We start from the raw sequence: 461,373 nt of genomic DNA on the forward strand, positions 1-461,373 counted from the left end.
GGCCATAAAGCCTACGCGCCCGGACTTGAGGTACTGCCTGAGTCTTTCTTCAGGAGAATATCCGCTCACCACAAGTATGTTCACCTCTAAATCCAGTTTAAGAAGCCGCTGTATACACTCGTACCCACCCATGCCGGGCATATTAATGTCCATTATAATCAAGGCGATACTGTCTTGATTCTTTTGATACATTTCCAGGGCCTGCTCTCCGCTTTCTGCACAGCTTGCCCTGTACCCTGCTTCCTCCAGGGCCTCCCGGGTAAGTTCCCTTAGAACCGGCTCATCGTCCACCACCAGAATATGCTCATAGCTGTCTGCTTTTTTTTCTTCCCTGTCTGAAAAGCAGGCTTCCTCTTCTGGGGCTACAGGCAGATAAATCCTGAATTTTGCCCCCTGCCCCAGACTGCTCCTGCACTCTATATATCCCTGATGATTTTCCACTATCCCGAACACTGAGGCCAGGCCGAGCCCGGTTCCTTTGCCCGGCTCCTTAGTGGTAAAAAAGGGATCAAAGATTTTCTGCCTGATATCCTCGTCAATGCCCTCACCGGTATCACTGATGCTAAGCACTACATAACTGCCGGGTTCCACCCTGAAATGCTCCAGAAGCTGAGGCTCCTGGAAATGTGCCATGGAGGTCTCGATGGTTAACCTCCCTCCCTCGGGCATGGCATCCAGGGCGTTGTTGCACAGGTTCAGCAAAACCTGCTCCAGTTGCGCAGGATCTCCCTGAACAGGCTTAATACCGTCATCCAGTCTGAGTTCCAGGGCAATTTGGTCCGGAAAAGACTTTTTAAGCAACGAGGCCGTTTCGGCAGCCTCCCGGTTGAGATCAACCGGCCTGAACTGGCCTTCTATTTCCCGGCTGAAGGTCAGAAGCTGTCTCACTAACTTTGCAGCCCTCTCCCCGGCCTGCTGTATCTGCACTATCCTTTTTATATCCGGATCGTCCTGGGCCTTTTTTTCCAGCAGCATCCTGACGTGGCCGCTTATGACCTGCAGAATATTGTTGAAATCATGAGCTATTCCCCCGGCCAGAGTACCTACAGCCTGCATCTTGTGCGCCTGATGCAGACGTGCTTCCATATCCCTGCGTTCGGTTATATCCGTGGATATTACAATACGCACCATTCGACCGTCGCTCCAGGGTATGGCCATGGCCCTGCAGTCATAAGAACTTCCGGTTTCCTGGTCCTGATATTCCCACCTGGCCGGTTCAGGAGTCCCGGACTGATTTTTAAGCTCATCTTTTCTGCAAAAAGAACACGGACCCTGCTGAGCATTCTGAAACACTTCCCAGCACTTGCGGCCGATCACCTCTCCCCTTTTCTCCCGGATATAGCTGTTTATAAAAAGGATCTCGTCAGAATGCATATCCGCCACGTACACTGCAGCGTCCAGGCTGTCCAGGATGCCGGCCAGACGCTGTTCACTGCGTCGCAGGGTCTCCTCTCTGCGCACGACGGTTTCAGCCATATCCTGAAAGCTGCTGCTTAATGCCTGCAGTTCGTAAAATGAAGATACATAGTTCTGTACACCCATATCAAAAGCGCCCCGGGGCAGTTTTTCCACCTCCCCGGTAAAGCTGACCAGGGGGTCAATCACGTCCTGGCGCACTCTCCAGGTCACATTCCAGACAAGCAGGCCAAGAAACCCAAAAAGCAGGAACCCGGCAAACCCAATGGGCATAAGAACCGGCAGCAGCTGTCCCTTGACAGACCAGGCTGTAAAGACTGTCCACTCCGCTTCCGGAACCTTTTCCGCACTGAAAAGATAAAGCTCACCGTATTTTCTGCCCATTCCCAGGAAACCTGTCTGTCCCTGCAGAGCTCTGGCCACGGGCCTGAGATGCCCGAGATTATACTGCCCGGCCACCACGCTGGATTCAGGGTGGGCCAGAACATTACCATAGCCGTCCAGGACAAAGACCCGGTCATCTTTTTGCATCCGGGTTATCCTGGTTATAAACTCCTGCAGGGAGTCCAGGTCCAGCTCAGCAACCAGAATTTTACTGAAGTGGCCTGTATAAGACAGACTTACTGTAACAGTATATTCGTCCGGCTTCATGTAGGGAGTGGAAAAGTAAAACTCTCCTGAAGTCTCAAGTCTTTCTGTTGCCGGAATCATGCGGGAATAATCCTGGAAAGCCTCCATCTCGGGCAGAACCTGCCTGATGCGTCCGGATTCATCCAGAACCAGAAAACGCTTGAAAAGCCCGGCATGAGCCTTGTAGTGACTGGCAATGGCCTCAAATTCCGGGTAAAGTACCATCCTGGACAAAAATCTGATGGTCTGCATCTGGGACTTGATATGAGACTGCACGTAGGAGGAAATGCTGGCCGCCTGCAGGCGCTGCTCGCTCCTGATCTCCTGATAACGGAAATATCCCAGCAGAACTGCGATCCCAAGGATTATCAGCATGGAGATGAGCAGAAGACGCCAGCCCAGAAGGCGCTGCAGGATATTGGTCAGAGTGGGTGCCGGCTTCATTCGAAATCCTCTGCCTTGAAGCTGTACACCTCCTCAAATTCACCCTCTCTGACCTGGACTATGGTTACCGGGCTTGTTACATCTCCATATTCGTCTATGGTTATGGGCCAGTAAAGTCCTGGATAATCGCGGATTTCAGTGAGGGCCTGCTCCAGTCCCCTGTCTCCGGAAGACTCTTCCAGGGCCAGGGCCAGAATATGTGCGGCATCATAGGCCATAGCAGCTGCAAATGATGGCTCGCTGCCGAATCTTGATCTATAGTTCTTTGCAAACTCGTAATAATCAGTTCCCAGATTTTCCTGGGATGTTGTCGTGACAAAGGTCATATTTTCCACTGTCCTGCCGCCCGCCCGCAGAAGCTCCCTGGTCATTGCCCAGCCCGAACTGAAAATATCTGGACTTAAGCCAGTGTTATCAATGGCCTGTACGAGGTTGACCGCATCCCTTCCGGACACGGCCAGAAACAGGCCCTGCTCTGAACATAGCTGCAGGTCATCTGCAATCTGCAGCCAGTCCTGACTGCGGCTGGCATAAAGCTTTTTTCTATTTGTTACCTCGCCGCCGGCTGACTTGAATTCCTGCACAAAATGTTTTTCAAAAGAATCTGCATATATTTCGTTGTCCATATCCCTCAGGGTACACAAGGTATCTATTTCCTTTTCATGAAACACATACCGGGCCAGGGCGATTGCGTGCTGATCGGTGCTGGGCTGGATACGGAAAAAATTGTCCTTGATGCCGCTCAGCTTCGGAGTAGAGGTTGTGGGGCTTAAAAGCACAACATCTTCTTTTGCCGCCACCGGCAGAGCGCTTATAGTCTGTTGGCTGGTCATATGCCCTATGATGGCCTGAGCTCCGGAATCAATAAGTTCTGCTGTAGCCTGGGCAGCCTCGTCGCATAAGCCTTTGTCGTTGCGCACCAGAAGTTCCATCTTCCTGCCGTCAATTCCGCCCCGGGCGTTAATTTCTTCCACGGCCAGCCTGGCTCCGTTTCGCCCATTCACCCCAAGGTCGGAATAAGGCCCTGTTAGAGGACCTGCAAAACCAACTACCACCGGTGAACGGTTCAAGATTATTACAGCTGAGGCCAAACTAACCAGCAAAAAGGCAAGCGCCAGATACTTCAATATCCTGGGCATATTCTATTCCTTGTGATTTGTTGGTGAACAATATATATTTATCACGTAAGCATTCAGGGGGGCTTCAGTGGTAGTTTCTGGCACTCAAGCCTGGGGACTGTCCCCGCTATGTAATATCTGTGCAGGTTCACATAACTTCGCGTCTGTAATTTTTTTGTATTTGTACGGAAAAGGTGTCGCGGGGACTGTCCCCGGGCAGATTGCGGTACCACCTGAAAGTTTACTTTATCACCATATTCACCGGGATTCAAGAACTGTGGTGCACAAGCAGTCACTTTTATCCAAAGCAGCAAACAGCAAATATTCGACAAGGAGCAGACCATGAGCGGTTTTTCCGGGGAAAAACTCGTAAACAGCATCAAGACGGCTGTCCTGGACAGGCAGAAGAAGCTGCAGGAAAACATGCCTGAAATTGAAAGAAATCTTTATCATTATGCCGGGAAAATGGGTATCAAACCGGAAGATATCCAGAGAACCAGGGACAGGATAAAGGACAGAATCCACAAGGCCCGCAAAAAAGATTAGGGCTGTTTGCAACCCCCTGCCGTCATACGTGGAACACTATGATAATTTATTCCTCCAGAGAGCTAAGAGAAAATTTTCACCAGCTCGGCCCTGGTGATGCCTGTGTTGGACATTTGAGTTTTTCACCCGGTGAGGAGTACAAGGTCGTGGACCTGATGCACCGGGGGATAAATTTTTATCCTTCTTTACTGTCGGCTTTTCTCAGCCGTTCCAAAGTACTGCAGGCCGAAGTTCTGTCTCAGTTCATGCTGCCGGACACTTTCGTAGCTTATCGCAGCATTGACCTCTGCCGCAACCAGGCCGCATATACCCGGTACGGATCTGTAGTCAGCAAGAGAGACCGCAAGCACCTCGGCATGGGAGTCGGGCGCTGGTCATCCCTGGAAGAACTGCAGCGGTTAGACTCTCTGGGCGCTCTGCCCTTTCCCCTGGTTATCCAGCCTTTTCTGGAAGAAGCCAGGGATTTCAGAGTAGTCATCATCGATGACCATGCCGAGGCCTATGAACGTATAAATCCTTACAGCTACCGCAAAAACCTGGCTCAGTGCGGTACTGCAAGTCCGGTGCACATGGATTCAACACTGCTGGCATTTTGCACCAACGTCATGCAGCGCGGCGATTTTCCATATGCCCTGCTGGACATTCTGCAAAGCCCTGCAGGAGATCTTTATCTGGCGGAAATAAGCCTCATGGGAGGACTGTCAGGTTCCTCCATCGGACACGAAGGTTTCCTCCAGCGAAAAAAGCTTTTGCAGGAAAAATTCTGCCGCCGGTTTGAAGGGCAGTAATTCTTTCTTGCGCATCCAGGGTTTTAAGGTTTAAACACCTTTTTTTATTGTATGACGAACCCTAACCATATACCCCGTGTGAGAACTCCATGATTGCAATACTCAACTACAGGGCCGGCAACCTGACCAGTGTAAAAAGAGCTCTGGACCATGAGGGCATCCCCTGCCGTATTACCGACGATGCCCAGACTCTTGCCCAGTCCCAGGGAATAATCTTTCCTGGAGTGGGTGCAGCAGGATCAGCCATGAACAACCTGCGCGAAACCGGTCTGGACAACACCCTGAAAGATCTCATATCCATGGGAAAGCCCATGCTGGGCATCTGTCTGGGCTGCCAGATCATCCTGGATAAAAGCATGGAAAACAGCGCTACCACTCTGTCCATACTGGAAGGCAGCTGCCTGCGCTTTGATAATGAACTCATAGATGAACACGGCGACCCCATAAACATTCCCCATATGGGCTGGAACAGCGTTAACCTTGTCCAGGAGTGCGAACTTTTCCGGGATGTCCCGCAGGAAGCTGAGTTTTACTTCGTGCACAGTTACTACCCTACGCCCAGAAAGGACCTGGTAATAGGCCTTACCAACTACGGCCTTGATTTCTGTTCTGTTTTCGGGAGGCCGGGACTCTGGGCCATGCAGTTCCACCCGGAAAAAAGCGGCCGGCCCGGACTGAAAATCCTGAACAATTTTTACAGGTACTGCAGAACCACTTGAAAAAAAAGCTGTTCTCTAAAGCAGCTGACGCATACAATTTGAGGAAAACCATGCTTAGCAAAAGAATCATTCCCTGCCTGGACGTCCGCGACGGCAAGCTCACCAAGGGCATAAAATTCAAGGGCAATGTGGAGATCGGCGACCCGGTGGAAACGGCAAGACTTTATTATGAACAGGGTGCCGACGAGATAGTTTTTTATGACATAACCGCTTCTGCCGAAGCCAGGGGCATCATGCTGCAGGTGGTGGAAAAAGTGGCTGAAACCATTTTCATACCTTTTTCCGTGGGAGGCGGCATTTCCAGCCTGGAGGACATGCGGGCCGCCCTGCTGGCCGGAGCCGAAAAGGTCTCTGTAAATTCCGCTGCCATAAAAAATCCTGCAATCATCTCCGAGGGTGCAGAAGCCTTTGGTTCCCAGTGCATAGTGGTGGGCATGGATGTCCTGCGGGTGGAAAAAAGCACGGATTGCCCCTCCGGGTACGAAATGGTTATCCACGGGGGGCGCAAGCGCATGAACATAGATGCCCTGTGGTGGGCCAGAGAAGTGGAAAGACTAGGTGCGGGAGAGATATGCCTGAACTCCATAGACGCCGACGGCACCAAGGACGGCTACGAACTGGACCTGACCAGGCTCATAGCCCGGAACGTGCGCATTCCTGTAATCGCCTCAGGCGGAGCGGGCAACCCGGAGCATATGACCCGGGCAGTGACCGAAGGCAGGGCGTCTGCTGCGCTCATCGCCTCCATAGTACATTACGGGGAATATACCATCCCCGGTATAAAAGACTCAATGTATCAGGCAGGGGTAAAGGTCCGCAGGACCTGGTAAGCCCGGGGACAGGTGTTTATCAGGCCTGGTAGGTTCCGCTGCGGCCGCCGCTTTTGTGCACTAAGCGGCAGTCCTCGATGACTATGTCCCGCTGCACCGCCTTGCACATGTCGTATATGGTCATGCAGGCGGTCTGGGCGGCCACCAGGGCCTCCATTTCCACCCCGGTAGCAGCTGTGGTGCGGGCTTCCGCCTCCACCACTATCCGGTTTTCATCCTGCTGTACGTCAAAGCGCACATCTACATAACTGAGAAAAAGGGGATGGCAGAGGGGGATCAGTTCTCCGGTTTTCTTGGCTGCCATAATGCCGGCCAGCTTGGCCGTAACCAGCACGTCCCCCTTGGGCAGTGCCTGTTTCATTAGCATATGCATGGTTGAAGAGGCCAGTCTGACCACGCTTCTGACTACAGCCTTTCTGCCGGTCTCCTGCTTGGAGCCCACATCAACCATTCCTACATGGCCCTGTTTGTCCACGTGCGTAAGTTCATCACCCATAACCTGCCCTACTCACCCATTACTTTTTTAAAGAATCGCTTGACCTTGTGCCCGGCCTTTTCCTTTTCCAGATTTTCAAACTCCTGCAGCAGCTCTTCCTGTCTTTTGCTCAGCTTGGTAGGAGTCTTGACCTGGACCTGGACCAGAAGGTCGCCGCGCTGGGTTCCGCCGGGATACGGCAGACCCATCCCGCTTAGTTGAAAAACCTTTCCGCTCTGGGTACCTTTGGGGATCTCCATGGAAATGGGCTCATCCAGGGTCGGCACTTCCACCTTGCCCCCAAGGGCAGCCTGGACAAAGGTGATGTCCACCTGGGTGACCAGGTCCTGGCCCTGCCTCTTGAAAGTGTCGTCCTCTTCCACAAAAATGACTACATACAGATCTCCGGCAGGACCTCCGTGCTCGCCGGGCTCGCCTTCGCCGCGCAGCCTCAGGCGGCTGCCGTTATCCACTCCTGCGGGCACCCGGACCTTGATATGTTTGTTGACCTGGATGACCCCCAGACCTTTGCATTTTTTACAGGGGTTGGTAATGAGCATTCCCTGGCCCTGACAAACCGCGCAGGGCATGGCCACCCGGAAAAATCCCTGGGTGCGGTGTACCTGGCCGCTGCCTCCGCAATGCTTGCATGTCTCGGCGGAATGCCCCGGCTCAGAACCCTGGCCGGTGCAGCGATCGCACTTTTCTCTCTTGGGCAGTTCCAGGTCCACTTCAGTGCCCTTGGCTGCCTCGCGGAAAGAGACAGTCAGGTTGTAACGAAGATCAGCACCTGCTCTGGCCCTTGGACCGGAACGGCGTCCACCGAAACCGAAAAAATCCCCGAATATATCGGAAAAGGAATCAAAAATGTCGTCAGTGCTCCTGAACCCATGAAAACCGTTGCCTTCCATGCCGGCATGACCCAGGTGGTCATATCTCTGACGCTTTTCCGGGTCGCTTAATACCTCGTAGGCTTCAGATGCGTCCTTGAACATGGTTTCAGCCTCAGGATCATCCGGGTTGCGGTCAGGATGGTACTTGAAAGCCATCTTGCGGTAAGCCTTTTTAATCTCTTCCTGACTTGCTTCCCGGGAGACCCCCAGCACCTCGTAATAATCCCTCTTTTCAGCCATGCCTAATCCACCTTGATTCCGGCTTTATGAATGGATTTGGATGGGATGACCTTGCCGGCAGCAATCTCCCTCAAGCTGGTGACCACATCCTTGTTTTTGCTTTCCACGAGAGGTTTATACCCCTCCCGGTACTGCTGAATCCTTCTGACCGACATCTGCACCAGCAAAAAACGGTTGTTAACCTTTTCCAGACAATCTTCTACAGTTATTCTGGCCATAGCCTACCTCTCAATTTATATAAAAAACTAAAAATACCGTTGTAGACCTGATTCCTTGAAAACAAGCCTCTTCAGGACCCAGAAAAAATAACCCGGCCCCATCGACAAAAACGAATATAAGTAACTGCAAAAGGGCTCCCGGGTCAAGAACAAAATCTCGCATTTTGTGCATTGCCCGCATGCAGACTTTATATTATTAGGCCCGGAATTGAAGCTGTCAATTGTTTCCGCTGGAACAAAACGCTGTCTATGGGAATTAAAAAAAATCTCAACCATGCACAGAAAATATGCCTGGGCCGCTGCGGCAAACTCATGCAGCAGACAGGCATGCTGTGGCCCGGGGCCCGGGTGGGCATCGCTGTCTCCGGCGGCGTGGACAGCTGGGTTCTGGCCAGAGTTTTGATGATACGCCAGAAAATAGTGCCCTTTTATTTCGAGATCATCCTTCTGCACGTCAACCCCGGATTCGATCCTGGCAACCACCAGCCCCTGGTGGACTGGCTGGGCGCAAACCCCCTTCCCGGGCATATCCAGTCCACGGACATAGGACCCAGGGCTCACAATCCCGGCAACACCAAGTCTCCCTGCTTCCTGTGCTCGTGGAGCAGGCGCAAGGTCCTTTTTGATCTCTGCAGAAAATACAGCCTGACCCACCTGGCCCTTGGACACAATGCCGAAGACCTGGCTGCTACCTTTTTCATGAACCTTATACAGACCTCCAGAGTGGACGGACTTTCCGCCAGAGAAGAGTTTTTCCAGGGCAGTTTGACCCTGATCCGGCCTCTGCTGCTGGTGGAGAAGAAATATATCCGCAATGCAGCCCGCAGGTGGGAACTGCCTGTCTGGGAAAACCCGTGCCCCTCAGCCGGAGCCAGCAAGAGAACGGAGATGGAGGGAATGCTGGATGTGTTGTCCGGAGGAAACAAAAAGACAAGACAGAATATATTGAATGCTTTTAAGCGCTGGCAGCTTGACTTGGCCTGTAACTTAAAATAGGAATTCATGAATTGTTTATCAGAATTTACTGCTGCAAACCTTTGAAGCACATTTACAAAGGGGTAACAGTTTAGCCCTTTTTAAGGAAAGCAGGGGACATTAAGGAAAGCAGGGGACAGGCACCCCCGCACTTATTTTTCTAAAGGAAGATTGACAGGTTTTAAAATAAGTGCGGGGAGAGCCAGTCCCCATTCCAAATGCAAATGGCTAAACTTTTACACAAAGGGAATCAACATGCTTTTTAAAAAATACCAGTTGGTTATATTTAAAGACAAACATGGATCGTGCTCCAGTATTACATTAAGAGGCTGGGTTTTCATGTTTGCCCTTTTGCTGATCCTGGCCGTAGCCGGAACCAACGTTTACCTCTGGAAGCATTACCAGGAGTACAGGACCGTCAGTCAGCAGTTGAACCGTTCCCAGGACACGGTCCAGTCCCAGAAAATTCAACTCACCACCCTGTTTCACAAGTTTCATGACCTTGAACAGAACCTGGAGCGGGTCCAGGAGTTCGACGACAAGCTCCGGGTCATGCTGAACCTTGAGCCTCCCAGAGAACTTAACCCCAATCCAATAGGCGGGACCAGTGAAAACACCTCCCCTTCATCGTTTCCCTTCTACCGCCAGGAGATGCTCACCAGACAGATGCACAACTTTCTGGACCAACTGAGCAAAGAAGCCCGCCTGGAAGAAATAAAACAGCAGGAGATCCTGCAGGCCCTGCATCAGCAAAAAGATCTCCTTTCCAGTACTCCTTCCATCTGGCCTGCCCAGGGATGGGTATCCTCGGATTTCGGGTATCGTTCCTCACCCTTTACCGGCCAGCGGGAATTTCATAAGGGCCTGGACATTTCAGCTCCAGAAGGTACGCCCATTTATGCTCCGGCATCAGGTAAAGTCACTTTTACCGGCAGGGACGGTGGATACGGCATAACCATGGTCATTGATCACGGCAGGGGAATTACAACCAGGTATGCCCACCTGCAGCGCTACGTAGCTGATGAAGAAACCAAGGTATCCCGGGGAGAGCTTATTGGCTACGTGGGCAACACCGGCAGAAGCACCGGCCCACACCTGCACTACGAAGTACGCCTCAACAACATGCCGGTAAACCCCAAAAGATACATTCTGAACTGACCTGATAAGTGCCCGCAATCCAGTTATCTGTTATCAGTTAATTGTTATTCAGTTTATTATGACCCCAGTGAAACCCTGCTATGCAGGAAATCCTTCGGATTTGTTTCACCTGGCAGGCCCAGTGTATTGGAAGAATATACACGGGGATAGTCTCCTTCAATTCCGCCATTCAATTCCGCTCGCCCCTTCGCCAAGTCGCTGAAATCGCTCAAGTCGCCCCTTCGCTCCCTCGCTTCTTCCCGCTCCCCCAATCTGGCCCGTCTCTTGCTAATCAGCGGGCATGGACATATTCAATTTCAACCCTGAAACCGTATTCAGCTTCTGGCTGACCTTCTTCAGAGTAAGCCTGGTGGTGTTCCTGCTGCCCTTTTTCGGGGGTGAGGCTATGCCCGTACCCATCAAGGCCGCCCTGTGCATTGTTCTATCCCTGGCCCTCTGGCCGCATCTTTCCTTTGATGCGCAATACTTCCCTGAACATCCGGCCCAGATTGCGGTCATGATTATGGGCGAACTGGTTCTGGGGCTTATCCTGGGATTGATCGTGCATTTTCTCTTCGCCGCCATCCAGACAGGGGGAGACCTCATTGCCTTTCAGATGGGCTTTAAAATGATGAACGTGGTGGACCCCCTTACCGGCCTGCAGGAGTCAATAACCACACAGTTTCTGTATATGTGCTCCATGCTGGTGTTTCTAAGCATCAACGGCCACCTGTATATGCTCATGGGCCTGACCCAGAGCTTTGACCTGATACCTCCGGGGGGGCTGTTCATCACCCCGGAGCTTATTAACCAGATCATATATTATTCCAGTCAAATTTTTGTCCTGGCCTTTAAAATTGCTTCTCCAATTATCGCCACGGTCTTCCTGGTCAACCTGGGCCTGGCGTTTATGGCCAGAACCGCTCCCCAGATGAATGTTCTGCTTTTGGGTTTCCCCATAAAGATTGCAGTGGGACTGCTTTTTCTGAGCCTGGTTTTCCAGCTCATCAGCCTGTATGTATCCGGCTTCATCTCCGATCTGGGGGGCACCATGTATAACCTGCTGCGGGCGGCTGCCGGTCCTTCGTGAAGTAACAAGGCGGAATACATCTAATCTTCTGGTAAGTTGAAAGTTATCAGTTAATTGTTGATAGTCCAAAAAAATATTTATTATTGCAGAGTGTTAGATGCCTCAGAAAGACCCCAGTAAAACAGAAGACGCAACCCCGAAACGGCGGAAAAAGGCCCGGGAACAGGGGAATGTACCCAAAAGCCAGGAGATGCCCAAGATCATCAGCCTCATCGCCGGCATTCTTGCTCTGCGCCTGTTTTTCCCCCATATCAGGGATACGTACATGGAGATGACCGAATGGTTCATGGACCAGGCCTTTCATTATCAGCTCAACCCGGAAAGCCTCTATCACCTGGCTGTTTTCAGCATCCAGAATATTGCCAGTATGCTTCTGCCTTTTATGCTCATAGTATTTTTCGTGACTATCGTAGCAATTTATCTGCAAGTAGGTTTTTTGTGGACCTTTAAGCCACTCAAGCCCAAAATGAAAATATTTAACGTAGTTGAAGGGCTCAAGAAAAAATTCCTGGACCTGAACACCCTGGTGCGTCTGGTGAAAAACGTAGGCATCGCCTCAGCCGTTGCTACCGCTCCATACATTATCATCACATCGGAATTTGAAAACTTTCTGCCCCTTTTTTACGAAGACCCTCCTTTTATCGTGGCCTACATCCTGAATACAGCCTTCAAGATGGCTATGCTGGCCATGATCCCCCTGCTTATCATAGCCATCGCCGACGTAGCCTACACCAGGTGGGACTACGAGCAGAACCTGAAAATGACCAAGGACGAGGTCAAGGACGAAAGAAAGCAGGCCGAGGGAAATCCAGAGGTAAAAAAGGAGCAGAGAAAGAAGATGCAGTCCACCACCCAGCAGAGAATGCGCCAGGAAGTACCCAAGGCGGACGTGGTCATTACCAACCCCACCCACCTCGCAGTAGCCATAAAGTACGATCCCGTTCTGGCTCCCGCCCCCATGGTCCTGGCCAAGGGGGCCAACTTCAGGGCCGAAAAGATCAAGGAGATAGCCAGGGAAAACAACATCCCCATCAGGGAAAACAAGCCATTGGCACAAGCCTTGTATAAGAACGTCCAGGAAGGCGAAACAATACCCGAAGACATGTACAAGGCAGTGGCTTCAATACTGGCTCAACTCTACAAATTCAAAAAACAGGGATCGCCTGGAGGACAATAAAAATGCCTGCAGCAAAAACCGATTCAAATACAGGGCGTCAATAATATGGCAGTTAAATCTTCTGTTCTGGGCAATATCAACTATGCCAGGTTCACTAAGCAGGGAGACATACTACTGGCCGGCGGAGTGGTGGTCATTCTTTTTGTCATGCTGGTCCCCATGCCGCCCGTGCTCCTGGATCTGCTGCTGACTTTCAATCTGTCCTTTGCCTTTGTCATCCTGGTCACATCCATGTTCATGCGCAGCCCCCTGGAATTTTCCATATTCCCTTCGCTTCTTCTGATAGCCACCCTGTTCAGGCTGGCCCTGAACGTGGCCACCACCAGGCTTATTCTGCTGCACGGAGATCAGGGCACCCATGCCGCGGGCCGGGTCATCGAGTCCTTCGGCACCTTTGTGGTGGGAGGCAACTACTTCATCGGCATAGTGATCTTTCTCATTCTTTTCGCCCTGACCAAGATGGTCATAGCCAATGGAACAACCCGCATAGCCGAAGTGGCGGCGCGCTTTACACTGGACTCCATGCCGGGCAAACAGATGTCCATTGAGGCCGATCTCAACTCCGGACTCATAGACGAGCAGGAAGCCAAAAGGCAGCGCGAAGCCCTGCGCAAGGAATCGGACTTCTACGGAGCCATGGACGGCTCGGGCAAGTTCGTCTCCGGCGACGTCAACGCCGGCATACTCATTACTGTCATAAACATCGTTGGCGGGCTGATAATAGGTATCGTGCAGCATGGCATGAGCTGGGGCGAGGCCGCCCAGACCTATACCCTGCTGACCATCGGCGACGGCCTGGTGGCCATAATTCCCTCCATCATCATTTCCACTTCAGCAGGCATAATTGTCAGCCGTGCCGCTGCCGAAGCCCAGATGGGTCAGGAATTCCTGGGTCAGCTCACCAACCATCCCAGGGCCCTGCGCTTAGTCAGCGGTGTGCTGCTGCTTTTCGGCCTTGTTCCGGGAATGCCCACTTTTGTCTTCCTGCTCATGTCCGGCGCCCTTTTTACCCTGTCCATTCTTTCAGCCAGAAACAAAACCGAGATCGAAGAACAGGCAGCTGAAAAGAAAGAAGACAGCCAGGCCGCCCTGGAAACCCCGGCTGAAGTCCACTCCCTGCTGCCTCTGGACACTCTGGAACTGGAAGTGGGATACGGCCTTATACCCCTGGTGGACGAAGACCAGGACGGCAATCTCCTGGCCAGGATCAGGTCCATCCGCAGGCAGTTCGCCCTGGATATGGGCGTGGTCATTCCCTCCCTGCACTTGAGGGACAACCTGCAGCTCAAGCCCGGCGAATACGCGGTTCTCATAAAGGGCAACCAGGTGGCCAGATCGGAAATTATGATAGACCATTACCTGGCCATGGACCCTGGAGATGCCAAGCACCGGATAAAAGGCATTGAAACACTGGAACCGGCCTTCAACCTCCCGGCGTTGTGGATACCCGAAAACAAGAAGGAAGAGGCGGTCATGGCCGGTTATACAGTGGTGGACCCCTCCACTGTCATTGCCACGCACATCACGGAAGTCTTCAAACACAATCTGCATGAATTCCTGGGTCGTCAGGAAACCCAGAATCTGCTGGACAACCTGGCCCAGAGGGCGCCCAAGGCTGTTGAGGACCTGGTACCCAATATCCTTACCCTGGGAACTGTGCAGAAAGTTCTTCAGAATCTGGTCAAGGAAAAAGTATCCATCCGGGACCTGTTGACAATTGTAGAGACTCTGTCGGATTATGGACAGCAGACCAGGGACCCGGAACAGCTGACAGAATACGTACGCCAGAAAATGGGCCGGACCATTGTAAGGCCGTATCTCAGCGAAGACGGAACCCTGCCCATTATAACCCTGGATGAGTCCATAGAAAAATCTTTCCAGGAAGGACTGCGGCAGACCGATCACGGCACGTACCTGGCAATGGAGCCCAATCTGGCCCAGAAGATCATCAACTCAATAAACAAGACCCTGGAAAAAACCACCGTGGCCGATGGACAGCCTGTACTGCTTACATCGCCACTGATCAGGCCGCACCTGGCCCAGTTGCTCCTGAGGTTCGTGCCCAATCTGCCGGTGATCGCCCAGACCGAAATACCGACCAATATCCGGCTGGAATCAGTAAACACTGTGAGCATGAAGAATGCAGGTTAAAACCTTTCGTGGACAATCATACTCAGCTCTCCTGCAGCAGGTGAAAAGCGAGCTGGGGCCGGACGCAGTGATACTGAGCAGTGACTGCATCTCTTCCAACGGCAAAAAAGCCTTCGAGCTGACTGCCGCCCTGGAAGTGCCAGCAGCAGACCAGGAACAGGCTTACGATAAAAAGCAGGAAAAAAGCGGAAGCGAGGATCTGATTCCGGATACTGAACCGGGCCTGCAGGGTGAGCAGTGGCGTCAGGAGTGGGCGGAATTCAAAAAAAGCATCTTCCAGATGATCAAGCCCCAGCTCCAGGGCCCCAGGATCAGCTCCAGGCAGAAGCAGGCCTTGGAATTCCTCGAAAAACAGGGGGTTTACCCGGAAGTAATCATGGATCTCTGGTCCAGGCTGGGGAAAAACTCTCACCTGCCAACCCTGGATGTTCTTTCCAGAGCCGTGCCTGTCTCCTCCTGGAAAAAACAGATGCGCCAGGGAACAATCCACTGCCTCATGGGGCCCAGCGGTGTAGGCAAGACCACCACTGTTCTAAGACTGGCCCTGGAGAGCAGGAACATTAAGCCAGGCATGAAGATCTGCCTGGTGAACAACGACACCCAGCATGCCGGAGGCAGGCTCTTTTTGAAGCATTATGCCGACCTGTCGGGCTTTTCCTTTATGGAGATCAAGTCCGCCCAGGACCTCAAAAGCCTCAAACAGGCCCGGGAAAAATTCGACCTGGTATTTATGGATACTCCGGGACTTGGTCCACATGACAACGTACAGGACAGCTTATGGATGAAACACATGAAAAACATTCAGAGACACCTGGTATTAAGTCCGGTTTACGCCCATGAACAGCTGGATAATTATCTGCAGAAATATTCAAGGGATGATTTGAACAGTCTTATATGGACCAAGCTTGATGAAGCCTGCAGCTACGGAACACTGGTCAATGCATCCTGGAAAAGCGCCCTGCCCGCTTCATATCTGGGCTTCGGAAAAGGGCTCAGACACTGTTCCACCAGCGCTTCCAGGGACAATTTCTGGAAACTGATCTTTAAAAAGAAACTGCCGCAGGCAACCCAGCAGGAAGACAATAATTTTTAACCAGCTTCCATATCAACGCAAATAAACAGGGACAGAATATGCCGAAACAGACCAAGCTGCCCATAGTACTCTCGCTTACCTCCGGCAAGGGTGGTGTGGGTAAAACCAACATGTCCGTCAACCTTGCCTACTGCCTGAGCAGGCTGGGGAAAAAGACTCTACTGCTGGATGCCGATCTGGGTCTGGCCAACGTGGATGTCATCCTGGGCCTAAATCCCAGATTCAACCTTTTCCATCTTTTCCATGAAAATATGGATCTGCAAAAAATAATCTTGCCTACAGACTACGGCTTTGACATACTGCCTTCCGCCTCTGGTGTTACTGAAATGCTGTCTCTTAGCACTGGCCAGAAGCTTGAGCTCCTTGAAGTAATGGACACCCTGGAGAATGAGCTGGACTACCTGATCGTGGACACAGGTGCAGGAATCAACGAAAACGTCATTTACTTCAACCTGGCGGTACAGGAAAGGATCATTATCCTCACCCCTGAACCGACATCGCTGACGGATGCATACGCCCTGATCAAGGTGCTGAAAATACAGCACGGCATTGAGCGCTTCCGGGTGGTGGTCAATATGGCCAAAAGCCAGGAAGAGGCCAGAGAAGTTTTCAAGAAGCTCTACAATGCCTGCGATCACTTTTTAAGCGGAATATCCCTGGACCTGTCAGGCATTGTCCCCATGGATCTAAACGTCAGAAAAGGGGTTGCCAGTCAACAGCCCTTTTGCCATTATGCCCCCAACTCCAAGGCGTCCAAGGCATTGATGCACACAGCCGAAAGCATGACCAAATGGAAACCTGCTGAAAATCTTGATGGCAATATCAAATTCTTTTGGAAAAAACTCCTCTTCCAGGAATAATCCCTGGGAAGTACTGGAACAAAACGGGGTTGCCTTTGATCAGTTGTCCGCTGCTGACAAAAATGAAATAGTCAGGGCTTACGGCCAGAAGATACGCATTACTGCCGCCCGGTTAAAGCATAAGCTGCCGGCGCACGTGGACGTTAACGATCTTATAAGTGCAGGTTCTCTGGGGCTTATCGAGGCCCTGGGCAATTTTGATCCGACCCAGGGTATCAAGCTCGAGACCTTTGCCGACAACCGCATCAAAGGCGCAATGCTTGACGAATTGCGCAGAATGGACTGGTTTTCCAGGGGGCTTCGCAAAAAAGTGAAAAAACTCGAACAGTCCATGCGGGAATTTGAGCAGAATACTGGGCACAGCCCCAGCCACAGTGAGCTCAAAGAAATCACCGGCTACTCACGCGAAGAAGTTGAAGAGGGCCTGCTGGCGCTGCAGAATCAGATCTGCCTGAGCCTGGAAGCCATTCAGGAAAACTTTTCCGCGACAGGGACCCAGGACAGCGACGAACCGCAGTTAAGCGTTGTCTTTCACGACCTTGTAGACAAGGTGGCCGCCATCATTGAAAAACTGTCCAACAAGGAACAGCTGGTGCTGTCCCTTTATTACACCGAGGAATTAACCATGAAGGAAGTGGCCCAGGTACTCGATGTTACCGAGGGAAGAGTATCCCAGCTGCATTCCCAGGCCATAAAAAAAGTCAAGGACAACTTTGCTCAGGAGCACGACGTGTTTTAAGAGGTGTTTACACAAAGTCATTCTGGTTTACTGTTTTTTATCTTAAATAGTTAAAAGTTTTGCAACTGTCACATGATAAGCATAAGTGTAAGAAGCTGCTCCGGGAACCTGGCCAAAAATTTGAGGAGGTATTAATGTCCAGCAACAAAAATATTCGGATTTTAGTCGTTGACGACTTTTCAACCATGCGCAGAATAATTAAGAATATTTTAAGGCAACTGGGCTACAACAACATAGTTGAAGCCGATGACGGCACTACTGCCTGGGAGATCCTGAACAAGGACAAGATAGATTTTATAGTCAGCGACTGGAATATGCCCAAAATGACTGGAATAGAACTTCTGCGCAAGGTAAGGTCCAGCGAGGAATTCTCCGACCTGCCCTTTCTAATGGTCACTGCTGAGGCCCAGCAGGAAAATATCATCGAGGCTGTCCAGGCCAAAGTATCCAACTATATCGTCAAGCCTTTCACTGCGGATACCATGAGTCAGAAAATTGAAAAAATTTTTGAGAAATAATTACTGCTGCTCACCATGGTAATGCTTTTGCCCATTACCAGAGCAACAAAAGTCACAAACTTCGCCGAATAATCAACCACTAATCCTGACAATAATTAACAGGATTGAAAAAGCCATGGCGAACAAAGAAAAAGATCAATCCACTGACCAGGACCTTTCCCTGGACCAGGATGAACTGGACACCGACAGAGGCCGGGAAAAGGTCGAACTGGACCTGGACGATGCTCCTTTTCTGGAGGAAGAAGAGGAGGAGTTAGAGGCCGGTGAAGACCATCAAGGCAGCCGGGATCAGGGCGACGATACGCATGATGAGGACCAGAAGGCCCCGGTGCCATGGTGGAAGCAGAAAAAGACCTTTGCAGCCGGAGCAGCGGCCCTCTTGATCCTTTTGCTTGTGACCGGATATTTTCTTGTATCCCCGGAAGACGAACCTCCGCCTCCTGATCCCGCTCCCCGGGAAGTGGTTGACGATCCCATAGAAGAGCCGGAGAAAGATCTTTCCGAAATAATTGTTGATATGGAACCATTCATGGTGGAATTTGAAGCTGACAACAATATACGTTTCCTCAAGGCCAGGTTTTCCCTGTCTGTTCTTGGGGACGACATGGCCCGGGAAGTCCAGGACAAAAAGCTGGTTTTGCGCGATTCAATATATTACTTCCTGCGCAACAAGGACGGATCCTTTTTGCAGAACAGTGCCAACACTGATGAGATCACCAGGGACCTCATGTCGGTGCTTGAGCAGTACCTGGGCCGGGACCAGTTGAACAACATAGTAATTGAGGACTATTCGGTGATGTAATATGGTCAGTCCCTTAAGCCTGCCGGTGGTGATGGCTCAATCCTACATAGCCCAGCACTTCCAGGTGGCTGCCCACAACTCGCCAGCCAGGCACCAGGCGGTTTTAAGCGATATAGCCGTCAGGAAATTCGCCCATGAAAAAGGGCAGGTATCTGCTACGGACTCCATTTCCCAGCTTGCTGCGCAGAAGGAACACCAGGGAAGTAAACACCTGGGACCTGAAAAGACATCCCCCAGGCGGAAAAAATCCGGGGACCAGGAAAAACCTGATCCTTTCTCGGATAACATTGTAGATATAAAGGTGTAGCCCGAAAATATCATCAGGCCATGGAAAATAAGTGATAAATGAGTTCTTTTCACTGGATATTGCTGGTGGTCAGCGCTGTAGAGATTCTTCTGCTGGCACTGGTTTTCATATTTTTTTTCCGTCTGCGGCGTTCAGAAAATATCCTGACCCACCTGCAGGACAACCAGGAAAGATTCATCGAGCGCCTGAACTTTAATGCCCAGCTTGAAAATGAACTGGTTTCCACTTTTGAAAAGCGCCAGAAGGAACTTAAAGACCTGGAACACAAGCTGGACCTGCGCATAAAGGAACTGAACAAGCTTATACGCCAGGCCGAAAAATTCACCAAATCACCTCAGTTCATGAAACAGGTCATTATAACCGGATACCAGAACGGCCGCTCCGTGGAAGAGCTGGCCAAAGCAACCGGCATGTCCGTAGATGAAGTAGAACTTATTGTCGAAGGTCATCGCGGCGGGTGATTATTCAATAAAATGCGCATCTTTGGTCCAGGGTACAGGCAAAGCCAGGAAGACAGTCCAGGCGAAAACCCCAGAGTCAGACGCTTCAGACGCAAATACAGCCAGGGAGACGTCATAGAGGGTACAGTCCTGGAGTACGACTCTTCGCAGCTGGCCTGGGTCCTGGTGGATGATCTGCGTATCCTGGCCTGGACCAGGAACAATCACTTCCGGGGCCGGCTTCTCCACCTCCAGGTGGAAAGCATGCACCCTGAAATAGTGCTCAAGGAAGTTGAGTACGACCCGGAAGGCAAAAAAAGAATAAGCATAATGGTATAAACCTGTGCCCGCCAGCAAAACCTTAACCTCCAGCCCGCCACTGACCCCGGACTCCCCCTGGCTTGCCCCCCTGGCCGGATATTCAGACCTGTCTTTCAGGCTTTTGTGCCGCAACCTGGGCTGCAGGGCCGCCTGTACTGAAATGATCAGCGCCAAGGGACTTTTCTTTTCCACTGCCAACACTATGCGTCTTTTAGAGACCTGTGACCAGGACCTTCCCTTAGTAGTTCAGCTTTACGGATCTGATCCGGACATCATGGGCCGGGCCGTCAGCACGCTCAGCAGCAAGGGGTTCAGGTATTTCGACCTCAACTGCGGGTGCTCGGTAAAAAAAGTGGTCAAGACAGGAGCCGGGGCTGCCCTGCTTAAAGACACTGGTCTTTTGCTGCAAATGGTTGCCGCCATGGCCGATATGGCCGGGCCGGGCCGGGTGGGGGTAAAATTACGCCTGGGCTGGAGCAGTGAACAAAAGGTATACCTGGATCTGGCAGCGCCCCTGGCCGACGCTGGAGCGGGATGGATCACCCTGCACCCCAGGACCGCGGTGCAGCAGTTTACCGGCAAGGCAGACTGGCAGGCCCTGAAAAATCTCAAGGAGATCTCCCCGGTTCCGGTTGTGGCCAGCGGCGACCTATTTACCGCCCGGGACGCACTGGACTGCGTCCGGCAGACCGGGGTGGATACCGTAATGTTCGCCAGGGGAGCACTCATGGACCCGGCAATAGGCATGCGTTATAAGAACCTGCTGCAGGGCCTGGAGGACCTGCCCCGGGACCAGGAGTTTACTCTGCGCCTGTGCATGGAGACCATAGATACTTATCGCAGGCATGCTTCCTCCCGGGCGGTGCTCAAACTAAGGACCCTGCTGCCCAGAATGATCCGGGGACTTCCCGGAGCAAAGGATTTGCGCAAAAAAATAATCTTATGTAGACAGTGGGCCGAACTGGAGGAAGTAATGAATTCAGCCCGGAAACACCTGGAGCAAGCATGAGCACACAGGTTCTGCTGGCGGAAAGCGCCGGATTCTGCATGGGGGTGAGCCTGGCCCTGGGCAAGCTGGACAAGGCCCTGGAAAACCAGACCAGTCAGCGCATATTCACCTATGGTCCCATCATCCACAACCCCCAGGTACTGGAGTATTACCACGGCAAAGGAGTCAAGATAATCGACAACTGGGATGAGCCCCGGCCCGGAGACATGGTCCTCATCAGGGCCCACGGTGTACCTTTGCAGGTTGAGGAAAAGCTCAGGGAAAAAAACATTGATATACTCGATGCCACCTGCCCCAAGGTGAAAAAGGCCCAGCTGCTGATATACAAAAACAGCGCCGTGTCGGACCGTCTGCTCATCTACGGAGAACTGGACCACCCCGAAGTAAAGGGACTATTAAGCTATGCCCAGTGCGAGGCTTTTCTTTTTGAAAATATGCAGGAATTCAAAAAGATCGCCCTGGCTCCTAAAGACCGCTACTGCCTGGTATCCCAGACCACCCAGGACCGACAGGAATTTCTCAGCATAGCCAGTGAACTAAAACACAGCCAGGGCAATGAAATCATTACCCTGGATACCATCTGCGACGCCACCAAGGACAGGCAGAACGAAACCATTAAAATCGCCGGACAGGTGGAGTGCATGTTTGTGGTGGGCGGCAGGAACAGCGGCAACACCAGACGTCTGTACCAGGTAGCCCGGAAATACTGCCCCAGATGTCTGCACATTGAAACAAAAGAGGAAATCGACCCGGAAATGGTTAAAGGCTGCAGCAAAGTGGGGCTCACAGCCGGTGCATCCACGCCCAACAGCACCATACAATCCATTTATCAGTATCTGCACCGGATAATAAACAGCCAGGACCCCTCTTTAACAACCCGGAGATCTTAATGACCAATTCGGACATACTTCTTGAAGCAGGAACCAATGAGCTTGAAATTGTTGAATTTTTTCTGGATGAGGATCTGGACGGTGAAAGCTACCAGGGCTTTTACGGGGTAAACGTAGCCAAGGTTCTGAGGATAATAAACAAGCCGGAAGTGACTGAAATGCCCAGCACACCCCACTCGTGCGTCCTGGGGGCATTCAATCAGCGTTCCCGGATAATCCCCCTGGTGGACCTGGGGCTCTGGCTGGATAAGCAGGCTGTGGAGTCCGGGTCTTCAAAAGTGATTATCACCGAGTTCAACAGGGTGGTCACAGGTTTTCTGGCCTCCGGAGTAACCAGGATTCACCGGCTGAGCTGGGATGAAGTGGAGCCTCCGGATGCTTATGTGGACAGCTTCAGTGCCGGCAGCATAACCGGGGTGGTCAAAATTGAGGACAGGATAGTCTTTATCCTGGATCTGGAAAAGATACTGGCTGAACTGAGCCCGGGCATGGGAATGAACCTGGATCAGGAACTGCAATCAGACAGTGAAAGCGGGTACACCGCCCTTGTTGCCGATGACTCCACCCTGATCCGGAACATGATCTCGGATCTGCTGGAAAAGGCCGGGTTCAGGGTTATTAAATTCAAAAACGGCCAGGAAGCATGGAATGAACTGGAAAAAATCAAAAACACCTGTTCAAGTGAAGATAAATCTCTTGATTCCCTTGTTCACATTGTGGTCTCGGACATAGAAATGCCGGCCATGGATGGTCTGACCCTGACCAGAAAAATAAAAAACGACTCCGTACTTGGGAACCTTCCTGTCATACTCTTTTCCTCCCTCATAAGCGACAGGCTGCGCCACAAGGGTGTCTCTGTTGGAGCCGACGACCAGGTATCCAAGCCGGAAGTATCGCTTTTGACCCAGAAAGCCATGAAACTCATCCGGGACAGGGAACAAAGTTTCAAGAGTAAGTTCTAACCCGGGCTTTGCCCGCAACCCAATAAAGAAAAGAGCTATTTGACAGGATTAACAGGATTAAGAGATGGATAAAGAAAAAAATCATTTTGTCCTGGCTCCCAGTTTAATGCCCTTCGGGCTTGCTCTGCGAGCAATTAAACGGGACAGGCGGAAGCCAGGCCAAAAGGTAATCACTCCAGCACTCACTTTTTTCCTGCATTCATGAGTGCCGGAAGAAAGTGAGTGCTGGATGGCTAATGCAATCTGCGGCTTCCGGCCGCAGATTGCTTATCCTGCCAATCCTGTTAATCCTGTCCAAGTTTCTTGTTTTTTATGACAAGATTTCAGCAGTAAGCCACTAAAGCACTGCCTCCAGCAGCATATTGTCCCTGTGAATTGCTTCAGGGTAGAGACACTGTCCAAGCACTCCCTCAATTTCCCCGGATTTCTTGCCCATAATCTGGCGCAGATCTGAAGCTTTGTAGTTGGTAAGGCCCACTGCAGGACGTCTGCAGCTGTCCTGCTCCACAATTTTCACTAAAGCCCCCTTGCCGAAATTGCCCCGTATTTCCACGATACCCGCAGGCAGGAGGCTTTTGCCCTTTTCAAAAACAGCAAAAGCCGCTCCCCTGTCCACCACTATTTCCCCTGCGGGCTCCTGGTTGTAGGCAAACCAGAACTTGCGGCTGGAAATACTTTTGTCCCGGGGCAGAATCCAGGTGCCAAGATCCTCGCCGTCAAAGGCTTTTTCCAGGGAGAACCTGTCCCTGCCGGAAAGTATAAGGGTGGGCACACCCAGTTGGGCCGCCTTGCGTGCGGACAGGAGCTTACTGTACATTCCTCCGCTGCCTTGCTGGGTTTTCCCCTGACACATCCTTTCCAGGGGCTCGGAATGGATGTCCTCAATACAGGCTATCTTTTGCGCATCCGGGTTTTCCCTGGGATTTTCCCGGTATACGCCGTCTGATGAGGTCAGGTTTATAAACAGGTCCGCCTCCACCAGGTTCAGTATCATCACCCCCAAAGCGTCGTTGTCCCCGAAGCGAAGTTCCTGCACCGCCACGGTATCGTTTTCGTTTATTACCGGTATGGCCCGCCACTCCAGGAGCTGAAGCATGGTATTGCGGGCATTGATGAAGCGCTCCCTGCTTTTGAGGTCGTTTCTGGTAAGCAGGATCTGGGCGGTAATCTTTCCATAACGCCCGAAGATCTCGTCATAGGCATGCATAAGCCTGCTCTGGCCCACAGCTGATGTAGCCTGCTTGAATACCAGGTCGCTTTTGCTCCGGCATGAGGAAAGCACCTTGCAGCCAGCGGCCACTGCCCCGGAAGAGACCAGGATAATATCCATTCCCCGGTCGTGCAGAAGGCAGATCTGGTCCACCAGCCTGCTGACCACACGCAGGTCCAGGCCCTCCCGGCCCGTAAGCACGGCACTGCCTATCTTGATAACTACGCGGCCGGCTCCGGCCAGGATTTTTCCGGTTTCTTCACGATGATTTTTCATGGCCAAGCATTTATATCATTTTACATCAACGGACAACCGGTAAAACCTCTCCCACATATCCTGCACCAGTTTTTCAACGCCGGTTCCTTCCAGGGCCGAAATCAGGTACACTCTGTATTCATAGGCCTCAACAGCCCTGCCGAGCTTATCCAGTTCATCTCTGCTTAAAAGATCTGTTTTGTTCAGGACCAGGACCTGCTCTCTCGAGGCCAGTTCCGGTGAATATTTTTCCAGCTCCTGGTTCAGGATCTCGAAACCCTGCCAGGGGCTGTCCAGGTCGATATCCTCAACACTTAAAATATGCACCAGAAACCTGGTGCGCTCCACGTGCTTCAAAAACCTGTCCCCCAGTCCCCTGCCCTGATGGGCCCCGGATATGAGCCCCGGAATATCCGCCACCACCATCTGTGTATCGCGCTGGTCCCGCAGCACTCCGAGATTGGGGTTGATTGTGGTGAAGGGGTAGGAACCGATCTTGGGCCTGGCAGCCGAGATCCTGGAAAGAAGAGTTGACTTGCCTGCATTGGGCAGGCCCAGAAGGCCTGCATCAGCCAGGACCTTCAACCTGAGTTTCAGGCGCAGCTCCACTCCTTCCTCTCCAGGCTGAGCAAACCTTGGAGCGCGCATGGTGGAAGACTTGAAGTGAGTGTTGCCTTTGCCCCCCCTGCCCCCTTGGGCCAGAAGAACCCTCTGGCCGGGATGCACCAGATCTGCAAGCAAAGATTCACCGTCCTCCTGCATGGAATAAACCTGGGTGCCCACAGGCAGATAAATCACCAGGTCATCACCGGACCTGCCGAACCTCTGCCTGCCCATGCCGGGACGACCGTTCTGGGCTGCAAACAAGCGCTTACGCTTAAAATCGTAAAGAGTAAGCAGCCCAGGATCAGCCTCCACGTAAAGGCTCCCGCCTTCTCCCCCGTCCCCTCCATCGGGACCGCCCCTGGGAATAAACCTCTCCCTGCGGAAGGATACGCACCCGTCTCCGCCTTTCCCGGAACGGGCTGTTATTTCGGCTTCATCCACAAAGCGCATGCAGTAGACCTCAAAAAAAAGGCCGCCCGGAGATGCTCTCCCGGCGGCCCGCCATAAAAATTTTCAAACGCTAAGAATTAGACCGCTGCAGGCACAATACTGACCCTGGTGCGGACTTTTTTCTTGCGGGTAAATTTGTCATACTTGACCTCGCCGTCGGAGAGGGCGAAAAGAGTGTAATCCTTGCCCACGCCGACATTGGCTCCGGGATGGATTTTGGTCCCCAGTTGACGGACCAGTATATTGCCAGCCCGGACCTTCTGTCCGCCGTACCTTTTCACCCCTCTTCTCTGTCCGTGACTGTCGCGTCCATTCCTGGAACTTCCGCCTGCTTTTTTATGTGCCATTCTTTTATCCTCCCGGGACTATGCCTGGATGCTCTTGACCTTAACCGCGGTAAAATCCTGGCGATGTCCCTGCTTTTTGCTGTATCCCTTGCGTCTTTTCTTTTTGAAGACGATCACCTTCTTGTCCCGGTCGTGTTCCAGGATATCGCAGACAACCCTGGCCTGATCCAGGTAGGGCTTGCCGAATTGAACATCATCATCCTGTCCCACTGCCAGGACCGAATCCAGAACAACTTCTTCCCCGGGCTCCTGGTCCATCCTGGCCACTTTCAGCCTTTGACCTTCCCTTACCCGGTATTGCTTTCCACCGCTTTCAACTATAGCAAACATTTTTACCTCCCAATAAAGAAGAAGACTTTTTAACCTGAACTGTATCAAACGTCAAGCAATATCTTGAAGATTGTCAAAAAAAGGCGAAAATATTCATCATGATAATGCTTTTGTCAGGGGCGGTACCAGCTACATCACCCCTCTGGCCAGAAAAAGCACCTGCACCCGGGAAGCACCTGCCTTGATAAGTGTCCTGGTGCATTCTTCCAGGGTGGACCCAGTGGTGTAGATATCATCAACCAGGAGGATGGATTGCCCCCTGACCACCCCGGCATGGGCTTCAAAAGCCCCTTTTAATTCCTTCATCCGGTCCTTGCGGTTCAGGGAGCTCTGGGCTGCAGTAGGCCTCTTTTTTACCATGGCCCGGTGCTGCAGCTGAAACCCCGTGCTTGCGGAAAATATTCTGGCCAGCTCCAGGCTCTGGTTGAAGCCCCGCATTTTAAGCTTGGATTCGTGCATGGGCACGGGTACTACCATGTCCGCCTTGACTCCGCCATGATATTGGCCGGCCTGAACCAGCATGCCCCCGAGAACCCTGCCCAGCCCCAGATCCCCTTTGAACTTGAAGCACAGAATAAGCTCTCTCAGGCGGTCCTGGTAAGGCCCGAAAAAACCCAGCCCGGACCAGGGAAAAGGCCTGGTGCGGCAGTCCAGGCAGTAATAAGGACTGGCTTCTTCAAGGGTGTAGATTTTGGCGCAGCCCGGGCAGAATCCGCGCCGCCTTATTTTAATCTTCTCCAGACACGCAGGACACATTGTGTCCGGGCCAGTCTCTTTATCCCTGACCATCCCGCATATCAGGCACCTTCTTCCCAGAAATTCCCGCCTGAGAACCCGGGTGAGTTTCCAGGGATGAAAACTGTAAAGACCATAAACGCGAAGCTGCTCTTTTAACACGTTTTTAAACGCATACATCATTGCAGCCCTGCTTCCCGCCCTTGAAGCCTCAAGAATGCCCTGCAGCGCTGCGGGCAAACTCCCTGATCTTTTCCCTGGAATCCTGATCCCCGGCCAGGTCCTCCCTGAGATCAATCCCCCTCAGGCACAGATCCTTCAGGGCAAATCCCAGAGGGTACAAAAAATACTTCAGGCTCAGCAGACTGCCTTCAAAAAGGCGTTCTCCCTTCTTTCTCCCGGCAATGAGGACGCAGTAAGCCTGTTTCAATTCAAGGCCCGGCTCCCCCTTTGCCGCCCAGGCCTCGTACACGCTCTGCCCCCGGTCTATAAGGGCCTTAAAGGTGGACGGAACATGGTAATAGTATATCGGGCAACTGAAAAACACCAGGTCCGACTCCTGCATTTTATCCAGGATCTCCTGGACATCATCTTTGCCCGCCAGGATACAGCGGTTGTTTTTAGTGGTCTCGCACTTGCGGCAGCCCATGCAGGGCAGGATCTTTTTGTCCCTGAGAAAGATACTTTCCACCCGGCATCCCCGGCCCTCTAAGGTATCTGCTATTTCCCCGGCCGCCTTGTCGCTGTTACCCTCTTTTCTGGGACTGCACCCCAGCACCATGACCCTTGAATCAGCCACTTTGCTTACTCCTGCGTTGAAAGTCCGCCCTGACGAAAGAAGCTTTGGCAGCCTTGTCCATACTCCATTCCGGATGCATCAGGGCCAGGGAATCCAGAACCTGCACCCTTTGTGTATGCACAAGGACGCGAACAGTATCCGCCCTGGTTTGCCGGAGGTGCATACCCACCTCCCGCTCCAGTCCTCAGCACATGTTGCGCAGATCAAGCCAGAGCATATCTTTCTATATCTCCACTGCCGTCATTACATAAACGATGAATTCTGAAAAAACGGATTGTTCTGTTTTTCGTCCATCACCGTGCTCTGAGGTCCGTGCCCGGAGTATATCACCGTATCGCCGGGCAGGGTGAATATTTTCTCCCTTGCTGACTTCTTGAGCACTTCCATGCTCCCCCCGGGAAAGTCGGTGCGTCCCACAGCACGCTGAAAAAGAAGATCACCAACGAATACAGCCTTCAAGTCTGGAAAATAAAAGGAAAGACTGCCCGGAGTATGCCCTGGTGTGGACAGGACTGTGCATTCATGACCCAGAAGCTCTTGCTTTCCCTCTTTGAGGTCCTCAAAGTCAAACCCCGGAGTCTCGGGAAAATCCATGAAACCGCCGCCGCCCACTTCCGTGTCCAGAAGAAACCTGTCTTCTTCAGGGGCGAAGATTTTGGCCCCGGAGGACTCTGCCAGGGCGGCGTTGCCCTGGATATGATCAAAATGCAGATGAGTATTGAGAATCATGGCCAGGGAAAGACCGTTGTCTCTTAAATAATCAACTATGCGCTGCGGATCACCCCCGGGATCCATTACCAGTGCCTCCTGCTGCGAATGCAGCACATAACAGTTGGTCTGCAGAACACCCAGGGGAAAAGTCTTTATCTCAAGCATGCGAAACTCCATTGTTTATTGTATTTATAAAAATCAACTGGACGGACAGGCTGAAAAAGCCTCCATCAAAATTCTTCCAGCATCAATTCCTTGAGATCTCTTCGCTGGGAGGAACCCTTCTGGTCCGGATGGCCCAGGGCCACTACAGCCATAAGTTCCAGCTGCTCCGGGTCGGTGCAAAGCACCCGGTGCACCTGGGATTCCTGGTTGATGATCTCCCCCAGCCAGACCGCCCCCAGACCCAGGGCATGAGCCGCCAGAAGCATGTTCTGCACACAGGCCCCTGCGCCCTGGCAATCCTTTTCATGGTGATACTTGGCTTGTCTGTCCAGAAATACTGTTATCAACACATTGGCCGCCCGGACAATATGGCTGTACTTGGTACACTCCTCCAGTCCGTTTTTTCTTTCATCCCCCCGGGCAAGCACCAGGAATCGCCACGGCTGATTGTTCAGACCGCTGGGTGCCCATCTGCCGGCATCCAGAATACGCCGGACATCCTCTTTGCTCACGTCTTCCTGGGTAAACTTGCGTATGCTGCGGCGATTATAAATGGTCTCCAGGACCTGCATAAATTCTCCTGCATATTTAAAACTGACAATAAACCCTATAACAACAATAACGGACTTGGTAACCGTAAAAGGAGTTTTTTTCAACCCTTGAACTTAAAGCCTGCCGGGCCTGCAAACATGCAGCTGCAAAAAATCTAAAGCGGGCTTTGCCCGCAAACCATTTTTTCTTACGCAAAACGCCCATTTAAATCCTCTTCGGGGTGCTTACGCATTGAATTACGCCAAAGCGTGACAAGCAAAGATCGCAAAGCAAGAAATTTATCTTTGCGCCATGCACGGCAACGTTCAGCCGGGCCTGCTCCTCAGTATAGATCAAGGGCACGGCGTAAACTCCCCTCCTTAGCCAAGGAGGGGCCGGGGGTGGTTGTAACCGATCCCTTCATTATCTCTCCCCTCCTTAGTCAAGGAGGGGCCGGGGGTGGTTGTATGAGATCCCTTCCTTTACGCAGGACTGGACAGTAATTCCCGGTTAAGTTAATTAAGCCCGGTCAGCCATAGCTTACCGTTTTTTGCAGCATCAGTGTTTTAAGTCTTATTCTTATAAAGCTTGACCAAAGAGGTCCAATGAAGCCCCGTCTGGACAAAAGCGATCTCATACTTTTTGAATCCGTGCTCAAGGATTCACTGAGTACCGTCATTTCCTTTTCGGCATACAGCCTGTATTTTCCACAGGAAATCCCTTCTATCATGTACCATGACCGGGACATAGTTCCGGTAGTGGAAAAAGACCGGGTTCTCTTACCCCTGATGTATGATGGCAGATTCCTGGGGATCTTCATGGCCCGGGGCACTGATCCGGAGCGCATGCAGGCCCTGGCCCTGGACCTTCCGGGCATAATTTCCCTCTGCCTGGACAAGGTCCTGCTGCAGAAGCAGTGCATTACCGACTCCATTACCGGACTTTACAACCAGGAAAAATTCCACCAGCTGCTGGAAAAGGCCGTAGAAGACATTCAGGCCAGCCTGACCCTGGGTCCGGCCGCTTCCATGGATTCAGGGCTGGACCGATACAGCGCCACTTTCTGCGTGATGCTCATAAATCCTGACCGCTTCAAGAGGATCAATGAGACATTTGGTTACGCCTTCGGCGACCAGGTCCTTTACGAACTGGCTGAACATGTTAGAAAGGAGCTGCCTGAGCAGGCAGTTTCAGCCAGGCTTTGCAACGATACCCTGGCCGTGTTCTGGCCTCAGGCCCCGGCAGCCAGGTGCAGGGAACTGTCTGAAAACCTGAGAAGCAGAATCTCTTCCCAAGTATTTGAATACCCGGTTTCCGGGGAGAAGATATCCCTGAGCGCCGGTATCGGCTGGAGCCTTTTTCCCCAGGACATCAAGGGACCGCAGTTTCAAAAATCCCCCTTCGAGCTGGCCCACCTTGTCTGTCGCAAGGCAGGGGAGGCTTTAAAGGTGTCCAAAGAAAACCACAACAGCAAGGCCTTTGCCTTCAGCCAGATTCTGCAGCATGGCGGAGTAGTTCTGGAAGTACTGCCCATGAACCGCCTTGTGCTGAACCTCGGCAAAAACATGGATGCCCTTGAAGGCCAGAAATTCATGGTCTGGTCCCAGAAGTTCAACGGACAGTCCCAGTCCATAAAAAAGGCCGGGCATTCTTCCGGGACCTACCCGGCCATACACAAAGGTGAAATCGCCATCCAGGAAGTACAGGAGGAGGTTTCCATCGCAGAAATACTCTATCTGAACGACCCGGCCTGGAAAATCGAGTCCGGGGACAAACTGAGCCTCCTGGCAGAAAAGGAAAGCCTCCTGGAAAAACAGGATATGCTGAATAAGGATATTCAACCCCGGGACCTGTTTACCGGGCTTTATTCCTACCGGGACTTTCTCTCCCTGTGGACCCGGGCCAGAATTCAGGACGAATACTTCTGTATGGCCATGCTCAAGCTGGAATACCCGGGCAAGGACACCCAGAGCAAAGGCATTGACCTGGAGAACCTGGTTCAGGAAATCATAAGGATTGTGGACAGAAAATTTTCCCGGCAACCCTTAAGCGGCAGATACAGTTCCACCTGCATGGTATTTTATTTTTCCGGCCAGAATGCCCAAAGCCTCAAAGAGCCCTGGTTTTATTTGCTGGAGGAGATCAAATCCTCGCTGCACATCCCGGCAAGCCTGGCCCTGGCCGATTACCCCTGCCTGAGCTATTCCAAAACAGACACCCTGGAAAACTGTCGCAAGGCCCTGGAACACGCCAGGCTTACCACTCCCCCCAGGATGGCCTGCTTTGACTCCCTGACCCTGACCGTGAGCGCGGACTCCCTGTTCAGCCAGGGGGACACCTTTGCCGCACTGGAGGAATACAAGCAGGCCCTGGCCGCAGATGAAAACAATCTTCTGGCCCGCAACTCCCTGGCCATATGCTATGCCCGCCTGGGCAGGCTGGAGCTGGCCAGGCAGCATTTTCAGGAAATCACTGACAAAGACAGCGAAAACCTCATGGCCTGGTACAATTTGGGCTGCGTCTGTCTCAAGCAGGGTGATTCCCTTGAGGCTGCAAACCTTTTTGCAAAGTGCCTTGAAATCGATTCCTCCCACGCATTCAGCCTGCTAAGACTTGGCCAGCTGGCTGAAAACAGCGCGGATTTTGAAAAGGCAGCCCGGTGCTACCAGGAGGCGGGACAAACCAGGGATGGAGCCGGCCTTGCCCCCAGGCACCTGGCCAGGCTTGCCTGGAAGCAGGACCAGAAGGAACAGAGCAGGGAATTTCTGCACCAGGCCCTGCTGCAGGATCCCAGGGACGCTTTTTCCCTGAACCTCATGGCCAGGATGTACCTGCAAAGCGGGGATGATCCGGAAATAGCCGAATCCCTGGCCAGGCAGAGCGTGGCCCTTAGACCCGATGTGAGTGAATTCTGGCTGGATCTGGCTGATATTTTCAAGGCCAGAGACAAGTCAGAGCAGGAGGCCCAAGCCAGGGCCAGGGCTCATGGATGAGTGATATTTCAGGTGCCTTTGTCCTGATGCAGCGCCTTTAAAATACAGGCCGCAGTGAGAGCGCATCTCTGGGTCAGGCTGTTTTTTAAAATGTATTCCGAGGGGCTGTGATCATGATCCCCCAACGGCCCCAGGCCGTCCAGCACCGGCAGTCCCATGGCGGCGATAAAATTGGCATCGGACACTCCTCCGCGCACCTCCTGGCCAATGGCGATCCCGAGTTCCTCTGCAGCCTCCCGGGCAAGACCATACAGTGCTTCACCCTGTTTTCCCCGGGGCATTGGGGGACGTGAAGAAACCACTTCCCAGGTACAGCTTGTTCCCGGGACTTGAGAAGTCTTTAGTATACTTTGTATTCTGTCCTGCAGCACTTTTTCCTCTCCTGTGTCCTGGTATCGAATATCCACTTCCAGCAATGCTTTTTCCGGGATGCAGTTGGGCCTTGTTCCGCCCTGGACCCTGCCCACATTGACCTGGATGCGTGGTGGACTGTTCAACTCTTCCAGGGACAGCACCTTGTGCGCGGCCTCCACAACAGCACTTGGCTTAGAACTTCCGGAAAAATTCCCTGCATGGCCTCCCTGTCCCCATACCTGCACCTGCAGGCCGATTTTTCCTTTGCGGCCCACGACAAGCTCCCCGTCAAGACCGCCTCCTTCCAGGACCAGGGCCATTTTGTTCTTTTGGCTTAATTCTCCTATCAATCCCCGGGAATAAGGCGAGCCCACCTCCTCGTCGGAGTTGCACAAAAAAGTCACTGCCAGATCCTGGAGCATGCCGAACCTGGCCAGGGCCTTGAGGGCAAACACCCCCACAACCAGACCGCCCTTCATGTCCAGGACCCCGGGGCCGTAGGCGCATGTCTCGTCCTCCTGGAACCAGTCGAATGAAGTATCTGCAGCAAATACCGTGTCCATGTGCCCCACCAGGAGCAGGCCCTTTTGTTCCCCGGCTTTGGGGGTCCGGGCAATGACCATGTTGCCGCAGTGAGTAAAAGGAACAACCCGGCTGTCCATCCCTGTACCGGCCAGAATTCCGGCCATGGTTTCAGCCATGCGGTCCAGGCCCTCTTTGTTGTGACTGCCGCTCTGGATGAGCACCAGCTGCCTCAAAAGGTCCAGCATTTCCTGCTGCCTGGAATATATATCCTCTGCAATTTTTTGTATCATGGGCTTGGTTTTTTTATTGTGTTGCGGGTGCACTTCGCTTTAGCGACTTACTGCTAAAAGCCTGTCAGAAAAAACAAGAAACTTAGACAGGATTAACAGGATTGACAGGATAAGCAATCAGCGGCCGGAAGCCGCAGATTGCATTAACCATCCAGCACTCACTTTCTTCTGGGATTCATGAGAGCCGGAAAAAAGTGAGTGCTGGAGTGATAACCTTTTGGCCTGGCTTCCGGCTTGTCCTGTTGAATAGCTCGAAGAGCTAGCCCGCAGGGCATTCAACCGGGGCCAGGACAAAATGATTTTTTTCTTTATCCATCTCTTAATCCTGTTAATCCTGTCAAATAGCTCTTTTCTTTATTGGGTTGCGGGCGTAGCCCGCCTTAGATTCATGTATCATTTCGCTTCATACCTCTTCAGTCCCCACCGGGAATCTGAATACACCTCAGGGTCTGCATCAGGATACCTGACCTGCTCACCGCTCCATGGCTTCTGCAGGATGATATCACCCTGCTCCCGGTCCAGGACATTGCTGCGGTGAAGGGGAATCTTGCCCCCGGCGGTGGCTATGTACCTGGGTATGGCATCCCCGGATATGTTTCCGTACATGCCCTCCACTATATCCCGGCCCTTTTCCACCGGCACCCGCAAGTGACTGAACTGGGGATTGCGGTAACTGCAGTTAAAAATGTAATAGGGCCGGACATAAGCTTCCTGGATGGTTTCACACAGGTGAGCCATCTTGACGAAGCTGTCGTTTATGCCTTTCAACAGCACCGCCTGGTTGAGCACTGCAGAAACAGCCTTGGAGATCCGCCTGAAAGCCTCCCTGGACACTGGAGTGATCTCCTGGGCGGTATTGATCTGGGTCACCACGCGCACCGGCTTTTTGTCGTTGCTTTCCTCCAAAATATCCAGAAGCTCCTGATCCACCCGCTGGGGAGTAGTCACCGGGATCCTGGTGCCCAGGCGCTTTATCCGCACATGTTCCATGCCGTCCAGTTCAGAAAGCATGTACCGCAACACCTTGTCGGGCAGCATAAAAGCATCCCCGCCCGTTATCAAGACATCCCTGATGCGCCTGTCCCTCCGGATGTAATCCAGGGCCTCGGAGTAGGCCTGCTCGGGGTAGATGCGGTCCTTTTTGCCGATATGGGCTATGCGCAGGCAATGGGTGCAGTACATGGCGCACATGTTTGTGGCCTTGATGGTTACCACCCTGGGGTAAAACTGGTCAATAAGCCTGGCCGGGGAATGATCCGCCGCCACCGGGGGCATCTCCACCCCTGCATTGTCCACCATTTCTCCTGTAGGTACAGATTGCAGCAGAACTGGATCGTCCAGGCTTTCCGGCATTATCAGGCCTGCATAATAAGGAGTAAGCCGCATGCGGTAATCTTTGGTCACCCTACCCACTTCTTCCAGTGCCCCGGCGGGAAGATTCAAAATGGATTCCAGGGTCCGGGGGGACTCAATGGCATATCTGAGCTGTCCGGAAAAAGAATTCCACTCCTGCATGGACATGTCCAGAACCTCTCTGATGCGGGCGTGATTTTCCTGGATGCGCTCCCAGAGCATGATCCCGCTTGGTGCCTCCCTGTCACGGTCCTCCAGGTAACTATCTACCCTGCCCCCTGCCTGCTGCACAATGAAAGCAGCCTGATTCACCCGGCCGCCCAGGCTTACCCTGTGCTCGTCCAGGTCCTGGTGCTTGATGGCCAGCCCCACGGCATCGCTTCGCGCCAGCCCCAGACAGTCGGGGCTCAGGCCGCTGTCCATCCTGGCCTGCTTCAAATAAAGAAAAAGATCCACAATATCCTGAACAGAGCTGCCTGAACGGGCCTTTACCAGCATCTCCTGCACAGCGGGGCCGTATCCTGATTCGTCCTCCTTATCTTTTCCTGTGTAGAGAAAATCCAGCAATTCTTCAGTATATTCATCGAGATCTTCTTTGAAGTTCATCACTTATTCCCTTATGGTTATAGATTCTTCCAGCATGAATTTGCCCAGGCTTATATCCCTGTCCAGATCTTCCCGGTTGGTGGCCACCGCCACTATCCGGCCCAGGAAAGAACCGGGCATAACACATCGCTTATGCCCGGGATGCTCCACAATGATCATCCTGTGCTCAAGACCTTTCTGACGGACCTGCCTGAAGAGCTCCCTCTCGTCTTCGTCCATGGGCAGAAAGTAATTTGTCACCACCTCACGCTCCACCTTGAAATTATAGGTGCGCCAGAAAAGCCCCTGTATGGCTTCCTTGATCTCCTGCCTTCCCGGGGGCAGCCTGTTGTGCACCACGGCATGATACTCCATCTCCATAAGGGAGGGAGCACCCGGGGGCAGGGCATTTTCCAGGGTACAGCACATCTCCATGGTGGTTCCCTGTTTGCGGGCGTTAACTTCCACAAAAAAAATCCGGCCCTGATTATCAACTATAAAATCACACCCGAAAATGCCCCTGTACCCGCTCCTTCCCAGTACACGCCCCACCATGCGGGCATGTTCCCTGACCTCTGCCTGCTCTTTATGGGACAGGGAAGAAGGAAAAGCCGAACCGCGGAAACTGTTTTTATTTTCAATCTCCTGGTCGGCGATGGCCGCTATGAATACGTCGTCCTCGTTGCCCACAACTCCCAGGACCGTAGGATCAAGTTCATGCGGTACGTAACGGCTGATGAAGTAAGTATCCCGGCTCAAGGGCTCCTGGTCCTCAAGTTCTGGTGCGGAGCGGATTATAAAACTGTTGGCACCGGCAGCGGAATAAGGCCTGCTGACAAAAATCCCCTCTGACCATTCCTGGGCCACGCTTTCCACGCCCGCGTACAGCTCCCGGACATTTTTACAGATGCGGTAATCCATGAGCGGTACCTGCCCGCTCAACATCTGCAGCTGATAAAGCTTGTTGTTCCAGATGGAGGAAATACTCCCCTCCGGGCCAAGAAGAACGGTTCCAGGCAGCTGACAGAGTTCCAGCTGGGGCAGTGATTCATAAACATGAATGTAAAGTCTGCCCTGCCTGGCGATGAGCATTTCCGCCAGTCTTCGCACCGCGGCAGAGCGGGACACCTCGCAGGCAAACTCCTTAGCCCCCATGCGGCAGCTGTATTTCCTGCTGGTCTGATTATAAAGATTCTTGGCCAGGGGATTAATGACCATTATATTCCTGTGGGGATAGGACTCCATTATATCCGGGACAATGGAAATGCACTCGAATTTGCGTCCATGTATCTTGCCCAGAGTCTCGGCAACAAACTGGTTAAGGCAGTCAGCCTTGATCTCGCCTACGTAAAAAAAATACAGGACATCCTCTTTCAGATGCAAATCAGAAAAAAGGACATCCTCCTGGTCTGAAAACATGCGTTTTTTCCACCTGACTTTTTACAATTTGATGAAAAAACCAGAGCCTGTCTTACAAATATGTAAACATGGCACTGGATTATTTGTCTTAACCCCAAAAAAATACCCGTACCAGCATTCTAAATACCTTGGAAACAGCCTGGCAAAGGGAAAATCACAGGATACAAAAACGAATATTCAAGAAACAACCCTGCAAAAAAATTCAAAAATATTTGACACAAAGCCATATTAAGTTAAATTTGAATTTTACATAGACCTGCATCAACACTGATTCGTGCCTGTGCCTGATTTTACAAGTCACCCATTTTCCAAGTGTCGCTGCAGGACAGAGATCATTAAAACCTTGCCTGCCGGCCCCTCCTTTCAATTCAATCATTTACCGGCTGAATATCTGCCCCCTGATTTCAAGGCCACAAGCGACGGCCGGCAAAAGCAGGTTTTAGTATTTCATGCATTTTTCAAACCAGTTTTAAATGGAGGCAGTATGCACACACCGCAATACATAAACGACATAAATAAAGTCCCCGGTCTCACCGGCCGGGACCTGGAGCAACTTGCCCCGGTAATGGATACCTTTGAATTCAGATCCAACGAGTACTACCTGTCCTTAGTGAACTGGGACGACCCGGATGATCCCATCCGCAGGATCATCATACCTTCTGTGCAGGAACTGGACCAGTGGGGGCGTCTGGATGCATCCAACGAACAAAGCTATTCCGTCCTGCCCGGGCTTCAGCACAAGTATGTCAGCACGGCCGTATTCTTAGCCAGTGATGCCTGCGGGGGATTCTGCAGGTATTGCTTCCGCAAGAGGCTTTTCATCCATCCGGAGCAGCGCGAGGTCCTCACAGATCTGGACGCCGCCTGCGATTATGTTCGCAATCATCCGGAGATAAACAATGTCCTCATAACCGGCGGCGACGGGCTCATGCTTTCCACCTCAAGGCTGGAGAAAATCATTTCCAGACTTCGCGGAATTGATCACGTAAAAATCATCCGCATAGGCACCAAGCTTTTGTCCTATAGTCCATACCGGGTCCTCAACGACCAGGAACTGTTGGAAATGGTCAAAAAATACAGCCTGCCGGATAAAAGGATCTACTTTATGACTCATTACACCCACCCCAGGGAAATGACCGATGTCAGCCTGGAGGCATGCGACAGGCTCATCAAGGCCGGCGGCATACTCTGCAACCAGACCCCGATGCTCAGAGGCGTCAACGATGACCCGCAGGTCCTGGGAGAACTTTTCAACAGGCTTTCCTACATGGGGGTGGCCCCTTACTACATCTTTATCTGCAGACCCACGGTGGGCAATAAGCCTTATGCTGTTCCCGTGGAAGAAGCCTTCAATGTTTACCAGAATGCCAGGAGCATGTGCTCCGGCCTGGGAAAACGGGCCAAACTGGCCATGTCCCATGCCTCGGGCAAAATAGAGGCGCTGGCCATGACCGATGAAAACATCATTTTCCGCTATCACCGGGCGGCTGACCCGGACGAAAGCGGAAAGGTGCACATATGCACGCGCAATCCCAGAGCCTACTGGTTTGACGACTACAAGGAGATCGTAGAGACGTACGAGCAGCAGGAAGGTTAAGCCCCAAGGTCAAAACGCCATCTGCAATATAGTTCAGGGGGATGATCATCAGGAGGTGCAAAGATACAGTGGACCCTGATGCGGGGATCTATTTCCCCGGCAAAGGCTGTAAACTCCCTCAGGTGCATCTCCTTGCAGCTGTACTCACCCAGCCCGTGTTTTTTACGTCCCTCCTGGGCCGGGCATACAGGGACGCTTAATATCATCTCTTTGTCCCCGGACTGAACATCATAGTCCAGCATCAGCCCCCAGGAAAAATATTTAAGGGCCTGCAGCAGACCCTGCAGGCCCTTTTCCTTTATGGCGAAGCGCCCGATGATGTCCCTGGCCGCCAGCCGGCCCACCTGCTCCCAGACCAGGGCGTTGACTTCTTCCGCCCCTTCCAGTCCCATCCGCTTTTCAATATTTATGAACCAGAAGGCATCTGCAAGCCTCAACTGCCAAAGCAGACTTCCGGCCAGCTTCCTCAGCTCCTCCCTGTCCATAATATCCAGGTCTTTTTCCGGCATTTTTGCCTCCCTGCCCTGATTTTTGCTTTCCATATGCTTTACATACTGTTAAGGTAGAAAAGTCATTTACGGGATATATTGCCTTCCCCATCAATGAATACTCTTGCGGCCCGGTCTCAACCCTATCTGCAACAAACACAAAGGACAATACATATATGGAAGAACTGAAAAAATTCAAAAATCTGCCCATAGACTGGGACGTGGAGCCTGCAGACGCAGTGGCCATGCACCTGGAATGGGGCAATACCGGATATTCCGGCAAACACCATGACTCAGACTCGGAAACATACTTTTTCTGTATAGATTCCTGGCAGGAGCCCTATATCCTGCGTCTGCAGAAAATGACCAAGGACGGGTCCGAGTCCTTATATGAAATGGAACTGCCCAGGGAATTCTGGGACTGCTGCAGGGCCAGGGGAGTGCATGGACTTCCGCCGGAAGTCAAGGAATGGCTGCAGAAATGGTTTTAGTTTCTGCCGGACACATTACCAGGAATACACCTGATACAGGGCAGGTTCTTCTTATAACCGACCGTAAGAAGGACTGGTCTTTCATCCGGGAGCAACCCTGACAATTTCGGCCTTTTTGTTGTACACCTCGTGTACTTCGGCATAGGTTTTCCCGATGCCGGACACGGCAGACTTTTCCCTTTTTTTTCGTCCATATTCAGACTTTTGTTTCTGCCCAAGGCCTTCCCGGCGGTCATCCGAATCAATCCTGATCTCCCGGCCGGCCTTTTGCAGTTGTGTCTGAATCTCGTGGCGACTTTTAGGGGAAATCTGGAAATAACTGGGTACCAGCATATTGCACCTCCTTGTTTATTTCCTTATACACCTTATCGGTAGTTTCCCCAGTAACCTTTAGCCTGTTATGCTGATTAATATGCTAAATTCATGCCAGAAAAGACTGATATACAACCTGGCATACATTCCCGAACATCTCCCTTCTTACCTGTGCCCTTTCTCCGACAGCGAACCCTGCATGGACGGGGGGCTTCTGTATTACCAGGCAAAGGAAAAAATAAGTCTCATGGCCTGCCCCCTGCCTCTGAACACAAAAGGCCCTGAGCTCTACTCCCATGTTAATTCCCTGGTCAGGGAACTGAAACCTGCCGAACTTGGCTGTATAAGCCCGGTCCCCCTGGATGTGCATGGATACAAACCCGTCAGGACTGAATATGATCTTTACTATTGCCTGGATCTGAACAACATCCTGAGCGGCCCCAAGCTTCGCAATATGCTCAAAAGGGCCTCCAGTGAGGTGCATATTTCTGTTGGACGGGATTTTACCCGCGACCACCTGGAACTGTTGAGAAAATTTATTGAATTTAAAGGCCTGGACCAGGAAAAAGCCCTTTTCTTTCACCGCATTCCAGAGTATCTAAGCCATTCTGATACGGCCCTTGTTATAGAGGCCAGGACAATTCGGGACAACAGCCTGGTGGCTTACGACATCCTGGAAACAGGCTCCAGGCTCTTTGCATTTTACCTGTTCAACATAACCGGAAAAAAATCCAGGGACATCCCGGGAGTCAACGATCTGCTGCTTCAGGAGGCAATAAATCAGGCCCGGAAACTGGACAAAAAGTATATCAATATGGGACTGGGGATTAACCCTGGAATCGTGTCCTTCAAAGCCAAGTGGGGAGCATATCCCTTTCTGGCCTACTATTTCCAGCAGTTCCAGCCTGCATTCAGCTGGAAACGCTTTTTCGGCCTCAAGGGATAAGCATCCCTTCATTGCCTGGCCAAACGAGCAAGCTTTAATTACTTGATTTATCTGGTAGCCATCTGTTTCAACTGGATATACTAAGCGTCTGTATGTGGACTCAGGTGAATAATTACACACACAATTTGTAACTCTTAATTCTCAAAATAATATGAACAAGCCCAAAATAATGACCGGCTGGAAAAGAATCCTGAGCCTGCAGCAAAGAGCACAGGAAATGTACTTGACAGGAGTATTCATCCACAAGCCGGAAAACATCTACTACTTCACTTCCGTCTACCCCCACGAGCCCTCTTTCGTCCTGGTTCCCACCGAGGGCGAACCAGAGCTGGTGGCTGCAAGATCAGTACTGGAAGAGGCAAAAAGAGACAGCCTCATCCCGGTTACAGCCGGGGATATGGACATAGCCAGGAGCGCTTATGAGCGCATGGTGGATAAAAAAATGCTGCGCCCTCCTCCAAATACTTTTTTAAAGGGCATGATGCGCAAGGTCAGCGAATCGCCCATAGGCATAGAAGTGGACTATCTTAGCCTTTTTTTGTTCAAGTATTTCCAGATCCGCAATCACATGAACATAACCCATGAAATAAACGCCCTGAGGGAAATAAAGGACAGTTTCGAGGTACAGCGCATTGAAGAGGCCTGCAGTATCGCGGATCAGGCCATGGAGCACCTTAGACAGAAAATCAGGGTTGGCGTATCTGAAAAGGAACTCTCCGGCATATTCGACGCCAGGGCCAAGGCCCTGGGCGCGGAAGAATCCAAGTGCCGCATCAAGAGCGGCCCAGGCACAGCCCTGGCCTTTTCCAGGTGGATGGACCAGGAACTGGAAAATGGCCCACTGCTCATTGATTACGGGGTAAGAATCAAGGGCTACTGGTCGGATATCACCAGGATGTTTTATCTCGGGAGCCAGCCGGACAGCTCTTTTCTGGAACACTACAACCTGGTGCTGCAGGCCCGCCAGGCTGCACTGGAAAAAATGCACCCCGGGCAGAGCATTTACGGACCTGAAGAGGCCATCAGAGAACTGTTCCGCCGGAAGGACCTGGAGCAGCACATGATTTATGCCGCCGGACACGGCATCGGCCTTGAGGTTCACGAAGAACCACTGCTGGGATCCGCCCCTGATGCCACCCGGGAGGAGGAAGAGGACAAGGAGGCCTCTTTGCTGGCCCAATCCGGACTGGGCAGCTCATTCATGAGCCTGACCAGGGAAATGGAGCACCATATTGAACCGGCTTTTGCCAGGGGTCACGTGGTGGCCCTGGAACCGGGTCTTTATTTCCAGGAGCTTGGGGTCAGAGTGGAGGATGTGGTGCATATAAGCGACAAACCCAGGGTTTTGTCCTCTCTTTCCACAGATCCACGGGATATGGTTATACCTGCCTGATCTCTGCAGATGCGAAGAGGGCAATGTAAGCATTCAGGGGGTGCTCGTGACTGGGGACAGTCCCCGCGACACCTTTCCTGCACAATTAAAATATGACTAACGCCAAGTTGTGTGAACCTGCAATGATAGTACATAGCGGGGACAGTCCCCAGGTCCTGTTGCCAGTAATCACCATCGAGAACCCTGGATGCTTACGAGACAATCCAGGCATCTGCATGGTGCGCCTGCAAAGAGTCAGTTGTGTCCCTGAAGGCGGGCGATATTCTTACAGATAAGGACTGAAAAGCCAGCAGAAGGAATCCCTGGTACGCACAGGCAGGGGCCGGTTGTCCACTTCATGCAGGGTGGTCTCGTGGGATTCACGTATTCTGGAACGGATGTGCCTGGCCAGCTTACCTGCCAGCCTTTTTTCGTAGACTTCGACCACCAGTTCAAAATTGAGCCTCAGACTACGGGGGTCCATATTTGCCGAGCCTATGAGAGCATAGGAGTCATCAGCTACAAAGAGCTTTGAATGCGCAAAAGGCGGGGGCTGATAAAACACCTTTACCCCGCTTTGAAGAATCTCCCAAAGCATGTTTCTGGTGGCCCAGTGCACGTAGGGCAGATTGTTTTTTTCAGGAAGAACCACGCTGACCTCCAGGCCCTTGAGGGCCGCTGTCTGCAGGGCCACTATAAGCTCCTGTGAGGGCAGAAAATATGGGGTCATGATCAGGATTCTTTTCCTGGCCTGGGAAACGATCCCTGTAAGAAGAATACGCAGCTTGTCCAGGTCCTGGTTGGGACCAACAGTAATGGTCCTGCAGACGGCCTCCCCCTGGTGCGCCCTGGCCACCTTCTGCCTGGGGCTTTTGCTGTAATCACCGGTGCAAAAACCCCAGTCCTCCATAAACACCTCTTCCATCTGGTTCACCACAGCACCGGAAAACTTAAAATGCACATCCTGTTTTCGCTTGCGGTTGTTGAGCTTTGTCACTAAGTGCCTGTCCCCGAGATTCATGCCCCCGGTAAAACCGAACTCACTGTCCACAATGAGCATTTTCCGGTGATATCTAAGGTTGATGAACGGGGAAGGAGGATAAAGCCTGGGGGGCAGAAAACGGACAAAAGGAACGCCTTTATCCTTGAGGGTTTTTCCTATTCTGGGCCAGGAGTAATACTCCCCGATTCCGTCCACCAGCACGCGCACATCCACACCCCGCTGTACGGCTTTAGACAGAGCATTTGCAAACTGCTGGCCGGTATCGTTGCTTTCGAAAATAAAGGTCACCAGGTAAATACTTTTCTGCGCCCTGTTGATGGCAGCCAGCATTTCTGGATAAGCCTGCTCTCCGTTGTATAAGGGAGTCACCCGGTTGCCCTGAAGAAGAGGCCTTCTGGAAATCGCCTCTGAAAGCTGGGCCAGTTGATGAAAGTCAGGGGAAATTTCAAAGTCGCGAACTTTTTTTTCTGCAGGGGCCAGTTTCTGAGTAGAAGGATAAATATCCGTGTCCCAGTGCGGCCAGTACCATTTCAGTTTCTTGGCCCTGGTCTTCACCCTGTTGATACCTAAAAGAAAATATAGAACCGGCCCCAGGGTGGGCACCAGCAGACAGGTTACTATCCATGCCCAGGCCCCCTTGGGATCTCTTTTGTAAAGAAGGGCGTGACCTGCAGCCAGGAAATTGAAAAAAAGAATTATACCTACAACAACCCATTCAACTGCTTGCATTTTAATAACTTTTTAAACCGGTTGCCTGAATCCTGAAAATGTGTTTATCTGTTTTTTTATCAATGAAGACTGAACGGGTATTTATATGCCCTTTAACCTTAAGGATCAAGCCTTTGAACATCTCAAGGGTACAGAAACAGAAAGAAAGGGTTTGTTTGTGCTTATGAATAACGGTTACCTGAACAAGCTGTACATTGCCATGGTGGGATTGCCAGCCCGCGGCAAATCCACCGTGGCCGCCAAACTCAAGGAAGGCCTGAAAAAAGAAAACATCAAAGTCCGCATCTTTAATAACGGGGACTTAAGGCGCAAGCTTTTGAGCGAAAATTCCTCCAGACCGGACTTTTACAACCCTGAAAACAAAACCAATGCCGAGCAAAGAGAGCAGATCGCCCTGACCAATATCAAAAACGCCAGCAGGTATCTCCAGGGAGACGGACAGGTGGCCATACTGGATGCCACCAATGTCAGCCTCAAACGCCGCAGGACCATTCAAAACATGCTCACCGACCATCCGGTTTTGTTTGTGGAGTGCATCAACAATGACGACGAAATACTCAAGGCCAGCATCACCAAAAAAACAGAGCAGCCGGAATTCTCAAGGATGGACTTTCAGGAGGCATTTGAAAGCTTCAAAAAAAGAATCCAGTATTACGAGCATATCGCCCAGCCCCTCCAGGAAGAGCGCAACTACTATGTACTGGACTCACTGAACAACCAGATCCTGGGTGAAAGGATGACTGACAACATCTTCTGCAATGTTCAGATACGGGATCTTCTGGTTTCGGACTGGGTCAAAAACCTTTTCCTGGTAAGACACGGTGAGAGCTATTTCAACCTGGAGAACAGGATCGGGGGGGATTCAGAACTTACACCCAACGGCTGGGCCCAGGCCCAGGCCCTGGCGGCTCACTTCAAACAGACCAACATCCCAAATATCTATACCAGCACCAAGAAACGCACCGTCCAGACCGCCCGTCCCATAAGTGAAATGCAGAAAAACGCCCAGGTCATGCAGCTCAAGGAATTTAATGAAATCAACGCCGGTACCTGCGAATACATGAGCTACGATGAGATTCGACGCGAGAAACCGGAAGTATTCTACAGCCGGACCAAGGACAAATACAATTATATCTACCCCGAGGGTGAGGGCTACGTGACCCTGAAGCACAGGGTGGACCGGGGTCTGAAAAAAGCCATATATTTGAGCGGAAATGCCACTTACATAATGATAATCGGGCACCAGGCGGTCAACCGCATGATTCTGGCTCACTTTCTATACCGCCGGAAGGAAGATGTGCCCTACATATATACCCCCCAGGACAGATACTTTCATATAGTGTCTACTCAGTCCAAGAAACTTTTTGAGCTTAAGCGGTACTAGTACACCCTGTTTTACAAATCCGCCCGGTTTATATATACAGCATTCACATGCCCCGTAAAACCGGTGACAGAATAGAGGTTGCCCGATTCATATACTTTTGAGATGATAGCTGTTGTTCTGGATTATCTGTTCAGCTTTTTACGTACCGGAGTTTTTTCCTGGAAAAACCAGCTGCCTTATCAACAAACTGCTCATAAACATGGACCATGGAGGGAATAGGGATGAAGGGGAGACTTTATTACTGGATATGGCTGTTATTAATACTTTTTTTTCCGGTGGTATTCGGGTGTGCTGCAGATGAAGAAATGGATGACGCTGAAAAACCCGAAGAGACCTTCAGCCTCTCCCTGGCCACTTTCTGGCCTGCCACCGATTTTATGGTTGCTGATGCCCATAAACGCTGGATAGAGGAGGTGGAAAAACGTACAGACGGACGCGTCAGCATTAACCTGCATGCAGGCGAAGCCCTGCTCGGCGCCCGGGAAATCTACAACGGCGTGGCCGGGGGAGTGGCGGATATAGGCACGACCTGCCCCTCCTATACTCCGGGAATGTTTCCCCTGATGGAGGCCTTTGAACTGCCCGGCTACCAGAATGTCAATGCTGTATCCGCCTCCATGACCGCCCATGAAGGCTACAAAAGAATAAAGCAGGATCTGGGGATCGACGAGTTTGAAGACGTCAAGGTCCTCTTTTTCTGGGCCACCGGACCAGGGGACATCATGAGCCAGAAGCCCGCCAGAAACCTTGATGAACTGGCCGGAATGGAAATCCGGGCCGTAGGGGGAACTGTTCCGCCCCTGGAAAAACTGGGAGCGGTCACTCATTCCATGCCCATGTCCGAATCCTATCTGGCCCTGGACCAGGGACTTGTGGACGGCATTGTGGCCCCCAACGACACATTGAAAGGATTCAGGCTGGCTGAAGTGGTTGATTATGTCACTCATACTCCTTTTCTCTACAATGTAGTCTTTATGAAAATCATGAACAAGGGCACCTGGAATTCCCTGCCTCCTGATATTCAGGACGTATTCCGGGAAATGAACGATGAATTCGCCTATGAATACGGAAAATCCAGGGCCGACCACAGGCAGGAAGGCCTTGAGTACGGCATGCAGGAGCACGGCATAGAATTCTTTGAACTGGATGCAGACGAAGAGCAGAAATGGTTAGATCGTATTCAGCCCGTGGTGGAAGACTGGATAAAGAAGCAGGAAAACAGGGGGCTGCCGGCTGAAAAAACCGTCGAGCTTATCAGGGAACTGGACGAAAAATTCTCGGCAGAATATCCGGAGTACTAAAGTCAATTATAAAGGCATGTTAACATGCCCTTGCCTGTTTTCTAACATTATGGCATGGGGACTTTCCCGCACCCGTTCCAGGCGCTCGCTGAACAAAGCCTGGATATACTGCCGGCAGGGTGCTGGAAGGTCCCCTGTTTTTCTTAAAAGCCTGACGAGAAAAACGAAACCAGGAACTGCAGAATTGCGGCAATAACAGACAACCTTAACACTTGAGATGAATATCACCGTATATATGACCAGCTTTTGCCCTGCCATGCCTTCCGAGGATTCGGCTTCCATAATAAAGCAACCCTGTGAATTGATGCCCGGCCCGTCAACTGAGGGAAGTTTTTTTTCGCCCTTCACGGCCGGGTCTTTTCCAAAGCCAGGGGGCTTGTAGCAATGGAGCTCCTGGAAAAAATCGTACACAACCTGGCCCTGCGCATTTCCCAGATTGCCCAGCTGGCCCTTGTCCTGGTCATGCTGGTCATAGTGTCCAACATTTTCATGCGCGCCTGGTGGAAACCCCTTACCGGCAGCTATGAACTGGTGGAAATCCTTGGCGCTGTCATCCTGTCCATGGGTGTGGCCTACTGTGCAGTCAACAGGGGGCATGTGACTGTCAGTCTGCTTGTAGACAGTCTGCCTCCAAAAATTCAGAATATTGTCGAGATTATCACCAACGCCATCTCACTGACTTTTATCTCCCTTATATCATGGGGGCTTTTGCAGTACGCGTCCAACGTGCACAGAAGAAACCTGTCCACCTCTTCCTTAGATCTACCCCTTTACCCGGTTTATTACCTGGTTGCCTGCGGCATGATCATGCTTGCCATGATTATAGTTTTGGAACTGATTAAAAATACCCTGGCCCTGATCAGGGGGAGGAAACAGGATTGAGCCCTTTTGAACTGGGTATCGCAGCTATTCTGCTCGTTTTTGTACTCATTGCCGCCCGCATGCCGGTGGCTTTTGTCATGCTGGTGGTGGGAGTAGGGGGATATGCTTATCTAATTTCCCTGGATGCTGCACTTTCCATTGCTTCCTCTTCCATCTACAACACCTTTGCCTCGTACTCTCTCATCGTGGTCCCCCTCTTCGTCTGGATGGGCTATATCGCCTACCATGCCGGCATAAGCCGCAGGATATACGATGCCACTTACAAGGTTGTGGGCAGGCTGCCCGCAGGCCTGGCCCTGGCCACCATAGGCGCAAGCACTGCGTTTGGAGCCATATGCGGCTCCACCACGGCTACGGCTGCCACCATGAGCGCTGTGGCAGTGCCGGAAATGAAAAGGTACAGGTATGATCGCTCCCTGGCCACTTCAGTAGTGGCCTCCTCGGCCATCCTGGGGGTAATGATCCCTCCCAGCGTCATTTTTATCATCTATGGAATCGCCACAGGGGAATCCATTGCCAAGCTGTTTCTGGCGGGAATCATTCCCGGAGTTCTCCTTATGGGCCTGTTCATGCTGGTTACATGGATAAGGGCCGTCAGAAATCCGGATCTGGCCCCAGCCGGACCGGAAGTGGATCTCAAAGGCAAGATAAGGGCTGTTGCAAAGGGCGGAGTTGAAGTTGTCATCATATTTATAGTGGTCATCGGCGGGCTTTTTTTGGGCTACTTCACGCCCACCGAGGCAGGGGGGGTCGGAGCTGCCGCCACCCTGGCCGTAGCTATTATCCGCAGGCAGATCAACTGGACCGGATTTAAAAATTCCCTGCGCGACACCATTCGCATCTCGGCCATGATCATGTTTCTGGTGGCGGCGGCCACGGTTTTCGGCCGCTTTCTGGCAGTGACCAACATACCAACCACCATGGCTGTATGGGCCGGAGACCTGCCCATCCATCCCGTGGCTGTCCTGGCCATCATTCTGCTCATATATCTGTTGCTTGGATGCTTTATTGATGCCCTGGCCCTGATTCTGCTGACTATACCCATCTTCTATCCCGTGGCCGTTCACCTTGGATTCGACCCCATCTGGTTCGGGGTTATAATCGTACTGGTTGTGGGCATGGGCGTAATAACGCCTCCTGTGGGGGCCAACGTCTACGTGGTGGCCGGCATAGTCAAGGATACGCCGGTGGTGACTATTTTCAGAGGGGTATGGCCTTACCTGTTGAGTATAATACTCTGCATCGCCATCCTGACTCTTTTTCCACAGCTGGCCCTTTTTCTGCCCGACCTGGTCCAGAGATGATCATGCACAGCCCCGTATAGATTTGACTGCATCCGTAGAGGGGCATAAGTGTTTTCTCCAGCAGGGTCCAGGCCGGGACGTCTGCCATCAGGCTATACCAGTTCTGAAGCTGCATCCAGCACTGCCTTGTAATTGGGCTCTCCTGACACTTCGGGCACAACCTGTATATATTTGAGGACACCTTCCCTATCCACGACAAACATGGCCCTGGCCAGCAGACGCAGTTCTTTTATGAGTACTCCGTAAGCCTTTCCAAACGAGGCATCCCTGTGGTCGGACAGGGTCTGAACCTTGTCCACTCCGGCTGCGGCGCACCAGCGTTTTTGCGCGAAAGGCAGATCCATGCTGATGGTCAGGATGGATATGTCATCGTGCAGGGATGCTGCTTCCTGGTTGAAACGCCTGACCTCCATGTCGCACACGGGAGTATCCAGGGACGGTACCGAGGCGATTATGACCACCCGGCCCTTGATGCTGGAAGACTTAAACGGGTTTAAATCATTGTCCACCACTTCAAAATCCGGAGCCATTCTGTCTTTTACCGGTTCTTCACCCACCAGCGTCATGGGGTTCTGATGCAGGGTCACGATTCCTTGCCTTTCATTCATGACAATCTCCTTTTTTAAATCACTAAAGTTATTGAGTGCATTCAGAACAACGTCCATACAGAAAGATCTCATGCCCATCAAGCTTAAAACCTTCAGGCGCCAGGGATGTTATCCCCGGCGGGCAGCCTGGTATGCAAAAAAGCTGCTTGCAGTTACGGCATTGGAAATGATGGTGGTGATCCATGTCCGCCGGTTCATAATATGAACCCTGCCCCGGGACCTGCAGTTCGGCAACAAACCCTTCCTCTACCAGCAGCTTCAGGTTGCGGTATACCGTGGCAATACCCAGAGAAGGAACTTTCTCCCGGGAAAACCATAAAATTTCTGCAGGGCTCAATGGCCCTCGGGCTTCATGTAAACACTCCATCAAGGCCTTTCTTTGCTGAGTCTTGTGTTTCATATACAAACTCCCTGGACTTAAGCTGATTTATATGGCCATTTAAAGCAAAATGCAACTTCAAGTTATGCAAATTGTACCTGTTTAGCTTTGCATGTGGCACGGGGACTGGCTCTACCTCGCATTTATTTTTCTAAAGGATGACTGACACATTTAAAAATAAGTGCGGGGGGGGGCTGTGCCCTGCTTTCCTTAAAAGTTAGACAGATACTGTAAAATTTACTTGACCAGTTAAAAATGATAATAGTATATCAATTATCAGGTAAATCATGAAACACAATCAAAGCACCAAGGAGGAACTTTTATGCCTGAAAAAAAATCACCCGTAAAAGCCGGGCTGTCAGCCTGGGCTTTAATCACCACAGTGTTTCTCATGCTGCTCTGGCCGGCAATGGCCCCGGCCTCGGACAAGGACAGCCTGGATATAATGGTCAGCATAGCCCCGCAAAAATACTTTGTGGACAGAATCGGTGGGGAGTTGACAGATACCACCGTACTTCTTCCTGCAGGTGCCAGTCCGCATACCTTTGAACCCAAACCTTCCCAGATCAGAAAACTGGGCCGGGCTGACCTGTACATGGCCATAGGAGTTGAATATGAAAATGCTCTTTTGCCCAGGATCAAATCCACACATCCGGACCTGGAAATAGTCCGCCTGGACCGGGGCATTGAGAAAATCTCCATGCTGCAGGACTGCGATCACGACCATGACCACGGGCATGATCACGATCATGAACATAATCACAACCATGACCATGGGCATGATCACGGGCACGATAATGGGCATGATCACCATCATGATCACAACGGACATGATGGCCTGGACCCGCACGTATGGCTCTCACCGGATCTGGCCATGATAATCGCAGACAACGTCTACCGGGCCCTGTCCGAGGCCATGCCCGGGGCAGAGGCTGAGTTCAGGGATAATTACCTTGCCTTTATTCGTGAACTTCTTGAGCTGGACCAGGAAATCAAGTCTGTCTTCAATGATGTCCCGCCCGGCAGCAGATTCATGGTCTTTCATCCGGCCTGGGGATACTTTGCCCGGGCGTATGGTCTTGTCCAGGTTCCTGTGGAAGTGGAGGGACGCGAGCCCAGGTCGGCTGATTTAAAGGAGCTTATTGACACAGCCAGGGATGAAGGCATAAAAGTCGTATTCGTATCTCCGCAGTTTTCCAAACGAAGCGCTGAAACCATAGCCGACTCCATAAACGGAGAGACTGTTTCCATTGACCCCCTGGCAGAGAACTGGAAAGAAAACATGCTCACCGTGGCCGAAAAATTCAGAAAGGCCATGGAGCACTGATAATCAGGCAGCAAATGCTTCCTGCCCGGGTTGCCGTTCAGGGGATAACATCCAGATATGGCCAGTTATGTCCCCTGAACGGCTGTTCCCGGACATGCCGGATACTTTTACAAAAAAACATCCAGGCCGGTTAATCCGGCCCACACATATGACAGATGAATGAAAACGCCATAGAAATTCAGGACCTCAGCTTTGCCTACAACCACCACCCGGTCCTGGAAGACGTGAACATGCAGGTAAAACAGGCAGAATTCCTGGCAGTACTGGGTCCCAACGGCGGAGGCAAGACCACTCTTATGCGCATCCTGCTGGGCATCCTGCAGCCTTCCCGGGGAATTATCCGTGTACTGGGAAAACCCCCCGGTGCCCTGCCCCACCTTGTGGGTTACGTTCCCCAGAGCCAGAGCGGCGCAGACAAATTTCCCATCACCGTGCACGAGACTGTCCTTGTAGGACGTCTGGGACATCTTGGCCGTTGGAGACGCTTTACTGCCCGGGACTCAGATCTGGCCCGCCAGGCCCTGGAGCAGGTCGGCATGCAGGACTTTTCCGGGCGCAACATAGGCAGCCTCTCCGGCGGGCAGAGACAAAGGGTGCTTATAGCCCGGGCACTGGTGGCCAGGCCGCAGATACTTTTCCTGGACGAACCCACCGCTGCTGTGGACCAGGCCTTTCACACCAGGTTTTACGATCTTCTCAAAGAACTGAATGACCGGGGAACCACCATCCTGGTCATAAGTCACGACCTTTCGGTACTTTCCAGTCACGTCAAGGCCGTGGCCTGCGTAAACCGCAGTCTCTACTACCATGATGCAGCAGAAATCAGTAAGGAAATGCTGGAAAAGGTATACCACTGCCCGGTGGAACTGATCACTCACGGCGACGTCCCCCACAGGGTACTGAGGCACCACTGAGATCATGCTGGAAATCCTGCAGTACGACTTCATGCGCAATGCCCTGCTGGCGGGCTTTTTAGTAAGCATCGCCTGCGGCATCATCGGGGCCATGGTAGTGGTCAACAGGCTGGTGTTCATTTCCGGGGGTATTGCCCACGCCTCTTACGGCGGCATCGGACTGGCCTTTTTTGCCGGCTTCCCCCCTTCCCTGGGCGCAGGACTGGCTGCACTTATCTCTGCCTTGACCATGGGCCTGGTGAGCCACAGCCGCAAGCACCGGGCGGACACGGTCATAGGCGTCATCTGGGCCGTGGGCATGTCCATAGGCATAATCCTGCTGGATCTGACCCCGGGGTACAGGGTGGACCTCATGAGCTATCTCTTCGGCAGCATCCTCATGGTCCCCGCAAGCGCCCTGTGGACCATGGCAGGCCTCAGCCTGGCCATCACTGTGCTGGTGCTGATATTCTACAAGGACTTCCTGGCCATGTCCCACGACGAAGAATTCGCCAGGGCCGTGGGAGTCCCGGTTACCGCGCTTTATTTTCTGCTCCTGGTCATGGTGGCCATGACCGTGGTCATGACCATCCAGGTGGTGGGGCTTATCCTGGTTATTGCCCTTTTAACCATTCCCTCTTATATTGCAGAGAAATACTCCAGTTCTCTCAAGCAGATGATGCTTCTTGCGGTTATCATAAGCGTCATCTTTACCCAGACCGGAATCTGGCTTGCCTACTACCTGGATCTGACCACCGGTGCCACAGTAGTTCTGGTGGCCGCAGCAGCCTTCATCATATCCGGCCTGCTGCCTGGAAGGAGTATTAAAGACAAAGCAGAGCATAAGAACTAAAAAAACTTGGTAAAATTCACCATCAGATAAAATTGGTCAATCTAAACGCCCCGCGGAGTGAGTTTTTACGTCCTGTTTGCGAAGTCCCCGGACCCTGGAGAGTAGTTAAACATGAACCCCACAATCATAAATCATGCTGCAACATCCCAACTTTGACCCTGTAGCCATAGCCATCGGCCCCTTGGAAATCCGCTGGTACGGACTTATGTACCTGGCCGGATTCACCCTGGCCTGGCTTTTGGCCCGCCACAGGGCAAAAAAGCCCGGCTCAGGCTGGGACGTCAAAGAACTGCCGGACATGGTGGTCTTTGGAGCCCTGGGCATAATACTCGGGGCCAGGCTCGGCTACATGCTATTTTATGATTTTTTCGGGCTTATTTCACAGCCCTGGACCGCAGTCATGATCTGGCAGGGAGGAATGTCTTTTCACGGCGGGTTAATAGGCGGGATCATAGCCATGTACTGGTATGCCCGCAAAACAGGCAGAGGCTTTTTCACGGTTACCGACTTCGTGGCCCCAATGGGGGCTTTGGGAGTAATGTGCGGGCGTATCGGCAACTTTATCAATGCCGAACTCTGGGGACGACCCACGGATGTGCCCTGGGCCATGGTTTTTCCCGGCTCGGATATGGTCCCCAGGCACCCATCCCAGATCTACCAGGCCCTGCTGGAAGGCCTTCTCCTGTTTATCATCCTGTGGATATTCTCCTCACGTCCAAGACCCACCATGGCCGTATCCGGGCTGTTCTGTCTGGGCTACGGGGTGCTGCGCTTTCTGGTGGAATTTTTCCGGGAGCCCGATGCCCACCTGGGTTTTGTGCTCCTGGACTGGATGACCATGGGCCAGATCTTGTCCGTACCCATGATAATTTTAGGGGCGGTGCTTCTTTACCTGGCTTACGGATTCAGGGGTGAAACCAGGTAGTTTCCCTGGATGATACTTGAGTGCTAAAAATTTGTAACTGCTCATTGTTTTTGTCGGGGTCGGTATCGGAATCGGGATCGGTATCGAAGCTGTTGGGGAATGCTCCACGCAACTCTGGTTTTCGGTTTTCTATCGACCCCGATACCGACGCCGACACCGACTGCCAGAACAAGAGTATACACAAAAAGTGCTGAACAGTTACGAAAATTTTTCGATCCAGCCTTAGTGTGACAGGCTGCGCATTTTTAGAGAATAGAACATGTCCAGGTAACGCCTGGTCTCATCGCGCTCCAGGTTGGACACATACTTCCAGAAGCCGTAAATCCGGGAAAAGGACAACAGTCTCTGGGCATAAAGCCTCCAGTTGTATTTCTCCTCCACCCGCTTTATGCTGTTGTTTGAAATGGTGTCCCAGTAGCTTGCATCAGCCCGGCAGCGGGAGAAAAAGTTCGCCATGAGTCCTGCAGCCTCGTCCCCGTGGGTGGGGTCTATATGAAACCCGCTTTTGCCGTCCTCGATTATTTCCAGAGGTCCTCCGAAAATGGTGGCAAAAGTAGGAAGCCCTGAATTCATGGCCTCCACAACAGTCAGTCCAAAGGCCTCGAAAAGCGCCGGCTGCACAAAGGCCCCTCTGGAATCGGCAATAAAACGGTACAGCTCTCCGCTCATGTTCTTGTCCAGGCGCGTGCCCAGCCAGCGCACCTGTTCATGCAGGTCAAACTCTTCAAAAAGCCTGTGCATCTCCTGAATACATGCCTTTTCCTCCTCGTCCTGAGAATCCCTGACATCCAGGCTGCCGGCAACCAGCACCAGATTGGCTTCCTGCCTCAGTTCCGGATTTTCCCCGTACCAGCGTACCAGACTGGTGAGGTTTTTTATCCTGTCCAGACGGGCCATGGTAAACAGAATGGGTTTTGTCCGGTCCTGCAGTTCTCCCTTGGCCCAGTCCCCGGGAGGGCCGTAAATATAGTCGCTCAATTCATCGTGCAGCTCCGTGAGGCGGCGATCCTTTTCATAATACGGAAAGTAAACGTTTTCATCCGCACCCGGGGAAACCACGTTGAACTTGGGATCAAACACGTCGATACCGCTTACCACCCGGTAAAGATCCGGCATGGTAAAGGCATTGTAGGTTTCGTACTGGCCGACGCTTTCCTCGGTGCCTGCAATCTCCTGGTAAGTGCTGGTGATTATGAAGTCAGCGGTGTTCATGGCGATAAGATCAGCAGTGAACTGACTGGAAAACCTGTACTGGGCCTCGTTGTCCTTCCAATACTGGGAAGAAAAGAGATACTTGGACTTTTCCAGGGCGTGGGCGATGTTGCACTGGGTGATATTCATCTTTTTGGACATAAGTGAGGCCACCAGGTTGCCGTCGGAATAGTTTCCAATGATCAGGTCCGGACGGCCCTTGAGCTCACTGTGCACCTCCTGGGTTGAATCCAGGGCGAATCGCTCCAGGAAGGGCCAGACATGGAATCTGGAGATCCAGTGCGGCACGATCTCGCCGCTGGGATAGCGGAAAGGCACCCGCAGGATCCTGGCATTACTGGTACCCACTATATCTTCCTGGCGCTGATTGCAGGTGGTATCCCCGGCCTCGGGAATCTGACGGGTCAAAACAACAATCTCCGGTTCGATCTCCAGCCCCTGCTCCTTTATCTGCCTGCGCATTTCCTTTTCCAGGGCGCGTACCTGGTCCAGAATATACACTATCTGCCCCCCGGTATCCGGCCTGCCCAGCACGTTGGACTGCCCGAAATATCCGTGAGGCGAGACTATCACCAGTTTGAATATCATGGGTATACGGCTTAAAAACGAGGCCAGGATATTGGGGGTTGGAGCCTCGAGTATCTCGCGCAGCAGCTCAAGATTTTCCCGGACCCGCTCCACATCCTTGCCCCACCCGGGCTGAAAGCCCAGTGTCTGCATATGCCTGGAAATCCCGGACCATTTCTGGGAGGGATCCTGCTTCTTAAGAAAGGTCAGGGCCTTGCGCAGGGCCGAACGAAGCCCGGAAACAGTTTCAATGTGGCCGTTGAGCATGAGCTGTTTGCCCTCAATCTGGTGCAGGCGCAGGAACTCAAACAGTTTTTCATGTCCCCGCTTCTTGTCCTGGAAAAACTGCCCGGACAGATGACGGTTGAGAAAATCAACCCCCTTGCCGATGTAGGTGTATTCATTGAGCTTTGGAAACTCCCTGTTGAAGGGCTCCAGGTCTATTTCCAGCAGAAATTCGTCCACCTGGGTGCTGTTGTTCACCTGCATTTCATCAAACTTGAGGTAGTCGCTGGCCCCGATCTCATCAAAAAGCACATCTTCCACGTGAAAACGAAAGTACTGCCATTTGGCTATTTCCGGGCGCACAGCCAGGTAAACCCATGGATTTCGTATTGTGGCCACCTGGGTATACCTGAAGACTTCAAATACCAGGGCAGATTCGTGCCTGCCGTGTTCTTCGTCCTCAAAAAAATCCGCCAGCATGTCCTGCAGTTCGGAACGCAGCAGAAAAGGCTTCTCTTTTCTGATCATTTCCCGCAAAAAAAGATACAACGACTTTCTAAGTTCGGGATCAAGTCCGTCCAGTTCCTCTACATCAATCATTATCCTTCCTCCAGAAATCCGAAATACTGCATGCCCTCGATTATGCCCCGGGCATAATAGTCAGATGCAAAATAAACATTCGAAGTCACGGGCATATTCTTGAGCTCCTGGCTGTAGTTGCCCACAATCACTCCCAGCATGCTGCCCAGAAGCATTTCCCGGTCATTGCCGGAATCTCCGGCCACCAGGACCTTTTTCATATCCACGCCCCATTTCATGCACAGATACCGGATGGCCAGGCCTTTGGAGGCCCTTACCGGCAGAAAATCCAGAAACTGGTTATGGGAGTGAATCATTTTTGCATGCAGGTCTTTCTGGCGCAGGAGCCTGCGTACGTATCTGATCCCCGGGTACTTTCCAGGGGTGTAGTTGTAGCTCAGCTTGAATTCTCTTTGATTCTCCTGGGCCTGCATCTGCACTCCCGGCACTTCCTTCATGACCTCTGCAATGGCCCCGGGCTTCCAGCGGTAGGCGATATGCCTGCTCCAGGCATGATCCTTGAGTATGTTCGGCCCGTAATATATTTCGCTGCCAACCGAGGTGATGAGAATATCCGGGACAGGTACGTTTTCTTTGGCCAGGATATTCAGGGTACTCTCCAGGCTCCTGCCCGTGGCCACTCCGAAAACCAGCTCTTCCTGCATACTGCTCAGGATATCCAGAAGATCCTTGACCCCTTCGTGGTCACCGAGAAGGGTATTGTCTATGTCAGTGATCAGAACTTTTTCCGCCACAGGCAGCTTGCTCTTGATTATGGGCAGCCTGGGCTCTTCTTCCTTCCTGCGGGGACGCAGCTTCTGGATCTCGCGCAGATAGGTCTTTGTATGAGCATCCCATGAAAAATATTTTTTAACCCCTTTAATGCCTGCCCTGGAGTGCTTCTTCCAGTTTTCCCTGTCCCTCACCAGGGCCAGAAGGGCGTTGACCATGGCCTCCTTGTCCAGGGGATCGATGAGTGTGCCGTTGGCGCATTTGCCTATTATCTCCCTGGGCCCTCCATCATCGGTGGCCACCAGGGGCAGGCCGGTAGCACCTGCTTCAATAAGCGTCAAGCCGAAAGGTTCGGTCATGGCTGGATTGATAAATACCCCGCGCCGTTGAGCAGCGTAGCGGTACAGCTCAGGCACATCGTCAGCTGCATGCTTCTTGGGATATGCTGCCTGACCGTAAAGATCATACTTGTCCACCAGCATCAGAATCCTGGTCAGTACTCTTTTGGGGCCCTTGTCCATTCTAACTATATCTTCACGGTTTCCCGCGATAATCACCAGGTTGGCCGCTTCTCGCAGTTCCGGGCTCTCTCCGAAGGCTTCCACCAGGGTGGTGATATTCTTGCGCTCGTCGGGACGGGAAAGGGCCAGAACCATGGGCTTATTGGACTTCTGCAGAAACCTGTCCAGCTCGTGGGCGATCCGGGGCTTCTTCTGATCCGATTTGTAGGGATAGAAGCGATCAAGGTCTATCCCTGGAGGTATGATGCGCATCCTCCTGGGGTGATAATTCTCGTATTCTTTATATTGTTCGTCACGTTCCTGGGCTGTGCTGGTGATTACCAGGGAAGCATTACCCAGGGCTACTTCCTCGGCCTCGATCCTGGTGGACATGTTGTATCTGGATTCTATGGTGGCCTCGTTGCGGCCATGTTCCAGCAGGCTCTGCTTTTTTATGCGCCCCAGTGAATGCCCGGTAAAGATAAGAGGCACCCCCAGGTGCTGGGCCAGTTTTGACCCTGCCAGGCCGGCATCGGCGTAGTGTCCGTGGATTATATCCGGCACCATGCCCACCCGCCTGAAGTACTGCAGGGCCTTGTCCGTGAACTCATCCAGATAGGGCCAGAGCACTTCCTTGCGCAGGTACCTCTTGGGACCGCACTCTATGCGCACGATATTGGCCTTATCCCCCAGCTTCTCGATGGTTTTGCCGTAGCTGTTGTCCACCTTGGAATCCAGGACCTTTCTGGTAAGCAGATCCATCCTGGCCACCCTGGGATTTTTACCCAGGGCCCTGGCCAGTTCCACAACATACTTGACCTGGCCGCCAGTGTCCGAATCCCGGCCCAGTTCCATGTCAAAACCCCGCACCAGGCCGTGAATGCTCAGGTGCACCAGGTACAGACCGTCTTTGCGGCGTCTGATGTTGGTCATATCTGCCTCCGGATAAAAATTAAATTATAACAAAAGCTTGTCAATTTAATGAAGAATATGTTTCTTGTTCTTGCCCTGGCAGACGCAGGTCTGCAGGGACGGGCCTGGTTCAAGGGCCGTCATGCATCACGGACCGGGCAAACCTGCTGTAAAAGTCCTTTTCCTCCGGCACCGCCCCCTTGATGGAGCATACTTCCGCAGCAATGCGCACCGCTCTTTGCAGGATACTTTCCCATGACCAGCCCCTGCAAAGGCCCATCAGAAATATGGCGCTGAATGAATCTCCGGCTCCAACTGCATCCTCGAAAGAACTTACTTTCGGTGCGGCAGCAAAAAGATGCTCCCGGTCTCCGGGAAAAAGCATGGCCCCATCACCACCCATGGTCAGTACCAGGCATTTTAGCCCGCAGACCTTCTGCACCATCCTGGCCCTGGCCTGGAGACCCTCTTCCCTGATTTCCAGGATTGAGGCCACCTCTTCAAGCTCATCCAGATTGACCTTCAAGTAGCTACACCAGGACAGGATATCCCTGACCAGCTCCCTGCTCCACCAGGGATCACGCAGGTTGATATCGCAGAACACTTCCTGGTCTTTTTTTTGAGCCAGGGCATAAAGAGTGCTGGCTGAAATGCTGCTGCGGGCCGCCAGAGTTCCGTGGTAGAAAAGCGTTCTTCCCTCAAAAGAACTCTGCTCCTGGTCTTGTTCAATATAATCGAAAGCAACCTCTTCTTTAATCTCATAATAAGGCTCGTCACCTTTAAACCTGACCAACACCATACCGGTGGGCCTGTCCTGGTCCACCTGCAGGCCCTGCCGGTTCATCCCCCACAGCTGCATCTGCTCCCGGACCTCCTCTCCTGGAGCATCCCTGCCCACTCTGCTCACAAAAAAAGGATCCAGCCCCAGACCCTGCAGGTGACGGGCTGCATTAAAGGGGGCACCCCCGATTACCCTGGACTGGTCCGGGAAGATATCAAAAAGGACCTCCCCGAAAACCAGGACCCTGTCAAAAGCATTTTCATGCATATCCCTTCAACTCCATTAATATCAGTGACTTCAGCTCACCCCCGGATCCATAATCTCTGGACCTAGCTCATCGGCTCCCTCCGAGCACTCAGATATCCCGGACACCTCGGACATATCAGACCCGTCGGACCTGTCGGACCAGTCGGACCTGTCGGACCTGTCAGACCCGTCGGACCTGTCAGATCAGTCAAACCAGTCGGACCAGTCAGACCAGTCAGACCAGTCAGACCACCATCAATCCTGATAAATCCACTCCCTGATCCTCTGGCACTCCTGATTCCATTCTGAAGACATCCTCTTGCCGAGAAACATGGAGTACACCTCATCGGTATAGTATATGGCCCTCTCCAGCAGGTACATTTTCTCCAGGAAAGCACCGTCGGGGTCCTCTCCTTCCTGGAGCTGGGTATCCACTTTCGGCGGCTTTAGCCCGTTGAAGGAAAACATCCCTGCATCCAGCTGCATGCTCCAGGAGTTGCTGTCTTCTTCCAGGGTCACCCTGGCCTGGACCACCTTCTTGCCGGTGCCAAGACCCAGCTTGGCCTCCTGCAGCCTGGACATCATGCCAGTACAGACCGCCTTTTCCAGGCTCTCACCTTCTCCGCCCTCCACCACGATCTTCTGCCCCATCCACAGGGCGAAATCCTCACCCTCTCTGGTCTTGAACACGTGATTCTGCTCTTCGCTTTTAAACCAGAGCCAGGTCAAAAAATCCTTTCCCAGTACAGCGTCCTTTTCCTGTGCCAGTTGTAAATCCATCTTAACTTCCTTTTTTTTCAGTCCCATGGGATATATGTCTGAACTCTATCCCTTCCCTGCTGATTAAAGCCTCCTTGTCCCCGGGAAACTGCACCCTGGCCCCGGTCTTCCGGCTCTGCCACAGCTCATCCAGCTTGAATATATTCTCCACCAGGGCCTGTCCCGGCCCCAGAGAGTCCAGTGTTTTTTTGTACAAGCGCATCCTGGCAGCCTGGTGCATACCGGAAAGCAAATCCCCGGGCACTAAATCTTCTTCTTGAACATCCTGCCGGGCTTCTTCAAGGATATGATCCCAGTAATCTGCATCCACCCGGCCCAGCCTCCAGATATTGGCAATGGATTTCAGAAAACCGGGATTTATTGCTTCAAACTCCGGAACCAGAGACATCCTTACCCTGTTGCGCAGGAAGGTTTTGTCTTTGTTGGTGGCATCAAGCACATAACCCTGGCCCGCAGTCTCCAGAAAATCCATGATGCACTTCCTGGGAATCATTAAAAGGGGCCTTAAAATCCTTCTTTCCGGCACATAAGCCCGCATCCCTGACAGCCCCGGCCAACCTGTACCTCTTTGCAGACGCATGAGAATGTCCTCGGCCAGATCATTTAAGTGGTGCCCCGTAAGGACATAATCAGCTCCGGTCTTCCTGGCCACACCATGCAGGTACCTGTAGCGCAGTCTGCGGGCGGTCTCTTCAATGCCCCCCCTTCCCCTGCCCGCCAGCCTGGATACATTGCTTCGGCCCAGGTGCAATTTCATGCTCAGTTGAGAACAGGTATCCTGCACCAGGGCCAGATCTTCCCCGGCTTCCCTGCGCAGACCATGGTCCAGATAAGCTGCCTCCAGCTTCATGTTCAGGCTGGGAGCCAGATAATGCATAGCCAGGACAAGGGCTGCCGAATCCGGCCCTCCGGAGAAACCGGCCAGGACTTTTTTGCCTTTAAGACTCACACCGGCTTGCCTGTGCACGAAAGAGGAGATGTTCAGACAGAAATGCGCCCACTTTGTGGGCAGGTCCTGAATTTTTGAGTAGCGCATGCAGGATTTTAAAATATTTTTCAGTTTACGTTTGTGACTATTGTCACAAACCTCTTTCAATGATATGGGTCCAGGCATTCAGACGAAAAAAGATGCTGGAACCTTCCGGCTTGCACCCGGAAAAATAATGGGACTCTACCAGAGTGTATCAGCACTATGGAAAACTTCAAAAGCTTTTGCAGCACATTTCAGTAAATATTTTCGTTGTCAGTGATGGCGTAACATACCTTTTTTTAAAAAGAAAAAAAACCCTTAAAGCCCAAAAAAAAGTAACCATTCAGGGGGTTCTCGGTATTGATTGCTGGTACTCACGCCTCTGGCGTGACTTGGGGACTGTTCCCGGGCCGGTTCCGGCGCCACCTGAATGGTTGCAAAAAATATCTATTCAAAGTTTTGATAAACGCCCCGACAATCGTTTCCCTGACGTCGGGATCTGCAGCCCAGATTCCGTCAACCGAAAACCTGACATGATTGATATAAAACAAAAAACCATGCCGGACAAACAGTAGTGATAACCATTTTTCAGAAATGTAAAAAAATTCTTTTTTTGCTTGAAAAAAGGTTGGACTTTGTTTAAATGATGTAAGTTTGTCTTTGCTTTATAATTTCAGAAAGGCAAACACCCAAGAAATTTGAGGAGAAACTAAAGCCCATGCTCAGTCCCGAAGAACAAAAAGCACAGGATATCATTCAAAAATTTATTCACGACAACATACCTGAATATATTCTGGAAAACGCCCAGGAACTCTACTCCGAAAACGGCATCCACAAGATTAATGTCAATCAGAGGGATCAGTACCTTGATCTGGAAGGCAGGATCCAGGGAGAGGATTTTCAGGTATACAACTCCGAAATCGGTCTCAACCTGGACAGTGAAACCATAAACTTTCACTGCAACTGCCCGGAGTCTTTTACCGGAATCTGCAAACATATTGGTGCCACCGCCCTGAAGTTTCTTGCCGGACTAAGAGAAGAAACAGGTGAAGACACACCTGTCACCAGGACTGAATGGCGGCACACCTTTCGCATATACTTTGCCACCGAGCTGGAGCCCGAGCCGGGTCAACATTACCTGGTTTACAGGTTTTTTCCGGAACCCGGACGACTGCAGGTGGAATTCTACCGGGCCAGGCAGAACAAAAACGGGCTTTCATCGGTACTCAATCCCGTTACCCTGGAGCAGATCATCCGCAACCCCAACTGGTGCGAAATATCCCCCCAGCTTCCGGATGTAGTAACCCAGATAGGCTATTCCCTGGACTATTTCGGACACCGGGTGGAAATACCTCCCGGCCTTTTGACCTGGTTTTTCTGGAGCATCAGAAACGAGTATTATCTGTTCTGGGAAGACACAGAGCAGCCGGTACGCGTGGAAACCACATCCATGCGCCTGCAGCTTAGCCCCAGGCTTACAGATGAAGGCCTGGGGTTTGATATCATGCTTGGACGCGAAGGCAAGCTGCCTTTTTCCATCTCAGGAGAAAAAGCATTCTTTTACGGCCAGCTGCCCTTGTGGGTCTGCTGGAAAAACAGCTTCTATCCAGTGCAGACGGGTCTCAACCCCGCCCTGGTGCAGGAACTGGTCTCAGAACAGCCTGTTATTCCCCATAGTGAAATTTCTGAATTTCTGGACAGAGTCTGGACCAGGATTCACACTTCCGACCTATACGGCCATGAAGAGTTTCTGGAGCGCATGTCCCCCATTTTTGTACCAGCCGTGTTCAATCCCAAGCTCTACCTGGACGAGGAGGGCAGCCTGCTTACGCTTCAGATCCAGAATGTATATGAAACAGAGCACGGAGAAATCACCCTTCCCGGTCCCAACCAGGACCTGCAGACCGGGAGTTATCAGTTCGAGGGCAAGTCATTTCTGGTGCGCAGAGAACAGGCCAAAGAAGAAGAACTTCTGTCCAACCTGCAGAACATCGGTTTCCAATCCAGAAACAACAACATGTGGTTTCTGGAGCCTGAAGAGGCCATAACCTTCCTGCTGGATTCCTATCCCAGACTTGTGGAACAGTACCGGGTATACGGGGAAAAGAACCTTACCCGGTACCGGGTGAGGCTGAGCCCCCCCAATGTTGTGGCCAAAGTGGACACCTCCAAAGACGACAAGTGGTTCAACCTGGACATCAAAGTCGAATACGACGATATACGGGTACCCATAGAGAAGATATGGAAGGCCTGGATCCAGGGCAAGCGCTATATCCAGCTCAAGGATGGCTCCTACACCAGTCTGCCCGAATCCTGGATTAAAAAGCTGGAACACAAGCTGCAGACCATGGGGCTTGACCCGCAGAAAGCCCCCAAAAAGAAATTTCAGAATCACGAAGTGCCTGTACTGGAAAACATTCTGGATGACATTGACAATGTTCAGGCCGACTCCTTCTGGAACGAACTGCGGGAAAAAATCCATTCCTTCAAAGAAGTCAGGCAGATTGATCCCCCTCAGGGTCTTAACGCAGAACTGCGCCCTTATCAGCAGCAGGGACTGAGCTACCTGAATTTTCTTTATGAATACCGTTTCGGGGGAATACTGGCCGATGAAATGGGCCTGGGCAAAACCATCCAGACCCTGGCCTTTTTACAGAAACTAAAGGAGCAAGGCAAAAAAGGCCCCTCCATGATAGTGGTCCCCACTTCGGTTCTGACCAACTGGGAACGTGAGGCGCAGAAATTCGTACCCTCCATGCAGCGTCTGCTCATTTATGGATCCAGAAGATCGGGCATGTTCAAAAAAATTAAACAATCCGATCTGATCATTACTACTTACGCCCTGCTGCGCCGTGACCTGGAAGAACTCCAGGAACATGAATACAATGCCATTATCCTGGACGAAGCCCAGAACATCAAAAACCCCAATACAATAACCGCACGCTCTGTGCGCAAGCTCCAGGCGGATTTCAAGCTTTGCCTGTCCGGGACACCCATAGAAAACAACCTGCTGGAACTCTGGTCACTTTTCGAATTTCTCATGCCCGGTTTCCTTGGATCGCAGCACGCCTTTCAGAAAGGCTTTGTAAAGCCCATAAAGGACGGGGACGAAGAAAGCCTTGCTTACCTGCGCAACCGGGTAAAACCCTTTATAATGCGCCGGACCAAGATCGAGGTGGCCCAGGAACTGCCGCCCAAGGTGGAAAACGTATACTACAGCGCCCTGATGGATGATCAGCTTGACCTCTACTCCGCCCTGGCCAAAAAGCTCAAGGAGCAGGTCCTGCAAAGGGTGGACGAAAAGGGAATATCCGCCAGCCAGATGTCCATACTGGACGCCTTGCTCAAGCTGCGCCAGATATGCTGCCACCCCAGGCTTCTGCGGCTGAATATGCCCGGGCTGAACAACAACATTCCTTCAGGGAAGTTTGAAGCCTTCAAAGACCTTACCACCAACATAATCGAGGACGGACACAAGGTCCTGGTATTCTCCCAGTTTGTCCAGATGCTGCATATCATCCGTTCCTGGCTGAATATGAACGAGATCCCCCATGCCTACCTGGACGGTTCCAGTAAGGACCGCCTGGAGCAGGTGGATCTGTTCAACAACAACCCGGACATCCCTGTTTTCCTCATATCCCTCAAGGCGGGGGGTACAGGGCTGAACCTGACAGCTGCCGACTATGTCATCCACTATGATCCCTGGTGGAACCCGGCGGTGGAAAACCAGGCCACAGACAGGACGCACCGTATAGGCCAGACCAAGCAGGTGTTCTCCTACAAGATGATCTGTGAAAACACCGTTGAAGAAAAGATCCTCAAGCTCCAGGAACAGAAAAAGGGAGTTGCCGAAGCCGTCATTCCCGGTCAGAACGCCTGGAAATCCCTGACCCGGGACGACCTGGAAATGCTTTTTGAAGTATAATGCACATCGTACTCTATCAGCCCCGGATACCGCCAAACACCGGGGCTATAGCCAGGTTATGCGCCGCCACCCGGACTCCGCTTCACCTGGTGGGGCCACTGGGATTCAGCCTGGATGACAAGTATCTCAAAAGGGCCGGGCTTGATTACTGGGAACACGTTGAGCTGACCTTGTGGAAAAACTGGGAAGAATACCGGCAGAACTTAGATAAAAGCCACAGGCTGATAATGACCAGTGCCAGGCAGGGTGCAGACTATACCCGGCACTCCTACTCCTTCCAGGACCACCTGATTCTGGGTCCCGAGACCTGGGGTCTACCCGAAAAGATAACCTCCCAGGCTGACCACCTCATAAGAATACCCATCTGGGGAGAAGTAAGAAGCCTTAATCTCTCCAATGCCGCCGGAATAATTCTCTACGAGGGCTACAGGCAACTGGGAATGCCCCCTGCTCATTTCTGATGCAGCCTCAAATGAAGGTAACCATTCAGGGGGTTCCTCGGTGGTGATTACTTGCACAAGGCCCTGGGGACTGTCCCCCGCTAAGTACTAACTGTGCAATCTCACAAAACTTCGCGCATGTACTTTTTGTGTGTGCTGAAAAAGGTGTCGCGGGGACTGTCCCCGGGCCGTTTGAGGCATCCCCTGAATGGTTACAAATGAAGCTGTCCCCTGGACGTAAAAGGGCCTGCCCTGAATCTTTAACGCCTGGTCAGAATTTGACAGACTTAAAGCAGATCTATTATCAAGTGCTGGTTTTATCATTTTTAAAGTAGAAAAACAGTGTAGCTATTCACCACCTGCGGACGAAAAGCCAGGGGCCGGGGGTTCGGCAAACTGGACGTAAACTGTCTGAACGACATAGGAAGCGTTAATCAAAACCGTTAAACACCAAGTTTGATTCAAAGCATAATATAATTGAAGCTTTTCTGGTTGAAAAACTTGAAGAGGTTTTGATTTACGCTTCCTTGGAGCGAGTTTTTACGTCCTGTTTGCCGAATTTCCGGACCACTGGAGATCATATTATTAAAGTGAACAGTTACCAAACATTTTTGATTTGTATCTGTTTAGCGCTTTTAAGGAAAGCAGGGGACAGGCACTCCGGGACCCACTTGAGCATCATTTTGTGCTTAAAACATCTCATTTTTTGGGACAAGTGGGTCCCGGAAGAGCCAGTCCCCATGCCACATGCAAAGCGCTAAACAGATACTTTGATTTCATCATGCATTCCCTGTGTGCAGCTATCAACCAAACCCCGGCCCAAAGCCAAGGAAAACTCATGTCAATCTGGTCAAAGCTTGCAGGACTGTTCAAAACCAGCCCTGACCGGCAGGAGGATACAGAAGAACAGGAAGAACAAAACGATCTGCAGGTCATCCAGGAAATGATCCGCAACCTGCAGAAACGCGAGCGCAGGCAGGCCCAGAATATCGAACGTATGCTCCATGAACTAGGAGCCAGAATGGACAGGCTGCAGGCCCAGATGAATGCCGGGCTTCCCATGCAGGCCATAACCAGCTTTACGGACAGCCTCTCCATTTATTATCTGCGCAACCATGAATCGGACCAGGCCTTGAACCAGGTATGGTCCAGGTACACGGCCCTTTTGCAGGAGATGGGCATTGAGCCCATCCTGGATCTGAAAGAAAAATTCGACGATACAAGGCATCATGCCTGCGACACCCGGCAGCATCCGGATTACCCGGAAAACACCATCCTGGAAGTTGTCCGCCCTGGACTTATGGTGTCAGGCCGGGTAACCCGGCCGGCTGTGGTGGTTATAAACAAGCCGGGCAACGGTGAACCCGGACATCCGGAACCCAGCCTGCATCGCGAGCAGGTATGATCAGTGATCCTTCCAGGATTCTTCCCGGCAGGTAAAAGTAAGCACCCATCAAGCTCTTCAGGAGATATTTATGAAGACAATTTTCGGTATTGACCTCGGCACCACCAACTCCTGCATTTCACGTCTAAGCCAGGGAGTGCCCGAAGTGATTTCCATCAACGGCTCGCCTCTGGTGCCCTCGGTAGTCAGCTTTGATCAAGGTGAAACCATTGTCGGGACCAGGGCCAAAAACCGGGAAGTCCTGTACCCGGAAACCACTGTCAGTTCAGTCAAGCGCATCATGGGCACCAGACAAACGATCCCGGTACAGGACAGTGAATACACCCCGGAAAACATATCCACCTTCATTCTCACGTACCTCAAGGAGCAGGCCCGGGAAATCTGCCAGGAGGAAGTAGAAAACGTGGTCATCACGGTCCCGGCTTATTTTTCCGATGCCCAGCGCCGGGCAACCCAGCAAGCCGGCGAAGCAGCCGGACTTAATGTAGAACGGATTATAAACGAACCTACAGCAGCCTCCCTTTTCTACAACCACGTGGATACCCCCGGCAAACAGGACAGGCCCGAAAGCCGGGTTCTGGTCTATGACCTGGGTGGCGGGACCTTTGATGTCTCTGTACTGCGCATGGGCGAACTGAGCGAGGTCCTGGCAAGCACAGGCAACACCAGTCTGGGGGGAGACGATTTTGACCAGGCCATTGTCAATCTCTGCCTGGAGCAGATCATGTCCACTTACGGCACAGACCTGCGCGGACACCGTCCAGCCCTGGCCCGGCTCAAGGATGCTGCGGAAAAGGCCAAAATAGCCCTGTCTGCACATCCATTCACCTTTATAGAGGAGTCCCTGATCCCCAGCCCATCCAGTGAGGACATCAATCTGTCCCTGGAAATCACCCGGGAAGAATTTGAGTCCATGATCTCACCCTATCTGGAAACAACCAGGCAGGAGATGCAAAAAGCCCTGCAGGAAGCCTCCCTTGCAGCCGGGGATATCGACAGTGTGCTTCTGGTTGGCGGATCCACCCGCATCCCGGCGGTTATCTCCCTGCTGGAGGAGTATTTCGGGCCTTCCTGCCTGCCCCCTGTGGACCCCGACCTGAGCGTGGCCAAGGGTGCCGCCATTCAGGGAGGCATCATAAGCGGCTCTCATATTCACCAGGTACTCATAGACGTCAATCCACACACCCTGAGTACCGAGGTCCTGGAAGATCCCGTGAGCATGAAACTCAAATGCGTCCCCATTATCCCCCGTAATACCCAGATTCCGGTTACCCGCTCCGAGCTTTTCTATACAGTGTTCGACTCCCAGCCCCTGGTCAGGGTAAGCGTCTACCAGGGCGAATCCACCCAGTCCGGGGAAAATACGCATATAGGCTCCATTGATCTGCAGCTTTCCCCTGCACCGTCTGGCACACCCATAAACATTGAATACAGCTACGACTTAAACGGAATCATCCGGGTCCGGGTGGAGCAGAAAGGCTACAGCGTCAAGCGCGAGGTGGATCTGGACAGTTCCAGGCAGGACCAGATGTTTTTAAAGGTGGACCTGGACTCAGATCCGGATATGGATGACCAGCCTGATGAAAGTCCCCGGGGCAGCCAGCAGACCACAAACTATATACTGCACAAGGCCCGCGGTATGCTTGACGAACTGTCCGGGGATGCCTCCAGAAACACCCTCAAGTCCCTGATAAAGGATTATGAAGACGCATTGCAGGGAGACGACGAAGACGCTGTGGACGAGGCCGAAGAAACTCTGGTGGACTACATGGACGAACTGCAGGAAAGAGAAGAGTAATGGCCAGAAAAGGCAAGCGCTCCAAAAAAGGCAAACCAGCCAGGTCCCCTTCAAAAAAGCTTGAAGCAAGGCTTCTGGGCTACTGGAAAAAAGAGGCCTGGGAAGAATTCATCACCCTTTACCAGCGGCACCGGGATACTGCATCCAAAACCAGTGCGGCTTCCTGCTGGAACCCGGCCATTTACAACCTGCTGCTCAAGACCCTTGTTCACCACCAGAAAATCGAAACCCTGGAGAATGTGCATAAAGGTCTGAAGCAGGCACCGGACCTGAACTCTGAAAACACGCAGTGCCTGAATGTGGTGCAGGCCTTGATTGATGTTTATCACGGCCGGGGATATCCGGGCATGGCCGACAGCCTGCCCCGGGATCTGCCTGATCCTTTTGCAGAACTGGCCCAGGGGCTAAGAGAAATCCTCTGCGGGAATATGTCGGCCCTGCACCTGTACGTCCAAGGCGGGCTCACCCGGGCCAGGAAGAATGAAAAGCACCTTTCCCTGGCCGCCCGGGCGGCCAGGGAGTTCAACAATCTTGCCGCTATTAATTTTCAAACACCTTCAGTCAAACCCCTGACCAGGATTAGAAAACATTTCCAGGAGCTTCATGACTACTTTACCACGAATTTCCAGGAAAAATCCGTGGAGCTCAAAAACCTGCGCGTCCTGGCAGAGGCCATGCACCTTTTGTACTCCAGGCCGGGCCACTTCATGGATCCCCATTCAGTCCAGGGCTACCTGCACCGTTCAGGGTTCAGTCAAAGCAGCCATCCGGCGGTAACCGCCATGTACCAGGCCTTTTTGACCCTGGGAGGCAATATCATGGGCCGGAACTGGAAAGATACTGCCTCTTACGGTCTGCAGAGTTATGCTCCTGAAGCACAGTCTGACCTGCCATCCCATGTACAGGGTCAGCTTGCGGCTCTGTCCAGAATCAGAAAAAAAGATACTGATTCACTTTATATCCTCCAGGAACTGCTGGACTTTGATGTGTGGTCCGAAAGGGAAAGAATGATCCTGTTGCAGGCCCGGATGCAACAGATGGTTGAACGGTTTGAGGAGTTTTTTGACTATCTGCATGACCTGGCCATGGAAGATGGAGAAAAACAGGCCAGAAAGGCCCTCAAGGATCATATGCAGCAGTCCTGCTCTGATCTCCAGGAAATTGCTGAGTTGTACCAAAAGCTGGGGCTCAGCAATGAATCCATTATATCCACGCCTTTTAAGTACTGGTTTGATTTTTATCAGGAACTGGCATTCCTGGACAACTACATGCTCTTAGACAGGTTGATAAAGAATTTATGCGACTTGCCTGTCCCTGATTCTGTCTTTCTGGGGCTGATATATAAACGGTCTGAACAGTCTCCTGCCCCTGAAGCACTGGAGTCCTTAAAAAAGATACAGCAGAAAAGAGCGCCCTTGAAAATCAGCCACCAGGAAATAAAAGATTATGTCCTGGTCCTGCCTGGTTGGATGTACACAGAAAAAATACTCCGGGGCTGGAAAGCATGCCTGAGCCGGGAAGATTACCGTTTTGCCATTGAAACTTTGCTGGTTTCCATCCTGGATCACGAATTTCAAAGCCTGTACAGCCCGTCCTACAGAGAGACCGACTGGTTCCTATGGGAAGAGATTCCGCAGCATTTACTGGAAGCCTTTCTCAAGGAACTGGGACCGGAATCGCCAGTGTTCGGCCTGTTGAACTTGAGCGCAAATACATCCGGGAGGACGATGCCCGCAAACGCAAAAGAGGCAGATTTTTTTACCAAGTATATGCCTCCGCCCGATACTCTGCACAAGATTATCCTCTGGATGCTTACCTGGCCGTCTTCTCCATACAAAAATAAATTTATGGCCCAGCTTATAAAACACAACCTGGAACATTTTAACCGCATCGAAGCCTGGGATCATCTGGTCAAGGTGATCGCCTATAAAAAAATGAAAGTCCTGGCCGGCATGGTCCGGGATATCTGGGCGGAAAAAGATCTGTTCACCACCCTGGCCTCGCACCAGGATTTTCAGAATGCAGTGAACACAATGAATGCAAAATTCCCTCAGAAGCAGGCCAAAGGTGGAAAAAAAGGGAAGAAGCAGGCCCTGAAACAAAACAGTATGCTGGATCTGATGCAGGATCAGGAAAAAAAGTCCAGTTAAGGAGAACAGCAAATGCTGGAGCAAGACCACCGGATTTTGAGGGTTGATCGCGACGCAGACCAGGAAAGTATCCGCAAATCATACATAAAGTTGTCCCGCAGATATCATCCGGAGCATTTTCCGGAAAAATTCCGGAGAATTAAATGTGCCTACGAAAGACTGAGCCTGGACCCCTCAACTCTTGCGGACATCACCAGAGAATTAGCCCGCGCCGAAAGCACGGACCAGATTACCAGCCTGATAATCAAGCAGGCCGGAACGGAGGCGACAGAAAAAAAGAAGAAAGAGGAGTTGCTTATGGACCCTATGACCCTGGAACCTGTTTTGAATGTCAGGACAGTAAGGCAGAAAATAAGCGGACTGCTTCAGGATATTGAAAAAAAGGGAATTAAGTATAAAACTGCCGAAGAAACCGGCCGGAATGAAGGGGCAGGATAATAAATACGACATAGGACATGTGCCGCAGTGTTTGCAGCTGATAAAAAAAGGCGCAACAGGGTAAAAATTATGGCGCTGTTTTAAAGTCAGGGGTGGTGGGCGGTCGGAGATTTGAACTCCGGACTTCCACCGTGTGAAGATGGCACTCTCACCGCTGAGTTAACCGCCCATAAAAATTATATAAACCATACCCGGGCAAAGGGCAACAGTTTTTTACATAAACTCACCGGATTATCCTTGAACAGCCGGTATTTTTTCCAATATAAGACGTGACTGCAGAACATCGAAAACCTGGCTGTCCCGCACTTGCTTTTGAAATTTACTCCTGCTCTTGAGAATGACAATAGCCGGCAAAAGTAATTTCGGAACTAATTCCTGACATAATAACTATCTGATTTTTTAATAACTTCCAACTTCTGATCTCTGACTTCTGATCTCTGATTCCTACAAGGCATCCTGGTCAGACTAAAACAAGTTTAAAATACTTCCGGAGGAATAATGAACATTTTAGTTACCGGTGGATGCGGATTCATCGGCACCAATTTTATCTACTTCATGCTCAATGAAAGCCAGCATACTCTCATCAACCTGGACAAGCTCACTTATGCAGGCAACCTGGAAAACCTCAGATCCGTGGAGGAAAGGTATGCCGGAACCCGCTACTTTTTTGAACATGGTGATATCTGTGACGCGGAACTGGTGCCGGACCTGCTGAAAAAATACAGCATCGACGTTATTGTCAATTTTGCAGCGGAATCCCATGTTGATCGATCCATTAATGAGCCGGGAATGTTTATCCAGTCCAACACCCAGGGGACATACAACCTCCTGGAAGCTTCCCGCCAGGCGGGCATCAAAAAATTCATCCAGGTCTCCACCGACGAGGTATACGGCAGCCTCGGCCCCCAGGGCAGCTTCAAGGAAGACTCCCCTCTGGCCCCCAACAGCCCTTATGCAGCCTCCAAGGCCTCGGCAGACCTTCTGTGCCGGGCCTTTTTCAAGACCTATCATTTCCCGGTGACCATAACCCGCTGTTCCAACAATTACGGACCGTTCCAGTTTCCGGAAAAACTTGTACCCCTTACCTTTCTCCGGGCAAGGGATAACGAGAGCATCCCGGTTTACGGACAGGGTGAAAACATAAGGGACTGGATCTATGTCTCGGATCATTGCCGGGGCATCAAGCTCTGCATTGAAAAGGCCGGCCCTGGCTCCATCTACAACTTCGGGGGCAACGCCGAGTACAAAAACCTGGATGTGATCAAAAAAATTCTGGACATCATGGGCAAGTCCCACAAGCTCATCAGGTTTGTCCAGGACAGGCCCGGGCATGATCTGCGCTACGCCATGGATTTCACCCTGGCCAAAAAAGACCTGGGATTCGAGCCCAGCGTAAAGTTCACTGAAGGCTTAGAATTGACCATCAACTGGTACCTGAACAACAATAAATGGGTGGACTCCATCAAATCGGGGGATTATATCCGCTTTATGGACAAATGGTACAAGGAGCGGGAATGAATTCACCCACAGTTCTCATAGCCGGCGGCCGCACAGGCCTTCTGGGGCAGGCCCTTGTGCAGGTAATGCAGGGTGAGGGATTAAAGGCCCTGGCCCCCGGGCGTAAGGAGCTGGACCTGTTTGATGCCCGGCAGGTTGAAGACACCATCCGGAAAAATAATATTGACCTGGTGGCCAATGCAGTTGCCTATACCGGTGTGGACCAGGCTGAAGAAGACCAGGATGAGGCCTATCGCCTCAACAGGGACCTTCCCGGTATCCTGGGGCAGGTGTGCCGGGAAAACAATGTGGGCCTTGTGCACTACAGCACGGACTATGTTTTCGATGGCAAAAAAAACACCCCTTACAGCACCGACGATACCCCCCGCCCCCTTTGTGTTTACGGCAGAAGCAAGCTGGCCGGAGAAGAGCTCTTGATGCAGAGCCCCTGGGACGGGCTGCTTATTCTTCGCTCAGCATGGCTCTTTGGGCCCTTCAAGACCAATTTCGTAAGCAAAATGATCCAGATGGCTGAATCAGGCCGGCCTTTAAGCGTCATCCACGATCAGACCGGCTCACCGACCTGCACCCTGGACCTGGCCAGGTACTCCCTGGAACTGGTGAAAAAACAGACCAGCGGTCTTTTTCACGTGGTCAACAAGGGCCAGGCATCCTGGTGTGAGCTTGCCTCGGAAGCCCTTATGTGCGCAGGTCTGAGCTCCAGGGTGAATCCAGTTTCATCAGGGGAATATCCCCAAAAGGCCAGACGCCCGTCCTATTCCGTGCTGGACACTTCCAAATTCTCCATGGTCACAGGTATCACCCCGCGTCCCTGGGTACACGCCCTGCGCGAATATGTCTTCCAGGTACACGAATAAAGCCCGGCACCAATGAGGCCGTACGGTTTTACAACCACTCTGCAGATCTTTGCGTGCACTTTTTCCGTAACCATTCAGGGGGTTCTCGGTGTTGATTGCTGGTACAAGGCCTGGGGACTGTCCCTCGCTGTGTAGGTCTGTGCAGGATCACAGAATTTTGCGCTTGTAACTTTGGTGATTGTGAGGGCAAGGTGTCGCGGGGACTGTCCCCAGTCACGCCCTCAATGGTTACCTTTTGCCAGGGTCCGGTCCTGCCGTCTTGACAGAAAGGGGTGGCGTTGTTACTTGATTAGCACTCTCAACACAAGAGTGCTAACGAGGTGCACATTATGACCCTGGATCAAAGACAAGCAGATGTCCTGTTCACCATAGTCAGAAACTATATACAAAGCGGCCAGCCCGTGGGCTCCAGGACCGTGGCCAGGCAGTCCAGCCTGAACCTGAGCCCGGCATCCATTAGAAATATCATGGCTGACCTGGCCGAGGAAAAGTATATTGAACAGCCGCACACATCCGCAGGAAGAATACCCTCCACCAAGGGAATCAGATATTACTTAGATTCTAAACTGGACCTGGAACTTTTGCCTGGGGGGCTTGAAGAGACCATCAAGTCTTCCCTTTCAGAGGTGGGGCCTGATCTGACCAATACCCTGAGCCAGGCATCCAAGGTTCTGTCCTCGCTATCCAACCAGATCAGCCTGGTCGTAACTCCCAGCCAGAAAAACATCCGCTGGAAGCATATAGATTTTATCCTGCTGCGCCCCGGCCTGGTCATGTCCATTCTGGTCATGGAAGGAGGCATGATGCAGAACAAGGTGGTAAATGTGGACTCCGACATTTCTGCTGACGACCTGGTCAAGTTCAGCAACTACTTAAACGACCATTACCAGGGAAAGACCCTGCAGCAGGTCCGTACCAGCATAGTCAGCCAGATGGAAAAAGCCCGCAGACAGTTTGACCACCTGTACCAGAACGCCCTGAAACTGGCCCGGGAATCCTTCGATCCCGGAAACAACCGCCAGGTTTACGTTGACGGCACGCATTACCTTTTTCAGGACACCGACTTTACCGACCTGTCCAAGATGCGCGAAGTCTTCAGGCTTCTGGAAGAAAGGTCCAAGCTGCTTAAACTCTTAGACAACACCCTGGAAAGCGACGGACTGAGCATTCTCATGGGGCAGGAGCAGGACTGGGAAGAACTCAGCGACTACGCGGTTATCTCCTCTCCATACAGCCTGCAGGACGACTCCGTGGGTCACGTGAGTATTATCGGCCCCACCCGTATGAATTACTCCAGGATAATCCCGACTGTTGACTTGACCGCCAGAATTCTTAGTCAGATATTTCGCGAACTTTATGAAAACAACAAGGATTCAAGCATTAACACTTGAACTGAAAAAAATCATACTCAGGGAAAAGATCAAATACGGAGGTTGATACATGTCCAGGGAAGATTACAACAAGGAACAAAAACCAAAAGAAAACGAAACCCGGGACAAATCCCGGGAAGAATATCCCAGGCAGGAAGAAGACTCCTGGGAACAGGAGGGGGAGTACCTCGACTTTTCCGGAGAGGAAGCAGGCTCACACATCTCGGAGCAGGAAATGAAAGATCTTTGCAGGCAGAATATCTGCCCCGACTGCGAACTTCTGCGTGAACAGAAGAACCAGGCCCTCAAGGCCATAGCAGACTCGGAGAATTACAAAAAACGCCTGGCCCGAGAGAAGGAGGAATACTGCAAATATGCCGTATCTTCCTTTATCGAGGAAGTCATTCCGGTTATAGACAATCTGGAACTGGCTCTGGAACACGGGCGCAAGAATGAAGCCTGCAAAGACCTGGCCCAGGGAGTGGAAATGACCCTCAACCTGTTCTACCAGGTACTGGAAAAGAACAACCTGAAGCAGGTTGGCAGCGAGGGGGAAGACTTTGACCCCAACTTTCACGAGGCAATGGCCCAGCAGGAGCGCGAGGACATGGACGAAGGCAAGATATGCCAGGTCATGCAGAAAGGCTACCTGCTGGGAGACAGGCTGGTAAGACCGGCCAAAGTCCTTGTCAGCAAACAGTGTTCTCCTGAAAAAAATGAATAACATCGTCTTTACAACTTTTTCAGGAGACTTATGAATTCAAACAACTTCAAAGACTATTTCAAGGAGGCTTGTTAATATGGGCAAGATAATCGGAATCGACCTGGGAACCACCAACAGTTGCGTATATGTGATGGAAGGCAAGGAAGCCAAGTGCATAAGCAACCCTGAAGGCGGACGCACAACCCCATCCATTGTAGCTTTTACAGATAAAGAACGTCTGGTCGGGGAAATCGCCAAAAGGCAATCCGTGACCAATCCGGAAAAGACTGTTTATTCAGTCAAGCGGCTCATGGGCCGTCAGTACGACGACCCGGTGCTCAAGAACTGGATCGAGAGGTGCTCCTACAAAATTGTAAAAGGCAAAAACGACGACGCCTACGTGCAGGTGGGCGACAACACTTACAGCCCGCCGGAAATATCGGCCATGATCCTGCAGAAGCTCAAAAGCGACGCAGAATCATACCTCGGGGAAACTGTTTCCGAGGCGGTCATAACCGTTCCGGCCTATTTCAACGACAGCCAGCGCCAGGCCACCAAGGATGCCGGCCGCGTTGCCGGACTTGAGGTAAAACGCATAATCAACGAACCTACTGCCGCATCCCTGGCTTATGGTGCCGACAAGAATGTCAACGAAAAGATAGCTGTCTTTGACCTGGGTGGTGGAACATTCGACATATCCATCCTGGAAGTGGGCGACAACCTGGTGGAAGTGCGCTCAACCCACGGCGACACCTTCCTGGGCGGAGAGGACTTTGACCAGCGTATCATTAATCACTTGGTGGATGAATTCAAAAAGGAGAACGGCATCGACCTCTCCCAGGACCGCATGGCTCTGCAGAGGCTCAGGGAAGCTGCTGAAAAGGCCAAGAAAGAACTTTCCACCACCATGGAAACAGATATCAATCTGCCCTTTATCACTGCGGATCAAAACGGCCCCAAGCACATGAACATGAAGCTTACCAGGAGCAAACTGGAGAGCCTGGTGGAAGACCTGGTGCAAAGGACCATCGGACCCTGCGAAAAGGCCTTGAGCGATGCGGATCTCAAGGCCAACGACATCAACCAGGTACTCCTTGTGGGCGGCCAGACCAGGATGCCCCTGGTACAGAAAAAGGTATCCGAATTCTTTGGCAAAGACCCCAACAAGAGCGTCAACCCCGACGAGGTCGTGGCCATGGGCGCAGCCATCCAGGGCGGCATCTTTGCTGGAGATGTCAAGGATGTCCTGCTTCTGGACGTAACTCCCTTGTCCCTGGGTATTGAAACCATGGGCGGCGTGTTCACCAAGCTCATCGAGCGCAACACCACCATCCCCACCCGCAAGAGCCAGATATTCACCACGGCTGCGGACAATCAGCCCTCGGTTTCCATCCATGTACTCCAGGGAGAGCGCCCCATGGCAGCAGACAACATGACTCTGGGCCGCTTTGAGCTCACCGGTATCCCCCCGGCACCCCGCGGCGTACCTCAGATCGAGGTCACCTTTGATATCGACGCCAACGGTCTGGTCAACGTCTCGGCCAAGGATACCGGCACCGGCAAGGAGCAGTCCATCCAGATCACTGCTTCCAGCGGTCTGTCCGAAGAAGAGATAAACAATCTCGTCAAGGAAGCCGAAAGCCATGCCGAGGAAGACAAGAAAAAACAAAGACTCATCGAAGCCAGAAACCATGCCGACACCCTGATCTACACCACTGAAAAGTCCATCCGGGACCTGGGCGAAAACCTGGATGCCGAACTCAAGGCGGACATAGAAAACAAGATTCAGGAACTAAAAAACGTCATGGAAGGCGAAGACGAGGAAGCCATCCGCAAGGCTACAGAAGACCTGTCCCAGGCTTCGCACAAACTGGCTGAAAAGCTTTACGCCCAGAAGACCCAGTCCGGCGAAGCAGGGCAGCAGGACCAGGGCGAGGCCCAGACCGGACAGCAGGGTGCTCAAAGCGCCGAAGAAGATGTGGTGGATGCAGATTACACCGAGGTCAACGACAAGAAATAAATTGTCTTGACAGCAGGTTGAACCAGTTCCTATTCTAGCCCGGGCAACTAAAGGCCCGGGCTTTTTTTATCTTAAGTAACGATCCACTATATTTTTTACCGGAATAGGCTCAGGCCCAAAGTGTGCTCAATAGACAATAGTACAAATTTCAAACAAACATGTAGGTAACTTTATCTGACACCCTGCCCCGCTGGATTACGTGCACGGCGTAAACTCCCCTCCTTAGCCAAGGAGGGGCCGGGGGTGGTTGTATGAAGACCACTTCCACTAAACTCCCCTCCTTGGACAAGGAGGGGCCGGGGGTGGTTGTATGAAGACCACTTCCACTAAACTCCCCTCCTTGGACAAGGAGGGGCCGGGGGTGATTGTATGAGACCACTTCCACTAAACTCCCCTCCTTGGACAAGGAGGGGCCGGGGGTGGTTGTATGAGATCCCTTCCTTTTTCGGATGTTGTCCCGAAGGGGCCTCTTTTTTTGCGCAGGGTCGCAGAAAAAACCCAATACCTGTTTTCTAAACAAACACCGAGTTTTTCCAAGTATATCTACCTGTACCTGTCAGGCTTAATAACCATGCATAAAACACGATTTATTATAGCTTTACTCCTTCTGTTCTTCATTGCCGCATGCGCGGAAAAAAAAGTGGTCACCGACCCTCCCAGACCGGACCTGCAGCAAAGGGCTGCCCAGGCCTGGGAGGCCGAGGATCATCCCGCTGCCCAGGACCTCTATTCTCAGCTCCTGGAAGAATTTGAACTGGAAGAGGACCATGAAATCATGGCCTGGAAAAGGCTGGCTGTAAGCGCAGGGGAAAACCGCGACTACCGGCAATCCATGCAGGCCCTTGAGAAGTGGGCCCAAATGGATCCAGAGGCCGCGGACAAGTGGAAATGGCATCACTACTACTCTATGGCCCTGAAAGAAACTGAAACCGAGCAGAAATACGTCCGCTACCTCCAAAACCTCTACAGGGATGAATCCAGACCTGTAGAGCTGCGGCTCAAGACGGCCCTGACCCTGGCAGAACATCACCTGGAAAGCCAGAGATACCCTGAAGGAATGGATGTTTTAAGAGATATCCGCCAGTTTGCTTATACAGATGAGCAAAAGGTATGGATTGAAGAAGCCGGCAGCAGACTTTTTCTAAAGATGGACCTTGAAGAACTCGAAAAAGCTGCTGAATTTATGGACAGGGAAAAGAAACTCCATTTCCCGGACAACCTTTTCTGGTGGTCCTATTTTCACGCCCGTCTCCAGGACGATAATGACCAGTGGGAATCCCTCAGGCCCGGAATGATTGAGATCGCCAGGCAGAGTGAGCTGGTTTACCGGACTCCCTTCAACAAGGTCCTGGAGAAGTGGGAGGAGAAGCTGGGCAAGCCCACTCCTGTCATGGCTCTGCTGTTGCCTCTAAGCGACAGTTATTCCTCTGTGGGCTGGAAAGTCATGCGCGGAGCAGGCCAGGCCCACTGGGACCTTTTAAGTAACGGCCTGGATGTCAGAGTCAAGACCATAAACACCAACAATCCCGGCTGGATTGAAGAGTTGAAAAAGCTTCAGAACGTTTCCCTGGCGGGTGGCCCCCTGTCCGGAGAAGCATGGGAAAAAATACGTGAGGCGGATCTGCACAGGGAAATGGTCTTTCTGACCTTTCTGCCGACCATGGAAGAGGAGGGCAGCCAGGGATGGCGTTTTTTCTCCAGTGCCGGGGATCAGGTCAGGGCTCTTCTTAAGATCGGCACTCAGGAAATGGACATTGAGAATTTTGCAGTGATGTATCCCGAGGAGGATTTCGGACGCTCATATGCTGAAACTTTCTGGGAAAAAGCCCGGGACATGGATGCCCAGGTCCAGGGTATCCAGAGTTATCCCACTGATGATCACGCCAGCTGGAACCGCATCGTGTCCTCATTTCTGGACATAACCGACCCCAATGACCCTTTTTTGGACCCTGACCCCGGTTTTGAGGCGGTATTCATTCCGGACACTTTGTCCAGGGCCCAGGGGCTTATACCCCAGTTTTTCTACTTCAATGTGGATCACTTAGTATTTATGGGCCCCATGCTCTGGTACCAGGGGTACTCTCCCGGGACCCTGGAACAGCAGTTCTTCTCCCTGGCTTTAAGCTGCGGGGCATGGAACAGTCACAATCCCTCACCCCCTGCCAGACAGCTCAGTGAAGGCCTGGAAGACAGTCTTCAGGGAGAAGCGGATTTCTGGGTGGCCCTGGGCTACGACTTTGTAAGATTCGCCTCCAGGCTGGGAAATATGCCTTCACCTGAAAACAATGATGAAGTCAACCGCATTTTGTCCGGAAACGAGTTCGACTCCTGGAGCATGGCCCCTATAAACTGGGACGATGAGGGCAAAGCATCACAGGACCTCTTCGTGTTCCGGATGGATCGCCATGAGCTTCAGCCAGTGGAGCCCGAAGCCATGAAATGGACCATAGAATCCAGGAAACAAAGAAGAGCCATGTGGCTGGAGCGTTTAAGGGAACAGGAAAGAGAGTAACGGTCTCAGCAGATTCAGTAAATTTCTGAAAACTGTTTCGCAGACAGCAAAGAGCAGCACATGCTTGCCTGGATAATCCATAACACGTAATCCGTTATATCAGGAGAACAGAAGAGTGAATATTGATAAAGAATACGTAAGCAGGATAGCTGCACTGGCCAGGCTGGAAACATCCCCGGAGCAGGCCGAAAAATTCGCTGTCCAGTTCCGGGACATCATCGGATACATGGACAGCCTCAACCAGGTGGACACTTCCGGGGTGGAGCCTTTTTATTCACCTTCGGAAAACATTTCTGTTCTGCGCGAGGATGAAACCCGCAAAACCTGCCGGCGCAGCGACATACTGGCCAGTGCCCCGCACCATGACGGAGAATACTTTATTGTCCCCAGGATAATCTAGCAAAAGGTGAGCACAAGTGTACCAAGACACCAGAACCCTCTGCACAACCAGGCTGCTGCTGCAGAAAAAAGAAATCAAGGCCTCTGAAGTGGTTGAGGAATACCTGGACAACATTCGCCAGACTGAACCAGGCATCAGGGCCATGCTGCATATCCGGGAAGAAGAGGCCCTGGAAGAGGCCAGAGAGATGGACCGGCAGGGTCCGGACAATGAAAAGCCATTGTGGGGCGTGCCCATGACCATCAAGGATGTCATCTGCACCCGGGGCACTCCCACTACCTGCGGTTCCAGAATCCTGGAAAACTTCACCCCGGGTTATGATGCCACTCTGGTACAGCGGCTGAGGCAGGCCGGGGCCATAATCCTGGGGAAAACCAACATGGACGAGTTTGCCATGGGTTCATCCACTGAAAACTCGGCCCTGCAGACAACGTCCAACCCTTGGGATCTGTCCCGTGTACCCGGGGGCTCCAGCGGAGGGTCGGCTGCATCCATGGCCGCAGGACAGTCCCTGGGCTCCATTGGAACCGATACCGGCGGCTCCATTCGTCAGCCGGCCTCATTTTGCGGGGTGGTGGGCATGAAGCCCACTTATGGCCGGGTTTCCAGATACGGGCTTGTGGCTTTTGGTTCTTCACTGGACCAGGCTGGACCCATGACCTTGAGTGTTCCTGACAGCGCAGCAGTTTTAAATGTCATATCCGGTCATGACCCCCTGGATTCCACCTCTTCCAGCGCCCCTGTTCCGGATTACCTGGACGCCCTGGAAAAAAGAAAAGATCTTCATGGCCTGCGCATAGGACTTCCCCGGCAGTACTGGGAAGAAAAAATGAGCCCTGAAGTGGATTCAGCCTGTAAAAAGGTTCTGGAAACCATCCGGGAGGCCGGAGCCCGGACCGTTCCGGTGGACCTTCCCCACGTACAGCACGGAGTTGCTGCATATTATATCATAGCCATGGCCGAGGCCTCTTCCAACCTGGCCCGCTACGACGGGGTCAGGTACGGCTACAGGGATCAGGAGGCCCGGGAACTACTGGACATGTACCGCCGCACCAGGTCCAGGGCCCTGGGAGAAGAAGTCCAGCGCAGGATCATGATCGGCACTTATGTCCTTTCCGCTGGATATTATGATGCCTATTATAAAAAGGCAGCCCAGATACGCAGGCTCATTCACCGTGACTTCATGCAGGCCTTTGAAGACTGTGACCTGCTCTGCTCCCCGGTTGTTCCCTCTACCGCCTTTCGCCTGGGAGAAAACGTGGACGACCCCCTGCAGATGTATCTTACGGACATATTTACCACCTCCCTGAACCTGGCCGGCCTTCCCGGAATAAGTATACCTGCGGGCCTGGGCCATGAAACCGGCCTTCCCGTGGGCATTCAGTTTATGGGTCCGGCATTCGGGGAAGAGCTTCTGTTGCAGGCAGCCGGCATCCTGGAGCAGAGTCTGCCGGCACTGCCCTTTCCCGCCGCCCTGAAAGAATGAGAATAGCTGTCGCTGTAAGCGGGGGCCTGGACAGCCTGGCCTCCCTGGTAATGCTCCGGGAAGAAGGCCATGACGTTCTGGCGCTTCATGCCCGGTTTTTCCCCCGCCTGGATGAACACCTGGAGAAAAGACTCAAGGGCATCTGCACCAGCCTGGGCGTGGAGATGCATGTCACCCTGCTGCAGGATGAATTTGCCGCCCGGGTGATTGATCCCTTTGTCCAGGATTACCTGGATGGTCTGACCCCAAACCCCTGCGCCCGCTGCAACATGCGCATAAAATTCGGGCTGTTGCTGGACCGGGCCCTGGAGCTTGGAGCCTCGGCCCTGGCCACCGGCCATTATGCGGGAATTAAAAAAAACAGTTCAGGCCCGGTTTTGATGCGGGCCCTGGACCAGGCCAAGGACCAGAGCTACTTTCTGTGCCTTGTCCCTCCCCGGAGGCTTGCCCGGGCAAAATTTCCCATGTATCATCATTTCAAGTCCAGCATGCAGGAGTTTTTGCAGAACAGAAACATCACTGTCCCCGCCAGGGAGGAAAGCAATGAGATATGTTTCATTCCCGGGGATTATCGGGATTTTATAGCCGGCAGGCTTGAAAAAAGCCATGAGCCCCTGCCCGGCCCCATAGTTGATTCTTCGGGCCGCACCCTGGGACGGCACCAGGGGCTGTGGCGCTACACCCCGGGCCAGAGACGCGGGCTGGGCATCGCTTTTAAGCACCCTTTATACGTGCTGCGCAAGGACCTTGCCAGCAACACCCTGGTGGTAGGAGCCAGGGAGGAACTGGGAGCCGGGGAATTCCAAGCCCGGGATGTGAATATCCTGGAAGAGCCCCGGAAATGGCCCCTGGACCTTCTGGTCCAGACCAGGTACCGTCAGAAAGCCCGCCCTGCTGAAGTAGAACTATGGGGGCAGCGGATGCGTGTACGCTACAAGGGCGAGCCGGGCCTGCCGGTTCCAGGACAGGTGGCAGCGGTTTATTCCCCAAAGGGACAGGTCCTGGCCGGGGGCATAATTCAACAGGAATAGTCGGTAAAGCCATGTCTTCAGCTTATTTTTTCATGACCACCCTTGGATGCAGGGTAAACCAGTACGAATCCCAGGCCATTTCCGAGGCCCTGCAGCGACAGGGTCTGGTCCCTGCAGACGGCCCTGAACAGGCCGGATATATTTATGTCAACTCCTGTGCTGTCACCGCCAGGGCCGTAAAGGACCTGAAAAAAACCCTGCGGCGTCTGCGCGTCCAGGCCCCGCAGGCCCGCATCATTGTTACCGGCTGCGCCGCACAGATCTTTGAAGAAGAACTGGGGGCCCTGGAAGAAGTAGACCTGGTGGTTCCCCAGTCCCGCAAGACCTCTATTCTTGCGTCCCCGTTTCCAGACCCGCATGCCGGTGATCCCGGCCTGGATTACTGGATCACCAGCTATTTCCGGGCCAGACCTGTGGTCAAGGTTCAGGACGGCTGCTCCAGGGGCTGTTCCTATTGCATAGTTCCTGCCTCCCGCGGTGCACCCGTCAGCCGCCCCCCGGAAGTTGTGCTCAGAGAAATCCAGGGGCTTTTGAACCGGGGCTACAGGGAGATAGTCATAAGCGGAATCAATCTGGGCATGTACGGGGTGGATCTGGATGCCAGGGAAGATTTCTGGGATCTCATCTGCTACCTGGAAAAAAACCTGGCCTCTGAGTGGGAAGACAGGATGCGCCTGCGCCTGAGCTCCCTGGATCCGGCCATGCTTGATTCCCGGGGCATAGACATCATTTCCTCCTCCGTCCTGATCTGCCCTCATTTCCACCTGTCCCTGCAAAGCGGCTGCACTTGGGTTTTAACCCGCATGGGGCGCGATCACTACCATCCAGCCAAGGCCATCTTTTTTGTTGAACGTCTGGAAAGAACCATACCTTTTTATTCCATGGGAGCAGATTTTCTGGTGGGATTTCCCGGGGAAAAACCGGATTACTTTGAACGAACTCTCAAACTGACAGAGGCCCTGCCTCTGTCCTACGGCCATGTGTTCACCTATTCCCCCAGGCCCGGAACCCGTGCAGCCCGATGGCCGGACCAGATCGCCCAGCACGTCAAGGAAAAAAGAGCGCGTGAACTAAAAGAGGTCTTAAAGCACAAGCGCCAACGTTTTACCAGCAAGCTTCTGCGGGAAGACAAGTTGCGCCTGATCATGGAAACCCCATATAAAGGCATGAGCGAATACTACATGGATTGCTTTATAGAGGACCAGAATCTGGGATTAAAGCCGGGAGACACCGTCAGCGCAGCTCCCTATAAAATCCAGGACTCCAAGCTTATGGTTGAAGTGTTCTCGCAATACTGGTAATATTTTTTTACATTACAGATTCAAATCCTGTCCAGTTCATTGCGCCATATTATAATTTTAAGACCAAACATCCTGTCCACCCCGGGTGTGACAGGTGTACCTGTATTATGAGTCACCCGGAAATACCCGGGCCGGGCAAACTGTTTCTGTCCATCCTGAGTTCCAGATGGGAACTCTTTGAGGAAGAACTTCTGCCTGCCCTGAGCCTGCGGTTCGGCCGTGTGGATTTCGAAAGTCCCTATATTCCTCTAACGGAAACAGATTACTACAACCAGGAACTGGGGACGCCCATTTTCAGGCGCATATATACCTTTTATCCCCTGGTGGAACTTAACAGGCTGCCGGAAATAAAGCTTGTCACCAACAGCCTGGAGCAGGACTGGCTGCGTGACGATAAGCGCCTTTTCAACCTGGATCCGGGGCTTTTGACCCTGGAGCGTCTGGTCCTGGCAACCGGCAAGAATTTTACCCATCGCATCTACCTGGATCAGGGCATCTGGGCTGATCTGACCCTGATCTTTACCAGGGGGGACTGGGTGGATCTGCCCTGGACCTTTCCGGATTATGCCTCGGAGAAAATCAAGACACACCTGCGTGAAATCAGGACCAGTTACCGCAAACAATTACAAAAGGCATCCCAGACAAAATGACACACAGCATGACCGGCTATGGCTCCGCCTCTATGGAAAAGGCCCAGTGGAACCTGAACTGGGAAATAAAAAGCGTCAACAGCCGCCACCTGGATATAAAGTGGAAGATCCCCCCTGCCCTTTTTTACAGGCAGACCGGGTGGGAAAAAATCCTCAGGAAATACGCCTCCAGGGGCCGTGTGGAAATATATCTTGACATGCGCATTCTGGACCCTGACAAGCTGGGCCTGGAATTTGACCACCCTCAAGCCATGGCCATGATAGAAGAGCTCAAAAAATTCGCCTCCAGCACCGGTTATGAATTCAAGCCGGATCTAAATGTTTTGCTGCGCATGCAGTCCATGTGGCAGGAAAAATCATCCAGCATGGATGAAGAGCTTCTGTCTGACCTGGAAACCTGCCTGGAAAAAGCCCTGCAGAAGTGGAATGATTCCAGGAAATCTGAAGGTGAACAGCTTTTAATGGACCTGCAGGAACGTATCACAAGGCTCAAGTCGAGCCTTGCTCAGCTTGAGGACCTGGCGGCCGGCAACACAGACCAGCGTTTTCAGGAACTGCGCTCCAGGGTGGACAGGATTCTGGGGGAAATAAATGTGGAGGCCGACCAGAACAGGCTTCTTCAGGAACTGAGCCTTATGGCGGACAGGCTTGATGTCTCCGAGGAAATAACCAGGCTCAGGGCTCACTTGGACTCCATGCACGGGCTTGTGGCAACAAGCGGCGAGATGGGCCGCAAACTGGATTTTTTTCTCCAGGAGGCCTTCAGGGAGATAAATACCTGTGCCAACAAATGCCAGAACACTCAAATGAGCAAAATAGCCGTGGATTTCAAAACCGAACTGGAAAAATGCCGGGAACAGGCCCAGAACCTGGAGTAGCTATTCATGGACAGCAATATCTACAAGACCAGGTTCAGGCTTTTGAACATAGGTTACGGCAACAGCGTCATCATTTCCAGAGTGGTGTCCATTGTCAATCCGGGTTCATCGCCCATGCGCAGGCTCCGGGAGGATGCCAGGGAGCGCAACATGCTCATCGATGCCACCCAGGGCCGCAAGACCAGGTCCATCCTGGTCATGGATTCGGGACATGTTATTCTCTCGGCTGTACAGCCGGAGACAATGGCCCAGCGGATAAAACAACTGGAGGCCAGAGATGAATCCTAAGGGTATACTCCTGGTTATAAGCGCTCCCTCGGGTGCTGGCAAAAGCACGCTGATCCGCATGCTGTGCCGCGATTATCCCGGATTCGGCTTTTCTGTTTCCTACACCACCAGGAAGCCCAGGGAAAATGAAGTGCACGGCAAAGACTACTTCTTTGTACAAAAGGATGAGTTCCAGGGGCTGATAGCAAAAAATTTTTTCGCTGAATGGGCCGAGGTGCACGGCAACTTCTACGGCACACCCGCCCGGCAGGTCTTGGAAAGCATCCAGGAAGGCCGCAGCCTGATCATGGATGTGGATATCCAGGGGGCCAGGCAGATTAAAAACAACCTGCAGCAGGGAGCTTATATCTTTATATTTCCTCCCTCCCTGGATGACCTCAGGCAAAGGCTCATGCATCGGGGAAGCGATACTGCCGGGGCAGTGGAAAAACGCCTTCAAAACGCTGCCGGCGAAATGCTCAAAAGCGACTTTTTTGATTACTGGCTTGTTAATGACGATTTAGACTCCTCCTATGCCCGGTTAAAGGCCATAGTCCTGGCTGAAATGCAAAGACCCTTTATACGCCCGGATCTTGCCCGGAAAATCGCCTCTGGAGTACACTATGACTCATGAACCCCGGGTTGTCGTCGCCCTGGATGTCAGCAGCCGTGAGCAGGCCCTGGACCTGGCCCGCACCCTGAGGCCGGCTACTGACTGGGTGAAAATAGGCCTGGAGCTGTTTACTTCCTGCGGACCGCGAATCGTTCAGGAAATCAAAGATCTCGACTACAATGTCTTCCTGGACTTGAAGCTTATGGACATCCCCAATACTGTCCGGAAATCCGTAAACAACTGCATTGACCTGGGCGTGGATATGCTTACCCTGCATCTCCTCGGGGGAGAGAAAATGATAAACGCCGCCATTGACGCCAGAGACGGCAGAGATTTCCAGGCACGCTCCCGCCCGGCTCTTGTGGGGGTTACGCTGCTCACCAGCCTGGACAGGTCAGACCTGCCCTGGCCGGAATCCAGAAGCCTTTATGATGTGGTGCTGGACCTGGCCTCCAGGGCAGGAAGATGGGGGCTGGACGGAGTTGTCTGTTCCGGTGGCGAAGCTGCCGGTATCAAAAAGAGTGCCATGGAAGGCTTCTGCCTGGTCACACCGGGAATCAGGCCTGGTGAAAACCTGGAAGATCAAAAAAGAGCGGTCACGCCCTCCATGGCTATGGAGGCCGGGGCCACGCACCTGGTTATAGGCCGCCCGGTGACTGCATCCCGGGACCCATTGGATTCCCTGATGCAGATCAGACGAGAACTGTCAGCGAACTTGCAAGGAGCAGCTTATGGCGGACACGGAAAAGAAAGTGCCTGATAACGGCCGGGCCGGGGCACCAGAAGAAGAAAAATCCAGGATCCAGGGAGTATTTTCCACTCAGAACCTGGTCAAAGTGGGTACCGGGAGCACTCAGAAAAAGACCGTCCAGAAGATGTACTGGTACGTAAACCAGTTGGACGATGAAAACGTGGAGATACAGCCTCTAAACGTAAACTATGTCCCATCAGGGCCCAAAAAGATAGTGCCCAGGGATGAAATCCTGGAGAAATTTTCACCTGAGCCCGAGTTCTACACCTACACAGTATTCCCCAAGATGCGCGAGCTCAACAAGACCATCGCCCGCGGAGACAGGCACCGCAAAAAAGGCGAGAGCTACAGCGCCGAATTCGAGTACAACAATGCCCTGAAAGTAGACATTGAAAACATCCGGGCCAATTTCGGGCTGGGACTGACCTACCTGGAGCGGGGAGAAAAGGAAAAGGCCCAGGATATATTCGAGCGACTGGTCAAGCTGGACGCAGCTTTCGAGGATGAACATAAGCATCTGTTCAATGAGTTCGGCATCAACCTGCGCAAGCAGAAAATGTATCAGCAGGCCCTGGAATACTACACCAAGGCCTTAGACATGGTGGAAAATGATGAAAATCTGCACTACAATGTAGCCAGGGCCTACTTTGAATTCAAGAAATACGACAAGACATTTGAACATTTACTGGAAACGCTCAAACTGAACCCGGAGATGGAGCACGCCAAAAAATTTATAATGTACATGAAAAAGCACAACATGCTCCCCCAGGACGCAGACGCGAAAATAAAGCAGGCTCTCGGCAAAAAAAGCAGGCAGGAACCAGCTGAAAAATCAAATTGAATGGTTACTGTTTGGTTAAGGGTATCTGTTTAGCGCTATGCATGTGGCATGGGGACTGGCTCTTCCGGGACCCACTTGTCCCAAAAAATGAGATATTTTAAGCACAAAATGATGCTCAAGTGGGTCCCGGAGTGCCTGTCCCCTGCTTTCCTTAAAAGCGCTAAACAGATACGGTTAAGGAGGGTCTGAGGTGTATCGTTCCAATTAAAGAACCGATACTTAGTGGCTTACTGCTGAAACCTTGTCATAAAAAACAATAACCACGCGAACCACGCTAAGAAGCGTGGCAGGACGCGTGGCAGGCCTTAGACAGGATTAACCACGCCAAAGAAGCGTGGCGGGCATTGATTGACAGGATAACCTTTTGGCCTGGCTTCCGGCCAGGACAAAGATGATTTTCTCTTCATCAATCTCTTAATCCTGTTAATCCTGTCAAAAAAGTTCTTTTCTTTATTGGATTGCGGGCAAAGCCCGCTTTAGAGTTTTACTTCTCCGCTTACAACTTACAAAGAGTTACTACCTTTTATGAACCAGGAACAGGGCCAGAATTTTCTACACAGCCTGACCAGGGTCAAGGATGATCTCCCGGTATCACCGGCCATATTGCGGGAGATATTTTACAAGACTGAGCATAGCTCCAGCTTTTCCCTGGACAGCATCAGCCGTACAGTGGCCTCGGATCAGTCCCTGACCACGAAAGTGCTCAGCAGGGCCAATTCCGCATATTACGGCTTTGAGGCCAGAATCTCGTCTGTATCCAGGGCAGTGGCTCTGCTGGGCCTTTCCGATCTGCGCAGAATAATCCTGAGTATCAGTGTGGGTGCCCTTTCCAGGAAGGTTCGGCACCAGGATCTGGACCTTCAGGTCTACTGGGAACACCAGAGCTTTACAGCCCTTATGGCCAGAGAGGCAGCCATCATGCTCGGACGCCGCGATGCAGAGGACCTCATGACCTGCGGGCTTCTGCATGACCTGGGCAAAATTATTACAGCCCTATACGCCCCCCGTGTCTGGGCAGAAATCGATGCACAGGCCAGACAGGAACAAAGAGCTCATTATTTGGTGGAGACGCAGTACTGGGGCATCGACCACGCCCTCATCGGGGCCATGGTGCTTCAACTGTGGCACCTGCCTGAATCCCTGACTGAGCCAGTCAACTGGCATCACCGGCCCGAATTTGCTCCCAGTGAATTCAGGGACAAGGCCAGGATTCTCTGCCTGGCCAACAATATGGAACACTCTATCCGTGCGGATTCACTTCATGATATTGACCAGGACCTGCACCAGGTTCTGGGGCTGAACCCCGGTGACACCCGGAATACGGCCATGGACATCATTGCCGGAAACACCATGCAGGAACTAAAAGAGATGTTTGCCGCATGAAAAGGACCTCTCCGGTTATGAACAACACCTGGAACTCCCGCGTCAACTGGAAGCTCATCCAGACCAGCGCTTCCCCTGCACACATTGCCAGACTGGCGGAAGATCTGGAAATCTCCCCTGCCCTGTGCAGCATACTGCATCAAAGAGGCATGACCAGCCTGGAGGAAATGCAGTTTTTTTTAAGCCCCGGTCTTCGCTACCTGCAGCCCCTGGAGGACTGGCCCCAGCTGCAGCAGGCAGCAGATCTCATAGCCTCTTCTCACGACTCTGGAAACAGGATCGCTGTCTGGGGCGACTACGATGTGGACGGCATCACTTCGGCAGCTCTGCTCAAGGATTTTTTCCAGTCAAAAGGAATAGATATCCGCTGCTATCTGCCTCACAGAGTACAGGATGGTTATGGCCTGAACATGGCCGGCATGGAAAAACTGGCTGGAGAAGGTATCAAAACCCTGATCACCGTGGACTGCGGCATATCTCACCACAGCGAGATTTCCAGGGCCAGGGAACTGGGTATGCATGTGATCCTCACGGATCACCACCTTCCCGGAAGCGAGCTGCCTCCTGCAAACGTCATAGTAAACCCCCAGTGCAGCCCGTGCCCCTATCCAGGCCTGGCCGGTGTAGGCTCTGCGTTTTTCCTGGCTGCAGCCCTGAACAGAACCCTCCCCGGGCCACAAATGGACATCCGGGATCTGTTGGATCTGGTGGCCCTGGGCACCATAGCCGACCTGGTCCCTCTGGACAGGGCCAACCGCATCCTGGTCAAAAACGGTCTTTTGCTTCTCAGTGAAGGTCGAAGACCCGGGATCTATGCCCTGAAAGAAGCATCCGGTCTGGGCGGGACGGATAGTATCGGCGCCGGTCAGGTGGGCTTTGCCCTGGGCCCCAGGATAAATGCCGCTGGCAGGCTGGATGATCCCTGCCAGGCTCTGGAACTGCTTTTATGCCGTGACCTGCAGCAGGCCCGCACTATTGCCGCAAGACTCAACACCCTGAACAACGAAAGGAAAAAGACCGAGGAAACCATCCTGGATATGGCCAGGCAGCAGGCAAATAATTATAAAGATGATTCAGGACTCATACTTTTCGATCCTGACTGGCATCCGGGGGTGCTGGGGATAGTAGCCTCCCGGCTGGTGGAGGAGTTTTACAGGCCATGCCTGGTTTTGACCCGGGAAAACGGCCTTATCAAGGGCTCCGGCAGGAGCATCTCCGGTTTTAATTTATACCAGGGCCTCTGCAGCCTGAAAAGCCACCTGACCGGATTCGGGGGACACAGCCAGGCAGCCGGCCTCAGCCTGGAACCAGAAAATCTGGAGGAGCTGCGCACCGGCTTCAGCCGTGTCATAAGTGAATGCATAGGTCCGGGGCCGCATCAAAAAGAAATTGTCCTGGATGCCTTATTGGGACTGGACGAGCTCTCCCCGGACTTTCTCCAGGAGCTCGAACTCCTGCAGCCCTTCGGGCCGGAAAATCCCAGGCCTGTCTTTCTGTCTCCTCCTCTCAAGGTATTGGATCAAAGCCTTTTTGGAAAAGACAAGCATGTAAGGTTCGACCTCAAGGACCCGGAATCCGGGGTAAAACTTCGCGGACAGTTCTGGAGGCAGGGACGCAACCTCAAGGAAACAAGCCTCAAGGGCAAAAACCTTACACTGGCCTATACCCCGGGGATAAACGTTTACCAGGGCCTGGTGAGCATCAGGCTGAACATAAGGGAAATTCTGGAAGTGTCCTGATAAGGGATTCTCACTCAGATAAAGCAACCAATGTACTCTAAAAGCAGTTTAAAAGTACTTATCCTGGCCATTATTCTTTTAGCCGGCCTGTACCTGCAGCAAAGCGGGATAATCGATCTCAGCCGGGAGATCGCCAGGGCTGAAAGCCTGGCAGAACTTTGGTGGGCCCCTGTGGTGTTCATTTTCGCCATGGGCTCTCTGTACACCATTGCCATGCCGGCGGCATTCTTCATCTGGATTCTGGGAGTAATCTATCACCCGTGGCCTGCGACTTTGATGGTCATAGCCGGAGGAGCACTGGGCAGTATCGGTGCTTACTATTTTACCGGATACCTGTCCACTGCCGTACGGGAAAAATTCGCCCGCACCCAGGCCTTTTCCCTGCTGCGTAAAAATTCAGGCTTTTTCCAGCTGCTGGCCATGCGCTCCCTGCCGGGCTTTCCCCATGTGCTGATAAATTTCAGCTGCGGAATCCTGCAGATTCCCCTGGCCGCCTATATTTACAGCACCATCCTGGGTTTTGCCTTCAAGGGCTACATATATACCACGGCAGTTCATAACGCCACACACCATGTGCATGAGTCGGGCAACAACATAGTCTCTTTCCAGACCGTCTGGCCCCTGCTGCTGCTGGTTGTCTTCTCCCTGGGAGGTATATTTATCCAGAAAAAAATTTTAAAAAACACTTGCTAAGTGCTCACCTGATATTATATTAGTTATTGATGACCTGACAGATCAGGGGGCGACATGGCTTCGACGGGGATGATAGAGGCCAGGGTTGCAGGCCGAGGTGCCGCGGGGACCTCGTTAAACACGCGGCAAAAAATTAGTTGCCAAGAACAACGAATACGCAATGGCCGCTTAGAGCGGTCACGTTTCCACTCGCTGACGCCTGATAAGCGAAACGGAAGCGCCAAACCCCCATCAGGCTGGCTCTTCATGCTCTGTTCCGGGGCTTGAAGGGCGAGACCTCACCGGAACTTGTTTTCAGGGGCCTGTCCGGAGGCAACCCTGAAAACGAGAATTAAATCCGGACTAAGCCTGTAGAAACCTTGTGCTGAACATTCTCGGACGCGGGTTCGATTCCCGCCGCCTCCACCAGGGTATAAAAAAAACAAGCTATTTTTTAAATAACCAATTGAAATTCAAGAGATTGTTAGTTTAAAGAGATTTAAGTAAGTTTAATAAAAATTAATGACGTCCAGAAAAGAGAGGGGTAAGTGAAGGGGTAAGTTTTCAATAAAGAAAACTTGCTTTTTTTGCTTACCCCTCTTTTATTTTTAAGGTCAGATTATGGCTACCAACCTTACTTACAACCAGATCAAGCTCCAGCACAGCCTGGCCCTCATCGCTGATGAGTTCGCCAGTTACCCAGGGTATTGGCCACCAATAGCCAGGGCCTGCTTCAGCTCTTCGATGCCCTTCTCAGCCAAACGCCGCTGATTCAGGGTATAGCCCCGCACCAGGTGCTCCTTCAAAATCTGCGTGGCCCAGATGCGGAACTGGGTGCCGCGCAGGGATTTCACCCTGTAGCCAACCGAAATCACAACGTCGAGGTTATAGTAATTTGTCTGGCATATCTTACCATCAACGGCAGTTGTCCGGGATTTCCGGACAACTGCCTGCTCGCTCAACTCGCCCTCCTTGAATACATTTCGGACGTGTTCGGAAATTGTACGATTGTCCCTCTGGAATAACTCCACCATCTGCGCCTGGGTAAGCCAGACTGTTTCATCCTTGAGAGAAACATCAGAATCTGTCGTATGGTCATGATTAACATGAAAGAGATGATGCCCGGCAATCCTGTCATAATCTGCCCGGCCGTCAATATAGACTGACCCGTCGTGATTCCTGCCGCTTCTTTTATCCTGCTCAAAAAATCAGCTTTCATTTCAGTTGTTGCTTTCAGCGGCATATTAATCTATGCATACGATCAGAAAAAACGCATAGTCTTTCCCTTCATGATAATCTTTTTTCTTTTACGAGTTGATTATGACCCGACCTTCCAAGAAACAAGATCATCCCGGCCCGGCCAGTTTCCAAAATTCCCACGACATCCTCATGAACGCCCCCATAGGAATTTACACTTCTACGCCGGAGGGCAGGTTACTCTCTGTCAATCCCGCCCTGGCCAGAATGTTCGGGTACGATTCACCGCAGGACATGATGGAGTCGGTTACGGACATTGCGTCACAATTATATGCCGATGCTGATGACCGAGAAAAGTTCAAACGTCTTTTGAGCGAAAAGGAGGAACTGGTAAATTATAAATGTCGGATGCGCCGCAGAGACGGAACCATTTTCTGGACATCCAAGAATGCCAAGGCGGTACGGGACAAGGATGGAAATGTCGGCAATTATCAGGTCTTTGTTACAGATATATCAGATCGCAAGCAGGCCGAGGAGGAGCTTAAGAAAAAAGAAAGAAAGTATCGCCAGCTTTTTGAGGCCTCTCCCATATCTTTGTGGGAGCAGGATTTTTCTCAAGTCAAGAAGCGAATTGATTCCCTCAAGGCCCAGGGCATACCTGATCTCCGGGCTTACTTGCGAGAAAACCCGGATCTGGTGAAGGAGCTGGCCAACCTGGTAAAAGTTGTGGATGTCAACCAGGTCACACTAAGAAGGTATCACGCCAGCTCCAAAGAGGAGTTTTTCTCCGGAATCACCACGGTATTTTCAGAGGCGTCCATTGAAGGCTTTTTAGAAGCCCCGATAGCCATAGCCGAGGGCAGACAAGAGCTGTTTGTGGAAAATAAGCACCTCACCCTGGATGGGAAGCCCCTGGAGGTACAAGTGCACTGGTCGGTAGCCCCGGGGCATGAAGAGACCTATTCCAGTGTGTTGGTCTGTATCGTGGACACTACCGAACTTAAGGAGGCAGAGGCCACCCTGAAAGAGAGCGAAGAGAAGTATCGCCTGCTGGTTGAAAACCTTAATGAAGGCGTATGGCAGATTGACAAGGATGGCTACACCACATTTGTAAATAACAGCATGGCCGAGATGTTGGGATACAGCGTGCAAGAGATGCTGGACAGGCACCTGTTTGATTTCATGGACGAACAGGCCGTCAGCATCGCCCGGAAAAATCTGGAACGCTGTCGTCATGGGGTCAGGGAGCAGCTTGAATTTGAGTTTATACACAAGGACGGCAGGCGTATATATACTCTTTTAGCATCCTCGCCCATTTTTGATCAGGATGGAAATTTTACAGGGTATCTGGCTGGAGTGCAGGACATTACTAAACGGAAACAAGCCGAAAAAGAGCTGATGTTTCAAAACATCTTAATGAAGACTCAGTTAGAAGCTTCACCGGACGGGATTATGGTTGTTGATGAGAATGATAAGATCATATCTTTCAACCAGCGCTTTGCTGAACTCTGGGAACTGCCTGACAGTATTATGTCCTCGCAATCAGCAGATAAAGCTTTAAAGCACGTCCTTTCCAAACTGGCCTATCCTGATGAATTTGTCAGGCGGATTCATGAACTTTGCAACAACAAAACGGAGGAGAGTTGTGAAGAAATTGTCCTGGCAGACGGAAAAATATTTGAGCGCTACTCCTCCCCCATATCCGGTCCAAGTGGTGATTATTACGGCAGAGTCTGGTATTACAGGGATATCACAGACAGAAAAAAAGCTGAAAGCGCACTTCGGGAAAACCAGTACCTGCTGTCCACAATTTTTGACAATGCACCTATAGGTATCTGGGTGATGGATCATGATCAGAAGCCCTTGCTGGTCAACAGTTATTTCAAGGAAAACACCGGGCTCGGCACTGATTCTGTAAGCCTGACATCTGATGAACTGGCTGCATGTAAAAAAAGCGATGATATGGTGCTAAATGGACACGATCCCTGTCATTTTGAAGAGGGAGTTACCTTTAAAGATGGCCGGAAGCATATGCTCCAGACTATAAAAACCGCACTTGCCGGTGGAGATGGCAGGATAAAAGGAGTGCTGGGAATAGGGGTGGACATAACCGAGCGTAAAAGGCTGGAGCAGGAACTGAAAGAGCAGGTTAATATTTTGGAAGCCATTATCAACGGCATTCCGGATATACTGGCTATACAGTACCCGGATCACAGTATCGAGCGCTACAACAAGACTGGATACCAGGTCCTGAATAAGACGCCGGATGAGGTGCGAGGCAAAAAGTGTTTCGAGCTTATAGGCAAAGAAAGGGAATGCGAGGAGTGCGCCACCAGAACAGCCTTGCGCACTAAAGAACTTGCTCAGTTGGAGAAGTATATCCCGGAGCTGGATATCTACCTTAACTGTCGGAGTGTACCTATTGTGGACGAGCATGGGGAAGTGGTCAAGATTGTGGAGCAGTTGCGGGATATTACCAGCCGGAAGCTGGCGGAGGAAGCCCTTAAAAAGAGCGAAGAGCGCTACCGCAGCCTGGTGGAATCCCAGCATGATGCCATAGCGAGAATAGACAGGGAGGGCCTGTTTACCTATGTCAACGATACCTGTTGCCGTATCTTTGGCAAAAAAAGGGAAGAACTTCTGGGAAGTCCCTTTATTCCTTACGTGCACGAGGAGGATATGGAATATCTTCTGACAAATCTGGAGAAGGTTCACCAGCATCCACACAGAGTGCAGATAGCCCACAGACTGGTGACTCCCAGCGGATTTTACTGGATGCACTGGGAGAACAGTGCCATATTCAGCGACAGCGGGGACATAGTCGAGATCCAGAGTGTAGGCAGGGATATCACGGAGATGAAGCTTCAACAGCAGAAGCTGGAGTTGATTCTGAAAGCTGCGCAGAATGTTTCATTTGTGCTTACTGAGCCTGCCAATGACCAGCAGGATCACTTGATTCGGGATTTCAGCCCGGGCGCAGAAAATATATTGGGCTACAACAAGGAGGAGGTGCTGGGCAAATCGGTTTTCATGCTACATTCTGAGGAGAATTTTGAAAAGGTTCCAGAGATCCATGCTGCGGTAGCCCGGAACCAGCCCTGGCATGGCCGGGTATGGCTGGTGCGCAAAAGCGGGGAGAAGTATCCGGCCCTGTTCACTGTCTATCCTTTTAATTTGTACAGCAGGATGGGGATGCTCGGGGTGTCTATAGATATTTCAGAGCTGGAAAAGGCCCAACAGGAACTCATCCAGGCCAAGGAGCAGGCTGAAGCTGCCAACAGGGCCAAATCAACTTTTCTGGCCAATATGAGCCACGAGATCCGCACTCCGCTGACTGGAATCATGGGCTCCATGGAGATGCTGGCATCAGAGATAAGCAGCGAAAACGGCAGGCGTATAATGGATATGACCCGGGAATCGGCCAGGTCCCTGCAGCGGATCATCGACGATATCCTGGACCTGTCCAAGGTAGAGGCCGGCAGGATGGAGCTCAGCAGCCGGGAGTTCGTCTTGTCTGCTGTGCTGGACAGGGTGCAGGGTCTATACGCAGCTCAGGCAGAAAATAAAAACGTCAGGCTGTCCAAAAGCCTTGACCCGGGAGTTCAGGATAATCTTCTGGGGGATGCCAGTCGCCTGGAGCAGATACTGCGCAACCTGGTGGGCAATGCTGTGAAATTCACCAGTCATGGCCAGGTGACATTGAGAGCGAGGCCTGCTGACAGCCAGGATGGTTCTTCTAAGCAGGTTGTCAGGTTCGAGGTGCAGGATACTGGTCCGGGCATCCCGGAGGATAAGCTGACAGATATCTTTGAGAGCTTTACCCAGGCGGACAGTTCTTTCAAGAAGAGCCACCAGGGTACAGGCCTGGGGCTGACCATCTGCAGGCAACTAACCCGGCTGATGGGTGGAAACATAAATGTTGAAAGCGCTCCTGGAGAGGGCAGCACATTTGTTGCTGAAATTCCTTTTGAGGTTGTGGGCCAGAAGCATGCGGCAGGGCGTATTCAAAAAACAGAGCCAAAAGAGAGTAGGCCTGCTCCCCTGAATATACTGCTGGCCGAGGATGTGCAGCTCAACCATGATTATATCCGCTTTGTACTTGAAAAGGATGGTCACCGGCTGCATTCGGCTTACACTGGTCAGGAAGCGGTGCAGGCGTATCAAGAGGGCAGTTTCGATCTTATACTCATGGATATACAGATGCCGGGCATGGATGGAATGGAGGCCACGCAGCAGATAAGAAGCATGGAGCAAGGGGCGTGGAGCATGGAGCATGGAGCAAGGGGCATGGAGCAGAGGACAGAAGACAGGGGACAGAAAGTGGGAGAGCGAATCCCTCAATCCCTAAATCCCCCAATCCCTGAATCTCTGAATTCCCCAATCCCTCAATCCCAGAACAGAATTCCCATAATAGCTTTAACCGCTTACGCCATGCAGGAAGAAAGAGATAGTTTTCTTGAGGCAGGCATGGACGGTTATGTGTCCAAACCTGTAGATCCTGAAGGATTGAAGCAGGAAATACAAAGGCTGGCTTACTCATGGCAGGCAGGACAGTCAAAAGATCAAAAAGAACAGACTGCTTTGGATGCAAAGTTGCACGATGTTGTGGATATGGATGAGGTTTACAGACGTTTTATGGGTGATACGCAAATATGGCGGGAGATGATGGGTGACTTTGTGCATAACGAAGCCCAGGTTTACATAAGCTGTCTTGAGAGAGCCTGGAAAGAAGGAGACGTTCAGGAGATAAACCGGCTGTCCCACAAGCTGAAAGGAGCCACTGGCACCCTGTGTATCAACAGGATAACGCATCAGGCCACAGAAGTGCATGAAGAGTCTAAAAAGCAGGAAAGCCGGCACTTAGAGAATCTGCTGATAAACCTTGTGCAGTCCCTGAAGGGTCTACTTGACAGCAAAATATAATCTGAATGTTTTGTTCTTGCTTTCTGTAATTTTTTTAACACATCATACTCGTTTGGGGTTTGCAGCCATTACGGTTAAAAGACTTGGATAAGGCTATTTTCAAGTATGCAGGATACTGCAGCCTACGGCTATTGGGGCTGTGCAGTCGGGTCAGCTTTGAGAGGAATACCAATCCAAAGATTGAGTCGGTGGGGCAGGCAGTAAGGCCTGCTTCAAATTTAGTCAAACTGTATCGCACGGAATACAACGATAGCATCTTTGCTTGAATTATCGTGGGGCCGGTCTTAGATTTCATTGGCATAGAGGAATACAAAATACCATGCAGAACTGTTATTTTATCGAGGAGGGAGCAGATCGCAGTTTGGCTTCACCTAATTGGCTGATGGCTGAACTGGGGTGGAGAGCCCAGAAAGGCTGGAAAGGCAGCGTAGGCGTACTAGGAAACTCCTCTAGTGATCAAGGGCTGCCAGGATATCATGGGGTTAGTGCTTTTTCTGGTTATTTCTGGCATGTAGAAAAGGTTCAAGCTAACACACGTTCCACCCACCAACATGCTGTTCATTCCACAGAAGAAACAGCTGAACTTTTATATGCTGGAGACCGTGTCAAAGTTATTCAAGGTCCGTTTAGCTCTCGCAATGAAGCTCATAACGCGCATGATGATTATTGGGACTTCATCATGGATTCGAATCCGTAGAGTTCAGCAGGGCTTACAAGCATGGTGAGTCATTTCTTGAACATTAGCATTGAAAATTAGATCAGTCCTGTTCGAACACCTGCAAGAAGCGGAGATCGCCCCGACCGAAAGGCAAACAATCCGAATCGCAAGGACATTGCTGGCAGGCGAGCACTACGGCCATGGCCATGGCATAGTCCTGTTCAATTATTCTGAAGACTGCCGGAAGAAAGCTTGAACAGATCATATCATTTATCTTTACGCCGAAAGGCGCTGCATGTGTTGACACCCGATACGTTGCAGGGTACGTTTAGGTCATGATTCGAAGCTTCAAGCACAAAGGTTTGGCCAGGTTCTTCAAATCCGGTAGCACCGCAGGGATTCAGGCTGCTCATGCCAAGAGGCTTCGACTGATTCTCGGTCGGCTGAATGCAGCGTCAGATATTAAAGATATGGACTTGCCAGGTCTTCAGTTGCACAAACTTTCCGGCAAGCGAGACGGAATTTGGTCAGTGACGGTCAGTGGTAACTGGCGAGTGACATTTCTGTTTGAGAACGGAGATGCCAAGATGGTGAATTACGAAGATTATCATTAAGGACTCACTTATGTTGATGCACAACCCTCCCCACCCAGGTGAAATATTGCGCGAGCTTTGCTTAGAACCCCTTGGTCTTACGGTTACGGCGGCGGCAGAAGCACTGGGAGTAAGCCGCAAAACTCTAAGCGCTGTGCTGAACGGTAAGGCAGGTATTAGTCCAGAGATGGCTATACGGCTTTCTATTGCCTTTAATACCTCTGCACAGAGCTGGCTGAACCAGCAGTCCCAATATGAACTCTGGCATGCTGAACAGAATCGTAAAAAGCTCAGGGTGAAGAGACTTGTCGCAGCCTGAAGCAGTATATAACCAAGCCATATGTCGGATACCTGCCATACTTTCTACTCTGTTACGTTTTTGCAGCTGGTGACAGCGTTATCAATGCTCCTGCTATCTGAAAAAAAGAAAGGTGAAAAGAGACAGGAGGAAATACTTAGTTTAGTGCAGTCCGCTCTGGACGGCCTCTCTGCCCGAATTGCCCCGGTGGATGAAAAGGGGACTATCGTTCTGGTCAATAAGCAATGGCGGAATTTCGCAAAAGAAAACCAGCTCACCCCGGATATGGTTTCTGAAGGAGTGAACTATTTTGATGTATGCAGACAGGCAGAGGGTGAGTGGTCTGAAGGAGCCATGGATTTTGCCCGGGGGCTTCAAAGGATCCTGAACAGGGAAGAAGAACTGTTCACCCTGGAATATCCCTGCCCCGCTCCGGACAAAGAATTCTGGTTCCGGGCAGGGGTTACTCCTTTGCCTGATGAGAACCGCAACTGGGCGGTGGTTGCTCACCAGGACATAACTGAACAGTAAGCATTCAGGGGGTACTCAGTTTTAGTCCTTGGCACCAGGCCCGGGGACTGTCCCCCGCTAAGCACTAACTGAGCAGGTTCACACAACTTCGCGTTTGTCAGATTATTTTGTGCAGGAAAGGTGTCGCGGGGACTGTCCCCTGGCCGGTTTCGGCACCCCCTGAATGCTTACACTGAACAGAAGCTGGCCCAGAGAAAAAGTGAGCATCTAAGTTCAGTTTTGCAGGCCATAAGAAATGTCAACCAGCTCATCACCCAGGAAAAGGACAGGGATGCCCTGCTGCAGAAATCCTGTGAAAGCCTGGTGCATGCCAGGGGTTACTATAACGCCTAGATTGCCCTCCTGGACGAGAAAGAAAATCTTGACAATTTTTATCACGCAGGCCTTGGAGACAACGCCGAATCTATCAAGGCACATATTGAAAGTGGGCACCCGCTTTACTGTTTGGATGCCGTGGTTCAGGGCCAGTCTATGCTTGTGGGGGTTGTGCTCAAGGATGCACAGGACAGGTATATCCACTGGAACAAAAAAGCTTCGGAGGTATTCGGAATAGGCATAGATGAGCTCAAAAGGATGACCTTGCTCACAATTTCCAGAGGAGTTCCAGCACGTGAGGTATAGGTTGCAGCTTCGGATTGACGGCCACTTTTGGGTCTATCTGAGAAATGCTTGCCATCATCAAGATCGTTTGCCCTCAATCCATTAAGGTGCACACGCCTTAGCTCCATTAATCCGCACCTGCTTTTTGGCCTCACCATATCATTGCCCGCCTTAGATGCAGTGCAAGTCATTTCCCTTCTGGCCCGCTTTACTGTCACTACTTGAAATGATATGAACTGCTTGAAACTTGGAGGTGATTTATGTTCAAACAATCATGGAACAGGCTTACCCGGCGTGGATTCTTGTCCCGGGTGAGTATTATGGCTGCCGGCTGGAAACTGTTGCCCTTTATGTCCGGCAATTTTGTCCACGCTGAAAATAATTCTGAAGTAGGTCTGATCAAAACCGAAGACAGAAAGGAGGCCGTGCGCAGGGCCTTTAAGCTCGGCTCTCCACCAAGTATGCAAGGCAAAAAAGTGCTCATCAAGCCCAATTTCAATACGGCTGACCCGGCTCCCGGCTCCACACACAACGATACCCTGTCCACCATGATAGACGAAGTCCGGCAGCGCGGAGCCCGGGAAATCATCATCGGCGAAAGGAGCGGTCCTCCAGACACCCGCGAAGTTATGGAAGAAAAAGGTATATTTGACCTGGCTGAAAAAGAGGGTGTGCAGGTGATCAACTTTGACCAGCTGGAGGATCACGAACTGGTTCACTTTGAAGATAAAGAGCTGCACTGGAAGGACGGTTTCCACGTGCCCAGGATACTCTATGAGGTGGATCATATCCTGGCCTGCGGGTGTCTCAAAACACATCAATTCAACGGCGTATTTACCATGGCCCTGAAGCTCGCCGTGGGCATAATCCCCAGGGAGGGAACCGATTACATGAGTCAGTTGCATGGTTCTGAGGATATGCGAAAAATGATTGCTGAAATCAATCTGGCCTACCACCCGGATATGTACATAATCGACGGGATAGATGCCTTTGTAAGCGGGGGACCCGCCACCGGCGAGAAAGTCCGGGCCGGAATCACGCTTTGCGCCAGGGACCCCGTGGCCATTGACGCTGTGGGTGTGAGCATACTTAAAAAACTGGGCTCCACACCGGACATAATGGACAAACCGGTTTTTCAGCAGGAGCAGATAGCCAGAGCAACTGAAATCGGCCTGGGCGTTTCCGGTCCGGAAATGATCCGCCTGCTTTCAGACGATCCAGCAGGAGAAGATTATATCCAAAGCCTTCATGAATACCTGAGAACATAAAATCAGCTCTTCCGGATACCCCCTGACCGGCTTTCCCGTTATAGAAGTGAAATCCTTATACGGCAAAAACCACGAAATAAGACAGGGGCTTGCCTTAGAGAAACAAAAATGGTTGACCAACTCAAACACTGGAACAAGACATTTACGCTGCCTGCCCATGAGTATTATACATATATTACTCCAGCAGGCGAGGAGCGTTCTTATATTTATGCGCTTTCCAAAAGAACTCTGGGCAATAAAGAGTTTCCATCCGGAAGTTCTTTATTTCCGGATGGAAACTAACTACAGCTAAACGGTTACGCATTCTTCTGTATCGTAACCATTCAGGGGGTACTCAGTTGTAGTCTCTGGCACCAGGCCTGGGGACTGTCCCCCGCTAAGTACTAACTCTGCAGGTTTACACAACTTAGCGTTTGTCATGTTCATTGTGCAGGATAGTTGCGCGGGGACTGTCCCCTGGTCACGCCAGAGGCGTGATTTCGGCACCCCCTGAATGCTTACGCTGTATCTTGGCCAGAATCCGCAAAAAAAAAAGAATAGTAAGGAATATGAACAGCACACCTTTCAAGGACTACTACCAGGTTCTCGGAGTGAGCCCGGAGGCCTCCCAGGATGAGATCAAGAAAGCCTATCGCAAGCTGGCCTTTGAATACCACCCGGATCGGAATACCGAGCAAAGGGAGCAGGCGGAAAACAAGTTTAAAGAGATCACGGAAGCCTACGGCATTCTCGTTGATCCCCAGAAAAGAAAGGAACACGACAAGCTACGCCGTTACGGCGGGGATTATAATTTCCAGCAACGGGAACAGGCCGGGCAGGATTTTACTGCTGATCCCTTTGAGCAAATTTTTCGGGACCTTTTCAACAATCCTGAAACCAGCAGAATATTTCGGGAAATGGAAAGAGAATTCGCAAGGCACGGAGTGCGTTTCGATCGCGAATTCATGAACAATATGTTTTTTCCCGGAGGCGGAAGTGGGCGTTTTACTGGGGGTGTGTTCATCTTTACCTCTGGAGGCGCCAGGAGACACCAGACATTTGGGGGGAACGGCCCCAGGCTGGGAGACGAAGGGCGTTACCTGGATCTAGACCGGGCGAAGCCCCCAAAATCCAAGGAAGGCTTTTTCAAAAAACTCAGTCGCAAGGTACGGGATATCTTCCTGGAATCCGGGAAGAAGGCTCCAGAACAAAACAGTCTCGAACAAAAACAGGAAAAAGATCTGTGCTACAACGTAACCATTGCACCGGAAGAAGCCCGGTTGGGAACGGAGCTGAACCTGGCCTATACCAGGGGAGACAGGCGCGTGAAGCTGGAAGTCAAGGTTCCGCCGAGCACCAGGGAGGGCACGGTCCTGCGGGTTAGAGGGAAGGGCCTGGAAGGGAGCCCGGGGGAGCAACCGGGCGATCTTTATTTGCGAGTGCATATCAGCAAGGTTTGAAATCCTCTCAGGGCTAATCCCAGAGTAATTATTCTCCCAAAAATCCAGTGAATAGTTGTAGAACCCTGTCTCTTCAATCACCTTCCTCTGGTTCTGAACCGACCTCAGACAATCCAGCGCTTTTGGACATTGCGCAGACTGAAGATAAACAGCACTGCGCAAAAAACCAGCAAAATGCCAAAGTTCAGGGCGACGGGCAGCATAGTGCTCTGGCCCAGAAAGCTCCAGTGCAGGATGTCCACGCCATAGGTGGGAGGCAGGGCAAAGGACACCGGCTGCAGAAAATATGGCAGGCTGCTTACCGGAATAAACAGTCCGGGTCAGGCCGGGCAAGACCGGTCAGCATGTTAATGGTTGCTGTATTTTTCAGGACAATAAATAAGGCCGGGCCATGTAGGTTGACCCGGCCTTAAGTCTGCTGTTCAACTATCCTGGTTTTTGCTTTCTGTCTCTTGTTCTCTGGACTCTCCGTGACACTCCCTGATCTGCTCAGGGGTGCAGTCTTCCGGCCTGTCTTTAAGTTTTTGCGGAAACTCGCATTTCTGGCAATCACATCCCATGGTTGACCTCCTTATTTTTCTGGTTTGAAGTTTTACTCTTCAGCTCAGGCATTCTATCCAGTGGGGCGGTTAAAAACAGTTGTGCCGAAGTTTTCCACCTGTGCAGGTTTTCCAGGTCTACCTCATAGTGCACATAATAACCGTGTTTTCTGCCCCGTACCAGCCCGCTGTCCCGCAGGACCCGCAAGTGCTGTGATACACTGGCGGGAGTGATTTTTAGCTCCCTGGCCAGCGCGTTCACGCAAAGACAGTCATTTTTAAGTATCTGCAAAATACGTACTCTGGCAGGCGTTGCCAGCACTTTGAACATATCTGCAAGTTCCTGGGGATTGGCCATAACTGATCCTTTATTCAATCAATTTAGTATTTGCGTATATAACTAATTAAATGCTGGTTGTCAAGGAGGCCTTTTGTATGTCCCAACAGTTTATGAAGCGCAGGTCCATGGGCTTACAATATCGAATTTGTTTTATATGGGAGGAAGGCGATGCATATGAAATCGAAATCACAGATTACCACTGATGCCGGGAGGCGGTTGCCTAGGAATCGTCCGCCGACACATCCAGGGGAGATGCTTTTTGAGGAATTCGTTAAGCCACTTAGGCTTACTCAAGTAGAACTGGCTCGCTGTCTTGGCGTTTCTTATCCTCGGCTCAACGAAATTATTAAGGGTAAGCGTTCAGTAACGCCGGATACGGCTTTGCGGCTTTCCCGGGTGCTGGGCATGTCCCCGGACTTTTGGCTTGGCCTGCAACAGAATTGGGACCTCTGGCATGTCATGAACAGCCCTGAAGCAGAAAACATTAATCGTCTGAAACCAATCCCCAGGAACCAACATTTTTTTGCATAACCTTTTTCAGCAGTTGCTATATGTTCAGATATCACTTGATGGCTGTAAGTAAGAATAATGTTAGCTCAGCCTACGGCATGAGTATTCCTTCCTTGGTAATCTGCCTGCTACCAGAGGTAAACCTCAAGTTCACCTCAGCTAAGTCTGAAGCATGATCCAGGCTGTAAGTGCCCTGCTCCCGGCCCGCCATGCGGCACACCCTGTTGCAGCCCTGCGCGAATACCGTGTTGTCCTTACCTTTTTGGTCATTGGCGGAGCAAGTGCTTCATAGCTTATCCGAGCTTGAAATTCATTGCTTTGTGCTTACATATCTGTCGAATCTCACCTCTAATTTTTTATCCAGCTCCCGTCTGGGTAGCAGATGGAGATGTTTGACTTTTTCCTTAGGATACGGGAGATTAACCCTATAAAGTTATTGCAGAACTGCAGATTACTGGATATGCCGAGCGGATGGCTTTACCTTTTACCTTCCCGACAAGTACAGCTACGATGCTGGAGATGGTGACAAGATTGCTCATAGGCTTGAGTGCATCAACTCGGTGGAAGGAAAGAACCCGTTTTCGCGCCCTGATGGGTAGGTTTCGTTTTTGTTTGCAGAAGATGGTCTGATTATCGGTATTGCCCCCATTGACTTACGACAAAGCCATGCTGGTGATCTCCAGCTAAGGGTTGCAAGTAACAACGCCCTTTTGGGCTAAGCAAGCCATCGGCTATGCCGGTGGTTGATACTGACTATAGGAAGCTTGAATGGACTGGATGTTATGGCTTTTTACAGCCCTGATCCTGGTACTCGTAGACGTCATTCTTTTCGGCGGGGCCAGCGGGATACTGCTTGCTCTGGGCATCATGGCACTCATAGGGATGGTCTGTGCTCTGGCAGGTATTTCCTGGGAATGGCAGATTCTTTCAGCTGCCCTGTCTGGCTTTATTATAGTGCCTGTGGCGCTTAAAATACTTCGCAGAACTACTCCGGGACAGCTTTTACATGGAGTCGAAGACCCAAGGATCAGAGGCAGATCATTTCAGATCCATATTGACAGCACAGGCAAGCCCAGAATCAACGTTCTGGGCGACAGTTATCCTGTACGCATGGAGGATGGTAATGGAGGCCTCGAGAGCGGAAGTGCTGTCAACATCGTCCGCTTTGAGGGTGTGACTGCTGTTGTACGTCCGGCTGCAAGGACCGGCACTTACGACAGTAAAAATACTGACTGACATATAACCTGGGAGAATAAATCATGGGAGAAGCCGCCAGCTTGTTGATCCTGCTCATAGCAATAACTTTTGTTGTACTTATTGTTAAAGGGCTGGTCATTGTACCTCAGAAGCACGCAATGGTCATAGAAAGACTCGGCCGCTACCACCGCACAATCGAGGCCGGCCTGAATCTGATCATTCCTGTTGTGGACCGGCATAGGCCCATCACAATAGTTCGTTATGAAAATGAGCAAAAGCTCATACGGACAGAAAAAAGGATTGATCTGCGGGAGGTGGTACTGGATTTTCCTAAACAGCAGGTCATCACCAAGGACAACGTGGGTGTTCAAATAGATGGAGTGTTGTACTATCAGATTATGGACGCGCAATCAGCCATATACGGTGCTGAAAACCTTGTGCTTGCAATACAGACCCTTGCCCAGACCTCTCTTCGCTCTGAGATAGGACGCATGGAGCTGGACCAGATCTTTGAGTCCAGACAACAGATCAATGACCGCTTGCAGGCCACTATGGACGAGGCAGGCAACAAGTGGGGAGTAAAGGTCAACCGTGTTGAAATAAGAGACATTGACGTTCCCGATGACATACGCAGCGCCATGAACAAACAGATGGCCGCTGAACGTGCCAGGCGTGCCCATGTAAGAGAGGCCGAAGGGTACAAGCAGGCAGAGATACTCAAGGCCGAGGGGGATAAAGAGGCTGAAATCCAGAGAGCAGAAGGTGAAAAACAGGCCATAAGCCTGCGGGCGGAAGGCGAGAAAAAGGCCATAAACCTGGTTTTGCAGGCAGCAGAACAAACTGGAGCTTCTATAGACCCAAAGGATGTAATGCGCTACCTCATCGCACAAGGCTATATTGAGGCTCTGCCTAACGTGGCCAAACAGGGTGACAGGGTATTCCTGCCTCTGGAATCAACAAGCTTAATGGGCTCCATAGCAACTATAAGGGAGTTGTTCAGCACTTCAAAGGCATAAAGTGGTTCTTGAGTTCCAGATAGGAGGCTGAATATATGCTGACTTATGGCGAGTTGCTGGAGATTTTGCAGTCGTTTGACGAGAAGCAGTTAAGACAGCCGGCAATGATACATATCAAGGATTCTGAATATATGCAGCAGGCGCAGCAGGTGGTTGTACCTGGCCTGGTTTGATTATACCGGCATATACAAATATCTTGACCCCCAAGCCCACAACGCATTATATAATAAGCACAACCCGAGAGACTTCAGCGAACTAAACAATCGTCGCTTAAGCCGACGTAGCTAAAAATTTGAGGCAGAGCCTATGAGCGATGAATACGACAGCCCCTGGAAAATAGCACTGGAAAGATATTTCCCGGAATTTATGGAGTTTTATTTCCCTGGAATTTTTGCTGACATAGACTGGAGTTCAGGGTATGATTTTCTGGACAAAGAATTACAGCAGGTGACTAAGGATGCTGAACTTGGACGCAGGTATGTGGACAAGCTGGTGCGGGTACGCAGGTTGAGCGGAGATGAAGGCTGGGTATGCGTACATATTGAGGTGCAGGGAGAAGCCGAGGATGTTTTTGCCAGGCGGATGTTCACCTACCATTACCGGCTTTTTGATCAGTACGACAAACCCCTGGCCAGTCTTGCGGTGCTGGCTGATACCAGTCCGGGCTGGCATCCGGACAGCTTTGGCTACGAACTCTACGGCTGCCGGCTGAGGTTTGATTTCCCAGCTGTCAAGCTTCTGGACTGGGAATCGGAAATAGATCAGCTGCTTGAATCGGATAATGCTTTTGCTCTGGTTACAGCAGCGCACCTGTTGACCAAAAAGACCCAGGGCAAACCAGAGGAGCGATACGCAGCCAAGATTCGGCTGATCCGCATTCTCTTTGCAAGGGGCTGGGATCGTCAGAGAATCCTGGATCTGTTTAAAGTGCTGGACTGGCTGATGTCCCTTCCGGAAGACCTGGAATCCAAAATTTTCAATGATATTCGTCAAATTGAGGAGGAGTATCAAATGCCATACGTAACAAGCATAGAAAGAATCGCCCTTAAAAAGGGCATGCAGGAAGGCATAGAGAAAGGCATGCAGCAGGGCATGCAACAGGGCATGCAGCAGGGCATGCAACAGGGCATGCAGCAGGGCATGCAAAAAGGCGAAGCCCAGCTGCTTCTGCGCCAGCTGGCCCTTAAGTTCGGTTCTGTCCCTGAAGACAAGCAAAGGTTGATTGAGTCCGCCGATTCTCAAAAACTGAGGCAGTGGTCAGAACGTATCCTTACAGCCCAGAGCATGGACGAAGTTTTGAACGATAGCTAATCTAAGGCGGGCTTTGCCCGCAACCCAATAAAGAAAAGAGTTATTTGACAGGATTAACAGGATTAAGAGATGGATAAAGAAAAAATCATTTTGCCCTGGCCGGAAGCCAGGCCAAAAGGTTATCACTCCAGCACTCACTTTTTTCCGGCACTCATGAAAAAGAAAGTGAGTGCTGGATGGTTAATGCAATCTGCGGCTTCCGGCTTGCCCTGTGAAATTCCGAAGGACAGCGCAGCTGATTTCACCGGGGCCGCTGATTGCTTATCCTGCTTGCCCCGTTGAATCTCTTCCATTCAACTGGGGTCAATCCTGTTAATCCTGTCTAAGGCCTGCCACGCTTCTTAGCGTGGTTCTTTTTTTTATGACAGGGTTTCAGGAGTAAGTCTAAGGCGGGCTATGCCCGCAACCCAATATTGTATAATGACTAAGAAGGCTGAATATATGCTGACTTATGGCGAGTTATTGGAGATTTTGCAGTCGTTTGACGAGGAGCAGTTAAGGCAGCCGGCAATGATACATATCAAGGATTCTGAATATATGCAGCAGGCGCAGCAGGTGTTCGTTTCTGATGACGACAGCGCTCCGGTTATTATTGCTGATATCTGTATCCAGTTTGAAGATGAAGAGTGATTTATGAAATACATCCTGGCCTGTCTCATCCTTTTGCTTTTTGCCTGCCAGTCCCCGGAAAATATCGCTTTCGACCAGGGCATGCAGGCCTCCAGGAGTGGTGAATACGAAACCGCCCTTGAGAAATGGCATCCTCTGGCCCAGCAAGGACACGCTGAAGCCCAGTTCAACATGGGCGTTTTGTACGAAAATGGACTGGGAGTACAAAAAGACCATGCCCAGGCGGCGGATTGGTACAAAAAAGCTGCAGAGCAGGGGCTGAAAGAAGCTCAAAACAATCTTGGAAAGAACTACGCTCAAGGTACAGGTGTAGAGCAGGATTACATACGTGCATACAAGTGGCTGAGCCTGGCCGCCGAACAGGGGCTCAAGGAAGCTGCCGGCAATCTGGACCGCATCAGCCGGCATATGAGCCCCGAGCAGGTAGACCAGGCCCGCCGGCTTATCAGTCATTAGACATACTGGAGAAATCCTGCCATAAAAAACAAGAAAAATTGAACCGCAAAGACGCTAAGTACGCAAAGTTCAAGACGCGAAGCAGGTGTAATGTCCAAAACCGGGACACGGTTTTGGACAAGGCTGCCTTTTCATTTGCCGTACACCCGGCAAATGAAAAAAATCTTCCTGCCTTCCTTTGCGACCTTTACGTCTTTAGTGAGTCTTCGAACGGGCGGTTAAGGTTTCTTTGTTACTTGGGTTGCGGGCATGGCCCGCGTTAGCAGATAAATAGGTAGCATTCCGGCATGGGCTTCTTGAACATCGGAAGAAAGGACGAATACGGCAAACAGCGCCGGATCGAGCACCGGGGCAAATATCTGCGGGCCAGCCGCACTGGAGGAGTTGCCCTGCGTGCCCAGGCAAAGGCCATGGGTGCTAACCTCACAGCTAATACCAACCGAGGCTTCAGGGTGAGCACCACTCCCCTGAAGAACACGCAGGTAGCCCTGCAGAACGGACGATTTGTGCTCCGTGGCCGTTACAGCCACGGTCCTTTCCAGTTCAACCTGTCCAAAACCGGAGTTACCGCCTCTACTCGCAACAGGCTGGGGACATTTAACTGGATAAAACCCCAGCGCTCCTCGGCAAAACTGTTTGGTGTGCAGTTTCGCGGCCGCAAGGCTGTAAATCTGCAAGTGCTGTACATGCTTTTTGCTGCAGTTGCCGCCGTATGCACATTACTTTTCAGACTCTTCGTCCGGCTATTGGAAGTTCTCGTATTGCTGCCTGGGATAATTTACCGGGCAACTTTGGCCTCTCCATACGCCTCAAGCATGCTCATGCGCAGATACCGCAACTGGCGGCTCTCCAGAACGATTGCCCGCCTTGAAAGGTATACGGGCAGGGAAATGGACTCCTGGCAAGTTGAAGAGCTTGCAGCCGGGGCGGTTTTGATTCTGGCCGCCTGGGGCCGTGGGAACAAAACGACAGAGATGGCTTCGGTTCTTGAGCAGGCCATTGCTGAACACACACAGGAAGGACCCTTGCAGCGCAGCCTACAATACCTGCCTGACACTTCCCTGCGCCTGGAAAAATACACAGAAGAATTTAAAGGCGATCCAGTACATCACCTGGCTCTTATGGCCATGCTGGCTTCACGCCTTGCGCGCAAGATTTCAGAAGATGAACTGCCGGAGGTGCTTTTGGAAGCAGACGAAATCACCTTGAATGACGGTCCCCGCACCATGCTGCAGGAAAGGATGCTGGAGGTGTTCGGGGACTTTGCCGGCCTGCAGCTCTTTGAAGAAGACAGTGTCGCTCTGGCAGAAGAATCTTATCCTGCACAGGCCCCTGACAGGGAATTTGGTCACGTGGAAAGCAAACTGGACCTGAACAGTGCCTCACTGGAGGAACTGCAGGCACTTCCCCATATAGGCGAGGAAAGGGCCAAAGCAATTGCGGCCCGGCGGCCATTTTTCGACATGGAGGAGCTAAAGGAAATTGACGGAATCGGACCGCAGCGCCTTGAAAGCATCCGCGCATACGCAACAGTCAGGTGATCCGGGAGACTTGGCTTCGCCTGGAATGGCCACACTCCCTGGAGTCCGCTAACTGGCCTTGAATATTTTTGGTAGTATCAGTATTCATCGTAGCGGGCCAGAACAGCTCTTGTCTCCTCCCTGATTTCATTGCGCATTTCTTCCGGCTTCAGCACCACTGCGCTTGAACCAAAACCCATGATCCATTTTTTTACGTCAAACCAGCCTGAGGTCTTCATTTTCAAGGTGATACTCCCGTCCGGATGTTCCTGTGAAGTCTGCAAGCAGGAGAATCGTCTTTCCTTGATATATTTGGCCTGATCCGCTGAAAACCATACTTCCAGGTCTACGGGGTCATCGTATACGATATCAAACGCCTGGCCCAGCTTTTCCTCAGGATCAAAATCCTGTGGGTATTCAAATTCCTGTTCCAGTTCCTCAAGGTGTTCGATTCGTTCCACAGCAAGGACACGAATATCTCCGAACCTGGTCACCCGGACGAAAAGATACAGCCCGCCGTTGTTCTCAAAGAAATACAGGGGATCTATACGGAACTTCTTGGTTGTATCGTCCATAAAGGAAAAGTAGCTCACCACGCAGGTCCTCTTTCTGAGCATAGCTCTGGTCAAAGAGTCTATCAGACTCTCCTTGCCGCTGTAATCCTTGGTCAGCTTTCCAGTGGTTACAAACAGGGTCTTAAGCTTGCTCAGCTGGTCATCCAGTCCGCCGGGTACAAACCTGTTAAGCTTGGCATAGGCGCTTTCCAGCCTGTTTTCAATTTCAGTTCCCCGGTATACCCGGGACTCGGCCCTCAAGAAATAAAGGGCCATGATCTCGGGCAGGGTGAAACGAATGTCCGGCAGATTGATGTTTGGCAGCTTGAGTACATAGTCGGCATCAAGCTTCCAGGATTTTTCCCGCCCGGGCTGGTCGTTTTCATCGTAAATGGGAAAACCCAGTTCCTGGATAATGTCCAGCAGACGATACACGCTTCTGCGGTCCACCTCCAGTGCTTCTGACATCTGATTGATAGTGATCCCGCCAGGCCTGCCAAGAAGATCCACAGCCCTGAGCAGCTGAATGATATTCCTCCCCCGCAAAAATCACCTCCAATGTTTTTCTGATATGGCCAGAAACGTCACGTCTGCATGTAAATACTGCTCTTCAAACATCCATTGCCAGCTTCAGCATGGATAATCAACCCCGGAAAGCAGGAGGGGATCATGCCCAAGCCAAGAGGAAAAAGCAGGCCGAAAATAAAGGAAAACTCTCCAGAGCATGTTTTCAGGATGGATGCGGACGATCTCTTTATCAGGCAAAAATCAGCCGTCTTCATGCGAAGGGTGCTTGAGTTGATGAAAAGAATTGATGAGCCGGCCATTGAATTTATCCGGTGGATAATAGCTGACAGCCGGCAACTTGAAGATTTGCTTTTATCGAAGCTTAGAAAACATGACCGGGAGCGGATTCTAGAACAGTTCTCTCCACGTTCTCATGATATGGAAGCATGGAAAGCAGTTGATTTCCTGGTCTCAGCTTTAGAAGCAACTCCTCCGGATCATCATGGGTATGTCCTCCATGGAGTTAAAAACATTCTGGATGATTTTTTGTCTTCTCATCAAAGCAGTGCTTGCTCCATCCAGGAAAATCTAAACTGCCTCCGGGAAACTTTCAGACTTTCAGAACATGAGTCCGAGATGATACTGTTTATTTTCCTGCTGGGAGTTCAAAGACCTTTTTCTGATTATTTTGACGAGCACCTGGACTGTCAGGCTTATACAGGCAGAAAATACCTGGCCACAGCCCTGGGAATCGATTCCAATCAGCTCAGAGAAGTATTGTCCGGCCACCTTTTTGAGCTTGGCCTGTTACGTCGAAAATTCAATTTTTTAGAGCTGGATGAAGATATTACCAGGACCCTGGCTCAGGGAAATGCCCACCGGCTCAACTCCAAGTATTTCATAGAGGTAAGCAGGGATTACATACCACTCAAGAACCACCTGCTGTCCGAAGGAACCGTTGAGCATATTCTGTCTTTGCTGAAGGAAAAAAGAGAATCCCCCACCCATATACTTCTATACGGCCCACCAGGCACGGGCAAAACCACCTTTGCCAGAGCCATAGCCGATAAGATCAACTGCCCGGCTTATGAAACAGTCCATCCCGAAGACAACAGCGCCCATGGCCTGCGCAAGGCTGTCCAGGCCTGTATCAATATCACCAATGAAGGCAGCGGTTCTTTGATGATTGTGGATGAAGCCGACTCCCTGCTGCAAGCCGGGGCTTCCTATTTTCACTGGGGCGAGGTCAAGGACAAGGGGTGGCTGAACAAATTTATGGAGAAGCCAGGGGTCAGGGCCTTATGGATAACCAATCGTGTAGACGGCATTCAGGAATCAACAAAACGCAGATTTGCCTTCAGCCTTGGTTTTAAAAAATTCAATCGCTCTAAACGAATTTATCTGTGGAACTCGGTCTTGAATAATAACCTGGCTGGACAGCTGGTGACAGAAAAAGAGGTACAAACCTTGGCAAGGGACTATGATGTAAGCCCCGGAGCTATGAATATGGCTGCGCTCAAGTCTTTGGAGATAGCCGGTAATCAAGAAGGGTTCTATGCATCAGTGCGCCGCTCCCTGGATGCCTCAAAGACACTGTTGCATGACGGAAACATATGTGAACCCAATGAAAGCCTTCAGAATGATTACTCCCTGGAAGGCCTGAACATCAAGGCAGATATTGAAGACTTTGCAGGCCGGATGGAGATGTTCAGCCAGGCTCTGTCACGATCGGGCAAGAGTGCCGGGATAAGCACTCTTTTTTTCGGGCCGCCTGGCACTGGGAAAAGCGAGCTTGTCAGATATCTGGGCCGAAAGCTGGACCGTGAACTGCTGATTAAATACCCAAGCGACATCCTGGACTCCTACGTTGGAATGAATGAGCAAAACATTGCAGGCGCTTTTCGGGAAGCAGACCAGGAAGAGTGTATTCTGGTATTTGAAGAGGTTGACTCGTTTCTGTCCGCCAGAAGCATGGCCCAGCGCAGTTGGGAAGTGAACATGGTCAATGAGTTTCTGGCGCGCATGGAAAGATTTCGAGGTCTTTTGATCTGTACCACCAACAACTATTCCTGGGTGGACAGAGCTGCGCTTCGCCGGTTTATGTTCAAGGTAGAGTTTGACTATCTGCTCCCCGAAGGCAGGCAGATATTTTACCGGAAAGTTTTGTCCCCCTTGCTTGAACAAGAACCTACCAAGGAACAGATGGAGCAGGTCAAAACCATTTCAGATCTGGCTCCCGGGGATTTCCGGGTGGTCAGAGACAGATTCAGCCTGCTTCCTGCACCTGAAGTTTCTCATTCAGAGTTGATCCAGTCCCTGGAGCTTGAGGTAAAAATGAAAGACAAGCACCGATATGGCTACAGGCTGGGATTTTAGCAGGAAAACAAGTGCACTGAAAAAATTGGGAGGGGAATATGAGCGAGGAGGCAAAGGCCACAGGTAAGTTCTGGACTCTGGTCTGGTCCAACAGGCAGAAGGGCAGCTATCTTCTGTCGAATTACGAAACAACGCATATTAAAAGCCTACCGAACGGCTGGCTTTTAAGGCACAGGTTCATGGGAGGGAAATATTTTACCCGGTCCAGCATAATTTTCGTCCCTGATCCTGCACATACCTGGGAAGCTGATCATATCGAGGTGCAATGGGAACGGATCTACAGCAGAAAGACACCAAATCATGTTGAATATACCAACAGGCTAAAAACCCCGCAGGGTTGGGTCATTAAAGAGTTTTTCAGCACCAAGCGGTCTGCTTCAAAGGAAGGCACTACATGCCTTAGTCTGACTTATTTTGAGGACAAAGATCACCAATGGGTAGGGGTGCGGCTCTTTTGAAACTCACAAAAGATAAGTAATTTTAGCAGGTTAGCAAGGTAAACATCGAGATTTTTCTTGATTTTGTCTACATATGCATTTCGTGTGCTGATATGTGACCAATTTTGCTCATCAGTTTCCAGCTTTTTCAGCAAGAAGATTTTTTTCTCGTTTTCATTAAAAAAATGCTGGACATCCTCATGCTTCCTTGTTATCTTAAAATAGCAAGGAGGCAGTCATGGTCCAAGAAATTTCTCAAAAGTTTTGTGGCAGGGAATTTACATCCGAAGAAGTAAGGCTTGTTCAGGAGGTTGTAAGGAACTGTGCGGGACTCAGTCGTACTGAATTGTCCCATACGGTCAGTGAGTTGCTGGAATGGAAGCGGCCTGGGGGCGGGCTTAAGGCCAGAGAGTGCATGGATTTTCTGGAGCAGTTGGCGGTTCATGAAATTATCGATCTTCCAGGTAAAAAGTCATCAGGGAAAGCTAAACCCAGGAAAAGCATCGCTGCTGTCCAGGACAGCCGTCCTTATAGTCATCTGTGCGGTAGTGTAGAGGAATTTACTCCGCTGGATGTTGAGCTGGTTGAAAACCGGGAACAACGGTTGTTGTTTCAGGACCTGCTCAGCAGGTACCATTATCTTGGTTATGCCATGCCTTACGGCGCACGCTTGCAATATTTGATACATACAGGCCGACCCCGCAGGGAAGTGGTTGCCTGCGTGCAGTTTTCCAGTCCGGCCTGGCGAATAAAGGCCCGAGATCAGTGGATCGGTTGGGATGACGGCACACGTTCGAAGCGCTTGCAGCATGTGGTCAACAACAGCCGGTTGTTGATCCTGGCCAGGATAAAAAATCTGGCGAGCATGGCGTTGTCCAGGGCGTTGCAGCATCTTGGTGTGGACTGGCTTGAACGTTATGGGGTTGAGCCATTGCTGGTGGAGACTCTTGTAGACAGGCAGCGTTTTCATGGGGGCTGCTATCTGGCTTCCAACTGGAAATTGCTTGGTGATACCAGTGGCCGGGGGCGTACGGATCGAGCTCACAAGCGTCATGGCTCAGAAGTTAAAAAGGTGCTGGTCCTTCCCCTGGTCAAGAACGCTGTAACCAGACTGTCAGGGAAAGGAGGCCGGCCATGATGCAGGCAGCCGAGGCATTGCCTGCCCTTCATGCCGGGCAGGGGGCATATGGAGAGTCCAGGCAATGTTTTGAAAACCATCTTGTGAGCTTTATTGACTCATCCGAGGCACATACTATGACCCATAGTGAACTGGAGCGGGAACTGGAGAAAAGGGGCCGTGAGTTGATGCGCCAACTTCTGCAGGATCATCTGGACACGCGTCGTCCCGGCGAGACTGCTGGTCCGGTAGTGGACAGTGATTCAGAGCAACGCAACAATATCCGGAACCATGATCGTAGCATTAAGACTGTCTTTGGAACGCTCACGATAGAGAGGGCTGGATACGGCCAGGAAGGCAAGAACAGCCTGCACCCACTGGATGCGGAGCTCAATATTCCAAAAGAGCTGTATTCTTTGGAGCTTCGCAAACGCGTGGCCCGGGAGGCTGCAAAGAGTTCTTTCGATGACACCCTGGAGCATATTCTGGAGGTTACAGGGGTAAATATCCCCAAACGTCAGGCGGAAGAACTGGCAGCGCGGGCTGCAAGGGACTTTGATGCCTTTTACGATACCAGACGCATTGATGGTTCCCGTGAAGAGACACCAGGCTCTTTGTTGGTACTCACTGTAGACGGCAAGGGTGTGGTCATGCTTGAGAGGGATTTACGGGAAACTACCCGCAAGGCTGCCCAGCAATCCAGGCATAAGAAGAAATCCAGGCTGTCTCAGGGAGAGAAAAAGAACTCCAAACGCATGGCCACTGTTGCCTCTGTATATACTATTGAGCCGCATATAAGGACCCCCGAAGACATTGCCCTGGGAACAAAAGAGCATGCCCGCGATGGCCCTAAACCTCCCAGGCCGGAAAACAAGCGCATCTGGGCCAGTCTGAAGAAAGAACCGGAAGAGGTCATTGAGGAGTTATTCCAGGAAGCCTTTTCCCGTGACCCGGATCAGAAAAAAACATGGGTGGCCTTAGTCGACGGCAACAAGACCCAGATCAAGCAGTTACGCAAGCAGGCCAAAAAAAGAACTACAACCTGCATATCATCCTGGATATTTACCATGTCAGTGAGTATTTGTGGAAAGCTGGCAAGGCCTTTCATCCTGAATCAGGTTCAAAACAGGAGGCTTGGGTTGGGCAACGTCTTTTGGAAGTCCTTCGCGGTAAGGCCGGATACGTTGCAGGGGGGATTCGCCGTAGCGCTACCTTGCAGAAACTGAGTTCAAAGTCCCGTATCCCAATAGATAAATGCGCAGATTACCTGCTCAATAACAAAGCCTACCTCCGATACGACCGGTATCTTTGCCTCGGTCTGCCTGCTGCAACCGGAGTCATCGAAGGGGCCTGTAAGCATCTGGTCAAGAAAAGGATGGAAGACACCGGTGCACGCTGGAGTCTGGAAGGCGCAGAAGCAGTTCTGAAGCTTCGCGCCCTGCGTTGCAGCCATGACTTTGACGAATACTGGGAGTTTCATGAAAAATGCGAGTATAAGCGCAACCATGAAAGTCTGTACAAAAACGGCATCGTGCCAAAGACCATCTCAACCCGGCATCCTCGCAAGAATGGTCGCCTGAATAAAATCAAATAACCAACAAGCCGGATTTTAAAATCCGTAAAAATCAGTCACGGGGAAGTTTAAACTTGGCTGTCGAAAAAGAGCCGCACCCAATGGGTAGTCTGATATTTTTCTCGGAAAGCACCTTGCCTGCATCTTAAACAATCAACGGCCCAGCTTTTCTACTATTTTGACCAGAGCCAAGGTGTCCATCTCACAATAGGCAGCCAGTCCTTTTCGAATCTCCTCTATACGTTCCGGTGTGGTATCAGGGTGAATGGCTTCGGCATAGGCCTCCTGGGCCTGGCCCCCATCCTGGATTCCTGGCAAAACGGTGTAATCCAGTTCAGGGGCGATACATGGCAGAACAGCTTTTAAAGACCAACTCCCACGCATTTCCGGGTGATAGTAACACTGTCTGATAATTGGGAGCAGGTCCACGATCCGATCCGACAAAGCCTGAAGAGAATGGGCCAGATCAGGCATATGCTGGATCAATCCATGTAGGACTGTTTTTTCAAAACTTCCGTATACAAATATTGGCCCAAGCTCCTGACAAGAAGACACTAAGGACTCTGCAAAGTCGCGCATGGGCGGTTCACCGGAAAGATCGAGAAATTCCATGTGCCGCAGATTGTCAGGTCTGTCCTGAACATGACACGACCATTGGAATGGCAACTGCTGATATGGCCTTGTCCCTTTCCAGACAGGGACAGCAAATTGAGCGGTCTCGAAGTCAAGAAAATATCTTGGATAAGAAAATTTTTCATGACTGCAGTCCGCTTCCAGCAAAAGCTCTTCCTCGCCAGACTGAGTTACCCTGCGGACCCTTTCTTGAGTGGGATTCGCCAGCCTTCCATCGGGGATATCCCGGATGTCCTCGAAACCTTCCTGTTTGAGGTCTTGAAGCAACTGGCTCTTTATACGCGGCAGACATTCCAGGGGATATGCAGGTCTGTCGGCAGGCAGGCAAAACTCCATGAACGGGCATTCAAAAGGAGAACGGCAATGCTCTCCCATCTCTATGTCCGGGGTTGACCCCTGCAGAGTTTTTAAAAACTGTCGGACCCAGTCTTCAACCTGGGTCCGCATTTCAAAGGCTGTCTTTGTCACATTTTCAGTTTTGAGAAGCCCCTGGTAATCCCCTTTTCCTGGATAGACAAAAGAAGAGTCTATAACCGCCACCTCTATATTCTGTACAGGACGGCCTGCCCCCTGCATAACCCAGGCTTGAACAGCACAGTCCCAGATATGGTAATCCTTGACACTGGTGGACGACTTGACCTCGATTACCTTGAGCCCTGTTCCAGTCGGTACAACTATATCTGAACGAATCAGAACCTGGTCATGTACAAACGTGGCTTCATAAATGGGCAGGTCAGAGAAATCAAGATGGTCTCGGGTAAGCTTCAATGCATGTCCAAAGCCGTTTTCCAGCCCCACATACACCCCGCCAGGAGCCAGATATTGGCAGGCGATTTCACCGACCTTATGGCCTGTTTGCATCCTGGCCAAGGTATTTGGATCGTATTCTATCAGATCCGGGCGGTGAATCTCAAGCCAGAGCCGTTTTGGGCACTGAATTCCTGAGAGGATTTTGGATTTTGAAAGCCTGTGAGTCATTACGTAAATTTAGTGTATTTAGAAATTTTGAGACAGATTCAGCAGGTCCAAGTGAGCAGCATATATTCCACCATTTTTTAGTATCTTGGCAACGAGATTAAGGAGACACTTTTTTCTGTGATCAAGTAAACTTCTAAAAGAGCTTTTTGTCTGATTTGGCTTAAATTTGCCTGCCATTCATTATATGCGTATGCATCCCAGCTATCTGTTAAAAATATAGCATGTCTGGTGCTTCCTTGACACGAACCTTGCATATGCTGAACGATTTTCTCCATGGCCTGCCCGCAGTTTAAATGGCCACGACCTTTATAAAAACCCGGCGAAGTAAGTGAAACAAAAAAGGCTAAATCCTTACATCCATGGCCTGGTATTCCTGGGTAACAATTGAATGCATTTCTAGCGTCTCCTTCAATTACTCTATTTTCTTCTAAAGTAGAACCAATAATCTCTGGTATTTTCTGTGAAGTCACGCCTCCTGTGTCAGCTAACTCGTTAAGAAGGGCTACTATACTCTTCACAACTTCTTGAAATTCACCCATAATCTCCTCCTTAAATTTATATTACGTGGATTACGACAAAAAAACTGCCTGGTATGCTCTCCATCTCTTAAAGACCCCAGGTAGCCTGCGGCCTGATGGCAGGGGCTTAACACTTATATCCTTGGCGATCAATGAAGATTAATCTGCTGGTGTGCGCATCTGGCCACACCAAGCTACAGAAAACAAATCAATTGAAAAAAGTCAGCCATATTTAAACGGTTCAAAAAGATCATTGCTGGTAAAACCCCCTTTTTAGAGGTCAAAAAGTTCAGAGGTGTTGCCACGATGTTTATCTTAAATTTCTGGTCATTTCCGGAATGCGCACACTCGAATTACCAATGCGGATGCTAAAAATCAGTTGATTTCAAAGGGCTGTGGCGGGTTCGTGCACAGATTTTTGCTTGGATGGTTGTCAAAAAAAGAAAGTTTGTAGAAAACATCAAGATTATGAAACAATATGGCCAGTTTCGTCATGCCCTGAAAGCATGATCGGCTCACTTCCAAAATTATATAGCCATGGCCAACACGAGAATTCAAAGTTAATAAATTATTAGGGGTTATGTTATGGAACCAGGTAGAAGAGATTTCAAGGCGGCTGTAGTGGTTTTTGGCGAAAGAAGCCAGGCTCTCGCCCAGTATATTGAAGAAAAGACACAAGGACTGCTTAAACGGTTTTCTCATCTGAATCCAGATTCAGAGTGGCTGCAAGGGGAAGGAACACCAGTAATTGCAGTCTTGGGAGGAGACTCTAACCGCATAGGCTTGAATTCTCTTTTTGGATACGAATGCGTGTTCCTTGCAGGAGCGCTTGATGCGGAATATGTAGAAAAATGCAGAGATTATTTACAGCGGCAGGATTTCGAAAAAGGCCCGTTTGTTTTCCTGCTGCCTGTAAGTGAGCCTGATCCGGACAATATCTATAAAAAGGAAACTCTTATCAAAAAAGAAAATGGCGACTGTCTGGATTTACAGCTGGCTGCTGATTTTGTGCATGACTTCTGCGCCTTTCTGATGTTTCCAAATGAAATTTCAGCTGATGCCCGGGAGTATTATGGTCTCATGGAAGGCAAGAGCATAAAGCTTTCATATTCACGCATTTATCCTGAAGATCCGGGAGCCAAACTTCGCCTGCAGCCGGGGGTCAAAGACCTTTTCTTTGTCTTATATGTTGATTCGCAGCAGCAGGTACTTGCAACTGCCTCTGAAATTCTCCAAACCTTTGAAAGTAAAGGCATTGAAAATATCTGGTTCAGTGATGTCTGCATGTCTAGTGTAAACAAGATAATGTGTCTGTATTGTTAAAGGATCATTATATTCTCTAGTTGTCGAGCTAAATTCCATTAAAGTTTAGGGAATCAAGCTACATAAAAACATCACTTAGACTCATTTTTAATCTTTCTGGATGTCACCTGGAATATTCATGGTCCACTCAGGTCCATTATTTTAGAAAACATGTTTTTCATCAAGAATTTCTTTGAACTTATCTCCAGGTATCCAGTGAGAACTTACTTTCTCTGTTCCAACTTGCCACTCCTTATTTTTGATGTCACTAGAACTCATTGAGTTTAAAGCATTTTCTCCGCCTTGGATCCCAATAAACACCGTTGATCTGTAGTCTTTGGAAATTTTGTAAAGAATGTCAGCAGGAAATTTTCCTTGCCACTTGATATCGGGCGTTGATGCACCTAATTTCCAAGATGCCAATTTTTTAAAAACATCTATAGGCATCCAGTTTTTTTTGTTTTCCATGTTATGAGAAGTATATTGATATTTATAGCTTTTGATATCGTTACCATCCATTCTCAATAAACCTCTAATTCCGTTACCTACGCCGACAAATCCGCTACTCATTTGCTTCAGCTTATCATACTCAAGTTTATATTCAGTTAACGGATTAAGGCCAGAATGAGACTGTTTTTCTTCATAAGCGTAACCATTAAAATCGTTGGAAATAAATGACAATAGAGCTTTCAGGGTGTGGCGGGTATATTCCGGAATTGGATCGATTGTTCCAGAAAATTCATCTCTTAAAACTGTATGTATAACCTCTGAAATTGAACCGACATTAACAATTTGATTTTTTTGCCATGTAATCAACCTTTTAAAATCCTGTCCATCTACTGATAATCCATCAAACTCTTTTGCAAAATTTTCTTCATTAGTTTCAGAATCTTCACCAACAGGAACCAGATATATCAAGACAATTTTTTTGTTTTTAAATTTTTCTTGAGTTTTGAGTCCCTTGTATTCCTTTTCCAACTGACCTTTACTGAAAGAGCTACTGTATATTTTATTTTCTATTGCAAAAACCCAGTTTTCAAAAACAATGATTATGTCAATGACTGATGTATTGACATCAAATTCAAGATCTAACCACAAATTATTTTTATTTTCCAACTCTCCCCTAAACTTATGGTTTAATTTTTCAGCAAGATCATTTAGTTCCGAATTGTCAGAAGATTTAATTTCATTATTATCATAAGATTTAATTTCATTGAAAAATCTTGAAAGAAATGTATACCCTAAACCATGCTCCATCTCTGGGTGTAAAAGCCATGCTAAGATTGCAGATGCGTTTGTTTCTTGAAAAGAACCATGCCCTGACGCTATTACTTTAAAAATATTCATTTTTTACACCTCTTGTGTTTTTAGTTATAGATTGATACAAAAAAAATGAGAAAAAGCAAACAACACCTAAATTGTATGGTGTAAAAAACATCTTCACACATTCCACCATTCACCATCACCATGCATTTCCACATTACCAAACAGCTCAGTATACTTTTCAGGCATGTAGCTGTGAATTGGTACAACTTTGCCCGGATTAAGAGCCTGGACAAGTGCTTTAAGGTCTGAAGGAGCAGCGTGGCCTGAGGTATGGATGCTCTGCTTACTGATGCCATGGATGTTCAGCCAGTCCTTAACATAGTCATAATCACCTCGCTCCCAATAGCCTTCCCATTGAGAATAGATGTATGAAGCACCCTTCAGGCATTCTCCCTTGTTCAGATCCTTCGTAAACAGGGGCCTGAACAGCAGAGTGTATTTGTCCGGGTTTTGTTTTACTTTTTCCATGAAAACCCGATTTGAAGAATGGCGCTTGAGTTTGTCAAACCAGGAGTTGTTAAGTATTTGCACTCGCTGAGCTTGGGGAACAAGCAGGGCCATTTCTGGCCAGTGAGACTGGGGAATGTTTTTGTTCTGAGTTGCTTCAAGGATTACGGCAGTATAAAGATCAATGAGCAATATGCGATTGGTTCTTTTGGATGCACGCATAATGGATACAACACGGTCGACATTTTGCCCTGATGCATGAACCATGGCCAATCCCTGGGTATTTGAAAAAGCTTCAACCAGTTCATTTTCAATATCAGTCTCTGATGGAAATCTGAGTTCCTGATCTATCCTCCCAAGTGTTGAGCCTTCCATAAGCAAAACATCAATGTTCCTGGGAGGACTTTTTAGGACGTTTTGGAATAGCTTGGCCTTGCGTCCATGCCCACGAAAATCGCCAGAGTAGAAGAGCCTTTTCCCTCCTGCCTCAATGAGCAGTGCATAAGCATCATAGGCAGAATGATCCACCAGATAAGGTGTGATTTTAAATGGACCTACCTGAAATGACTTCCAGGGATCATACTCCCAGCCATCGGGAATTGGCGGAAATTTGTCAGGAAGAAAAGGCAAGGCTGCATCCATTATCCTGCGGGCTGCCGGACCTGAACCCACTTTGATTTCAGAAGATATATGCTTAAGCAGCCCAGTATGGTCAAGATGCGTATGAGACAGGAACACTCCTAAAAGGCTTGGGTCGCTGCCGTCAAGCCCTTTTACCAATGGAAGAAGGGCCTTGTCATTGGATTCTGAATCCAAGGGAAGACCAATGTCCAGAATAATGCGCTGACCATCCTGCTCAATTTCAACGCAGCTGCCGCCGATTTGATTGCTACCTCTATGTATACATACTTTCATTGTCACGTTCCTGAAATTGGATCTACTGATATATGCAAATAAAGTCTAAAGTATATCCCTTTAACATCATTTGTGTTAAAATGGATTGCATAATTAGCTGGATCTTAAAATATCGTATCATCTATCCTTCTTCTATGAATTCCTTCATCTCTTTGACCATGTTAAATATTATTGTGTTATATTCTTGCAATGTATTCTCATATTTATTAATTTGCCTTTGAGCAGATTTGGCCAGGAATCCATAAATAACGTATTTATTCTCGAAATCAATATATCCAGCACCTAGCTCTTTTACCTGGTCAAAAACACCAACTATTAAATTAGGATAATTTACACAAATAAAAATATCATTTTCACGGGCAGGTCTTTGGCAATCGCTAGTAATTATCACGCCAGCGCCTCCCCATTCAACATTCTCTCCATCATACCATGAAAATTCATTGTTTTTTATTTTTTCCATAAGGTTATCAAGACCATTCAACAACCTCTCCTTTGCCTTCAAATATTCTCTTACTTCTTTTTCATATTCAGGTTGCAGTGTCGACTCTACATAGTCATCTATATATTTTCGCATTTGATTATATAGATCAATTTCAAATTGAGATTGTTCTTCATCTTTTCCAATGTCTGTGCTAGGTAATGGAGTACTCTCAATTATCTTATCTTTATTTATCTTTAAGTATTCTAATATTTCATCTCGAAACATCTTATGCTTGGTGCGCAGCTTTTTTCCAGAATGGAATGTTTGAAAATTACGGTTGTAAATCTTGTTCTTTTGTTTTTCTGATAGCATATCTACCCCTCCCCTGATCATCATTTATAATTAAAAATAATTAAAATTATTTATGATATGATCTTTTTCACAAAGTTTTCATTCTGATCAATATATCCTCTACAACCATCTGTTATCCCTACATAAGCAAGACCTTGGTAAAAAGGGTTGGCTATATCATATTTAGGCTCAACCACTATCCTTCCGGAAAGATCTATGTATCCCTTCTTAAGCGTCCTTTGAAGAAGACTTCCCATGCCAATGACTGCGAAGCCTTCAGAAAAATCAGAAGCAAAGTCAAAATGTGCTTGAATTACGGTTTTGCCTGAATGATCGATATACCCCCATTTATCTTTCTCTCTAAATTTTGCTAACCCACCAGAAAACTCACCGATAAACTCATAGCGTGGATCAATTTGCCACTGCCCCGATTTGTCAATACATCCGCAATAATCCCCCCACATAAGAGACGCTAGGCCTTCTGAAAAACTCCTCATACCTGAAATTTCAGGTGCATCTGAGAGATCAATTTTTAGATTGCCTTCAGAGTCAATGTACCCCTTTACAGTTCCATCTCTACTCTCTTTCTCAACCTGAGCAAGACCTTCCTGAAAATCAAACGCAAAGTCAAAGGTCGGCATTATTCTAAAATCCCCGCTGTAATCGATGTATCCATACTGATTAAGGGCATCATCATAGTCTATTATATCAACCAAAGCTAAAAAATCTGAAAAATATGAAGCCACAGAAAATTTTGGCTTTACTACAAAGTTCATGTCTGTGTCTATATACCCCCAATGCTTATCTATACGTACTGCACACCTGTCGCAACTAAATCCATAGGCTTCATCAAAGCCTCTCTGGTTGAGTATTGTGCCTGATTCATCAATAACAAAATTGTTGTTATTATATCGTACAATAGCTAAGCCTTGGCTAAACGGCAAAGCATGGTCGTATTTAGGATTTATGACCCATTCACCTTTGTCATTGATATACCCCCATTTATTTTCAAGTAGTGGGAACAAATTAACTTGATATCTCATGGTCACTCCTCATTAAGAAGATTCTCTAACTTCAGCTGTAACAATAATTTGCCTCAATTACATTGAATCAATAGGCCCGTGCAAACCCTGCTGTATTATTCCCGGCAGATACTCATTTCTTTCTGTAAAATCCTCTTTGAATTTTCCGGAATTCAGGTAATATTCTGGTTCCTTTGACCAGAATGCTGCCAGTTTAATTATCAGCTTTATCATACAACGCTGACTATTCCCGCTCCATTCCGGGTATTTTTCCCGTAGAAGTCAGGATAAGAGCATGGCTGAAGTATTTGCAAAAAATCTGGACATGAAAGAAGTTATTAATAAATTAAACCCACAACTGTAACTGTTTGTTTTTGCTGACAACTCACTGCTGACGCATTGTGCTGGGTTTTTACATTACTTGTGGAACCCAATCTGCAGACATAAAAAGAAATGCTTCTTTGGCTCCCTTACATTTCAGCAAAGGATATGCATTTCGCATTCGTGTTAAATTAAGATATGCATGAGGTTCATTTGGGAATTTTCCATCTTGCCTGAAGTACACTCCATAACGCAGCCCATCTGTGACTATCAAACGATTGCAATCAGTTCGACCCTCCTGTTCTGCATATGTCTTGGCTTGTGATTGGGCGTTAAGGCAAGCATAACCTTTTTGTTTAGCTTCAACCACAACCGTTAAATTGTTGTCAACTCTTGGCAACGTGCTAAACAAAGCGATGTCTACCCCGCCCCATTCAATGGCCATTTTTTGTGGTGTCCACCCTAATGAGCGTAACAAAGGAATAGCAAGGTATGCAACTGTCTCTGCTTCAGATGGGCCACCCGTCCTTTGATACCATTTTGAAATGCGGACAAGCTCATCGATTTCATTTGTTATTTTTCCAATCGCATTGCTGGCTACTCCATGGTCGAAAAGATATTCAGCGATATCTTCCCAACCGACATCTTTAGATGGATCTGGAAGTCTTGTTAATGGTCTTTTAGTGGATAAAATTTCGGCAGAAAAACTATGAACCCAATCCATAACCGGCTGAGAGTCTATCGATTGCACAGTATCGCCAAATTTCAAAGTATAAGTATCGAATCTTTTTGGAGTGCCGTCATATTTCCAGAGCCACTTCACACGTCTGACATGTTGAAGATCCCAACCATCAACATCTCCAAACTCTTCGTTCCATAGATATTCTCCAACAACGACTCCAACACCGAGAACATCAGTCGTTCCCATTCTCAAAACAACAAGATCCCCATCAGTCATTTCCTCTGCGAAACGCCTTAAGTCTGAGATCTTACGTGATGACAGTTCCCATTCCTGTCTTAGTTTGTTTTCACATTCTGGCCATCGGCCTTCTGAGCCCGGCCCATTCACAATTACGTCCCAGTATAGACAGAGATCTGTATAGTTTCTGTCAGTATCCCCGGCAGCTACCTGCCATATCTTTTTTCCTGCAATATCCATAAAATTTCCTCTGAGCTTGAGCAGCAGCCTGGGTCATTCAACCAGACTGTTGCCGGGCTTGATTGCCAGTTCCATCATTTCAAGACTTATTAATCCCGGTCCATTCCGGGTATTTTCCCTGGGCAAGTCAAGATAAGAGCATGGTTGTATTCCCAAAAGGCCCCTTTCCGGGCAAGAACCGACTCATCAAATTCTACTTTATCAGGCCTGTCCTGGTGTTTTTTACTTATCACCCTCTCCCTGGAAAGCTTTGCCTCGTGCTCTGCTCTGATTACCATTATCTGCTGGTGGATTGCTTCACTGAACTGAGGCAGTCTTGAGACAATCCATCTTTTGACCATGGGCAAGGGGATCACAGCCTGCCCAGTATCCAGACTGCGGACTTCCTTCCCTTCAGCCTTGAGAAACGATGATAGAACACTTTTCAGGTAATACTCGTCTTTGCACTCCTGGATTTTAAAACTGATTTTCCTCAGCCTGTAAAGCCCCCGGATATAATCAACCATAAAAACAGTCCTCTGCCGTAATTCCGATATATGTCATAACGCTTCAATTACTGATTATTAAAAACCATGCTCAGAGCCCTTTGAAACTCTTCCGGATAATGGGCCTTGAGGTAGGCCGTCTGGTATGCGATCATTGAGTAAGCAACGCTGTGGGATTTGCTAAAGGTATAACTTGCGAATCTTTCCATTAATTCAAAAACATGCTTGGCTGTTAACTGATCCAACCCTTTATCACGGGCTTTTTGTATAAATTTTTCTCTTTGTTCAGCCATTGTTGTCGCCTCTTTTTTGCCCAACACCCGGCGCAGAGTATCGCCTTCTTCCAGGGAATAACCAGCCAGGGTCTGGGCGATTTCCATCAGTTGCTCCTGATAAATTATCAGTCCATGCGTTTCATTAAGAATCGGCTCAAGATCAGGATGCGGGTATTCAACCGAAACCAGGCCATGTTTGCGCTTGATGAAGTCCTTGTCTATGCCGTTTTGCAGGAACGCTGGACGGTAAATGGCATGAAGGGCAATGATGTCTTCAAAGCAGGTGGGTGTTAAGTCCATTAGGGTATTGCGCATTCCTGAGCTTTCCAGTTGAAAAACCCCCTCGGTAAGGCCACCGTCCAGCAGATCAAAGGTCAGTGTGTCATCCAGGGGCAGATTTTCCATATCCGGGACCTGTTTTTTATTGACTTTAATCAGAGCCAGAGTGCGGCTAATCAAGCTAAGGTATTTAAGGCCGAGAAAATCAAACTTGATAAATCCCAGTCGTCTGAGGTCGTCCCAATCATATTGAGAGACAATAGCCTTGTTTTGGTCACTGTATAACGGCAGATAGCTCTGTAGCTTCTCGTTGGATATAACGATTCCTGCCGCATGGATAGAAACATGGCGTACCAGTCTGTCAAGCCTCTTGCAGATATCAAGATATCTCTGCATCTCTTCGTTGTCATTCATCAAATTACGCAAAGCTGGTTCCATTTCGAGGGCTTTGCTTACGGTTATACCAATTTTCTCTGGAATGAGACTGGTTATTTGTTCCACCTGATCCAAGCTAAAGCCCATAACCTGTCCCACATCTCTTAGTACTACCCTGGCTTTTGAGGCTACAAAAACAGAAGGGTAGACAGCATTTGCCTGCCCGTATTTTTCACGTAAATATTCAAAAACTTCTTCCCGGCGCTCATGGCAAAAATCAACATCAATATCTTTCAAACCCGTTTTGGTGTTAAAGAACTTTTCAAAATACAGGCGGTGCCGGATCGGATCAACCCCGGTTATTCCAAGGGCGTAAGCTGTCATGCTTCCAGGAGCAAAACCCCGGCCAGGCCCAACCACGATACCTCTGCTCTTTGCCCATGAAACATAATCATGCACTACAAGAAAATACCATGACTCGCCTTGTTCACAGATGACCTTCAACTCTTTATCAAGCCGGGTGAAATACTCATCCCTGTCAACCTCATAAGGAAGATTTGCCAACTTTTCTTCAAGACCTTTTTCCGACAGAGCCACAAGTTCCTTATCAAGGGTATCTTCAGCAGAAGGCGTATACTTTGGCAGATGTCTTTTGGGATATTCCAGGTCAAGACCGCACTGCTCAATGATTTTTTGGACATTTTCCAGGGCGGTGGGACAATGGGAGAACTCCTTTTCCATCTCCTCAGGCGACTTGAAATACAGCTCTCTTGAGTTCAGATTATGATGGTCAAGTCTTTCGTTTTTTTGAATACACCTTAATGCCGCATAGGCTTCAGCATCCTGGGGGGCCAGATACCTGCAATCATTGGTAGCCACCATGGGCAAGCCTGTCTTTTCGGACATTTCCATAAGCCTGCCATTAACCTCTGCCTGGTCTTTGAGTCCGCTTGCTTCAAGCTCAAGGTAGAATCTATCCGGAAAAATGCTGGCGTATTGCCTTGCTGCTTCAAGAGCATGATCAAAACCTTTTGTGCGCAACAGATACTGGACCTCACCTTCCATACAGGCTGAAAGAGCAATCAGGCCGTTTGAGTAAGTTTGAAGCATATCCTTATCCACCCGGGGTTTGTAGTAAAAGCCTTGCATCCAGCCGGCACTTACCAGTCTGACCAGATTGTGGTATCCATGCAGGTCCATGGCCAGCAGCACTAGGTGATAATTAAAACTGTCCCTGTCAGTAATTTTTTCGGGCGACAGGTTGACCTCACATCCTATGATGGGCTTGATGCCATATTCCCGGGCTTTTAAGTATAATTTCATGGCCCCAAAAAGATTGCCGCTATCGGTTATGCTTACAGCAGGCATTTTATATTCAACAGCCCTGGAGCAAAGATCCTCTATCCTGATACACCCTTCAAAAAGACTGTATTCGGTATGGCAGTGTAAATGGCAAAAATCAGACATGGTTGTCCCTCCCTTACGTTCAGGAAGCATTTTGAGCTTGGCGGACTTTTAAGATTTTGAAAGTCAGATATATTTCAGATCCATGGCGGCATCTTATTGGCAGCATAAATACTCACTAAAGAAAAGTCGATGATTTTCTTAGCCAGAACCAAAAATATTATGCAGGTATGACAAAAGCGGTCATATTACAGAAAAAATTATGGAATTTTGTAGCTAACCATTAACCACCTCCCTGATATCTGGGGGTTGGCATATTTGCGATCCTTCGTTACTATTTGGTTTGTTAGGCAAAATTGGACAAGCCCGCCCATTTGATAAAAGCTGAGATCGCCCCGACCGAATGGAAGGCAATCCGACTTGAAAGGACATTGCTATTAACGGCAGGGCCTGAAGGAAGCGATAGGAAGTGGGATGGCCGGAGCGTAAGCGAGCCTGATACGTCAGAGCAGACTGGGAGTTATCAAAATGTGACGAAGCCCGATATTCGGTCAGGCCTGCCAGGCATAAATTACTGACCGGCCAAGCCGGTGCACTTGAAAGACCTGGAAAAGGTTTTTTCAATGTTTGCAGAATAAAGCAGGCGAGCACTACGGCTATGGGATGGGAGTAGTCCGGTATCAGATTTGAAAGGAATACCATTCGAAAGCATCATTTGATGGGAGACTGGGACTACCTATGTCTCTGGTACGCAAGCTTTAATCATGTATATCATATTGATTGGAATGATATAGAAATTTTGTAATAATTTGCAGTCAGGAATTTCGATGACATATGAAATCAAAGAGCACAAACACCGATATGCTGCTTGGGCAGCTAGTCGTGCTAGTAGCGTAAAGGGATGCAGATTCAGCGTGCTTCAAGGAAAGATGATTATTGAAAATTCAGGATTAAGTACTTTTGTGGATTCACCTCAGAATCTCCCAGAAACAAATAGTTTCGATAAAGTACATTCAGACTGGAGAGAATCTGTAATCTTACAAGCAGAGAAGCTGGGGTTGAATTTTACACATGGCGTTGCGGCCAAATTGATAAATGTCTACATGAAGACCATATTCGTCTGTGGTGGTTATGCCGAGAACGAGAGGGTTGCACCGATTCACCCGCCAATTGATGGGTTGTTGCTTAAGTCCTTACGCGATAATGACGTTGGCGGTCTCAAAAAAGAATGGCGAAAAGCGGTGACGAAACGCTGGTCGAAATTTGATTCAGATGAATATCAAAGTGTTATAGGTAATATAAGAAAGGCGTTAAATGGAAGCCCAATGTGGAAAATAGAAAAATATTGGCAGGGCTACCAAGGTTCTACCGCTATGAAGTCAATGCAGCCGACCGCTAACGCATAGGCTGTATTGAAAAGTTATACGCCAGGAGATCGAATCGTATGCTCGTCTTCCAGTACGGCTCGAACATGAGCAGCAAGAGACTGAACTCACCGGAACGCCTGGCTGGCGATGCCCAGCGCTTTGGGATCGCCCATACGCTCCATCCTTACAGGTTGTGTTTTCCAGTCTGGAGCAAGACAAATAGTTGTGCTGCAGCAAGCATTTGTCTTGCATCGGACGGTCGTCCAATCTTTGGCGTTCTCTATGAGATCCCTGAGTCGCTGGTGTATCGCCAAAAAGCAAGTGTCCTCAATCGAAAATCGCTGGACGCCATTGAGGGAGAGGGAGTGAATTACGACCGGACAGAGATTTATGTTGTCCAGTCAGATGGAGCTGTGATCTCGGCTACCACCTACATTGCCAGAAAACCGGGACCTGAGCGGAAAACCAGCGCCGGTTACGCCAGCTACATCCTGACAGGCTTGGCAGAAAATGACATGCCACCCGCCTATCGTGAGTACGTCGCCGCCTGTATCGTTCAGAGCAATCCAGAACTAGCTGGAATGGTCGAAGAATGGCATGTAACTGGAACTTAACAAATAGCTGTTGGTGGACGTCCCCTATACTCCGGCCCGCCGCAAGCCAGGCGGTATTTGAGATTACGGTGAATTGAGGCTGTTTGTTCCGGTATCAGATTTGAGAGGAATACCAATCCAAAGCTTGAATCCCGGGGTAGATATTAAAGCCTACCTCATATAAATTTTAGCGGTTATAACGTAAATCTGAATGGGAGGCTGAGAGCATGCTGACTTATGGCGAGTTGTTGGATATTTTGCAGTCTTTTGACGAGAAGCAGTTAAGGCAACCGGCGATGATACACATCAAGGACTCCGAATATGTTCAGCAGGCGCAGCAGGTAGTCGTTTCAGATGACGATAATGCTCCGGTTATCATTGCGGATATTTGCATCCAGTTTGATGAAGAGTGATCCTGCCCCTTGCCCCTTTTTTTCTTGGATTCCTTACCCCCAAAGGCCTTTTGCTTTGTATAGTGTTTTTCTGTATTCGATTATTGTATGAACACATCTAACACTACCAGCCTGGAATACCTCCAGGGCCAGATAGAAAGGATCACCTACACCAATGAAGAAAACGGCTACACTGTGGCCAAGGTGAAAGTCCGAGGCCGCAGAGATCTGGTAACTGTGGTTGGAAGTATTGCCTCTCCGCTGGCCGGCCAGGTCCTCAAGATGAAGGGAGAATGGTCCAACCACCCCAAATTCGGAGAACAGTTCAAGGCGGTTTTCTGTGAATGCGCTGTACCGGCCACTTCCGCCGGGATTCAAAGATACCTCGGTTCCGGGCTGATTAAAGGTATCGGCCCGGTGATGGCCAAGAAAATCGTATCTCTCTTCGGAGATAAGACCCTGGATATTATCGAGCATGAAACAGACAGGCTGACTGAAGTGGATGGTATCGGCCAGAAACGCATAGAGAAAATAAAAAAGGCCTGGGAGGAGCAAAAAGAGATACGGGAGGTGATGCTTTTTCTGCAAGGCCACGGCGTATCATCTACGTACGCCAGCAAAATCTTCAAGACCTACGGCAAAGATTCCATCAAGGTTGTCCAGGACAATCCCTACCGCTTGGCAACGGATATATTCGGCATAGGTTTTATCACCGCAGACAACATCGCTCAAAAACTTGGTTTTTCCCTGGAGTCCGAGTTCAGAATACAGGCCGGCATACTCTACGTCCTGCACCAGCTTTCAGATGAAGGCCATGTTTACTACCCCAGACAAGACCTTGCCCGGAAAGCAGCCGAAATACTCAAAGTCGATGCAGAACTGGTAGACCAGCAGATTGATTCCCTTGAGACCCTGCAGTATATCGTAATGGAAAGTTTGCCTCAGCAGGAACAAAAAGCTGTCTATCTGGCCAAGTATTTCTATTCCGAAACCAGTATTGCCGCAAAACTAAAAAAACTCATCAAGGCTCCCAAATCAATAAGACAGGTGGATACTGATAAGGCCCTGGACTGGGTGCAAAAAACATATGGCCTGAACCTGGCTGAAAAACAGGCGGAAGCGGTACGAAAGGCCCTGCTAGACAAAATACTGGTCATTACAGGAGGCCCGGGCACGGGCAAAAGTTTTCTGTTAAATGCCATCCTGAAAATCGTCTCCCGGCTCAAAGTAAAAATCCTTCTGGCTGCACCCACTGGAAGAGCTGCCAAGAGAATGCAGGAGTCCACCGGATATGAGGCCAAAACCATCCACAGGCTTCTGGAGTTTGATTTCCAGAAGGGAGGCTTCAAAAAAAACGATGAGCATCCCCTGAACTGCGACCTCCTGATAGTTGACGAAATGAGTATGGTGGACACTGTGCTTATGCACCACCTGCTCAAAGCCGTCAGGATGGACACCACGCTCATTATGGTGGGAGATGTCAATCAATTGCCCTCTGTGGGACCAGGCAATGTTCTCAAGGATATTATAAATTCAGGCTCAGTGCCCGTAGTGGAACTAAACGAGATTTTCAGGCAGGCCCGGGAGAGTTCCATCATAGTCAATGCGCACATGATCAATCAGGGCCGGCTTCCCGTATTACAGCCAAGACAGGACAAACTGGATGATTTCTTCTTCATGCAGGAGGAAGATCCGCACAAGGTGCTGGAGAAAATAAAGTATATCGTAATGGAGCGTATCCCCCAGCGCTTCAAGCTTAATCCCATTGACCATGTTCAGGTTATATCTCCCATGAACAGGGGGGTGGTCGGGGTGAGTAATCTGAACACCGAACTGCAGGCATGTCTGAACCCCCAGGGCCAGGAGATCATTCGTGGCGGCAAGACCTTCAGGCAGGGTGACAAAGTGATGCAGATCAGAAACAATTATGACAAGGAAGTCTTTAACGGGGATATCGGAGTGATTACCGGTCTGGACCTTGAGGAGCAGGAAATCAAAGTCCGCTTCTATGACCGCCAGGTGGTCTATGAATATTCAGACCTGGATGAACTCGTGCTGGCCTACGCCGTCAGCATTCACAAATCCCAGGGGTCCGATTACCCTGCTGTGGTCATCCCCCTGCTGACCCAGCACTATATTATGCTGCAGAAGAATCTGGTTTACACCGGCATCACCCGGGGGAAGAACCTGGTGGTGGTCATAGGAACCAAAAAGGCCCTGGCCATCGCAGTAAAAAATGCCGGAACAAACGAAAGGTATACCCATCTGGCCGGCAGGCTGAACCACAAAATACAGGAGATCACATGAGATACCTTTTTATCCTGATTTTCGTGGCAGTCGTTCTGGCCGGATGCTCAGAGGACAAGGTGGTCACTTCTGTGGATCTCTACTTCATGGAGATCACAGAAACCCGGTTCAAGCTTGCCTCTGAAACCAGGGATTTTGATGGACCGCAACCTGGCATTAAGTCGGTGATGGAAGCGTGGGTGGAAGGGCCCCGGAGCTCTGAGCTGAGCAGGGTTGTCCCTGAGGATGTCAGGCTTCTGGATGGGTTTGTTCGGGACAGCGTGGCCTACGTGGATTTTTCTACAGAAATAACCAAAGCACCCATGGGCGGGGAACTGGAGGCAGTCCTTGTTCAGTCCATTGTAATGACCGCTGCTCAGGTACAAGGGGTGAATGCAGTGCAGATCATGGTGGAAGGAGAAATCATTGAGTCTCTTGCCGGGCATATGCTGATAAACAGGCCAATTCAAATAACACCTTCAAAAAATGATAACCGGCCTGTTTCATCGTAAACAGTTCTTGATTACCTGGCTGAATGCCCGTTACTACGCCCTGAAGCAATTTTCTTACTTGACCCGTTTGGCACACTCATTCTCAATTTTATTCAGCGGCTTTCTTGATGATACTGGCTTTATGTCTTGGGGAAAGATGAAACCCCAATCTCTGCAGCTGATTCAAATAAGGACCCACCTCACTGATGAGCCCTCTGTCTTTTGCCACGATCAATACGCCAGCTGTGCCGGTAACTGCAAGCTTAAGTTCAATAGCTACTTTTCTCGCTAAAAGATCATCAAGGACTACAACTGAATCTGGGTTCTCCAGGCCATGTAATATAACAGACGTTTCACCAGTTGATGCAAATACTGAATTGGAGAAGTATTAAACAGTGTCATGCCGGGCATTAACAACATCCTGTTCCAGAGTCTGCTCGTCTATGGGGATGGCGGATATTCCATACCGCCCCATTTCCTGCAAGAAACGAGGCTTGGATATTCCCAGCCATTCAGCGGCCCTGCCTGTTGATATTCGCCCGGATTCTACAAGCCTCGCCGCCAAAATAAACTTGATCTCCCGCTCTGGCTCTTGAGTCCCAAAGGATATCTCCTTTAAGAGGCTGTCTGGAATATCAATGGTTATTTGCATATATAAGCCCCTATATTTTTGAGTGTTAAGTTAAAAACTTCAAATGCTGATGTGCAAACTAATAAAGTCACAAACCGCCAGAAAAAGAGCAAGTCATTATAACTGACAGCTTTCACTTTGCAAATATCACTTTAACCTATCCGGGGACTGTGAGCAATGGTTGTGACAACCGAAAAATGACCACCCTCAAGTCAGAGCATAAAAACTTAGGGATATTCAAAATACCAATATACCGTGTACTGTAAGTAACTTAACCGTTGAAAGCCTGCCTGCCCAGTTTAACAACGCTGATAGCGTTCCTGCTTTGCTGGTTTTAACTGGGGGTTACAAAGTAACCATTCAAGGGGTGCCAGCAATCGCCACCGGGAATAGGCCTGAGGCGTACTCCCCAACCGTGAGCGGCAGAGCCGCCCGCCTGTCCCGTGAAACACCCAGCACTCACTTTAATAATTTCGGTTTCATCACAAGCAAACAAATGGAAAAGTGAGTGCTGGGTCAGCGTAGCTGGTTTCACTGGGATGTGCAACGAAGTTGCCCGTGCCAAAAAACTTCTTAGGCACGGGAAGCCTTCAGGCTTCGCACCCGACTAAAATACGCTTTGCTGTCCTGCGGAATTTTAGCGGGCAGGCAGGTGCTCCGCACACACGGTTTTGAAGAACATAGATCCCCACAGGGCATTGCTCGCCTGGCAGACAGGCAAATTGGCATATCTCCCCCTGAAGGGTTACATTACAAAAAACTCTTTTCTTTATTGTTGAGGGCAAAGCATTACTATGGCGGTATATCAGTATCTTTCTAATCCCTTAGAACTACTTTTTTTATATCAAAATGGCGGTTCCAAGACTCAAAATCAAGCAAAAAACGAGCTCTTCTCATATATTTTCGACATATTGGTTGGTTCCGACACGAACAAAGACTATTGTAGGAATTGGTTGGTAAACTATAAACTGGACCGCTGTCAGAGCGCATGGAGGCTTATTACAGGTTGGGTTGAATATCAAAGCTGTTTACGTGCTGTGGACGTACAATCCGAAAATCACGATGGTCAGTGGTAAGAATGGTCTGTATATTCAATCTTTCAGCCATAGCTACAACAGTGGAGTCTACAAAATCAATCCTGGTATCAGCATATTGCTCAAGCAATATTGCAGAACGGGAGATATCAGCTGAATCAAGAGCCATTAACCGATATTTGGTTCTGGAAAAATTTTTTAAAAATTTTGACATGACCAGGTTACCACCTGCACGTGTAATCAGGTAGGCTACCTCAGCCAGAACCGTCTGAGGAAGAACAACTGCTGACTGTTTAAGATAAAGGTTTAGGCATTCATTATGCCATTTGTCGGTTGAAATAGCCACTCCTACCACGAATCCAGTGTCAGCTATCGTGATCATTCTTCGGTTCCTTGACAGTCCATCCACTGTGCTCTCGAAGTCCACCAGAAAGAATCTCCTCAGCTCTGACTGAATAATCATCCGGACCTGAAATCAGGGCTATAGCCGGATCATCATTTTCATGGTAAACACTGTGCTCGAAGAGTGCTGAGTCTTGCCGTATCTGTTCTTCTTGTCCCGTATCATCCTTTAGCAATATAATTACCCTGGCCTTATGGCCAAAAGCTTCCCGAAATTCTGCAGGCAGTTTTCCGTCTTCATGTATAAATGTTTCCATTTCAATGGCTTTCATGTCTTACCCTCCAGGGTCTTGCTTCAGGCCCTTGCTTTCAGTGGCAATCCGTAAATCTGTCACCACCTCTAATCTCTGGGTTAAGAAGTAATGCTCATTATCATGATGTATACTTCTCGCCCATTACTGTCAACTGCTCTTCCGGAAGGAACCCATGGATTTTGATGCTGGTCATGAAAAATGCAGACCGGTCAACTTTCCCCAGCAGGACTTCTTGTTCCCAAGCCCTGGCGTATAAAGCTGTCAATCCGGCGGCGGGAGAGGACCCGGGTGCAGTTGCGCCAGTCGTCCTCCCGGGCGTTAAACCCGCCTTTTTCAGTCAGGCTCTCTGCCAGGCACAGGGCCATGGAGGTATCATCAGTCCACTGACCCGGATACAGATTGAATGGTCCTCCCCCGACCATATGTAACGTTTTCCTGCATCAGGGCCGACAGCTGTACGGCACTAAGGATGGAATCGCGTTTAGAACTACTTTTTTTATATCAAAATGGCGGTTCTAAGACTCAAAACCAAGCAAAAAGCGAGCTCTTCTAAAATATTTTCAATATACTGGCTAGGTCCGACCCGAAAAAAGATGTCTCAGAGACCTGGCCCCACACAATTTCTTCGCCAAAGGCAGGCGTGATATAGCGGGATACTGGCAACATAACTAAACCCAGTTGAACAGACCGAAGGTCTACGGCACAGCCGTGTTCAACCGGGTAAACTCGCAACATAATGTCCCCTTCTTCCTATATGCTATCAAGTCCAGGCGGCAATGGACCTTGGGGTGCCTTGATTCATTACAAAGCGATCTCTTTAGATGAGGATGAAGTCAAAGAAAATTCAAACTGTACTCGATGCTGGAGCACTTCAGAAGCATCAAGCACTTCAATGCCCAGAAGCTTGCCTTCCTTATCAAAATCCGCATGAAGCCCAGGCTTTATGGTCTTGGTTTCAGCGGATTTTGTGCCAGGAGTTCCGAACCACATATATAGAAGATCTCTGACTGGATCATATTCCATCTTCATATCTGCTTACCCCCTGAAAAAATTTTGTCCGTATCTGGCAATAACAGTCAACAAAATCAGATTGTTGCCTTCTTGCTGTTTATAATATACTGTAACTTCTTTTTGCTGATAATATAAGTCTTCCCAGTATGATTCATATTCAAGTATCTGTTTAGCGCTTTTAAGGAAAGCAGGGGACAGGCACTCCGGGACCCACTTGAGCATCATTTTGTGCTAAAAACATCTCATTTTTTGGGACAAGTGGGTCCCGGAAGAGCCAGTCCCCATGCCACATGCAAAGCGCTAAACAGATACATATTCAAAAACCATAATCTTTCCATAGGTTCCAGGATTGGATTCAGCTGCTTCCCAACCTTCTGCCATGACCTGTTTTATTTCCTCGAATGTCACCCCGCGTTGTTGCATTCTCGATTCAATATGCGGGTGTAAATGATTCCTGTCTATATCAATTTTCGTGCTCATTCAGCAAGCCAATAAGTCCTCTTAGAAAGTCCTAACTCAACCCCAACATGCCAGAATCCAGCATTCTTCACCCTGAAATACCTCAAAAGGCTCTTTGTCAAGGACAAGGGTGTTACTGGAGCGCTATTGGGGCCAGGTCTCTGAGACCAGCAAGTTAGAAATTCTTAAATCCTGTTATTTTTTTAAATTACTGAAGTCTTGGATGTTCTCTATTTCAAGAATCTATTTAAAAGCAATATCCATAATTCCATTCTTAATATGGTCTGACAGTTTGTTGACATCCTTCAAAAATTTTTTCTTGTAGGCAATTTTCACTTACTATACTCAGTAAGCTTAATGGCTTCTTCAAGATCAACCTCTTCGTCGTCCTGTACTTCTTCCATAGCTTTTCCCAAACCATAATCAATTATAATATCTTCAATTTTTTTAAGGTCTGGTAGTCAAGAACAACGCTTTTTATATTCCCGCTCTGGTCAGTAATGTAGTCAGCTTGACTAAGCAAATTTTCTTGCATGGCTACAACTCCTTGTCCGGTTCTCATGCTTGGAAATAATTATTACATCCCAATCCACTTGGCAAGCACAAACAAAAACGCCCACAACTAAGCCAATATTAAGTTTGTCCAAGCCGCTTCATGGAATACAAACCCTCCACACCGCCGACAGGAGTTCACCCGGTTAAACCCTGCTACGGTAACCATTCAGGGGGTCCTCGGTGGTGACTAATGGCACAAGGCCAGGGGACTGTCCCCCTGGGCCGGTACCTGCCCCCCTGAATGGTTACGTGGGGATCTATGTTCTTCAAAACCGTGTGTGCGGAGCACCTGCCTGCCCGCTAAAATTCCGCAGGACAGCAAAGCGTATTTTAGTCGGGTGTGAAGCCTGAAGGCTTCCCGTGCCTAAGAAGTTTTTTTGGCACGGGCAACTTCGTTGCACATCCCAGTGAAACCAGCTACGCTGACCCAGCACTCACTTTTCCATTTGTTTGCTTGTGATGAAACCGAAATTATTAAAGTGAGTGCTGGGTGTTTCACGGGACAGGCGGGCGGCTCTGCCGCTCACGGCTGGCGAGTAACGCCTCACGTCAATTCTCGGTGACGATTGATGGCACCTCCTGAATGGTTACCTGCTACGCAGGAGGCCTTACGGCCTGTTTAACTGGGTAAATTTGCGCCTGCCCGGTTAAACATTTATCCGGTTAAATCTTCTTCCATTTAACTGGACGGCGAAGCCGTAGACCGGAGGTCTGTTTAACTGGGTGAATCCTTGGAGACAAGCAGGTGCTTGACCTGGTCAAATATTTACCCCCTCCCGAAACAGAGTCCCTGTCCGCCATAAGTATTTCTTCTTTGCTCCGCCCTGATAAAGCCCTGACCGTCATCCTGGCCAAGAGCCTGCACGCATCTATGCATTCCTGTGCCCCGTGGGTTGTCCTGGAGCTTTCCCCGGCCATGCTCTCAGCCAGGTCCATGTCAGGAAAGTACTTCATGGGTACTGGTGCCAGGCGCATGATGGTGCCGTTGCCTGCCGACCTGGGATGGGTTGAACCGGAGTAAGGCTCACCGGTTTTGCGGTATCTTTGTAAAGCCGCAGCCACTGTACTGCCGATATCAAAGCAGGACCCGGTGCTGCTCAGGTATCCGGTTTCCATCCACCTGCAGTACCTTTCCATCTGGTCCCGGGCATCAAAGCCGCCCTTTTCAATCAGGCTCTCTGCCAGGCACAGGGCCATGGAGGTATCATCAGTCCACTGACCCGGACGCAGATTAAAAGGTCCTCCCCCGACCATATCTCTGAGTGGTTCAAAACCGCCCCTGGTCATGAACTCCACGGTGGTGCCCACGGCATCACCGGCTGCCAGGCCAGCAAGGCATCCCCGGAATCGTAACCATTCAGGGGGTGCCAGCAATCGCCACCCTGAATAGACTTGAGGCGTACTCCCCAACAGTGAGCGGCAAAGCCGCCCGTGTGCAACGAAGTTGCCCGTGCCAAAAAAATCTTCTCTGGCACGGGAAGCCTTCAGTCTTCACACGGGTGCTCCGCACACACGGTTTTGAAGAATAAAAGCTCCCCAGAAGCATGCCCCGCCCATATCTTTAAACGCAGCCTTGAGGTATTTGTTAGAGTTTCTTCAAGCTTTGTGTGCGCAGGTAGCAAATAGTTTTAAGGATATGTGCGGGGGCATTACCCGCCTGGCAGACAGGCAAATTGGCATATCTCCCCCCTGAAGGGTTACCCGGAATCTGTCTTGTGTGGTCATAATTAATCAGTTTGCAAAAAATGACGTTTAAACAAAAACTTCTTTAAAATACGGGCTCAGGTTCATAAACAGTTGCTCAACTTCTTCCTGGCTTACTCCATTTTCAAAAAGATATTCAATAAGTTCCTCCTGCCTGGTCTGTCCCAGACTCAGGCGGTACAAAGAAAGAATTTTGATCAACCTTTCATATCTGGCACTGTCCCTGCTCAAAGGATATAGCGGAACGATACGCTCTATATTGCATGCCGGATTGTAGGTATCCTGGCCGGTAAGCCGCCAGAACGGCACCAGGTCACTGGTTTTGCTGCTTTTTTCCTGAAGCAGGGCATGGTCGAACATTTCCTGCCAGACATCCCTGTAAAACCGGTTTTTACCGTATTTAAAAGCAATATTTTGCCGTATTGCATGACATTTATAACGGTTTATACGCCCTTCCCTCTGCTCTAAGTCTATAGGATTGCCTGGCAGGTTCCAGTGAAATATCTTGCGGCAGTAACAATGAAAATCCAGCCCTTCTTGACCAATAGAGGTAGTGGTCAGTACAAATGGCCTGAAAGGAGAGTTTAAGCTCAACCGAATATTTTCTTTACGCTGCCCGCTTTTGCCTTCATCTTTCATGTCATAAAAGCCCACCGCATAGCTGGAGCGCATTCGAATCTGCTTCTTTTTTAAATCTATGCGGTCATAGTTTTTCACCCTGTGGCGGAATGCAGGATAAGTATCAACATTATAGCTTGCTGTATGAGTTTTGAGAGTCCTGATCATGTCCCGGATCAGGGTCTGATTTCTCTTTTCCACTTCTTCCGGTGAACAATGCTGCTTATCATGGCCATCAAGAAGCATATGCGCATATTCATCCAGCACAGCCTGAAGATTGCCATCAAGGCAGTAGCGCAGAATATTTTTCCAGTGTACCCCCTCCCCTGCCTTGCCATAAGATAAATCGACCATGGCAATGGCCTCCTGGGTATTGAACCGCTCAACAATAGTTTTGGCCAGCTGCCATGAAAGCCCGACAGCTCCGGGAGTATCAGGGCCAAGCATTCTCAGGGCGCAGATTGCCGGCGAGGCTATAGCCATATTGGTCAGCACCCGGGCAAGATCTTCCGGCATTAAACCCAGTTCTACCTGCTCTGGATCCTGGTAAAGACTTTTCAGTCGCTCAAGATGAAGAGACAGGGCATGACTGTCCTCTTCCTGGACCACGACACCGTCATAATCTTCATCAACGCTTTGCAGGACAGGGTTTTTGAACCACTCCTGAATCCTTGGCTGGCTTCTGCCCATTAAAAGCGGGGCCATGTAATACCAGCGTTCATCCTGGCGCTGGCCCTCTCTTCTGACATAATGCCTGAAACCGTCCAGATGTCCTTCTATCTTCCCCTGCACTTCTCTGAGGATGTCTTTAATGGACATGTCTCTGTTCATGGCCTGTATGGGATCATACATCGATGCAAGGGTAACAGATGGATGCAACAGGCAAAGAGCATTCATGTTGGCCGGCTCTTTGTCCTTCACTGAAAAAGTTACTCTTGGAGGAGGAAACCTTTTGTTTTTGGAATCAGGAAAGTAGCTGCGCCTCTCTGATTGCTGACCAGGTGTTTTTTTAATGAGTGTTCCCACTGTCAAGCGTTCGGCTTCATAGGAAATCAGGGTTGAGACAGCCCTGGGAACCATCTCCCAGGCAGAAAAAACCAGTGTCTTGGAAAAGTTTTCCTGGTTGCGGAATGGACCTCCCAGCTCATAATATGGCAGGGATGGGGGGACCCACAAAAGCCTGGCTGCTTCTCCGGAAAGTACTGTTTCTTTGAGCTTTTCAAACCGGGCATGATGTATGTTCAAAGGCTTGTACCCGGCCACTTTGTTTTTGTTGATCCAGAGACGTGGACTGTTTAAAAGGGGAAGCTTTTCAGGCTTGGCCTTCATTTCTTCCTGTATATCATGCTTGACCTTATAGTTCTGCATGAAGGACATAATCAGGGGGGCTGACTTGATGTACTCCACCGGCATTGTTCCCCTGAGTTCCAGTTCTTCAAGCACTCTATCCATGTCTGCATAAGCCAGGATGTCGTCTTCATGAACCTGCAAGTGGTTATTGTCTTTTGAATCCACAAGATCTATAGCACCCGGAACCTTTAACCGTTCAGTCCGGCAAATCCCGTTATACAAGACTTCCTCTGCCTGCTGTTTCTGTCTGGTGCTCCCCGGAAATTACGTGAGCCCGCATTTTTCCACGGCAAAGCTCTTTGATTGCCCTCTGCAGATCATCAGCAGGGTCATCATCTGAGAAATCACCTTGGGGAATGGATTCAATTTTTTCAAAAGGATTATCCTTGTCATCCTTGCCAAAGATATCCTCAAGAATGTCAGCCAGTTTGAAACCCCATTTGCGGTAGTCAAGCTTTAACAGAAATTCTACATTGGCATCAAAGGCCCTTTGCGTGCAATTTGCTGAGCCAAAGTACAGGGCATGATTACTCCCTTTGGAGCGGGCGTAAAATTTGGCGTGGATATCCTGATTCTGGGGGACCTCAGCCTGGAGCTCATCTTCGCTAAGCCCCTCCTCCCCTTCGGCCACCAGCTCTTTCATGACGTATACCTGAAATGATTCGAAGTGCTCCGGTAAAAGCTTGGGCAGCTCTGCTCTCCGGGTAATCAAGGTCCTGGAAGAATTGCTCAGGGCCAGACTGTCAAACTCTTTAACAGGAGTTTTACTGAGAAAGGGCGAGATGATCACCAGGTCTTTGTAGGACTGAAAAAGAGAGCTGGACTTTTTATCATGTCCGTCAATACCCAGTGGACAAAATTGAAAATCAGCCACTTGCTGAATTTGCGGGTCAAAATAAACCTGTCCGATTTCTTCCTGAATGTTTTTGATCCTTCGTCGTTTTTTTCTGGAATTTATGTGCTGGATTAAAAAGCCTATAAAATCCTGTAAGGGACTGTTTTTCTCTGTTGGCTCATCACCTTTTTTGCCATCCAGGCAGACAGCCATGTCCCAGCTTCTATCGAAGGTAAGATTGCGGCTGAGCACAATTATACGGTAAATGGGATCTTTCTGAGGACCAGCATACCTGATCACCCACACCTTGGGATGAAAAGATCTGCCCCTGGGCAGATGAACCTGAAAAACAGAGCTCTCCACCAGAGAATAAACCGTGTTGTTCTTGTGAGGAATTTTTATTTGTCCAGGTTCACAGAAAATGGCGAGGTTGTCGGTACTACGGCGCAAGCCCTCCAGCACTGCAACAGGATTCTGGGTTGCACTGCTGCCAAGTTCCTCGGACATGAACAGGGCCATGGGAATCCCGAGCATGGCTTCCAGATCCAGACTGTAAGTGGTACCCAGAGCAAAGTCTGTATAATAATCCGGAGGTGGAGCCAGAAGGTGGCTGTAACTCAGTCTATCACTACCCGGCCTGAGCATGACTGCCCTCCAGTGCTTTAAAAATATCAGTCAAAATATCCCTGGCATAGGAATAGCGAAAGTCCAGCTTTCCTCCACGCAGACCATCTCCTACTTTGTAGCTGTAAAGGGCTGAATTGCGCAGCTTGGCTCTTTGTCTTCCCTTGAGATCAATTTCTCGTTGGACAATAAGGCTATCCATGTCCTCTTCATTGCCAGCCAGAACGTATTTCTTCCACTGGGTTAAAAAGCGGCGCAGGGCGGGATTACTTATTTGCAGGTAATCCATGGGTGCAACAGGCTCGTAATGCTCAAACCTCTGGGTGACAAAATAGGAACTGAGCCATTCTGTCCATAATTGCCGGGCTTTTTCATTTCTGCCCTCAGACAGAATCAAATTATAGCGCAGGCTGGCCCCGAAAATGAACCTTGAAAAATCCCTGGCCATTTCAAAATCCTGCCTTATGCTTTCAGGAAGTTCCAGCGCTTCACCTATGGCACCAAAGTCCTCCAGAGCCGTGAAAACTTCAGGTTCAACCTGCAAAAGAAACGCCAGGAGTGAGTCTTTGGAAAAACTGGACCTTATTATGCACTGCTTGAGATGCAAGGCTTCTTCATATGTTAAATGGATGCTGATATGCTCCCGCCAGTTTTCAGGTGGAGGCGGACACCTCCAGAACCCGCCGGTCAGAGAAGTGCCGGCTGCATCTGAATCATCTCCCTGGCTGGAGACATCTTCTGAAACACCCATGGATCTAATATCCAGATTTTCTTTTCTTACTGCACACACAGCCCTGGCGTAATCTTCAAGGGACAGATGCGGATACCGAAGAATCCCGAATGTCTTCAATCCGCTCCAGTAAACGCTGGATGGCTTGCGTTTCAGGTTTTTTCCGGCTGTTTCTCCAATCACGCCCTTCTCGCCACTTTTCAAAAGCGGTTCAATAAGTTCGAGCTCCATATCATTGAGCTTTTGTATTAGAGCGTTTGGGGTGATGTTTTTCTGTTTCTCCAGTTCCATCAGAATATAAGGAACTAAAAAGAAATACTTGGCTCTGGTCTGAATGGTAGAAGTACCAGGGAACAGCTTGTGTGAAAATCCGTCCCTTATCTGCCCGATTCCAATTTCGTCAACAGCCCCTGGTGCAGCAAGGGACTGAAGGACTGTCATGACTTTACGGCGATGTTCCGGGGAATAATCGATCCAGCCTATCTGAAGCGGGTTCACTGAAGTGTTGAACATGATCACCCTCCAAGCCTGATGCTTTAAGTATATTCAAGGTATGCCGGAACCTGCCTGGGACAGTTCCTTCAACTCATTTCCTGCACAAATTGCAGAAGGGCACTAAGCACTTTGACCTGTAAGCATTCAGGGGGGTCCTCAATGGTAGTTCCTGGCACAAGGCCTGGGGGCTGTCCCCGCTATATAAGGATTGTGCAGATTCAACAAATTTCGCGCCTGTATTTTTTGTAGTAGATGATACTGAATGTGTCAGTAGTCCTGGACTGAAATCCAAAAGCAGCTCTTGACAACATGCAACCATTGCACATATAGTTCATAAATGCCTCTCATTAAACGCTTTGCTAACTGTCAGGTACGGATCAATCTAAAAGATCATGCTCCACCTCACTTCCATGTGCTCATGCGTGACGGCAAAGAGGCTTTAATTGAACTTTCCGGCCTGGAAATCCTTCAGGGAAATGTGCCTCGCCGGGAACTTTCAGAAGTGTTGCAATGGGCTGCAAGCAATCGCAATATGCTTATGAACAAATTTGAGGAGTTGCAAAAATGAATAAGAAACACTTTCGTATCAATTCGGTTGAGCCGTTACCTGACTATAAGCTGCGGATATCCTTTGCCGATGAAACAACCTTTGAGCTCAGTCTGGCTGAGTGGATTAAAACCTCCCGGGCACTCAGCCCCCTCAAGGATCCTGAACTTTTTGCAAAAGCCCGGGTCGGCTTTGCTGGTGCATCTGTGGAATGGGTCCAGGACGAGTTGGATCTCGCGGCTGACAACCTGCGCAATCTGGCTGTTGAACAGGCAGGCGGCATAGGGCATGAACGTATCCGGAACTGGCTGCATGAAACCGGATTGACTCTGAATCAGGCTGCAGACGCTTTAGGCATATCGCGGCGGATGCTGATCTATTACCGCGATGGCGAAAAACCTGTCCCAAGGCATATATGGCTGGCCTGTCTCGGTTGGGAGGCAACCCGGCCAAAAGATCCGAAGCTGCTGCCTGAGCGTATTCCCTCTGTTCAAGAGTACGCGGCAATACACCAATCGTAACAGCTGCGAGGCCTCTTTAAGACCCGTCCGCCAATCCCCGCCAATTTCCACGAATCATACCCCGCGCAGCAGCGTGAGCCTTACTCGCCCCATGTGTCAGGATAGATGCCGCCTTGGAGAATAGAAGTCTAGAACTACGTTTTCCATATCAAAATGGCGGTTCTAAGACTCAAAATCAAGCAAAAAACGAGCTCTTCTCAAATATTTTCAATATATTGGCTGGGTCCGACCCGAACAACAGAACAACTGTTGGCTCTGGGCATATTTGCTTACAACTGGTTTTTGAGCATCGAAATGGGCGTTCTAAGGCCAATTTTAGACTATATAGAGGATATTTATACAATCAACTCAATAACTTGATTAGGTCCGACCCCAAATCTTCCATTGCACTTCTCTCTGGGCATGCACGTAGTCTTGAAAATGAGAACCTTGGGATTATGACATGGTAAACTTTTCAGCTAAAACCTATACCTACAACCCCAGTTTGTTCCTGTTAGTCCTGCCCTGTCATCCATGTGCCGATCAAACCCTGTATAAACTCTATCCAGGTCGCAATCACGCCAAAAATAATCAGGTGTGGTCATAAGCGCATACTCACCGGCTATTATTATTCCTGTCATTTATTGTTGATCAATGGGTCATTACTGGCTACGGCTAGACATCAATCATCTCCAGATTGCGGCTTGGTAACGGATTGGAATCAAAACTGTTTGAAAGGACTATTGTATGTGCGGAATATGTCTTGAATTACATCTCATGGACCTGCTGGAGCGTGAATACCGGACCAAGGCCCCGGTCTCTCAGGAAGACCTGGAAGAAGTTCTCCTGGAACCCTACGCTCAGGAGAGCAATTTTTTGATGCACTGCCTGAAATATGCCAGGGCCTTTGACATGGAAGACAACGTACTTTCTGTTGTTCATTGCCGCGCCCTGGAAGAAATCGCTCTCAGGCCGGAAACAGCCATGCAGGACAGCCTGGCCATGATAGCCCTGATCAAGCATTACCACGCCTTTAAGCGCTTTATCGCCTCAAGGACCATATCAGATAAAGTTCTAAAGTGGCTCCCGGCCCCTTCATGGCATAACCTGTATTCACCTGGGTTTATTTTCGCAAAAGACAAATGGGGGCAATTTCTTGGAGATAAAGACCTGCTCGTCCAGTGCAACGGACTTCTGGAGAGATATCATTCCTGGTGGCTTTTGGGAAAGGGGCAGCAAAAGAATGACCTTTCCCGGAAATTGCGGGAAACTGTTAGCGCCGGCTTGAAGATGCCATAAAACGCCGGTTTAAAAATGTTGTTTTGGAGCAACCGCCAGCTCCAGACATAAAGGTTGATGCCGGCGGTTGCCTATGCGGAGCTATTGTTCCTGAACCTGGTCTTTCATCCGATAGCTTTTGCCTTCAATGAGGACGGTTTCGGCATGGTGCAGAAGTCTGTCCAACATGGCTGAGGTCAGGGTGCTGTCGTTGTTGAACACCTCGGGCCATTTCTTGAAGGCTCTGTTGGTGGTCAGGATGGTTGATTTTTGTTCGTAGCGCTGGCTTATAACCTGGAAGAGCAGGTCTGCACCTTGCTTGTCTATGGGCAGGTAGCCAAGCTCATCCAGAATGAGCAGTTCAGGACTTACATATTTCTTGAGCTCTGTTTTGAGCTTGTGTGCAGCCTGTGCGGCCGAGAGGGTGTTTATGACATCTATGGTGGTGGCAAACAGTACAGAATACTTTTCCAGGCATGCACTGTAACCCAGGGCTGTGGCTATGTGTGACTTGCCCAGCGTGAGTTTATTACGGTTAGTCCCAAAATTAATCGTAACACCTTGTAATATATGTAAATATTAAGGTTAAGATTTGTATACACTGAACGGTATTTTTGATTTCATCGGCAACTCGGCAATTCCCATTGCATCTGCAAGCTCCTTGACATCTGGGTCCATCTCCTCAAGCTGATATGTGGCTCTGTAGCGCCCTTTTGATTTTTGGGTCGGGGCATCGATCAGAGTGGCCAGACGAATCTCGGATAGTTTTTCCAGCAAAGTATGCGGAGACCGAGAAAAGCCGGCATTCTCCCGGGCATGCTTGAAAGCCACCATAACCAGGAGAAAGGCCACCAAACATATGAAACCGTGCACCTCTATCTTTTGATCAGTCCAGTGATATTGAGGTCGCCATGCCATGTGAAACGGGTTCTTCATATTTTTAAACACGTACTCTATATTGGCCTGACCCCAATAAGCTTTGATGATTTCCTCAGTACTCCAGTGATGCCTGTTGGTGATAAGGATGCGGCGTCCAAACCGCCACTTTTTAAGTTCTTCCAAGTGGTCGTAGTCGATCCAATACTGTAGTTCGAATGCATCTTCCTGCAAAAAAGTGAGCTCCCACTCCACGATCCCTTTGGGCACACAGGAGGAAATAAGTGAATCAATCTTTTTCTGGATTCCGGCTTCAGTTCGCTTTTTTCCTTTTTGGGTCGGCATCTTGATGGCTTCTTTTAATTGATCAAGTTCGCTGCAAAGCTTGGAGAGGCCTTGCTCCAGGCCTCTAATTTGACCATCTCGCAGCTTTTCAGAGATGTAGACCACTGCTGTCAGGTCGCTTCCCCAGATTGTTGTGCGCTCCTTGTAGCAGGGAACACTTTTATTCCCTATAAGTATTTCTTGCAGGTTCAGATTGGCTCTTTCAACCAAATGCCTGTGTTGGTGAACAGAAAGCGCTCCGACAAAATAAATGGTCTGGTCTACCTCTTTAAGCATTTTTTTTGAATTGTTCCCTTGATCCAGAACAACGGTAATGTCTTCAAGGGAGCCACTGAGCCTTTTGAGTCTGTCAGAAAACCTTGCGAAATGCTCTTTGAAAACAGTTTTGTCGTTTAAGTTCCCCTGGTATGTCCTGTGGTATATCGGGAGCTGATCCTGGCGTGAGACCAGGAGCAAAAGGCCAAACTGCCTAAGGTCAATTCGTCGCTGCTTGTTTTTTCCTCGCTTAGCCAGTGTGCACCGTTCATTGGTCGAAGCGATGTAAGTGAAGAAATTACTTGTATCATAGAGCAGGGTATCCATGGAAAGCAGGCCATGTTCATAGAGGGTGTCAACGATCTCTTCTTCAATTGCAGGAATGGTTTCTGATGGAAGGGCATCCATCTGATCCCAGAAGTGCTGGCTGTCGATCTTGGCCAAAGACATTCGTAAAAGATACGAGAGGCTGGTACGCTTGGCCCATCCCTTATACCAGTTTCTTTTACTGGTTGGCTGACAGATTCTACCCATGGACGCAAGGACAATAGAACCTCCAACAGTAAACCCATCTCTGATTTGTTTATTTGGCACATGGCGGTTGATAATTTGAACCAGGTCAAGGGATTCTATCAAATTGAGTAAGTAGGCTACCAGTCCATGCGAGTAACTTTTGACCTTGTGCGGCCCTGCCCCTTCTTGAAGCCGCTTCAGGAGGTTTTCAGCAGTGCCGAGATGCTCCAGGACAACAGGGCGTGGTTTTCCGTTGATCCGTCTGGATTCGACTATGGCCCAGTAGTCCCTGCCTCTTGAAGGTTTCTTTTGAATAGTTGCCATTTCAGTGTATACATACACATTGAAAGGCCCATATGTCAACCCCAAATTAAGCATAATTTGTTGAAAATTAAGAATTTTTTATCGAATAGAAAGAAGTCTGTTCGATACATATTTCAGTGTATACATTTTTAATTAAAGCAACATATTGAAAACATTGAAGATGTCCTCGAAAATTGCGCTAAGCGTAATAAACTCACGCCAGGCCTACTCCTCCGAGGATTATTATGTTGGCCTTGTCCTTCATAAATCCAAGGCGAAAGAGGTTTTGGATGGCCGGGCGGTTGATCTTGGTCGGCCATGTCCAGTCGAAGTTCTCCATGGTTTTTATGCCTGGGAAACGGGCCATCCTGATACGGCGTTGGATGGAGCGATCATGCCTGGCATCTGCTTCTGCCTGGACCAGCCTGGCCAGATAGCCCAGATGATCCCAGTTCTGCCTGGCAGCCTTGTCAGCCGCCGGCCTGTACTGCTCTTTTATACAGGTCAGCTTGAGCAGCTGGAGATTTTCTTCCAGCCTGTGCACCTCGCTTTGGTGTTTGTTGGTCATGGGTTTTTCTCCTTGGGTTTGTCGTAAATACTTAGATCAGGGTCTTTGACTTCAATATCCAGCAGATCCTCTCGCCTGGTCAGATGCAGGGCTCCTGGTGCGGGCATGGTCCTGGCTCTTTGCTCCAGGATGTTGGCTACATACTCACAGGAGAAGGCACTGTAGGTGAATGCGTCGTCCATGGCCCTGGACACGGCTTCAGAGCCATAGATTTCGCTTAAGGCTACAATCTTCTGGACATGGTGTTTGATGTTCAAGTGCTTTTTCTCCAACTCAAAGTAATAATCCTTTGCTCTTGGGGACAAAGCCAGGAACCGGGAAAACAATTGCTGATCCCTGGCTGCCCGGCGCTGGGCAATAAGCTCCTGGACATGATCGGGGTCTTCAATGTCCCTTTTTTTGTCAAAGCTGCGGATATGCCTGGCCACAAGATTGTTGCCGTCATAGATGCATAAGCGATCAGGATAAGTCTTCAAGGTCAGGCGTTTGCCTGCGTACCTGGCTGGCACGGAATAGCGGTTGGACTCCAGGGTGATCCGGAACTGCGACGAGGCCCGGACCTGGGTTACGACTCCGATATCATAGGTGTTAACAGGCAGGGGCAAAAGGTGCTCTCTTTCTTCTTCAAGCATGTCCACCGGCTTCTTGCCGGTCTGGGCATGGATACGTACATTGGCTGTTGCCCTGCACCAGTGGCGGGCATAATGGTTGATGGCCCGGTAATCCGGCAGTTCAAGTCCGGCCAGCAAGTTCTTTTTGACATAACCTATGGCATTCTCCACCCGGCCTTTTTCATGGGGCTTTCTGACTCCGCAGGCACTGATCTCAAAACCCCAGTGCTTTGCAAAGTCAAGATATTTGGGATTTAGAACCGGTTTTTGGCCATAGGGGTGCTTGAGCACTGCACATTTCAGGTTGTCCACCATGATTTTTTTGGGAACAGCCCCGAATGCGTCAAAGGCGTTTTGATGACAGGACAGGAAGTGCTCCATGCTTTGGGAGACAGTGAACTCAAGATACATCATCCTGCTGTAGCAAAGGACCATGACAAAGAAGCTGAGATTGCGCCTGCTGTCTCCCACCTGGATGGAGCCGTGATTTCCCCAGTCAACCTGGGCGCACTCTCCTGGGGCAAAGGCCAGACTTAAAAAGGCCCTGGACCTTTTGGGCCTGACTTTGCTTATGTATTCCTTGAGAATGGAGGAGCCTCCTGTATAGCCCTGCTCCTTGATGCTGCGCAAAACCTGGACGGCTGTGTAGGGGTGCTCCTCCAGCATCCTGACGATGGTATCCTTGAAGGGATCAAGCTTGCTTGGTCTTGTTACTGACTTTCTTTGATGAAACTGCTTTGCTTCGAGCCATTTGCCCACTGTACGCGGATCCAGCTGCAGTTCTTTTGCTATCTGGGCCGGGGTAAGTCCTTTTTGTTCATGGTAGTGCTTTATTCTGGCATAAAGCTCATAATCAATCATGTGTTACCCCCGGCAAGTTTTTTGAGAACGTCTGAGAAGTGCACAGGCCCGGCCTGTGCTGTCCTGGCCTGATTTACGGGTGGGACCTGGATGGATAGAACCTGATAAAGCGGTTTCTTCCAGGCAATGAGATCAGCCTGGATCAGATTGAAGCGCGCCTGCTGCAAAGTGACTTCATCCATTCCCAGGCGCTGCATGACAATGGGGTCGGAGTAGTAGCTAAGCCCCTGCTGATCGCCCACGGTCACCAGGAACAGGTACAAGGCTGCTGCAGCATGGCTTAACCTCTCAATATGACCGTCACGAACCAGCCTGTGGTCCACCCAGCTGAACTGTCTGGGAACCTTGCGCAGTCTCTGGGGATGAATCGGATACTTTTGGTACATGAAATCCTCCTTTGGGGTTGTTGATGACGTCACAGCCCAGGGTGTACATCTGTCGGGCGGCCCTGACGATGTCATCTTGTAACGCACTCCCGCATAAGGAGGAGATTAGTCCTATAATAACAGATGGTTGCGTGATCCAGTGATCTTGTAACGTTTCCTCAACACGTTGATTTTCAACACTTTTTGGGAGGCAGTGATCTTGTAACGTTTGCTTGGGAGCAGTGGTCTTGCGCCTGGCATATCCGGGATTTTGCTTTCTCCAGTTCCGGACCCTGTCCACATGGGCCGGTCCCCGGAAATAATCCCTGTTTTCAGGCTTATCCAGCCAGGCCTTTTGACTGGCTTTCTTACTGGCTGCCCGACAAGGCACTTTGGAGCAGTATTTTTGCTTGCCCCTGTTTCGATAGTCAGGACAAAAGGCTTCGCCACAGTGCAGGCAGACAACTTGTTGGCTTTGTTTGCGACCCAAGAACTTACCCTCCTTTGCCTCAGACAGGCAAAGAAGGCAGTAACGGCAAGACAGAAGAAGAGGAAGAAAAAGAAGGACAGAAAAGAAGACAAAATAAAAAATATTTTTTCTTTTCTCTTTCAGAAGAAGATACAAGAATAAGATATAAACAATTTCAAACCGGCATAATTAAGACATATTCAGGTTGGCGCTCACAGAAACCGGAATAATGGACCCCATTGAAGATATAACCAGGGACGAGTGGCAGGAATTTTATGAAATTTTTCCAGCCATCTACTTTGCCCTGGCTTATGTGAGCAGATACGGGACTGATATGCACTGGATTGAAAAAATCGCTCTGACCGAACCAAATGGTGTCCCGGATTTCCCTGGCTACGACCTGTGGCTTAAGAGAAAAGCATTCATCTTTTCAATAAAGCATAATGGGATTTCCTTCTTGTTGGATAACATTAACCCTTATACCCGGCCCCTTCCGGCATACTATTGTTTCTTAAGGCTGAAAGAGGCCCAGATAAATAAGCAAGAGATTATCCAGGCTTTAAAGTTTCAGATAAATCAATCGGTGACGCCAGGGGAATATGCTGACCATGCCAGGGAATATATTGAAAAGATGGATAACATGATTTTTTTTGATGGGTATCAATGAGTACTGGATGCAACTTTACTCTATCTTTCGGGCTGGATACTCATCTGATAATCAACGTCGTTTAATTCTTCCTTCCTTGTGGTCACTGACGAGCCCTACCCGGCAAGCTGGCCACGAAGTCTCCAAAAGTATCATCTTTTCTTATCATATATGACCAGTAATGACATAGTAGTAGCGTAAACTCCCTCTTACAACAGGCCGACTATCTTAAAAGCCGTTGACCTGTAACGCTTCATTTATGTTCGATGGGTGGTTAATCAGAATCCACAATCAAGATCTAGAAACATTCGGCTTTTTTTTTATCAATGGAAACAACTGAAGGGGGAATCCTATGTTTGATGTCAGGGTTACTGTTAATGGCAAGTCTGTTCACCTGGGATATGATGCTGTGGAAGATATTATGTTCAGCATCCCGGACAAAAAAAGATTTAACAATATTATCAAAGAATTTGCCATGTCCCCCGTCCCTCAGGTGCGGATGGAGGTGGCCTCGCGCAGTGCGATCAACAAGGAAATCATAGATATTCTGCTTGAAGATATCCAGATTGATGTGCTTAGAAATCTGGTTTCAAACCATAGGGCACAAAGAATGATACCTGAAAGTACTTTGCTTCGACTGGTCAGGACCCATGATTTTGAGATTCTGGAAACTATTGCTGAAAATATTGACCAGTTTTCCATGTGTGACCCAGGTATAATAGCGGAAAATATATGCAGGTCAGAGAATCCAAAGGTCAGAGATTTGCTGGCAGAGAATGAGTTTGTGGGCAAAAAGGTCCTGGAAATCCTTATTCATGATGATGACAAGGAAATTGCGGTCAAAGCCCGGATAACTCTGAAAAGACTTGAAGAGGAAGAGGAGCTTGATCCTGAAGATGAATAGTAGTGATGTGAGATCAATGTTTAATTACATTATCTGTTAGCGGGGATTGTACCGCTTCAGCTGGCAGCTGATTTATGTGATTGAACTTTCCTGCCTGCGTTGCATTCTAGCTGACCTGCCCCTGGGCCTGGGCCTGGTCTTTGATGGTTCAAGCTGGTCTTTGAAAAAAGCAAAATGATGAAGCCATACCAATCAGTCAAGTCGCTGACTATCAGTGTATTGAAAAAAACACTGTTGAACAGCCGGTTTAAAAGTTCCAACAGTCAGTCCGGTATTCACAAAAGTGGGTATTATCCCGGCATAATTCTTTGTAGAAATCTCAAGTGCCGGACAGCTACGCAGCGATTGGGTAATTCTCAACACCTGATAAACTCAGATTATCTGCGGAGTTTTAAAGAAGGCAGTTTGAGGAGTCTATAATAACTTGGAGTCTCGACATTGCTAAAGCCCTCCAGGAAACAGTTTTGAATAATATATAAAAAATTGTTGATTTTTAAAGAAATAACTGCGACTTTTGAATTTAGAAGTTTCTCCTTACGCCCTAATGGCCTGCGTGACAGGTAAGTTTTCAGCCCAACCACTAAAAAAGGGGATTGAATATGCTGCAAGCAATTAATCAGGGAAAGTCGAATTTCTACAAACGATACGTAGGACATAGAGAGAAAGGAGAAAGAGTCTCAGAAGAAGATGAACTCACCTCCTTGATTTTAGGACCGTTAGAGTTAATCCCTGGTCATTTATCCGCAATTTTTTGGGGAACTCTCTTGTCTGAATTCAAAATTCCATCCGTGCCCAGCAATTTTCCTGAAAAAGCTGAGATTGCTTTTTGGAAATCTCGGAAAAATTTTATGACAGGAAAACCCATTGAACCGGACATTGTCGTGGATTTAAAGTGGCCAAGCGGAGAATCATTTTTGCTGTTAATTGAGATGAAATGGCATTCACCCCTGAGCGGGAAAGATCAATTACAAATTCAGTGGACAGAGTTTCTATCAGAGGAAGAACGTAGCAAAGCACTCCATTTATTTATTGCCCCTGAAACAAGTGAAGCATCGAAGGCCAGACGAGCCAGAGATGTTTGGTCAGGCAGGTTGTTGGCTATAAGCTGGTTCGACATTCTTTGTATTCTCCAAGATAAAATCAGAAAGAGAGATCCAGTTTATGAGCCGCTCATGCCTTGGATGACACAAGTAGTAGCCTTGCTTGATAAGCTTGGTATCCGACCATTTCGTGGATTCAAAAATTTGAAATTGCCAGAATATAGTATTTCCAAAGAATCAAAGCATTTATTTTGGAATGGTTTTATAGGATTCACTTATCTGGCTCAGCCAGCATTGATTACCACAAATGACCAAATATTTTTTAACAACAAGGAGTAAATCATGTCTCAAGAGAACATCGGCATTTCTATCCATCAAAGCGTAAAAATGATTGAGCAGGCAGGACGTGAAATTGACAGCTTATCAGAGCTTATCCAGCGGGAAATTGAAAATTCAATATCATCAGATCTTCCCAATTTATGTAAAGTAGTAGAATCTTGGAGTGAAAACTTAAGCGAACGTAACGATGACTATGGATGGGTTCTTACTGATTATGCATTTTCATTGGGTTTAGGGCAAATTAGGAAAGGAACACCAACTACTGCCAGATGGTTAGGGATTCAGATAAGCCTTGCAGGAGATGGCATGTGCTCTGAGGTTGTAAAAAATGAGCAGCCTCTTGTGCATATAAATTTATGGGACCATCCTGTCAGTTTTGATGAAGAGATATACATGGGGCCAGAACTGGAAAGTACAGATGTGCAATTAATTGACAATGTCCTTTTTGATTGGACTTCAGAAGAAAAGTTCTGGCAGGATAAGGTATGGACCTACAGCCTGTTTTTAACCAGCCTGAATACTATAGAAGACATCAGAAAGAAAATAGTTCAGCCAGTTACTGAACTTATGAAAGGTGCATCACCAGAACAAGCAGGTCTAACTGAAATTGAAGGTGTAGTCAGATATAACAAGATAGTTGAAAATCATTATGATGTTGCCTGATTGCCATGACTCACAGCCTCTCAAAATCTAAAATCCTTTCCGGAATCCAGTGTCCGAAAAGACTCTGGCTGGAGGTTCATAAGCCTGATCTGCTGGAGTATGCTTATACCCTGTTACGTTACAGGTAATCGTTAAACTTTTGGAGGGGGCCATGAAAATTAGATATATCAAACTTGGCTTGAATGGAGAGTGGGAAGAAGAGTGTATCTTAAAAGATCAAACTCTTCGACTAGGATACCAAAGCTCAAAGCATCAAGAATCCTTAAGAGGTGACTGGGAAGCTGTTAGAGATTATTGGCTTAAAGTCAGGGATGGAAACCAACGTAGTGCATCAAGAGATCTCAACCAAATTAGAGATTTTTATGAACTTAAGAAAACAGATATTTGGGTTACTTTCTATAGTCGCAAGCTTTACTGGTGTCATGCTGAGGAAGATGTCCATGAGCTTAATGACGGTACTAGGATCAGAAGAGTAATTGGCTCCTGGAGCTGCAAGGATAAAAAAGGAAATCTGCTTACAATAGAGAATATCGACGGAAGGATAACAAAGGTTCAAGGTTACCAGGGCACTATTTGCGCGGTTGAACTTCCCGAATACCTCTTAAGAAAAATTAACGGTGATGTGCAGCCGGAAATTCAGGCAACTATAGATTCATTGGCGGACTTGAAGCAAAGAGTCGAAGAACTCATCAAAGGACTGTGGTGGAAAGATTTTGAACTTTTGGTCGATTTGATTTTTTCACAATCTGGGTGGCAACGCGTTTCTGTATTAGGGAAAGATCAAAAAAGTCTTGATCTTGATTTATTCTCCCCAGTGACACAAAAACGTGCTTTCGTCCAGGTTAAGTCCAGTACCAATATTAGCGACCTTCAGTATTATCAAGAAGAATTCAACAAATCCGACCATGACGAGATGTATTTTGTTTACCACACTTTTACTGGAGATCCTGAGCAACTGCCTAATAATAATCCAAAAGTATCAATATGGGATGTTTCACGAATTGCAGATCTCGTTATAAATGCTGGACTAGTCAGGTGGCTATTAACGAAAAGAAGCTAACAACTGCCTGTGCATGCTCATCTTTTCTCCTAGGTGTCTTAAAGCCGGACTCCAAGGCAGGATATAAAGGCATGGAATATCTTGAAAAGACTAGCTAATGTGGACTTTTCACATAACCCAACAAATAAAGGGTTATTGGCAGTATTTCATCGACAAGTCATTAATAAACAATACGCCATTACAGACTGCAGATCGTCAATTATGATTACAATTCCCCAGGACAAGTGAACAATAAAGGCTCTCCATCCGCTATGACTCACAGACTCTCAAAATCCAAAATTCTTTCTGGAATCCAGTGCCCGAAAAGACTCTGGCTGGAGGTTCATAAGTCTGATCTGCTGGAGTATGATCAAAACACCCTGGCCAGGATGCAAACAGGCCATAAGGTCGGTGAGATAGCCTGCCAGTATCTGGCCCCGGGCGGAGTGTATGTTGGTTTGGAAGAGGGCTTTGGACACGCCCTGAAGCTTACCAGAGAGCATCTTGATTCATCTGATCTGCCCATTTATGAAGCCACGTTTGTCCATGACCAGGTCATTGTGCGCACAGACATTGTCCTTCCAGGAAAGTCAGGGCTCAAGATGATCGAGGTCAAATCATCCACCAGTGTCAAGGATTATCATATCTGGGACTGCGCTGTTCAATCCTGGGTCCTGCAGGGAGCAGGCCGTCCCGTGCTGGAGATAGAGATGGCGGTTATAGATTCTTCTTTTGTTTATCCAGGAAAAGGAGATTACCAGGGTCTTCTAAGGACCGAGGATGTGACAAAGGCAGCCTTTGAAATGCGGACTCAGGTTGAAGGCTGGGTCGGGCAATTCCTGAAAACCCTCCAAGAGCCGATCCCGGCCATTGAGATGGGAGACCATTGCCGGTCTCCTTTTGAATGCCCGTTCATGGATTTCTGCTCGCCTGCCAACAGACCTGGATATCCCCTCCAATGCCTTCCACGAGTCAGTACTCAGTTACGCCAGGAGCTCATCCAGGAAGGGTTCGATGACATCCGTGATATTCCAGAGGGCAGGCTGACCAACCCCAATCATGAACGGGTCAGGAGGATCACCCTGTCTGGTGAGGCTGAATTTATGCCGGAAAAGGCCGTCCATATTAAAGCTTTTCCTTACCCCAGATATTTTCTTGATTTTGAGACCGCTCAATTAGCCGTTCCTGTCTGGGAGGGAACAAGACCATACCAGCAACTGCCCTTTCAATGGTCATGTCACATACAGGACAGACCCGGCCAGATCCGGCACGAGGAGTTCCTTGACCTTACCGGAGATCCTCCCATGAGAGGCTTTGCCCAGTCTTTACTGCTGGTTTGCCAGGAGGCCGGGCCGATATTTGTATACGGCAGTTTTGAAAAAACCATCATCCATGGACTGATTCAGCACTTACCCGACCTTGCCGGTTCTCTTCAGGCCTTGTCGGACCGGGTAGTGGACCTGCTCCCGGTTATGAGACAATGCTACTATCATCCGGAAATGCGCGGAAGCTGGTCTTTAAAGGCTGCCCTGCCATGCATTGCTCCTGACTTGGATTACTCCGCCCTGCCGGGAATCCATGACGGGGGCCAGGCCCAGGAGGCCTATGCTGAAGCTGTTGCGCCCGGCACAACACCGGAGCGCAAAGAGGAACTGCGAAGGGGGCTGACAGCTTACTGTGAAATGGATACTCTGGCCTTGGTGAGGATTGTTGAGAATCTAACTTTTTGAACTGAAAGCTCAATTTTTCCACTGATGATCTCGGTCTTCAATATAAGTCAGGGTGAGGCAGTTTGTGCCCTCCCTTGAAAAAGGCCTCTTGGTGCTCAGAAGTTCCTTCATAACCCAGCCTTGGGGTGTCTTCATCCTGCTTGTGTATGCGATATAATTCGGTGTTCTTTCAGTGAAGATTCTTTCCCATTTTGTCTCGATCTGGTCAGTCTTCCAGATTTGTTCAGGGTCAGGGATGAATATTATGCCGGATCTGGAGAACTGCTTGCCTGCCATGAACCTGTGTCTTAAAAGCCAGCCGCCTGGAAGTTTTTTGACATGGGTTATTTCGTGATCCGACAGGACAAAATTGCCTTTACTCCTGTTAGACCAGATCTTGGTCCAGAATTTTTCTTTGGTCTTTTTCTCCTGATTCATGTTACCCCCCTGCCGGGTTATTAAAGGTTTACCCGGCTTTACTTTTAAAATCCCAGCCTCTTGATGCCTTCATGTTTGTCTTTCATCCGCGTCTCAAGTTCCAGGGCCTGGATCAGGCCTGCGTGAGAAAGCTCCGACCCGGGCAGTAGTCTGTACCTGTCCCTGACCACCCGGAAATCCCCGGGAGTAAGCCTGCTTATGCCTTTCACCAGGTCCATCTCACCCCTGGTAGGTTCATTTTCCAGCAGGGGGCAGATAATCTTCCGGTAGAATATCTGCCTCCCCCGGGGATGAAGGTAATCAAACTCCACCTTGAACAGGAAGCGGCGAAGCGCGGCCCTGTCCACCCAGGAATAGTTGTTGGTGGTGCAGATCAGAATACCTTTAAACCTTTCCATGCGGACCAAAAATTCATTAACCATGTTCACTTCCCAGGATCTCTGGGCCATGTTTCTTGAGGACAGAAAAGAATCAACTTCTTCAAAGACCAGTATGCTCTCATCCCTGGCCGCATCCTGAAAAGCGTCGGCGATATTTCGCTCATTCATGCCAACGTAAGGGTCCAGGATATCGCTTGGGTATTTGATCAGCAGTTCACGGTCCAGCTTTTGGCCCAGGTATCTGACAAGCTCACTTTTTCCAGTGCCCGGAGGACCGTAGAAGAGAGTATTGATTCCAAAAGCTTCTTGTGATCCGGACATATTCCGGCTGAACTTCTCCATCCTGCTTGTAAAGTCTTCAAGGTCAGCCTTGAAGTTCAGTCCTTCCAGGGAATAATCCTTCTGAAGACTTTCGTTGGGCTCGGGCCTGATTCCGTCATGCAGCAGGTCCTGGTAGGCATCCAAGGACCGGCGCACCGCAGCGTAAAACCCGTGCCTGTTCCCGGCCAGTTCCCTGGAATTAATTACGGCGGTATTCATGGCCCCGGGGGTGACGTCGTAGTCCCTGGCCAGGGTCTGGATCTGTTTTTTGGTCATCAGGGGGGCGGCCATGTTCTGATCAAGGACAGTGTTCCACAAGGCCGTTCTCTTGGAACGGTTGAATTTTTTAAACCCAAGACTGAAGGAAAATCTGCGCTTGGTGGACTCCTGGATATCCTCCACGTGGTTGGTTATCCACAAAGCCCTGATTCCGGGTCTATCCATGAACCTGTTCAGCCACCCCTTGTCTCTGACCTCACCCTTTTGAAAAAAGGAAGACCCTGTTTCAAGAAGGGATTCGGCCTCGTCCACGATCATCAGTGCCCCCTGGCCTTCATTAGTGATATTGACGCAGGCCTGGACAGCTTTACGCAAACCATGGCCGCTGTTGTCCTCTGGATGCACTATTTCATAAGCAGGGCAGTTGATCTTATGAGCTATGGCCCTGGCAAATGTGGTTTTTCCTGTGCCTGGGGAGCCGTACAGGAGGATATGAACCGGGGTGTTTCGCTTCTCCTTTAGCAGACCAAGAAGATGATGGATTGTTTCAGCAGGCAGAAGATGATGTTTGAGGTTAATAAAATCCTCGGCAGCCTTGACGAAATAGTTTGAGTTCAACCTGTGTGCTTTACCCTGGGCCAGAGTCCGGCTGATGTCTTCATCCAGATCCAGAAGATTGAAGTTGCGGCGCAGCAGACCCAGCTCAAACAATTGACCAGACATCGCTTCCTGGAGCTGGGAGTAGTTCAGCCCAAGGGCTCCGGCCAGGTATTTGCGGCCCGCGTAAGCCTGGCTGTCGAGATGTTCTGAAAAATAATCATCAAAAGGCTTATGCACCCCCGTCAGGAAGATAAACAGAATAAGTTCTGACTCATGTTCTGACAGCCTGAAAGTCTCCTGGATGGAGGCCAGATTTTCCAGGATGGGACAATTAGGCTCCTGAACTGAGGACAGGTACTCATCAAGGATGATTTTGACACCCTTCAGGATATGGCCATGATGTCTCGGCTGGGTTGCCTCCAGAGCGCTGACCAGAAAGTCAACCTCCTTCCAGGCCTCAACCGTGTGAAATGTGTGGGCTCTGACCTCTCCAAGAATGCGCTCTTTTTCTTTTGTGCCCAGTCTCGACATGAGCAGGTTTTTCAGTTCCTGGCTCCCGGCCACTATCCAATTGACGAATTCAAGGGCCGGTTCATCCATTCTCTTCATCATTTCGAGTGTTCTTCTCATGTACACAGCCGACTTCTGCCTGATGAAAAAATCGTCCGCGTCCATTTTGAAAACACTTTCAGGTGCTCTCTCAAAGATCTGAGGTCTGCTTTCTCCCCCCGGCCCTGGCATGACTCCTCCTTTTGTTGAGGCTGCTTATTGGGGCTGGAATTGCCAGCCGATATCTGTTAACGGATATTAACAGGCTATAGTGACGTTTCTGGTCATATGTCTGAAACAATACCGGGGTGAGTTGTGAGGGGAAGAAATATTGTCCAGCTTCTAAGGGCCGTGGATTTGCTCAGCCAGCCGGGAGGCAGCACCATAAACCGCATGTCGGAAGCCCTGGATATCGACCGCAGGAGCGTTTACCGGCTCCTGGACATCATCCAGGCTCTGGGTTTTCCGGTTTATGACGATATCCAGGAAATGGGCAGGGAAAAACTATGGAAAATGGATGCAGATTATGTATTGAAACTTCCCAACATCACTCTGCCCGATGTCCGGCTCAACCTTTCCGAAATCCTGGCCCTGCACCTTTTAAGGACCGAAGCCTCAATCTATGCGGGCACAGAAATTGAGGCCAGGATTGAGGCGGCCTTTTCCAAGCTGGCCCTTTTTACGCCAAAAGACTTTCAGGACCGGATTGGAAAGCTCAAGACCCTTTTTGTCTCCTCAGGAAAGTTGACCAAGGATTACACCGGCAAGGAGGAGATAATCGATACCCTGGCCAGGGCCATGCTTAATCAGAAGACCTGCGTGATCAGCTATTTTTCATTTGTGGATGAGACCCTCAAGAGATTTCGTGTTGATCCCCTGCATTTTTTCGAGAGCAGCGGCGGGCTTTATCTGTTTGTGAGGGCCACCAGGTTCGGTGATATCCGCATTCTGGCGGTGGAGCGCATTGAATCCCTGGAAGAGCTGGGAGACTCGTTTGATTATCCGGGCGACTTTGATCCCAATGCTAAACTGTCCATGGCCTTTGACATGGTGTATGATGACCCCATGGAGCTTGAGGTGGTCTTTTCCCCGGGCCAGGCCAAGTATATCAGGGAAAGGAGGTTCTCCCCCAGTCAGGAGATAATTGACAATCCAGACGGCAGCGTGACCTTGAAGATGAGCACTTCAGGCTGGTTTGACGTCAAGAAATGGCTGCTTGGTTTCGGCGCTGAGGCTGTTGTGGTCAGGCCAGTGAAATTGAGGGATGAGATGATTGAAGAGATGGAGGCTGCTCTGGAAAGGTATGTGAAGTAGAACATGGCTTCGCTGGCTATTTCATATTCTTCCCGAATACGGTGTCCTTGGCCTGCTGGAATTCTTCAGGATAATTAGCCTTCAGGAATGCCGTCTGATAAGAAATCATGGCATAAGCAATACTGTGGGCTTTCAAGTATCCATATGGACCTGCTTGCTTCATCATATCAAAGATCTGCTCTGCTGTTTTAACAGGAACATTATTTTTTTGCATTGCGCCTTTTATAAACTTTTCTTTCTGCTGTATCAGCGCTTCGGGCTTCTTCCCGACCAGGTTTTTTGCCAGTATTTCAGCATCTTCAAGGGAAAATCCAGCAATTTTATGAGCAATTGTCATCACCTGCTCATGGTAGATTATCATGCCATGGGTTTCCTTAAGAATATCCGCCAATTCAGCATGAGCATACTCAGCCGCAACCCGACCATGCCTGCGCTTAATAAAGTTACTCAGCATTCCGCTCACCAAAGGGCCCGGCCTGTAAAGGGCAAGCATAGCTGCCAGGTCTTCCAGACGCTCTGGCTTTAATTCCCTCAGGTATTGCCGAAAACCATCGCCTTCCAATTGGAATGCCCCGTCTGTGTGACCCTGCTCTATAAGGACAAAGGTCTTTGCGTCATCTAATGGCAGACTATCCATGTCTGGAGCTTGTTTTTGGCTGGCTTTGATCAGATCCAGGGTGCGGCTAATCAGGCTCAGATATTTCAGGCCCAGCAAATCAAACCCTGGGAAGCCCAGCCTTTCCAGGTCGTTATAGTCATATTGAGCAATAAGTTCATGGTTTCTGCCCCTGTATAAAGGCAGATAATCCTGTAAATTTTCATTGGATATCACTATTCTTGCCGCATGGCTGGTAATATGACGTATCAACCCCTCAAGCCTTGTGCAGATATCAAAACACCTCTGCATCTTTTCATTGTCATTCATTATGCTGCGCAAAGCTGGTTCCATTTCCATGGCTTTACTGATGGTCATGCCCGGTTCCTGGGGAATAAGCTGGATAATCCGTTCTGCCTGTTCCGGACTTATTCCTATAACCAAGCTCACATCTCTGAAAACTGTTCTGGCTCTCATGCATATAAAAACAGAAATGTATACCACACTGTTCTGACCGTATTTTTCAAACACATAATCAAAAACTTCTTGCCGGCGCTCCTGACATAAATCCACATCAATATCCACAACACCTGCTCGTTTAGTATTACAGAATCTTTCAAAATGAAGTTTATGCAGAATCGGGTCAATGCCGGTAATCCCAAGGGCATAAGCTGTCATGCAGCCCGGAGCTGAACCCCGGCCAGGCCCAACAGCGATACCCCTGCTCCTTGCCCACGCAACATAGTCATAAACCACAAGAAAATACCAAGACTTGCCTTGTTCGCAGAGAATTTTCAATTCTTTATCAAGCCGGGTGAAATATTTTTCCCTGTCAACTTTGTAAGGCAGAGTGGCCAGCTTTTCATCAAGGCCGTTGAGGGCCAGAGCAGTAAGTTCCTTATCAAGGGTATCTTCAATAGTCGGCTTATATCTTGGCAGGTGTCTTTTCGGGGAATCCAGATCAAGGTTGCATTGCTCAACGATTTTGTGGACATTTTCCAGGGCGGTGGGACAATAGGAGAACTCCTTTTCCATTTCTTCAGGTGACTTGAAATACAGCTCTCTTGTGTCCAGATTATCCAGGTCTTGTTCATCAAGACGTTCCGCATTTTTGATGCACTTTAATACTGCATGTGCTTCAGCATCCTGGGGAGTGAGATATCTGCAATCATTGGCAGCCACAATGGGCAAGCCTGTCTTTTCGGACAGTTCCATCAATCTGTCATTAACCTCTGCCTGTTCATTATATCCGCTTGCCTCAAGCTCAAGATAAAATCTGTCCGGATAAATCCGGGCATATTGCATTGCTGCTTCAAGGCCTTGATCAAAACCTTTTGCCCGAAGCAGATACTGGACCTCTCCTTTCAGGCAGGCTGAAAGAGCAATGATGCCGTCTGAATATTTCTGAAGCATATCCTTATCCACCCGGGGCTTGTAGTAAAAACCCTGCAACCAGCCGGCACTGACCAGTTTGACCAGATTATGGTATCCACGCAGGTCCATAGCCAGCAGCACCAGATGATAATTGAATTTGTCCCGGTCAGTAACTTTTCCGGGAACCAGGTTGATCTCACAGCCTATGATGGGCTTTATGCCGTATTCCCGGGCCGCTGAGTACAATTTCATGGCCCCATAAAGGTTGCCGCTGTCAGTAATGCTTACAGCAGGCATTTTATACTCAGCAGCTTTGGAGCAAAGCTCCTCAATCCTTATGCATCCTTCAAACAGACTGTATTCGGTATGACAGTGCAGATGTGCAAATTCTGACATGGTTCTACCTCCCTTTGCGCTTAGACAACATTTTGATTCTGGCGGTTTTATGGTTTGAAAAAAGCATAAGTGCTCAGGACCTTTGGTATTGACTACCCAGCCAGCATTTATTCACTGAGAAAAAATCCATTGCTTCCTTGCTTGGGGCTGAGTATAACAGGCAGGTATGACAAAAGTGGTCATATTAAGATTTTTTTTGAAGAATTATTGCTCAAAACTTTTAGACTGGGGTTTTGATGAATATTATCAGTTCCTCCGATATGGAGATTTACCGGAAATCCGCCAGAAAAAGGCTGCAGGCTCTCCGTGAAAGCAGGCGCATCCGGCATGAACATGCCTGGGATGTGGCTCGCAGGGCTGCATCTCTGTTAAGAGAGCACTTTGCAGCTTCTCGTGTTGTAGTGTTCGGTTCCCTGTTACGTCCGGAAGTGTTTGATGAACGTTCTGACGTGGATCTGGCGGTCTGGGGAGTGGCAGATGAAAAGTACCTCCGGGCGGTGGCCGCAGTAACCGCCCTGGACAAAGAAATCAGTGTGGACCTGATCAAGATGGAGCCAGGACTTCAGAGCAATACTGCCATCAGCAGTCAGGTAGAAACGGGAGTGGAGATATGAAACTGGAGACCGGCTCTTACCAGGCCCTGGCGGGAAGACTGCAAATGAGGATACAGGATTTGGACCTGGTGGTGCAGCGGATTGCCCTTTTGATGACAAAGGCTGAAGAAACCGCTGATGATGGCTACCTGGACGGAGTGGCCCTCAATCTACACAGCTTTTATACCGGGATGGAATCCTGCTTTGAGGAGATTGCCCGCACAATTGATGGGGCTTTACCTTCCGGATCCAATTGGCATCAGGAATTGCTTCAGCAGATGTCCGCCGACTTGAGGGATTTGCGTCCTGCGGTTATCAGGCGCAGTACCAGAGATTGCTTAGACGAGTACCGGGCTTTTCGCCATCTGGTCAGAAACGTCTACACCTTCAACCTCAAGCCGGAAAGGCTGAAATATCTGGCTTCAGATGCAGGGACATGTTTTGAAGACTGCAAGCAGGATATAGAGAGTTTTTTAGGCTTTCTACGAGCTTTATCTCAACAATCTGATTAGCAGCTTGCAAGTATCACCACAGCGACACTTTATTGAAAATGAAAGGGGACTGATTCTTTTGCTGCCGTGTAGTCCGGCTGTTTTGTGGTTTGAGGTCGGCAAAAGTGCCTGTCCCCAGTGGCCGATGACGCTCCGCATAAGCGGCTGGCAATAGAGCTTAGCCGATAGCCTTGCCAAGTTGATGGGGTTATGAGCTTATTTCGTAATAGTTTAGCTATTTACATGTTGCACGGGGACTGGCTCTCCCAGCCCTTGATTTATTAAGTCTGTGTTTTACATCAACAACAAAACAAGGGCTGGGGTGCCTGTCCCCTGCTTTCCTTAGAAAAGGGCTAAACTATCACCTTATTTCAAGGTACGTATTCAACTCCTTTGCTAAGTTTTCAGCCTCATCTTTTGAGAGATATGGAACCTTAATTGTCCGAGCCCAGAAAAAACTCATTCCTGTAATTTCAGAGACCATCCCAAACGGCATAGCCTTTATAGTTTGTCCTTTCTTTGGAACTGGTGTGATGAATTCAACATCCCGATAAGAAGTTGCGTCGTCCGGTGAATTTATGCTGCCCTTCTTAACTCGGCCGGCAGCGACAAGACCTGTCCATCTGTGTGAAAAGAAAACGATATCACCGGGGTAAACGTATTCAACAAACCGTTTCGCACCCCCAAAGGCAGCCACCCGATTATTTTCCATCATGTACCAAATTGCATCCTCGTCCCAGCTCCTGTTGGTATCGAACAATACTCCCTTTTCATGACCAGGATTAATATGGCGATCATAAGGTAAGGTGAAAAACTCGAAATATTTCTCATCATTTATTTCATAAATTCTATACGGAAGAAACTTGATTGAAATGCCTTGATGTTTCCAGTAATCAACAGCATTGATCAGGTTATCGTCAGCGGCACTGCCAATTATGATCAGATGTTGTTTTTTGTTCAGTTCCTTTGCATCTAAGGGCTGCTCAAGCTTGAATGCCTCCTTATGCGCCAGGGGCAAGTCGCTGCTACTGTTGGAGTACTGGTTGAATTTTTGCTGAAGCGTAGAAAACGTCCATTGTCCTGCATCTTGTGCATATCGCAAAGCTTGATAAACGGCTCCTTCGCCTGCCGCACCCCCCTTTAATTCAAAAATAATGAGTTCACCTTTTTTGTTTAATGCGTAAATATCAGCTTCAGATTGATATTGTCGTTCCTGGAATATTGGCATTAAGCCGCCATCTTCAAAAAGAATATCCAGAATGCTCTCAGCAATTAGCTCCTCCAGGTCTTTTTCTAAACTACCAAAGCTTGAAAAATCCTTGAATGCTACAGGGTCTATTCTGTCGAAATTACCGTGGGTTGATCGTAGTTTGTATAGCATTGGTTATCTCCTCCTTTTTAAACTTGAGATTTCAAATTTCCTGGCTCTTTGTTTCTGGTTGTAAGCTTTTCATCCGGGCGGCCCGGGACTGAACCTGCGAGTAACTGTCTTTAAAGTGGAGCCTGCATCCTGCAGGCTATTTAATGCCAGGCGGCTGGAAGCCGCCTCCACATTTTGTGATGGAAAAAACAACGAAACAGACTCAGCCTTGGATTTTGCAAAGGATTGTCAATATATCAGTAAGAACCACATGCTCAAGATTCACTTTTATCACAAAAAGTTGGCTGCATGCTTGGCAGTATGATCAATAACCCACAACCATTTCTCCATCCCTGATTATTATATTTCTGCTTCCTGACCACTGATTCCTGACTCTTGTCCCCTGCCCCCTGATTCCTGTCTCCTGATCCCTGATCCCTGTCTCCTGATCCCTGATCCCTGTCTCCTGATCCCTGATCCCTGTCTCCTGACTCCTGTCCCCTGTCTCCTGTCTCCTGTCCCCTGATCCCTGATCCCTGTCTCCTGACTCCTGCCCATTACATATTTTCAAATTGATTTTGAAAAATACCATTTCTATTCCGTAATCATAATACAGCATCAAAAAATACAACCTGAGCACAAACCCAGGCTGAAACTTTTCAGGTGGTGTTGTAATATGAATAACGTTCTGGTCTGCCTTTGTCACAATAATCATCGCCATATTGCCGGGATTATCCATCTAATTGGATTAAATCCTGATCATTCCCAGCTGCCTCTAAGAGTTCATATTGTGTGCACCGCAGCAGGATTCAGTCTGCTGAAAAATTCTATTTTTACAGATAATGATGGATGGCTCTGGGAATTAAGAAATAGTTTTCCAAATGATAAAATTTTGATCTCACATGAAAATATCCATTTAATTCAACAAGGAAACAGAACTGTTCATGACATCTCATCCAAAGACAGTTCACAAGCCGCAGCCGAAGCAATTCATTCCCTGATCAATAATCTTTGCAGCACAAAACAAGGCCGGATCTATTCAGTCATGTCTCCAGGAAATATGATCCCTTGTTCTTTGGGGTCGGACCTAACCATCATCCTTAAATATCAGGATAAATATCCCAAAATAGCCTATTTTCGGAGCTTAGAAGCCCCATTTTACCCTCAAAAACATCATTGTAAGCCGATACAGGTTCTTTCAGTGCGTACATCCCTGACTTGCCTACTTCATGAACCCTGCGGCCGCAAGCTCTGCCGCCAAGCATTTCCTTGACCTTTTCGACAAAATCTTTGCAGCCCACTGCAACACCTTCAGTCCAGTCGGCTTGCCTTGGAGTTCTCTCATCCAATGTTGTCTGAACCCATCCAGACTAAATCCCTGATAAACCATCATCGATATCCAGGAGTTTTTGCAAGAGATCCCTGTTGATAAACCGGCATCTTTGCTGGGGCTCGACTATTTCAGGGTATCCCCCGTGACTCCACTCATTGGGATGCTTAACCACTCTGGACCTGACCATATTCAAGTCTATATAGACCAGACATCGAACAAGGTGTTCATCAACATCCACTGCTGTAGCGTGATACCTGTCTTCCCAGAAAGCCCCCTTACGCTTCTTCCTTTGATTGTATTCCTGGCCTGTCCTGCCAGCTATCAATTGTAGCGATCTGGGTATAGCATCTTTGTCTTCATGACCGTGTACCGGCAAGTGAATATGACCTGTCCCGTTAAATTTTTACCCCGTGAAGCTTTCTTTTGCTTTACTGGGGCCGAAGGACAGCGCAGCGCATTTAACTGGGATTCGAGGTAACCGTATAGTTCAATACCTGTAGCCCATACCTTTTTTTGGCTTCAAACAACCATTTTACCCATGTGCTACGGTCCTTGGCGAATTTAAGCAAGAATTCCTTTTTATGGCATCTATGGGTAATATGCCATACATGATCAGGCAAAAAATATCTGTTGGCTCTGGGCATATTTGCTTACAACTGGTTTTTGAGCATCGAAATGGGCGTTCTAAGGCCAATTTTAGACTATATAGAGGATATTTATACAATCAACTCAATAACTTGATTAGGTCCGACCCCAAATCTTCCTGATTCCGGTCTTTTTTCCAGTGAATATTGGGCTTGTCCCGGAGAATGCCTGCCCCCTTTTTGCTAAAGCGGGCCTGCCCCGCAACCCAATAAAGAAAAGAGCTTTTTTGACAGGATTAACAGGATTAAGAGATTGATTAAGAGAAAAATTATTTTGTCCTGGCCGGAAGCCAGGCCAAAAAGTTATCCTGCGGAACGTGTCAATCCTGTTAATCCTGTCTAAATTTCTTGTTTTTTGTGACAGGGTTTCTACGATAAGTCACTAACGTCGCCTATGGTCATGAAGGGGCGGATGTTCAGACGGACACCATCGTTGAGGTCCGGGTTCCAGCCTATGGGCTGTTTTTCAAGGGGTTTCCAACGGACAAATATATCGTATGGATTTTCTCCCTCGAGTATCAACTCAAGTTTCTTTTTCAGGCTCTCTGCCAGGCACAGGGCCATGGAGGTATCATCAGTCCACTGGCCCGGACGCAGATTAAACGGTCCTCCCCCGACCATATCTCTGAGTGGTTCAAAACCGCCCCTGGGCATGAACTCTACAGTGGTGCCCACGGCATCACCGGCAGCCAGGCCTGCAAGGCAGCCCCGGAATCTGTCTTGTGTGGTCATGATTAATCAGGAGATCCAATATATATTATTACGTGTATCTGAGCCAGGCTACAGCCTCACTCTTTGGATTTATAAGCGATTTTTTTGCCCTGTGTAGTAATTAATAGCATCATCAAGCTCCATATCAGCCGGCGGTAAAAGATGAACGTTCATTTTTTATATCTTTGCCTGATTTCGTTCATACTTACAGGATTTATCCTGCCTTCTTTATAGGCTTGATAACGCCGCTCCGACTCTTCAATCCATTTTTGTTCTACTTCGGGGTCGGGTTTGTCCAGGCTGTCAAAAATAAACTCGGCTAAACGCACTCGCTCAACTTCATTGAGTGCCAGAATTTTTTCTTTTATTTCTTTTGTAACCATGTGAACCTCGATTAATTTTCAAGACAAGATTTTGATTGCACAATAGTCTTTCTCTTGATGGATACCTGAAAAAAACTGGGCCTAAAAAGTGATGGTTTCCTTATTTTCCCATGTGTCAGGATAGATGTCGCCTCGGAGAATAGACGTTTAGAACTGCTTTTTCCACATCAAAATGGCGGTTCTAAGACTCAAAATCAAGCAAAAAACGAGCTCTTATCAAATATTTTCAATATATTGGCTGGGTCCGCCCCGAACAACAAACTTATATCATCCTACGACAGATTGGATTTTATCTTCTTCTCAGCGTCAAAAAGAATCCTTTCCAGGTGCTCATTTAATTCATTATGATCCATCATACCTCCTTATTCGGCTATAAGGTATGTTTTTTTGTGATGTGTTGTAATAATGAATGAACATTAATCCGCAATAGCCTTCATAAAAGCATCCCTGGCGTCAGAGTAAAATTGAATGTCTATTTTGGTGGCCATGTCGTCTGAGAGGTCGATGAGCTGACGGCGGCAGGATACAGGCATGAGCAGGGCCACAGCCCCCTTTTCCACTGCAATTTCGGCCATGGATACAGCATTGTGTATGGGCTCTATAGATCCGCCGAGATTAATTTCGCCGCATATGACCAGTCCTCCCCGGACACTTTTTCTTACCAGAGAAGTGCACAGGGCAATCAGGGCCGGTACGCCCAGCTTCGCTCCGGACCTGGCAGCATCAAAGGCCCTTAGCTGCACAGTATACTCATGGCTTCTGGGGTCCTTGTCCCCAACCAGCTGGGCGGCTCTGGAATACAGGTTCTGCTCTGCATAGCCCATGCTTTCCTTGAATGCAGGCGGTACTGGCTTGTTTAGAATTTTAATCCCGGATCCAGGACCGGAGTTGACTTCTACCCTGTAAAGGCCTGGATTTTCATTTTCTATTCCCGGGCTTATGGCCCAGACCTGTCCGGGCTCCAAGGGATCGGCCCCGATACTGTTTTCGCTGTGCAGTTCCGGAGTAGACACAAATTTTTCCACTCCATCAGTTCCGATGGTGTAGCTGAAATGGGTATTTCTGTATTCGGCAGCACCAATGCGTTTTTGTTGTTCCTTGATCCTGCGCCTGCTCTCCAGGGCTATCTGAGTGGCCCACTCCAGCTCCTCATCGGGGATTTCCAAAGGATCCTGGGGGTACAGGAGCTTGAGTAATCCGCTTATGGTCTTGTTGACAGCATTGCTGTCCCGTCCGGAAAGGGCTCCCCCGAAAAACACTCTGTTCTGCAAAAGGTTGACCCGGCTTTCATCCCGAAGTCTGCTCCAGCATTCAGACAGAAAATCGCTTACCAGGCCGAAATGGTCGGTAAGATATTTTTTGCTGATTTTGGGAATATCCCAGCCGGGCAGATAGGCGTGCAGGCGATCCATAAAGGCCGTGTCGTCCCGCATTTCCTGGGGCATGGGACCAAACAGGTGCCCGATACGCTGCTGGTGTTCAACATCCACTTCAAAATTACCCACCATGACAATGGAGCCGTCAGCCCTGATGCTGTCCCTGCCGCGACTGAACTCCCCGGACTCCATGTACCCCTTCATGATGTTTACTCCGTCCTTTTGATCAAAGGAGATGCCGGAGATTTCATCAAAGCAGACCACATCGTACTGGCATACCAGGCCTCGCTGACCAGTGCCCATATGGACGAACATCCTGGCCACTGTGGCCTTGCCCCCGGAAATAAGATGGGCATAGGGCGATACCTGCTGAAAAAGGTGGCTTTTTCCTGTGCCCCTGGGACCCAGCTCCACCATATTGTAGTTGCGTTCCACAAAGGGAACCATCCTGAGCATAAAGGCGTTTTTTTGTCTCGGGGAGAGGGTGGAGGCCTCTAAACCAATGGAGCGCAGCAGAAAGTCTTTCCATTCTTCCGTGCTGAAATGTTTTCTGGCTTCAGCCAGATGGTCCAATACGTCCCTCTGGGAGAGCTGGATCTCTCGCAGGGCCTCGACTCCGAAAGGCCGTCCGTTTTTTTCCTGGGCAATATACGGGTCATAGCTCAGGGTAATTTCTGCGTAGAAGCCGCCGGTAAGCATTCTTTCATTCTTTATCACCAGCTCGGGATCAATGCGCACATCTGTCAGCCTCAGGCTGGGCAGTGCAGTTATATAAGAATCTGTTCTGGCATCCAACCTTGCGGTTATGGAGTCAATAATCTTGACCTGTCCAGCCTCCTTGGCCCTGGCCTTGAAAAGTTCTTCCTCGCCGGCCTTAACGGTCCTTGATTTGAGCTGCTTCTGGACAATTTCCAGGCCTTCCTCTATCTCTTCCCATTCCACACTGGCGCAATAACGCCCCAGCAGAAACTCCACCACATAGGTGGGCACTGGAAACTGCCTGCTGAAAGTACGCACCAGATCTTTGCGTACCAAGTATCCATCAAGGACCTGGGAAGCCTTCTTGTCCAGATAGTCAAGTTCCATGTCTTATCCCCAATATCAGCCGCCGATGATGGTCGAAGTCTGAGAAATCAGCTGGCCTTCAGCATTGATCAGTACGATATGAGCCTCCTGGCCCTCAAACTGTTCATCCTCCACCACGACCGAAGCAGAGCCATCCTTTTTCAAAAGTTTGAGCTTGAGCACCAGGCTGGATGAAGCCTCTCCAGGGCTGGTACGCACGTCCAGCCATAAATCCTGGGTCCACCCCTCAACGACGACTGTGCAACGCAAACCCTTCCATACCACATCCATCAACTGCAGTGATTCTTCCGCCCGGGCAGCAGGTCCGGCAAAGACGGTTAGCTTCAACAGAAGGCATTCCTGCAGGCTCAAGCCTCCGTGAGAATACTCATCATTCCTGCGAAAACAGCTTATGCCATCAGCCAGGGCAAAATGTCTGTCTGGATTCCAGTACCAGGGGTACAGATTTTCATCTGTGTCCGCCCCGGACTTGATGACCGCGCACCGGCTCCATTTGGTCTGGGTCAAGGCCCTGGGCAGTTCAATCTTGGGCAGTCCACCGGGGAGCAAAAGCCAGCCGTGATCGGTCACCACCCTGATGGCTGTCCAGCCGGCTTGAATAAGGTCCTCGATGCGATCCCTGACTTCCCTGAGCAGGCGATCCACATGAGCGGACAGTTTCCATCCCCATTCGTGGCCTTCATGGTCAATGTCTCCAAATTCAACCCACAATTTTTTGACCTCCAGTTCTGAAATCCGGGGCAAAGGGTCATTCTGCCTGCAAACGGTCCACTGGTTTTCCTGAAGGAGTTTTTTAAAGTGATGCGCTGTGCACGGTTCGAAGTTTTCCTGCGAAGCCTGGGCAGCAGAAATGTGTCCGGCTACCGGGGAGGCTGCCGGCTTTCCTGTGGCTGTGACGCTTGGCAGAGCCGCCCAGCCAAGCTGCCTGGATACACTGATACCTTTTTCTTCCAGCAGCGTCTGCAAACGCCTGGCGCAGTCGAAACGCAGTCCATCCACAAACAGACAGCATTCAAAATATACTTCCTGTTCTTCCTGCACATGGCTTACGGAATGTTCTTTCAGCCACAACCGCTGTAAATGTCGGGAACTTTCCTGAGACCAGGGCAGGTAGACCGTTCTCAGAGCAGAACTGAGGGCTTCAAAATCCTCCTGTCTGTGGACACAGGCCAGGGCTCTTAAAAGAGCATCGTCTGCTTCCCAGCCCCAGTCAGAATATCCAGCAGCCAGATCAGATAATGTCCCAGCAGCCAGGGTATTCCTGGTGACTTCGGCCATTACAGCCAGGTGCTTCAAAGACATGGCCAGGGGAGACAAGCCCAGTTCAGCCCAGACGTAATTGCGCCGCGAGGCATGAATCTTTTCCAGCTCGATTATTTCCTGTCTGGCATTATGGGCTGGCAGTTCCTTCAGACCAGAGAGATTTTCTCTCAGGTTTTTCTCCTGTTGTTCGTTCCATTGCGGCCAACCTGGAAATTCGCCGCCTACATACCACATAAGAGACCCTGCCGGCGGCCTGCATTTTCTTATCTGCCCGGGGATACCCGGATATCTGTGCGGTGCTTCCCTGTATCTGGACCAGACGGAACGCCACTGGTTTTTCTGTTGGGCCAGGTTGTGGGCTGCTGTAAGCACGCCCTGTTTTTGAGGGTCAAATCCAAACTGGGACTTGCAGACCTGGACGAATGCTTCCCAATGGTTTTTATCCAGCCTGTTTCTAAAATCGTCCGGGGCGCTGATCCATTGCAAAAGATCGCGAACAGGGTCACCACCGGAAAGAAGATTGTGGAAATAGTCTTTATCCAGCCGCTTGCACTCAAGCAGGTCCACATCTTCGTCAAGCAAGGGCATAAGCGCTGTACGGATGGCTCTTTTGGTCTCACTGTCCCGGGCTACATCCAGGCCGAGACCTCCCTGGTCCGATTTGAGGAAAGCCAGAATGGTCCAGTCTTTGGCATTGACCTGGGACCAGATGACCCCCCGGTACTGCAGCTCAGCCAGGGGCTTTAAGGAATCCGGACAGCTCTCTACTGCCCTCAAATCCTGCCGGCTTACTCCCGGCAGATAAATGACAGGTGTAGCACCGCTGTGAACAACAGGAAATTGTGAGTTCAGGGATTCAGATACAGGGGCATCACAAACCTGCTCTACATTCGCGCTGGAAAAAAGAATTACGCATCTAAGCCAGATGGCTGGGCCGGTACGCTGTTCAGGGCTGTATTTTCCAAGAACGAAAAGCTCGGGCATTTCCTGCAGAAGCCTGTTCACAGCCGGTTCCCATTGTCTGTCCCAATCCGGCCATAATATGCAGGACGGAGCAGCCTGAACTTCGGGGTTATACAGGGCTGCATCCCGAATGGAGCGCAAGATGTGGTCTATTACTCGCATATGTTTTATCCTGCTGTGATCTTTTCTATACGGGACAGCCAATCATGAAATAGAGGACATTCCTTGCGGATAATATCCAACCCTATTTCCAGAGCGGCCAAAAGGCCATGAAGGGGTTTTTCATACTCAGAACACAGTTTTTGTATGCGCTTGCTGGGTGCAAATTCATATCTGTCGTTAATTTCTTCAGGTGAATTGAACTGATCTCTAATTTTCAAAAAATGCTGCGTAAGTTTTTGGTGGTACATTCCCCGAGCCATGGCAGCAGGGTCACTGAAAAGCAACCCTTCGAATTCATGCATCTGCACGTATGGGATAAAACGGCGCATAGGTTCAGGTCCAAGCTTTTCTTCCAGATGCTCAGATATTGACATAATCACGCAGTTGAATTTCTGTTCGTGGTCATTGTATTTCCCTGCCTCTGATTTGCCGGGAAAGTCTCCAGGCAGACCGTAATAATCAAAAAATGTAGTGCAATAGGCTGCTTTATCTCCGAGCAGCTTGTTTCGAATATCTTTGTATAGCCTTTCAAAACGAAGATTTCCCCCCTTGTGACCAGGTTTACCGATGAGGGCAGGTTGAGCCAGGACATTTATGGAGGCCAGTGAGTGTACAAGCAATTCGTTGACGAAACGTTCCTCGGTTTGCCCCTCGCATATGACATGCACCCGGATCATGAGCGTGGCCTCCCACCCAGGATATTCTTTTCCCACAGTTCTCCTATGGAATAATCTTCCAGCCAGGAAATGAACTCTTCTTGATTATAACGATTAAAAACAGTGGCCTCTTGCTTGCGCTCAACTACCACTAGATCGTTAATGGAAAATTCGTTTACCAGAGGCACTGACTGGGTGGATACAATAACCTGCATTCGCTTGGATGCCGAGCGAAACATGGAACCCAGCAGGGAGATGGCATAAGGGTGCAGTCCCAGCTCCGGTTCATCGATGATGATTGTCGATGGTGGGTCAGGCTGCAAAAGAGCGGTAGCCAGACAGATAAAGCGAAGAGACCCGTCCGAAAGTTGGCTGGGCCAAAAGGCGTAGTCACTATCCTTTTGCTTCCACAACAGGCGGATCTGCTTTTCCTCAGAGGGCAAAGTCTGAGGTTTGAAGGTAAAGTCATCAAAAAAGGGAATGACCAGTTGGATGGTTTTGCGTATTTGCTGGTAAATATTCGGATGTTCCTCTGCCATGCGGTATAAGAAGGCAGCCAGATTGGATGCGTCCGGACGCAGGTAATCATTGTCGTGCAGAGCCCCCAGGCGCTTCATTCCGGCTGTGTCACTGGTATCATGGAAATGAAATACCTTCCAGCTGGAAATGGAGCTGTAGCAGTAATCTGCTGTTGAGCCAGGTTTGCATGTATTATAGTATTCTTTTAGTTTTGCCTCTGAATGTCCAGAACCTAAGTCCGTCCAGGAAGGACCGTAATAAGGTCCCTGGAAAAACAGTTTTTCTTTTGCAAAGGAAAACCCTCCTTCCACCGTTGGTTCCAGAGAAAACATGTAACCGTTTAATGCAAACTCGATAAAGGACTCCAGCCGGGTTGTCTCCTTGACCCCAAAGCTCATTATACGATCCGCCGAGCCCTTGATGCGGGTCCATTTCTGCAGCCTCCCTTCCACCATCTCGCCCAACATATGAAAATAGGTCATCAGATTGCTTTTGCCCGCACCATTGGAACCAATAAACACGTTCAGCATGCCCAGGGGAAAGCGATCCATGTTCTGGATGGACATGAAGCCCTTGATAGTCAGGTAATCAATAGACTTTTTAGTTGTACTCATTATTATTTCCCCTGGACTTGAATTTTTCCTGCAGGTTCAAATGGTGATCATTGATACGTTCGCCTTTGAATAAATGATACCAGGGAGCGGACTGGACATCCTTGCCCCGGTCTTTGTTCCACTTGATATTTGGTTTGTCCCGGAGAATGCCTGCCCCCTTTTTGCTGACGTCGCCTACAGTCATGAAGGGCCGGATGTTCAGACGGACACCATCGTTGAGGTCCGGGTTCCAGCCTATGGGCTGCTTCTCAATAGGTTTCCAGCGGACAAATATATCGTATGGATTTTCTCCCTCGAGTATCAGCTCAAGTTTCTTTTTCAGACTCTCTGCCGCAGCCAGCTTTTCCTCTGCTGCGTCCACACCCTCGGACACGGCCTGTTTCTGACGGGCGATCCAGTCGCCCAGATAGGTATAGGTCAGGGTTTCCAGGTTTTTGAAGTCCAGCCGGTGGTAGTTGACCAGGGCGGAAAATCCGTCGCGCAGGCCATCCCAGATATGCCAGATAAAGGGGCGGTGATGGAAAAGCCGGCAATGCTGGGCAAAAAACTTATCCCTGAGCCAGCTTTCCAGGGTCTTTCCGGCGTTACCAGCCTCAGTCAGGAGCTGGTTCAGGATATTGTTGGACCATTCACTGCCGTAAGATCTGACCAGGATTTCAAAAAGCCTGTCTGCTGCTGCCGCCTCTCCGCGCACAGGAGGTATGCAGACAATGCCGTCTTCATCAGCCAAGGGCAAAAGCTCACCTGCTTTCTGCACCCACCAGCGCTGTTCATCAGCCAGTTCCATTTCCGGATCCAGCTCAGCCGGCCAGCGGTAACCCAGAAGTCTGGCTACAGCGACATGCAGGACATTTGCTTCAATGCGCAGGGGGCCATGAGCGGTCCACTTCTTGTCCTCATCCCAGATCACAGAACCGCAGGGATGGCCATGGAATATCCACTGGGTGGGGTCATCAGAATAGGGCTGAGGCAGGCCATGTGGGTACTCTTCCTGGGCTACTTTGGACCAGTGGTTGAGGTCAAATTCAAACTTTTCAAAATAACCATTATCAACGCTCAAAGCTTGATTAGTTTCTTCAGCTACTTTTTTCAGAGTGCTGGACTTTGCAAAAGACAAAAAAAATGATAAGTTAACTTTGAATTTGGGTATTATTACTGGCACTAAACTATGAAAATAGTCTCCACAATATATTGCTGGAGAGAGCGATCCAACCCGATCAATTGCTATACCCCATTTCCCCCAAGCATCTTTACCTCTTAATGCTCCAGTTTTAAGCTCACCCGTTGTAATTCGGACATCGACCAAGTTGTGCCTACCCCCATATAAAGATCTACCATGACTCGGCGCTTGAAGCAGTTGCCAATATGTATAATTATCTGAATTCTGAATAAACTCCCAAAACAATCTCTTTAAACGTAAATCATCTCCTGTTGTTAAACCCTGGAAGCAATTTGCGAAATCCCTAACAATCCCAAATCTAGATCTATTTCCAAGCTTTATTGTCGCGTCAGGATTATCTAGTTGCTTTACTTGCTCAACAGAGTTAATATCCATCTCATAAATCTGCTTGGCCTTTTCCTGGGCTGGGTGAAAATCACTTACATCCAGGCCTCTAATCATATTGGAATGTGCGTCCTGTAGCATATCTTTTTTGAGCATGAGGGTGGAAGGCTTTTCAATCTTCAGGCTTCTGCTGATGCTTAGAAGTATCGCCTTAACTACCTCCCCGCTGATGGTTTCAAAAGCCCCTGGCCCCAGCCTGGCTATCAACTGCCAAACATCCTGTTTTAGCAGCTTTTCCCGGAATTTTTTATAGCTGGTCAGAAAAAGCCAATTTTGAGGAAATACAGCGGAAACATTGCCGCTGCTGACACCTTGTCTTCTATCCTGGCCTTGATTGACTAAATTATTGTTGATGCAGAATTCAAGACATCTATCCAGAAATACAGTGGCCAGGTCGTTCTTGGCTTCCTTGTAGTATTCCTGGCAGAATTCCTTAAGAGCCTCATCCTGTTTGCCTCTGGCCAGATAAGGCACATTAGTCACCACAAAATGATATTTTTCAGCCAGAAGGGTTGTAGCCTTGGCAATGCCCTGAGCCACAACTCCCATTTCGAACTTCTCGTAGTCGCCCTTTTCCCGGCTCATGATTTTTTGAACCAGTTCAAGAGCTCGCTGGTAGTTTTCCCGGGTCCAGTAGCTTTGTTCGGCGATTCTTGTTGGATTGAGAAGTGAACCCAGGACCGGAGCGTTTTTAAACATGTCATACATCTGATCCAGGGTATAACGCAGTTTCACATCCCCATTTGCCAGGTTCAACCACTCCTCTTTCCGGGCATTAATGGCCAGGCCGGAGCAGGCCAGGTTGAGCTCTGGCAGTGGCCGGTATCCGCCTGCACCGGGATAAGTCCAGGCAGCCAGGGCCAGGGAGAAGGCTGCCAGCTGGACGCAGCGCTGATCGATTTCCAGGCCGTGGATGTTTTCGGCAAGCACCTTGTCCACGGCTTCCCGGGCTGAAAGGCCCTCCAGTTCCATGCGCATGGGCACAAGCATAAGAAACTGGGCTATTAGGAAGTGACCGGACCCACAGCATGGATCCAGGGTTTTGAATCCTTTGAGGGTATCCGGCCAGTTATCAAAAGTGCCTCCTGCCGGAGTCCAGGAGCTCTCGTCATCTTTTACAAAACGCAGATAGGAAAGAGTAAATCCCGGGCGGCTGAAAAAGACCCGCAGCTCATCCTCGCTTTGAGCATTCTGGAGCATGTTACGAGCTTCCACTGCTGGCTGGTCACTGCCCTCTGAGCACATTTTAACCCACCAGGCCCCCAAGGAGTTATCCAGGAGAAAGGCGACCATGTACGGTTCAGTAAAAAGCTGGGTGACAGCCGGAAGCTCTTTGGCACCTATTTTGACCTCTGAGGCATTGACCTCCTCTTTCTTGCGGGACTGCCAGAACTGATAAACCCAACCCAGGGAATCAGAAGCTGTAAAAACCTCCCGGGGCAAGTCCTCCACCAGGCGCTCCAGCCTTTGCTGGTTTTCCGGGGGCAGGGTCAATTCGAATACCGGAGAGTCGGGACGAAATATCTGAGGCAGCATGCGGGCGGCATAGCGGGAAGCCAGCTCCCAGCCGTTGGTGGCACCTTCGTCCGCAGCCAGGTCCTGGCACTCTTCAAGGGTGATGGACACCGGTTCCACCGGGTCCGGATATATAAGCAGGTTGTTTTCCGCCAGGTAGCGGGCAAAGAGCATACGGTGCCAGTGCTCATATGCAACTTCTTCAATGAGGCGGTCTATCTCCTGCTCTCCCTTGGCGTTGCGCCCATTGCCCAGGTGCCTGGCGTGCGCCCGCAGCTTGCGACGCAGCACACGGTCTTCTTTGCTCAGGTGTTTATAAGGGGCAGCTTCCTGGACCCCAAGCTGCTCCAGAGCAGATACAGCTCCGGCCTCGGCTTCCTGCCTGGCCCGCTCAATGGTTCTTTCCAGCCTGCTGCGCAAGGCTTTTTCCAGAGGGTGCATGTTATGCTCCAGGCATGATACGTTAAATTACCCCGGAATTACCGGTCCGCTTTTTAATTGCTCCAACAGTTTTTTCCTGGCCTGGGTCAGCCACTCGTCCACGTCCTGTTCTGTCTTGAGGATAGAAGAAGGCAAGGCAACCTCTTGAACCTCCGGCTCCAGCATCCTGGCCGCCTCCATCAGCATCTGACTGTATCGTCCAGGCATGGCGGCAATGCGGTCTTTCAAGGCTGATATGCCTGCTGTGTTCAATGTATTCAGGATGGAATCGGTGCTGTCTAACTGAATAGAGGGGATGGACGCTTCCACAAGTCCTTGCTGATTGCGCAGCTCGTGGCGCTGTTCGCGGGCGAGCCTGTGCCAGTTTTCATCTTTTTCCAGCCGGGCCTCACCCTTTTCCCATTCCTGATCCCATGCCTGTTTCAGCCTGTTCAGTTCCTGGCGCAAAACCTGGGTCAGACTGGAGATGAGGGGTTCCACCAGGTCCGGCTCTTCCAGGAGCTGCCTGTTCTGCTCCACTGCCTGGACCTGAGTGAGAATTATCTCTGCATCCTCAACGGGATGCGCATAATGGGACAGGTTTTTGAGAACCCTCCACTGGGGCATGCGCCGGGAAATACCCTGGGAGAGGTCTGACCAGGTGTCAATGTGCCTGCTCAGCTCGTCCCTGAGATTATAAATGGCCAGGAGCTGTTCATTGCCTGAAGAGAGGCGGATATCTTCCAGGAAAGAGGTGTCCGGGGGCTCGGGCATGGGAGGTTCGCCTCCGGCTGAGCTGGCCAGTTCACTTAGTTTCTGCAGAAATTCGGGTACGTGGGAGAGCTCTTCTCCCGGTTTCGAGCTGATGCCCATCTTTTGAAAGAGCTTTCGTATCTGGATACGCTGGGGCGTGGTCACAGTGGCTGATTCCACCTTGAAAACAGCCTTGCCGATGGCTTTTCGCTCCAGTTCCCTGGGGTGGACAGTATTGCCCCGTTCATCTTCAGCCCGGACCAGGCCGGCCACCAGGAGCACCTGCAGGCCGCCGTCCACAGCATCCCTGGGCCAGCCGTATTCCGGAGACTCAAAACGGTTTCTGATCTCTGCTCCCCGCTTACCTCCGGCTATGTATCCAAGTATGGCCTTGCATACCGGATTGGTGGCAGGTTCGCCCTCAAACCCCACGGCTTTGAGGGCATCGGGTGAACCCTTACCGGCGTTGGAATAGACCTTTTCCCACCCGGTGTGGTCAGCCAGATCAAACTGGGGGTAAAGTCTTTTCAGGCTGTTTTCGGCAGCTTCAATAATCATTTCCTGTAAATTGCCGCCAAGTATTTCCGTACCCCCGGCCTGAAAAACCCTGGCTCCGGAAAAGGCATCATCCAGAAGCTCGTTGATCCTTATTTCACTGTTGTCCATAATTGTCTTTATGGCTGCTCTGGCTTCTATGCCCTCTGATGTACCTGGGTTGCCCCGTTTGTCCAGGGTGGCTGCAGCAGCCTTGCAGCTTAGAAGGTTCCTTCTCAGGTCATCGGCGGAGCGCTTGGGTATAAAGACAAAGATGGTCGGTGACTTGTTTCCAGCCTCCCTGGCCTCGGCCCTGATGGAGTTTTCATCGGTTTCCCATCCGTGCCTGATCCAGAGACAGATTCTCTGGGCACAGTCAGCAGGCAAGGAAGGCTCAAATACCGGATGAATATTGCGGGCAACCTTGGAACTGCCGTGCAGCAGGGAAAGCCGTCCAGTAATCTCCCCAAATTTGCGCCGGATGCGATCTTCTCTTTCGGCTTCCACACGATGAGTTTCGTTGGCCAGCTGGTGGAACTGATTCTGAAACTCATCATTCCAGGCAGCGCTTTCCTCGGTCTGGATGCGATACTCCTGGCCCACCTTCATGAGCAGGCTGCAATCATCAAGGAGTCCGGGGAGTCTGCTGCGCAACCCGCCGCTGCCCTGGGCTATATCTTCGACAAGCAGGTCAGCCAGTGTGTCTGGTTCGCTTTTGATGCCCAGTGCCTGATTGGCAGCAGTTAATTTGTTCAACAGGAAGATAAGGCCGCAGGCCCGCGCGGTCAGCCTCTCATCATCATTGCCGCTGTGCCAGCGCATTATTTTTTCATGCACCTTGCGCGGCAGAATCCTGGCCTGAAGAAGCCTTTCAGCGGCATCAAAAAAGAGATAATCCGCCGGAATGACATTGCCTAAGGGGTGGTCCAGGTTGGTCTGAATGGCTTTATGTATCATGCTCAGCTGGTTGCGCAGCTGACTGTCGGTGCCGGTTTGATCCAGTACCCTGAGCGTATTTTCCCAGAAGCGGCGTCTAACAGGAAGGATAGGGTAGTCTTTGGTCAGAGCATCGATGTCTTCATGCATGTGCCCTATGGCAGTACCGGACAGGTGTCTGGAAATCTCGCCAAGGTTTTTGTGCATAGCCTGCTCTATCACCGGAATGGCATTGGAGTCCTTGGCCAGGACAGTCTGGCGTATAACGGTTTCCACGTCTGCATCAGACAGTTCAACCCTGATGGTAAACCGCCCTTCCAGTTTTTTAAGGTTGGTTGTGCCGGTTATTGCTGTCTGGCCGGTTCCTATGAATAAAAGCTTGCCGCCTATACCCTTGCAGCAGGACTCGACCACTTCCTGTACTTCCATGGAGCGTTGACTGCTGTCTCCGATAAACTGCTGAATCTCGTCCAGGACGACAAGGGTCAGCGGAAACTTCTTTTCCCTGGTCAAAGCCTTGCTGATGGTCTTGAGCATATCGTCATTGGAGATGTCCTCAACATTAGGGAAAAGATTAATCAAGGTTTCCACGCAGGAAGAGGGGGACGGAAAATGGTGCGGCTTGACTCTGGTAAGGGCCTGATGCAGACCTTCAGCCACATAAAAATTGTCCAGTTCTTCATCCCAGTTGTGGCCTTCCTCTTCAACTATGGAACGGACCTGGTCATAAATCCCTTCCCGTTTGAGCCAGATGACGAAACTGGCTACCGGATATTTTGGGGGCAGTCCCACAGACTTGAAGATGATTCGCAGCAAAGCCAGGCGGACACTGCCTCTTGCACCAGCGCCCAGGGTGCCCGATGCAGCATGCAGGCCTCCTTGTCTTTTGCCCTGAACATTTAATTCTTTCAGGTGAGTGCGTATAGAATCCGGCAGCCTGGCTATGCCTCTGGCAGTGGCTCCATCAGGAAAAACAGTATCGGTCCAGAGGGATTTGAGGATTTTGACCAGGTGAGATTTGCCGCAGCCGAAAAAACCACTGATCCAGACTCCTGGCTGTTCCGGAGCACCCTGGTCAATATTTCGCAGATAGGAATGCAGAATCTGCTCCAGACCCTTTTCGTACTGCCCGTCGCAGACAAAGGTTTCCATCTCGTAGCGCAGAACTTTCAGCGCATCTGGAGTGGTATCCTCGTCAACCTTGGCTACTCCCTGGTTGACCAACGACCAGGTGGAAGGATCCTTAAAATAGACCTGGCGATTGAGCATTCATTCCTCCTAAAGCAGGCTATGCCTGCAACCCATTTTTTCTCACGCAAAGACGCGAAGATCGCAAAGTAAGAAATTTATCTTTGCGTTATGTATGGCAACATTCAACCGGGCCTGCTCCTCAGTATAGATTGCGGGCACGGTGTAAACTCCCCTCCTTAGCCAAGGAGGGGTCGGGGGTGGTTGTATGAGATCCCTTCCTTTTTTATGACAGGGTCTCAGGAGTAAGTCTAAAGACTTGCATCTGCGGTCAAAGGCACCGCCAGATAATTCCATCCGTCATAACCATCCAGGAGCCTGTAATTGTTGTTTTCATAGCTACCAGGAAAAAGGACCACTAATCTGCCTGCAACTATTGATGACAGGCTGTCGACAACATCGCGGACTTTGGAAAACCCGAATAATGAGCCTACACCCATCAGAGTGACCACTGAATTGTCGTCGATATTGTTTTTCTCATAGAATTCGGCAAAGGACCGGGTAATATGTTGCTGATAGTTTTCCGGGAGAAGAGTCTTGAGCAAGTCCGGATTCTGGAAGTATTTTCCGGCATATTTTTGGGACAGCATCCAGCAGGCAAAGGATTCAGTTAAATCGAAGAGGTACCAGTCGTGTCCTGCCTGTCTTGTGGCAAGTTCAAACTCGTCAATCCTGGCCCTGATCTTAAGTTCTTCAGCCTCATTGTAGACACAGAATATTATCCTCTGAGCCGGGGCTTCATCTCTGCGCCAGGGTATGGAAATATAATTACTGTAGACTTCAATAAGCTGTTTGGTTCTGCTCATTTAGCCGCTCTGTTTCTGTTGGTGTAATTAATCCAGGGAACTGTACCTCGATGACCTCTCCGATATTTTTAAACACCATCCACCCACGGCGCGAACTTTCCCTGGCCAGTTCGAGTCCCTGTTCTACGGAGCAATCCAGGATGTTGAAGAAATCGCAGGCAAACAGAGACTGTCCCCGCAGGCCGCTGATATGCCCCAGCAAAAGGGCGTAGGCTATGCTGCCGGGAGTTGCCTGAACGCTGGTGCGGACCTTGTTGTACTTTCCACGCAGATGCCCGGATTTTGTCCAGGACGAGGCCAGGTTTTGTGCAGCTGATTTCAGGGTGGCCCGGCTGAAACAGTCTTGTCTGTGGGAATCTATAAATTCCTCCAGATCTTCTCTTTTTAAGGTGTTTCCTGGTGGAGTTTTCAGGATAAATGTGGAGCTAAGCCGCAGGAGGGGGTCCCTACAGCAGGCACAAAGTATGGCCAGTAATGCCCTGCCTTCATTATCGCGCTTCCAGAAATGGAGCATGTTGCGAAATATGAATATACCGGGGTCCAGTCCGTACAGGCTGCTCAGGTGGTTGAAGGTGATGGTCCTGGTCTTGCCTGACCTCTTGCCCAGACAATTATCGTTGACAACGGCCTGCCTGTAATCGGGTTTTCCTGCTTCCGGATTGTCGATATATGACAAGAGCGCTTTCAGATCCTGAAGCATAATAGTTCTGGCGGTATGAACACCGCCTCCATGGAGGCGAAAACCCATCCTGGCCAAAACCGTTTTATGCGGGTCTGTAATTGTGCCGGGCATAACCTGCTTGTTCAGCATAGACCATTTTCCAGGATACTTTAAGTTAAAAAGCAGGAGATTATGAGTAAGAAGGTCAAAAGTCAATTTATTAAGGACTTGTTTTTCAGAAGAATTCGGCCAGATATATGCTGAGCAACTGTTTGATGATTATTGTTTTTACATACAACGCCATGCTTGCCCAGACTGTTTTCGGGGCAATCCCTGGCCTTTTATTTGTCGAGGCAGGCCGGGCTGCCCTGCACCCAGGTAAGATGAAGGGACACACCGGAACGAGAACCTGCTGAATTCAAGCTGTCTTTGCTTGCGCTGCCACCCATAAGTTCGGCAAAAGCTGCATAGTCCTGGAAGCCTTCATGGGACTGGCTGAAGGAGTGAACCAGCATTAGAGCATGCTGAGTGTTGAATCTCTGGGCCTCAATGAGGGCTGATGCTGTGCGGTGCAAAAGCTGATAGCGGATGGAGTGGGGGCCTGCGTCCAGCTCAAGCAGCCTTAGTGTTCTTCCGGGTCGGACTTAAATATTTATCTGATTTTACATGAGATACATCCCCAAAATAGCTTTTTTTGGGCTTAAACAGCCCTTTTCGGCCTCTAAATGAGAGTTGTAAGGTCCTGGAGCCAACAGCAATGCTTTCTGACCAGTCCGGATTTCGCTTCGCTTTATAACCAATTGCTTCATCAATCCAAGAGGAATAATCCAGAGTCAGATGTTTTTGTCTGTACCACCGAAAAGTTCGAGCAGCTTTTAGTGAGTTCTGGAATAAGAGAACCTGCCGTTACTGGGACCTGACCCTGCCACCTCATCCAGAGACTGACCTTCATTGATCACCCGCCGGATTTGCCGTAGAAGCTCAATATACTAGATCCTGGGTAACCATTCAGGGGGCATATTCCGGCCCGGGGACAGTCCCCGCGACACCTTTCCTGCACAAAGACAAAAATTACATGCGCAGATTTTTTTGAATCTGCATAGATATTCTTAGCGGGGGACAGTCCCCAGGCCTGGTGCCAGGGACTAAAACTGAGTACCCCCTGAATGCTTACGATCCTGCCTGTTTCCGGGATCAATTGCAGGCCCTTTAAACAACTGTGATGTTGCAAAAAACTTATGGGTTGAGTTAATCACTGCAATAACGCTGCATAAATGTTTGCGTTATGTCTCTTAGTCGATCATCCAGAATCCTGTATACCCGAACCTGAATATCTTCAGGCACGCCTTTGTAGAAGGTCTGGGCGATCCCGCCGGTTATGCAGGTCAGGGTATCACTGTCCCCTCCAAGGGATACAGCTGTACGCAGGGCGTCCTCAAATCCGCTGGAGTCAATAAAGGCCCGCACAGCCTGGGGAACGGTCCCCTGTGACGACACATCGAACTGGTATGTGGGGCGGATTTCATCCACATGCCGATTCAGGTCGTAACCAAACTCATTTTCTATGTACGTCTTTATCTCATCCCTGGTTTTGCCCTGCCTGGCCAGAAATATTGCCGCTGCTGTTGCCTGCCCGCCCTTGATCCCTTCCGGGTGATTGTGAGTGACTTCTGTATATTCTCGAGCCTTTTTAAGCACAGTATCCAGGTCATCATAAGCGAACCCCACCGGGCTGATGCGCATGGCGGCCCCGTTTCCCCAGCTGTTGTAAGGGCCAAGCCCTGGATTTTTCGCCCACTTATGAAAGCTTCCCCCGTAGCCTGCTCCTGGATACCATTTGTAGAATCGCCTCATGTTTTCATCATAAGGCCTTCCAGTCATGATGGTATCTGCAAGGGCCACGGTCAGGACGGTATCGTCAGTAAAGAAGCTGCGCGAGGTGAACAGATCAAAATCCTTGGTCTTGATGTTGTCCCACTCGTAAACCGATCCGACAATATCTCCGGCAATGGCTCCAATCATTTATCCCCTCTCCTTGTTGCGAGAAACATTGCTTCGCTAAAGCGGGCTACACCCTCAACCAAAAAAATAAAGAAACCTTAACCGCCCGTTCTCCCGCCCATGGCGGGATCACTCAAGACGCAAAGGTCGCAAAGGAAGGCAAGAAGATTTTTTTCATTTGCCGGGTGTTCGGCAAATGAAAAGGCAGCTTGTCCAAAACCGTGTCCCGGTTTTGGACAATACCCCTGTGCTTCACGTCTTTAACTTTGCGTACTTAGCGCCTGGCCTGCCACGCGTCCTGCCACGCTTTCCTGCCACGCCTCATAGCGTGGTTCGCGTGGTTCTTGTTTTTTATGACAGGGTCTGAGGAGTAAGTCACTAACGGTCATATGCAAGTCAATCAGACCAGTCAGGTGGAACAGACCGACCGCCGGGAGCATTGCCGGATAGAAAGATATTTTTGCTACCGGTGGAAACCACCAACTTGTGCCCCAAGAAAAAAGGTGGGGTCAATTGGAGTTGTTGAACAATGGAGCACCCCCCCCCATGTTCATTTGCCGGTATCGCGGACAACCTCGGCTTGCTGGTCGCCTCTGTCCTGATGGATGGAAATTGATTTTTTCAAGGGCACTGTCTGCAGATCTACTCCCAGCGCCCGGATGACTCTCAGTACAGTATCATACCTGGGCTTTGCCCCTGATTTTAACGCCTTGTACAGGCTCTCGCGGCCCAGGCCGGCATCTTTCGCCAGGTCTGTCATTCCGCGTGCCTTTGCTACGTCGCCTACAGCAGTCAAGAAGACGCTGGGGTCTTCATCTTCAAGTGCTGCATTCAGGTATTCGGCAATGACTTCTTCACTGTCGAGATACTCCGCTGCATCGAATTTTGCCAATTTAGTCATCGTATATCCCCCGGTATTTTACAGCCAACTCACGGGCTTTCTTGATGTCTTTTTTTTGGCTCGAATTATCGCCACCGCACAACAGAAGATACACAAACCTCCCTTCTCTTGTGAAATAAATCCTATAGCCCGGACGTAACCATTCAGGGGGCAGTTACCGGCCACCTGCCACCACCGAGGTCCCCCCTGAATGGTTACGCCCGGACCATAACTGATTCTCACCTCTGAGACACGCTTCCCAACAGACTCGCAGTCTCCGAAATTGCCCGCCTCTGCAGAGCGGATACGAGCAATTATGCGGGCTTTTCCCAGCGGATCCCGGAGCCTTTTCAGCCAGTTGTCAAACTCTTGCGTTCGCAGGAAAATGTACATTTTAATCAAAGTATCTATTTGGATACAGGGTGTCAAGAATGAAGGTGAGGTTTATCTGTCTTCACGCTGAAAACGATAAAAATCAGGCAGATAGAAGCTTCTGGATCTCTGCTGACATATATTATGCTGTCCGGCCTGGTTCTTATCCATCAACGCTCAATGTGCTCCAGCAGGTTTATAAGGCTTAACAATAATTTCCGGCTTTTTCTGACGCATTTTGCAAACATCAAATCCTGCCTGCATCCGGAGCAGCATATCCATGCTGACTCCAAATGCTTTTTCAATACGGTAGGCCATCTCTGGAGACAGAGAGGTCTTCTGGTTGACCAGGGCAGACAAGGTGGCCCTGCGAACCCCCAGCAAACCAGCCGCTTCTGAAATGGACAGATTCAAGGAATCCAGGACCTCTGCTTTAACAAACAGCCCTGGATGAGGCGGATTTTTCATGGGCATATCAAAACTCCTTTCAATGATAATCCTCAAAATTGATCAGATGAATATTGTTTCCTTTAAGATAAAACGTTATCCGCATATTACCGGTTACAGTGATTGCATACTCTCCTTTCCGGTCACCTTTCAGTGGATGCAGTTTCCAGCCTGGAACTGAGGCAACCTGTGACAGATCGCCAGCAAACTCTAATGCTGCCAGGATATTTTTGATTTTGACTACATGCTGATTCGGCAAACCACTGGGATCATCGTTTTCATATAGTTTTTTCAAACCTTTATGCTTGAAACTGACGATATTCATTTTAATCCGTACGCTAATACAGTACGCCGGTCAATAGCCGATTTGTTTAATGAACCTGCTGGTCATGCGCACGTAGAATTCTCGTTCCAAGGATCATATGCCTGCTGCGTGCGCAGCCAGATCCACGGCCCGTTACCGGCAAACCTGCCGATTCTCAGGGCCATCTCAGTTGTAACAGGATGCGTACAGGCCAGTATCCGATGCAGCTGCTGCCGGGAAACATTCAGCCTCCTGGCTGCTTCACTGACACTCAGGCCAAGATTTTTCAACACATCTTCGCGCAGTAATTCCCCCGGATGAACCGGGGCTCTCTTCAATGGACGCCGGACAATATATTCCTGCATAATTCACCTCAATGGTACTGTTCAAGATCCACTCTCAACGCCTGACCCTCCTGCCATTCAATCATCTATCAAAATCCACCAGGTTTTGTGGCGGTTTTTGGCTGCAATAACGCTGCATAAATGATTGTGTTATGCCTCTTAGTGGATCATCCAGAATCCTGTATACCCGAACCTGAATATCTTCAGGCACGCCTTTGTAGAAGGCCTGGGCGATCCCTCCGGTTATGCAGGTCAGGGTATCGCTGTCCCCTCCAAGGGATACAGCTGTGCGCAGGGCATCCTCAAAACCGCTGGAGTCAATAAAGGCCCGCACAGCCTGGGGAACGGTCCCCTGTGACGACACATCGAACTGGTATGTAGGACGGATTTCATCCACATGCCGATTCAGGTCGTAACCAAACTCATTTTCTATAGCTGTATCGCTTCTTTTACATTGGCAAGCGCAGCTTCATAGGAATCTCCATGAGCCATGCACCCTGGCAGTTCAGGCACTTCTGCTGGATAATCCTGGTCTTCTTTGCTCCAGTAAATGATTGTTTCATACTTAAACATCATTCATCCCCATTAGTAAAAGCCATTTTCTTTTTTAATCAAAACTGGTGTCGGCCTGGAATTTATGTTCATGGTCGTTGGGGACTTGAAAGGGCCAAAAATATCCGGACAGACGATAATACCCAATGTACTGTAGATAGTGAAAGGCACGTGATGGATCTTGAATTAACAGTCCACGTCTTGAGAGGAGTTTGATCTGTTCTTCAAGACTTAAGGCAGGCTTATCTAAAAATTTTCGGGGACTGGACATAAAAAAACCCGCCTGGTGCGCTTTCTAAAAAAAGAAGAGGCGTGACGGGTATTGTTGATTTACAATCATTCATCACGGCCACGCTTGTCAAGGAAATTTTTTCAACTCTCCCGCATTCGAGACAACATTCTGCCTACAGCCGGATAACCGGGACGGTCTCCGAGAATTATGCGCAGACCCTGTAATGCCCAATGCCTTTTCACCACTCCCCGTCACGCACTTCACGCACCAGGCGCAGGACTGCATGGTCGGGCATGTTTTTCAGGTTTCTTATAAGTTCGGCAAAGAGCTCCGGGCGGCTGCGGATGACTTCCTGGACTTCTGAGGAGACCTTGCCGGCCAGGGCCAGAAGCAGGTCCGGGTTTTCCCCCAGCTCCCCGGCCAGAGAGATTATCTTCGCCTCGGACAGAGGCACAGGCCAGCCCCGCTCAATCCTGCTCAAATAGGACGGCTCAACGCTGATTCTCCCTGCCACCTGGCGCAAGGAGTACTTCTTGTCGGTTTTTTTCAGTTCAAGGCGCTTTTCACGGACATATGATCCAAAAGGTGTTTCCATAAGTCCATTGTGGACTCCATAATACACGAAGTCAAGGTTTTTTTAAAAAATCCGCCCACCCGATATAAAAATGGATACGTTTCCCTGAGTTCATGATCTTCATGCCCTTCCATGGTGAAATATTTTCTGCTCTGGAAGTGTACTGCCTGTGATGCAGGGGAAAACTGCGCTTAATGGCTTATGAGCCGGAGTTTCTGTAAAAATCATCATTGCTCACTGGCATCCTTTAGTCTCTTTTCCAGTTCGGCTATGAGATCGTTTATGGATTGAGCAGAAGTTCCGGTCTCTTTAGCCAGTTCCTTGACCTGGTCGGCTATCACCGAAAACCCCTTCCCGGCCTCCCCGGCCCTGCCGGCCTCCAGCCTGGCATTTAAGCCCAGGGTTTTCAGGGCCTGCAGAAGATGTAGAATATTCTTGGTTTCCTTGATGATTTTTTTGCTGAGTTCTCCGACCTGCTCCATGCTTTTGCGGCGCTCAATCTCCTGAAGACGGTCGCTTATATCCACCACAACGCCTTCAAGGTATTCCACCTGCCCTTCCTGGTTGTATACTGCTCCCCCATGTTCGTTGACCCACATCTCCTTTCCGTTGAAACAGATTATCCGGTAATCCACAGCCCAGTTTTTTCTGGCCTTTATGCCTTTTTCTATAGCTGTATCAACTTTTGGAACATCATCAGGATGAATCAGGGAAACATAAGAGGTTTTGCGGTTGTAAAGCAGATCCTTCTGTGCGTAACCGGTGATCATCTCCACCATTCCCACCAAAACAAGCATGGTATATTGTTCGTCATTACGGCAGCGAAACATGAAACCATTCATCCGGCCGGCAATGCTTTCATAAGCTTTTGCCAGCTCCCGGGCTTCTTTGATGCCCTGTTCCTGCTGCAGACCCCCGTTTTCAACCATAACACCCCCATTCCATAAATTTTCAAAAGCAGGATCACCGGCCCGGGCTTCAACACCCGACACCCTTGCTGTTTCCGGCCCTTCTCTGAAAATATAAACTTAAAACCATTGGACCTGCAACCCCATGCTTAAAAGCCGCCTGTATGATGCGCCTGCAGAAAAGACTATCCGCAGGCGCATCAGAAGGCTGTCTCAGCCTGTTGCTTGAGGCATGCATCAGATCAGTATGTTGAATACGCTGATGACCTTTTCCCAATCCTGGGGCTTGGGGTTTTTAAGTTCCGGATTGACGGCCTTGAACATCTTGGCCAGGGCGACTGTTATGGCTCCTGTAAGCTCGGGCAGGGCATTTTCCACCTCGGAGCTGTAATCCAGTTTGAGCTTGGGCAGGGTGGCCAGTTGTTCAAGAATGGGTTCCAGGTTAAGGGTTTCGTCATACTCGCGCACTTCCCTTAACTGCTCCTTAAAGGCCATGGTTATGGGCAGGTCATAAAACTGGATTACATCCCTGCCGTTGGCCTGGGCGGTAACCACGCCCATCTCCAGCATGTCGTGCATTTTTTGATTTACTACTTCATAAAGCCTTTTAAGATCGCTTTTATCCATATCCAGGCCTGCGGCATTACGAAAAAGAGCTTCGAACTTCTTTCCTCCGAATATCTGAGTCATAACTTCGCTCCTCCTTTTTCATTATTTACAGGTCACTTACCACATTGCTGACCTGTATGCGCATCTTGTACAATAAACAGGTCCCGAAATCAGTCAAATCCGGCAAAATTCATTTGACTGTGCTTTGCCGTAACCATTCTAAGGTAACAATTCAGGGGACGCCGAAATCACGCCTCTGGCGTGACTGGGGACAGCCCCCGCGACACTTTTCCCGCACAAAATTACAGGTGCTAAATTTGTTGAATCTGCACAATTATTACATAGCAGGGACAGTCCCCTGGCCTTGTGCCATTGATCACCCCCCCCCCTGAATGGTCACGCTTTACCGGGTATAGAAATTCATAATTATGCCCGAAAAATCCTGTGGAATCCGATAGTTGCTTCAGTATTTGCCTGCAGGCCCCACCCTGTTCAAAACATATTCAATTGACAAAAACATGCAAATATTCTTAAGATTACGGTAAAGATACAGTCACAAAGTTTATATTGAAAAATGACAAGCTGTCAGACAGCGGCGACCTGATGCCTGGGCAGTTGATATACCAAAGCAGACATGACACATCCAGAAAGCGATATAAAAACCTTTATTCCATCCCGCACCGCTCTTGTTTACGCTGTTCTGGCCGGACTGTGGATCGGCCTTTCCGACCGGGCGGTGGCCCTGCTGGTGGACGACCCGCAGCTTCTGATCCAGGTGCAGACCTACAAAGGCTGGGCCTTTGTCCTGGTCACAGCAATCATCCTTTACTGTATCCTGAGACAGCAGGTCCTTTCCTGGGAAAAACGGACCCAGGACCTCATTGACCGCGAAAAACAGTATCACTTTCTGGTGGATAAGTCTCCGCTGCCCATCTTCATCCAGACCGGCGGCAGTTTTTCCTACCTCAACAGCCAGGCCCTGAATCTTTTTAGAGCCTCCTCCCAGGAACAAATGCTGGGCAAACCGGTAATTGATCATGTCCATCCGGATTTCAGGGAAAAGGTCAAACAAAGAATCCAGTCCCTGAACCGGGATAAGCAGGAGGTCCCTGCTTTGGAACAGGTATTTACTACGATTGACGGAAAAAACGTAGACGTCAATGTGCAGGCCGTACCTTTCAATTTTCAGGGACAGGACGGGGCCGGGGTCTTTGTGCAGGACATAACCGGACACAAAAAAAACCAGGAACAGCTGCGGGCCTGGCATGATCTGATGCAGTACATAATCCGCCATGACCCAAGTGCCATAGCCGTGCATGACCGGAATATGAACTATATCTATGTCAGCCAGAGATATCTGGATGATTACCAGGTAACACGGGATGTCATCGGCAGGCACCATTACGAGGTATTCCCGGAAATCCCTGACAAATGGCGGCAGGTGCATGCCAGGGCCCTGCAGGGAGAGGTCATCAGCTCTGACGACGACCATTTTATCCGGCCCGACGGCAGCATCGACTACACCCGATGGCAGTGCCGGCCCTGGTATAAAGCTGACGGATCCATCGGCGGAATAGTCCTTTATACCGAGGTGATAACCAGGCTTAAGCAGACTGAAATTCAGCTTAGAGAGCTGAACCAGAGCCTGGAACAGAAGGTGCGTGAACGTACCGCCCGCCTTGAAGAGCTGAACCGGGAACTGGAGGCCTTCAGTTATTCAGTTTCCCACGATCTGCGAGCTCCTTTGAGGAGTATTGACGGTTTCAGCCAGGCCCTTCTGGAAGACTGCCACGACCAGTTAGATGATGAGGGCAAAGATTATCTGCAAAGGGTACGCAGCGCCACCCAGCGCATGGGACACCTCATCGACGAAATGCTAAAACTCTCCAGGATTTCCAAAGCCGAACTAAAGCCTTTGCCAGTGGACCTCTCACAACTGGCCCGCAAAGTATGCACTGAACTTTCCCAGGAAAATCCTGACCACCACGTGGACATCCAGATTCAGGAGACACTGACAGCCCAGGCGGACCCGGCCCTTATGGAAATCCTTCTGGAAAACCTGCTCAGCAATGCCTGGAAGTTTACTAAGGACAATCCGGATGCCGCAATTGAAGTGGGCCAGAAAGTTCTGGATAGCCAGGAGGTGTTTTTCATAGCAGACAACGGGGCAGGGTTTGACATGCAGTACGCCCAACAACTTTTCGCTCCCTTCAAACGGCTGCACTCAGCTGACAAGTATCCCGGAACCGGCATAGGCCTGGCCACCTGCGCCCGGATAGTCAAAAAACACCAGGGTCGCATATGGGCCGATTCAGAACCGGAAAAAGGCACAACTTTTTTCTTTACTCTGGGCGGCGGGGAGAATTAGAGTAACCAGGAACTCAATCCAGGAAATATCAACGAGGCGGTATGCAGCAAAAAACCATTCTTCTGGTGGAGGACAACCCTGATGATGTCCTGTTGACTCAGAGGGCCCTTAAAAAGAACAATATTTCCAACGAACTTGTGGTGGCCAGAGACGGTGTAGAAGCCCTGGACTATCTCTTCGGCACCGGGGCCTGGCAGGGAAGAGACCTGAGTATCCAGCCGGTGGTGATACTGCTGGACCTGATGCTGCCGCGCCTTGACGGCATGGAGGTGTTGCGCCGTATCCGCGCCAGCGAGCTCACCAGTCTATTGCCTGTGGTAATACTCACCACTTCCAGGGAAGATCGGGACCGTCTGCAAACATACAGCCTGGGGGCCAACAGCTTTGTCCGCAAGCCGGTTGATTTTGAACAGTTTATTGAAGCAGTCCGCCAACTGGGTCTTTACTGGCTGGTTCTAAACGAACCACCTCCAGCCCCAAAGGAGGCATGATGTCTGAGTTGCGCGTTCTAATTGTTGAAGATTCTCATGACGATGTCCTTTTGATACTGAGAAATCTCAAAAAAGCAGGCTGGCAGGTTGCCCATGAAAATGTGCAGACTCAAGAGCACATGCGCCAGGCCCTGCAGTCCAGGCCCTGGGATCTCATTATCTCTGATCACGCCATGCCGGAAATGGATTCATTCAAGGCTCTGAACGTCCTTTATGAAAGCGGACTGGATCTGCCCTTCATCCTGGTCTCGGGCAGCATTGGCGAGGAAACCGCTGTGGAAGCCATGAAAGCCGGGGTCAACGACTACATCATGAAGGACAAGCTGGCCAGGCTGGCCCCGGCTGTCAGGCGCGAACTCAAAGAAGCCGAGAACCGCCGGGCGAAAAAAGAGGCCCACGAAGCCCTGGTGGCGGCCAAGGAGGCAGCAGAGGTGGCCAGCCGAGCCAAAAGTGAATTCCTGGCCAACATGAGCCACGAGATTCGCACTCCATTAAACGGCATTGTGGGCATGCTGCAGCTTCTCTCCTCCACCGGACTGGACACTGAGCAGGAGGAATACATCCGCCTGGGTCAATCAGCAGCTCAGCGCCTGACCAGGCTGCTCTCGGACATTCTGGACCTGTCCAGCATAGAGGCCGGCAGAATGTATATCCGGGAAAACCCCTTCAGCATCAGTCATGTATGCGAGTCCATTCATGACCTGTTCATAATTACTGCCAGGGAAAAGGGCATCCACTTTGATATTTCCCTGGACCCTCAGATACCCAAAAAAGTAATGGGAGATGCAACCAGGGTCAGCCAGATCCTTTTCAACCTGGTGGGCAACGCTTTCAAATTTACGGATCAAGGCAGTATCAGCCTGGACATCAGGCTTGCTGAGCAGGAGCAGGACAGACTTCTACTGCATATATCCGTGGCTGATACCGGCACCGGCATTCCCCCTGACAAAATAAATGAACTGTTTCAGCCCTTTACCCAGGCAGACGGATCATACACCCGCAAATACCAGGGGGCCGGCCTGGGCCTGGTGGTGGTGCAACGCCTGCTGGATCTGCTGGAAGGCCGAATTGAGGTTGACAGTATAGTTGGACAGGGTACCACTATGCATGTATCCATGCCCTTGAAAACCCTTCCAGAAGAGGATGCCGGTCTTCCCCTGCAAAAGGAGCAGGAACCCGGCCCGGGCAAAGCACTCAATATCCTGGTGGCTGAAGATGACCCCATGAACCAGATCTTTATCAAAAATCTGCTGACAAAAGAGGGGCATAATGTAAGCATGGCCAAAAACGGCCGGGAAGCGGTGGAGCTTGTGCAGGAACACAGTTTTGACTGTGTACTCATGGACATTCAGATGCCGGTCATGACCGGAGTAGAGGCCACACGGGAAATAAGAAACCTGGGGGGAAACGGTTCCATCAGAAATGTGCAGATACCCATAATTGCAGTCACCGCCCACACCCAGCCTGGAGACAGGGAAAAATTCCTGGACGCCGGCATGGACGACTACCTGGGCAAACCTGTAAGCCTGGAAGACTTCCGCAACGTATTCAGGAAATTTTTCGGACCAGGGGTGGTGCAGGGACTCAAGTCTTCAGGATAATAAGATGAATATGTATTTTGCTGTGTTTTTAATAGTTTTTCTGCTTGCAGGTCTGGCCTACAGTACCTACTCCTTCTCCCAGGGCAGATTTCTGGAAGGAATGTCCATATTTCCCTGGCTCATAGCCTGTTACTTTTTCGTCCAGGCCTGGGAAAGAAGAAACAGAAATGATGAAGAATAGATGCTTCTCTATGCCCTGGGGACTGTCCCCGCTATGTACTATCTTTGCAGGTTCACCCAACCTGGCGTTAGTCATATTTTAATTGTGCAGGAAAGGTGTCGCGGGGACTGTCCCCGGGCCGGCAGTCCCTGAATGCTTACCTGCCTTTGATGTAAATAATCTACCTCTGCCCTCCTTCCTGCTTCAAAGCACTCACTGCTGCCTTAGTCTTGTGGGACAGCAGCTGCCACTGGGCCCGGATGCCTTTTAGCACCGAATCCCAGGAGACCAGCTCATGGGATGCCCAGGTATCTTTTTGCACAAAGGACTTTATGACCCTCTCATAAAGCCCGGCCATGCTCTCGGCGCTGCTTTCCCGGGAAAAGGATGCAGCAGTTTTCAGGGCGTTTTGCATCCACTCCTGCTGCCTGCTTTTATCCCCGGCAAACTCCTCTAAAGCCCCGGCAAACTCATGCTCAGAGCTTTGAGCATCCAGAAGCCGTCCGTTTTCACCGTCTCTTACCACCTCGCGAGTTCCGGATGCATCAAGGGCGATCACCGGATTGCCCGCGGCCATGGCCTCGGCAAGGACCATGCCCTGGGTCTCGGTGGTGGAGGAGAAAACAAAGACATCCATGGCCCGGTAGGCATCGGCAAGGTCCTGCCCGGTCTTCTGACCTGCCAGGACCAGCCTGTCCAAGACACCTTTTTCCTGAAAAATATCGCGGATGTCCTCCCTGCTGGGTCCGTCTCCCACCACCACAAAGACCGCTCCGGGGTCTTTTTGCAGGTAAAGAGCAACTGCCCGGCTCAGGTATTCCAGATTTTTTTCCGGAGCCAGGCGGCCCACATGGCCTATGATCAGGCGTGCTTTTTCCAGGCCGCATTCTTCTTTGAAGGCCTGACCATCTCCAGCAGCGAAGAAATCCAGGTCCACTCCGGTGGGAATGACTTCTATGGGCGCTTTGACCCCCCTTTCCTCAAGCATCAGGGCTATGCTTTCACTCGGGGCCACTACCATGCTGCACATGTTGGCATACATCGTTGAAAGCTCTACCACAAAACGCTTCATTTTCTCCGAATTCAGGGGAACATAGTGAGTATAGCGCTCATACAGGGTATGATGGGTAAAGACTAAGGGCAGGTCATGCTGCATGGCCATGCGCAGGGCGGAATCTCCCATTAAATAAGGATGGTGACTGTGGATTATATCCGGGCGGAACTTCTCCAGTTGCCTGTTGATGGTAAAAGGCAGCGGCAGACGCACGGAAAAGTCGCTGCCGTTAAAATTCTGCAGGGCCGGCACCCGCAGAACCCGGCCCTCTTCCTCGACCCCCGGAGACAACCCCGGAAACGTGGGAGCGATGACCAGCACCTCATGGCCCATTTTGCGCAGATCCTGTGCAAAGAAATCCACCGATCTGGCCACCCCGCCCACATGGGGAAGGTAAGTATTGGTAAACATGCATATTTTCATGCTGCGTCCATTATTATAGTGTTCACAATAGCCTGTGCTGCCAGAAAAGTTTTGTCTTTTGTCTGTCTGGACATTCCATCAAACCTGAAGTGTGATTCGTACAGCACGCTGGATTTACTGCATATTTCTTGAAAACCAGTTACCGGGACGGGTTCATCACATAACAATCTGAAATTACTAATTTTTAATTAACATATTAACATACTAACAATTAACTGATAACTGTTAACTCTTTGCCCCTATACCGGCAGAAGCTGCACAGGCCGGTCAAGGTCCGTAGTGCGTACTTCTTCAAAACCAGGCACAGCAATGGTGATATCGGGAAGACCATCTTTCCATGTGCCCTGTACCGACGCAAAATACTGCCCTTCTTCCCTGTAAAGTGCAAGATCCACTGTTCCATAAGCAGTGGGAGCCGGACCAAAAGAAACCTCCTGTCCGGATGTTATCCATTCAGGGAAAACCCCGGAAAAAAGCACAAGACCGCCCTCTTCCTCCCGGACAAACATATTGCGCATCATCATTATCCATTCCGCTGCAGCCCAGCCGTGCTGCCCGTCGCCCATGCAGCCCCCTGCAGTAATGGGATGTATGGCTTCGGGCCACTGCCCCGTGGGCGAGGCCATGTCAGCTACAGCCTCCACCAGGTCCCTGAACCCCGGCTCCTTGTGGCGCAGCAGGGTCTGGGCGATATCCAGGGTCAGGTAGGCGTTTATTCCGGAGTGGATCATATCCTGGAAAAATCCGCCCCGGTGAAAGCAGTTCTGCATGAGAAACCTGGCCGTATTGAGTATTTCAGTACTGCCCACCGGGTACAGCTGCAAAGGATAGTCCGCAACCAGCGAGCCAATGGCCCCGGCATCCATGCGCCGGTTGGGAGAGGCAGGGATCGCTCCCTGTTTTCTACGTTCCGGGATGGAAGCTATACTCTTTTGTATATCCCGGTGATAACTGTCCGCGATCCGGGATATATATCCGGCCAGCCTCTCATCCCCGCCCTTTTGTGCAATCCGGGCTGCTACGCGCAGTCCTGCCAGGCTCCAGAAGTTGTCCCAGTAATAATAATCATTGGGGCCCAGGTGTTCAGCGCTGAATCCTGCCGGAAGCAGCCCGGCATGCAACTGGTTTTTTGCACTGGTCATTCTTTTTCTGTCTATCCACTTAACCGCCTTTTCCATGGCCTTCCACCAGTCCCTGCTGATCCTGCCCCCGGTAAAGTCCTGGTACCGGCCCATGATCCAAAGCACCTGACCATTGGAATCCCACTCCCCTTCCTGGGAATGAAAATAGCCGCTATACTTCTGTCTCCCGGGAAAGCGATCCATCTGTACTTCAATACGTTCATCCAGCCCCAGGGCCAGCATGGCATTAAGCATGAGGCATGCGTCACGAAACCAGAAACGCTTGTATGTATAAGGCCCGGGAACTACATCATCAGCCGATAGAAGCAAAATAGAACGAACAGCTGCGTCATATATAAACTGCATTTTTTTATCCGGAACATTCAAGGCTGCAGTGCCCTGCACCGATCGTTTCCAGGCTTCCCTGGAACTTGAAATGCGACCTGTTGTTCCGGCTTTTTCGCCCCCCAGGGGCACGGATATGTCCAGTTCCTGTTCAACACCTGGCTGCAGGCGGTAAAGGGCCGCACCCGTGGCCATGCCGGTGGGGCATTTGACCTTGTAAGACTCCTGCATGTCATTTTCCTGGATTCCATGCAAAACATCGCCTTCCAGGTAATTTGCGTGCAGGATTTTTTCAGGCTGCCTTTCAAGAAAAACCGTATAATCGCCGTTTATAAGCCAGCTGCAGGATTTTTCCCGAAACTCCAGTTTCTCCACAAACTGCACACCTTCAGGATTATAGGGACGGATACTCACCGCCAGCCAGGCATTGTCGCTGCTTTCGGCATTTATTCTGATTCTGGCCCGGGGAGCATTTTCTTCCACCTCTACCCGGGTTGTGCTGCGCAAATCCCTGCCCTGCCGTCTGACCTGTGTAGCCACCTCCAGGTCGGACTCCAGGCGCAACTCCTGGTCTGCCTGCTGAGCCCTGGAGGGCAGCAGATGCTCTCCGTCTTTATCCACAATCCAGAAGTCCAGGGACCAGCCGTCAATGTGCGGGGTGACAAGGCCCCTGGGGTCCACAATGGGATAAAGGGGCAGATCCGGGTGGCCCACAGCTGTCCAGTTGCGGTGAGTGAGGTTGACGTGAGTGATGGAAAAGGCCCGGGGAATAAACGAAGAATCGTCGGGGTTGAACTGCTTTTGCACCCAGAAAGGCCAGACCCAGTCCAGGTTGTGTTGAATGGCCCTGGTGTTTATAAGCCCCCGGGCATGAAAAATTATGCCCGCACGCAAGAGTTCAATAGGCTCATTCACCTCCGAGGGCTGGGAGAATCTACGCATTCGGGCCATGAGCCTTATGGGATCGATGATGCCGTAGCTTCTGGCGGCCCGCCTTACAAAATATTTCCAGGGAAGCCAGCGTAAAATAAGCGCCTCCTTTGTTTTTTCAGAATCATTCCTGCTTGCATACAGCGCACGTAACCATTCCATGAACTGTTTCTGTCGGTTCTGTAAAAATAAGTATTTTCAGGCACTCCATGCAAGAGCTTTTTGGCAGCCGAACCAGACAGATCAGGATCTGCAATATCATGCTGTTACCCTGAATCCGTGAAGTATACTTTTTTCGACATATATCCTTGCAGGCTCCGGGGTTTGGCAAAAAGGCCGTCCCGCACTTACTTTTGCGATTTCTGCCCAACTTTCAAATCAAGATTTGCCAGAAAGTAAGTGCGGGATCTGAGCGACTTAGGCAGACTTAATCAAAATCCTTTAATTATCTGATTTAACTTGTATAAGTATTTTGAAGTTCATGCAGCATGTTAGACCGGGCAAGGCCCGGATTTTGATTTAGTCTGCCTTGGAGTGAGTTTTTGCGGCCTTTTTGACAAATTTCGGAGCCTGCTTTCACGGATTCAGGTGCTACCTTAAAAATTTTGTGAACCTATCCAATCCGGCCTTGCACAACAAGTGCAATCAATTGCACTACCACTTTGATCTGACTGCACCTTTACTGTTAACATACTGAAATATAAACATTATTTTTTTGGCATCACCCTTGCAAATATCTAATCAAATTCAATTTTAACACAGGAGGTTTTTATGTCAGGAAAAGTTTACACAGGATTTGCAGTTGCTTTGTTGGCGGTTCTTCTTTTGGCTTCGGCAGCTATGGCCCAGCAGCAGGGCAGATGGTCCGATGAGGCCAGACCGGGAGCGGCATGGTCCCAGCTGGACGAAGAACAGCAGCAGGAACTCTGGGAGCAGAGAAAGGCTTACCAGGAAAAGGTATACCCAGTTAGGCAGATGAAAAAGGCCAGAAATGCCGAACTAAACGCTGAACTGGCTTCCCAGGATCCGGATCAGGGCAGGATAGAGGAGCTTAAGAGCGAACTGATCCAACTGAACCAGGAGCTTTTTGAAACCCGCCTGGAGCACAGGATTGAACACAGGCAGGAATATGGTGCATGCCCGGGCATGAGGGGTGAATTGAGAAGCCAAGGACCCCGGGACCGGGGTGACAGAGGTCAGGGAGCCAGAGGCCAGGGCGGCCAGGGACGCGGCTGGTAAGGTAAAATAAACTGACCCAAAAAGGGCGGCAACAGGTTTGCCGCCCTTTTTTTTGTCAAACCACTCTTTATCCCGACTGTACAGCCGGATGCTCCTGGCCCTTAACCTGTTTTGAAGCATCTTCATGCACCCCGAACTGCAGGGCATTGGTGGGACAGGCACCTACACAGCGCATGCAGCGCATGCAGCTGGTTGAGACCTGTGCAGGCTCTTTTCTGTCTTTGACCTGTGCGATGGCCGGTTCCAGGATACCGCCCAGGGGGCACTGCCTGGCGCAGGTATGACAACTCTTGCAACTGGTATCTATACGCATCTGGTAACGCCCCTTTTTACCAATGAGAGCGCCCAGAACGCCCCAGGGGCATATATGCGAGCAAAAACTCCTGGGATGATACAGGCCTCCAAGTATTGTGGCCAGGCTGACCTGCACTCCCATCATGCCGATGGGCACCAGCCAGACCCAGGCCGAGCCCTGCACATTCCAGTGCACAAAGGCAAACGCGGTTAAAAAAACAAAAGTAAACCCATAGCCAAACCACCTGTGGTTCAATATCCCCGGCAGTTTTCTATAACGCGAAAACCTGCTCACCCCGTGATCTATCCAGGCACCGTTGGGGCAGATCCATCCGCAGAAGACCCGGCCGGCAAATAAAGCCGCCAGGAGAGCCCCCAGAACAAAAAGGATATTAAAATAATAAACGCCAAGCCCCAAAAGCAGCGCCGACAGAAGCACCGCAAAAAGCTGGGTGGTGTTGCGGACGTTTTGAAACATGGATTTGGCCTGGGTGCAGGCCGTGCCTTTGGATTGCTTGTCTGCTTTACTCATATTTATCTCCTTTTAATTTTTCATGCTGAACAAAAAGTTTTCTGTCCTCTGCTATCTGGTCTCCGGGCTTATCGTTCCAGCTGCAGTCCATGCATCTTCCACTCGTGTACTCCGTCCCTGATGCGTACAGCTTCAAAACCCTTTGAACGAAGAAGCTCTACAGCCCTGCTGGCCAGCAGGCAGTAAGGACCACGGCAGTAGGCCACAATTTTGTTTTCCGGCGATATTTCCTGAATACGCTCTTCCAGTTCATTCAGGGGAACAGAAACTGCTCCGGGGATATGCCCGGCAGCGTATTCCTGGGCAGGGCGCACATCTAAGACAGTGATGCTTCCCTCCCTGGCCCGCTGCATGAGAAGAGATCTGTCCACCTCTTCTAAGTAGGGATCGTTTTCTGCAACCTTGCGCATTAAACGCTCAAAATCGGCCAGCCTGGCCTCAGCCAGACTGCACATGGTCTGGAAAAACTCACACACCTTCTGGTCCCCCACACTGTAAATCACCTGTTTGCCTTGTTTTTCCACCTCTACAAGCTGAGCCTGCCTGAGTACCTGCAGATGCCTGGAAGCATTGGCAACACTCAACCCTGACTCACAGGCCAGTACCTCCACGCTCCTGGGGCCCTGCCGCAGAAGATCCAGCAGCTCAAGCCTTTTGGGGCTGGAAATGGCCTTTCCCACCCTGGCCAGCTGCTCGTAAATCCTGTCTTTGGTCTCTACCGTATCTTCCATGCAACCCTCCCGGCACAAAATTAAACATTCAATTGATCGATTGAATATTTTAAGAAAGCTTGCTTGTCAAGCAAAAAAACCTGAGACTTAAACTATTGCTGATGGTCATGGAAAAACAAAAAATCAAGGCGGGTGAAAATCCGGTTGACATCCGGCAGATGAAGTCGTAATAATTTATTTTTTACGGGATGTAGCGCAGTCTGGGAGCGCACCTGAATGGGGTTCAGGGGGTCGCAGGTTCAAATCCTGCCATCCCGACCAGAGATATCAAGGGGTTACGGTGAAAATCGTAACCCCATTTTTTGTGGATTTAGGATTTGTCCCCGCTTTGTCCCCAAAAAAATTCACACGGCTCTCTGCGCATCATGTCTTTTTTTTTATCGTTTCCCCCTCTTATGTAGCATATGTTGCTCCAAGACTTCGGCATTTTTTGCCTCTAAACGTTATGTAGCCGAAAGCGTTTGAACCCGTACCTTACCCTGGGTTTTGGCTTAGAGGGGCCTCTACGGGGCTCCTGTGGCCTTTAATGGGCACTCAAACTTTGCTTGTTTGCCCCAGATAGCTTGATAGCTCCCGGGAAATCTGCCAGATCTTCACTTTATTCCTATTGAAAACTTACCAAAAATCTTTTATTCGAGACCCACTCCCTACCATAAATAACACCAGGAGGCGGTAATGCCTGAAAACGGCGGTGACCCTAAGACCCAAGCAGTTACTTGGGATGAAATTGCCTACTCAAATATGATTCAGCACGAGGCTCTGATCTCCCTGCTTCTGGAAAAGGGAGTAATCACCAAAGAAGAATACCTGGACAGGGTCAGACAGATCACCGAGGAGCTCCAGGACAGGAAAAAAGGTCAGTAAGGTTTTTATGTCCCATCCAGCTCGCAGATCAATACGCCTTCCCGCAGTTGTAATTCTTGTTGTCCTGACAGCAGTTATTGCTGCCTTGGTCACTCTCCTGGTTGCCAGACTTTGGATATTCCAGCCCGAAGTCTCTCCCGTGGTGCTGGATTCTCAGGAACAGGCTGAATTAGATCAAAAAGTGAAAGCCCTTACTGACAAATCCCAACTCTACGATGAAAGACCCGATGACCGGGTAATCTACCTCACCGAACGTGAGCTCAATGCCATAGTCGCCAGAGACCCGGACCTTGCCAACCGAGCATCTTTCAGTCTCTCTGAAGAAACAATATCAGCGATCCTGCTTGTTGATATGCCTGAGGATGTGCCTGGCATTGGCGGGCAAACTGTGGAGATATCTGCAGGCCTCCGTGTCGGGCATGCAGACGGAAGACCAACTGTTATCCTTGAAGGAATCAGTGTGATGGGCGTGCCCATACCTTCGGCCTGGCTGGGAGGCTGGAAGGGAAAGGATCTGGTCCAGGCTGATGGCCCAGGCGGTGGAGTGTGGGATATATTCAGTGAAGGAGTTAAAGACCTGCGGGTAGAGGATGGCAGACTTAGGATTGAACTGGAAGAGTGATATGCTGCAGCGCAAAATATTCGAAAAGATAGTCTCCGGCGGCCAGACCGGTGCCGATCAAGGTGCTCTGGATGCTGCTCTTGAGTTAGAATATTCTTGCGGAGGCTGGTGTCCCAAAGCCAGAAAATCTGAAGCTGGCCCTATACCTGCGAAATACCCTCTTCGGGAGCATTCTTCGTCTGAGTACAAGAGCCGAACAGAAGCCAATGTGATGGATTCTGACGGCACTCTGATATTTTTTTACGGTGAGCCAGAAGGTGGAACAGCGCTGACAGTCAAGCTGGCCCAGAAACACGGCAGACCATATTATCTTTTTGATCTGGACAATCATGCCCTGAATCAGGACCCGGAGATTATCTGGAAATGGGGGCTTGACCACAATGTTTATACCCTGAACGTGGCTGGTCCCAGGGAGAGCAAAAATCCAGGCACACAAGTACTGGTCAAAACTGCGATGATGCTGCTGCTGGAACATGCCAAGAAATGCTATCCAGTTGTAGAGGAGCAGTGATTTTGCTTAGCTAACCTAGGCTTTTTCGTCTGGCATAAGTATCCAGGCTCCTACATTATCAAATGCCGCAGCCTTGTCAAAAAATGGAGCTAACTCATAGTTTCTTGAATAAAGATTCCAGTTACATGCAAAAGGAGAGCTTATGAAAGAAGAAGAAAAAGAAGACAAATGGCGGAAATGGCTCGCAATGCAAAATAAAGATGAAATCGCATTGTGGTATAAAGCCACGGATTTTGAAGAGAAATACTTTGGCGATATGAATCTGGATGATTTTGAAGAAGAACTGAGTGGAAAAGAAACGTGGATTGGCGGTAAATGGGTAAAAGTTAAGCGTGATTTTTATACCGAGTTTGGCATTACATTGGGAAGGTGGCGTTTTATCATTGTCAAAAAGCCAAAGGGTTATGCTGGAAAATGTTTTCCCAAAAGCTGTACTATAAAGATTGCGGAAGAATATAAAGACAACGATATAGTTCTTCTTCATGAAATGATTCATGCTTTTGAATGTATGCTTTTTAAGCATGAATTCTTTTTCCAATATGTTTTAATAAAACTTTACAAAAAGCTGTCAGAGCAAGTGCCTAATCTCGATGAGCTATTAATGTTTGATCAGCATGTAGACAGTATTGTTCACAGCCCACTTTTTTGCTTGAAGTCGATTGATCTAGACTTAAGGCTCAATCAAGAAATAGGAACCACTTATGCTTACGAAAGAGAAGAGTTGTTTAGACCCGATAATGGCGAGGAAGGTAACTTTGATACCTTAGACTTAGATAAAATGAAAGTCTTAATGGCGAAAAAGTATTTCGGTGAAAAATAATTGTCTCATATAATATCTATTTTGAGCTCGCGGGAAAATGTTGTGCTTGGTCAAAAGACCTTTCTTTCCGCCATCCTTCTTTTCTTGCTGGCTTTCTTTTCCCCACCAGCACACTCCCAGATCACCGTCACTGCTATTGACGTTGGCCAGGGGGATTGTGTCTTGATTCAGTCAGATACCCATAAAATCCTGATTGATGCCGGCTGGGGCTACAATGACGTAGCTGACTATCTGGCCGGCAGGGATATATTCCGTATAGACAAGGTGGTGGCTACCCACGGCCACGCAGACCATATCGGGGGACTGGTTGGGGTTTTGCAGCGAAAGGACGTGGATAAAGTACTGTATAACGGTCAGACACATACTACGAACACATTTGAGAAATTCATTGATGCCATAGCTGAATCCGAGGCAGCCTACCACGAGCCATCCAGAGGGGAATCTTTTGAGCTTGGAGACATGACCTTGAAAATCCTGCACCCGGAAAGGTCCGCAGCTGATTACGAGGGTCATCTGCACGATATGAATATTGTGGTCCGGATTGAATACGGAGATTTTGCTGCGATAACCTCCGGAGATATTGAGCAGGATAGAGAGCTGGAGATCCTGGAGTCGGGAGTGGATGTCTCAGCCCAGGTCTTGGAGCTGGGCCATCATGGCTCCAGCACATCCAGCCACCCTGACTGGATAGAAGCTGTGGACCCTGAACTTGCTATATGGCAGGCTGGCGAGGATAATCAGTATGGGCATCCACATGACGAAACGCTGTCCACCCTGGAACGACTGGGAATAGAAACCATAGGCACCGCTACACACGGAACCATAACCATCACGGCCCAAAGTGACGGAAGTTTTGAGGTTGAGAGCCAGAGAGTGCCATAAGAAAAATCTGCTCAACCACAAGACTATTGTGTTGACCTCAACCAGGCAGACAAATCAGAACTTACTCAGATTATTCATATTGGCGAAAGCCGTGCTCAAGCTATAAAACAGGGTCGCTTGGCAAAATGTCGGGGGGTTACTGAAATTAGGGGGATCGGTCAGGGTCGACTTCTGGATATCAAAGAACAAGGACTGGTTTGTGAGTAAGCAGTATGTCGTCATAGACGTGATATCAACTGATATGGCAACGCTTTTGATTGGTGAGGAAGAAAAGGAGTGGGTAGTAAGGGTGGATGAACTGCCTGAGGGCTCCAAGGAAGGTGACTGGTTGATACTGGATGATACGGGCAATTTATTACCTGCGCCTGAGAAGACCACGGAGAGAAGGCATAAGATTCGGAGCAAGCTGGAAAGGTTAAGAACATCATACAAGCAATAGCTGCATCTTTACCTTGTTATTAATTTAAGGTTTCGTAAAGAAGGGGATTAACATGGAAGAATTATTTTTAAGTGCTTCCGTAATTATAGTTTTATTAATAGTTCTATTAGCCCTATTGATAGCCATTTTAATAGCTCCATTGTTAATATGGAGAAACACAAACAGAACGAATAGGTTGTTAGTTTTAATTGCTCTACAGTCTGGAGTACCCCCCAAGCATGTAAAAGAAGTTTATAGAATGCCAGGGTCTGACATGTCATCAGTTTTTAATAAACTGGAAATTGACAACGATTTTTCTTTCAAAAAATGATTGTGTTTAAGTTAAATAAATTATGCATGAAACAAGAGAGTGAGCATAAATGAACCGCAATGGAAACCAAGTTGAAGCTCGACTCTGGGCTGCTGCCGATGAGCTGAGAGCCAATTCCAAGCTGAAACCTTCAGAGTACTCTGTCCCTGTCCTGGGGCTGGTGTTTTTGAGGTACGCCGACCATAAATTCAAAGCCGCAGCCAAGGAATTAGAATGTTCTGGAGGTGGGAGACGGAAAATCGGTCCGGCAGATTATCATGCCAGAGGTGTCGTATATCTTCCAGAAAAAGCTCGTTTTTCATACCTGATACAACTTCCTGAAGGCTCCAACCTTGGAGCAGCAATAAACGATGCCATGCGGGCCATTGAGGCTGAGAATACCGACCTCAGAGAAGTACTTCCTAAAACATACAACCGCTTTGAAAACTACCTGCTCAAAGAACTGCTTAAAACCATGAACTCTGTTCCAATGGATATTGAGGGCGATGCCTTTGGAAAAATCTATGAGTACTTCCTGGGTAACTTTGCCCGGGCCGAAGGGCAGAAGGGTGGAGAGTTTTTTACTCCAACTGCGATAGTCAAACTAATTGTCGGAATCATTGAGCCTTACCATGGTCGGATATATGACCCAGCCTGCGGTTCAGGTGGTATGTTTGTACAAAGCGCTCACTTTGTAGAGGAGCACAGGAAAAATCCCGGATCTGAGCTAAGTATTTATGGCCAGGAGAAGGTGGCTGAAACAGTGCGCCTTGGGAAAATGAACTTGGCTGTTCATGGTCTGGGGGGAGATATCCGCCAGGGCAACGCTTATTACGAAGACCTGCATAACTCCAAGGCTAAATTCGAATATGTCATGGCTAATCCGCCCTTCAACGTGGACCGGGTGGACAAGGACCGGCTCAAAGATGACCCCAGGTTCCCTTTTGGTTTACCCAAGCCAGACAATGCCAATTTTCTCTGGATTCAGATGTTCTACAGCGCTCTTAACGACAAAGGTAGAGCCGGATTTGTCATGGCGAACTCGGCATCAGATGCCCGTGGTTCTGAGCTAGATATCCGCAAGCAGCTTATCGAGTCCAACTCTGTTGACGTGATGGTGGCTGTAGGTTCCAACTTCTTTTATACTGTGACCTTGCCCTGTACCCTGTGGTTTCTGGATAGGGGTAAGAAAAACACTGACAGGGCAGACAAGGTCCTGTTCATTGATGCCCGGCATATTTATCGCCAGATAGACCGTGCTCACCGGGACTGGACACCTGCTCAGATAGAGTTTCTTGCCAATATCGCCAGGCTGTACCGGAATGAGGAGCCTGAAAACCTGCATGACTCTCAGGGACTGATGGATGAAAACTTTCCTGACGGGAAGTACGTGGACGTTCCCGGTCTGTGCAAGGGGGCTACTCTGGAGGACATAGAGGCCCAGGGGTGGAGCCTGAATCCAGGCAGATACGTGGGTGTGGCTGCCAGGGAGGAAGAAGACTTTGACTTTAAGGAAAGGCTTGAAGAGCTAAACGAGGAACTGGAAGGTCTGAATGTCGAGGCCAGGGAGCTCGAAGAAAGGATTGCTGAGAATGTGGTTAGGTTGTTGGAGAAGGATTGATGCTCAGTCATTTTCAGCAATCGCCTCTAGAAGAAATAGTCAACTTTAAGACCGGAAAATTGAACTCAAATGCTGCTAAGCCAGACGGCAAGTATCCTTTTTTTACCTGTAGTCAAGAGACTTACAGGACAGATACTTGGTCATTTGATGGGGAGTATGTGCTTCTTGCAGGTAACAATGCAGCGGGGGTTTACCCTTTGAAATATTTCAAAGGCAAATTTGATGTTTATCAGAGAACTTACGCCATTCGTAGTATTAATGAGACAAAATGCTTAACCCGGTATGTATACTATGCGCTTAGACTTCAGCTTGAGTTAATGAAAAGTATTTCCACTGGTGTGGCTACAAAATTCTTAACAATGTCTTTGCTTAATAGAGCACAGATACCACTACCCCCCCTCCCCATCCAGCGCAAAATCGCCTCCATCCTCTCAGCCTATGATGACCTGATTGAAAACAACCTGCGGCGGATAAAGATCCTGGAAGAGATGGCCCAGAACCTTTACCGGGAGTGGTTTGTCAAATTCCGCTTCCCAGGCCATGAAAAGGTCAGGCTTGTTGACTCTGAGCTGGGGAAGATTCCTGAAGGGTGGGAGGCTGTGAAGCTAGGGAATCTAGTTAAAGTCAGGAAAGGTCAAAATATAACAAAAAAAACTATTGTACCCGGTTCAATACCTGTAGTCGCAGGGGGAATCAAGCCTGCCTACTATCATAATACAGCAAACACTCAGCATCCAGTAGTTACTATAAGCGCTTCTGGGGCAAACGCGGGTTTTGTGAGTCTTTACCATGAGTATGTTTGGGCTTCTGATTGTTCGGTAATTGACAGAAGCACAACCGAGCATGTCTATTTCTTCTATCTTCAGTTAAAAGAAAGACAGCATGAAGTAACTAGGCTGCAAAGAGGAGCTGCTCAACCGCATGTTTACCCTAAAGATTTGATGGAAATTGTTGCAGTGGAGGCCCCCCCTCATATCCTAAACAGCTTTTCTGCAGAGGTATATCCATTACTACATATGGTTAGAAACTTATCTTTAAAAAACCGAATCCTTCGCCAAACCCGTGACCTTCTTTTGCCCAGACTCATATCTGGAGAACTGGATGTGTCCGAGCTGGATATCAATGTGCCGGAGGAGGCTAAAGCATGAGCAAAACAGTATTCAATAAAGTAGACTATGACCTTGATTCGCTGGTCATGAGCATAGCCATTGGTGACATAGGGTTACCGGACATCCAGCGTCCTTTTGTTTGGAAAAACGCTAAGGTCCGTGACTTGTTTGATTCAATGTATAAAGGATATCCTGTTGGCTATTTCTTATTCTGGCACAACGGACTGGCGGCAGATTCAGCTCGAACCATAGGTACGGACAACAAGCAAAAACCTTCACGGCTAGTCATTGTAGATGGACAGCAGCGCTTAACCTCTCTTTACGCTGTTATCAAAAGTGTCCCTGTCTTGAGGGAAAACTTTGAAACAGAGTGCATTAAAATAGCCTTCAATCCTTTGGAAGAAAAATTCGAGGTCTCTGATGCGGCAATAATTCGGGACAAGACTTTTATCCCTGACATATCAGTTTTGTGGAACGACAATACTGACCTTTTTGAGGTGGTGGAGAATTACCTGGAAGGATTAAACGTTTCGCGTGAAATTACTCCTGAAGAGAACAAGGCTATAAAAAAGTCTATAAGTAGGCTGCAGGGTTTATTGAGCTTCCCATTCACTGCCTTGGAATTGCTGCCGGACGTCAATGAAGAAGCCGTGTCAGATGTGTTTGTGAGGATCAACAGCAAGGGTACACCCCTAAACCAGGCCGACTTTATCTTGACCCTGATGTCAGTGTTCTGGGATGAGGGCCGTTCTGAACTGGAACGTTTCTGCCGTGAATCAAGAAAGCCTTCCAAGGATAAAGCATCTCCATTCAATCACTTCATTGATCCGTCACCTGACCAGCTGCTTCGCGTGGCTGTGGGGGTGGCCTTTAAACGTGCCAGACTCAAGTATGTGTACTCGATACTTCGAGGTAAGGACCTGGAAACAGAAAAATTCAGTGATGAACTTCGGGATAAACAGTTTGCCCTGCTTAAAGATGCTCAGAGCAGGACATTGAATCTGCAATACTGGCATGACTTCATGAACTGCATCCGGCAGGCAGGATTCAGAAGCGGTAAGATGATTAGTTCCCAGAACAACCTGATATTCTCATATATCCTGTATCTTATCGGGCGGACTGAATATAAGGTTGAGGAGTTCGCCCTTCGCCGTTTGATTGCCCGCTGGTTTTTCATGTCAGCAGTAACAGGCCGTTTCAGCAGTTCCCCGGAATCGGCAATGGAATTCGACCTGGCACAACTGAGAGAAGTTGCTTCCGCAGAGGACTTTGTAAAAAGGCTGAATCATGTGTGCGATATCACTCTGACAAATGACTTCTGGAACCTGACACTACCCAACGACTTGGCTACCTCATCACCCCGAAGCCCGTCTCTATTTGCATATTATGCTGCTCTGGTGCTTCTGGATGCCCGGGCTTTATTTTCCCACAGCAAAGTAACTGACATGCTGGACCCAGCCATAAAAGCCCATAAGTCTGCTGTAGAAAGACATCATCTTTTTCCCAAAGGGTACTTGAAGAAACAGGGTATCACTTCAGTCCGGGATACCAACCAAATCGCCAATTATGCCCTGGTAGAATGGGGGGACAACATAGATATATCAGACAAGTCACCTGCTGAGTATGCTCCGGAGATGTCGGAAAGATTTAAGCAGGAAAGACTTGAACGGATGTATCGAATGCATGCCCTGCCCTCAGGCTGGGAGCACATGAATTACCGGGATTTTCTGGAAAAACGCCGTGAACTAATGGCAAAGGTTATTGCTGAGGGTTACGCCACACTGCTCACTGGCGAAGCAGAAGAAGAGCTGGCAAAGGAAGAACTGGACCTGTCAAAAGTAGTGATGAACGGTGAATCCGATGACATTGAATTCAAGGCTTCACTTCGGGTTAATCTCCATACCGGCAGCAAGGACCCAAGAATCGAGCATGCTGTGCTCAAGACACTGGCAGCCTTTTTAAATACCAACGGAGGCACCCTGCTTGTTGGGGTGTCCGATGACGGCACCCCTGTGGGTATTCAGGTAGATGGCTTTGAAAACGATGACAAGATGAGCCAGCACTTGGTGAACATTGTTAAATCCCGCCTGGGGGTATCGGCAATGACAAACATACATGCCCGCTTTGATGACCATGAAGACAATCGAGTTATGGTCATAAAATGCGCAAAGGCTCCAACGCCAGTTTTTGTCAAAGAGGGTGACAGGGAAAGATTTTTTATCCGTACCGGACCGGCTACAACTGAGCTTTCCCCGAGTCAGACCCAGGAATATATCAAACAAAGGTTCAATTAATGACCCCCTCTGACTACTCAGAAAATACCTTGGTGGAACAGCCTGCCATTTCCATGCTTGATGAGTTGGGGTGGAAGACTTTTGATGCCTATAGTGAATTCGACCATGGCTCAAGCTCTCTTGGCCGGGAAAACAAGGGTGAGGCCATCTTAAAAACAAGACTTCTGCAGGCCCTTCAGCAACTAAATCCCGATATCCCAGTTGAAGCGTTACAAGAGGTTATTACAGAGCTGAGCAAGGACCGCTCTCGCATGAGCCTGGCCGCCGCCAACAAAGAGATATACGAACTGATAAAACATGGCATGCGGGTCAGTGTTCCAAATACTGAGGATGAGGAAGAGAGGATTGAATGGGTCAGGATTATTGACTGGGAAAATCCATTAAAAAATGATTTTCTGCTCTGTTCGCAGTTCTGGGTGACAGGAGAGATGCATACCCGCCGGGCGGACCTTGTTGGCTTTGTAAATGGGCTGCCCCTGGTTCTGATGGAACTGAAGGCTATTCATCGTCGTCTGGAAACTGCCTTTACCTGCAACCTGAGTGATTACAAAGACACTATCCCCCATCTTTTCTGGACTAATGCGCTGATAATACTCTCCAATGGGAGCCAGAGCAGGGTCGGTAGCGTGACCGCAGGCTGGGAGTACTTTTCAGAATGGAAGAAAATCGATGATGAGGAAGAACCTGGCAGGGTGTCTTTGGAGACAATGCTCAAAGGAGTATGCGAACCTTCCAGGCTTTTGGAACTCGTGGAAAACTTCACCATATTTCAGGAAGTTCCAGGGGGGTTAATTAAGCTGATTGCAAAGAACCATCAGTACCTGGGAGTCAAAAACGCCATCAAGGCCCTGGAAAACATCCAGGAGCACAAGGGAAAGCTTGGAGTCTTCTGGCATACCCAGGGCAGTGGCAAAAGCATCTCCATGATTTTTTTTGCTCAGAAGGTCATGCGTAAGAGGCCGGGAAACTGGACGTTTGTAATAGTGACAGACCGCCATGAACTGGACATCCAGATTTATAAAAATTTTGTCTCAGCCGGTGTGGTTACGGAGGGACGAGCCCAGGCTGAGAGTAGTCAGCACTTGCGCCAACTGCTTACCGAAGACCATCGTTATGTGTTCACCCTGATTCATAAGTTCCGCACTGAGAAAGGAGAGATTCACCCTGTCCTCTCCGAACGTGAAGACATCATAGTTATCACAGATGAGGCGCACAGGAGCCAGTATGATACTTTGGCCATGAACATGCGCACCGCCCTGCCCAGAGCCTCTTTTCTGGCTTTTACAGGCACTCCCCTGATCGTCGGCGAGGAAAAGACCAGGGAGGTTTTTGGAGAGTATGTCAGCATTTATGACTTTAAACAGTCTGTGGATGACGGGGCTACTGTTCCTCTGTACTACGAAAACCGGATACCAGAGCTGCAACTCAAAAATGAAGACCTCGACAAAGAGATGGAACGTATTCTTGAAGAAGCTGAGCTGGACGAAGAACAAGAGAAAAAGCTGGAGCGTGAATTTGCCCGTGAATACCACCTGATAACCCGGGAAGACAGGCTGGAAGCCATATCCAAAGACCTGGTCTCCCATTTCATAACCAGGGGATTTAGAGGCAAAGGCATGATGATTTGCATAGATAAGGCTACTGCCATACGTATGTTCAATAAAGTGCAGAAATACTGGCAGGAGAAAATTAATTCCCTGGAAAAAGAACTTGTCCGGGCTGACAGCCAGAGTAAGGACGTTTTATCAGAGCGTTTAAAATGGATGAAGGAAACCGACATGGCTGTGGTGGTCTCCCAGGGACAAAACGAAATTGGCGATATGGAGAAGAAGGGTCTGGATATTCGTCCTCACAGAAAACGCATTCTGGAAGAGGACCTGGAGAACAGGTTTAAGGACCCAGAGGACCCTTTCCGTCTGGTCTTTGTCTGTGCCATGTGGATGACCGGCTTTGATGTGCCTTCCTGCTCAACCCTCTACCTGGATAAGCCTATGCGCAATCACACCCTGATGCAGACTATAGCCAGGGCCAACAGAGTATATCCAGGAAAGGTCAGTGGGCTTATTGTGGATTACGCAGGAGTATTCCGTGACCTGGAAAAAGCTCTGGCCATTTATGGGGCCAGAGGTGGAAAAGATGACGGGAATAGACCTGTTGAAGATAAGGCAGCTCTTCTGGAGGCCTTGAAGCAGTCCCTTCGGGAAACTGAAGAGTTTTGTAAGAGACATGGAGTTGACCTGGAACGTATTGAACAGGCAGAAGGTTTTGGAAGAATAGGACTTTTGGATGATGCCCTCAAGGCTTTGGTCCCACCGGAACAATTAGAGAAGGCAGGCATAATCAATAGACAGGAAGACATGGATGATGCTGTTGAATCATTGGTGGGCTCAGAGGAAGCAAAACGCAAATATCTTGACTTGGCCAAGACTGTTGACAGGCTGTACAAGGCAGTACTTCCAGACCAAGAAGCCAAAGCTTTTTCAGTCAAGGTGGCCCCTATTCAGATTATTGCACAGAAAATTCGCAACCTGACTCCTCCAGCTGATATTTCTCTAGTCATGGGACAAGTAGAGGAACTGCTGGACCGTTCCATCAAGCCTGAAGGCTATGTCATGCCTGAGTCAACGCCAGACAACCCTGAAAACTTGATAGATCTGAGCGGAATTGATTTTGAAAAGTTGGCCGAACAGTTCAAAAAGGGCCGTAAAAAGACCATTAATGAAAAGCTTAAAGGCATGGTAGCAAGAAAGCTTATGATGATGGTCCGGCTTAACCGAACCCGCATAAATTACATGGAAAAGTTTCAAAAATTAATTGAGAAGTACAATGAAGGAAGCATGAACGCCGAGGAGTTTTTCCGTCAGCTTAAAGAGATTGTCAGAAGCTTAGACTTGGAGGAACAAAGAGCAGTATCCGAGAACCTGAGCGAAGAGGAACTTGCCTTGTTTGACCTTTTAACCAAGCCGGATTTGGAGCTAAGTGACTCAGACCGGAAGAAAGTGAAAGCTACCGCCAAAGAACTATTAACCAAACTCAAGACAGAAAAGCTGGTCCTGGACTGGCGCAAGCGTCAGCAGACCAGAGCTGAGGTGCGCATAACCATTGAAAAAATCCTGGACGAGGGGTTGCCCAGGGCCTTTACCCCGGAGTTGTTTGAACAAAAAACAACTGCTGTATATCAGCATGTATACGAGTCATATTATGGGGTTGGGCAAAGTGTGTATGCGGCGGCTTAAATATAAGTAAGGTTTTTCAATTAAGGCTCAGGTATAGTATACTGGCCATCCCTGATCTCCACCTTCCCCAGGGCCAGCAGCTTCCTGACAGAGGGCCTCATGGTCTTGCTGGGGGCATCCAGCTGCATGCGCAGGAGCTTGTCATAGATCTGCAGGACGTTACGGGCCTGCTGCGCCTTATGGGGCTCCAGGAAGCGTATGCCATGGACTGTGACTTGCCCTTTGGAATCGAGTTCTACGTTCAGACGCAGGGACTGTAAGAATTTAAGCGGATCGAAGGGGGTGCGCATAAGTAAAATCCTGAGAGCAGGCCACAAGAAAAAGCATCAGGATACAGCTTCTTTCAACTTCTTCCCCGGCTTGAACTTGGGCACCCGGGCAGCAGGGATATTGATCTCAGCGCCGGTTTGGGGATTGCGGCCGGTCCTTGGCTTTCTCTCTGCTACTGTGAATGTACCGAAGCCCGGCAGTGCTACCTGGTCGCCGTTCTTAAGCTGCTCGGAAATGATGTCCTCCACTCCATCCAAGGCCTTCTGGGCATCTGCCTTGGTCATTCCAGATTTCTGGGCAAGACTATCCACCATCTGTTTCTTGTTCATAAAAGGCTCCTTTTTATCTTATTGGAATTGATGTGTAAAATAAGCAGGCTGGGAAAAATCTATGCTTGCACCACTGGGTAGGACTTCCTGGCATGCTCCAGCAGCATAAACATGACGGTCTTGACCAGAACCTGGGTGTTAGGATGCTTACTCTCCCTTGGTCCTGCTACATTAAGGACATAGACATCACTCTCCAGCCCCCATTCCCAGATAAAGTCTATATCTTTATTTAAAGGATCGTCTTCAAGATCACATACATACAATGGCTTTTCATGCTTGATTGCCATATTAAAGGTCAAGTTGGTGCCTCCGGTGGGCTTGCCGTAGGTAAAGATCATAGTTCCATCAGAGTCAATGACATTCTGCTTGTTCCGGACACGATAGTCTGCTGAGTCAAGTTCCTGGACAGGATATTTAGCGGGTATTGGCCCAGCCTCGGATTTGCGGCCCTTGGGACACCAACCGCCACATGGATGACCAAGCTCCAAGGCAGCGTCCAGGGCTCCCAAAGCAGCTCCTGTCTGGCCGCCGGTAATTATTTTTTCGAATATCTTACGTTTTGTCATCAAAGAGAATCTTCTCCCTGCTCCCTCATCTGCCTCTCGAACACCCGGCTTAAAACCGCCTGGCGCATGGATTCAAAGATGGCAATGCCGTCAGCTACTCCTATGTCTCCACGGTCTATCTTCTCACACAGGCCAATACGTAAGGCATGCAATGTTTGTACATTCAAGTCTCTGGGGTATTTTTGATTCATGGCCTCCCACTCAGCTAAAGCCTCTGGTTCATGGCAGAAGTTTTCAGGCTCCTCGGAGCCGGCTGGAGTGGCAAACAGGAAGATTGATAGGAACGGAAGAACAAAAAGGCTAAATGTCTTCATCTGCATCTCCTTCCCTCACGTACTGATCCCACAGATCCTCGAAGATCAACCTGGTGGCATCCCCCAGTTCTCCATTGAGCGCTGCTTGCAGGATAAGGTGGTGGTGCTTGTCCAGGATGGCTCCCTGGTTTGTGGCTTGGAGGATAGTCAAGGCTTTTTCAGAGTCTGTCATGGTGGTGGTTCCTGTGCATCTGCAGTGGATTTTATTTCGCCCGCCTTCCCTGGAGCTCCAGGGACACTCTCTTGACCTCCTCCAGGTATTCTTCCTTGGTGATTATACCCTTGGCAAAAAATAGGTTCAGCAAGGCCTCATGCTGGATCATGCTTGAATACGTAATCTCAACATGAATTTTAAAAATAAACATGAATATTGCCGTGAAAATTTTTTAATGAAAGATTTGTTATTATTTATTTTCCCAAGAAACAATATTGATATAAGGAGGTATCGCATTGTGCGCTGAATTTAAAATTGCTTCTGAGCTAAAACTTACATTTGCATTACCAAGATATCCAATCTCATCTTCAAAGTATATGTCATCCGACAACTCTTCTCCAGCCACAACAACAGAGCCAAATATATTAGGTGTCCCAGCAGAAAACATATCTATTGTATCACCTTCTTCAACCATGTAAACCACTATACCTTCAAAATGGAAGTTACCTGTTATGTCTGCACCATTTTTTAATATTAAAACGCCGGCTCCATCTATTGTCCCACCTAATTTCTTATTATCAACGATAGTTATTTGAGGATTCTCACGATCACCCCAAACATCGTTTCCTGGAACATCTGTATCATGTTCAATCAAACGATCATAGTTGGGTAAAAGTCTATTTGCGTAGTCAATCCAGTAGTCATTTGCTATACCTGTCTCATCCAAAGCACTATCACCTATCTGGGTAGTCTCTACAGGTGAGTCTAAATGTTTATCTTGATAATCTAAGTACTCAAATTCATTGTCAGAATATATGGCTGGCATACTGTCGTATTCACTATCAAAATTTTCTAGTCCTGTACAATTGCCTCCGCATAAAAAGTCTTCTGGAACATCATGGTCATATCCTGAAATTAATGGATTTCCTTGCATCCTCATTTTGGGGTTAGGAGTATGAATACTGAAAGGAGCATCAGGGGTAGGTGTATCTGATTCATTTCTGTCTATCTGCAAAGTAAGAGTTGTCTGCACATTTTTGTCTTTTTTGTTGCCATTAGAAATAACCTGAAACGAAGAGTTATTGTTATCATCTTCCCATTGGAACCAAACTGAGTATTCTGAGTCGTTTTCAAACTTATGTGAAAGATACGGTTCCTCATCTTCAATGTTATCTATCTCACTATCCAAAATGAAACTTTTACTGCTGTCTCCTCTAAGGCTTGACTCGCTAAGCCTTTCTTGCAGGTATGATTTGCCTGCTTCAATTCCACTCTCAGACACATAAAAGGCCGCTTCTCTCATAATTTCATCTCGTACAATACCAAGTTCCGAATTAGTCGCTCGTAAAGCGGCTGCACCGAGGATGCTCAACAACATGAGCACTACTATAGATATAATAAGAGCACTGCCAGCTTGTTTTTTATAAATACTCATAGAATTTATTCCATGTCTTAGTTAATCGTGGGACTCATTCCAACACTTGATTTTTTGAAAGGGAAGACTATTTCTCTTTCTTTGCCAAAAGAACGCCAGCTAACTATCAATTCAAAAGCAAATAAATAATCAATATCATCAATGTCTAAGCTTGAAAACAAAATATTATTTAAATCTTTATCGTCCGCTTCAATATCAATTTCATATTTTATATTTGATATATTTGACTGTATTTGCTTAGGATATATATTAGTGTCTAAATCTAAAAAGTCTTTAGCAATTATTATTTCAAGCTCTTTGTTGGCATGGTGCATAGCTTCTGTCATTTCTCTCGCAACTTTATTGTTCTGAACGGATGTAGTATGCATGGTAAGCACCGCTAGTATACCGACCAGAAGTATTAAAAGCGAAATTAATACCTCTACGAGAGTTATGCCTGTTTCATCTTGCATTTTAATTTACCTTTATGTAAATATGATGGCTATAAAGCCATAAATAGACCAGACTAACAATACTATTAGTACAGCAATCATGCAATGAAATAATTTTTTGCTCATATTACTGGTAATACATGTTTCTAAATATGATAGTATCTTCAGCACAGTGCTCAAACTGATCTGAAATGAATGGAGTTCTGCCCCATGCTTTTCCGCATAGTGTAAATTGTACTTTTCTTATTTCAGATGGGTTATCTATGTTACCTGAATCGCCATTTTCATTTGAGTTTGGTTCAATTTCATTTCTATCTTTATCATAATATGTAAAATTTAACTTACTGCTCAAATTTGGCATCAATATACTGGTTACACCATTCGATGCCTCGTTTCTTTTTCTTACAAAGTCATATTCTTGACTTCCATCACCATTAGTATGTTCTTGGGTGGTATATGTAATATCCCCAATTTTAAATTCGTGGTTATCTGCTTGTATTTCACTTTCATCTAACTCAAATCCTACCATTTTGAGGTCATTATTCAAAACCGTCCGCACATGCCTTACATTTTGCTGAACTTCTAGTATAGCTTTATTGGTATGGTAAACTTTTATCGTGGAGATGAATAGGCTAACAACAGCAGTCATTACTACGCCCAGAATTGCTAAGGCAATTAATAGCTCCACTAAGGTAAGACCTGTTTGTTTATTCTGAATATACATATTTTTGTGTCGCTATAACAGCTTGTATGCTGTTCGGGAATAATGCCTCCAAGCATAACCCAGATACATAGTTACCGCCAACCCGCATGCACCGAACCAGAAGGATAGAATTGAGGCCTCTTCTGTTCTACCTGCGACATAACCTCCCAAAACAGTTAAAAAGAATAGCATGCCCGGAACAAGAAGCCTGGCCAATGGTCTGTTATAAAGCTCAGGTTTTCTTATTAGCTTCACCCCATTGCTGAGGAATATTACTGAGGCAGCTACACCAGGAAGAAGGGAGAAATAAAAAGTGGGGCCGAAGGGCATTATGAGGTTTGGCGCTACCATAAAAACAAGTACTGCCCAGATAAACAGAAAGAGCACCCCAAACTGAAGAAAATAGAAGCCCATAGTTTTTGAGGTGGCGGGTAGGGTAAATAATGGGGAAAGGAAATCACCGAGGGCTCTCTTCTTGATCAGTGATTTATCCTGAACCATTAGTTTTCCCCTTTTTCTGGCTTCAAGTGTTTTGGAGAGATATTGTCCTAATCCATTAGGTAATTCAGAGTCGATATAAAATCAATTCTTTTTTCAATCCGTTTCAGTCTGGTAGGTTCACCTTCTCCGCCACTCCCATGGCTTGACTGGATCATCCTCTGCCCACAGTCCAACCTCAGCCTCACGGGCATCCTGCTGCAGCTCATTCCATCTGGAGCACAGAGGTTCCTCATCACAGTATCTGGGGTACACCTAGGCCAGTCCCTCCCGGATAAGCTCCTCGTTCAGGTTGCTGCCATCATCAAGGATAACCGTGGCTATTGTCCTGCGGTAAAAACAGCGTTATCGCAAATCAATTTCTGTTGTATCTGCGCATATCAATAATATTACTTAAGCAACATTTTATTCTAATGCATTATTATATATATAGTAGTTATCTATACCGTTTTGAGCTAGGCGCTTTGATATTTCATCAGAAAAGGACTGTCTAACAAAATATAAATCATACCCGTTTGGGGTTGAATCAACATACAAAGCCAGCAATCCAAGATCTTGATAGTTTTTTATTTCTTTTTTTGCGATCATCTCAGCGGCCTGCATCGCTTTATCATAGTTGCGAGTGCCAGGCTGGCGTGCACTAAAGTCCATGTAATATGCTGAAATAACATGATTAAAATTGCCCAATGCATGGTGTTGTTTTGCTAAGCTTTTAGCAACCAACTCTACATTGCCACCACCAAAAATCCATGAAAAAATTCCCATGACCACCTCCATAAAATTAATGAGTTAGTCCATCACTATTAGCCATTTTCACAATCGATACCATATCTGAGTCACTGGAAATTCATGCACGAAGCGACTTTCGTCAGTTATCGAATGAACATGTTAGGTTGATAAGTATGCTTGTAAAACTAATAATATCTTTTAGTAAATTCACCCTGAGCTTCTTGTGAGCGCCAACCTGAATATGTCTTAATTATGCCGGTTTGAAATTGTTTATATCTTATTCTTGTATCTTCTTCTGAAAGAGAAAAGAAAAAATATTTTTTATTTTGTCTTCTTTTCTGTCCTTCTTTTTCTTCCTCTTCTTCTGTCTTGCCGTTACTGCCTTCTTTGCCTGTCTGAGGCAAAGGAGGGTAAGTTCTTGGGTCGCAAACAAAGCCAACAAGTTGTCTGCCTGCACTGTGGCGAAGCCTTTTGTCCTGACTATCGAAACAGGGGCAAGCAAAAATACTGCTCCAAAGTGCCTTGTCGGGCAGCCAGTAAGAAAGCCAGTCAAAAGGCCTGGCTGGATAAGCCTGAAAACAGGGATTATTTCCGGGGACCGGCCCATGTGGACAGGGTCCGGAACTGGAGAAAGCAAAATCCCGGATATGCCAGGCGCAAGACCACTGCTCCCAAGCAAACGTTACAAGATCACTGCCTCCCAAAAAGTGTTGAAAATCAACGTGTTGAGGAAACGTTACAAGATCACTGGATCACGCAACCATCTGTTATTATAGGACTAATCTCCTCCTTATGCGGGAGTGCGTTACAAGATGACATCGTCAGGGCCGCCCGACAGATGTACACCCTGGGCTGTGACGTCATCAACAACCCCAAAGGAGGATTTCATGTACCAAAAGTATCCGATTCATCCCCAGAGACTGCGCAAGGTTCCCAGACAGTTCAGCTGGGTGGACCACAGGCTGGTTCGTGACGGTCATATTGAGAGGTTAAGCCATGCTGCAGCAGCCTTGTACCTGTTCCTGGTGACCGTGGGCGATCAGCAGGGGCTTAGCTACTACTCCGACCCCATTGTCATGCAGCGCCTGGGAATGGATGAAGTCACTTTGCAGCAGGCGCGCTTCAATCTGATCCAGGCTGATCTCATTGCCTGGAAGAAACCGCTTTATCAGGTTCTATCCATCCAGGTCCCACCCGTAAATCAGGCCAGGACAGCACAGGCCGGGCCTGTGCACTTCTCAGACGTTCTCAAAAAACTTGCCGGGGGTAACACATGATTGATTATGAGCTTTATGCCAGAATAAAGCACTACCATGAACAAAAAGGACTTACCCCGGCCCAGATAGCAAAAGAACTGCAGCTGGATCCGCGTACAGTGGGCAAATGGCTCGAAGCAAAGCAGTTTCATCAAAGAAAGTCAGTAACAAGACCAAGCAAGCTTGATCCCTTCAAGGATACCATCGTCAGGATGCTGGAGGAGCACCCCTACACAGCCGTCCAGGTTTTGCGCAGCATCAAGGAGCAGGGCTATACAGGAGGCTCCTCCATTCTCAAGGAATACATAAGCAAAGTCAGGCCCAAAAGGTCCAGGGCCTTTTTAAGTCTGGCCTTTGCCCCAGGAGAGTGCGCCCAGGTTGACTGGGGAAATCACGGCTCCATCCAGGTGGGAGACAGCAGGCGCAATCTCAGCTTCTTTGTCATGGTCCTTTGCTACAGCAGGATGATGTATCTTGAGTTCACTGTCTCCCAAAGCATGGAGCACTTCCTGTCCTGTCATCAAAACGCCTTTGACGCATTCGGGGCTGTTCCCAAAAAAATCATGGTGGACAACCTGAAATGTGCAGTGCTCAAGCACCCCTATGGCCAAAAACCGGTTCTAAATCCCAAATATCTTGACTTTGCAAAGCACTGGGGTTTTGAGATCAGTGCCTGCGGAGTCAGAAAGCCCCATGAAAAAGGCCGGGTGGAGAATGCCATAGGTTATGTCAAAAAGAACTTGCTGGCCGGACTTGAACTGCCGGATTACCGGGCCATCAACCATTATGCCCGCCACTGGTGCAGGGCAACAGCCAATGTACGTATCCATGCCCAGACCGGCAAGAAGCCGGTGGACATGCTTGAAGAAGAAAGAGAGCACCTTTTGCCCCTGCCTGTTAACACCTATGATATCGGAGTCGTAACCCAGGTCCGGGCCTCGTCGCAGTTCCGGATCACCCTGGAGTCCAACCGCTATTCCGTGCCAGCCAGGTACGCAGGCAAACGCCTGACCTTGAAGACTTATCCTGATCGCTTATGCATCTATGACGGCAACAATCTTGTGGCCAGGCATATCCGCAGCTTTGACAAAAAAAGGGACATTGAAGACCCCGATCATGTCCAGGAGCTTATTGCCCAGCGCCGGGCAGCCAGGGATCAGCAATTGTTTTCCCGGTTCCTGGCTTTGTCCCCAAGAGCAAAGGATTATTACTTTGAGTTGGAGAAAAAGCACTTGAACATCAAACACCATGTCCAGAAGATTGTAGCCTTAAGCGAAATCTATGGCTCTGAAGCCGTGTCCAGGGCCATGGACGACGCATTCACCTACAGTGCCTTCTCCTGTGAGTATGTAGCCAACATCCTGGAGCAAAGAGCCAGGACCATGCCCGCACCAGGAGCCCTGCATCTGACCAGGCGAGAGGATCTGCTGGATATTGAAGTCAAAGACCCTGATCTAAGTATTTACGACAAACCCAAGGAGAAAAACCCATGACCAACAAACACCAAAGCGAGGTGCACAGGCTGGAAGAAAATCTCCAGCTGCTCAAGCTGACCTGTATAAAAGAGCAGTACAGGCCGGCGGCTGACAAGGCTGCCAGGCAGAACTGGGATCATCTGGGCTATCTGGCCAGGCTGGTCCAGGCAGAAGCAGATGCCAGGCATGATCGCTCCATCCAACGCCGTATCAGGATGGCCCGTTTCCCAGGCATAAAAACCATGGAGAACTTCGACTGGACATGGCCGACCAAGATCAACCGCCCGGCCATCCAAAACCTCTTTCGCCTTGGATTTATGAAGGACAAGGCCAACATAATAATCCTCGGAGGAGTAGGCCTGGGCAAGTCACACATAGCCACAGCCCTGGGTTACAGTGCATGCCTGGAAAAGTATTCTGTACTGTTTGCCACCACCATAGATGTCATAAACACCCTCTCGGCCGCACAGGCTGCACACAAGCTCAAAACAGAGCTCAAGAAATATGTAAGTCCTGAACTGCTCATTCTGGATGAGCTTGGCTACCTGCCCATAGACAAGCAAGGTGCAGACCTGCTCTTCCAGGTTATAAGCCAGCGCTACGAACAAAAATCAACCATCCTGACCACCAACAGAGCCTTCAAGAAATGGCCCGAGGTGTTCAACAACGACAGCACCCTGACCTCAGCCATGTTGGACAGACTTCTGCACCATGCCGAAACCGTCCTCATTGAAGGCAAAAGCTATCGGATGAAAGACCAGGTTCAGGAACAATAGCTCCGCATAGGCAACCGCCGGCATCAACCTTTATGTCTGGAGCTGGCGGTTGCTCCAAAACAACATTTTTAAACCGGCGTTTTATGGCATCTTCAAGCCGGCGCTAACACTTCTTCGTATTCTGGGCTCCTACCATATACTGTGACAGTGGCATCTTTTGATGGAACTCTCAATTTGAAGGGACCGTCCCAGTCTCCTGGAGGTAAACTTGATCTAAATCCTCCTGCTGGTTTGTGATCGAACACAATGAAATTGTTATTGTTCACAAAAAAAGAATAAGCTTCTTCAGGATGCTTTTGTGCTAATTTCCAAAAATCAATGTTCCCTGTTTTCATAATAAAAAACCAAAATATAACTCCTGCCAACGCGATCAATAAAATAATTTCCATGTAGTATACCTCTTATGATTTTTAAAATTTATTTTTTAGAAAAAATCATAAAAAAATGCGTTTAATACAATGCTATTCTAATGATAACATGTATTGTATAATATTTTTTTATTTGCTAAGTAGAAACAAAGGCCATAATAACATATGCCCAACAATGGTAGGTATAAAGCCAGCAGACCCCTCTCTTCCTTTGGATACATTGCTAAGTCCAATAAATAAGCCAATCACCAGATACGTAATTCCAATAAACGTAAACATTGACTTTTCCTCTCTGTATTTTAGTTGTATAATTTTTGTAGCTTTGTTGGTGATAATTTTTTGTTTATGGTTTAATCTCTTGGAAATATGCGCCTACATGAACTTCTAATATAATTTACTGCCCAATCACTTTCATCGCCAGTTAGATGTTCTAGCATACATTCTTCATAATTTTTTGGTCCAAATATACCTAATCTTCTTTTTGGTTCTGCTGCTTTGGGATATTTATTATGACAAGCTCTTCTTATTTCAGATGCTGCTCTATTGTTTTGTACGCCAGGCATTCTATCTAATATACATTCATCGTGTGTTTTTGAGCCAAAGAATGCGTTTGTTGTTGAAGGGACTGTAAAAACAAGTAAAGATATTAATAAAAAAGATAATACTTTCATTATACCTCCATTTTTATGGTTTGTTTTTGACATTATAAAGTAATAATTATCCATACCACCATAATTCCGGTAGCCAGATTCAATACATGATGCCAAGACCACTTACTTTTCATAAAAAAGAAGTAAACTAGAGTAGCTGGGACAAGCCCGACTATGAAAGCAGGAAAAACAGCTATTAAAGAGTCCAAGTAAGAAAATGTGTGGGTTTGATAATCTAAATAAGCACCAACAAGATAAAGCAGTACCCATATGAATTTTAACAAAACCATATTACCTCCAATTGCTAGATATGTACTATTTTCCCGATTTTATGATTATTTTCCAGAGTTGTTATGTATCAGTTTAGGTTGGGGCTGAAGGAAACAGCCTTTCACAGCACGAGGAGTTTTTCGTTGGGATGTTTGATTAGATAGCTGTATTGCCGAGATGGGAGAGGCATCCAAAGGAACCAGGTAATCTGCATAGAAACCGTCCTTTTGTCAGGCAGGTTAAAAAGGTACTGAAATAATTGAATTATTTTAAGTACTGTAAAAATAGCAGTGTTCGCTTTCGATTTCAATACAAATTTTGCTTGATTAATGGTCACTTCTCAATAAATATCGAATTTTTGGGATCTTTTTTTTATAAAACAGCAAATAATTGACCAGATTACTGTGAAATTGCCAGGAAGACCCTGGATAGCAGGGCCTTCCTGGTGTCTTTTGCGGCTTATGCAGCCTGTTTCGCCTTTAAACCGTCCAGAAACGTGACGAATCTCTGGAAGAGCTCCTGGTCGCGCTTGCAGCGGCACAGATTGTGGTACTGCTCATTTACCTGGTCCTTGGTCAGTTTGCGCAGATCATTGCCGTACTTGCCCAGAAGGTACGCCTCATAGAGATCAAGCTTGTCTGAAAGACCAAGCTCTCGCATCGTGTTTACAAGACTTGCGACAGTTACTCCATTATCTTCCGGGGTAAGCGGCTGCGGGGGCCTGTCCTCCTGCCTCTGCTTTTTCTTGGTAAACACATCCTGGCTTTTCTTCCTGGATGCAGGGGCAGGGTCCGCTACCGGCTCAGCCTCAACTTCACTGTCTATCTTAGGCTCAGCAGGCTTATTCTCCTTGTTCCCATTGTCCGGGCGGCCACCTTGTAGCCATTCTTTGAGAATCTGGCCGGTGTCTTTGCTGGGCAGAAAATACTGACCATCAAAGAGGCCGGTGCGATCCTTTGAGGCCGTTGCAATATGCCCATCCACAGAGAGTTCAAGTACGCAGGTGAATTCGTATTCCAGGCCGTCACGCTGCACAGGTGCCAGGCCAATTTTGACTGGGCGGGTCTTTCCGGTACGCTCGTCCTTGACTACGTCCCAGGCGGTTTTGCTGCGCATGGTTATAATGACGTGCAGGTTGGCACCCAGGATGGAGTCCACCAAGGCGTTGTGCTTGGGAGAGGCCTCCCTCCAGGCGGCAAAATTGTTCTTCTGCGCCTGCGAGGCCCTGTCCACAAACTCCAAGATGCCGCCTTCACCGGACCAGGCATGGGAAAGGGAGTCGATTATGAGCACTTCATAACCGGTCCTTTCAGCCTCCTTGATGGCCTGGGTGTAGCGCTCCGGACTAAAAGGCGGGGTCAGTTCAGCTACATCGTATTCGCACAGGTCGGCATACAGAGAGCCTGAGCCCCTTTCCGTGTCCAGCAGGGCGATCCTGCCTCCAAGACCCTGGGCGATGAGTAAGCTGCTGTAGGTCTTGCCTGAACCAGAGGGGCCGATGAGACCGAGGCGGAGCTTGGACTGTTTTCTTTCTGCTTTCTTAAACATACTGATTTCCTCCCTTGAAAGTAGGTTTTTAGAAACAAAAACAGCCCGCCACTCACGATGAATGACGGGCTGTATGGCCGCTTGGGGTTTAGAGTTGTGGTCAGCTCAGGACCAGGGACTGTTTCTCCTGCATCCTGGCTCCGGGGATTTCCTGGCCCTGTTTGAGGGCGTCCCGGATCTGAGACTTCCTGGGGACAAAATCGATCCTGGTCTCAACGTAATCAGAGGGCAGCTGAGAGATGTCGGTCACCTCCACTGAGCTGCTGCGGCGCAGGTAGGCTGTGGTGCTGACTCCCTTAATCTTGTGGATCTCCTCACGCTGGAAGAGCTCCGCCAGGTAGGCCTTAAAATCAGAGAGTCGTTTCTCCATGGCCTGACGTTTGTTCCGGAGCCTGGTTTCCTCGGACTTGAGAAAATCAATTTCGGACTGGCGTTTACGAACTGCATAACCCACAGCATCAATCTTCTCGATTTCGGCTATGGCCAGCTCCTCCAGGTACTCCAGAGCCACCTCCTGCTGTTCCTCGGGCAGTTCCTCAGCCGTGGCCAGGATATTGGCGATTTCCATTTCAATGTCTGCCAGACTTGCCATGATAAATACCTCCATGGTTGAGTGTTGAAACAATAAGGCCCGGCAACCACTGCGGCAGCCGGGCCTAAAAGACTTGGGGTTTGTTAATGAAGCTACAAAAGACCGTGCTCCTGGAAGGAGTAGTGACCAGTCCTGGAGACAATGACGTGATCCAGGAGGCGTATACCCAGGAGTATTGCAGCTTTTTTGATCCTGGCGGTCATTTCCCGGTCCTGCACAGAAGGGTTGGGATCACCTCCTGGGTGGTTGTGGCTAAGGATTAGTCCAGAAGCCTGCTTGAGCAGGGCATAACGCAGAATCTCCCGGGGAAAGACCGGGGCCTGGTCCACTGTGCCTTTGCTGATGAGTTTCTTGCTTAAGAAGTGGTTCTTGTTGTCCACCAGGAAAGTGACGAAGTGCTCTGTCTTTCTGTCCCGGTAAGACAACATCTTTAAGGCCACAGCCTCTGGAGAGTTGAGCATGTCGGTATGCTTGGACTCTATGGCATACAATTCACTTAGCAGTTCCCTGACTCTTGGTTCCATGATGACCTCCCTGGTTGAATGTGGAAACAAAAAGGCCCGCCTCGTAGTGAGACGGGCCTGTGACCGCACTTGCATTGTTTTAATTGTTACTATAGAATGGCTGTAAACTTATGGAGCAAAGCCATGAAAAGCGAAAAGAATTCTCCTCCAGTACCTCCCCAACACCAGGGCCGGATCTCCAACGTGGATGGGCTGCTGCGGGCCATAGAAGCCTACTTTGACAGCTGCGACGATCAGGGCATGTCCTATACCCTGGCCGGTCTGCAGTACTATCTCGGGGTAATAGACAAGCAGCTCTTGTGGGGTGAACAGGTGAGTAAAAGCAGTGAGCCGCAGAAGACGGTCAAGCTGTACAACAGTCCAGACGTCCGCAGGGCCTTGCAGGTAGCCAGGTTAAGGATTCAAGCCCAGAGGGCCACACAGCTCCTGGATGATGAGAAGAATACTCAAGCTCAGATATTCGACTTGAAAGCCAACTTCGCATGGGTCGATAAACAAGGCCTGGAAGTCACCAGCCCTGACAACTCTGTGGGCAGTAAAGTGGCCGTGGTCCTGCCAGCTGCTCCGGGATCTGTCAGCATGGATGAGTGGCAGAAAATGTATCAAGAGGTGATGTCCCGCCGGAAGAGCGTTCACGAGCTTAAGGTCGGAGGTGAGGAGTAAGGATTAAAAGTGGTTACCTGGAATTCGAGGAAGTGGAGATTACCACTTGACCAGACCTTGCCGGCAGTCCGGGCAGTTGCATGGCTGCACAAAGTCTTGCAGTGTCTGGACTGCCTGGGCGATACTGTCTTCACCGAAAATGTGCAGTCCCGGCTCAAAAACGCACCAGCCGTTTTGCAGGCAGACAATGACACTCTCCGGGTCGTCAAAATCTACAGCTGCCACCCGCTTATCCCTGAAAAGAATCGTGTCCATACTAAACCTCCTTGTTAAAAGGGCATTCATTGCAAAATTCTCTGTCCCTGCAATGGGAACAGACCTTTACCTCGTCCATTCTGTCTGGCAGCCAGTCAAAGATCAGCTCCAGAGTCCTGGTCATGGGCTTACCTGTGGCCCAGGCGATGCGCTTTAGGGTCCTACTGTGGATTCTGGACAATTCAGGGGTATAGGCCATGATCACCTCCTTTGCTTATTGGCCTTCCTGGCCTGTTTGAACAATTCTTTGCCCTTTGCCGTACCATCCAGGATGTTTTCCTGGGACATAGCGTGAGTGATCTCTCTTTTGGTTTCGAGAGGGAGCTCGCTTTTCATGATGTCCATAAGGAGTTTGTTGTAGGCATTATATTTGGATATGAAGCCGGGCATAATCACACCTCCTTAACTATTCATTTTCGTCCGCATCTTCCCAGTACGGGCAGTCTGTGGGCTCATCCACATCCCGGTCATCCAGCACCGGGACTACCGCATTGCCGATCCTGGGCAGCATCTCGTCCGCCCTCTGGCAGTACTGCGGGTCCCTGAGCAGGACGCCATTGACCAGCACGTCAGAGAATTCCTGGTTGTTCAGGCAATTTCTGCAGGTCTTAATCATACTTACCCCCTTGGTTCTCCGGCCAGGCCGCACCAGCCTACCGGGTGAATGTTCCTGCCTTCAAACTCTCTTGTTTCCCGCCACATCATGCAGTCTTCTGCTGAGCACATCTTGGCTTCTGGACCAAGCTCAGCTTCACTTGGAGCTGCCAGAAACCCATTTTTTGCGAATGGACATTCTGTACGCCTGGCTTGCTCTCTGTCTCTGTACATACTCTACCTCCTCTAATGTATTTCCCTGGCCCCGAAGGACGCAGGGATGTTTAGAAGCCATTTGCCGCCCAGTCCAAACACCAGTCAGCTACAAAGGCTTTCGAACCCTTTTTGATTCTGGTGGTGGACGGCTGGCGTGTGAAGCCCTTCCACACTCGGCCGTCGGTCCTGACCATCCAGGACATCACCTGGTCTTTAGAATTCACAAACCGGATAAAGCCTCTGTGGTCTGGACCAGTTACAGTGACCTTGTACTGTCCAGCTTCTGTTACAACGTCTGAGAATTTCATCTTCACCTCTGAGTGGTTTTGCCCCGGCATGACCACCGGGGCGTTAGACTATGCTGCTTTCAGCTTCTTGGCCTCTATCCAGGTCTTCATCTTTTCAGGGGAGCCCCAGCAGACACCTGGAGCCTCGTTATGCAGATACGCAATGTAAGCAGGCAGATTGACCTGGTTGTGATCATCCGCCCGGGCTATAGCCTTGGTCAGATCATTGCTGATCACTGCGCTTAAGAAGTCTCCAGGGGGCTGGCCTTGATGGATATAGCGCTCAAGGGCATCCAGCATGTAAGCTGGGATGTAAAAGCCCCTGAAACTGTAGCCGGTGTCCATGGGGTTGATGGTCTGCATGGTTTACCTCCTTGTAGTTAGGCATTTAGTCCCTGAAGGGACTGGGTTTTGATGGTGCGGGAGCCGTGCACAGTTCTGATCTTGTCCAGGTCCCACTGTCCTCTGCTGCTGGTCTTGGATTCAGGGGGCCTCCAGAACCAGGCTTTCTTTTTGGGTGCGAAAAAGAGCCCTGCGTCTTTGAGTGCCTGGCGGTGCAAGTAAGTATTGCCGGTGACCCAGAGCCAGGTGCCGCAGATCTCGAACAAGAGGCCCGGCAGATGTCCGATCTTGCTGAGAATGCCGGACATCTCTTCGTCCAGGGACATCTCGCCCGGACCTTCTGCTGCGTTTTCATGTATGGCCCACTCACCAAGGCTGGATACAAGCAGGTCATAGGCAGCGTTGACGAGCTTCATGAGCTCTTCGCCGTAGGGATTGATGTCTGGGTGATACTTGCGGGCTGCTGCACGGTAGGCTTGCTTCAGTGCCTCCAGAGTGGCTTCCTCGGGCTTTAGAACCTGCAGCGCTTCCTGAGTGTTCATCTTTTACCTCCTTTGTTGGTGGTTAAACGCAAAAAGGGCCGGGACATTTCCGCCCCGGCCCTGGAACCTGGTTTTAAGTGTGCGTGCACCAGCAGTCCTCGAAGTCATGAAAGACCATCACTCCGATCATGAAAGGACCCTCCTGCCTCTCCAAAGGGTGCAGGTCCGGGTTGCCGTTTTGCCTGTACCAGGCCAGAGTGAACTCAGGATGGGAGAAGCTCTCGTTGTAGCCAGTGACGACCACATCTGTGCTGGGGAGGGCTGCAAGGTTGTGCAGCTTCTCCTGGAACCTGCGCCTGGAATTGGGGCTGTGCTCGCAGATAACCCTGGTGATCCCCTTTATAATTTCCTGCTGGGCATAGGGCTGGGTGGTGATCAGTAATGCCATGGTAACCTCCTTTATGGGTATGGAATTTGGACATAAAAAAGCCCGGGCTATGACCGGGAAAAGGGAAGGGCTAGCTATTTGTGGATAGCCAGTGCTGGTAATCCTGTACGAGCTGATTAAGGACTTCTGAGCGGGTGGATATCCGGCTCAGGGACTGATCCCGGATGGTTCTGGTGATGCTGTGATAAAATGAATACAGAGTCAGGCCGTTGAGGGCGATTTCCTCTCTGTAGGCCTCCAGGAACCGGTGGAACCTGCTGGCAGGAAAGGCTTGCTTGCGCATGGCCTCGAAGCTCAAGATGCGCATGTGGCGCTGGGACAGAGGGATGTTCTTCAGGTCTAATTGCCATGCCTCCAGACTTTCCAGACGGTTGACTGTTGTCTCTATGGCCCTGCCGGACATGGAGAAGAGCTCATCTGTGTCCAGGCCCTTGGTGTGCTTCCGGAATTCCACGAAGTCACCGGCAAAGACCAGGTTGGAGCAGACCATTGTATATGTCCCGGCGGTTATTCCTACGGCAAAGCGCTTAGCAATTGAGTTGCGAAATCCAATCTGCCAGTTTACTCCATCCCGGCCCTGGTCCAGGCGGTATGAGGCGAAGAGGTTACCTCCTCCGGTGGTGAGCTCGAAACGTTTGTCCTGGATGCCCAGGCCCTTGTCCCGGACAGCATTCTCTACAGCATCGATTACCAGGCTGTGATGGACAGGATTCCATGTTTCGGTGCCCTGAACTTCGGGAACTGCACGGACTTCTTGCTCGGAAACGAAATGTGCTTTCATGGTTTACCTCCTATTTGAGATTACTGGGTTAGATGATGGAGTTGACGATCTGACTTATTTCCTCATCCAACATGTAGGCATACTCGATGCCGCCAGTGGGTCCGACGTGAGGCAGGACATTGCGCCTGAGACGCCCGATGGCCCTGTCTGTGGCGTTGAACTGGTTGCAGACAGGCCACTTGTGTGACTCGTCATACTGGCGAAACAGTTTGTTGATTTCGTGGATGTTCATGTCGGAAACATCCCGGCCAAACATCTGCATAGAAACCTCCTTATGTTTTGACGTTATAAATCCCGAGGACTTGTGTTCAGCCTTGGGATCATGCGCCGGTTATTGGGCCTGGTTCTGGGCGGGACGAGTGGTTTTGCTGCCCTTGAGACGAACAACCACCCTGGGAGCCTTAGTGTTGATGGAGCCTTGGTTGGGCATGTTGTATCCACCTCTGGGCCTGCGATAAAAACCTCGATTGAACTCAAGAGACACTCTGTTCATTGGGAACCTCCTTTTTATGGTGTTAAACGCAAAAAGGCCGGGACAGTGTTTGGAGGCACTGTGCCCGGCCTTACAAAGTTGACCTTATTAGTAGGTTATTTGGTTACAGTTTTAGATGAGGGGCTCGCAGAAGTCCCGCTGGTCTTCATGCTGCCTTTGCAACTTGTTCAGGACAGCTTCAAAACCAAGGCCGTCATCCACCCAGGGTTTACGCTCCAGCAGCTTGACCTGCTCCCGGTCATTGACATTGACGGAGTAGCGCTTCTTTCCGGTGTACCTGCAGGTATAGTCGCTGACAGTCCCGTTAATGATCTTTAGGTGGGCCTTGTGCGGCTCATCCATGAGTAGCTGCTTGGCCTTGAGCGCCTGTGCTGCCCAGAAGTTGACCCGTGCCTTGATGTACTGGCCACTGCCATTTTTGGGGATGAGCAGATGCAGGGTATACCTATGCTCGACAGGTTTGCCGTCTTCCCTGATCCGGCCTGGTACGAATTCGTGCTCTACGGGTGCAGTTGTCCAGCCTTCGATGTTGATCTCTTGCATGATAGAACCTCCATTTTGTTTCGCCCTATGCCGGGCATTAGACGTAAAAAAACCGCTTCCAGCACCATGCTGACAGCGGCTAAACAGCGGATATTCAGGTTGAGTGGTTAGTTTACAGGGGCCTGCCCGGTGCGGAACAGTTGATCGAGCTCCTGCATGAGTTCAAGATGGGAAGTTCTTGCGGGATTAAAGGCTGCCCTACAAAGCTCCTGAATGTCTTTTGCCTTGGATACAGACAGGGTAATGCCGGTTCTTGAATGCTTAGAGGGCTTTGTCCTGGCTTTGCGGATCTCGAGAAGTGCCACCCGGCATGCAAGGCGTTCTTTCATGTGCCAAGCGGCCCCTCCGAAGAGGTGTAGTGGGTACCCCTCAAACTTGCCCGTCTTTGTCCTGACCCAGAAGGTGGTTGCCAGCATGTCGCATTCATAAACGTACTTGTCGCATTTGAACCTGGCTTGACGTGGATCACCGGTAAAACCAGTGCCCCAGGCAAGCCACCTTTTTTCACCTTCTGGGGTGAGGTATTCTTCAAACTTCATGGTTACCTCCTGATTTTTAATGGACGACTGTTGCCAGGTGGTATGCCCTGGCACCATCATCAAAGCATGGAGAACACACCATGCCGCCATACAAGACCTCTATCTTGATGAACCAAGAGAGCTCAGAGGTCTCAACTCGTACCGAATGTTCCGCGCCGCAGTGAGGGCATTCGGTGTCGATCTTGCGCCCTTGTCCGCTGATCTGCATATTATTCACCTCCCTAGTCTTAGATTTGAGCTAAACGCTCTTGGCCTACCGCCAGGTGTGGCCACTGACGGCAGGGTGGAGTGTTTAACGTAAACCTTTTTGACTTTCCTCGATGTCGATGTTGGCAGCATTGGCCTGTTCAGCTAATGCCTCCAAGGCATCTTCGTAGACGTAAAGAGCACAGGTCTCACAGGCAGCGGAATGGGTAAGTGCAGACTCTATAAGGGTCTGTACTTGAACCTCATTCTTTCCGCAGAATGAACAAGAGCGCACAGCTTTTTTGCTCCTGTTGTGTTCTACGGTTTGAAGCAGGTTATAATTGCCAGCTCCAGCCCCTTGGCTACGCCTGAGTCATACGTAGACCATTTACCGTGGACCTCGTAGTGCCTCATTTTGGGCACCAAAGTGTCCATAACAAATTCCATGTCTTGCCCTGTTAAACCTTGTTTTACGTGCATATTAACCTCCTTAGTTAAATTATTATCTGAGCTAAGCGCTCATGCCCTACCGCCAGTCGCAAGCACTGACGGCAGGTGGTGAGAGCTTAGAAGGGATGGTGGAGCTCCCGGCTCCTCTCCATCTGAGCATGAAGTATGCGCTGCTGCCAGTATTCATGCTCCAGCTCCTCTGACAGCACCATCATCTCGCTGCACTCGCACAATCCCATAACCAGGCTGTCGTGGGGATCAGACTCGTTCTCTTCGAGGAGGACGAAGTCCTGGAGCCTTAACTGTCGGTTGCACCTCACGCACTGCATACGGACCTCCTGTGGTTGAGTGTTACGGTACCTGGACCCCGGGTACCCCGAATGATGGGTAAGGGACTCCTAAGTACCTATAATATTGAGGTCCCACCCCCACACACATGGGCATAATTTCCAGCTCACAGGAGAAGCCGAATCTGACAGAAAATAATCAATTATTTCGAATATATATTATTTTTTTGGAAAAATTATATTTAATTTAGTTAATACTAAATTAGCAATAATATGGGTTTTGGTGAGGGAAAGGTGTTATGATTTTAATAGGATATAAAAAGTGGACAAAAAGAAGGGAGTGAAGGCAAAAAGGTCATGAGGATCAACAGTGGTAGTCTACAAAATCGCTCTGAAAAGACTATGGCACGTTATGTTTTTAAGTATGAAAAAAATATTATTAATATTATGTTCGTTATCGTGATATTCAAAAAATTGATAATCCTTGGCTAAAATCGAGAGTAATGAAGGAGGAACTTACATGAAGGCAGTTGTTTATCTGATCTTGATTTTGGCCTTTCTGCTAGTGACAGATGTAGTAGGCGGACAATCAACAATTTACTGCTACAAGACGTCCGTTGGAACGACTATTTTTTCTGATTCACCATGTACTGATGAATCACCTGAAGCAAAAACCCAAGGTCAATTGACGATACCTGACTCACAAAATATCCTGGAATCTAGACCTATATTGGAGCAAAGATCGCGAACCCAGGGACATACCGGTAAGTTAACGAGCGAAGACACCACTTCTCGTCCATATCAGCTTGTTTTTTCAGAACCTTCATTTTCCGATCTATTGGACGGTTATATCGTAGCGCAGGATGGCACTTTCCTAGGAAAAATTTCAACTAGCACTATGGACTCGCAATCTATTCTCAATTCTGTAGGAGCGCATGGTAGTACAGTCCGTAGAGATTCGATCTTTAACTCCGTTGGGAAGTTTGGTAGTAGCGTATCCAGATACTCTGCATTTAATGACATGGCATCATCTCCGCCAAAGGTATATGCCAGAGATGGAAATTTTATTGGCTATCTAACGACAAACACAATGCGTTCTCCAAGTATTGACCCATATTCTTTAATTGGCTGGCTACGATCTCAATAGTTAATTAATTTGGTCTATTTAAATGCAGCGAATCAGCAGTACACTTTCTGAAAAGTCATAAAGTCTGGTATTAATATAGTTTGTGCTCGAATGTCACTAGTTATATTCTAACAAATGTCTCAACACGGACAGGCTTTTTCGCTGGAGCTACAAAGCCGGCCGGGTACGCTTGTCGTTATAAAGACCGGTAATTCCTTGAGATAGTTCACCCACCAGAAAAGTTCAGACTACCATATCCCGGACCTGCAGCTGCGACTTCCGGGGGCTGGGAGCGAGCATGGGTCACAGTATCTGGACCAGCAGCTGTCTGCAGCCCCAGTCCGAATCAACATCCCCCGCTACAATTTGACAATTTTGTAAAAAGTCGTTAATCTACCATCATGCAGTATGGTTGATATGGTCAACCTGTGCAATACAGTGATACGATCTGGGGGAATGTGTTATGGCGTCCAGGAAAAAAGGACGACCACGAAAGTACCGCAACGCTGACCAGCTCCAGGAAAAGATTGCAGAGTATTTTCATTCATGCTCTGAGCGGGGCAAAATTCCAACAAAGGCGGGCCTATGCTATTATCTGGGTTTTGCAGATCCTGCTGCACTTTCATACTATGCAGATAGATGCAAGGCGCGTAACCATTTTTCCAAAGCGATACGCAAGGCCTTGGTGAAGATTGAAGCTTGGAAAGCTCAAGCCTTGGTGGACGGGGAGCTGGAGCCGGGGCGGCTGCGGGGGTTGTGTTTTGATTTGAGGTGTAATCATGGTTGGAGGGAGAAGACGGCAGTCAAGACGGAGGAGCCGGATGTTGGTGGTTCTGGTGTGGCTGTGATTGGGTGGCATCGGTGGGAAAATTATTGCCGGAGACGACTTGCACAATCATCTCCGGCTAGTGATAGCTCTTGACCTGTAGGCTGGGCCTTTCGTGTTACTTGAACAATATTAATGTTGCCTAGCAAAGATACTCGAACGTAAACGTTTTTGGAAATCAGAGGATGTTTCAATTTCTTCAATCCGCTTAAGGCTATAAAGCTTCATGGGTCTCCACTGGGGGTTAATGGGATTTGGCTTGGTCATATCCGGGATTGCTGCAAACTCTTCAATCAAATCCCCTGGCCACCGTTCATACAGTTTGGTGATGTTAATGTATCCAGGTGGCACATTGGATTTCGGCTTGCTCCTATATTGTGGTTTTCCCTTGCTGTTGCGCATCCTCTTGGTCAACTCGCTATCCTTGCCAGGCCACCAGCAGGTGGTGGCGCAGCCTTTTTCTGTAGGCCAGGTGAAGAAAATTCGTCCATCTCTATCAGGCTTCACCTTTAACCCTGGCTGTGACCAACAGTGCATCCACGCTGGCGACCATTCACGAAAACTACTCCGGTCCAGGCCTGCTCTGAAAAAGAGCTTCTTGGTCCATCCGATGCCGTTCAGCAATGAAAAATATTGCTTGAACCAGATACGTGCAGCCTTCCAGTTTTTTACCATCTGTTTTGTGGGTTTTAAGTTCTGCTTGTTCATAATCCCTTCTTTACGGTTTTATTGGAAAATATCCGCCCAGGCTTGAAGGCCTGGCGCTTCTGTATTGTAAGTCCCTTCATTTTGTCTTAAACCATTAATAATAATGGACTAATCTTCTTTGGACTGCTTCAAGAGCAGCAAGTTTTTTCGATTTATAAGATGCTTGAACATTTACGGGCTTGTTGAACTTAAAAGGCCAAACATTATTTTTTATTTTGGCCAGATATGACTGTATTTTGGCCTCATAAAACTCGCTGGGCATCGCCTCTACCCCTGACCAGGACTCAGCATCGAATTCCAAACCGACTTGGTGGTAAAACTTTCTGGCTGCTGAGATAGTGCCAACACCTCGAGAAGGCTTTCCCGGGCTATCCTTATAGTAACACTTTATTTCAGGCAGGCCGGTTTCCAGCATTAAGGTATTGATTAGATCAGACCAGGCTGAATTTTTGGTTAGCTTCACTGGTACAAAATCCCCTTTTGAATTTGTCCCTTTTCCAATAAGAGTATCTCTTATATGAAAGGGGACAAATTCAATCAGGGTTTCTCTTACTCTCTTCCAGTCGTGGATATGCTCAGAATCCTGACGACAGAATACTCCTGCCAGACATGCTATTTCTCTGGTAACTATGCCTGCCTTTTCCAGAATGGGGCGCAGCCTTTGTAAAGCTACATCTAAGCTGCCTCCTCTGTTGTACTGGACAGCTTGAAAATCCGGCTTGCCGAGGCTCTCTGGCCAGTGCTGACCCATGACAATTATGGACTTCGGCCTATAGATAGGTCGAATTCTATGAATGGACTGGACGAGCTCGCGTATGCCCAGATCGGCAACCCAGGCATCTTCCTTTTCAACGTCATTAAAAAGGCATGAGGCCATGTCTTTCAGACCTTCTGGGTTGGCAGTGGGGGTGCCGAAGCATATTACAGCATCGCAGGTTTCAAAGCGGTTTATTCCTCTGTTTCCCCAGAAATGCGTGACTTGATATTCCCTGTCAGGATCGATTTCTTTTACAAGCTGCAGTACCCGTTCTTCAGCTGCCATATGTGTGATTATAAGGACGTGCTGCTCATCCTTGCTAAGGCATTCAATTCCTTTTTTTAGTTTTGACCTTATGTGTTGGTCCTTCATGGGTGTACATTTATTACCATCTCCTACAACAGCTGTTTTGCCGAGCGCATATTTCAGGTGATACTTTCGACCTGGCAAATCAACTGCTGCATCAACTAATTTGAATGATCTTCTGGGGAGTAAAGCTTGTAATTCCTCAATAATCCCCGTTGCATCCTGGCAAATGATGTTTTTGGCTTTTTCAAAATCAGGGGCGCAAAGCTTATTATATACAAATGATATGCCCTGCTCTTTTCTGTGATCTGCTCGTATATATGCAATTCCATCCATATAGCCTGATGCTATTTTCATCCACTCTAATTCTAAAGGAGTGATATTTTCTTCTATAAGTCTTCTTTGATGCTGTATTGGTTTTTCATTTTCAAATTTTTCGAAGACAGATAAATGATCATCTAATAAGTCCCATTCTTCTTTAGGTATATTTGCAATCGATGACAGTCCTTCAGTATGACTCCAGTTTGATCTAGGATCTGCGTATATCCTTCCTTCTCCTTGTTTACACTTTACTGCTTGATGTAGAAGTTCTTGCGAAGATTTTATCATTTTATTGATTGTTTCTGCAGATTTAAGAGGTATCTTTGGAAGAAGGTTTTGTATAGATTCTAGAGAAACGACGTGCTCTTCATAGTACGCTTTCACTGGATTTTCATCTATTATGACTATATGAGAAACCAGTTCAAGATACTTTGCAACCTCATGTGTTGCTATAATTATTCTTTGTAAAGGCATGTCTTCAAATTGTTTTTTATATGGACACACCTTGTCATGCGGGCATTCAGGGCATACATTCAGACCAGGAGCATAACCTTTTCTTGCTATTTCCCTGACTTCTTCCATTCTGTAACATGTGGCGTCTGGACGATGGTTCCATCCAGGTTTGAGAGGCTCTTTTCCTTCTGTTCGACCACGTATTTTTCGAATATGCTTTGGGTTTATACCTAAGTTTATAGCTGTTTGCCTGGCCTTCTCATATGCCTCATTAACGACATCACCAGTGGGTACTAGAAAGAGAATCTTCTTTTTGTCAGCATAAGGGACCAAGATTGAGAGTGCTCCATGGGTCTTCCCAACACCTGGAGAAATCTTTATGAGGGTATCACTTGTTTGCATTGCAACCTGCCTCCCTGAACACATCAGCTATTCTCTTGCGGGCCTCATCGATTGTGACAACTCCTCGTGCCTCTGTGGTATGCGATTCGGCTTCTATCTCTTCAAAATGATACCCTTCAATCCATTCTTGTGGATAAAGACCTGTGAAGTATAATCCGCTTTTCTGGTTATACCTGTCCTGACCAGCTGGGCAATTGTTTGCTCGCCAGCATTTTAAAATTCCACTTTCAGTCAGCCATGGATTGCCCTCGGTCTGCCCGCATGCAGGACATGAGCTCAGTTGAAATATGGTAGTCTCATAAACCGTCCTTTCTCTAAGGACCTTGATCCCTAGATTATTCAGTGCCGCATGTATCTGCTCCCAGTCAGTTTTCACGGCACTCTTCTGAGGTCTGGGAAAGCCGATTTTGATGATATGCGTCCTCAACCTGGCCATCAGGTCATACTGTTGCAGGATTGCCTTCCAAGGGGCCGGAAGCTCGTATTCTACAGGCAGAATCTGATCGGCCCATTGCATACAAATTTCATAATCAGGCTTGCCTTTGACCAATTCAAGATATTGCTGTTCTGTCAGGTCTAAAAGTTCTCTGGGGTGGCTTAATAGATGAATATGGCAATTGGAAATGTTCTTATCTTCCTGCTTCTGGTTCCCGCGGTAACCCAAAAACCTGAACCACATATTTGCCCATGTCAGAGGAGAATGGTCTATGCCTGGAAAGCTGGACGAATCCTTAATGAGTGTAATGAAGCCCCGTCCCCATTCAGGAGCAACAATGAATCCCCAGATGAAGCGAAGCCCATTACCTGAGAGGAGAATATGCAAGCCATTAGCCAGCCCCATGCTGTCAAGCTTGAGGTATAAACTTTTGCCGGTATCTATGTTGGCCTGGATTGAGGTATGGTGCTTTTCCGGATGTTCAACGTCCAGCCATGGGAGATAATGTATATTCCCCTGGTTATCGTAGACCCGAGGAGTCAGCCAGACCGCTTCATAGCCATCAGTAAAGGCAACCGGGTTAATCCTTGAGCGCAACTCACTTGGAAGATTTTGCAGGGTCAGTGGAATCCAACTGCCCTTCTTATCCCAGAGAGTGCGCTTGAACTGAATAGTATGTTCAAGCATTTAAAGAACCACCTACTTAAGTTCTGGATATCTTGCTGACAGCAAGGTGCTTTGCAATGATTTGATATCCTGATGCTCAGCGGATATCTTTGCAACATCCTGTATTTCCTGGATATGTGCTTGACAATGTAGCCTGGCAGGTATATAAGAAAGGAAATACGTGAGGCCTGCCTGCTGAACGTTTTTCTTGATGCCCCGGGGGATCAGGCCCGGGGCATCCTTTATGATACTACTCATTTCGTATCACCCCCTTTTGACTGCTGGATACTTCCAGGACCCCTTCCTTCACAGTCTAAGTTCTGGATATATTTTCTGGTGTAGGGCAGCCCGCATCGGTCAGCCAATGTATCCCAGCGTGATCTCCAGATGATCGGGGGTAACTCTGCTTTAACCTCATCCCAATCAATGTCTGGAAAGGTTTTCCTGAGCCAACAATCAACCTGATATCTGGTGTAGTGCACTTTAGTTTTTTGCATACAGAATGCTCCTTAAGGTTTTACTCTGAATAATTGACCCGGACCTTAAGGTATGAATGCACGAGGCATCTGGAATTGATTTTATGAAAATCAATTCCAATAGATTGGCAGAGGTAGGTCGCCAGCAGGATATGGCTTAACACTAGTAGCGCAGGATATTGTTGATAGACAGGAAGTTAACGGTTAATCACAAGTTTTTTTGTAAAAGAAAGGATAGGTCAGGATGGTTGTTAATGTGGAGCTGTTAAAGTAGGGTGCATGAAAACATATTTTATATGTTTATCACCTCTATTTTTTTTATACATTTATCAGTTGTATAGTATCGCTTGTACCATTTTGATTCTAGGTGCCAAGCATCCGGTTTCCCCTCGTCAATTTCGACAATATCCGGAAAGAGATCAGCCAGCTCATCCATGAGTTGTGATATGGACTTGTCCGGTGACTTGTCCGGTGACTTATTCTTTTGATCCCAGATCCACAGTCCAACTGCCCTGGCAAGGAAATCCAGTCTTAGATCTTTTACCTCTTTTAATGCTGCTCCTCGCCAGTAATGTTCATGGCCAATGCACAGAATTCTTTCAGGAACTATACCGTCGCCGTTTTGTTCGTCCTCAATGAGCTGAAATATACCGTCTAATTCATTGGTAATGTTTTTCTTAATTTTTTTGATGTCAAAATTTGAGGTATCAATAGATATGGACAAGCTGAGTACATTGTCTTTATAATAGGACTCGACAAAATGATATCCTGAACGATAAAATCTTGGTACACATGTCAATAAGCTATCCAGCCTGATATCTCCATTAAGCCATGAGCGAATAATCTCTTCTGATTTTTTCACGTAAGACTTGTCTTGATCAACTATATCTAGATATGAATTGATGTCAATTGCTTGTTCTGTTTCGTTATCATTATGCAAGTAGTCATTTCTAAGTTGATATTGCCACTTCCAGTAAAAGTAGAATCCTACCTTAAGATCCTTTGTTGCAGGCATATTTTGAGGGTCATTCATTAAACCTCTCCTTTCTTTAAGCCCACTACTGTTTTGGCTTTGCCCGATATTCCAGGTTCTGACTTATGGCTATTGATTTTGTTTAAGGCCTCAGTTGCCTGTTTCAGGCTGTCAGGGGCAAGATGGGCATAGCGTTCTGTTTGGCTGATCTGCTTATGCCCCAGGTATTCCTTCACTGTGTAAAGGGGTACTCCGGCCATAACCAGCCAGGACGCGCAGGTATGGCGTAAAGTGTGGAAGACAACCTTTTGGCGCGGGTCATCAATACCCTTGTTCCATCCAAGTTCTTTGATGGTTCGTTCGAAAGCTTTACTAACTTTCTTCCTTCTTCCTCCATTACGGTCTGGGAATACGAGCGCTGAGGATCTGTCGTCACTCCGCCTCTCAAGCATTTTGCGTACTCGCTTTGTTATAGGTATGTGACGCACATACTTGTTTTTGGTGTCTCTAAAAGTCACTAACCCTTGTGAAAAATCAATGTCTTGCCAGGTCAAGCTAAATATTTCCCCAGCTCTAGGTCCGCAATGCAGTGCAATCAGGGCTATGTCATGAGTGTTTTGACTGCTAAAGCAAAGAACATCCAGCAAGATTTCAGCCTCTGAATGTGTCAAAAAACGAATACGTCGATTATCATAGTGTGGCATTTTAACTAAACTGACAGGATCAACACCTTCAAAAATCCCATGGTCGCTGGCGTAGCAAAATACTTGTCGTACCACTGAAAGTGCGTATCCTATGGATCTGGGGGACAGGCTTGCATCTCGCATTTCTTTTTTTATTTTTTCCAGATGGAAGGCCGTTACCTTGGTAAAAAAAACTTCGCCGATAAATGGCTGTATCCATTTTTTGTAGAGGTGTCTTTCCGTGTCCCAAGATTTGTAAGCCTTTTCATGCTGCGAGTTAAGAAAATATTTCTCCCAGATTATGTTAAACGTTGTGCTTGCAATCTCTTGCTCTTTCTTTAATTTTATATCTTCTGCACGACGCACATTTTCCATCTCTCTACGTTCGGCAAGAGTAAGCGCTCCCTCTCCAGTTCGTTGCGCCTTTTTTAATCTAGCAAGCTCCTCAGCTGCACTTTGAGGGGACCAACCTTCGCTTGCCCAGCCCAGAGCTTCTTCATGCCGTTTCCCATCCAGGGTATATCTGATGGAAAAGTATTTATCGAACTGAACACCATGTTTGCGGGTTGGATGCTCTCTATATCTAACGCCTGGATATTTGGTATATTTCCATTTAGCCATTGTTTAGACCCCCAAAAGCTGATTTTTCTTGAATCAAGGGTTATGTCTTGTCCCCAATTTGTCCCCAAAAAATTAGGGAAACGAGATGATTCAATGTGTCTTGAAGTGAAACTAATATGCTTCAAATGTGTTGATATGTCAAGCTTTTTGGGCTATAAAATGATGTCTTGTGAAAGGTAGGCTAACTGAATGGGGTTCAGGGGGTCGCAGGTTCAAATCCTGCCATCCCGACCATGATTTCAAGGGGTTAGGCTTTAGGTCTAGCCCTTTTTTTTGGTCCAAATGGCCTTGATATACCAATAATATACCACGATATACCAAACCCTGCACATCAGCTGCTTACCTGAGAGTCATAGTATTTTTGCAGCTGTGCCTGAATAAGGAATTTGTGTTGGGCTGTAAGGTGGGAGTACCTGTCGGTCATGGCGATGTCGGCATGACCGCTCATTTCCTTGGCATCCACCGTCTCCATGGCTGGGACCTATTTGATTGTCGTTCATGTTGGGATGGATCATGAAGGAGCACAGGGAATACGCGCAGCGGCTGATAAATTCCCTGGACAGTCTGACCCGGGAAAATGAACCGGACCGCATTGTTTCCCAGCCGCCTGATGTTCAAAAAAAGCGCTGGACTTGTACCATGAGTTTGAGAAGTCCGTTGAAAGGGATCAAAAGCGACGTATGGTGCTGCAAAACACACGAGAGATTCTTTCAGAGTTAGGGTACAGGGTTCTGGACCTGGAAGAAAAGAGTAATGAAGAAAGCGACGGGACCGGGGCCAAACCTCTGTCGCTTTATTTTCGCACACCGGAAAAAGGTGTGGTAAGGCTGGCTTGCGGCCTGGTCAACTCCCTTTTTTCTGAATTTATCCAGCTAAAGAAAAAAGGAAGGGATTATCCCGCGAGCGAGGCCGAGGGACACAGGTGTGAACAGTGGTGCCGGGACTATGATTTTTTGCTGCATGAACTGTCCAGCCAAAATATCCGGATAGAGGAAAACTGGAGAGAGTCTCCTGCTCTTGAGCAATGCAGGGTTATGGAAGTTTCCGAGGAATACCTGAAAGTTGGAAAAAGGGTTGCCCCCATTGTGAGGACCAAAAGAGAGAATATTCAAAATTCATAGGGGAGCTGTTACCTATAGATTTGTCCCAATGGCAAGGCTGGTGGTGAAAGTTCTGTTGACCAGTTGAAGCCATTACTGGCATCTCCTCTTAAACGGATATGCCCTGTTTTAGGCTGTGCTGCACGAAATTTTATTCCCAGTTCTCTAAATTCCTTTCTGACCGCTGGCTCATACTTTTGAGTGCCTCCTGCAACCGGGGGAGCTGTGGCATAGGCCTGGTTTGCAAGGCGACAAATCCGTTTGCAATCTTCCAGGGTTGGAAGCTTTGTGAGGCCACGGACAAAAGGAGATAGCACTGCATTAACGCTTGAATTACATATCTCAGACCAAATCCTATCATGATGGGCATTGCTTGACCCATGATGGGGAACCTTGAAGACACTTGCCCGTGTACGGATGCAGGTCTGTTCTTCAAATATCAGTGACCACCCATGACCATTTTTTTCTTCAACGTCAGAACCCAGCAAGATCCCATCGTCAGGTAAGTCTATCCATACTGCTGCTGACAAATGATTAGGCTCAAGAACACGGGCACGTTTCTGTACAGATTTAACTTTCGGCATTTCAACAGCCAAGTTTTGCAAAAAATCATCGTATCGGTCAGAACTCGGAGAAAGTGAATAAGCCGAACAAACTTGATTCTGATGAATCAGCACATTTGGCGTAATTCTATTACGTCGTCTTTTTTTCTCCTGCAACAATTTGAATACCCTGCTGATCTCAGTGGTTCCTCCAGTTGCTTGCTTGCTGAGAGTTTCTGCATGCAATTCGACATAACGAAAGAATTCCTGGTTTGTCATGGCTGCAGGGCACCAAAACCGAGCGCCCGAACACGCCTCAACTAATTGAGATAAACCACGTGTATGATCATCATGCCAATGGGATGCAATAATATGCTTGACTTTTCTTTCGACCTCAACACCAAGTTTATGCAGATAACGCAGGGGAACTACCTCCCCCGAACGGGAGTCAATACAAGAATCGATAATGATCCAATCTCCTGCTCCAGCATGAACAACAACACATTCTCCATACCCAGGCCCAAACAAAGAAACTTCTATCTCATCAGGATTAGGCGGGTGGAAAATCATCAATCCTCACTAAAATATGCAGCTAGTTCTGCGGCTCGCTGCTTCGCACTTTCAAAATGCCTTTCATTCCAGCAAGGCAATCGCCGAAAAACAAGCTCTGTAAAACGCTGGCGCATCCCCCCGCGCTTAATCCGATACGCAACACGGACACGAAATAATGCCCCTTCTTCAAGGAGCGGCAAATCATCAGGTCTGAGGTCATCTATAGGAAACTCACCTTCTTCCTGTTCAAAGGTCTTACCTGCGGTTAAATCGATCATTCTTGCCAGAAATATTCCGTTTTCTTTGTCTACCTCGTCTACTATTCCTTCGAATTCCCGAACAACCTTGATCCGCTCAACCTTTTTTTTTAGAGTTTTATAAGCTGGTGGAAATTGTCTAATGTTCGGCTGGCGATATGGTTCGGCAGAAGTCGTACCGCTGTATTGTCCATTGAGGGCTTCCTCACTATCCACAGGTTCTTGCAAAGGAGCCACATGTTTACCTGGATCCACCGGCCTGATCTCAGATACATAATCATCAGGTACTTCAGGCGTATCTAATTCTGGATAGCTTGTGGGTAATGGGACTGCCGTCACTTTAATACCTCGATCTCTTTCATGATTTGATTGATAATGAATTCAGCATGGCCCATGGCCGTGCTCCATTGATGCTCCAAGACGTGCATGACTTTAGAGCACCCAACCGCCTCCTCTATCCCAACCACATCGTAGTGATTGTTGATATCCATAAACACACCACTATTCCCAGATAATTCAGAGGAAGGCTGAATCTTGGCCCGGACATACCCCTTGAGCCCTTCCTTTTTTGAACGATTCTCCCGCATGGTCAAATTGAGCATACCGCCCTGTTCTTCAGTATCCTCTCCTTCAAAAGATCTTGCCCACTCACCCCACGGCTCCCAGGGTGCAAGTTTTTTCCCTAAAACAATTCTGGCCTCATTACTCCCTGCATCAAAATGAACTGATCTATTTATTCCCAGGATTCCAATTGGCGTATAGGTTAAAAAATCGGTAAATGTTTTGAGCGCAAAATCCTTTATCAGTTCCAAAGGACCAGAATTACTCCTGACCATAAATCGGTTACGTTCTGCTTGGACAAAAAAATATTCAGTCTGGAATTTACATAGTTCGGGATGGATTATTTCGATCTCGGCCTCAAATGTTTCCTGCTCTCCAATTATACCGTTTTTGGCAAACCACCACGGTTGAAAAATCGCTGGGTTGAAACGACCAAGAAGTACAATAGAAGCATTGTCAATTTCTGGGGTAATCTTCATTGCTGGTGCTGCTAAGCTGAGCTTTGGCTTTGTTTCTTTTGGTATTTGTTCATCACAGTAGAGGAACATGACCCTCCGGTCAGAGGGCTCGTCAAGCCGAGACGCAAATCTTACTCGAAACCTTGGCTCCGGCCAAGGAAGGTATTTTATGCTGAATAGATACTTTTAATTTAAAAAATGAAGCTGGAAGCCTTAATTATACGATATCTTCAAGAAAATAATTTATATCCGGGACCATACCTTGATGTCAAGTTGACTAAAAAACTCAAGTTAATGCTAAAAAATAGCATCACAAAAAATGCTGATTATTCCCAAAGTAAGGTGAAAAGCTTAGCCTGCGTAAACACTTGTCAAGATCAGGATCACCCAAGCGAAAAGCCAAGGAAATTAAGGCCGCGTTGGCTTATCTATCTCTCACTATTGCTGTTGTTAAGTCAAAAATCAAAGATGATATGATTTTTAGTGGATAAGAGTTTGAAGAGGTTAAGCTTCAGCTGGAACAGCAAGCTTAGAAAAGCCGGGATTTTGCCTGGCTTTTCTCATTCCTGGCCCATGCCTTTGATTTTGGTATACCAATAATATACCCTTTTCTGATGACACTATACAAAAACAGAATAATTATGCACCGTTAGCACGGTATGTTTCAAGGATAAGAAATCAAGTGTGATCAAGAGAAACGGTATTATTTTAGATGGTTACACGTTAAAAGCCCCCACCGCCACGTCTGAATGGGGTTCAGGGGGTCGCAGGTTCAAATCCTGCCATCCCGACCATAAAAGCAAGGGGTTACCTTTCGGGGTAACCCCATTTTTTTGTGCTGTTTCCCCGGGGGAGCACTCGGGGGGTAAACTATCTGTTTAATGATTCTACAGGCCTGCCCTGGGAAGTGTCCAGCTGAACCAGCTCAGCGGAAGCGACAACTTGCTTGAAATTTATTGCGCCTTATCGGTTTCGTGAGTTCGCAAAAACAGGGTTGAGCTTCAAGCCGGGGATCCGATTGAAATGGCGAAGGTTCCCGGTAACAAGCTTGAGGTTATGACCAATGGCTGTAGCCGCAATCTGAATGTCCGCGTCAGGAAGGATCATACCTGTGTCTTCGAGATGAGCGCGGATGCTGCCGAAAACCTTCGCAATGCCGATGTCATAAGGCAGAACGGTGACGGCGGGCACAACTCTCTGCTCGATATTAGATATGTGTCGTTCGCGGTCATGGGAACGATAGGCACCTTTGTATAATTCACCTATTACAACAGCACTCGTGAATTGGGCCTCGCGAGAAACGTGCATTATCCATTTTGCGTAGGCTTTTGCAGGGCGTGGGCGGAGTAATTCTGAAATTGCATCAGTGTCAAAGAGGAATGCCATAGTCAGTGTTCGGGATCAGGGGTGTTTCGTTGTCCATGCCGAGGGGAAGCGTCAAGTATTGAGGCCAATTCTTCGCTGTTCTCCCAACCGCCTACAATACTTGCGAGCCCACACTCCGGACCCGCTTTCCTCAAGCGTTCAAGCTGTTCGAGATCGTTGGGACTGACAAGAGCGGCGATTGGCTTCCCATGCCTTGTGATAAGAACTGAATTACCTGCTTCAACTGTGCGGATGCATTCTGAGAAGGTGGCCTTGGCCTTGGCTACGGAAATATTGTTTTTCATATTCAGCCTCCATTCTGGACATTATGGTCATTATGACCAGAAAGTCAAGTGTTGAATTGAAAAGTCGCACTACTTCGGCTGGACAGAAATGGGGGGAGGAGAGACAACGGCGTAAAAAACAAGCTTCAAGTTCAGACCTGGAACTGAGTCAGCTTTCATGGATATGCTGAAAGGCGGGTACTGTTACTGCCACATGTTCAGGTCTGTATCACTGACGATATAGTTGTGGGAGCAGCGGATGATATTGCCGGTATCCACATAGCGCAGGGAGACAAAAACTTCCGTATTCGCGAACTGACGTGTTTCTCCCTTGGCATAGGTTCCGACAATAAACCCCTGCACATCATGTTTTTCGCCTATCTCATGCAGTTCTCTGGATAGAATAAACTCTCCTTCTGCTTCGCTGACGAAAATATTGCGGCCCATCTTTATCTCCCTCACGCTGTAGCCATGCTGGGCCAGGCGGTTGGCAATCATCTCCGAACTCATACGTCCAAGGGTGGAGGATCTGTGCATATCATCGATATTGACTATACTGGTGACTATAACTGTCTCATTTTGATCAATGGGCACATTACACGATCCTAACAGCTCGTCTGCTGCCTCCTCATTGATAGTGATCAGATTTTCTTCGTATAGCTCAGCCTTGATTTGTTCATCCATATAACGTCTCTCTAACTTGGCTGATGTATCGCACGCTGAAAGAGCATAAAGCAGAGTCAATAATACTAAGATGCAAAGGCAAGTCTTCTTATCAAATGTATTGGGCATTGTTATCTACTCTTTACATTGAAGGTTCTGGTCTCGACATCCGCGTCTGCCTGGTACAGATCCCTGGAGAAATGATAGTGATCGGTATCCAGATCCCGGATATAATAGGTATTACTGAGTCTATAATATATATCCTTGTCCTTCTGGACGGTGGCATTAATGATTATTTCGTTGTGGGGGATACGATTTTGGAATATAGAATCTGCAACAAACACTGTTTCTAGTCCAGCACCTGCACCTATAGATTGAGCAAAAGCATTGCCGTCTTTAATCAATTTATACGTTCCATAACCCAAGGCCCCCATGAGCAGCCCCGTACCAGGCGGAACACGATTAAAGTTCCTTGAAGCCTTGTGAGTGACGGATTGAACCGACCAGTACAACTGGTAGGCATCCTCTGTATCGCTGGTTATTCTGATCCCTGACCGGGTCAGGTCGGTAACCAGATAGGATTCCAGTGCCTGGGAAAACGGGGAAATATCGTTGGAAGCTACGTTTACGCGCGGGTCCTGCAAATTCCCCTCCTGGAGCATTTCAGAAATATCCCGCCCCAGATCCTGAGCCACTATCTCCCAGTGCTTGGCTGCCTGCATCTGTTTCTGCAGGCTGTAGGGATGGGAAACCGGCACCGGAGACTGGCTGCATCCGGAAAGGAGCAAGGGGAGAAACAAAAGTATAAAGACAGTGATCCAGGTTCTTAAAGGCATGTCAAACGCTCCTGGAAAAGGTTGGTTGTATTAATGCTCTTTTAACAATCTGATATAAATCGTGATTACAGTCAATGTTTTTTTATTGCAAATTCACCCCTGCTAAACTGGACAATCTAAGCGCCCAGGTTTTTTCCGCGAACCTGAGAGGGAAAAGAGGCCCCGTCGGTACCATGCCCCATTCAAAATTGTAGATGTATGGCATTCACAGCTTCTGTGATCAGATAAACAGGCTATCTTTCAGGTTTATGGCCATCTCTTGCTCAGTAACAACCAATGTAGTCTTACGAACCTGTTACCTGGGTATTATCAGAAAAACCTTTGAAAAAAGCAGCTATTGATTCACTACCGGACGCAGTTCGTAAATTCGCCCATATTTCGCCGCTGACTGCAAATCCCTCTGGCGAAGGGCTTCTCTCACGTCATCCAGTTTATTGGCATCTTCAATGCTTAGATAAGGGGACCAACCGGTATCGTCTTCCAGCAGAGCAACCTCTACCTCAGCAACATATCGGCCTTCATGAACATATTTTGTTTTTTTTCTCTGATTCATTATTTTTTCCTTTTCGTAAATGTTTCATCCCAGCGCCCGGGGTCCGGGCGATAGGCCGTAACCAATACCGCAGGCTTATCGCAACCTTTTGGGATGCCCCATACAACATGAATTGGCATTCCCATTCGATCCTTCTGTAAAAACGTATCTGTTTAGCTCTTTTAAGGAAAGCAGGGGACAGGCACTCCGGGACCCACTTGAGCATCATTTTGTGCTTAAAACATCTCATTTTTTGGGACAAGTGGGTCCCGGAAGAGCCAGTCCCCATGCCACATGCAAAGCGCTGAACAGATACGTAAAAACAGAACGTATGGCCCTTTTGCAAAGTCTGGATACTCCTCGACAAGCATCGCTTCCAGAACGCCACCGAGTACTTCTCTGGCACTCAGACCATCTTCTACCAATTCATCGTACCCATGTTCCGATATTCTTACATCGCCAGCACTTATCAATGCGCGTACTTTCTTAACTATCGTAATCAATCCCAGTCTTCCAGGCTTCTTTAGTGGATTTTCCTGAGACCATGTCACAAAACAGCTCTTTTCTTTATTGGGTTGCAGGCAATGCCCGCCTTATTCAAGTACGTTATACACATTCTTACTGATCACTTAATTTCTTTCAGATGAAAGTCTCCAAGGTTGTTCATCTGCAACATAATCTCGCTGGATCGTTGCTGAACGTATGTCGAAGGAGCTGAAACAGCATATATTTTTGGATTGGGAAGAACAGAAGCCATCAGTGCAGCCTCCCTTCTGGTAAGATTTGAAGGTGAATTCTGAAAAAAATGCATCGAAGCTGAATAGACTCCATATATACCGTCACCAAACTCTGCAACATTCAGATAAACTTCCAGTATCCTCTGTTTAGACCAGAATGTCTCTATCAAAACAGTAAACCATGCCTCAACGCCTTTACGCAAGTAGCTTCTGCCTTCCCATAAAAAAAGATTTTTTGCGGTCTGCTGTGTTATGGTGCTTGCGCCACGAACCCTGCCCTGGGTTATTCGCTCTTCAATAGCTTCCCGTATTGATTGAAAATCGAATCCCCAGTGATTCAAAAATTTCTGATCCTCGGAGGCTACCACAGATAGTGCCATATGTGGAGATATGTTGTCCCAGTCGACCCATTGGTAATCGATTTTCCAGGATCTGTCTTCATGTACCAGACCTTCCAGCTGCCTTTTGACCATGAACATGCTGGTTGGAGGATTAATATGTTTCAGGGCCGCTACCAGGATGATTGAGCACAGCACAAAGCAAAAAGCCGCAAAAAGCGTAACTCTTAAAATATAACTCACAAGCCTGAAACGTCTTTTCCCGGCCGTTCTACTGCTTTTCCTTCGACTCATTTTTTTAAAGCAAAGCAACACTTAATTACGGTTACACCTGGTGTAGTCAGTCCCAGGAAGATATATCAGGGAACCTCCTTGACACCAGCACGTCACTCATCATGGATCTACTTTAACGTTGAATACCCAGGCTGGATTTTTATACCCACCATCCCAGTGCTGGCCGTAAATCATTTTGATCTCGGTTTTACCTTCCTGCAACGCACGATAGCGGTAATACTCCATCCCGCCAGACCCAACCATCTCTTCAGCCTCCTGGATCTGTTCGAAGCTATGCTCAGTATAGATTACGGGCACGGTGTAAACTCCCCTCCTTAGCCAAGGAGGGGCCGGGGGTGGTTGTATGAGATCCCTTCCTTTTTGTATCCTTTACGCTCCCGCGCTTGGCCTGCTACGTTTTTTATGACAGGGTCTCAGGAGTAAGTCTGGTCACATAAATTCTGTAACTGCCGAACGCCGGACGCTAACCGGCCGACCGCTTACGGGCGGTCCGAGTTGAGGGTTTTGTTGGGCGGGCATCCGGCACCAGTTTGATTTCCAGGTGGCATCCGACAGCATGGGCGTACTTTTTCAGAGTTGCCACGGAAGGGGCGTGTTTCCCGGCTGCTTCCAGGCGGGACACAGCACTTTTCGTCGTCCCCATCAACTCCGCAACCTCCTCCTGGGTCAAGCCGACCCTGACGCGCGCTGCAAGCAATTCGCGAACTAAGACATACTCATCCTCGAGCTCTTCATAAGCCTCCTTGAACCCCTTACGTTTCATAGCTTTTTCGAGAAACGCCTTCTGGTCGTGGAGAACTGGTTGATATTCAGGTTCAGCCATTTTGCACATCTTTCATCCTTTTCCGGGCAATCTTCAGCTCATGCTCGGGGGTCTGTTGGGCCTTTTTCACGAAAGCGAGAAAAATGATCACTTTCTGCCCGACGACAAAGCAATAAAGTGCACGTCCAATGCCTTCGCGTCCCCGCGGCCGCAATTCGAAAAGTCCGCCTCCCATGCCGCGCGAGTGCGGCATGCGCAGGCTCGGCCCAAACTCGATCAAAAGTTCAACCAGTCGCGCGTAGTCGGCAAGGATGCCAACAGGCCAGTTTTCAATCTCATCTCTGACCTTGGGGTGGAAATACTCAATCGAGCAGAGTATTGCTAAAAGTTAGCAAATTTGATAACAATGGTCAAGCTGGGAAATGGCGGGTAAGCGTTCACCCCTCCTAAGGGGTTACCGGTAACCATTCAGGGGGTGCCAGCAATCGCCACCCTGAATAGACTTGAGGCGTACTCCCCAACAGTGAGCGGCAAAGCCGCCCGCTCGCCCCGTGAAACACCCAGCACTCACTTTAATAATTTCGGTTTCATCACAAGCAAACAAATGGAAAAGTGAGTGCTGGGTCAGCGTAGCTGGTTTCACTGGGATGTGCAACGAAGTTGCCCGTGCCAAAAAAATCTTCTCTGGCACGGGAAGCCTTCAGGCTTCACACGGGTGCTCCGCACACACGGTTTTGAAGAATAAAAGCTCCCCAGAAGCATGCCCCGCCCATATCTTTAAACGCAGCCTTGAGGTATTTGTTAGAGTTTCTTCAAGCTTTGTGTGCGCAGGTAGCAAATAGTTTTAAGGATATGTGCGGGGGCATTACCCGCCTGGCAGACAGGCAAATTGGCATATCTCCCCCCTGAAGGGTTACGGTTACCGTATCTGAAGAAATTGTCTAACTGAAGCAATTTAGCGGAAGCAACAACTTTTTTTGAAATTTACCGTGCTGTCTTCTACAGTGAAATGTCGCAAGGCGATCCTCCGCCGCAGCAGACACAAAAAAGGCCCTCCAGATGGAGGGCCTTTTTTTGTGTCCGGCTTTACGCCGGTCCTGAATGTGGATGCAGGTTTTTAGAAGTCAGGTTCTTCGTATTCTTCGGGTTCATGTTCTTCATAGCCTTCAGGGGCTTCGTACTCTTCGTATTCTTCGGGTTCATATTCTTCATAACCTTCAGGGGCTTCATGGCCTTCGGCTCCACCGTACTCTTCAGCGGCCGGCTCTTCTGCATCAAAGCCATCCGCTGCATGCAGGTTCATTCCAAAACCCATTACCAGCATGAAAGCAAAAAGCAGACTCAAAAGCTTGATACCCATTTTTTCGAACATAAATCCTCCTTGGTTTTAATTTAAGTTACACATATATGACTACCTTTATGCAGTGAAAACTTTTTATCAATATTGATCCGGGATGTTATTAATGCTCACCCGAAGACTGCAGCCTTTTGTTTAAAGACCTGCGCAGTTCATCATCGGTTTTCACTGCTTCCATTGCTTCGTTGTAAGTTTCAAAATCCAGTCCCTGCTGCTCTACTGCTCTGACCATATCCTCCCCTGCCTTTTCCAGCTTCTGCAGGGTTTCATCAGAGTCATTCAAAGCAGTCATTTCTTTGTGTACGTTTTCTTTGATGGACTTGATGGATTTGTAGGCTTCGGCCACTTTATCCATTTCAGATTCGCCTATATCTGAGCCCATGAAATTTTTGCTGTCCTGCATGGATGCCTCCATAATAAACAAAATAAAGATTAAAAAATAAAACCGTTTTTTGCGTCTGTTGTTTTCTTTAGATAGCAACCAGCGTGCCAAAAAATAGAATATAGTAACTCGAGGGTGCAGTGAGGCGGAGATTGAGAAGTATACCTCTCCTTGCCGGGGAGGGAAGTGTGCGGACTGGACATGCAAAAAACTGTGCAGGAATTGCATGCTGTGCCATTTTTGCAGATCCAGGCAACCATTGGATACGCCGGCAGAAATTAACCATTCAGGGGGAGCCAGCAATCACCACCGAGAATAGACTTGAGGCGTACTCCCCAGCCGTGAGCGGCAGAGCCGCCCGCTCGCCCCGTGAAACACCCAGCACTCACTTTAATAATTTCGGTTTCATCACAAGCAAACAAATGGAAAAGTGAGTGCTGGGTCCGCGTAGCTGGTTTCACCGGGGTGTGCAGCGAAGTTGCCCGTGCCAAAAAAATCTTCTTAGGCACGGGAAGCCTTCAGGCTTCACACGGGTGCTCCGCACACACGGTTTTGAAGAATAAAAAGGGGTTACGCGGGAACAGTCCCCTGGCCCTGTGCCATTGGTCACTACCGTGCCCTCCTGAATGGTTACAGGCGCTCAAGCAGGTTCTCCACCGCCTTTTCCAGCTGAGGATCGCGTCCTGCAGCCTCGTCTTCCGGTGTCTGCTCTACGCGCAGGTCGGGAACGGCACCGTTTTGTTCCATATCCGTACCATCCGGGAGGTACCAGCCCCGGGAAGGAACCCGGACCTGCGCCCCGTCAATCAGTCTGTAGCCCGAAGTGGAAATAACCCCGCCGTAGGTCTGCTCCCCCACCAGTACTCCCCGGTCCAGGGTCTTGAAGGCATGGGCCAGAATTTCCGAGTTGGAATAGCTCTTTTCATTGGCCAGCATGTTTATGGGCAGGGTATAGCGCGGCACAGGCAGACGGTCCTGGGGATAATGCCCGGTCTTCTGCGGATCAGCCCCGGCAGGTACGGTATAGGCATGCTCCCTGGTCATTATGGAGGCCAGGATAAGGTCTGTTGTGTAACCCCCGGCATTGTTGCGCACATCTATTATCAACCCCTCCTTGCCTTTTGCTGCAGCATAGAGGTGGCCCTGGAAGTCCTCCAGAGATGCCTGGTTCATGGTCTGAATATGTATATATCCCAGACGCCCGTCTGAGAGATTTGAAACCTTTTTGCTGCTTTCATCCCGGAAGGCTTCGTAACGAAGAGCTGCCAGGTCCTCATAGGAAACAGGTATTGCCAGGGTGTTGTGGTTTAAAAAACCATCATCTGAAGGACGCTTGAAGCCCACAACCACCTCCCGGCCCGCTGTCCCCCGCAGTCTTTGCAGCAGGGTCTCGGGCTCTTCAAACCGGTGCATGTCAATATGTGTGATTATGTCCCCGGGCTGCAAAGAAACAGCTGAGCGATGTGCCGGCCCCCCGGGCACAACATCTTTGACCCTGAACCCATAACCTCCGTCCTCCAGGGAAACCTGCTGGTAATCAATGCCCAGACGGCCCGAGGGTTCGCGAGTCCCTGCCTCCGGACCCGGATTGAAAACCCCGGTGTGCGAGGCCCCGAGTTCTCCCATAAAGCGGTTGGAGATGTCGCTGAATTCGCTGGCCGTCCTGGTGCGCTTTACAAGTTCTTCGTATTCCCGGGTCAACGAAGGCCAGTCAAGACCCTTCATGTCAGACAGGTAAAAGTGCTCCTGCATTACCCTGGCCGCCTCCCGGAATTTCTGCAGGGACTGCTCCTTTTTATCTATGCGGATATTCTCTGAAATCCCGGGGCGTCTGTGCTCTCCACCGTCCAGAGGTGCAATACCTGCTTCTCCGCGCAGTGTGTACACTGCACTCTTGCCGGTAATATCCAGCCCCTGAACATTCACGGCGGAACTTAGTCGCTTGCGCTCGCTGCCGTCCCACTTGAGACTGACGAGATCATCTCCTCCGGAATTAAACAGGAAGCGATCCCCTCCAGGGGTCATTTCGTTTGAGGTCTTGTTCAGGGATGAGTTTGTCACTGGCTCTATCCTGCGCCAGGCGTTTTCCAGGTCCATCTCCCATGGTTCGAGACTCAAGGGAGTCGGAACGGGAGGGCTGCCTGGAAGCCGCACCGGCAGGGGACGAATTTTTTCCGCTTCTTTGCCGGCCTCACGGTAATAATTATGCAGTTCCCTGGTGGTCATATTTTCCATGTCCGGATCCAGGTAGACCCTGTATACATCATAGTTGTCACCCGATCGGTTGGAAATAAAGCTCAGTATCCGTCCGTCGGCCGACCAGCGGGGATTGAGATCGTTTCGCGGATGCCTGGTTATATTGACAGGTTCTTCAGAACCGTCTGCAGGGACTATGAAGATATTGGAACTGAAATTGAGATCGTTCTGGGAATAGGCGATATATTGTCCGTCATGAGACCAGCGCCAGTGCATACTGAAGTCCCAGCCCTCCACCAGCGTCTGCTTCTTTCCTGAAGTCAGGTCTTTCACCATCAGGTCTCCAGGACCGCGAAGAAAAGCCAGGCGTTTGCCATCCGGGGACGGAGAGGGCCGACGGTCGTTTAGGCCGCTGTCCACAACCGGGACAACCTCGAAATGAACAGCATCCTGCCACCGTGCAGGGTCCATTTTTCCGGGCAGACCTTCAGCCTGTTCCAGGCCAAGGTCCTCTTCAGGCTCCTCTTGCGGCTCAGGGTCGGGATCATGGGCCGGGTCCGTTCCAGGTTCCGGTGCAGGGTCCGGTCCGCGGGGGGCACCCGGGTCCACGGGATCCAGAGGTGCAAAGGGATCATCTGCTTCATCCTCCACCTCCCGCAAGTCCTTCTCAGGCTGCCCCTGCAGGCGTTGCTCTTCCCTGTCAGGCTTAACTTCAGACTCTTCAGGCGGGGTCTTTTGCGGGCTTTTTTCAGGCTGGCCGTCAACAGTTATGTCGTGTACCCCCAGCCTGATTTCCTCCCTGGTCAGGGCTACTCTGGCCTTGTATATGGAATCCGTGCCATGGGCATCGCTGGTGAAATATAGCCGCAAACCGTCCGGAGACCAGGCCGGGTGACGGTGACGGGCATGGGTACCGGGTGTTACCGGCCTGGTGGGACTGTACTCATCCACGTGGCGCACAAAAACCCGGCCATAAGCCACCTGGGCCAGGACCTGATTGTCCGGGCTCAGGGCCGCTTCAGTCACCTCCCTGTCAACACTTCGCAACTCATACCTGTCCGGGCCGTCATCTCCAGCTCGCAGATTTATGGGCTCGGACTCAGCCTCGGCATCTTCCAGGTCCAGGGAGTAGAGGCGGTCCCAGCCCTGCAGGACCACGGTGCTGCCGTCGGCGGAAACATCAAAGTGCTTAACATCCCTCTCCTGGAAATCCGTAAGCCTGACAGGTTCCGGTTCTTCATCACCCAGGTCCAGCCTGAACAGGTTTACCGTACCCAGGTCCCGGTCGGACATGAATATCAAGGTGTCTTCATCTGCCCAGCGGGCCATTCCGTCGTCTCCATCCCGGGTGGTTATGGCCTCAAACCTGTCTTCCTCCCGGTGATGCACCCATATATTCATGGCATCGGGCCCCAGGTAGTGACGCTTGTTCCAGTCGTGATAAAATCCTCCCCTGGTGAATACGGTTTTACTGCCGCATGGTGAAAGCCTGGGTTCGGAGCCGAAGGCCTGGTGCAGCCTCTCGTGCTGCCCGCCTTCGGGGGGCAGTCTGTAGGGACGGTGCTCCCGGTACACGTCCGCCTCCAGCAGACCGGAAAGGGTAATCACCTCCCGACCCTCTTCATCCATGGACCAGTCCGGATTGCGCATGAACCGGTCGCTGTGGGTCAACTGCCTTACCTGAGTACCATCCTCCCGGATACGCCACAGATTCATGTATCCGTCGCGCATGGAAGTAAACACCAGAGACTCCCCGTCCGGACTCCAGTTGGAATGCAGATCGTCATGCCTGTGGCGGGTGAGACGTCTGGCTTCTCCACCCTGGATACCGGCCAGCCAGAGATCCCCGCCTGAACTGAAAGCTATCCTGGAACCGTCCGGGCTTATGGAAGGAAAACGCGGCAGGTCCACAGCCCCGGACCCTGCCCAGGCAGTCCCTGCAAAAAGCAAAAACACAAGGAGCATGCCTGCTGCTGATAACGCCCCTAAAACTTTTGATTCCCCTGACCCTGTCCTGCAAAGCATCCTGATGATGCACGAAAATACACAATTTTTCATAAATACCCTGACCATCTTCCGGCCTTTTTTATCAATTTTTCGAACCTGGACTCTCATTCCCTGGCTGATTCCTCGCTATGCAACCACACAGCCTGCCAGAGGTTCTCAGAAAAAGGTAACTATTCACCATCTGATAAAATTGGTCAATCTATGCGCACCGCTGATATCCAGGGTCCGGGGGCTTTGCAAACCGGGCGTAAACTGTCTGAACGACGTAGGAAGCGTTGATCAAAACCGTAACACACCGAATTTGATTCAAAGCATCTTATAGGAAATATCCTGGCTATCAAACCCGTGTATAGGTTTTGATTTACGCTTCCTTGGAGTGAGTTTTTACGTCCTGTTTGCAAAGTCCACGGACCCTGGTGAATAGTTACAGAAAAAGCTTCAATCATGCACTGCCTTAAGCCAATGATTATATATTCAACCAACTGATAAGACAACGAAAAAATAGCAACAATCCCCCAATCCCCCACCTGAATTCCCAATTCCCCAATTCCCCAATTCTTCAATCCCTAAATCCCCCAATTCCTAAATTCCCAATCCCCCAATCCCCATAGCTTATTTACATCCCGGGCTTATTGCCTTATCAGTCAGGTCATGCGATATTTTCCGGTATTTCTGGACCTTGAGTCCAAAACCTGCCTGGTGGTAGGGGCCGGTCCCGTGGGCCGAAGAAAGATATCCACCCTGATAAAAAGCTGTGCCGGCACAATTATTGTCATAGATCCCGGGGCAAAAAACCACCCCCTCCTGGAAGACGAATCAATACAGCTTGTAAACAGGCCCTTCAAGCCCGGTGATGTTGACGGCTGCCACCTGGTATTCGCCTGCACCTCGGACCATGAAATAAACCAGCAGGTGACCCGGGCCTGCCGCCGGAAAAATATCTGGTGCAACACTGCCACGGACCCGGATCAGGGGGACCTTGTCCTGCCGGCGGTGCTGGAGCGCGGGGACCTGATTCTGGCTGTTTCCACCTGCGGGGCCAGCCCGGCCCTGAGCGCCAGGATCAAAAAGGAACTGGCCTCAAGGTATGGACCGGAATACGCTTCCTTGACCACTCTCATGTCCCGGGTTAGAAAACATGTTTTGCCCATGGGACTTCCCCAGGAGAAAAACCAGAGGATCTTCCATGCAATACTGGATTCTAATGCAGCTGAACTACTCAAAAAAGGCGACCGGCAGGGATTGCACAGGCTCCTGCAGAGTCTTCTGCCCTCCGGTGCCCACAACCATATCCAGGAGATGATCCATGCTCTCTTTTAGAATACTGGATCTTACAATTGCCCTTTTATACCTGTCCGGGGCCATCACATTTGTCCTGGGGCTTATCTATACCCGCAAGAAAGTTCAAAACGTATCTATATGGATGACCATGTGCGGGTTTGTACTGCACACTGCCGACCTGGGACTAAAATATGCCCTGGGCCTGGGGGAAGTGCTTACCCAGTCCCAGTTTTACGTAAGCCTTATGGCCTGGACTTTACTGCTCATCTTCTTTCTGCTCTGGTGGAGGCTGAAGCTCAATTTTCTGTCCTTGATAGCCGCTCCCCTGGCCCTGGTGACCTTTTCCTGGTCCCTGGCCATCTCCCCGGCTACCCTGCCCATCCCCGGGATTTTGCAGGGCCTGTGGTTCGGGCTGCACATTGGGTCGCTCTTTATAAGCATAGCCCTTCTGGCCATGGCTTTCGGGGCCGGGCTGGCCTACCTGCACCTGGACAGCAAAATCAAGACCAAGTCCAGAATGGGCAACGTAACTAAAGAACTGCCCTCCCTGACCACCTTTGACCGGGTCAACCACTGGGCGGTTCTTGCGGGCTTTCCACTTTTTACAATAGGCACTTTTTCAGGGTTTATCTGGGCCGCATTTACCTGGCGAACCATATTCACCTGGGACCCCAAGGAAATCTTCACCATAGGAGTGTGGCTGATTTTCGCCTGGCTCTTCCACAAGCGGGCCACCGGGGGCTGGAAAGGCAGAAAGCCGGCCAAGCTGGCCATCCTGATTTTTATTTTATCCCTGATATCATTCGTGGGCATCAACTTTTTCACTGAAACACATCACAGCCTAAGACCCTGATGGAACAAAAAATTCACCTTTTCGGCCTCAGCCACAAAACAGCTGAAGTTGAAATCCGGGAGAAGTTCGCCCTTACCGGATTCAATCCTGTATCCCTGGAACTGATTTCCAAGGACGGCCCTGTATACGAAGCCCTGGTTCTCTCCACCTGCAACCGGGTGGAAATCCTGTGTGTGGGGAACCAGGATCAGGAACAGGTCAAAGGTAAAGTGCTTGAATCCTGGGCCGGATTCTGCGGTGCGGAAAAAGACCTGCTCAGCCGGCACATTTATCACTATACCGACCGTGAGGCCGTACGCCACCTGTTTACAGTGGCAGCCAGCCTGGATTCCATGGTCCTGGGCGAGCCCCAGATCCTGGGACAGCTCAAGGACGCCTACCGCAAAGCTGTGGAGGAGCGAAGCACCGGGGTGATCATCAACCGCATGATGCACAAGTCCTTTTCCTCGGCCAAAAGGACCCGCTCGGAGACCGCAGTCTCTTCCAGTGCAGTCTCCATAAGCTACGCAGCCGTAGAACTGGCCAAAAAAATCTTCGGCGAACTGGATACGCACAAGGCCATGCTCATCGGCGCCGGAGAAATGGCTGAACTGGCCGCCCTGCACCTGCTGAACCAGGGGCTCAAGGAGATCATGGTGGCCAACCGCACCCTGGAAAGGGCTCAGGAGCTTGCCCGGAGATTCGGTGGACAGGCCATGTGCCTGGAGGATATTTTTGATTATCTGCACCATATAGATATTATAATCAGTTCCACGGGCTCCACTTCAGCCATCATCAGGGCCAGGGATATCCGGGAGGTGCTGAAAAAAAGAAAAAACAGGCCAATGTTTTTCATCGACATCGCCGTGCCCAGGGATATCGATCCGGACGTGAACCAGCTGGACAATGTCTATATATACGATATCGACGACCTGCAGGAAGTGGTAGAGGAGAACCTGGCCGGTCGCAAGGAAGAGGCCCAAAAGGCCGGAGAAATTGTCGAGCAGGAAGTGGACAAATTTGAAAAGTGGCTCAATTCCCTGGACTTGAGCCCGACAATAGTTGATCTGTTGAACAAGGGAGAAAGCATAGCCCGCAAGGAAGTCAGAAAATCCCTGCGCAATCTTCCGCCGGACACGGACGAAAGAACAGTCCAGACCATGGAACACCTGGCTGAATCCCTGGTGGGCAAACTCTATCATGAACCCATAGTCTTTCTCAAACGGCGCGCCAGGGAGGAGGGCTCCTCGGAAAAATACATCGATCTGGCCCGCAAAATCTTCAACCTTGATGAGGAACAGATCCCGGACAACCCCCATGCCGAGAAAAAAAGGAAATAGCATGCGCTCTTATATGATACAGGACATAAGACCCCAGGATATGGACACCTTTACTGCCCATCTCAAGGAGACCGGGTATAAATCCCCCATGGACGGGATATTCTGGATTCCCCTGCCCGAAAGCCTGCAGGGAAAAGCCCAGCAGGAGCACAACAGCCAGTGCGGGCCATATTACCTTGCCTTAGAGGTGGGGCAGGACTGGCTGAGGCTGGAACTTCTGGTGCGCAGCGAGCAAAGACTCAGGTGCGATTGCATCATGTATGCCGATCCCGGTCAGCGCGAGGCCATGATAGAATTTCTTGATGACCTGATAAAAAACAGGGATATTGCTGTTTAGAAGGCATAGCGCATGGGGCGTGGGGCATGGGGCATGGGGCCCCAGTGAAACTCCTGTCTGCGACAGGAAGCCCTCCGGGCTGTTTCACGGGGTAAACATAGGGCATGGGGCATGGGGCATAGGGCGTGGGGCATGGCGCATGGGGCGTGGCGCTCCTGTAAAAATACTGTCCAGTTAATCTGTTTCGACTTTTTGCAGGTCTCTCTCAGAATTTGCTTGACCCTGGCCCTTGCTCATACTATTTTTAACAGCTGATATAAACAATCTTTACGGACAGAATCACCCATGCAAAAAAATACCCACTGCACAGAAAGAAAACAGCCTCCCCAATAGGGCTTAATATTTTTACCCCAGGGGCGGAAGTGTTTTTTGGATAATTTTTTAATGAGTGAGGTATTTAGAATGCAGGAGTGGATTAAAGAACTGCAGCAGATGGTCAATACCAGGGAAAAACTGGCTGACTATGTGGATATAACCCCGGACGAGGACGCGGCCATTACCACCATGCGCACCAGGTGGGGCACGACACCCTACTTTGCATCTCTTATGGACCCCCAGGACCCGGCCTGTCCCATCCGCAGGCAGGTTGTGCCTTCCCTGAAGGAAAAGGAAAACAAATACGGCATCCAGGACTACCTGATACACAAGGAAAACCGGGCTGTAGGTGAAAAGCGCCCGGACTGCATAGCCAGGCAGTACCAGGACCGTATCGCCTTTACCGTAACCGATGTCTGTGCCAACTATTGCCGGCACTGCTTCCGCAAAGAACTGGTGGTGGACCAGGGCCTGAGCCTGCGCTTCGATGTTGATGAAGGACTGGGCTGGATCAGGGAACATCCCGAAGTGCGCGACGTACTCATAACCGGCGGGGATCCCTTCATACTTTCCGATGAAAAGCTGGGCCGCATAATTACAGAACTAAGACGCATCCCCCATGTGCAGATGATCCGCTTCGGGACGCGAACCCCCATAGTTCTGCCCAGCAGGATAAACAAAGAACTTTGCGAAATTCTGGGAGATTTTCACCGGGTACCGGTATGGATCAACACCCAGTGCAACCATGCCAGGGAAATCACCGAGGAAACCGCCAGAGGGGTATACGACCTCATGCGCTGCGGAGTAAATGTGGGCAACCAGGCCGTACTGTTGAAAGGCATAAACGACGACCCTCAGTCCTTCAGAGAACTGCACCAGAAGCTGCTTACAGTACGCATCCGCCCCTATTACGTCTTTTACTGCGAGCCGGCACCGGGGATAGATCATTTCCGGACCCCTGTGGAAAAAGGGGCCGAACTTATCCGGGATGCCATCCGGGGGCACACTACCGGGCTGTGTCAGCCCATGTACGTAATCGCCACCAATATCGGCAAGGTGCCCCTGATGCCCGATTATTACCTCAAGGAAAAGACAGACGAGGAATACGTTCTGAGAAACTACCTCGACCAGAACACTTCCCTGCCTGTTATTCCGGAATGAAGATGTGCCTGCAAAAACAACTTTTTGCAGGCACATCAATAAAACAGTCAATCTTGTTTCTGCCGGGACCACCTGTAACCTCCCGGCAGAAACCTTAATTTAAAAACATGACGCTCAGCCAGACAGACACTAACTTTTCCAGATCCCATTCCCCAGGCAACCCCTTGCAGATTCCCATTGCCTCGCATATTTCATGCCCTGGCACCAACCGGCTTCAGGTCCAATCATTGCATACAGATGTAAATCAACCTTGTATTCATACAACAAACGGCTTGTGTATCAAGTCTTACTCTCCAGCCTGCGCTGAAAGGAGTTCAAGATGTCAAACACAGATATTGAAGACATGATGGAACCCACCGACTCAACAGAAATCATTTTCACGGACCTTAATGGGCGTATCAGACGCCTTCCGGTCAATCCCAGAAACATCAGGCAGATTTCAGTTGAAGGCATAGGCTTTGACGGCAGTTCCGTAGCCGGTATTGCTACCGTGGAACACAGCGACCGCCTGCTCATGCCTGTTCTGGACAGCCTGAAAGTACTGCCCTTCAAGGAGAAAAAGACCTCTCTTTTCGTGGGCACCATACACAACGAGCATGGAGAAAGGGCCAGCACCGACCCCAGGTATGTCCTGGAAAAAGTCGTGGAAGAGGCCGAGGAAATGGGTTTCAGGTTCCAGGCCAGCCCGGAGTATGAGTTTTTTCTGTTTCACCAGGATCAATATTCAAGGGATCTCAATACTGACAACGCCGGCTACTGCGAGGCCGACCCCAGGGACCAGGGGGAAAGAGTCCGCAACCGCATCATAGATGTCCTGACCAGTTGCGGGGTGCCTTTTGAAAAGGCCCATCACGAAGTAAGCCCCTCCCAGCACGAGATAAATTTTGAATGCGCCGACCCCCTGAATGCCGCGGACAGAACCCTGGTTTTCAACTACGTAGCTCACATGATAGCTTCTGAACACGACCTGCATGCCAGTTTCATGCCCAAGCCCTTCAACAACAAAAACCGCAACGCCCTGCATATTCACCTGTCCATGCAGGACCTTGACGGGCAGAATATATTCTACCAGCAGGGGGACGAGCACAACCTCAGCCATGTGGCCAGGCAGTTCATTGCCGGCATACTCAAGTACGCCAGACAGACCTCCATCCTAATGGCTTCCACCTTCAACTCCTACAAGGCATACGTTATTGAACGTGAAGCCCCGGTGGTCGTAGGCTGGGGACCGCGCAACCGTACTTCCATGGTGCGCATCCCCTATGCCACCAATGCCCAGGCCACAAGGCTGGAGCTTAGAAGCCCGGACCCGGCCGGAAATATCTACCTGCAGATGGCTGCCTTTATCAAAATGGGCCTGCAGGGCATCAGGGAAGAGCTTGACTGCAACAGCCCCGACCGGGGCAAGGCGTATTTTCAGTCCATGAAGAAAAAGCTCTGGGATACCCGGCTCTTGCCCAAGACCATGTTCGAAGCCCTGGTTGAGGCCGAAGACAGCCCTTTCCTCAAGGACCTCCTGGGAGAACAGCAGTATCAGAACCTCATGAACATCAAGACCGCGGAATGGGAAGATCACCGTACCAGCGTTACCGCAATGGAGTTTGACAGATATCTGCCTTATTGAGATTGTGGATTCAGGGATTAAGGGATTGAAGGAAATTGAGGGATTAAGGGATTAAGGGATTGAAGGATTGGGGGATTGGGCTCTTGTCTTCTTATTGTGCACATTGACCACGCGAAGCACGTGGCAGGCTCAGCCAAAAGGAAAAAAACCGTTTCCGGATGAAAACTAAATTACTACACTTATCCACAGAAGTAAATCCATGGCACGGTGTAGCTCCCCTCCTTAGCCAAGGAGGGGCCGGGGGTGGTTGTATGAGATCCCTTCCTTGTACAGATTGACCACTCGAAGCACGTGGCAGGCTCAGCCAAAAGAAAAAAGAACTGTTTCCGGATGAAAAATAAATCAATGCACTTTTCCCAGCAGTAAATCCAGGGCACGGTGTAGCTCCCCTCCTTAGCCAAGGAGGGGCCGGGGGTGGTTGTATGAGATCCCTTCCTTGTACAGATTGACCACTCGAAGCACGTGGCAGGCTCAGCCAAAAGAAAAAAGAACTGTTTCCGGATGAAAAATAAATCAATGCACTTTTCCCAGCAGTAAATCCAGGGCACGGTGTAGCTCCCCTCCTTAGCCAAGGAGGGGCCGGGGGTGGTTGTATGAGATCCCTTCCTTGTACAGATTGACCACTCGAAGCACGTGGCAGGCTCAGCCAAAAGAAAAAAGAACTGTTTCCGGATGAAAAATAAATCAATGCACTTTTCCCAGCAGTAAATCCAGGGCACGGTGTAGCTCCCCTCCTTAGCCAAGGAGGGGCCGGGGGTGGTTGTATGAGATCCCTTCCTTTTTCTGAATTTATCCCAAAGAAACCTCTTTTCCTCCCAGGATCACAAAACAATCCCAGCCGCTATATGCCGGTTTGTTTACGAAAACCCCCTATTTCAAGTGCCCGTAACCTTCCAGGGCGTGGTCGGGGTTCACCTCTGTGCACTGCCAGTGGCCCGGGCTTAGCTGGTAGCGCCACACCACCCACTCGTCGTTGTCTATGTAATCCACATAACCAGATCCTTTTTCCCCCAGGGCTGTGGCAATGGCCTCCACCGCTGGCTCAATATCCATGGGCTCTCCTTCATGCTCCACCTCGACCCGGCCGTCTCTCACCTCGAAAGGATACAGATCGGTTTTCTGCAGCTCTTCGAGCTTTTCCGGTGTAAAACCTTCAACTTCACCATATATGCGTACCGCAAATTTCATGATCGACCTCCTTTATAATATTTACAGATGCACCTGCAAAAAATCAGAAAATAACTGGCAACCATAAATATGGATCATCTAACTCTTTGGTTTTACAGACCCCTGACGTCTGATGTCTGACGCCTGTGACTGCAAAAATGACTTTTTTCAGTCACATCTTTACAGGAGTAACCATAAAAAGCTGCAGCTGCCTGTCAACTCTACACCAGCATTGACACAAGCCATTTCTGAGCATATTTTCAGTCTGAATTTCAAGGCTGCCTGAAAACCGGTATCAGTTTGCATCAGAAACCCTGGGCACAGAGCCCCGGCTTTTCAAGGAGGACAAAACCATGGCCACATACAGGATACATCCCCTGGTTATGGGCACCAAGCGTTTCGACAAGTCCATGATGACCTACCAGCACGGCGCTGGAACTCCTTATATTATACCCATCTATGCCTGGTATCTGGAAGGCGGGGATCGTAACATTCTGGTCGACACCGGGGAGATGAGCCCCATCATATCTGAAGACCGCCGGCAGGACCTGGGTGGAACCATATACACCTTTGAGGAAGGACTGGCCAGAGTAGGTCTCCAACCAAATGACATTGATGCGGTGATCCACACCCACCTGCACAACGATCACTGCGAAAACGATGCCGAATGTGTCAATGCCGAGATATTCGTTCGTCCAGAGGAAATTGAAAGCGCCCACAACCCGCACCCGCTGGACTACAGGTACCTGGATGACTACATCCTGGACGCAGAGGAAAACGGACAGATAAGAACCGTGGAAAAGGACATGGAGCTCTTTCCGGGAATATACGTCATGCATACCCCGGCCCACACCCCGGGAGGCATGAGCGTTTTTGTTCAGACCAGCCAGGGCAGAGCCGCAATCACCGGATTTTGCGTTATTGAAGAAAACTTTGATCCCCCGAAAGAGATCAGGGCCATGGAGATGGAAGTCATTCCTCCCGGCACCCTGATCAATTCTTATCAGGCCTACGACATCATGCTCCGGGTCCGGGACAGCGCGGATATAATTCTGCCCCTGCACGAACCGCGCTTTGCAGATGGAAAAGCAGTAGGCTGATTCACATAAAGTTGCAGACGTTTTTGCCCTGGCTTTTGGATAGATACATGGCCTTGTCCGCCCTGGCTATCATGCTGTCCTGGGTATCCTCAGGCCTGACCGTAGCTGCGCCCAGGCTGATGGTGATCCTGCTCCCGCACTCGAACTCGTGCCCGGCCACCATTTGCCTGAGGTTTTCAGCCAGTGGCCTGACACCGGAAGAATCGGTTTCCGGGCAGACCAGCAGAAACTCTTCTCCGCCCCATCTGCACAACAGGTCGGTAGCCCTGGTATTGGCAGTCAACAGGTTGGACATTTCGTAAAGCACCCTGTCCCCGGCCAGATGTCCCAGGGTATCGTTTATGTCTTTAAAATCGTCGATATCCATAAGTATGATAGAAAACAGCCTGCCGTATCTCTCGTACCTGCCAAGCTCCTTGTCCATAATTTCGTCAAGTTTGACCCTGTTGTACGCACCTGTAAGTACATCCCGGGCATAGAGCGTTTCCAGTTCCTCGTTTTTTATGGCCAGCCTGGCATGGGCCTCGGCCAGAGAATTCTGGGCCGCCTTGAGTTCGCTTATATCCACTGCAAAGGTGCATTTTACCAGACGACCGTCTGTCCAGGGCACCATGAGCTCATGGAACTGGTACCACCTGTCGTTGTATTCGTTAAAAAACTCGAAAGTCAGGTGATCCCCTGACTGCTCCTCTCCGTCTGAACGTAGCTCCTTTATCCTGCAATGCATACAGGGGCTCTCGAAATTGAATATCTCCCGGTAACAGATGCCTCCCTCCCGGACGTTTCCGCCTACCATTTCAGACAGATGCCGGTTGGCGAATAACAGCTGATGGCTCTGAACATCCACTATATACACCCCGAAAGGCAGGGCCTGGAAAAGGGAATTGAATATGATGCTGTTGTTGTTCTGGCGGGTCATTCTTTGTTCAGGTACTTGTTTATGACCTTGTTCAGGGTCTGGGCCACATTGTCCCTGTAAAAGGGCTTGAGGATATAACCCTTGGCCCCCGCGCCGATGGCGTCTATCACCGTCTGCTTCTGGCCGTGGGAGGTGACCATGACGACAACCGCCTCCGGATCCGACTCTATTATCTTTTTGGTGGCCTCAATACCGTCCATAACCGGCATTGTTATATCCATGGTCACCAGGTCGGGCTTTAATTGAATATACTTTTCACAGGCCTGTTGTCCGTTGACACAGGTACCTGCCACACTGTGTCCCAGTTCTTCCAGCAACTGTGAAAGTTTGCGCTGGGTAATGAGCGAATCGTCCACTACCATGAAAGAAAACTTGCTCATGAACCTGCCTCCAGATTATTTAACTGCTCATCAAACAACTGCCTGGGACCTATAAGGTGGATATAAAGATTGCCCTTGCTTGTCTGGACGACAGATGAATAAAAGGTGGTGCCTTGAGTTCTGATCATATTCCTGGCCTCCTGGATTACAATGGGAGGGGAAAAAGTGACCCGTTCACCCCCCGGGGCGAAAAATTCAGCAGTATTGCCCACTACGATATTAAGCATCTCAGTGGCTGCCGACTCCAGGTAGTCGGGCGTTTCTTCCTCCGGGTAATCCAGACCCTGGGTCATTTGACGCAGAATAGAGAAAATAAGATCTTTTTCAAAGGAAAATGCAAAAAACATATTGATGGAACTGTTCACGCTTATAAGGGATGTCAGGTAAGACAGCTTGAGAGTGTTTACAGGTTCATACCGGCAGTCTATCCCTGTGACTGACACCCCGGCCTCGGACTGTAGAAAAGACTGCGTACCCTGTGCCAGGCTCTGCATCAGGTCCTTGATATTTACGCTTTGTTCCTGCAAAAAATACCTCCCTTACGAAATCCCTCAAATTTTCAAGAACCCCTGCCCCGGCAGGTAAAAAACCACTTCCGTACCCAGGTCTGCAGCACTTTTCACCTCTATACTGCCGCCAAGCGCCTCTACCGCTGCAGACACTGCATCCATGCCCACACCCCGGCCCCGGCATTTATCAGCTTCGGCCGCTGTGGACACCCCGGGGGTAAAAATCTGCATCAAAAGCTCTTTTTCATCCATCAGCCCCAGCTCTTCCAGGCTGTATGCACCACTTTCCCGCAGCTTTTCCCTGAGCCCTTCCAGGTCCACGCCGCTTCCGTCATCACTAATACTCAGCACGAAACCTTCCGGGGTATTTTCAATCCGGCACTGGATCTGTCCGGATTCCGGCTTGCCCTTTTCCAGACGCTCTTCCGGATCTTCTATACCGTGAGCAACGGCATTTCTAAAAACATGCACCAGGGATTTGATGAATGGATTAAATACCCGGGGATCGAAATAAATATCATCACCCTGAATATGCAGGGGGTGCAGGAGTTTTCCAGACCTGTCAGCCATCTGCTGCACAAACCTGGCATACTTGCCCAGGGACAGCTGCAGGCTCTTATAGCGAAGTTTTTTCAGGCTGTACAGGAGTTGGCTCAGGCCCTGCTGCACCTGCTCCGGAACAGCATGAGATTCCAGCAGTTCCTGTGCCTTTGACTCCATGCCGGCCAGACTGTCCTCGGATACGCTCACCTCTCTGGCAGAATCCAGAAACCCTTTGCCCAGTGAATCCACAAGCACCTGCTTGTCCCTGCTCAACACCTGCAGCAACCACTGCCCGGGAAGCAGTTCCCCTGAACCAGGTGTTGAACAGGCCTCAACCCGGCCCCTGGCAGCCTCTGCCAGGCCCTGTTCCACCGAGTGCAGAGCTTCCGGAGTATAGGGCATCTCGTACTGCATGAACACACCTTTGAAAGTGTGCACCTTGCGGAATAACTGGTCAATTTCAGGACCTGTTGAGGGCTTATCCCCTTTTTGCTGTTTCCTGGATTCTTCAAGAAAGTTTTCGTATTCGCGAAGAGTTTCCAGCAGGTCGTTTTTGTTCTCCAGGGCACTGACTACAAAAGAAAGTCTTTTATGCTCCTCCTGAATTTCCTTTTCCAGCAGGACCTTTTCGGTTATGTCGGTAATTATGAGCATGATCTGGGTGCTGGAAATGAGCCTGTATTGCAGCTTGAGATACTTATGATTTACATACAGCTGTTCAGGCAGCAAAGAAATTATATTATCCTGGATAAAATCATCCTCCTCCTGCATCAGCATCCGCAGAGATCCAGCAAAATGCTCCCTGTCATACCCGCCTTCCGGGTATAAAAGATCCGGCAGGCTGTTGCCGGCAACCCTGGGTCCGAATATGTTTTCACACTCCAGGCTGTAGTTGGGATCAACAAGCAGGTTTTCGTCCGCCAGCATGAAACCCTGTCCGGAATTATTCAGAAGAAGGGATATATTCTCCTCTGCTTCCTGTTTCTTTCTTACCTGCATCCGCCAGATTCTCAAAGTAACAACCCAGGACAGGACCAGCACGCCCAGACCTCCCAGGACCAGCAGCACTGCCAGCCTGGTGGTATCATAGGCGGTCCTTTCCTGCAGTCGCTTTTGAATCAGTTCAGTCAAATCCCGCGTCCTGTCGGAGAAATCCATACGATTTTTGGTATATTCCCATCCTGAAAGCAGGTTGTAGGCCTCCCTCTTTTCGCCCCTTTTCAACAGGGAAAAAACCTCTTCTTCCAGTTCATTGATTACCGTCAGGTGCTCATTGATCTCCTCTACGATTTTCTCCACCTCCTGGCTGGGCATAAGCTCCTGGATTTTTTGCAGAACGTTCTCTAATTGGGGTCTTGTTTCCAGGTAGTTTCTTTCCCAGTTGATATCCCCGCTGGTGGTGGCCACTAAGGCATACATCTGCATGGATTCGGCATACAGAAGGAGCTGCCAGGATGAACGCTCTATGACAAACTCCCTTTCTCTAAAAGAAACCATGAGCTGATAGGAATAAACCAGATGCCAGAGCAAAAAACCCACCAGAAGTACGGTAATGGCAATGGAAACCGCAAACCAGCTCCTGGTGGAAGTATCCGGCCTGCCCTGGACGTTATCTTTTGCGTTACTGCTCATTTAAGTCTTTAACCTTTGGCTTAAGCGGGCCATGCCCGCCACCCCATTGAAAGAGTTGTCCCTTCTTTTAACCACGTCCCCAGACCTGACCTCTGACTTCTGCCTCCTGACCCCTGACCTCTGACTCCTGCCTCCTGCCCCCTGACTTCTGACTTCTGACTCCTGACTCCTGACTCCTGACCCCTGACCCCTGACCTCTGACCTCTGACTTCTGACTCCTGACTCCTCAGCACGCAGGATCCCGCAGAAGCTGCATCAGTTCTTCCGCCGAGACCCTGCTGCCGCTGTCGGTTCCCTCCAGCAGGCTGTCGGCCAGGTCGCGTTTTTCAGCGTGAAGCCGGACAATCTTTTCCTCTATGGTGTTTTCGGCCACCAGCCGGTACACGGTCACCGGGTTTTCCTGTCCTATGCGGTGACTGCGGTCCGTGGCCTGATCCTCCACCGCTGGATTCCACCAGGGATCAAGATGGATGACGTAGTCTGCAGCCGTGAGGTTCAGGCCGAGCCCGCCTGCCTTGAGGCTTATGAGAAACAGGTCCCCCCGGCCCTCCTGGAAGGCCTGGATCTCCTGCTCCCGGACATGGCCCGGCGTGCTGCCGTCCAGGTAGCGGTACTCGATGCCCATGGCCTCCAGGCGCTCACGTACCAGGGCCAGGTGCTTGACGAACTGGCTGAACACCAGGGCCTTATGCTTGTTGGCCAGAAGCTCTGTAATTATCTCCTGCAACAGGTCCAGTTTGGAGCCGGGCACCCGGCTTTCAGGAACCACCATCCGGGGATGGCAGCAAAACTGCCTGAGCCGGGTCAGCTCGGTCAAAATCCGCAGGTTCCTGGCTCCGCCCTGCTCGCTTACCTGCTCCAGGTTTTCCAGGGCCTGCATACGCATGGCCTCGTACATGGCCGTTTCCTCCGGGCTCAGGCTGACCTTCAGGGTCACCTCGGTGCGCGATGGCAGTTCTTCCAGCACCTGCGACTTCACCCGCCTGAGGATAAAAGGCTGAATGATCCTCTTGAGGGTCTTTTTGCGCTCACTGTTTTCCTGTTTCTGGATGGGCAGGACAAACTTTTCATTAAACTTTTTCCTGGCCCCCAGCAGGCCTGGATTCAAAAACCTGAACAGGGTCCAGAGTTCGGTCAGGTTGTTTTCAATGGGAGTGCCGGTGGTGGCCATCCTGAAGCCGGCACTGAGATTCATGGCCGCCTGGGTACGCTTGGCGCTCCAGTTTTTGATGGCCTGGGCCTCGTCCAGGACCACGCTTTGCCAGTCCACCCGGCTCAGGTGCTGTGCGTCCTGCATGAGCAGGGCATAACTGCAGACAATCAGGTCAAAGGGTCCGGCCTGGGCCAGCTGCCCCTGGCGGTCCTTGCCGTAGTAGAGCAGAGGCTTGAGAGTCGGGGCAAAACGGGCTGACTCAGAAAGCCAGTTGGGGCAGACCGAGGTGGGTGCCACCACTAAGGTGGGACCCTTAGAAGCCCGTTCCAGGATCACAGCCAGGGCCTGCAAGGTCTTGCCCAGGCCCATGTCGTCGGCCAGGCAGGCCCCCAGGCCCATACTGGCCATCCTGGAAAGCCACTGGTAGCCTTCCTCCTGGTAGGGCCGAAGATCCGCCCTGAGGGTGGAGGGCGGCGCAGGACTGGCTGAAAGGGCCTGGCGTATTTCCTGTTTGCGACTGGACCAGGCCTTGTCCCCTTTGAAGCTCCCCGCCTCCCGGTCCAGGTCTTCCAGGGCCAGGATGCTGTGCGCCGGAAGCCTTATGCCGTCCTTGCCCACTTCAGCCAGTTGACCCATTTCGCCAAGTCTTCTGCGCAACTTTCCCGTCAGGGCCACATAGCTTTTATCATCCAGGGAAACAAAACGCACATCCTGCTCTTCAAAAGATTTGAGCAGGTCTTTTAATTTTAAAACAGTCTCCTGATCCACGGATATCTGTCCGTCCACCTCAAACCATTCCTGCCGGCTGGTGAGCTCCAGCTCCAGGTCGTCCAGGTTCACCTTGCGGGCGATACGCATCTTTTCGCCTTCAGGCCAGAGTACACGCACCATGTCCTGTTCCTGGAGATCTTTAAGCTCAGATAAAAGATCCAGGCATCCGGCCGGATCTTCTATAATCCACAGATTATCCCGGCCCTCAAATTCCTCCAGGCTGGGACAAGCGGCTTCCACTGCGGCAGCCTTAGAAGCCTCCAGCTCCAGATCGCGCCTGGCCAGCATCCTCTTGTTCCTGACTTCGGCCATAAGAGCAGCCCTGCCCTGGCCCGGCCGGACAAAGGGGCCGGCGTCCCCGAAGGGCCGCACCACCATATCCGCCTTGAACCCGGAACCAGCCGGATAGATCCTGAAACAGGGCACAGCATCTCCGGCAACTTCGGGAATATCCCCGGTTTGCTCCGGCAGGTCCGAATGTATGGTGACCATCCCGGAAATGGCGGATATGGTCTTTAAAAGTTCGCCCCGACCCTGGCCGGGCACCTTGACCCCTTTGCTCCCCAGGACACCGGCCAGACGCCTGTGGGCATCCGAGGCCTGCACCACCCGGTACCTGTAAGGAGTTTCCTGTACAGCCACCTGGGCATGCTGCCTGAGATCCGGAGTCATGGAAAGCTTATAGCCCTGGCCTGATTTGACCACGCTGATTTCCGGTTCGCCCCGGACAAACTCCACAGGCGTATTCAGGTCATTTTCCAGAAACACCCTGGGATGACCCACCAGCATGGGCAGGGCCTGGTCCAGTTTAAACTCGAACCAGTTGGATCTGTATCCATCAAAATATTTATTCAGCGAGGTAATAAGCCTCTGGTCATGACTGCTCAGATAATCCAGGCCCCCTGACTGATAAAAAAGGACTTTCAGGGCCACGTTTCGCCCCTTGGTCCAGGCCCCTTTGGCAGTCTGATTCTGCAGTTTGGGCTGAAGGCGTTGCAGCTGACCGTGTTCTATAGATACAAGCCATACCAGACGCTGCTTTTTGCCCGTGTCACCCTGCTCATCTGCTGCTTTTTGCAGGGCCTGCAGGGCCATTTTCCATTTTTCAACAGGCTGCACAAGGTCCGACATGGGCCTGATTCCGGTCTGTCTGACAATGTCCTGTATATAATCGCGCTCCTTCTGCTCCAGCACCTTGGGATGGGTGGCCATGAGCAGGCTGCCTGCTTCTATGCTCATCCAGTGAAAACCGCAGTCCATAGCCCGATCCAGAATGGAGCGGACCTCTTTTTGCTGGGTGGGGGTCAGTTTGTTTTTAATCCAGTACCTGGCCAGGTTGCAGGTAAACCCTGTAATCAGGTCGGGATGAGAAGGCATGTTCCCCAGCTTTTCCAGGGCCGCTTCCTCTTTCATGTCTATATAGTGCAAAATGGCCTGCAGGCCGTATAAGGCGGGTTTTAAGACATCGCGGCTATTCTGGTTGACCTGGTTGTCCAGGTCGCCCAGCAGGGTACGAAGTTGCTTCAGGCTTTTGGGGCTTTGTTTTCTAAGCAGACTCAGCAGGTAAACCTGCCCCGAACTATCCGAAAAGAAAATCTTTTTGGATCTGTATCCCTGGCGCAGATCCTTCAAGGCCTTGGCAAAAAGGTCCGTAGCCCGGTCGTCCTCCCCCTTTAAAAAAGATATCCAGCCCTTGCCCATGGACTCCAGACGTTCAAAACCCAGGCCGGAGATCTGTTTCCGGGCCTGGGCCAGGTCTGCGGACATCAAACTGACAGTGCACAGAATGAATTTTTGTTTCAGGGCTGAAAAGGAGGAAACTATTTTTTGGGTTACATATTCAGAAGCGTAATCCACCACCTCGCTGCCGGGATTGATGCCCCTGACGGAAAACAGGAACAGCAGTTCTTCTAACATCGCGTCCTGAATGACTGCCGGCAGGGTCTTCATCCACAGGGGATCAAAAGGGTTGGCGCATATGGAAAACAAAGGGCTTGGCCGCGTGGTGTCATCGTAAAATACGTGCTGGTAATAATACCTCAAGTCCGCCATGAATGCATCTGTATCTCCGGACAGGACATCCAGGCGCAGATCCCTTGCAGCCAGGTCGTAGCGGACACCTTTTGGTGAGTAGAAGCTGGAATGAAACCTGGGCCATTTATCCTTTATGGCCTTGGATATCTTTTTAAAATCCGGCTCTCTGGCGGCCTGCCTGGACACAACCTCCCGGATGCCTGGACTTAATTCCAGGTCCGCATCCAGAAAACCGCCTTTTTGCAGTTTGACCAGGTAAGGCTGCAGCGCCAAGGGATCTTTTTTCAGATGCCCGGGCAAAAGAGCGTGAGACAGCTGCAGCAGAAAATGAATGGCATCAGAGCTGGAAACCGGCGCAGCCAGTGCGCAGATATGCAGGATTTTGCTCTCGACAGGGCTTAATTCTTCAATCTTTGAAAGTAACTTGTCCATAATTGTATACACATTTTTATTGTTGCCTGGTTTTTTACTATTCAGCACGCCTTGCAGTCCACCCTCATTATTAACATCGCAACCATTTAAAGGGCACTCAGTTGTAGTTCCTGGCACAGGATCTGGGGCACCCTGAATGGTTACTTAACATCGAATCTCCTTGAACATGATCTATTTTAACCTGATTCTTCTCCGGCATCAAATGCCAAATTGCCAGGTCAATATTCAAGGAAGCAGCCGACCCCGGACATTCCCGCAAATAACTTGCTCTCCAGCTCACCAGCATACGCGCTTAGCACAAATTTCAAACAAACATGCAGGTAACTTTATCTGACGCCCCGCCCAGCTGGATTACGAGCACGGTGTAAACTCCCCTCCTTAGCCAAGGAGGGGTCGGGGGTGGTTGTATGAGCTCCCTTCATTATCTCTCCCCTCCTTAGCCAAGGAGGGGTCGGGGGTGGTTGTATGAGCTCCCTTCATTATCTCTCCCCTCCTTAGCCAAGGAGGGGCCGGGGGTGGTTGTATGAGCTCCCTTCATTATCTCTCCCCTCCTTAGCCAAGGAGGGGTCGGGGGTGGTTGTATGAGCTCCCTTCATTATTCGGATGTTGCCCCGCAGGGACCTCTTTTTCCGCGCAGGATCGAGGAAAAAGCCTGATATCAATTTATCAGCGCAACAAGCCTGCAACCACTCCTCCACTCCTCAAAAGCATTGAAAGAACAATTTTTTTTGATTATCTTGCAACCCAACAGCGAATTAAATAAGTAAGTTATTATCGGAGGTCAGGCTATAAAATGATATGGACGGTTTGGGAAAAAGTCAGAGGAGCCTGCCTGACAAGGTACGTTTTCGGCCTGATCCTGACTGTGGCTTTGCTGGCCGGTTGCGCCAGCAGATACCCCCTGGACATACCGGAAGAACAGTGGGAAGCCATGACCCCGCAGGAGCAGCTTGAGGCCAGACAGGAGCAGGCAAAGCTGGACAGGGCCGCTGAAGAACGCAGGGCTGCCGAGGCCAGGGCCAGAGAAGCCGAAGCAAAAAAATGGCTCAAAGACCTGGAAGCCAGCAGAGAAGATGCCCGCTACGGAGAAAGGCTGCAGTGCGTATTGTCCCCGGCCCAGGCCTATATCGGACGCAGCTGGAGAGAAATCGAGCCCCTGGCCCTGGATGTGGTCAAGGGCATGGTTTTAAAACTTGATCTAAAAGAGGCTGACGACGGCGTCTTTCGTTACAGCACTGAGGCTTATGCCGGATTTGACGGACAGACCCTGAGCATTTGCCCTGAAGAGGATTATGTGCAGAAAAATGACCCAAAGTGCGCCAGAGTACTCGCAACCTTTGAGCAGTACAGGAAAGGCGTTGAAACCACCATCAAGGCATCGGATTTTCTAAGGGGCAAAATAGTTTGCGACCTCGTACCCGGCGAAGGTATGCCCAAACGCCTTATCCTGGAAAAATAACTCCAGGGCCTTTTTTTGCTAAGCCACAATAAAACCAGCAGGCTTGAGCATTGAGACTGGCCTGTCCATGAATAAAATTACCGCCCTAAATGTGGTTTTTTACTCCAAAAAGGTTTGACGCAAAATGGGTAAAAAATCACATCCGCCTCTGGTGGGGGCTGAGGCTCGGTGGCTGGAGAAGGATTTTGGAATCGGTGTCTGCAGTTCTGCTGAAGATGTGACTTTGCATAGGCGCTTGGCCGAAATTTCAAACCAACATGTTGGTAACTTTATCTGACATCCTGACCCGCTGGATAAGTGCACGGTGTCAATTCCCCTCCCATGGAAGAAAGTATGGGGTATGAGGGTATCCATGTGTGGGTGTAAAGATGTTTTGACTACCATACGCCCTTACTCCCATACTTCTTAAGGCCGGGGGTGGTTGTAACCGATCCTTTCATTATCTCTACCCTCCTTAGCCAAGGAGGGGCCGGGGGTGGTTATAACCGATCCCTTCATTATCTCACCCCGCCTTAGCCAAGGAGGGGCCGGGGGTGGTTGTAACCGATCCCTTCATTATCTCTCCCCTCCTTAGCCAAGGAGGGGCCGGGGGTGGTTGTAACCGATCCCTTCATTTTTCTGATGGTGCCCCGCAGAAGCCTCTTTTCCCGCGCAGGGACGCGGAAAATGCCTAAAATGCTTAAAAATAACTTCAAAACAACAAGATCAGCACTATGAAAAAATATCTCTGGTTAACATTCATTCCGGTCATTTTATTCATGGCCGGTTTGTCCCAGGCCAGCTACCGTATCGAGCTTGAAAGCGGAAAAAGTGTCATTACCCGCCATTACTGGGAAGAGGACGACTGGGTCATGTTCTACCAGTATGACGGGGTGGTGGGGTATCCTGCTCATCTGGTGCGTGACATTAGAGAGTCGGACCGACTTCCGCCAGATGAGGCTATGGAAAAGGCTGTAGGGGGAGAGCAAAGAGAGGATCTGGAAACGACTGATGTTGATCTTATCGAAGAAGCAGATGAAGCTAAAACCGATATGGATCCGGAAGAATTTGAAAGGAAGGTGGAGCAGTATCAGGAGGAGTTGAGAGATATATATCGTAGGCTTGTAGTAAAATCACAAGAATATTATTCTGCAATGCGTGAAAACCGTCCCAACCTTAAAAAAGAAGCTCGTAACAGCCATCAAAAGTTGATGGACCAAAAAAAACAATTAAAACAAAAAGTAATAGAGGCTTATAAAGGAGAAAAACCTGACTGGTGGGATAAAATAATCAGCCAAGAAAACTAAGACACGATTGCAAAAATCAGCTTTGCAAACGAAGAAGTCAGATAAAATAAGAAAAAAGTTACAAATATTATTTATCAAATTAATCCATCTTGATGTGACTACAAAAATTATTTTTTGCAGTCACAGACGTTAGTGACCAGACATCAAAATTCAGTAAGAACAAAGATTTATGTACATTATTGATTTCTCGACTTTTTGCAAGTGAATCCTACTTGCAGACCTATTGTCGTATACAATTTAACTTAATTCAGTCCAACTAACTTGGTCTATGCAAATCTGATTTGGTAAAAAAGCATTATCGATGTTTTCAGAATGTTCAAACTCAAAGGTCCCATGGAGTTCAACATCTGGATTTTGAATCTTATCAGCAGCCACTATCGACCCTTTGATTTTTGCACTTCCATTATGCGTAAAGCTACCATTAGACCAGAAAATTGCATGTTTTTCTCCACTACCAGCAAATGTAATATCTCCTCCAGCAATGACAGAAGTTGTTACTGTATCATAGTCATCTTCAGCATCATCCCACTTAGGACTACCTCTAAAATCAATATCACCACTCGCTATTACAGTTATATCACGTGGCATATCAGCTTGACTAGAAATCACTAAATCGCCATCAACAAATATAAATTCCTCATCATTTGAAATATTATCAAGAGTAACATCTTCTGAATAGTATTGACCGTGATCTTGTGCATATTCTCTCCAAAAAATTAAGTCATCTTCCTCAATTTTTCGAATTTGTTTACGAAATCCTTCTCCATAATTTTTTTTACCTATTATTTCTGCTCCAACTTTCTCAAATGAATCGTCATCTTCATTGTATATGCCATGTTCTTCTTTAACAATTGTTACATCCCCCAAGATTTTACCTCCTCCTCCACCACCAGTCTGAATCACTTCTCCATTAGCATGCATGCTACCTTTAAAGTCTTCATCCAGTGCTCCATTAATTGTAATATCACTTTCTGAAACAATCCCAACATTAAATGAACTATGTATAGCCTTTTGTGCTATCATCGTGCTTTTAATAATAGCTTCAGCTCTATTTTCTTCATTGATATTAACAGCTAGAAGTTTTACTCCTTTTTTGTAATTTGGATTATCATAAAAAACACTTAAGTCGACTACAGATATAAGATCGTCCTTATCATTATCTTCAGTATAATATAATCTTAAGTTCACAGAATCTCCCTGACTTAAATCACATATATCACCAAAGCTAGAATTGGCAGTCAGTCTATATTTAGGTGAGAAATCAAAAAAGTCTTCAGGCACCTCATCAGCCCCATCACCTTCCCAGCAAGTAGATACGGTATGTCTTAAAGCCTCAGTAGCAAGAGCAATCCCCGTTTCAGCATTATTAAACGCCTCATTTTTCAACTGCAGGTTACGAGAAATCTTCAGATCTAGATCTGAGTCTGTGGCCATGCCCATGACCACGATGCTCATGACAAGTAGTATCAGAAGTGCCATGATCAAGGCGCTTCCTTTCTGGGCGTTACCAAATGAACCTTCCATTTGGTATATATTTGTAAACATAGCCCCACCTTAAGCAATCAACATGAGCGTTGATGTAAAAGCTATTAGCAACCTTCTTCTTTTTCGCCACCTACAACGCGTCTAACATTTCTAGTCTTTTTCCCTCGGTACTCCCAACTGGCCTTTACCTTTATCACCCACATAGGGTTCGCATCTGCCAAGATGCTCCCACACTCATTAATTTTTTCCATGTCCCATTCAATCTCATATTTTAAACCACCTATTGCTATCTCCTCATTTTCACTGCATAAACTACTGTTACAATATGCTTCTGGATTCCCTGCCAACTCCTCAATCTTGGACTGGACCAGTTCCGTGGCCACAGTCATGGTCCTACTGAGGCCGCGGTTGGATACCGAAGCATCCTGCGCCGCCATCCAGCCCACAATACCCACCACCAGAATGAGCATGGCAATGAGTGCTTCCACCAGGGTAAAGCCGGTCTGCCTCTCCTGTGGAACCTTTTGTAATGGTAGCATGTTGTGCATATCTATTGTTCGCCTGCCATAAATGTTGCCAGATTTATTATCTCCTCAGACAGCCAGTAGCCTTTAACTCTTATATACTTTAAACTCCCGACATCTCCCTGAGCATGACCGGATAATCCTGCTTAAAAACATTGATTATGTTTTTGTCCAGAACATGCAAAGATTCCACAAGCTCAACTGGAAAGGAATCAAGTCGAAAAGCCAGGGTCTCCCGATCAAGAACACACTTTTTTCCGGCTTCCTCCATGACCACGGCCCAGTCTTGAGGATCATGCCTGTAAACTGTATACAGGTCGAATACATCCTTCGGTTCATCACGTCCAAGAATGGCACAGACCTTGTTAGCACATAAGTTGAGCAAATTATCCAGGACCAGGCCTTTTTTTGTACGGACATTCTTTCCGGACCGGTATACCCTGTCACAGATCAGATCCACTCTTAATTTTTTTTCCACCATGATCCGGACAAAGTCGCGAAAATCAGTGACGGGTTCATACTGGATACTTTTCTGATCCAGCCTGTTTAGCAGATCCCTTACATCTTCCCGAAATAATGCAGTGTCATTGGTAAAAAAATCCAGATCTACAGAGTAGCGCTCCGAGAAATAAAAACGGTGCAGACAGGTTCCTCCTGTAAGGTAAAATGTCGTGTCCACTAAAAAAACCGCTTCCAGAACCTGATCCTGCAATTCATATAACTGCTTGAAATCTATCTCTTCCATTGCAACTCCGGGACAAGACTGTGATCGCCGGTGATATTGGCTGCCACGAGACGCACCCTTTTTTTACCGCCCGACATGGACAAATACCTGTCCAGCATTGGCAGCAGATCTTCCATGGGAAAAAGCACCTTCAGGTGTTTTGAGGGATGCCTGCTGTTCTCAATTATTTTTGAGAACAGAAAACGCCCGAATGCAGCATCCTTTTTCTCCAGCCTTTCAAGTATATCCTGGGGGGTAACAAGATAATCACCCCAGAAACATTCCTGTACCACCTGGGTGGCTGAATGCAGTTTATCGTCCATGAGGTTTTTTATCCATTATCGATACCGGTTTCATCTTGCCGATCCACCTGGGGAATATCCCAGGACCTTCAGCTTTTCCTCGTTGATGCTGGAACTCATGATACAATCTCTTCCAGGGATTGTCTGGACACTCCTTCATTGGCCAGCATATCCAGTGAACACTGTTCAATGCAAGAACTCAACAATTCATCATCCTTACAAAAAAGCCTTACACCATCACTGAATACTGAACAAAGAAAGGGAGCAGGAGCATGATTGACGATAACCACGTGAAAAACCTGCCTGAAGACATTGCTCAGAATTTCAGCATATTCTTCTTCAATACTGCGAACGTTCCCAAGGTGTTCCAGATCCACATACAAAGCAAGGTCAATGTCCTGAAAAGGCATGCCGGAAACAAAAGAACCGTAGACATAGGCAAAGACCAGCTCAGGCCTGGGCTCCAGGTATGTGCTCAGATCACGCAGCAGGACATCTCTTTCCCTGGATGCAAGATTTTTACGATATGGGCAGGTTATTTCTTCCATATATGCTCCGGAACATGGAATAAAGATAAATCCCCATAGAGGGCTTTCCACCAGCAAACCCCGACGAGATCTAAAACACATTACGCAGGGTCACCTCGCCATGGCTTTCCATGCGAACATATTCCCCGTTCACTTTCTCCTTGCTTCTCCCTTGCAAGGAAAATCTGATTTTGCGTATGTTGTTCATGTCACCTATAGTGCTGTCATCATCATGCCATGTACCATTTTCATAGTACTGAAAGCTTATGTCCTCTATGTTTTCAGCTACAATCCAATGCTGTTCTCGGTCAACAGCTGTCCTCTGGTATGCAAAAATCTGAACTTGGAGATTGTTGTCTTTTATAAAAATACGAGCCGGAGATACCATATACACTTCTACATCATGATGTTGCAGATCTTCTTCGCTAATAGGTAGATCAGAGGTAAATGTTATATCTTTATCGCTGACGTTATAGACTTCATAAAAACTATTGCCTGCCAAACCAGGAAAAAATGATAGATATTGCTTAAAGTCATTTTGTGTGGTTATTGATGGACTTGGTTTTTTATTAAGATTTATTTCATCATCATTCAAAACTTCTGCCACTTTTCCCAAAACCTTAAATCCATAAACTATAATTACGGAATCACTTTCAAATTGATTGCTCTTAGTATCATCATCAATAAAAGTTGAAATATTTATCGTATCACCTTCGGGATCATCGCCAGACATGACAAGACCTTGTGCAAATGAAGCATAACACCCAAATCCTGCATGGCGTAAAACATGTTTCAGCCTATCTACAGATACCCTCATGTTCTGCTGAACTTCCATCCGGGCTGCTTCAGCAGCTGATATCCTGCTGTGAGAAATAAAAGTAGAAACCAGCCCCCCCATAATTAGAGACATAACCACTAAAACAATTAAGAGCTCAATTAAAGTCAATCCATTTGAATGCCATCTAAATATATTTTTATCTATTTTCATTATCTTACATTGGTCCTTCAATAAAAATACGTCCTGCGGTACGAACTTTTAAACTATAGTGTTGTTTATTATTTTTTATCACAACTTCATAGTTGCCAGATGTACCTAAGGGCTGGAATGATATAGGATTGCGATTAAACTCTAATTCTAATTCATTGGGAAGCTTTACGCTTGCTAACACCTTGTCATACTGATCAGGCAGACTAATTGTGTACATATCAACATATAAATTAATATAAGCTCTGGTATTCCTCTTCACCGCCTCCATCCGCGCTTCCTGCAGGGTGGATTTGAGGTTGTTGGCTTCTGCTCTGAGGCGGTAGCCGTCGGTATTAATATAAACCAAGGCAGTGCCGGCGAGGATGGCTATGATGGCCAGGACCACCAGCAGTTCTATCAGGCTGAGGCCTGCGGACCCCTGGCGTAAGGTTTTTTTCTGGTCCGAATTCATGATTTTTTGATACCAGTTTAGCTTTGGCAAGGCAATATGATCCTGGGTGTAATTTTAAACCGCCTTGTTAATTTTCATGCAAGTAAAAGACCAGTTGCTCCTTGAAAGCAAAAGGGCACAGATGATGGTTGCTGATACGGAGAGTGCCTGCGCCGACTTGAACATGAACCTGAAAGGTGCTTGAAGTATTTTTACTTCTCGGGTAAGTTTTAGAGGACAGGCACCCTGGTTGATTTCCCTGTTTTAGAGGGCCTGATTCGATGATCAGCAACCCTCCAGGGCGGAGATATGCCGATTTACCTGTCTGCCAGTCGGGTAATGCCTTGCTGGGGATATTTATTCTTCAAAACCGTGTGTGCGGAGCACCCGTGCGAAGCCTGAAGGCTTCCCGTGCCTAATAAGATTTTTTTGGCACGGGCAACTTCGTTGCACACCCCGGTGAAACCCGCTACGCGGACCCAGCACTCACTTTTCCATTTGTTTGCTTGTGATGAAACCGAAATTATTAAAGTGAGTGCTGGGTGTTTCACGGGGCGAGCGGGCGGCTCTGCCGCTCACGGCTGGGGAGTACGCCTCAGGCCTATTCCCGGTGGCGATTGCTGGCACCCCTTGAATGGTTACCAAGCCCATTCAGACCGGAAAATTTTGAACTCGACAATCCCATTGGTTCACGAAATCAGCACCTCTGGCATTGAAATAAGAACTGAATAGCTCGAAGAGCTAGCCCAAAGTTTACCCGGTGAAACCTTCTTTTGTTTAACCAGGGGCATTCAACCGGGGCTAGGACAAAAATATTTACTCTTATCAGACTGTTAATCCTGTAAATCCTGCCTGCCCCGTGTATATGCTTCCAATACACTGGGGTCAAAAAAATCTTTGGCTTTTATCATGAAACACGAGGATCTAACCAGAAAAATCATTGCCTGCGCATACAATGTACATAACAAGCTTGGCTTTGGTTTCCTCGAGAGCGTATACAGGCGGGCGATGATGATTGAACTGGCCAGAATGGGGCTGAAAGCTGAAGAAGAAAAGCCCCTGAAAGTTCATTATGATGAGCATATTGTCGGTGACTTTTCAGCGGACATCTTGGTGGAGGATGAAGTCATAGTTGAATTGAAATCAGTTCAGCAGTTCGCCATAGGCCATGAATTACAGCTTGTAAATTACTTGAACGGGATAAAGCTTGATGTCGGTTTACTGCTCAATTTTGGCCCCAGAAATGTTGATGTGAAGAGGAAATACAGAAAAAAAGAAATTGAAGAGGGTTAGACAGGATTAACAGGATGGATAGGATAATCAGCCACCGGCCTGATGCCGCTGACTGAATTTACCATCCAGCACTCACTTTCTTCCGAGATTCATGAGTGCCGGAAAAAAGTGAGTGCTGGAGTGATTACCTTTTGGCCTGGCTTCCGGCTTGTCCTGTTGAATAGCTCGAAGAGCTAGCCCGCAGGGCATTCAACCGGGGCCAGGACAAAAATGTTTACTCTTATCAGACTCTTAATCCTGTAAATCCTGTCAAAAAACTCTTTTCTTTATTGGGTTCAGGATTAACAGGATGGATAGGATAATCAGCCACCAGCCTGATGCCGCTGACTGAATTTACCATCCAGCACTCACTTTCTTCCGACATTCATGAGTGCCGGAAAAAAGTGAGTGCTGGAGTGATAACCTTTTGGCCTGGCTTCCGGCTTGTCCTGTTGAATAGCTCGAAGAGCTAGCCCGCAGGGCATTCAACCGGGGCCAGGACAAAAATGTTTACTCTTATCAGACTCTTAATCCTGTAAATCCTGTCAAAAAAGTTCTTTTCTTTATTGGGTTGCAGGCAAAGCCCGCCTTAGAGGATATATAACATGAGAGACGAACTGTTCTGGGATTGCCATGACCCGACTCCTGAACTGGAAATCCAGCGAGCTATCAATTTTGGTGGTTTTGATTATATTGACTACATTCAAAAAAAATATGGCATGGACAGGTTCAGGCAAACCCTGATAAACAATCGCAATCTCAGTCGAAAAGCGGTAAACTACTGGTGCATGGTGCTGGGTATAGACCGTAATCAAACACGCTCATATCAGACAGAGAACATCTGGCTGCCTGTAAGATGAGGTCTCACCATTTCAAGCAGGTTAATACGAGAGGAATAATGAACAACCTGATTACAGCCACCAAGCAATTTTTTGATGCAAGCAGCGAAGACATCCTTCTAATATTCGTCTTCGGCTCCGCCGCAGTCAACAGGTTGACCAGTGAAAGCGATGTGGACGTGGCCCTGTTGTTCAGCTGCACGCCGGAGTATTTCCAGATCCTGAAAATCAAAGCCGAACTTGCCGCAGCAGTAGGCAGAGAGGTTGACCTCGTGATCCTGAACGACTCCTCTCCCATAATCAGGATGCAGGTCCTGAAGAACGGTATACTGCTCAAAAAATTCAGCAGTGCGGCATACAGCGAATTTGTGGTCAGGACAGTCAAGGAATACGACGACCTCAAAAGGAAAAGAAAAGAAGCGGAAGACAGGCTCCTGCAGGGAAGAATATATGCCTGACCTGGACATCATTTATTTTAAGAAGGCCTTATGAATAACTGGATATTTTTATCATACCCTCTGAATCCCCAAGCCCCGGCTTACGGTGGTGGACACGGCTTTGCCGAGAAAAAAGTCAAGCAGATGGACCATGGAGATTCCTGCGACACCAAGAGCTGGTCCATGTCCAATCACATAGGCACTCATATTGATTTCCCCAGGCATTTCTCAACCAGGGGTAAGGATATTGATGATTACGACCCTGAATTTTTCATCTTTTTTCAGGTCTTCATTGCAGACATATCCCCGGCTGAACCAGAGCTGATCATTACCCCTGACCACTTAGACATATCACAGGCTCCAGCAGACACAGACCTGTTGCTTATCAAAACAGGATTCGGCGGGTTAAGAGGGCAGGACATTTACTCGCAGGACAACCCGGGCTTCCACCCCGACCTGGCGGATTATCTGCGGGAAAGGCTGCCTGCACTGCGAGTGTTCGGATTTGACAGCATCTCCCTGTCTTCCTATGCCCACCGGGACCTGGGACGAGAAGCCCACAGGGCTTTTCTTCTGGACAACAACCACCCCATACTGCCCTTAGAGGATATGCACCTGGAGCAGATTGACGGCCACACAGAGATTAAGCAGGCGATCATCGCCCCCCTGCGCGTCACCGGGGCAGACGGCGCACCATGTACAGTCCTGGCGAAAGTAAAAAGGCAGTAATTTCCTTGCCCGGCCTTAAAGATCACAATCAAATAACAGCTGCATTGTGACGGAGCCAATTCAAAGATTAAAGATAAAAGAACCTGTCCACGAATCAACGCAAATTTACACGTAACCATTCAGGGGGTGCCAGCAATCGCCACCCTGAATAGACTTGAGGCGTACTCCCCAACAGTGAGCGGCAAAGCCGCTCGCCTGTCACGCCCCTGGCGTGATGAAACAAACGTAGTTTCAGCGTAGCTGGTTTCACTGGGATGTGCAACGAAGTTGCCCGTGCCAAAATAATCTTCTCCGGCACGGGAAGCCATCAGGCTTCACACAGGTGCTCCGCACACACAGCTTTAAAGCATAAAGAACCCAAGCACACCGTCAGGCAAGACACTCTGCAGGCCAGCCACCACTCTTCAACCGTGAGCGGCAAAGCCGCCCGCCTGTCACGCCCCTGGCGTGATGAAACAAACGTAGTTTCAGCGTAGCTGGTTTCACTGGGATGTGCAACGAAGTTGCCCGTGCCAAAAAAAATCTTCTCTGGCACGGGAAGCTTGCAGGCTTCCCGTGCCAGTGTTGTTGCGGGGACTGTCCCAATTGGGATAAATGCACGTCTTTATCTTAACAAATAACAGATAACAGATAACTGGGTTGCGGGCGTAGCCCGCGTTAGTCATCATCATTTTCCAGATAGTGCATTAGATCTTGGACTGATCCACTCTTTATGCTGCCCGTGGCATATTCCTGCTCAACAGTTCGACATTCCTCAGCGATCCTGATACGCTCCTCTTCCATTGTCCTTTTCTGGATGATCCTGATTAAATCAAGCCTGGTTTCATAAGGCAGAGCCATTGCCTGGTCCAGAATGGTATCAATATTTTGCATGACTTATCTCCAAAAGTTGAGAAAGATAGTGATCAAAACCCCTCTGTGGATAATTCAAATCCAAATAGTATGTTACAAAAATATAAAATGTGCTTAGCGGTTATGTCAATGTGCTGATGGAGACGATCATGAGCAATAGACAGGATTAACAGGATTAACAATTGACAGGATTACCTTTTGGCCTGGCTTCCGCCTGTCCCGTTTTACCCGGTTAAACACGGCTATGCCGTAGACCAGAGGTCTGTTTAACTGGGTGAATTGCTCGCAGAGCAAGCCCGAAGGGCATTAAACTGGGAGCCAGGACAAAAATGATTTTCTCTTCATCAGGTCTTGCCGCTACCTGCACTGGCAGTAATAATATGAATACCAGACATCTATTCCTCCACTGTGGATATGGATCAAAAAGCCTACTTGAATCGGAAATCAAAATGAATTACTATATATAAAGATGCACCTGTAAAAGTCGTAACCATTCAGGGGATGCCTCAATCGGCCTGGGGACAGTAATCGTCACCGAGGACCACTGAATGGTTACTAAAATCCGATAAAATGAATAATTCAGAAATAAACAATCTGCATAACTATTTGTTTTTACTGACATCTGACGTCTGATATCTGACATCTCTGACTGCAAAAGTGACTTTTTGCAGTCACATCATAAAAGGAGGTGATTGATTATGGAAACAACCAGGGTAATCCAGACCGAACATTCACAGGCTATTGAATTGCCTCAAGAATATCAGATTGATGCTGACCGGGTTAAAATCCGACGTTACAAAAACACCCTTATCATTGAACCTTTACCCGAGAACTGGGACTGGCTTGATGAGGTAATTGGACCGTTAGACACGGATTTCGAACAGGCCGTAGCTGAACAACCTGCTGTCCAGAGCAGAGCTGAACTGGATTTTTTTGAATGAAGTATTTGCTGGATACAAATACCATTATCGCCTTGTTCAAAGGTAACAAGTTGTTTGTGGATCGCCTACGCTCCCATCATGTCCGGGATTTTGGAATATCTTCGATTGTGGTCCATGAATTATTGTATGGTGCTTATAAAAGTCAGCGGCAGTCAGAAAATCTGGAACGTGTCGCCAAACTGCAATTTGAAGTTGTTAACTTCACTTTGAATGATGCTCGCTGGGCTGGCAGCTTAAGAGCTCAGTTGGCTAAGAATGGGCTTCTTATCGGGCCATATGATATACTTATAGCTGGTCAAGCAGTATCCCGGAACTTGACCCTGCTTTCAAACAATATTCGAGAGTTCCAAAGGATTGAAGAACTCAAAATTGAGGGCTGGACGGTTTGAAAATATAAAGCAAGCACACTGTTTTCTTGGAAAGTCAAAATTTCCGGTGTAACACCTCAAATTTATTGCATTTTTCTTAGTTCCAGCTGTGCAGATGCATTCAGGATATAACTATCTGAAACTACAAGTCTTTTTTCTCAACCTATTATGCTTACTCCATATTCTTTAAATACTGGATCCTGAGTTACGACAGGCATTGCATAAAAAAAAGCACTGGCAATAATCATCCGGTCAAACGGGTGCTTTGCACACACGGTTTTGAAGAATAAAGAGACCAAACAGCCTGCCAGGCATGACGCCCTGTAGGACAGGCACCACTCTTCAACAGTGAGCGGCAAAGCCGCCCGTGTGCAACGAAGTTGCCCGTGCCAAAAAAAAATCTTCTCTGGCACGGGAAGCCTTCAGGCTTCACACGGGTGCTTTGCACACACGGTTTTGAAGAATAAAGAGACCTGAAAGGGGTTGCCTGCTTGGCTGGTCATGACAGACGTTACTCCCCAACCGTGAGCGGCAAAGCCGCCCGCTCGCCCCGTGAAACAGACTTTTGTCTCCGCGTAGCGGGTTTCACCGGGGTGTGCAACGAAGTTGCCAGCCTGTCACGCCTATGGCGTGATTGAATAGCTCAAAGAGCTAGCCCGCAGGGCATTCAACTGGGGTGCCAAAAAAATCTTCTCTGGCACGGGAAGCTTGCAGGCTTCCCGAGCCAGTGTTGTTGCGGGGACTGTCCCAATTGGGATATATGCACGTCTTTATCTTAACAAACAACAGATAACAGATAACTGGGTTGCGGGCGTAGCCCGCGTTAGTCATCATCATTTTCCAGGTAGTACATCAGATCTTGGACTGATCCACTCTTTATACTGCCCACGGCATATTCCTGTTCAACATTTCGACATTCCTCAGCTATCCTGATACGCTCCTCTTCCATTGTCCTTTTCTTGATGATCCTGATTAAATCAAGCCTGGTTTCATAAGGCAGAGCCATTGCCTGGTCCAGAATAGTATCAATGTTTTGCATAACTGATCTCCAAGAGTTGAAAAAAATTTTAAATTTGAACTTTAAAAAATCTATAGGTAATCACGATTACATCCAATTACATTATTGTAATCAAAAACACTTCTCAAGCTGGCAACACCTTGCAATTACAAGACATAATATATGGCACTATATTTGCACATCTTGCATCAGCAGAACCTAACCTTTCACAAATTTTTAGGGCGTGCCTTTTTTAGACAGACCCTTGAGGGCCTAATGCCATCTTACAATTATTTTCCTGAAAGTAAAAGTTCCTGCCAGGGCCTTACACTGATTGAACTGCTTGTTATCCTGGCCATACTTGGAATAATCATTTCCATTATGGGCATGAACCTGCGTCCCTTTGGCAATGACCTGGAGAACGCCACCCAGGAGACAGCAGGCTTCTTCAAGCAGACCCGGGTAAAGGCCATAAGCAGTACTTCTGCATATCGGGTGATTTTCAATACAGACAATCACCTCATTGTTGAGCATGCTATATTCTGCAAAGACGAGGAGGGCTGGCAGAGGGATGCCAAGCTGGATCTCGAACTTCGGGAAGGAGTTGTTTTTAATAGTAAAGACTTTACAAATGAAGAGGTCCTGCTGTGCTTCAACAGCAGGGGGTTCAGCACAGAAAACATTGAACTAGAAATCGTGGATGCTAAAAACAACTCCAAAGCCCTGGAAGTCTATCTGGGCGGCGCAGTGGTGATTAAATGAAGCAGAGCGGTTTTACCATAATTGAAGCCCTTATGGCAGTAGCTGTCCTGGGGATTATTGTTGCCGGCATTTTGCCTGCATATTCGCATTATTCCCAGCTGAACACCAGAAGCGAACTGAAGTCATCGGCAGCAGCCATGGCCCAGGAACAAATGGAAAAAATGCGACGCCTGGATTTTTCCATGTGGGAGGCTTCAGGCCACACGGAGACGAAATCCATGGGCGGAAGAGAATTCACAATGGAAGTCACCCATTCACAGTATAAACCTGATGAGGGCACCACTATAAGCGGAGCCAGAAAAATTCATACAAAAATTTCCAGCGGAGACAGGCTGATCTATGAAGTCACCACCATATACACCCAGCTCGACTAAGGGTCTCACCCTGATAGAGCTACTGGTAGCACTGGCTATTTCCAGTATTGTCATAGCTCTTGTCCTGCCTTTGCTTTTGAGCAACCAGCGCCTGGTAAAAGTTGATCAGTCCAGGACAGCAGTTTTCCAGAACCTTAGAAGCGCTATGGAAATGGTGGGAACCGACGTCCGTATCGCCGGGGAAAGGCTGGAGCAAAGGGGTGGACCGAATATTATGCCTATAGAAATTGTAAAAGGTGAAAACGGCGATCCGGATGAACTGATTCTTCGGCGTAACCTGTTAGATTACACACTGCCTGTTTGTGATACTCTCAATGCCGACAACGCTGAACATAATATAAATGTCCGCCAGGTTGGCAACAATCCTCCTTGGAATAATTATCCTGAATGTCAGGGACATCCGGGAGAAGTGCCGCATGAACTGGAAATCTGGAGAGAATACCGCGATAATCAGGGAGGCGATGTGCGTATTTATATCTATGATCCAATTATTAAGATTGGTGAATTTTTCATATATGACCATGATGATAGTTCTGATATTCAAGTGCATAGAAAAGCTGGCAAGTGGAAAAACAGTTATGGAAATGATGTAGGAAACAGCGGCGCATCAGAAAAGTTGCCAAAGCTTTATGTCTTGGAAGAAAGACGTTACAGACTAAATACCGAAAACAATATACTTGAGCTTGTCATCAATGGAAATGACGAGGAAGTTAAAAATATTGCAGGCGAAATATTTGATTTCAGGGTTCAGGCCGTAATGATCGATGGCAGCACCGTTGACGAAATATCTACCACCTCTCACTGGCGCAACCTGAAAGCTATAAAAGTGACTCTCGAATCCAAATCCAGTGTACAGGATGAAACAGTCCAGCGAACCATAAGTTCAAGGTTTTTCCCCAGAAACGTCATGTCCGAAATGTGAGGACGATATGAACAGGCATAAAAGCTCCCAGGGGGGCTTTGTCATGATGACTGTGATCTCCCTGTTGGCGACCATAATGGTTTTGCTCAGTGCATACTTTTTTACCACCAACATTGAAACCAGGTCCGTCCAGTCTTCCCTTGGAAGCGTCACTGGATTCTACTCTGCAGAGGCAGGTCTCAACATTAGGGGTGAAGAAATCAGGCAGCTTTTTATCGGCTTTCAAAGACCCTCGGGCACCAGCCCGGACGAAAACAACCCCTGTCAGAATAATAACCAGGGATCTGGCGACTTTGAATGCAAAACATATTCTTATAATGATCGAGATATTATCACCTATGTCGTTGAGGATGAAGACAATCAGAATGACAATGTCATTAGAATTCCCCAGGGAGAGCTTTTTGCCGGCCTTAATGCAGTGGAATATCGTTATACTGTTCTCTCTGAAGCTGCTCCAAAAAAAGATGACCGGCCCGAAGCCATTCTGGAAATGGTCTTTCGCAGCAGGCTGGTGCCTCTTTTTCAGTTTGCTGCGTTTTATGACAAGGACCTGGAACTCCTTCCCGGAGAAGACATGGAACTGTTCGGACCCATACACGCCAACGGTGATATTTATACAGGAGCAGACGGAGCCAATCTCAATATCGATGGCCAGATCACTGCTTCATTCAACCCTGAAGACCAGCATTCAGAAGGCGGCGGACGATTCCATATCCAGCGCAAAGATAATACAAGTACGCAATTCGAAGATACAGTTCACGTTAATGACGGTACCGGGAACTTTGAAACCATCCCTGGAGGGGGAATGATTGAACAGGAAGTGCTGGACGACTGGAACGGGCTTATAGAAACCGAGCTGGACGCCCTGACAGTGCCGGAGGCTCATGATTTTGAGCCAGGCGGGGAATACTGGCAAAAGGCAGACCTGATTGTGGCTCTGGATATGACGGATGTCAATGATCCTGCTATTGTAGTTCCGGAAAGAAAAAATAAAGACTCCATTGAAAATCAAATGACTCAGACATTAAACATGCCTTTATGCATTGACAGTGTAGACTGCGATCTCGAAGAAGTAGAAGACCAGGATGACGCTCCCCGCAATGATCCAGATCTGTTTTCGGTTGCATATGATGATGATTTTCTTGATGAAATAAAAGGCGAAGAGCTTATGATAAGCCGCTACCCGGTCGAAGCTTCCGACAGTTTCCACGACAGCAGGGAAGGAGGAAATATAACCATGCTGGAGGTTGATCTCCCCTTTCTCTTGTCCCGAATACATGAAAGTTCTGAAAAACATGGCGATTGTACTGGGGATATAACAATAAGAAACCTGCTATCAGACAGCCCGCATTATAATTTCAATGAACTAAACATAGATACTTCCGGAGATGGAGGACTGGTCATCTATTTTACTGTAATTAAAGACTATGATCCAGGACAGGACAAGGGAGAATACGGAGTAAGGATAAGAAATGGCGCTCACTTGGGAGCATGTGATGACACCCTGGAAGAAATGGGACTTACACCCGGCGAAGCTCCAAAAATACAGGGACTGACCCTGGTAAGCGACATCCCATTTTATATTCAGGGGCATTACAACCTGAATGACCCAAGCGATCACTCAGCCTCCAGGGATCCTAATCAGGCTGAAGGAAGCGTTCTGCCGGAAGAAGGACTGGAATACGAAAACTGGCGTCCAGCAGCAATCATTGGCGACACGATTAATATCCTTTCGCAAGGATGGGACAATGACAGTGACAGCACAACAGGTGGCGATGGACCTGTCACAAATGCTGAAACCCGGGTAAACGCAGCTTTTCTGGCAGGGACCGACAGCACTCAAGAGCTTAACGCAGCATATTCCGGGGGCCTGGAAAACTTTCCCCGTTTTCATGAAAACTGGGGCACAACCAGATTTTACTACCAGGGCTCATTTGTAAGTCTAAATGAATCCAGGCATGCAAGCGGCGACTGGGGCGATGCAAGCTACAACCCGCCGGCAAGGCCATGGACTTACGACGAGCGCTTCAACTACATGGAAAACCTGCCTCCCCTGACTCCCAGGTTTGTTTACCTGAAGCAGGAACGATTCATCAGGGATTTCGACAGATAAGAGCAATTTTCAGCTCGCTCATAAGGGGAACACGGCAATGAAGCCGCCTTGTAATAAAAATTACACTCTTGTAATTATATTTACACCGATTACACCAAGCAGACAGTCAAAAGCACCCATGCGACTCTCAGTTTCATTATTTTTTATTAGCAATCAACTGAAAACTTAATGCTCCCAAGGATGGATAACCCCATAAACCAGCACCCTAAAAGTTGGCCCCTTACTTGCATAAACCTATATTAAAATATGGTTATCAGGGGGCAAAAAATTAGTGACAATTTTTGAAGATTGTTCTAAATGAGGAGATATCTGATAATTAAGGCTAACAAAGCGTACAGGTTACGCCAGTATAGTCAGGGTAGCAACCTGAAATGCTGAAAATCTGAATTACGAACTTAAATTCAAAACCAATCATTTAATCAAAAACGGAGGTATTCAAAATGAATTTACCAAAACCAGCAGAACGGTCCAGGGAACAGGGTTTCACCCTCATCGAACTTTTAATCGTGGTGGCCATCATCGGGATACTAGCGGCTATTGCTATTCCTCAATTCTCTGCTTATCAAGACAGAGCAAAGCTAGGAGTTATCACGTCTGACCTGAGAGCGTGTCTCAGCGAAAGCGTTGCGGCGGACGCTGTGGGCGAAGATCTCGAAGAGCATTGTTACATTGATGGCGATGACACCACAGTTGAAAATCCATTTAGAGATGACACTGGTGGTTTAGAAAATCTCGAAGAAATTGGCGGCGATGATGGCACATTGACTGTTGATACAGGTGCACATGATGACATTGAAAATGATGTGGAATGCGATTTCGATGGTAGGAGCCTGCGGGATTGTGTTTATGCAGATTGATAGTAATGATGATTAACAAGCCCCAGTATCTGTTTAGCGCTTTGCATGTGGCATGGGGACTGGCTCTTCCGGGACCCACTTGTCCCAAAAAATGAGATATTTTAAGCACAAAATGATGCTCAAGTGGGTCCCGGAGTGCCTGTCCCCTGCTTTCCTTAAAAGCGCTAAACAGATACAAGCCCCAGAAAAATATACTTGCAAAATCTTGGTTTTACAATTTTAAGAAAACATTAAAAAAGTAATACTATAGCAAGCTCCCAGCCACATTATAAGTAGGTGGGGGCTTGCACTTAAATATTGACAGGTAAATTGACCTAAACAAAACCATACAAAAAAATATTGAAGAATAAAAAAAGCGAGATTTGAATATTTTTCTACCTCAATATCAATGACATCGACCGTACAAGTAACAACGCAACATGCATGAAAGTCCCATGTATTCGCCAAATCACAACCAAAATGCCTTCACACTCATTGAAATTCTCTTAATAATTACCATTATAGGCCTTCTAACAGCTATCGCCATTCCCTGGTATGCAAGTTACCGTGATTCTACTAGAAAAGCAACAATCATACACGACCTGCGCATCTGCCTTTCAGAAACAGCTGTGGACATTCATAACGGTGATGCTCCCTCACCATGTCATATAGGGGCTAATGCGAATTACGATAAAAACCCCTTTGCAGATGAAGCCGGAATGCTATCACCCAGCCCGGATTTTGAAGTGGCCGGGTACTTCTTTGAGTTTGACGGCAGAAGAATCCACACCCTTGAATAGGAATCATCTCACTTTGAGTTTGCCACCGGCAACCCCCTGCAGTTCTTGCCTCCATTCTTATCTTCCAAAAAAACCGTGTGCTTTCGGCAGACGTGCGTAAGCAGAAAAAATTTCACGGCAGCTGGCGTAGGCTTTGCTTGGAGGGCCAGTTCAGGGGCTGGTCAATTTTCGGTTATCACAGCACAAGTTGAGACACCTCCTCCATGACTCAAGGTCCAGGAGGAGGGTCTGTTGATATTGCGCTGGCTTGGCGTGGAGGAGATTATTCGTTGGGGAGGTTTTCTCGATAGTTCCAGGGCATCCATTTTTGTGGAGCCGCGAGGGCCTCTTCTATGTTTTTCTGAAGCTGGGTCAGGTAGTCAAAGGAGTTCACTTTGTTAAGCTGACAGGTATGAATGAAGCTCATGAACAGATCGCCGATCCTGGCCCCGCGCAGGGTGCGGTAAAATAAAGAATTCTTCCGGTGCTGGATGGCTTTTTTCAGGGCACGTTCGCAGATATTGTTGTCCAGGGGAGCACCTGGTTCTCTCAAAAAAAGAGTCAGAGGATCCCAGTGTTTTTGCATGTAAGCCAGGGCTTTGCCCAATCCTGAATTGGGCTCTACTTTTTTCTCCTCCAGCTGGGCCCAGGCCCAGGACTTGAGTTCGCTCATAACCGGTGCGCTTTCCTGTTGATGCCATACAAGCCGTTCTTGAGCAGACATCTCCTGCTTTTTGGCCATGTCATCATTTTTATAGACAATAGCCAGCTGTTCAATGACATACCGGCACTCATCAGGGAAATTGTCCAGGATATCGACAAAGTTGCGTCTGCCATGGGTCAGGCAATTGGCTAAAATGATCTGTAAGCCCTTGGGAATGTTTCGGGCCAGGGCATCACACATGTGTATTGGCGGGGGCAGGTTGTGGTCTCTTTTTTTGAGAATCTCCTCCAGATTCTCCCCCGCATGCTGTCTGCCGGTGGCAAAGAGAGCAATATGGCGTCCCTGAAGTACAGAGACAATCCCGGTGGTGAACATGCCTTTTCTTTTCGGCCCGGCTTCCTTGTTCTCCTTGATAAGCTGCTGGATTTTCATGTTGGTGTCGTCGTTATGCACGACCTCACCTTGAGCCGCTTGGCGGATGAGTTCATCATACACAGGAAGAAGCTGTGTTCCAGTTTGTTCGACCAGATCCCATTGTGTTGCGGCCGGCAGGGGTATGCCCAGAGATTCCTGGAGCTTTTCCAAGCGATGAAAAGGAAACCCGCTCCCGTACTTCAAGATGGCGATCATGCTCCGGGCAGGTTCGTCGTATTTTTTTTCTCCAATGTCTTCTGGAGGATCTGCGGTGAACACCTCGAGACAGCAGTTACAGCGAAGGCTCTTAAGCTCATGGATCTTGGCTGTAAGTGGAGCTGTGGCTGTAATCCGAATGCGGAACTTCGGTTTTATGGGATAGACTTTTCCTTGACCGCACAAGGGGCAGATATCGCCCGGCTTCAGGGTTTGGTGAGGGTATATGCATTTTGCAGCCCCGGTATAGTCGTCTTTTCCGTTTCGGCCGTGTCCCTTGGGTGGTTTTTCATCAGGAGGCTTTTGCAAAGGATCTTGACTACCCTTCTGGTCCTTGTTTTGCTGGTCATCCTCCTGGAACAGTTTCTTTTTTGTCTCTGAAGAAGCGCCAAAGATCGTGCGCAGGAGACGCTTGATGGAGGCAGCTTTATCGTCCACAGCCTGATGCAAAAGCTGGATGGCTTGGACCAAGGCTTTGATGATATCCAGATCTGTCTCTTCCAGCTCGTTTTTTGATGCGCGCTGTAAAAGGGCGTCGATCTGCTCTTGGTCCAGATCGATGGATTGGACTTTCTTTTTCACCGGTTGAGCCCCCGCAATCGCTTCCGAAAGTCTCGGGTCAGGGGATAGCCCAGGACAGCCTTGAGTGAACGGTTTGCTTTGCCTGTGTGGTCGTTTTTGCCCCGGCCTGTAGTCTGCCCGAGATAGAGCCAGTTGGCTGCAAAATAACAGGTTCCTTTGAAGCGCTCTTGATCAACAAAGGTTTCCAGGTAATATATCGGATGCTTGTAGATGCTCTCCCAGTCCCTTTGCAAAATCTTGGTCATTTGGGCCAGGATATGGGAGGCCAAGCAGGAGACCTGGATCCAGGGCAGGATGAGGAACCTGCTGTTGTAGGCAATAAGAAAGAGATTCTTTTCCCTGTCTTTTTGGGTCCAGCCGATGAAATTGTCCCGGACGCCGATATGCCTTGGAGCTGAAGACCAGGAAAGACAGGCTATGGGCTGCTTGTTTGCAAAGACCAGGTACTTGAGGTGCTCGCCCACAGGCTGGGTGTAGCCCAGATAATGATGCTCCTTGAGGAGGCTGGAAAACAGGCTCTCAAAAGGTGTCTTGCGCACCTGTCGAAACTCAAGAGGGGTGATGTCCTTGAGTGAAGATGTAAGTGGGGTTTGATCCACCTGAACCGAGACTGGTTCTTTGCGATTGTACCCAGTGGCAGTTACTTTTTGTGCCGGCGGAAGAATTATGTGCCCCTGTCTGTGCAGGGCCAGCATGAGCCCCCTGCAGACCATGTCCTTGAGTTGGCCGTTTTGCTGGACCCAGTTCCATGCTGTGCAGAGCTTTTTGGACAAGGCCCACCGGCTGTCTCCAGGATGCTCGAAAATGAGCTGTCTGATGAACCGGACATCTTCTTCTGTGATGTCCCTGCCCCTGTATCTCAGTATCGTTTGCATGGGAGGGAATATAGAGGAAAACGGATAGGAACGCAAGCCCCTAAGTTAAAATTCCGTGAGAATTTTTCTCCATTGTGGTGCAACCTGCGCATTTTGAGGATTGCCGTTCCAGATCAAAAGCTGCAGCTCATGGACTGCCAGAGGACAAATGCCGCTCTGGCTTTTATCAGGCCACCACTGAAACGTGCCTTGGGATAATCGCTTCTGGCACAGCCAGAAGCCTTGACCATCGTAGGTGATTATCTTGATGGCTGTTTTCTTTTTGTTGCAAAAGACAAAGACACAGCCTGAAAAGGGATCTGATTTGATCCTCTGCCGGCAGATTTTTGTCAGCCCGTCGATCCCTTTTCTGAAATCAACAGGCTCCACAGCTACAAGGATGCGCATCTGGGGAGTGAGCTGAATCATGTCCCTTTGCTCCAGAAAGCCGAGAGGATCTCAAGGGGATTAGGCAGGTCTGGACCTTTAAGCTGCATTTTGAGCTTTGATCCATCTCGAGCTTCGGTCTCCAGGTGATATTCGGTGCAAGGCAAAGATGACGTGAGTTCAAATTCAACAAAGGAAGGACCTGGCTGTAGGGACTCTTGAGCCTGCACGGCCAGGACCCGCTTTTTGAGGTGGCTGTGATTGAGGTGCAAGACCTTTGCTATTTTGCAGATGGAATAATCCTGAGCAAGGCTGACTGCACTGGCCCATAGGTGGTTGGGAATCGGAGATCGTGTGTGTCTGGTTTCCCGCCAGTGCTCGAACTGTCTCTTGACTTCTTCAAGGCCTGGCCGGGTGGCTGGGGCTGATTGCTGTAGCATCGGTTGTCCTCCTTATGGTTTGGTCACCGATAGTACCCCAGGCCCTCAAATTTTTCACGCAGGCTTGCCGGAAAGACACAAAAAACCTGCTAATTGCGCTTTAACAATGCTTTGGCCACTATAATTCTATGACCTTGCAGGCTGGGCAATCGTCACCCAGGTACTTTTGTCCCTGGGGCTGGAAATTTATATTTTCCCTTTGTTCTCCACAATAATCCGGCGGACTATATTCCCCCCATGCTGGTACTGCCCTCCCTGGTGGTATAGACGTATCTTCACACTCCGCGCTTGACGCGATATGTGAAGATGATGTTTACATTTCGCGTTTGACGCGATGTGTGAAGATGATCGTCGTCTCTTTTTGCGGCCAATGACACCAACGCCATGACCCTGCCCCACTCGGAAGGCCGGAAATTATCTATATGGATAATTTACCAAACAACCCAGCGCAGCAGGCCGTATGCTCAGGAGCGTAAGGACTTCTGATAATCAGGTTTATGCTGGAAATTTGTCCAGGCCAAGAGCAATGGGCCTGATCAAGTTTATTCATCTGCGCAGGGCTCAGCGTCCCGATAAAATCGCCGAGCATGCTTTTGGGAATGCTGACCAGCTCATCACAATGGATGCTGCAGCCATGTTTTAGTCCATTGTCTATTCATGCAGGTACTTGTGTGGAAAGCCCATGGTACGCAGAATAAACAGGAGCCCAGATTGCGGTGGAAAAACGGGAGTCCAGGAGTGCCTAATAAAGAGACATCTTCACACTCCGCGCTTGACGCGATATGTAAAGATGATGTTTACATTTCGCGCTTGACGCGATGTGTAAAGATCCTCGTCGTCTCTTTTTGCGGTCAACGACACCAACGTCATGAACATGCTCCTTATTGAATCTGACAGCAGCCATACCCATAAATATCGCGCTTAAGGCTTAGATTGGGTTTTGGCCTCCCAGTTTTCTGACCATGCAGACAAGCAATCCTCCCACGAGCGCCTTTGTCCTTGAGGCTGGAGATTCCATCTTTCCCAGTTCTTAATAAAAATATCCAGCGCCCCATGCCGCCTTGTCCACCCACAGTAATAAAGAGACATCTTCACACTCCGCGCTTGACGCGATATGTAAAGATGATGTTTACATTTCGCGCTTGACGCGATGTGTGAAAATCATCGTTGTCTCTTTTTGCGGCCAATGACACCAACGCCATGACCACGCCCCACTCGGAAGGCCGGCCAGTATCTATATGGATATTTTACCGAACAACCCAGCGCAGCCGGCCGTATGCTCAGGAGCGTAAGGACTGCTGATAATCAGGTTTATGCTGGATATTTGTCCAGGCCAAGAGCGATTAACAGTGCCTGATCAAGTTTATTAATCTGCGCAGGGCTCAGCGTCCCGATAAAATCGCTGAGCATGCGTTTGGGAATACTGACCAGCTCATCACAATGGATGCTGCGGTCATGTTTTAGTCCATTGTCTATTCCTGCAGGTACTTGTGTGGAAAGCCCATGGTACGCTGAATAAACAGGAGCGTAGATTGCTGTGGAAAAAATGGGAGTTCAGGAGTGCCTAATAAAGAGACATCTTCACACTCCGCGCTTGACGCGATGTGTAAAGATGATGTTTACATTTCGCGCTTGACGCAATGTGTAAAGATCCTCGTCGTCTCTTTTTGCGGCCAATGACACCAACGTCATGAACATGCTCCTTATAGAATCTGACAGCAGCCATACCCATAAATATCGCGCTTAAGGCTTAGATTGGGTTTTGGCCTCCCAGTTTTCTGACCATGCAGACAAGCTTCATCCTCCCACGAACGCCTTTGTCCTTGAGGCTGGAGATTTCATCTTTCCCAGTTCTTAATAAAAATATCCAGCGCCCCATGCCGCCTTGTCCACCATGGTAATAAAGAGACATCTTCACACTCCGCGCTTGACGCGATATGTAAAGATGATGTTTACATTTCGCGCTTGACGCAAAGTGTGAAGATCATCATCGTCTCTTTTTGCGGCCAATGACACCAACGCCATGACCCTGCCCGTAACCATTCAGGGGGCAGATAACGGCCATCAGCCACCACCGAGGTCCCCCTGAATGGTTACCCTGCCCCACTCGGAAGGCCGGGATTTATCTATATGGATATTTTACAGAACAACCCAGCGCAGCAGGCCGTATGCTAAGGAGCGTAAGGACTTCTGATAATCAGGTTTATGCTGGAAATTTGTCCAGGCCAAGAGCGATGGACAGTGCCTGATCAAGTTTATTCATCTGCGCAGGTCTCAGCGTCCCGATAAAATCGCTGAGCATGCTTTTGGGAATACTGACCAGCTCATCACAATGGATGCTACAGTCATATTTTAGTCCATTGTCTATTCCTGCAGGTACTTGTGTGGAAAGCCCAAGGTACGCAGTAACAAACAGGAGCACAGAATGCGGTGGAAAAACGGGAGTCCAGGAGTGCCTAATATAGAGACATCTTTACACTCCGCGCTTGACGCGATATGTAAAGATGATGTTTACATTTCGCGCTTGACGCGATGTGTAAAGATCCTCGTCGTCTCTTTTTGCGGCCAACGACACCAACGCCATGATCCTGCCCGTAACCATTCAGAACGGCCAGGGGGACAGTCCCCGCGACACTTTTACTGCACAACTGAAAAGTACAGACGCAAAATTTTGTGAAGCATCATAATCATCACTTAGCGGGGACAGTCCCCTGGCCTTGTGCCATCAGCCACCACCGAGGTCCCCCTGAATGGTTACCCTGCCCCACTCGGAAGGCCGGGAATACATCTATATGGATAATTTACCAAACAACACAGCGCATCCGGCCGTCTGCTCAGGAGCGTGAGAACTTCTGATAATCAAGTTTATGCTGGATATTTGTCCAGGCCAAGAGCGATGGACAGTGCCTGATCAAATTTTATTGTAAGCGTCCAAACGGGTACACCTATCCATGGGCGGGTATCGTTGGTAGTATTCCCTGGCCCACTGGATATGCAGCAGGCCAGGGGTATGATGGTTGGGATCAGCAGGCAGTGGGGGAAGGCAGGACTTCCGGATCTATGTACTGAGGCATAAGGGCCTTCAGATCCTGCTCGGTCTTGGCCAGGGGCAAGTTTTCAAACAGGTGGCGTAAGTATGCGTAAGGCTCCAGGCCGTTCTTTTTGGCTGTCTCCACCAGGGAGAAGTACATAGCGCCTGCCTTGGCTCCATTGGGATGTCCGGCAAAAAGCCAGTTCTTGCGTCCCAGGGCGAAGGGTCTGATGGCGTTTTCCACCAGATTATTGTCAGGCCGCAGCCGGCCATCCAGTGTATAGCGCACCACTCTGTCCCACTGGTTCAGGGCATAATTTATGGCCGTGCCCAGTTTGCTTTTGTCCGGGGTGGTTTTACTTCTTTCGTCCAGCAGAGTTTTTATCTGGTTTAGTATGGGTATACTTTTTTCCTGACGTTCTTCCTGTATCCGGTCGGGCTTTAGCTTTCTGGTTTCAAAGGACTGTTCCAGGATATATAGCTTGGCGATAAGGTTCAGGATTTCCTGGGCGGTTCCGCCCTTGTGCTTTTGTTTCTTGGAGAGTTTGACCACATCCATAAACTTGCGCCGGACATGGGCCAGGCATCCTACATGGAATATGCCCGGCTTGTCGCCCAGGTCGTTGTAGACTGCATAGCCGTCACTTTGAATATAACCTTGATAGTCCTGGAGGAAATCCAGGGCCAGACCGCTTCGCGTGGGATGATAATCATAAAGGACAGTGGGATTTTCAGGATGGCCGCCAAGGAAAACCCACATATATGACTTGGAAGTGTTGGACCGGCCCGGTTCATCAAGTACCTGTACCGGGGTCTCGTCTATGCCCACCTGGAATCCGAGCATGATCTCCTTTTTGAACAGATCCAGGAAAGGCTCGCAGACCCTGGCCGCATGCATGGCCCAGGAGACCATGGTGGAACGGGAGATATCAATGCCCAGCCTTAAAAGCTGCTTGCACTGGCGATAAAAGGGTAGGCCGTCCACAAACTTGGCTGTGATGATATGAGCCATAAGACCTGGAGTCACTATGCCCTGGGGGATCAGCTGTTCCGGCATGGGAGCTATTTTGACTGCACCCTGATCATCTTCGGCTCCCTCGCAGTTTTTGCAGGCGTATTTGAGACGGATGTAGCGATTAACAATCAGCCTGGCAGGGATATAATCCAGTTTTTCGCTTACTTCCTGACCTATCGGGCTTAGCTCGACTCCGCAGGGGCATATCTTTTCCTCCCCAGAGAGGTCATGGATTATATCCTTTCTGGGAAGATCCTTGGGGATGGGCTTGCGGCCACGTTTCTTACGGGAATGTTCAGGTATGGTGATGGTTTTTTCCTGGGGCGTTTCCACCTCGGTTTCCATCTCAACAAGGCCAGGCATCATGGGCCAGGTCTCTTTAGAGCCGCATTTGGGTTTTTTATCGGATTTGGACCCATAGATGGCTTTTTGCAGGAAGTTCAGTTTCTCCTGCAGGTAGATAAGTTGCTGGTGGTAGTCAGCAACGATATCTTTGAGCGCATCTTTATCATCTGGCAAGTTGTTGATGTCCATAACTGAGTATTCATATACACACAAACATTTGGAATTGCAAGCTTTTTTTGCAAAAAAATCTAAAATAATGTGGAAAATTTTAACTCTTTGTGCCCCCTGACCTGCACAGGGTCCAGACCGTCTAAAAGCCAAACAAGCTGCCTCGCATCAAGCTCCATAACTTCCTGCTTTGATGCAGGCCACTTGAAGCTTTGCTTCTCCAGGCGCTTTTGCCACAGGCAAAAACCGTTTGTGTCCCAGTACAGGATCTTGATGATGGTTCGCTGCCTGTTGCAGAAGACAAACAGATGACCGGAAAAGGGGTCATGCTCCAGCTGAGCCTGGACCATGATGGACAACCCGTCTATGGCCTTGCGCATGTCGGTATGTCCGGTGACCAGATACACCTTGGCCTGACTTACCGCGATCACGTGATCTCCTCCAGAGTACGGACAAGCTTGGCCAGTACTTCCTGCTGGAAATCACCCGGGATATCCACTTGGTAACTATTGACCATCAGGCGCAGAGGCGTATGGGTTTTCTCCTGGACAACCTTCAGGGGCACCGGCACGATGGCATTTTCCTCCTGGGTTTTCCTGGAATTGGTGTGCCCAAGCTTTTTGCACCAGTAATAGAAGGCATGCTTGGACAGTTCTGCCCTGCGGCAGTATTCGGCCTTGGTCAGGCTGCCCTGCCTCCACTTGTTGATATGCGCGGACCAGAACCCGGCCCGCTCCTCAGGCGTGTACTTCTGTGACTTGGTTTGCATAACGGTCCCTCCTTGGTATTTGGGAGACCATTAGCACATCAGGCGGAGAAAAAAAGATGGGGTTAAATGGACGCTTACATTTTATTGGTTCCTCGACACAGTGAGTGGGTTTGAACAATAATTCAGCTGGTTTTTTTCTTGCGTTAAGAGACTCCCATCTGCGTAGATCTGCGAGATCTACGGTTAAATTCTTCTGGCTTCAATCTTCAAGCATCAGGGCAAAGATAAAGAGTTTTTTGCCGTCCCAGTTAAATCCTCTTCGAGGTGCTTGCGCATTTTACTGGGATGCTCTTCATGTCCTTCATGGTTAAATCAATTTTTATTGATGCCTGCATTTATACCCGCCAGATGATTACACGTGCTGATCAACCTTGAAAATTCAGTTGACGTAACAGAATTTTCAAGTTATTTGTTCGTTCATGATCGCAAGAAATAATGAAATCAACCTGTTACTTGAGGCGTTGGCCACTTATCCGGCTGTGGGGATAATTGGGGCCAGGCAGGTGGGCAAGACCACTCTGGCTGCAATGCTCACCCGGAAATGGTCCGGTCCGGTGCATCACTTTGACCTGGAAAACAGTGAAGATATGGCCAGGCTTTTTGATCCCATGCTGACCCTTAAGGAACTACGCGGTCTGGTGATCCTAGATGAGATCCAGAGAATGCCGGAAATATTCCCCGCCCTGCGAGTCTTGATCGACAAAAAACTGGATGACCTTAGATTCCTGATCCTGGGCAGCGCATCACCCCAAATGCTGCGGCAATCTTCAGAATCTTTGGCCGGCAGGATCAGATACCACCGGCTGAGCGGACTTGGACTGGATGAAATACCATCAGGCCAGTCTGAACAGCTCTGGTTGAGGGGAGGTTTTCCCCTGTCCTTTTTAGCTCAAGACGACGCAAAAAGCTTTGAATGGAGGAAGGCTTTCGTTTCCACGTTCCTGGAAAGAGATCTGCCTCAGCTTGGAATCAATGTCAGTTCAACCACGCTGCGCAGATTCTGGAACATGCTGGCCCATTATCATGGCCAGATATGGAACGCCTCTGAGTTTGCCAGGTCATTCGGGGTTGCGGATACAACCGTCAGACAATATCTTGACCGGCTTACGGATGCCCTTGTGGTCAGACAGGTCCAGCCATGGCATGAAAATATCTCTAAACGCCAGGTCAAGTCACCAAAAGTATTCATCTGCGACAGCGGACTGACGCACGCCCTGCTCAATCTGCCTGCAAAGCACGATGTGCTGGGGCATCCCAAATCCGGCGCAACCTGGGAAGGTTTTGTCATTGAACAGATCATCAGACTCTTAAGGGCGGATGAATCCGAATGTTTCCACTGGGCGACCCATTCAGGGGCTAAACTGGATTTTCTCCATGTCAGAGGATCAACCAGGACAGGATTTGAAATAAAAAGAACCTCGTCTCCCAGGCTGACCAGGTCTATGCGCATTGCAATGCATGATCTAAAGTTAAAACATCTTTTCGTGATTCATGCAGGTGAGCATATTTTTCCATTAGCAGAGAATATCAAGGCAGTGCCGATATCCAGGTTATCAGAAACACTGATGGGATATCTATGAAGAGCATGGAGTTAAGAAAAATTCTTCTCTCATAAAAACCTTATCACCATGGTAAAACCGTGCTGTTTTGGCATGTTCCAGCCCAATAAAAAACCTTGCCTGTGCCTGTTGATTTATTTTATTGCAGTAATGAATGAGCATGATAATCCTTTTGGCTTGATTTCATAATTGCAGCAGGGGTATGTCAGTGATGGCTTCGGATCAAGAACAAACTAGTAGTTCGTTTCATTAAAAAGTTTACGCTTAAGAACATTCAAGATCAAATTTTTTCCAACGGAAGATTACCGGAGCAGAGTTCATCTCTGCTATGCCCTTAAGGATTCGCTCCTTGAGTTCCTCCTTGGATGAAACCCGAATGTGTCGCAAAAAAGTACGGGCCATCTTTGAAAATGCAGACTCAATCAGGTTTAACCAAGAGCCGTGCTTTGGAGTATGGACATACTCAAATCTGTTGGGCAGGGAAGCAAGGTATTTCATGGTTTCCTTTGAAATATGGGACGAATGATTATCCAAAACAAGACGGATAGTGTTCTCTTTCGGATACCTGGAGTCTATTTCCTTCAAAAGCTCAATAAATTCTCTGCTGCGATGTCGATCATGAACTTGAGCAATAATTTCTCCAGTATGCAGATCAAGGCCAGCAAGGATAGAGACTGTGCCATGCCTCTTATATTCATAATCCCGGCCAGTGCACTGATGTCGTCCAGGTGCAGGCGATAGATCCGGCGCAATGGTTTCCAAGGCTTGCACGCCCGGTTTTTCGTCCACTGAAACTGTTATTGTTTTAGAAGGCACAGCAATATCGCCTTGATCATTTTGCATGTTAACTTCTTGGTAAACAACCAGGACATCATTCATTTTTTGCTCGAAATCAGGATCTCTCTTTTCAAGATAGTACTTGATTTTATGCGGTTTTATATCGTGTTCATTGAGAATACGCCAAATGGTGGCTTTTGCAGCGTTTGCCAGGCAATGGTGTCCTTCCTTGGGAGCATGCTCACGTGTGTATCTGGCAAGCTCCTGATAGGTCCAAAGCTCAGCAGCAAAGCCGTAATCTTTGGGTTTAGTACAGGCCAGATTAACAACCCAGGCTTTTGCTGCATCATCTATAACAGGATCAAATGGCCTGTGATAATAATCCTTGAGACCAGCTTCCGGGCCTGCTGCCAAGGCTTTCTCTATGCACTTATAAATAGACGGTCTGCTCAGGCCTGCCTGCTTTTGAATATGCGTGATTGGTTTTCCGTCTGCATAAAGCAAAAGGACTTTGGCCCGTTGAACATCTCGCAATGAAGCTGCTCGCGCATTGCTTATAGTCTCAAGCTTTATGCGTTGCTCAGGCGTTAAAACGAGTTTTGGGAGTTTGGTCTTCTTACTCATGACTACCTCCTTCAATTGTTTGAAGATATGGTAGCCAAAAATAAATTACATGTAAAGCTTTTATTGAAACTTAGTACTAGGCCAGGCCCGGTCTCTTCCCAGACCGCCAGGGAGGCCCGCCTTGCACACTCCCGTTACCACTTCTCAGATGCTGACTTTTTTTCCGACAGTCCCGGACCAAACCATAAAAATAACAGTTACGGCTTTACCCTTATTGAAATCCTCAGTGTGATAGCCATCCTTGGTATTCTTGCAGCCATTTCTCTTCCAAGGTTAGGGGAATACCGCGACATAGCCAGGCAAACCTCTGTCCTTCACGACCTGCGGGTTTGTCTGGCAGAAACCGCCATTGATATCCATGAAGGCAGTTGATACCGATGCAGGGCTCATACATGTGCTCCCGGCCTGGAAATGGGCCCTTGGAGAGCAACCGGGGAAACTGGTGTGAACGACGAACGGTTCTTGGTTCTTCGTTCTGCGTTAAAAACAAAAACAGTTCCTTGTTCCTCGTTCTTCGTTCTTCGTTAAAACCAAGAACCAGGAACCAAGAACGGCGGCAGAGCCGCCGAACCAAGAACCCCCTGAACTCAAGGCTGTATATGATTTCCTGCGAAATAACGGGGAGCAGGCCAGCAGTCAGATTACCACCGGTTTGGACATCCACCAGAATACAGCTTTGAAAAGGCTGAACAAGCTGATGCATGCTGGTCTGGTTGTTAAAAAAGGAAAGGGTGCGGATGTGAAGTATGCAGTACGGATGTGAGAGCAGGTGAGGGTGTGAGGGTGAGTGTGAGGTTCTTCGTCCTCGTTTTTCGTTCTTCGTTAGCCTACACTCCGCGCTTGACGCGATATGTAAAGATGATGTTTACATTTCGCGCTTGACGCGAAGTGTAAAGGAATTCATCAATCATGTTCAATAAGACTATCTCTGCCCATTGGGCGATGTGGATGCCTTTGCCGATAAGATCAACCACTTGGCCGAAAGCCCGCAACTGTGAAGAGAAATGGGCGAATACAACCGGGCCAAACTGGAGCGGATGTTTACCCCTGAGCAGATGGTCCGGGAATATGAGGATTTGTTCCAAGAGGCGCTGAAAAAGAAAAGACAAGATAAAACAGGTGAATCATCTTCACACATCGCGTTTGTCGCAATATGTAAAGATGATGTTTACATTTGGCGCTTGACGCGATGTGTAAAGATGATCGTCGTTTTTTTCTGCAGCCAATGACATAAACTCCATTGTCCAGATTTTTGTAAGATTGCCCCGCCGTGGATCGTAGTAGTCTGGCGGTTGGCCCCGGTCAAGGGCCTGGATGTGCTCCTGGAAGCCTTCCGGCAGATCGCGGGCAAGACCGCAGCGCACTTAGTCCTGCTGGGCTACGGTCCGCTCAGGCCGAGGCTGAAATCCATGACCCGGGAGCTGGGGCTGGCCGGGCGGGTGCATTTTCCCGGGTTCCAGGACACCCCCTAACCTGGATGCGCGAGGCAACGCTGCTGGCCCTGCCTTCCCGGCATGAAGGGCTGCCCACTGTACTCATCGAGGCCCTGGACTGCGGCACCCAGATCGTGGCCACGGACTGCCCTGGCGGCTTGGCGGAAATCCAGGAAGATGGCAAATACGGTCACATTCGTGCCTGTGGAAGACCCCACAACCCTGGCCCAGACCATGCTTAGCAACCTTAACGGCACTTTCCATGTGCCCTCCGAAACCATCACAAGGCCCGGGCCGAAGATTTCACCGTTGAAAATGCCGAAAAGCAGTATATGGAAACATTGCTTGGCAAAATATAGCCCTCATCTTTACACCTCGCGCTTGACGCGATATGCGCGATATGTGAAGATGTTCTTCTTCTCCGCGGCTAAAACAGCACTTTCCGCGTCGCCCCCGAAATACTCAAGACCCGAACCGAGGATTTCACTGTAGAAAAGGCCACAAAGCAGTATAGGGGCACCCTGCCTGGCAAAATATGACCCATCATCTTCACACCTCGCGCTTGACGCGATGTGTAAAGATGTGGCAGTTATTTTGATGTGAAGTACAGCGACAAAAGGTTCTGCGGAAATGAACAGCGGATTTTCAGGGCCAGGTACAAGATCACTGAGCCCGGGGTTATCTCCCATGTCACCCAGCGTGCAGCAGGCAAAGAGCCGCTGTTTATTGATGATACTGATTATCTGACCATGCTGATGCTGCTAAAGGAAAGCGTGGAAAAGTTTGATCTGCGCTATTATGCCTTGAGTCTTATGTCTAATCACATACATATTTTGCTGGAACCCCGGGAAAATAATCTGCCTGAAGCAATGCGCTCCATATTTTCAAGGTATGCAGCCAAATTCAATACAAAGTACCAGCGAAAGGGTCATCTTTTCGGTGGACCTTACCGTCAGTCAGTATGCCTGGACAATACTTATCTGCTCACAGCTTCACTATACATCCACCTGAATCCTGTCCGCGCCGGTATAGTGGATAAGACGGATGCATACAGATGGTCCTCGGCATCATTGTATTGTAATGAATCCGATGTGGAATCCTTTGTTGACCCCGGGGTTGTATTGCGCCTGGTTCATGACCAGGAACCCGAAGCCCGAAAGAATTACTGCCGAATGCTTGAGCAGGCCCACGGGCATGAGCCGGAAAACGCTCTTGAGCATGAGGGGGCTATTGAAAAATTCTGTATCCGCCTGTCTCAAATTTTTCCAAGGTTGTTTAAAAAGCTGGGCAAAAAAACCGAAAATACAGAAAAGTACCTTGGATGCAATGCATCTATGCTGGATCTGACCCGGCTTGATCAGGCCATTGAAAATACCGACTTCAGCCGTTCCTGGTCCATGGAAAGCAGGAAGGCCAAGAAGTATATAGTGGAACAATTATTGGCCAGGGGATTTAAGAAGACCGAGATAGCCGGGCGGTTGGGGATTTCACGCATGTCAGTATACAATATTCTCAATTCTCATTGTGATTAACAGACAAACATCTTTACACTTCGCGCTTGACGCAATTTGTAAAGATGATGTTTACATTTCGCGCTTGACGCAAAGTGTGAAGATATCATGAGTATAAAAAGTTGGTTTACAATGTTAGTCCACAGGAGTACATGCCATGATGGTCAATGTTCATGAAGCAAAAACCAATTTTTCGAACCTGTTGGAAATGGCTCACGCAGGACAGGAAATCATCCTGGCCAAGTCTGGAAAACCCTATGCCCTTTTGACTCCTCTTCCTTCAGGTGGGGTGGCTCAGCGCAAGCCCGGACGGCTGCCTGGCAAGGTTACGGAATCCTTTTTTGAACCTTTGCCAGAAGAAGAAATTGCCGCCTGGGAGAGGACGTGAAGCTCTTGCTGGACACCCACGCCCTGTTGTGATGGTTTACTGATGACCTTAGCAATGTTTTAAAAAAGTCCATATCAGGCAGTCTGTTCAAAAATTCCAAGTGCAAGGAGCAAAAAAAGTTCAAGGTCGCAGCGTATTAATCCATACGTAAGAGTTTGAACTTTTTTTAGCGACGCAGCAATTGGGAGATTTTCAACAGACTGCTAGACTTTCAGTGCAGGCCAGGGAGGTCACTGCTGATCAAAATAACTCGATTTTTGTCAGCGCAGCCAACGCACATGGGGGTCACTAAAAAACGGGGTGAAAAAATCATTGACAGGCGGGGCAGTGCTGTAACTTATTTACATCTGCACAATAAATGGCCCAGGGTACTATCTCCGAATCAGGAAATAAAAAGGACTGCGTATGACCTACCCTTCAGGTCAAAGACTTGAAAAAAACGGGAACTGTGGGGATGATTGTGTTGCCTACCTGTGAGCAGGCTTGCCGGAAGGGAAATATTCCTCGTTCTTCGTTAACCAGGGACCAAGGGAAGAGGGTTCAGGTGAGCAGCCCATGCCTGATCAGCGGATTGCTCTTGACAACGCAATTGCATTTATCATAATAGTTATGTTGCATTTATTAATATAAATACATTGCAAGTACTTATCCAAGATAATTGCAATCGTTGATCTTAATGTTTCTGACTTTATGAGGCTGGTATGCGCTATCACTCAAGAGTGGTGGACTGCGAATTGCGGCAGCGTCTGTCATCCACTGGCGCCGTGGTCATTGAAGGGCCGAAAGCCTGCGGAAAAACGGCTACTGGCCGTAACCTGGCCGCCAGTGAAGTATTGCTTGATGTCGATGAAAATGCCCGTCAGGCTGTAGCCATTGACCCTCGCCTGGTGTTGGCGGGCGATACCCCGCGTCTTATTGATGAATGGCAGATTGAACCAGCCATCTGGAATCATATCCGGCGTGCGGTTGACGAGCGTGGCCAGCCTGGCCAGTTCATCCTGACCGGTTCCGCCGTACCTGTAGATGATATCACCCGACATACCGGGGCCGGGCGCTTGACGCGGCTGCGACTCCGTCCCATGACGCTGTTTGAGCTTGGACAAAGCACAGGAGCCCTGTCACTGGCGGACTTGTTGAATGGTAATCGATCTGCCTGCCGCGACTCCGGATTGACAATTCAGGATTTGGTTGAATTGCTAGCCGTGGGTGGTTGGCCGGGACATCTGCGTCTGACCTCAAGGCAAGCCCTGCGGGCCAACCGGGACTACCTGGAGGAAATCAGACGGGTAGACATCAGCCATGTGGACGGGGTTCGCCGTGATCCGGATAAAGTCGGCCGACTGCTGCGCTCCCTGGCCCGCAATATCGGAACCTATGCGTCCGCAACCGGCATGGCCGAGGATATCGGCGGCATTACTGTACAGACTGTGCTTGAGTATCTGGCCAGTCTGGAACGTCTGATGATCATGGAGGATCAGCCGGCCTGGACGCCGCATTTACGTTCACGGTCACGGCTGAGAAGCATGCCCAGACGCCAATTCGTGGATCCTTCCCTGGCGGTGGCGGCATTGCGGACATCCCCGGAAGGATTGCTGAAGGATATGAACTTGCTGGGCTTTCTGTTTGAATCGCTGGTTGTACGTGATCTGCGGGTTTACGCCCAGGCCATGGATGCCCAGGTATTGCAATACCGTGACAATACGGGACTGGAAGTGGATGCCGTGATTCATTGCGCTGATGGTCGCTGGGGTGCTTTTGAAATAAAACTCGGGCCAGGAATGGCAGAGCAGGGAGCCACCTCTTTATTGAAGTTTGCTGAGCGCGTGGATACCGAAAAGTGCGGCTCGCCATCCTTACTGGCGGTAATCACTGGTACTGGTTATGGATATTTTCGCGACGACGGTGTAGCGGTGATCCCTATCACCGCCTTAAAACCGTAATAATGGCACGTCAGGCTGACGAAAAAAACGGATGCAGCTTTTTTCTCAGCCAATACCGGCCATTCCAAACAAAAATCCTCCAAGCAACTTTTTCTTCCCTGAATCACCGCTACGGTGGAATCCATACTGGATATCTGAACTCCGGCTTAGTTTTTATTGATGTTTTTGTTTTCTACAGATAGTCTGGTTGGTGATTTTTGTAATGAACAACCTACCGGAGCAATATGAGCAGGCAGCATACAGATATCATCCAGAGCATTCTTGATACCATAAACCAGGGTCTTCTGGACAAACCCTTTGAAATCCGGCTGGCCCTGGCCTCATTTCTTGCCGGCGGGCATCTGCTCATCCAGGATATACCTGGGGTGGGCAAAACCACCCTGGCTCTGAGCATGGCCAGGACCCTTGGCTTAGATTTCGCCCGCATCCAGATGACCAGCGACATGCTCCCCGGAGACGTCCTGGGTGTATCCATGTTTGACCCCCGGACAAACGAATTTTGCTTCCACCCGGGTCCCATATTTCACTCCATTGTCCTGGCCGACGAGATCAACCGCTCCTCCCCCCGCACCCAGTCGGCCCTGCTGGAAGCCATGGCTGAAAAACAGGTCTCAGCAGACGGCCGCACCTATCCCCTGCCGGAGGCCTTTCTGGTCATAGCCACCCAGAATCCCCTGGAGGAACACGGCGTAAACCCTCTTCCCAACAGCCAGATGGACCGGTTCATGATGAGCATCACCCTGGGCTACCCCGGTCCCGGCTCGGAAAAGGACATGCTCACCAAGGGGGCAACAGTCCCGGACTTTGAGGCCGTGGTCAGCCAGGAGGAGCTTTTGTCCCTGAGGCAGTCCTGCAAAGACGTTTTCTTAAGCGATGAAATCGCCCGGATGATTTTGGAGCTGACCCATGCCACCCGGGACCATGCGGAAGTGAAAACAGGTCTTTCCCCCAGGGGCATGCTGGCCCTGAAGTCCTCGGCCCAGGCCTGGGCCATGCTGGAACAAAGAGACTACATCATCCCGCAGGACCTGTTCAATACCGCCTACAGCGTCATGATCCACAGGCTGAGCCTGGACCCGGGCAAGGACAGGGACCTGCTGGTAAGAAAGATAATCCATGAAACATGGGGATAACCGCAGAAAAAAAAGGATCAGGTCCAGGCTCAGCTTTTCAGGCTGGATGTATGTGCTTCTCTGCCTCCTGGTGGGCATGGCCGCTGTAAACAGCAACAACAACGTCCTCTTTCTCATTACCTCTTTGCTCTTGAGCCTGCTGTTTCTGTCGGGACTCATCGCCCTGTACAATGTTTCCGGCCTGCGGGTACAGGCCGTGGGCAGGGACATCCTCACCTCAAACGAGCCGGGCACCATAATGCTGCGGATCCAGAACACAAAGCGTTTTCCCGCCCTGGTCCTGCAGGCGGGACTGGAAGACCAGCGCGCCCTGCTGCCGGTGATCGGACCCGGCCGGCACAAAGATATCTTCATCTCCTGGACTCCCCCTTTCCGGGGACAGCCGCCGCTGCCTCCGGTGAGGCTGGCCTCCTCCTTTCCCTTTGGTTTCGTCCTGCGCGGCGGCCTGTTTGATCCGGGAAAAGGCCCTGTTGTGGCCCCGGGACCCCTGGGCGCTTCAGCCCGGAGCCTCATGGCCCGGGAGCAGCCCCGCAGCCATACTTTCCGCACTCAGGGCAGCGCGGAGTGGCAGGGCATAAGAAGGTACCGCCCGGGCGAGTCCAGGGCGGCCATTGTCTGGCGGCGTCTGGACTGGAGCATGCCGGCCATGGGCATGGATATCTCCCGCTGGCCGGCTCACAGCTTTTCGTCAGAGCACGCAGCATCACTGGTCATGGACTGGGAGGACCCGGCCTATGCCCACCTGGACACGGAAAAAAGACTGGCCCTTTTCAGAAGCATCCTGGACCGTGCCCTGCAGGAGTACAGCCCCTGGGAGCTCAGGCTGCCAGGCCGGCAAATTTCCGGACACCCCGGGGCCGACCCCTTTTACGCCCTGCAGGCCCTGGCCCTGATGGAGCCTTTGCCGGGGCAGGAGGCAGGCTGAAATGTCCTCAGAGCATACAGGATTCAGGCTCAGACTTCTCTCTCCCCTGCTTGGCATCAGCGCCGGCTCCTACGTTGTGCTTTCCCTGAATACCATACTGGCCCCCTGGGTGGCCCTTTTCTGGACTGTATCCTGCGTCCTGGCCTTTGCCGCCTATTACCGGGGAAGAAAAGAGGTCTTTTCCTACCGCTTCAGGCTCATCACCGTCCTTCTTTTGGTATGCTTGGCTGTTGCCGCCCACTGGCCCCAGGGATGGCAGTATGTCCTGGCCCAGGCCCTGGTGGTCATGCTGGGCATCAAGCTCATGGAACTTAGAACCCAGCGCGACGCATTTCAGTTCTGCGGGCTGGGGGTCCTGGGCCTGGCAGCAGCCTCCCTGGTCAGATTCGACCTGGGTTTCGGAGGGCTTATCCTGCTTTTTTTCTTCCTGGGCCTGGTGTTGATCCTGTGGCAGCATGTCCTGGACCATACCCCGGACAGGGCCTACCGTGACTCCCCTGGCTGGGGCTTTGCCTCCGGACTGGTTGTTTTCGCCCTTTTTCTGACGGTTTTGACCATTATCCTGGGTCTTGTGGTTTTTTTCGCCTTCCCCAGAAACATAAGCCCCGCCCTGAACCTGGGAGAAGGAATGCAGACCCACCTTACAGGATTCAGCCAAGAGATGAGCCCGGGAAGCGTAAGTGAGATCGTTGCTTCCAACCGCATCGCCTTTCGAGCCGTCATCGAGGACCCTGTAGACCCCAGCCGCCTTTACTGGCGCGGGGCTGTTCTGTGGGAAACCGACGGGGAGAAATGGACCCGGGGTACTCCCCACGACTTCCAGACCAACCCGGTAACGGCCTCGTCTCTGGATCACGGCCTCATCAGGCAGTCCATCACTTTAAATCCCGGCACAACTGAGCACCTTTTCGGGCTTTATTTTCCCCAGAGGGTTCTGGATGTCTCGCCGGTCAACTACAACCGGGACGGTACAATAAAAAAAGATGAACCCGTTGAGACGGCCATAAGGTACCGGGTCCTGTCCAGGGCAGGCGACTCAGGCCCCCTCACCACCCGGGAGTCCAAGAGCGCCCTGGCCGTGCCCGAGGACCTGGACCAGGAAGTAGTAAGCCTGGGAAAAATGTTTCAGGACCGGGATCAGGACGTCTGGGAAACCGCCCAGGAAATCATGTTTTATTTTGGAACCCAGGGATTCGAGTACAGTCTGAGCGCCCCGGAAGAATTTGAACAGGGACAGAGCCTCAAGGATTTTCTGCTGCGCACCAGGACCGGATACTGCGAGCTTTATGCCTCTGCTGCCGCAGTTCTCATGCGCATAAATGATATTCCGGCCAGAGTGGTGGTGGGATTCTGGGGCGGAGAATTCAACCCGGTGGGGGAATACTGGGTGGTGCGGGACAGCATGGCCCATGCCTGGGTGGAGGCCTGGTTCCAGGGGCGTGGATGGGTGCTTCTGGACCCCACCAGGATGCTTGAGCACACCGGCATGGAGGAACCAGGGGATGATGCAGCTGCGGCCCGGGAAGAGGACGGCCCGCAACAGGTCATGAGCCCGGGGCCTGCAACGCTGGACTGGCTGAGATGGCAGTGGACCAATGCCATAATCGACCTGACCCTGGCCCGGCAGGTGCGCATGTGGAGGTCTGTCAGCTCCGGCATCCAGGATACCTGGTCTGGACTCAGCTTGCCGGACCTGCCCCGGTCCTGGAGCAGGCCGGACAATGGTAAGCTTCTCCTGGCCGCTGCAGCCGCGATTGCCGGACTGGCCCTGCTGCTCCTGCGCATATATTATCCAGCCGGAGACCAGGCAAAGCGTCTCAGGCAAAAGGCCTGGAAAAGGCTCGCCCGCAAGACCCCTGGACGTCACCATCTGCAAAGACCGGGCAGCGAACAGCAGGTATGGCGGTGGTGGGAAGAAAACCGCCCGGACATGGCCGCAGAGTTAAAAAGCCTTTATCATGCTCAGAGATACGGGCCTTCCCCAGACCTGGAAAAAGACCGCCGGCTCAAGACCCTGCTGGCCGGGCGCTTACCATGTGCTTACAAACAAAAAAAGGGCTATGGAACTAAATCCATAACCCCTTGAAATCATGGTGCCCCCGCCAAGATTCGAACTTGGGCTAACCAGGATTAGGAATCCTGTGCTCTATCCTGCTGAGCTACGGGGGCGGGTATTTGCGGCAGGCAGATGTGGTGGGGACTTTTTTGGTAATGCAACACCTTTGATGCAGTCAAAAAATCATATTGATCAACTGGCCAAAAACCCGTCTGCCTGAAGAAAGAAAATTATCTCAAATTCAAAAAATGTCAACCGTGCCTTTCATGTAACTGCAAAAACCTTCTGGCTCAACCTTCATGCTCTTGGTGTCCTTCCACGGTTAAATATCTTCTGGCTGAAAAAAACCATGGCAACAGTTCAGCACACTTTGTGTCCGCTCTTATCCCAAAGCGGGCTACGCCCGCAACCCAATAAAGAAAAGAGCTATTTGACAGGATTAACAGGATTAAGAGATTGATTAAGAGAAAACCATTTTTGTCCTGGCCGGAAGCCAGACCAAAAGGTAATCACTCGCCTTTGGCGATGGCTAATGCAATCTGCGGCTTCCGGCCGCTGATTGCTTATCCTGTCAATCCTGTTAATCCTGTCTAAGTTTCTTGTTTTTTATGACAGGGTTTCAGGAGTAAGTCTAAAAATCATCCGGGCTGATAAAAAACCTTCATCCCCCCTCTTGCCTAGTGAATTACCGAGATGTAGTAGAGGGATGTTCTATTTGCCGTTTAATGAAGGTCTGCCTGATAAGCATTTCTTCCCGGTCGGCAGATGGGCGAAATTTTTATCACAGGTAATAAACAAATGAAGCTTATACCATCCATACTGGAATATTTTTTTGAGGACAAAACCGCCAAGAACAACATCCTGGCTCTTCTGAAGTTTTTACTTGTTCTGGTTGTGATGATGGTCCTGTACACCCTGCTTTTTCACTGGATCATGGTCATAGAGGGCCAGGAACACACCATCCTTGATGGTCTGTACTGGACCGCGGTGACCATGAGTACCCTGGGATACGGGGACATCACCTTTCACACGGACCTGGGAAGGATGTTTTCCGTTCTGGTTCTGCTTTCCGGAGTTATTTTTCTGCTGGTCATGCTCCCGTTTACCTTCATCCGCTTTTTTTACGCCCCCTGGCTGGAGGCGCACAACAAGGCCAGGACCCCCAGGGAGCTGCCGGAAAAGACAGCCGGACATGTACTCTTAAGCAACTTCGACCCCATGATCACCAACCTGGTGGAAAAGCTGAAACAGTACAATTACAACTACTGCATCCTGGTGCCGGAACAGCAAAGGACCCTGGAACTGCATGACCAGGGCTACAAGGTAATGCTGGGAGAACTAGACGACCTGAAAACCTACCGAAAATCCCGCGCAGACAAGGCCGAGCTGGTCCTGCTCAACAACGACGACCACACCAACACCAACGCCGTGTTCACCCTGCGCGAGCTGAGTTCAAACACCCAGGTCATTGCCACCGCGGAAACCCTGGAATCCGTGGACATCCTGCAGATGGCCGGGGCCAGCCAGGTGCACCAGTTCCCTGTTATGCTGGGCCAGGCCCTGGCCAGGCGGGTGCTGGGGGTAAGCATGCACGCCAATGTCATCGGCCGGTTCGGAGACCTGCTCATCGCTGAAACTCCGGTCATGCGCACCCCTCTGGAAGGCAAGAAAATCATTGAGAGCAAACTCAGGGAAACCACCGGGGTCAACGTGGTGGGCATCTGGGAAAGGGGCAGCTTCAAGATCCCGCACCCGGACATGCGCATCGGCTCCAATACCGTGCTGGTACTGGCCGGCTCCCAGGACCAGCTGGAAAAATACGATGAGATTTACGGCATCTACAACCTCTCCTTCTCACCGGTACTCATTCTGGGCGGAGGCCGGGTGGGCAGGGCCGCTGCAGAGACATTAGCGGAAAGCGATATTGATTACCGTATAGTGGAAAAAAGCTCACGCATTGTGGCCAGCAAGGAAAAGTATGTGCACGGCAATGCCGCGGATTTTCATACCCTGAAGCGGGCCGGGATAGACAAGGCCCCTTCCATCATCATCACCACCAACAACGATGACCTGAACATATACCTGACCATCTACTGCCGCAAGCTGCGCCCCAAAATGCAGATAATCTCCAGAGCCACCAGGGACAGAAGTGTTTCCAAACTGCACCAGGCCGGGGCGGACCTGGTCATGTCCTATGCCTCCATGGGCGCAAATTCGATCATCAACCACATAAAAGGAGACAATGTACTCATGGTGGCTGAGGGGCTGGATATATTCAGGGAAAAAGTAACCGGAAACCTGCACAAAAAGACTCTGGGGCAAAGCGATATCCGCATGAAATCCGGGTGCAATGTAATCGCCATAGAATCGCCGGTCAGGGGGACCATCATCAATCCCGAACCGGACTCGCCTCTGGAGGAGGGAGACGAGCTTATCCTGATAGGGACATCTGAAGCGGAAAAAAAGTTCCTGTGTACCTTTAAAAACGGCAACAAAAAATGAGTACCTGAAACAAACCAGGAGAAATCAGACGTCAGAGGTCAGAGATCAGTAAAACAAAGGGTTATATCACGCTAACCACGCGAAGCGCGTGGCAGGACGCGTGATTGATTCCTGAATCATTCATTTTCCGACTTTTTGCAGGTGTATCAAGAATATTTTCGCCGCTGATGAGGCAAATCTGCGCTGATCAAGACGCGGAGTTAAACCGCTTTGTGCATCACGAACCCGGTGCGCCGATATCCTTGAGCAGAACATTGTCCGGCGAGTGCTTTATTGTTTCTTCAAAGCTTTCCAGGGCGGAACTGATCCTGTCCCAGGCCAGGTTGTGCACCACAGGCACATCTGAGCTGCCGGCATCCTTGAGGGTCTTGATTACAAAGGCGATGCTCAGCCGATTTACATCCTTGCCGGGCTGATACTTGAAGGCCTCGTCTCCTGATACTTCCACCCGGACCACCAGTCCGGCCCGGTAAAGATCCTTCAAAACCTGGTTTACCAGAGTGACCGGCAGCTTCAATTCCTCGCAGACCTCTTCCCTGCTCACCCCGCCCTTGTCTGCAATGAATCTTTTTATGATCAGATGCATGACCAGAAGACTCACTTTTTCCTTGTAACCGGGGCTGATATCCTGGATCTCGGAAGAATAGATGTAGCGGCGGACGTTCTGGTAAGCATAGGAAAGCTCCGCCCCCAGCAGGACAATCATCCAGCTGAGCTGCAGCCACACCAGAAACAGCGGCAGGGCAGCAAAACTGCCGTAAATGGCGTTGTACCGGACCACTCCCACTTGAAAGTTTACGTAACCCCACTGCAGAAGCTGAAACATGGTCCCGGAAATGATGCCTGCGATGAGGGCGGCCTTGAAGTTGACCCTGGTATTGGGCATGGCCATGAAAAGAAAGGTAAACAGCAGCCAGATGATCACGTAAGGAGTAAACTGGGCCCCCCACTGGAAAAGGTCCGCCACCAGGGCCAGCCACCCTTCCGCCAGGTACTTGTAGATCTCCGTGGTCAGAAAAACAGTCAGACTCCCGGAAAGGATCACCAGCACCGGGGCCAGGACCATGACCGAGAGGTATTCGGTGAATTTGCGCACCCAGCTTCTGCCTTCCTGCACCCCCCAGACGGCGTTGAAGGAAAGCTCTATGTGGTCCAGCACCTTGATCACTGCCCACAACAGAAACAAAAAGCCCACCCCGGCAATTACCCCGCCCCGGGTCACCTCCAGCATGGAGTAGGAAAACTGCACCACCTCGTCAAAAATCTCCTCGTGAGCCCCGAGGTACTGTTCCAACTGGGACTGCAGCATGTCGTCCAGGCCGAACCCCTTGGCAATACCGAAAGCCAGGGCCATAACCGGCACGATGGACAAAAGGGTATAATAAGTCAAAGAGGAGGCCCGCATGGAGCAGTCGTTGCGGCTGAATCCCTGCAGCGCCGCCAGAAAAACCCTCAGGTGGTGGGTCATGAAGGCCTTTGCCCGGGACAATTCCTGGACATCTAACCTCCAGATATCCGACTGCAGAAAAGACTTGATCTTTTTGAGCATAAAAGATTACCGGGCCCTGCCCTGCCCCGCAGTGGCGGCAATGGCTGCCTGTATTTCCTCGGGATCACCCAGGTATTTGCTTTCAATGGGAGTCAGGTCCTCTTTCAGGCGGTATACCAGGGGCACGCCGGTGGGGATATTGAGCTTTAATATCTCTTCATCTGAAATATGATCCAGGTACTTGACCAGGGCCCGCAGGCTGTTGCCGTGAGCAGCCACAATGAGCCTTTTGCCGGCAAGTATCTGGGGGGCCAGGTAATCGTTCCAGTAGGGCAGGAAGCGGTTCACCGTGTCCCTTAAGCACTCAGCATCAGGCAGCAGCCTGGGATCAAGTCCCTGGTAACGAGGATCAAAACGGGGGTGGCGCTGGTCGTCATAATCCAGGGCCGGTGGAGGCAGGTCATAGCTCCTGCGCCACTTGAGCACCTGGTCATCACCGTACCTGGCCGCGGTTTCAGACTTGTCCAGCCCCTGCAGGGCCCCGTAATGACGTTCATTGAGCCTCCAGCAGCGCTGCACCGGTATCCACATGAGATCCATGCGGTCCAGTACCAGCCACAAGGTGCGAATGGCCCTTTTTAGAACCGAGGTATGAGCCAGGTCAAAAGAAAGGCCTTCCTCCTGCAGAAGCTCCCCTGCTTTTGCAGCCTGCTCCACGCCCTGGGGGGTAAGATCAACGTCCGTCCATCCGGTGAAGCGGTTCTGCAGGTTCCATTCGCTCTCTCCATGCCGAAGCAGCACCAGGGTATACATAAAGTCTCCTTGTTTTTTATGTTGCAGGCACCGGCCTGCTTTTTCTTTATCCAAGTATATCTTTAACCCCGCCAGTGGGCAAGATTAATTAATTCACCCATATTTGCTTCAACCCCTTGACATTTGGGCCAAGATTATCCATGTAACAGGGTGTATCGAGCGGGTGTAGCTCAGTTGGTAGAGTACAAGCTTCCCAAGCTTGGTGTCGCGGGTTCGACCCCCGTCACCCGCTCCACTCCAGGCTTAATTCAACGTATTTGCGTTTGTATGGGGTGGACCTCTTGGTCCACTTTTTTTTTGAGTTGTGCATTCAGTTTTCATCCGGAGTAAAAATTCAGCATACTTTATGCCTGCTTTTGCTCCGGCAAAAGCATTATCATGAGTAAAAACTTTTTCTGCTATGGACTATCAGGAAATAAAAAAACAGGTTGAAGAGCTGGTACAGACCAACTGCAGGCTCATGGGCCTGGAACCGTGGGGCATGGATTTTGTTCCGGGCACTGGGAAACAAAGAGGCGTGCTCAGGGTTTTTGTGGATTCCCCGGAAGGAGTGAGCATCGATCAGTGTGCAGACCTCAGCCGGCAGTTGAGCGTGGCCCTGGACGTGGAGGACCTTGTTCCGGGATCCTACAACCTGGAAGTCTCTTCTCCCGGGCTTAACCGCAGGTTTTTCCGCCCGGAGCAGATGAGTGGATATACCGGACATAAGGTAAAGATAACCCTGAAAGAGCCCAGAGACGGTCGCAAAAACTTCACCGGCACCCTGCAGGAGGCGGAAAACGAAACCATCAGCATCCAGACCTCTCCGGACTGCACCTGGAGTTTTCAATGGGACGAGATAGACAGGGCCAGGCTGGTGGAATAGTTTATACTTGATTGTTATTTTTGGATATTTATTATAATGGAGGAAGGCCGTATGAGCCTGGAACTTAAAAAAATCATAGACCAGATCAGCAAGGACAAAGGCATTGACAGGGATATGCTGGTGGATACCCTGGAAGAGGCCGTACGCTCGTCGGTCTACAAGAAGTACGGAAGCAACCTGGATATCGAGGTCAACTTCAACGAGGACAACGGGGAGATAGAGGTTTACCAGTTCAAGGTGGTGGTGGACGAGATTGGAGACCCCAACAACGAGATACTGCTGGAAGACGCCAAAGAACATGATCCCAATGTCCAGCTCGAGGACGAACTGGGCTTTACCCTTGATGTCAAGGACTTGGGCCGCATCGCTGCCCAGTCCGCCAAGCAGGTCCTCATGCAGAAGATGCGCGATGCCGAACAGGAAATCATCTACGAGGAATACAAGGACCGCATAGGCGAGATCATAAGCGGCATCATCCAGCGCCGGGACCGGGCCGGCTGGATTATAAACCTGGGCCGAACCGAGGCCCTGCTTCCCAGGGATGAGCAGATCCCCAAGGAAAGATTCCACCGGGGAGACCGGGTGGAGGCCTATATCATCGACGTTCGCCGCGAAAGCAGGACTCCACAGATTATCGTCTCCAGATCCCACCCGGAATATCTCATCAGCCTTTTCAAGCGGGAGGTCCCGGAAATATCCGATGGAACCATCAAAATCATGAACGTGGTCCGGGACCCCGGCAAGAGGGCCAAGGTGGGGGTAATGACCAAGGATATGGACGTGGACCCGGTGGGCGCATGCGTGGGAGTCAAGGGCTCGCGCATCCACAACATAGTCCAGGAACTCAAGGGCGAGCGCATAGACATCGTCATCTGGAGCCCGGACATCGCCACTTACGCGGCCAACGCCCTGTCACCGGCCCGGATCACCAGGATCACCGTGGACGAGGATGAAAAATCCCTGGAGGTGGTTGTCCCTGACGATCAGCTTACCCCGGCCATCGGGCAGAAGGGCCAGAACGTCAAGCTAGCCTCCAGCCTGCTGGGATGGAAAATCGACGTGTACACAGAATCCAGGTACAATGAAGTTTATGAGCACCACCAGGTGATGGAGCAGCTGGCCAGTGCCGCCGGCATCTCCATAAGCGAATTCAACCGGGAGGGCTTCGACAGCCTGGACAGCCTGGTCCAGTCCACGGACGAGGAATTAAAACAGAAGCTGGACTTAAGCGATGAAAACCTGGAAAGCCTGAAAGGAGCCATAAACTTCCTTGGCCCTCAAAAATTGAATTTGACAGGAGAAGAACCCCTTCTCCAGGAAAAGAAACCGGAGCAAAATGATCAAGAATAACCCCCTGCCGGACCAGGACATGGCCGGGACAAAGCATGTTCCAGTGCGTACCTGCGTTGTCTGCCGCGATAGAAAACCCAAGGCAGACCTTGAGCGTTATGTCTGCCCCGCCAATCCGGAACAGGGACTTCAGCCGGATCCAGGAAAGAAAAGGCCTGGACGGGGATTTTACACCTGCAAGAGCCCGGAATGCGCAGGCAAATTAGCCAGATTCAGGGGCTGGAGGCATAAGTGCAAGAGAGGGAAGGACAATGACCACTAAAATGAGAGTAAGAGATGTATCCCAGGAACTGGGGATTTCCAACAAGGAACTGATCGGGCTCCTGCGAGAGCTGAACATCCCTGTCAAAAGCCATATGAGCGGGCTTACAGAAGAACAGGTGGATCTTGTGCGTGATCGCCACAAGAGCGCAGCCCAGGAGGGTGTCTCCCAGAGCAGGGCCAAGAGCGGAGTCATTGTCAGAAGAAGGAAAAAGCCTGCACCTGAGCCTGCACCTGAACCAGAAGCAGAGGAAGCAGAGGAAGCAGAAGCAGTTACACAGGATACTGTTGCCGCACCTGAAAAACCTGTGGATGCAAAAGCTCCAGAGGAACACCTGCAGGAAACCCCGGCCCGGGAACCGGCCGCAGAAGACGGGGATCAGGCCCAGAAACAGGAGGTCACGCAGGAACCTGATGCAGCTGACCAGCATAAGCAGGAGGCAGCACCTGAGGAAGCCCGGGACAAAGAAGCCAGACGTGACCGGCCGCCCAGAAAAGGGGCCAGAAAAAAGAAAGCCCCCCCGGAAGAACCCAAGGTAAAGGTCATTTCCAGGCCCGAGCCTGAAGCCGAGCCCAGGACAACGGTAACTCCCGAACCTGCAAAGCCTGAAGTCACGGAACCTGCACCGGATAAGGCTGCCCCCCCCGCAGCCCCTGCAGCTGATGACGACTCCAAGGACGGCAAGAAGAAACGCAGGAAGAAAAAGGACAAAAAAGACAAGCGGGTTGTGGAATTTGACAGCCTGCAGCAGGAAGGTATCGATCAAAAACAGGCCAAAACCGGATTCAAAAAGCAAAAAACTTCTCCAGTAGCAGACAGGACCGGCGGCAAGGCAAGGCCCGGCCGCGGCAGAAAACCCAGGCCCGAGCCCAAAGTCCAGGAGACGGTGCAGCCCACCAGGGCGGCCAAGAAGAAAATCCGCATCGACGAGGCCATCAGGGTCTCGGACCTGGCCAAGCAGATGGGCATCAAGGCCCAGGATCTCATAAAGACCCTGCTGGGACTGGGCATTATGGCCACCATCAACCAGTCCATAGACCTGGAGACGGCCTCAATTGTCGCTGCAGAACACGGCTACGAGGTGGAGAAAACCGGTTTTTCCGAAGATGAATTCATTATCCCCAGAGAAGCGGACAAGCCCGAGGATCTCCTGCCCAGGCCCCCGGTGGTGACCATCATGGGCCACGTGGACCACGGCAAAACCTCGCTTCTGGACTCCATACGCAAATCCAAGATTACTTCCGGAGAAGCCGGAGGGATCACTCAGCATATCGGGGCCTACTACGTGGGGTCCGACCGGGGAGACATTGTCTTTCTGGACACTCCCGGACACGAGGCCTTTACTGCCATGCGGGCCAGAGGAGCCCAGGTCACGGACATAGTCATCCTGGTGGTGGCGGCAGATGACGGGGTCATGGACCAGACCCGGGAAGCTGTGAACCACTCCAAGGCCGCCGGGGTCCCCATCGTGGTTGCGGTAAACAAGATAGACAAGGAAGGCGCTGATCCGGACCGGGTCAAAAGAGAACTGTCCGAACTGGGCCTTGTTCCCGAAGACTGGGGGGGAGACACCATCTATACCCATGTCTCGGCCAAGCAGGGCACCGGCATAGATGAGATCCTGGAAATGGTCCTTCTTCAGGCTGAAGTCCTGGAGCTGCATGCCAACCCCAACAAGTATGCAGTGGGTCATATCGTGGAGGCCAGACTGGACAAGGGCCGCGGCGCAGTTGGTACAGTGCTGGTACAGGGCGGCACCCTGAAACACGGAGACGCCTTTGTCTGCGGCCTGTATCATGGCAAAGTCAGGGCCATGTTTAATGACAAGGGCAAGAAAATCGACCAGGCCGGCCCGGCGGTACCTGTGGAAATCCAGGGCCTGGAAGGGGTACCCGAAGCCGGGGACGAATTCGTAGTGGTCCAGGACGAAAAGGTGGCCAGACGCATCGCCGATGCCAGGCAGACCAAGCAGAGGGACAAGGACCTGGCCAAAGAATCCAAGATAACCCTGGAGAGCTTTCTGGCTTCCAAGGCGGAAGGCGAGACGCATCAGCTCAACCTGGTGGTCAAGGCGGACGTGCAGGGCTCTCTGGAAGCCATTACCGAAGCCCTGAACAAGCAGTCCACCAGCGTTGTGAAGATCAACATCATCCACGGCGGCGCAGGGTCCATCTCCGAGTCGGACATCATGCTGGCTTCGGCCTCCTCGGCCATCGTCATCGGTTTCAATGTCCGCCCGACTCCCAGGGTCAAGGAAGTAGCCGAAAGGGAAAGCGTGGAAATACGCTTTTACGATATCATCTACAACCTGGTAAACGACATCAGGGACGCCATGGCCGGCATGCTGGACCCCATCATCAAGGAGGAATATCTGGGCCAGGCCCAGGTGCTGCAGACCTTCAGCGTGCCCAGAGTGGGCATGGTAGCCGGATGCATGGTCATGGACGGCAAGCTCATACGCAACGGCAAGGCCCGCCTGGTGCGCGACGGCGTGGTGGTCTACACCGGCAACTTAAGTTCCCTCAAAAGATTCAAGGAAGACGTCAAGGATGTGACCAAGGGCTACGAGTGCGGAGTTGGCCTGGAGAAATTCAATGACATCAAAGTTGGGGATATCATCGAGGCCTACCAGGAGCGTGAGGAAAAGGCCACGCTTTGAGTCATAGAACGGAAGTCAGAGGTCAGCGGGCAGAAGTCAGTGGGCAGGGGGCAGTATAATGATGGTTGGAACACTTTATATAAATATCCGCCTGCACGGAATAACTTCGCTCAAGGCCAAACGCAAAATCAGCAGCAGCCTGAAGCAGAAACTCAAAAACAAGTTCAACCTGGCCGTGGCTGAAATAGGCTCGGAAAACAGCCTGGACCACCTGGAAATAGCCATGGTCACCCTGGCCAACGACAAGCTCCGGGTTGAGGAAATACTGAACAAGGCCCTGCAGATGGTGGAAGCAATGTCCACTGACGATCTGCAGGAAGTGAAAATAGAGGTTTTTTAAATAGCTATGCAGCCTGCAACATCAAGACGGGCCACACGGATGGCCGACAGCATCATGCGCGAACTGGGCAGGATCATTGTGGAGGAAGCCCGGGATCCGCGCCTGAACCTGGTGACCATCACCGGGGTGCTCATGAACAAAGACCTGAGCATTGCCCGGGTCATGTACACCCATATCCAGGGCCCCTCCCCGGAACTGGAAAAGGCCCTGGGAAGCGCCCGGGGGTTTTTAAGGTCCAGCCTGGGCCAGAATCTTAAAATGCGCTACGTCCCGGAACTCAGGTTCGAGTGGGATACATATCTGCAGGAGATGGTGTATGATTCCCGTTCCCAGTGAACTCACCCGGGCACTTAAAACCGGGGACAATTTTCTTGTGACCTCGCATGTAAAGCCGGACGGTGATTCCATAGGCTCCATGTCTGCAGCCGGGCATATACTCAAAAGCCTGGGCAAAAAATTTGTTCTGTACAACGAAAGCGGTCTGCCGGGAAAATACACCTGGCTGGACCTGCCGGCAAAAATACATAACAGGCCGCCGGACAACAATTTTGACTGGATTGTGGTCCTGGACAGCGCTTCTCCGGAACGCCCTGGGGAATACATTGCCGACAGGATCAACCAAGTGCCCACTATAAATATCGACCATCACCCGGACAATCCGGACTTTGGCTCCATCAACTGGGTGGACCCGGGCTTCTCCTCTGTGGGGGAAATGATGTCCCTGGTGGCCAGGCAACTGAACCTGGAACTAAAAGGTCCCCTGGCCCACGGCATTTATCTGGCCATTGTCTCGGACACAGGATTTTTCAGCTTCGGCAACACAACACCCGGTGTCCTGGAGGTGACCGCCCAGATGGTCCGTCAGGGCCTGGATCCCGGGCAGATCAATCCCCTCATCACCAACCAGTGGTCAGTGGGCAGAATCCGTCTGCACGGCCTGGCCCTGCAGCGCTCGGAATTCGTTGACAACGGGCGTATCGGCATCATCTGCATCACTAAGGACATGCTCAAAAACACCGGCACCGGACCAGAGGACTGCGAGGGACTAGTCAACATGCTCCTCAAGGTCAGCGGAGTAAAGATAGCCTGTACCCTGCGCGAGGATGACGAAGGTGGTGTCAAGATGAGCCTGCGCAGTGCCGGACAAGACGATGTAAGCAGGATTGCATCGCATCTGGGTGGTGGAGGACACAGAAACGCCTCCGGAGGCATCATCAATGCACCCTTGCAGGAGGCCCGTGAAATGGTTATCGCCGGTGCCCGCAGGTCTATACAATGAGCCCGGGTCCCAGGTCCTCCAAGGCCTTTCATCCAGACGGAGTCATGGTCCTGAACAAGCCGGAGGGTCCTACTTCCACTGCATGTCTGAACAAAATAAAATCGCGCTTCAAGCTGAAAAAGCTGGGCCACGCCGGCACCCTGGATCCCATGGCCAGGGGTGTACTGGTGGCTTTGCTTGGCCAGGCCACCAAACTGGCTCCCTACATCACTGAAGGCCGCAAGACGTACTGGGGGGTTATCCGCCTGGGAGTCAGCACAGATACATACGATATGCAGGGAACCGTGCTGGAGGAAAAGGACTGTTCCGAGGTTTCCCCGGAGACTATAGAGCGGGAAATAAAGTCCTGGGAAGACCTCAAAGAACAGCCTGTACCAGCGGTATCTGCAGCCAAGCACCAGGGAAAACCATTTTATGCCCTGGCCAGGGCTGGACAAGAGGTCCCCTGCAAGACTAAAGAAATAGATATTTACCAGGCCCAGGTTCTAAATATAGAACCGCCCCTGGTGGAATTCCGGATAACCTGCTCCGCAGGCACCTATGTACGGTCCCTGGCCCACAGCCTGGGGATGCGCGTGGGATGCTGCGCGGCTCTGGCAGAGCTTGTCCGGGAAAAAAGCCATCCCTTTTCCCTGGACCAGGCCGTGGACCTGGACACCCTCATGGAAGCAAGGGATCTAAACGAACACCTGCTGCCCATCCCCCGGGCCATGTCTCACTGGGAGCATGTCAGGCTGGACCCTGAGCAGGAAGCGTTCGTGCGCAACGGCCGCCCCATTGAAGCAAGAAATGCGCCCCGGACAGTTGATGGACAGCATCCAAGGGCACTTCTTCTTTCCATGGACGGCTCTTCGCTGGCCCTGGCCGAGGCCCGGAAAACGGATGGCCGGTTGATGTGGTCCATAATCAGGGGATTGTGGACTTGATTCTTTATTATTCAATTCAAGGAGGATACAGCTGTGGTCATGGAACCCAAGGACAAATCCAAGATTATTGAGGAATTTAAACAGCACGAAAACGACACTGGTTCGCCTGAAGTCCAGGTCGCTCTGCTTACTGAACGTATCAAGTATCTCACGGAACACTTCAAGACCCACAAGAAGGATTTTCATTCCCGTACAGGTCTTTTGAAGCTGGTGGGCAAAAGAAGAAAGCTGCTTACTTACCTCAAGGAAAAAAATGTAGAGCGTTACCGACAGCTTATTTCCAGGCTGGGACTCAGGAAATAATCCCGGCAAACCCCGGTTTTCGGTGCGTCAGTGTATACAGGCATCCCGGCGTATAAAATTAAAGTACCGGCAACAATACATAGACGCACCGTAAACCCGACAGCCATGCTAAGGCAGAGCCGGACACGAGGCACCTGCTGAAATGCAAATACTTACATAAGGATAGATAAAAATTATGCTGAAAGAATTTAATAGTACCAAGATCACCTCTGTTGCCGGCGACTGCAAGATTAATTTCGAAACCGGCAAAATGGCCAACCAGGCCCACGGCTCGGTTCTTGTGCAGAGCGGAGATACAGTGGTCCTGGTTACTGCAGTCACCCAGCCCATGGAGAACAACCCCGGATTTTTTCCGTTGACGGTCAATTACCAGGAAATGTCCTACGCTGCCGGCAAGATACCAGGAAGCTATTTCCGCCGGGAAATCGGCAGGCCAAGCGAACGTGAGACCCTGGTTTCCAGGCTCATTGACCGCTCCATAAGGCCGCTTTTTCCGGAAACATTCAACGACGAAGTCCAGGTCATGGCCACGGTGCTTTCGGCAGACCCGGTGAATGATCCGGACATACTGGCCATCAGCGGCGCTTCGGCCGCCCTGCACATGTCCAAGATCCCGTTTATGGGCCCCCTGGCCGGAGCCCGGGTGGGTTACATAGATGACGAATTCATTTTGAACCCCAGCCTCAAGCTCCTGGACCAGAGCGATCTAAGCCTCATGGTGGCTTCCACCCGCAACGGGGTGGTCATGGTTGAGGGGGTAGCCGACTTTGTGCCCGAAGACATCGTGGCCAGGGCCATAGACTGGGCCAGTCAGCAGGTAATACCCATTCTGGACAGCCAGGAAGAACTGCGCAGTCAGTGCGGCCGGGAAAAAATGGAAATACCTGCAGAACCGGAAAGAGATCTGGAACTGGAAGAGATGGTCAAAGAAATGGCCGCTGGTGACCTGGCCAGGGCCCTGGAAACCCAGGGAAAAATGCATAGAAAAAACGCCAAGTCTGAAGTCAAGGAACGAGTACAGGCCTCTTTGCAGGAAAAACTCGGCCCTGAATCAGAGAGGCTGGATAAATTCGGGGGGATTTTCAAGGACCTGGAAAAAAGCATAATGCGGGAAAAGATCAGCTCGGAAAAGATCCGCATTGATGGACGGGACTTGAAGACCGTTCGCCCGCTGAGCATGGAAGTAGGCCTTTTGCCCCGCACCCACGGCTCCGCCCTGTTCACCCGGGGGGAAACCACAGCCCTGACCATTGCCACCCTGGGCAGCTCCACAGATATCCAGCACATCGAGACCCTGTCCGGGGACAGCAGCAAAAGCTTCATGCTGCATTACAACTTTCCCCCTTACTGCGTGGGAGAGGTAAAGTTTCTGCGCGGGCCTTCCAGGCGGGAAATAGGACACGGTGTCCTGGCCGAACGGGCCATTCAGCCTGTCCTGCCCTCTTCGGAAGATTTCCCCTTCACCATTCGCCTGGTATCTGAAATCATGGACAGCAACGGCTCATCATCCATGGCCACTGTATGCGGCGGCACCCTGGCTCTGATGGATGCCGGGATTCCTGTAAAGGAGCCTGTGGCCGGAATCGCCATGGGGCTTATCCGGGAAAATGACGAATACCTCGTGCTCACGGATATACTGGGCGACGAGGATCACCTGGGAGACATGGATTTCAAGGTGGCCGGCTCCTATGACGGCATCACCGCTGTACAGATGGACATCAAGATCTCGGGGATTTCCGGGGAAATCATGCACCAGGCCCTGGATCAGGCCCTGGAAGCCCGCCGGCACATCCTGGACCAGATGAAGCAGGTGATAGATGAGCCCAGAAAAGAGCTGTCTCCTTTTGCTCCCAAAATGGAAGTCATCCATGTGGACACCAACAAGATAAAGGACGTCATAGGCCCGTCAGGCAAGCATATAAAGGCCATCACCGCAGAAACCGGGTCATCCATAGACATAGAGGACTCCGGCAAGATATCCATCTTCGCCCCGTCAGAAGAAATCCTGCAGAAGACCAAGGAAATGATCCTTTTTTACAACCAGAAGCCGGAGCTGGGCAAGGATTACGAAGGTGTAGTCACCAGGCTTCTGGATTTCGGGGCAGTGGTGGAGATCCTGCCCGGACTGGACGGACTGGTGCATATCTCCCAGCTGGATACCGCAAGAGTGGAAAAGGTCTCGGACGTGGTCAATATCGGGGACAAGATCAAGGTCAAGGTCATCGAGATCGATGACCGGGGCAAGGTGCGCCTGAGCCGCATGGCCGTACTCATGGAAGAACAGGGCAAGACCTTTGACATGTCTTCAGCTTCCAGGCCCGGACCCAAAAAAGGCGGCGGTGGCGGACGTTCCGGCGGACCTCCCAGAGGCGGAGGCGGAGGCGGACGCAGGTAAAAAGAAAGATTCAGGGCATTGGGAATTATGGGATTAAGGGATTGGGGGATTGAGGGATTGAGGTTATATACAGGATGAAAGTACACCGTTAATATAAGGCCCAGCAACTTTTTACCCAGAGCGAGTCAAACTCAAAATGGGTAAAAAGTTGTTTTATCCCTGATTGGCAGGAGTGAACTGGAAACGCATGTGCCTGAAAAAACCGGTATTGAAAAAATCCCGGTCCTCGGCCAGGGGCAGGCTGCGCATCTTTTGGGGCAGCTTTTGCACCCAGTTCCTGGCTTCCTGATCTCTGGCCAGCATGAGCGCCCCTTTCAGGGAAGTGTTGCCCGCCACCCTGCACTTGTGAAAAGCCCCCCTGGGCAGAAATCCCAGTTCCTCCAGGTCCTGCAGCCTGAAATGCTCTCCCAGTGCCCCGGCCATGTAGATCCGGGGTACCTGGTCCATGGTCATGGAGGTCTTCTCCAGGAGATATTCCAGGCCCAGGGTAAATGCGGCCTTGACCTTGAGCATTTCTTCCACGTCCCTGCCCCCCAGAAAAAAGTTCTTTCCCAGGACCACCCTGTTGTTCTGCACATGCACTTTGTCCGCCACCCTGGTCTGGGGTCTTTTGAAGCTGCCCTTATCATCCATGCATCCAAGCCTGAGCAACAGGCTTGCCAGGGACAGGTATCCACTGCCCGAGACCAGGCCGTTCCAGTCTGCAATATCCGGCTGGATTCCTTTCTGGGTAAAATCAAATCCCGAGGCTACACCGTCACCGAAGGCACTGCCGAATCTGAGCCCCACCCCTTCCAGGGCCGGGCCCAGGGCCACACTGGTGCAGAAATACTCGCCCGGGCCAAGCCCCAGTACCATTTCACCATTGGTGCCCAGATCAAAAAACAAAAAAGGAAAAGTTGCCTTTTCCTGCAGAATAAGGCAGGTAAGGCCGCTGGATATATCTGCTCCCACAAAGGGCGAGATAAGAGGTGGAATAAAAACCCTCTGCCTGATTCCCGGCAGGGCAAAAAAGTCTCCGGCCGGGCCGCCCAGGTGGTATGGATGACCGGCCAGCCCGGCAATATCCAGGCCCAGCAGCAGATGAATCATGGCCGGATTGCCGGTAATGCAGGCCGGGATGCTCTCAGGAGAAAGCTCGAGAATTCTTTGGAGCTCTTGCAGCAGAAGGTCCTGAAGTTGCTGGAAGTGTTCCCGGCTTTCCCGGGCATAAGCCAGCCTGGACATGACTTCGCTGCCTGATCCCATCTGGGGATTTAATACAGTACCTGTGCTTGGCCCGCCTCGGTCATGGGCAAACCCCCATTTAATGCTGGTAGTGCCCAGGTCCACCCCGGCTGCAACAGGAGCGGCACGGCTCTGCCACTCGGATTTTTCCGGCTTTTGCTGCCTGGGGATTTCAAGGACCATGTCCGCATCCGGAAAATGGGCGCAAGCCAGGCGATACCCCCGGGACAGTTCTTCGGGGCTGAAAAAATCATAATCTTTGTCCGAAGGCTCAGGCGCGCCGCTGTGAAAAAGCACCCTGCACCCGCCGCACAGGCCAAGGCCCGAACAAAGTGGCACCCCGGCCAGAAACCCGTGCTGAAAAAGGTTGAGGGACAGGGGTGCTGCAGGATCAGGTTTTATTTCCCTGCGGGCATTGTTTTGTAAAACACGCATTCTCGTCACTTGCATCATCTACAGGTTAGACTTATGATATCATCTTTGATCCACGGGGCGGCCCGAAACAACCGGATACAGAAAAAACGCAAGGCCCTCAAGCAGGCTGCGGGCCTCTTGTCAACATAATACACCCATCAGGAGCATTCACAAGAAATGAGTCAGCAAAACCCGGGCAACCTGGAAAATCTGCAACAGATCCAGGCAGGCGAAAAAACCGTATACCTGCTGGGCACAGCCCACGTTTCCCAGCAGAGCGTTGATGATGTTCAGCAGGCTGTAGAGCAGATACGTCCGGACACCATCTGCGTTGAACTCTGTCCTTCCAGGTATCAGACCCTGGTGCACCCCGATGTATGGAAAAACACGGACATCTACCAGGTTATCAAGGAAAACAAGGCCCTTTTCCTGCTGGCCCAATTGGGACTCAGCGCTTTTTACCGCAAAATCGGCCAAAAGCTCGGGGTCAAGCCCGGCGCGGAAATGCTCGAAGGTGTAAGGCAGGCTGAACGCACCGGGGCGGATCTCGTACTGGCGGACAGGGATGTGAACATAACCCTGAAAAGGGTCTGGGGTTCTTTGTCCATGTGGGGCAAATTCAAGCTCTTGATGCAGCTTCTTGCGGGAATGGTCTTTCCCGGGGACATCAAAAAAGAAGACATTGAAAAACTCAAAAAAAAGGACCAGCTCCAGGTGGTCATGGATGAGTTTTCCAGATCCTTCCCCCAGATTCAGAAATCACTCATTGACGAACGTGATCAGTACCTGGCCCACAAGATCGCCGAAAGCCCCGGAAAAACCATCCTGGTGATAGTCGGTGCGGGGCATATTCCCGGCATAACCACCTACCTGGACCAGGATATCGACATCGGCCCACTGACTGAAATGCCCGGGAAGGCTGTCTGGCCGACCATCATCAAGTGGGGCATCCCCTTAGTCATTATCGGCCTGCTGGTGCTTGGTTTTGTGACCCAGGGGGCGCAGCATTCCGTGCAGTCCATATATATCTGGATCCTGGTCAACGGACTGTGCTCCGCCTTAGCTGTAAGCCTGGCCCTGGCTCATCCCTACACCATTATGGCCGCATTTGTGGCCGCACCCCTGACCAGCCTCAACCCCACCATGGCCGCCGGGTGGATAGCCGGCCTGGTGCAGGCCTGGGTCAAAAAGCCGCTGGTCTCGGACCTGGAACACCTGCCCAAGGCCTTTACTTCTATCAAGGCCTTCTGGATGAACCCGGTATGCCGGATCCTCCTGGTGGTGGTCCTGGCCAACCAGGGCAGCGTCCTGGGCACCTTTGTGGCCGGCACCTGGATCTTTACCAGGGTGTTTTAGTGGACAGAAGCGTTACCTGAGCATCTCCTTCAGGCCGTCCAGGACTTCCTGCAGGCTGTCCACAGCCTCGCGCAGGCCTTCGCGGAACTCGGGCAGGACCCTGTCTTCGCGGTCTTCGCGTACAGGCAGTTCCTCGTCGGTCTCCACCACCGGGGCCACTGCAGGCAATTCCCCCACCAAAGCGTCAATGGAGTCGTCCAGAATCTGGTGCATGACCACCTGCTCCGAATCAGCCAGGATTATCCTTCGAAGCTCCGGAAAATCCAGGGTATCGGGCTTCAAGAACACCGGTTCGGCATAAAGCAGGGAATCTCCTACAGGTATGACCAGCAGGATGCCCCTGGAGACCTCTGAACCCACCTGCCCCCAGAGGGTGAACTGCTCCGAAATGATGGCATCGTTGTCTATTCGGGCCTCCACCTGGTTCGGCCCGTCCACGTGTCTTCCAGATGGGAAGTTGTACAGCACCATTTCCCCCAGGTTTTCACCATCGCTTCTGGCGGCCAGCCAGCCCACCAGATTGTGCCTGTCCACAGGGGTAAAGGGCTGTATAAGCAGAAACTCTTCTTTTTCTTCCCCTGGAAGCCTGGCAACAATATAATATGGCTGCAAAACCTCGGTTTGTCCGAAAGAATGCTGGACCGGCACTGACCACTGATCCTCCTTGTTGTAAAAGACCACCGGATCCTGCATATGGTATTCCAGAAGTTTCTGACTCTGAACTGTAAACAGGTCCAGAGGATAGCGGACATGATCTCTCAAATACTCCGGCATTTCCTCCAGGGGCTTGAAAAGATCCGGAAAAACAGCATCATAGGTCCGCACCACTGGATCGTCCGGGTCTGATATGTAGTAATCCATGTGACCGTGATAGGCATCAGCCACAGTCTTGACGCTGTTGCGCATGTAGTTGAAAGCTCTCTGCCATGGGGCTGAGTAGGGATACCTGGAGGTAACGGTATAAGCATCCTGAATCCAGTAGACCTTGCCATCGGCCACAACGCTGTAGGCTTCACGGTCTCTTTGCAGGAAAGGAGTCAGCACGGAAAAACGCTCCGGAATGGTTCGCCGGTACTGGATAAGGCTTTCCCGGGTCACCTCGTTGGATATCAGGATATTGATATCGCTGAATTTCCAGGCATACATGAGCCGGCGGAAAAACGAATCCAGCTTTACCCCGCCTTCTCCCTCGTAATGGGTGTATACCGGGCCTTCAGGGCCGGGATAGTTGAACTCCTGCATGCGGCTGCGAACTATAAGGTAGTCCAGGCTCTTGAGTCCATAGTATATTTCAGGCCTGTCAAGGTTTACCTTGCCGGTGGGTGGTACATCCCGGATAAAAAACCCGGGACGCCCTCCGGACTCCACTTCAGTCACCGGGGTCATGGCCACGCCGTAGCCGTGGGTGAACTGCAGCCTGCGGTTGACCCAGCGCTGGGCTTCACTGGGCAGCTTGTCCGCGGACAGCTCCCTGGTGGCCAGCATGACCTGCCGCAGCTCGTCATCAACATTGTAGCGATCGGTGTGCACCTGCAGAAAATCATAGTAAAGCCGGAAAAACTGGATCTGGTTATAACTCTGCAGAAGCGGCCCCTCGTCCCACAGACGGACATTGCGCACCGTGCCTTCGTTGTCCTCTATGGTCTGACGATCCATTTCACCTCTGGCAGGATGGCGCTGGGAAGCAATATTGTCCAGACCATAGGCCTGTCTGGTAAAATTAATATTGTGCTCCAGGTAATCGCGTTCCCGGGCCAGTTCACTAGGTTCCACCATAAACCGCTGCACCAGTCCGGGAGCCAGATGCACCAGCACTATATTCAGGCCGAACCAGGCTGCCAGGGCCACAACCATGAGCTGCCTGCCCCGGTAGAAGGGTGCTGCAGCCAATACTCCGGCTGCAGCCAGGGCCACAAAAGTCATAATCGCCAGTCCCGGGCGCAGCACCTTGTCTTCGGTAAACCCTATGCCGTAGACTGCACCCATGGTTGAATTGAGCAGGTCATAGCGGCCCAGCCAGTGTCCCAGAGCCATGATCAGAAGAACTCCTGCTCCGAGAAGGGCCAGGTGGGTCCTGACCCTGCCGGTGAAGCTGAACTGTTCTCCGCGCAGAAGGCTGTTCAGGAAATAGTATGCCGCAACGATTATCAGCACAAATATCACTGCCACCAGCAGCCAGGAACGGACAAAGTCCAGCATGGGCATGGAAAAGACATAAAAGCCCAGGTCGTTGCCGAAAATGGGATCTGACTCTTCAAAGGGCACCTGATGCATAAACAAAAGCGCCTTTTCCCATTGCGAGGCAAAGGACCTGGCCAGGACAACCGCCCCCAGACCGGCTGCGCAGAAAGCCCCCCAGAAAACCAGGGTACGGGCTTTGTAATAAAGCTGCATGGGAACATTCTGGTTTATAAGGCGCAGGCTGGTGATATTTTTGTGGGCCAGGTAGATATTGGGCAGGGCCAGAGCCAGAAAAACCGCCGCCCCCAGAAAAAACATGCCCACGCTGGTATACAGAATTTTGAGAATTATCTGCTGATAACCCAGGCTGCTGAACCACAGCCAGTCGGTGTAAAAGGACTGGGCCCAGCCGATCCCGGACAGGACAAGAATAAAGGCCACCACAGCCAGACCCACTTTGGCCAGCTTGTAGATCCTGGAAAAATCCAGGTCTTCCAGCCTGAACTGTGGACCCTGCCACCTGGGATCATTGGGACCAAACATATTGGACATCTGATATACCTCTACGACATCTGTTAAAAAATTAAAAAATTATTGAGCACACCTTGTGTCTGCTCTTATCCCCTCTTCCCCCATGTTTACCCCGTGAAATATACGAAGTATCAGCGCAGCGAATTTCACCGGGGCCCTATGCCCCATGCTCCATGCCCTAACTCCGGCCAAACGGAAACTCCAAACTCCCCTGCTATTCCTGAATCCCTCAATACCTCAATCCCTGAATCCCTCAATTTCATGCCTCATGCTAAATCATAAAACTGTACTGATTACGTACATGCACGATTCTCTGTCCGACAGTAAAAGCGCATGCCAGCAGAAAAACGCTGATTCCGATCCAGAGCAGGGCCTCTGCCGTACCCGGCACAACCACCAGCAAAAAAGCCCAGACCAGCATATACACCACCCTGACAGACCTGGTCATGAGCCCTGTGTCGCAGTCCAGGCCTGCGGCTTCAGCCCCGGCCTTTATATAGCTTATGAGGTACATGCTCAGCAGAGCCAGGAAAAACAAAATGGTGGCTTCCAGTATCCAGCGTCCGTCCAGCCAGAAAAGCACCCAGAACCCCATGAGAAAAAAAGTGTCTCTGATGCGGTCCAGGGTTGAATCCAGAAATACCCCGAAGGAACTCTTTGGCCCGCTGTCCCTGGCCAGCAGGCCGTCGGCGCTGTCAGCTATGCCCGCCAGGGCTATGAGCAAAAGCCCCCAGAAAGCATGTGCTGAAAATCCCAAGGGTACCATAATGGCAAATACCAGCCCGGCAAAGGTAACCCTGTTGGGGGTGAAGCCTCTGTTTTTTATAAAAGGCAAGACAGCATTTTCCAGTCCTCGATAGTACAGCCTCCCAGGGCTGCTGTCTCTCAATGACATCCTGACAACCTCCTCTTGTGCAAACAGTTGAACGGGCAACCAACCTGTCCGGAAACGAAGAATGAAGACTTTGTAACCTCGAGTTATTTTTTTTACAAGCTTTACATACCCGCCCGGCATGCATAGAAGTTACGGGGTTATCAACAGGATATTGTCAACTATTGCCGTGGGCAGATATAGGGGCAGGCACTTATGAAAAAACAAAACGACTTTGAAAACTTTTTTCACGCCGGGATCATGGATCACCTGGAGGCCCTGATCAGACTCGCCCTTCAGGAAGATGGACAGGATCTGACCTCCATGGCCGTATTCAGTCCAGAAGACAAATGCCTGGCTGTCATCAAGGCCAGACAGAAGACCCTGGTTGCAGGACTCCCCCTGGTCCAGATCATACTGAACAAAATAGCCGGTGAAAGCCGGCCGGAATTTATGGTCCAGGAAGGAGACCTTGTGGACCCGAACACCCCGGTGGTGAACATCAGGGGCGGCACATGCAAAATCCTTCGGGCTGAGAGAATAATTCTGAACTTCATGGCCAGACTTTCGGGGATCGCCAACCTTACCCGGGCCTATATCCAGAAAATCCAAGATACTGATGTCAAACTCCTGGATACCAGGAAAACCACCCCCGGGCATCGCTACCTGGAAAAGTACGCCGTACGCCTGGGCGGAGGCATGAACCATCGCATGGACCTGGAAGAAATGCTCATGCTCAAGGACAACCATATCGACCAGGCCGGGAGCATAGAAAAGGCTGTGCAGATACTCCGCAATACTTACCAGCCTTGTCCGCCTGTAGAAGTGGAATGCCGCAGTGTGGATGACGTGCGCGAGGCGGTCAGGGCTGGATCAGATAGAATCATGCTGGACAACATGGGTATGGATGAAATAAGATTCTCACTTAAAATAACCAGGCAGGCCGGGGTGGAAAGCGAGATCAGCGGAGGCGTAAACCTGGACAATATACGGGATCTGGCCCTTCTTGGCCCAACATACATATCCGTGGGCGCCCTGACCCACTCGGCCGTTGCCGCGGATTTCAGCATGAATATGGAAATCTGATTGATCATGCAGCATATCTCCCCTTACAAACAGATAAACAAGGACTGATTATATGTCGGATACCACTCTGGAAACCCGGGTACTGATCATCGGTTCCGGTATAGCCGGATGCACTGCAGCCCTTCACCTGGCACGCAAAGGGCGGGATGTCCTGCTGGTCTGCTCCGGCTTATCCATGGATGACGGCAACTCTGCACTGGCCCAGGGAGGGATAGTCTACAAGGCCCCTGAAGACACCCCTGACCTCATGGAAAACGACATTCTTACGGCTGGATGGAATTACAATCACCTCCAGGCGGTCCGCTACCTGTGTCTTAGAGGCCCGGAAGTGGTGCAAAAAATTCTCATCGAGGACCTGCAGGTGCCCTTTGACAGCCTGAACGGTTCTTTTCATCTTACCCGTGAAGGAGGGCACAGCCTGGCCAGGGTCCTTCACTGCGCCGACTATACCGGCCGGGCCATAATGGACGCCTATATCAAGGCCGTAAAAAAGGAGCCCAATATAAAGGTGCTTACCGGTCATACCGCAGTTGACCTGCTCACCACTCATCACCACTGCACCCGCAAGGAAATCAGGTACCATCTGAACAACCGGTGCATGGGGGCTTATGTCCTGGAGCAGGCCACCGGCAATGTTCTCAAGGTCCTGGCGGACTACACCATTCTGGCCTCCGGAGGTATGGGCCAGATCTATCTCAATACCACCAACTGCAGGCTTTCCCTGGGTTCAGCCGTATCCATGGGCCACCGGGCCGGGGCCAGAATGATGAACCTGGAGTTCATCCAGTTCCACCCCACTGCCCTTTTTCACCGCGGACCTCGCAAATTTCTCATTACAGAAGCCCTGCGCGGCGAGGGTGCATTCCTGGTCAATGCCCGCGGAGAACCCTTTATGCACAAGTACGATTCCCGAAAAGACCTGGCTCCCAGGGATATCGTCACCAGGGCCATTGTGGATGAAATGCTCGCCACACACGAGGATATGGTTTTCCTGGATGCTGCAACGCACATTCAGAACCCGGACAAGAGATTTCCCACCATTCACAAGAAATGCCTGGAACTGGGCATAGACATACGCGATCAGCTTATCCCTGTGGTGCCAGCGGCCCATTATTTCTGCGGGGGAATCCTGGTGGACACAACAGGAAGAACAACCATAGAAAGGCTTTTTGCCGCCGGCGAATGCGCCTGTACCGGGGTACACGGTGCCAATCGCCTGGCCAGCACCTCCCTTCTGGAAGCCCTGCTCTGGGGTCAGACCATCGCCGAAACCATAGCCTCCAGGCTTGGCGCAAGATCCAGGCTAAGCCAGAAAACAAAGGCCTCTGTGCCGGACTGGAAGTTTCTGGGCAACAAGCAGAACGAAGATCCGGTACTCATTGCCCAGGACTGGGCCACCATCAAGAATACCATGTGGAATTATGTGGGAATAAACAGGACCAGGCCCAGGCTGCAGCGAGGCTTTGAGGACATGCGCAACCTGAACAAGAGACTGCACGATTTCTACAGGGAAACACCAATTTCACAGCCCCTGGTGGAGCTTTTCCACGGGTGTTACTCAGCTTATCTCATAACCACCGCGGCCCTGCGCAACAAGCAGAGCCTGGGCTGTCATCAGAGAAACGAGGAGTAAGAGGTTTTACCTTTTATGTATCATGTGCTCCAGGCGGGGCAGGATAAAATCAAGGCAGGGACGCAGGGAGCGTAACTGCAGCAGGGGCAGCAGCCCCAGACCGGCCTTGCGCATGAACCATTTAATACGCATATCCCTGATTATATCCGACAGCAGGCTGGAATACACATCCGCAGTCCTGTCATTCCTGGACCAGCACTCCTCAACGGCCCTGGCTGCCAGCCCGCCTGTGGCGTGTGCATAGTAAATCCCTTCCCCCAGGAGGGGATCAGCCATTCCGGCTGCATCTCCCAGGAGCAGAATATTCTGAAATCCAGGGGTCTTTTCATAGTCCCCGTAAGGCAGGACATGCCCCCTGATTTCCTTTTCATCCAGATGAACTCCTTGCCCGGCAAGCAGATCCAGCATAATCTTTCTGAGCTCGCGGCCGTCCTTGACCACAGCCGAGCAGATGCCCAATCTCTGCCTTGAGGCCCCGGGAAAGGACCAGGCATAGCCATCCGGGACAATGCCTGTAAAAAGCTCCGGAAAATCGGGAAAGCCTGCCTGTTGCCTGGATACAAAAGTCTCTAAGGCCAGGGCTGAGCCTTTGCTCCAGGGAGGACGGACCACCTTTTCCAGGGCCAGGGTCTTGCGCACCCGGCTGGATCCGCCGTCCGCACCCAGGATGAAACGTCCCCTGAACACCCTGCCGTTTTTGGCAGTAACCCGGGATTCAGGAATGTCCACCCGGACGATCTGTTCCCTGTATACAGAAGCCCCTGTTTCCCTGACCTTTTCATGCCACAGCTGGTCATAGCTTTCCCTGTCCACCAGGACGTAGGAATACTTAGAACTGCCTGTGTATAAGCGTTTTTTCCCAGTACTTATGGCATACTGACTGGAAACATGTCTTATGATATCCCTCTTTTTAAGCTCATGAGCAAGTTCAGGATAAAATAAGCTGCACTGGTCAAGGGTCTTTTGGGTGAGCATGCCGGCGCAGAGCTTGAACCTGGGAAAGGATTTCTTGTCCAGGACGGCGACATCCATTCCCTTTGCGGCCAGCAACAGCGCAGCAGTGGCTCCAGCGGGGCCGCAGCCGATAATTATGACGTCATACAGTTTGCTCATGGCTTTATTCTGATTTTGGAAGCTTCTTATCCTAACGAGGTCAATGCCCGCAAACCAATGGCATAGAGTGGGGCTTAACTCTTCTCTTATCGTTCCCACGCTCTGCGTGGGAACGTTTTTTGATCCAGCACTCACTTTTGACAATGAAGAATTACCAAGTAAATAATAGTATTCAAAGTGAGTGCTGGATAAAAACTGAAACTACCCATTTTGAGTTTGACTTGAATTGGGTAAAAAGTTTTGCTCAATCCCGAGAATTTATCTTTTAGTCTGCAAAAGAGCAAGTCCCGAGACCACCACCCCAGCCAAGAGTTTAAACTTGCCACTGCTTTTTTAAAATATTAGACAGTGACTTACTCTTGAAACCCTGCTTGTCATGCCGTTGGCGTGATAAATCTTCTTCCAATACACTGGGGTCATAAAAAACAAGAAAAATTTTGAACCGCGCAAACCACGCCAGGCGCGTGGCAGGCCAGGCGCTAAGTACACAAAATTAAAGACGCGAAGCAGATCTATTATCCAAAACCGGGACACGGTATTTTACAAGGCCGCCTTCCTTTGCGCTTTACCTGCCCCGCTAAACAGGCGTTATTCTCCTTTACTAACTGGTTTAACCGGGGCATCTTTAGTGAGTCTTTTTACCCAGTTGAATACACGAAGTGTAGGCGCAGCCATTCAACATGGGCGAACAGGCGGTTAAGGTGTCTTTTTTTGGGTTGCGGGCATAGCCCGCTTCAGGCAAAGCTCTATTTCATGATAAACAGCAATAAGATACCCGGGTTTTAAAAGGAGGATTTTCCCGTGAGCCAAAAAGCAGACAGACACAAGAATCTACCCCATCCCATGCGCATAACCAACCAGGTCCTCTCCCGCCGCAGTCTATTGCGCACCGGAGCCGGGGCCCTGGGCATTTTCCTGGCCGCCCCCGGTCTGACCTGGGCCTCACCAGGTGACACCAGGCAATCTGAAGAGGCCATAGAGCTCATGATTCTCGCCCTGCAGCATGAACACGGAGCCTTTGTCCAGTACGCCAACCACGCTGCCCTGCTGTCCATGTGGCTGGAAGAGGACCTCACCCGGACCTATGAGACAATCATAGCCGACGAAGTAAGCCATGCCATCTCCCTGGTCACAGCTCTTAAAAAGTCCGGGGCTGAACCCACTCTTGCTGTCTGGCCCGCCAGAAGCGGGGACGATCCCGGAACCCTTCTTCGCCAGGACATTGCCGCAGAAGAAAACGCAGTGGAAATCTACCGGCGGATCATTGACCTGGACATTTCCTCCGGGCTGCGCACTGAGCTGGAGAAAATCCTGAAAGCTGAGAAGGCCCACCAGGAAGTCTTTGAAGAACTTCTGAGCCGGGCCGGGTAGACATTCAGGGCCGGGCACTATACAAATCCATCCATGAAAAACACCCCGGAAGCTGAAAACACCGGCCTGCGCAACTCCCTGCGCTCCCGCATGGCCATCTGGATAGCCGCCCTGGCCTGCCTCTTTGCCCTGGCCGGCGCGGGGATAAGCCTGGCTGTGGGCTTTAACCTTCTGGACCGCGACTTCCAGCGCAATGTCCGTTCTCATATGCAGCTGGCCTCCATCTCCCTTAAAGCCCCGGTGCGGCAGATAGATTACCTGGAACTGCGCGACCAGGTCCAGGCCATCCTGGATTACCAGGGTATAACCGGGGTGCGCATCATGGACCACAACCGGGAAATACTCCATGAAGACGGAGAGTTCACCCGGACCATCCTCCAGGAGGACATAACCTCCGGACAGGAAACCCTTGGATACATAGAAGTCTCCTTTTCCCGGGACAGCCTTCTCTCCAACATGCTGTTCATTTTCTACACCGGCCTGGGCCTGCTTTTACTTCTGGTCCCCGGTTTCATCTTCCTGACATGGAGGCTCAGCGGTTACTATCTGCAGGATCTGTCCCACCTCACCCGCTGCATCAAGGAGAACACCTGCCAGGAACTTCCCCAGTACCCGGGACTGCAGAGAAAAGACGAGGTGGGCCTTCTGGCCTGGGCCCTCAAACACCGGGACCAGGACCTGACCAGATACCACCTGGAACTGGACAATTACAAAAACCACCTGGAAGACATGGTGGAAAAGCGCACCCAGGAGCTCAAGCGCTCCCAGATGCTTAAGCAGACCATTCTAAACAGCATCCCCGACGCCATAGCCCTGATAAATACCGCAGATCTGACCATCCAGGACGTAAACACCGCGTTTCTGGAGCGCTTCGGCCTGGAGCGCAGCCAGGTCCTGGGCAGGCACTGCTACAATATCATGTACGGCTATCAGGAGCCCTGCCACCACTACGACATGCTCTGCCCCATAAATGAATACGTACAGCACGGCAAACCCTGTGTCACCGAACATCGCCACTACAATCACAAAAACGAGATCATACACGTTGAGGTTGCGGCCTGGCCGGTTTTTGAGGAAAACGGGCACGTGGAGCAACTGGTCCATGTCAGCCGGGACATTACCCAGAAAAAGAAAGTAGAAGAATTAAGAGAGGATGTGGAGCGCATTGTCCGTCATGACCTCAAGACCCCGCTAAACGGTGTCATCGGCATGGCCGAACTTTTAACCGAAGATGAGGACATGAATTCAGAGCAGCGCGAGTTTGCAGGTCATATCCTGGAATCAGGCAGACGAATGCTGCACATGATCAATCACTCCCTGGATCTTTACAAAATGGAGGAAGGCACCTACCAGATGCGGCCTGAAAGCTTTGATCTGCAGGAACTACTCCAGCACCTCAGGCAGGAAACCTCCAGAATCAGGAAATACAAAGACCTGCAGCTGAACTTTTTTCTCAACGGCGAACCACTGCAAGAAGACCGGCAAATCCCGGTATTAGGAGAAAAGACCAATATACAGTCCATGCTGGCCAATCTGATTACCAACGCCATAGAGGCCGCTCCGGAAAGTTCGCAGGTAACTGTAAGCATCCAGCAGTATGCGGAGTATATGCATATAGACATCCACAATTACGGAACAGTACCTCAAGAGATCCGGGAGAGATTCTTTGAACGTTACGCCACTTCCGGCAAAACCAAGGGCACCGGTCTGGGCACCTTCAGTGCCAGGCTCATCGCCCGCTCCCACGGTGGAGATATTGATTTCAGCACTTCAGAGGACAAAGGCACCCATGTCCGGGTCAAGCTGCCATTAACCCCCCTTGACCATCAGCTGGACAGGACTGCAGACATGATACAGTGACCAGTTTATGCCTTGCCCGGTCCTTGACAAAGCTGCCTTTTCTGTGACAAATTTATTGTTTGCATTTAAGGATGCACTTTCTTAAACTGTTTTCTTAACATGCCTCTTGCTTCACCATTTCCCTGCCATGCTTCAAGCAGGAAAACCAGGAGGGAAGCCGGGCGGCAGGGACACTGCCAATCCCGTCAGGCCCGAAAGGGAGCAGCGGTAACAGCTGGACCTGGGTGCCCGGCTTCCCTGGCAGGGGCGTCCAGCACTTACTTTTAGACTGAGGCTTTAGATCAGAGCAGTTAAATTAAAACTAAAAGTAAGTGCTGGACGCCCCTGCTTTTTTATCCCCCCTACCTTAAAGGAGAATATCCCATGGAACTCAAGGAATACTTCGAAAACACCAAAGGGACCGGTGTGTTGTCCACCGCAGACAGCCAGGGTAATGTGGACTGTGCCATCTATGCCAGGCCACATGTGATGCAGGACGGCAACATCGCCCTGATCATGCGCCACCGCCTTTCCCGGCAGAACCTGCAGTCCAACCCCAGGGCAGCTTACATGTTTATCGAGCAGGGACCTGGATACAAAGGCAAGCGTTTTTTTCTCACCAAAACCGGCGAAGAGCAGGATCAGGAGAAAATCCAGTCCATGAGCAGGCGCTCCTCCCACGCCGATCAGGACCTGAACCCCGAGCCCAGGTCTCTGGTATATTTCCGCATTGAAAAGGAATTGCCCCTGGTGGGTTCCGGCGAATAAGTCTACAAGGAGGTGATCATGGACCAGGCACAGACGCAAAAGGTCCTGGTGCTGGGTGCCAGTGGCTACGTAGGGGGCAGGCTGGTCCCCCTTCTTCTGGAAAAAGGCTTTCAGGTCCGGGCCGCCGCCAGGAACACGGACAAGCTCTCCTGCAGGGATTATGCTTCTCACCCGGGCTTTGAGCCCTTCAGGGTGGACGTCATGGACCAGGACAGCCTGGATAAGGCCTGCCAGGGCTGCCGGGCGGCGTTTTACCTGGTGCACTCCATGGGCCCGGACAAGGACAAAAAAAGCGACTTCGAGTCCAAAGACAGGCAGGCCGCCCGCAACATGGTGGCCGCCTCTGAAAAGGCCGGCCTGAAGCAGATCATCTACCTTGGCGGCCTGGGCGAGGACGACGAAGACCTTAGCCACCACCTCAAGTCCAGGCTGGAAGTGGGCCGGATCCTGCAGGACTCCAGTGTTCCCCTCACCTTTCTCAAGGCCGCCATGATCCTTGGTTCCGGCAGCGCCTCCTTTGAAATCATGCGCTACCTGGTGGAGCGCCTGCCGGTGATGATCACCCCCACCTGGGTGCATACCGACTGCCAGCCCATCGCCATAACCAACGTCCTGGGCTACCTGGCCGGAAGCCTGGACAACCCGGACGCCATGGGCAAAAGCTTTGACATCGGCGGACCGGATATCCTGAGCTATGCCAAGCTCTTTCAGATTTACGCCGGGGAAGCCGGCCTGGCCCCCAGGCTGATAATCCCGGTACCCGTCCTGAGCCCCAGACTCAGTTCCTACTGGATTCACCTGGTTACCCCGGTCCCCGCAAGCATTGCCGCTCCCCTGGCCCAAGGGCTGAAAAACACCGTTGTCTGCCGGGAAAACACCATCCGGGAAGTCATCCCCCAGGAGCTTGTCTCCTGCAGGGAAGCCATAAAAAGGGCCCTGGAGCATTCCGGACGGGACCGGGACAGTACCTGCTGGCGCGACGCCGGGGAAATAAGTGTTCCCGAATGGACCACCTGCTCGGATTCCCGGTATGCCGGCGGAAGCATTTATGAAATCGCCTACCAGGTGCACCTTGGTGCTCCCCCTGAAAAAGTCTGGCCGGTAATCGAGGGCATCGGAGGGGAAAACGGCTGGTACTACGCCAATTCTTTGTGGCGCTTAAGGGGATTGGCGGACAAGATTATGGGCGGCTCAGGCTACCGTAAGGGACGCCGGTCCCGGGAAGAACTACGCTTCGGAGACACGGTGGACTTCTGGAAGGTCATCCAGGTGCAGAAAAACGAGCATCTGAAACTTTTGGCGGAAATGAAAATGCCCGGGGAAGCCACGCTGGAGTTTGAACTCCAGCCCGAGGGAACCAGCCGGAGCATCCTGGTGCAGAGAACCAGGTTTTACCCCAGAGGACTTCCAGGCATCGCCTACTGGAAAAGTCTGGTACCCTTTCACAACCAGCTTTTTAAAGGCATGCTCAGGGGCATATCCAGAAAAACCGGGGCACGCATCATAAAAGGCCCCATTCGGGCTGGAAAAAAGGACAGCTGCCGCATTCAGTGATGATACGGATGCCCCCTGCTTATGCACTGAGCCCGGTAAATCTGCTCCATTAATACCACTGCAGCCAGCTCATGGGGCAAGGTCATGGGTCCCAGGCCAATGAGCCTGTCCGCCCTGGAGCGCACGTTTTCAGACAGCCCATAAGCCCCGCCCACTACGAAGCAGGGCACACATCCGGGATCTTCCTCCCATCTGCTCAGTTCCCGGGCCATGGAACCGGACCCAAGGGCTGTGCCTTTTTCATCCATGACCAGAAGCAAATCCCTGGGACCTAACCTGGCCAGGATATTTTCGCCTTCCTTTTGCATGCGCAGGTCTGGATCCCTGTGCCGCACCTCTTTTACCTCCACCACTTCCGCCTGGGTCACTTTCCTGACCCGCTGGAGATAAAAGTCAAAGGCCTCCCGGAAAAATCCCTTTTGAAACCTGCCCACCAGCACAATTTTAATCCCGCGCATATTCCCGGAGGCCTTACAGAACCTTTTCCACCATTGCAGGTATGGAGGCCAGATCAGGGCAGATGGTTATGCCGCATTCATGCATGACCTGCAGCTTGGCCCGGATCCCGCCGGAGTGCTCATCCAGGATGGCCCCGGCATGGCCCAGCCTTTTGCCCGGAGGAGCCGTCTGCCCGGCCACAAAGCCCAGTACCGGTTTGTCGAATCCCATCTCGTCCAGCTCCCGGGCCAGGTCCTCCTCGGCTGTACCCCCGATCTCCCCCAGCACCAGTACGGCCCGGCAGGCCGGGTCTCTTTGCAGCAGGGGAAAAATATCCCTGAAATCCAGGCCCACGTACGGGTCCCCGCCCACACCCAGGCACATGCACTGCCCCATGCCGGCGCTGGTCAGAGACTGGACGCACTCATAGGTCAGGGTGCCGCTTCTGGATAAAATCGCCACCGGCCCCCGGGAAAAGATGGAGGCCGGCATGATGCCCAGCTTGGTCTGTCCCGGAACCATTATCCCCGGAGTATTGGGGCCCACCAGCCTGGTGCCGGACCTGCGGATGGCCGGCAACAGTCTCATCATATCCTGCTGCGGGATGCCCTCGGTGATGCACACCACCCAGGGGATGTGCATGTCCACGGCTTCCATGACAGCATCCGCAGCCGCTGCTCCGGGGACAAATATAACCGAGGCCTGGATATCATGCTCCATACAGGCCTTGTGCACACTGTCAAAGACCGGCACACCCTCCACATGGCTTCCGCCCTTGAAGGGGGTAACCCCGGCCACTATCCTGGTGCCGAAGTTCTGCATTTCCCGGGCATGCAGCATGCCCTCACGCCCGGTTATGCCCTGAACCAGCACCGGGGTATTTTTGTTCAGGGGAAAAGGCGCAGGCTCATTTTTTTTCGGAGTTCTCTTTTTTTCCTGTGCAGGGGGAAACTCAATGCGCTGGAACTTCTGCCCGCCCCCCGGGCTGGAACTTAGTTCTTTCAAAGCTTCCAGGGCCCGGGCAAGATCCTGGACATAATAAATATTGTCTGCATTCAGCCCCTGGATGATCCTGCCCGCCTCCCGGGCCTTGAAACCGGAAAAACGAACCACCATGGGCCTGGCAACGGATGCCTCCTCCAGGGCTGCAGCCAGGGCCAGAGCCACTTTTTCACAGGAAAGAATGCCGCCGAAAATATTTATAAAGACCAGTTCCACCCCGGGATCATTAAAAAGAATATCCAGGGCCCTGGATATGCGCTCCTGGTCGGCCCCTCCACCCAGATCCAGAAAATTGGCCGCCGGAACACCGGAAAAATTGAGTAAATCCATGGTGGCCATGGCCAGTCCGGCACCGTTGACCACCATGCCCACCCTGCCGTCCAGCCTGTGGTAGCTGAGTCCTGCTTCCCCGGCCAGTCTTTCCTGCTCTCCCAGGTGTTCCGGGACATGATAACCCAGAAGCCCCCTGTTTATCTGCACGTAGTTGTCGTCCAGCTCCACCTTGCCGTCTAAGGCTGTGAGCTCTTGTCCGCCGGTGAGTACCAGGGGGTTTATCTCCGCCAGCAGCAGGCGGTTCCTGGTGAAGGCCGTGTATAGATTTTTCAGAAGCCCGGAAAAGGATCTAAACATGCTCTTGTCCAGATCCAGGTGAAAAAAGACCCGGCGTATCTGAAAGTCATGCAGCCCCAGGCCCGGATCCAGGGTCAGGGACAGGATATTGTCCCTGCCGCTGGACTCGATATCCACCCCGCCGGTGCGCCCGGCGGTGAGCACCAGGCTTTTTTGCTGCCTGTCCAGGGTCATGGACAGATACATTTCCCGCTGGATATGGCTGGCCGGCTCCACCCGGACAAAGGGCACGCTTTCGCCCTTTATCTGCATCCCCAGAATCTGCCGGGCAGCAGTCTCGAATTCCTCCCGGTTTTGCACAACTCTGACTCCCCCGGCCTTGCCCCGTCCACCGGTGAGAACCATGGCCTTGACCACCCAGGGAAATTCAAATTCCGGGGCAAAATCCCTTATATCTCCGGGCCCGATCATCTCCCCCCGGGGCACCAGAATCCCGGCCCCCTTCAACAGCTCTTTGCTCATATGTTCATTGAGCTTCATATATTTCTCCAAAAACAAGTTATCTGCTAATCAGGTCCTGATGATCTTAGAAACAGTTGATGACTGCTCATTTCTGTGCTCAAAAAATAAGGGTGAGGTAAAAAACTGATTATCGAACCACCCCCAACCCCTCCTTAACCAAGGAGGGGAGCAGATCGAGGCATGGAAACACTCTGTCGCAAGCATCTGTCTAAATACTCCGTCTGGATCTTGATCAAACTTCCACCACCCAAATAGTCCAAGCCACGGTACAACTCCCCTCCTTAGCCAAGGAGGGGACGGGGGTGGTTGTATGAGATCCCTTCCTTATAAACATTCCAGAAGCCCACCAACCAAGTAAATCCAGGCCACGGTACAACTCCCCTCCTTAGCCAAGGAGGGGTCGGGGGTGGTTGTATGAACTCCCTTCCCTATATACATTCCATAAGCCCGCCGCCCAAGCAAGTCCAAGCCACGGTACAACTCCCCTCCTTAGCCAAGGAGGGGTCGGGGGTGGTTGTATGAGATCCCTTCCTTATAAACATTCCAGAAGCCCACCAACCAAGTAAATCCAGGCCACGGTGCAGCTCCCCTCCTTAGCCAAGGAGGGGACGGGGGTGGTTGTATGAGATCCCTTCCTTATAAACATTCCAGAAGCCCACCAACCAAGTAAATCCAGGCCACGGTGCAGCTCCCCTCCTTAGCCAAGGAGGGGTCGGGGGTGGTTGTATGAGATCCCTTCCTTTAAAAACACTGCTCTTCCAGCTGCAGGAGATCAAAGTAGACTTCCCTGCGCCTGGCCAGTACGGCTTGGTCATTGTCCACTAAGACCTCGGCCGGGCGGGGCCTGGAGTTGTACTGCGAGGCCATGGTGAACCCGTAAGCCCCGGCCGAATGCACAGCCAGGAGGTCGTCCTGTTCGAGCCGTGGAAGTTCCCTGCCCTGGGCCAGAAAATCCCCGGTCTCGCAGATGGGTCCCACCACGTCCGCGGTATAAAGACGTCCGCTTTTTTCCTGTACCGGCTCTATACGGTGGTATGAACCATACAATGACGGCCGCATCAGATCGTTCATGGCGGCATCCACAATTACAAAATTCTTGGAAGGCGTTCCCTTGGTATAGAGCACCCTGGTGACCATGATCCCGGCATTACCGGCAATGACCCGTCCCGGCTCCAGGATCAGGGTCAGGTCCGTGTCTTTTAGGCTTTCCTTTACCGCGCGGCCGAATTCCGCCGGGTGAGGAGGTTCTTCCTGGTCATAGGTAATGCCCAGGCCGCCGCCCAGGTCCAGATACTTTATATCAAGCCCCAGCTCCTGAAGCCGGCCATAAAAAGACTTGATGCGCTCCAGGGCCTCCAGGAAAGGTTCCACGCTGGTAAGCTGGGAACCGATATGGCAGTCGATTCCCACCGGCTCAATATTGGAAAGCTCTCTGGCCAGCTTGTAGGACTCCCAGGCCTGTTCCAGTTCCAGGCCGAACTTGTTCTTCTTGAGCCCGGTGGAGATATAGGGATGCGTCTGCGGATCCACGTCCGGATTGATGCGCAGGCTGATTCTGGCCTGCACTTCCATTTCCGAAGCCACCTGGTTGATCCTTTCCAGTTCCTGCCTGGACTCCACGTTGAACATAAGGATGTTGGAAAGCAGGGCTTCCCGGATTTCGTGCTCCCTTTTGCCCACCCCGGAATAAACTATCTTCTGCGGATCTATCCCGGCCTTGAGAGCCCGGAAAAGCTCTCCTCCGGAGACTATATCCACGCCTGCACCCATCTGACCCAAGAGCTTTAGTACGCAGATATTGGAATTTGCCTTGACCGAAAAACAGGTCATGTGTCTTGTGCCTTCAAAGGCGGAATCAAAGGCCTCGTAATGCCGACGCAGGGTCTTGGCGGAATAGACATAAAGCGGGGTGTCAAACTCCTGCACCAGTTCCTTGATACTTATATCCTCTGCATAAAGCTCGCCGTTTCTGTATTCAAAAAAATTCATTCTCTCTCCTGACTAAGTTTTTTAAAAATTTAGTGTAACTATTCAACCTCTGCTGAAGCTGAACTATATAAGGCGGGCATTGCCCGCAACCCAATAAAGAAAAGAGCTATTTGACAGGATTAACAGGATTAAGAGATGGATTAAGAGAAAAGTCATTTTGTCCTGGCCGGAAGCCAGGCCAAAAGGTTATCACTCCAGCACTCACTTTCTTCCGGCACTCATGAAGAAGAAAGTGAGTGCTGGATGGTTAATGCAATCTGCGGCTTCCGGCTTGCCCTGTGAAATTCCGCAGGACAGCGCAGCTGATTTCACCGGGGCCGCTGATTGCTTATCCTGTCAATCTATGCCTGCCACGCTTCTTTGGCGTGGTTAATCCTGTCTAAGGCCTGCCACGCGCAGCGCGTGGTTCTTATTTTTTGTGACATGGTCTCAGGATTAAGTCTAAACGTCATGGTTAATAATTACGCCTCAGTAAAGCTCTTTCACACTGGAGTGTACATCACCCAGATCCCGGTAAACATTCACCCCCGTGAGCCTCACCCTGTTGTACTTTTCCGGATCAAAACCGCAAAGGCTTACCTGCAGCAGGTCACCCTCCATGTGCACCTCTTGAGCACCCGGAGGCAGAACCTCACTAAAGGTAGCCATGAAAGGACACCCCGGGCAGGGTACAACTGACTCCTCCACCTCCAGGATCACCCCGGCCAGGTTCTGGTAGTTACCCTTCAATCGGGCCTGGATATGCAGGCACTCACCCTCAAGACGGGCCTGTTCAATCTTGATCTCAAAGCGTTCATCATCTGCTTCCGGCTCCGGCCAGACCTTCTTGCCGCATCCCGCACCCAGCACCAGAAGCACAACCAGACCCCAGTATATATATTTTTTCATGCCGCTTGTCCTTCTGAAACGCCTTTTTAAAACTGTTATGCCAGGCAAGCCTATACATCACTTCTCAAAAGATCTTTTCTAAGATCCTGCAGCGTTCCAAACTCAGACTTTTTTTCCCGGACAGCATGAAGCGTTTCTGCTGCGTTGGCTGCTATCTGCTCCCGTCTTTCTTCAGCCATACGCAATCTCAGAAGCTCAATGACTTCCCTTCTGTCCTCTATGGGCAAGGCCTCAATTGCATCTATTGCTGTTTGATAAGGAGTTTCTGAATAACTGGACATAGCCAAATCTCCTGTTGCAAATATAAGGATTTTTAAACTTCTATGGACCGCTTGTACTTTTTTCTCGGATCAGCGGGAACTAAAGTTCTGTAAACAAAACAACGTAACTAATCAGCACCTGCTAAAGCTGGACAATCTAAGCGCTCTTTGCGGTTCCATGGCCCGGGGGCTTTGCAAACTGGGCGTAAACTGTTTGAGCAACGCTTCCTTGGAGCTCGCCCTGTTAAACACCGCATAGCGGTCCTGCTTCTTATTGTTCCCACGCTCCGCGTGGGAACAATCTTCGGACGCTCCGCGTCCAAAATGACCGCAGGAGCGGTCGAAAAACGTTCCCACGCAGAGCGTGGGAACGATAAAAAACCAGACCCCAGTATATATATTTTTTCATGACGCTTGTCCTGCCGGGTAAAAATGTTATCAGTAATTGGTTATCTGCTTTTTACCTGATTACAAATAACTTCCAAGTAACCAGACTTTTTCCTCTACCCTGCGCGATAAAAGAGGCCCGCTCGGGACAATTTCATACAGCACGGTCTACTCCCCTCCTTGGTTAAGGAGGGGCCGGGGGTGGTTCGTTCTAAATGATCACTTCCTTATCCAGTTAGCCACAGGTTCGGCTGGAACACTGACCCTCTTCACCCAGCCTCTTTCTTCAACTCAGCCAGCAGGTTCAACGCCTCCAGCGGAGTCATGCTGTTGATATCCAGGCCGGCCAGCCTGCTCACCACCGGATGCTCTTCACCCTTTTTAACACCGTGCTTATCGTCATTATCCCCTGTATACTGCCCACTCTGCACATCCTCTTTGACCTTCTGCGCCGGCCCCATGGACATGCCCTGCTCAAACATGGTCTTTCTCTGTTCCCGGACCACAGACTTGCGTTCCTTCTGCCTCTCCAGGTCCTCCAGGATATTTCTGGCCCGGTCCACCACCCGATCCGGCACCCCGGCCAGCCTGGCCACCTCTATCCCGTAACTCTTGTCCGCCGGGCCCGGCACCAGGCGGCGCAGAAAAACTATTTCTTTTTTCCACTCCTTGACCGCGATATTGTAATTCTTGAGTACTGAAAATTCCTGCTCCAGCTTAGTCAGTTCATGGTAGTGAGTGGCAAACAGGGTCCTTATGCCCTCGTGCTTGCGGGCCAGTTCCTCCACCACGGCCCAGGCCAGGGCCAGGCCGTCATAGGTACTTGTACCCCGGCCGATCTCATCCAGGATGACTAAGCTTCTCCTGGTGGCCTGCCTGAGTATCCTGGCTGTCTCAGTCATTTCTACCATGAAAGTGCTCTGGCCCTGAGCCAGGTTGTCCGAAGCCCCCACCCGGGAGAATATCCTGTCACAAAGCCCGATACTTGCTTCTCTGGCCGGCACGAAAGAACCCATCTGGGCCAGGATGGCGATAATGGCCGTCTGCCTGAGCACTGTGGACTTGCCCGCCATATTGGGGCCGGTAATGAGCAGTATCCTGGTCGGATCCTCCAGGTACATATCATTGGGCACGTACCCGGAACGCCCCTGAATGGCCTCAATGGCCGGATGCCTGCCTTTTTTTATCTGCATGCCTATGTCTTTACTAAGCACCGGCCTGCTCCAGTTCCACTCCCGGGCCGCACTGGCCAGACCCTGCCAGTAGTCTATACGGGCCAGACAGGCGGACATCTTCTTCATCCTGCTTCCATGACCGGCCACAAACTGCCTGAGTTCACCGAAAAGATCCATTTCCCTGGACTTTCGCTGCTCTGCTGCGCTCAACATGCTGTTTTCCAGGTCTTTTAACTCCGGAGTCAGGTAGCGCTCCGAAGAAGCCAGGGTCTGACGGCGCTGGAAATGCTCCGGAACACTGTCCTTCACCGCCCTGGACAATTCGAAATAATAGCCGAACACCCGGTTATAGCCCAGCTTGAGCTTGGGCAGGTCATTTTGGGTGCGCTCTTTCTCCAGCAGTTCCTTGAGCTTGGATTCGCCGTGGTCCGTAAGCTCGATTAATTCGTCTAAGCGTGAATCATAACCGGATCTAAAAATACCGCCTTCGGTTATGAGGTGCGGGGGATTCTCCACTAAGGCCTTTTCCAGGGTAAAACAAAGGTCCTGCATGTCATCCCAGTTTTCCAGGGTCTTATTTACCAGGCCTGGCTTGTCCTGCATCCCCTGCAGGGCCTTTTTAATCCCCGGCAGGATCTGCAAAGAACGAAGCAGAGCCGCCAGGTCCTTGGGGTTGCACCTGTTCAGGGCAATGCGGGTGTTGAGCCTTTCCAGGTCGTAGGCCTGATCCAGCTCCAGGCGCAGCAGTTCGCGCAGGTTGTTGTCTTTGTAAAGACAGTCAACAGTTTGCTGGTTGTCATTTATAGGACCTGGCTCTTTCCAGGGCTGGCGCAGCCTGGTCTGAAGATATCTGGCCCCCATGGGGGTAAGAGTGCGGTCCAGGACATGCAGCAGAGTGCCCGGGCCTTTTTGCCCTCCCAGGGTCCGGAAAAGCTCCAGGTTGCGGATGGTCACCTCGTCCAGGTAAAGATACCTGGTCAGATTCATGGGCTTGAATGAAGCCAGGTGGGTCAGCTCTTTCTTGTGGGTCTGGACCATGTACATGAGGATGGCCCCGCAGGCCCGCACCAGGCAGGGCTTGTCCTCCAGGTCCAGCACCTGAAGAGAAACCGCCTGCTGTGAGCGAAGTATCATCTCCCTGGCCGAGCGCGGCTCAAAATATGAGCCTGCAGGGACAAAATTTATCCTGGGCTGCAGGCCCACATGGGCCCTGGGCGGTTCATATCCCTGGGCAACAAGTATTTCCGAAGGATTTATCTTCTGCAGCCACTGCCAGAGTTCGTCCTCATTTTTAAGCTCCAGCCCGGTCCATTCACCGGTGGAAAACTCGGCCCAGGCCAGCCCTCCCCTGCCCCTGGATGTATCCCAGAAAAGGGCTCCCAGGTAGTTGTTCTCCCGGGCCTCCAGGCTGCTGTCCTCCACCACCGTTCCCGGGGTGAGCACCCTGGTGACCTCCCTTTTGACCAGTCCTTTGGCCGCACCGGGGTCTTCCACCTGGTCGCAGACCGCCACTTTGTGTCCCTTTTCCAGGAGCTGGCGCAGGTATTCCTCGCAGGCATGATAAGGCACCCCGCACATGGGGACCTTTAACTCGGCATTGGGGTTGCGGGCGGTGAGGGTTATCTGGAGTTCCCGGGCAGCTGTTTCGGCATCTTCAAAAAAAAGCTCGTAAAAATCCCCCATGCGGAAAAAAAGCAGGCAGTCTGGATAGTCCTGCTTGATCTGCATATACTGCTCCAGCATTGGAGTCAGCTTTACGTTTTCAGGTATATTTTTCCAGCCGGATACTTGGGGCATCTGGTATTATTGCCTTTGTTTCATTCACCAAGCTGCGTTCTGAAGGAAATGGAATGCCAGCTGTAGCACCTGGGACAGTTGAAAAACAGCTGCTCCCTCTTGAGACCGCACCTCTGGCATACAAAACGTTTTACACTGTTTGCCCTGCGGGTGAAAAACATAAGCTGTGCTTTGAAACTTTCTGTCAGAACCTGATGGTCCAGGCTCAGCTCCAGCATCTCCAGCCTGGCCGGCCAGAAGTCAGGACCAAGAACCAGGGTTTTTTCCAGCCACTCCAGGCACTCGGTGTATCTGCCGCACTGCTTCATGAAAATCGCGCAATAGTAGCACAGCACCATATCCTGCTCCAGCTCGGAAACGGTGTTGACCACGATGCTGGAACACTCGAACTGCTCCTGCAGGTTGTCGCCTGCAGATGACCTGGCTGCAATGAATTGAAAAAGACCCTCCAGCAGTACAAAGCGCAATTCGCGTTGAACATTCTGCAGGCCGCTTTTCAGGTCAAAACGCAGATTCGTCCAGTTCTGATGCCGGTAATCCCTGCAGACTATTTCAACCCAGGCCTCTACTGAACCCGGGTAAACCTTCAAGGCCTTTTCAATGAGTTTATAGCCGGCCCGGTCATCTTTGGACTTTTCCTCCTCCTGCCTGGCGGCCCTTACCAGATAGTGGGCCTGGGGCAGGGGCTGCTCCAGCAGGGCGTAGTACTGAGCCGCTGTGCTGAAATTGGTGGAATCAGCGGCCAGCCTGGCCATTTCCTTGATAACCGCCGGATCGTCACCGGTTATCTCATGGGCCTGTTCCAGGGCTGCCTGGGCACGGTCCAGTATACCGGCCCTCTTGTAGTCCAGGCCCAGTTCATACCAGGCCCTGGCCTTGAACTGCGCCTCCAGGTGGGGGCGGGCGATGAGATTGGTCCTTATCTGGATGGCTCGCTCTATCTCGCCCTGGGAACGAAAAAGATTGCCCAGGGCCAGATAAATTTCCACGGCATCGGGATTGTTGCGGACTACGCGGCTCAGCTCCCCTATGGCTGCAAAAGTGTCCTGGGAAGGAGGCAGAAAACCTTCATGCGGGTAAATTATCGAGGCATGCTGTTCTTTGATCTTGCGCCTTAAGCTGTGCAGCCACTTTACCATCAAAAAACCTCAAAGGCCCTGCCTTAAGCAGGGCCCTGAAAATGAATAAAGACTACAGATGCAATGGAAAAACTCTGAAACCAGTAAAGTCAGGCTTTCAGCCGAAACGCCTTAGAGCAGTGGCACCAAAGCATCCCAGGGTCTGCTTGTCCTCCCGGGTTCTCTACTGCTGAACTTTTTCAGGCCTGCAATCAACCGGAGTCCAGAGCTTTTCCTGTGGGGCTAACGGCTTTCCTGCTCTTCCTGAGAAGAGGTATTCAGGCCCAGACTGTCATCTTCAAGGGGCATATTGCGCAACGAGGTGATCTCTTTTTCAAGATCGGCAATCTTGGCTTTGCACCGCTTGACTTCGCCGTTCATTCTTATTTTTTCTCCCAGCAGATATATCAGGGCGATAAAACCGCCGGCCAGAAAACCAAGCAGAACAATCAGGTAGTAGGGGATATCAGTGCTTGTGAATTCAGCCCCAAAAATTTCCAGGTGCAGCTTGACGGTTTTGGACAGCAGTTCATGGTTCTGCACGAAAAAAAGCATGGCAAAGAAAAACAACAGAATCAGCAGGGCCACCCTTAAATAACGCATGGCTATCTCCTTTCTCAGGTATAGGTTTCAAAATGTGCTCTCAGTCGATCATACGCAGCAGACAATTATCCGGCATGACCGAAGTATCGCTCATTACTGCCATAAATGAAAAATCTCGTATCTGTTTCCAAGCAACTACAATTCCAGTTCAGTTATTTCAGCATGTAGCTCTCACCCAGGTTTGTCATTTTATGCTTACACCACCCAAGTAAATCCAGGCCACGGTGCAACTCCCCTTCCTCAGGAAGAAAGTATGGGTGTATCCATGTGTGGGTGTAAAGATCTTTTGACTCCCATACGCCCCTACTCCCATACGCCCATACTTCTTAACCCCGGGGGTGGTTGTATGAGCTCCCTTCCTTATAAAAATTCCAAAAGCCCACCACCCAAGTAACTCCAAGTCACGGTATAGCTCCCCTCCTTAGCCAAGGAGGGGCCGGGGGTGGTTGTATGAACTCCCTTCCTTATAAAAATTCCAGAAACCCACCACCCAGGTAAATCCAGGCCACGGTGCAACTCCCCTTCCTCAGGAAGAAAGTATGGGTGTATGGGTGTATCCATGTGTGGGTGTAAAGATCTTTTGACTCCCATACGCCCCTACTCCCATACGCCCATACTTCTTAACCCCGGGGTGGTTGTATGAATTCCCTTCCTTATAAAAATTCCAGAAACCCACCACCCAAGCAAGTCCAAGCCACGGTACAACTCCCCTCCTTAGCCAAGGAGGGGCCGGGGGTGGTTGTATGAGATCCCTTCCTTATAAAAATTCCAGAAACCCACCACCCAGGTAAATCCAGGCCACGGTGCAACTCCCCTTCCTCAGGAAGAAAGTATGGGTGTATGGGTGTATCCATGTGTGGGTGTAAAGATCTTTTGACTCCCATACGCCCCTACTCCCATACGCCCATACTTCTTAACCCCGGGGTGGTTGTATGAATTCCCTTCCTTATAAAAATTCCAGAAACCCACCACCCAAGCAAGTCCAAGCCACGGTGCAACTCCCCTCCCTTTGGAAGAAGGTATGGGTGTATGGGGGTATCCATGTGTGGGTGTAAAGATCTTTTGACTCCCATACGCCCCTACTCCCATACGCCCATACTTCTTAACCCCGGGGGTGCTTCGTATTAGATGATCTTTTTCTTATTTAAATCAGATCTGCAGAATACGCATTTTCCGGCTTTGGAACCCGGGATATGCTCTATCCTCAAGGGAGCCAAAAGGTTTTTCATAAATTTACTAGCCCCTACAGAAAACAATTATCGTTTATTCTCGCATGGTTACAAATACTCTTTTGAGCCACAAAATCATTGTGGCAACACATAAACAATAAATATTTCCTTGTAAAGCAGTCAGTGTGATAGTAGTGAAATGCTGTTTCCAGGTCAAGGCTGGAAAGCAGGGCATGGGTTTCGGAATTGACTTTTTGCTTTGCTCTGTTTAATCCGGAAACTTCGGAACTAATGTACCTCAATTCCCGTTTCTCCAGTGAATACCGTTTATTATCGGGTTGTGACCAGGCAAAGTTATCAAGAAGGTTTTATTCAGTATGGATCAAAAAGTACAGAAGGTAATCAAAACATTTGTGGGTTCGGTGATAAATGTCCTTGGAACCATGGCCATGGTCGATGCCAAGCCGGGCAAGGCTTACGTCAAGAAAGACAACACCGCCCGGGGGGACATCTCCGGGGTCATAGGCTTCTCCAGTCCCAACGGGAAAAACAAGGGGACCATGTCGGTGAGCTTCACCCAGTCTTCTGTTCTGGGCATAATCAACAATATGCTCGGTGAGAACTACAAGGAAGTAACCAACGAGGTCACCGATGCCGTGGGGGAGTTGACCAACATGATTTCCGGCCAGGCCAGAAAAGGTCTGGCTGAGATCGGGATGCAGTTTGAAGGTGCAATACCCACCGTGGTCACAGGCAAGGACCATTCCATAAGACATGTCTCGTCCTCGGCCATCCTGGCCATCCCCTTCGACACCGACGGCGGTCCCCTGACCGTGGAGATATGCATCAGCTGAGCGAACCATTCAGGGAGTACCAACAATTGCTACCGAGAATAGACTTGAGGCATACTCCCCAGCCGTGAGCGGCAAAGCCGCCCGCTCGCCCCGTGAAACAGACTTTTGTCTCCGCGCAGCGGGTTTCACCGGGGTGAGCAACGAAGTTGCCCGTGCCAAAAAAATTTTATTAGGCACGGAAAGCCTTCAGGCTTCACACGGGTGCTCCGCACACACGGTTTTGAAGAATAAATATCCCCAGCAAGGCATTACCCGCCTGGCAGACAGGTAAATTGGCATATCTCCCCCCTGAAGGGTTACGCTGAGCGAACTATTCAGGCTGTGCTGCAATCGGCCAGCAGTTACCACCCTGGAGTCCCTGAATGGTTAAAACTCAAGTGCAGGCAAAAAGGGCCGCCTTAAAGCAGCCTCTTTTTTGCCTGCGATTGCGGCTTGCATCCGGAAAACCTTTCGACCGGTCAACCTAAAGGTCGATGCTTTCTCCGGGCTGCATGGCCAACAGCTCTGTACCAGGAGCTCTGGCCTGAAGCTCTTTTTTGTAATTCTCTGTATTCTGTTCCAGCACCGGAAAAGATCCCCAGTGCATGGGTACTGTCTTTTTGCATCCAAGAAGCCTGCAGGCCAGGGCCGCCTGCCTGGGATCCATGGTGAACACCCCGCCTATGGGCAGAATGGCTACGTCAATATCATAGAGTTCCCCCCAGAGCTGCATGGTGGCGAAAATTCCGGTATCCCCTGCATGATAGAGACAGGGGCCGCCTCCGGGCAGCGTTACAATAAAGCCTACACATGAGCCCTGATCCGCGGAATGATCAGCCTGGGTCATGGTGACCTGAACCCCTTCAAAGTCGATGGTCCCACCGATGTTGAACCCGATGCCGTTTACTATCTTACCCGGGTCTACCCCCATGGACTTGCATTTGCCGGCCACCTCCACAATGGCTCCCAGGTATGCCCCGGTTTTCTGGCAAATATCCACAGCCTGACCGATATGATCAGCATGGTCGTGGGTAACCAGCACCAGGTCGGCCTTCTTGACATCCCCTGAAGCTGAACCTGCTGACGGGTTGCCTTCAAACCAGGGATCGATGAGGATATTCAACCCGGAGGTCACAATCTCAAAATTCGCATGCCCGTGCCAGATAAGTTTGCTGGACATAAAAAATACTCCTTTCTTGTTAAGCTTCTCATGTTTACCCCGCTTGACTTGTGAAACCTTCTATCATTTCACTGGGTGAACCCCAGTGCATTGGAGGAAAATGTACGGGACAGGCAAGGCAAACAGCCCAAAGGACTCCCTGTCAAGGACAAAGGTTTCACTGGTACCCCATGCCCCATGCCCTCTTCCCCATGTTTACCCCGTGAAATATACGAAGTATCAGCGCAGCGAATTTCACCGGGACCCCATGCCCGCCTCATGCGCCATGCCCCATGCCCTATGCTTTCTTGCCCCATGCGCCATGCCCTATGCCCTCTGCCCTTAAACTTCATTCAAAAAATCCATAAACTCTCTTGGGGACATGATGCGGATATGGAAATATTTTTTCAGCTTTTTCAAATGCTGGTCTCCAGAAATGATAAATCCGGCGTCCAGGGCAATAGCGCATTCCAGAAATTTATCATCCCCTGAATCCTCCTGAATAACACTGAGGTCAGGAGTGACCCCCGCATAAAGACAGTTCCATCCCCTCGCGAACAGCCCGGACAGATCCTCCAGGCTTTTTTTATCCGTTACACCCAGTCTGATCAGCACCTCCATGTATTCTTCCACAATATCCTGAGAAAGACACAGGATAATCTGTCCATTTTTCCAGAGATCTATGGTTTGACGGGGGAGACCGCCGAAAAAAGAGGACACAAAAACATTTGTGTCTATGACAACTTTATATGTTTTTTTCCCTGACATCCTGTACTGCTTTTTCTATGTCAGACAATGCCGCTTGGCTGGAAAGCTGCCTGCCGATCCTGTCCCACAGGTCATCAATGTGGGCACTCATGTCTCTTTCGTTAATATATTTGATAAGCAGTTCCCTTACCAGCTCACTCAGATTTTTTCCTTCCTGCCTGGCCAATTGGCCCGCATGGTCTTTAAGACCTGGATCAATCCTGACAATCATCTGTGTGGACATTTTATCCTCCATTGTATATACAAATGTATAAGCTGATTTTTCTCCAATGAGTACCTGCTTAGACTTTTAAGGAAGCTGGGGACCAGTTCATAAGCATCATGCAAAATGCTGAACAGATATTCCAAAGACACGCTTCAAAACAGCTTGATTTAAAACTTATGTATAAACAATTTATATAGTTTCCAGCACAAGGTCAAGCCCAGTTCAACCCAGCTCTCCTCTCTTGTTCTCCCTGCCCCATGCCCCATGCCCTATGCCCTATGCTTTCTTGCCCCATGCGCCATGCCCCATGCGTCCTACCCTCCCTCCCAACGCCTGGACACACTGTTCTCTATGCCCAGCGAATCCATAATCCGGGCGGCTATATGCCGGATGAGATCCTGCATCTCTTGGGGCTTGTTGTAAAATCCCGGACACGGGGGCAGAATAACCGCGCCTGCATCCCTGGCCGCGAGCATATTCTGCAGGTGCACCCTGTTCAGGGGGGTCTCTCTGGGCACCAGGACCAGTCTGCGGTTCTCCTTGAGGGTGACATCCGCGGCCCTGTGTATGAGATTGCTGCCCAGCCCCTGTGCTATGGCAGCCAGAGAAGCCATGGAGCAGGGACAGACCACCATCCCCCCATGCTGAAAAGAACCGCTGGCCATAGGGGCACCCAGGTCATCCTGGCGATATATGTTCTCAACAAGACTCAAGGTTGCTTCATATCCGGGAGATTCCAGCTGAAGAACCTTGTATGCAGCACTGGAGACCACTAAGTGCAGCTCAATATCAAGACTGATAAGCTCCTGGACCAGGGTCAGGGCATAAGGCATCCCGCTGGCCCCGGTAATGGCCATAACAATTTTATTCATAACCTATCCTTTTTAATGACATAACTGGTGAACATACGCCAGATGAAGGGTGATATTATTTCAAAGACAACAGCCTTGACTTTTGAACCTTTGCAACATAACATTATTTTCTTAACGGGCAATTAGCTCAGTAGGATAGAGCGCCAGCCTCCGGAGCTGGAGGCCGCAGGTTCGAATCCTGCATTGCCCACCACCAAAAAATCAGCACTCATCCCATCAGATCAAATAGTCCTGAAGTATCAACATGTTTAAGTCTTTATTCGTTTAAAATAAACGTCAAAATCCTCAGCCATCCACAATTTCTTTGAGTCATTTTTTGAGTTAGAAGTCTTTTCTGAATAAAGCCTGTCCGAAAGTTCAAGGATTTTTTCCTTCATAGCCAGTTTTTCAGTCCAGTGCGGGGGGATGCCGTCAAAGCCGTAATATGCCCCGGCCAGCTGACCGCAGACAGCCGCTGTGGTGTCTGCATCATCTCCTAAGATTAGCGGCCCGCAGGACTGCATCTCTAAACGAAACGGACCTGGCAAAACACCACAGGGCCGCTTCCAGGCTCTGGACCACGTATCCGGTTCCATAAAGATCCGACTCATCTTTTTCCAGGTACCCTGCCCTGGCAATGGCTGTAATTTTCTTACTTCCCCGAAAAGAGTCCCTGTCCGCCAGGAGTATTTCTTCTTTGCTCCGCCCTGATAAAGCCCTGACCGTCATCCTGGCCAAGAGTCTGCAAGCATCGATGCATTCCTCTGCCCCGTGGGTTGTCCTGGAGCTTTGCCCGGCCATGCTCTCAGCCAGATCCATATCAGGAAAGTACTTCATGGGTACTGGTGCCAGGCGCATAATGGAGCCGTTGCCTGCCGACCTGGGATGGGTTGAACCGGAGTAAGGCTCACCGGTTTTCAGGTATATTTGCAAAGCCGAAGCCACGGTACTGCCGATATCAAAGCAGGACCCGGTGCTGCTCAGGTATCCGGTTTCCATCCACCTGCAGTATCTTTCCATCTGGTCCCGGACGTCAAACCCGCCCTTTTCAGTCAGGCTCTCTGCCAGGCACAGGGCCATGGTAACCATTCAGGGGGGTCTCGGTGGTGGCTACTGGCACCAGGCCTGGGGACTGTCCCGCACTTATTTTTCCAACGCCAACAGCCAAAAATTGTCCATCAGAAAAAAAATAAGTGCGGGACTGTCCCCCGGGACGTTTCCTGCGCCCCCTGAATGGTTACGAGGTATCATCAGTCCACTGACCCGGACGCAGATTAAACGGTCCTCCACCGACCATATCTCTGAGCGGCTCAAAGCTGCCCCTGGGCATAAACTCCACGGTGGTGCCCACGGCATCACCGGCAGCCAGGCCGGCGAGGCAGCCCCGGAATCTGTCTTGTGTGGTCAAAACTCTGTTCTACAAAGCAATAAATGGACTCTGTCTGCCATAGCTGGTGACCACCAGTTCCTGTCTTGCCCGGGTTGCTGCCACATAGAACAAGGCTCTTTCCCTCAGTTCCCGGTCATCTCTTTCCGCTGCATCATCCGTGGACTCTAAGGAGTTGCGCAGGGGCATGACCCCGTCGTTGACCCCGGCCAGGATCATGGTCTCGAATTCCAGGCCTTTGACCCGGTGCAAGGTAGCCAGTCTAAGGCCCGGGGCGTTTCTGTCCTCTGCTGCATCGTGGCTGATGGCATATACCGGCACTGCGTTATCCTGCATTACCTGCTGGTAGCGCTTGAGCATGGATTTGGTCCTGACCGCCAGACAAGTACGGGCCAATGCGCCTTCTGCGTCCTTTTGCCGGGCCAGCTGCACCAGGTATTTCTTTTCCTCCTCAAAGGAAACAAAATGCTTTATATCCGGCTCCAGGCCCCGCAGTAGGGATGTGGTGCCCTTAGTGTCGTCACGGCCTTCATCCAGATCATCGATGACAAGGTCTTCAAGTACACTTGTAGCCCAGCGTCTGGTCTCCTCGGTGGTCCGGTAATTGACCCGCAGTTTGCGGCTTCGACCCACAATCTTTATACCGCACTGCCCCAGGATTACCTTGTGCCGGTAAATTCGCTGGTGGCCATCACCTACAATAAAAAGGTCGTCTGGACCTTCCGGAACCATCTGCCGCAAAAGCCTGAAGGCCTGGGTGCCCATGTCCTGGGCCTCATCCACCACAATGGACTTATATGGCAGCCTGAGTCCCTGCACCTCCAGTATATTCCGGGCATCGCGCATGGCATCATCCGGTTCGCGCCACCCGTTCTCATTCAAAAGCAGCCGGTATTCTTCAAAAACCGGCCAGATTGTCTTGCGCGCCTTGCGGTTCAGAGCCACACCGCGCCCTTTGCGCGAGGCTTTGCTGTACTCTTCAAAACTGGCCACTCCCTGGGGCTGGAGCACGTTGGACCACTCCTCCCGGTAAAAAGATTCCGGCAGAGCCGGTTCTTCCGGGGCGGCAGCCATGGCCTGCTCCCACAGCTCATCTGTCTTGTGGGAGTAGATGATACTGTATGAATAGCCTGAACGTTTCAAAAAATCCGAAACCCACTTATCCAGATTGACCACTTCTATTCTAGCCTGCTCTTCCGGAGAACAGATGGTCTGCAGGTTGGACTGGATGTCCGCAGCCAGGTTCCGGGTAAAAGTGGTCATAAGAATCCAGTCATGCTCCCCGGTAAATATCTCCCTGGCCAGCCACCTGGCCCGGTGCATGGCTGCCACTGTCTTACCGGTGCCTGCCTCCCCCAGAACCCGGACAGGTCCGTTCCAGCTGCGCTGCACAAGCTTGCGCTGGGTGGGATGCAGAAATACCCGCCACTTCTCTAAGGGGGCCTGCAGCATGGTCTGCAGTTCCAGGTCATCAGTGATAACATGGAAACGCTGCTGGGAATCGGGCTGATCCAAGGCAGTTTTGATGTCGCTGGTATCCACCTCTTTTTCCGTCTCTGTCTTGCCGGTCTGATCAAAGACCTCCTGCAGCGAAAACCCTTGAGCCAGAAAAAATAAAGCCTCGTAAGCCTCCTGGGGCAAAGAGCCAAGCATTTCATCCAGCTCTTCCTCTCTGGTGATTTTTCTGACCCTGGCCAGCATCTCCCGGGGGACTCCCAGCTGCACAAGGTGCCTGTCGCGAAACTCATCAAACAGACCCGACACAGCTGCGCTGCTTACTTCCTGCTGCTGGACCTCATGGCCTGAGACCTCCATTACGTCAAAAATCTGCAGACTCCCGGTATCGGGATGGACCGCGCATTTTTTGCGCCTGGCCCAGGCATAGGCCTCATCGTGCTGGTCCACCCACAAAAGAACATACACGTTGTCGCTGTCAGGTTTAAGTACAATACCCCGGTAATCGTCCCCGATACGCACCGAGCGAAACCCCGGGTGTGCAGCGTCATGGATCTTTTCATAATTTATACCGGGAATCTCAGGATTCTGGCGGAACTTGGAGACGAAGCTTATGGCCTTGTTCTGGACTTTTTTGGGCAGGCTGGCAAAAGCATTGAAAAAATCACTGGAAATGGCCACAGTGGGTTGGTTCTGGGACATAAAAAATCTCCCTATGGTTTTGAAGGGCAGGTGCCCTTTTATTCATCCAGGGTGTAAACGTAACCATTCAGGGGGTCCTGGTTGGTGATTACTGGCACCAGGCCTGGGGACTGTCCCGCACTTATTTTTCCAACGCCAACAGCCAAAAATTGTCCATCAGAAAAAAATAAGTGCGGGACTGTCCCCGGGCCGGTTCCGGCGTCTACCTGAATGTTTACGTGTAAACAGTCCATCCATGTTCCTGCAGAATTTCTGCGTCCTTTTTTTGCTCATGAGTAAGGCAGGCAATCTTCTGTTCCGGCCAGGCCAGCTCTGCCTCGGCAAGCACCCTGCCCCCGGCATGCAGTTCAAAACCAACTTCAGGGGCAGGCCAGCCCTGGCTGCGCATCTGTGACAGGCGCTCATGCAGTTCAAGACCGGCAAGCTCAAAGGCCTCCTGCCACTCAGGATCGTCTTCCCGGGCAACTAAAGCATGAGATGCCCCTGCATCCTGATCTGAAAAACTCTCAATGAGCTGGTCATACATGCCCTGCCTGAGTCCCTGCCGGGTGCAGAAAAAGGCTCTGGGCAAAAACTGGAAGATATTATACAGGCGCAGGAAATTAATCCAGCTGCGCTCAAACCCTGTTTTCTCCTGGGCTTCTTCTGTATCATCCAGGCAGCAGAACAGGCGCACACCCGAAGGATCCGCACTTTTCAAGGCATTCCTGGAGGCCAGGACAAACAGGTTAACCGGCCCAGGGTTCAGGCTGCCGATCAGAGACTCGTGCACCCGGGCATCCAGCTCCTGCAGTAAAATATCCGGGACCACATGGTCCACCGCCTGCAGCCACTCATCTCTTGCATCCTGGGAAGGGCTCATGTCCAAGAGGCTTACAGCCTGGGCCAGGGCATAATTCTGCATATCCTTTGCCCGTAAATCAGCCAGAAAATGTGCCAGCAGGGAGAAATTGTCCCTGGTATGCAGTTCCCGGCATCCTTCCAGGTCAAGCTGGCTTAGCAGCTGCACGAACTTCTGCCGGCCCATGGGACTGTCCCCCGGATGCAGAAGATCCGCCACCTTTTCCTGTCTCTGCCTGACCTGTCCGTGGATATCCTTCCAGGTCAGGCTCCAGGTGTGAAAGCGCCCACTTTGCACCAGGGCCATACGCTGAGCCATATCCTGGCCCATGCGCTGCCTGTGAAAGGCCAGTCCATCGGCGTAAACAGCCACAGGTCTGCCGGCCTGCCTGCTCCGGGCTGAACGGATAACAAAATCCGCCCGGCTTGGTATCACCACTGCCTGTGCCTGTCCAAGCTCCACCTGGGGTTCCACCTCGTAGGCCTGCGCCCTTAGTCGCAGAAACCTCCCCGGTTTGCCCCGGATGACCTCTTTGCGCAGCTCCACTGTCCAGCCCTGTCTGTCCAGACTCTGCAGACCTTCCAGGAAAAGCACCTCAAGCTCGCTTTCCCCCAGGCCTTCCACCCGGATCTGCTGCAGATTGTCCACCTGGCGCAGGGTATCGCGGTGGGACAGAATTGTGGACAGCACTTCCTGGGCTGTCTGCCTGGAAGTGGTGGGCATAAGGTAGCTGTGACGATAGGCCAGAAGACAGTTGTAGCAGCCGTCACGGTCCGGGTCTTTGTGACAGGAGCAGTTGGTCAGGGCCTGCATGGCCTTTTCCAGGACAGTAAGCATGGTTTCGGAGCGCATGAGCTGCTTTAAAAAGCCGGTGCCCCCGGGCACAGTGTCGTACAGAACTAAGTACTGCTTACGCAGGCTGGAATCCGGCACCGGTTCCTGGCTCAAAGTGGTCTGGAGATGGTCTATGGCATAGGCTGAACCACCGAAGTGATGCCGAAGACCCAGCTGCAGTGCGGCCACAAAGGAATCCAGCCGCTTTTTGGAGGCCTCTATACCAGTAACCGGCACCAGGATCTTGATGGCTTCCGAGGTAAACTCCCGGTACAGAAAAACACTTTTGACAAAATTGGCCTCGCTGTCTTTATCCTTGGCTGGACAGCCAAAGGCATGCTTTATCCGGCCGTCACGCTTCTGGACTTTGCCGCAGTGCCTGCACAGCACAAAGCCCGCCCCCTCCAGGTCTTCTCCAGCCACCTGCATGGACCGGCTGTTTTGTCCCTGGGGACCGAAATTGATGTCTCGAAATACCGCCCTGGAGATAAACTCAAAACCAAAGGGGTGCTGCGGGTGTTCAATCTGGTAAGCATCCCTGATGGCCGCATTATCCACATCCACCAGGAGCTGGGTGCTGTAAAAGGCCGGGTCCCGCTGATCCGACTCGTCTGTTATGCGGCTGTCCCAGTCCGGGGCATTGGCCATGACCTGCCTGACCCGGACAAGTTCCTGCTTCCTGCCCTGGTCTGTCCACATGGGACTTGCGCACCTGGGACAGACTGCTGAACCGCCGGCCCTGGCCTCGGGCTCGCAATGGGGGCAGTTGCTGCAAAGTCTCCAGGTCTCCAGCCCTGCCGTGCGCAGGTCCACCTGGTCCACTTCCACCCGCCTGCCTTCGGCGTAAAAACGATTACCCGGGGCCAGTTCCCGCAGGCCGCTGGAGGCTGGACGCTCGTACTCAAAATTCAGGGTCTCGTACCTGCCCTGCCCTTTCTGCTGAATTTTCCTGCGGCGATAGATTATGGACTGCAGTAAAATCCCCTGTTCTGGAAAGGCATAGTTGGGCAGAAGCCCCTCGTCTGTTAGAAAATTGTAGGTGTCCCTGGAGTTGATATTGCGTATGAGGGCCATGAGCCCGGAGCGCTCCTGGCGCAGGCTGTCCATTTCATCCTCATGGTTCTTGTCCCGGACCGGGCTGTTCTCCCGGCGTTTTATCTCCCGGTACAGCCGGTCCACCTGGGTTTTTAGGCCCTTTCTTTCCTTTTGCAGGTCATACAGACGCAGCAGGATGCGATAGCCAAGTCCGGGATGCTCCTGGCTGTCTCCAAACACGAACTGCTTCAGATGATTAATGGAGTCCTGGCTTAGCTCCTGGTGAAAAAGACCTGCAAAATCGTCAAAAAGCCGGGTCTGTCTGGTCTGGATATACTCCATGAAGTTATGGGGAAAAACCTGTCTGTCCTGGCGTTGAAAGGTGTCCAGCACAGTGCTCAGGCGTGAAGGCACCGGGTCGGTTCCGGGACTGGCCTGCACCCAGCGGTCCAGGCAAAAGGCTGTAAACTGCCTCTCCAGAACTGCCGAGGCATCTAGATACACTCCCGGAGGATGTACGTAACCAGAGATCATCTCTAAGGGCCGGGCAAAAAAGTACAGGTCATGGGCCTGACCGGCAGCCACGGTCAGATTCAGGGCATTGCCGTCCTTGCGGCCGCTGCGGCCGGTTCTCTGGACATAATTGGCCTGCCCCGGAGGCACGGAACATTGCAGCGTGGCGGAAAGACTGCCGATATCAATGCCCATCTCCAGGGTGGGGGTACTGGACAGCAGGTTCGGATACCAGGGTTTTCGCTGTGCATCCGGGGTCTTGAATTTCTGCTCCAGCTCTTCCCTTGTGTCCCGGTCAAGCAGCCCTGTATGCTCCCTGGCCACCACCCGGTTGATTCTGCCCCGGATGTACAGCCGGCCATAGTAGTCCGCCCCTCTTTCTGCCGGGTCGAAAATCCCCTGACACCCCCGGCGCAGACAGGACATGCTGCTCCAGACCTCATGATCCGCCGCTGCCCCGGAAAGGCTGAAACCACAGATGCTGCACCTGAATTGCTGCACCTGGTTGGTGATCTGCAGGGCATCCGGCTGCAGGCCGTAAATATGGTGTCCGTCCTGGAAGCGGTCCTGAACCAGCCCGTGTTTGTTCAGAGAAGCAAAGACCAGGTTGTAAAACCGCTGGGCAAGCCCGGGCTGGCGCATGGCCAGGTTTGGAAAATAGTTGAAGGCCCACCACTCATACCAGCTGTTGCGGCTGCCGCTGTGAGTAATCTGAGGGAAACGGTCCATACCCGCCCTGGTGGTTACAAATCCCGGAGTGCGGGTCTTGGGACCGAATCCCGGCATCCAGTGCTTCCGCCTCTGGCTGATATAGTACTCTTTGCCCCAGTTTTTGACGTACTCCTCTAAGTCCGGGTCAAAGATGCCCCCCTGGTTTTTAATCTGGACAGTGAGGCCCATTAAAAAGGAGGCCAGTGCATTATTATTGATGCTCTGGCCTGAAGTGTCCCCTGAGTTCCCTGCAGTGCCCTGGGGCATCCGCAACTCTTCCATTTCGTTTTGCAGGATCATTTTCAGTTCTTCAATCACCAGGCCCATTCGCTCCGGGTCAGGTCTGGCCACAGAGGCCCCGGACTTTTCCAGAGTCCGTCCAATACGGCTGCTGAATCCATATTCTGACACGGTTTCAAAACGCAGGCGGCGGGCAATGAGGCTTCCAAGATCCGACCCTGATGGCAGGCAGTCATGCTTTTCTAAGTGTTCTGCATCATGCAGCCAGGTCATGTTGGAGGGCATAAAGGTAGCGGCGAAGTTTTCAGCATCCATCCGGCTCTGCATATAAGCCGGCATCTCCCGGGAAATACGCTGCAGGCTGTGGCCTTCGGCCCTGTCCTGTACATACTGCTGCAAAGCAGCCCTGAAGGTAAAACGAAACGTCCTGGCTCCGAAAAACCCGGCCCGGTGTGCAGCATCCTGGACATTATCCGAGAAGGCTATGCACTTGGGATCAAAATTGTAACTGGAAGACATGAACTGACCAATCATCACGCTGGTCAGGCTGGCGGCCCGAGAACCCAGCAGGGTCAGGCTGTTGTGAGCCCCGCAGGATGGGCAGTGCTTGACTGCAGATTCCGGCACCAGAACTGCTATGGTACCGGTCTGCCCGCACCCCCTGCATTCGTCTCCTGACTTATTTCCCAGGTGCAGGCACCAGGGGCAGAGCTGCATGCTGTGCCCGGGAAAAAAGGAAGATCTGCTGCCCTGCTCCTGGGGAAAAATACTGGTCAGTCTCTGGGAGGGCTTTTTGCTGAAAAAATCCACGTAGATGGCTTTCAAATCGCTTTGCAGGCCGGCACCATGCAGAGGAAGCCTGCCCAGCCAGCCCATCTGGCCGCATTCACGGCAATGCAGCAGAGGCAGATGCCGGTTTCTTTGATCCTGGGTCAGGTCATCTGAAAAGCGAATCTCCGGAGAAGAGCCTACTGAACAGACCATGCGCCTTAGTTCCCTGTACCAGTGCTGTACCCGGACATGGATAAAGGGCCGCAGTTCTTCCTGGTCCAGGCTTTTAGCGGTTGAAATGCAGGCCAGCAGACTTGACAGCAGAAGACTTGCGTACTCAGGTCCGCCGGATTTGACCTGGGGCGAGGCCTTGCCCCCGAGTTCGTCTAAGATGTGCTGCATGCTGCGCACCTGTCCGTCCACCACCCGCAACAGGTTGTGCACAAATACATGGCTTTTCAGAGCCTGGCCCAGGTCCACCCGCCACTGGCTCTTATCCGGTTCAGCCTGCAGATCCAGACCCGTCCACAACTGGATCTGGGCCTCCAGAAAATCCCTTGGGGTATCATACTTCTCCGGCTTTAAAGCATCCATATCCCGTGGTGCCGGTATGTCCACCCGGCTTATGAGCTCACCGCGCAAGAAATCATCCGCATTCAGGCGGCTCTCTGTAATGAGTGCCTCATGGTCAAAGTCCTGACCGAAGATTTTGCCGGCGTACCGGATCAACTGATCTGTGGAGTCGTCACCCCCCAGAGTGGCCGAGGTGCCGATGGGGCACAGGTATCCGGCAGGAGTACCCAGCCTGGACTGCAGGCGGCGGAGCAGGCAGGCCAGGTCCGTACCCTGGGCACCGTCAAAGGTGTGAAGTTCGTCCACCACTATATAGCGCAGGGTCTCGGGAGTGTTGGCGGCCCACAGTGCGGCGTCCCTGGCCCGGAGCAGCAGGTAGTCCAGCATCTTGTAGTTGGTGAGCAGTATATCCGGCGGGCTTTGCCTCAAAAGGTCCTTATCCGTTATAATGTGATCCTCGCCCATGGTGGAACTGGGATCAGCGGTGCTTTGTCCCACAAAAAGCCCGGCAGTTACCCGGCCCCGAAGCCCGGGATTTTTCCAGATGGTAGCCGCCAGCCTGGAAGCCTGGTCAAAGGCCAGGGCGTTCATGGGATAGAGAAGGATGGCCTTGATGCCTGGGGTACCGGAATTGACGCGGCAATATTCCAGGATGGGCTGGTTGTAGCACTCGGTCTTGCCCGAGCCGGTCCCGGTGGCAATAAGAGTCCCCCGGGGCTTCGGCCCTGAGAGCCTGGCAAAGGCCTTTTCCTGGTGCCTGTAAGGAGTGTAGCCAAGGGGTACATGGGGAAAATATTCCTGGTCGCCGCCTTTTTCAAAGGGCAGCTGCAGTGAAATGTACGGACCCTTGTTTAGACTTCCATCGGTACTTAGAAACTTTTCCAGTACACCATGGAAAAAGGGGTTGGTGCTCTGAAAGGTGGTTGCCAGGAAATCCTTCAGACCCTGGTGTATTTGTCTGGAAAGGATGGAAGGGATCATGTTTAGGCACTCTTTTCTGGGTTGCGGGCACAGCCCGCGTTAGCTATATCGTCTATACATATGCTCAAGGTTACGCCAGAAAGAAGCATCAATTCCCAAAACAACCTCCAGCTTTAGGACGATGTCCTCTGTAAGTACGGCCTTACCTTTGATAACTTCATTGATATGATCCTCAGGTACGCCCATCCTGTGAGCCAGCTGGTCCCGGGTCATGCCTATGGCTTCAATAGTCTCCAGAATGGTATCCCCAGGAGGAAATACATAGACAGGCCAGTATTCATTTGTCCTTACTTTTTCCATGAGAATCCTCTATTTTTTATGTTTGGCTGGACTTCTGGGTTGTCTTGGGAATTAAATTTTCAAATCTGACTCTTCCTGAAGAACCAAAACCCATCAGATAAATTATTCGGATACTGTACTGAAATATTTTTATCCGGGTTTGAATCTCTGTTACCGGTTATAGTCTTAATGGTCTCAGGATAATCGTTCAATATGCGCATGAGCCAGTCTAAGTATCTGCTTTGTGGACTGACCCCGGTTTCATAGCGGGCAAAATTCTTCTCCCCGACCTTGAGCAGTCTGGCAAAACTGGTCTGGTTATATCCAAGCTTTTCCCTGATAGACCTTATTTCATCAGGAGTAAGCAGACCGTCAACTTTTCGCTGAAAGGCGGTCAACTCCTTATCAAAAAGCCTGGAATCTTCTGCAGAAACAAATTCCTCTTCACAAGCGTCGCAAATAAGCAGGGGATAGTCGTCGATAATCTTCGCCTGGCCCTTATATTCAAATTCTTCCCGCTTGAGATGCCTCTGAATATAGCCTTTGCCGCAAACAGGGCAGGACATGCCATTTGCAAAACTCATATCTCTCCTCCCTGGTCTTCCTTAAATGACAGGACCAGCAGATGTTCTTCTTTGTTTTCAGTGATCTTCCACTTCACATAAAGACGGTGACCATCATAGCAGGTCTTATATGCATCCTGCCAATGCCCCTTAATCTGCCAGTCTTCCTCTGATTTGCTGAAATCAGAAGGCTTGATGTTCAGCAACACATCTTTTATTCTTTGTTCGTTAAAGTTTAGCTTGAAAGCTGTTGTTTTTGCAGACTTCACAATGATATATTTATCTGAATCAATTAAACTTTTAGATTTTTTCAGATCATAGTGAGGTTTCCATTTAGCCAAACCAGCCTCCAGCCAATTGCAGTATCATTATGATACTGATTGTTGTTTTGTCAAGAAAGAGTGTTTCAATCTGTATGTGTCTGTTTTCATGGCCTTAATGAGATCACCGGGGATAATTATCCTGAAATCTTCTTTCAAACTCTTCCCAGACTACCTCATAGTCCTCTTCCCTGTCACACTTATCAAAAGGCGGCAGGTACTCCATGGTTTTTTCGTATGGGCCGGTGGGCAGGGTGTTGTCTGTGAATGTACGGGTCAGGGGCCGGCCGGATTTGGATATGCGGATGATCCGGCCCTGGTCATTTTTGGTTTCTTGGGTAAGCTCATTCCATTCAGGTCTGGAGAATCCCACTCCGGTCAGGCCTTTGGAGTTGGTGAATGCTATACGGCCGTTCTGGTCATACCATGTGTCAGCTTCGTATTGACGCATGACCGGGAACTGAACCCTGTATATGGTTTTGAGTTCTTCCAAAGTCATCCCCAGGGCCTGAGCAGTGAGCACGTCGATCTCCACCAGGGCCTGGCGTCTGGCATAGTCTGTGCGCAGGGCGCAGTCACGATGCCATTTGGGTCTCAGGCTGCGGAAAAATGAATCGGGCAGCCGCGGATCTGATTTTGCCCAGGAATCAGCAGTGAAAGAGTCCTGCCAGCAGGAGGACCAGAGAGAGGCGTAGTGGTTGGTGAGGCAGGATAGTGTTAATCCGAATAATAATATCTTATCGGATGAATCAAAAATAGGAAAATTGTACCATGTGAAATGCAAATTGCTTCTTCCCGTAGTTTTTACAAAGAAATCAGCGGTTAAGCTCATCCCATAAGCAGCAGAAGTTACAAGTTGTTGAGAGGCTATAAAGGCTGTTGTCTGTACGCCATGCGTATGACCAACATTCTTTGTAACTATCGACCCAACTAATGTTCTCTCAGCAGATGGTCCAATCATTCCTCTATAGGCCAACCGATAATAATCAGTCACCGGCCTCCCATCCCAAGGCACTTTTGGAGTGCGGCGGTGGTATTCTTCTTGGGAGCAATTGGGGACATAGTTGGTCCGGGGCAGATAATCGTCAGGAAGGTCGGTCAGATCCAGGATGTCATAGTCTGCGTTTTTGGTGCATTCCGCCCTGGGCGTCTTGTAAAAAGGATTGCCCACAAAGAAGTGTGGCCCTGATAAAACCCACTCCTCCGCCGTATCCGGGAACTGAGTGTCGCGGCGTATGGTCCCATCATTTTGTGAATTGGTCTCATGCCACATTTCTGTAGAAAAATATTCCCCCTGCATGTCTCCCAGCTTAATGGGCTGGGCCGCAAATTTTTCCAGAACCTGCACAAGTTCCTTAGAATGAATAGCAGGCAGACGGGCCTGCAATGCCGGAGTACCCTCAGGATCGTACAGCCTGGCAAACAACTGCAGTTCCTTTTCTGTGACGGGTATCAGGCGGGAAGCATGACCATGAACATTCCACTTGTTATGTTCATCTTTTATTCCTGGAATCTGGCCATGACCACTATGTTCAAAGCAATTATCAACGGTTTTGGGCACATATAGATTTGCAGTATGGATAAAGCTGACTGTATCGCCCCAGTACCTGTAGATATTGACGCTAAAGGAATTGTGATGGTCTATATCAGAGAATAATTTCAACTCATTCACAAACTGAAAATGATACCTCAATCTGGGATATATTTCCTCCCGCAACCTGCCACCCTTGGGATCATCATACACTCCTTCAGGATGCAAGAAACCAGATACGCCATTCTGCTTCCCATATCGCCAGGCCTGGGGCAGGAAGCACTTGTAAAGGTTGGATTGCATTCTGTGCAGGGCCGGGTAGTTCTGCCTGGCATTGAGAAACATCTGCGTGCCTTCTGATTCTTCGTAAGCCTGCAGGTAGGACGGGGTCAGATTCAGTTTTTCCAGGGTCTGTTCACGCAGCCTGGCCAGTTCCGGGGCGCTTTTTTTCCTGAGCACAAAAAGAGGCTCATGGTCGCCCATGACTTCGCCCTCTTCCCATTGCACCTTTATCCACGGCGGATTACCCAGAATAAGGTCAAACCCTCCCCTGTCCTCGATGATGTCGGCAAATTCCAGTTCCCAGTGCAGAAAGCGGTACTTCTCAGCCAAATCACGGGCCAGCTTCAGACGTTCCAGCTTGTCGCACAGGCCGTCCACATTCACCCGGCCCAGGTTTTCATCTGCGGCAGGTTTGGCCTGCTGTTCCGGTATTTCGATTCCCGGCATCCTGGGACGTCCGTGCTTATCCGTGACATTGGTAGCCTCATAGACCTCTCCCTGAAGAATCAGGGACATCTCTAAGAGAAAGGCCTCTCTCGAGGGCAGCAGGTCTGTCTGCTCCAAGGGCCAGAACCACAGGGCGCACCAGTAGTCCATGGCCAGTTTGAGGCGCTTGAAAGGCGTGGAGTGCCTAAGTCCTTCAGCCCACTGTTCCTGGCGCAGGATGCGGTCCTTGTTCCTGACCGGGGTCTGGTCCTTTTCTTCCATTGCATGGCCAAAGAAGGACAAGGGATCCCTGGTGCTCTGGCGTAGCCTGCGCTGCCTGGCCACATGCTCCGCCCATAGCTCATCCACTGCCTGGGAGAGCTTTTGCAGCTGCTTTATATCCTCCTGGCTGAAAGGCCTGGTAAAATTTTTTTTCCATTCCTTTAAAGCCTGGAAGGAGTCAGGCACCAGCTTCTTTACGTTTTTGTCCGAATATGCGGCCATATTCTTGTCCGGCAGCAGGAAATGGTACACTGTCCCCCGGGGACGCCGGGCTCCCGGCTGGATACGTTCAGGCACACTGTCTAACCACAGGGGATCGCTTTTGGACTTTTTTCTCAAAAGGTTTGGCTGGAATACATCCCTGCGGGCTCCCACCAAGGAATTGCCGCAGACCAGCTGGTTGCCGAACCAGGGTACATAACCCCCGGCGTAGATGGTGTTCAGCCACAGGGAAACCTCGGCCAGCTCCACTGCCACGGGATTGAGGTCCACTCCAAAGACATTGTTGTCCGCCAGGTAGGTCTTGACCTTCTGCTTTTCCCGGGCCAGCTCCTCTACGCTCAACCTGGTGTCCAGCTCGTTCTGTTTCCTGTCGAGATAGGCCTGGGCCAGCTGGTTTACGGCTTCGTTCAAAAAAGCAGCCGAGCCCATGGCCGGCTCGCATATGGTGAGTTCCAGGATATCGTCAGCCTTTTTGCCCTGCAAAAGCTCCTGCAGGGAATATTTCACCAGGCACTGGGTCAGGGATTCGGGGGTATAGTAGGATGCTGATTGCTGCCTGTCCCGCCCGGACATGCGGTAAATAAAAGTTCCCTTAGTATAATGGGTCAGGCTGCCGTCCTGATTGTAGACCAGTTCGTCCTGGGAGTATTCAGGCAGTTCATCCTCTTTGACAAAATAGGCTATGTCGAGAGTATTCCAGGCCTCACCGGATTTTTTCACCTCGTACAGGCCGCCTTCGTTCTGGACGAAAAAACCCCGGTAGGACAAAAGGCCTTCATACACTGCTCCCAGCTGGTTTATGCCCAGCTGGGCATAAGAGATGCGTCCCCGGCGCTGGTTGCGCCCCCTGGCCTCCCTGGTCAGGGACATGAGCCGGATGATTCTTTGCAGGACCTTGTTTCTGATTTTGACCTTTTTGAGAATTGGAGTGCGCTCCTGATCAAAAAGGTGCGAGCGCAAGGGAGGAATGCAGAAGGTATTGTGCAGGGATTCATCCTGCATCATCTGCTGCTGTTCCTTAGCGCTGCCGGCCTGGGGATAGCCGTTGTAGACCAGTTCAAAAAGAAGCTGCAGGGAATCGTGGATGTAATAGCCCTCCTGGGATTCGGTACTGGTCAGGGGCACCATTTCCAGCTCCCGCAGGCTTTCTAAGCTGTAGCCGCTGCGGTAAGCCCCGGACTGCATGGGCACATAACCCAGATCCGGTCTGGCTTCGATGTAAAACAGAAACAACAGCCGGTACATGTAGCGCAGGCATTCCTTAGAGAGCCAGGCCGGGTCCAGGTCTTCATCTCCGGAAAAAAGTCGCTGGTGCAGCTTGTGACGCAAATACCAGACCGCTTCATTGCCCAGCAGCTCAATACATTCGCGCAGGGCATACTTGAGGTCTTCGGACACGGCATAGGCGTGCTTGTGGGAGTTTTCCTCCAGGGTGTCCAACAGGGGGATGCCGTCCCGGGGGCAGACACTTTCCCTATGTAAAAGAGCAGCCATGGCCTTGAGGGTGGAATCCTCTCTGCGGCCCAGAATATCGTTTAAGTCAAAACGCAGCAGGCGTTTCTGGGGCCATTTGGCCCTGTCCAGCAGCAATATCTGGGAAGTGCCGGCCAGAATCACCCATCGCGGCGGTTCCTCCCTGGCAAAAACTGACTTGGTAAGCAGGGTCTGCCAGTCCAGGTCTGAACAGGCGGCATCATTTTCATTTGAGGACAGTGTGTCATGGGTATCAGGGGAATGCTTGTCCCTGTCTTCTGGGGTGGAAGATATCCAGGCTGCCCCTGGTCTGGATTCACAGGGCCGGGAGTTATGGTCATTGGAAGGAGAGCAAAACTGGCCGGGTAGAGGGCTCAGTTCCAGAGGGTCCACTTCTTCCCGGCCGAATTCATCCATAACAGGCAGTATCCACAGCTCCGGGGCACCGGAACCCTTCTGGATCTCCCCGGCTATGGGAAACTGCCTGCCTCCGGGGCCTTCGCCTGTCCCGGGCTCAAAGGGATAACCCAGGGCGGATATGAGCTTTTCAAGAAACTCTTCCTGGATGAGCTGCCTGGCACCAGGATCTTTTGCCTGGAACAGATCGTTTCGCAGGCGGAAGTAATCACGGGACAGGCCGCTGATGATCGATGCCGGCGTGGGGATCTTTTCTTCCTTTTGCCTGCGGTTCCACTCCTTGAACAGATCCTTCAGGTCATTCTCCAGAATGGCTGTGAGATAGTGGTGCGTGTAAAATTCATTTTCGTTGCTTATGCCGGTCAGGTCGAGGGGCATAGGTTGTGTCCTTTGTCTGGAGGGCAGGATTCATTAGTTTTCATCCGGAAACGGTTCTTTTTCCCTTTGGCGGCGTCAATCTGCACAATTATTCGTCAACGTATTAAGATACGCCTCCTCATAATTGCTTGATTTCCTTGCCAAAATAAAAAAACTCCTCGTTTCCGGAAAGAAAACCATCAGTTTCAGCATCCGGAAATAAAAAATTTCCGGATGGAAACTCATTACCTGCTGTTTCATCCCTGCAATACCGCCGCTACTTTGATGCTGGAATGCTCTTCGGTGGTCATGGTGTCCTCAATCCATTCCATGTATTCGGCAAACAGATTTTCCACCTCCCGCATACGCTCGTCCCTGCGCCTGGACTTTACATTCTCGGGCATGTATTTCTCATCAAAATAAAGCTGTATTTCGCGTCTGTGCCTGCCCTTCAACTGTTCCAGCTTTTCCAGGTGAGCATTGAGCTGAGGATTGACCCGGTTTTCAAATTCTCTGCGCACTTCGTTCATCCATTTCATGGCTTTCTGGACTACATCCGGCAGCATCTCTTCAGCCTGGCGGCTGACCTTCATGTTGCCGGGGTTGGAAAAGGTGCTGCTTCCAAGGCCGGTGCGCTCCAGAATTTTTTCTAAGGGCTCCATCCCCTTGAAGGCCCGGCCGGACACAGTGACCCCGAACCAGTTCTGAATAAGGGGCTGTCCCTTGCGGTTGGGAATGATTCCCGTGAGAATGTATATTATTTCCTCCGGCTTTAGAGAAGGCAGGGTAAGCACGGGAGCTTCGTTGCGTCCGAAACTGGTCTGTACCCGGTCATTGAGCCATTGCAGGACCGGATGGAGTGGCCACAGGTAGTGAAGCTCAGGCCAGGCCTGCTCATCCTTGCGGCAGCGTCTGATCTCCTCCTGCATGGTGTCTTTGTCGTCTGTAAACTTGAGTCGTCCGTTGCGGGGCTGGATTTCCCGGGGCAGAAATGCGAAACGGTGCAGGAGGTCCCCGGGCACATTCATATCCAGCACCCTCAGGCTCTCGTCAATATCCGGTGAAAGGTCATTGTCCTGATCCAGCCGGTTCAGGCCCAGGCGAACATATTCAAAATCATCTGCAAAAAGGGCAGGCATTTGTCCCAGGCGCTGCCGGGCTGATGTATCACTGCTTTTCTCCTGGCCCTCTTCCAGAAAGGCCAGCAGATCCAGCGGGCCGTCCTGTGGGGCGGACAGGTCCCGGGCGGCAAAATCATCCGGGGAGAGCCCCTGTTCTAAGGCTCCAGCAGTTCTGGCTTCTTCTGCCTCCACATCATAGACGCCCATGAGGGCCGAAGGATCCCCGATATTTTTAATGGCTTCTTCATCCTTGCTGATTAAAAGCTCCAGGATGCGCATATCCCCGTGGATTTTGGGCTCCCGGCTCTGGATGGCCAGGTAACTGATCAATGGAGTCCTCTCCTGGCCATAGCGGTCTATGCGGCCGTTTCGCTGCTGAAAGACCATCAGGGACCAGGGGATGTCAAAGTGGATAAGGCGGTGACACAGGTAGTGCAGGTTGATCCCTTCGGAAGCCACATCCGAGGCGATAAGCAGACGCAGGGGCGATTCGTCCCGGCCGAAATCCTCCACCACCCGCTGCTGTTCAATGTCCGAGAGACCACCGTGCAGTCGTTCCACATGCCTGTCCTTGAGTCCAAGTGCCGGTGGCAGATGTCGATATAAAAACTCTAAGGTGGCAATGCGCTCGGTAAAGATGACTAACCTGTCCAGTGGATCTTTGCCGGTCCAGTGCAGTTCGCTGGAGGGACTGCTGAGCAGGTCCACCAGTTTTTGAAAACGGCTGAAACTCTCAGAAGTTATCTCTGCCACTGCACTTCGCAATTCCTTTAGAGACTGCACATCCCCGACATAGTCTGCCTGAGGTTCTCTTTGCAGTTGACGCAGCCTGGCATCAATGGTCTCCAAGCAGGCTGCAGGACTGGAGAACAGGGCCTTTTCCAGGGTGGTCTGAAACAGTTGGCCTCCGGTGCGCTTGTTGTTCAGGCTATGCAGGTTGAGTCCGGCCAGGCCTGCAAAGGCTCTTTCCTCCTGCTCAGTGGCCGGGATATGGCAGGTGCTGATGCGCCTTTCCTGAAATGAGCCCTTGACCTGATGCTGGATATCCTTTTTAAAACGGCGGATAAACAGGCCCTTTATGTCATCAGGTCCATAATCGTCCTGGTTGGCAATGGCTGTTGGGTCCAGCATGTTCATAAGGCTGGCGAAACTTCTGGCCCGGCCGTCATGGGGTGTGGCCGAGAGCATAATCAGAGAATCCGACTGCCTGGACAAGAGCCTGGCCAGACGCGCCCGCTGGGTGCGTCCATGTCCTCTTTCGGCCACGTTGTGAGCTTCATCTATGACAATCACATCCCAGGTCGCCTTTTCCAGATGCACCCTGAACTCATTGTCCTGCTTCAGGGTGTCCATGGAGATGATGGATTTATCAAAATAATAGAAAGGGTTATGATTGGTGGGAATCCTGGAACGTACCCGCTGCAGCCCTATGGAGTCCAGCCTGGTCAGGGGTATGGTAAACCTGGTCCAGAGCTCTTTTTGAAACTGGGTGAGCATGCTCTTCATGGTCACCACCAGGATGCGCTTGCCTCTTCCCCGGCGTATGAGTTCGCTCAGAAGCACCCCTGCTTCCAGGGTCTTGCCCAGTCCCACGGAATCGGCAATAAGAATGCGCTGTCTGGGCTTTTCCAGAGCCTGCAGGGCTGGATCCAGCTGGTACGGAACAAAATCCATGGCCGCCTGATGGCCTGTGTAAAGTCTGGAATCAGTAGGAGGTGTCTGGCGCAGCAGGCTTTCAAGATAGAGCAGGCTGTCCTGGTATTGGTTGGAAGAATCAGCAACAAGCCTGGTTCGGGCCGGGTCCAGGCTTTTGACAGGACTGTGCAGGGCCTCCAGATCTGTAAGGAATGTGGCTTCCCTGTCCCGGACCAGTTCAGACAGGCCGACACAGGTCAGGGCCTGTCCCCCTGTGGATGCACGGTCCACCCGTCTCACTAACCACTCAGCGTCCCGAACCAGCACCCTGGATCCCGGAGCCAGGGTCGAGGCGGATTTTTGAGACATTTTCAAGCCTTGCAGGTCAAAATTTTGCGGGAATAAGTAACTTGCGCCCTGGAGGTCCAGGCCGGATCTGCAGATACAAAACCCGGGGATAATGGCTCAAGATATAACCCTTGAACATTACATAGAAATTTAAGTACCGCATACCTCAAGGCGGACTAAAGGTCAACGAACAGACTCAAGTGCAGTATCTTTTTTTCACCACTCCCCGTCACGCACCTCCCGCACCAGGCGCAGGACTGCATGGTCGGGCATGTTTTTCAGTTTTTTTATAAGTTCGGCAAAGAGCTCGGGGCGGCTGCGGATGACTTCCTGGACCTCGGAGGAGACCTTGCCGGCCAGGACCAGGCAGGGTAAGACGGCCATGACAACACGCCTGAATCATTTGCATATGTGCTGCTCATAAATGATCCTTAATCGATATGGTTGACAATCATCTGGTATCATATATAATACCTGAATGAACCTGAATCAAATCGTCATTGACACCAATGTGATAGTTTCGTCCTTGAAATCAAGGCGTGGAGCTTCGTTCAGACTGATATCCCTGATCGGCTCCGGCCGGTTTGAAATCAATCTGTCGGTTCCCGTGATCATGGAATACGAGGATGTGCTTACCAGGAATCAGGACCAGCTCGTGTTTTCCAGGGCGGACATTGAAAATTTTCTCGACTACCTTTGCAGCCAGGCCAGGCACCATGATATTTATTTTCTGTGGCGGCCGGTTCTCAAAGATCCAGGTGACGACATGATCCTGGAACTGGCCGTCACCTCAAATTCTGACTGCATTGTCACCTTCAACAAGCAGGATTTTGCCCAAGCATCAAAATTCAGCATTTATACAGCAACCCCAAAAGAATATTTAAAGTCAAGGAGGATGATATGAGTACCCTGAGTATCCGTCTGCCGGATTCCCTCCATGAACGTCTCAAACAGATGGCCGAAAAAGAAGGAGTCTCCATGAACCAGTTCATAGCTTTGGCCTTGTCGGAAAAGATCTCGGCCCTGCACACCCTGGATTATCTCAAAGAACGTGCAGCCAGGGGCGAGCGCCGGGAGTTCGAAGCCATTCTGTCCAGGGTGCCGGATGTGGAGCCGGAAGAACAGGACAGGCTTTAGGATTCACCCCGGATCTCTTGCCCCCTGCCGGGGCCATCCTGGATTCCAGTTCACCTTGAGAATGCTTATGTATTGGACAAAACACCCCTGTCACACCAACCACGCTGGAGGAGGTGCATCAACATGCAAAAGAAGCATACATTGATCATAGACGAAAATAAGCCCGGTGGCATTGTTTCTGTCCTTTTTATATCAAACTAAACCGGCTGAGGCCCTTTTGCCTGAACCCCTTTACTTGCTCCTCCTAGGCCTGCAAAGCCTGGTTGATCACGTTCTGCGAAAGCTGAATATTTATTGTATATTCGCTTAGCATTTGTTATGTATCCTCAAAACGGCTTTCCAGGACTTTGAACATCTTTTTCATATTGCCCCCCTGCCCTGTTTGACCAACAAAAATACGGCTATACTCGGGCATTGAAAATCCATAATGTACTGCCTGCCAACTCCATCCCTGGCCTTCCCAGGTCTAAGCTGGTTACTCCAGTCCCAGATAAACTCTCGGGCCATGTCCCAGGTAACAAGGGCTTGTTTGTTACCTGGTTTCCATCCGGAAATTCTTTATTTCCGGATGCTGAAACTGATGGTTTTCTTTCCGGAAACGAGGAGTTTTTCTTTTGGCAAGGAAATCAAGCAATTATGAGGAGGCGTATCTTAATACGTTGACGAATAATTGTGCAGATTGACGCCGCCAAAGGGAAAAAGAACCGTTTCCGGATGAAAACTACCTGGGACAAAGTTTACTATATGCGCTTTTTACAGAGAGTTTATAGCGTGCAGCGCAGCTGCACGCTATGGAGCAACAATGCTCTTTTGGGCCGGCAACATAGGCCCGTGGGAAAACAAATAAACAAGGCAGGCAATGAGTGGGCAGGCTGTCAAAAGATCTGGGACAACAATATATGGCAGGCACTGCAATGTGAAACGGAATGGTACGATGAAGCAAAGCGCAGACTTGACTGACAACAATCCCCGTGCAAAAAGTTCCATCCATTATCCCGAATTATCACTGAACAGGCCAACCCAATGAAAATTACTGAGAACCTGTCCATAAAAGAATCGGAAATAGATCTCCAGGCGGTCCGGGCCAGCGGCCCCGGCGGCCAGAAAGTCAACAAAACGGCTTCAGCGGTTCAGCTGTTTTTTGATATCAAGGCCTCTTCATTGCCGCAAATCTACAAGGAAAGGCTTCTGAACCTGAACGATCAGCGCATTACCCGGGATGGAGTTATTGTCATAAGGGCCGAAAGGAGCAGATCCCAGGCAAAAAACAAAAAAGAGGCCCTAAAAAAGCTACAACTGCTTATCCAGCAAGCCACTGTCGAGCCTGAGCCCCGAAAACCAACACGTCCCTCCAGGTCGGCCAAGCAAAGACGTCTGGCGGAAAAGGCCAGAAGAAGCCGGATCAAAGAGATGAGAAAGCCTGTTCATCAGGAATAAAGATACCTGATGCAGGCGTAGCACACCCCCTGTCGTGGGCATGAATTCCCAAGGTTAATTTGCACCATGCGAGTTTACAGAGTATTGCGCCATACCGCATCAATTTTATCGGATCAAGTGGCCAAAGTTGGAAGAAGCAGTAAGGATTATATGTGGCCGTAATGATTTTGCGTTTCATGATTCACTTGCAGACTGTTATGCCGTACTTGAAATTTTGAAGATTATGGGTAATGATGGGGACACATACAAAGGCCAAAGATGGTCAGTGACTTACTCCTCAGACCCTGTCACAAAAAACAAGAAAAATTTGAACCGCAAAGCCGCTAAGTACGCAAAGTTAAAGACGCGAAGCAGGGGTATTGTCCAAAACCGGGACACGGTTTTGGACAAGGCTGCCTTTTCATTTGCCGCCTGCCCCGTTAAACGCGAAGCCTGTTTAACCGGGGTACACCCGGCAAATGAAAAAAAACCTTCCTGCCTTCCTTTGCGACCTTTGCGTCTTGAGTGAGTCTTCGAACGGGCGGTTAAGGTTTCTTTATTTCTTGGGTTGCGGGCGTAGTCCGCGTTAGATTATTTCGACAAACTGTATGCATAAGTTCTGGAGAAAAGACCATCACATATAGCATAGCATGAAACTAACCAAGGAGAATTATTAAATGGAAGATCACGTCAAACAAGCTCTGGAAATCGTGAAGGCCCAGGCCAGTGTACGGAACATGACAGAAGAAGAAATCAACTCCATGATTAAATCCCTGTCCGAGGGCATACAAAAGGCTTCACAAGAGGTAGCCGAGCCACAGGCCGAACAGGAGCAGCAACCGGCAACAGATCCCAAAAAGGCTATCCGGGAAAAAAGTATTCTTTGCCTTGAATGTGGCAAGTCTTTCAAGGTTCTTACCAAGAAGCATTTTGCCAAACACGATATGACTACAGAAGAATACAAGGAAAAGTGGGGTTATAAGAAGAATCAATCTCTGGTGTGCAAATCCCTGGCCCGGGAGCGTAAGAAAAAAATGCAGGAGATGGAACTGTGGAAGAAGAGGGAAATGAAGCCGAAGGGTAAAATTTTGGGGTAGAGAAATCTATGGCCAAAAACAAGAAGAAAAAGATTCTGGAAGCTGCCGCAGATCTGTTTGCATCCCATGGCTTTGACAATACGACCACCATGCAGATCGCCAAGGGGGCCAGTGTCACTGAGCCCCTTCTCTATTATCATTTCAAGGGCAAAGAAGACATTTTCTCCACCATCATAGAAGAGGTATTTCAGAAATACTCTGAACTTCTCAGCGAATTACCCAAGGATACCGAAACAGAGTTTGAAAAGATCGCCAACCTCATCAGGCTTCATTCGCGAATAGCTGAAGATCATCCCCAAAGTGCCAGGCTGTTTCTTTCCAACTGCCCGAGTAAACTGATGCATGAGCAGCATACCTGCCGGGATATCCTGGAAAAACAACAGCAGATGGTGTCGTCCTATATCCAGGACTGCCTGGAAGCCGGCAATGCTAAAAAAGAGTTTGACGCCCACCCTGTGGAGCACATGACCCTTATTTTATTATGTCTGTTCAACGAGTTCATGCGCATGAAAACCACGAGTGAGAAGAGATACCAGCCCGACATGCAGGCTACAATAGAACTCTGCCGGCGAGCTCTGGTGGGATCTCATTCATAGCTGCTGCACCATTAAATACCGTTTGTAGTCTGCACCTAAGGGCTTGAGGACTATGGCACGTTATGTCCTCAATTGACTGGTACTCAAAAACATGCAACTTGAATATAGTGAATATTCGCCGGAGGAAATGAATGGCCCCTTTGGTGCTTCGTTTTGAGGGCTTAAAATTCTTTTTTTATTCAAACTTCTGCTTGGGCAGGGAGATTTGACCTTGAGACTTTGAAAGGATTATTTGATGGGAGGCTGGGACTACCTTAAATACCACAGCCAAACTCTACTCTCTGGCCGGAATACAAGAATCTTTCAGCGTATCTGTTTAGCGCTTTGCATGTGGCATGGGGACTGGCTCTTCCGGGACCCACTTGTCCCAAAAAATGAGATATTTTAAGCACAAAATGATGCTCAAGTGGGTCCCGGAGTGCCTGTCCCCTGCTTTCCTTAAAAGCGCTAAACAGATACCTTTCAGCCGGGAATATAACAGCAAATTTGTGCGGAATGTGGCTGTGGTGGCGTCGGGGAAAGTTTTTAGCGGTGGAGCGCGGGGAAGGAAAAATATTGGAAAGAATTGCACGAATCGCGTCCGGCGCGAAACGTGCAAAACAGGACGGGCATGGGCGTAAGTTTACACAACGCGTCCGGCGCGAAGTGTGAACTTAGAACGGCAGTTTGATATGGAGACGATGCCAGCAGGTAACGAACAGCGTGTATTTCGGGCCAGGTATAAGATCGATACACCTGGTCTGATTTCGCATATTACCCAGCGGGCAGCAGGCAAAGAGCCTTTATTTCTGGATGACAGAGATTATCTGACTATGCTGGGGCTCTTCAAGGAAAGCTCGGAAAAGTTCAGTCTTGATTATTATGCCTTGTGTCTCATGCCCAACCACACACACGCTCTTTTAAAGCCAAAGGAAAGGAATCTGGCCGTGGCCATGCGCTCAATATTTTCCAGGTACGCAGCCAAATTCAACCGCAGGTACGAACGTCGTGGACATCTTTTTGGGGGTCGCTATCGTCAGTCCGTGTGCCTTGACGACACTTACCTGTTGACCGCATCGGTTTACATACATCTAAATCCTGTCCGCGCCGGTCTGGTAGACGATGCACTTCAGTACAGGTGGACTTCAAGTGCTCTTTACTGCCAGGATAATCCCAAGGAATCCTTTATTGACCCGGGACCGATTCTTGAACTGGTGGATGATGACGGACAAAAGGCCCGCAGGAAATACCGGCGTATTCTGAAGAAAGCCAGGGGAGAGGAGCCTGAGAACGCCCTGGAGCACCAGGGGGCCATTGAAAGATTCTGTATTCGCCTTTCAGAGATTTTTCCTGGTTTGTTCAAAAGGCTTGGCGGGAAAAAAGATGCAGGTCAGGACCATACGCCTTCTTTGCTTGAACTGACCGAACTGGAGCAAAGGCTGCAGGACCTTGGCAATGCCCGTGCCCGCAACGAGGAAAGCAAAATGGTCAGGAAATATATTGTGGAACAGCTTATTGCCCGGGGTTACAAAAAGACTGAGATCGCTGAGAAGCTGGGGATATCGCTCAGGAATGTTTATTATATCCTTAACTCATAGAGGGGCTGAGCTGAATAAATTGCACGAAACGCGTCCGGCGCGAAACGTGCAAAAACAGCTCAAGGCCGCCAGTTGTGCTGCATGCTGCCTGGTTTCTTTGTTTGATCTGGTCAAAATCATTGGCTTCTAATCAAATATAAAAACGCTCCGGCGGGAAATGTAAATAAGAATAAGAATGGTCACGTTTGTAAAACGCAAAATCCACAACCTCGTCTCAGACAAGAAATTCTCCGAGATACTGCGGAACTCTGTTTGGGCGCTGGGGGCAAAAGTGCTGGCCGCTGTGCTTGGGATGGTGACCTACATCATAATCGCCAGATGGTATGGTGCTGATGTCCTGGGCATCGTGGCTGTGCTGCAGTCTTTCCTCATGCTGGCCACGATATTCACGGTCTTGGGTACGAATACCTCCATCCTGCGGCTGACTCCGGAGCATCTGGCCAAGTACCCCCCTACCTCGGCCTTTAAAGTCTACCGCAAGACCCAGTACCTGGTGCTGGGGGTTTCCCTGGTAACTGTTTGAGCTTATAACCCAACTGATTCCAAGCTGCATTCAAGATGATTTTAATGCAGGGATTCAGGCTGCTCATGCGAAGAGGCTTCGATTTATTCTCGGTCGGCTAAATGCAGCGACAGTGAGCCCATGATTAAGACTGTAATCCGCAATTTCCTGTTTGATGCCATTAAATTTACCCCTCGCGGGGGAAGAATCATGATTCTATCCAGTCAGGATGGACGCCATGCTGTTGTATCCGTTCAAGCCAACGGCATTGGTATGGTTCAGGAGATATTGTCTTCAATCTTTTCCGTTAAAAAGAAGCAATGGCAGATAGTAACTGAGGGAGAGAAGGGCACAGGTCTGGGTTTGATTCTGTGCAAACAGTTTATTGAACAGCATGGCGAAAAGATCTGGATTGAAAGTGAGCCAGGCCAGGGAACAACAGTCAGCTTTACGTTGCTTCTGGCATGAATGGTTCAGGCTTTGTATCAGGCAGGATGGTACTAAGCGGCCTTGTGCAGTTTGCAGCTCTGATAGAGTTTGGCTGGCGACAATTCCAGCCCATGAGGCCAGCTCAGAGCTCCAGAGTCTACAAAAAAACGTTGAAAAAAGAGCTCATCATTTAATGGTTTCAGTAAAGGACCGCTTCTTTTTAAAAGGGATTTTCCGTCAAAAATTCCGGTCATTCCATCAGAAAATGACAGCTCAACCTGGTAGTCGCCAAGATATCTGGCCTGAGTAATTCTAATCATCGAAGTCAGCTCCCTGTATACGTTCCAAGGGTTCAAAACGTTGTGCCCTTTCCCAGTTTTCAAGCAGTTCAGCCTGATGTACAAGACACCATTCTCTAACAATTTTTGCTGCTTTATTCGGGAGGTATCCATCGGTTATGGTGCCTGTTTTGATTTCAATCAAGGCCTCGAATCCCTGATAAGCAGCGTGTATGTGTGGAGGGGGATGGTCATCATGTCTCATCCTTATAATGATGCCGAAAAATATTGATAAAACAGGCATTTCTTGATCTCAGGCATATTTATGGGCCAGCAGGTCTTTGAGTTATTTTTGCTGCGTACTTATTGAATATAGTCCTGGAGTTGGTCTTTGTCAAAACCCTCTGTGTCAAGTTCCGCCTGGATAAAGCTAAAGGGACAGCTAACGCGGGCCTTGGCCCGCAACCCAAGAAATAAAGAAACCTTAACCGCCCGCTCTCCCGCCCATAGCAGGATCGCTCAAGACGCAAAGGTCGCAAAGGAAGGCAGGAAGTTTTTTTTCATTTGCCACGCGTCCTGCCACGCTTCATAGCGTGGTTCTTGTTTTTTATGATAGTGTTTCACTGGTAAGCCACTGACATGATTGACTGCAATTCCAATAAAAAAGGTATGTTTTTATAAAAGATAATTCAGTCTTAGAATCCTTTTATATTACCAGTTGATATATAACATCTTTTTTGTAAAATTTTGCATTTTGCCAGATGCATGACAAAAAAATTGTAGAAATCTTAAATCGGTTATGGCATTCAGTTTAGCAACAAAGTGCAGACACAAATATAATGTTGCTAATGGGTGGGCTTTAATACTGCTTGAAAGATATTAATCCTGCCTTGTCTCAATTACTCAATCCAGGGAGCTTGTTATGTCCCAAAAGACCTCCCCGCCAACGGACCAAGGCTCAATCGAGCCACCTGTCTTTGAGAATCCTCAAGGCATCCTGATGAATGCCCCTGTGTGTATTTTTACCACCACGCCTGACGGACGCTATTTATCCGTCAACAACACCCTTGCCCGGATGCACGGCTATGATTCTCCCCGCCAGCTTATGGACTCCGTTACAGACATAGCAACCCAGATCTATGCAGACCCTGCTGATCGGGATAAACTGAAAAGTATGCTGGAACAATACGGCCAGGTCACCAACTTTGAGTGCCGGTTGCGGCACAGAAGCGGCAGAATTTTCTGGGTGTCTGAAAACATCAGTGTGATTAAGGATAAAGACGGAAATATCACTGCCTACCAGGGCTTTAATCAGGCCATCACCGAGCGCAAACAGACAGAACTGGCGCTTCATAAGAGCGAGGAACGCTTTTCACTGGCTATGCAGGCAACCAGAGACGGACTGTGGGACTGGGATGTGACCACTGGAGAGGTTTATTTCAGTCCGGGGTATGCTCGGATGTTAGGGTATGATTCCACTGAAGTGCCTCCCCATGTACAAACATGGCTGGATCTTATTCACCCAGAAGACAAAGAGAAAGCCTACCAGGCCAATCTGGACTGCATAAACAACCTGGTGGACTCTTTTGAAGTCGAGTTTCGCATGCAGGCCAAAAATAGAGACTGGGTCTGGATTCTGGGCCGGGGCAGTGCAGTCAGAAGAGATGAGTCCGGCAAGGCCCTGCGCATGATCGGGACGCACACGGACATCACCAATCGCAAGCAGGCGGAAGAAGCAAGAATTGCAAGTGAACAGAAATTTAAAAACCTCATCGAGAAATGTCCTGCCTCTGTTATGCTGCTTGACCATCAGGGCCGGGTAGAATTTGTTAATGACTGGCATATAGAAAAATTTGCCAACAACAAGCTGGGCAAGGAATATTTTCTGGGCAGGTCCATACACGAGCTTCCCGGCCTGGTTAATGCCGGAGTGGATACAGAGATTTCCCGAGTTTTCCAGGGGGACGATGTTGAACTGGAAAATGTATATTTTCCCGAGTTTGCTGTGGGAGGTTCCGGATGGGTCAACATCAGAGCGGTGCCTGTTTATCAGGGGGGCCGGGTTGCAGGCGGAGTTCTGCTCCGGGAAAATATTACTGCACGAAAAAAAATGGAAACTGCTCTACAGCAAAGTCAGCAAAAGTTCAGATCGCTGGTGGAAAATACCCAGGACGTTATATACTCTCATACACCTGAAGGGCATTTTACTTATCTTTCTCCTCAGGTATCAGATCTTTTAGGCTACGAAGTCCAGGAGCTATTAGGCAAAAACTTTCAAGACCTTGTTCATCCCCAGGATCTGCCGGTGGTGCAGAGGGGGTTGGATAACGCTCTTAAAACCGATCAAAACCATGGCGAAGTAGAATATCGCCTGCTGCACAAAGACGGCCATTATCGCTGGTTTCATGTACGTGTTTCTTTTCAGCGAAACTCTGAAGGAGAGATTGAGTCGGTATTGGGAGTGGCCCGGGATATTACTGAACGTAAGCAGGCAGAGGAGCTTCTGCGGGAATCAGAAGAGCGCACCCGGCATTTGAATGCAGTGCTGAAGGCCTATAACCAGGTCAATGAGGTGATTTTCAATGCCGGGGATATAACCCCTCTGCTGCAGGAGGTTTGTCAGGCTCTGATTTCCACCAGGGGATATTATAATGCCTGGATCATCCTTCTGGACAAAAACAAAAATGTCACACATTTCGGCCAGGCAGGTCTTGATGATGAGTTCCAGGAACTTATTGACGGCTTTCAATATGGAAAGAAGCCTGCATGCGCTCTAAACGTATCAACCTCGCCAGGCCTGCAGGTTGTCATGGATCCGGGCACTGATTGCGAGGGCTGCCCTTTGGCTGAACAATATTCAGACAGATCCGGCTTCTCTGCACGCCTGGAGGTTGAAGGGTTTGTCCTTGGGCTGATCACAGTTTCAATCCCTGCAAACCTGGCCGGAGATTTAGAGGAGCAGGATTTGTTCAACAGCCTGGCCTGGACCATAGCCCAGGGAATTCAGAGAATCCGCCTGGAAAAGATCCGCCGCAGTCAAAGAGAACGCCTGAAGAATTATGAGCGGATCATCTCCAGGATCAATGATGGTATGGCTATAGTGGCTCCTGACTACAGGTATATAATTGTCAACGATGCTTACCAGCGGGAATTCGGCAAGCCACGTGAAGAGATTGAAGGACATACCGTGGAGGAACTGGTCGGGAAAGAAGTATTTTACAGCAAGATCAAGCCTCGTCTGGATACCGCATTCGCAGGTGAAGAGGTGGTCTCCGAGGACAGTTTTCCGGGACTGGACGGTGTTTTGAAGTATAAGGTGATGAACTATTATCCTTTCTATGAAAAGGACGGGAGTGTCGCCGGAGTCGTGGCAACGGGTAAAGATTTTACTGAGCAGAAAAAGGCCGAGGATGCTCTCAGGGAAAGTGAGGAGCTGTTACGGACTGTCAATGAGACAGTAGGCGAGGGAATAGTTCTTAAAGATGCCTCGGACAGGTTCGTCCACTGGAATAAAACCGCTTCAGATATTTTCGGACTGGATATTGAACATGCCAGAGGTCAAACTCCAGAGGTGTTTGATATAAAGTTCATTCACGAAGATGGAACCGAGTATGCTGGAGACGATTTCCCTTCTCAACACACATTACGCACTGGAGAACCTTGTAACAATGTAATCATGGGGATCAAGCGCAACAATCAGTCCACAACATGGCTGAAAATAAACACCCGTCCGATTTTTACGCCTGGCGAGGCAAAACCGTATCTTGTTGTCGTTTCTTTCTCGGATATCACTGAACGAAAGCATGCTGAAGAAAAACTCAAGAGCATGAATCAGCAACTTCAAAAGTCCAATGCAGAAAAGGATGAGCTTTTTTCATTTGTGGCCCATGATCTCAAGGCTCCCATTGCAGGGTTCTTGAGCTTAACCGAAGTACTGAACAAGTATTTCGATGATTTTTCCATGGACGAGTTAAGGGAGATGCTCAGTGAAATGCATAAGAGTTCGGAAGGTCTGCATGCTCTCCTGGAAGACCTCCTGCAATGGGCTCGAGTCAAAAAAGGGATGCTTGTATATACACCAGAATCAGTCTGCCTGAATGATCTTGTAACTGCCGGCATTTCTCTTGCCAGGAGTGTGGCTGACCAGAAGGATATCAATCTCTGGAATAACGTTCCCAGGGGGATGAACCTGTATGCAGATCAGAAAATGATATACTCTGTCATTCGCAATCTGCTTTTCAATGCACTCAAATTCACTTATCAGGGTGGAAACGTGTCCATCCACGCCCATAAGCAAGGCTCCATGGTCAAGATCATGATACATGATGATGGAATGGGCATGGACCAGGACACAGCGGCCAGGGTGTTTGCCATCGATAAAAGAAAGTCTGTCAAAGGTACTGATGGTGAAAAAGGAACCGGCCTGGGCCTTGCTCTGTGCAAAGAGTTTGTGGAGCAGCACGGAGGACGGATATGGATAGACAGCGAGCCTGGCCAGGGCACCACTGTGTATTTTACAGTGCCAGGCAACGGTGAAGTTGATTAGGCGGTAAGTTCTCAATAGTTCCGGGCAATGGGTCAAAACGGTTACAGTTTATGAGCAAAGTTGGTCAGAGGTCGGATATCGGAGCCCGGATGTCGGATATCGGACATCGGGCAACATTCCCACCATCGCGTTAACCGCTCATACCCGGCCTGGTGACCGGGAGAGGTTTCTGGAGGCCGGAATGGATGGCTACATAGTCAAGCCGGTGAATCACGAGGATTTTCAGAGGGTATTCAGTAAGTTTTTTGGAGAGAAGGAAATACAGGCCTGACTTTCAACAATCCGGCTATAGGGCTGTGTAGTCCGGTATCAGATTTGAGTGACAGGGTGAAACTTTGCAATTACTTGTTAGGTGTTAAGAGAAGGAGTTGGTCATGGCTATCTCAAGAACGGTGATTACGGGTGGCAACTCTGTCTGTATCGTGCTGATGGCGTTGCTTTTCCTACAACCATTTATCGTGAATGCTGATGATTCGAAACCAATCGAGTGGCGAGAAGCCTTCGTTACTGTCGATGTGGATATTCGAGAGATTGAAGGGCATAAGGATCATGCTGTCGGGCTTATGCAACAGCGAGGTTTTGCCTTTTATGAAGATGAAGAGGTAGCAACGGTAAGTACCTGGCTTACTTTCGAGCGATCCGGTGCAAAAACGAATTACCGTGGATATGCGATTTACGCATTCCCCGACGGAGCTACCAAGATCGGCAGTTTTATCGGTACTGGAGATCCACGAGGCGAGCAAGCGGGGCAGTTCACTCTGGAGGGTGGAACGGGTCGTTACGAAGGTATCACCGGGCAAGGCAGCTTTTCGGGACAGGGGTTCCCTCCCCATGGGGATATATACTTGGATGTCAGCGGAACCTACTCACTTCAATAGGGCGGGATTGCTCAACAATTCCATCCAACCGACGTTAGTTCCTTTCGTGGCTGAAGGATAGCGTTAGCTCAGACTACGGCCATGGCATAGTCCTTTCCATTTATTCTGAAGACTGCCGGAAGAAAGCTTGAACCGGTCAATTCATGTGCTGCCTGCATCAGTCATGTCATTTGCTCCTGACACTCCCTGGCATAATGCCTTGACATCTATAATGGACCTCATCATAATATAATATATGATAAGGACCTTTAAATCCGCCGACACAGAGGATATTTTTGATGGAGTGGCATCACAGGCAGCTCGAAGATGCTGTCCTCAAAACATCTGGCCGGTTACCCGCCGGAAACTGGATCAAATCAACAGAGTTCGGGATGTCAATGAACTTAAATTGCCTCCTGGAAATCGACTGGAACGCTTGAAAGGTGATCGGGAGAATCAATACAGCATTCGCATTAACCAACAATATCGCATTTGTTTTATATGGGAGGAAGGCGATGCCTATGAAATCGAAATCACAGATTGCCACTGATGCTGAGAGGCGGTTGCCAAGAAATCGTCCGCCGACACATCCAGGGGAGATGCTTTTTGAGGAATTCGTTAAGCCACTTGGGCTTACTCAAGTAGAACTGGCACGTTGTCTTGGTGTTTCTTACCCTCGTCTCAACGAAATTATCAAAGGCAAACGTTCAGTAACACCGGATACGGCATTGCGGCTTTCCCGGGTGTTGGGCATGTCCCCGGACTTTTGGCTTGGCCTGCAACAGGATTGGGACCTCTGGCATGTCATGAACAGCCCTGAAGCAGAAAATATCAATCGTCTGAAACCAATCCCCAGGAACCAACATTCTTTTGCATAACCTTTTTCAGCATTTGCTATATGTTCAGATAACACTTGATGGCTGTAAGTAAGAATAATGTTGGCTCAGCCTGCGGCTATGATCAGGCAGTAGTCTAATTCAATTATGTTCAAGACTGACACAACAAAGCTTGACCATTCAAGTTGGCTTAAACTTATCTAAGGGCATGAACGTAGCCTTGCACACCACAGGGTGATTTTTCAGTTTCCCAGCGCTAGAACCGACAAATAATGTGTTTACTGCCAAACCGTCCACCAACGCGTATGCAGCAGACAATCCCGTCGACAAGCAGGCTTGCCTCCGGTCTTGCTCCTGATCAGCCGCACATTATGCCAAAAATCATTGGACTTTTTTGGGCTTGACATTCAAATGCAAAGGTATATATTTTATGATATAGATCGCTAATTTGGAGGATAAAATGGATACTGCAAAATTATTTTTTAATGGACGAAGTCAGGCAGTTCGTTTGCCTAAGGCTTATCGATTCGAAGGAAAGGAAGTATACATTAAAAAAGTTTCTCAAGGAATTTTAATAATACCTAAAGATAAAACAGTATGGGGTGCTTGGGAAGAAAACTTAAAAAAATATGACGAACCGTTTATGACTGACAGGAATCAGTTCGATTCTCAACAGGAGAGGGATGGTTTAAATGATCTATTTGATTGATACCAATATTTGTATTTATTTAATGAACCAAAAACCCTCTAAAGTAATTCAAAAATTTAAAAACACAAAAGTTGGAGAGATCGGCATATCCACGATTACAGTATCCGAGTTAAATTATGGTGTTGCAAAAAGCAATTTAAAAAAACAGAATGCCCAACGACTTGAAGAATTTCTTACCCCATTTGAAATCCTGCCGTATGATGAGGCTGCATCAAAACATTACGGAATGATTCGCAGTGAGCTTGAATCACAGGGCAAAGTTATTGGCCCTCTTGATATGCTTATTGCTGCTCATGCGCTAAGTGAAGATTTGGTGTTAATTACAAATAATGAAAAAGAATTTCTAAGAATTAAATCATTAAAGGTTGAAAACTGGGCTAAGTAGAGGAATCGACACATAACAGAAAAATTTGAGGCTTCCCCCATTGGTTGGGAAAAAATAAGCTTGGTTAATGTGCAATCCGGCTATGCCTTAACAGTAGTCAGAAAGTGAGCTTGAAAGGAATACCATGCGAAAGGATCATTTGCTAGGAGGGTGGGACCACCTCAGTTTGCTGGTCATTGACCCAGGCATAGATAATGATCTTCGAAGCAGAGTCGTAGCGAAAAAAGAGGCGAAATCGCCTGCCTATCCTGGCCCTGCACCAGTGTCTGTGATCCTCTCCCAAAGTGTTGCCCTGGCGGTACACGGGATGACCAGGATCGGCAGGTATGGTCCTTAACATCAGCCTTGATAGCGCATGATACAGCTTGACATTTGCATTGGCCAGCCAGCCTTCAGGGTCGGAAGACCTGGCGCGTTGGCAAGCTGCAGAAAGGCGTTTCAGCTGTTGGATCAGGCAGTCATGAAAGAGCAGCGTCCAGCCATGGCTCTGCATTACAGGTGCACATCTCCAGAGATTTCCTGATCATGGCCTTGATCGTATTCAAGGGCCGTGACCAGGCTTTTGACAAGATCGTCCGGGAGAACTGAAACATGGCGGCCGTGCGCGATGTCCTGTTCCAGCAGATTCAAAAAAGAGGCTACAGCCGGGTCATTGTGCTCATCTTCGGGGCTAATTACGATTTCATTGCCGCGGAGGGTGAAGGCCAGCCTGGACCCTGCATCAATATTCAGAGCCTTACGGATGGCTTTGGGCAGGGTCACCTGGCCCTTGGAAGACATGGTGGCCATTTCTCTAATTGTCGTCATGCTCGTTGCTCCTGTTTCCTGTAAAGTAAGAATTATTCCTTACCATGTCAATCATAAACATTCTTTCAAACGAAAATCAGCAAACAGTTTTAGTTGAAGCAGGCCATGGAGCCGCCCTGGCCAGAAAGGCCATAGAGGCAAAAAGCTGCAAACTTGCGTAAAATTGTTCTGAATATATGGGAAAACATCGGCTAAGCCTGTGTAGTACTTCTTCTCAATTATTCTGAAGACTGGCAAAGCAAGGCTTGATAATTCAGACAGGGTAGGACTTTTGTCAATGCATGCACGTAGTCTTGACCCTTGGCAAATATTTTTCAACGCTATAGCTATAGAGAACATATCCTTATCCCAGATTGACATGAGAGAATAATAGTAGCAAGTATTGACATAGATCATACCTAAGGTTATACTTTTTTATCAGGAGGAGCAGTCAATGAGGAGTGTTAAGACCGCAATATCAATCGAAAAACCATTGTTTGAGGAAATCGACAACTTAGCCGATGAAATGAACATGTCTCGGAGTCGTGTTTTTTCGCTGGCGGCAAAAGAGTTTATTCAACGTCATAAAAACAAAGATCTGCTGGATGCTATCAACTCTGCATATGGCGATGTCACAGACGAAAAAGAAGCATCTCTTAAAACTGTGATGCGTTCCAGGCATCGCAACATGGTTCGAGATCAATGGTAATTAATCAAGGCGACATATTCTGGATAGACCTTACGGAGCCTTCCGGATCCAAACCAGGATACCGACATCCTCATATCATTATTCAAAACAATCTTTTCAATCGTAGCCGTATCAATACCGTTACTGTTTGTCCTTTAACATCCAATCTTAAAAGGGCAGCTGTGCCGGGGAATGTCTTGCTGAAAAAGGGCGAAGCAAATTTACCCAAAAAAAGTGTGGTCAATATTTCTCAAATCTTCACAGTAAATAAAAGTGACCTATCAGAAAAAATCGGATCCTTAAAATTCGGACGGTTTCAAGAAGTTCTTCAAGGTATAAAGCTGATTACCGAACCAAGAGAAGTGGATGATAAGGAATAAAATTTGAAAAACCCAACCAACCGCATCAAAACGATCTCAAAAACCCATCCTAATGCTGGCATTATACAACAATTAATGACGGATCCATTGTATACCTTGGCGGGGATATCAAGGTGTATCTGTTTAGCGCTTTTAAGGAAAGCAGGGGACAGGCACTCCGGGACCCAATAACTCTGTTCTGGAAGCCGACGATATGGTTCGAGGAGCCACTGCGGTATTTCAGGAAGTGCTGGGCCTACAATGATCAGAAAGCCAGGGGCTGGGCAGGTGATTTGCCGGGTTGGGCGAGGTTTTGCCTGGTGAAGAGACAGGTGACAGGAATCCCCTGTGAAGTCCCTCAGTTAAACAAAAGAGGGTTTAACCGGGTAAAATTCGGGAATTCCAAGGAGTTGTTTCATCACGCCACAGGCGTGACAGGCAGTAAAAACAAAAAGTTGTAGAATTGGTTTGTTCCTGAATTCTTCATTTCCTGACTTTTTGCAGGTGCATTATCCTTTTATGAGCAGTAATCAGATATTCTTTCAGAGTTCAGAGGATACTTGGTAATACTTTCAAATGAAACATCAGAGCACGCCCTGATGAGAATCTGCCTGTCCTGATTACTCAATTCAGAAAAATCACCTTCTTGAAAATAGGTCAAAGTCCGCACTATTTCCTGCACCGGTGCAAAAGGCCAGAGCGATAAAACGCATGAAAGACCCTGCTCCAGTTGGAAGCCTTTTTTCAGCATACAGGCAATATCTATATAGTCTTTAGCTTCCACTCTCTGTAAAACCGTTTTAAGCTTATGGCCCATTAAATCCAGAAGTGAAGCGACAAGGACAACTTTATCATCAGTTTCCAGGGGTGATTTGACACGTCCTGTTTTAATGCCTCCAAAGAAAGAAATCTTTACAGGATCATTATCAGTTAAAACAATGGTTAAGGTGTCTTCCTGAGCCTGAAGAACCTCATAAGTTCCAAGAGAAGAAACCATATGGCACAAACGGTCACTTTCAAAAGAGTCATGTGAGAAGAAATCAAAGTCAACTGATGATCTATGTCCCAGATGCAAAGCGATAGCCGTGCCTCCATAAAGAACAAAGTTTTTCGGAATGACTCCAAGCCTGTTCCATACGTTTCTTTGTGCTGGAGGAAGGATATTCAGATCAGGTTTAAATATATACATCAGGGTGTGACACTCTTCTGCCAGGTCCTTGTGGGCTGCTCAGGGATTTCGTTTTCATTGCCGGCTAAACCCAGTCTATAATGCCAGAAATGCCAGGCACGGGCAGTAAAAATACCAATTGGTGGATTTTTCAGGACGTCGGTCAATTCATCTCTGGTTATATTTTGCTCCAGCCAGTATGTATCTTCCAGTGTGCCAAAAGTCATAAGGGCAGCTAAAAAATGTCTTTTGTTCTGCAAAGCCTGTTCAGGACTTTTCCACCAGACATATTTCTTTGCCAGTCTGCGAAGTTGTTCATTGTCAGGCACGATTTTTCTCCGGAAAATATTTCTCGATGGGTTGTCAGGTTGTGAGTTGAAAGTCATGAGTTTTTTCAGGAGCTGAAAAAAGTTTATGATTTAAGGGAATCAGGGGCTTAACGCAAATTTTGGAACAATATGTTGGCGGTGAAATTTACTTTAAAATAATTTGCCAGGTAACCATTCAGGGGGGGGCCTGGTGCCAGGGACTAAAACTGAGTACCCCCTGAATGCTTAGCTTTAATCTTCAAAACCGTGTGTACGAAGCACCTGCCTGCCCGCTAAAATTCCGCAGGACAGCAAAGCGCATTTTAGTCGGGTGTACGTCTGCAGGCTTCCCGTGCCTAAGAAGATTTTTGGCACCCCAAAGGATTCCTGCCTGACAGATGGGGATTAGCTGTCATTCAAAACTTCGTCCATGCTCTGGGCAGTAAGGATACGTTCTGACCATTGCCTCAGTTTTTGAGAATCGGCAGACTCAATCAATCGTTGCTTGTCTTCCGGGATAGGACCAAACTTAAGGGCCAGCTGGCGCAGAAGCAGCTGGGCTTCGCCTTTTTGCATGCCCTGTTGCATGCCCTGCTGCATGCCTTTCTCTATGCCCTCCTGCATGCCCTTTTTAAGGGCGATTCTTTCTATGCTTGTTACGTATGGCATTTGATACTCCTCCTCTATTTGACGAATATCACTGAAAATTTTGGATTCCAGGTCTTCAGGTAAGGACATCAGCCAGTCCAGCACTTTAAACAGATCCAGGATTCTCTGACGATCCCAGCCCCGGGCAAAGAGAATGCGGATCAGCCGGATCTTGGCTGCGTATCGCTCCTCTGGTTTGCCCTGGGTCTTTTTGGTCAACAGGTGCGCTGCTGTAACCAGAGCAAAAGCATTATCCGATTCAAGCAGTTGATCTATTTCCGATTCCCAGTCCAGAAGCTTGACAGCTGGGAAATCAAACCGCATCCGGCACCCGTAGAGCTCATAGCCAAAGCTGTCCGGATGCCAGCCCGGACTGGTATCAGCCAGCACCGCAAGGCTGGCCAGGGGCTTGTCGTACTGATCAAAAAGCCGGTAATGGTAGGTGAACATCCGCCTGGCAAAAACATCCTCGGCTTCTCCCTGCACCTCAATATGTACGCAGACCCAGCCTTCATCTCCACTCAACCTGCGTACCCGCACCAGCTTGTCCACATACCTGCGTCCAAGTTCAGCATCCTTAGTCACCTGCTGTAATTCTTTGTCCAAAAAATCATACCCTGAACTCCAGTCAATGTCAGCAAAAATTCCAGGGAAATAAAACTCCTTGTTTAACTTGGTGAACCAAATCCCTGGGAGTTCCCGCAGGGGGTTCACCGGGGCGGACCAAGCTCTTCTCTTCTTCTTCTTTTCTTCATCAAAAGACCAGCCCGCGAATAACGCTAATCACACTAATAAGATATATCCTCCCCGCCGCAGGCGATGAAGCCGTATCCCCTTTGATCAAAAGGTGATACATTCCCTTCTTCATTCTTATTCGCGAGATTTGCGTAGATTCGCGGGCAAACTTCTTCCTTCTTCCTTCCTTCCCACGAATAACGCCATCCACGCCAATAACAAATATCCTCCCCGCCGCAGGCGACGAAGCCTATCTGCTCCGGCGACCTGCCCAGTGAAACAGGGGTCCCCTCTGGGGTATTTCACAGGGGTGAGCCGGGCAGATATTACTCCTTCTTCATTCTTATTCGTGCTCATTCGCGTCATTCGCGGGCACACTTCTTCTCTTCTCTCCCCGCGAATCACGCTAACCCACGCTAATATCAGCCATCCCCGCCTTGCGGTGAAGCCTTATCCGCCAGGAGCCCTGTCACGCTACAGGCGTGATTTTCCCTGGCGGATAATTCATCCTGGACCTAAAGAGGCTATTTTATGAACCTATGCCCAGCGTAGTCAGGCACAAAAGGCGGTTACACATTTAAACTGCGGCAAATCTGATCACAGGCCTGGGCAATTTTTTTACAAAAGCCAAGAACTTGCCCTGATGGAAGCCGGTTTGTCCCGTGCTTTACTTTATTTTTAAAAGTTCCAGACCATTTTTCTCCAAGTCACTGTCAAAGGAATACACGCAGTTGACTCCTCTACTTTCTGCCCACCCCAGGAGGTAACAATCAACAACATCCAGGTTCTGTGACTGAAGCCTGCTTAAACACGCAATAATGACGTTCTTGTCCGTCATGCGAATACCCGAGAACTCGACAATTCGCCGAAATTTGTCCGCTACCTCGGCTCGGGGCGCCTTATAAAAGCTTGTCAGTACAAAATAGGCCTGGAACAGTACAAGATCCGGGAGAAAAACCGACAAGCTTCCAGCCTCCAGTTTTTCAAAAAAGCCAATCGCGCCTTCAAATTTCGCGTCTACGTCTTGGGATGACTCAGTTAGATAACGGACGATTACATTGGTATCCAATGGAATATCACTCATTGATCATCCCCTGCTTTAAGGCCTCATGCATCCCGCTTCGGCTTGGGAATTGTTTTCCTTTGGCATAAGCAGCCAGAGAGCCTGCCAGGACCCGGGACTCATTTTTATCAGGTTTACGAAGTTGGATTAAGCGACGTTCATGATCGAAGTTCACTTCAATACTGTCACCAGGTTTGATATCAAGCGCTTTACGTATTTCTACAGGAATGACCACCTGTCCTTTGTTAAACACTTTCATCCGCATAAGCCGCGCCTCCTATACAGCATATAGTTATACTATAAAGTATAACACATATGTGTGATTGTCAAACAGGCAACGAAGAAGAGAAGAGTTTTCCCCGCTCCGGTGAACCCCCTGCGGGAACTCCCAGCTCATTTTCATTGACACGTTCCGCAGGCTTAAACTTCTCTCCGAACATGCACTTAGTCTTGATCCTGCCACTTTTTTATCCTGCCCCAAACAAATCAGTTCTCATTTCAGATTGATTTTAGCGACAGATTAATTTGCCTAGAAAGATATACGCTAAGAAAAAAGGCTTGGCCTTTCCCTTCATGATAATTATTTGCCTTTGCGGAGCTGATCATGACCCGACCTTCCAAGAAAAAACGGAACTTTACTCTTCAAAGCCGTGTGTGCGGAGCACCCGCCTGCCCGCTAAAATTGCGAAGGACAGCAAAGCGCATTTTAGTCGGGTGTACGTCTGAAGGCTTCCCGTGCCAGAGAAGATTTTTGGCACCCCAAAGGATTCCTGCCTGACACATGGGGATTGGCTATCCTTGCAAAGAGAATGCGGATCAGGCGATTCTTGGCGGGAGCATTACGCGTTTCTGAAAACTGAATACATAAGGATTTTATCATAGCTTGTTTTGGTTAAAACTGTTTATTGCGCTCTTGGTACGGGGACTGTCCCCGGCTTCGGGACTGTCCCCATCCGGTTTTTCAGAAACGGGTAATGCTCCCTCTTGGCTGCGTATCGCTCCTCTGGTTTGCCCTGGGTCTTTTTGGTCAACAGGTGCGCTGCTGTAACCAGGGCATTTAATGCGTTGCGGGCTTGGGGGTCAAGATATTTGTATTCGTTTGTTTCATCACACCAGGGGCGTGACAGGCCGGCGGGGTTTCCGCTCTCGACTTGGGAGTTCGCCTGGTGTCAACTCTCGGTGGTGATTGCTGGCACCCATTGACCGGGAGAAGTTCCTTAAGGTCGGCGTGGATGACTACATGGTCTACACACTGTAATCAGTCTGCCTGAATGATATTGCAAATGCCAGTATTTCTATCGCAAACTGCTTTTCAATGCGCTCAAATTCATGTATCAGGGTGGCAACGTATCTGTCCATGGCTATATAAGGTGCCATGGCCAGGTTTCGGTTTGTGACAACGGAGCAGGCATGGACCAAGACACAGCGACTAAAGTTTTACTATTAACCAGGGAAGATCTGTCCAGTGTACTGAAGGTGAAAAAGGTACGGCCTGGGACTTGATCTGTGTAAAGAATTAGTGGAGAAGCACAGGGGACGGATCTGAATAAACCTCCAGCACGGTAAGGGCACTACTGTATATTTTAAAGTGCCAGATAGTGGTGAAACTGATTATTATTAACGATTTATGTAAATTGTACTCTTGATCATAAGTTTATAAACTGACATATTAACTTTGTACACTATTCAAGTATAGATTTGTCATTGCTGGATGATCTATGCTTCTGCTGACCCACCTTCAATCCGGAGTATTAAATGACCACAAAAAACTCCTCATTTCCACCTTCTCAAAACCTGCCCGGCGGGACAGGGTTCATGGACTGCAGGGACCTTCTGGAAAATGCGCCTACAGGCATCTTCACTTCCACCCCTGAGGGAAAGCTTATTTATGTCAATTCTGCTTTGGCCAGGATGTTCGGGTATGATTCACCGCAGGATATGGTGGAGTCGGTCACGGACATTGCCTCACAGTTATATGCAAACCCCGCTGACAGGGCGGCTTTCCTGCGACACCTGGAAGATAAAAAAGAGCTGGTCAACCATGAATACCGTATGCGCCGCAGGGACGGTACCGAGTTCTGGGTTTCCAGAAATGCACGGGCTGTACTGGATGAAGATGGTCGCCTCGTGGCCTGTCAGGGCTTCACCACGGATATTACCGAGCGTAAGCAGGTCCAGGAGGCGCTTGGGGCCAGTGAAGAAAAACACCGCCTCCTCTTCGAAACCATGGCCCAGGGGGTTGTGTACCAGGATGCTGAAGGAGTGATCATTTCGGTCAACCCGGCTGCGGAAAGGATACTTGGCCTCACTTCAGAACAGATTGTGCGCAGGAGTTCCATGGACCCGCAGTGGAAGATGATCCAGGAGGATGGTTCAGAAGTGCCTGGTTCACAACACCCAGCCATGACTGCTCTTAAATCCGGAAAGACCACAGGGCCGGTGACCCGCGGTGTGTACCACCCAGTCAGTAATGATCATATCTGGCTGTCCATCACTGCTGTTCCCATGTTTCATCCGGGCGACTCAAAACCCTGTCAGGTATATACCACCTTTGAGGACATAACCCGGCTTAAAGAACAACATGACGAGTTAAGAAAACGCGAACAGATGTTCACAAATCTGTTTGAAAAGCATGCCGCTGTAAAACTGATGGTAGATCCGGATACCGGGGCAATTATCGACGCCAACCATGCTGCTGCAGAGTTTTACGGCTGGTCCCGGGAGGAGCTGAAGAAAAAGTATATCCAGGAAATTAATACGCTATCACCGGATGAACTGCACAAAGAACTGGAAAGGGCCAGAAGCAGAGACAAATTCTGGTTTGAATTCCAGCACCGCCTGGCTGATGGTTCCATCAGGGATGTAGAGGTGTTCAGCAGCAAAATCGAGTCCCATGGCAGGCAGGTGCTTTATTCAATAATCCAGGATATTACAGACCGCAAAAAGGCCGAAAAAGAGCTGCTGGAGAGCAGAGAGCGTTTTTCTCTGGCCATGGAGGCCACAAAAGACGGTCTGTGGGACTGGGATGTGAGCACTGGAGAGGTGTACTTCAGCCCGGGATATGTCTCCATGCTGGGATATGATTCTGCAGAAGTGCCCGGGCATGTGCAGACTTGGCTGGATCTGATTCATCCTGAAGAGAAGGAAAAAGCCTACCAGGCCAACCTGGACTGTATAAACAACCTGGTGGACTCCTTTGCTGTCGAATATCGCATGCAGGCCAGAAATGGAAACTGGGTATGGATCCTGGGCCGGGGCAGTGCAGTCAAAAGAGACGAGACCGGCAAAGCCCTGCGCATGATCGGGACACATACGGATATCACCAGACGCAAGCTGGCGGAAGAATCCCTGCGGGAGCAGGAATTCTTCTACCGCAGTATACTGGAAAGCATCAACGACGCCGTGTTCCTCACTGATGCACAGGGAGACCTGACATTTGTCTGCCCCAATGCCCATGTGATTTTCGGCCGGTCAAGGCAGGAACTGCTGGAAATGGCCAACATTGAGCATGTACTGGGGTCACGTCTTATTAAATCCGGGGAGCTTGTCGAAGATGAACAGGAAATAAGCAACCGGGAGTGCGCCATCAAAGACTCCCGGGGCCACTGGCGGTATCTCCTGGTGAATATCAAACGCCTGCCTGAGCAGCTTCATGAAAAAGGCTTGTACCTGTATTGCTGCCGGGACGTGACTGAAAAAAAGAAAACCGAGGATACTTTCCGGCAGACTCTGGAGAGGTACAGGCTCATTGTTGAAAATGCCAATGAAGGTATCCGAATACTGGACAGACAGGCCAGGCTGAGTTTTGCTAACCGCTCAATGGCACTGATGCTCGGATATTCACCAGAGAAAGTTACCGATCATAGTATCTGGGACTTTATTCACCCGGAAGATCAGGATAAATTTAACCGTATCTGGGAAAATCGAAAATCCGGCAAGGCGGAAAAATATGAATTAAGACTCATTCACAGAAACGGATCCACCGTATGGACCCTGGTTTCTTCCACCCCGTTGTTCAAGGACAAAGAATTCAACGGCTCCTTTGCCTTAGTTGCAGATATTACTGAAAAAAAACACTTGGAAGAGGAGCTGCGTAAGCAGCAGGAAATACTCACCTCCATGGAAGAAATGGCCAGGGTTGGAGGATGGGAATGGGACATTGATGCCCGGACCATGACCTGGACCAGGGGAGCATACCTGATTCATGATTTCGAGGTTAATCATAACCCCACCCTTTCTTCAGAGCTTATTTCCAAAAGCCTGGAATGTTATTATAAAGAGGACAGGTCCAGGGTATCCAATGCCTTTCAGGCATGCGCGGAAAAGGGCGTTGCTTATGACCAGGAGTTTCCTTTTGTCTCAGCCAGAGGTCGCAGACTCTGGGTGCGAACCGCAGCCTGGCCGGTTTACGATTCCGGTAGAATAGTCCGGGTTGCCGGGCACATAATGGATATTACCGAGCTTAAGCAGTCCCAACTGGATTTACAGGAAGCCAGGGACAAAGCCCAGGAAGCCACCCGGGCCAAGTCCGAATTTCTGGCCAATATGAGCCACGAAATCCGCACTCCTATGAATGGTGTGATCGGTATGACCGATCTGCTTATGGATACCGAGCTGCGTCCGGAACAAAGAAGCCTGGCCGAATCCATCCAGAGCAGCGGCGAGGCTTTGCTGGCCCTGATAAACGACATCCTGGACTTTTCCAAAATCGAGGCCGGTCGTCTGGAACTGGAAAGCGTAGATTTCAACCTGCGCTACCTGCTTGAAGACCTGGCCTCTCTCATGGCTGTACGGGCTGATGAAAAGGGGCTGGAACTGATCTGTCTGCCTGATCCGGATGTACCGGCCCAGGTCCAGGGCGACCCCGGACGCCTGCGACAGATACTGACCAACCTGGTGGGCAATGCCATCAAGTTTACTCACCAGGGAGAGGTTGTGGTCAGGGTGCAGAGGTCAGAGGTCAGTGCAGATGATGTTCTGCTTCTCTTCACAGTCCAGGACACCGGCATTGGTATTCCTGAAGACAAGATTGACCTTCTTTTCAACAAGTTTTCCCAGGTGGACGCATCCACCACCCGCAAATTCGGCGGTACAGGCCTTGGTCTGGCTATATCCAGGCAACTGGCTGAAATGATGGGTGGTGAAGTCGGGGTCCAAAGTGAATACGGCCGGGGTTGTAAGTTCTGGTTCACGGCCCGGCTCACCCTGCAGAAGAAGCAGGAAGAGCCCCTGCCTGCTCTGCCACAGGATCTGCATGGTGAGCATATACTTATTGTCGATGATAATGAAACCAACCTGGAAATTCTGAAAAAACAGCTTGAGGCCTGGGGAGTAGAGGTAGAGCAGGCCTCTGGGGGACATGAGGCCCTGCGCATACTGGACAGGGTTTACTCAGAGGGCAATTCTTTTGCCATGGCCATTCTGGACATGCATATGCCAGCTATGGACGGAGGGGAGCTTGGCCAGCGTATAAAAAAGAGTGGTAAGTTTAATGATCTGCCTCTGGTAATGCTGACCTCTCTGGGACGTCCCGGTGATGCCAAAATTTTTGAAGAACAGGGCTTTAATGCCTACCTGAACAAGCCCGTCCGCCAGTCCGAACTCTTTGATACCCTGCTGACGGTTCTTTCCAGTGCCGGCAAAGCCCCGGGCCATTCCATCATCACCAGGCATCAGGCCCGGGAGATAAAAAGACAGCAATCCGAGCTGATAAAATTTAAAGGCCATGTGCTTGTTGCCGAGGATAACCCGGTCAATCAGAAAGTGGCTGTCGGCCTGCTTAATAAAATGGGGCTGAGTGCGGACATTGTAGATACTGGACTGAAGGCGGTTGAGGCCTTGCAGAACCAAAGCTATGATCTGGTACTTATGGATGTGCAGATGCCGGAAATGGACGGACTGGAGGCGACACAAGAGATAAGGAGGATGGAGCATGGGACAGAGGAAAGAGAACAGAGAACAGGAGACAGAAGGTGGGAGAGCCAACCCCTGAACCCCTCAACCCCAGAATACCATAATCCCTCAATCCCAAAATCCTTCAATCCCAAAATTCCTCAATCCCTCAATCCCAAAATCCCGATAATCGCCATGACCGCCGGAGCCATGAATCAGGACAGGGACAGATGCTTTGAGGCCGGCATGGACGATTATGTCAGCAAGCCTGTCAGTCATCAGGAGCTTCTAAAGGTTTTGAACAGGTGGCTGGAAAAAGAAGATGGACATGACGGTGATACAGGTGAGACAGGTCCATCAAAGGATGTTGCCCCTGCTTCAACCTCAGAGCAGCCTGAGAATCCTGTTTTTGACCAGGAGGCTCTATTGACCCGGATGGGGAATGATTCTGAGCTGGCCTGCGAGATCCTAACCCTGTATCTTGAAGGCAGCCCGGCAAACATGGCCGTCTTGAAAGAAGCTCTGGACCATAAAGACTGGAAACGAGCATTCAAAGAAGCGCATTCAATCAAGGGTAATTCAGCCAATGCCGGCTGTTTGCGCGTCTCAGAGACAGCCAAAGAAATAGAAAAAGACCTGCAGGAAGGCAGTGTGGACGGTCTACAAGATAAAGCAACTGAACTGGAAAAAGAGCTTGAAAAGTGCAGAATGGAAATCAAGTCTTTTCTGGAGAATGAATAGAAGTATGGACCTGCGTAGCATTGTAACGTGGCGAGAAGCCGTTAATTTTCAGAAATATTGTAAATAATGCTCAGAAAGCACTGTGGATGATGTGTGGTTGAGTGAATACCAAGACTATGCCACGACGATAGTCAGGTATTAAACTTGAGAGGAATACCATTCGCAGGAATCATAATATAGAAGGCTGGTAAGCATTCAGGGGGGTGCCGGAATCACGCTTCTGGCGTGACCGGGGACAGTTCCGCACTTATTTTTTTCTGATGGACAATTTTTGGCTGTTGGCGTTGGAAAAATAAGTGCGGGACAGTCCCCAGGCCTGGTGCCAGGAACTAAAACTGAGTACCCCCTGAATGCTTACTCTGTGGTGATGCAGCAGAGCCTTGCAACCCAGAATATAGAAAATGGAGCATATCATGTCTGAAGACGGTACTTGCAAAAAGTCTTCTGTTCCCTCCCCGATAAAATGTCAGGAACTGCTGATAAAAGCCCCTATGGGCGTTTTCACGTCTACTCCCGAGGGCAGGTTTCTTACAGCAAACCCAGCCATGGCAAAGATGTTCGGTTATGACACCCCCCAGGAAATGATTGATTCCATAACTGATATTGCCAGTGAATTTTATGCCGAATCCTCAGACAGGAATAAAATATTGCAGCTGCTTGAAGTTCACCAGCAGGTGGAAAACTTTGAGTGCCGGCTTATAAGACGTGACGGTTCATGGCTCTGGTCATCCATAGACGTTTTAGCCATGCGCGATGAATCCGGCAGTATCACCCATTATCATGGTTTTATAACAGATATTACTGAGCATAAGCAGGCCCAGGATCAGATAGAGAAAAAAAGCGAGGAGCTGGAGCTTTACTTCAATTCCAGTCTTGATCTTCTCTGCATAGCCAATGTCGATGGTCGATTTCTCCGTCTCAATCCGGAATGGGAAAAAGTGCTTGGCTATACCACCCAGGAACTGGAAGGACGCATGTTTTTGGATTTTGTGCATCCGGATGACGTGGAGTCAACCGTGGCAGCAGTTTCCAGGCTGGAGAACCAGGAGCAGGTTTTAAACTACGTGAACCGCTTTTGTTGCAAGGATGGGTCTTACCGTTGGATTGAATGGCGCTCCAGACCCCTGGGGCGACAGATATATGCTGCAGCCAGAGACATTACTGAACATAAAAAGGTACTGGCAAAGCTGCAGGAGAGCGAACAAAGCCTGGCCAGAACATTACAGGCCATCGGTGACGGAGTGATTTCCACTGACATGGATAGCCGGGTGGTCCAGATGAACCCTGTGGCTGAAAAGCTCTGCGGCTGGGATGAAGCCGAAGCCCGGGGGCGTCTGCTGAGCGATGTCCTCAGGATCGTCAATGCAGACACCCGTGCCGTGGTTGACAACCCGCTTCAAAAGGTTTTTGCCACTGGACATACTCTAGGGCTTGCCAGTCACGTCATGCTGTTATCCAGAACCGGAGAGGAATATCATATTGCTGATTCTGCGGCCCCCATCAGAGACAGTCATGGCAACATCACCGGTGCGGTACTTGTGTTTCGCGACGTAACCCGGGAACATGCTCAGGCCGAAAGACTGCGCACCAGCGAAGAACGTCTGGATCGGGCCATGGCGGTCAAAAACGAGGGTATCTGGGACTGGAACCTGGTAACCAATGAAACCTACTTTGATGATCGTTATTACACCATGGCTGGTTATTCCCCCAATGAATTCCCCCAGCACTTTTCAGGCTGGGCAGAGCGAGTACACCCTGAAGATTTGCAGAAAGCCACCTCGGCCATAGAGGATTGTATCGCCGGAAAGACTGAAACGTTTGATATCGAGTTTCGATTTAAACATAAAGACGGTTCATGGATCTGGATCCAGGGGCAAGGCAAAATCATGGAACGAAACCCAGATGACTCCCCTTTGCGCATGATCGGTACTCATACCGATATCACCGAACGTAAGCTGGCTGAGGAGGCATTGCTGGAAAGCGAGGAAATGCAGCGCAAGATTTTGCAGGCTGTCCCGGATTTGATTGTCAGGACCGATCTGGAGGGAATAATTACCTTTGTTAATGAGCTGGCTTATCCCGGCCTGAGTTATATTCCCCAGGCAAGCATCTACGGGAGAAGTCTCTTTTCCTTTATTGATGCCCGTGATTTGCCTCGGGCCCAGGAGAATGCCCTAAAGAGGCTTGAAAAGAACATCGGCCCGCAGGAATACAGGCTGAATTTTGAAGAGGGCATTTCCATTGATACGGAGATCAATGGCGCAGTAGTCTACGACAAAGAAAGTATGCCTGTGGGGATGGTTTATGTCATCCGGGATATCACCGACCGCAAAAGGGACAAAAAAGAACTGCTCAAGGCCAAAGAACAGGCCGAGGCTGCCAACCAGGCCAAATCCAGGTTTCTGGCCAATATGAGTCATGAGTTGAGAACTCCCTTTAATGGAATCATGGGAATGATGCAGCTTCTTCAGACTACAACCCTGGATGAGGAGCAGCAGGAATACGTGGACATGGCTATCAAGTCATCTCAGAGGTTTGCCCGCCTCCTTTCGGATATTCTTGACCTGTCCAGCGTTGAAACCGGAAGAATGAGCATCTTTAATTCGGAGTTTGATCTTGGAGAAGCGCTTGGCTCTATTCATGATATTTTTGATGCTTCAGCCAGAGAGAAAGGTGTTTTTCTTGAATATCTACCAGGCGATGATGTTCCTGCAAAGGTCATAGGTGACGCTGTCCGGGTCAAACAGATACTTATTACCCTGGTAAGCAATGCCCTTAAATTCACCGAAAAGGGGGTCGTTGAGATCCGGCTGGATGCTCTTTGCGCTGCAAAGGGCGGTGATGTGAGAATAAAGTTTGCTGTATCCGACACTGGTATTGGTATCCCTGAAGACCAGTTGAAAAATCTGTTCACTCCCTTTGAACAGCTGGATGGTTCTTATACCCGCAAGCATCAGGGTGCCGGGCTTGGCCTGTCCATAGTCAAGCGCCTGGTGGAACTGATGAACGGCAACATAGACATTGACAGCCTGCCCGGGGAGGGAACCACGGTGCATGTGGTCCTGCCTTTCGGTCTGTCTGCCCGGGATGACCGGGAAACGCCAGGCAAAGCTCTTTCAACAGAGCAGTCCCGGGATTTTTTGAATATCCTTCTGGCTGAAGATGAACCATTGAATCAGAAATTTATGGTGACCCTTCTGAAAAAGTTCGGACACAATGTGGTTTTAGCCCCCAACGGCAAGCAGGCGGTTGAAGAATTTTTCAGGCATGATTTTGACTGCGTCCTTATGGATATCCAGATGCCTGAGATGACAGGTCTGGAAGCTACCAGGGCAATCCGGGAGGCAAAGTCTGCTGGTTCAAAAAGAGATGTCCCGATAATTGCTGTTACCGCCCATACCCAGTCAGGTGACAGGGAAAGGTTTCTGGATGCAGGTATGGATGATTATATAGGAAAACCTGTGAGCAGTCAGGATTTTCAGAGGGTTTTTGATAAATTTTTCGGAGTCAAACAAGTGCAGGCGTAAAGCTTGATCGTGAGTTGAATATCCAGGTCCAAAGCAGAGGATAAAGATGGATTCAGGCAAAAAGATTATCATATTCCTGATTACCGGAATTATTTTAATGGCTGTTCTGGCAGTGGGAGTATTATTGACCACTGAACAGAATGCTTCTGCTGCCCTGGTTGTTGCAGTTGTTGGAGCATTGATTATGGCCGGGAACTTGATACTGGTCCGGAGATTGCTCTGTGATATACATAGTGCGGGGCGACTTGCTGCTAATCTGGCTCAAGGACAACCACTGAAACAGATAGAAGAAAACAGATTTCAGCATGGGCAGTTATCCGGGCTGGTGGAATCCGTTTATAAGGCCTCCAGCGTGTTGAAATATGAAAAAGGCCTTAAGTCAGGGATAATCGAAGGCCTTCCAATGCCCTTTCTCCTTGTGGATACTCAGGAGAGGATACTTTTTACCAATCAGATATGTATGGACATGCTGCAGATTGATACCTCTCCCTCGGAGCAGCTCGGCAAAACTCTTGCCGAAGTCTTTTATAACGACCCTGGAAGGAAGACCGCGGTTGGTAAATCCATCACTCAGGGAGAAGTGTTCAAAAACCTGGAAGTCGTCATCACCGGACATAAAGGACGCCAGACACACGTGCTGGCCAATGTTTATCCTCTTTACGACCTGGATGACCAGTGCATTGGAGGGTGCTGTATTTACCTGGACATGACAGAGCTAAAAGACAAAGAAGAGGAAATAAAAAGACAAAATCAGCTCATATCCGATACTGCTGCCAAAGCTATAACAATTTCAGACAATGTGGCCTCGGCCACGGAAGAATTGTCAGCCCAGGTGGAGCAGGCCAGCCGGGGAACCGAAGAACAAACGAACAGGATCGGCGAAACAGCCACATCCATGGAGGAAATGAACGCTACAGTGCTTGAGGTGGCCAGGAATGCTTCCGGGGCTGCGGAGCAGACGGATGCGGCCAAGGCCAAAGCTGAAGAAGGGGCTGGGGTTGTCAAACAGTCCGTGGACGCCATTAAAGAGGTTCAGGAGCAGTCCAGGGCCATGAAAGAAAATCTGGGCTCCCTGGGGAAGCAGTCTGAAGAAATCGGCAAAGTAATGACTGTGATTGACGATATAGCCGATCAGACCAACCTTCTGGCCCTCAACGCTGCCATTGAGGCGGCCCGGGCCGGGGATGCCGGACGGGGTTTTGCCGTAGTGGCCGACGAAGTGCGCAAACTGGCGGAAAAGACCATGAACGCCACCAAGGAAGTTGAAAAGACAGTAAGTTCCATTCAGGAGAGCACAAGGTCCAATATGGACAGCATGGATCAGTCTGTTCAAGCCGTGGAGAAGGCTACAGAGCTGGCCAACAGCTCCGGCCAGGCTCTGCAGGAAATCGTAAATCTGGCCCAGGAGGCCGCTGATCAAGTGCGCTCCATAGCCACTGCCAGCGAGGAGCAGTCCTCTGCCAGCGAGGAAGTGAACAAAAGTATGGAGGACGTGAACCGCATTGCCAGGGAAACCGCCGATGCCATGAACCAGTCGGCTCAGGCGGTGTCTGATCTTGCCAATCAAGCCAGTGAGCTGAAAAAAATCATCGAAGACCTGAACAAAACGTAAACTTCAGGCTCATGTTTAGTTTAATGGTAAGCATTCAGGGGGCAGGAATCATGCAAAGTTTCCTGCTTGAGAGGCCGGTAAAGTCTTTCTGGCCCTCTTTAATCTTCAAAACCGTGTGTACGAAGCACCTGCCTGCCCGCTAAAATTGCGAAGGACAGCAAAGCGCATTTTAGTCGGGTGTACGTCTGCAGGCTTCCCGTGCCTAAGAAGATTTTTGGCACCCCAAAGGATTCCTGCCTGACAGATGGGGATTAGCTGTCATTCAAAACTTCGTCCATGCTCTGGGCAGTAAGGATACGTTCTGACCATTGCCTCAGTTTTTGAGAATCGGCAGACTCAATCAATCGTTGCTTGTCTTCCGGGATAGGACCAAACTTAAGGGCCAGCTGGCGCAGAAGCAGCTGGGCTTCGCCTTTTTGCATGCCCTGTTGCATGCCCTGCTGCATGCCTTTCTCTATGCCCTCCTGCATGCCCTTTTTAAGGGCGATTCTTTCTATGCTTGTTACGTATGGCATTTGATACTCCTCCTCTATTTGACGAATATCACTGAAAATTTTGGATTCCAGGTCTTCAGGTAAGGACATCAGCCAGTCCAGCACTTTAAACAGATCCAGGATTCTCTGACGATCCCAGCCCCGGGCAAAGAGAATGCGGATCAGCCGAATCTTGGCTGCGTATCGCTCCTTTGGTTTGCCCTGGGTCTTTTTGGTCAACAGATGCGATGCTGTAACCAGGGCATTTAATGCGTTTCGGGCTTGGGGGTCAAGATATTTGTATATGCCGGTATAATCAAACCAGGCCAGGCTTTTCCTCCAAGGGTCATCTGTCCATTGTGCCTGTCCCTGATAAATTCCTGTCCCTGATAAAAGGAAGGGAGCTCATACAACCACCCCCAGCCCCTCCTTGGCTAAGGAGGGGAGTTTACGTGTTACCATTCAGGGGATGCCAGCAATTGCCACCGAGAATAGACTTGAGGCGTACTCCCCAGCCGTGAGCGGCAGAGCCGCCCGCTCGCCCCGTGAAACACCCAGCACTCACTTTAATAATTTCGGTTTCATCACAAGCAAACAAATGGAAAAGTGAGTGCTGGGTCAGCGCAGCGGGTTTCACCGGGGTGTGCAACGAAGTTGCCAGCCTGCCCCGTTGAATAGCTCAAAGAGCTGGCCCGCAGGGCATTCAACTGGGGTGCCAAAAAATCTTCTTAGGCACGGGAAGCCTTCAGGCGTACACCCGACTAAAATACGCTTTGCTGTCCTGCGGAATTTTATCGGGCAGGCGGGTGCTCCGCACACACGGTTTTGAAGAATAAAGATCCTTAGCAAAGCATTACCTGCATGGCAGACAGGCAAATTGGCATCCCCCCCCTGATGGGTTAAGCGGGGACAGCCCCCTGGCCTTGTGCCCTCAGTCACCACCGAGGTCCCCCTGAATGGTTACCCCTGGTTAATATACATTTTTTTGTGGATTATGTTCTGGGTTGTCATGGGGCATAAAATGTGAAATATAGGTGATTGTTGTCTCGTATTATGATTCAAGTCATGGAGCTTGTGATATTATATATTTTTTTCAGTATAGCAATAAATGGGCATCTAAAGGATCCTTAAATGAAGTCGAATCAAAATGGTGATCTTGAGCAATTTTTTCCTGTATCAATATATTCAATACAACCTAATAAAGTAAATGACTTTCGAATATACATAAAAAGAGGTAATAATTACGTATTATTGACAAACAAAAAGGAAGCATTTTCTCTTTCGCAAAGAGATAGATTGTATAATTTAAACATTGAAACTGTATATATACCATATAATGAGGCTGAAAGTTATGATAGGTATTTAGTAGAAAATTTAGATAAAATTTTGTATGATGAAAATATCCCTTTACATGAAAGAAGCAAGACTTTTTATAATTTAGCAACTGATCTATCTTATGAAGTGATAAATGAAAAACTGTCATCAGATTATAAGTTTAAAGATTTATTAAATGTTATAGATCAGACTATAGATTTTCTTTCTAAACCTGAAAATTTAGCATCTGTACGCAAACTGATAAGTCATGATTATTATTCTTATACTCATTCTGTGAATGTTTTTGTTTATTCAGCATTTCTACTTAATCAATATAATTATGATAAAAAAGATATAACTTATATAGGATCTGGTGCCTTTCTGCATGATATAGGAAAATCTTTAATTCCACACCATACTCTTAATAAGCCTGGTGCTTTAAATAATAAAGAGTGGGAAATTATGAAAAAGCATCCTGAATATGGTATAGAAGCTTGCAGTAATTTAAGTTTATCTTATAAAACAAAATTTGTTATCAGGAATCATCATGAAAAACTGGATGGAGAAGGTTATCCAGACAGAATTAAAAAAATTCCTCACTATGTACAAATTGTAACTTGTTGTGATATTTTTGATGCACTAACTACAAACAGAGTATATGCTAATAAGCGCAGTCCATTTGAAGCTTTTAAATTAATGAAAGATAAAATGCATAAGCAGATAAACCTGGATATATTGGCTACATTTATTAAATTTATGGGCAAGAGTCCTGAAACTGTTCATTCTGAATAACAATAGATGTGACTGCAAAAAGTCATTTTTGCAGTCACAGACGTCAGAGATCAGGGGTCAGTAAAATCAGAGAGTTATGCAGATTGTTGATTTCTGAATTTTTCATTTCCCGACTTTTTGCAGGCGCATCACAATAATAATTTGGTGTAACATTTTAGCCATTTTTATGGAAAGCAGGGGACAGGCTCGCCCTATGGCACATGCGATGACACAGCTGAACTGTTACAATTTGACAAACTTTTTTTCGCAATCATGCACGGAAAAAAGGCCGCCTTTGGATAAATTCAGAAATAGGGTCATACAGTTTTTGTCGATCTCACCTAAACCTGTTTGGAGCGGTCATGCCACAGGATAACACATCTAAAGGCCTTTCCGAACTCACCCCGGAACAGTGTCAGGAGCTGTTCACAAATGCCCCGATAGGCGTTTTCACCACCACCTCGGATGGACATTTGCTATCAACCAACCCGTTTCTGGCCCAGATGCACGGTTATGATACTCCCGAAGAACTCATTGACTCCATAACTGATATCCCCAGCCAGTTATACGCAGATCCTGAAGACAGAAGCAAACTGCAGCAACAGCTTGCAACCCGCGGCCAGGTGCAAAATTTTGAGTGCCGCTTTCTCAGGCGGGATGGGTCAGTGTTCTGGGCATCCATAAATATCCGGGCAGTGCGGGATGCAACTGGCAGTTTCACTCATTATCAGGGGTTTGTTTCGGATATTACCGCGCATAAACAAACAGAAGAAGCCCTCCGTAAAAGTGAAGAAAAATACAGGACGGTTTTTGAGAATACAGGGACTGCAAGCTGTATCCTGGAAAAAGATGGCACCATATCCCTTGTCAATGCCAGATTTGCCCAGCTGGCTGGATATCACCCTGAACAGATTGAAAACAAAAAAACCTGGATGGAATTTGTAGTCCCGGAAGACCTTGAGAGCATGCGGCACCAGCATAATCTAAGACGTAAAGACAGAAAAAAAGCTTTAACTGAATACGAATTCAGGTTTGTGGATAAAGACAGTAATGTGAAGAACATTTACTTATATATCGACATGATACCCGGTACGGACAAAAGCGTGGCTTCACTGCTGGACATTACTGATCTCAAGCGTTCTGAGCAGGAAATGAAAGCCCAGAAAAGACTGCTTGAGGGTATCATCAACGGTGTTTCAGATGTCCTGGCCATCCAGTACCCCGACTTGAGTATAGAGCGCTACAACCAGACTGGCTACGACCTGCTGGGCATGTCTCTGGATGAGGTAAAAGGAAGAAAATGTTTTGAGCTCATAGGACGCCTCCAGGAATGTGAAGAATGTGCCACAAGAAAGGCCCTTAAAAGCAGGAAGGCAGAGCAGATAGAAAAGTTTGTTCCGGAACTGGGCATTTATCTTGAATGCCGCAGTAATCCCATACTGGATGAGAAAGGAAATGTCGTCCAGCTTATTGAACAGCTGAGGGATATTACTGAGTATAAACAAAAGGCAGAAGCCTTGCGGGAAAGTGAGCAAAAGCTGAGGTCTCTTTTTTCCGCAATGACTGAAGCAGTGGTTTTGCATGAGCTGGTTTTTGACAGCCGGGGAGAAGCAATAGATTATCGCATTATTGACTGCAACCAGGCATTTACAAAAATGACAGGCATTTCCAAAGCAGAAGCTGTGGGAAAACTGGCCACAGAAGTGTACGGCACCGATACACCTCCCTATTGGCAGGAATTTTCTCAGGTTGCAATTACCGGGACACCATTGGATTTTTCAACTTATTATCAACCACTGAACAAGCATTTACGCATTTCTGTTGTTTCACCGGAGAAAAATAAATTCGCCACTATTATCACGGATATCACTGAGTTGAAAAAGGCCGAGGAAACGATCCGCCTGAATGAAAAACGTCTTCAGACCCTTCTTGACCTTAATAACATGAAGGACGCCAGCGTAACCGAACTCACACATTTCGCAATGGAGGCAGCAGTGTCCCTGACCGGCAGTTCAATGGGTTACGTAGCTTTCCCCAGTGAGGATGAAACGGTGCTTAACATGTTTGCATGGTCCAGCAAAGCCATGCAGGAATGCGCGATCAAGGACAAACATGTGGAGTTCAAGGTATGCGATACAGGACTCTGGGGCGAAGCCATCCGCCAGCGCCGTGCAATTATCACCAATGATTACTCGACGTCATCTCCTTTGAAAAAAGGCATGCCCGAGGGTCATGTCCATGTAACCCGGCATATGAATGTCCCCATCTTTGACCAGGACAGGATTGTTATCGTTGCCGGTGCAGCCAACAAGCCAACCGCCTATAGTGACGATGATGTCCGCCAGCTTGAGCTTCTCATGTCCGGCCTTTGGACTATCCTCTGCCGCAAGAGGGCCGAACAGGAACGCGAACAGCTACAGGCCAGACTCCTTCAGGCCCAGAAGATGGAATCCATAGGCATCATGGCCGGTGGGGTGGCCCATGACTTCAACAACCTCTTGCAGACCATGAGCGGCAACATCGAGTTTCTTTTACAGGACAAGTCTGCGGATCATCCTGACATTTCCAGACTGCAGGCCATATCTCGCTCCATAGCACGCTCAGCCAGTCTTGTTCAACAGCTGTTGCTTGCAGGCCGCAAAGCAAAGTTCCAAAAAGTTCAAGTGGATCTCAATGAAGAACTGCAGGAAGTCTTCCAAATGCTTGAGCGGGTTGTCCCCAAAATGATCGCCCTTGAGCTGCACCTTGATCCTTACATCGAACCTATTGCTGCCGATCCGGTTCAGATCGAGCAGGTGCTTCTCAACCTGGCCAACAATGCTGTGGACGCCATGCCCCAGGGAGGACGGCTTGCCTTTGAGACCAATAGTGTGGTCCTGGACGAGGCTTTCGTAAAATTGCATCCCGGCGTAACTCCTGGGAATTATGTCCTTTTGTCTGTGACCGACACTGGATGCGGCATGGACAGGGAGACACTGCACCACATATTCGACCCCTTCTTCACCACCAAGGAAACCGGCAAGGGCAACGGCCTGGGTCTGGCCACTGCTTACGGCATTATCAATGCGCACGGCGGTTACATCCAGTGCTACAGCGAACCCGGACAGGGTACAACCTTCAAGATATTTTTTCCTGTCCAGGAAGCTGATGCATTGCAGCCAGATGAGTCTGCTCCGGCTGAAAATGCCCCGGGAGGCCGGGAAACAATCCTGGTGGTGGACGATGAACCGGAAATCCGGGAACTGACCCGGGAGGCTCTGGAATCATTGGGTTATTCCGCCAGAGTGGCCTCCAGCGGAGAAGAGGCTCTGGATATCTATAAACAGCAGGGGGAAAATGTTGACCTGGTGCTGCTGGATCTGAACATGCCGGGCATGGGCGGACGCAAATGCCTCCAGGAACTGCTGCACCTTGATCCCCGTGTCAGGGTTCTCATCGCCAGCGGGTATGCTTCCAACGGTCTGGATGTTTTAAATATTGGCTCCAGGGGGTATTTAGGAAAGCCCTATCAAATCAACGAACTGGCAGCTAAAATCAGGGAAGTACTTGACGATGCTTAGAGCTGTGCTGCCCGAAAGACAATTGTAGAGAGAGGTTATAAAAGCATTATGAGTGACTGGTGGTTGTGTGTATAACGTCTATGTGGCAGGAGTAGTCTGGAATTAGGCCTGGGAGGAATACCAATCCAAAGATTGAGTCGGTGGGGCAGGCAGTTACGCCTGCCCCGGGTTGATTTTAACGGTAGATGTTTTCAATCCAGTGCAGAGCTTCAGCATCGCTGACCTTTCCAGATACCGTTGTGTGGTGGCCAGGTTGGCATGCCGCAGGATGACCCTGGTCCCAATTTCCAGAGGAGCCCCAGCATGTGAGGCATGGGCGAATCTGTTTTACATGGCAAGTCAGTCTTGCCCCTGGCGCCTCCTTAGTCCAGCTATTGAAAATAAATCCCGATGTCAGGTTACTACTGACTACTGGCCACTGACTACTGCGACTGGAAATATGACTTTTTGCAGTCGCATCTACCTTTTATCCCGGAACATTTTGCGGTTGTGAAAGTAAAAGGAGACATCGTCCATGAGCTTGTAAAAAAGAGGCACGAACAAAATGGCCACAGTGCTGGCCAGGAGCATGCCTCCCACCACCACGGTTCCGATCACCTGGCGGCTGGCCGCTCCAGCGCCTGTGGCGAAGACCAGGGGCAAAACTCCGATAATAAAGGTCATGGCGGTCATGACGATGGGCCTGAAGCGCTGTCTGGCTGCGCTCAAGGCTGCTTCGGTGGAGTTCATGCCTTCGTTTTCCCGGTTCTGGGCGGCAAAGGCAACTATCAGGATGGCATTCTTGGCAGCCAGACCTATGAGCACCAGAAGCCCCACCTGGAAATAAATGTCATTGGGAAATCCCCTGAGCATGGCGGCCAGAGAGGCACCAAGCACCCCGAAGGGGACCGCGGAAGCCACGGCCAGGGGCAGGGTCCAGCGTTCGTACTGGGCGGCCAGGATCAATACCACCATGACCAGACCCAGCCCGAAAGCCGTGCCTCCCGCACCGGCGGCAACATCGAGCTGGAAGGCCTCTCCGATCCAGCCCAGGCTTGTCTCTCCATTCCCGATTATCTTTTCCGCCACTTCTTCCACCGCCTCCTTGGCTTCGCCGGTGGTGTAGCCCGGTGCTGCGTCAGCCATTAGCCTTGCTGCGCTGTTGACATTGTACCGGTTGATTACATCGGGTCCCACGTCCCGCTCCAGGGAGACCAGGGAGGTCAGGGGCAGCATCTGACCATGCTCAGAACGTACAAACACCTTGCTCAGGTCCTCGGGCCGGCTCCTGAAATCCTTTTCCGACTGCAGGTTCACCTGCCAGTTGCGGTCCTGCATGGTAAAATCACCTACATACAGGGTCCCGAAAGTACTCTGCATGGTTTCATATACCTGATTTACGGGGACCCCCATGTCCCTGGACTTTTCACGGTCCAGATCCGCCCGGTAATTGGGTATGTCTGTTTCCAAGGTGGTCCTGGCATTGACCAGTTCCGGCCGCTCGTTGGCTGCAGCCATGAGTTCCCAGGCCATGGCCTCCAGCTCCTCAACATCCATGTCACCGCGCACTTCCAGATAGCCTTCAACTCCCCCGGCCAGGGAAAGGCCGACAATGGGCGGAGGGACAAAGGCCAGGATATTCGCCTCCTGGATCTCCTGCCCCATACCCATGACCTTTTCGGTCATGGACTGGGCATCCTGTCCCGGTTCCTGGCGTTCATCCCAGTGAGTCAGATTCACAAACCCCATGCCCATATGGGAACGCAGGGCCATATCAAAAATATCCACCCCGGCTATCCCGGTAAAACTTTCAACCTCTTCCATCTCCATCAGGCCGTCCATAACCTTGTCCCTGGCCTGCTCAGTACGGGAAAGGGAAGAGGCAGCCGGCAGTTCCATGGCCATTATAAAGCCGCCCTGGTCCTCCTGGGGGATAAGTCCTGGAGCCATCCTGGTCACAGCATAAACTGTGGCCCCGGTAAACACTGCAAAGAGAAGGACACCAACCGCTGCATGCCGCACCATCTTGCTCACCACCCAGACATAAGCACTGGTCTGCATTTCAAATGCCCTGTTGAACCAGACAAAGGGCCTTGGCAGCCGACCGCGCTGTCTGTCCAGGAGCAGGGCGCACATGGCCGGAGTCAGGGTCAGGGCCACTACGCCCGAGACCACCACGGACACGGCAATGGTCACAGCAAACTGGCGGTAGAGCTCCCCGGTCATGCCGCCCAGAAAGGCGGAAGGGGCAAACACGGCCACCAGAACCAGGGTGGAGGCAAGTACCGCTCCAGCCACCTGCTTCATGGTTTCTATGGAAGCCTCCCTGGCCTTGAGACTTCTTTCCCGCATGAGCCTTTCCACGTTTTCCATGACAATAATGGCGTTATCCACTACTATGCCGATGGACAGCACCAGCCCGAATAGGGTGAGCAGGTTTACGGAAAAACCCATGGCCAGCATGCCGGCAAAGGTGCCTATGATGGACACCGGTATGGCGGTTACAGGAATAAGCGTGGCCCGCAGGCGCTGCAGAAAGATGAAGGTAACCAGAACCACCAGGGCCATGGCTATAAGCAGGGTAATCAGCACTTCCTGGATGGAGGCCTCAATAAATTCGGTAACGTCGTAGCCCATGGTATAGTCTAAGCCTTCGGGAAAGTGCACTGACATTTCCTCCAGGGCTTCGTTTACCACTTCAGCGGTTTCCATGGCATTGGCCCCTGGTGCCAGAAAGACCCCCATCCCCACTGCCTGCTGACCATTATATTCAGCCGAGAATCCGTAGCGCTGCGGACCCAGCTCAGCCCTGGCCACATCCCCCAGGCGCAGGGTACTCACGTTTTTCCCGGAGCGCAGGATGATATCCTCGTACTCCTCCGGCTCTGCAAGCATTTCGTCGGTGCTCACGGAGTAAGTAAAATCCACCCCTGCAGGAGCAGGGTCAGCCCCAATCCGGCCAGCTGCGTAATGCGCACTCTGCTCCCGGATGGCATCCGCCAGGTCCGACGGGGTAAGGTCGTGACGGGCCAGTTTGTCCGGGTCCTGCCAGATGCGCATGGAGTAGTCCTCGGGGGCGAATACCGAGGCCTCGCCCACACCGGGCAGGCGGTTGAGTTCTTCCAGGACGTTCATAATGGCGTAATTGGCGATAAAAAGGCTGTCCCGGCTCTCATCCGGGGAATATAGGACCGGCACCATGAGGATATTGGTGGATCTGTCCTCGGCACGTACCCCCTGGTCGCGCACCGCCTGGGGCAGCCTTGGCAGGGCGGCCTCCACCCGGTTGTTTACGTTCACCGAGGCCATATCCGGGTCAGTACCCATTTCAAAGGTGACCACTATCTGCAGTGTGCCGTCATCTGTGGTTGTGGACTCCATGTAGAGCATATCGTCCACACCGTTTATCTCCTGCTCCAGGGGCGCTGCCACCGCTTCCGCCACAACCTCTGCGCTGGCTCCGGGATAACTGGCGTTTACCACTACTTCCGGGGGAACCACTTCCGGATATTGCTCCACCGGCAAAACGCGCAGGGCTGTTGTCCCGGCCAGGACTATGATAATGGAGATGACCGAGGCGAAAATGGGGCGGTTGATAAAAAATCTGAGCATTACTTCGTCTCCGGATTTTCTGCAGGCCGGGCCTGGACCTGTTCTCCGTCCTCCAGGGCCACCTGGCCGTTGACCACCACCCTGTCCTTCTCCTGCAGTCCCTCAAAGACCGCCCAGCCGTCCTCAAGTACAGGGCCGAGCCTTACATGGCGCACCTGGGCCACGTTGTCCTCATCCAGAACAAAGACCATGGGACCTTCCTGATCCTGCCCTACAGCACTTTCCGGCACAAGAAAGACATCCTCCAGGTTCTGCAGCAGAAGACGCACACGCACAAACTGTCCGGGCATGAGTTCCTGGTCCGGATTGGCAAAAACAGCCCTGTAGGCAACCTCACCGGTATCCGGATCCACAGTACTGGCTGTAAAGTCCACAACACCTTTATGCGGATATTTTTGATCTCTGTCGGGCATAAGCCTGGCCAGAAGAACATCCAGACCTTCCCGGCCTACCCTGGCCCCTTCCAGGAGCGATTTCGGGGGGAGAGCTTCTTCCGGACCGGCTTGTGCAGCCATTCTTCTAGCCACGGCTTCTTCCTGGGGAATGGAAAAGCGAACATGCACCGGATCATTCCGGGTCATGGTGGTCAAGAGATCTCCCCAGCTTAAAAGATTACCTTCAGAGACATCCTCCATGCCGGTAATTCCGTCCACCGGGGCGCTGACCCTGGTGTAGCGCAGGTTGCGGCGGGCGTCTTCTACATTGGCCTCTGCCCTGCTCACAGCGGCTCCTGCCAGTTGATACTCGGTCCTGGCCTCGTCTCTGGTCTGCTCACTTACAGTGCCCTGCTCATACAGCCTGGAGTACCTTTTCCAGTCTCTTCTGGCATGATCATATCCGGCCCGGGCGTCTTCCAGATCCGCCCTGGCCTGGCGAAGAGCTATCTCAAAGGGTTCCTGGTCAATGACAAAAAGTTCGTCTCCCTTGCTAACTACTTCACCTTCCTGGTAAAGCTTCTCTTCCAGGATGCCCTCTACCCTGGATCTAACCTGAACGGTGCTGGAACCGTGCACCCGGGCCGGATACTGCCTGAATACCTGCACATCCGTCTTGTGTACTTCCTGGTAACTAACCTTTGAGGGAGGAGCTTCCTGCTGCTCCGACTGTTCAGGGTTGTCGCCGTTGCAGGCGCTAAGGCCTGTTATAAGCAGCACTGCCATGAAGACTGCATGGTATTTAAAAATGCGCATAAATCTGCGGGATGGCATCCATTCCTCCGTAGTGTTCCGGGCAGGAAAAGCCGGCCGGCTTTTATTTGCCCCTGATTTATCTGCTGCCGATTGTCTGTCTTTTTCTGGCCTGATCCAGAGTCCATGCCGAATGAGCAACCCACCCAAACCTGGAAAGACACTCGACTATGCTCAGGCCTTCCGTGGAATAAGTCTGTCCACCGGGCCTTTCTTCCCATGTCAGCAGGATGACAATCTCTGTCTCCCAGTCCCTGCGCAAGAAAATGCTCACTGACTCCAGTCTGTCGCTGGCACCCGGTGAAATTTCCCTGGCCTTGTCCAGGGCTTTTTTCCTGCACTTATCATTGTATGCATGCACATGTATAATTTCCGTGTAGGACATAAAAAACTCGCTTCCTCCGGGCGGACCCTGCTTGAGTAATCATTCAGTAGGTGCCGGTAATCACAAACGAGCAAAATGAAAGCATGAAAAATGCCATAAAAAATATCCTTTAAAATCAGCAAGATTTGAATATAAAAAAGCATCAGCAGTCATATTTGACCAGAATGTTTTGTCATATTTGACTTTCCACCTGCATGCTGTCACATTTGACCAGCAGCCAGGCTCGAAGCCGCCTGTCCTGTATCAATGAGCCGATGTCCACAGCGCTATTGTGCAGGCCTCTCATATTGAACATTTACAAAACCCGGGATCAACCCATGGATCAAAACATTTTTTTCCGCGAAGCCACCATGCGCATATGCGGCAGCCTTGATCTGCAAAAAGCCATGCAGAACACCCTGGAATTTATCAGCAGCTACATTCCGGCAGACGCCCTGAATATCGGTCTTATAGATCCGGAACCAGGAGTCGCCCGCAGCGTTGTGCATATTTCACCGGATGACTGGCCTGAAAGCAGGTCCACAGTATCCATGCCTCAAAACATTGTTTCTAAGTTCACCAGGGAATGGGAATCAAAGCCCGGCTTTAGAATCCTCAATGACATTTCCCTGGAAGAGCCGGCGGTGCAGGAACTTATCCGGGCCTTCTGGCCCGAGGATGTTTCCCTGCTGCGCACTGACCTGGCCCTGGAATCCAGGCGCATGGGCCTCCTTCTCCTGGTGGCTGAAGGCAAAAACAGATATACCAAAGAACATGCCCGCATCATGAGCAGCCTGAACAAGCCTTTTTCCGTGGCCCTGGCCAATGCCCTGCAATACGAAGAGGCTATCCAGCTTAAAAACATGCTTGAGGACTACAACCGGGACCTGCGAAGTGAGCTGAGCGGCCTGAGCGCAGACAACAGGATCGTGGGTGCAGAATTCGGCCTGAGGCAAGTCATGCGCATGGTACGCCAGGTTGCCCCCCTGGAAAGCCCTGTGCTGCTGCAGGGCGAGACCGGGACAGGCAAGGAGATTTTTGCCAATGCCCTGCACGCGGCATCTCTCAGGTCGGACGGGCCATTTATAAAGGTAAACTGCGGCGGACTGCCGGAGTCCCTTGTAGACAGCGAGCTTTTCGGACATGAAAAAGGGGCGTTTACCGGTGCTATATCCAGAAACAGGGGCAGATTTGAGCGGGCGGACAAGGGGACCATTTTCCTGGATGAGATAGGTGAACTTCCCTTAAACATCCAGGCCAAGCTATTAAGAGTCCTGCAGCAAAACGAAATAGAACGTGTTGGAGGATCACGGACCATCCCGGTGGATGTCCGGATAATCAGCGCCACTCATCGCAACCTGGAACAGATGGTGCAACGGGGTGAGTTCAGGGAAGATCTCTGGTTCAGGCTGAATGTATTTCCCATAATGATTCCGCCCCTGCGGCAGCGTCCCCAGGACCTGCCCGCCCTTCTGGATCATCTTGTATCCAGAAAATGCAGGGAGATGAAAATCACCAGGGAAATCCGCATACCTTCCGGGACAATGGACAGGCTGAAAAAGCGGGCCTGGCCGGGCAATGTCCGTGAACTGCAGAACCTGGTGGAACGCACACTGATTCAGGCCCATGCAGACAACCCGGACTCCGCAGTCCTGAACCTGGACCTTGCCGTCAGCGGGCAAAAAAGCATCGAGACAAACTTAGAAACCAGCGGCAACACACAGGTACTCACCTTTGAAGAGGCGGCTGCCCGCCATATAAAAAAGGCCCTGGAAGTTGCCCGGGGCAAGATTACCGGCCCGGGCGGAGCAGCGGAAATTCTGGGCCTCAATCCCAGTACGTTGAGGGGCAAAATGCGCAAACTGAATATCAGTCCATGATCCCGGCACCTGCTCCAGGGCTCCGGGGACCAGCCCGGCAGGCCACCTGCCCCGGGTCGATACATCTGCAGCCTTGTCATGGAAAACAAAATGAACCACAGAAAAAGCTTGCGTATTCACGGCCAAACATGCCTATACCAAAAACAGGCCTGACCGGCTCTTCTTCAAAGGGTCAGTGCCCTGACATGGCCAATAAAATAATACAGAAAGGAAAACGGTCCAAACCCTTATCCTGCCGGGACCAGGTGACTAATGGGACTTAAGAATTCATTGCAGCGGGTTTATATCTGCAGCGCAGCCTATGATGACCGCCTGGATGAAGTGGTGGAAAAAATCCTGGAGGTCTTTCCCCGGGAAAGAAAAGACAGGCTTATACTGGTCAAACCCAATATCCTGGGGCCCCACGCACCGGAAAAAGCTGTCACCACCCATCCCATGCTGGTAAAAAGCGTGGTCCGGGTCCTTGAGAAAAAAGGAGCCCGGGTTATTGTCGGCGACAATCCCGGCATGGGGGGATACGGCAAGGCTTTGCACTCGGCCCGCAAATGCGGCGTGCTTGAATGCGCCGGCCAATGTTTTGTCAACCTGGGACACAATCCGGTTCGAAAAGATATCCATTCAAAATATTTCAGTCAGGCCACCATATCCAGGGAAGTCCTGGAAGCAGACGAGGTCATTAACCTGCCCAAACTCAAGACCCATTCTTTGACAGTACTCACCGGGGCGGTAAAAAACACATTCGGCTACGTTGTGGGGGCAGACAAAATGTACCTGCATGCAAGCTGTCCTTCAGCAGCAGATTTTGCCCGGGGCCTTCTGGACATTTACCAGGTACGCCCACCGGAACTGAACATCATGGATGCAGTGCTGGCCATGCAGGGCAACGGGCCTTCCAACGGCACCCCGGTTTATCTGAACCGGATTCTGGCCTCGGACAATGCTGTCAGCCTGGATGCAGCTGCGACTCACATGCTGGGCATCAGACCTTCCCAGGTGCCGCACCTGGATTTTGCAGGCAAAATGGGACTTGGAGAAACAGACCCGGAAAAAATGAATATAAAAGGGTCCCTGGAAAAAATCCCTGGCTTTAAGTTTCCCGGGACGTTTATCCCCGGAATAACAGGGCTCGTGTTGAATCGCTACCTTTCCAGGTGGGCCAACTGCCTGCCTGAAGTAGTCAGCTCCAGGTGCATCTCCTGCGGGATCTGTGCCGGGCACTGTCCAGTGGGCGCAATGAGCATGTCTTCCAGCGGACCGGTGCTGGACAGGGACAAATGCATCAACTGCTACTGCTGTCAGGAAATGTGCCCTGAAGACGCCATCAGGCTTTCAGGCAGGTTTTTGCGTTTGCTTGGAAGAGGCTCTCGCCGGGAGTGAAACGCAATTAGAACGAATCACCCCCGGCCTTAAGAAGTATGGGAGTATGGGCGTATGGGAGTATGGAAGTATGGGAGTAAAGGAGTCAAAATATCCTTACGCCCATACTCCCATACACCCATACTTTCTTCCTAAGGCGGGCCATGCCCGCAACCCAATAAATAAAAGAGTTTTTTGACAGGATTAACAGGATTAAGAGATTGATTAAGAGAAAAACATTTTTGTCCTGGCCGGAAGCCAGGCCAAAAGGTAATCACTCCAGCACTCACTTTTTTCCGGCACTCATGAAGAAGAAAGTGAGTGCTGGATGGTAAATTCAGTCAGCGGCATCAGGCCGGTGGCTGATTATCCTATCCATCCTGTTAATCCTGTCTAAGTTTCTTGTTTTTTATGACCCCGGTGAAATGAAGGAAATTTCACGGGGCAGGCAAGGTTTCAGGAGTAAGTCACTAAAAGGACACAAGCTCGGAAGCTGCTAACCTTTGTAACTGTTCACCATGATAATTGGTTTTATCGGGGTCGGGGTCGGTATCGGGGTCGGTATCGAAGCTGTTGGAGAACGCCCCACGCAACTTTGTTTTTCGGTTTTCTATCGAACCTCTCCGAGCTGTAGGCTCTCCGAGCCGGAAAGCCGATACCGATACCGACCCCGACACCGATGGCCAGAACAAGAGTACACACAAAATGTGCTGAACAGCTACTAACCTTTTTTCTTTTCCATGGCCTTTTTCAGTTCCAGTCCCAGGGAGCCAAGACCGTTATCCCGGGCAGGGGCATAGGACTGCCATTCTTCGGACTGCACTGAATCAGCCGGCTGCAGGGATATGCGCCGGTTTGCCTCGTCCACTGATTCTACAGCCACATTCACCCTGTCTCCCGGTTTTTTATTTGTCAGGGACGAATCCTGGTTCTGATGAAGGATGGAGCGGGGTACAAGACCCACTACCCCTGGTTCCAGGGCCACCAGCATGCCGAAATCCTCCTGCTTTTCCATCTTTCCTTCAACCAGGGTGCCTTTTTCGTAGCGGGTGGAGACTCCTTCCCATGGATCTCCCTGAGCGTCGCGCATACTCAAGGATATCCGTCTTTCAAGGGAGTCTATCCCTTTGACCTTTACCCGGACTTTCTGTCCGGGCTGCACCTCTTCCTCTGGCTTGCTGACTCTTTTCAGGTAGCTCATTTCGCTCACATGAACCAGGCCTTCAAGACCTGGAGAGATTTCAACAAAAGCCCCAAAGGGTGCGACTCTGGTCACCACACCCTCGACCACGCTTCCGGGCTCAAAATTTTCAGTGATGCTCTCCCATGGATCTGCCTGAGCCTGCTTCATGGACAGGCCGATTCGAACCTGGCCCTTGTCCTTTTCTTCTATACCCAAAAGATGCACTGATACTGTATCACCCACTGAAACAATCTCCTCTGGAGCAAGACTTCTGGACCAGCTCATCTCGCTTATATGCACCAGGCCCTCAAGACCCGGGGCAACCTCTACAAATACTCCGTAAGGTTCAACCCTGGTCACTGTGCCCTGGAGAACATCCCCGGGCTTATAGTTCCTGGAAAATTCGTGCAGGGACTCAGCCTGTTCTTTGTCCTTTAATGCCCTTCTGGACACGACAATATTCCGGCCATTGGCCTCCACCCTGCTCACGAGAAAGGTCATGCTCTCCCCCACCAGGCTCTGGGAGTCCTCAACCATGCGATTGTCCATCTGGCTCATGGGACAGAAGGCGAGGTGATTGCCCATGACCTGAACCCTGAAACCGCCTTTGCAGGTCTCCTTGACTTTGCCCTGTACCGGTATCTCCTGCTCCATGGCCTGCATAAGCTGCTGCACGCCACCATGAGCGCCGAAAGAAGAGGCCAGCCTGATTTCGCCCTGATGCCTGGAAACCACGAACAGCTCTACTGAATCCCCTTCTTCAAGGGCAAGGTTGCCCTCACTGTCCAGAAGATCCTCCCTGTCTGCAACACCGTCGGTCTTGGTGCCGGTATCAACATATACATGATCCTTGCCGATGCTGATTATCTTTCCCCTGACCCTGTCTCCAGGCTCAAGCTCCGGGCCGGACTCCATTTCCGACTCAGCCAGCATGCGGGCAAAACTCTGTTCCTCGTCTCTTTCTTCCATGACAGTCATTCTCCTGATGGGTATAGTTTAAATTCATAAACGGATGTAACTGTTAACCATCTGATACAATTGGTCAATCCAAGCGAACCGCTGATATACAGGGTCCGGGGGCTTTGCAAACTGGGTCCCGCACTTACTTTTTCTACGTCTGCCCAGTTTTCAAATCAATATTTGCCAAAAAGTAAGTGCGGGATCTGAACGACGTAGGAAGCGTTGATCAAAACCGTAAAACACCGAACTTGATTCAAAGCAGGCTAAAGGAAATATCCTGGTTATTATATCCGTGTATAGGTTTTGATTTACGCTTCCTTGGTGCTCGCCCTGTTAAACACCGCATAGCGGTCCTGCTTCGCAGGGTTTAACAGGGTGAAGTTTTTACGTCCTGTTTGCAAAGTCCCCGGACCCTGGTGCATAGTTACAAACGGATGAACAAGCAACCGCGTTGCTAAAATAATCCCTGCACAAAATCAACAGGCAGTTTGCCTGACAACCACTTCAGCAGCCGCGTCCATAAAAACAATCCGTGGCATCCCCGGCTTATCTGCGACGGAAAATGCCCCCTTTCGACTTAAAGACCGTAACAGCCGTCAAAAGCACCAGAACCACCAGGCCGGTCCATTCCAGCCAGACTGGAAGAAGATCCCTGGCTGCCCCTTTCTGGACTGCCATATCTATCCCGGCCAGAACGACAAGATGGTCCATGCCCAGGCCAAGCAAGACAGTGGTCAGCACAATTCCGGCAACATAACAGGCCAGAACCCGGCTGCCCATCTCCCGGCGGAGCACCCCCAGGGTGGACAGACTGGTGATGGGTACGGCCAGCAAAAAGACCAGTACCGTCCCAGGGGAGACTCCGGCCATGAGCATGCCGGCGCTGATGGGAGTCGCCGCCGCCGCGCAGATATACATGGGCATCCCGGCCACGGCCATGACAAGCATGGCCCACACACCACTGCCGTAATCAGCCAGAGCCTGAGGAGGAACAAAGGTAATGAGCATACCGGCAATGACCAGGCCAAGGAGAATCCAGGCGATTATATCCCGGAACAGATCATAAAAGACATAGCGCATCCCGGCTTTTATGCCCACGGCCAGAGGCTCACTGGGGATTATGGTAGAACCTCCGGCACACCCGGTCCCGGTTGAACTGCAGGAGCAACCGTCCTCCCCTGCCTCCGCCGGAGCAGACTCAATAGAACATGGGGGCCTGACAAGTGATACCAGCAACCCGGTGACAACGCCTGTAACAACCGCCCCCAGAGCCCTGGCCAGGGTCATTACAGGACCCAGCAGGGCATAGGTAATGGCCAGGGAATCAGCCCCGACACCCGGGGTGCTGATCAAAAAGGCAGTGGTGGGGCCGCGCCCCGCCCCGCCGCGGTACATGGCAAGGGCCGTGGGGATAGCTCCGCAGGAACAAAGAGGCAATGGTGCTCCCATCAACGCCGCCCTGGCAACAGCACCTGGACCGCTTCCCCCCACCCAGCGCTGCAGGGTGCTCTCCGGAATCAGGGCCTTGATCAGGCCGGCGGTAAAAAGGCCCAGCAGAAGCCATGGAGCAGCAGCAAGTGAGATGGAGAGAATGTTTTGAAGAATCATTAAGAAGAAAATGAGGTCAGGGTACCCCGCCTTAGATATTCTGCCTGAAGCGCATGGACTGCTTCAGGGTCTCCTTGTCCATGAACTTTAGATCCGACCCCAGGGGTATCCCCTGGGCCAGACGGGTGACCCGTACATGTGGATATTCCTTTTCCACCATGTTTTTGATATAAGATCCGGTGGTTTCAGCTTCAAGAGTGGTACCCAGGGCCAGGATAATTTCACTGGTCTGTCCACTTTGCAGATTCTCACGCAGCTTGTCCAGCTCTAAGGAATCGGGACGCACCCCGTCCAGGGGAGACAAAAGCCCCCCCAGCACCAGGTAGCGCCCCTTGAAAAACCCCGATTCTTCCATGACCAGCAGGCTGTCCCATTCGGATACCAGGCAGAGCTTGTCCTGCTCCCGCATGGCATCGGAGCATATGGAGCACGGATCTGTATCCGCCAGGGCCGCACACTGGGAACAGATACATAATTGATCCCGGAGATCAGTTATGCTCTGCCCCAGCCCCCTGGTCTTGTCTTCCGGCCATTTAAGAAGGGTCATGGCCATGCGCAGCGCACTCTTGGGACCTATTCCCGGCAGGTCTGAAAGACGGTCCACAAGAAGCTGCATTGATCTGGGCAACTTTTGCACAGTGTTTTCCTTGTCGGCTTGATGAGTGGACTTAGAACAGTCCCGGAATCTTCATGCCCCCGGTAAGCTGGGACATTTCACCCTGGACCATCTCCCGGGCTCTTTTCAGGGCGTCGTTGGTTGCGGCCAGGATAAGATCCTGCAGCATTTCCACGTCCTCGGGATCCACCACGTCTTTTTCAATCCGTACTTCCAGGACTTCCTGTCCCCCATTCACCTTTACCGTGACCATGCCTCCGCCGGCGGATGCCTCCACCTCCCGGGCATTCAGCTCTTCCTGCATCTTGGCCATTTTCTTCTGCATCATCTGGGCCTGTTTTACCAAATCCTGCATGTTTTGTTTTCTCCTTATGAGTTGGGTTTGTCGTTGTTTCTGCTTATATCCATTATCCGGGCATCAAATGCATCCATTAATCTTTGCACCCCCGGATGATTGCGCGCCTTTTCCTCTGGTGAAGCATCAAAAATCTCTGGGGCTGCTCCAGCTTGAAAAACCACCTGCATTTCTCTGCCGAAAAAACTGCCAGTCAGGGTGGACAGTTTTTTTTCGCGGCCGTTTCTTAGCAGAGCGGACCGAACATACTCTTCTTCCGGTTTAAGAGTCAGCTGATCTTTGTCAATACTGGCGCTGCATTGCTTGAGCATCCTGGCCAGAGTCATATCATCGCGGCAATGCTCCCGGCAGTAATCCAGAAAACCGTCCCAGTCTTTTTCTGTCCCGGGCGGCTTTTCTTCTTGAACCTCAGCTTTATCCTCCCCCCTGTCCTGGAATTCCTGGAAATTTTCAGTTACTACCTCAGGTTCCCCGGGAGAGCTGGATGTTTTATATTCATTATTGAGGCTTTTTTTTTCCCCGCCTGCAGGATATTTTTTTTCTGCCGTGTTCTGCCTGGTCTCTCCCCGGGGCTGCGGCTCCGGGGCATACCCGGAAACAGGAATAAGCTCTGGCAGATAAGCCAGATTGTAAAGCATGAGTTCCAGGCTGATTCCCGGTTCGTAACTGCCCAGTATGCTTTTGCGGCTTTCCAGGACCATCTGCCACCCGGCATGAATGGTTGAGGCCGCAAACATGCCGGCCATTTCCCGCCACTTTTCAACCTCTTCCGCCGGCAGGTCCAGGACTTTTCCAGCCTCCTGACCACCCTGGGAAAGAAGAAACATATTACGCCAGCACTGGGCCATTTCCTGCAGGAAAAAACCAAGATCCAGACCCTGTTCCAGGAGATAATTGACCATCTCGTGCAGCCGGACCAGGTCCTGATCCAGGATATGCTGCATCAGGCGCAGAAAAAGCTCCTGATCCGCAAGTCCCAGGACCCGGCGGACATCCGCGGTCTTCAGCCCCTCGTCTCCCAGGGCCAGCACCTGGCCCAGCATGGACATGCTGTCCCGGACACTGCCGGATCCGCGGCGCGTCAAAAGATGCACTGCTTCCTTTTCGTAGGATACCCCTTCGGTGTCCAGGACAAAGCAAAGATGCGCAAAAAGCTCGCCGTGGGTCAGGCGTTTGAAAACATAATGCTGGCACCTGCTGATCACTGTGGCCGGAAACTTTTCCGGAGCAGTAGTGGCCATGATGAATACACAGTGGGCTGGGGGTTCTTCCAGGGTCTTGAGCAGGGCGTTGAACGCCGATGTGGACAGCATATGGGCCTCGTCAATAATGACCACCTTGTACCTGCCGCTCATGGGAGAATAGGCCACATCCTCGCGCAGCTTGCGTACGTTGTCCACGCCGGTATGCGAAGCAGCATCTATTTCCCATACATCCGGTGAAGCACCCCTGGTTATCTGCTCGCAGCTTGAACACTGGTTGCAGGGCTCAGGGGCAGGCCCATTGTAGCAGTTTATGGCTTTGGACAAAATCCGGGCCAGGGTGGTCTTGCCCACCCCCCTGGTGCCGCTGAACAGATAGGCGTGGGAAGGCCTGTCCTGCCCCGCCGCCCGGGACAGAATGCTCTTGATGAAATCCTGTCCCGCCACCTGGGCGAAATTCTGCGGTCTATATCTGGCTGTAAGTCCTGCCTTGGCCATATCAATCTTCCCGGTTTAAAGCCTGCCTGTCAGGCCTGAATCAAATCCCTGCCCTGCCTTCCGGCACTTTCTCCCCATCTTCCCCTCTTCCTTATTCCTCATTCCGCATTCCGCATTCATCATTTCTTCTTTCCATACCTATATCTCATAGTCATACAGCCATTCAGCGTACTTCATGTTTTCCCCGCGGACTATCTTGAAGTATTCGCTCTGGAAAAGCAGGGTGTTGGGTCCGGCCTTGCCCTGACCGATGGTCCTGCGGTCCACTTCCCTGATGGGGGTGACTTCTGCCGCGGTACCGCAGAAAAAGGCCTCATCAGCCATGTAAAGCTCATCACGGGTAAAACGCTGCTCTGTTACTTCATACCCCATGTCCCGGGCCATGGTAATTATGGAATCCCTGGTAATGCCCCCCAGGATGGAACCCAGGGGTGGAGTCTTGAGCTTGCCGTGCTTGACCAGGAAAATGTTTTCTCCGGTGGCCTCGGATACGTATCCGTCCACATCCAGCATCAGGGCCTCGTCATATCCGTCAGCTTTGGCCTCTCTTTTGGCCAGCACCGAGTTGACATAGTTGCCCGCCACCTTGGCCTTGGTCATCATGACATTTACATGGTGCCGGGTAAAGCTTGATGTCCTGACCCGGATGCCGCTTTGCAGGGCGTCCTCTCCAAGATAAGTACCCCAGGGCCAGGTGGCTATAATGACCCTGATGGAATTTTCCCCGGGATGTACTCCCATGGCCCCGTCCCCTATGAAGGCCAGGGGCCGGATATATCCCTGGTCCATTTTGTTGGCCTTGAGGGTGTCGACTATGGCCTGACAGATTGCCTCCTCTGTAAAGGGAATTTCCATTTCCACTGTCCTGGCGGAATTAAAAAGCCGCTCCACATGTTCTTCCAGGCGAAAAAGGGCTGAAGTGCCGTCTTTGCACTTGTAGCTTCGGATGCCCTCAAAAACCCCCACTCCGTAATGCAGTGTGTGCGTTAGCACGTGCACCCTGGCCTCGTCCCACGGCACCAGTTGCCCGTCAAACCAGATATTCTCGGTCTTCTGAATCATATCTCCCCCTTGATTTCATTTATTTATCGGCAGAGGCAGGCCTTGCCTCACGCATTGGCTTACTTCCAACCCCGCATAATCTAAAGCGGGCTTTGCCCGCAACCCAATAAAGAAAAGAGCTATTTGACAGGATTAACAGGATTAAGAGATTGATTAAGAGAAAAATCATTTTGTCCTGGCCGGAAGCCAGGCCAAAAGGTTATCACTCCAGCACTCACTTTTTTCCGGCACTCATGAATGCCAGAAGAAAGTGAGTGCTGGATGACTAATGCAATCTGCGGCTTCCGGCTTGCCCTGTGAAATTCCGAAGGACAGCGCAGCTGATTTCACCGGGGCCGCTGATTGCTTATCCTGTCAATCCTGTTAATCCTGTCTAAGTTTCTTGTTTTTTGTGACATGGTCTCAGGAGTAAGTCTAATTCATCGATCCACGCCTGCCCCCGCCATGTACCCGACAACGCCCTGCAATCCATCAATCCTTGAATTCCCCAATCCCCAAATTCCAGAATCCCTGAATTCCTAAATTCCCCAATCCCCCAATCCCATAATCCCATAATCCCTGAATCTAAAATCCTACTTATGACTGCCCCTGAAAAACAGTTTAACCGGAGTCACATCCAGTCCCAGGCTCTTGCGGATCTGTTTTTCCAGATACCTGGCATAAGCCGGCTTTATTAAGCCTGGATCATTTACGAAAAAAACAAATTCCGGGGGGCTGGTCCCGGGCTGGGTCAGGTAGTATATCTTGGCCCGGCGTCCCTTGACCAGCGGGGGCTGATGCGCCTGCACCGCATCCCGGACCAGTCTGTTCAGCTCGCCTGTACCCACCCGGACCCGGGACTGTCCCAGCACCTTTTCCGCCAGGGGAATAAGGCCACCAAGGCCGGCCCGGGTGATGCACGAGGTATAGATTACCGGTGCATGAGCGCAAAAGGCCAGTTCGTCCTGAAAATACCTTTTGAGTTTGCCCAGGTCTTTCCTGGGAATCTGATCCACCTTGTTCACCACGATCACCAAGGGTATCTTTTCCCGCTCCAGAAAGGACAACAGCTTCTTGTCCTGGGCCACCATCCCGGAAAGGGCGTCCAGGACCAAAAGAGCCACATCGGATCTCTGACAGCTCCTTATGGCCCGCAGGGCACTGAATCTTTCCAGGTCGTCGCTTATGGTGGTCTTTCGCCTCACCCCGGCGGTATCGATGAAAACGTAACGTTTATCACCCTTTTCCAGGATCACGTCCACGCAGTCCCTGGTGGTCCCGGCCCTGGAACTCACCAGCACTCTTTCCTGTCCAAGCAGTGTATTCACCAGGGAAGACTTCCCCACGTTGGGTCGTCCCAGCAGAGAAAGGCGCAGATGTGCAGCCTGATCCTCCGGTTCTTCATGAGCCGGGAGACTGGATTCAATGGCCTCCTGCAGCACAGGCATATTATACCCGTGGGCCGCTGAAACCATGTTCATGTCAAAGCCCAGGGAATAAAAATCACCTTCCACCAGGGCCGCCCTTTCTTCGCCGTCCACCTTGTTCACCACCAGCCTTACCGGCCTGCGGCTCTGCCTGAGCATGGCGGCCAGCTGTTCATCCAGAGCCGTAACTCCAGCACTTCCGTCCACCATGAAAAGAATCAGGTCTGCGCTGTGCATTGCTTCCCGGACCTGCTCGTAAATCTCTTCTTCCAGCTGAGCTCCCTGTTCCAGCACCAGCCCCCCGGTATCCACCAGGGTATAATCCCTGGTACGCCCCTGCACGCGACCGTACAGACTGTCCCTGGTCACTCCGGGGCGATCGTGGACCATGGCCTTGTTCTGGCGCAGCAGGCGGTTGAACAGTGTGGACTTGCCTACATTGGGACGTCCGACTATGACGACAAAAGGCAGCATAAATACCCGGCAACCCGGCATGGGTCAGTTAAAAAAGGGAGGGGATGGAAGTGGTTGATATTCATCTCTGTTCCTTAAAATGAAAGGCAAAATAACCCTCAGGCCATCTCCCCGGGGGCGAAAACCCCTTTCTCCGTGATGATTCCGGTGATGAGTTCATGCGGGGTGACATCAAAGGCGTAATTGTATACCTGCACGTCCGGGGGCACAATCATCTGTCCGGTCATGCATTTAACTTCGGCCGGATCTCTTTGTTCTATGGGAATATCCTCACCGGAAGATGTCTGCACATCGAAAGTGGAAAACGGGGCGGCAACGTAGAAAGGTATCCCGTGCCTGCGGGCCATGACCGCCACTGTGTAGGTCCCGATCTTGTTGGCGGTGTCCCCGTTGGCTGCTATCCGGTCCGCCCCCACCACCACCTTGTGCACCAGCCCCTTGTGCATGAGCAGGCCGCAGGCATTGTCGCAGGCCACCCTTACCGGGATGTTGTCCCGGGCCAGTTCGTAAGCCGTGAGCCTGGCTCCCTGCAGAAACGGCCTGGTCTCGTTGGCAATGACCCGGATATCCTTGCCCTGCTCCACAGCAGAGCGCACCACCCCAAGAGCGGTGCCGTAGCCCCCTGTGGCCAGGGCCCCGGCGTTGCAGTGGGTCATGACCGTATCCCCGGAAAAAATAAGATCCCGGCCATGAGCGCCTATCATTTTATTGATCCTGATGTCCTCTTCATGCACGTGCAGGGCCTCGGGCAGCCAGAACTCAGCCAGCTGCGCCGGAGAGAAAAAACTGCCGGATCTCCATGCATGCCGCATGCCCCGCACGGCCCAGGCCAGGTTGGCCGCTGTGGGCCTGGCATGCTCAATGGTCTGCAGGCTTTTCTCCAGGTCCTCTTCCCAGTTGGAGCTCCCCCTGGCCTCCAGAGCAGCCAGCACGCAGCCGTAAGCCGCGGTCACCCCAATGGCCGGGGCCCCGCGGATGACCATCTGCTGCAGGGCATAGACTATATCCTGCGTCCCTGCACACTTGAACCACTGCTCACTGTCAGGCAGATACCTCTGGTCCAGAAGCATCAGCACACTCTGCTTTTCATCAAAATATACATGCTGCACGGTTCAGCCCAGCTTGCGGTTTATCAGTTCGTTGACCAGTCCGGGATTGGCCTGGCCTTTAGTCTTTTTCATAACCTGGCCCACAAAAAAACTCATGAGTTTCTTGCGTCCCTGCTGATATTTCTGCACTTCGTCCGGATTTTCGCTTATGACTTCGTCCACAACCCGCTCCAGCTCCCCGGAGTCGGAAATCTGGCCCAGACCCTTGTCCTGAACCAGCTTCTCCGGGTCGGACCCGCTTGCGAACACCTCCGGGAATAAGGACTTGGCTATCTTGTTGCTTATGGTTCCCTCATCCACCATGCGCACCAGCTTGGCCAGAAGTCCCGGACTGAAGCCGGACTCTTTGATGCTCGTTGCGGCCTGGTTCAGCTCCCTTAAAAGCTCGGTCATGACCCAGTTGCTTATCTTCTTGGGCTGGGCATAAAGCCTTGTGCACTCCTCGAAAAAATCCGCCAGGTCACGCTCAGAAGTAAGGACCTGGGAATCCTCATGGGGCAGCTCATACTGGCTGATGAACCTGGCCAGCCTGGCCATGGGCAGTTCCGGCAGTTCTTTTTTGAGCCTCAGGGTCCAGTCCCGGTCCACCAGCAGGGGCACCAGGTCCGGGTCCGGAAAATAGCGGTAGTCGTGAGCCTCTTCCTTGCCGCGCATGGATACGGTAATTCCCCTGTCCGGGTCAAAGAGCCTGGTTTCCTGGATCACCTCTTCTTTGTCCTCCAGAATATCCATCTGCCGGGACACTTCGTACTCCAGGGCCTTTTGTACGTTTCTAAAAGAATTCAGGTTCTTGATCTCGGTGCGGGTGCCCAACTCATTCTTTCCCCTGGGACGAATGGACACGTTGGCGTCACAACGAAAACTGCCCTCTTCCATATTGCCGTCGGAAATATCCAGGTAGCGCAGGATGGAGCGCAGGGCCTTGAGATAGGCAGCTGCTTCTTCGGGACTTCGCATATCCGGCTCCGAAACTATCTCCATAAGGGGCACTCCGGTGCGGTTCAAGTCCACGTAGCTGAGGCCCTCCGAGTGGGAATGGATGGATTTGCCGGCGTCCTCTTCCATGTGAATTCTGGTTATGCCTACATCCTTTTCCCGGTTTTGGGCCAGAATTTTTATATGGCCGTGTTCCGCCAGGGGCTGGTCATACTGGGAAATCTGGTATCCCTTGGGCAGATCCGGGTAGAAATAATTCTTCCTGGCGAACACCGAGCGTTCATTGACCCGGCAATCCAGGGCCAGGGCCATTTTTACGGCGAACTCCACGGCTCTTTTGTTGAGCACCGGCAGCACCCCGGGCATGCCGGTACATATGGGGCAGGTATTGGTATTTGGGTCATTGCCGAACTGCGTGGAACAGGAACAAAATATCTTGGACCGGGTCTTGAGCTGGGCATGCACCTCAAGACCGATTACAGTTTCATAGTCGCTCATGGTTCATCCTTGAGTATCTGGAGTGGGAAATAACACTTGCTAAAGCCGGATTGAAAAAATATAACCTGTATTTTTAGCTCAGCTCCCGGCAGAAGTCAAAACCAACTTCAGGGGGGTCTTTGCAACCAAAGGAGAAGACATGAAAATACTCGTCACCGGGACCGCCGGATTCATCGGTTTCAGGCTGGCCCTTGCACTGGTGGAGAAGGGTTTTGAAGTGGTAGGCCTGGACAACATAAATGACTACTACGACGTCCAGGTCAAGTACGGCCGCCTCCGGGAATCCGGGTTTCAGGAGCCGTATGACTACGGCCGCCTGTATCATTCGGATAAGTATCCGGGACTTTCCTTTATCAGGCAAAACCTTGAAGACCGGGAAGGAATGCAAAGACTCTTCCAGGAACAGGGATTTTCCCGGGCCTGCAACCTGGCCGCCCAGGCCGGTGTGCGCTACAGCCTGACCAATCCCTATGCCTACGTGGACTCCAATCTTGTAGGCTACATAAACCTCCTGGAATGCTGCCGGCACAACCAGGTGGAGCACCTGGTCTTTGCCAGCAGTTCCAGCGTGTACGGACTAAATGAAACACAGCCCTTTTCAGTGCACGCCAATGTGGACCATCCCATAAGCCTGTACGCCGCCAGCAAAAAAAGTAACGAGCTCATGTCCCACACCTATGCCCACCTCTACGGGCTGCCCTGCACCGGACTGCGTTTTTTCACCGTCTACGGACCCTGGGGCCGCCCGGACATGGCTCTTTTCCTGTTCACCAGGGCCATGCTGGAAGACAGGCCCATAGACGTGTTCAACCACGGCCGGATGCAGCGCGACTTTACATACATCGACGATATAGTGGAAGGGGTCATCAGGGTTCTGGACAATCCACCCGCAGGCAATCCGCACTGGGACCCCAAAAATCCCGATCCGGCTTCATCCAGCGCCCCGTACAGGCTTTACAACATAGGCAACAACAACCCTGTACAGCTCATGGACTTCATCCAGGCCCTGGAAAAGGCCCTGGGCAAAAAGGCCCAAAAAAACCTGCTGCCCCTGCAGCCAGGTGACGTGCCCAGCACTTACGCCGACGTGGACGACCTGGTCCGTGACCTGGACTACAAACCCGAGACTTCAGTAGAAGAAGGAATTGAGCGGTTTGTAAAGTGGTACAGGGATTTTTTCCAGGCCTGATTTTTTTGCAGGACACTGACCCGGCTTAATCCTTGCAGCCCCTCAGATGGGCGCTTCGCAGGCGGTTGAGTACAGCCATGGCTTCCAGGGGCCTGGGCCTGGCCAGGTCCCCGTCCGGGGCAAAGGCCAGGCGGGGCAGATCATTTTCCAGCATCCGCCTGATGCGCGCCGCCGGATCCTGTATCACTTGCCCGTTTTCAGCCAGCCGGGCCAGGATGACCCCGATGGCTCTTACCTGAGAGGGATCAGCCAGTTGCTCCAGGGCCCGCAGATCCACCTCGTATCGCCCGAACAGCAAAGCATCCAGGCCGTCAGGCTTGATGACTCTTTTTCCTGGCTTGCGGCAGGGATTCAGCCTGGAAGCGTCAAGGCTTCTGGGTTTTGGACGTCCAAGGGCTGACCCGGGCTCTTGCACCCGGCCGGTTGCCCAGGTGGAAGCTATCTCCCTGGCGGAAGCAGTCACGTCTCTGGGCTTATATTCATGCATCTGGATGACGGTATCGGCATGATCGAAATAATCTCCCGATCCTCCCATGACCAGTACCGTTGAGATACCCAGGCCGTCCCGCAACTCCCGGATACGGTCCACAAAAGGCGTAATGGGCTCTTCATCCCCGGCCACCAGCTTCTGCATCCTCTGATCCCTGATCATGAAGTTGGTGGCGGAAGTATCCTCATCCACCAGCAGCACGCTGGCTCCCATTTCCAGGGCCTCCTGCAGGGATGCCGCCTGGCTGGTGGAGCCTGAGGCCAGGTCCGTGGAAAAATCCCGGGTGGACTTGCCGTAGGGCAACTCGCTTATAAAGGGTGAGAGGTCCACGCTGTGCACCACCCTGCCGTCCTCGGCCCTGATTTTAAGGGCCAGGGCATTGCTGACCACCCTTTCCCGGCCGTCTCCGGGGATATGATCATATACCCCGGCTTCCACCGCCTTTAAAAGAGTGGACTTGCCGTGAAATCCCCCGCCCACTATCAGGCTGACCCCCAGGGGAATACCCAGCCCGGACAAAGCCCCGGCATTTGGGGCATGCAGGGTCACCTGCAGGGTATCAGGCGATGAAAGTTCAACCGCGTCCTGCAAGGGCCGATCATCCACCCCGGACCTGCGGGGCAGGATGGAACCGTCCGCCAGAAAAGCGGCCAGATCCATCTCATCCAGCTGATCCCGCAGGCTCTGCTGGTCCTGGGTCACATCGCAGTGAAGCTTCAAGGCCTTCAAATCCAGACGTCTAACAGTCACCGCACTTACCGCTTCAGGAACAGCCTCCATTAGCAGTCTTGCTGCCTGTCGCCCCAGTATGGTCCTGCCCCTGGCCGGCAGGGTGACTGTAAATCTCAGTTCCACCCCGTCAGGAGTAAAAAGGCAGGCAGTGCGGTCGAGAACGGTCTGTTTTCCGGCATCTATGCGGATATCCCTTTCACCTTGAACAGCCCTGGAAAAAGCCCGGGCCAGAAAATCCCTGGCTGCAACCTTCCTGGCCTCTCCCTGCAGGGCATGTTCCGGAAGGCCTGCTGTCTCCCAGGGCACAACGGCCCTTACCCGGGACGGAGGAGCATAAGGATCACCCTGCACATAATCCACCAGGAGCCTGAACTCCCCGAAAGAATACCCGCCCTGCAGATCCTTGTAGGCCTTGTAACCCCTGCCGTCGATTCTGTCTAAAATTTCTCTGAGCTTTTGCATATAACTGTGTATTTTACCTGCTTTCAGGCACCAGACTTTTTAGACTTACTCCTGAAACCCTGTTATAAAAAACAAGAACCACGCGCTGCGCGTGGCAGGCCTTAGACAGGATTAACCACGCCAAAGAAGCGTGGCAGGCATAGATTGACAGGATAAGCAATCAGCGGCCCCGGTGAAATCAGCTGCGCTGTCCTTCGGAATTTCACAGGGCAAGCCGGAAGCCGCAGCAGATTGCATTAGCCATCCAGCACTCACTTTCTTCTGGCATTCATGAGTGCCGGAAAAAAGTGAGTGCTGGAGTGATTACCTTTTGGCCTGGCTTCCGGCCAGGACAAAAATGATTTTCTCTTCATCCATCTCTTAATCCTGTTAATCCTGTCAAAAAAGCTCTTTTCTTTATTGGGTTGCGGGCAAAGTCCGCGTTAGATATATCACTCGTAACTCCCTCTAAGTGACTACAATTCAAGTTCATTTATTTCAGCATGTCGCTGTCACAAAAATGTGTCATTTTATGAGCCCGGCACGATCCACTCCCCTCCTTGGTTAAGGAGGGGCCGGGGGTGGTTCGTTCTATAATGATCATTTCCTTTTATGTATCACTCGTAACTCCCTCTAAGTCACTACAATTCAAGTTCATTTATTTGAGCATGTCACTGTCACAAAAATTTGTCATTTTATGAGCCCGGCACGATCCGCTCCCCTCCTTGGTTAAGGAGGGGCCGGGGGTGGTTTGTTCTATAATGATCACTTCCTTATTTTGCTTGCACACAGGCTTGATCCGAAACGTCCCCGGGTGATGCTTGAAACCAAGCCTTGCATAATTCAAACTGGCTTTCAAGCCCTGGCTCAAGGCGTTCAGATTCACTTATATCCTGTTGCCAGCGCCCATTGCTGAATCTCCAAGGGCCGCCCTGCAACACCCCTGAGACTGATAAATCCTTAAAATGCCGGCCAGCTAAACTCTGCATTTATGGATTGTGACTCACGGCATTGCCTGCGATTTGCGAATATGTTTTTTCAGAATACCAGGATGGAAAAACTGAAAGATATTTCACACAAAAAGGCGCTGTTACAATAATGTTTCCAGGCCGGCTTTCATAAAATCGACAAGCGGCAAGCCACCTCTACCGATTATCCAGATCTTTGAATCCGGCCAGTGCTTCTGGAATGCACCAACTCCTGAGTGAGCTTTAGAAAATTGTCCGCTTTTTACTTCGATTGCCGCAAGCCTGTTTCCTTTTTTGAGTACAAAGTCCACTTCCCTGTTTTTCTCCCGCCAGTAATATACCTCCACACCTTCTTCCTCTCCCTGGTTCACGAGGTAAGCGCCCACTGCGATTTCAACCAGGCGACCCCACATCTTGGCTTCTGCACGCCAATCAGCAGGTGCCAGCCCGGACTGGGAAGTGACCAGGGCAGTGTTTCTCGGCTGCCATTTGGGACTGGATGATCTGGTACGGATTTTTGTTCCGTGCCATTTTTGCAGTCCCTGGACCAGGTAGGCTCCTTCAAGAAGATGCTGGTAATGAGCCAGCGTAGTTGTATTGCCCGCATCCTGAAGCTGTCCCAGAAGTTTCTGATAAGATATGATCTGTCCTGCATAATCGCAGCTTAGAGCATAAAGCCGGCGAAGCAGAGCTGGTTTCTGAACCCGGTGCATCAGCAGGATATCTTTGCCGATGGCGGTTTCCACCAGCGACTGCTGGACATAATCAGCCCACCTTGTCCAGTCATCCCTGAGCCGGGCTGCGCCGGGATACCCGCCGTAATAAAGATAAGTATCCAGGTCCCACTGAAAACATTTCTCCATTTCCACAAAAGACCAATGGGACATGCGTATTAATTCAAACCGTCCGGCAAGGCTTTCAGTCAACCCGCCTTGAATCTGCAAAGATGATGATCCGCAAAGAACCAGGCGAATCTGATTCAGGCTGTTTCTCTGCTCCCATAACGCCTTGATACACTCAGCCCAGCCCTGAACCTTCTGGATTTCATCCAGGATCAGCAGTACAGGACCTTCTGCGGCAGTCTTGAATTCCGCCGCCTGCCAGGCCTGTTCAATCCAGTCTGTACCTGGTGGAGCCGGAGAGTCTGCGGATTCGTATATTGAGGCCCTGCCCCAGCTTTCCTTAACCTGAAGAACAGCTGTAGTCTTTCCCACCTGTCTGGGCCCAAGGACTACCTGAATGAAAGGCTGCTGTTCCTGGAGCCTCTGACCAAGGGTGTAAACTTTTTGTCTTTTGAATTCGGGAAGTTGCATAATTTTTGCCATTTACTCAATATATCGTTCTTTTTTACTCAATACATTGAGTAAATGTCAACAACAGACCTTAAAGATGTGACTGCAAAAGGTCATTTTTGTCACGCGAACCACGCGAAGCGCTTGGCAGGACGCGTGGCAGACGTCAGAGGTCAGTACAAACTAAGATTTATGTCACGCGAAGACGCGTGATTGTCCCCCTGGCCGGTACCTGCCCCCTGAATGGTTACCCGCAGGGGGTGTGGATGTGGGATATATTCTATGAAGAGGCTGGGTGGTTCGTAGTCTTGCCCTTTCATTTTTCCCTTGCCTGTCCCCTAAAACCTAACTATATTAATACCTATGCATGTTATCCATGGACCACACGACAAGATATTCAAGCGCGTGATGGCTGACCGGAAAAATGCCATAAGTCTGCTTGGGATGGTTCAAAACATGTTTACAATTCGGCAATACCAGATATTTCATGCTGATGCTCCCGGTGGCCACCAGACAAGAAATCTCAGGGAAAAATTAATATTTGGGTTTTGAAAAAGTGTAAGCCAGCTTGCCTGACAAAAAGAACCATCCCCAACAGCCAGTATTTTTAACTTGCCCTGCAAAACTGATTTTTTGCAGAAACATTCAATTGCGGAAAGCTAAATTGAACAAACGAGGTTTTTTTATGAATGAAAGAATAACTATTGATGCTAATATCTGCCATGGAAAGCCTGTAATAAAAGGTACAAGAGTTTTAGTTGCTAACATTTTAAGTGCATTAGGGTCTGGAGATAGTATAGAAGAAATATTGAATGATTATCCAAATATAACCCGTGAAGATATCTTTGCAGCAATAAAATTTGGAGGTCAGTTATCACGTTTTGAAGAACTGCCTTACGAAGAAAAGGTACTATGAATTTTTTTCTTGATGAGAACTTTCCTAAAAGTGCAGAAAGGTACTTGGTTTCGAAAGGGCATACTGTGTCTGATATTCGGGGCAGTTCAAATGAAGGTATAGATGACTTACAAATTTTTAGACTTGCGCAAGAAAAAAAAGCAACGTTTTTAACGACTGACAGAGACTTTTTTCACACCATTCCTCACTTGTTTCCGGAGCATTATGGTATAGTAGTTATTGCTCTTAGACAACCAAATAGACACGCTATACTTTCGCGTTTATCATGGTTAGTTGAGCACTGTAAAAGTCAAGCTTTGTTTGGCAAGGCTTATTTGCTGCGAGAGTCCACGTATAAAGTTTATCCAGTTGATTAGTATACCTGTTCAAAAATAAAAGGGCCAGGCCTCTGAGACCAGCAAGCTGGTTTTCGGTTTTCTACCGACCCCGATACCGATACCGACCCCGACACCGACTACCAGAACAAGAGTACACACAAAATGTGCTGAACAGTTACAAAGTTACCAACATGTTTGCTTGAAATTTGTGCTAAGCGCCTACAATTCAAGTTCATTTACTTCAGCATGTTGCTGTCACAACAATTTGTCATTTTATGAGACCGGCACGGTCCACTCCCCTCCTTGGTTAAGGAGGGGCCGGGGGTGGTTCGTTCTAAATGATCATTTCCTTATTTTTCTTGTTCAAAGGCTTGATCCGAAACATACCAGGGTGAGATGCTGAACATCAAGCCTTGCATAATTCAAACCGCCTTTCAAGCCCTGGCACAAGGTTTTCAAATTCACTTATATCTCTAAAAAGGATTTTATGCAGTCGCGTCTTGTCTTCGAACCGCAGAATCAGGAAATGCCTAAACTTTACCTGTAAAAAATATTGTAAAGCAAGACTTTTGCTGGTAAAGGTTAAAATAAGTCTTGCTGGATGATACTTTACTGCTCCCCACTGCAAAGCCAAATAATTCCGCAGCATACAGGCATTCAGGGAGACAGGCCGGAAACTGTACCGCACGACTCTTTTAATTATCCGCTTTATGTCAACTGACAAAAATGATTTCTGCAGGCGTTTGCAGTAAGGCACCCGGAAGTCACTTCTGTCCAGCATGACCAGGAGAACCGGCTTGAAAAAATCCCCCAGAATCTTCATTTTTTCCCGGGACAGAACTTTCTACAGGGAAGCGGTCCGGGAAATGCGGTCTCTGGGCAGCTGTCATGCTGCAGATGATTTTCAGGATTTGAGAATTGACTTGCTGGAAAAATGCGAGGCAATCATCATGGACCTCCACCTGTCCCAAGAAAACCAGTTGAACTTTTTCAAAAAAAACATGGAGCAGCTCCACAGGCCGGCTGTCATTGTAGTTACAGACGAACATGACTCAGATCTCATTGAGACAGCCATCACCCTGGGAGCATGGGATTACTTTCAGAAACCGGTATTCTGGAAAAGACTGCGCGAGTCAGTCGGGCGAGCTCTGGAAGCTTCCAGCACCCTTTCAGCGATAAATTATGGCGATTTCAAACGGTGTGGAATCATTGGTTCGTCCCGAAGCATAAACTCCTGCCTGACCACCCTTGCATCATTCGCCCGCAGCAACTCCAACGTGCTCATCTATGGTGAGACCGGAACGGGAAAAGAGCTCTTCTCCAGGGCCGTACACCTGAACAGCCCCAGAAGTCACAAGCCATTCATTATCATAGACTGCGCCGCCCTGCCTGAAAACCTTGTGGAAAGCACCCTGTTCGGACATGAGAAAGGGGCTTTTACCACTGCAGACAAAAAACATACCGGGCTTATAAGGCAGGCTCACGGCGGAAGCCTCTTTCTCGATGAAATAGGAGAACTCTCTCTTAATACACAGAAACTTTTCCTGCGGGTTCTTCAGGAACGCCGCTTCAGACCGGTAGGCTCAGCTACGGAGATTTTCTGTGATTTCAGACTGGTTGCAGCCACAAACAAGGATCTGGACCGCATGTGCGCTGAAGGGACTTTTCGCCGGGACCTCCTGTTTCGTCTTCACAGTTTTGCCTTGACCCTGCCTCCACTCAACTCAAGAGAGGAAGACGTGCTGGAGCTCATGTACTATTTTCTGGACAGGATCTGCAAAAAACACGGCCTGGAAAACAAGCAGCCTTCCCCGGAGGTTATAGATGCTTTCGCAGGTTACAGCTGGCCGGGCAATGTTCGCGAGCTTATAAACACCCTGGAGCATATGGCCATCACGGCCCGCCATGAACCTGTTATTCAGCCGGAGCATCTGCCCCTGCCCCTGAAAGTTTTCTGCAAGCAGCAGGTCATGGAAAAAGACATGATGCAGGCCTGCACCGAGAGTCAAGAACCTGCACGCGACGAAGAATTCCCAAAGATTAAAGAGTACCGGGAGCAGGCCATAGCCCGCATTGAAAAAAAATACCTTGAAGAGCTTCTGCAGGCATCCGGTAAAGATATGCCCACCGCCTGCCGTCTTTCAGGGTTGTCCAGGCCCAGGCTCTACGCCATGCTCAAAAAATACGGCCTTTCACCTGTGAAACACCGCAAGATATAGCTCCTTTCTGTTTGACGGCAATTTTTCGACTTACTCCTGAGACCATGTCACAAAAAACAATAACCACGCGAAGCGCGTGGCAGGCCTTAGACAGGATTAACAGGATTGACAGGATAAGCAATCAGCGGCCCCGGTGAAATCAGCTGCGCTGTCCTTCGGAATTTCACAGGGCAAGCCGGAAGCCGCAGATTGCATTAGTCATCCAGCACTCACTTTCTTCTGGCATTCATGAGTGCCGGAAAAAAGTGAGTGCTGGAGTGATAACCTTTTGGCCTGGCTACCGGCCAGGACAAAATGACTTTTCTCTTAATCCATCTCTTAATCCTGTTAATCCTGTCAAATAGCTCTTTTCTTTATTGGGTTGCGGGCAATGCCCGCCTTATTTAAACTATTTAAGCCCCTTGCTGTCACACAAGCTTGTCATTATATGATCACGACACGGCCTGGCCCCTCCTTAAAAGCTGCCGCGTCTTGCAAGGCAAGACAAAAACATCCCCCAGATGTCTAACCAGAGCTTCAACTTCCTTTTAAAAATCTATAACCAATTGTTTTTAAAGACTTTGTGTGATGCAGGCACACAACTTGTTATAGTAACCTTAAACCGGCCGGTGGAACATCTGGCTCGTGGTTTCCTTGAGCCCGCTTAAGGGAATTAAAATACCCCCTCCCCGCACCCCCTTTTATTATGCAAATGGTAAGCAGAAAACTGTAAAGTGCGGGGCTGTTCCCAGACAGCGGGCTTAAGAAAACCACTGAGCCCCGGATAATGACCTGTAACCACTCAGGGGGGTCCTCGATGTTGATTACTGGCACAAGCCCCCCTGAATGGTTACAATGACCTTGTCTATGCGCTCAACTGCTCAACACCTTGAATTTGCCACAAAGGAGGCGAATATGAGTTCATTTCAAACCCTGGTTGAAGAAGTCCATCAGAATGATCGCTGCCATATGTGCGGTGGATGTGTCACTTTCTGTACCGCCATCAATTATGGTGCACTGGAGATTGGAGAGGACGGTTTGCCGCGCTACAAGGACCAGAACAGTTGCCTGGAATGCGGAATATGTTACATGCTCTGCCCTGAAGTAGAAGAACTGGACGTAGAAATAAACAGTCTTGCAAACTGGGAGGAGCCGGCAGGCAAAATTATATCCTCAAGCATCCTTCGGGCCAGAGACAGACAGGTCCTGGACAGAGCAACCGATGGCGGAGCCGTGACTGCAATTCTTCTGCATCTCATGGAATCAGGCCGCATAGACGGGGCCGTGGTCAGCAGAAACAAAGGCCTGTTCAACAGGGAACCCATGCTGGCCCGTACCAGTGAGCAGATACTGGAATGCTGCGGCTCCTATTTTGATGTTTCTCACGGCACGTACCACTATGGTACGCAGTACTCCACCTACTCGCCGTCTGTGCAGGCCTTAGGCGATGTCAAAACTCAAGGATTCAGAAGCATAGCCTTTGTCGGAACACCATGCCAGGTAAGGACACTCAGAAAAATGCAGGCCCTGGGAGTTGTCCCGGCTGATGCAATCTACTGTGTCCTGGGTCTTTTCTGTACAGGCAATTTCGAATTTGACGACAACTCCAGGAAACGATTGGAAAAGACCGGAGAATTCAGCTGGAAAGATGTGCAAAAAATCAATGTTACCGACAAGGTGTACATCTATATGCAGGACGGCTCCATACATGCCCTTCCCCTGGATGAGCTGGATTTCATCAAAAGACGGGCATGTAATTACTGCCACGATTACAGCGCCGAACTGGCCGACCTCTCCTTCGGCGGTGTGGGCTCGGACGACGGCTGGACAACGGTTTTGACCAGAAGCCCTCTGGGAATGGAAATATTGCGGTATGCCGAAAGAAACAGCCTGGAAAGACTGGGAATGCAGGACCCGGATACACAGGATCAAAGATCGGCCCTTGATGCCGAGATCCAGGACCTGAAAAGCCGCATGCAGCACCTGCAGTACCGCCGCCTGGAAAACCCTGAGACCACGGCCCACGGATACCAGGAAATGCTCGAAAGACTCAAATATCTTCAAAAACAAAAGCAAAAGTTACAGCCGGCAAAGCAAAGGCCTGAACAGCATGCCTTAAACAGCTGCCTGGAAGTCGTTCTGGAAAAATGCCGTCAAAAGAAAGGTCAAATTCCCCAAAGCCGCAGCAGAACTGCTCCGGCAACAGTGGCCTGATAAAAAGCCTGAAAAAATACCTGGCGGGTGCGCCACCGGAAAACATATAAATTATGCAGCAAAAGACAGGGGCGGTTGCCGTAATAGGCGGCGGGATTGCCGGAATCCAGGCCGCCCTGGATCTTGCTGACTCCGGCTTCTACACCTACCTTGTGGAGAAAAGCCCTGGTCTGGGCGGAATCATGGCCCAGTTAGACTCCATTGCCCCCACCAGCGACTGCTCTCCATGTCTTCTCACCACCCGCCTCATTGCCTGCTCCAGGCATGCAAACATTGAGATCCACACCCGGAGCCGGGTCCTCTGCGTGGAAGGCCAGGAAGGGAATATGCAGGTCCATATCAGAAAATCCCCGGCCTTCATCGATCCTGCAAAGTGCATAGCCTGCAACTGGTGTACAGAGGCCTGTCTCAAGGCAGTCCCGGATGAATTCAACCTGGAACTTAAAACTCGGAAATGCGCCTACATATATTACAGGCAGTCCATTCCTTCCACTTATGTCATAGACCAAAAGCACTGCCTGCGCCTGACCCGGGGAATATGCGGCATATGCGAAAAGATCTGCCCCGCCGGGGCCATTGATTTCAACGAACCGGAAAAGACACTGGTACTACAGGCAGGTTCTGTGATCATGGCCACCGGGATGAATATGCAAAAAAGTCAAGACCTGCATGACCTCTACAGCTACAAATCCTGCCCAGATGTAATAACCAGCCTGGAATATGAACGTCTGACCTCGATTACGGGACCGGGCCATGGCATACTTAAAAGGCCGTCGGACAACACCCGGCCTGCAAAGACAGCCTGGATCCAGTGCGTGCTTTCCAGGAGCCTGAAGCATCCCGCCCACAGGACCTGCTCCAGCATTTGCTGTATGCACGCAGTTAAACAGGCATCCAGCATGGGCCGGCATATCGGGGAAAAAATCCCGGACACAACTGTTTTTTACAACGAGATAAGATTTTGCGGAAAAGGGCAGGAAAAACTGCTGGACAGGGGCAGAGCAATGGGGGTGCGCTTTATTTGCAGCCAGCCCCACAGTATACTGCCCGGCAAGGATGGAAAAGGAGTCCGGATTACTTATGTCCATGACGACTCGAAGCTGATAACCAAATTCTTTGACCTGGCAGTGCTTTCCGTGGGCATGCATGCGGGGCGGGACAGCCTGCAGCAGGTCCTGGCCCCGGGCATAACCATCAGTGGCAATGACAGCATTGGCCCCATCTCCAGTACCACCCCCTTTGAAAGCAGCAGAAAAGGGGTATACCTGGCCGGCAGCCTGGCCTCCCCAGGAGACATACGCCACAGCATAACCCACGGCTCCGGGGCAGCAGTTGCAGCCACCGAAAGACTCACTCGCTCCAGGTTTACTCTGACCTGCAAAAAAGAATGGCCCCCTGAAAAAGACGTCTCTATGCAGCAGCCCAGAATCGGGGTCTTTATCTGTGCCTGCGGCGGCAACATTTCCGACATCATCGACATCAATGCCCTTAAAGAATTCGCCTCAGGGCTTCCTGGAGTGGTCCTGGCTGAAACCAATAAGTTTACCTGCCCCCAGTTTATCCAGGACATCATCTCCAGCCGGATAATCCAGGAAAATCTCAACAGGGTGGTGGTTGCAGCCTGCACCCCTGTAACCCATCAGTCCCTGTACCAGGATACCCTGAAAAAAGCCGGGCTGAACCCCAACCTGCTGGAAATGGCCAATATCCGCAACCAGAACAGCTGGATGCACCAGTACAATCCTGCCCTGGCCACAGCCAAGGCCAGGCTTCAGGTAAGCTCCGCCGTAGCCAAGGCGGTAATCAAGAAGATCCTGAAAGTAAGGTTCAGAAAAATCATCCCCAGAGCCCTGGTGGTGGGCGGGGGACTGACAGGAATGACTACGGCCCTTTCCCTTGCAGACCAGGGGACTCAATGTTTCCTGGTGGAAAGAAGCGCAGGACTTGGAGGCCATGCCCGGGACACAAGCTCTGTCTGTGCTGCAGAAAGTTCCAGAAATCTGGTTGAGGAGACTGTTGCCAGGGTGCAGCAGCACCCGCTGATAATCACGTTTTTCAATTCCCGGGTTGTTTCCTGCAAAGGCTCCACAGGCAATTTTATCAGCAACATCCAGAGCATGCGCAATAACGGCATCAGGTCTACAGAGACAATCCGGTACGGTGCAGCTGTTCTGTGTACCGGAGCCATGGAAGCAAAACCCCTGGAATACCTGTATGCAAAGGCAGAAGGGGTCTTTACCCAGGATGAATTCTGCAGTCTAATGCAGACCGGGGAAAATACATTCAAAAAGGCTGCATCCGTGGTATTTATCCAGTGTGTGGGCTCCCGGGAAACAAACCGGACCTATTGCAGCCGGACCTGCTGCACACGCACTCTCAAAACCGCCCTTAAACTGAAGGAAATCAACCCGGGAATTCAGGTTTACGTTATAAACAGACAGATGAATACATGCGGGGACAAGGAGCTTTTGTATGAACAGGCCCGCCAGGAAGGCGTGATTTTTATTAAATACACCAGGGACAACAGTCCCCTGGTTCAGCAGACACCGCAAGGCCTGAACATCAAGATACTGGACCACGTCCTGAAAAAACCTGTTGGAATCAATACCAGGCACCTGGTCCTGGCCACCGGAATAGTCCCTGATCCGGAAACAACAAGGCTTGCTGCAATCTTTAACTGCTCCCTTGATTCTGACCTTTTCCTGCAGGACAGGCACTATTTTCTGCATCCATGCTCCCTGGACAGAGAAGGAATATTTGCCGCCGGGCTCTGCCTGCAACCCGGCCCCATGGAAGAAAGCCTGGTCCAGGCCAGGGCTGCGGTGTCCGGAGTAAGAAATATACTTTTCAAAAAACAGCTGCCCCTTGAGTCCAGCAGTGCCTACCTCACTGCCGGATGCGACGGTTGCGGCATATGCATCGACAGGTGTCCATACGCAGCCATAAAGTATTCGGCCTGTTCAGGAGAAAAGCCCGGACCAGACCCGGGGATATGGATAGATGAAGAATTATGCGAGGGATGTGGAGCCTGCGTCTCAGCATGCCCCGGAAACGGTGTGGCAATAGATGAGTCCAAGATGGACAGGATCAGGTCGCAGGTTTTGTCCATGCTGCACATCTGCAAAAACGAACCTTCCAGCAAAATACCCCTGGTAATCGCGTTCTGCTGCAGCAGGGGGCCTTACATGGCAGCGGACACGGCAGGTGCCCTGAAGCAGCAGAGCAGCCCCTGCGTGATCATAATCAAAGTGAACTGCATCGGAGACTTAAGCCGGGAGATTATCCTGGAAAGCCTGCAGCAGGGAATCGACGGGATCATGATCCTTGGCTGTCCCCCCGGCGAATGCAGGTACAGGCACGGGGAAATGCATATAGTCAACCAGACGGGGAATATCCGGGCTTATCTAAAGCACAACAGAATAAACCCTGACAGGCTCATGCTCGGCTGGCTATCCTCGGTGGAGGGTACCAGGATAGCCGGAATCATGAACACCTTTGCCAGACGTATCAGGAGAATGAAAGTATCTGCCGGGAAAAAGGCCAGAACCAGTTGGTGCTAAGGCATATCGGAATAAGTATAGCTCAACCCCAGGGCTTCTTTAAGGATATCCAGGAGCTCATCCGGCTTGAAAGGTTTGCCCAGGTAATAATCCACACCCTGGGCCAGGATATCATTTATATGTTCATGCGCTACACTGGCTGTAACCGCTACAATGCACACCTTCTCCCCGCCCTGCATCAGGCGGATGCGCCTGGTGGTTTCGTAGCCGTCCATAACTGGCATGCGCATATCCATTAAGACCGCATGAGGCAGCCAGTGCTCAAACACCTGCAGAGCCTCTGCACCCTCTGCCGCCTCCCGGACCTGGAAACCCAGGGGCTTCAACAGGGCCAGCAGCATGGACCTGTTGTCCTGCTTGTCATCAACCACCAGCACACGCACAGGAGAGCTGCCCTGGGCCAGTCCGGAAACCATGCGCAGCGGCACCTCCTGGACATCCCGGCATGGCCTGCAAGCGGGCAGCAGCGGTACGTGCAGGCAGAAACAACTGCCCCCGCCTTGACGGTTTTCATACCAGAGATCCCCGCCCATAATCCGGGAATACCTGAGGCTGATGGCCAGCCCCAGTCCGGTACCGCCTTCCTGGGTTCCGGCAACGGTCTGGTAAAATGGTTCAAAGAGATTTTCCTGTTCATCTGAAGATATGCCCGGGCCGGTATCTTCCACCCGGAATTCCAGTTTGAAAACATCCGGACTGTCATCTGCAGCGCTTCGGGCCTGTATGTTTTTGATACTGCACTTTACCCAGCCCCTGGAAGTAAATTTTAAAGCATTGTCCAGGAGGTTTATGAGTATCTGGCGCAGCATGCCCTGGTCCCCGTGAACATACCGGGGGATGTAACCGGCACGTTCAAAAGAAAGTTCAAGACCCCTGGAGTCCGCCCGGGAAAGAAGCATGCCCATGAGCTGTTCAAAAAAGTGATGCAGGTCAAAATCCTCTGCATGCTGCCGCACCTGCCCGGCCTCGATACTGGACATGTCCAGGATATCGTTCAGGATCCGCAACAGGTTGTCCGCATTGCGGGAAATTGTCTGCACCTGGCGCAAATGCTGCCTGGAAAGACTGAAATCCCTTTCCATGATCCGGGCAAAGCCCATGATGATATTCATGGGAGTACGGATTCCGTGGCTCATGTTGGCCAGAAAGGTGCTTTTGGCCTGACTGGCCGCCTCCGCAGCCTCCTTGGCCTTCTGCAGGGCCCTTCTTACCTCTTCCAGTTCGGATATATCCACAGCAACCCCGAGAGCGGACAGCCTGTCCTCTATTTCCAGGGGGTAGACAGTAAACAGCGCTGGAAATACCTGCCCGTTTTTGCGCTGCATAAACATGCTGCCTCTCCACACCCTGCCCTGCCTGATGCTGGTATATATCTCCGGAAACTTTTCCAGATCCTCCCTGGAGTGCAGCATGGCCACTGATTGACCCACGACCTCCTGCTTTTGATAACCATGAACACTTTCTGCGCCCGGGCTGAAGTCCGTAATGCGCAGATCCCCTTCGGGACAGGATTCTGCGATTACAAAAGAAATATCTTTGCAGGCCTCAAAGATCGACTCCAGTTTCAACTGCTGGGTCTTGATTTCAGTTATATCCAGCCCTACAGACTGATAATATTCAGGAGTCCCGGCCTCATCAAAGACGGCCCTGTCAATCCACCTGTGCCAGCGGATGGTCCCGTCAGGCAGTTGCACCCTGTGCTCTACAGTTTTGACTGGATGTTCCGTGGTCAGAGAGGTAAAGTTCTGTTGGGAAATTTCTTTGTCCTTCCCGGGTATCAGGTCCAGAAAAATCGACCCCAGAAGCTCTTCCTGGGGCATGCCGAAGTAGTCGCAGTACTGCTGGTTGATATAGGTGATGACCCCTTGCGGGTTGAAGCAGCAGATCATGGCCGGGATATCCCTGAGAAAGGAATCAAGCTTTTCATGATGCTTTTTCTGCATCTCTTGGCTTTGTTTGCGCCGGGTTATGTCTGAAACAAACCCGTGCCAGCAGGAAATCAGCCCATCGCTGCCGGTTACCGCCCTGATATTTAAAGAAACCCATATTTCATATCCATCCCGGCGGATTATTCTGCACTCATGGTTGACCACCTCTCCATGCACTTCCAGCAGACGCGTGATCCGCCCCCGGTCCGCCGGTTCCGCATAAATCTGGGAAGCAATATCAGTTACAGACTCCAGCATGCTTTCGGCGGAATCATAACCATGGATGGATGCCATGGCATGATTGACAAAGATAAATTTTCCTTCAGGGGTGGACTGAAAACAGCCCAGAGGGGCATGCATCAGCATGTCCTGGTAATCCAGGGAAGCGGTTGAAGGCGAAGAGTATTTCTCTTTCGGGAAGTGCTTTGCCGGACACATGACTGACTCCATGAAGTAAAGCAGAAGGCTGAAAAAATACACGGCTCAAAACAGGGGAGCAAAAAGCCGGGGATCATGGATCCAAAACGACATACGCAGGACGTAACCATTCAAGGGGTGCCAGCAATCGCCACCGGGAATAGACTTGAGGCGTACTCCCCAACCGTGAGCGGCAGAGCCGCCCGCTCGCCCCGTGAAACACCCAGCACTCACTTTAATAATTTCGGTTTCATCACAAGCAAACAAATGGAAAAGTGAGTGCTGGGTCAGCGCAGCGGGTTTCACCGGGGTGTGCAACGAAGTTGCCCGCCTGTCACGCCTCTGGCGTGATTGAATAGCTCAATGAGCTAGCCCGCAGGGCATTTAACTGGGGTGCCAAAAAATCTTCTTAGGCACGGGAAGCCTTCAGGCTTCACACAGGTGCTCCGCACACACGGTTTTGAAGAATAAAAGATCCCCAGAAGCATGCCCCGCCCATATCTTTAAACACAGTCTTGAGGTATTCGTTATAGTTTCTTCAGGCTTTGTGTGCGCAGGCAGCAAATAGTTTTAAGGATATGTGCGGGGGCATTGCCCACATGGCAGACAGGCAAATTGGCATATCTCCCCCCTGAAGAGTTACCGCAGGACTGTCCCCAAGTGTGACTGAATGCTCAGTGTTACGTCCCAGGCAACCAGACATCAGCATGCCGAACAATTAACTGGTTGACCTCACAGCCTGCTCCTGGTCTTTAACTACTTAATATCCACAAAAAAATCAGCAGT

General features: G+C 50.1%; 435 protein-coding genes, 5 tRNA genes, 2 other RNA genes and 3 pseudogenes (1 of these 445 only partly in view). 215 read left to right on the plus strand and 230 right to left on the minus strand.

The features are described from left to right. Positions 1-2,490, minus strand: the 5' portion of a protein-coding gene (locus DTHIO_RS19510) for a hybrid sensor histidine kinase/response regulator (protein ID WP_008869072.1). Its footprint begins 75 nt before the window's first position; only the first 2,490 of its 2,565 coding nucleotides appear in the window; the start codon lies at positions 2,488-2,490; its stop codon lies off the left edge, out of view. Next, positions 2,487-3,629: an ABC transporter substrate-binding protein gene (locus DTHIO_RS04010; protein ID WP_008869073.1), complete on the minus strand. Its 1,143-nt coding sequence runs from the start codon at positions 3,627-3,629 to the stop codon at positions 2,487-2,489. Before DTHIO_RS04010 ends, DTHIO_RS19510 begins: the two co-directional genes overlap by 4 nt. A 321-nt stretch (positions 3,630-3,950) precedes the next feature. Between DTHIO_RS04010 and DTHIO_RS04015 the strand changes: the two genes are divergently transcribed. The 4 genes from DTHIO_RS04015 to hisF all read left to right on the plus strand — a co-directional run bounded on the left by DTHIO_RS04015 (position 3,951) and on the right by hisF (position 6,491). Beyond that, positions 3,951-4,154 carry a hypothetical protein gene (locus DTHIO_RS04015; RefSeq protein WP_008869074.1) on the plus strand — a complete coding sequence of 68 codons (204 nt, stop codon included), beginning with the start codon at positions 3,951-3,953 and terminating at the stop codon, positions 4,152-4,154. 38 nt (positions 4,155-4,192) lie between these two features. After that, positions 4,193-4,942, plus strand: a complete 750-nt coding sequence (locus DTHIO_RS04020; protein WP_008869075.1) for an ATP-grasp domain-containing protein — start codon at positions 4,193-4,195, stop codon at positions 4,940-4,942. 89 nt (positions 4,943-5,031) lie between these two features. Further along, positions 5,032-5,661, plus strand: coding sequence for an imidazole glycerol phosphate synthase subunit HisH (gene hisH / locus DTHIO_RS04025; RefSeq protein WP_008869076.1), 630 nt, complete (start codon positions 5,032-5,034; stop codon positions 5,659-5,661). 50 nt (positions 5,662-5,711) lie between these two features. Further along, positions 5,712-6,491, plus strand: a complete 780-nt coding sequence (hisF, locus tag DTHIO_RS04030; RefSeq protein ID WP_008869077.1) for an imidazole glycerol phosphate synthase subunit HisF — start codon at positions 5,712-5,714, stop codon at positions 6,489-6,491. A 19-nt stretch (positions 6,492-6,510) separates the two neighbouring features. Here the strand turns inward: hisF and moaC are convergent, their stop codons facing one another. From moaC to rpoZ, 3 genes are read right to left on the minus strand one after another with little or no spacing between them, the layout of a single operon-like run. Continuing rightward, positions 6,511-6,987 carry a cyclic pyranopterin monophosphate synthase MoaC gene (gene moaC, locus DTHIO_RS04035; protein ID WP_008869078.1) on the minus strand — a complete coding sequence of 159 codons (477 nt, stop codon included), beginning with the start codon at positions 6,985-6,987 and terminating at the stop codon, positions 6,511-6,513. Between the two features lie 8 nt (positions 6,988-6,995). Next, positions 6,996-8,099 carry a molecular chaperone DnaJ gene (gene dnaJ, locus DTHIO_RS04040; protein ID WP_008869079.1) on the minus strand — a complete coding sequence of 368 codons (1,104 nt, stop codon included), beginning with the start codon at positions 8,097-8,099 and terminating at the stop codon, positions 6,996-6,998. A 2-nt stretch (positions 8,100-8,101) separates the two neighbouring features. Beyond that, positions 8,102-8,317, minus strand: coding sequence for a DNA-directed RNA polymerase subunit omega (gene rpoZ / locus DTHIO_RS04045; protein WP_008869080.1), 216 nt, complete (start codon positions 8,315-8,317; stop codon positions 8,102-8,104). A gap of 249 nt (positions 8,318-8,566) precedes the next feature. On the opposite strand from rpoZ, the gene DTHIO_RS04050 reads away from it, so the two are divergent. From DTHIO_RS04050 to DTHIO_RS04125, 16 genes are all read left to right on the plus strand, one after another. Next, on the plus strand, positions 8,567-9,313 hold the full coding sequence (locus DTHIO_RS04050) for a tRNA lysidine(34) synthetase (RefSeq protein ID WP_008869081.1): 747 nt from the start codon (positions 8,567-8,569) through the stop codon (positions 9,311-9,313). Positions 9,314-9,547: 234 nt separating this feature from the next. Continuing rightward, positions 9,548-10,450: a M23 family metallopeptidase gene (locus DTHIO_RS04055; RefSeq protein WP_008869082.1), complete on the plus strand. Its 903-nt coding sequence runs from the start codon at positions 9,548-9,550 to the stop codon at positions 10,448-10,450. A gap of 280 nt (positions 10,451-10,730) precedes the next feature. Beyond that, the gene (gene fliR, locus DTHIO_RS04060; protein ID WP_008869083.1) at positions 10,731-11,519 is read left to right on the plus strand and encodes a flagellar biosynthetic protein FliR; all 789 of its coding nucleotides are present in this window, start codon (positions 10,731-10,733) and stop codon (positions 11,517-11,519) included. A 97-nt stretch (positions 11,520-11,616) separates the two neighbouring features. Beyond that, on the plus strand, positions 11,617-12,696 hold the full coding sequence (flhB, locus tag DTHIO_RS04065; RefSeq protein ID WP_008869084.1) for a flagellar biosynthesis protein FlhB: 1,080 nt from the start codon (positions 11,617-11,619) through the stop codon (positions 12,694-12,696). 45 nt (positions 12,697-12,741) lie between these two features. Next, positions 12,742-14,847 carry a flagellar biosynthesis protein FlhA gene (flhA, locus tag DTHIO_RS04070; protein WP_008869085.1) on the plus strand — a complete coding sequence of 702 codons (2,106 nt, stop codon included), beginning with the start codon at positions 12,742-12,744 and terminating at the stop codon, positions 14,845-14,847. Next, positions 14,837-15,940, plus strand: coding sequence for a flagellar biosynthesis protein FlhF (locus DTHIO_RS04075; RefSeq protein ID WP_008869086.1), 1,104 nt, complete (start codon positions 14,837-14,839; stop codon positions 15,938-15,940). The genes flhA and DTHIO_RS04075 overlap by 11 nt, the downstream gene beginning before the upstream one ends. Positions 15,941-15,978: 38 nt before the next feature. After that, positions 15,979-16,800: a MinD/ParA family protein gene (locus DTHIO_RS04080; protein ID WP_008869087.1), complete on the plus strand. Its 822-nt coding sequence runs from the start codon at positions 15,979-15,981 to the stop codon at positions 16,798-16,800. Next, complete coding sequence (locus DTHIO_RS04085) at positions 16,754-17,539, plus strand: FliA/WhiG family RNA polymerase sigma factor (protein ID WP_008869088.1); 786 nt, start codon at positions 16,754-16,756, stop codon at positions 17,537-17,539. The genes DTHIO_RS04080 and DTHIO_RS04085 overlap by 47 nt, the downstream gene beginning before the upstream one ends. 134 nt (positions 17,540-17,673) lie before the next feature. Beyond that, positions 17,674-18,057, plus strand: coding sequence for a chemotaxis response regulator CheY (locus DTHIO_RS04090; protein WP_008869089.1), 384 nt, complete (start codon positions 17,674-17,676; stop codon positions 18,055-18,057). 115 nt (positions 18,058-18,172) lie between these two features. Continuing rightward, positions 18,173-18,859, plus strand: coding sequence for a flagellar basal body-associated FliL family protein (locus tag DTHIO_RS04095; RefSeq protein ID WP_008869090.1), 687 nt, complete (start codon positions 18,173-18,175; stop codon positions 18,857-18,859). A gap of 1 nt (position 18,860) precedes the next feature. Continuing rightward, a complete protein-coding gene (locus tag DTHIO_RS04100) occupies positions 18,861-19,166 on the plus strand; it encodes a hypothetical protein (protein WP_008869091.1) in 306 nt (101 codons plus the stop codon). A 38-nt stretch (positions 19,167-19,204) separates the two neighbouring features. Continuing rightward, entirely contained in the window at positions 19,205-19,627 is a 423-nt protein-coding gene (locus tag DTHIO_RS04105) for a hypothetical protein (RefSeq protein ID WP_008869092.1), read from the plus strand. A 12-nt stretch (positions 19,628-19,639) separates the two neighbouring features. Then, on the plus strand, positions 19,640-19,945 hold the full coding sequence (locus tag DTHIO_RS04110; RefSeq protein WP_008869093.1) for a hypothetical protein: 306 nt from the start codon (positions 19,640-19,642) through the stop codon (positions 19,943-19,945). Positions 19,946-19,949: 4 nt separating this feature from the next. After that, positions 19,950-20,936, plus strand: coding sequence for a tRNA dihydrouridine synthase (locus tag DTHIO_RS04115; protein WP_008869094.1), 987 nt, complete (start codon positions 19,950-19,952; stop codon positions 20,934-20,936). Beyond that, positions 20,933-21,826, plus strand: coding sequence for a 4-hydroxy-3-methylbut-2-enyl diphosphate reductase (gene ispH, locus DTHIO_RS04120; RefSeq protein ID WP_008869095.1), 894 nt, complete (start codon positions 20,933-20,935; stop codon positions 21,824-21,826). Before DTHIO_RS04115 ends, ispH begins: the two co-directional genes overlap by 4 nt. Continuing rightward, positions 21,826-22,788: a chemotaxis protein gene (locus DTHIO_RS04125; RefSeq protein ID WP_008869096.1), complete on the plus strand. Its 963-nt coding sequence runs from the start codon at positions 21,826-21,828 to the stop codon at positions 22,786-22,788. Before ispH ends, DTHIO_RS04125 begins: the two co-directional genes overlap by 1 nt. A gap of 337 nt (positions 22,789-23,125) precedes the next feature. On the opposite strand, the gene proB is transcribed toward DTHIO_RS04125, so the two are convergent. From proB to DTHIO_RS04165, 9 genes are all read right to left on the minus strand, one after another. After that, positions 23,126-24,274, minus strand: a complete 1,149-nt coding sequence (gene proB, locus DTHIO_RS04130) for a glutamate 5-kinase (RefSeq protein ID WP_008869097.1) — start codon at positions 24,272-24,274, stop codon at positions 23,126-23,128. Between the two features lie 15 nt (positions 24,275-24,289). After that, a complete protein-coding gene (obgE, locus tag DTHIO_RS04135; protein WP_008869098.1) occupies positions 24,290-25,309 on the minus strand; it encodes a GTPase ObgE in 1,020 nt (339 codons plus the stop codon). A 77-nt stretch (positions 25,310-25,386) separates the two neighbouring features. Continuing rightward, the gene (gene rpmA / locus DTHIO_RS04140; protein WP_008869099.1) at positions 25,387-25,656 is read right to left on the minus strand and encodes a 50S ribosomal protein L27; all 270 of its coding nucleotides are present in this window, start codon (positions 25,654-25,656) and stop codon (positions 25,387-25,389) included. An 18-nt stretch (positions 25,657-25,674) separates the two neighbouring features. Further along, entirely contained in the window at positions 25,675-25,986 is a 312-nt protein-coding gene (gene rplU, locus DTHIO_RS04145) for a 50S ribosomal protein L21 (protein ID WP_008869100.1), read from the minus strand. Positions 25,987-26,115: 129 nt separating this feature from the next. Then, complete coding sequence (locus tag DTHIO_RS04150) at positions 26,116-26,904, minus strand: ComFC family protein (protein ID WP_008869101.1); 789 nt, start codon at positions 26,902-26,904, stop codon at positions 26,116-26,118. A 28-nt stretch (positions 26,905-26,932) separates the two neighbouring features. Beyond that, the gene (locus DTHIO_RS04155; RefSeq protein ID WP_008869102.1) at positions 26,933-27,520 is read right to left on the minus strand and encodes a flavodoxin family protein; all 588 of its coding nucleotides are present in this window, start codon (positions 27,518-27,520) and stop codon (positions 26,933-26,935) included. Continuing rightward, positions 27,513-27,683 carry a hypothetical protein gene (locus tag DTHIO_RS21350; RefSeq protein WP_008869103.1) on the minus strand — a complete coding sequence of 57 codons (171 nt, stop codon included), beginning with the start codon at positions 27,681-27,683 and terminating at the stop codon, positions 27,513-27,515. Before DTHIO_RS21350 ends, DTHIO_RS04155 begins: the two co-directional genes overlap by 8 nt. A gap of 80 nt (positions 27,684-27,763) precedes the next feature. Continuing rightward, entirely contained in the window at positions 27,764-28,396 is a 633-nt protein-coding gene (locus DTHIO_RS04160; protein ID WP_008869104.1) for an MBL fold metallo-hydrolase, read from the minus strand. A 65-nt stretch (positions 28,397-28,461) separates the two neighbouring features. Then, positions 28,462-28,968, minus strand: coding sequence for a nitroreductase family protein (locus DTHIO_RS04165; RefSeq protein WP_008869105.1), 507 nt, complete (start codon positions 28,966-28,968; stop codon positions 28,462-28,464). A 564-nt stretch (positions 28,969-29,532) separates the two neighbouring features. Between DTHIO_RS04165 and DTHIO_RS04170 the strand changes: the two genes are divergently transcribed. Further along, the gene (locus DTHIO_RS04170) at positions 29,533-31,920 is read left to right on the plus strand and encodes a GGDEF domain-containing protein (RefSeq protein ID WP_008869106.1); all 2,388 of its coding nucleotides are present in this window, start codon (positions 29,533-29,535) and stop codon (positions 31,918-31,920) included. Positions 31,921-31,928: 8 nt separating this feature from the next. On the opposite strand, the gene DTHIO_RS04175 is transcribed toward DTHIO_RS04170, so the two are convergent. The 3 genes from DTHIO_RS04175 to DTHIO_RS04190 form a co-directional block, all read right to left on the minus strand. Next, positions 31,929-33,089 carry a M20 family metallopeptidase gene (locus DTHIO_RS04175; protein ID WP_008869107.1) on the minus strand — a complete coding sequence of 387 codons (1,161 nt, stop codon included), beginning with the start codon at positions 33,087-33,089 and terminating at the stop codon, positions 31,929-31,931. 393 nt (positions 33,090-33,482) lie between these two features. Beyond that, on the minus strand, positions 33,483-35,048 hold the full coding sequence (locus DTHIO_RS04185; RefSeq protein ID WP_008869108.1) for a KamA family radical SAM protein: 1,566 nt from the start codon (positions 35,046-35,048) through the stop codon (positions 33,483-33,485). Positions 35,049-35,051: 3 nt separating this feature from the next. Beyond that, positions 35,052-36,446 carry an ATP-grasp domain-containing protein gene (locus DTHIO_RS04190; protein WP_008869109.1) on the minus strand — a complete coding sequence of 465 codons (1,395 nt, stop codon included), beginning with the start codon at positions 36,444-36,446 and terminating at the stop codon, positions 35,052-35,054. Positions 36,447-36,477: 31 nt separating this feature from the next. Here DTHIO_RS04190 and DTHIO_RS21605 point away from each other — a divergent pair, with 31 nt between their 5' ends. After that, entirely contained in the window at positions 36,478-36,678 is a 201-nt protein-coding gene (locus tag DTHIO_RS21605) for a hypothetical protein (protein ID WP_161598631.1), read from the plus strand. 252 nt (positions 36,679-36,930) lie between these two features. Next, positions 36,931-38,043 carry a KamA family radical SAM protein gene (locus tag DTHIO_RS04200; RefSeq protein WP_008869110.1) on the plus strand — a complete coding sequence of 371 codons (1,113 nt, stop codon included), beginning with the start codon at positions 36,931-36,933 and terminating at the stop codon, positions 38,041-38,043. Here DTHIO_RS04200 and DTHIO_RS04205 read toward each other — a convergent pair. Beyond that, a complete protein-coding gene (locus DTHIO_RS04205; RefSeq protein WP_008869111.1) occupies positions 38,040-38,552 on the minus strand; it encodes a DUF6125 family protein in 513 nt (170 codons plus the stop codon). The genes DTHIO_RS04200 and DTHIO_RS04205 overlap by 4 nt on opposite strands. 155 nt (positions 38,553-38,707) lie before the next feature. Between DTHIO_RS04205 and DTHIO_RS04210 the strand changes: the two genes are divergently transcribed. After that, positions 38,708-39,022: a DVU0772 family protein gene (locus DTHIO_RS04210; protein WP_008869112.1), complete on the plus strand. Its 315-nt coding sequence runs from the start codon at positions 38,708-38,710 to the stop codon at positions 39,020-39,022. 81 nt (positions 39,023-39,103) lie between these two features. On the opposite strand, the gene DTHIO_RS04215 is transcribed toward DTHIO_RS04210, so the two are convergent. Next, positions 39,104-39,355, minus strand: a complete 252-nt coding sequence (locus DTHIO_RS04215) for a hypothetical protein (protein ID WP_008869113.1) — start codon at positions 39,353-39,355, stop codon at positions 39,104-39,106. 79 nt (positions 39,356-39,434) lie between these two features. On the opposite strand from DTHIO_RS04215, the gene DTHIO_RS04220 reads away from it, so the two are divergent. Further along, on the plus strand, positions 39,435-40,280 hold the full coding sequence (locus DTHIO_RS04220; protein WP_040417494.1) for a hypothetical protein: 846 nt from the start codon (positions 39,435-39,437) through the stop codon (positions 40,278-40,280). Positions 40,281-40,431: 151 nt separating this feature from the next. Continuing rightward, positions 40,432-41,673: a M24 family metallopeptidase gene (locus DTHIO_RS04225; RefSeq protein ID WP_008869115.1), complete on the plus strand. Its 1,242-nt coding sequence runs from the start codon at positions 40,432-40,434 to the stop codon at positions 41,671-41,673. Positions 41,674-41,938: 265 nt separating this feature from the next. On the opposite strand, the gene cls is transcribed toward DTHIO_RS04225, so the two are convergent. Then, complete coding sequence (cls, locus tag DTHIO_RS04230) at positions 41,939-43,384, minus strand: cardiolipin synthase (protein ID WP_008869116.1); 1,446 nt, start codon at positions 43,382-43,384, stop codon at positions 41,939-41,941. 163 nt (positions 43,385-43,547) lie between these two features. On the opposite strand from cls, the gene DTHIO_RS04235 reads away from it, so the two are divergent. From DTHIO_RS04235 to DTHIO_RS04255, 4 genes are all read left to right on the plus strand, one after another. Beyond that, complete coding sequence (locus tag DTHIO_RS04235; RefSeq protein ID WP_040417965.1) at positions 43,548-44,768, plus strand: bifunctional nucleoside/nucleotide kinase/histidine phosphatase family protein; 1,221 nt, start codon at positions 43,548-43,550, stop codon at positions 44,766-44,768. 221 nt (positions 44,769-44,989) lie between these two features. Then, entirely contained in the window at positions 44,990-46,069 is a 1,080-nt protein-coding gene (locus DTHIO_RS04240) for a TRAP transporter substrate-binding protein (RefSeq protein WP_008869118.1), read from the plus strand. 384 nt (positions 46,070-46,453) lie between these two features. Then, entirely contained in the window at positions 46,454-46,951 is a 498-nt protein-coding gene (locus tag DTHIO_RS04250; protein ID WP_008869119.1) for a TRAP transporter small permease, read from the plus strand. Next, positions 46,948-48,255 carry a TRAP transporter large permease gene (locus tag DTHIO_RS04255; RefSeq protein ID WP_008869120.1) on the plus strand — a complete coding sequence of 436 codons (1,308 nt, stop codon included), beginning with the start codon at positions 46,948-46,950 and terminating at the stop codon, positions 48,253-48,255. Before DTHIO_RS04250 ends, DTHIO_RS04255 begins: the two co-directional genes overlap by 4 nt. Before the next feature lie 92 nt (positions 48,256-48,347). On the opposite strand, the gene tpx is transcribed toward DTHIO_RS04255, so the two are convergent. Further along, complete coding sequence (gene tpx, locus DTHIO_RS04260) at positions 48,348-48,863, minus strand: thiol peroxidase (RefSeq protein WP_008869121.1); 516 nt, start codon at positions 48,861-48,863, stop codon at positions 48,348-48,350. A 28-nt stretch (positions 48,864-48,891) separates the two neighbouring features. Beyond that, positions 48,892-49,263 carry a Fur family transcriptional regulator gene (locus DTHIO_RS22885; protein WP_008869122.1) on the minus strand — a complete coding sequence of 124 codons (372 nt, stop codon included), beginning with the start codon at positions 49,261-49,263 and terminating at the stop codon, positions 48,892-48,894. A gap of 301 nt (positions 49,264-49,564) precedes the next feature. Between DTHIO_RS22885 and DTHIO_RS04270 the strand changes: the two genes are divergently transcribed. The 4 genes from DTHIO_RS04270 to lgt all read left to right on the plus strand — a co-directional run bounded on the left by DTHIO_RS04270 (position 49,565) and on the right by lgt (position 53,240). After that, positions 49,565-50,569, plus strand: coding sequence for a metal ABC transporter solute-binding protein, Zn/Mn family (locus tag DTHIO_RS04270; RefSeq protein WP_008869123.1), 1,005 nt, complete (start codon positions 49,565-49,567; stop codon positions 50,567-50,569). A 155-nt stretch (positions 50,570-50,724) separates the two neighbouring features. Continuing rightward, complete coding sequence (locus tag DTHIO_RS04275) at positions 50,725-51,483, plus strand: metal ABC transporter ATP-binding protein (RefSeq protein WP_008869124.1); 759 nt, start codon at positions 50,725-50,727, stop codon at positions 51,481-51,483. A 4-nt stretch (positions 51,484-51,487) separates the two neighbouring features. Continuing rightward, entirely contained in the window at positions 51,488-52,315 is an 828-nt protein-coding gene (locus DTHIO_RS04280) for a metal ABC transporter permease (protein ID WP_008869125.1), read from the plus strand. A 133-nt stretch (positions 52,316-52,448) separates the two neighbouring features. Beyond that, the gene (gene lgt, locus DTHIO_RS04285) at positions 52,449-53,240 is read left to right on the plus strand and encodes a prolipoprotein diacylglyceryl transferase (protein ID WP_008869126.1); all 792 of its coding nucleotides are present in this window, start codon (positions 52,449-52,451) and stop codon (positions 53,238-53,240) included. 222 nt (positions 53,241-53,462) lie between these two features. On the opposite strand, the gene DTHIO_RS04290 is transcribed toward lgt, so the two are convergent. The 5 genes from DTHIO_RS04290 to tilS all read right to left on the minus strand — a co-directional run bounded on the left by DTHIO_RS04290 (position 53,463) and on the right by tilS (position 60,810). Further along, the gene (locus DTHIO_RS04290) at positions 53,463-55,844 is read right to left on the minus strand and encodes a sucrose synthase (RefSeq protein WP_008869127.1); all 2,382 of its coding nucleotides are present in this window, start codon (positions 55,842-55,844) and stop codon (positions 53,463-53,465) included. Further along, positions 55,844-57,988: an HAD-IIB family hydrolase gene (locus DTHIO_RS04295; protein ID WP_008869128.1), complete on the minus strand. Its 2,145-nt coding sequence runs from the start codon at positions 57,986-57,988 to the stop codon at positions 55,844-55,846. Before DTHIO_RS04295 ends, DTHIO_RS04290 begins: the two co-directional genes overlap by 1 nt. 109 nt (positions 57,989-58,097) lie before the next feature. After that, positions 58,098-59,015, minus strand: a complete 918-nt coding sequence (locus DTHIO_RS04300; RefSeq protein WP_008869129.1) for a carbohydrate kinase family protein — start codon at positions 59,013-59,015, stop codon at positions 58,098-58,100. Positions 59,016-59,249: 234 nt separating this feature from the next. Then, the gene (locus tag DTHIO_RS04310; protein ID WP_008869130.1) at positions 59,250-59,774 is read right to left on the minus strand and encodes a hypothetical protein; all 525 of its coding nucleotides are present in this window, start codon (positions 59,772-59,774) and stop codon (positions 59,250-59,252) included. A gap of 1 nt (position 59,775) precedes the next feature. Beyond that, positions 59,776-60,810: a tRNA lysidine(34) synthetase TilS gene (gene tilS, locus DTHIO_RS04315; protein WP_008869131.1), complete on the minus strand. Its 1,035-nt coding sequence runs from the start codon at positions 60,808-60,810 to the stop codon at positions 59,776-59,778. A 143-nt stretch (positions 60,811-60,953) separates the two neighbouring features. Between tilS and DTHIO_RS04320 the strand changes: the two genes are divergently transcribed. The 7 genes from DTHIO_RS04320 (at position 60,954) to DTHIO_RS04350 (ending at position 70,900) form a co-directional block, all read left to right on the plus strand. Next, on the plus strand, positions 60,954-61,319 hold the full coding sequence (locus DTHIO_RS04320) for a hypothetical protein (protein WP_040417503.1): 366 nt from the start codon (positions 60,954-60,956) through the stop codon (positions 61,317-61,319). A 143-nt stretch (positions 61,320-61,462) separates the two neighbouring features. Next, a complete protein-coding gene (locus DTHIO_RS04325) occupies positions 61,463-64,669 on the plus strand; it encodes a DEAD/DEAH box helicase (protein WP_008869132.1) in 3,207 nt (1,068 codons plus the stop codon). After that, the gene (locus DTHIO_RS04330; protein ID WP_008869133.1) at positions 64,669-65,130 is read left to right on the plus strand and encodes a tRNA (cytidine(34)-2'-O)-methyltransferase; all 462 of its coding nucleotides are present in this window, start codon (positions 64,669-64,671) and stop codon (positions 65,128-65,130) included. Before DTHIO_RS04325 ends, DTHIO_RS04330 begins: the two co-directional genes overlap by 1 nt. A gap of 817 nt (positions 65,131-65,947) precedes the next feature. After that, a complete protein-coding gene (locus DTHIO_RS19515; protein WP_008869134.1) occupies positions 65,948-66,514 on the plus strand; it encodes a nucleotide exchange factor GrpE in 567 nt (188 codons plus the stop codon). A gap of 70 nt (positions 66,515-66,584) precedes the next feature. Further along, positions 66,585-68,312, plus strand: a complete 1,728-nt coding sequence (locus tag DTHIO_RS04340; protein ID WP_008869135.1) for an Hsp70 family protein — start codon at positions 66,585-66,587, stop codon at positions 68,310-68,312. After that, complete coding sequence (locus DTHIO_RS04345; protein WP_008869136.1) at positions 68,312-70,462, plus strand: hypothetical protein; 2,151 nt, start codon at positions 68,312-68,314, stop codon at positions 70,460-70,462. Before DTHIO_RS04340 ends, DTHIO_RS04345 begins: the two co-directional genes overlap by 1 nt. A 12-nt stretch (positions 70,463-70,474) precedes the next feature. Beyond that, positions 70,475-70,900, plus strand: a complete 426-nt coding sequence (locus DTHIO_RS04350) for a J domain-containing protein (protein ID WP_008869137.1) — start codon at positions 70,475-70,477, stop codon at positions 70,898-70,900. 93 nt (positions 70,901-70,993) lie between these two features. On the opposite strand, the gene DTHIO_RS04355 is transcribed toward DTHIO_RS04350, so the two are convergent. Further along, a tRNA-Val gene (locus DTHIO_RS04355) sits at positions 70,994-71,069 on the minus strand. A gap of 329 nt (positions 71,070-71,398) precedes the next feature. Here DTHIO_RS04355 and rfbB point away from each other — a divergent pair. The 20 genes from rfbB to ssrA all read left to right on the plus strand — a co-directional run bounded on the left by rfbB (position 71,399) and on the right by ssrA (position 92,321). Further along, positions 71,399-72,418 carry a dTDP-glucose 4,6-dehydratase gene (gene rfbB / locus DTHIO_RS04360; RefSeq protein WP_008869138.1) on the plus strand — a complete coding sequence of 340 codons (1,020 nt, stop codon included), beginning with the start codon at positions 71,399-71,401 and terminating at the stop codon, positions 72,416-72,418. Beyond that, positions 72,415-73,275 carry a dTDP-4-dehydrorhamnose reductase gene (gene rfbD, locus DTHIO_RS04365; protein WP_008869139.1) on the plus strand — a complete coding sequence of 287 codons (861 nt, stop codon included), beginning with the start codon at positions 72,415-72,417 and terminating at the stop codon, positions 73,273-73,275. Before rfbB ends, rfbD begins: the two co-directional genes overlap by 4 nt. A 329-nt stretch (positions 73,276-73,604) precedes the next feature. Further along, positions 73,605-74,666, plus strand: a complete 1,062-nt coding sequence (hrcA, locus tag DTHIO_RS04370) for a heat-inducible transcriptional repressor HrcA (protein WP_008869140.1) — start codon at positions 73,605-73,607, stop codon at positions 74,664-74,666. 49 nt (positions 74,667-74,715) lie between these two features. Further along, on the plus strand, positions 74,716-75,369 hold the full coding sequence (gene grpE, locus DTHIO_RS04375; protein ID WP_008869141.1) for a nucleotide exchange factor GrpE: 654 nt from the start codon (positions 74,716-74,718) through the stop codon (positions 75,367-75,369). A gap of 76 nt (positions 75,370-75,445) precedes the next feature. Beyond that, complete coding sequence (gene dnaK / locus DTHIO_RS04380; protein ID WP_008869142.1) at positions 75,446-77,368, plus strand: molecular chaperone DnaK; 1,923 nt, start codon at positions 75,446-75,448, stop codon at positions 77,366-77,368. A 571-nt stretch (positions 77,369-77,939) separates the two neighbouring features. Beyond that, positions 77,940-79,880: a type 1 periplasmic-binding domain-containing protein gene (locus tag DTHIO_RS04385; RefSeq protein WP_144311438.1), complete on the plus strand. Its 1,941-nt coding sequence runs from the start codon at positions 77,940-77,942 to the stop codon at positions 79,878-79,880. Positions 79,881-79,995: 115 nt separating this feature from the next. Then, on the plus strand, positions 79,996-80,280 hold the full coding sequence (gatC, locus tag DTHIO_RS04390; RefSeq protein ID WP_008869144.1) for an Asp-tRNA(Asn)/Glu-tRNA(Gln) amidotransferase subunit GatC: 285 nt from the start codon (positions 79,996-79,998) through the stop codon (positions 80,278-80,280). A gap of 16 nt (positions 80,281-80,296) precedes the next feature. Continuing rightward, positions 80,297-81,766: an Asp-tRNA(Asn)/Glu-tRNA(Gln) amidotransferase subunit GatA gene (gene gatA, locus DTHIO_RS04395; protein ID WP_008869145.1), complete on the plus strand. Its 1,470-nt coding sequence runs from the start codon at positions 80,297-80,299 to the stop codon at positions 81,764-81,766. Next, on the plus strand, positions 81,763-82,797 hold the full coding sequence (gene mnmA, locus DTHIO_RS04400) for a tRNA 2-thiouridine(34) synthase MnmA (RefSeq protein ID WP_008869146.1): 1,035 nt from the start codon (positions 81,763-81,765) through the stop codon (positions 82,795-82,797). The genes gatA and mnmA overlap by 4 nt, the downstream gene beginning before the upstream one ends. Before the next feature lie 11 nt (positions 82,798-82,808). After that, positions 82,809-84,098 carry a MiaB/RimO family radical SAM methylthiotransferase gene (locus DTHIO_RS04405; protein WP_008869147.1) on the plus strand — a complete coding sequence of 430 codons (1,290 nt, stop codon included), beginning with the start codon at positions 82,809-82,811 and terminating at the stop codon, positions 84,096-84,098. 107 nt (positions 84,099-84,205) lie between these two features. Next, positions 84,206-84,748, plus strand: a complete 543-nt coding sequence (locus DTHIO_RS04410; RefSeq protein ID WP_008869148.1) for a DUF4416 family protein — start codon at positions 84,206-84,208, stop codon at positions 84,746-84,748. Positions 84,749-84,756: 8 nt separating this feature from the next. Next, positions 84,757-85,626, plus strand: coding sequence for a YicC/YloC family endoribonuclease (locus DTHIO_RS04415; protein ID WP_161598632.1), 870 nt, complete (start codon positions 84,757-84,759; stop codon positions 85,624-85,626). 6 nt (positions 85,627-85,632) lie between these two features. Next, on the plus strand, positions 85,633-85,914 hold the full coding sequence (locus DTHIO_RS04420; protein ID WP_008869150.1) for a DUF370 domain-containing protein: 282 nt from the start codon (positions 85,633-85,635) through the stop codon (positions 85,912-85,914). Continuing rightward, entirely contained in the window at positions 85,904-86,527 is a 624-nt protein-coding gene (gmk, locus tag DTHIO_RS04425; RefSeq protein WP_008869151.1) for a guanylate kinase, read from the plus strand. The genes DTHIO_RS04420 and gmk overlap by 11 nt, the downstream gene beginning before the upstream one ends. Continuing rightward, on the plus strand, positions 86,517-87,266 hold the full coding sequence (gene pyrF / locus DTHIO_RS04430) for an orotidine-5'-phosphate decarboxylase (protein WP_008869152.1): 750 nt from the start codon (positions 86,517-86,519) through the stop codon (positions 87,264-87,266). The genes gmk and pyrF overlap by 11 nt, the downstream gene beginning before the upstream one ends. Next, a complete protein-coding gene (locus DTHIO_RS04435; protein ID WP_008869153.1) occupies positions 87,238-88,098 on the plus strand; it encodes a tetratricopeptide repeat protein in 861 nt (286 codons plus the stop codon). Before pyrF ends, DTHIO_RS04435 begins: the two co-directional genes overlap by 29 nt. A gap of 525 nt (positions 88,099-88,623) precedes the next feature. After that, positions 88,624-89,481 (plus strand): HDOD domain-containing protein, encoded by an 858-nt coding sequence (locus DTHIO_RS04440; protein WP_008869154.1) that lies wholly within the window; start codon positions 88,624-88,626, stop codon positions 89,479-89,481. After that, positions 89,478-91,220 (plus strand): single-stranded-DNA-specific exonuclease RecJ, encoded by a 1,743-nt coding sequence (gene recJ / locus DTHIO_RS04445; RefSeq protein ID WP_244156303.1) that lies wholly within the window; start codon positions 89,478-89,480, stop codon positions 91,218-91,220. The genes DTHIO_RS04440 and recJ overlap by 4 nt, the downstream gene beginning before the upstream one ends. Before the next feature lie 30 nt (positions 91,221-91,250). Beyond that, positions 91,251-91,913 (plus strand): TVP38/TMEM64 family protein, encoded by a 663-nt coding sequence (locus DTHIO_RS04450; protein ID WP_008869156.1) that lies wholly within the window; start codon positions 91,251-91,253, stop codon positions 91,911-91,913. 45 nt (positions 91,914-91,958) lie between these two features. Continuing rightward, positions 91,959-92,321, plus strand: a transfer-messenger RNA (tmRNA) gene (gene ssrA, locus DTHIO_RS20340). A 266-nt stretch (positions 92,322-92,587) separates the two neighbouring features. Here ssrA and rhuM read toward each other — a convergent pair. Then, positions 92,588-92,854, minus strand: coding sequence for a RhuM family protein (rhuM, locus tag DTHIO_RS04455; protein ID WP_208596364.1), 267 nt, complete (start codon positions 92,852-92,854; stop codon positions 92,588-92,590). A gap of 358 nt (positions 92,855-93,212) precedes the next feature. On the opposite strand from rhuM, the gene DTHIO_RS04460 reads away from it, so the two are divergent. From DTHIO_RS04460 to DTHIO_RS04495, 8 genes are all read left to right on the plus strand, one after another. Then, entirely contained in the window at positions 93,213-98,012 is a 4,800-nt protein-coding gene (locus DTHIO_RS04460) for a PAS domain S-box protein (RefSeq protein WP_008869158.1), read from the plus strand. A gap of 319 nt (positions 98,013-98,331) precedes the next feature. Next, on the plus strand, positions 98,332-98,709 hold the full coding sequence (locus DTHIO_RS04465; RefSeq protein WP_040417508.1) for a hypothetical protein: 378 nt from the start codon (positions 98,332-98,334) through the stop codon (positions 98,707-98,709). A 296-nt stretch (positions 98,710-99,005) separates the two neighbouring features. Continuing rightward, positions 99,006-99,284: a type II toxin-antitoxin system RelE/ParE family toxin gene (locus DTHIO_RS04470; RefSeq protein WP_008869159.1), complete on the plus strand. Its 279-nt coding sequence runs from the start codon at positions 99,006-99,008 to the stop codon at positions 99,282-99,284. Between the two features lie 10 nt (positions 99,285-99,294). Next, on the plus strand, positions 99,295-99,582 hold the full coding sequence (locus tag DTHIO_RS04475; RefSeq protein WP_008869160.1) for a HigA family addiction module antitoxin: 288 nt from the start codon (positions 99,295-99,297) through the stop codon (positions 99,580-99,582). Between the two features lie 21 nt (positions 99,583-99,603). Beyond that, positions 99,604-100,092 (plus strand): nitrogen regulation protein NR(II), encoded by a 489-nt coding sequence (locus DTHIO_RS04480; RefSeq protein ID WP_008869161.1) that lies wholly within the window; start codon positions 99,604-99,606, stop codon positions 100,090-100,092. 444 nt (positions 100,093-100,536) lie between these two features. Further along, positions 100,537-100,713 (plus strand): PAS domain-containing protein, encoded by a 177-nt coding sequence (locus tag DTHIO_RS20955; RefSeq protein WP_161598633.1) that lies wholly within the window; start codon positions 100,537-100,539, stop codon positions 100,711-100,713. A 239-nt stretch (positions 100,714-100,952) separates the two neighbouring features. Next, positions 100,953-101,960, plus strand: coding sequence for a DUF362 domain-containing protein (locus DTHIO_RS04490; protein WP_008869164.1), 1,008 nt, complete (start codon positions 100,953-100,955; stop codon positions 101,958-101,960). 548 nt (positions 101,961-102,508) lie between these two features. Then, the gene (locus DTHIO_RS04495; protein ID WP_008869165.1) at positions 102,509-103,399 is read left to right on the plus strand and encodes a DnaJ domain-containing protein; all 891 of its coding nucleotides are present in this window, start codon (positions 102,509-102,511) and stop codon (positions 103,397-103,399) included. 104 nt (positions 103,400-103,503) lie between these two features. On the opposite strand, the gene DTHIO_RS21610 is transcribed toward DTHIO_RS04495, so the two are convergent. The 3 genes from DTHIO_RS21610 to DTHIO_RS04500 all read right to left on the minus strand — a co-directional run bounded on the left by DTHIO_RS21610 (position 103,504) and on the right by DTHIO_RS04500 (position 104,296). Further along, entirely contained in the window at positions 103,504-103,671 is a 168-nt protein-coding gene (locus DTHIO_RS21610; protein ID WP_161598634.1) for a hypothetical protein, read from the minus strand. A gap of 150 nt (positions 103,672-103,821) precedes the next feature. Further along, the gene (locus DTHIO_RS21805; RefSeq protein WP_008869166.1) at positions 103,822-103,959 is read right to left on the minus strand and encodes a hypothetical protein; all 138 of its coding nucleotides are present in this window, start codon (positions 103,957-103,959) and stop codon (positions 103,822-103,824) included. Next, the gene (locus tag DTHIO_RS04500; protein ID WP_008869167.1) at positions 103,949-104,296 is read right to left on the minus strand and encodes an ArsR/SmtB family transcription factor; all 348 of its coding nucleotides are present in this window, start codon (positions 104,294-104,296) and stop codon (positions 103,949-103,951) included. The genes DTHIO_RS21805 and DTHIO_RS04500 overlap by 11 nt, the downstream gene beginning before the upstream one ends. 156 nt (positions 104,297-104,452) lie before the next feature. Between DTHIO_RS04500 and DTHIO_RS04505 the strand changes: the two genes are divergently transcribed. From DTHIO_RS04505 to DTHIO_RS04540, 9 genes are all read left to right on the plus strand, one after another. Continuing rightward, positions 104,453-104,809 (plus strand): HigA family addiction module antitoxin, encoded by a 357-nt coding sequence (locus DTHIO_RS04505; RefSeq protein ID WP_244156304.1) that lies wholly within the window; start codon positions 104,453-104,455, stop codon positions 104,807-104,809. A 747-nt stretch (positions 104,810-105,556) separates the two neighbouring features. Next, positions 105,557-106,024 carry an NfeD family protein gene (locus DTHIO_RS04510; protein ID WP_008869171.1) on the plus strand — a complete coding sequence of 156 codons (468 nt, stop codon included), beginning with the start codon at positions 105,557-105,559 and terminating at the stop codon, positions 106,022-106,024. A gap of 23 nt (positions 106,025-106,047) precedes the next feature. Then, positions 106,048-107,001, plus strand: coding sequence for an SPFH domain-containing protein (locus tag DTHIO_RS04515; protein WP_008869172.1), 954 nt, complete (start codon positions 106,048-106,050; stop codon positions 106,999-107,001). Between the two features lie 35 nt (positions 107,002-107,036). Next, complete coding sequence (locus tag DTHIO_RS21810) at positions 107,037-107,174, plus strand: hypothetical protein (RefSeq protein ID WP_008869173.1); 138 nt, start codon at positions 107,037-107,039, stop codon at positions 107,172-107,174. 133 nt (positions 107,175-107,307) lie between these two features. Then, a complete protein-coding gene (locus DTHIO_RS04520) occupies positions 107,308-108,312 on the plus strand; it encodes a DUF4351 domain-containing protein (protein WP_008869174.1) in 1,005 nt (334 codons plus the stop codon). Between the two features lie 69 nt (positions 108,313-108,381). Next, positions 108,382-108,594 carry a hypothetical protein gene (locus DTHIO_RS04525; RefSeq protein WP_008869175.1) on the plus strand — a complete coding sequence of 71 codons (213 nt, stop codon included), beginning with the start codon at positions 108,382-108,384 and terminating at the stop codon, positions 108,592-108,594. A 138-nt stretch (positions 108,595-108,732) separates the two neighbouring features. Beyond that, positions 108,733-108,942, plus strand: a complete 210-nt coding sequence (locus DTHIO_RS04530) for a flagellar hook-length control protein (RefSeq protein WP_244156305.1) — start codon at positions 108,733-108,735, stop codon at positions 108,940-108,942. A gap of 3 nt (positions 108,943-108,945) precedes the next feature. After that, entirely contained in the window at positions 108,946-109,398 is a 453-nt protein-coding gene (locus DTHIO_RS04535) for a tetratricopeptide repeat protein (RefSeq protein WP_008869177.1), read from the plus strand. 296 nt (positions 109,399-109,694) lie between these two features. Beyond that, positions 109,695-110,939 (plus strand): ComEA family DNA-binding protein, encoded by a 1,245-nt coding sequence (locus DTHIO_RS04540; RefSeq protein WP_208596365.1) that lies wholly within the window; start codon positions 109,695-109,697, stop codon positions 110,937-110,939. A gap of 77 nt (positions 110,940-111,016) precedes the next feature. Here DTHIO_RS04540 and DTHIO_RS04545 read toward each other — a convergent pair whose 3' ends face one another. Further along, entirely contained in the window at positions 111,017-111,982 is a 966-nt protein-coding gene (locus tag DTHIO_RS04545; protein ID WP_279614613.1) for a helix-turn-helix transcriptional regulator, read from the minus strand. 159 nt (positions 111,983-112,141) lie between these two features. Between DTHIO_RS04545 and DTHIO_RS04550 the strand changes: the two genes are divergently transcribed. The 5 genes from DTHIO_RS04550 (at position 112,142) to DTHIO_RS19520 (ending at position 117,503) form a co-directional block, all read left to right on the plus strand. Continuing rightward, complete coding sequence (locus DTHIO_RS04550; protein ID WP_008869180.1) at positions 112,142-114,355, plus strand: ATP-binding protein; 2,214 nt, start codon at positions 112,142-112,144, stop codon at positions 114,353-114,355. A gap of 38 nt (positions 114,356-114,393) precedes the next feature. Beyond that, entirely contained in the window at positions 114,394-114,813 is a 420-nt protein-coding gene (locus tag DTHIO_RS04555; RefSeq protein ID WP_008869181.1) for a hypothetical protein, read from the plus strand. A 217-nt stretch (positions 114,814-115,030) separates the two neighbouring features. Continuing rightward, positions 115,031-115,930 (plus strand): Druantia anti-phage system protein DruA, encoded by a 900-nt coding sequence (locus tag DTHIO_RS04560; RefSeq protein ID WP_008869182.1) that lies wholly within the window; start codon positions 115,031-115,033, stop codon positions 115,928-115,930. Beyond that, complete coding sequence (locus DTHIO_RS04565) at positions 115,927-117,135, plus strand: hypothetical protein (protein ID WP_050775130.1); 1,209 nt, start codon at positions 115,927-115,929, stop codon at positions 117,133-117,135. The genes DTHIO_RS04560 and DTHIO_RS04565 overlap by 4 nt, the downstream gene beginning before the upstream one ends. Further along, positions 117,123-117,503 carry a hypothetical protein gene (locus DTHIO_RS19520; protein WP_050775131.1) on the plus strand — a complete coding sequence of 127 codons (381 nt, stop codon included), beginning with the start codon at positions 117,123-117,125 and terminating at the stop codon, positions 117,501-117,503. The genes DTHIO_RS04565 and DTHIO_RS19520 overlap by 13 nt, the downstream gene beginning before the upstream one ends. A gap of 132 nt (positions 117,504-117,635) precedes the next feature. Here the strand turns inward: DTHIO_RS19520 and DTHIO_RS04570 are convergent, their stop codons facing one another. Further along, on the minus strand, positions 117,636-118,976 hold the full coding sequence (locus DTHIO_RS04570; RefSeq protein ID WP_244156307.1) for a DUF2779 domain-containing protein: 1,341 nt from the start codon (positions 118,974-118,976) through the stop codon (positions 117,636-117,638). Between the two features lie 194 nt (positions 118,977-119,170). Further along, entirely contained in the window at positions 119,171-119,632 is a 462-nt protein-coding gene (locus DTHIO_RS04575; protein ID WP_008869184.1) for a hypothetical protein, read from the minus strand. 600 nt (positions 119,633-120,232) lie between these two features. Here DTHIO_RS04575 and DTHIO_RS04580 point away from each other — a divergent pair. Continuing rightward, positions 120,233-120,934: a hypothetical protein gene (locus DTHIO_RS04580; protein WP_144311442.1), complete on the plus strand. Its 702-nt coding sequence runs from the start codon at positions 120,233-120,235 to the stop codon at positions 120,932-120,934. Between the two features lie 141 nt (positions 120,935-121,075). Here DTHIO_RS04580 and DTHIO_RS04585 read toward each other — a convergent pair whose 3' ends face one another. From DTHIO_RS04585 to DTHIO_RS04615, 8 genes are all read right to left on the minus strand, one after another. Continuing rightward, positions 121,076-122,260: a PD-(D/E)XK nuclease family protein gene (locus DTHIO_RS04585; protein WP_008869186.1), complete on the minus strand. Its 1,185-nt coding sequence runs from the start codon at positions 122,258-122,260 to the stop codon at positions 121,076-121,078. Positions 122,261-122,353: 93 nt separating this feature from the next. Then, the gene (locus DTHIO_RS04590; protein WP_008869187.1) at positions 122,354-123,601 is read right to left on the minus strand and encodes an MBL fold metallo-hydrolase; all 1,248 of its coding nucleotides are present in this window, start codon (positions 123,599-123,601) and stop codon (positions 122,354-122,356) included. Positions 123,602-123,722: 121 nt separating this feature from the next. Further along, positions 123,723-124,394, minus strand: coding sequence for a hypothetical protein (locus DTHIO_RS04595; protein WP_008869188.1), 672 nt, complete (start codon positions 124,392-124,394; stop codon positions 123,723-123,725). A 50-nt stretch (positions 124,395-124,444) separates the two neighbouring features. After that, positions 124,445-125,416 (minus strand): WG repeat-containing protein, encoded by a 972-nt coding sequence (locus DTHIO_RS04600; protein WP_008869189.1) that lies wholly within the window; start codon positions 125,414-125,416, stop codon positions 124,445-124,447. A 57-nt stretch (positions 125,417-125,473) separates the two neighbouring features. Beyond that, a complete protein-coding gene (locus DTHIO_RS21355) occupies positions 125,474-125,629 on the minus strand; it encodes a hypothetical protein (RefSeq protein ID WP_153305061.1) in 156 nt (51 codons plus the stop codon). Positions 125,630-125,807: 178 nt separating this feature from the next. Continuing rightward, entirely contained in the window at positions 125,808-126,875 is a 1,068-nt protein-coding gene (locus tag DTHIO_RS04605; protein ID WP_008869190.1) for a DUF8426 domain-containing protein, read from the minus strand. A gap of 89 nt (positions 126,876-126,964) precedes the next feature. Next, positions 126,965-127,381, minus strand: coding sequence for a hypothetical protein (locus DTHIO_RS04610; RefSeq protein ID WP_008869191.1), 417 nt, complete (start codon positions 127,379-127,381; stop codon positions 126,965-126,967). Between the two features lie 47 nt (positions 127,382-127,428). Beyond that, positions 127,429-129,756, minus strand: a complete 2,328-nt coding sequence (locus tag DTHIO_RS04615; RefSeq protein ID WP_008869192.1) for a DNA polymerase III subunit alpha — start codon at positions 129,754-129,756, stop codon at positions 127,429-127,431. Between the two features lie 764 nt (positions 129,757-130,520). Here DTHIO_RS04615 and DTHIO_RS04620 point away from each other — a divergent pair. From DTHIO_RS04620 to DTHIO_RS04640, 5 genes are all read left to right on the plus strand, one after another. Continuing rightward, on the plus strand, positions 130,521-131,099 hold the full coding sequence (locus DTHIO_RS04620) for a hypothetical protein (RefSeq protein ID WP_008869193.1): 579 nt from the start codon (positions 130,521-130,523) through the stop codon (positions 131,097-131,099). A 38-nt stretch (positions 131,100-131,137) separates the two neighbouring features. Further along, the gene (locus tag DTHIO_RS04625; protein ID WP_008869194.1) at positions 131,138-131,674 is read left to right on the plus strand and encodes a gamma-glutamylcyclotransferase family protein; all 537 of its coding nucleotides are present in this window, start codon (positions 131,138-131,140) and stop codon (positions 131,672-131,674) included. Positions 131,675-131,880: 206 nt separating this feature from the next. Next, entirely contained in the window at positions 131,881-132,066 is a 186-nt protein-coding gene (locus tag DTHIO_RS04630; RefSeq protein WP_008869195.1) for a hypothetical protein, read from the plus strand. Between the two features lie 87 nt (positions 132,067-132,153). Further along, positions 132,154-134,352: an SF1B family DNA helicase RecD2 gene (gene recD2 / locus DTHIO_RS04635; protein ID WP_008869196.1), complete on the plus strand. Its 2,199-nt coding sequence runs from the start codon at positions 132,154-132,156 to the stop codon at positions 134,350-134,352. Beyond that, entirely contained in the window at positions 134,349-134,843 is a 495-nt protein-coding gene (locus tag DTHIO_RS04640; RefSeq protein WP_008869197.1) for a GerMN domain-containing protein, read from the plus strand. The genes recD2 and DTHIO_RS04640 overlap by 4 nt, the downstream gene beginning before the upstream one ends. A gap of 88 nt (positions 134,844-134,931) precedes the next feature. On the opposite strand, the pseudogene DTHIO_RS22890 reads toward DTHIO_RS04640, so the two are convergent. From DTHIO_RS22890 to DTHIO_RS04695, 12 genes and pseudogenes are all read right to left on the minus strand, one after another. Beyond that, positions 134,932-135,174 (minus strand): annotated as a pseudogene (locus DTHIO_RS22890) (PIN domain-containing protein); the annotation flags it as partial. A 36-nt stretch (positions 135,175-135,210) separates the two neighbouring features. Continuing rightward, complete coding sequence (locus DTHIO_RS04645; RefSeq protein ID WP_008869198.1) at positions 135,211-135,474, minus strand: UPF0175 family protein; 264 nt, start codon at positions 135,472-135,474, stop codon at positions 135,211-135,213. Between the two features lie 978 nt (positions 135,475-136,452). Next, positions 136,453-136,869 (minus strand): type II toxin-antitoxin system VapC family toxin, encoded by a 417-nt coding sequence (locus DTHIO_RS04650; protein ID WP_008869199.1) that lies wholly within the window; start codon positions 136,867-136,869, stop codon positions 136,453-136,455. Continuing rightward, a complete protein-coding gene (locus DTHIO_RS21620; RefSeq protein ID WP_008869200.1) occupies positions 136,853-137,161 on the minus strand; it encodes a hypothetical protein in 309 nt (102 codons plus the stop codon). The genes DTHIO_RS04650 and DTHIO_RS21620 overlap by 17 nt, the downstream gene beginning before the upstream one ends. 191 nt (positions 137,162-137,352) lie before the next feature. Then, a complete protein-coding gene (locus tag DTHIO_RS21970; RefSeq protein WP_040417519.1) occupies positions 137,353-137,565 on the minus strand; it encodes an ADP-ribosylglycohydrolase family protein in 213 nt (70 codons plus the stop codon). Between the two features lie 379 nt (positions 137,566-137,944). After that, positions 137,945-138,172, minus strand: a complete 228-nt coding sequence (locus DTHIO_RS04670; protein WP_008869202.1) for a DUF2283 domain-containing protein — start codon at positions 138,170-138,172, stop codon at positions 137,945-137,947. A 282-nt stretch (positions 138,173-138,454) separates the two neighbouring features. Further along, positions 138,455-138,634: a hypothetical protein gene (locus tag DTHIO_RS20960; protein ID WP_144311444.1), complete on the minus strand. Its 180-nt coding sequence runs from the start codon at positions 138,632-138,634 to the stop codon at positions 138,455-138,457. A 311-nt stretch (positions 138,635-138,945) separates the two neighbouring features. Continuing rightward, entirely contained in the window at positions 138,946-139,056 is a 111-nt protein-coding gene (locus DTHIO_RS22895; RefSeq protein WP_208596379.1) for a RelB antitoxin-like protein, read from the minus strand. Between the two features lie 775 nt (positions 139,057-139,831). Then, positions 139,832-140,542, minus strand: a complete 711-nt coding sequence (locus tag DTHIO_RS04680; RefSeq protein WP_008869205.1) for an ADP-ribosylglycohydrolase family protein — start codon at positions 140,540-140,542, stop codon at positions 139,832-139,834. 378 nt (positions 140,543-140,920) lie between these two features. Continuing rightward, a complete protein-coding gene (locus tag DTHIO_RS04685) occupies positions 140,921-143,005 on the minus strand; it encodes a helicase-related protein (protein WP_161598636.1) in 2,085 nt (694 codons plus the stop codon). Between the two features lie 49 nt (positions 143,006-143,054). Next, entirely contained in the window at positions 143,055-144,320 is a 1,266-nt protein-coding gene (locus DTHIO_RS04690) for a phospholipase D family protein (RefSeq protein ID WP_008869207.1), read from the minus strand. Then, positions 144,304-145,542: a DUF6361 family protein gene (locus tag DTHIO_RS04695; protein WP_008869208.1), complete on the minus strand. Its 1,239-nt coding sequence runs from the start codon at positions 145,540-145,542 to the stop codon at positions 144,304-144,306. The genes DTHIO_RS04690 and DTHIO_RS04695 overlap by 17 nt, the downstream gene beginning before the upstream one ends. Before the next feature lie 319 nt (positions 145,543-145,861). Here DTHIO_RS04695 and DTHIO_RS19525 point away from each other — a divergent pair, with 319 nt between their 5' ends. The 3 genes from DTHIO_RS19525 (at position 145,862) to DTHIO_RS04705 (ending at position 147,870) form a co-directional block, all read left to right on the plus strand. Continuing rightward, positions 145,862-146,092 carry a DUF4160 domain-containing protein gene (locus DTHIO_RS19525; RefSeq protein WP_008869209.1) on the plus strand — a complete coding sequence of 77 codons (231 nt, stop codon included), beginning with the start codon at positions 145,862-145,864 and terminating at the stop codon, positions 146,090-146,092. Then, positions 146,089-146,592 carry a DUF2442 domain-containing protein gene (locus tag DTHIO_RS04700; RefSeq protein WP_008869210.1) on the plus strand — a complete coding sequence of 168 codons (504 nt, stop codon included), beginning with the start codon at positions 146,089-146,091 and terminating at the stop codon, positions 146,590-146,592. The genes DTHIO_RS19525 and DTHIO_RS04700 overlap by 4 nt, the downstream gene beginning before the upstream one ends. A 726-nt stretch (positions 146,593-147,318) precedes the next feature. Next, on the plus strand, positions 147,319-147,870 hold the full coding sequence (locus tag DTHIO_RS04705; protein WP_008869211.1) for a hypothetical protein: 552 nt from the start codon (positions 147,319-147,321) through the stop codon (positions 147,868-147,870). Between the two features lie 81 nt (positions 147,871-147,951). Here the strand turns inward: DTHIO_RS04705 and DTHIO_RS20355 are convergent, their stop codons facing one another. The 5 genes from DTHIO_RS20355 to DTHIO_RS04735 form a co-directional block, all read right to left on the minus strand. Continuing rightward, a complete protein-coding gene (locus DTHIO_RS20355; RefSeq protein ID WP_337833160.1) occupies positions 147,952-148,419 on the minus strand; it encodes an ATP-binding protein in 468 nt (155 codons plus the stop codon). 15 nt (positions 148,420-148,434) lie between these two features. Further along, complete coding sequence (locus DTHIO_RS04720; protein ID WP_208596366.1) at positions 148,435-150,162, minus strand: IS1634 family transposase; 1,728 nt, start codon at positions 150,160-150,162, stop codon at positions 148,435-148,437. 193 nt (positions 150,163-150,355) lie between these two features. Next, complete coding sequence (locus DTHIO_RS04725) at positions 150,356-150,709, minus strand: ATP-binding protein (protein WP_008869214.1); 354 nt, start codon at positions 150,707-150,709, stop codon at positions 150,356-150,358. Then, positions 150,706-152,181 (minus strand): IS21 family transposase, encoded by a 1,476-nt coding sequence (gene istA / locus DTHIO_RS04730; RefSeq protein WP_008868685.1) that lies wholly within the window; start codon positions 152,179-152,181, stop codon positions 150,706-150,708. Before istA (DTHIO_RS04730) ends, DTHIO_RS04725 begins: the two co-directional genes overlap by 4 nt. Continuing rightward, positions 152,178-152,567 (minus strand): helix-turn-helix domain-containing protein, encoded by a 390-nt coding sequence (locus tag DTHIO_RS04735; protein ID WP_008868686.1) that lies wholly within the window; start codon positions 152,565-152,567, stop codon positions 152,178-152,180. Before DTHIO_RS04735 ends, istA (DTHIO_RS04730) begins: the two co-directional genes overlap by 4 nt. A 250-nt stretch (positions 152,568-152,817) precedes the next feature. On the opposite strand from DTHIO_RS04735, the gene DTHIO_RS21360 reads away from it, so the two are divergent. The 7 genes from DTHIO_RS21360 to DTHIO_RS04770 all read left to right on the plus strand — a co-directional run bounded on the left by DTHIO_RS21360 (position 152,818) and on the right by DTHIO_RS04770 (position 159,376). Further along, positions 152,818-153,177: a hypothetical protein gene (locus tag DTHIO_RS21360; RefSeq protein WP_153305077.1), complete on the plus strand. Its 360-nt coding sequence runs from the start codon at positions 152,818-152,820 to the stop codon at positions 153,175-153,177. A gap of 172 nt (positions 153,178-153,349) precedes the next feature. Further along, complete coding sequence (locus tag DTHIO_RS04745; RefSeq protein WP_144311446.1) at positions 153,350-153,682, plus strand: hypothetical protein; 333 nt, start codon at positions 153,350-153,352, stop codon at positions 153,680-153,682. A gap of 331 nt (positions 153,683-154,013) precedes the next feature. Next, positions 154,014-154,565 (plus strand): hypothetical protein, encoded by a 552-nt coding sequence (locus DTHIO_RS04750; protein ID WP_008869216.1) that lies wholly within the window; start codon positions 154,014-154,016, stop codon positions 154,563-154,565. 599 nt (positions 154,566-155,164) lie between these two features. Beyond that, positions 155,165-155,944, plus strand: a complete 780-nt coding sequence (locus tag DTHIO_RS04755; protein WP_008869217.1) for a hypothetical protein — start codon at positions 155,165-155,167, stop codon at positions 155,942-155,944. A 3-nt stretch (positions 155,945-155,947) separates the two neighbouring features. After that, positions 155,948-156,607, plus strand: coding sequence for a hypothetical protein (locus tag DTHIO_RS20975; protein WP_008869218.1), 660 nt, complete (start codon positions 155,948-155,950; stop codon positions 156,605-156,607). A gap of 151 nt (positions 156,608-156,758) precedes the next feature. Then, positions 156,759-157,667, plus strand: a complete 909-nt coding sequence (locus tag DTHIO_RS04765; RefSeq protein ID WP_008869219.1) for a hypothetical protein — start codon at positions 156,759-156,761, stop codon at positions 157,665-157,667. Positions 157,668-157,918: 251 nt separating this feature from the next. After that, positions 157,919-159,376 (plus strand): DUF2779 domain-containing protein, encoded by a 1,458-nt coding sequence (locus tag DTHIO_RS04770; protein WP_008869220.1) that lies wholly within the window; start codon positions 157,919-157,921, stop codon positions 159,374-159,376. Between the two features lie 9 nt (positions 159,377-159,385). On the opposite strand, the gene DTHIO_RS04775 is transcribed toward DTHIO_RS04770, so the two are convergent. Both DTHIO_RS04775 and DTHIO_RS04780 read right to left on the minus strand, forming a co-directional pair. Then, a complete protein-coding gene (locus DTHIO_RS04775) occupies positions 159,386-159,793 on the minus strand; it encodes a hypothetical protein (protein WP_008869221.1) in 408 nt (135 codons plus the stop codon). 44 nt (positions 159,794-159,837) lie between these two features. After that, positions 159,838-161,988: an ATP-binding protein gene (locus tag DTHIO_RS04780; protein WP_244156308.1), complete on the minus strand. Its 2,151-nt coding sequence runs from the start codon at positions 161,986-161,988 to the stop codon at positions 159,838-159,840. Between the two features lie 189 nt (positions 161,989-162,177). Here DTHIO_RS04780 and DTHIO_RS04785 point away from each other — a divergent pair, with 189 nt between their 5' ends. Next, the gene (locus tag DTHIO_RS04785; protein WP_008869223.1) at positions 162,178-163,176 is read left to right on the plus strand and encodes a helix-turn-helix transcriptional regulator; all 999 of its coding nucleotides are present in this window, start codon (positions 162,178-162,180) and stop codon (positions 163,174-163,176) included. A gap of 16 nt (positions 163,177-163,192) precedes the next feature. On the opposite strand, the gene DTHIO_RS04790 is transcribed toward DTHIO_RS04785, so the two are convergent. Then, positions 163,193-165,541 (minus strand): DNA polymerase III subunit alpha, encoded by a 2,349-nt coding sequence (locus DTHIO_RS04790; protein WP_008869224.1) that lies wholly within the window; start codon positions 165,539-165,541, stop codon positions 163,193-163,195. A 236-nt stretch (positions 165,542-165,777) separates the two neighbouring features. On the opposite strand from DTHIO_RS04790, the gene DTHIO_RS04795 reads away from it, so the two are divergent. Further along, positions 165,778-166,155: a nucleotidyltransferase family protein gene (locus DTHIO_RS04795; RefSeq protein ID WP_008869225.1), complete on the plus strand. Its 378-nt coding sequence runs from the start codon at positions 165,778-165,780 to the stop codon at positions 166,153-166,155. Next, the gene (locus DTHIO_RS04800) at positions 166,152-166,646 is read left to right on the plus strand and encodes a ribonuclease toxin HepT-like protein (RefSeq protein ID WP_008869226.1); all 495 of its coding nucleotides are present in this window, start codon (positions 166,152-166,154) and stop codon (positions 166,644-166,646) included. Before DTHIO_RS04795 ends, DTHIO_RS04800 begins: the two co-directional genes overlap by 4 nt. A gap of 340 nt (positions 166,647-166,986) precedes the next feature. Here the strand turns inward: DTHIO_RS04800 and DTHIO_RS04805 are convergent, their stop codons facing one another. After that, entirely contained in the window at positions 166,987-168,006 is a 1,020-nt protein-coding gene (locus DTHIO_RS04805) for a PDDEXK family nuclease (protein ID WP_008869227.1), read from the minus strand. Positions 168,007-168,310: 304 nt separating this feature from the next. Continuing rightward, the gene (locus tag DTHIO_RS22270) at positions 168,311-168,556 is read right to left on the minus strand and encodes a hypothetical protein (protein WP_244156309.1); all 246 of its coding nucleotides are present in this window, start codon (positions 168,554-168,556) and stop codon (positions 168,311-168,313) included. A 105-nt stretch (positions 168,557-168,661) separates the two neighbouring features. Between DTHIO_RS22270 and DTHIO_RS22275 the strand changes: the two genes are divergently transcribed. Then, a complete protein-coding gene (locus tag DTHIO_RS22275; protein WP_244156310.1) occupies positions 168,662-169,258 on the plus strand; it encodes a hypothetical protein in 597 nt (198 codons plus the stop codon). A 97-nt stretch (positions 169,259-169,355) separates the two neighbouring features. On the opposite strand, the gene DTHIO_RS22280 is transcribed toward DTHIO_RS22275, so the two are convergent. From DTHIO_RS22280 to DTHIO_RS04925, 23 genes are all read right to left on the minus strand, one after another. After that, complete coding sequence (locus DTHIO_RS22280) at positions 169,356-169,694, minus strand: hypothetical protein (RefSeq protein WP_244156311.1); 339 nt, start codon at positions 169,692-169,694, stop codon at positions 169,356-169,358. 637 nt (positions 169,695-170,331) lie between these two features. Then, positions 170,332-170,694: an ADP-ribosylglycohydrolase family protein gene (locus DTHIO_RS04820; RefSeq protein WP_040417538.1), complete on the minus strand. Its 363-nt coding sequence runs from the start codon at positions 170,692-170,694 to the stop codon at positions 170,332-170,334. Positions 170,695-170,843: 149 nt separating this feature from the next. Continuing rightward, the gene (locus DTHIO_RS04825; RefSeq protein ID WP_008869229.1) at positions 170,844-171,056 is read right to left on the minus strand and encodes an addiction module protein; all 213 of its coding nucleotides are present in this window, start codon (positions 171,054-171,056) and stop codon (positions 170,844-170,846) included. Between the two features lie 416 nt (positions 171,057-171,472). Next, positions 171,473-173,518 carry a protease Lon-related BREX system protein BrxL gene (brxL, locus tag DTHIO_RS04830; RefSeq protein ID WP_008869230.1) on the minus strand — a complete coding sequence of 682 codons (2,046 nt, stop codon included), beginning with the start codon at positions 173,516-173,518 and terminating at the stop codon, positions 171,473-171,475. 15 nt (positions 173,519-173,533) lie between these two features. Further along, positions 173,534-175,906: a BREX-1 system phosphatase PglZ type B gene (gene pglZ / locus DTHIO_RS04835; protein ID WP_008869231.1), complete on the minus strand. Its 2,373-nt coding sequence runs from the start codon at positions 175,904-175,906 to the stop codon at positions 173,534-173,536. Positions 175,907-175,911: 5 nt separating this feature from the next. Then, positions 175,912-176,583, minus strand: a complete 672-nt coding sequence (locus tag DTHIO_RS04840; RefSeq protein ID WP_008869232.1) for a DUF4276 family protein — start codon at positions 176,581-176,583, stop codon at positions 175,912-175,914. After that, on the minus strand, positions 176,580-177,695 hold the full coding sequence (locus DTHIO_RS04845; RefSeq protein WP_008869233.1) for an AAA family ATPase: 1,116 nt from the start codon (positions 177,693-177,695) through the stop codon (positions 176,580-176,582). The genes DTHIO_RS04840 and DTHIO_RS04845 overlap by 4 nt, the downstream gene beginning before the upstream one ends. Continuing rightward, the gene (locus DTHIO_RS04850) at positions 177,682-181,215 is read right to left on the minus strand and encodes an Eco57I restriction-modification methylase domain-containing protein (protein ID WP_008869234.1); all 3,534 of its coding nucleotides are present in this window, start codon (positions 181,213-181,215) and stop codon (positions 177,682-177,684) included. Before DTHIO_RS04850 ends, DTHIO_RS04845 begins: the two co-directional genes overlap by 14 nt. A gap of 27 nt (positions 181,216-181,242) precedes the next feature. Further along, complete coding sequence (brxC, locus tag DTHIO_RS04855) at positions 181,243-184,686, minus strand: BREX system P-loop protein BrxC (protein WP_008869235.1); 3,444 nt, start codon at positions 184,684-184,686, stop codon at positions 181,243-181,245. A gap of 230 nt (positions 184,687-184,916) precedes the next feature. After that, complete coding sequence (locus DTHIO_RS04860) at positions 184,917-185,471, minus strand: BREX protein BrxB domain-containing protein (RefSeq protein ID WP_008869236.1); 555 nt, start codon at positions 185,469-185,471, stop codon at positions 184,917-184,919. Beyond that, positions 185,446-186,282, minus strand: coding sequence for a hypothetical protein (locus tag DTHIO_RS04865; RefSeq protein WP_008869237.1), 837 nt, complete (start codon positions 186,280-186,282; stop codon positions 185,446-185,448). The genes DTHIO_RS04860 and DTHIO_RS04865 overlap by 26 nt, the downstream gene beginning before the upstream one ends. A 191-nt stretch (positions 186,283-186,473) precedes the next feature. After that, a complete protein-coding gene (locus DTHIO_RS04870; RefSeq protein ID WP_435050723.1) occupies positions 186,474-186,752 on the minus strand; it encodes a DUF6946 family protein in 279 nt (92 codons plus the stop codon). Positions 186,753-187,380: 628 nt separating this feature from the next. Then, a complete protein-coding gene (locus DTHIO_RS04880) occupies positions 187,381-188,154 on the minus strand; it encodes an ADP-ribosylglycohydrolase family protein (protein WP_008869238.1) in 774 nt (257 codons plus the stop codon). A gap of 529 nt (positions 188,155-188,683) precedes the next feature. Further along, positions 188,684-189,034 (minus strand): addiction module antidote protein, encoded by a 351-nt coding sequence (locus DTHIO_RS04885; RefSeq protein ID WP_008869239.1) that lies wholly within the window; start codon positions 189,032-189,034, stop codon positions 188,684-188,686. Between the two features lie 528 nt (positions 189,035-189,562). Then, on the minus strand, positions 189,563-189,859 hold the full coding sequence (locus DTHIO_RS04895; RefSeq protein ID WP_008869241.1) for a HigA family addiction module antitoxin: 297 nt from the start codon (positions 189,857-189,859) through the stop codon (positions 189,563-189,565). Between the two features lie 13 nt (positions 189,860-189,872). Next, entirely contained in the window at positions 189,873-190,157 is a 285-nt protein-coding gene (locus tag DTHIO_RS04900; protein ID WP_008869242.1) for a type II toxin-antitoxin system RelE/ParE family toxin, read from the minus strand. Positions 190,158-190,219: 62 nt separating this feature from the next. Continuing rightward, entirely contained in the window at positions 190,220-190,501 is a 282-nt protein-coding gene (locus tag DTHIO_RS04905; RefSeq protein ID WP_008869243.1) for a HigA family addiction module antitoxin, read from the minus strand. A 61-nt stretch (positions 190,502-190,562) separates the two neighbouring features. Continuing rightward, on the minus strand, positions 190,563-190,877 hold the full coding sequence (locus DTHIO_RS04910) for an ADP-ribosylglycohydrolase family protein (protein ID WP_244156312.1): 315 nt from the start codon (positions 190,875-190,877) through the stop codon (positions 190,563-190,565). 32 nt (positions 190,878-190,909) lie between these two features. Continuing rightward, positions 190,910-191,053: a type II toxin-antitoxin system HicB family antitoxin gene (locus DTHIO_RS20360; RefSeq protein ID WP_008869244.1), complete on the minus strand. Its 144-nt coding sequence runs from the start codon at positions 191,051-191,053 to the stop codon at positions 190,910-190,912. A gap of 34 nt (positions 191,054-191,087) precedes the next feature. After that, entirely contained in the window at positions 191,088-191,303 is a 216-nt protein-coding gene (locus DTHIO_RS22900; RefSeq protein WP_144311447.1) for an Abi family protein, read from the minus strand. Between the two features lie 199 nt (positions 191,304-191,502). Beyond that, entirely contained in the window at positions 191,503-191,859 is a 357-nt protein-coding gene (locus DTHIO_RS04915; protein WP_008869245.1) for a helix-turn-helix domain-containing protein, read from the minus strand. 206 nt (positions 191,860-192,065) lie between these two features. After that, a complete protein-coding gene (locus DTHIO_RS04920) occupies positions 192,066-192,767 on the minus strand; it encodes a methyl-accepting chemotaxis protein (protein ID WP_008869246.1) in 702 nt (233 codons plus the stop codon). Between the two features lie 216 nt (positions 192,768-192,983). Then, positions 192,984-193,436 carry a DUF1931 family protein gene (locus DTHIO_RS04925; protein ID WP_008869247.1) on the minus strand — a complete coding sequence of 151 codons (453 nt, stop codon included), beginning with the start codon at positions 193,434-193,436 and terminating at the stop codon, positions 192,984-192,986. Between the two features lie 553 nt (positions 193,437-193,989). Between DTHIO_RS04925 and DTHIO_RS19530 the strand changes: the two genes are divergently transcribed. From DTHIO_RS19530 to DTHIO_RS21815, 4 genes are read left to right on the plus strand one after another with little or no spacing between them, the layout of a single operon-like run. Then, positions 193,990-195,723, plus strand: coding sequence for a PAS domain-containing sensor histidine kinase (locus DTHIO_RS19530; protein ID WP_008869248.1), 1,734 nt, complete (start codon positions 193,990-193,992; stop codon positions 195,721-195,723). Positions 195,724-195,764: 41 nt separating this feature from the next. Then, positions 195,765-196,214, plus strand: a complete 450-nt coding sequence (locus DTHIO_RS04935) for a response regulator (protein ID WP_008869249.1) — start codon at positions 195,765-195,767, stop codon at positions 196,212-196,214. After that, a complete protein-coding gene (locus DTHIO_RS04940) occupies positions 196,214-197,815 on the plus strand; it encodes a response regulator (protein ID WP_008869250.1) in 1,602 nt (533 codons plus the stop codon). The genes DTHIO_RS04935 and DTHIO_RS04940 overlap by 1 nt, the downstream gene beginning before the upstream one ends. 4 nt (positions 197,816-197,819) lie before the next feature. Then, the gene (locus DTHIO_RS21815; RefSeq protein ID WP_008869251.1) at positions 197,820-197,996 is read left to right on the plus strand and encodes a hypothetical protein; all 177 of its coding nucleotides are present in this window, start codon (positions 197,820-197,822) and stop codon (positions 197,994-197,996) included. 160 nt (positions 197,997-198,156) lie between these two features. On the opposite strand, the gene DTHIO_RS04945 is transcribed toward DTHIO_RS21815, so the two are convergent. Continuing rightward, positions 198,157-199,440 (minus strand): glycosyltransferase, encoded by a 1,284-nt coding sequence (locus DTHIO_RS04945; protein WP_244156313.1) that lies wholly within the window; start codon positions 199,438-199,440, stop codon positions 198,157-198,159. 251 nt (positions 199,441-199,691) lie between these two features. Further along, entirely contained in the window at positions 199,692-202,010 is a 2,319-nt protein-coding gene (locus tag DTHIO_RS04950; RefSeq protein WP_008869253.1) for a hypothetical protein, read from the minus strand. A 609-nt stretch (positions 202,011-202,619) separates the two neighbouring features. Here DTHIO_RS04950 and DTHIO_RS04955 point away from each other — a divergent pair. After that, entirely contained in the window at positions 202,620-203,087 is a 468-nt protein-coding gene (locus DTHIO_RS04955) for a periplasmic heavy metal sensor (RefSeq protein WP_008869254.1), read from the plus strand. Between the two features lie 67 nt (positions 203,088-203,154). Here DTHIO_RS04955 and DTHIO_RS04960 read toward each other — a convergent pair whose 3' ends face one another. Together DTHIO_RS04960 and DTHIO_RS04965 are read right to left on the minus strand one after the other, a co-directional pair. After that, on the minus strand, positions 203,155-203,913 hold the full coding sequence (locus DTHIO_RS04960) for a 4Fe-4S binding protein (protein WP_008869255.1): 759 nt from the start codon (positions 203,911-203,913) through the stop codon (positions 203,155-203,157). Positions 203,914-203,981: 68 nt separating this feature from the next. Further along, positions 203,982-204,644, minus strand: coding sequence for an ArsR/SmtB family transcription factor (locus DTHIO_RS04965; protein ID WP_008869256.1), 663 nt, complete (start codon positions 204,642-204,644; stop codon positions 203,982-203,984). Positions 204,645-204,828: 184 nt separating this feature from the next. Between DTHIO_RS04965 and DTHIO_RS04970 the strand changes: the two genes are divergently transcribed. The 12 genes from DTHIO_RS04970 (at position 204,829) to DTHIO_RS05025 (ending at position 217,331) form a co-directional block, all read left to right on the plus strand. Continuing rightward, positions 204,829-204,905, plus strand: a tRNA-Pro gene (locus DTHIO_RS04970). Positions 204,906-205,319: 414 nt separating this feature from the next. Further along, the gene (locus DTHIO_RS04975) at positions 205,320-205,508 is read left to right on the plus strand and encodes a hypothetical protein (RefSeq protein WP_008869257.1); all 189 of its coding nucleotides are present in this window, start codon (positions 205,320-205,322) and stop codon (positions 205,506-205,508) included. Between the two features lie 7 nt (positions 205,509-205,515). Continuing rightward, positions 205,516-206,130: a hypothetical protein gene (locus DTHIO_RS04980; RefSeq protein ID WP_008869258.1), complete on the plus strand. Its 615-nt coding sequence runs from the start codon at positions 205,516-205,518 to the stop codon at positions 206,128-206,130. 1 nt (position 206,131) lies between these two features. After that, positions 206,132-206,641 (plus strand): putative molybdenum carrier protein, encoded by a 510-nt coding sequence (locus DTHIO_RS04985; protein ID WP_008869259.1) that lies wholly within the window; start codon positions 206,132-206,134, stop codon positions 206,639-206,641. 142 nt (positions 206,642-206,783) lie between these two features. Further along, positions 206,784-207,461 carry a SprT family zinc-dependent metalloprotease gene (locus tag DTHIO_RS04990; RefSeq protein WP_008869260.1) on the plus strand — a complete coding sequence of 226 codons (678 nt, stop codon included), beginning with the start codon at positions 206,784-206,786 and terminating at the stop codon, positions 207,459-207,461. 42 nt (positions 207,462-207,503) lie between these two features. Further along, complete coding sequence (locus DTHIO_RS04995) at positions 207,504-208,343, plus strand: ComEC/Rec2 family competence protein (protein ID WP_008869261.1); 840 nt, start codon at positions 207,504-207,506, stop codon at positions 208,341-208,343. Between the two features lie 199 nt (positions 208,344-208,542). Next, positions 208,543-208,782, plus strand: a complete 240-nt coding sequence (locus tag DTHIO_RS05000) for a DUF3006 domain-containing protein (protein ID WP_008869262.1) — start codon at positions 208,543-208,545, stop codon at positions 208,780-208,782. A 52-nt stretch (positions 208,783-208,834) separates the two neighbouring features. After that, complete coding sequence (locus tag DTHIO_RS05005) at positions 208,835-209,092, plus strand: hypothetical protein (RefSeq protein ID WP_008869263.1); 258 nt, start codon at positions 208,835-208,837, stop codon at positions 209,090-209,092. A 49-nt stretch (positions 209,093-209,141) separates the two neighbouring features. Continuing rightward, on the plus strand, positions 209,142-210,692 hold the full coding sequence (locus DTHIO_RS05010) for a type I restriction-modification system subunit M (RefSeq protein ID WP_008869264.1): 1,551 nt from the start codon (positions 209,142-209,144) through the stop codon (positions 210,690-210,692). Further along, positions 210,692-211,840, plus strand: coding sequence for a restriction endonuclease subunit S (locus tag DTHIO_RS19535; RefSeq protein ID WP_008869265.1), 1,149 nt, complete (start codon positions 210,692-210,694; stop codon positions 211,838-211,840). The genes DTHIO_RS05010 and DTHIO_RS19535 overlap by 1 nt, the downstream gene beginning before the upstream one ends. Further along, positions 211,837-214,095, plus strand: a complete 2,259-nt coding sequence (locus DTHIO_RS05020) for a GmrSD restriction endonuclease domain-containing protein (protein WP_008869266.1) — start codon at positions 211,837-211,839, stop codon at positions 214,093-214,095. Before DTHIO_RS19535 ends, DTHIO_RS05020 begins: the two co-directional genes overlap by 4 nt. Next, positions 214,095-217,331: a type I restriction endonuclease subunit R gene (locus DTHIO_RS05025; RefSeq protein WP_008869267.1), complete on the plus strand. Its 3,237-nt coding sequence runs from the start codon at positions 214,095-214,097 to the stop codon at positions 217,329-217,331. Before DTHIO_RS05020 ends, DTHIO_RS05025 begins: the two co-directional genes overlap by 1 nt. Before the next feature lie 20 nt (positions 217,332-217,351). Here DTHIO_RS05025 and DTHIO_RS05030 read toward each other — a convergent pair whose 3' ends face one another. The 13 genes from DTHIO_RS05030 to DTHIO_RS21365 form a co-directional block, all read right to left on the minus strand. Further along, positions 217,352-217,621 carry a hypothetical protein gene (locus tag DTHIO_RS05030; RefSeq protein WP_008869268.1) on the minus strand — a complete coding sequence of 90 codons (270 nt, stop codon included), beginning with the start codon at positions 217,619-217,621 and terminating at the stop codon, positions 217,352-217,354. A gap of 36 nt (positions 217,622-217,657) precedes the next feature. Next, on the minus strand, positions 217,658-217,930 hold the full coding sequence (locus DTHIO_RS05035; protein WP_008869269.1) for an HU family DNA-binding protein: 273 nt from the start codon (positions 217,928-217,930) through the stop codon (positions 217,658-217,660). Between the two features lie 59 nt (positions 217,931-217,989). Continuing rightward, on the minus strand, positions 217,990-218,496 hold the full coding sequence (locus DTHIO_RS05040) for a putative molybdenum carrier protein (RefSeq protein ID WP_008869270.1): 507 nt from the start codon (positions 218,494-218,496) through the stop codon (positions 217,990-217,992). Then, on the minus strand, positions 218,496-218,810 hold the full coding sequence (locus DTHIO_RS05045; protein ID WP_008869271.1) for a hypothetical protein: 315 nt from the start codon (positions 218,808-218,810) through the stop codon (positions 218,496-218,498). Before DTHIO_RS05045 ends, DTHIO_RS05040 begins: the two co-directional genes overlap by 1 nt. Further along, the gene (locus tag DTHIO_RS05050) at positions 218,797-218,982 is read right to left on the minus strand and encodes a hypothetical protein (RefSeq protein WP_008869272.1); all 186 of its coding nucleotides are present in this window, start codon (positions 218,980-218,982) and stop codon (positions 218,797-218,799) included. Before DTHIO_RS05050 ends, DTHIO_RS05045 begins: the two co-directional genes overlap by 14 nt. 31 nt (positions 218,983-219,013) lie before the next feature. Then, complete coding sequence (locus tag DTHIO_RS21820) at positions 219,014-219,175, minus strand: hypothetical protein (RefSeq protein WP_008869273.1); 162 nt, start codon at positions 219,173-219,175, stop codon at positions 219,014-219,016. Between the two features lie 39 nt (positions 219,176-219,214). Further along, on the minus strand, positions 219,215-220,399 hold the full coding sequence (locus DTHIO_RS05055) for a pilus assembly PilX family protein (RefSeq protein ID WP_008869274.1): 1,185 nt from the start codon (positions 220,397-220,399) through the stop codon (positions 219,215-219,217). Between the two features lie 17 nt (positions 220,400-220,416). Then, complete coding sequence (locus DTHIO_RS05060; RefSeq protein WP_008869275.1) at positions 220,417-220,851, minus strand: prepilin-type N-terminal cleavage/methylation domain-containing protein; 435 nt, start codon at positions 220,849-220,851, stop codon at positions 220,417-220,419. Between the two features lie 106 nt (positions 220,852-220,957). Then, on the minus strand, positions 220,958-221,554 hold the full coding sequence (locus DTHIO_RS05065; protein ID WP_008869276.1) for a PilW family protein: 597 nt from the start codon (positions 221,552-221,554) through the stop codon (positions 220,958-220,960). 12 nt (positions 221,555-221,566) lie between these two features. Beyond that, positions 221,567-222,034 carry a hypothetical protein gene (locus DTHIO_RS05070; protein ID WP_008869277.1) on the minus strand — a complete coding sequence of 156 codons (468 nt, stop codon included), beginning with the start codon at positions 222,032-222,034 and terminating at the stop codon, positions 221,567-221,569. Between the two features lie 252 nt (positions 222,035-222,286). After that, positions 222,287-222,355, minus strand: a complete 69-nt coding sequence (locus DTHIO_RS22905) for a hypothetical protein (protein WP_144311470.1) — start codon at positions 222,353-222,355, stop codon at positions 222,287-222,289. Positions 222,356-222,436: 81 nt separating this feature from the next. Further along, entirely contained in the window at positions 222,437-222,796 is a 360-nt protein-coding gene (locus DTHIO_RS05080) for a hypothetical protein (RefSeq protein ID WP_008869278.1), read from the minus strand. A 241-nt stretch (positions 222,797-223,037) separates the two neighbouring features. After that, complete coding sequence (locus tag DTHIO_RS21365; protein ID WP_153305077.1) at positions 223,038-223,397, minus strand: hypothetical protein; 360 nt, start codon at positions 223,395-223,397, stop codon at positions 223,038-223,040. A 250-nt stretch (positions 223,398-223,647) separates the two neighbouring features. Between DTHIO_RS21365 and DTHIO_RS05090 the strand changes: the two genes are divergently transcribed. Genes DTHIO_RS05090 through istB form a run of 3 tightly spaced genes read left to right on the plus strand, consistent with a single transcriptional unit; the run spans position 223,648 to position 226,267 of the window. Next, the gene (locus tag DTHIO_RS05090; RefSeq protein WP_008868686.1) at positions 223,648-224,037 is read left to right on the plus strand and encodes a helix-turn-helix domain-containing protein; all 390 of its coding nucleotides are present in this window, start codon (positions 223,648-223,650) and stop codon (positions 224,035-224,037) included. Then, the gene (istA, locus tag DTHIO_RS05095) at positions 224,034-225,509 is read left to right on the plus strand and encodes an IS21 family transposase (protein WP_008868685.1); all 1,476 of its coding nucleotides are present in this window, start codon (positions 224,034-224,036) and stop codon (positions 225,507-225,509) included. The genes DTHIO_RS05090 and istA (DTHIO_RS05095) overlap by 4 nt, the downstream gene beginning before the upstream one ends. Beyond that, a complete protein-coding gene (istB, locus tag DTHIO_RS05100; protein ID WP_008868684.1) occupies positions 225,506-226,267 on the plus strand; it encodes an IS21-like element helper ATPase IstB in 762 nt (253 codons plus the stop codon). Before istA (DTHIO_RS05095) ends, istB begins: the two co-directional genes overlap by 4 nt. 92 nt (positions 226,268-226,359) lie before the next feature. On the opposite strand, the gene DTHIO_RS05105 is transcribed toward istB, so the two are convergent. The 5 genes from DTHIO_RS05105 to DTHIO_RS05125 all read right to left on the minus strand — a co-directional run bounded on the left by DTHIO_RS05105 (position 226,360) and on the right by DTHIO_RS05125 (position 230,219). Then, a complete protein-coding gene (locus tag DTHIO_RS05105; protein ID WP_008869279.1) occupies positions 226,360-226,656 on the minus strand; it encodes a hypothetical protein in 297 nt (98 codons plus the stop codon). Positions 226,657-226,985: 329 nt separating this feature from the next. Beyond that, positions 226,986-227,360 carry a hypothetical protein gene (locus DTHIO_RS20995; protein WP_144311448.1) on the minus strand — a complete coding sequence of 125 codons (375 nt, stop codon included), beginning with the start codon at positions 227,358-227,360 and terminating at the stop codon, positions 226,986-226,988. A 654-nt stretch (positions 227,361-228,014) separates the two neighbouring features. Further along, positions 228,015-229,103 carry an ATP-binding protein gene (locus DTHIO_RS21825; RefSeq protein WP_008869282.1) on the minus strand — a complete coding sequence of 363 codons (1,089 nt, stop codon included), beginning with the start codon at positions 229,101-229,103 and terminating at the stop codon, positions 228,015-228,017. Between the two features lie 100 nt (positions 229,104-229,203). Then, the gene (locus DTHIO_RS05120) at positions 229,204-229,695 is read right to left on the minus strand and encodes a siphovirus Gp157 family protein (protein WP_008869283.1); all 492 of its coding nucleotides are present in this window, start codon (positions 229,693-229,695) and stop codon (positions 229,204-229,206) included. Between the two features lie 92 nt (positions 229,696-229,787). Next, on the minus strand, positions 229,788-230,219 hold the full coding sequence (locus DTHIO_RS05125; RefSeq protein ID WP_008869284.1) for a JAB domain-containing protein: 432 nt from the start codon (positions 230,217-230,219) through the stop codon (positions 229,788-229,790). 123 nt (positions 230,220-230,342) lie between these two features. On the opposite strand from DTHIO_RS05125, the gene DTHIO_RS05130 reads away from it, so the two are divergent. Next, positions 230,343-230,882 carry a terminase small subunit gene (locus DTHIO_RS05130; protein ID WP_008869285.1) on the plus strand — a complete coding sequence of 180 codons (540 nt, stop codon included), beginning with the start codon at positions 230,343-230,345 and terminating at the stop codon, positions 230,880-230,882. Positions 230,883-230,921: 39 nt separating this feature from the next. Here DTHIO_RS05130 and DTHIO_RS05135 read toward each other — a convergent pair whose 3' ends face one another. The 15 genes from DTHIO_RS05135 to DTHIO_RS05205 all read right to left on the minus strand — a co-directional run bounded on the left by DTHIO_RS05135 (position 230,922) and on the right by DTHIO_RS05205 (position 236,827). Further along, positions 230,922-231,137 (minus strand): hypothetical protein, encoded by a 216-nt coding sequence (locus tag DTHIO_RS05135; protein WP_008869286.1) that lies wholly within the window; start codon positions 231,135-231,137, stop codon positions 230,922-230,924. Position 231,138: 1 nt separating this feature from the next. Next, positions 231,139-231,336 (minus strand): hypothetical protein, encoded by a 198-nt coding sequence (locus DTHIO_RS05140; RefSeq protein ID WP_008869287.1) that lies wholly within the window; start codon positions 231,334-231,336, stop codon positions 231,139-231,141. Between the two features lie 2 nt (positions 231,337-231,338). Then, on the minus strand, positions 231,339-231,527 hold the full coding sequence (locus DTHIO_RS05145; RefSeq protein WP_008869288.1) for a hypothetical protein: 189 nt from the start codon (positions 231,525-231,527) through the stop codon (positions 231,339-231,341). A gap of 16 nt (positions 231,528-231,543) precedes the next feature. Then, positions 231,544-231,753 (minus strand): hypothetical protein, encoded by a 210-nt coding sequence (locus DTHIO_RS05150; RefSeq protein WP_008869289.1) that lies wholly within the window; start codon positions 231,751-231,753, stop codon positions 231,544-231,546. Positions 231,754-231,755: 2 nt separating this feature from the next. Next, on the minus strand, positions 231,756-231,965 hold the full coding sequence (locus DTHIO_RS05155) for a hypothetical protein (RefSeq protein WP_008869290.1): 210 nt from the start codon (positions 231,963-231,965) through the stop codon (positions 231,756-231,758). A gap of 338 nt (positions 231,966-232,303) precedes the next feature. Then, positions 232,304-232,597 (minus strand): hypothetical protein, encoded by a 294-nt coding sequence (locus DTHIO_RS05165; RefSeq protein ID WP_008869292.1) that lies wholly within the window; start codon positions 232,595-232,597, stop codon positions 232,304-232,306. A gap of 17 nt (positions 232,598-232,614) precedes the next feature. After that, entirely contained in the window at positions 232,615-233,118 is a 504-nt protein-coding gene (locus DTHIO_RS05170) for a J domain-containing protein (protein ID WP_008869293.1), read from the minus strand. Positions 233,119-233,191: 73 nt separating this feature from the next. After that, positions 233,192-233,506 carry a hypothetical protein gene (locus tag DTHIO_RS05175; RefSeq protein WP_008869294.1) on the minus strand — a complete coding sequence of 105 codons (315 nt, stop codon included), beginning with the start codon at positions 233,504-233,506 and terminating at the stop codon, positions 233,192-233,194. A gap of 70 nt (positions 233,507-233,576) precedes the next feature. Beyond that, positions 233,577-234,287, minus strand: a complete 711-nt coding sequence (locus tag DTHIO_RS05180; protein WP_008869295.1) for a hypothetical protein — start codon at positions 234,285-234,287, stop codon at positions 233,577-233,579. A 28-nt stretch (positions 234,288-234,315) separates the two neighbouring features. Further along, positions 234,316-234,549, minus strand: coding sequence for a hypothetical protein (locus DTHIO_RS05185; RefSeq protein ID WP_008869296.1), 234 nt, complete (start codon positions 234,547-234,549; stop codon positions 234,316-234,318). A 69-nt stretch (positions 234,550-234,618) separates the two neighbouring features. Then, a complete protein-coding gene (locus DTHIO_RS21830) occupies positions 234,619-234,780 on the minus strand; it encodes a hypothetical protein (protein WP_008869297.1) in 162 nt (53 codons plus the stop codon). A 111-nt stretch (positions 234,781-234,891) separates the two neighbouring features. Next, the gene (locus tag DTHIO_RS05190) at positions 234,892-235,323 is read right to left on the minus strand and encodes a hypothetical protein (RefSeq protein WP_008869298.1); all 432 of its coding nucleotides are present in this window, start codon (positions 235,321-235,323) and stop codon (positions 234,892-234,894) included. Between the two features lie 107 nt (positions 235,324-235,430). Further along, on the minus strand, positions 235,431-235,862 hold the full coding sequence (locus DTHIO_RS05195; protein WP_008869299.1) for a hypothetical protein: 432 nt from the start codon (positions 235,860-235,862) through the stop codon (positions 235,431-235,433). A 16-nt stretch (positions 235,863-235,878) separates the two neighbouring features. Continuing rightward, on the minus strand, positions 235,879-236,070 hold the full coding sequence (locus DTHIO_RS21630; protein WP_008869300.1) for a hypothetical protein: 192 nt from the start codon (positions 236,068-236,070) through the stop codon (positions 235,879-235,881). Between the two features lie 544 nt (positions 236,071-236,614). Next, positions 236,615-236,827, minus strand: a complete 213-nt coding sequence (locus DTHIO_RS05205; protein ID WP_008869303.1) for a hypothetical protein — start codon at positions 236,825-236,827, stop codon at positions 236,615-236,617. Between the two features lie 478 nt (positions 236,828-237,305). Between DTHIO_RS05205 and DTHIO_RS21005 the strand changes: the two genes are divergently transcribed. Together DTHIO_RS21005 and DTHIO_RS05210 are read left to right on the plus strand one after the other, a co-directional pair. Continuing rightward, positions 237,306-237,932, plus strand: a complete 627-nt coding sequence (locus DTHIO_RS21005; RefSeq protein WP_008869304.1) for a hypothetical protein — start codon at positions 237,306-237,308, stop codon at positions 237,930-237,932. 442 nt (positions 237,933-238,374) lie between these two features. After that, positions 238,375-238,833, plus strand: coding sequence for a terminase small subunit (locus DTHIO_RS05210; RefSeq protein WP_008869305.1), 459 nt, complete (start codon positions 238,375-238,377; stop codon positions 238,831-238,833). A 36-nt stretch (positions 238,834-238,869) separates the two neighbouring features. Here DTHIO_RS05210 and DTHIO_RS05215 read toward each other — a convergent pair whose 3' ends face one another. The 7 genes from DTHIO_RS05215 to DTHIO_RS21370 all read right to left on the minus strand — a co-directional run bounded on the left by DTHIO_RS05215 (position 238,870) and on the right by DTHIO_RS21370 (position 246,011). Continuing rightward, entirely contained in the window at positions 238,870-239,445 is a 576-nt protein-coding gene (locus DTHIO_RS05215) for a hypothetical protein (RefSeq protein ID WP_008869306.1), read from the minus strand. Positions 239,446-239,539: 94 nt separating this feature from the next. Next, positions 239,540-241,684, minus strand: coding sequence for a hypothetical protein (locus tag DTHIO_RS05220; protein WP_008869307.1), 2,145 nt, complete (start codon positions 241,682-241,684; stop codon positions 239,540-239,542). Next, positions 241,671-242,807 carry a hypothetical protein gene (locus DTHIO_RS05225; RefSeq protein ID WP_008869308.1) on the minus strand — a complete coding sequence of 379 codons (1,137 nt, stop codon included), beginning with the start codon at positions 242,805-242,807 and terminating at the stop codon, positions 241,671-241,673. Before DTHIO_RS05225 ends, DTHIO_RS05220 begins: the two co-directional genes overlap by 14 nt. A 233-nt stretch (positions 242,808-243,040) precedes the next feature. Next, positions 243,041-243,283, minus strand: a complete 243-nt coding sequence (locus DTHIO_RS21980; RefSeq protein WP_008869310.1) for a hypothetical protein — start codon at positions 243,281-243,283, stop codon at positions 243,041-243,043. 271 nt (positions 243,284-243,554) lie between these two features. Further along, positions 243,555-244,295 (minus strand): hypothetical protein, encoded by a 741-nt coding sequence (locus tag DTHIO_RS05240; RefSeq protein WP_008869311.1) that lies wholly within the window; start codon positions 244,293-244,295, stop codon positions 243,555-243,557. Continuing rightward, positions 244,295-245,539 (minus strand): tyrosine-type recombinase/integrase, encoded by a 1,245-nt coding sequence (locus tag DTHIO_RS05245; protein WP_008869312.1) that lies wholly within the window; start codon positions 245,537-245,539, stop codon positions 244,295-244,297. The genes DTHIO_RS05240 and DTHIO_RS05245 overlap by 1 nt, the downstream gene beginning before the upstream one ends. Positions 245,540-245,870: 331 nt before the next feature. Then, positions 245,871-246,011: a hypothetical protein gene (locus DTHIO_RS21370; protein ID WP_008869313.1), complete on the minus strand. Its 141-nt coding sequence runs from the start codon at positions 246,009-246,011 to the stop codon at positions 245,871-245,873. A 160-nt stretch (positions 246,012-246,171) separates the two neighbouring features. Between DTHIO_RS21370 and DTHIO_RS05250 the strand changes: the two genes are divergently transcribed. Next, positions 246,172-246,660, plus strand: a complete 489-nt coding sequence (locus DTHIO_RS05250) for a hypothetical protein (protein WP_144311450.1) — start codon at positions 246,172-246,174, stop codon at positions 246,658-246,660. 8 nt (positions 246,661-246,668) lie between these two features. Here DTHIO_RS05250 and DTHIO_RS05255 read toward each other — a convergent pair whose 3' ends face one another. The 16 genes from DTHIO_RS05255 to DTHIO_RS05335 form a co-directional block, all read right to left on the minus strand. Then, positions 246,669-247,751 (minus strand): MBL fold metallo-hydrolase, encoded by a 1,083-nt coding sequence (locus DTHIO_RS05255; protein ID WP_008869316.1) that lies wholly within the window; start codon positions 247,749-247,751, stop codon positions 246,669-246,671. Beyond that, positions 247,751-248,329: a hypothetical protein gene (locus DTHIO_RS05260; protein ID WP_008869317.1), complete on the minus strand. Its 579-nt coding sequence runs from the start codon at positions 248,327-248,329 to the stop codon at positions 247,751-247,753. Before DTHIO_RS05260 ends, DTHIO_RS05255 begins: the two co-directional genes overlap by 1 nt. Further along, entirely contained in the window at positions 248,326-249,099 is a 774-nt protein-coding gene (locus DTHIO_RS05265) for a hypothetical protein (protein ID WP_040417557.1), read from the minus strand. Before DTHIO_RS05265 ends, DTHIO_RS05260 begins: the two co-directional genes overlap by 4 nt. 873 nt (positions 249,100-249,972) lie before the next feature. Beyond that, complete coding sequence (locus DTHIO_RS05275; protein ID WP_008869319.1) at positions 249,973-250,395, minus strand: type II toxin-antitoxin system VapC family toxin; 423 nt, start codon at positions 250,393-250,395, stop codon at positions 249,973-249,975. 2 nt (positions 250,396-250,397) lie between these two features. Next, positions 250,398-250,679: a type II toxin-antitoxin system Phd/YefM family antitoxin gene (locus tag DTHIO_RS05280; RefSeq protein ID WP_008869320.1), complete on the minus strand. Its 282-nt coding sequence runs from the start codon at positions 250,677-250,679 to the stop codon at positions 250,398-250,400. A gap of 183 nt (positions 250,680-250,862) precedes the next feature. Beyond that, positions 250,863-251,342, minus strand: a complete 480-nt coding sequence (locus DTHIO_RS05285) for a FlgO family outer membrane protein (RefSeq protein ID WP_144311451.1) — start codon at positions 251,340-251,342, stop codon at positions 250,863-250,865. 110 nt (positions 251,343-251,452) lie between these two features. Then, positions 251,453-252,157: an OmpA/MotB domain protein gene (locus tag DTHIO_RS05290; RefSeq protein WP_008869322.1), complete on the minus strand. Its 705-nt coding sequence runs from the start codon at positions 252,155-252,157 to the stop codon at positions 251,453-251,455. A 334-nt stretch (positions 252,158-252,491) separates the two neighbouring features. Beyond that, positions 252,492-252,710: a hypothetical protein gene (locus tag DTHIO_RS05295; protein WP_008869323.1), complete on the minus strand. Its 219-nt coding sequence runs from the start codon at positions 252,708-252,710 to the stop codon at positions 252,492-252,494. A gap of 215 nt (positions 252,711-252,925) precedes the next feature. Further along, entirely contained in the window at positions 252,926-253,192 is a 267-nt protein-coding gene (locus DTHIO_RS19540; protein WP_144311452.1) for a DUF4258 domain-containing protein, read from the minus strand. Positions 253,193-253,314: 122 nt separating this feature from the next. Beyond that, entirely contained in the window at positions 253,315-254,058 is a 744-nt protein-coding gene (mtgA, locus tag DTHIO_RS05305) for a monofunctional biosynthetic peptidoglycan transglycosylase (protein WP_008869324.1), read from the minus strand. Positions 254,059-254,157: 99 nt separating this feature from the next. Beyond that, complete coding sequence (locus DTHIO_RS05310) at positions 254,158-254,355, minus strand: protease inhibitor I42 family protein (protein ID WP_040417562.1); 198 nt, start codon at positions 254,353-254,355, stop codon at positions 254,158-254,160. Between the two features lie 166 nt (positions 254,356-254,521). Further along, positions 254,522-254,881, minus strand: a complete 360-nt coding sequence (locus DTHIO_RS05315; protein ID WP_040417564.1) for a helix-turn-helix transcriptional regulator — start codon at positions 254,879-254,881, stop codon at positions 254,522-254,524. Beyond that, a complete protein-coding gene (locus DTHIO_RS20365) occupies positions 254,874-255,200 on the minus strand; it encodes a type II toxin-antitoxin system RelE/ParE family toxin (RefSeq protein ID WP_083803924.1) in 327 nt (108 codons plus the stop codon). The genes DTHIO_RS05315 and DTHIO_RS20365 overlap by 8 nt, the downstream gene beginning before the upstream one ends. 738 nt (positions 255,201-255,938) lie before the next feature. Next, entirely contained in the window at positions 255,939-256,193 is a 255-nt protein-coding gene (locus tag DTHIO_RS05325) for a hypothetical protein (protein WP_008869328.1), read from the minus strand. An 88-nt stretch (positions 256,194-256,281) separates the two neighbouring features. Continuing rightward, positions 256,282-256,581, minus strand: coding sequence for a DUF4168 domain-containing protein (locus tag DTHIO_RS21635; RefSeq protein WP_008869329.1), 300 nt, complete (start codon positions 256,579-256,581; stop codon positions 256,282-256,284). Between the two features lie 609 nt (positions 256,582-257,190). Continuing rightward, entirely contained in the window at positions 257,191-260,721 is a 3,531-nt protein-coding gene (locus DTHIO_RS05335) for a S41 family peptidase (RefSeq protein ID WP_208596369.1), read from the minus strand. A gap of 693 nt (positions 260,722-261,414) precedes the next feature. Here DTHIO_RS05335 and DTHIO_RS05340 point away from each other — a divergent pair. The 6 genes from DTHIO_RS05340 to DTHIO_RS05365 all read left to right on the plus strand — a co-directional run bounded on the left by DTHIO_RS05340 (position 261,415) and on the right by DTHIO_RS05365 (position 267,653). Further along, a complete protein-coding gene (locus DTHIO_RS05340) occupies positions 261,415-262,083 on the plus strand; it encodes a precorrin-2 dehydrogenase/sirohydrochlorin ferrochelatase family protein (protein WP_008869331.1) in 669 nt (222 codons plus the stop codon). Continuing rightward, the gene (locus DTHIO_RS05345) at positions 262,070-262,897 is read left to right on the plus strand and encodes a cytochrome C assembly family protein (RefSeq protein WP_008869332.1); all 828 of its coding nucleotides are present in this window, start codon (positions 262,070-262,072) and stop codon (positions 262,895-262,897) included. Before DTHIO_RS05340 ends, DTHIO_RS05345 begins: the two co-directional genes overlap by 14 nt. Beyond that, positions 262,897-264,216: a glutamyl-tRNA reductase gene (gene hemA / locus DTHIO_RS05350; RefSeq protein ID WP_008869333.1), complete on the plus strand. Its 1,320-nt coding sequence runs from the start codon at positions 262,897-262,899 to the stop codon at positions 264,214-264,216. Before DTHIO_RS05345 ends, hemA begins: the two co-directional genes overlap by 1 nt. 1 nt (position 264,217) lies before the next feature. After that, entirely contained in the window at positions 264,218-264,553 is a 336-nt protein-coding gene (locus tag DTHIO_RS05355) for a hypothetical protein (RefSeq protein ID WP_008869334.1), read from the plus strand. A 384-nt stretch (positions 264,554-264,937) separates the two neighbouring features. Continuing rightward, positions 264,938-266,029, plus strand: coding sequence for a KamA family radical SAM protein (locus tag DTHIO_RS05360; protein ID WP_244156315.1), 1,092 nt, complete (start codon positions 264,938-264,940; stop codon positions 266,027-266,029). Between the two features lie 319 nt (positions 266,030-266,348). Further along, positions 266,349-267,653, plus strand: a complete 1,305-nt coding sequence (locus tag DTHIO_RS05365) for a glutamine synthetase family protein (RefSeq protein ID WP_008869336.1) — start codon at positions 266,349-266,351, stop codon at positions 267,651-267,653. A gap of 179 nt (positions 267,654-267,832) precedes the next feature. On the opposite strand, the gene DTHIO_RS05370 is transcribed toward DTHIO_RS05365, so the two are convergent. Next, positions 267,833-268,372, minus strand: a complete 540-nt coding sequence (locus DTHIO_RS05370) for a hypothetical protein (RefSeq protein ID WP_144311454.1) — start codon at positions 268,370-268,372, stop codon at positions 267,833-267,835. Positions 268,373-268,523: 151 nt separating this feature from the next. Beyond that, positions 268,524-268,841, minus strand: coding sequence for a hypothetical protein (locus tag DTHIO_RS05375; RefSeq protein WP_008869338.1), 318 nt, complete (start codon positions 268,839-268,841; stop codon positions 268,524-268,526). 332 nt (positions 268,842-269,173) lie between these two features. Here DTHIO_RS05375 and DTHIO_RS05380 point away from each other — a divergent pair, with 332 nt between their 5' ends. Beyond that, the gene (locus tag DTHIO_RS05380) at positions 269,174-269,920 is read left to right on the plus strand and encodes an N-acyl homoserine lactonase family protein (protein ID WP_008869339.1); all 747 of its coding nucleotides are present in this window, start codon (positions 269,174-269,176) and stop codon (positions 269,918-269,920) included. A gap of 1 nt (position 269,921) precedes the next feature. On the opposite strand, the gene DTHIO_RS05385 is transcribed toward DTHIO_RS05380, so the two are convergent. The 5 genes from DTHIO_RS05385 to DTHIO_RS05405 all read right to left on the minus strand — a co-directional run bounded on the left by DTHIO_RS05385 (position 269,922) and on the right by DTHIO_RS05405 (position 278,293). Next, entirely contained in the window at positions 269,922-270,839 is a 918-nt protein-coding gene (locus DTHIO_RS05385) for a sensor domain-containing diguanylate cyclase (RefSeq protein ID WP_008869340.1), read from the minus strand. Continuing rightward, on the minus strand, positions 270,836-271,219 hold the full coding sequence (locus DTHIO_RS05390) for a response regulator (RefSeq protein ID WP_008869341.1): 384 nt from the start codon (positions 271,217-271,219) through the stop codon (positions 270,836-270,838). The genes DTHIO_RS05385 and DTHIO_RS05390 overlap by 4 nt, the downstream gene beginning before the upstream one ends. Next, entirely contained in the window at positions 271,216-271,746 is a 531-nt protein-coding gene (locus DTHIO_RS05395; protein ID WP_008869342.1) for a chemotaxis protein CheX, read from the minus strand. Before DTHIO_RS05395 ends, DTHIO_RS05390 begins: the two co-directional genes overlap by 4 nt. Positions 271,747-271,770: 24 nt before the next feature. Continuing rightward, a complete protein-coding gene (locus DTHIO_RS05400) occupies positions 271,771-273,903 on the minus strand; it encodes an ATP-binding protein (protein ID WP_008869343.1) in 2,133 nt (710 codons plus the stop codon). Positions 273,904-274,129: 226 nt separating this feature from the next. Then, complete coding sequence (locus DTHIO_RS05405) at positions 274,130-278,293, minus strand: DEAD/DEAH box helicase (protein WP_008869344.1); 4,164 nt, start codon at positions 278,291-278,293, stop codon at positions 274,130-274,132. Between the two features lie 793 nt (positions 278,294-279,086). Between DTHIO_RS05405 and DTHIO_RS19545 the strand changes: the two genes are divergently transcribed. Further along, a complete protein-coding gene (locus tag DTHIO_RS19545) occupies positions 279,087-279,752 on the plus strand; it encodes a hypothetical protein (RefSeq protein ID WP_008869345.1) in 666 nt (221 codons plus the stop codon). 713 nt (positions 279,753-280,465) lie between these two features. Beyond that, a complete protein-coding gene (locus DTHIO_RS05415) occupies positions 280,466-281,038 on the plus strand; it encodes a hypothetical protein (RefSeq protein WP_008869346.1) in 573 nt (190 codons plus the stop codon). Between the two features lie 237 nt (positions 281,039-281,275). Here DTHIO_RS05415 and DTHIO_RS05420 read toward each other — a convergent pair whose 3' ends face one another. The 7 genes from DTHIO_RS05420 to DTHIO_RS05450 form a co-directional block, all read right to left on the minus strand. Beyond that, positions 281,276-282,583: a PilX N-terminal domain-containing pilus assembly protein gene (locus DTHIO_RS05420; protein WP_008869347.1), complete on the minus strand. Its 1,308-nt coding sequence runs from the start codon at positions 282,581-282,583 to the stop codon at positions 281,276-281,278. Between the two features lie 44 nt (positions 282,584-282,627). Further along, a complete protein-coding gene (locus DTHIO_RS05425) occupies positions 282,628-283,071 on the minus strand; it encodes a type IV pilus modification PilV family protein (protein ID WP_008869348.1) in 444 nt (147 codons plus the stop codon). Between the two features lie 79 nt (positions 283,072-283,150). Continuing rightward, entirely contained in the window at positions 283,151-283,792 is a 642-nt protein-coding gene (locus DTHIO_RS05430; RefSeq protein WP_008869349.1) for a nucleotidyl transferase AbiEii/AbiGii toxin family protein, read from the minus strand. Next, on the minus strand, positions 283,780-284,094 hold the full coding sequence (locus tag DTHIO_RS05435) for a hypothetical protein (protein ID WP_008869350.1): 315 nt from the start codon (positions 284,092-284,094) through the stop codon (positions 283,780-283,782). Before DTHIO_RS05435 ends, DTHIO_RS05430 begins: the two co-directional genes overlap by 13 nt. A 95-nt stretch (positions 284,095-284,189) precedes the next feature. After that, positions 284,190-284,621, minus strand: a complete 432-nt coding sequence (locus DTHIO_RS19550) for a nucleotidyltransferase domain-containing protein (protein ID WP_008869351.1) — start codon at positions 284,619-284,621, stop codon at positions 284,190-284,192. A gap of 70 nt (positions 284,622-284,691) precedes the next feature. Continuing rightward, on the minus strand, positions 284,692-285,588 hold the full coding sequence (locus DTHIO_RS05445) for a PilW family protein (RefSeq protein ID WP_144311455.1): 897 nt from the start codon (positions 285,586-285,588) through the stop codon (positions 284,692-284,694). A 4-nt stretch (positions 285,589-285,592) separates the two neighbouring features. After that, positions 285,593-286,039: a GspH/FimT family pseudopilin gene (locus DTHIO_RS05450; RefSeq protein ID WP_161598638.1), complete on the minus strand. Its 447-nt coding sequence runs from the start codon at positions 286,037-286,039 to the stop codon at positions 285,593-285,595. Between the two features lie 888 nt (positions 286,040-286,927). Between DTHIO_RS05450 and DTHIO_RS05455 the strand changes: the two genes are divergently transcribed. The 4 genes from DTHIO_RS05455 to DTHIO_RS05470 all read left to right on the plus strand — a co-directional run bounded on the left by DTHIO_RS05455 (position 286,928) and on the right by DTHIO_RS05470 (position 289,295). Further along, positions 286,928-287,311 carry a GxxExxY protein gene (locus DTHIO_RS05455; RefSeq protein ID WP_008869354.1) on the plus strand — a complete coding sequence of 128 codons (384 nt, stop codon included), beginning with the start codon at positions 286,928-286,930 and terminating at the stop codon, positions 287,309-287,311. 584 nt (positions 287,312-287,895) lie between these two features. Continuing rightward, positions 287,896-288,150 (plus strand): hypothetical protein, encoded by a 255-nt coding sequence (locus DTHIO_RS05460; protein WP_008869355.1) that lies wholly within the window; start codon positions 287,896-287,898, stop codon positions 288,148-288,150. 38 nt (positions 288,151-288,188) lie between these two features. Continuing rightward, positions 288,189-288,587 (plus strand): type VII toxin-antitoxin system MntA family adenylyltransferase antitoxin, encoded by a 399-nt coding sequence (mntA, locus tag DTHIO_RS05465; protein WP_040417573.1) that lies wholly within the window; start codon positions 288,189-288,191, stop codon positions 288,585-288,587. A gap of 30 nt (positions 288,588-288,617) precedes the next feature. Beyond that, positions 288,618-289,295 (plus strand): cyclase family protein, encoded by a 678-nt coding sequence (locus DTHIO_RS05470; RefSeq protein WP_008869357.1) that lies wholly within the window; start codon positions 288,618-288,620, stop codon positions 289,293-289,295. A gap of 657 nt (positions 289,296-289,952) precedes the next feature. On the opposite strand, the gene DTHIO_RS05475 is transcribed toward DTHIO_RS05470, so the two are convergent. Then, on the minus strand, positions 289,953-290,168 hold the full coding sequence (locus DTHIO_RS05475; protein ID WP_008869358.1) for a hypothetical protein: 216 nt from the start codon (positions 290,166-290,168) through the stop codon (positions 289,953-289,955). Between the two features lie 677 nt (positions 290,169-290,845). Between DTHIO_RS05475 and DTHIO_RS05480 the strand changes: the two genes are divergently transcribed. Both DTHIO_RS05480 and DTHIO_RS05485 read left to right on the plus strand, forming a co-directional pair. Then, complete coding sequence (locus DTHIO_RS05480) at positions 290,846-291,088, plus strand: antitoxin (RefSeq protein WP_008869359.1); 243 nt, start codon at positions 290,846-290,848, stop codon at positions 291,086-291,088. Continuing rightward, a complete protein-coding gene (locus DTHIO_RS05485; RefSeq protein ID WP_008869360.1) occupies positions 291,085-291,477 on the plus strand; it encodes a type II toxin-antitoxin system VapC family toxin in 393 nt (130 codons plus the stop codon). The genes DTHIO_RS05480 and DTHIO_RS05485 overlap by 4 nt, the downstream gene beginning before the upstream one ends. 802 nt (positions 291,478-292,279) lie before the next feature. Here DTHIO_RS05485 and DTHIO_RS05490 read toward each other — a convergent pair. Further along, on the minus strand, positions 292,280-292,495 hold the full coding sequence (locus tag DTHIO_RS05490; RefSeq protein WP_008869362.1) for a hypothetical protein: 216 nt from the start codon (positions 292,493-292,495) through the stop codon (positions 292,280-292,282). A gap of 234 nt (positions 292,496-292,729) precedes the next feature. On the opposite strand from DTHIO_RS05490, the gene DTHIO_RS05495 reads away from it, so the two are divergent. From DTHIO_RS05495 to DTHIO_RS05520, 7 genes and pseudogenes are all read left to right on the plus strand, one after another. After that, positions 292,730-293,215, plus strand: a complete 486-nt coding sequence (locus DTHIO_RS05495) for a pilus assembly FimT family protein (RefSeq protein ID WP_008869363.1) — start codon at positions 292,730-292,732, stop codon at positions 293,213-293,215. Continuing rightward, the gene (locus DTHIO_RS05500) at positions 293,212-293,589 is read left to right on the plus strand and encodes a type IV pilus modification PilV family protein (RefSeq protein ID WP_008869364.1); all 378 of its coding nucleotides are present in this window, start codon (positions 293,212-293,214) and stop codon (positions 293,587-293,589) included. The genes DTHIO_RS05495 and DTHIO_RS05500 overlap by 4 nt, the downstream gene beginning before the upstream one ends. Further along, positions 293,555-293,650, plus strand: a pseudogene (locus DTHIO_RS22910) (PulJ/GspJ family protein); the annotation flags it as partial. The gene DTHIO_RS05500 and the pseudogene DTHIO_RS22910, both read left to right, overlap by 35 nt. An 84-nt stretch (positions 293,651-293,734) precedes the next feature. Next, the gene (locus DTHIO_RS05505) at positions 293,735-294,511 is read left to right on the plus strand and encodes a hypothetical protein (protein WP_040417577.1); all 777 of its coding nucleotides are present in this window, start codon (positions 293,735-293,737) and stop codon (positions 294,509-294,511) included. 7 nt (positions 294,512-294,518) lie between these two features. Next, a complete protein-coding gene (locus DTHIO_RS05510) occupies positions 294,519-296,624 on the plus strand; it encodes a hypothetical protein (RefSeq protein ID WP_008869366.1) in 2,106 nt (701 codons plus the stop codon). Between the two features lie 440 nt (positions 296,625-297,064). After that, positions 297,065-297,481: a prepilin-type N-terminal cleavage/methylation domain-containing protein gene (locus DTHIO_RS22630; protein ID WP_008869367.1), complete on the plus strand. Its 417-nt coding sequence runs from the start codon at positions 297,065-297,067 to the stop codon at positions 297,479-297,481. Between the two features lie 434 nt (positions 297,482-297,915). Continuing rightward, the gene (locus DTHIO_RS05520; protein WP_040417583.1) at positions 297,916-298,260 is read left to right on the plus strand and encodes a prepilin-type N-terminal cleavage/methylation domain-containing protein; all 345 of its coding nucleotides are present in this window, start codon (positions 297,916-297,918) and stop codon (positions 298,258-298,260) included. Between the two features lie 262 nt (positions 298,261-298,522). Here DTHIO_RS05520 and tnpC (DTHIO_RS05525) read toward each other — a convergent pair whose 3' ends face one another. Genes tnpC (DTHIO_RS05525) through DTHIO_RS05540 form a run of 4 tightly spaced genes read right to left on the minus strand, consistent with a single transcriptional unit; the run spans position 298,523 to position 301,796 of the window. Next, the gene (gene tnpC, locus DTHIO_RS05525; RefSeq protein WP_008869369.1) at positions 298,523-300,115 is read right to left on the minus strand and encodes an IS66 family transposase; all 1,593 of its coding nucleotides are present in this window, start codon (positions 300,113-300,115) and stop codon (positions 298,523-298,525) included. Further along, positions 300,112-300,990 carry a Druantia anti-phage system protein DruA gene (locus DTHIO_RS05530; RefSeq protein WP_008869370.1) on the minus strand — a complete coding sequence of 293 codons (879 nt, stop codon included), beginning with the start codon at positions 300,988-300,990 and terminating at the stop codon, positions 300,112-300,114. Before DTHIO_RS05530 ends, tnpC (DTHIO_RS05525) begins: the two co-directional genes overlap by 4 nt. Before the next feature lie 45 nt (positions 300,991-301,035). After that, positions 301,036-301,398 (minus strand): IS66 family insertion sequence element accessory protein TnpB, encoded by a 363-nt coding sequence (tnpB, locus tag DTHIO_RS05535; protein WP_008869371.1) that lies wholly within the window; start codon positions 301,396-301,398, stop codon positions 301,036-301,038. Further along, positions 301,395-301,796 carry a hypothetical protein gene (locus tag DTHIO_RS05540; RefSeq protein WP_008869372.1) on the minus strand — a complete coding sequence of 134 codons (402 nt, stop codon included), beginning with the start codon at positions 301,794-301,796 and terminating at the stop codon, positions 301,395-301,397. Before DTHIO_RS05540 ends, tnpB (DTHIO_RS05535) begins: the two co-directional genes overlap by 4 nt. Before the next feature lie 460 nt (positions 301,797-302,256). On the opposite strand from DTHIO_RS05540, the gene DTHIO_RS21375 reads away from it, so the two are divergent. Beyond that, positions 302,257-302,439: a hypothetical protein gene (locus tag DTHIO_RS21375; protein WP_040417586.1), complete on the plus strand. Its 183-nt coding sequence runs from the start codon at positions 302,257-302,259 to the stop codon at positions 302,437-302,439. A gap of 668 nt (positions 302,440-303,107) precedes the next feature. On the opposite strand, the gene DTHIO_RS22635 is transcribed toward DTHIO_RS21375, so the two are convergent. From DTHIO_RS22635 to tnpA, 5 genes are all read right to left on the minus strand, one after another. After that, positions 303,108-303,344, minus strand: a complete 237-nt coding sequence (locus DTHIO_RS22635; RefSeq protein WP_144311472.1) for a type II toxin-antitoxin system PemK/MazF family toxin — start codon at positions 303,342-303,344, stop codon at positions 303,108-303,110. A 655-nt stretch (positions 303,345-303,999) separates the two neighbouring features. After that, a complete protein-coding gene (locus DTHIO_RS22915; RefSeq protein ID WP_050775135.1) occupies positions 304,000-304,218 on the minus strand; it encodes a type II toxin-antitoxin system PemK/MazF family toxin in 219 nt (72 codons plus the stop codon). Positions 304,219-304,819: 601 nt separating this feature from the next. Then, a complete protein-coding gene (gene tnpC / locus DTHIO_RS05555; protein ID WP_008868370.1) occupies positions 304,820-306,376 on the minus strand; it encodes an IS66 family transposase in 1,557 nt (518 codons plus the stop codon). Between the two features lie 59 nt (positions 306,377-306,435). Continuing rightward, positions 306,436-306,786 (minus strand): IS66 family insertion sequence element accessory protein TnpB, encoded by a 351-nt coding sequence (gene tnpB, locus DTHIO_RS05560; RefSeq protein ID WP_008868369.1) that lies wholly within the window; start codon positions 306,784-306,786, stop codon positions 306,436-306,438. Next, positions 306,783-307,124: an IS66 family insertion sequence element accessory protein TnpA gene (tnpA, locus tag DTHIO_RS05565; protein WP_008868404.1), complete on the minus strand. Its 342-nt coding sequence runs from the start codon at positions 307,122-307,124 to the stop codon at positions 306,783-306,785. The genes tnpB (DTHIO_RS05560) and tnpA overlap by 4 nt, the downstream gene beginning before the upstream one ends. Before the next feature lie 419 nt (positions 307,125-307,543). Between tnpA and DTHIO_RS05570 the strand changes: the two genes are divergently transcribed. Next, complete coding sequence (locus DTHIO_RS05570) at positions 307,544-308,704, plus strand: ATP-binding protein (protein ID WP_008869374.1); 1,161 nt, start codon at positions 307,544-307,546, stop codon at positions 308,702-308,704. Between the two features lie 243 nt (positions 308,705-308,947). On the opposite strand, the gene DTHIO_RS05575 is transcribed toward DTHIO_RS05570, so the two are convergent. Further along, the gene (locus tag DTHIO_RS05575; RefSeq protein WP_008869376.1) at positions 308,948-310,084 is read right to left on the minus strand and encodes an IS630 family transposase; all 1,137 of its coding nucleotides are present in this window, start codon (positions 310,082-310,084) and stop codon (positions 308,948-308,950) included. Between the two features lie 27 nt (positions 310,085-310,111). On the opposite strand from DTHIO_RS05575, the gene DTHIO_RS05580 reads away from it, so the two are divergent. The 11 genes and pseudogenes from DTHIO_RS05580 to DTHIO_RS05625 all read left to right on the plus strand — a co-directional run bounded on the left by DTHIO_RS05580 (position 310,112) and on the right by DTHIO_RS05625 (position 319,500). Then, positions 310,112-310,456: a type II secretion system protein gene (locus DTHIO_RS05580; RefSeq protein WP_083803944.1), complete on the plus strand. Its 345-nt coding sequence runs from the start codon at positions 310,112-310,114 to the stop codon at positions 310,454-310,456. Between the two features lie 632 nt (positions 310,457-311,088). Continuing rightward, positions 311,089-311,313, plus strand: coding sequence for a hypothetical protein (locus tag DTHIO_RS05585; RefSeq protein WP_144311456.1), 225 nt, complete (start codon positions 311,089-311,091; stop codon positions 311,311-311,313). A gap of 45 nt (positions 311,314-311,358) precedes the next feature. Continuing rightward, entirely contained in the window at positions 311,359-311,556 is a 198-nt protein-coding gene (locus DTHIO_RS22640; RefSeq protein ID WP_279614616.1) for a glycosyltransferase, read from the plus strand. Between the two features lie 5 nt (positions 311,557-311,561). Further along, a complete protein-coding gene (locus tag DTHIO_RS22645; RefSeq protein ID WP_050775137.1) occupies positions 311,562-311,759 on the plus strand; it encodes a glycosyltransferase in 198 nt (65 codons plus the stop codon). A gap of 357 nt (positions 311,760-312,116) precedes the next feature. After that, positions 312,117-313,049 carry a transposase gene (locus DTHIO_RS05595; protein ID WP_008869377.1) on the plus strand — a complete coding sequence of 311 codons (933 nt, stop codon included), beginning with the start codon at positions 312,117-312,119 and terminating at the stop codon, positions 313,047-313,049. Between the two features lie 136 nt (positions 313,050-313,185). Continuing rightward, entirely contained in the window at positions 313,186-313,416 is a 231-nt protein-coding gene (locus DTHIO_RS05600; RefSeq protein WP_008869378.1) for a type II toxin-antitoxin system Phd/YefM family antitoxin, read from the plus strand. Positions 313,417-314,117: 701 nt separating this feature from the next. Continuing rightward, positions 314,118-314,453 (plus strand): annotated as a pseudogene (locus DTHIO_RS22920) (AAA family ATPase); the annotation flags it as partial. A gap of 147 nt (positions 314,454-314,600) precedes the next feature. Beyond that, the gene (locus DTHIO_RS22310) at positions 314,601-315,356 is read left to right on the plus strand and encodes an ATP-binding protein (protein ID WP_244156317.1); all 756 of its coding nucleotides are present in this window, start codon (positions 314,601-314,603) and stop codon (positions 315,354-315,356) included. 224 nt (positions 315,357-315,580) lie between these two features. After that, positions 315,581-316,489 carry an AAA family ATPase gene (locus tag DTHIO_RS05615; RefSeq protein WP_008869380.1) on the plus strand — a complete coding sequence of 303 codons (909 nt, stop codon included), beginning with the start codon at positions 315,581-315,583 and terminating at the stop codon, positions 316,487-316,489. Further along, positions 316,473-317,414: a DUF58 domain-containing protein gene (locus DTHIO_RS05620; protein WP_008869381.1), complete on the plus strand. Its 942-nt coding sequence runs from the start codon at positions 316,473-316,475 to the stop codon at positions 317,412-317,414. The genes DTHIO_RS05615 and DTHIO_RS05620 overlap by 17 nt, the downstream gene beginning before the upstream one ends. A 1-nt stretch (position 317,415) precedes the next feature. Further along, positions 317,416-319,500: a transglutaminase TgpA family protein gene (locus tag DTHIO_RS05625; protein ID WP_008869382.1), complete on the plus strand. Its 2,085-nt coding sequence runs from the start codon at positions 317,416-317,418 to the stop codon at positions 319,498-319,500. Between the two features lie 5 nt (positions 319,501-319,505). Here the strand turns inward: DTHIO_RS05625 and DTHIO_RS05630 are convergent. After that, a tRNA-Arg gene (locus DTHIO_RS05630) sits at positions 319,506-319,583 on the minus strand. Between the two features lie 685 nt (positions 319,584-320,268). Here DTHIO_RS05630 and DTHIO_RS05635 point away from each other — a divergent pair. Continuing rightward, positions 320,269-321,972, plus strand: a complete 1,704-nt coding sequence (locus DTHIO_RS05635; RefSeq protein ID WP_008869383.1) for a potassium channel family protein — start codon at positions 320,269-320,271, stop codon at positions 321,970-321,972. Between the two features lie 217 nt (positions 321,973-322,189). Here DTHIO_RS05635 and DTHIO_RS05640 read toward each other — a convergent pair whose 3' ends face one another. Beyond that, positions 322,190-323,521, minus strand: a complete 1,332-nt coding sequence (locus DTHIO_RS05640) for a YhjD/YihY/BrkB family envelope integrity protein (protein WP_008869384.1) — start codon at positions 323,519-323,521, stop codon at positions 322,190-322,192. A 6-nt stretch (positions 323,522-323,527) separates the two neighbouring features. Further along, positions 323,528-324,274 (minus strand): 2,3-diphosphoglycerate-dependent phosphoglycerate mutase, encoded by a 747-nt coding sequence (gene gpmA / locus DTHIO_RS05645; protein WP_008869385.1) that lies wholly within the window; start codon positions 324,272-324,274, stop codon positions 323,528-323,530. Between the two features lie 159 nt (positions 324,275-324,433). Here gpmA and DTHIO_RS05650 point away from each other — a divergent pair. The 11 genes from DTHIO_RS05650 to pnp all read left to right on the plus strand — a co-directional run bounded on the left by DTHIO_RS05650 (position 324,434) and on the right by pnp (position 334,653). After that, positions 324,434-324,509 (plus strand) — tRNA-Gly (locus DTHIO_RS05650). A 165-nt stretch (positions 324,510-324,674) separates the two neighbouring features. Further along, positions 324,675-325,139, plus strand: coding sequence for a ribosome maturation factor RimP (gene rimP / locus DTHIO_RS05655; protein WP_008869386.1), 465 nt, complete (start codon positions 324,675-324,677; stop codon positions 325,137-325,139). Between the two features lie 51 nt (positions 325,140-325,190). Beyond that, positions 325,191-326,489: a transcription termination factor NusA gene (gene nusA, locus DTHIO_RS05660; RefSeq protein ID WP_008869387.1), complete on the plus strand. Its 1,299-nt coding sequence runs from the start codon at positions 325,191-325,193 to the stop codon at positions 326,487-326,489. After that, positions 326,476-326,751 carry a YlxR family protein gene (locus DTHIO_RS05665; RefSeq protein ID WP_008869388.1) on the plus strand — a complete coding sequence of 92 codons (276 nt, stop codon included), beginning with the start codon at positions 326,476-326,478 and terminating at the stop codon, positions 326,749-326,751. Before nusA ends, DTHIO_RS05665 begins: the two co-directional genes overlap by 14 nt. After that, positions 326,741-329,410 carry a translation initiation factor IF-2 gene (gene infB, locus DTHIO_RS05670; RefSeq protein ID WP_008869389.1) on the plus strand — a complete coding sequence of 890 codons (2,670 nt, stop codon included), beginning with the start codon at positions 326,741-326,743 and terminating at the stop codon, positions 329,408-329,410. The genes DTHIO_RS05665 and infB overlap by 11 nt, the downstream gene beginning before the upstream one ends. A gap of 58 nt (positions 329,411-329,468) precedes the next feature. Further along, a complete protein-coding gene (locus DTHIO_RS05675) occupies positions 329,469-329,750 on the plus strand; it encodes a DUF503 domain-containing protein (protein ID WP_008869390.1) in 282 nt (93 codons plus the stop codon). A gap of 6 nt (positions 329,751-329,756) precedes the next feature. Continuing rightward, complete coding sequence (gene rbfA / locus DTHIO_RS05680; RefSeq protein ID WP_008869391.1) at positions 329,757-330,086, plus strand: 30S ribosome-binding factor RbfA; 330 nt, start codon at positions 329,757-329,759, stop codon at positions 330,084-330,086. Then, positions 330,067-331,029 (plus strand): DHH family phosphoesterase, encoded by a 963-nt coding sequence (locus DTHIO_RS05685; protein WP_008869392.1) that lies wholly within the window; start codon positions 330,067-330,069, stop codon positions 331,027-331,029. The genes rbfA and DTHIO_RS05685 overlap by 20 nt, the downstream gene beginning before the upstream one ends. Then, a complete protein-coding gene (gene truB / locus DTHIO_RS05690) occupies positions 331,026-331,955 on the plus strand; it encodes a tRNA pseudouridine(55) synthase TruB (protein ID WP_008869393.1) in 930 nt (309 codons plus the stop codon). The genes DTHIO_RS05685 and truB overlap by 4 nt, the downstream gene beginning before the upstream one ends. 39 nt (positions 331,956-331,994) lie before the next feature. Further along, positions 331,995-332,258 carry a 30S ribosomal protein S15 gene (rpsO, locus tag DTHIO_RS05695; protein ID WP_435050720.1) on the plus strand — a complete coding sequence of 88 codons (264 nt, stop codon included), beginning with the start codon at positions 331,995-331,997 and terminating at the stop codon, positions 332,256-332,258. A 175-nt stretch (positions 332,259-332,433) separates the two neighbouring features. After that, entirely contained in the window at positions 332,434-334,653 is a 2,220-nt protein-coding gene (pnp, locus tag DTHIO_RS05700; protein WP_008869395.1) for a polyribonucleotide nucleotidyltransferase, read from the plus strand. A gap of 153 nt (positions 334,654-334,806) precedes the next feature. Here pnp and DTHIO_RS05705 read toward each other — a convergent pair whose 3' ends face one another. Next, positions 334,807-336,333, minus strand: coding sequence for an ASKHA domain-containing protein (locus DTHIO_RS05705; protein ID WP_008869396.1), 1,527 nt, complete (start codon positions 336,331-336,333; stop codon positions 334,807-334,809). Positions 336,334-336,471: 138 nt separating this feature from the next. Here DTHIO_RS05705 and DTHIO_RS05710 point away from each other — a divergent pair, with 138 nt between their 5' ends. Further along, complete coding sequence (locus DTHIO_RS05710) at positions 336,472-337,650, plus strand: TraB/GumN family protein (RefSeq protein ID WP_008869397.1); 1,179 nt, start codon at positions 336,472-336,474, stop codon at positions 337,648-337,650. Between the two features lie 12 nt (positions 337,651-337,662). On the opposite strand, the gene DTHIO_RS05715 is transcribed toward DTHIO_RS05710, so the two are convergent. Together DTHIO_RS05715 and DTHIO_RS05720 are read right to left on the minus strand one after the other, a co-directional pair. Then, positions 337,663-340,383: a UPF0182 family membrane protein gene (locus tag DTHIO_RS05715; RefSeq protein WP_008869398.1), complete on the minus strand. Its 2,721-nt coding sequence runs from the start codon at positions 340,381-340,383 to the stop codon at positions 337,663-337,665. Positions 340,384-340,633: 250 nt separating this feature from the next. Next, positions 340,634-341,257 carry a CDP-alcohol phosphatidyltransferase family protein gene (locus DTHIO_RS05720; protein ID WP_008869399.1) on the minus strand — a complete coding sequence of 208 codons (624 nt, stop codon included), beginning with the start codon at positions 341,255-341,257 and terminating at the stop codon, positions 340,634-340,636. A gap of 192 nt (positions 341,258-341,449) precedes the next feature. On the opposite strand from DTHIO_RS05720, the gene nadC reads away from it, so the two are divergent. Together nadC and nadB are read left to right on the plus strand one after the other, a co-directional pair. Further along, positions 341,450-342,319 (plus strand): carboxylating nicotinate-nucleotide diphosphorylase, encoded by an 870-nt coding sequence (gene nadC / locus DTHIO_RS05725; protein WP_008869400.1) that lies wholly within the window; start codon positions 341,450-341,452, stop codon positions 342,317-342,319. Between the two features lie 52 nt (positions 342,320-342,371). Further along, the gene (nadB, locus tag DTHIO_RS05730; RefSeq protein WP_008869401.1) at positions 342,372-343,952 is read left to right on the plus strand and encodes an L-aspartate oxidase; all 1,581 of its coding nucleotides are present in this window, start codon (positions 342,372-342,374) and stop codon (positions 343,950-343,952) included. Positions 343,953-343,958: 6 nt separating this feature from the next. On the opposite strand, the gene DTHIO_RS05735 is transcribed toward nadB, so the two are convergent. Beyond that, positions 343,959-345,065, minus strand: coding sequence for a geranylgeranyl reductase family protein (locus tag DTHIO_RS05735; RefSeq protein ID WP_008869402.1), 1,107 nt, complete (start codon positions 345,063-345,065; stop codon positions 343,959-343,961). Between the two features lie 801 nt (positions 345,066-345,866). Here DTHIO_RS05735 and DTHIO_RS05740 point away from each other — a divergent pair. The 5 genes from DTHIO_RS05740 to DTHIO_RS05755 all read left to right on the plus strand — a co-directional run bounded on the left by DTHIO_RS05740 (position 345,867) and on the right by DTHIO_RS05755 (position 350,597). Next, positions 345,867-346,436, plus strand: a complete 570-nt coding sequence (locus DTHIO_RS05740) for a ferritin-like domain-containing protein (RefSeq protein ID WP_008869403.1) — start codon at positions 345,867-345,869, stop codon at positions 346,434-346,436. Positions 346,437-346,469: 33 nt separating this feature from the next. After that, positions 346,470-348,296: a sensor histidine kinase gene (locus DTHIO_RS19565; RefSeq protein WP_008869404.1), complete on the plus strand. Its 1,827-nt coding sequence runs from the start codon at positions 346,470-346,472 to the stop codon at positions 348,294-348,296. 148 nt (positions 348,297-348,444) lie between these two features. Then, positions 348,445-348,540: signal recognition particle sRNA small type (gene ffs / locus DTHIO_RS19600), an RNA gene on the plus strand. Positions 348,541-348,659: 119 nt separating this feature from the next. Beyond that, the gene (locus DTHIO_RS05750; RefSeq protein WP_008869405.1) at positions 348,660-349,043 is read left to right on the plus strand and encodes a pyridoxamine 5'-phosphate oxidase family protein; all 384 of its coding nucleotides are present in this window, start codon (positions 348,660-348,662) and stop codon (positions 349,041-349,043) included. 18 nt (positions 349,044-349,061) lie between these two features. Beyond that, positions 349,062-350,597, plus strand: coding sequence for an SDR family oxidoreductase (locus DTHIO_RS05755; protein ID WP_008869406.1), 1,536 nt, complete (start codon positions 349,062-349,064; stop codon positions 350,595-350,597). Here DTHIO_RS05755 and DTHIO_RS05760 read toward each other — a convergent pair. The 8 genes from DTHIO_RS05760 to DTHIO_RS05795 all read right to left on the minus strand — a co-directional run bounded on the left by DTHIO_RS05760 (position 350,591) and on the right by DTHIO_RS05795 (position 361,346). After that, a complete protein-coding gene (locus tag DTHIO_RS05760; RefSeq protein ID WP_008869407.1) occupies positions 350,591-351,055 on the minus strand; it encodes a 23S rRNA (pseudouridine(1915)-N(3))-methyltransferase RlmH in 465 nt (154 codons plus the stop codon). The genes DTHIO_RS05755 and DTHIO_RS05760 overlap by 7 nt on opposite strands. Before the next feature lie 13 nt (positions 351,056-351,068). After that, positions 351,069-353,147, minus strand: a complete 2,079-nt coding sequence (gene sucD / locus DTHIO_RS05765; protein ID WP_008869408.1) for a succinate--CoA ligase subunit alpha — start codon at positions 353,145-353,147, stop codon at positions 351,069-351,071. 723 nt (positions 353,148-353,870) lie between these two features. Continuing rightward, positions 353,871-355,118, minus strand: a complete 1,248-nt coding sequence (gene lysA, locus DTHIO_RS05770; RefSeq protein WP_008869409.1) for a diaminopimelate decarboxylase — start codon at positions 355,116-355,118, stop codon at positions 353,871-353,873. A gap of 468 nt (positions 355,119-355,586) precedes the next feature. Beyond that, on the minus strand, positions 355,587-356,006 hold the full coding sequence (locus DTHIO_RS19570) for a hypothetical protein (protein WP_008869410.1): 420 nt from the start codon (positions 356,004-356,006) through the stop codon (positions 355,587-355,589). Positions 356,007-356,056: 50 nt separating this feature from the next. Continuing rightward, positions 356,057-356,287, minus strand: coding sequence for a hypothetical protein (locus DTHIO_RS05780; RefSeq protein ID WP_008869411.1), 231 nt, complete (start codon positions 356,285-356,287; stop codon positions 356,057-356,059). A gap of 635 nt (positions 356,288-356,922) precedes the next feature. Continuing rightward, positions 356,923-359,625, minus strand: coding sequence for a DNA mismatch repair protein MutS (gene mutS, locus DTHIO_RS05785; RefSeq protein ID WP_050775139.1), 2,703 nt, complete (start codon positions 359,623-359,625; stop codon positions 356,923-356,925). A 20-nt stretch (positions 359,626-359,645) separates the two neighbouring features. After that, positions 359,646-360,764, minus strand: a complete 1,119-nt coding sequence (locus DTHIO_RS05790) for a tetratricopeptide repeat protein (RefSeq protein ID WP_008869413.1) — start codon at positions 360,762-360,764, stop codon at positions 359,646-359,648. 222 nt (positions 360,765-360,986) lie between these two features. Then, the gene (locus DTHIO_RS05795; protein WP_008869414.1) at positions 360,987-361,346 is read right to left on the minus strand and encodes a LapA family protein; all 360 of its coding nucleotides are present in this window, start codon (positions 361,344-361,346) and stop codon (positions 360,987-360,989) included. Between the two features lie 1,546 nt (positions 361,347-362,892). On the opposite strand from DTHIO_RS05795, the gene DTHIO_RS05805 reads away from it, so the two are divergent. Next, the gene (locus DTHIO_RS05805) at positions 362,893-363,369 is read left to right on the plus strand and encodes a chemotaxis protein CheX (protein ID WP_008869415.1); all 477 of its coding nucleotides are present in this window, start codon (positions 362,893-362,895) and stop codon (positions 363,367-363,369) included. A gap of 463 nt (positions 363,370-363,832) precedes the next feature. On the opposite strand, the gene DTHIO_RS05810 is transcribed toward DTHIO_RS05805, so the two are convergent. From DTHIO_RS05810 to DTHIO_RS05825, 4 genes are all read right to left on the minus strand, one after another. Then, complete coding sequence (locus tag DTHIO_RS05810) at positions 363,833-364,528, minus strand: metal-dependent hydrolase (protein WP_008869416.1); 696 nt, start codon at positions 364,526-364,528, stop codon at positions 363,833-363,835. Positions 364,529-364,849: 321 nt separating this feature from the next. Continuing rightward, the gene (locus tag DTHIO_RS05815; RefSeq protein WP_008869417.1) at positions 364,850-365,275 is read right to left on the minus strand and encodes a putative toxin-antitoxin system toxin component, PIN family; all 426 of its coding nucleotides are present in this window, start codon (positions 365,273-365,275) and stop codon (positions 364,850-364,852) included. Then, entirely contained in the window at positions 365,253-365,498 is a 246-nt protein-coding gene (locus tag DTHIO_RS05820; protein WP_008869418.1) for a hypothetical protein, read from the minus strand. The genes DTHIO_RS05815 and DTHIO_RS05820 overlap by 23 nt, the downstream gene beginning before the upstream one ends. Positions 365,499-365,794: 296 nt before the next feature. Further along, positions 365,795-366,352 carry a UbiX family flavin prenyltransferase gene (locus tag DTHIO_RS05825; protein WP_008869419.1) on the minus strand — a complete coding sequence of 186 codons (558 nt, stop codon included), beginning with the start codon at positions 366,350-366,352 and terminating at the stop codon, positions 365,795-365,797. A 116-nt stretch (positions 366,353-366,468) separates the two neighbouring features. Here DTHIO_RS05825 and DTHIO_RS05830 point away from each other — a divergent pair. After that, positions 366,469-366,545: transfer RNA gene (locus DTHIO_RS05830), tRNA-Arg, on the plus strand. A gap of 55 nt (positions 366,546-366,600) precedes the next feature. On the opposite strand, the gene DTHIO_RS22925 is transcribed toward DTHIO_RS05830, so the two are convergent. The 11 genes from DTHIO_RS22925 to DTHIO_RS05880 form a co-directional block, all read right to left on the minus strand. Beyond that, on the minus strand, positions 366,601-366,927 hold the full coding sequence (locus DTHIO_RS22925; RefSeq protein ID WP_353740048.1) for an ADP-ribosylglycohydrolase family protein: 327 nt from the start codon (positions 366,925-366,927) through the stop codon (positions 366,601-366,603). Continuing rightward, the gene (locus tag DTHIO_RS05835; protein WP_050775141.1) at positions 366,821-367,420 is read right to left on the minus strand and encodes an ADP-ribosylglycohydrolase family protein; all 600 of its coding nucleotides are present in this window, start codon (positions 367,418-367,420) and stop codon (positions 366,821-366,823) included. Before DTHIO_RS05835 ends, DTHIO_RS22925 begins: the two co-directional genes overlap by 107 nt. Before the next feature lie 148 nt (positions 367,421-367,568). Then, positions 367,569-367,739, minus strand: coding sequence for an ADP-ribosylglycohydrolase family protein (locus DTHIO_RS20400; RefSeq protein WP_083803930.1), 171 nt, complete (start codon positions 367,737-367,739; stop codon positions 367,569-367,571). Positions 367,740-367,748: 9 nt separating this feature from the next. Then, positions 367,749-369,875 (minus strand): UvrD-helicase domain-containing protein, encoded by a 2,127-nt coding sequence (locus DTHIO_RS05840; RefSeq protein ID WP_008869420.1) that lies wholly within the window; start codon positions 369,873-369,875, stop codon positions 367,749-367,751. Between the two features lie 214 nt (positions 369,876-370,089). Next, on the minus strand, positions 370,090-376,374 hold the full coding sequence (locus tag DTHIO_RS05850; protein ID WP_008869422.1) for a DEAD/DEAH box helicase: 6,285 nt from the start codon (positions 376,372-376,374) through the stop codon (positions 370,090-370,092). A gap of 39 nt (positions 376,375-376,413) precedes the next feature. Continuing rightward, positions 376,414-376,674, minus strand: a complete 261-nt coding sequence (locus DTHIO_RS05855) for a HigA family addiction module antitoxin (RefSeq protein ID WP_008869423.1) — start codon at positions 376,672-376,674, stop codon at positions 376,414-376,416. A 59-nt stretch (positions 376,675-376,733) separates the two neighbouring features. After that, positions 376,734-377,237, minus strand: coding sequence for a type II toxin-antitoxin system MqsA family antitoxin (locus DTHIO_RS19580; protein ID WP_008869424.1), 504 nt, complete (start codon positions 377,235-377,237; stop codon positions 376,734-376,736). After that, positions 377,234-377,557 carry a type II toxin-antitoxin system MqsR family toxin gene (locus tag DTHIO_RS05865; RefSeq protein WP_008869425.1) on the minus strand — a complete coding sequence of 108 codons (324 nt, stop codon included), beginning with the start codon at positions 377,555-377,557 and terminating at the stop codon, positions 377,234-377,236. Before DTHIO_RS05865 ends, DTHIO_RS19580 begins: the two co-directional genes overlap by 4 nt. A gap of 103 nt (positions 377,558-377,660) precedes the next feature. After that, the gene (locus DTHIO_RS05870; protein WP_008869426.1) at positions 377,661-382,547 is read right to left on the minus strand and encodes a DNA methyltransferase family protein; all 4,887 of its coding nucleotides are present in this window, start codon (positions 382,545-382,547) and stop codon (positions 377,661-377,663) included. A 236-nt stretch (positions 382,548-382,783) separates the two neighbouring features. Continuing rightward, positions 382,784-385,651 (minus strand): helicase-related protein, encoded by a 2,868-nt coding sequence (locus tag DTHIO_RS05875; RefSeq protein WP_008869427.1) that lies wholly within the window; start codon positions 385,649-385,651, stop codon positions 382,784-382,786. 195 nt (positions 385,652-385,846) lie between these two features. Then, positions 385,847-386,014, minus strand: coding sequence for a hypothetical protein (locus DTHIO_RS05880; protein ID WP_008869428.1), 168 nt, complete (start codon positions 386,012-386,014; stop codon positions 385,847-385,849). Positions 386,015-386,108: 94 nt separating this feature from the next. Between DTHIO_RS05880 and DTHIO_RS05885 the strand changes: the two genes are divergently transcribed. The 10 genes from DTHIO_RS05885 to DTHIO_RS05930 all read left to right on the plus strand — a co-directional run bounded on the left by DTHIO_RS05885 (position 386,109) and on the right by DTHIO_RS05930 (position 392,423). Then, the gene (locus DTHIO_RS05885) at positions 386,109-386,534 is read left to right on the plus strand and encodes a putative toxin-antitoxin system toxin component, PIN family (protein WP_008869429.1); all 426 of its coding nucleotides are present in this window, start codon (positions 386,109-386,111) and stop codon (positions 386,532-386,534) included. Beyond that, positions 386,531-386,767 (plus strand): YlcI/YnfO family protein, encoded by a 237-nt coding sequence (locus tag DTHIO_RS05890; RefSeq protein WP_008869430.1) that lies wholly within the window; start codon positions 386,531-386,533, stop codon positions 386,765-386,767. Before DTHIO_RS05885 ends, DTHIO_RS05890 begins: the two co-directional genes overlap by 4 nt. 672 nt (positions 386,768-387,439) lie before the next feature. Next, positions 387,440-387,727 (plus strand): hypothetical protein, encoded by a 288-nt coding sequence (locus DTHIO_RS21995; protein WP_040417598.1) that lies wholly within the window; start codon positions 387,440-387,442, stop codon positions 387,725-387,727. A gap of 63 nt (positions 387,728-387,790) precedes the next feature. Then, entirely contained in the window at positions 387,791-388,204 is a 414-nt protein-coding gene (gene arfB / locus DTHIO_RS05900; RefSeq protein ID WP_008869431.1) for an alternative ribosome rescue aminoacyl-tRNA hydrolase ArfB, read from the plus strand. A gap of 127 nt (positions 388,205-388,331) precedes the next feature. After that, on the plus strand, positions 388,332-388,712 hold the full coding sequence (locus DTHIO_RS05905; RefSeq protein WP_040417600.1) for a hypothetical protein: 381 nt from the start codon (positions 388,332-388,334) through the stop codon (positions 388,710-388,712). A 148-nt stretch (positions 388,713-388,860) separates the two neighbouring features. Beyond that, positions 388,861-389,280 carry a Ros/MucR family transcriptional regulator gene (locus DTHIO_RS05910; protein WP_008869432.1) on the plus strand — a complete coding sequence of 140 codons (420 nt, stop codon included), beginning with the start codon at positions 388,861-388,863 and terminating at the stop codon, positions 389,278-389,280. A gap of 8 nt (positions 389,281-389,288) precedes the next feature. Further along, positions 389,289-389,876, plus strand: a complete 588-nt coding sequence (locus tag DTHIO_RS05915; protein ID WP_008869433.1) for a TetR/AcrR family transcriptional regulator — start codon at positions 389,289-389,291, stop codon at positions 389,874-389,876. 671 nt (positions 389,877-390,547) lie between these two features. Beyond that, positions 390,548-391,453 carry a transposase gene (locus DTHIO_RS05920; protein ID WP_008869434.1) on the plus strand — a complete coding sequence of 302 codons (906 nt, stop codon included), beginning with the start codon at positions 390,548-390,550 and terminating at the stop codon, positions 391,451-391,453. 175 nt (positions 391,454-391,628) lie between these two features. Beyond that, positions 391,629-391,976 (plus strand): lipopolysaccharide biosynthesis protein, encoded by a 348-nt coding sequence (locus DTHIO_RS05925; RefSeq protein WP_008869435.1) that lies wholly within the window; start codon positions 391,629-391,631, stop codon positions 391,974-391,976. Between the two features lie 120 nt (positions 391,977-392,096). Then, entirely contained in the window at positions 392,097-392,423 is a 327-nt protein-coding gene (locus tag DTHIO_RS05930; protein ID WP_008869436.1) for a sensor histidine kinase, read from the plus strand. A 32-nt stretch (positions 392,424-392,455) separates the two neighbouring features. Here the strand turns inward: DTHIO_RS05930 and DTHIO_RS05935 are convergent, their stop codons facing one another. Beyond that, the gene (locus tag DTHIO_RS05935) at positions 392,456-392,704 is read right to left on the minus strand and encodes a DUF2442 domain-containing protein (RefSeq protein ID WP_008869437.1); all 249 of its coding nucleotides are present in this window, start codon (positions 392,702-392,704) and stop codon (positions 392,456-392,458) included. Further along, positions 392,697-392,966 (minus strand): DUF4160 domain-containing protein, encoded by a 270-nt coding sequence (locus DTHIO_RS05940; protein ID WP_008869438.1) that lies wholly within the window; start codon positions 392,964-392,966, stop codon positions 392,697-392,699. The genes DTHIO_RS05935 and DTHIO_RS05940 overlap by 8 nt, the downstream gene beginning before the upstream one ends. 618 nt (positions 392,967-393,584) lie before the next feature. Here DTHIO_RS05940 and DTHIO_RS05945 point away from each other — a divergent pair. The 6 genes from DTHIO_RS05945 to vapC all read left to right on the plus strand — a co-directional run bounded on the left by DTHIO_RS05945 (position 393,585) and on the right by vapC (position 399,995). Continuing rightward, positions 393,585-397,208, plus strand: coding sequence for a PAS domain S-box protein (locus DTHIO_RS05945; protein WP_008869439.1), 3,624 nt, complete (start codon positions 393,585-393,587; stop codon positions 397,206-397,208). 374 nt (positions 397,209-397,582) lie between these two features. Further along, positions 397,583-398,086: a hypothetical protein gene (locus tag DTHIO_RS05950; RefSeq protein WP_008869440.1), complete on the plus strand. Its 504-nt coding sequence runs from the start codon at positions 397,583-397,585 to the stop codon at positions 398,084-398,086. Between the two features lie 235 nt (positions 398,087-398,321). Continuing rightward, entirely contained in the window at positions 398,322-398,615 is a 294-nt protein-coding gene (locus DTHIO_RS20410; protein WP_008869441.1) for a type II toxin-antitoxin system RelE/ParE family toxin, read from the plus strand. Further along, positions 398,587-398,943 carry a HigA family addiction module antitoxin gene (locus DTHIO_RS05955; protein ID WP_244156318.1) on the plus strand — a complete coding sequence of 119 codons (357 nt, stop codon included), beginning with the start codon at positions 398,587-398,589 and terminating at the stop codon, positions 398,941-398,943. Before DTHIO_RS20410 ends, DTHIO_RS05955 begins: the two co-directional genes overlap by 29 nt. A 418-nt stretch (positions 398,944-399,361) precedes the next feature. Further along, positions 399,362-399,610, plus strand: a complete 249-nt coding sequence (locus DTHIO_RS05960; RefSeq protein ID WP_008869443.1) for an antitoxin — start codon at positions 399,362-399,364, stop codon at positions 399,608-399,610. Further along, the gene (gene vapC, locus DTHIO_RS05965) at positions 399,594-399,995 is read left to right on the plus strand and encodes a type II toxin-antitoxin system tRNA(fMet)-specific endonuclease VapC (RefSeq protein WP_008869444.1); all 402 of its coding nucleotides are present in this window, start codon (positions 399,594-399,596) and stop codon (positions 399,993-399,995) included. Before DTHIO_RS05960 ends, vapC begins: the two co-directional genes overlap by 17 nt. A 142-nt stretch (positions 399,996-400,137) precedes the next feature. Here the strand turns inward: vapC and DTHIO_RS05970 are convergent, their stop codons facing one another. Both DTHIO_RS05970 and DTHIO_RS05975 read right to left on the minus strand, forming a co-directional pair. Then, positions 400,138-400,488: a type II toxin-antitoxin system YhaV family toxin gene (locus DTHIO_RS05970; RefSeq protein ID WP_008869445.1), complete on the minus strand. Its 351-nt coding sequence runs from the start codon at positions 400,486-400,488 to the stop codon at positions 400,138-400,140. Further along, positions 400,488-400,802: a type II toxin-antitoxin system PrlF family antitoxin gene (locus tag DTHIO_RS05975; RefSeq protein ID WP_008869446.1), complete on the minus strand. Its 315-nt coding sequence runs from the start codon at positions 400,800-400,802 to the stop codon at positions 400,488-400,490. The genes DTHIO_RS05970 and DTHIO_RS05975 overlap by 1 nt, the downstream gene beginning before the upstream one ends. A 433-nt stretch (positions 400,803-401,235) precedes the next feature. Here DTHIO_RS05975 and DTHIO_RS05980 point away from each other — a divergent pair, with 433 nt between their 5' ends. Next, on the plus strand, positions 401,236-401,490 hold the full coding sequence (locus tag DTHIO_RS05980) for a ribbon-helix-helix domain-containing protein (protein WP_008869447.1): 255 nt from the start codon (positions 401,236-401,238) through the stop codon (positions 401,488-401,490). Next, complete coding sequence (locus DTHIO_RS05985) at positions 401,484-401,849, plus strand: type II toxin-antitoxin system PemK/MazF family toxin (protein WP_008869448.1); 366 nt, start codon at positions 401,484-401,486, stop codon at positions 401,847-401,849. The genes DTHIO_RS05980 and DTHIO_RS05985 overlap by 7 nt, the downstream gene beginning before the upstream one ends. Positions 401,850-402,345: 496 nt before the next feature. On the opposite strand, the gene DTHIO_RS05995 is transcribed toward DTHIO_RS05985, so the two are convergent. From DTHIO_RS05995 to DTHIO_RS22650, 6 genes are all read right to left on the minus strand, one after another. Further along, positions 402,346-403,017 carry a nucleotidyl transferase AbiEii/AbiGii toxin family protein gene (locus tag DTHIO_RS05995; protein WP_008869449.1) on the minus strand — a complete coding sequence of 224 codons (672 nt, stop codon included), beginning with the start codon at positions 403,015-403,017 and terminating at the stop codon, positions 402,346-402,348. Continuing rightward, the gene (locus DTHIO_RS06000) at positions 403,017-403,325 is read right to left on the minus strand and encodes a hypothetical protein (protein WP_008869450.1); all 309 of its coding nucleotides are present in this window, start codon (positions 403,323-403,325) and stop codon (positions 403,017-403,019) included. The genes DTHIO_RS05995 and DTHIO_RS06000 overlap by 1 nt, the downstream gene beginning before the upstream one ends. A gap of 384 nt (positions 403,326-403,709) precedes the next feature. Next, positions 403,710-404,558, minus strand: a complete 849-nt coding sequence (locus DTHIO_RS06005) for a DUF4351 domain-containing protein (protein ID WP_244156319.1) — start codon at positions 404,556-404,558, stop codon at positions 403,710-403,712. Between the two features lie 796 nt (positions 404,559-405,354). After that, positions 405,355-405,771, minus strand: a complete 417-nt coding sequence (locus DTHIO_RS06010; RefSeq protein ID WP_008869452.1) for a type II toxin-antitoxin system VapC family toxin — start codon at positions 405,769-405,771, stop codon at positions 405,355-405,357. After that, on the minus strand, positions 405,764-406,015 hold the full coding sequence (locus tag DTHIO_RS06015; RefSeq protein ID WP_008869453.1) for an AbrB/MazE/SpoVT family DNA-binding domain-containing protein: 252 nt from the start codon (positions 406,013-406,015) through the stop codon (positions 405,764-405,766). Before DTHIO_RS06015 ends, DTHIO_RS06010 begins: the two co-directional genes overlap by 8 nt. A 980-nt stretch (positions 406,016-406,995) precedes the next feature. After that, the gene (locus DTHIO_RS22650; RefSeq protein WP_279614610.1) at positions 406,996-407,127 is read right to left on the minus strand and encodes a hypothetical protein; all 132 of its coding nucleotides are present in this window, start codon (positions 407,125-407,127) and stop codon (positions 406,996-406,998) included. A gap of 378 nt (positions 407,128-407,505) precedes the next feature. On the opposite strand from DTHIO_RS22650, the gene DTHIO_RS21640 reads away from it, so the two are divergent. The 3 genes from DTHIO_RS21640 (at position 407,506) to DTHIO_RS06030 (ending at position 417,522) form a co-directional block, all read left to right on the plus strand. Then, complete coding sequence (locus DTHIO_RS21640) at positions 407,506-412,383, plus strand: PAS domain S-box protein (protein ID WP_008869454.1); 4,878 nt, start codon at positions 407,506-407,508, stop codon at positions 412,381-412,383. A 491-nt stretch (positions 412,384-412,874) separates the two neighbouring features. Beyond that, on the plus strand, positions 412,875-415,910 hold the full coding sequence (locus DTHIO_RS19590; protein WP_208596370.1) for a PAS domain S-box protein: 3,036 nt from the start codon (positions 412,875-412,877) through the stop codon (positions 415,908-415,910). 46 nt (positions 415,911-415,956) lie between these two features. Further along, positions 415,957-417,522 carry a methyl-accepting chemotaxis protein gene (locus tag DTHIO_RS06030; protein ID WP_008869456.1) on the plus strand — a complete coding sequence of 522 codons (1,566 nt, stop codon included), beginning with the start codon at positions 415,957-415,959 and terminating at the stop codon, positions 417,520-417,522. A gap of 251 nt (positions 417,523-417,773) precedes the next feature. Here DTHIO_RS06030 and DTHIO_RS06035 read toward each other — a convergent pair whose 3' ends face one another. Beyond that, the gene (locus tag DTHIO_RS06035) at positions 417,774-418,235 is read right to left on the minus strand and encodes a DUF4351 domain-containing protein (protein ID WP_244156320.1); all 462 of its coding nucleotides are present in this window, start codon (positions 418,233-418,235) and stop codon (positions 417,774-417,776) included. Positions 418,236-419,126: 891 nt separating this feature from the next. Here DTHIO_RS06035 and DTHIO_RS06040 point away from each other — a divergent pair. After that, a complete protein-coding gene (locus DTHIO_RS06040) occupies positions 419,127-420,101 on the plus strand; it encodes an HD-GYP domain-containing protein (RefSeq protein ID WP_008869457.1) in 975 nt (324 codons plus the stop codon). 341 nt (positions 420,102-420,442) lie between these two features. Further along, positions 420,443-423,640 (plus strand): PAS domain S-box protein, encoded by a 3,198-nt coding sequence (locus DTHIO_RS19595; RefSeq protein ID WP_008869458.1) that lies wholly within the window; start codon positions 420,443-420,445, stop codon positions 423,638-423,640. Between the two features lie 459 nt (positions 423,641-424,099). On the opposite strand, the gene DTHIO_RS06050 is transcribed toward DTHIO_RS19595, so the two are convergent. From DTHIO_RS06050 to DTHIO_RS06060, 3 genes are read right to left on the minus strand one after another with little or no spacing between them, the layout of a single operon-like run. Beyond that, complete coding sequence (locus tag DTHIO_RS06050) at positions 424,100-427,231, minus strand: efflux RND transporter permease subunit (RefSeq protein WP_008869459.1); 3,132 nt, start codon at positions 427,229-427,231, stop codon at positions 424,100-424,102. Next, positions 427,231-428,439, minus strand: a complete 1,209-nt coding sequence (locus DTHIO_RS06055) for an efflux RND transporter periplasmic adaptor subunit (protein ID WP_008869460.1) — start codon at positions 428,437-428,439, stop codon at positions 427,231-427,233. Before DTHIO_RS06055 ends, DTHIO_RS06050 begins: the two co-directional genes overlap by 1 nt. A gap of 58 nt (positions 428,440-428,497) precedes the next feature. Next, the gene (locus DTHIO_RS06060; protein WP_008869461.1) at positions 428,498-428,803 is read right to left on the minus strand and encodes a hypothetical protein; all 306 of its coding nucleotides are present in this window, start codon (positions 428,801-428,803) and stop codon (positions 428,498-428,500) included. Positions 428,804-429,120: 317 nt separating this feature from the next. On the opposite strand from DTHIO_RS06060, the gene DTHIO_RS06065 reads away from it, so the two are divergent. Continuing rightward, positions 429,121-430,662: a sigma-54 interaction domain-containing protein gene (locus DTHIO_RS06065; protein ID WP_008869462.1), complete on the plus strand. Its 1,542-nt coding sequence runs from the start codon at positions 429,121-429,123 to the stop codon at positions 430,660-430,662. 252 nt (positions 430,663-430,914) lie between these two features. Beyond that, positions 430,915-432,039: a DUF362 domain-containing protein gene (locus tag DTHIO_RS06070; RefSeq protein ID WP_008869463.1), complete on the plus strand. Its 1,125-nt coding sequence runs from the start codon at positions 430,915-430,917 to the stop codon at positions 432,037-432,039. A 700-nt stretch (positions 432,040-432,739) separates the two neighbouring features. On the opposite strand, the gene DTHIO_RS06075 is transcribed toward DTHIO_RS06070, so the two are convergent. The 9 genes from DTHIO_RS06075 to gatB all read right to left on the minus strand — a co-directional run bounded on the left by DTHIO_RS06075 (position 432,740) and on the right by gatB (position 443,925). After that, positions 432,740-434,170, minus strand: coding sequence for a S1 RNA-binding domain-containing protein (locus DTHIO_RS06075; protein ID WP_008869464.1), 1,431 nt, complete (start codon positions 434,168-434,170; stop codon positions 432,740-432,742). Positions 434,171-434,707: 537 nt separating this feature from the next. After that, a complete protein-coding gene (locus DTHIO_RS06080) occupies positions 434,708-435,769 on the minus strand; it encodes an SO_0444 family Cu/Zn efflux transporter (RefSeq protein ID WP_008869465.1) in 1,062 nt (353 codons plus the stop codon). Between the two features lie 31 nt (positions 435,770-435,800). Then, entirely contained in the window at positions 435,801-436,406 is a 606-nt protein-coding gene (gene recR / locus DTHIO_RS06085; protein ID WP_008869466.1) for a recombination mediator RecR, read from the minus strand. 31 nt (positions 436,407-436,437) lie between these two features. Then, complete coding sequence (locus DTHIO_RS06090; protein ID WP_008869467.1) at positions 436,438-436,740, minus strand: YbaB/EbfC family nucleoid-associated protein; 303 nt, start codon at positions 436,738-436,740, stop codon at positions 436,438-436,440. Between the two features lie 14 nt (positions 436,741-436,754). Further along, positions 436,755-438,440 (minus strand): DNA polymerase III subunit gamma/tau, encoded by a 1,686-nt coding sequence (gene dnaX / locus DTHIO_RS06095; RefSeq protein ID WP_008869468.1) that lies wholly within the window; start codon positions 438,438-438,440, stop codon positions 436,755-436,757. A gap of 138 nt (positions 438,441-438,578) precedes the next feature. Continuing rightward, the gene (locus DTHIO_RS06100; protein ID WP_008869469.1) at positions 438,579-439,502 is read right to left on the minus strand and encodes a branched-chain amino acid transaminase; all 924 of its coding nucleotides are present in this window, start codon (positions 439,500-439,502) and stop codon (positions 438,579-438,581) included. 572 nt (positions 439,503-440,074) lie between these two features. After that, on the minus strand, positions 440,075-441,382 hold the full coding sequence (gene der / locus DTHIO_RS06110; RefSeq protein WP_040417613.1) for a ribosome biogenesis GTPase Der: 1,308 nt from the start codon (positions 441,380-441,382) through the stop codon (positions 440,075-440,077). Between the two features lie 98 nt (positions 441,383-441,480). Continuing rightward, positions 441,481-442,491 carry an S-methyl-5-thioribose-1-phosphate isomerase gene (gene mtnA / locus DTHIO_RS06115; RefSeq protein ID WP_008869471.1) on the minus strand — a complete coding sequence of 337 codons (1,011 nt, stop codon included), beginning with the start codon at positions 442,489-442,491 and terminating at the stop codon, positions 441,481-441,483. Positions 442,492-442,494: 3 nt separating this feature from the next. Further along, the gene (gene gatB / locus DTHIO_RS06120; RefSeq protein WP_008869472.1) at positions 442,495-443,925 is read right to left on the minus strand and encodes an Asp-tRNA(Asn)/Glu-tRNA(Gln) amidotransferase subunit GatB; all 1,431 of its coding nucleotides are present in this window, start codon (positions 443,923-443,925) and stop codon (positions 442,495-442,497) included. 139 nt (positions 443,926-444,064) lie between these two features. On the opposite strand from gatB, the gene DTHIO_RS06125 reads away from it, so the two are divergent. Next, a complete protein-coding gene (locus DTHIO_RS06125; protein WP_008869473.1) occupies positions 444,065-445,114 on the plus strand; it encodes an NAD-dependent epimerase in 1,050 nt (349 codons plus the stop codon). 25 nt (positions 445,115-445,139) lie between these two features. On the opposite strand, the gene DTHIO_RS06130 is transcribed toward DTHIO_RS06125, so the two are convergent. Both DTHIO_RS06130 and DTHIO_RS06140 read right to left on the minus strand, forming a co-directional pair. Beyond that, the gene (locus DTHIO_RS06130) at positions 445,140-446,798 is read right to left on the minus strand and encodes an ABC-ATPase domain-containing protein (RefSeq protein WP_008869474.1); all 1,659 of its coding nucleotides are present in this window, start codon (positions 446,796-446,798) and stop codon (positions 445,140-445,142) included. A 1,069-nt stretch (positions 446,799-447,867) separates the two neighbouring features. Further along, on the minus strand, positions 447,868-449,058 hold the full coding sequence (locus DTHIO_RS06140) for an ATP-binding protein (RefSeq protein WP_050775150.1): 1,191 nt from the start codon (positions 449,056-449,058) through the stop codon (positions 447,868-447,870). 664 nt (positions 449,059-449,722) lie between these two features. On the opposite strand from DTHIO_RS06140, the gene DTHIO_RS06145 reads away from it, so the two are divergent. The 5 genes from DTHIO_RS06145 (at position 449,723) to DTHIO_RS06170 (ending at position 458,242) form a co-directional block, all read left to right on the plus strand. After that, positions 449,723-449,953: a DUF433 domain-containing protein gene (locus DTHIO_RS06145; protein ID WP_008869476.1), complete on the plus strand. Its 231-nt coding sequence runs from the start codon at positions 449,723-449,725 to the stop codon at positions 449,951-449,953. Next, complete coding sequence (locus DTHIO_RS06150) at positions 449,950-450,309, plus strand: DUF5615 family PIN-like protein (protein WP_008869477.1); 360 nt, start codon at positions 449,950-449,952, stop codon at positions 450,307-450,309. The genes DTHIO_RS06145 and DTHIO_RS06150 overlap by 4 nt, the downstream gene beginning before the upstream one ends. Before the next feature lie 740 nt (positions 450,310-451,049). After that, positions 451,050-452,489: a sigma-54-dependent transcriptional regulator gene (locus tag DTHIO_RS06160; protein WP_083803934.1), complete on the plus strand. Its 1,440-nt coding sequence runs from the start codon at positions 451,050-451,052 to the stop codon at positions 452,487-452,489. A gap of 894 nt (positions 452,490-453,383) precedes the next feature. Further along, positions 453,384-454,682: a Coenzyme F420 hydrogenase/dehydrogenase, beta subunit C-terminal domain gene (locus DTHIO_RS06165; protein ID WP_008869479.1), complete on the plus strand. Its 1,299-nt coding sequence runs from the start codon at positions 453,384-453,386 to the stop codon at positions 454,680-454,682. A 53-nt stretch (positions 454,683-454,735) separates the two neighbouring features. Beyond that, positions 454,736-458,242: a hydrogenase iron-sulfur subunit gene (locus DTHIO_RS06170; RefSeq protein WP_008869480.1), complete on the plus strand. Its 3,507-nt coding sequence runs from the start codon at positions 454,736-454,738 to the stop codon at positions 458,240-458,242. On the opposite strand, the gene DTHIO_RS06175 is transcribed toward DTHIO_RS06170, so the two are convergent. After that, positions 458,239-460,650, minus strand: a complete 2,412-nt coding sequence (locus DTHIO_RS06175; RefSeq protein ID WP_083803935.1) for a PAS domain-containing hybrid sensor histidine kinase/response regulator — start codon at positions 460,648-460,650, stop codon at positions 458,239-458,241. The two genes, DTHIO_RS06170 and DTHIO_RS06175, sit on opposite strands and share 4 nt — an antisense overlap. Positions 460,651-461,373 lie beyond the last annotated feature (723 nt).

Origin of the sequence: Desulfonatronospira thiodismutans ASO3-1 (assembly GCF_000174435.1) — a bacterium.
Taxonomy (GTDB): Bacteria; Desulfobacterota; Desulfovibrionia; order Desulfovibrionales; family Desulfonatronovibrionaceae; genus Desulfonatronospira; species Desulfonatronospira thiodismutans.

Coding starts and splice junctions, on each gene's coding strand:
- DTHIO_RS06140 (WP_050775150.1), bottom strand. CDS start 449,058: ATGCAACTTCCCGAATTCAAAAGACAAAAAGTTTACACCCTTGGTCAG.
- DTHIO_RS05510 (WP_008869366.1), top strand. CDS start 294,519: ATGAACAGGCATAAAAGCTCCCAGGGGGGCTTTGTCATGATGACTGTG.
- DTHIO_RS04605 (WP_008869190.1), bottom strand. CDS start 126,875: ATGGATATTGCAGGAAAAAAGATATGGCAGGTAGCTGCCGGGGATACT.
- DTHIO_RS05220 (WP_008869307.1), bottom strand. CDS start 241,684: ATGCAAACAAGTGATACCCTCATAAAGATTTCTCCAGGTGTTGGGAAG.
- DTHIO_RS04440 (WP_008869154.1), top strand. CDS start 88,624: ATGAACCAGGAACAGGGCCAGAATTTTCTACACAGCCTGACCAGGGTC.
- DTHIO_RS05475 (WP_008869358.1), bottom strand. CDS start 290,168: ATGCAAAATATTGATACCATTCTGGACCAGGCAATGGCTCTGCCTTAT.
- DTHIO_RS05225 (WP_008869308.1), bottom strand. CDS start 242,807: ATGCTTGAACATACTATTCAGTTCAAGCGCACTCTCTGGGATAAGAAG.
- DTHIO_RS05125 (WP_008869284.1), bottom strand. CDS start 230,219: ATGGAACCAAGAGTCAGGGAACTGCTAAGTGAATTGTATGCCATAGAG.
- DTHIO_RS05495 (WP_008869363.1), top strand. CDS start 292,730: ATGCCATCTTACAATTATTTTCCTGAAAGTAAAAGTTCCTGCCAGGGC.
- DTHIO_RS04750 (WP_008869216.1), top strand. CDS start 154,014: ATGTTTGATGTCAGGGTTACTGTTAATGGCAAGTCTGTTCACCTGGGA.
- DTHIO_RS04755 (WP_008869217.1), top strand. CDS start 155,165: ATGCTGCAAGCAATTAATCAGGGAAAGTCGAATTTCTACAAACGATAC.
- lysA (WP_008869409.1), bottom strand. CDS start 355,118: ATGAATTTTTTTGAATACAGAAACGGCGAGCTTTATGCAGAGGATATA.
- DTHIO_RS05615 (WP_008869380.1), top strand. CDS start 315,581: ATGAGCAGGCAGCATACAGATATCATCCAGAGCATTCTTGATACCATA.
- DTHIO_RS04490 (WP_008869164.1), top strand. CDS start 100,953: ATGTTCAAACAATCATGGAACAGGCTTACCCGGCGTGGATTCTTGTCC.
- DTHIO_RS05490 (WP_008869362.1), bottom strand. CDS start 292,495: ATGCAAAACATTGATACTATTCTGGACCAGGCAATGGCTCTGCCTTAT.
- DTHIO_RS22645 (WP_050775137.1), top strand. CDS start 311,562: ATGCGCGAGGCAACGCTGCTGGCCCTGCCTTCCCGGCATGAAGGGCTG.
- recJ (WP_244156303.1), top strand. CDS start 89,478: ATGAAAAGGACCTCTCCGGTTATGAACAACACCTGGAACTCCCGCGTC.
- DTHIO_RS04225 (WP_008869115.1), top strand. CDS start 40,432: ATGAACAAGCCCAAAATAATGACCGGCTGGAAAAGAATCCTGAGCCTG.
- hemA (WP_008869333.1), top strand. CDS start 262,897: ATGGAACAAAAAATTCACCTTTTCGGCCTCAGCCACAAAACAGCTGAA.
- tnpA (WP_008868404.1), bottom strand. CDS start 307,124: ATGCAAACCAAGTCACAGAAGTACACGCCTGAGGAGCGGGCCGGGTTC.
- DTHIO_RS04410 (WP_008869148.1), top strand. CDS start 84,206: ATGAGTCACCCGGAAATACCCGGGCCGGGCAAACTGTTTCTGTCCATC.
- DTHIO_RS04020 (WP_008869075.1), top strand. CDS start 4,193: ATGATAATTTATTCCTCCAGAGAGCTAAGAGAAAATTTTCACCAGCTC.
- rpsO (WP_435050720.1), top strand. CDS start 331,995: ATGGAACCCAAGGACAAATCCAAGATTATTGAGGAATTTAAACAGCAC.
- DTHIO_RS05170 (WP_008869293.1), bottom strand. CDS start 233,118: ATGAACACTCAGGAAGCGCTGCAGGTTCTAAAGCCCGAGGAAGCCACT.
- DTHIO_RS05910 (WP_008869432.1), top strand. CDS start 388,861: ATGGAAGATCACGTCAAACAAGCTCTGGAAATCGTGAAGGCCCAGGCC.
- DTHIO_RS06010 (WP_008869452.1), bottom strand. CDS start 405,771: ATGAGTGATATTCCATTGGATACCAATGTAATCGTCCGTTATCTAACT.
- DTHIO_RS19565 (WP_008869404.1), top strand. CDS start 346,470: ATGAAAAACACCCCGGAAGCTGAAAACACCGGCCTGCGCAACTCCCTG.
- DTHIO_RS20410 (WP_008869441.1), top strand. CDS start 398,322: ATGATAAGGACCTTTAAATCCGCCGACACAGAGGATATTTTTGATGGA.
- DTHIO_RS05810 (WP_008869416.1), bottom strand. CDS start 364,528: ATGTCCAGCAAACTTATCTGGCACGGGCATGCGAATTTTGAGATTGTG.
- DTHIO_RS05090 (WP_008868686.1), top strand. CDS start 223,648: ATGTACCAAAAGTATCCGATTCATCCCCAGAGACTGCGCAAGGTTCCC.
- DTHIO_RS05500 (WP_008869364.1), top strand. CDS start 293,212: ATGAAGCAGAGCGGTTTTACCATAATTGAAGCCCTTATGGCAGTAGCT.
- DTHIO_RS05385 (WP_008869340.1), bottom strand. CDS start 270,839: ATGACCCGCCAGAACAACAACAGCATCATATTCAATTCCCTTTTCCAG.
- hisH (WP_008869076.1), top strand. CDS start 5,032: ATGATTGCAATACTCAACTACAGGGCCGGCAACCTGACCAGTGTAAAA.
- DTHIO_RS05715 (WP_008869398.1), bottom strand. CDS start 340,383: ATGTCCAATATGTTTGGTCCCAATGATCCCAGGTGGCAGGGTCCACAG.
- nadC (WP_008869400.1), top strand. CDS start 341,450: ATGAAAAAACAAAACGACTTTGAAAACTTTTTTCACGCCGGGATCATG.
- dnaJ (WP_008869079.1), bottom strand. CDS start 8,099: ATGGCTGAAAAGAGGGATTATTACGAGGTGCTGGGGGTCTCCCGGGAA.
- nadB (WP_008869401.1), top strand. CDS start 342,372: ATGTCGGATACCACTCTGGAAACCCGGGTACTGATCATCGGTTCCGGT.
- DTHIO_RS22900 (WP_144311447.1), bottom strand. CDS start 191,303: ATGTCCAGTCCCCGAAAATTTTTAGATAAGCCTGCCTTAAGTCTTGAA.
- DTHIO_RS19525 (WP_008869209.1), top strand. CDS start 145,862: ATGCCTCTCATTAAACGCTTTGCTAACTGTCAGGTACGGATCAATCTA.
- DTHIO_RS06125 (WP_008869473.1), top strand. CDS start 444,065: ATGAAAATACTCGTCACCGGGACCGCCGGATTCATCGGTTTCAGGCTG.
- DTHIO_RS05665 (WP_008869388.1), top strand. CDS start 326,476: ATGATCAAGAATAACCCCCTGCCGGACCAGGACATGGCCGGGACAAAG.
- DTHIO_RS04620 (WP_008869193.1), top strand. CDS start 130,521: ATGACATATGAAATCAAAGAGCACAAACACCGATATGCTGCTTGGGCA.
- DTHIO_RS04385 (WP_144311438.1), top strand. CDS start 77,940: ATGCATAAAACACGATTTATTATAGCTTTACTCCTTCTGTTCTTCATT.
- DTHIO_RS21005 (WP_008869304.1), top strand. CDS start 237,306: ATGAAGGCAGTTGTTTATCTGATCTTGATTTTGGCCTTTCTGCTAGTG.
- DTHIO_RS04845 (WP_008869233.1), bottom strand. CDS start 177,695: ATGAGTACAACTAAAAAGTCTATTGATTACCTGACTATCAAGGGCTTC.
- DTHIO_RS04610 (WP_008869191.1), bottom strand. CDS start 127,381: ATGGTTGATTATATCCGGGGGCTTTACAGGCTGAGGAAAATCAGTTTT.
- DTHIO_RS04095 (WP_008869090.1), top strand. CDS start 18,173: ATGGCGAACAAAGAAAAAGATCAATCCACTGACCAGGACCTTTCCCTG.
- DTHIO_RS04850 (WP_008869234.1), bottom strand. CDS start 181,215: ATGCACCCTCTGGAAAAAGCCTTGCGCAGCAGGCTGGAAAGAACCATT.
- DTHIO_RS05470 (WP_008869357.1), top strand. CDS start 288,618: ATGAATAACTGGATATTTTTATCATACCCTCTGAATCCCCAAGCCCCG.
- DTHIO_RS04980 (WP_008869258.1), top strand. CDS start 205,516: ATGTCCCATCCAGCTCGCAGATCAATACGCCTTCCCGCAGTTGTAATT.
- DTHIO_RS05600 (WP_008869378.1), top strand. CDS start 313,186: ATGATGGTCAATGTTCATGAAGCAAAAACCAATTTTTCGAACCTGTTG.
- DTHIO_RS04510 (WP_008869171.1), top strand. CDS start 105,557: ATGGACTGGATGTTATGGCTTTTTACAGCCCTGATCCTGGTACTCGTA.
- DTHIO_RS22650 (WP_279614610.1), bottom strand. CDS start 407,127: ATGGCACCTTATATAGCCATGGACAGATACGTTGCCACCCTGATACAT.
- DTHIO_RS05975 (WP_008869446.1), bottom strand. CDS start 400,802: ATGACGACAATTAGAGAAATGGCCACCATGTCTTCCAAGGGCCAGGTG.
- DTHIO_RS05400 (WP_008869343.1), bottom strand. CDS start 273,903: ATGAGCAGTAACGCAAAAGATAACGTCCAGGGCAGGCCGGATACTTCC.
- DTHIO_RS04925 (WP_008869247.1), bottom strand. CDS start 193,436: ATGACTCAGATATTCGGAGGAAAGAAGTTCGAAGCTCTTTTTCGTAAT.
- DTHIO_RS21980 (WP_008869310.1), bottom strand. CDS start 243,283: ATGCAAAAAACTAAAGTGCACTACACCAGATATCAGGTTGATTGTTGG.
- DTHIO_RS05335 (WP_208596369.1), bottom strand. CDS start 260,721: ATGCTCCTTGTGTTTTTGCTTTTTGCAGGGACTGCCTGGGCAGGGTCC.
- DTHIO_RS05065 (WP_008869276.1), bottom strand. CDS start 221,554: ATGTATATTCAGAATAAACAAACAGGTCTTACCTTAGTGGAGCTATTA.
- DTHIO_RS05925 (WP_008869435.1), top strand. CDS start 391,629: ATGGTCACGTTTGTAAAACGCAAAATCCACAACCTCGTCTCAGACAAG.
- DTHIO_RS05375 (WP_008869338.1), bottom strand. CDS start 268,841: ATGAAATTTGCGGTACGCATATATGGTGAAGTTGAAGGTTTTACACCG.
- DTHIO_RS05780 (WP_008869411.1), bottom strand. CDS start 356,287: ATGTCCAGTTATTCAGAAACTCCTTATCAAACAGCAATAGATGCAATT.
- DTHIO_RS05005 (WP_008869263.1), top strand. CDS start 208,835: ATGGAAGAATTATTTTTAAGTGCTTCCGTAATTATAGTTTTATTAATA.
- DTHIO_RS05880 (WP_008869428.1), bottom strand. CDS start 386,014: ATGGCCGTCTTACCCTGCCTGGTCCTGGCCGGCAAGGTCTCCTCCGAG.
- DTHIO_RS21375 (WP_040417586.1), top strand. CDS start 302,257: ATGCTCAGGAGCGTAAGGACTTCTGATAATCAGGTTTATGCTGGAAAT.
- DTHIO_RS05340 (WP_008869331.1), top strand. CDS start 261,415: ATGCGATATTTTCCGGTATTTCTGGACCTTGAGTCCAAAACCTGCCTG.
- DTHIO_RS21805 (WP_008869166.1), bottom strand. CDS start 103,959: ATGGGATGTGATTGCCAGAAATGCGAGTTTCCGCAAAAACTTAAAGAC.
- DTHIO_RS04790 (WP_008869224.1), bottom strand. CDS start 165,541: ATGTCAGAATTTGCACATCTGCACTGTCATACCGAATACAGTCTGTTT.
- DTHIO_RS04625 (WP_008869194.1), top strand. CDS start 131,138: ATGCTCGTCTTCCAGTACGGCTCGAACATGAGCAGCAAGAGACTGAAC.
- DTHIO_RS19595 (WP_008869458.1), top strand. CDS start 420,443: ATGCCACAGGATAACACATCTAAAGGCCTTTCCGAACTCACCCCGGAA.
- DTHIO_RS04515 (WP_008869172.1), top strand. CDS start 106,048: ATGGGAGAAGCCGCCAGCTTGTTGATCCTGCTCATAGCAATAACTTTT.
- DTHIO_RS04240 (WP_008869118.1), top strand. CDS start 44,990: ATGAAGGGGAGACTTTATTACTGGATATGGCTGTTATTAATACTTTTT.
- DTHIO_RS04860 (WP_008869236.1), bottom strand. CDS start 185,471: ATGAGCAGAACCAAACAGCTTATTGAAGTCTACAGTAATTATATTTCC.
- DTHIO_RS05485 (WP_008869360.1), top strand. CDS start 291,085: ATGAAGTATTTGCTGGATACAAATACCATTATCGCCTTGTTCAAAGGT.
- DTHIO_RS22885 (WP_008869122.1), bottom strand. CDS start 49,263: ATGAAACACAAGACTCAGCAAAGAAAGGCCTTGATGGAGTGTTTACAT.
- DTHIO_RS05280 (WP_008869320.1), bottom strand. CDS start 250,679: ATGAAAAACAATATTTCCGTAGCCAAGGCCAAGGCCACCTTCTCAGAA.
- DTHIO_RS05455 (WP_008869354.1), top strand. CDS start 286,928: ATGAAACACGAGGATCTAACCAGAAAAATCATTGCCTGCGCATACAAT.
- DTHIO_RS05150 (WP_008869289.1), bottom strand. CDS start 231,753: ATGATTAAGACCTGCAGAAATTGCCTGAACAACCAGGAATTCTCTGAC.
- DTHIO_RS05755 (WP_008869406.1), top strand. CDS start 349,062: ATGGACCAGGCACAGACGCAAAAGGTCCTGGTGCTGGGTGCCAGTGGC.
- DTHIO_RS04015 (WP_008869074.1), top strand. CDS start 3,951: ATGAGCGGTTTTTCCGGGGAAAAACTCGTAAACAGCATCAAGACGGCT.
- DTHIO_RS05425 (WP_008869348.1), bottom strand. CDS start 283,071: ATGCACAACATGCTACCATTACAAAAGGTTCCACAGGAGAGGCAGACC.
- DTHIO_RS04190 (WP_008869109.1), bottom strand. CDS start 36,446: ATGTTTTCAGACCAGGAGGATGTCCTTTTTTCTGATTTGCATCTGAAA.
- DTHIO_RS05070 (WP_008869277.1), bottom strand. CDS start 222,034: ATGGTTCAGGATAAATCACTGATCAAGAAGAGAGCCCTCGGTGATTTC.
- fliR (WP_008869083.1), top strand. CDS start 10,731: ATGGACATATTCAATTTCAACCCTGAAACCGTATTCAGCTTCTGGCTG.
- DTHIO_RS05135 (WP_008869286.1), bottom strand. CDS start 231,137: ATGGACACGATTCTTTTCAGGGATAAGCGGGTGGCAGCTGTAGATTTT.
- tilS (WP_008869131.1), bottom strand. CDS start 60,810: ATGCGCTACTCAAAAATTCAGGACCTGCCCACAAAGTGGGCGCATTTC.
- DTHIO_RS04275 (WP_008869124.1), top strand. CDS start 50,725: ATGAATGAAAACGCCATAGAAATTCAGGACCTCAGCTTTGCCTACAAC.
- DTHIO_RS04475 (WP_008869160.1), top strand. CDS start 99,295: ATGTTGATGCACAACCCTCCCCACCCAGGTGAAATATTGCGCGAGCTT.
- DTHIO_RS06070 (WP_008869463.1), top strand. CDS start 430,915: ATGGGACTTAAGAATTCATTGCAGCGGGTTTATATCTGCAGCGCAGCC.
- DTHIO_RS05580 (WP_083803944.1), top strand. CDS start 310,112: ATGGTAGCCAAAAATAAATTACATGTAAAGCTTTTATTGAAACTTAGT.
- DTHIO_RS05625 (WP_008869382.1), top strand. CDS start 317,416: ATGTCCTCAGAGCATACAGGATTCAGGCTCAGACTTCTCTCTCCCCTG.
- DTHIO_RS21350 (WP_008869103.1), bottom strand. CDS start 27,683: ATGCACCTCCGGCAAACCAGGGCGGATACTGTTCGCGTCCTTGTGCAT.
- flhA (WP_008869085.1), top strand. CDS start 12,742: ATGGCAGTTAAATCTTCTGTTCTGGGCAATATCAACTATGCCAGGTTC.
- DTHIO_RS20360 (WP_008869244.1), bottom strand. CDS start 191,053: ATGTTTAAGTATGAAACAATCATTTACTGGAGCAAAGAAGACCAGGAT.
- DTHIO_RS20960 (WP_144311444.1), bottom strand. CDS start 138,634: ATGAGCACGAAAATTGATATAGACAGGAATCATTTACACCCGCATATT.
- DTHIO_RS04100 (WP_008869091.1), top strand. CDS start 18,861: ATGGTCAGTCCCTTAAGCCTGCCGGTGGTGATGGCTCAATCCTACATA.
- DTHIO_RS04765 (WP_008869219.1), top strand. CDS start 156,759: ATGAAAATTAGATATATCAAACTTGGCTTGAATGGAGAGTGGGAAGAA.
- DTHIO_RS05290 (WP_008869322.1), bottom strand. CDS start 252,157: ATGCCTTTAAGAACCTGGATCACTGTCTTTATACTTTTGTTTCTCCCC.
- DTHIO_RS04505 (WP_244156304.1), top strand. CDS start 104,453: ATGAAATCGAAATCACAGATTACCACTGATGCCGGGAGGCGGTTGCCT.
- DTHIO_RS05105 (WP_008869279.1), bottom strand. CDS start 226,656: ATGGAAATTATTTTATTGATCGCGTTGGCAGGAGTTATATTTTGGTTT.
- DTHIO_RS05870 (WP_008869426.1), bottom strand. CDS start 382,547: ATGCCCCTCGACCTGACCGGCATAAGCAACGAAAATGAATTTTACACG.
- DTHIO_RS04820 (WP_040417538.1), bottom strand. CDS start 170,694: ATGACCACACAAGACAGATTCCGGGGCTGCCTTGCAGGCCTGGCTGCC.
- DTHIO_RS05840 (WP_008869420.1), bottom strand. CDS start 369,875: ATGTCCCAGAACCAACCCACTGTGGCCATTTCCAGTGATTTTTTCAAT.
- DTHIO_RS04055 (WP_008869082.1), top strand. CDS start 9,548: ATGCTTTTTAAAAAATACCAGTTGGTTATATTTAAAGACAAACATGGA.
- DTHIO_RS06150 (WP_008869477.1), top strand. CDS start 449,950: ATGAATTTTTTTCTTGATGAGAACTTTCCTAAAAGTGCAGAAAGGTAC.
- DTHIO_RS04725 (WP_008869214.1), bottom strand. CDS start 150,709: ATGACCAACAAACACCAAAGCGAGGTGCACAGGCTGGAAGAAAATCTC.
- cls (WP_008869116.1), bottom strand. CDS start 43,384: ATGCAAGCAGTTGAATGGGTTGTTGTAGGTATAATTCTTTTTTTCAAT.
- DTHIO_RS05030 (WP_008869268.1), bottom strand. CDS start 217,621: ATGCGCACCCCCTTCGATCCGCTTAAATTCTTACAGTCCCTGCGTCTG.
- DTHIO_RS06060 (WP_008869461.1), bottom strand. CDS start 428,803: ATGTCCTACACGGAAATTATACATGTGCATGCATACAATGATAAGTGC.
- DTHIO_RS04700 (WP_008869210.1), top strand. CDS start 146,089: ATGAATAAGAAACACTTTCGTATCAATTCGGTTGAGCCGTTACCTGAC.
- infB (WP_008869389.1), top strand. CDS start 326,741: ATGACCACTAAAATGAGAGTAAGAGATGTATCCCAGGAACTGGGGATT.
- tnpC (WP_008868370.1), bottom strand. CDS start 306,376: ATGGACATCAACAACTTGCCAGATGATAAAGATGCGCTCAAAGATATC.
- DTHIO_RS04895 (WP_008869241.1), bottom strand. CDS start 189,859: ATGCCCATGAAAAATCCGCCTCATCCAGGGCTGTTTGTTAAAGCAGAG.
- DTHIO_RS05325 (WP_008869328.1), bottom strand. CDS start 256,193: ATGTTCGAAAAAATGGGTATCAAGCTTTTGAGTCTGCTTTTTGCTTTC.
- DTHIO_RS05045 (WP_008869271.1), bottom strand. CDS start 218,810: ATGAAGACATTTAGCCTTTTTGTTCTTCCGTTCCTATCAATCTTCCTG.
- DTHIO_RS05855 (WP_008869423.1), bottom strand. CDS start 376,674: ATGGAAAAAGTAAGGACAAATGAATACTGGCCTGTCTATGTATTTCCT.
- DTHIO_RS04010 (WP_008869073.1), bottom strand. CDS start 3,629: ATGCCCAGGATATTGAAGTATCTGGCGCTTGCCTTTTTGCTGGTTAGT.
- DTHIO_RS04205 (WP_008869111.1), bottom strand. CDS start 38,552: ATGCCGGAAAAAGACCTGGATATTATGGACAGGGAGGAGCTGAGGAAG.
- DTHIO_RS05450 (WP_161598638.1), bottom strand. CDS start 286,039: ATGAATTCGGACCAGAAAAAAACCTTACGCCAGGGGTCCGCAGGCCTC.
- DTHIO_RS05825 (WP_008869419.1), bottom strand. CDS start 366,352: ATGAATAAAATTGTTATGGCCATTACCGGGGCCAGCGGGATGCCTTAT.
- obgE (WP_008869098.1), bottom strand. CDS start 25,309: ATGCGCTTTGTGGATGAAGCCGAAATAACAGCCCGTTCCGGGAAAGGC.
- istB (WP_008868684.1), top strand. CDS start 225,506: ATGACCAACAAACACCAAAGCGAGGTGCACAGGCTGGAAGAAAATCTC.
- DTHIO_RS04770 (WP_008869220.1), top strand. CDS start 157,919: ATGACTCACAGACTCTCAAAATCCAAAATTCTTTCTGGAATCCAGTGC.
- DTHIO_RS04435 (WP_008869153.1), top strand. CDS start 87,238: ATGGCGGACACGGAAAAGAAAGTGCCTGATAACGGCCGGGCCGGGGCA.
- DTHIO_RS05255 (WP_008869316.1), bottom strand. CDS start 247,751: ATGATTTTCCACCCGCCTAATCCTGATGAGATAGAAGTTTCTTTGTTT.
- DTHIO_RS04570 (WP_244156307.1), bottom strand. CDS start 118,976: ATGCAAACAGGCCATAAGGTCGGTGAAATCGCCTGCCAATATCTGGCT.
- DTHIO_RS06080 (WP_008869465.1), bottom strand. CDS start 435,769: ATGATTCTTCAAAACATTCTCTCCATCTCACTTGCTGCTGCTCCATGG.
- DTHIO_RS05815 (WP_008869417.1), bottom strand. CDS start 365,275: ATGTCAGGGAAAAAAACATATAAAGTTGTCATAGACACAAATGTTTTT.
- DTHIO_RS05365 (WP_008869336.1), top strand. CDS start 266,349: ATGTCAAACACAGATATTGAAGACATGATGGAACCCACCGACTCAACA.
- DTHIO_RS06015 (WP_008869453.1), bottom strand. CDS start 406,015: ATGCGGATGAAAGTGTTTAACAAAGGACAGGTGGTCATTCCTGTAGAA.
- DTHIO_RS05315 (WP_040417564.1), bottom strand. CDS start 254,881: ATGGCTGAACCTGAATATCAACCAGTTCTCCACGACCAGAAGGCGTTT.
- DTHIO_RS04105 (WP_008869092.1), top strand. CDS start 19,205: ATGAGTTCTTTTCACTGGATATTGCTGGTGGTCAGCGCTGTAGAGATT.
- DTHIO_RS04595 (WP_008869188.1), bottom strand. CDS start 124,394: ATGCTATCAGAAAAACAAAAGAACAAGATTTACAACCGTAATTTTCAA.
- truB (WP_008869393.1), top strand. CDS start 331,026: ATGAGCCCGGGTCCCAGGTCCTCCAAGGCCTTTCATCCAGACGGAGTC.
- DTHIO_RS04805 (WP_008869227.1), bottom strand. CDS start 168,006: ATGCTATACAAACTACGATCAACCCACGGTAATTTCGACAGAATAGAC.
- istA (WP_008868685.1), bottom strand. CDS start 152,181: ATGATTGATTATGAGCTTTATGCCAGAATAAAGCACTACCATGAACAA.
- DTHIO_RS06055 (WP_008869460.1), bottom strand. CDS start 428,439: ATGCCATCCCGCAGATTTATGCGCATTTTTAAATACCATGCAGTCTTC.
- DTHIO_RS04465 (WP_040417508.1), top strand. CDS start 98,332: ATGCAGAACTGTTATTTTATCGAGGAGGGAGCAGATCGCAGTTTGGCT.
- DTHIO_RS05760 (WP_008869407.1), bottom strand. CDS start 351,055: ATGCGCGGGATTAAAATTGTGCTGGTGGGCAGGTTTCAAAAGGGATTT.
- DTHIO_RS04650 (WP_008869199.1), bottom strand. CDS start 136,869: ATGATCACGATAGCTGACACTGGATTCGTGGTAGGAGTGGCTATTTCA.
- DTHIO_RS05505 (WP_040417577.1), top strand. CDS start 293,735: ATGGAAATGGTGGGAACCGACGTCCGTATCGCCGGGGAAAGGCTGGAG.
- DTHIO_RS05285 (WP_144311451.1), bottom strand. CDS start 251,342: ATGGATGAACAAATCAAGGCTGAGCTATACGAAGAAAATCTGATCACT.
- DTHIO_RS04050 (WP_008869081.1), top strand. CDS start 8,567: ATGGGAATTAAAAAAAATCTCAACCATGCACAGAAAATATGCCTGGGC.
- hrcA (WP_008869140.1), top strand. CDS start 73,605: ATGACCCTGGATCAAAGACAAGCAGATGTCCTGTTCACCATAGTCAGA.
- DTHIO_RS05685 (WP_008869392.1), top strand. CDS start 330,067: ATGATTCCCGTTCCCAGTGAACTCACCCGGGCACTTAAAACCGGGGAC.
- rplU (WP_008869100.1), bottom strand. CDS start 25,986: ATGTTTGCTATAGTTGAAAGCGGTGGAAAGCAATACCGGGTAAGGGAA.
- DTHIO_RS05175 (WP_008869294.1), bottom strand. CDS start 233,506: ATGGCATTACTGATCACCACCCAGCCCTATGCCCAGCAGGAAATTATA.
- brxC (WP_008869235.1), bottom strand. CDS start 184,686: ATGCTCAATCGCCAGGTCTATTTTAAGGATCCTTCCACCTGGTCGTTG.
- DTHIO_RS06165 (WP_008869479.1), top strand. CDS start 453,384: ATGAGTTCATTTCAAACCCTGGTTGAAGAAGTCCATCAGAATGATCGC.
- DTHIO_RS04800 (WP_008869226.1), top strand. CDS start 166,152: ATGAAACTGGAGACCGGCTCTTACCAGGCCCTGGCGGGAAGACTGCAA.
- DTHIO_RS19570 (WP_008869410.1), bottom strand. CDS start 356,006: ATGAAAAAATATATATACTGGGGTCTGGTTGTGCTTCTGGTGCTGGGT.
- tnpB (WP_008869371.1), bottom strand. CDS start 301,398: ATGATTCAGCTCACTCCCCAGATGCGCATCCTTGTAGCTGTGGAGCCT.
- DTHIO_RS04535 (WP_008869177.1), top strand. CDS start 108,946: ATGAAATACATCCTGGCCTGTCTCATCCTTTTGCTTTTTGCCTGCCAG.
- pglZ (WP_008869231.1), bottom strand. CDS start 175,906: ATGCGAGTAATAGACCACATCTTGCGCTCCATTCGGGATGCAGCCCTG.
- DTHIO_RS21825 (WP_008869282.1), bottom strand. CDS start 229,103: ATGTTTAAGAAAGCAGAAAGAAAACAGTCCAAGCTCCGCCTCGGTCTC.
- DTHIO_RS04905 (WP_008869243.1), bottom strand. CDS start 190,501: ATGCAGGAATATATTGTCCGGCGTCCATTGAAGAGAGCCCCGGTTCAT.
- DTHIO_RS04420 (WP_008869150.1), top strand. CDS start 85,633: ATGGACAGCAATATCTACAAGACCAGGTTCAGGCTTTTGAACATAGGT.
- DTHIO_RS04775 (WP_008869221.1), bottom strand. CDS start 159,793: ATGAATCAGGAGAAAAAGACCAAAGAAAAATTCTGGACCAAGATCTGG.
- DTHIO_RS05995 (WP_008869449.1), bottom strand. CDS start 403,017: ATGTATATATTTAAACCTGATCTGAATATCCTTCCTCCAGCACAAAGA.
- DTHIO_RS04090 (WP_008869089.1), top strand. CDS start 17,674: ATGTCCAGCAACAAAAATATTCGGATTTTAGTCGTTGACGACTTTTCA.
- lgt (WP_008869126.1), top strand. CDS start 52,449: ATGCTGCAACATCCCAACTTTGACCCTGTAGCCATAGCCATCGGCCCC.
- DTHIO_RS04300 (WP_008869129.1), bottom strand. CDS start 59,015: ATGCATGAAAATGCTTTTGACAGGGTCCTGGTTTTCGGGGAGGTCCTT.
- DTHIO_RS22630 (WP_008869367.1), top strand. CDS start 297,065: ATGAATTTACCAAAACCAGCAGAACGGTCCAGGGAACAGGGTTTCACC.
- DTHIO_RS05935 (WP_008869437.1), bottom strand. CDS start 392,704: ATGATTAGAATTACTCAGGCCAGATATCTTGGCGACTACCAGGTTGAG.
- DTHIO_RS04590 (WP_008869187.1), bottom strand. CDS start 123,601: ATGAAAGTATGTATACATAGAGGTAGCAATCAAATCGGCGGCAGCTGC.
- DTHIO_RS05390 (WP_008869341.1), bottom strand. CDS start 271,219: ATGAGCAAGTTTTCTTTCATGGTAGTGGACGATTCGCTCATTACCCAG.
- DTHIO_RS05970 (WP_008869445.1), bottom strand. CDS start 400,488: ATGCAGAGCCATGGCTGGACGCTGCTCTTTCATGACTGCCTGATCCAA.
- DTHIO_RS04565 (WP_050775130.1), top strand. CDS start 115,927: ATGATGCAGGCAGCCGAGGCATTGCCTGCCCTTCATGCCGGGCAGGGG.
- DTHIO_RS04935 (WP_008869249.1), top strand. CDS start 195,765: ATGCAGCAAAAAACCATTCTTCTGGTGGAGGACAACCCTGATGATGTC.
- DTHIO_RS05620 (WP_008869381.1), top strand. CDS start 316,473: ATGAAACATGGGGATAACCGCAGAAAAAAAAGGATCAGGTCCAGGCTC.
- mtgA (WP_008869324.1), bottom strand. CDS start 254,058: ATGAGTCGAAGGAAAAGCAGTAGAACGGCCGGGAAAAGACGTTTCAGG.
- hisF (WP_008869077.1), top strand. CDS start 5,712: ATGCTTAGCAAAAGAATCATTCCCTGCCTGGACGTCCGCGACGGCAAG.
- DTHIO_RS21815 (WP_008869251.1), top strand. CDS start 197,820: ATGAATATGTATTTTGCTGTGTTTTTAATAGTTTTTCTGCTTGCAGGT.
- DTHIO_RS05885 (WP_008869429.1), top strand. CDS start 386,109: ATGAACCTGAATCAAATCGTCATTGACACCAATGTGATAGTTTCGTCC.
- DTHIO_RS05430 (WP_008869349.1), bottom strand. CDS start 283,792: ATGGAAGAGATAGATTTCAAGCAGTTATATGAATTGCAGGATCAGGTT.
- DTHIO_RS22925 (WP_353740048.1), bottom strand. CDS start 366,927: ATGGAACCGGATACGTGGTCCAGAGCCTGGAAGCGGCCCTGTGGTGTT.
- DTHIO_RS05185 (WP_008869296.1), bottom strand. CDS start 234,549: ATGCAGATGTTTGGCCGGGATGTTTCCGACATGAACATCCACGAAATC.
- DTHIO_RS04840 (WP_008869232.1), bottom strand. CDS start 176,583: ATGATCCGGGTGCATGTCATATGCGAGGGGCAAACCGAGGAACGTTTC.
- istA (WP_008868685.1), top strand. CDS start 224,034: ATGATTGATTATGAGCTTTATGCCAGAATAAAGCACTACCATGAACAA.
- DTHIO_RS05460 (WP_008869355.1), top strand. CDS start 287,896: ATGAGAGACGAACTGTTCTGGGATTGCCATGACCCGACTCCTGAACTG.
- DTHIO_RS04640 (WP_008869197.1), top strand. CDS start 134,349: ATGAGATACCTTTTTATCCTGATTTTCGTGGCAGTCGTTCTGGCCGGA.
- DTHIO_RS04975 (WP_008869257.1), top strand. CDS start 205,320: ATGCCTGAAAACGGCGGTGACCCTAAGACCCAAGCAGTTACTTGGGAT.
- rfbD (WP_008869139.1), top strand. CDS start 72,415: ATGAATTCACCCACAGTTCTCATAGCCGGCGGCCGCACAGGCCTTCTG.
- DTHIO_RS05035 (WP_008869269.1), bottom strand. CDS start 217,930: ATGAACAAGAAACAGATGGTGGATAGTCTTGCCCAGAAATCTGGAATG.
- DTHIO_RS05195 (WP_008869299.1), bottom strand. CDS start 235,862: ATGAAGTTTGAAGAATACCTCACCCCAGAAGGTGAAAAAAGGTGGCTT.
- gpmA (WP_008869385.1), bottom strand. CDS start 324,274: ATGTATACCCTGGTGCTGCTTCGGCATGGAGAGAGCGAATGGAACCTG.
- nusA (WP_008869387.1), top strand. CDS start 325,191: ATGAGCCTGGAACTTAAAAAAATCATAGACCAGATCAGCAAGGACAAA.
- DTHIO_RS05010 (WP_008869264.1), top strand. CDS start 209,142: ATGAACCGCAATGGAAACCAAGTTGAAGCTCGACTCTGGGCTGCTGCC.
- DTHIO_RS05955 (WP_244156318.1), top strand. CDS start 398,587: ATGAAATCGAAATCACAGATTGCCACTGATGCTGAGAGGCGGTTGCCA.
- rimP (WP_008869386.1), top strand. CDS start 324,675: ATGGACTATCAGGAAATAAAAAAACAGGTTGAAGAGCTGGTACAGACC.
- DTHIO_RS04615 (WP_008869192.1), bottom strand. CDS start 129,756: ATGTCTGATTTTTGCCATTTACACTGCCATACCGAATACAGTCTTTTT.
- rpmA (WP_008869099.1), bottom strand. CDS start 25,656: ATGGCACATAAAAAAGCAGGCGGAAGTTCCAGGAATGGACGCGACAGT.
- DTHIO_RS04160 (WP_008869104.1), bottom strand. CDS start 28,396: ATGCTTGAGATAAAGACTTTTCCCCTGGGTGTTCTGCAGACCAACTGT.
- DTHIO_RS05480 (WP_008869359.1), top strand. CDS start 290,846: ATGGAAACAACCAGGGTAATCCAGACCGAACATTCACAGGCTATTGAA.
- DTHIO_RS04280 (WP_008869125.1), top strand. CDS start 51,488: ATGCTGGAAATCCTGCAGTACGACTTCATGCGCAATGCCCTGCTGGCG.
- DTHIO_RS05240 (WP_008869311.1), bottom strand. CDS start 244,295: ATGAATGACCCTCAAAATATGCCTGCAACAAAGGATCTTAAGGTAGGA.
- DTHIO_RS05060 (WP_008869275.1), bottom strand. CDS start 220,851: ATGCAAGATGAAACAGGCATAACTCTCGTAGAGGTATTAATTTCGCTT.
- DTHIO_RS05295 (WP_008869323.1), bottom strand. CDS start 252,710: ATGAATCAGAGAAAAAAAACAAAATATGTTCATGAAGGCCGATATGTT.
- DTHIO_RS21830 (WP_008869297.1), bottom strand. CDS start 234,780: ATGAACAGAGTGTCTCTTGAGTTCAATCGAGGTTTTTATCGCAGGCCC.
- DTHIO_RS04200 (WP_008869110.1), top strand. CDS start 36,931: ATGCACACACCGCAATACATAAACGACATAAATAAAGTCCCCGGTCTC.
- DTHIO_RS04865 (WP_008869237.1), bottom strand. CDS start 186,282: ATGCTGAACAAGCAGGTTATGCCCGGCACAATTACAGACCCGCATAAA.
- DTHIO_RS05345 (WP_008869332.1), top strand. CDS start 262,070: ATGCTCTCTTTTAGAATACTGGATCTTACAATTGCCCTTTTATACCTG.
- DTHIO_RS05050 (WP_008869272.1), bottom strand. CDS start 218,982: ATGACAGACTCTGAAAAAGCCTTGACTATCCTCCAAGCCACAAACCAG.
- DTHIO_RS05930 (WP_008869436.1), top strand. CDS start 392,097: ATGATTAAGACTGTAATCCGCAATTTCCTGTTTGATGCCATTAAATTT.
- DTHIO_RS21640 (WP_008869454.1), top strand. CDS start 407,506: ATGACCACAAAAAACTCCTCATTTCCACCTTCTCAAAACCTGCCCGGC.
- DTHIO_RS04630 (WP_008869195.1), top strand. CDS start 131,881: ATGCTGACTTATGGCGAGTTGTTGGATATTTTGCAGTCTTTTGACGAG.
- flhB (WP_008869084.1), top strand. CDS start 11,617: ATGCCTCAGAAAGACCCCAGTAAAACAGAAGACGCAACCCCGAAACGG.
- DTHIO_RS19580 (WP_008869424.1), bottom strand. CDS start 377,237: ATGAGTTTTGCAAATGGCATGTCCTGCCCTGTTTGCGGCAAAGGCTAT.
- der (WP_040417613.1), bottom strand. CDS start 441,382: ATGCTGCCTTTTGTCGTCATAGTCGGACGTCCCAATGTAGGCAAGTCC.
- DTHIO_RS04900 (WP_008869242.1), bottom strand. CDS start 190,157: ATGAATATCGTCAGTTTCAAGCATAAAGGTTTGAAAAAACTATATGAA.
- DTHIO_RS22275 (WP_244156310.1), top strand. CDS start 168,662: ATGAATAACGTTCTGGTCTGCCTTTGTCACAATAATCATCGCCATATT.
- sucD (WP_008869408.1), bottom strand. CDS start 353,147: ATGAAGCTCAATGAACATATGAGCAAAGAGCTGTTGAAGGGGGCCGGG.
- DTHIO_RS06040 (WP_008869457.1), top strand. CDS start 419,127: ATGAAGTCGAATCAAAATGGTGATCTTGAGCAATTTTTTCCTGTATCA.
- DTHIO_RS05245 (WP_008869312.1), bottom strand. CDS start 245,539: ATGGCTAAATGGAAATATACCAAATATCCAGGCGTTAGATATAGAGAG.
- DTHIO_RS21970 (WP_040417519.1), bottom strand. CDS start 137,565: ATGGTCGGGGGAGGACCATTCAATCTGTATCCGGGTCAGTGGACTGAT.
- DTHIO_RS05215 (WP_008869306.1), bottom strand. CDS start 239,445: ATGAACAAGCAGAACTTAAAACCCACAAAACAGATGGTAAAAAACTGG.
- DTHIO_RS04330 (WP_008869133.1), top strand. CDS start 64,669: ATGCACATCGTACTCTATCAGCCCCGGATACCGCCAAACACCGGGGCT.
- DTHIO_RS04525 (WP_008869175.1), top strand. CDS start 108,382: ATGGATAAAGAAAAAATCATTTTGCCCTGGCCGGAAGCCAGGCCAAAA.
- DTHIO_RS05360 (WP_244156315.1), top strand. CDS start 264,938: ATGAGTGAGGTATTTAGAATGCAGGAGTGGATTAAAGAACTGCAGCAG.
- DTHIO_RS06170 (WP_008869480.1), top strand. CDS start 454,736: ATGCAGCAAAAGACAGGGGCGGTTGCCGTAATAGGCGGCGGGATTGCC.
- DTHIO_RS04150 (WP_008869101.1), bottom strand. CDS start 26,904: ATGATGTATGCGTTTAAAAACGTGTTAAAAGAGCAGCTTCGCGTTTAT.
- DTHIO_RS04705 (WP_008869211.1), top strand. CDS start 147,319: ATGTGCGGAATATGTCTTGAATTACATCTCATGGACCTGCTGGAGCGT.
- pyrF (WP_008869152.1), top strand. CDS start 86,517: ATGACTCATGAACCCCGGGTTGTCGTCGCCCTGGATGTCAGCAGCCGT.
- DTHIO_RS04480 (WP_008869161.1), top strand. CDS start 99,604: ATGTCGGATACCTGCCATACTTTCTACTCTGTTACGTTTTTGCAGCTG.
- DTHIO_RS05940 (WP_008869438.1), bottom strand. CDS start 392,966: ATGCCTGTTTTATCAATATTTTTCGGCATCATTATAAGGATGAGACAT.
- DTHIO_RS05675 (WP_008869390.1), top strand. CDS start 329,469: ATGATGGTTGGAACACTTTATATAAATATCCGCCTGCACGGAATAACT.
- DTHIO_RS04585 (WP_008869186.1), bottom strand. CDS start 122,260: ATGAATATTTTTAAAGTAATAGCGTCAGGGCATGGTTCTTTTCAAGAA.
- DTHIO_RS05705 (WP_008869396.1), bottom strand. CDS start 336,333: ATGATGCAAGTGACGAGAATGCGTGTTTTACAAAACAATGCCCGCAGG.
- DTHIO_RS05055 (WP_008869274.1), bottom strand. CDS start 220,399: ATGAGTATTTATAAAAAACAAGCTGGCAGTGCTCTTATTATATCTATA.
- DTHIO_RS04125 (WP_008869096.1), top strand. CDS start 21,826: ATGACCAATTCGGACATACTTCTTGAAGCAGGAACCAATGAGCTTGAA.
- DTHIO_RS05735 (WP_008869402.1), bottom strand. CDS start 345,065: ATGAGCAAACTGTATGACGTCATAATTATCGGCTGCGGCCCCGCTGGA.
- DTHIO_RS04415 (WP_161598632.1), top strand. CDS start 84,757: ATGACCGGCTATGGCTCCGCCTCTATGGAAAAGGCCCAGTGGAACCTG.
- DTHIO_RS06065 (WP_008869462.1), top strand. CDS start 429,121: ATGGATCAAAACATTTTTTTCCGCGAAGCCACCATGCGCATATGCGGC.
- DTHIO_RS04735 (WP_008868686.1), bottom strand. CDS start 152,567: ATGTACCAAAAGTATCCGATTCATCCCCAGAGACTGCGCAAGGTTCCC.
- DTHIO_RS06160 (WP_083803934.1), top strand. CDS start 451,050: ATGACCAGGAGAACCGGCTTGAAAAAATCCCCCAGAATCTTCATTTTT.
- DTHIO_RS04170 (WP_008869106.1), top strand. CDS start 29,533: ATGAAGCCCCGTCTGGACAAAAGCGATCTCATACTTTTTGAATCCGTG.
- DTHIO_RS21630 (WP_008869300.1), bottom strand. CDS start 236,070: ATGCAGATCAGCGGACAAGGGCGCAAGATCGACACCGAATGCCCTCAC.
- DTHIO_RS04500 (WP_008869167.1), bottom strand. CDS start 104,296: ATGGCCAATCCCCAGGAACTTGCAGATATGTTCAAAGTGCTGGCAACG.
- DTHIO_RS05420 (WP_008869347.1), bottom strand. CDS start 282,583: ATGTTTACAAATATATACCAAATGGAAGGTTCATTTGGTAACGCCCAG.
- DTHIO_RS05980 (WP_008869447.1), top strand. CDS start 401,236: ATGAGGAGTGTTAAGACCGCAATATCAATCGAAAAACCATTGTTTGAG.
- DTHIO_RS19535 (WP_008869265.1), top strand. CDS start 210,692: ATGCTCAGTCATTTTCAGCAATCGCCTCTAGAAGAAATAGTCAACTTT.
- DTHIO_RS04520 (WP_008869174.1), top strand. CDS start 107,308: ATGAGCGATGAATACGACAGCCCCTGGAAAATAGCACTGGAAAGATAT.
- DTHIO_RS05960 (WP_008869443.1), top strand. CDS start 399,362: ATGGATACTGCAAAATTATTTTTTAATGGACGAAGTCAGGCAGTTCGT.
- DTHIO_RS04690 (WP_008869207.1), bottom strand. CDS start 144,320: ATGCTCAGGCCGGGTAGTGATAGACTGAGTTACAGCCACCTTCTGGCT.
- DTHIO_RS05850 (WP_008869422.1), bottom strand. CDS start 376,374: ATGATCCCTTCCATCCTTTCCAGACAAATACACCAGGGTCTGAAGGAT.
- DTHIO_RS05140 (WP_008869287.1), bottom strand. CDS start 231,336: ATGGCCTATACCCCTGAATTGTCCAGAATCCACAGTAGGACCCTAAAG.
- DTHIO_RS05805 (WP_008869415.1), top strand. CDS start 362,893: ATGGATCAAAAAGTACAGAAGGTAATCAAAACATTTGTGGGTTCGGTG.
- DTHIO_RS05875 (WP_008869427.1), bottom strand. CDS start 385,651: ATGTCTCAAAAATCCGCCTCGACCCTGGCTCCGGGATCCAGGGTGCTG.
- DTHIO_RS19590 (WP_208596370.1), top strand. CDS start 412,875: ATGGGCGTTTTCACGTCTACTCCCGAGGGCAGGTTTCTTACAGCAAAC.
- DTHIO_RS04600 (WP_008869189.1), bottom strand. CDS start 125,416: ATGAGATATCAAGTTAATTTGTTCCCACTACTTGAAAATAAATGGGGG.
- DTHIO_RS04470 (WP_008869159.1), top strand. CDS start 99,006: ATGATTCGAAGCTTCAAGCACAAAGGTTTGGCCAGGTTCTTCAAATCC.
- DTHIO_RS04235 (WP_040417965.1), top strand. CDS start 43,548: ATGAATAACGGTTACCTGAACAAGCTGTACATTGCCATGGTGGGATTG.
- DTHIO_RS05520 (WP_040417583.1), top strand. CDS start 297,916: ATGTATTCGCCAAATCACAACCAAAATGCCTTCACACTCATTGAAATT.
- DTHIO_RS06130 (WP_008869474.1), bottom strand. CDS start 446,798: ATGCAAAAGCTCAGAGAAATTTTAGACAGAATCGACGGCAGGGGTTAC.
- DTHIO_RS04220 (WP_040417494.1), top strand. CDS start 39,435: ATGCTAAATTCATGCCAGAAAAGACTGATATACAACCTGGCATACATT.
- DTHIO_RS04880 (WP_008869238.1), bottom strand. CDS start 188,154: ATGATTGGAGCCATTGCCGGAGATATTGTCGGATCGGTTTACGAGTGG.
- DTHIO_RS04110 (WP_008869093.1), top strand. CDS start 19,640: ATGCGCATCTTTGGTCCAGGGTACAGGCAAAGCCAGGAAGACAGTCCA.
- dnaK (WP_008869142.1), top strand. CDS start 75,446: ATGGGCAAGATAATCGGAATCGACCTGGGAACCACCAACAGTTGCGTA.
- DTHIO_RS05210 (WP_008869305.1), top strand. CDS start 238,375: ATGGCGTCCAGGAAAAAAGGACGACCACGAAAGTACCGCAACGCTGAC.
- DTHIO_RS04270 (WP_008869123.1), top strand. CDS start 49,565: ATGCCTGAAAAAAAATCACCCGTAAAAGCCGGGCTGTCAGCCTGGGCT.
- DTHIO_RS05190 (WP_008869298.1), bottom strand. CDS start 235,323: ATGCAAGAGATCAACATCGAAGGCTGGACAACTGCACCCGTAGAGCAC.
- DTHIO_RS06030 (WP_008869456.1), top strand. CDS start 415,957: ATGGATTCAGGCAAAAAGATTATCATATTCCTGATTACCGGAATTATT.
- DTHIO_RS05080 (WP_008869278.1), bottom strand. CDS start 222,796: ATGGGAATTTTTTCATGGATTTTTGGTGGTGGCAATGTAGAGTTGGTT.
- vapC (WP_008869444.1), top strand. CDS start 399,594: ATGATCTATTTGATTGATACCAATATTTGTATTTATTTAATGAACCAA.
- DTHIO_RS04985 (WP_008869259.1), top strand. CDS start 206,132: ATGCTGCAGCGCAAAATATTCGAAAAGATAGTCTCCGGCGGCCAGACC.
- DTHIO_RS05710 (WP_008869397.1), top strand. CDS start 336,472: ATGAGTCAGCAAAACCCGGGCAACCTGGAAAATCTGCAACAGATCCAG.
- DTHIO_RS04085 (WP_008869088.1), top strand. CDS start 16,754: ATGGCAATATCAAATTCTTTTGGAAAAAACTCCTCTTCCAGGAATAAT.
- DTHIO_RS04530 (WP_244156305.1), top strand. CDS start 108,733: ATGACTAAGAAGGCTGAATATATGCTGACTTATGGCGAGTTATTGGAG.
- DTHIO_RS05265 (WP_040417557.1), bottom strand. CDS start 249,099: ATGTTCCTCTACTGTGATGAACAAATACCAAAAGAAACAAAGCCAAAG.
- DTHIO_RS04795 (WP_008869225.1), top strand. CDS start 165,778: ATGAATATTATCAGTTCCTCCGATATGGAGATTTACCGGAAATCCGCC.
- DTHIO_RS04990 (WP_008869260.1), top strand. CDS start 206,784: ATGAAAGAAGAAGAAAAAGAAGACAAATGGCGGAAATGGCTCGCAATG.
- DTHIO_RS05380 (WP_008869339.1), top strand. CDS start 269,174: ATGGCCACATACAGGATACATCCCCTGGTTATGGGCACCAAGCGTTTC.
- DTHIO_RS05275 (WP_008869319.1), bottom strand. CDS start 250,395: ATGGCATTCCTCTTTGACACTGATGCAATTTCAGAATTACTCCGCCCA.
- DTHIO_RS04745 (WP_144311446.1), top strand. CDS start 153,350: ATGCACTGGATTGAAAAAATCGCTCTGACCGAACCAAATGGTGTCCCG.
- DTHIO_RS05820 (WP_008869418.1), bottom strand. CDS start 365,498: ATGTCCACACAGATGATTGTCAGGATTGATCCAGGTCTTAAAGACCAT.
- DTHIO_RS20975 (WP_008869218.1), top strand. CDS start 155,948: ATGTCTCAAGAGAACATCGGCATTTCTATCCATCAAAGCGTAAAAATG.
- DTHIO_RS21810 (WP_008869173.1), top strand. CDS start 107,037: ATGCTGACTTATGGCGAGTTGCTGGAGATTTTGCAGTCGTTTGACGAG.
- gmk (WP_008869151.1), top strand. CDS start 85,904: ATGAATCCTAAGGGTATACTCCTGGTTATAAGCGCTCCCTCGGGTGCT.
- DTHIO_RS05720 (WP_008869399.1), bottom strand. CDS start 341,257: ATGTCATTGAGAGACAGCAGCCCTGGGAGGCTGTACTATCGAGGACTG.
- DTHIO_RS04960 (WP_008869255.1), bottom strand. CDS start 203,913: ATGAGTAAAGCAGACAAGCAATCCAAAGGCACGGCCTGCACCCAGGCC.
- DTHIO_RS05025 (WP_008869267.1), top strand. CDS start 214,095: ATGACCCCCTCTGACTACTCAGAAAATACCTTGGTGGAACAGCCTGCC.
- DTHIO_RS04460 (WP_008869158.1), top strand. CDS start 93,213: ATGACCCGACCTTCCAAGAAACAAGATCATCCCGGCCCGGCCAGTTTC.
- DTHIO_RS04080 (WP_008869087.1), top strand. CDS start 15,979: ATGCCGAAACAGACCAAGCTGCCCATAGTACTCTCGCTTACCTCCGGC.
- DTHIO_RS04550 (WP_008869180.1), top strand. CDS start 112,142: ATGCCCAAGCCAAGAGGAAAAAGCAGGCCGAAAATAAAGGAAAACTCT.
- DTHIO_RS05790 (WP_008869413.1), bottom strand. CDS start 360,764: ATGGTAAAGTGGCTGCACAGCTTAAGGCGCAAGATCAAAGAACAGCAT.
- DTHIO_RS21620 (WP_008869200.1), bottom strand. CDS start 137,161: ATGAAAGCCATTGAAATGGAAACATTTATACATGAAGACGGAAAACTG.
- DTHIO_RS21355 (WP_153305061.1), bottom strand. CDS start 125,629: ATGATAAAGCTGATAATTAAACTGGCAGCATTCTGGTCAAAGGAACCA.
- DTHIO_RS04560 (WP_008869182.1), top strand. CDS start 115,031: ATGGTCCAAGAAATTTCTCAAAAGTTTTGTGGCAGGGAATTTACATCC.
- DTHIO_RS04215 (WP_008869113.1), bottom strand. CDS start 39,355: ATGCTGGTACCCAGTTATTTCCAGATTTCCCCTAAAAGTCGCCACGAG.
- rpoZ (WP_008869080.1), bottom strand. CDS start 8,317: ATGGCCAGAATAACTGTAGAAGATTGTCTGGAAAAGGTTAACAACCGT.
- DTHIO_RS21605 (WP_161598631.1), top strand. CDS start 36,478: ATGAAAAAACCAGAGCCTGTCTTACAAATATGTAAACATGGCACTGGA.
- DTHIO_RS05540 (WP_008869372.1), bottom strand. CDS start 301,796: ATGCTACAGCAATCAGCCCCAGCCACCCGGCCAGGCCTTGAAGAAGTC.
- dnaX (WP_008869468.1), bottom strand. CDS start 438,440: ATGGCCAAGGCAGGACTTACAGCCAGATATAGACCGCAGAATTTCGCC.
- DTHIO_RS04185 (WP_008869108.1), bottom strand. CDS start 35,048: ATGAACTTCAAAGAAGATCTCGATGAATATACTGAAGAATTGCTGGAT.
- DTHIO_RS04405 (WP_008869147.1), top strand. CDS start 82,809: ATGTCTTCAGCTTATTTTTTCATGACCACCCTTGGATGCAGGGTAAAC.
- DTHIO_RS05985 (WP_008869448.1), top strand. CDS start 401,484: ATGGTAATTAATCAAGGCGACATATTCTGGATAGACCTTACGGAGCCT.
- mnmA (WP_008869146.1), top strand. CDS start 81,763: ATGAGAATAGCTGTCGCTGTAAGCGGGGGCCTGGACAGCCTGGCCTCC.
- DTHIO_RS05355 (WP_008869334.1), top strand. CDS start 264,218: ATGCGCTCTTATATGATACAGGACATAAGACCCCAGGATATGGACACC.
- arfB (WP_008869431.1), top strand. CDS start 387,791: ATGAAAATTACTGAGAACCTGTCCATAAAAGAATCGGAAATAGATCTC.
- DTHIO_RS04945 (WP_244156313.1), bottom strand. CDS start 199,440: ATGTTTACCAATACTTACCTTCCCCATGTGGGCGGGGTGGCCAGATCG.
- DTHIO_RS19545 (WP_008869345.1), top strand. CDS start 279,087: ATGATATGGACGGTTTGGGAAAAAGTCAGAGGAGCCTGCCTGACAAGG.
- DTHIO_RS05585 (WP_144311456.1), top strand. CDS start 311,089: ATGGGCGAATACAACCGGGCCAAACTGGAGCGGATGTTTACCCCTGAG.
- DTHIO_RS05415 (WP_008869346.1), top strand. CDS start 280,466: ATGAAAAAATATCTCTGGTTAACATTCATTCCGGTCATTTTATTCATG.
- grpE (WP_008869141.1), top strand. CDS start 74,716: ATGTCCAGGGAAGATTACAACAAGGAACAAAAACCAAAAGAAAACGAA.
- DTHIO_RS05635 (WP_008869383.1), top strand. CDS start 320,269: ATGAAGCTTATACCATCCATACTGGAATATTTTTTTGAGGACAAAACC.
- proB (WP_008869097.1), bottom strand. CDS start 24,274: ATGAAAAATCATCGTGAAGAAACCGGAAAAATCCTGGCCGGAGCCGGC.
- DTHIO_RS05950 (WP_008869440.1), top strand. CDS start 397,583: ATGGCTATCTCAAGAACGGTGATTACGGGTGGCAACTCTGTCTGTATC.
- DTHIO_RS04325 (WP_008869132.1), top strand. CDS start 61,463: ATGCTCAGTCCCGAAGAACAAAAAGCACAGGATATCATTCAAAAATTT.
- DTHIO_RS05205 (WP_008869303.1), bottom strand. CDS start 236,827: ATGCAGTGCGTGAGGTGCAACCGACAGTTAAGGCTCCAGGACTTCGTC.
- mutS (WP_050775139.1), bottom strand. CDS start 359,625: ATGCCCCAAGTATCCGGCTGGAAAAATATACCTGAAAACGTAAAGCTG.
- DTHIO_RS06100 (WP_008869469.1), bottom strand. CDS start 439,502: ATGATTCAGAAGACCGAGAATATCTGGTTTGACGGGCAACTGGTGCCG.
- DTHIO_RS05120 (WP_008869283.1), bottom strand. CDS start 229,695: ATGGCAAGTCTGGCAGACATTGAAATGGAAATCGCCAATATCCTGGCC.
- DTHIO_RS04340 (WP_008869135.1), top strand. CDS start 66,585: ATGAAGACAATTTTCGGTATTGACCTCGGCACCACCAACTCCTGCATT.
- DTHIO_RS04720 (WP_208596366.1), bottom strand. CDS start 150,162: ATGGCAACTATTCAAAAGAAACCTTCAAGAGGCAGGGACTACTGGGCC.
- DTHIO_RS21370 (WP_008869313.1), bottom strand. CDS start 246,011: ATGGAGACGGTGGATGCCAAGGAAATGAGCGGTCATGCCGACATCGCC.
- DTHIO_RS06090 (WP_008869467.1), bottom strand. CDS start 436,740: ATGCAGGATTTGGTAAAACAGGCCCAGATGATGCAGAAGAAAATGGCC.
- DTHIO_RS04670 (WP_008869202.1), bottom strand. CDS start 138,172: ATGAAGATGGAATATGATCCAGTCAGAGATCTTCTATATATGTGGTTC.
- recD2 (WP_008869196.1), top strand. CDS start 132,154: ATGAACACATCTAACACTACCAGCCTGGAATACCTCCAGGGCCAGATA.
- rfbB (WP_008869138.1), top strand. CDS start 71,399: ATGAACATTTTAGTTACCGGTGGATGCGGATTCATCGGCACCAATTTT.
- DTHIO_RS04950 (WP_008869253.1), bottom strand. CDS start 202,010: ATGGAATGGTTACGTGCGCTGTATGCAAGCAGGAATGATTCTGAAAAA.
- DTHIO_RS04295 (WP_008869128.1), bottom strand. CDS start 57,988: ATGACCAACATCAGACGCCGCAAAGACGGTCTGTACCTGGTGCACCTG.
- DTHIO_RS05405 (WP_008869344.1), bottom strand. CDS start 278,293: ATGGACAAGTTACTTTCAAAGATTGAAGAATTAAGCCCTGTCGAGAGC.
- DTHIO_RS05575 (WP_008869376.1), bottom strand. CDS start 310,084: ATGAGTAAGAAGACCAAACTCCCAAAACTCGTTTTAACGCCTGAGCAA.
- DTHIO_RS06050 (WP_008869459.1), bottom strand. CDS start 427,231: ATGCTCAGATTTTTTATCAACCGCCCCATTTTCGCCTCGGTCATCTCC.
- DTHIO_RS04780 (WP_244156308.1), bottom strand. CDS start 161,988: ATGGACGCGGACGATTTTTTCATCAGGCAGAAGTCGGCTGTGTACATG.
- DTHIO_RS05145 (WP_008869288.1), bottom strand. CDS start 231,527: ATGCCCGGCTTCATATCCAAATATAATGCCTACAACAAACTCCTTATG.
- DTHIO_RS04955 (WP_008869254.1), top strand. CDS start 202,620: ATGTCAGGAAAAGTTTACACAGGATTTGCAGTTGCTTTGTTGGCGGTT.
- DTHIO_RS05570 (WP_008869374.1), top strand. CDS start 307,544: ATGATCGCAAGAAATAATGAAATCAACCTGTTACTTGAGGCGTTGGCC.
- DTHIO_RS04495 (WP_008869165.1), top strand. CDS start 102,509: ATGAACAGCACACCTTTCAAGGACTACTACCAGGTTCTCGGAGTGAGC.
- DTHIO_RS04450 (WP_008869156.1), top strand. CDS start 91,251: ATGTACTCTAAAAGCAGTTTAAAAGTACTTATCCTGGCCATTATTCTT.
- DTHIO_RS05945 (WP_008869439.1), top strand. CDS start 393,585: ATGTCCCAAAAGACCTCCCCGCCAACGGACCAAGGCTCAATCGAGCCA.
- DTHIO_RS19515 (WP_008869134.1), top strand. CDS start 65,948: ATGTCAATCTGGTCAAAGCTTGCAGGACTGTTCAAAACCAGCCCTGAC.
- DTHIO_RS05020 (WP_008869266.1), top strand. CDS start 211,837: ATGAGCAAAACAGTATTCAATAAAGTAGACTATGACCTTGATTCGCTG.
- DTHIO_RS04345 (WP_008869136.1), top strand. CDS start 68,312: ATGGCCAGAAAAGGCAAGCGCTCCAAAAAAGGCAAACCAGCCAGGTCC.
- DTHIO_RS06145 (WP_008869476.1), top strand. CDS start 449,723: ATGAATGAAAGAATAACTATTGATGCTAATATCTGCCATGGAAAGCCT.
- DTHIO_RS19550 (WP_008869351.1), bottom strand. CDS start 284,621: ATGGAAGAAATAACCTGCCCATATCGTAAAAATCTTGCATCCAGGGAA.
- DTHIO_RS05040 (WP_008869270.1), bottom strand. CDS start 218,496: ATGACAAAACGTAAGATATTCGAAAAAATAATTACCGGCGGCCAGACA.
- DTHIO_RS04920 (WP_008869246.1), bottom strand. CDS start 192,767: ATGGTTGAAAACGGGGGTCTGCAGCAGGAACAGGGCATCAAAGAAGCC.
- brxL (WP_008869230.1), bottom strand. CDS start 173,518: ATGGAACTTGACTATCTGGACAAGAAGGCTTCCCAGGTCCTTGATGGA.
- DTHIO_RS04885 (WP_008869239.1), bottom strand. CDS start 189,034: ATGACTAAATTGGCAAAATTCGATGCAGCGGAGTATCTCGACAGTGAA.
- DTHIO_RS05795 (WP_008869414.1), bottom strand. CDS start 361,346: ATGCGTTATTTAAGGGTGGCCCTGCTGATTCTGTTGTTTTTCTTTGCC.
- DTHIO_RS04555 (WP_008869181.1), top strand. CDS start 114,394: ATGAGCGAGGAGGCAAAGGCCACAGGTAAGTTCTGGACTCTGGTCTGG.
- DTHIO_RS04175 (WP_008869107.1), bottom strand. CDS start 33,089: ATGATACAAAAAATTGCAGAGGATATATATTCCAGGCAGCAGGAAATG.
- DTHIO_RS04915 (WP_008869245.1), bottom strand. CDS start 191,859: ATGGAAACACCTTTTGGATCATATGTCCGTGAAAAGCGCCTTGAACTG.
- gatB (WP_008869472.1), bottom strand. CDS start 443,925: ATGAGCGACTATGAAACTGTAATCGGTCTTGAGGTGCATGCCCAGCTC.
- DTHIO_RS04290 (WP_008869127.1), bottom strand. CDS start 55,844: ATGATTGATGTAGAGGAACTGGACGGACTTGATCCCGAACTTAGAAAG.
- moaC (WP_008869078.1), bottom strand. CDS start 6,987: ATGGGTGATGAACTTACGCACGTGGACAAACAGGGCCATGTAGGAATG.
- DTHIO_RS05640 (WP_008869384.1), bottom strand. CDS start 323,521: ATGCTCAAAAAGATCAAGTCTTTTCTGCAGTCGGATATCTGGAGGTTA.
- DTHIO_RS05915 (WP_008869433.1), top strand. CDS start 389,289: ATGGCCAAAAACAAGAAGAAAAAGATTCTGGAAGCTGCCGCAGATCTG.
- DTHIO_RS21820 (WP_008869273.1), bottom strand. CDS start 219,175: ATGTTTATTTTTAAAATTCATGTTGAGATTACGTATTCAAGCATGATC.
- DTHIO_RS04165 (WP_008869105.1), bottom strand. CDS start 28,968: ATGCAGGTCCTGGAGACCATTTATAATCGCCGCAGCATACGCAAGTTT.
- DTHIO_RS05155 (WP_008869290.1), bottom strand. CDS start 231,965: ATGTACAGAGACAGAGAGCAAGCCAGGCGTACAGAATGTCCATTCGCA.
- ispH (WP_008869095.1), top strand. CDS start 20,933: ATGAGCACACAGGTTCTGCTGGCGGAAAGCGCCGGATTCTGCATGGGG.
- DTHIO_RS05165 (WP_008869292.1), bottom strand. CDS start 232,597: ATGCAGACCATCAACCCCATGGACACCGGCTACAGTTTCAGGGGCTTT.
- DTHIO_RS19530 (WP_008869248.1), top strand. CDS start 193,990: ATGACACATCCAGAAAGCGATATAAAAACCTTTATTCCATCCCGCACC.
- DTHIO_RS04250 (WP_008869119.1), top strand. CDS start 46,454: ATGGAGCTCCTGGAAAAAATCGTACACAACCTGGCCCTGCGCATTTCC.
- tpx (WP_008869121.1), bottom strand. CDS start 48,863: ATGAATGAAAGGCAAGGAATCGTGACCCTGCATCAGAACCCCATGACG.
- DTHIO_RS04350 (WP_008869137.1), top strand. CDS start 70,475: ATGCTGGAGCAAGACCACCGGATTTTGAGGGTTGATCGCGACGCAGAC.
- DTHIO_RS05435 (WP_008869350.1), bottom strand. CDS start 284,094: ATGGACGATAAACTGCATTCAGCCACCCAGGTGGTACAGGAATGTTTC.
- mntA (WP_040417573.1), top strand. CDS start 288,189: ATGAACAACCTGATTACAGCCACCAAGCAATTTTTTGATGCAAGCAGC.
- DTHIO_RS05130 (WP_008869285.1), top strand. CDS start 230,343: ATGAAAAGCGAAAAGAATTCTCCTCCAGTACCTCCCCAACACCAGGGC.
- DTHIO_RS20995 (WP_144311448.1), bottom strand. CDS start 227,360: ATGGATAATTATTACTTTATAATGTCAAAAACAAACCATAAAAATGGA.
- DTHIO_RS04695 (WP_008869208.1), bottom strand. CDS start 145,542: ATGTTCAACACTTCAGTGAACCCGCTTCAGATAGGCTGGATCGATTAT.
- DTHIO_RS21635 (WP_008869329.1), bottom strand. CDS start 256,581: ATGCAGGACAGCAAAAATTTCATGGGCTCAGATATAGGCGAATCTGAA.
- DTHIO_RS04575 (WP_008869184.1), bottom strand. CDS start 119,632: ATGGGTGAATTTCAAGAAGTTGTGAAGAGTATAGTAGCCCTTCTTAAC.
- DTHIO_RS04310 (WP_008869130.1), bottom strand. CDS start 59,774: ATGGATTTACAACTGGCACAGGAAAAGGACGCTGTACTGGGAAAGGAT.
- rbfA (WP_008869391.1), top strand. CDS start 329,757: ATGCAGCCTGCAACATCAAGACGGGCCACACGGATGGCCGACAGCATC.
- DTHIO_RS05180 (WP_008869295.1), bottom strand. CDS start 234,287: ATGAAAGCACATTTCGTTTCCGAGCAAGAAGTCCGTGCAGTTCCCGAA.
- DTHIO_RS04965 (WP_008869256.1), bottom strand. CDS start 204,644: ATGGAAGATACGGTAGAGACCAAAGACAGGATTTACGAGCAGCTGGCC.
- DTHIO_RS05445 (WP_144311455.1), bottom strand. CDS start 285,588: ATGAAAATAGATAAAAATATATTTAGATGGCATTCAAATGGATTGACT.
- DTHIO_RS04645 (WP_008869198.1), bottom strand. CDS start 135,474: ATGCAAATAACCATTGATATTCCAGACAGCCTCTTAAAGGAGATATCC.
- DTHIO_RS05750 (WP_008869405.1), top strand. CDS start 348,660: ATGGAACTCAAGGAATACTTCGAAAACACCAAAGGGACCGGTGTGTTG.
- DTHIO_RS05890 (WP_008869430.1), top strand. CDS start 386,531: ATGAGTACCCTGAGTATCCGTCTGCCGGATTCCCTCCATGAACGTCTC.
- DTHIO_RS05530 (WP_008869370.1), bottom strand. CDS start 300,990: ATGCAAACGATACTGAGATACAGGGGCAGGGACATCACAGAAGAAGAT.
- DTHIO_RS05920 (WP_008869434.1), top strand. CDS start 390,548: ATGGAGACGATGCCAGCAGGTAACGAACAGCGTGTATTTCGGGCCAGG.
- pnp (WP_008869395.1), top strand. CDS start 332,434: ATGCTGAAAGAATTTAATAGTACCAAGATCACCTCTGTTGCCGGCGAC.
- DTHIO_RS04210 (WP_008869112.1), top strand. CDS start 38,708: ATGGAAGAACTGAAAAAATTCAAAAATCTGCCCATAGACTGGGACGTG.
- DTHIO_RS06075 (WP_008869464.1), bottom strand. CDS start 434,170: ATGGAAGAAAGAGACGAGGAACAGAGTTTTGCCCGCATGCTGGCTGAG.
- DTHIO_RS05835 (WP_050775141.1), bottom strand. CDS start 367,420: ATGGTTACCATGGCCCTGTGCCTGGCAGAGAGCCTGACTGAAAAGGGC.
- DTHIO_RS04940 (WP_008869250.1), top strand. CDS start 196,214: ATGTCTGAGTTGCGCGTTCTAATTGTTGAAGATTCTCATGACGATGTC.
- DTHIO_RS04825 (WP_008869229.1), bottom strand. CDS start 171,056: ATGGTTACAAAAGAAATAAAAGAAAAAATTCTGGCACTCAATGAAGTT.
- DTHIO_RS04075 (WP_008869086.1), top strand. CDS start 14,837: ATGCAGGTTAAAACCTTTCGTGGACAATCATACTCAGCTCTCCTGCAG.